The sequence below is a fragment of the Bacillus sp. E214 genome, from assembly GCF_008087365.1.
Taxonomy (GTDB): domain Bacteria; phylum Bacillota; class Bacilli; order Bacillales; family Pradoshiaceae; genus Pradoshia.
Genome location: NZ_VENN01000001.1, coordinates 865074 through 1326446 on the forward strand (window position 1 = coordinate 865074; position 461373 = coordinate 1326446).

The 461373-nt window shown below is 36.9% G+C and carries 406 protein-coding genes, 2 tRNA genes, 1 other RNA gene, 9 pseudogenes, 4 riboswitches and 2 other annotated features (2 of these 424 running past the window's edge); of the genes and pseudogenes, 99 read left to right on the top strand and 319 right to left on the bottom strand.

What is annotated here, in order from left to right; translation table 11 throughout:
• Positions 1-1388, bottom strand: the 5' portion of a protein-coding gene (locus tag FHY47_RS04100; protein ID WP_066103876.1) for a glycoside hydrolase family 3 protein. Its footprint begins 379 nt before the window's first position; 1388 of the gene's 1767 nt are visible here — the first part of the coding sequence; it begins with the start codon at positions 1386-1388; the stop codon falls past the left edge of the window.
• 350 nt (positions 1389-1738) lie between these two features.
• Between FHY47_RS04100 and FHY47_RS18825 the strand changes: the two genes are divergently transcribed.
• A complete protein-coding gene (locus FHY47_RS18825) occupies positions 1739-1912 on the top strand; it encodes a hypothetical protein (RefSeq protein WP_180349962.1) in 174 nt (57 codons plus the stop codon).
• A 188-nt stretch (positions 1913-2100) separates the two neighbouring features.
• Here FHY47_RS18825 and FHY47_RS04105 read toward each other — a convergent pair whose 3' ends face one another.
• Positions 2101-2598: a phosphatidylglycerophosphatase A family protein gene (locus FHY47_RS04105; RefSeq protein WP_181161997.1), complete on the bottom strand. Its 498-nt coding sequence runs from the start codon at positions 2596-2598 to the stop codon at positions 2101-2103.
• Between the two features lie 109 nt (positions 2599-2707).
• Between FHY47_RS04105 and yutH the strand changes: the two genes are divergently transcribed.
• The gene (yutH, locus tag FHY47_RS04110) at positions 2708-3736 is read left to right on the top strand and encodes a spore coat putative kinase YutH (RefSeq protein WP_187393426.1); all 1029 of its coding nucleotides are present in this window, start codon (positions 2708-2710) and stop codon (positions 3734-3736) included.
• A gap of 80 nt (positions 3737-3816) precedes the next feature.
• On the opposite strand, the gene FHY47_RS04115 is transcribed toward yutH, so the two are convergent.
• Positions 3817-4641 (bottom strand): STAS domain-containing protein, encoded by an 825-nt coding sequence (locus FHY47_RS04115; protein WP_066103872.1) that lies wholly within the window; start codon positions 4639-4641, stop codon positions 3817-3819.
• Between the two features lie 351 nt (positions 4642-4992).
• Here FHY47_RS04115 and FHY47_RS18830 point away from each other — a divergent pair, with 351 nt between their 5' ends.
• From FHY47_RS18830 to FHY47_RS04150, 8 genes are all read left to right on the top strand, one after another.
• Positions 4993-5199, top strand: a complete 207-nt coding sequence (locus FHY47_RS18830; protein WP_187393427.1) for a hypothetical protein — start codon at positions 4993-4995, stop codon at positions 5197-5199.
• A 297-nt stretch (positions 5200-5496) separates the two neighbouring features.
• Complete coding sequence (locus FHY47_RS04120; RefSeq protein WP_077248022.1) at positions 5497-7005, top strand: sensor histidine kinase; 1509 nt, start codon at positions 5497-5499, stop codon at positions 7003-7005.
• Positions 7006-7181: 176 nt separating this feature from the next.
• On the top strand, positions 7182-7943 hold the full coding sequence (locus FHY47_RS04125; RefSeq protein WP_066103859.1) for a sporulation protein: 762 nt from the start codon (positions 7182-7184) through the stop codon (positions 7941-7943).
• A gap of 448 nt (positions 7944-8391) precedes the next feature.
• A complete protein-coding gene (locus tag FHY47_RS04130; protein ID WP_148629701.1) occupies positions 8392-10044 on the top strand; it encodes a serine hydrolase domain-containing protein in 1653 nt (550 codons plus the stop codon).
• Positions 10045-10058: 14 nt separating this feature from the next.
• Positions 10059-12143, top strand: a complete 2085-nt coding sequence (locus FHY47_RS04135; RefSeq protein WP_262365990.1) for a glycoside hydrolase family 3 protein — start codon at positions 10059-10061, stop codon at positions 12141-12143.
• Between the two features lie 22 nt (positions 12144-12165).
• Positions 12166-13425: an exo-beta-N-acetylmuramidase NamZ family protein gene (locus FHY47_RS04140; protein WP_066103855.1), complete on the top strand. Its 1260-nt coding sequence runs from the start codon at positions 12166-12168 to the stop codon at positions 13423-13425.
• 268 nt (positions 13426-13693) lie between these two features.
• On the top strand, positions 13694-15760 hold the full coding sequence (locus tag FHY47_RS04145; protein WP_148629702.1) for a thioredoxin domain-containing protein: 2067 nt from the start codon (positions 13694-13696) through the stop codon (positions 15758-15760).
• 176 nt (positions 15761-15936) lie between these two features.
• A complete protein-coding gene (locus tag FHY47_RS04150) occupies positions 15937-16911 on the top strand; it encodes a Gfo/Idh/MocA family protein (RefSeq protein ID WP_140461454.1) in 975 nt (324 codons plus the stop codon).
• Positions 16912-16980: 69 nt separating this feature from the next.
• On the opposite strand, the gene FHY47_RS04155 is transcribed toward FHY47_RS04150, so the two are convergent.
• Complete coding sequence (locus FHY47_RS04155; protein ID WP_139891945.1) at positions 16981-17184, bottom strand: hypothetical protein; 204 nt, start codon at positions 17182-17184, stop codon at positions 16981-16983.
• Between the two features lie 302 nt (positions 17185-17486).
• On the opposite strand from FHY47_RS04155, the gene FHY47_RS04160 reads away from it, so the two are divergent.
• Positions 17487-18446, top strand: a complete 960-nt coding sequence (locus FHY47_RS04160) for a YsnF/AvaK domain-containing protein (protein ID WP_066103848.1) — start codon at positions 17487-17489, stop codon at positions 18444-18446.
• A gap of 46 nt (positions 18447-18492) precedes the next feature.
• Here the strand turns inward: FHY47_RS04160 and FHY47_RS04165 are convergent, their stop codons facing one another.
• Positions 18493-18924: a MarR family winged helix-turn-helix transcriptional regulator gene (locus tag FHY47_RS04165; RefSeq protein WP_139891943.1), complete on the bottom strand. Its 432-nt coding sequence runs from the start codon at positions 18922-18924 to the stop codon at positions 18493-18495.
• A 6-nt stretch (positions 18925-18930) separates the two neighbouring features.
• A pseudogene (locus FHY47_RS04170) lies at positions 18931-19411 on the bottom strand (glutathione peroxidase).
• A gap of 154 nt (positions 19412-19565) precedes the next feature.
• Between FHY47_RS04170 and FHY47_RS04175 the strand changes: the two are divergent.
• The 3 genes from FHY47_RS04175 (at position 19566) to FHY47_RS04185 (ending at position 20898) form a co-directional block, all read left to right on the top strand.
• Entirely contained in the window at positions 19566-20222 is a 657-nt protein-coding gene (locus FHY47_RS04175; protein WP_148629703.1) for a hypothetical protein, read from the top strand.
• A 21-nt stretch (positions 20223-20243) separates the two neighbouring features.
• Complete coding sequence (locus FHY47_RS04180) at positions 20244-20435, top strand: YkvA family protein (RefSeq protein WP_148629704.1); 192 nt, start codon at positions 20244-20246, stop codon at positions 20433-20435.
• A gap of 238 nt (positions 20436-20673) precedes the next feature.
• Positions 20674-20898, top strand: coding sequence for an NINE protein (locus tag FHY47_RS04185; RefSeq protein WP_066103838.1), 225 nt, complete (start codon positions 20674-20676; stop codon positions 20896-20898).
• 113 nt (positions 20899-21011) lie between these two features.
• Here FHY47_RS04185 and FHY47_RS04190 read toward each other — a convergent pair whose 3' ends face one another.
• The 4 genes from FHY47_RS04190 to FHY47_RS04205 form a co-directional block, all read right to left on the bottom strand.
• Entirely contained in the window at positions 21012-21746 is a 735-nt protein-coding gene (locus tag FHY47_RS04190) for an exonuclease domain-containing protein (protein WP_148629705.1), read from the bottom strand.
• On the bottom strand, positions 21733-22725 hold the full coding sequence (locus tag FHY47_RS04195; RefSeq protein WP_148629706.1) for a DUF294 nucleotidyltransferase-like domain-containing protein: 993 nt from the start codon (positions 22723-22725) through the stop codon (positions 21733-21735). The genes FHY47_RS04190 and FHY47_RS04195 overlap by 14 nt, the downstream gene beginning before the upstream one ends.
• Positions 22726-22783: 58 nt before the next feature.
• Positions 22784-24058, bottom strand: coding sequence for an ammonium transporter (locus FHY47_RS04200; protein ID WP_148629707.1), 1275 nt, complete (start codon positions 24056-24058; stop codon positions 22784-22786).
• 147 nt (positions 24059-24205) lie between these two features.
• On the bottom strand, positions 24206-24535 hold the full coding sequence (locus FHY47_RS04205; RefSeq protein ID WP_066103828.1) for a MerR family transcriptional regulator: 330 nt from the start codon (positions 24533-24535) through the stop codon (positions 24206-24208).
• Between the two features lie 225 nt (positions 24536-24760).
• Between FHY47_RS04205 and FHY47_RS04210 the strand changes: the two genes are divergently transcribed.
• From FHY47_RS04210 to FHY47_RS04225, 5 genes are all read left to right on the top strand, one after another.
• Complete coding sequence (locus FHY47_RS04210) at positions 24761-25063, top strand: MerR family transcriptional regulator (RefSeq protein ID WP_066103826.1); 303 nt, start codon at positions 24761-24763, stop codon at positions 25061-25063.
• Positions 25064-25316: 253 nt separating this feature from the next.
• Positions 25317-25445: a hypothetical protein gene (locus FHY47_RS19165; protein ID WP_257469042.1), complete on the top strand. Its 129-nt coding sequence runs from the start codon at positions 25317-25319 to the stop codon at positions 25443-25445.
• Between the two features lie 593 nt (positions 25446-26038).
• Entirely contained in the window at positions 26039-26998 is a 960-nt protein-coding gene (locus tag FHY47_RS04215; protein WP_187393428.1) for a hypothetical protein, read from the top strand.
• Entirely contained in the window at positions 26976-28934 is a 1959-nt protein-coding gene (locus FHY47_RS04220) for an McrB family protein (RefSeq protein WP_148629709.1), read from the top strand. Before FHY47_RS04215 ends, FHY47_RS04220 begins: the two co-directional genes overlap by 23 nt.
• Positions 28918-30726: a hypothetical protein gene (locus FHY47_RS04225; RefSeq protein WP_187393429.1), complete on the top strand. Its 1809-nt coding sequence runs from the start codon at positions 28918-28920 to the stop codon at positions 30724-30726. The genes FHY47_RS04220 and FHY47_RS04225 overlap by 17 nt, the downstream gene beginning before the upstream one ends.
• Before the next feature lie 223 nt (positions 30727-30949).
• On the opposite strand, the gene FHY47_RS04230 is transcribed toward FHY47_RS04225, so the two are convergent.
• The 3 genes from FHY47_RS04230 to FHY47_RS04240 form a co-directional block, all read right to left on the bottom strand.
• Entirely contained in the window at positions 30950-31132 is a 183-nt protein-coding gene (locus tag FHY47_RS04230) for a hypothetical protein (RefSeq protein ID WP_066103818.1), read from the bottom strand.
• 358 nt (positions 31133-31490) lie between these two features.
• Complete coding sequence (locus tag FHY47_RS04235) at positions 31491-31739, bottom strand: hypothetical protein (RefSeq protein WP_148629711.1); 249 nt, start codon at positions 31737-31739, stop codon at positions 31491-31493.
• Between the two features lie 117 nt (positions 31740-31856).
• Complete coding sequence (locus tag FHY47_RS04240; protein WP_148629712.1) at positions 31857-32243, bottom strand: hypothetical protein; 387 nt, start codon at positions 32241-32243, stop codon at positions 31857-31859.
• A gap of 222 nt (positions 32244-32465) precedes the next feature.
• Here FHY47_RS04240 and FHY47_RS18835 point away from each other — a divergent pair, with 222 nt between their 5' ends.
• From FHY47_RS18835 to FHY47_RS04250, 3 genes are all read left to right on the top strand, one after another.
• Positions 32466-32630 carry a hypothetical protein gene (locus FHY47_RS18835; RefSeq protein WP_187393430.1) on the top strand — a complete coding sequence of 55 codons (165 nt, stop codon included), beginning with the start codon at positions 32466-32468 and terminating at the stop codon, positions 32628-32630.
• A gap of 343 nt (positions 32631-32973) precedes the next feature.
• On the top strand, positions 32974-33504 hold the full coding sequence (locus FHY47_RS04245; RefSeq protein ID WP_148629713.1) for a hypothetical protein: 531 nt from the start codon (positions 32974-32976) through the stop codon (positions 33502-33504).
• A 420-nt stretch (positions 33505-33924) separates the two neighbouring features.
• Positions 33925-35034, top strand: a complete 1110-nt coding sequence (locus FHY47_RS04250) for a metallophosphoesterase (RefSeq protein ID WP_148629714.1) — start codon at positions 33925-33927, stop codon at positions 35032-35034.
• 1060 nt (positions 35035-36094) lie between these two features.
• On the opposite strand, the gene FHY47_RS04255 is transcribed toward FHY47_RS04250, so the two are convergent.
• The 12 genes from FHY47_RS04255 to FHY47_RS04310 form a co-directional block, all read right to left on the bottom strand.
• Entirely contained in the window at positions 36095-36286 is a 192-nt protein-coding gene (locus tag FHY47_RS04255) for a hypothetical protein (RefSeq protein ID WP_066103809.1), read from the bottom strand.
• A gap of 35 nt (positions 36287-36321) precedes the next feature.
• Positions 36322-36768, bottom strand: coding sequence for a YaiI/YqxD family protein (locus tag FHY47_RS04260; protein ID WP_066103808.1), 447 nt, complete (start codon positions 36766-36768; stop codon positions 36322-36324).
• 317 nt (positions 36769-37085) lie between these two features.
• A complete protein-coding gene (locus FHY47_RS04265) occupies positions 37086-37502 on the bottom strand; it encodes a Zn-ribbon domain-containing OB-fold protein (RefSeq protein WP_148629715.1) in 417 nt (138 codons plus the stop codon).
• Between the two features lie 12 nt (positions 37503-37514).
• On the bottom strand, positions 37515-38675 hold the full coding sequence (locus tag FHY47_RS04270) for a thiolase C-terminal domain-containing protein (RefSeq protein ID WP_148629716.1): 1161 nt from the start codon (positions 38673-38675) through the stop codon (positions 37515-37517).
• Positions 38676-38701: 26 nt separating this feature from the next.
• A complete protein-coding gene (locus FHY47_RS04275) occupies positions 38702-39121 on the bottom strand; it encodes a MaoC/PaaZ C-terminal domain-containing protein (RefSeq protein ID WP_148629717.1) in 420 nt (139 codons plus the stop codon).
• Between the two features lie 20 nt (positions 39122-39141).
• Complete coding sequence (locus FHY47_RS04280) at positions 39142-39582, bottom strand: MaoC family dehydratase N-terminal domain-containing protein (RefSeq protein ID WP_148629718.1); 441 nt, start codon at positions 39580-39582, stop codon at positions 39142-39144.
• Positions 39583-39858: 276 nt separating this feature from the next.
• Positions 39859-41604, bottom strand: a complete 1746-nt coding sequence (locus FHY47_RS04285; RefSeq protein ID WP_148629719.1) for a class I adenylate-forming enzyme family protein — start codon at positions 41602-41604, stop codon at positions 39859-39861.
• A 73-nt stretch (positions 41605-41677) separates the two neighbouring features.
• Positions 41678-43147: an aldehyde dehydrogenase family protein gene (locus FHY47_RS04290; protein ID WP_148629720.1), complete on the bottom strand. Its 1470-nt coding sequence runs from the start codon at positions 43145-43147 to the stop codon at positions 41678-41680.
• Positions 43148-43193: 46 nt separating this feature from the next.
• On the bottom strand, positions 43194-44330 hold the full coding sequence (locus FHY47_RS04295) for an acyl-CoA dehydrogenase family protein (RefSeq protein ID WP_148629721.1): 1137 nt from the start codon (positions 44328-44330) through the stop codon (positions 43194-43196).
• Positions 44331-44351: 21 nt separating this feature from the next.
• The gene (locus FHY47_RS04300) at positions 44352-45542 is read right to left on the bottom strand and encodes an acyl-CoA dehydrogenase family protein (RefSeq protein WP_148629722.1); all 1191 of its coding nucleotides are present in this window, start codon (positions 45540-45542) and stop codon (positions 44352-44354) included.
• Positions 45543-45816: 274 nt separating this feature from the next.
• Entirely contained in the window at positions 45817-47889 is a 2073-nt protein-coding gene (locus FHY47_RS04305) for a helix-turn-helix domain-containing protein (RefSeq protein ID WP_148629723.1), read from the bottom strand.
• Between the two features lie 366 nt (positions 47890-48255).
• The gene (locus FHY47_RS04310; protein ID WP_148629724.1) at positions 48256-49764 is read right to left on the bottom strand and encodes a class I adenylate-forming enzyme family protein; all 1509 of its coding nucleotides are present in this window, start codon (positions 49762-49764) and stop codon (positions 48256-48258) included.
• A gap of 453 nt (positions 49765-50217) precedes the next feature.
• Here FHY47_RS04310 and mbcS point away from each other — a divergent pair, with 453 nt between their 5' ends.
• Positions 50218-51798 carry an acyl-CoA synthetase MbcS gene (gene mbcS / locus FHY47_RS04315; RefSeq protein WP_148629725.1) on the top strand — a complete coding sequence of 527 codons (1581 nt, stop codon included), beginning with the start codon at positions 50218-50220 and terminating at the stop codon, positions 51796-51798.
• 88 nt (positions 51799-51886) lie between these two features.
• Here mbcS and FHY47_RS04320 read toward each other — a convergent pair whose 3' ends face one another.
• The 15 genes and pseudogenes from FHY47_RS04320 to FHY47_RS04385 all read right to left on the bottom strand — a co-directional run bounded on the left by FHY47_RS04320 (position 51887) and on the right by FHY47_RS04385 (position 66912).
• The gene (locus FHY47_RS04320; protein WP_066103785.1) at positions 51887-52336 is read right to left on the bottom strand and encodes an OsmC family protein; all 450 of its coding nucleotides are present in this window, start codon (positions 52334-52336) and stop codon (positions 51887-51889) included.
• A gap of 95 nt (positions 52337-52431) precedes the next feature.
• Positions 52432-52590: a hypothetical protein gene (locus tag FHY47_RS18840; protein WP_175354256.1), complete on the bottom strand. Its 159-nt coding sequence runs from the start codon at positions 52588-52590 to the stop codon at positions 52432-52434.
• A gap of 369 nt (positions 52591-52959) precedes the next feature.
• Positions 52960-53627: pseudogene (locus tag FHY47_RS04325) on the bottom strand (vWA domain-containing protein).
• A 50-nt stretch (positions 53628-53677) separates the two neighbouring features.
• Positions 53678-54307, bottom strand: a pseudogene (locus tag FHY47_RS04330) (TerD family protein); the annotation flags it as partial.
• A gap of 199 nt (positions 54308-54506) precedes the next feature.
• Entirely contained in the window at positions 54507-55589 is a 1083-nt protein-coding gene (locus tag FHY47_RS04335; RefSeq protein ID WP_066103781.1) for a toxic anion resistance protein, read from the bottom strand.
• A gap of 54 nt (positions 55590-55643) precedes the next feature.
• Positions 55644-57269, bottom strand: coding sequence for a YceG family protein (locus FHY47_RS04340; RefSeq protein ID WP_140461468.1), 1626 nt, complete (start codon positions 57267-57269; stop codon positions 55644-55646).
• A 312-nt stretch (positions 57270-57581) separates the two neighbouring features.
• Positions 57582-58379, bottom strand: coding sequence for an HAD family hydrolase (locus FHY47_RS04345; protein WP_308810536.1), 798 nt, complete (start codon positions 58377-58379; stop codon positions 57582-57584).
• 7 nt (positions 58380-58386) lie between these two features.
• Positions 58387-59496 carry a cysteine protease StiP family protein gene (locus FHY47_RS04350; RefSeq protein ID WP_139891926.1) on the bottom strand — a complete coding sequence of 370 codons (1110 nt, stop codon included), beginning with the start codon at positions 59494-59496 and terminating at the stop codon, positions 58387-58389.
• A 112-nt stretch (positions 59497-59608) separates the two neighbouring features.
• Entirely contained in the window at positions 59609-60997 is a 1389-nt protein-coding gene (locus FHY47_RS04355) for a phosphoribosyltransferase family protein (protein ID WP_148629726.1), read from the bottom strand.
• Position 60998: 1 nt separating this feature from the next.
• Entirely contained in the window at positions 60999-62207 is a 1209-nt protein-coding gene (locus FHY47_RS04360; RefSeq protein WP_066103770.1) for an HpcH/HpaI aldolase/citrate lyase family protein, read from the bottom strand.
• A 78-nt stretch (positions 62208-62285) separates the two neighbouring features.
• Positions 62286-63017, bottom strand: a complete 732-nt coding sequence (locus FHY47_RS04365; RefSeq protein ID WP_373925477.1) for a TerC family protein — start codon at positions 63015-63017, stop codon at positions 62286-62288.
• A gap of 128 nt (positions 63018-63145) precedes the next feature.
• Positions 63146-63724 (bottom strand): TerD family protein, encoded by a 579-nt coding sequence (locus FHY47_RS04370; RefSeq protein WP_066103766.1) that lies wholly within the window; start codon positions 63722-63724, stop codon positions 63146-63148.
• Positions 63725-63778: 54 nt separating this feature from the next.
• Entirely contained in the window at positions 63779-64360 is a 582-nt protein-coding gene (locus FHY47_RS04375; RefSeq protein ID WP_066103765.1) for a TerD family protein, read from the bottom strand.
• Between the two features lie 33 nt (positions 64361-64393).
• Positions 64394-64978, bottom strand: a complete 585-nt coding sequence (locus tag FHY47_RS04380; RefSeq protein ID WP_066103763.1) for a TerD family protein — start codon at positions 64976-64978, stop codon at positions 64394-64396.
• Between the two features lie 599 nt (positions 64979-65577).
• Positions 65578-66912, bottom strand: coding sequence for a hypothetical protein (locus FHY47_RS04385; protein ID WP_066103760.1), 1335 nt, complete (start codon positions 66910-66912; stop codon positions 65578-65580).
• A gap of 250 nt (positions 66913-67162) precedes the next feature.
• Here FHY47_RS04385 and FHY47_RS04390 point away from each other — a divergent pair, with 250 nt between their 5' ends.
• Positions 67163-68296 carry a DUF2515 family protein gene (locus FHY47_RS04390; protein WP_066103759.1) on the top strand — a complete coding sequence of 378 codons (1134 nt, stop codon included), beginning with the start codon at positions 67163-67165 and terminating at the stop codon, positions 68294-68296.
• Positions 68297-68402: 106 nt separating this feature from the next.
• Here the strand turns inward: FHY47_RS04390 and FHY47_RS04395 are convergent, their stop codons facing one another.
• On the bottom strand, positions 68403-69563 hold the full coding sequence (locus tag FHY47_RS04395; RefSeq protein ID WP_225983695.1) for a mechanosensitive ion channel family protein: 1161 nt from the start codon (positions 69561-69563) through the stop codon (positions 68403-68405).
• Between the two features lie 238 nt (positions 69564-69801).
• Between FHY47_RS04395 and ilvD the strand changes: the two genes are divergently transcribed.
• From ilvD to FHY47_RS04410, 3 genes are all read left to right on the top strand, one after another.
• The gene (ilvD, locus tag FHY47_RS04400) at positions 69802-71481 is read left to right on the top strand and encodes a dihydroxy-acid dehydratase (RefSeq protein ID WP_187393431.1); all 1680 of its coding nucleotides are present in this window, start codon (positions 69802-69804) and stop codon (positions 71479-71481) included.
• A 277-nt stretch (positions 71482-71758) separates the two neighbouring features.
• Positions 71759-72802, top strand: coding sequence for an ArsR/SmtB family transcription factor (locus FHY47_RS04405; protein ID WP_148629727.1), 1044 nt, complete (start codon positions 71759-71761; stop codon positions 72800-72802).
• A complete protein-coding gene (locus FHY47_RS04410) occupies positions 72799-74013 on the top strand; it encodes an MFS transporter (RefSeq protein ID WP_148629728.1) in 1215 nt (404 codons plus the stop codon). The genes FHY47_RS04405 and FHY47_RS04410 overlap by 4 nt, the downstream gene beginning before the upstream one ends.
• A gap of 155 nt (positions 74014-74168) precedes the next feature.
• Here the strand turns inward: FHY47_RS04410 and FHY47_RS04415 are convergent, their stop codons facing one another.
• Entirely contained in the window at positions 74169-74972 is an 804-nt protein-coding gene (locus FHY47_RS04415) for a class I SAM-dependent methyltransferase (protein WP_225983698.1), read from the bottom strand.
• A 163-nt stretch (positions 74973-75135) separates the two neighbouring features.
• Positions 75136-76008 carry a glycoside hydrolase family 73 protein gene (locus tag FHY47_RS04420; protein ID WP_148629729.1) on the bottom strand — a complete coding sequence of 291 codons (873 nt, stop codon included), beginning with the start codon at positions 76006-76008 and terminating at the stop codon, positions 75136-75138.
• A 588-nt stretch (positions 76009-76596) separates the two neighbouring features.
• Here FHY47_RS04420 and FHY47_RS04425 point away from each other — a divergent pair.
• From FHY47_RS04425 to FHY47_RS04440, 4 genes are read left to right on the top strand one after another with little or no spacing between them, the layout of a single operon-like run.
• Positions 76597-77799 (top strand): iron-containing alcohol dehydrogenase, encoded by a 1203-nt coding sequence (locus FHY47_RS04425; protein ID WP_483861456.1) that lies wholly within the window; start codon positions 76597-76599, stop codon positions 77797-77799.
• Between the two features lie 11 nt (positions 77800-77810).
• Positions 77811-79559: a thiamine pyrophosphate-binding protein gene (locus FHY47_RS04430; protein WP_148629731.1), complete on the top strand. Its 1749-nt coding sequence runs from the start codon at positions 77811-77813 to the stop codon at positions 79557-79559.
• 1 nt (position 79560) lies between these two features.
• Positions 79561-80496, top strand: coding sequence for a bile acid:sodium symporter family protein (locus FHY47_RS04435; protein ID WP_148629732.1), 936 nt, complete (start codon positions 79561-79563; stop codon positions 80494-80496).
• Positions 80493-81485, top strand: a complete 993-nt coding sequence (locus FHY47_RS04440) for an SDR family oxidoreductase (RefSeq protein WP_148629733.1) — start codon at positions 80493-80495, stop codon at positions 81483-81485. The genes FHY47_RS04435 and FHY47_RS04440 overlap by 4 nt, the downstream gene beginning before the upstream one ends.
• A 306-nt stretch (positions 81486-81791) precedes the next feature.
• Here FHY47_RS04440 and FHY47_RS04445 read toward each other — a convergent pair whose 3' ends face one another.
• The 3 genes from FHY47_RS04445 to FHY47_RS04455 form a co-directional block, all read right to left on the bottom strand.
• The gene (locus FHY47_RS04445) at positions 81792-82619 is read right to left on the bottom strand and encodes a hypothetical protein (protein ID WP_148629734.1); all 828 of its coding nucleotides are present in this window, start codon (positions 82617-82619) and stop codon (positions 81792-81794) included.
• 184 nt (positions 82620-82803) lie between these two features.
• On the bottom strand, positions 82804-83088 hold the full coding sequence (locus FHY47_RS04450; protein WP_139891914.1) for a hypothetical protein: 285 nt from the start codon (positions 83086-83088) through the stop codon (positions 82804-82806).
• Between the two features lie 317 nt (positions 83089-83405).
• Positions 83406-83783 carry a PH domain-containing protein gene (locus FHY47_RS04455; protein ID WP_139891913.1) on the bottom strand — a complete coding sequence of 126 codons (378 nt, stop codon included), beginning with the start codon at positions 83781-83783 and terminating at the stop codon, positions 83406-83408.
• A 248-nt stretch (positions 83784-84031) separates the two neighbouring features.
• Between FHY47_RS04455 and FHY47_RS04460 the strand changes: the two genes are divergently transcribed.
• A complete protein-coding gene (locus FHY47_RS04460; RefSeq protein WP_148629735.1) occupies positions 84032-84331 on the top strand; it encodes a TIGR04104 family putative zinc finger protein in 300 nt (99 codons plus the stop codon).
• A gap of 44 nt (positions 84332-84375) precedes the next feature.
• Here FHY47_RS04460 and FHY47_RS04465 read toward each other — a convergent pair whose 3' ends face one another.
• The 17 genes from FHY47_RS04465 to htpG all read right to left on the bottom strand — a co-directional run bounded on the left by FHY47_RS04465 (position 84376) and on the right by htpG (position 118278).
• Positions 84376-88839 (bottom strand): coiled-coil domain-containing protein, encoded by a 4464-nt coding sequence (locus tag FHY47_RS04465; protein WP_140461479.1) that lies wholly within the window; start codon positions 88837-88839, stop codon positions 84376-84378.
• Positions 88817-89563, bottom strand: coding sequence for a DUF6063 family protein (locus tag FHY47_RS04470; protein ID WP_139891910.1), 747 nt, complete (start codon positions 89561-89563; stop codon positions 88817-88819). Before FHY47_RS04470 ends, FHY47_RS04465 begins: the two co-directional genes overlap by 23 nt.
• Positions 89556-91076 (bottom strand): hypothetical protein, encoded by a 1521-nt coding sequence (locus tag FHY47_RS04475; protein ID WP_262365964.1) that lies wholly within the window; start codon positions 91074-91076, stop codon positions 89556-89558. Before FHY47_RS04475 ends, FHY47_RS04470 begins: the two co-directional genes overlap by 8 nt.
• Positions 91067-92140, bottom strand: coding sequence for a Wadjet anti-phage system protein JetD domain-containing protein (locus FHY47_RS04480; protein WP_140461481.1), 1074 nt, complete (start codon positions 92138-92140; stop codon positions 91067-91069). Before FHY47_RS04480 ends, FHY47_RS04475 begins: the two co-directional genes overlap by 10 nt.
• A 710-nt stretch (positions 92141-92850) precedes the next feature.
• The gene (locus tag FHY47_RS04485; protein WP_148629737.1) at positions 92851-95142 is read right to left on the bottom strand and encodes a glycoside hydrolase family 3 N-terminal domain-containing protein; all 2292 of its coding nucleotides are present in this window, start codon (positions 95140-95142) and stop codon (positions 92851-92853) included.
• A gap of 94 nt (positions 95143-95236) precedes the next feature.
• Positions 95237-98356 (bottom strand): alpha-mannosidase, encoded by a 3120-nt coding sequence (locus FHY47_RS04490; protein WP_148629738.1) that lies wholly within the window; start codon positions 98354-98356, stop codon positions 95237-95239.
• 488 nt (positions 98357-98844) lie between these two features.
• On the bottom strand, positions 98845-100350 hold the full coding sequence (locus tag FHY47_RS04495) for a response regulator transcription factor (RefSeq protein WP_139891905.1): 1506 nt from the start codon (positions 100348-100350) through the stop codon (positions 98845-98847).
• Positions 100343-102133: a sensor histidine kinase gene (locus FHY47_RS04500; protein ID WP_140461483.1), complete on the bottom strand. Its 1791-nt coding sequence runs from the start codon at positions 102131-102133 to the stop codon at positions 100343-100345. Before FHY47_RS04500 ends, FHY47_RS04495 begins: the two co-directional genes overlap by 8 nt.
• A gap of 134 nt (positions 102134-102267) precedes the next feature.
• Complete coding sequence (locus FHY47_RS04505) at positions 102268-103719, bottom strand: ABC transporter substrate-binding protein (protein WP_066103711.1); 1452 nt, start codon at positions 103717-103719, stop codon at positions 102268-102270.
• 20 nt (positions 103720-103739) lie between these two features.
• Entirely contained in the window at positions 103740-104672 is a 933-nt protein-coding gene (locus FHY47_RS04510) for a carbohydrate ABC transporter permease (protein WP_139892019.1), read from the bottom strand.
• A 96-nt stretch (positions 104673-104768) separates the two neighbouring features.
• Positions 104769-105698 carry an ABC transporter permease gene (locus tag FHY47_RS04515; RefSeq protein ID WP_066103708.1) on the bottom strand — a complete coding sequence of 310 codons (930 nt, stop codon included), beginning with the start codon at positions 105696-105698 and terminating at the stop codon, positions 104769-104771.
• A 445-nt stretch (positions 105699-106143) separates the two neighbouring features.
• Positions 106144-109251: an alpha-mannosidase gene (locus FHY47_RS04520; protein ID WP_148629739.1), complete on the bottom strand. Its 3108-nt coding sequence runs from the start codon at positions 109249-109251 to the stop codon at positions 106144-106146.
• 17 nt (positions 109252-109268) lie between these two features.
• Positions 109269-111149, bottom strand: a complete 1881-nt coding sequence (locus FHY47_RS04525) for a family 20 glycosylhydrolase (protein ID WP_148629740.1) — start codon at positions 111147-111149, stop codon at positions 109269-109271.
• 26 nt (positions 111150-111175) lie between these two features.
• Entirely contained in the window at positions 111176-111805 is a 630-nt protein-coding gene (locus FHY47_RS04530; protein ID WP_139891901.1) for a YesL family protein, read from the bottom strand.
• Positions 111806-111844: 39 nt separating this feature from the next.
• Entirely contained in the window at positions 111845-113140 is a 1296-nt protein-coding gene (locus FHY47_RS04535) for a glycoside hydrolase family 125 protein (protein WP_262365965.1), read from the bottom strand.
• 32 nt (positions 113141-113172) lie between these two features.
• Positions 113173-115872, bottom strand: a complete 2700-nt coding sequence (locus tag FHY47_RS04540; protein ID WP_148629742.1) for an alpha-mannosidase — start codon at positions 115870-115872, stop codon at positions 113173-113175.
• A 525-nt stretch (positions 115873-116397) separates the two neighbouring features.
• On the bottom strand, positions 116398-118278 hold the full coding sequence (htpG, locus tag FHY47_RS04545; protein ID WP_066103698.1) for a molecular chaperone HtpG: 1881 nt from the start codon (positions 118276-118278) through the stop codon (positions 116398-116400).
• Between the two features lie 255 nt (positions 118279-118533).
• Here htpG and FHY47_RS04550 point away from each other — a divergent pair, with 255 nt between their 5' ends.
• Both FHY47_RS04550 and FHY47_RS04555 read left to right on the top strand, forming a co-directional pair.
• Positions 118534-118716: a hypothetical protein gene (locus FHY47_RS04550; protein WP_066103696.1), complete on the top strand. Its 183-nt coding sequence runs from the start codon at positions 118534-118536 to the stop codon at positions 118714-118716.
• Positions 118717-118730: 14 nt separating this feature from the next.
• Positions 118731-118979: a spore coat protein gene (locus FHY47_RS04555; RefSeq protein ID WP_066103694.1), complete on the top strand. Its 249-nt coding sequence runs from the start codon at positions 118731-118733 to the stop codon at positions 118977-118979.
• Between the two features lie 11 nt (positions 118980-118990).
• Here FHY47_RS04555 and FHY47_RS18845 read toward each other — a convergent pair whose 3' ends face one another.
• From FHY47_RS18845 to FHY47_RS04575, 5 genes and pseudogenes are all read right to left on the bottom strand, one after another.
• Entirely contained in the window at positions 118991-119221 is a 231-nt protein-coding gene (locus FHY47_RS18845) for a hypothetical protein (RefSeq protein WP_187393432.1), read from the bottom strand.
• Positions 119214-119317 (bottom strand): annotated as a pseudogene (locus FHY47_RS04560) (Arm DNA-binding domain-containing protein); the annotation flags it as partial. The pseudogene FHY47_RS04560 and the gene FHY47_RS18845, both read right to left, overlap by 8 nt.
• Before the next feature lie 401 nt (positions 119318-119718).
• On the bottom strand, positions 119719-120207 hold the full coding sequence (locus tag FHY47_RS04565; RefSeq protein WP_066103692.1) for a prolyl-tRNA synthetase associated domain-containing protein: 489 nt from the start codon (positions 120205-120207) through the stop codon (positions 119719-119721).
• Positions 120208-120518: 311 nt separating this feature from the next.
• A complete protein-coding gene (locus FHY47_RS18850; RefSeq protein ID WP_066103690.1) occupies positions 120519-120938 on the bottom strand; it encodes a hypothetical protein in 420 nt (139 codons plus the stop codon).
• A 207-nt stretch (positions 120939-121145) separates the two neighbouring features.
• Positions 121146-121592, bottom strand: coding sequence for a DUF6376 family protein (locus FHY47_RS04575; RefSeq protein WP_066103687.1), 447 nt, complete (start codon positions 121590-121592; stop codon positions 121146-121148).
• Positions 121593-121976: 384 nt separating this feature from the next.
• Between FHY47_RS04575 and FHY47_RS04580 the strand changes: the two genes are divergently transcribed.
• The 3 genes from FHY47_RS04580 to FHY47_RS04590 all read left to right on the top strand — a co-directional run bounded on the left by FHY47_RS04580 (position 121977) and on the right by FHY47_RS04590 (position 125126).
• Positions 121977-122399 (top strand): hypothetical protein, encoded by a 423-nt coding sequence (locus FHY47_RS04580; RefSeq protein WP_066103686.1) that lies wholly within the window; start codon positions 121977-121979, stop codon positions 122397-122399.
• Positions 122400-122955: 556 nt separating this feature from the next.
• The gene (locus tag FHY47_RS04585; protein ID WP_066103684.1) at positions 122956-123861 is read left to right on the top strand and encodes a sulfurtransferase; all 906 of its coding nucleotides are present in this window, start codon (positions 122956-122958) and stop codon (positions 123859-123861) included.
• A 215-nt stretch (positions 123862-124076) separates the two neighbouring features.
• Positions 124077-125126 carry an aldo/keto reductase gene (locus FHY47_RS04590; protein WP_066103682.1) on the top strand — a complete coding sequence of 350 codons (1050 nt, stop codon included), beginning with the start codon at positions 124077-124079 and terminating at the stop codon, positions 125124-125126.
• 74 nt (positions 125127-125200) lie between these two features.
• On the opposite strand, the gene FHY47_RS04595 is transcribed toward FHY47_RS04590, so the two are convergent.
• The 11 genes from FHY47_RS04595 to FHY47_RS04645 form a co-directional block, all read right to left on the bottom strand.
• The gene (locus FHY47_RS04595) at positions 125201-126355 is read right to left on the bottom strand and encodes a thiolase family protein (protein ID WP_148629743.1); all 1155 of its coding nucleotides are present in this window, start codon (positions 126353-126355) and stop codon (positions 125201-125203) included.
• Positions 126356-126410: 55 nt separating this feature from the next.
• The gene (locus tag FHY47_RS04600; RefSeq protein WP_066103678.1) at positions 126411-127388 is read right to left on the bottom strand and encodes an NAD(P)H-dependent flavin oxidoreductase; all 978 of its coding nucleotides are present in this window, start codon (positions 127386-127388) and stop codon (positions 126411-126413) included.
• Between the two features lie 537 nt (positions 127389-127925).
• Complete coding sequence (locus FHY47_RS04605) at positions 127926-128381, bottom strand: HutP family protein (protein ID WP_066103676.1); 456 nt, start codon at positions 128379-128381, stop codon at positions 127926-127928.
• Positions 128382-128757: 376 nt separating this feature from the next.
• Complete coding sequence (locus FHY47_RS04610; protein ID WP_066103674.1) at positions 128758-129138, bottom strand: helix-turn-helix domain-containing protein; 381 nt, start codon at positions 129136-129138, stop codon at positions 128758-128760.
• Between the two features lie 350 nt (positions 129139-129488).
• Positions 129489-131237 (bottom strand): glycoside hydrolase family 3 protein, encoded by a 1749-nt coding sequence (locus FHY47_RS04615; protein WP_262365966.1) that lies wholly within the window; start codon positions 131235-131237, stop codon positions 129489-129491.
• Between the two features lie 18 nt (positions 131238-131255).
• Positions 131256-132098, bottom strand: a complete 843-nt coding sequence (locus FHY47_RS04620; RefSeq protein WP_148629744.1) for an HAD family hydrolase — start codon at positions 132096-132098, stop codon at positions 131256-131258.
• Between the two features lie 76 nt (positions 132099-132174).
• A complete protein-coding gene (gene uxuA, locus FHY47_RS04625; RefSeq protein ID WP_066103670.1) occupies positions 132175-133221 on the bottom strand; it encodes a mannonate dehydratase in 1047 nt (348 codons plus the stop codon).
• A gap of 20 nt (positions 133222-133241) precedes the next feature.
• Positions 133242-134660, bottom strand: a complete 1419-nt coding sequence (gene uxaC / locus FHY47_RS04630; protein WP_066103668.1) for a glucuronate isomerase — start codon at positions 134658-134660, stop codon at positions 133242-133244.
• Positions 134661-134693: 33 nt separating this feature from the next.
• On the bottom strand, positions 134694-135338 hold the full coding sequence (locus tag FHY47_RS04635; RefSeq protein ID WP_066103666.1) for a bifunctional 2-keto-4-hydroxyglutarate aldolase/2-keto-3-deoxy-6-phosphogluconate aldolase: 645 nt from the start codon (positions 135336-135338) through the stop codon (positions 134694-134696).
• Between the two features lie 88 nt (positions 135339-135426).
• Complete coding sequence (locus FHY47_RS04640) at positions 135427-136287, bottom strand: SDR family oxidoreductase (RefSeq protein ID WP_066103664.1); 861 nt, start codon at positions 136285-136287, stop codon at positions 135427-135429.
• 284 nt (positions 136288-136571) lie between these two features.
• Positions 136572-137981 (bottom strand): MFS transporter, encoded by a 1410-nt coding sequence (locus FHY47_RS04645; RefSeq protein ID WP_066103662.1) that lies wholly within the window; start codon positions 137979-137981, stop codon positions 136572-136574.
• 771 nt (positions 137982-138752) lie between these two features.
• On the opposite strand from FHY47_RS04645, the gene FHY47_RS04650 reads away from it, so the two are divergent.
• Together FHY47_RS04650 and FHY47_RS04655 are read left to right on the top strand one after the other, a co-directional pair.
• Complete coding sequence (locus FHY47_RS04650; RefSeq protein ID WP_148629745.1) at positions 138753-139142, top strand: CidA/LrgA family protein; 390 nt, start codon at positions 138753-138755, stop codon at positions 139140-139142.
• Complete coding sequence (locus FHY47_RS04655) at positions 139127-139819, top strand: LrgB family protein (RefSeq protein WP_066103657.1); 693 nt, start codon at positions 139127-139129, stop codon at positions 139817-139819. The genes FHY47_RS04650 and FHY47_RS04655 overlap by 16 nt, the downstream gene beginning before the upstream one ends.
• Positions 139820-139855: 36 nt before the next feature.
• On the opposite strand, the gene FHY47_RS04660 is transcribed toward FHY47_RS04655, so the two are convergent.
• From FHY47_RS04660 to FHY47_RS04675, 5 genes are all read right to left on the bottom strand, one after another.
• Positions 139856-141406 (bottom strand): hypothetical protein, encoded by a 1551-nt coding sequence (locus tag FHY47_RS04660; protein WP_148629746.1) that lies wholly within the window; start codon positions 141404-141406, stop codon positions 139856-139858.
• Between the two features lie 88 nt (positions 141407-141494).
• Positions 141495-141644, bottom strand: coding sequence for a hypothetical protein (locus FHY47_RS18855; protein WP_187393433.1), 150 nt, complete (start codon positions 141642-141644; stop codon positions 141495-141497).
• The gene (gene proC / locus FHY47_RS04665) at positions 141631-142446 is read right to left on the bottom strand and encodes a pyrroline-5-carboxylate reductase (RefSeq protein WP_148629747.1); all 816 of its coding nucleotides are present in this window, start codon (positions 142444-142446) and stop codon (positions 141631-141633) included. The genes FHY47_RS18855 and proC overlap by 14 nt, the downstream gene beginning before the upstream one ends.
• Positions 142447-142539: 93 nt before the next feature.
• Entirely contained in the window at positions 142540-144414 is a 1875-nt protein-coding gene (shc, locus tag FHY47_RS04670) for a squalene--hopene cyclase (protein WP_148629748.1), read from the bottom strand.
• Between the two features lie 23 nt (positions 144415-144437).
• Positions 144438-145475 carry a threonine synthase gene (locus FHY47_RS04675; RefSeq protein ID WP_148629749.1) on the bottom strand — a complete coding sequence of 346 codons (1038 nt, stop codon included), beginning with the start codon at positions 145473-145475 and terminating at the stop codon, positions 144438-144440.
• Positions 145476-145576: 101 nt separating this feature from the next.
• Here FHY47_RS04675 and FHY47_RS04680 point away from each other — a divergent pair, with 101 nt between their 5' ends.
• Together FHY47_RS04680 and FHY47_RS04685 are read left to right on the top strand one after the other, a co-directional pair.
• Positions 145577-146071, top strand: a complete 495-nt coding sequence (locus tag FHY47_RS04680; RefSeq protein WP_139891890.1) for a hypothetical protein — start codon at positions 145577-145579, stop codon at positions 146069-146071.
• A 205-nt stretch (positions 146072-146276) separates the two neighbouring features.
• The gene (locus FHY47_RS04685) at positions 146277-146513 is read left to right on the top strand and encodes a hypothetical protein (protein WP_139891889.1); all 237 of its coding nucleotides are present in this window, start codon (positions 146277-146279) and stop codon (positions 146511-146513) included.
• Between the two features lie 126 nt (positions 146514-146639).
• Here FHY47_RS04685 and FHY47_RS04690 read toward each other — a convergent pair whose 3' ends face one another.
• The gene (locus FHY47_RS04690) at positions 146640-147518 is read right to left on the bottom strand and encodes a GNAT family N-acetyltransferase (protein WP_148630253.1); all 879 of its coding nucleotides are present in this window, start codon (positions 147516-147518) and stop codon (positions 146640-146642) included.
• A 274-nt stretch (positions 147519-147792) separates the two neighbouring features.
• Between FHY47_RS04690 and FHY47_RS04695 the strand changes: the two genes are divergently transcribed.
• Positions 147793-148167, top strand: a complete 375-nt coding sequence (locus FHY47_RS04695; protein WP_148629750.1) for a hypothetical protein — start codon at positions 147793-147795, stop codon at positions 148165-148167.
• A 15-nt stretch (positions 148168-148182) separates the two neighbouring features.
• On the opposite strand, the gene FHY47_RS04700 is transcribed toward FHY47_RS04695, so the two are convergent.
• The 15 genes from FHY47_RS04700 to FHY47_RS04770 form a co-directional block, all read right to left on the bottom strand.
• Positions 148183-149850, bottom strand: a complete 1668-nt coding sequence (locus tag FHY47_RS04700; protein WP_148629751.1) for an FAD-dependent oxidoreductase — start codon at positions 149848-149850, stop codon at positions 148183-148185.
• A 173-nt stretch (positions 149851-150023) separates the two neighbouring features.
• The gene (ahpC, locus tag FHY47_RS04705) at positions 150024-150587 is read right to left on the bottom strand and encodes an alkyl hydroperoxide reductase subunit C (protein WP_066103636.1); all 564 of its coding nucleotides are present in this window, start codon (positions 150585-150587) and stop codon (positions 150024-150026) included.
• A 497-nt stretch (positions 150588-151084) separates the two neighbouring features.
• Positions 151085-151561: a GNAT family N-acetyltransferase gene (locus FHY47_RS04710; RefSeq protein ID WP_066103634.1), complete on the bottom strand. Its 477-nt coding sequence runs from the start codon at positions 151559-151561 to the stop codon at positions 151085-151087.
• Positions 151558-153060, bottom strand: a complete 1503-nt coding sequence (locus FHY47_RS04715; protein WP_262365991.1) for a M81 family metallopeptidase — start codon at positions 153058-153060, stop codon at positions 151558-151560. Before FHY47_RS04715 ends, FHY47_RS04710 begins: the two co-directional genes overlap by 4 nt.
• 22 nt (positions 153061-153082) lie before the next feature.
• The gene (locus tag FHY47_RS04720) at positions 153083-154534 is read right to left on the bottom strand and encodes an aldehyde dehydrogenase family protein (RefSeq protein ID WP_140461499.1); all 1452 of its coding nucleotides are present in this window, start codon (positions 154532-154534) and stop codon (positions 153083-153085) included.
• Between the two features lie 3 nt (positions 154535-154537).
• Positions 154538-155836, bottom strand: coding sequence for an aminotransferase class III-fold pyridoxal phosphate-dependent enzyme (locus tag FHY47_RS04725; RefSeq protein WP_140461500.1), 1299 nt, complete (start codon positions 155834-155836; stop codon positions 154538-154540).
• Positions 155837-155839: 3 nt separating this feature from the next.
• On the bottom strand, positions 155840-157186 hold the full coding sequence (locus FHY47_RS04730) for an aminotransferase family protein (protein ID WP_066103627.1): 1347 nt from the start codon (positions 157184-157186) through the stop codon (positions 155840-155842).
• Between the two features lie 85 nt (positions 157187-157271).
• Positions 157272-157928, bottom strand: coding sequence for a 3-oxoacid CoA-transferase subunit B (locus tag FHY47_RS04735; RefSeq protein WP_066103624.1), 657 nt, complete (start codon positions 157926-157928; stop codon positions 157272-157274).
• On the bottom strand, positions 157925-158608 hold the full coding sequence (locus tag FHY47_RS04740; RefSeq protein WP_077248016.1) for a CoA transferase subunit A: 684 nt from the start codon (positions 158606-158608) through the stop codon (positions 157925-157927). Before FHY47_RS04740 ends, FHY47_RS04735 begins: the two co-directional genes overlap by 4 nt.
• 72 nt (positions 158609-158680) lie before the next feature.
• Positions 158681-158950, bottom strand: coding sequence for a YokU family protein (locus FHY47_RS04745; protein WP_066103622.1), 270 nt, complete (start codon positions 158948-158950; stop codon positions 158681-158683).
• Positions 158947-160362, bottom strand: a complete 1416-nt coding sequence (gene kamA / locus FHY47_RS04750) for a lysine 2,3-aminomutase (RefSeq protein ID WP_066103620.1) — start codon at positions 160360-160362, stop codon at positions 158947-158949. Before kamA ends, FHY47_RS04745 begins: the two co-directional genes overlap by 4 nt.
• A gap of 408 nt (positions 160363-160770) precedes the next feature.
• On the bottom strand, positions 160771-161415 hold the full coding sequence (locus FHY47_RS04755; protein ID WP_148629753.1) for an SDR family oxidoreductase: 645 nt from the start codon (positions 161413-161415) through the stop codon (positions 160771-160773).
• Positions 161416-161443: 28 nt separating this feature from the next.
• The gene (locus FHY47_RS04760; RefSeq protein WP_066103618.1) at positions 161444-162028 is read right to left on the bottom strand and encodes an RBBP9/YdeN family alpha/beta hydrolase; all 585 of its coding nucleotides are present in this window, start codon (positions 162026-162028) and stop codon (positions 161444-161446) included.
• A 144-nt stretch (positions 162029-162172) separates the two neighbouring features.
• Positions 162173-162745, bottom strand: coding sequence for a nitroreductase family protein (locus tag FHY47_RS04765; protein WP_066103616.1), 573 nt, complete (start codon positions 162743-162745; stop codon positions 162173-162175).
• A 153-nt stretch (positions 162746-162898) separates the two neighbouring features.
• A complete protein-coding gene (locus FHY47_RS04770; protein ID WP_077248015.1) occupies positions 162899-163849 on the bottom strand; it encodes a peptidylprolyl isomerase in 951 nt (316 codons plus the stop codon).
• A 430-nt stretch (positions 163850-164279) separates the two neighbouring features.
• Here FHY47_RS04770 and FHY47_RS04775 point away from each other — a divergent pair, with 430 nt between their 5' ends.
• The gene (locus FHY47_RS04775; protein WP_066103613.1) at positions 164280-164732 is read left to right on the top strand and encodes an OsmC family protein; all 453 of its coding nucleotides are present in this window, start codon (positions 164280-164282) and stop codon (positions 164730-164732) included.
• Positions 164733-164835: 103 nt separating this feature from the next.
• Here FHY47_RS04775 and FHY47_RS04780 read toward each other — a convergent pair whose 3' ends face one another.
• Genes FHY47_RS04780 through FHY47_RS04790 form a run of 3 tightly spaced genes read right to left on the bottom strand, consistent with a single transcriptional unit; the run spans position 164836 to position 167630 of the window.
• Positions 164836-166386 carry a flotillin lipid rafts scaffold protein FloT gene (locus FHY47_RS04780; RefSeq protein WP_066103610.1) on the bottom strand — a complete coding sequence of 517 codons (1551 nt, stop codon included), beginning with the start codon at positions 166384-166386 and terminating at the stop codon, positions 164836-164838.
• Between the two features lie 15 nt (positions 166387-166401).
• The gene (locus FHY47_RS04785; RefSeq protein ID WP_066103608.1) at positions 166402-166935 is read right to left on the bottom strand and encodes an NfeD family protein; all 534 of its coding nucleotides are present in this window, start codon (positions 166933-166935) and stop codon (positions 166402-166404) included.
• 20 nt (positions 166936-166955) lie between these two features.
• On the bottom strand, positions 166956-167630 hold the full coding sequence (locus FHY47_RS04790) for a PspA/IM30 family protein (protein ID WP_140461504.1): 675 nt from the start codon (positions 167628-167630) through the stop codon (positions 166956-166958).
• A gap of 229 nt (positions 167631-167859) precedes the next feature.
• Here FHY47_RS04790 and FHY47_RS04795 point away from each other — a divergent pair, with 229 nt between their 5' ends.
• The gene (locus FHY47_RS04795; RefSeq protein WP_148629754.1) at positions 167860-168330 is read left to right on the top strand and encodes a hypothetical protein; all 471 of its coding nucleotides are present in this window, start codon (positions 167860-167862) and stop codon (positions 168328-168330) included.
• A 37-nt stretch (positions 168331-168367) separates the two neighbouring features.
• Here FHY47_RS04795 and FHY47_RS04800 read toward each other — a convergent pair whose 3' ends face one another.
• The 3 genes from FHY47_RS04800 to FHY47_RS04810 all read right to left on the bottom strand — a co-directional run bounded on the left by FHY47_RS04800 (position 168368) and on the right by FHY47_RS04810 (position 174163).
• Positions 168368-171865, bottom strand: a complete 3498-nt coding sequence (locus tag FHY47_RS04800; protein ID WP_148629755.1) for a S8 family peptidase — start codon at positions 171863-171865, stop codon at positions 168368-168370.
• Between the two features lie 296 nt (positions 171866-172161).
• Complete coding sequence (locus FHY47_RS04805; RefSeq protein WP_148629756.1) at positions 172162-172833, bottom strand: DUF3885 domain-containing protein; 672 nt, start codon at positions 172831-172833, stop codon at positions 172162-172164.
• 94 nt (positions 172834-172927) lie between these two features.
• On the bottom strand, positions 172928-174163 hold the full coding sequence (locus FHY47_RS04810; RefSeq protein ID WP_066103598.1) for a helix-turn-helix domain-containing protein: 1236 nt from the start codon (positions 174161-174163) through the stop codon (positions 172928-172930).
• A gap of 217 nt (positions 174164-174380) precedes the next feature.
• On the opposite strand from FHY47_RS04810, the gene FHY47_RS04815 reads away from it, so the two are divergent.
• The 3 genes from FHY47_RS04815 (at position 174381) to FHY47_RS04825 (ending at position 179432) form a co-directional block, all read left to right on the top strand.
• Positions 174381-176687, top strand: a complete 2307-nt coding sequence (locus FHY47_RS04815) for a glycoside hydrolase family 2 protein (protein WP_148629757.1) — start codon at positions 174381-174383, stop codon at positions 176685-176687.
• An 84-nt stretch (positions 176688-176771) separates the two neighbouring features.
• Positions 176772-177773, top strand: a complete 1002-nt coding sequence (locus tag FHY47_RS04820; RefSeq protein WP_148629758.1) for a sugar kinase — start codon at positions 176772-176774, stop codon at positions 177771-177773.
• 171 nt (positions 177774-177944) lie between these two features.
• On the top strand, positions 177945-179432 hold the full coding sequence (locus tag FHY47_RS04825; protein WP_139892017.1) for a potassium/proton antiporter: 1488 nt from the start codon (positions 177945-177947) through the stop codon (positions 179430-179432).
• Positions 179433-179535: 103 nt separating this feature from the next.
• On the opposite strand, the gene FHY47_RS04830 is transcribed toward FHY47_RS04825, so the two are convergent.
• From FHY47_RS04830 to FHY47_RS04840, 3 genes are all read right to left on the bottom strand, one after another.
• Complete coding sequence (locus FHY47_RS04830) at positions 179536-181710, bottom strand: ATP-dependent Clp protease ATP-binding subunit (RefSeq protein WP_148629759.1); 2175 nt, start codon at positions 181708-181710, stop codon at positions 179536-179538.
• Between the two features lie 214 nt (positions 181711-181924).
• Entirely contained in the window at positions 181925-184588 is a 2664-nt protein-coding gene (gene ppdK, locus FHY47_RS04835) for a pyruvate, phosphate dikinase (protein ID WP_066103591.1), read from the bottom strand.
• A complete protein-coding gene (locus FHY47_RS04840; protein WP_066103589.1) occupies positions 184588-185406 on the bottom strand; it encodes a pyruvate, water dikinase regulatory protein in 819 nt (272 codons plus the stop codon). The genes ppdK and FHY47_RS04840 overlap by 1 nt, the downstream gene beginning before the upstream one ends.
• A 311-nt stretch (positions 185407-185717) precedes the next feature.
• Between FHY47_RS04840 and FHY47_RS04845 the strand changes: the two genes are divergently transcribed.
• From FHY47_RS04845 to FHY47_RS04855, 3 genes are read left to right on the top strand one after another with little or no spacing between them, the layout of a single operon-like run.
• Positions 185718-187034 (top strand): alkaline phosphatase family protein, encoded by a 1317-nt coding sequence (locus FHY47_RS04845; protein ID WP_148629760.1) that lies wholly within the window; start codon positions 185718-185720, stop codon positions 187032-187034.
• Positions 187035-187046: 12 nt separating this feature from the next.
• Positions 187047-188321: an MFS transporter gene (locus FHY47_RS04850; protein ID WP_066103586.1), complete on the top strand. Its 1275-nt coding sequence runs from the start codon at positions 187047-187049 to the stop codon at positions 188319-188321.
• Between the two features lie 54 nt (positions 188322-188375).
• Positions 188376-188765: a DUF3021 family protein gene (locus FHY47_RS04855; protein WP_222861896.1), complete on the top strand. Its 390-nt coding sequence runs from the start codon at positions 188376-188378 to the stop codon at positions 188763-188765.
• Between the two features lie 153 nt (positions 188766-188918).
• Here the strand turns inward: FHY47_RS04855 and FHY47_RS04860 are convergent, their stop codons facing one another.
• Positions 188919-189674 (bottom strand): exodeoxyribonuclease III, encoded by a 756-nt coding sequence (locus FHY47_RS04860; RefSeq protein ID WP_148629761.1) that lies wholly within the window; start codon positions 189672-189674, stop codon positions 188919-188921.
• 118 nt (positions 189675-189792) lie between these two features.
• Between FHY47_RS04860 and FHY47_RS04865 the strand changes: the two genes are divergently transcribed.
• Positions 189793-190044, top strand: a complete 252-nt coding sequence (locus FHY47_RS04865) for an alpha/beta-type small acid-soluble spore protein (protein ID WP_066103579.1) — start codon at positions 189793-189795, stop codon at positions 190042-190044.
• Between the two features lie 461 nt (positions 190045-190505).
• Here the strand turns inward: FHY47_RS04865 and FHY47_RS04870 are convergent, their stop codons facing one another.
• From FHY47_RS04870 to FHY47_RS04900, 7 genes are all read right to left on the bottom strand, one after another.
• Positions 190506-190844: a PTS sugar transporter subunit IIA gene (locus FHY47_RS04870; protein WP_139892015.1), complete on the bottom strand. Its 339-nt coding sequence runs from the start codon at positions 190842-190844 to the stop codon at positions 190506-190508.
• A 737-nt stretch (positions 190845-191581) separates the two neighbouring features.
• A complete protein-coding gene (locus tag FHY47_RS04875) occupies positions 191582-192061 on the bottom strand; it encodes an acyl-CoA thioesterase (RefSeq protein ID WP_066103576.1) in 480 nt (159 codons plus the stop codon).
• Positions 192062-192162: 101 nt separating this feature from the next.
• Complete coding sequence (locus FHY47_RS04880; protein WP_148629762.1) at positions 192163-192897, bottom strand: gamma-glutamyl-gamma-aminobutyrate hydrolase family protein; 735 nt, start codon at positions 192895-192897, stop codon at positions 192163-192165.
• A 127-nt stretch (positions 192898-193024) separates the two neighbouring features.
• Complete coding sequence (locus FHY47_RS04885; RefSeq protein WP_066103573.1) at positions 193025-193891, bottom strand: YitT family protein; 867 nt, start codon at positions 193889-193891, stop codon at positions 193025-193027.
• Positions 193892-193921: 30 nt separating this feature from the next.
• Positions 193922-194353, bottom strand: a complete 432-nt coding sequence (locus tag FHY47_RS04890; protein WP_066103571.1) for a MarR family winged helix-turn-helix transcriptional regulator — start codon at positions 194351-194353, stop codon at positions 193922-193924.
• Positions 194354-194527: 174 nt separating this feature from the next.
• Complete coding sequence (locus tag FHY47_RS04895) at positions 194528-195631, bottom strand: branched-chain amino acid aminotransferase (protein WP_066103569.1); 1104 nt, start codon at positions 195629-195631, stop codon at positions 194528-194530.
• A 133-nt stretch (positions 195632-195764) separates the two neighbouring features.
• Positions 195765-196367 carry a DUF6438 domain-containing protein gene (locus FHY47_RS04900; protein WP_139891881.1) on the bottom strand — a complete coding sequence of 201 codons (603 nt, stop codon included), beginning with the start codon at positions 196365-196367 and terminating at the stop codon, positions 195765-195767.
• Between the two features lie 1089 nt (positions 196368-197456).
• Between FHY47_RS04900 and FHY47_RS04905 the strand changes: the two genes are divergently transcribed.
• A complete protein-coding gene (locus FHY47_RS04905; RefSeq protein ID WP_077248014.1) occupies positions 197457-197609 on the top strand; it encodes a YpzG family protein in 153 nt (50 codons plus the stop codon).
• Between the two features lie 45 nt (positions 197610-197654).
• Here the strand turns inward: FHY47_RS04905 and FHY47_RS04910 are convergent, their stop codons facing one another.
• From FHY47_RS04910 to FHY47_RS04935, 6 genes are all read right to left on the bottom strand, one after another.
• A complete protein-coding gene (locus FHY47_RS04910; protein WP_148629763.1) occupies positions 197655-198707 on the bottom strand; it encodes a ribonucleotide-diphosphate reductase subunit beta in 1053 nt (350 codons plus the stop codon).
• Between the two features lie 16 nt (positions 198708-198723).
• Positions 198724-200988, bottom strand: coding sequence for a ribonucleoside-diphosphate reductase subunit alpha (locus FHY47_RS04915; protein ID WP_148629764.1), 2265 nt, complete (start codon positions 200986-200988; stop codon positions 198724-198726).
• Between the two features lie 167 nt (positions 200989-201155).
• A riboswitch (cobalamin riboswitch) is annotated at positions 201156-201337 on the bottom strand.
• Between the two features lie 86 nt (positions 201338-201423).
• A complete protein-coding gene (locus FHY47_RS04920; protein ID WP_148629765.1) occupies positions 201424-203664 on the bottom strand; it encodes a DEAD/DEAH box helicase in 2241 nt (746 codons plus the stop codon).
• A gap of 165 nt (positions 203665-203829) precedes the next feature.
• Entirely contained in the window at positions 203830-204285 is a 456-nt protein-coding gene (locus FHY47_RS04925) for a YueI family protein (RefSeq protein ID WP_066103561.1), read from the bottom strand.
• A gap of 379 nt (positions 204286-204664) precedes the next feature.
• The gene (locus FHY47_RS04930) at positions 204665-205591 is read right to left on the bottom strand and encodes a manganese-dependent inorganic pyrophosphatase (protein WP_148629766.1); all 927 of its coding nucleotides are present in this window, start codon (positions 205589-205591) and stop codon (positions 204665-204667) included.
• A 90-nt stretch (positions 205592-205681) separates the two neighbouring features.
• Entirely contained in the window at positions 205682-207844 is a 2163-nt protein-coding gene (locus FHY47_RS04935; RefSeq protein ID WP_066104290.1) for a DNA topoisomerase III, read from the bottom strand.
• A gap of 315 nt (positions 207845-208159) precedes the next feature.
• Between FHY47_RS04935 and FHY47_RS18860 the strand changes: the two genes are divergently transcribed.
• The gene (locus FHY47_RS18860) at positions 208160-208303 is read left to right on the top strand and encodes a hypothetical protein (protein WP_175354252.1); all 144 of its coding nucleotides are present in this window, start codon (positions 208160-208162) and stop codon (positions 208301-208303) included.
• Between the two features lie 78 nt (positions 208304-208381).
• On the opposite strand, the gene FHY47_RS04940 is transcribed toward FHY47_RS18860, so the two are convergent.
• Together FHY47_RS04940 and FHY47_RS04945 are read right to left on the bottom strand one after the other, a co-directional pair.
• A complete protein-coding gene (locus tag FHY47_RS04940) occupies positions 208382-209443 on the bottom strand; it encodes a hemolysin family protein (protein WP_140461511.1) in 1062 nt (353 codons plus the stop codon).
• A gap of 73 nt (positions 209444-209516) precedes the next feature.
• The gene (locus tag FHY47_RS04945) at positions 209517-210824 is read right to left on the bottom strand and encodes a hemolysin family protein (protein ID WP_140461512.1); all 1308 of its coding nucleotides are present in this window, start codon (positions 210822-210824) and stop codon (positions 209517-209519) included.
• A gap of 818 nt (positions 210825-211642) precedes the next feature.
• Between FHY47_RS04945 and FHY47_RS04950 the strand changes: the two genes are divergently transcribed.
• The 5 genes from FHY47_RS04950 (at position 211643) to FHY47_RS04970 (ending at position 214462) form a co-directional block, all read left to right on the top strand.
• Positions 211643-212131 (top strand): STAS domain-containing protein, encoded by a 489-nt coding sequence (locus FHY47_RS04950; protein ID WP_066103554.1) that lies wholly within the window; start codon positions 211643-211645, stop codon positions 212129-212131.
• Positions 212132-212277: 146 nt separating this feature from the next.
• Positions 212278-212351, top strand: a tRNA-Arg gene (locus tag FHY47_RS04955).
• 374 nt (positions 212352-212725) lie between these two features.
• Positions 212726-213325, top strand: a complete 600-nt coding sequence (locus tag FHY47_RS04960; protein WP_066103552.1) for a DUF6944 family repetitive protein — start codon at positions 212726-212728, stop codon at positions 213323-213325.
• A 222-nt stretch (positions 213326-213547) separates the two neighbouring features.
• A complete protein-coding gene (locus FHY47_RS04965; RefSeq protein WP_066103550.1) occupies positions 213548-213964 on the top strand; it encodes a hypothetical protein in 417 nt (138 codons plus the stop codon).
• Between the two features lie 6 nt (positions 213965-213970).
• Positions 213971-214462 carry a hypothetical protein gene (locus FHY47_RS04970; RefSeq protein WP_148629767.1) on the top strand — a complete coding sequence of 164 codons (492 nt, stop codon included), beginning with the start codon at positions 213971-213973 and terminating at the stop codon, positions 214460-214462.
• 539 nt (positions 214463-215001) lie between these two features.
• Here the strand turns inward: FHY47_RS04970 and FHY47_RS04975 are convergent.
• Both FHY47_RS04975 and FHY47_RS04980 read right to left on the bottom strand, forming a co-directional pair.
• Positions 215002-216090: a copper resistance D family protein gene (locus FHY47_RS04975; protein WP_139891878.1), complete on the bottom strand. Its 1089-nt coding sequence runs from the start codon at positions 216088-216090 to the stop codon at positions 215002-215004.
• A 3-nt stretch (positions 216091-216093) separates the two neighbouring features.
• The gene (locus FHY47_RS04980; protein ID WP_139891877.1) at positions 216094-216672 is read right to left on the bottom strand and encodes a copper resistance CopC family protein; all 579 of its coding nucleotides are present in this window, start codon (positions 216670-216672) and stop codon (positions 216094-216096) included.
• 226 nt (positions 216673-216898) lie between these two features.
• On the opposite strand from FHY47_RS04980, the gene FHY47_RS04985 reads away from it, so the two are divergent.
• The gene (locus FHY47_RS04985) at positions 216899-217240 is read left to right on the top strand and encodes a hypothetical protein (protein WP_148629768.1); all 342 of its coding nucleotides are present in this window, start codon (positions 216899-216901) and stop codon (positions 217238-217240) included.
• A gap of 72 nt (positions 217241-217312) precedes the next feature.
• Here FHY47_RS04985 and fbp read toward each other — a convergent pair whose 3' ends face one another.
• Entirely contained in the window at positions 217313-219241 is a 1929-nt protein-coding gene (gene fbp / locus FHY47_RS04990) for a fructose-1,6-bisphosphatase (RefSeq protein ID WP_066103543.1), read from the bottom strand.
• A gap of 419 nt (positions 219242-219660) precedes the next feature.
• Between fbp and FHY47_RS04995 the strand changes: the two genes are divergently transcribed.
• A complete protein-coding gene (locus FHY47_RS04995; protein ID WP_139891876.1) occupies positions 219661-220398 on the top strand; it encodes a cyclase family protein in 738 nt (245 codons plus the stop codon).
• A 177-nt stretch (positions 220399-220575) separates the two neighbouring features.
• On the opposite strand, the gene FHY47_RS05000 is transcribed toward FHY47_RS04995, so the two are convergent.
• From FHY47_RS05000 to FHY47_RS05020, 5 genes are all read right to left on the bottom strand, one after another.
• Positions 220576-220830: a sigma-G-dependent sporulation-specific acid-soluble spore protein CsgA gene (locus FHY47_RS05000; protein ID WP_066103540.1), complete on the bottom strand. Its 255-nt coding sequence runs from the start codon at positions 220828-220830 to the stop codon at positions 220576-220578.
• Between the two features lie 164 nt (positions 220831-220994).
• Positions 220995-222614, bottom strand: a complete 1620-nt coding sequence (locus FHY47_RS05005; protein ID WP_148629769.1) for a long-chain fatty acid--CoA ligase — start codon at positions 222612-222614, stop codon at positions 220995-220997.
• 84 nt (positions 222615-222698) lie between these two features.
• The gene (locus tag FHY47_RS05010; protein ID WP_148629770.1) at positions 222699-223841 is read right to left on the bottom strand and encodes an acyl-CoA dehydrogenase family protein; all 1143 of its coding nucleotides are present in this window, start codon (positions 223839-223841) and stop codon (positions 222699-222701) included.
• Between the two features lie 202 nt (positions 223842-224043).
• The gene (locus FHY47_RS05015) at positions 224044-224334 is read right to left on the bottom strand and encodes a YxcD family protein (protein WP_066103535.1); all 291 of its coding nucleotides are present in this window, start codon (positions 224332-224334) and stop codon (positions 224044-224046) included.
• The gene (locus FHY47_RS05020; RefSeq protein WP_148629771.1) at positions 224322-224765 is read right to left on the bottom strand and encodes a hypothetical protein; all 444 of its coding nucleotides are present in this window, start codon (positions 224763-224765) and stop codon (positions 224322-224324) included. Before FHY47_RS05020 ends, FHY47_RS05015 begins: the two co-directional genes overlap by 13 nt.
• A gap of 250 nt (positions 224766-225015) precedes the next feature.
• On the opposite strand from FHY47_RS05020, the gene FHY47_RS05025 reads away from it, so the two are divergent.
• Positions 225016-225891, top strand: a complete 876-nt coding sequence (locus tag FHY47_RS05025) for a phosphatase PAP2 family protein (protein WP_066103533.1) — start codon at positions 225016-225018, stop codon at positions 225889-225891.
• A gap of 330 nt (positions 225892-226221) precedes the next feature.
• Here FHY47_RS05025 and FHY47_RS05030 read toward each other — a convergent pair whose 3' ends face one another.
• The gene (locus FHY47_RS05030; RefSeq protein ID WP_066103531.1) at positions 226222-227010 is read right to left on the bottom strand and encodes an SDR family oxidoreductase; all 789 of its coding nucleotides are present in this window, start codon (positions 227008-227010) and stop codon (positions 226222-226224) included.
• 152 nt (positions 227011-227162) lie between these two features.
• On the opposite strand from FHY47_RS05030, the gene FHY47_RS05035 reads away from it, so the two are divergent.
• Positions 227163-228086 carry an NAD(P)/FAD-dependent oxidoreductase gene (locus tag FHY47_RS05035; RefSeq protein ID WP_139891873.1) on the top strand — a complete coding sequence of 308 codons (924 nt, stop codon included), beginning with the start codon at positions 227163-227165 and terminating at the stop codon, positions 228084-228086.
• A 184-nt stretch (positions 228087-228270) separates the two neighbouring features.
• Positions 228271-228663 (top strand): DUF1648 domain-containing protein, encoded by a 393-nt coding sequence (locus tag FHY47_RS05040; RefSeq protein ID WP_066103528.1) that lies wholly within the window; start codon positions 228271-228273, stop codon positions 228661-228663.
• Between the two features lie 82 nt (positions 228664-228745).
• On the opposite strand, the gene FHY47_RS05045 is transcribed toward FHY47_RS05040, so the two are convergent.
• The 36 genes and pseudogenes from FHY47_RS05045 to FHY47_RS19445 all read right to left on the bottom strand — a co-directional run bounded on the left by FHY47_RS05045 (position 228746) and on the right by FHY47_RS19445 (position 271304).
• A complete protein-coding gene (locus FHY47_RS05045) occupies positions 228746-229786 on the bottom strand; it encodes an aldose epimerase family protein (protein ID WP_148629772.1) in 1041 nt (346 codons plus the stop codon).
• Between the two features lie 215 nt (positions 229787-230001).
• Positions 230002-230985 carry an aldo/keto reductase gene (locus tag FHY47_RS05050; RefSeq protein ID WP_066103523.1) on the bottom strand — a complete coding sequence of 328 codons (984 nt, stop codon included), beginning with the start codon at positions 230983-230985 and terminating at the stop codon, positions 230002-230004.
• A 31-nt stretch (positions 230986-231016) separates the two neighbouring features.
• Positions 231017-232180, bottom strand: a complete 1164-nt coding sequence (gene mmsB, locus FHY47_RS05055) for a multiple monosaccharide ABC transporter permease (protein ID WP_066103520.1) — start codon at positions 232178-232180, stop codon at positions 231017-231019.
• A complete protein-coding gene (mmsA, locus tag FHY47_RS05060; protein ID WP_066103518.1) occupies positions 232177-233712 on the bottom strand; it encodes a multiple monosaccharide ABC transporter ATP-binding protein in 1536 nt (511 codons plus the stop codon). Before mmsA ends, mmsB begins: the two co-directional genes overlap by 4 nt.
• Before the next feature lie 80 nt (positions 233713-233792).
• On the bottom strand, positions 233793-234872 hold the full coding sequence (chvE, locus tag FHY47_RS05065; protein ID WP_066103515.1) for a multiple monosaccharide ABC transporter substrate-binding protein: 1080 nt from the start codon (positions 234870-234872) through the stop codon (positions 233793-233795).
• 107 nt (positions 234873-234979) lie between these two features.
• Positions 234980-236059 carry a multiple monosaccharide ABC transporter substrate-binding protein gene (gene chvE, locus FHY47_RS05070; RefSeq protein ID WP_066103512.1) on the bottom strand — a complete coding sequence of 360 codons (1080 nt, stop codon included), beginning with the start codon at positions 236057-236059 and terminating at the stop codon, positions 234980-234982.
• A 221-nt stretch (positions 236060-236280) separates the two neighbouring features.
• Entirely contained in the window at positions 236281-237348 is a 1068-nt protein-coding gene (locus tag FHY47_RS05075; RefSeq protein ID WP_375138406.1) for a GntR family transcriptional regulator, read from the bottom strand.
• Between the two features lie 408 nt (positions 237349-237756).
• Positions 237757-238328 (bottom strand): annotated as a pseudogene (locus tag FHY47_RS05080) (nucleotidyltransferase family protein).
• A gap of 185 nt (positions 238329-238513) precedes the next feature.
• Positions 238514-239686, bottom strand: a complete 1173-nt coding sequence (locus tag FHY47_RS05085) for an acyl-CoA dehydrogenase family protein (RefSeq protein ID WP_148629773.1) — start codon at positions 239684-239686, stop codon at positions 238514-238516.
• A 46-nt stretch (positions 239687-239732) separates the two neighbouring features.
• Positions 239733-240841 (bottom strand): annotated as a pseudogene (locus tag FHY47_RS05090) (acyl-CoA dehydrogenase family protein).
• Positions 240842-240940: 99 nt separating this feature from the next.
• Positions 240941-242230, bottom strand: a complete 1290-nt coding sequence (locus FHY47_RS05095) for an acetyl-CoA hydrolase/transferase family protein (protein WP_066103505.1) — start codon at positions 242228-242230, stop codon at positions 240941-240943.
• Between the two features lie 3 nt (positions 242231-242233).
• Positions 242234-243427 carry a thiolase family protein gene (locus FHY47_RS05100; RefSeq protein ID WP_140461519.1) on the bottom strand — a complete coding sequence of 398 codons (1194 nt, stop codon included), beginning with the start codon at positions 243425-243427 and terminating at the stop codon, positions 242234-242236.
• Positions 243428-243459: 32 nt separating this feature from the next.
• A complete protein-coding gene (locus FHY47_RS05105; protein WP_148629774.1) occupies positions 243460-244635 on the bottom strand; it encodes an acyl-CoA dehydrogenase family protein in 1176 nt (391 codons plus the stop codon).
• A 149-nt stretch (positions 244636-244784) separates the two neighbouring features.
• On the bottom strand, positions 244785-245567 hold the full coding sequence (locus tag FHY47_RS05110) for an enoyl-CoA hydratase/isomerase family protein (RefSeq protein ID WP_148629775.1): 783 nt from the start codon (positions 245565-245567) through the stop codon (positions 244785-244787).
• 47 nt (positions 245568-245614) lie between these two features.
• Positions 245615-246397 carry an enoyl-CoA hydratase/isomerase family protein gene (locus FHY47_RS05115; protein ID WP_148629776.1) on the bottom strand — a complete coding sequence of 261 codons (783 nt, stop codon included), beginning with the start codon at positions 246395-246397 and terminating at the stop codon, positions 245615-245617.
• 22 nt (positions 246398-246419) lie between these two features.
• Positions 246420-247190: a 3-hydroxyacyl-CoA dehydrogenase gene (locus tag FHY47_RS05120; protein WP_139891865.1), complete on the bottom strand. Its 771-nt coding sequence runs from the start codon at positions 247188-247190 to the stop codon at positions 246420-246422.
• 48 nt (positions 247191-247238) lie between these two features.
• Entirely contained in the window at positions 247239-248390 is a 1152-nt protein-coding gene (locus FHY47_RS05125; protein WP_148629777.1) for a thiolase family protein, read from the bottom strand.
• A 13-nt stretch (positions 248391-248403) separates the two neighbouring features.
• The gene (locus FHY47_RS05130; protein WP_066103491.1) at positions 248404-249540 is read right to left on the bottom strand and encodes an acyl-CoA dehydrogenase family protein; all 1137 of its coding nucleotides are present in this window, start codon (positions 249538-249540) and stop codon (positions 248404-248406) included.
• Between the two features lie 264 nt (positions 249541-249804).
• A complete protein-coding gene (locus tag FHY47_RS05135; protein WP_066103489.1) occupies positions 249805-250893 on the bottom strand; it encodes a CaiB/BaiF CoA transferase family protein in 1089 nt (362 codons plus the stop codon).
• A 91-nt stretch (positions 250894-250984) separates the two neighbouring features.
• Positions 250985-253066: a sigma 54-interacting transcriptional regulator gene (locus FHY47_RS05140; protein ID WP_066104281.1), complete on the bottom strand. Its 2082-nt coding sequence runs from the start codon at positions 253064-253066 to the stop codon at positions 250985-250987.
• Between the two features lie 158 nt (positions 253067-253224).
• Positions 253225-254742, bottom strand: coding sequence for a class I adenylate-forming enzyme family protein (locus FHY47_RS05145; RefSeq protein ID WP_148629778.1), 1518 nt, complete (start codon positions 254740-254742; stop codon positions 253225-253227).
• Between the two features lie 44 nt (positions 254743-254786).
• Entirely contained in the window at positions 254787-255989 is a 1203-nt protein-coding gene (locus FHY47_RS05150; RefSeq protein WP_066103486.1) for an iron-containing alcohol dehydrogenase, read from the bottom strand.
• A gap of 35 nt (positions 255990-256024) precedes the next feature.
• Complete coding sequence (locus FHY47_RS05155; RefSeq protein ID WP_148629779.1) at positions 256025-257542, bottom strand: aldehyde dehydrogenase family protein; 1518 nt, start codon at positions 257540-257542, stop codon at positions 256025-256027.
• Positions 257543-257571: 29 nt separating this feature from the next.
• The gene (locus tag FHY47_RS05160; RefSeq protein WP_148629780.1) at positions 257572-258444 is read right to left on the bottom strand and encodes a R2-like ligand-binding oxidase; all 873 of its coding nucleotides are present in this window, start codon (positions 258442-258444) and stop codon (positions 257572-257574) included.
• Between the two features lie 869 nt (positions 258445-259313).
• Positions 259314-260867, bottom strand: a complete 1554-nt coding sequence (locus FHY47_RS05165; RefSeq protein WP_066103481.1) for an acyl-CoA synthetase — start codon at positions 260865-260867, stop codon at positions 259314-259316.
• 641 nt (positions 260868-261508) lie between these two features.
• Positions 261509-262654, bottom strand: coding sequence for a histidine kinase N-terminal domain-containing protein (locus FHY47_RS05170; RefSeq protein ID WP_066103480.1), 1146 nt, complete (start codon positions 262652-262654; stop codon positions 261509-261511).
• A gap of 367 nt (positions 262655-263021) precedes the next feature.
• Positions 263022-263171 (bottom strand): lmo0937 family membrane protein, encoded by a 150-nt coding sequence (locus FHY47_RS05175; protein WP_139063809.1) that lies wholly within the window; start codon positions 263169-263171, stop codon positions 263022-263024.
• A 104-nt stretch (positions 263172-263275) separates the two neighbouring features.
• The gene (locus FHY47_RS05180; protein WP_066103479.1) at positions 263276-263752 is read right to left on the bottom strand and encodes a dCTP deaminase/dUTPase family protein; all 477 of its coding nucleotides are present in this window, start codon (positions 263750-263752) and stop codon (positions 263276-263278) included.
• Positions 263753-263764: 12 nt separating this feature from the next.
• Positions 263765-266074, bottom strand: a complete 2310-nt coding sequence (locus tag FHY47_RS05185) for an ATP-dependent DNA helicase (protein WP_139891858.1) — start codon at positions 266072-266074, stop codon at positions 263765-263767.
• A 265-nt stretch (positions 266075-266339) separates the two neighbouring features.
• Positions 266340-266756: a CBS domain-containing protein gene (locus tag FHY47_RS05190; RefSeq protein ID WP_066103476.1), complete on the bottom strand. Its 417-nt coding sequence runs from the start codon at positions 266754-266756 to the stop codon at positions 266340-266342.
• 83 nt (positions 266757-266839) lie between these two features.
• Positions 266840-267496: a GTP pyrophosphokinase gene (locus tag FHY47_RS05195; RefSeq protein WP_225983575.1), complete on the bottom strand. Its 657-nt coding sequence runs from the start codon at positions 267494-267496 to the stop codon at positions 266840-266842.
• Positions 267497-267668: 172 nt separating this feature from the next.
• On the bottom strand, positions 267669-267866 hold the full coding sequence (locus tag FHY47_RS05200) for a cold-shock protein (protein WP_066103474.1): 198 nt from the start codon (positions 267864-267866) through the stop codon (positions 267669-267671).
• A gap of 81 nt (positions 267867-267947) precedes the next feature.
• Positions 267948-268148: a cold-shock protein gene (locus FHY47_RS05205; RefSeq protein ID WP_066103471.1), complete on the bottom strand. Its 201-nt coding sequence runs from the start codon at positions 268146-268148 to the stop codon at positions 267948-267950.
• A gap of 220 nt (positions 268149-268368) precedes the next feature.
• A complete protein-coding gene (locus tag FHY47_RS05210; protein ID WP_066103469.1) occupies positions 268369-268920 on the bottom strand; it encodes a mismatch-specific DNA-glycosylase in 552 nt (183 codons plus the stop codon).
• A gap of 175 nt (positions 268921-269095) precedes the next feature.
• Positions 269096-270190, bottom strand: a complete 1095-nt coding sequence (locus FHY47_RS05215; protein ID WP_139891857.1) for an SEC-C metal-binding domain-containing protein — start codon at positions 270188-270190, stop codon at positions 269096-269098.
• Positions 270191-270434: 244 nt separating this feature from the next.
• The gene (locus FHY47_RS19445) at positions 270435-271304 is read right to left on the bottom strand and encodes a 3D domain-containing protein (protein WP_316245986.1); all 870 of its coding nucleotides are present in this window, start codon (positions 271302-271304) and stop codon (positions 270435-270437) included.
• A gap of 351 nt (positions 271305-271655) precedes the next feature.
• On the opposite strand from FHY47_RS19445, the gene FHY47_RS05225 reads away from it, so the two are divergent.
• Entirely contained in the window at positions 271656-273248 is a 1593-nt protein-coding gene (locus tag FHY47_RS05225; protein WP_066103460.1) for an ABC-F family ATP-binding cassette domain-containing protein, read from the top strand.
• A 174-nt stretch (positions 273249-273422) separates the two neighbouring features.
• Here FHY47_RS05225 and FHY47_RS05230 read toward each other — a convergent pair whose 3' ends face one another.
• The 8 genes from FHY47_RS05230 to helD all read right to left on the bottom strand — a co-directional run bounded on the left by FHY47_RS05230 (position 273423) and on the right by helD (position 282119).
• Entirely contained in the window at positions 273423-274136 is a 714-nt protein-coding gene (locus FHY47_RS05230; protein WP_066103458.1) for an AAA family ATPase, read from the bottom strand.
• Positions 274137-274531: 395 nt separating this feature from the next.
• Positions 274532-275155 (bottom strand): ECF transporter S component, encoded by a 624-nt coding sequence (locus FHY47_RS05235; protein WP_066103455.1) that lies wholly within the window; start codon positions 275153-275155, stop codon positions 274532-274534.
• Between the two features lie 524 nt (positions 275156-275679).
• Complete coding sequence (locus FHY47_RS05240; protein ID WP_148629781.1) at positions 275680-276243, bottom strand: HAD-IA family hydrolase; 564 nt, start codon at positions 276241-276243, stop codon at positions 275680-275682.
• 11 nt (positions 276244-276254) lie between these two features.
• Positions 276255-277115, bottom strand: coding sequence for a CvfB family protein (locus FHY47_RS05245; RefSeq protein WP_140461526.1), 861 nt, complete (start codon positions 277113-277115; stop codon positions 276255-276257).
• Between the two features lie 47 nt (positions 277116-277162).
• Complete coding sequence (locus tag FHY47_RS05250; protein WP_222861897.1) at positions 277163-278065, bottom strand: DUF1848 domain-containing protein; 903 nt, start codon at positions 278063-278065, stop codon at positions 277163-277165.
• A gap of 26 nt (positions 278066-278091) precedes the next feature.
• Complete coding sequence (locus FHY47_RS05255) at positions 278092-278847, bottom strand: ABC transporter permease (protein ID WP_066103446.1); 756 nt, start codon at positions 278845-278847, stop codon at positions 278092-278094.
• Positions 278844-279752, bottom strand: a complete 909-nt coding sequence (locus tag FHY47_RS05260) for an ABC transporter ATP-binding protein (RefSeq protein ID WP_066103443.1) — start codon at positions 279750-279752, stop codon at positions 278844-278846. Before FHY47_RS05260 ends, FHY47_RS05255 begins: the two co-directional genes overlap by 4 nt.
• Positions 279753-279878: 126 nt before the next feature.
• A complete protein-coding gene (gene helD / locus FHY47_RS05265) occupies positions 279879-282119 on the bottom strand; it encodes an RNA polymerase recycling motor HelD (RefSeq protein ID WP_262365967.1) in 2241 nt (746 codons plus the stop codon).
• Between the two features lie 88 nt (positions 282120-282207).
• On the opposite strand from helD, the gene FHY47_RS05270 reads away from it, so the two are divergent.
• Positions 282208-282492 (top strand): hypothetical protein, encoded by a 285-nt coding sequence (locus FHY47_RS05270; RefSeq protein WP_066103440.1) that lies wholly within the window; start codon positions 282208-282210, stop codon positions 282490-282492.
• Between the two features lie 103 nt (positions 282493-282595).
• Here FHY47_RS05270 and FHY47_RS05275 read toward each other — a convergent pair whose 3' ends face one another.
• On the bottom strand, positions 282596-284128 hold the full coding sequence (locus FHY47_RS05275) for a hypothetical protein (protein WP_148629782.1): 1533 nt from the start codon (positions 284126-284128) through the stop codon (positions 282596-282598).
• A 200-nt stretch (positions 284129-284328) separates the two neighbouring features.
• Between FHY47_RS05275 and FHY47_RS05280 the strand changes: the two genes are divergently transcribed.
• From FHY47_RS05280 to FHY47_RS05295, 4 genes are all read left to right on the top strand, one after another.
• Complete coding sequence (locus tag FHY47_RS05280) at positions 284329-284898, top strand: biotin transporter BioY (protein WP_139891851.1); 570 nt, start codon at positions 284329-284331, stop codon at positions 284896-284898.
• Positions 284899-285239: 341 nt separating this feature from the next.
• Positions 285240-286292 carry an SMI1/KNR4 family protein gene (locus tag FHY47_RS05285; RefSeq protein ID WP_077248010.1) on the top strand — a complete coding sequence of 351 codons (1053 nt, stop codon included), beginning with the start codon at positions 285240-285242 and terminating at the stop codon, positions 286290-286292.
• 544 nt (positions 286293-286836) lie between these two features.
• Positions 286837-288498, top strand: coding sequence for an FAD-dependent oxidoreductase (locus FHY47_RS05290; protein ID WP_139891848.1), 1662 nt, complete (start codon positions 286837-286839; stop codon positions 288496-288498).
• A gap of 393 nt (positions 288499-288891) precedes the next feature.
• Positions 288892-289602, top strand: coding sequence for a hypothetical protein (locus FHY47_RS05295; protein ID WP_148629783.1), 711 nt, complete (start codon positions 288892-288894; stop codon positions 289600-289602).
• A 64-nt stretch (positions 289603-289666) separates the two neighbouring features.
• Here FHY47_RS05295 and FHY47_RS19180 read toward each other — a convergent pair.
• The 4 genes and pseudogenes from FHY47_RS19180 to queF form a co-directional block, all read right to left on the bottom strand.
• Positions 289667-289827, bottom strand: a pseudogene (locus FHY47_RS19180) (IS3 family transposase); the annotation flags it as partial.
• A 50-nt stretch (positions 289828-289877) separates the two neighbouring features.
• Positions 289878-290417, bottom strand: coding sequence for a VUT family protein (locus FHY47_RS05305; RefSeq protein WP_066104272.1), 540 nt, complete (start codon positions 290415-290417; stop codon positions 289878-289880).
• Positions 290417-291088, bottom strand: a complete 672-nt coding sequence (gene queC, locus FHY47_RS05310) for a 7-cyano-7-deazaguanine synthase QueC (protein WP_066103419.1) — start codon at positions 291086-291088, stop codon at positions 290417-290419. The genes FHY47_RS05305 and queC overlap by 1 nt, the downstream gene beginning before the upstream one ends.
• A gap of 55 nt (positions 291089-291143) precedes the next feature.
• On the bottom strand, positions 291144-291644 hold the full coding sequence (queF, locus tag FHY47_RS05315) for a preQ(1) synthase (protein ID WP_148629784.1): 501 nt from the start codon (positions 291642-291644) through the stop codon (positions 291144-291146).
• A gap of 125 nt (positions 291645-291769) precedes the next feature.
• Positions 291770-291816: riboswitch (PreQ1 riboswitch) on the bottom strand.
• A 354-nt stretch (positions 291817-292170) separates the two neighbouring features.
• Here queF and FHY47_RS05320 point away from each other — a divergent pair.
• The gene (locus FHY47_RS05320; RefSeq protein WP_066103412.1) at positions 292171-292620 is read left to right on the top strand and encodes a NanQ anomerase/TabA/YiaL family protein; all 450 of its coding nucleotides are present in this window, start codon (positions 292171-292173) and stop codon (positions 292618-292620) included.
• A 41-nt stretch (positions 292621-292661) separates the two neighbouring features.
• A pseudogene (locus FHY47_RS05325) lies at positions 292662-292976 on the top strand (transposase); the annotation flags it as partial.
• Between the two features lie 389 nt (positions 292977-293365).
• Here the strand turns inward: FHY47_RS05325 and FHY47_RS05330 are convergent.
• From FHY47_RS05330 to FHY47_RS05340, 3 genes are all read right to left on the bottom strand, one after another.
• Positions 293366-293608, bottom strand: a complete 243-nt coding sequence (locus tag FHY47_RS05330; RefSeq protein WP_066103409.1) for a hypothetical protein — start codon at positions 293606-293608, stop codon at positions 293366-293368.
• Positions 293609-294017: 409 nt separating this feature from the next.
• Entirely contained in the window at positions 294018-294635 is a 618-nt protein-coding gene (locus FHY47_RS05335; protein ID WP_187393434.1) for a metal-binding protein, read from the bottom strand.
• 78 nt (positions 294636-294713) lie between these two features.
• Positions 294714-295298, bottom strand: a complete 585-nt coding sequence (locus FHY47_RS05340; protein WP_066103403.1) for a TetR/AcrR family transcriptional regulator — start codon at positions 295296-295298, stop codon at positions 294714-294716.
• A gap of 129 nt (positions 295299-295427) precedes the next feature.
• Here FHY47_RS05340 and FHY47_RS05345 point away from each other — a divergent pair, with 129 nt between their 5' ends.
• The gene (locus FHY47_RS05345; protein ID WP_139891845.1) at positions 295428-296579 is read left to right on the top strand and encodes a YhgE/Pip domain-containing protein; all 1152 of its coding nucleotides are present in this window, start codon (positions 295428-295430) and stop codon (positions 296577-296579) included.
• 207 nt (positions 296580-296786) lie between these two features.
• Here the strand turns inward: FHY47_RS05345 and FHY47_RS05350 are convergent, their stop codons facing one another.
• The 16 genes from FHY47_RS05350 to FHY47_RS05430 form a co-directional block, all read right to left on the bottom strand.
• On the bottom strand, positions 296787-298700 hold the full coding sequence (locus FHY47_RS05350) for an NAD(P)/FAD-dependent oxidoreductase (RefSeq protein ID WP_148629785.1): 1914 nt from the start codon (positions 298698-298700) through the stop codon (positions 296787-296789).
• Between the two features lie 332 nt (positions 298701-299032).
• Positions 299033-300688: a beta-N-acetylhexosaminidase gene (locus FHY47_RS05355; protein ID WP_148629786.1), complete on the bottom strand. Its 1656-nt coding sequence runs from the start codon at positions 300686-300688 to the stop codon at positions 299033-299035.
• Positions 300660-300914: a hypothetical protein gene (locus FHY47_RS05360; protein ID WP_066103393.1), complete on the bottom strand. Its 255-nt coding sequence runs from the start codon at positions 300912-300914 to the stop codon at positions 300660-300662. Before FHY47_RS05360 ends, FHY47_RS05355 begins: the two co-directional genes overlap by 29 nt.
• Before the next feature lie 76 nt (positions 300915-300990).
• Positions 300991-304155, bottom strand: a complete 3165-nt coding sequence (ebgA, locus tag FHY47_RS05365; RefSeq protein ID WP_148629787.1) for a beta-galactosidase subunit alpha — start codon at positions 304153-304155, stop codon at positions 300991-300993.
• 269 nt (positions 304156-304424) lie between these two features.
• Entirely contained in the window at positions 304425-305249 is an 825-nt protein-coding gene (locus tag FHY47_RS05370; RefSeq protein ID WP_066103387.1) for a carbohydrate ABC transporter permease, read from the bottom strand.
• Positions 305242-306057, bottom strand: coding sequence for a carbohydrate ABC transporter permease (locus FHY47_RS05375; protein ID WP_077248036.1), 816 nt, complete (start codon positions 306055-306057; stop codon positions 305242-305244). The genes FHY47_RS05370 and FHY47_RS05375 overlap by 8 nt, the downstream gene beginning before the upstream one ends.
• A gap of 275 nt (positions 306058-306332) precedes the next feature.
• Entirely contained in the window at positions 306333-307625 is a 1293-nt protein-coding gene (locus FHY47_RS05380; RefSeq protein WP_066103384.1) for an ABC transporter substrate-binding protein, read from the bottom strand.
• A gap of 164 nt (positions 307626-307789) precedes the next feature.
• Positions 307790-309571 carry a sensor histidine kinase gene (locus tag FHY47_RS05385; protein ID WP_066103380.1) on the bottom strand — a complete coding sequence of 594 codons (1782 nt, stop codon included), beginning with the start codon at positions 309569-309571 and terminating at the stop codon, positions 307790-307792.
• 15 nt (positions 309572-309586) lie between these two features.
• The gene (locus FHY47_RS05390) at positions 309587-311146 is read right to left on the bottom strand and encodes a response regulator transcription factor (protein WP_148629788.1); all 1560 of its coding nucleotides are present in this window, start codon (positions 311144-311146) and stop codon (positions 309587-309589) included.
• 770 nt (positions 311147-311916) lie between these two features.
• Positions 311917-313224, bottom strand: a complete 1308-nt coding sequence (locus FHY47_RS05400) for a D-arabinono-1,4-lactone oxidase (protein ID WP_180349966.1) — start codon at positions 313222-313224, stop codon at positions 311917-311919.
• The gene (locus FHY47_RS05405) at positions 313224-314396 is read right to left on the bottom strand and encodes an amino acid deaminase/aldolase (protein ID WP_262365968.1); all 1173 of its coding nucleotides are present in this window, start codon (positions 314394-314396) and stop codon (positions 313224-313226) included. The genes FHY47_RS05400 and FHY47_RS05405 overlap by 1 nt, the downstream gene beginning before the upstream one ends.
• 413 nt (positions 314397-314809) lie before the next feature.
• A complete protein-coding gene (locus FHY47_RS05410; RefSeq protein ID WP_262365969.1) occupies positions 314810-315511 on the bottom strand; it encodes an NAD(P)-dependent oxidoreductase in 702 nt (233 codons plus the stop codon).
• A gap of 465 nt (positions 315512-315976) precedes the next feature.
• Positions 315977-316297, bottom strand: coding sequence for a PTS sugar transporter subunit IIA (locus FHY47_RS05415; RefSeq protein WP_066103365.1), 321 nt, complete (start codon positions 316295-316297; stop codon positions 315977-315979).
• 42 nt (positions 316298-316339) lie between these two features.
• A complete protein-coding gene (locus FHY47_RS05420) occupies positions 316340-316657 on the bottom strand; it encodes a PTS sugar transporter subunit IIB (RefSeq protein ID WP_302621338.1) in 318 nt (105 codons plus the stop codon).
• Positions 316658-316820: 163 nt separating this feature from the next.
• Complete coding sequence (locus FHY47_RS05425; protein WP_066103358.1) at positions 316821-317720, bottom strand: DUF7916 family protein; 900 nt, start codon at positions 317718-317720, stop codon at positions 316821-316823.
• Positions 317721-317950: 230 nt separating this feature from the next.
• Positions 317951-319210: a PTS sugar transporter subunit IIC gene (locus FHY47_RS05430; protein ID WP_066104263.1), complete on the bottom strand. Its 1260-nt coding sequence runs from the start codon at positions 319208-319210 to the stop codon at positions 317951-317953.
• Positions 319211-319608: 398 nt separating this feature from the next.
• On the opposite strand from FHY47_RS05430, the gene FHY47_RS05435 reads away from it, so the two are divergent.
• Positions 319609-320811: an ROK family transcriptional regulator gene (locus FHY47_RS05435; RefSeq protein ID WP_066103355.1), complete on the top strand. Its 1203-nt coding sequence runs from the start codon at positions 319609-319611 to the stop codon at positions 320809-320811.
• Between the two features lie 471 nt (positions 320812-321282).
• Here the strand turns inward: FHY47_RS05435 and FHY47_RS05440 are convergent, their stop codons facing one another.
• Positions 321283-321840 (bottom strand): hypothetical protein, encoded by a 558-nt coding sequence (locus tag FHY47_RS05440; RefSeq protein WP_140461548.1) that lies wholly within the window; start codon positions 321838-321840, stop codon positions 321283-321285.
• Positions 321841-321886: 46 nt separating this feature from the next.
• Positions 321887-322210 carry a hypothetical protein gene (locus FHY47_RS05445; protein WP_140461549.1) on the bottom strand — a complete coding sequence of 108 codons (324 nt, stop codon included), beginning with the start codon at positions 322208-322210 and terminating at the stop codon, positions 321887-321889.
• Between the two features lie 174 nt (positions 322211-322384).
• On the opposite strand from FHY47_RS05445, the gene FHY47_RS18870 reads away from it, so the two are divergent.
• A complete protein-coding gene (locus FHY47_RS18870; RefSeq protein ID WP_187393435.1) occupies positions 322385-322750 on the top strand; it encodes a hypothetical protein in 366 nt (121 codons plus the stop codon).
• Positions 322751-323065: 315 nt separating this feature from the next.
• On the opposite strand, the gene FHY47_RS05455 is transcribed toward FHY47_RS18870, so the two are convergent.
• The 6 genes from FHY47_RS05455 to FHY47_RS05480 form a co-directional block, all read right to left on the bottom strand.
• Positions 323066-324496 carry a glycoside hydrolase family 1 protein gene (locus FHY47_RS05455; protein WP_066106940.1) on the bottom strand — a complete coding sequence of 477 codons (1431 nt, stop codon included), beginning with the start codon at positions 324494-324496 and terminating at the stop codon, positions 323066-323068.
• 80 nt (positions 324497-324576) lie between these two features.
• The gene (locus FHY47_RS05460) at positions 324577-325488 is read right to left on the bottom strand and encodes an ROK family protein (protein WP_139891832.1); all 912 of its coding nucleotides are present in this window, start codon (positions 325486-325488) and stop codon (positions 324577-324579) included.
• Between the two features lie 144 nt (positions 325489-325632).
• Positions 325633-326637, bottom strand: a complete 1005-nt coding sequence (locus FHY47_RS05465) for a LacI family DNA-binding transcriptional regulator (RefSeq protein WP_148629790.1) — start codon at positions 326635-326637, stop codon at positions 325633-325635.
• 90 nt (positions 326638-326727) lie between these two features.
• Positions 326728-327570 (bottom strand): carbohydrate ABC transporter permease, encoded by an 843-nt coding sequence (locus FHY47_RS05470; RefSeq protein ID WP_066106949.1) that lies wholly within the window; start codon positions 327568-327570, stop codon positions 326728-326730.
• Positions 327567-328526, bottom strand: coding sequence for a carbohydrate ABC transporter permease (locus FHY47_RS05475; RefSeq protein ID WP_066106952.1), 960 nt, complete (start codon positions 328524-328526; stop codon positions 327567-327569). The genes FHY47_RS05470 and FHY47_RS05475 overlap by 4 nt, the downstream gene beginning before the upstream one ends.
• An 86-nt stretch (positions 328527-328612) precedes the next feature.
• Entirely contained in the window at positions 328613-329908 is a 1296-nt protein-coding gene (locus tag FHY47_RS05480) for an ABC transporter substrate-binding protein (RefSeq protein WP_148629791.1), read from the bottom strand.
• 580 nt (positions 329909-330488) lie between these two features.
• Between FHY47_RS05480 and FHY47_RS05485 the strand changes: the two genes are divergently transcribed.
• Positions 330489-331193 carry a type 1 glutamine amidotransferase domain-containing protein gene (locus tag FHY47_RS05485; protein WP_148629792.1) on the top strand — a complete coding sequence of 235 codons (705 nt, stop codon included), beginning with the start codon at positions 330489-330491 and terminating at the stop codon, positions 331191-331193.
• A gap of 58 nt (positions 331194-331251) precedes the next feature.
• On the opposite strand, the gene trhA is transcribed toward FHY47_RS05485, so the two are convergent.
• From trhA to sdaAB, 19 genes are all read right to left on the bottom strand, one after another.
• On the bottom strand, positions 331252-331896 hold the full coding sequence (gene trhA / locus FHY47_RS05490) for a PAQR family membrane homeostasis protein TrhA (RefSeq protein WP_066106977.1): 645 nt from the start codon (positions 331894-331896) through the stop codon (positions 331252-331254).
• Between the two features lie 67 nt (positions 331897-331963).
• A complete protein-coding gene (locus tag FHY47_RS05495) occupies positions 331964-333424 on the bottom strand; it encodes an NAD(P)H-hydrate dehydratase (RefSeq protein WP_187393436.1) in 1461 nt (486 codons plus the stop codon).
• A gap of 434 nt (positions 333425-333858) precedes the next feature.
• Positions 333859-334476, bottom strand: coding sequence for a 5'-nucleotidase, lipoprotein e(P4) family (locus tag FHY47_RS05500; RefSeq protein WP_066106983.1), 618 nt, complete (start codon positions 334474-334476; stop codon positions 333859-333861).
• Positions 334477-335041: 565 nt separating this feature from the next.
• Positions 335042-335527 carry a DinB family protein gene (locus FHY47_RS05505; protein ID WP_066106986.1) on the bottom strand — a complete coding sequence of 162 codons (486 nt, stop codon included), beginning with the start codon at positions 335525-335527 and terminating at the stop codon, positions 335042-335044.
• Between the two features lie 122 nt (positions 335528-335649).
• Positions 335650-336450, bottom strand: a complete 801-nt coding sequence (trpA, locus tag FHY47_RS05510; protein ID WP_148629794.1) for a tryptophan synthase subunit alpha — start codon at positions 336448-336450, stop codon at positions 335650-335652.
• Positions 336443-337642, bottom strand: a complete 1200-nt coding sequence (trpB, locus tag FHY47_RS05515) for a tryptophan synthase subunit beta (protein ID WP_262365992.1) — start codon at positions 337640-337642, stop codon at positions 336443-336445. The genes trpA and trpB overlap by 8 nt, the downstream gene beginning before the upstream one ends.
• Before the next feature lie 5 nt (positions 337643-337647).
• The gene (locus FHY47_RS05520) at positions 337648-338265 is read right to left on the bottom strand and encodes a phosphoribosylanthranilate isomerase (protein ID WP_148629795.1); all 618 of its coding nucleotides are present in this window, start codon (positions 338263-338265) and stop codon (positions 337648-337650) included.
• The gene (trpC, locus tag FHY47_RS05525) at positions 338262-339053 is read right to left on the bottom strand and encodes an indole-3-glycerol phosphate synthase TrpC (protein WP_148629796.1); all 792 of its coding nucleotides are present in this window, start codon (positions 339051-339053) and stop codon (positions 338262-338264) included. The genes FHY47_RS05520 and trpC overlap by 4 nt, the downstream gene beginning before the upstream one ends.
• On the bottom strand, positions 339038-340075 hold the full coding sequence (trpD, locus tag FHY47_RS05530) for an anthranilate phosphoribosyltransferase (protein WP_148629797.1): 1038 nt from the start codon (positions 340073-340075) through the stop codon (positions 339038-339040). The genes trpC and trpD overlap by 16 nt, the downstream gene beginning before the upstream one ends.
• A complete protein-coding gene (locus tag FHY47_RS05535) occupies positions 340068-340661 on the bottom strand; it encodes an anthranilate synthase component II (RefSeq protein WP_066107002.1) in 594 nt (197 codons plus the stop codon). Before FHY47_RS05535 ends, trpD begins: the two co-directional genes overlap by 8 nt.
• Positions 340642-342033, bottom strand: a complete 1392-nt coding sequence (locus FHY47_RS05540; RefSeq protein WP_148629798.1) for an anthranilate synthase component I family protein — start codon at positions 342031-342033, stop codon at positions 340642-340644. The genes FHY47_RS05535 and FHY47_RS05540 overlap by 20 nt, the downstream gene beginning before the upstream one ends.
• A 51-nt stretch (positions 342034-342084) precedes the next feature.
• Positions 342085-342320: a binding site (T-box leader), on the bottom strand.
• Between the two features lie 42 nt (positions 342321-342362).
• Positions 342363-342611, bottom strand: a binding site (T-box leader).
• 352 nt (positions 342612-342963) lie between these two features.
• The gene (gene odhB / locus FHY47_RS05545) at positions 342964-344217 is read right to left on the bottom strand and encodes a 2-oxoglutarate dehydrogenase complex dihydrolipoyllysine-residue succinyltransferase (protein WP_148629799.1); all 1254 of its coding nucleotides are present in this window, start codon (positions 344215-344217) and stop codon (positions 342964-342966) included.
• Positions 344218-344233: 16 nt separating this feature from the next.
• A complete protein-coding gene (gene sucA / locus FHY47_RS05550) occupies positions 344234-347074 on the bottom strand; it encodes a 2-oxoglutarate dehydrogenase E1 component (RefSeq protein WP_148629800.1) in 2841 nt (946 codons plus the stop codon).
• Between the two features lie 215 nt (positions 347075-347289).
• On the bottom strand, positions 347290-348156 hold the full coding sequence (locus FHY47_RS05555) for a GNAT family N-acetyltransferase (protein ID WP_148629801.1): 867 nt from the start codon (positions 348154-348156) through the stop codon (positions 347290-347292).
• A gap of 175 nt (positions 348157-348331) precedes the next feature.
• Positions 348332-349762, bottom strand: coding sequence for a sensor histidine kinase (locus FHY47_RS05560; RefSeq protein ID WP_262365970.1), 1431 nt, complete (start codon positions 349760-349762; stop codon positions 348332-348334).
• Positions 349759-350982 (bottom strand): beta-ketoacyl-[acyl-carrier-protein] synthase family protein, encoded by a 1224-nt coding sequence (locus FHY47_RS05565; protein ID WP_139891824.1) that lies wholly within the window; start codon positions 350980-350982, stop codon positions 349759-349761. Before FHY47_RS05565 ends, FHY47_RS05560 begins: the two co-directional genes overlap by 4 nt.
• Positions 350983-351504: 522 nt before the next feature.
• Positions 351505-352824: an amino acid permease gene (locus FHY47_RS05570; RefSeq protein ID WP_148629802.1), complete on the bottom strand. Its 1320-nt coding sequence runs from the start codon at positions 352822-352824 to the stop codon at positions 351505-351507.
• 228 nt (positions 352825-353052) lie between these two features.
• Positions 353053-353931 (bottom strand): L-serine ammonia-lyase, iron-sulfur-dependent, subunit alpha, encoded by an 879-nt coding sequence (gene sdaAA, locus FHY47_RS05575; protein ID WP_148629803.1) that lies wholly within the window; start codon positions 353929-353931, stop codon positions 353053-353055.
• A gap of 23 nt (positions 353932-353954) precedes the next feature.
• Positions 353955-354653, bottom strand: coding sequence for an L-serine ammonia-lyase, iron-sulfur-dependent subunit beta (gene sdaAB / locus FHY47_RS05580; protein WP_148629804.1), 699 nt, complete (start codon positions 354651-354653; stop codon positions 353955-353957).
• Between the two features lie 741 nt (positions 354654-355394).
• Between sdaAB and FHY47_RS05585 the strand changes: the two genes are divergently transcribed.
• The 3 genes from FHY47_RS05585 to FHY47_RS05595 all read left to right on the top strand — a co-directional run bounded on the left by FHY47_RS05585 (position 355395) and on the right by FHY47_RS05595 (position 358667).
• Positions 355395-356072: a helix-turn-helix transcriptional regulator gene (locus FHY47_RS05585; RefSeq protein WP_148629805.1), complete on the top strand. Its 678-nt coding sequence runs from the start codon at positions 355395-355397 to the stop codon at positions 356070-356072.
• A 314-nt stretch (positions 356073-356386) separates the two neighbouring features.
• On the top strand, positions 356387-357157 hold the full coding sequence (locus tag FHY47_RS05590; protein WP_148629806.1) for an NADPH-dependent oxidoreductase: 771 nt from the start codon (positions 356387-356389) through the stop codon (positions 357155-357157).
• 289 nt (positions 357158-357446) lie between these two features.
• Positions 357447-358667, top strand: a complete 1221-nt coding sequence (locus FHY47_RS05595) for a dicarboxylate/amino acid:cation symporter (RefSeq protein WP_148629807.1) — start codon at positions 357447-357449, stop codon at positions 358665-358667.
• Between the two features lie 410 nt (positions 358668-359077).
• On the opposite strand, the gene FHY47_RS05600 is transcribed toward FHY47_RS05595, so the two are convergent.
• From FHY47_RS05600 to FHY47_RS05620, 5 genes are all read right to left on the bottom strand, one after another.
• The gene (locus tag FHY47_RS05600) at positions 359078-360073 is read right to left on the bottom strand and encodes a hypothetical protein (RefSeq protein WP_139891818.1); all 996 of its coding nucleotides are present in this window, start codon (positions 360071-360073) and stop codon (positions 359078-359080) included.
• Positions 360074-360261: 188 nt separating this feature from the next.
• Positions 360262-361008 carry an SDR family NAD(P)-dependent oxidoreductase gene (locus FHY47_RS05605; RefSeq protein WP_066107046.1) on the bottom strand — a complete coding sequence of 249 codons (747 nt, stop codon included), beginning with the start codon at positions 361006-361008 and terminating at the stop codon, positions 360262-360264.
• A 239-nt stretch (positions 361009-361247) separates the two neighbouring features.
• Positions 361248-361317: transfer RNA gene (locus FHY47_RS05610), tRNA-Ser, on the bottom strand.
• On the bottom strand, positions 361316-364759 hold the full coding sequence (gene metH, locus FHY47_RS05615) for a methionine synthase (RefSeq protein ID WP_148629808.1): 3444 nt from the start codon (positions 364757-364759) through the stop codon (positions 361316-361318). The genes FHY47_RS05610 and metH overlap by 2 nt, the downstream gene beginning before the upstream one ends.
• Positions 364756-366615: a bifunctional homocysteine S-methyltransferase/methylenetetrahydrofolate reductase gene (locus tag FHY47_RS05620; protein WP_066107052.1), complete on the bottom strand. Its 1860-nt coding sequence runs from the start codon at positions 366613-366615 to the stop codon at positions 364756-364758. Before FHY47_RS05620 ends, metH begins: the two co-directional genes overlap by 4 nt.
• A gap of 94 nt (positions 366616-366709) precedes the next feature.
• Positions 366710-366811, bottom strand: a riboswitch (SAM riboswitch).
• Between the two features lie 124 nt (positions 366812-366935).
• Here FHY47_RS05620 and FHY47_RS05625 point away from each other — a divergent pair.
• Positions 366936-367532 carry a class I SAM-dependent methyltransferase gene (locus tag FHY47_RS05625; protein WP_066107055.1) on the top strand — a complete coding sequence of 199 codons (597 nt, stop codon included), beginning with the start codon at positions 366936-366938 and terminating at the stop codon, positions 367530-367532.
• A 208-nt stretch (positions 367533-367740) separates the two neighbouring features.
• Here FHY47_RS05625 and FHY47_RS18875 read toward each other — a convergent pair whose 3' ends face one another.
• The 6 genes from FHY47_RS18875 to FHY47_RS05650 form a co-directional block, all read right to left on the bottom strand.
• Positions 367741-367899 (bottom strand): hypothetical protein, encoded by a 159-nt coding sequence (locus FHY47_RS18875; RefSeq protein ID WP_175354299.1) that lies wholly within the window; start codon positions 367897-367899, stop codon positions 367741-367743.
• A 566-nt stretch (positions 367900-368465) separates the two neighbouring features.
• A complete protein-coding gene (locus tag FHY47_RS05630) occupies positions 368466-368804 on the bottom strand; it encodes a hypothetical protein (protein ID WP_139891815.1) in 339 nt (112 codons plus the stop codon).
• Between the two features lie 150 nt (positions 368805-368954).
• Positions 368955-369632, bottom strand: coding sequence for a phosphatase PAP2 family protein (locus tag FHY47_RS05635; RefSeq protein WP_139891814.1), 678 nt, complete (start codon positions 369630-369632; stop codon positions 368955-368957).
• Between the two features lie 30 nt (positions 369633-369662).
• Complete coding sequence (gene dapF, locus FHY47_RS05640; RefSeq protein ID WP_139891813.1) at positions 369663-370646, bottom strand: diaminopimelate epimerase; 984 nt, start codon at positions 370644-370646, stop codon at positions 369663-369665.
• Positions 370647-370742: 96 nt separating this feature from the next.
• Positions 370743-371549 carry a hypothetical protein gene (locus FHY47_RS05645; RefSeq protein ID WP_148629809.1) on the bottom strand — a complete coding sequence of 269 codons (807 nt, stop codon included), beginning with the start codon at positions 371547-371549 and terminating at the stop codon, positions 370743-370745.
• A gap of 124 nt (positions 371550-371673) precedes the next feature.
• Positions 371674-371997 carry a DUF4870 domain-containing protein gene (locus FHY47_RS05650; protein ID WP_066107071.1) on the bottom strand — a complete coding sequence of 108 codons (324 nt, stop codon included), beginning with the start codon at positions 371995-371997 and terminating at the stop codon, positions 371674-371676.
• Positions 371998-372140: 143 nt separating this feature from the next.
• Between FHY47_RS05650 and FHY47_RS05655 the strand changes: the two genes are divergently transcribed.
• Positions 372141-372941 (top strand): undecaprenyl-diphosphate phosphatase, encoded by an 801-nt coding sequence (locus FHY47_RS05655; protein ID WP_139891810.1) that lies wholly within the window; start codon positions 372141-372143, stop codon positions 372939-372941.
• A gap of 278 nt (positions 372942-373219) precedes the next feature.
• A complete protein-coding gene (locus tag FHY47_RS05660) occupies positions 373220-373777 on the top strand; it encodes a GNAT family N-acetyltransferase (protein ID WP_066107075.1) in 558 nt (185 codons plus the stop codon).
• A 63-nt stretch (positions 373778-373840) separates the two neighbouring features.
• Here the strand turns inward: FHY47_RS05660 and FHY47_RS05665 are convergent, their stop codons facing one another.
• Entirely contained in the window at positions 373841-373990 is a 150-nt protein-coding gene (locus FHY47_RS05665) for a YflJ family protein (RefSeq protein WP_077248137.1), read from the bottom strand.
• A 181-nt stretch (positions 373991-374171) separates the two neighbouring features.
• Here FHY47_RS05665 and FHY47_RS05670 point away from each other — a divergent pair, with 181 nt between their 5' ends.
• The gene (locus tag FHY47_RS05670) at positions 374172-375536 is read left to right on the top strand and encodes an MATE family efflux transporter (protein ID WP_066107078.1); all 1365 of its coding nucleotides are present in this window, start codon (positions 374172-374174) and stop codon (positions 375534-375536) included.
• A gap of 109 nt (positions 375537-375645) precedes the next feature.
• Here FHY47_RS05670 and FHY47_RS05675 read toward each other — a convergent pair whose 3' ends face one another.
• Positions 375646-376410, bottom strand: a complete 765-nt coding sequence (locus tag FHY47_RS05675; protein WP_066107081.1) for an SDR family oxidoreductase — start codon at positions 376408-376410, stop codon at positions 375646-375648.
• Between the two features lie 231 nt (positions 376411-376641).
• On the opposite strand from FHY47_RS05675, the gene FHY47_RS05680 reads away from it, so the two are divergent.
• A complete protein-coding gene (locus FHY47_RS05680) occupies positions 376642-377034 on the top strand; it encodes a CS domain-containing protein (RefSeq protein WP_187393437.1) in 393 nt (130 codons plus the stop codon).
• A 41-nt stretch (positions 377035-377075) separates the two neighbouring features.
• Here FHY47_RS05680 and FHY47_RS05685 read toward each other — a convergent pair whose 3' ends face one another.
• A complete protein-coding gene (locus tag FHY47_RS05685; RefSeq protein ID WP_066107089.1) occupies positions 377076-377558 on the bottom strand; it encodes a DUF6385 domain-containing protein in 483 nt (160 codons plus the stop codon).
• 861 nt (positions 377559-378419) lie between these two features.
• Positions 378420-378779: a FixH family protein gene (locus tag FHY47_RS05690; RefSeq protein WP_139891809.1), complete on the bottom strand. Its 360-nt coding sequence runs from the start codon at positions 378777-378779 to the stop codon at positions 378420-378422.
• A 227-nt stretch (positions 378780-379006) separates the two neighbouring features.
• Here FHY47_RS05690 and FHY47_RS05695 point away from each other — a divergent pair, with 227 nt between their 5' ends.
• Positions 379007-379255, top strand: coding sequence for a DNA alkylation repair protein (locus FHY47_RS05695; protein WP_066107097.1), 249 nt, complete (start codon positions 379007-379009; stop codon positions 379253-379255).
• A gap of 82 nt (positions 379256-379337) precedes the next feature.
• Here FHY47_RS05695 and FHY47_RS05700 read toward each other — a convergent pair whose 3' ends face one another.
• The 9 genes from FHY47_RS05700 to FHY47_RS05740 form a co-directional block, all read right to left on the bottom strand.
• On the bottom strand, positions 379338-380819 hold the full coding sequence (locus FHY47_RS05700; protein ID WP_262365971.1) for a S41 family peptidase: 1482 nt from the start codon (positions 380817-380819) through the stop codon (positions 379338-379340).
• A gap of 63 nt (positions 380820-380882) precedes the next feature.
• The gene (locus FHY47_RS05705) at positions 380883-381692 is read right to left on the bottom strand and encodes a M15 family metallopeptidase (RefSeq protein ID WP_148629812.1); all 810 of its coding nucleotides are present in this window, start codon (positions 381690-381692) and stop codon (positions 380883-380885) included.
• A gap of 389 nt (positions 381693-382081) precedes the next feature.
• Positions 382082-382786 (bottom strand): purine-nucleoside phosphorylase, encoded by a 705-nt coding sequence (gene deoD, locus FHY47_RS05710; RefSeq protein WP_148629813.1) that lies wholly within the window; start codon positions 382784-382786, stop codon positions 382082-382084.
• Between the two features lie 102 nt (positions 382787-382888).
• A complete protein-coding gene (locus FHY47_RS05715) occupies positions 382889-383209 on the bottom strand; it encodes a YodL domain-containing protein (protein WP_066107108.1) in 321 nt (106 codons plus the stop codon).
• A gap of 225 nt (positions 383210-383434) precedes the next feature.
• Complete coding sequence (locus tag FHY47_RS05720; RefSeq protein ID WP_066107111.1) at positions 383435-384133, bottom strand: hypothetical protein; 699 nt, start codon at positions 384131-384133, stop codon at positions 383435-383437.
• 386 nt (positions 384134-384519) lie between these two features.
• Positions 384520-386274, bottom strand: coding sequence for an ATP-binding protein (locus tag FHY47_RS05725; RefSeq protein WP_139891806.1), 1755 nt, complete (start codon positions 386272-386274; stop codon positions 384520-384522).
• 102 nt (positions 386275-386376) lie between these two features.
• Entirely contained in the window at positions 386377-386616 is a 240-nt protein-coding gene (locus FHY47_RS05730; RefSeq protein ID WP_308810532.1) for a YozE family protein, read from the bottom strand.
• A 305-nt stretch (positions 386617-386921) separates the two neighbouring features.
• The gene (locus tag FHY47_RS05735; protein WP_066107115.1) at positions 386922-388385 is read right to left on the bottom strand and encodes an NAD(P)/FAD-dependent oxidoreductase; all 1464 of its coding nucleotides are present in this window, start codon (positions 388383-388385) and stop codon (positions 386922-386924) included.
• 209 nt (positions 388386-388594) lie between these two features.
• Entirely contained in the window at positions 388595-388756 is a 162-nt protein-coding gene (locus FHY47_RS05740; protein ID WP_066107118.1) for a YjcZ family sporulation protein, read from the bottom strand.
• A 148-nt stretch (positions 388757-388904) separates the two neighbouring features.
• Between FHY47_RS05740 and FHY47_RS05745 the strand changes: the two genes are divergently transcribed.
• Positions 388905-389999 carry an SGNH/GDSL hydrolase family protein gene (locus FHY47_RS05745; protein WP_148629814.1) on the top strand — a complete coding sequence of 365 codons (1095 nt, stop codon included), beginning with the start codon at positions 388905-388907 and terminating at the stop codon, positions 389997-389999.
• A gap of 381 nt (positions 390000-390380) precedes the next feature.
• Here FHY47_RS05745 and FHY47_RS05750 read toward each other — a convergent pair whose 3' ends face one another.
• The 3 genes from FHY47_RS05750 to msrA all read right to left on the bottom strand — a co-directional run bounded on the left by FHY47_RS05750 (position 390381) and on the right by msrA (position 392423).
• A complete protein-coding gene (locus FHY47_RS05750; protein WP_148629815.1) occupies positions 390381-391157 on the bottom strand; it encodes a DUF7683 domain-containing protein in 777 nt (258 codons plus the stop codon).
• Between the two features lie 316 nt (positions 391158-391473).
• On the bottom strand, positions 391474-391863 hold the full coding sequence (gene msrB, locus FHY47_RS05755; protein ID WP_148630276.1) for a peptide-methionine (R)-S-oxide reductase MsrB: 390 nt from the start codon (positions 391861-391863) through the stop codon (positions 391474-391476).
• A gap of 35 nt (positions 391864-391898) precedes the next feature.
• Positions 391899-392423 (bottom strand): peptide-methionine (S)-S-oxide reductase MsrA, encoded by a 525-nt coding sequence (msrA, locus tag FHY47_RS05760; RefSeq protein ID WP_395940460.1) that lies wholly within the window; start codon positions 392421-392423, stop codon positions 391899-391901.
• Positions 392424-392589: 166 nt separating this feature from the next.
• Here msrA and FHY47_RS05765 point away from each other — a divergent pair, with 166 nt between their 5' ends.
• Positions 392590-393327, top strand: coding sequence for a DUF4397 domain-containing protein (locus FHY47_RS05765; RefSeq protein WP_139891803.1), 738 nt, complete (start codon positions 392590-392592; stop codon positions 393325-393327).
• 53 nt (positions 393328-393380) lie between these two features.
• Here the strand turns inward: FHY47_RS05765 and FHY47_RS05770 are convergent, their stop codons facing one another.
• The 18 genes from FHY47_RS05770 to FHY47_RS05855 all read right to left on the bottom strand — a co-directional run bounded on the left by FHY47_RS05770 (position 393381) and on the right by FHY47_RS05855 (position 410247).
• The gene (locus tag FHY47_RS05770; protein ID WP_066107139.1) at positions 393381-393977 is read right to left on the bottom strand and encodes a YpmS family protein; all 597 of its coding nucleotides are present in this window, start codon (positions 393975-393977) and stop codon (positions 393381-393383) included.
• Positions 393952-394815, bottom strand: a complete 864-nt coding sequence (locus FHY47_RS05775; RefSeq protein ID WP_139891802.1) for an SGNH/GDSL hydrolase family protein — start codon at positions 394813-394815, stop codon at positions 393952-393954. The genes FHY47_RS05770 and FHY47_RS05775 overlap by 26 nt, the downstream gene beginning before the upstream one ends.
• Positions 394816-394909: 94 nt before the next feature.
• Positions 394910-395494: an SCO family protein gene (locus FHY47_RS05780; RefSeq protein ID WP_225983581.1), complete on the bottom strand. Its 585-nt coding sequence runs from the start codon at positions 395492-395494 to the stop codon at positions 394910-394912.
• A gap of 246 nt (positions 395495-395740) precedes the next feature.
• Positions 395741-396841 (bottom strand): metallophosphoesterase, encoded by a 1101-nt coding sequence (locus FHY47_RS05785; protein WP_148629817.1) that lies wholly within the window; start codon positions 396839-396841, stop codon positions 395741-395743.
• A gap of 125 nt (positions 396842-396966) precedes the next feature.
• Positions 396967-398577 (bottom strand): ATP-binding protein, encoded by a 1611-nt coding sequence (locus FHY47_RS05790; RefSeq protein ID WP_187393438.1) that lies wholly within the window; start codon positions 398575-398577, stop codon positions 396967-396969.
• A gap of 142 nt (positions 398578-398719) precedes the next feature.
• Positions 398720-399562, bottom strand: a complete 843-nt coding sequence (locus FHY47_RS05795; RefSeq protein WP_139891799.1) for a DegV family protein — start codon at positions 399560-399562, stop codon at positions 398720-398722.
• Between the two features lie 327 nt (positions 399563-399889).
• Complete coding sequence (tatC, locus tag FHY47_RS05800) at positions 399890-400633, bottom strand: twin-arginine translocase subunit TatC (protein ID WP_066107156.1); 744 nt, start codon at positions 400631-400633, stop codon at positions 399890-399892.
• A 79-nt stretch (positions 400634-400712) separates the two neighbouring features.
• Positions 400713-400907, bottom strand: a complete 195-nt coding sequence (locus FHY47_RS05805; protein WP_066107160.1) for a twin-arginine translocase TatA/TatE family subunit — start codon at positions 400905-400907, stop codon at positions 400713-400715.
• 149 nt (positions 400908-401056) lie between these two features.
• Positions 401057-402325, bottom strand: coding sequence for a threonine ammonia-lyase IlvA (gene ilvA / locus FHY47_RS05810; protein ID WP_148629821.1), 1269 nt, complete (start codon positions 402323-402325; stop codon positions 401057-401059).
• 272 nt (positions 402326-402597) lie between these two features.
• Complete coding sequence (locus tag FHY47_RS05815) at positions 402598-403326, bottom strand: lysophospholipid acyltransferase family protein (RefSeq protein ID WP_257469020.1); 729 nt, start codon at positions 403324-403326, stop codon at positions 402598-402600.
• A gap of 25 nt (positions 403327-403351) precedes the next feature.
• Positions 403352-403840: a dihydrofolate reductase gene (locus tag FHY47_RS05820; RefSeq protein ID WP_139891797.1), complete on the bottom strand. Its 489-nt coding sequence runs from the start codon at positions 403838-403840 to the stop codon at positions 403352-403354.
• Positions 403841-404127: 287 nt separating this feature from the next.
• Positions 404128-405135, bottom strand: a complete 1008-nt coding sequence (locus FHY47_RS05825) for a glycosyltransferase family 2 protein (RefSeq protein WP_187393439.1) — start codon at positions 405133-405135, stop codon at positions 404128-404130.
• 91 nt (positions 405136-405226) lie between these two features.
• A complete protein-coding gene (locus FHY47_RS05830) occupies positions 405227-406003 on the bottom strand; it encodes a GT-D fold domain-containing protein (RefSeq protein WP_066107169.1) in 777 nt (258 codons plus the stop codon).
• A gap of 40 nt (positions 406004-406043) precedes the next feature.
• Positions 406044-407072: a hypothetical protein gene (locus FHY47_RS05835; RefSeq protein ID WP_066107173.1), complete on the bottom strand. Its 1029-nt coding sequence runs from the start codon at positions 407070-407072 to the stop codon at positions 406044-406046.
• 53 nt (positions 407073-407125) lie between these two features.
• Positions 407126-408061 (bottom strand): glycosyltransferase, encoded by a 936-nt coding sequence (locus tag FHY47_RS05840; protein WP_066107176.1) that lies wholly within the window; start codon positions 408059-408061, stop codon positions 407126-407128.
• A 194-nt stretch (positions 408062-408255) separates the two neighbouring features.
• Positions 408256-409194 (bottom strand): glycosyltransferase family protein, encoded by a 939-nt coding sequence (locus FHY47_RS05845; RefSeq protein ID WP_187393440.1) that lies wholly within the window; start codon positions 409192-409194, stop codon positions 408256-408258.
• Positions 409195-409265: 71 nt separating this feature from the next.
• Positions 409266-409637, bottom strand: a complete 372-nt coding sequence (locus FHY47_RS05850) for a hypothetical protein (RefSeq protein WP_148629827.1) — start codon at positions 409635-409637, stop codon at positions 409266-409268.
• Positions 409638-409887: 250 nt separating this feature from the next.
• Positions 409888-410247, bottom strand: coding sequence for a DUF1360 domain-containing protein (locus tag FHY47_RS05855; protein ID WP_148629829.1), 360 nt, complete (start codon positions 410245-410247; stop codon positions 409888-409890).
• A gap of 121 nt (positions 410248-410368) precedes the next feature.
• On the opposite strand from FHY47_RS05855, the gene FHY47_RS05860 reads away from it, so the two are divergent.
• Positions 410369-410899, top strand: a complete 531-nt coding sequence (locus FHY47_RS05860) for a CotY/CotZ family spore coat protein (RefSeq protein ID WP_066107185.1) — start codon at positions 410369-410371, stop codon at positions 410897-410899.
• A 258-nt stretch (positions 410900-411157) separates the two neighbouring features.
• Here the strand turns inward: FHY47_RS05860 and FHY47_RS05865 are convergent, their stop codons facing one another.
• From FHY47_RS05865 to FHY47_RS05915, 10 genes and pseudogenes are all read right to left on the bottom strand, one after another.
• The gene (locus FHY47_RS05865; RefSeq protein WP_066107189.1) at positions 411158-411697 is read right to left on the bottom strand and encodes a hypothetical protein; all 540 of its coding nucleotides are present in this window, start codon (positions 411695-411697) and stop codon (positions 411158-411160) included.
• 271 nt (positions 411698-411968) lie between these two features.
• Positions 411969-412415: a MarR family winged helix-turn-helix transcriptional regulator gene (locus tag FHY47_RS05875; RefSeq protein WP_139892006.1), complete on the bottom strand. Its 447-nt coding sequence runs from the start codon at positions 412413-412415 to the stop codon at positions 411969-411971.
• A gap of 12 nt (positions 412416-412427) precedes the next feature.
• The gene (locus tag FHY47_RS05880; RefSeq protein ID WP_395940465.1) at positions 412428-413120 is read right to left on the bottom strand and encodes an SDR family NAD(P)-dependent oxidoreductase; all 693 of its coding nucleotides are present in this window, start codon (positions 413118-413120) and stop codon (positions 412428-412430) included.
• Positions 413121-413408: 288 nt separating this feature from the next.
• Positions 413409-414188, bottom strand: coding sequence for a sulfite exporter TauE/SafE family protein (locus tag FHY47_RS05885; protein WP_187393441.1), 780 nt, complete (start codon positions 414186-414188; stop codon positions 413409-413411).
• Between the two features lie 64 nt (positions 414189-414252).
• Positions 414253-414480, bottom strand: a complete 228-nt coding sequence (locus tag FHY47_RS05890) for a sulfurtransferase TusA family protein (RefSeq protein ID WP_066107202.1) — start codon at positions 414478-414480, stop codon at positions 414253-414255.
• Positions 414481-414502: 22 nt separating this feature from the next.
• Positions 414503-415630 carry an MBL fold metallo-hydrolase gene (locus FHY47_RS05895; RefSeq protein WP_148629835.1) on the bottom strand — a complete coding sequence of 376 codons (1128 nt, stop codon included), beginning with the start codon at positions 415628-415630 and terminating at the stop codon, positions 414503-414505.
• A gap of 2 nt (positions 415631-415632) precedes the next feature.
• A complete protein-coding gene (locus FHY47_RS05900; RefSeq protein ID WP_066107211.1) occupies positions 415633-416211 on the bottom strand; it encodes a sulfurtransferase TusA family protein in 579 nt (192 codons plus the stop codon).
• Positions 416212-416260: 49 nt separating this feature from the next.
• A pseudogene (locus FHY47_RS05905) lies at positions 416261-416554 on the bottom strand (rhodanese-like domain-containing protein); the annotation flags it as partial.
• A gap of 72 nt (positions 416555-416626) precedes the next feature.
• Positions 416627-417103, bottom strand: coding sequence for a DsrE/DsrF/DrsH-like family protein (locus FHY47_RS05910; RefSeq protein ID WP_148629837.1), 477 nt, complete (start codon positions 417101-417103; stop codon positions 416627-416629).
• Between the two features lie 68 nt (positions 417104-417171).
• Positions 417172-417432, bottom strand: a complete 261-nt coding sequence (locus tag FHY47_RS05915) for a metal-sensitive transcriptional regulator (RefSeq protein ID WP_066107222.1) — start codon at positions 417430-417432, stop codon at positions 417172-417174.
• Between the two features lie 275 nt (positions 417433-417707).
• On the opposite strand from FHY47_RS05915, the gene FHY47_RS05920 reads away from it, so the two are divergent.
• Positions 417708-418037 (top strand): hypothetical protein, encoded by a 330-nt coding sequence (locus FHY47_RS05920; RefSeq protein WP_066107225.1) that lies wholly within the window; start codon positions 417708-417710, stop codon positions 418035-418037.
• Positions 418038-418257: 220 nt separating this feature from the next.
• Here FHY47_RS05920 and FHY47_RS05925 read toward each other — a convergent pair whose 3' ends face one another.
• From FHY47_RS05925 to FHY47_RS05985, 13 genes are all read right to left on the bottom strand, one after another.
• Positions 418258-419214: a thymidylate synthase gene (locus FHY47_RS05925; RefSeq protein WP_066107229.1), complete on the bottom strand. Its 957-nt coding sequence runs from the start codon at positions 419212-419214 to the stop codon at positions 418258-418260.
• A gap of 17 nt (positions 419215-419231) precedes the next feature.
• Positions 419232-419942, bottom strand: coding sequence for an anthrax toxin lethal factor-related metalloendopeptidase (locus FHY47_RS05930; protein WP_066107232.1), 711 nt, complete (start codon positions 419940-419942; stop codon positions 419232-419234).
• 507 nt (positions 419943-420449) lie between these two features.
• Positions 420450-421214, bottom strand: a complete 765-nt coding sequence (locus FHY47_RS05935; protein ID WP_139891783.1) for a TerC family protein — start codon at positions 421212-421214, stop codon at positions 420450-420452.
• A 102-nt stretch (positions 421215-421316) separates the two neighbouring features.
• On the bottom strand, positions 421317-421910 hold the full coding sequence (locus FHY47_RS05940) for a YpjP family protein (protein ID WP_066107243.1): 594 nt from the start codon (positions 421908-421910) through the stop codon (positions 421317-421319).
• Between the two features lie 87 nt (positions 421911-421997).
• The gene (locus FHY47_RS05945; RefSeq protein WP_148629839.1) at positions 421998-422774 is read right to left on the bottom strand and encodes a class I SAM-dependent methyltransferase; all 777 of its coding nucleotides are present in this window, start codon (positions 422772-422774) and stop codon (positions 421998-422000) included.
• Between the two features lie 130 nt (positions 422775-422904).
• Positions 422905-423336 carry a BrxA/BrxB family bacilliredoxin gene (locus FHY47_RS05950; RefSeq protein ID WP_066107248.1) on the bottom strand — a complete coding sequence of 144 codons (432 nt, stop codon included), beginning with the start codon at positions 423334-423336 and terminating at the stop codon, positions 422905-422907.
• 202 nt (positions 423337-423538) lie between these two features.
• Positions 423539-424684, bottom strand: a complete 1146-nt coding sequence (locus FHY47_RS05955; RefSeq protein WP_148630279.1) for a conserved virulence factor C family protein — start codon at positions 424682-424684, stop codon at positions 423539-423541.
• 72 nt (positions 424685-424756) lie between these two features.
• A complete protein-coding gene (locus tag FHY47_RS05960) occupies positions 424757-426649 on the bottom strand; it encodes an ABC-F family ATP-binding cassette domain-containing protein (protein ID WP_066107254.1) in 1893 nt (630 codons plus the stop codon).
• Positions 426646-427272: an HD domain-containing protein gene (locus FHY47_RS05965; protein ID WP_262365973.1), complete on the bottom strand. Its 627-nt coding sequence runs from the start codon at positions 427270-427272 to the stop codon at positions 426646-426648. The genes FHY47_RS05960 and FHY47_RS05965 overlap by 4 nt, the downstream gene beginning before the upstream one ends.
• Entirely contained in the window at positions 427257-428099 is an 843-nt protein-coding gene (locus FHY47_RS05970) for a DegV family protein (RefSeq protein WP_181162011.1), read from the bottom strand. The genes FHY47_RS05965 and FHY47_RS05970 overlap by 16 nt, the downstream gene beginning before the upstream one ends.
• A gap of 122 nt (positions 428100-428221) precedes the next feature.
• Positions 428222-428698 carry a glutathione peroxidase gene (locus tag FHY47_RS05975; protein ID WP_139063861.1) on the bottom strand — a complete coding sequence of 159 codons (477 nt, stop codon included), beginning with the start codon at positions 428696-428698 and terminating at the stop codon, positions 428222-428224.
• Positions 428699-428757: 59 nt separating this feature from the next.
• Entirely contained in the window at positions 428758-429264 is a 507-nt protein-coding gene (locus FHY47_RS05980; RefSeq protein WP_066107259.1) for a hypothetical protein, read from the bottom strand.
• Positions 429265-429301: 37 nt separating this feature from the next.
• On the bottom strand, positions 429302-430990 hold the full coding sequence (locus FHY47_RS05985; RefSeq protein ID WP_148629841.1) for a formate--tetrahydrofolate ligase: 1689 nt from the start codon (positions 430988-430990) through the stop codon (positions 429302-429304).
• A gap of 151 nt (positions 430991-431141) precedes the next feature.
• Between FHY47_RS05985 and metA the strand changes: the two genes are divergently transcribed.
• Positions 431142-432050, top strand: a complete 909-nt coding sequence (gene metA / locus FHY47_RS05990) for a homoserine O-acetyltransferase MetA (RefSeq protein WP_066107265.1) — start codon at positions 431142-431144, stop codon at positions 432048-432050.
• Positions 432051-432138: 88 nt separating this feature from the next.
• Here the strand turns inward: metA and FHY47_RS05995 are convergent, their stop codons facing one another.
• Complete coding sequence (locus FHY47_RS05995) at positions 432139-433125, bottom strand: HD-GYP domain-containing protein (protein WP_066107267.1); 987 nt, start codon at positions 433123-433125, stop codon at positions 432139-432141.
• Positions 433126-433337: 212 nt separating this feature from the next.
• Between FHY47_RS05995 and cspD the strand changes: the two genes are divergently transcribed.
• Entirely contained in the window at positions 433338-433538 is a 201-nt protein-coding gene (gene cspD / locus FHY47_RS06000) for a cold-shock protein CspD (RefSeq protein WP_066107270.1), read from the top strand.
• Between the two features lie 24 nt (positions 433539-433562).
• On the opposite strand, the gene FHY47_RS06005 is transcribed toward cspD, so the two are convergent.
• Both FHY47_RS06005 and FHY47_RS06010 read right to left on the bottom strand, forming a co-directional pair.
• Complete coding sequence (locus tag FHY47_RS06005; protein WP_066107273.1) at positions 433563-433778, bottom strand: zinc-finger domain-containing protein; 216 nt, start codon at positions 433776-433778, stop codon at positions 433563-433565.
• An 8-nt stretch (positions 433779-433786) separates the two neighbouring features.
• Positions 433787-434452: a reverse transcriptase-like protein gene (locus FHY47_RS06010; RefSeq protein ID WP_066107277.1), complete on the bottom strand. Its 666-nt coding sequence runs from the start codon at positions 434450-434452 to the stop codon at positions 433787-433789.
• A gap of 130 nt (positions 434453-434582) precedes the next feature.
• Between FHY47_RS06010 and FHY47_RS06015 the strand changes: the two genes are divergently transcribed.
• The gene (locus tag FHY47_RS06015; protein ID WP_066107281.1) at positions 434583-434978 is read left to right on the top strand and encodes a reverse transcriptase-like protein; all 396 of its coding nucleotides are present in this window, start codon (positions 434583-434585) and stop codon (positions 434976-434978) included.
• A gap of 49 nt (positions 434979-435027) precedes the next feature.
• Entirely contained in the window at positions 435028-435423 is a 396-nt protein-coding gene (locus tag FHY47_RS06020) for a VOC family protein (RefSeq protein ID WP_148629843.1), read from the top strand.
• A gap of 164 nt (positions 435424-435587) precedes the next feature.
• Here FHY47_RS06020 and FHY47_RS06025 read toward each other — a convergent pair whose 3' ends face one another.
• From FHY47_RS06025 to FHY47_RS19190, 8 genes are all read right to left on the bottom strand, one after another.
• Entirely contained in the window at positions 435588-436322 is a 735-nt protein-coding gene (locus FHY47_RS06025; RefSeq protein ID WP_254654728.1) for a DUF5694 domain-containing protein, read from the bottom strand.
• Between the two features lie 140 nt (positions 436323-436462).
• Entirely contained in the window at positions 436463-436732 is a 270-nt protein-coding gene (locus FHY47_RS06030; RefSeq protein WP_066107287.1) for a DUF6123 family protein, read from the bottom strand.
• A 139-nt stretch (positions 436733-436871) separates the two neighbouring features.
• Complete coding sequence (locus tag FHY47_RS06035) at positions 436872-437336, bottom strand: NUDIX hydrolase (protein ID WP_066107291.1); 465 nt, start codon at positions 437334-437336, stop codon at positions 436872-436874.
• Positions 437337-437489: 153 nt separating this feature from the next.
• The gene (locus FHY47_RS06040; RefSeq protein ID WP_066107294.1) at positions 437490-438380 is read right to left on the bottom strand and encodes a 5'-3' exonuclease; all 891 of its coding nucleotides are present in this window, start codon (positions 438378-438380) and stop codon (positions 437490-437492) included.
• 90 nt (positions 438381-438470) lie between these two features.
• Positions 438471-439310 (bottom strand): sulfurtransferase, encoded by an 840-nt coding sequence (locus FHY47_RS06045; RefSeq protein ID WP_148629846.1) that lies wholly within the window; start codon positions 439308-439310, stop codon positions 438471-438473.
• Entirely contained in the window at positions 439282-442923 is a 3642-nt protein-coding gene (locus FHY47_RS06050; RefSeq protein ID WP_187393442.1) for a dynamin family protein, read from the bottom strand. Before FHY47_RS06050 ends, FHY47_RS06045 begins: the two co-directional genes overlap by 29 nt.
• A 110-nt stretch (positions 442924-443033) precedes the next feature.
• Positions 443034-443159 carry a hypothetical protein gene (locus FHY47_RS19185; protein WP_257469018.1) on the bottom strand — a complete coding sequence of 42 codons (126 nt, stop codon included), beginning with the start codon at positions 443157-443159 and terminating at the stop codon, positions 443034-443036.
• A gap of 199 nt (positions 443160-443358) precedes the next feature.
• Complete coding sequence (locus tag FHY47_RS19190; protein WP_257469017.1) at positions 443359-443490, bottom strand: hypothetical protein; 132 nt, start codon at positions 443488-443490, stop codon at positions 443359-443361.
• Between the two features lie 250 nt (positions 443491-443740).
• Between FHY47_RS19190 and FHY47_RS06055 the strand changes: the two genes are divergently transcribed.
• The 3 genes from FHY47_RS06055 to FHY47_RS06065 all read left to right on the top strand — a co-directional run bounded on the left by FHY47_RS06055 (position 443741) and on the right by FHY47_RS06065 (position 444989).
• The gene (locus FHY47_RS06055) at positions 443741-443968 is read left to right on the top strand and encodes a hypothetical protein (RefSeq protein ID WP_066107303.1); all 228 of its coding nucleotides are present in this window, start codon (positions 443741-443743) and stop codon (positions 443966-443968) included.
• Positions 443969-444098: 130 nt separating this feature from the next.
• Positions 444099-444530 carry a spore coat protein gene (locus FHY47_RS06060; RefSeq protein WP_066107304.1) on the top strand — a complete coding sequence of 144 codons (432 nt, stop codon included), beginning with the start codon at positions 444099-444101 and terminating at the stop codon, positions 444528-444530.
• A gap of 33 nt (positions 444531-444563) precedes the next feature.
• Positions 444564-444989 carry a spore coat protein gene (locus tag FHY47_RS06065; protein WP_066107306.1) on the top strand — a complete coding sequence of 142 codons (426 nt, stop codon included), beginning with the start codon at positions 444564-444566 and terminating at the stop codon, positions 444987-444989.
• A gap of 333 nt (positions 444990-445322) precedes the next feature.
• Here the strand turns inward: FHY47_RS06065 and FHY47_RS06070 are convergent, their stop codons facing one another.
• Positions 445323-446639 carry a nucleobase:cation symporter-2 family protein gene (locus FHY47_RS06070; protein ID WP_148629850.1) on the bottom strand — a complete coding sequence of 439 codons (1317 nt, stop codon included), beginning with the start codon at positions 446637-446639 and terminating at the stop codon, positions 445323-445325.
• Positions 446626-447222 carry a xanthine phosphoribosyltransferase gene (locus tag FHY47_RS06075; RefSeq protein WP_148629852.1) on the bottom strand — a complete coding sequence of 199 codons (597 nt, stop codon included), beginning with the start codon at positions 447220-447222 and terminating at the stop codon, positions 446626-446628. Before FHY47_RS06075 ends, FHY47_RS06070 begins: the two co-directional genes overlap by 14 nt.
• Positions 447223-447360: 138 nt before the next feature.
• Positions 447361-447477, bottom strand: a riboswitch (purine riboswitch).
• Positions 447478-447790: 313 nt separating this feature from the next.
• Here FHY47_RS06075 and FHY47_RS06080 point away from each other — a divergent pair.
• Genes FHY47_RS06080 through FHY47_RS06090 form a run of 3 tightly spaced genes read left to right on the top strand, consistent with a single transcriptional unit; the run spans position 447791 to position 450094 of the window.
• Entirely contained in the window at positions 447791-447940 is a 150-nt protein-coding gene (locus FHY47_RS06080) for a cytochrome c oxidase subunit 2A (protein WP_066107311.1), read from the top strand.
• Between the two features lie 22 nt (positions 447941-447962).
• Entirely contained in the window at positions 447963-448439 is a 477-nt protein-coding gene (locus FHY47_RS06085; RefSeq protein ID WP_066107315.1) for a cytochrome c oxidase subunit II, read from the top strand.
• Positions 448439-450094, top strand: a complete 1656-nt coding sequence (locus FHY47_RS06090; protein WP_148629855.1) for a b(o/a)3-type cytochrome-c oxidase subunit 1 — start codon at positions 448439-448441, stop codon at positions 450092-450094. Before FHY47_RS06085 ends, FHY47_RS06090 begins: the two co-directional genes overlap by 1 nt.
• Before the next feature lie 488 nt (positions 450095-450582).
• Here FHY47_RS06090 and FHY47_RS06095 read toward each other — a convergent pair whose 3' ends face one another.
• The 3 genes from FHY47_RS06095 to FHY47_RS06105 form a co-directional block, all read right to left on the bottom strand.
• A complete protein-coding gene (locus FHY47_RS06095) occupies positions 450583-452091 on the bottom strand; it encodes a carboxypeptidase M32 (protein WP_148629857.1) in 1509 nt (502 codons plus the stop codon).
• A 904-nt stretch (positions 452092-452995) separates the two neighbouring features.
• The gene (locus FHY47_RS06100; RefSeq protein WP_066107325.1) at positions 452996-454135 is read right to left on the bottom strand and encodes a THUMP domain-containing class I SAM-dependent RNA methyltransferase; all 1140 of its coding nucleotides are present in this window, start codon (positions 454133-454135) and stop codon (positions 452996-452998) included.
• Between the two features lie 120 nt (positions 454136-454255).
• Complete coding sequence (locus tag FHY47_RS06105) at positions 454256-455905, bottom strand: ABC transporter substrate-binding protein (RefSeq protein ID WP_181162013.1); 1650 nt, start codon at positions 455903-455905, stop codon at positions 454256-454258.
• Between the two features lie 105 nt (positions 455906-456010).
• Here FHY47_RS06105 and FHY47_RS06110 point away from each other — a divergent pair, with 105 nt between their 5' ends.
• A complete protein-coding gene (locus tag FHY47_RS06110) occupies positions 456011-457255 on the top strand; it encodes an MDR family MFS transporter (RefSeq protein ID WP_066107331.1) in 1245 nt (414 codons plus the stop codon).
• A 144-nt stretch (positions 457256-457399) separates the two neighbouring features.
• On the opposite strand, the gene rnpB is transcribed toward FHY47_RS06110, so the two are convergent.
• From rnpB to FHY47_RS06140, 6 genes are all read right to left on the bottom strand, one after another.
• Positions 457400-457783: RNase P RNA component class B (rnpB, locus tag FHY47_RS06115), an RNA gene on the bottom strand.
• Positions 457784-457851: 68 nt separating this feature from the next.
• Positions 457852-458160 carry a cell division regulator GpsB gene (gene gpsB / locus FHY47_RS06120; protein WP_139891762.1) on the bottom strand — a complete coding sequence of 103 codons (309 nt, stop codon included), beginning with the start codon at positions 458158-458160 and terminating at the stop codon, positions 457852-457854.
• Positions 458161-458232: 72 nt separating this feature from the next.
• On the bottom strand, positions 458233-458787 hold the full coding sequence (locus tag FHY47_RS06125) for an SLOG family protein (protein WP_148629859.1): 555 nt from the start codon (positions 458785-458787) through the stop codon (positions 458233-458235).
• A gap of 68 nt (positions 458788-458855) precedes the next feature.
• The gene (locus tag FHY47_RS06130; RefSeq protein WP_180349942.1) at positions 458856-459224 is read right to left on the bottom strand and encodes a CotD family spore coat protein; all 369 of its coding nucleotides are present in this window, start codon (positions 459222-459224) and stop codon (positions 458856-458858) included.
• A 290-nt stretch (positions 459225-459514) separates the two neighbouring features.
• Positions 459515-460816 (bottom strand): ribonuclease H-like domain-containing protein, encoded by a 1302-nt coding sequence (locus FHY47_RS06135; RefSeq protein ID WP_148629861.1) that lies wholly within the window; start codon positions 460814-460816, stop codon positions 459515-459517.
• On the bottom strand, positions 460806-461373 hold the 3' end of the coding sequence (locus FHY47_RS06140; protein ID WP_148629863.1) for a DEAD/DEAH box helicase. The gene runs 1727 nt beyond the window's last position; only the last 568 of its 2295 coding nucleotides appear in the window; the start codon falls outside the window, past its right edge; it ends in the stop codon at positions 460806-460808. The genes FHY47_RS06135 and FHY47_RS06140 overlap by 11 nt, the downstream gene beginning before the upstream one ends.

A 461373-nucleotide genomic window follows, 5' to 3' on the forward strand; every position in this document is an offset into this window, starting at 1 on the left:
AGGTCCGCGATTTTATCCATTGGAGATTCGTGAATTTCCACTTCAAAGCCTTGCGCTTCAAGCTCTGCTTTCAGAAGATCAATTGGCTTAGGTTTGTTACCGCTAATTAATTTACTGAATGCACCTTCAGCAGTTTTAACATTAACTAGTAATACTCGTTTGTATTTTTCAGGAGTAACAGGCCAAATATCTTGTTTGTCTTTTACCAATGTGATTGCACGATCAGTAACTTCTTTAAATAGCTTAACGTTTTCAGGAAGACCGATTTGTTTAAGCGCTTCTTCTTTCGGCATCATGATTTCCGTTTTTGCTTTTTTGTGAAGACCTAAAGATGCTTTAAGACCAAGGATACGAGTAAGAGCTGCTTCTAAACGCTCTTCTGTAATAATACCGTTTTTGTATCCGTCCATCATGTAGCCGAAATCTTCATCTGGATCGTTGAAGAATAAGAATAAGTCACAACCAGCAGCAATAGCAGTAGGTAGCATTTCGCTGCGTTTCATTGCAGAAGTCATCGCAACCATGTGGCTCGCATCTGTAACAACAACGCCATTGAATTCTAATTTACCACGTAATAAATCTGTGATTAGCTCTTTAGAAAGAGTTGCTGGCAGCAAATCTTCATCTGTAAGGCTAGGGTTGAAGTGCTTGGAATAAGCAGGCATATGGATGTGACCAGCCATGATAGAAGGTAGGCCAGCATCGATTAAGCCTTTGTAAACTTTTCCGAAAGTTTCATCCCACTCATCACAAGATAGGCTGTTAGGCGCGAAGGATAAATGCTGGTCACGCTCATCTACGCCGTCACCAGGGAAGTGTTTAGCAGCAGGTGCAATTCCGCTTTCCTGGATACCTTTCATGTAAGCCAAGCTCATTTCTAAAACTTGATCAGGGTCAGAACCAAAAGTACGGCTAGAGATGATTGGGTTACGCCAGTTCATGTGAATATCTACGATTGGCGCAAAGCTCCAGTTACATCCGATTGCAGACGCTTCTACACCAGAAACTCGGCCCATTTCATATGCCCATTTCGCATCTTTTGTTGCACCGATTTTAACTTCAAGACCAACTTCAGTACCGTCTGTACAAGCTCCATTACCGCCTGCTTCTGTGTTTGCAGCAATTAGCAATGGAATTTTGCTGTTTTCTTGAAGAATTTTATTTTGATCGTAAACTTCTTCAGCTTTACCAGGATTGTAACGTACAGCACCGATATGGTAGTTGTTTAGCATACCTGTTAAATATTCTTCAGTACGGCTAGCTCCCATATTAACGAATAATTGGCCAATCTTTTCTTCAATTGTCATAGAATTAATTGTGTCTGTTACCCATTTAATATCTTCATCAGATAAATGGTATGGTTTTGCTTTTAAATCCACTTTAGTCATCCTATGTAATACTCCCTTACTAAATATTTGAGAAAAATTTCTATCATCATGTAGTATGTACGTTTTTTCCTTTATTTATGTTTAGGCTTTCATAATTAAAGACGAAGGCATCAACCTTCAAATAAATTAGCCATACATTTAAACTACAAAAAAGTAATTTAACTCAACCACTAGTATTCTAGCATACTAGTTTAAGGATTTCTATAGAAAGTTCAATATTTCACAAACTTATTCAGGATTTAAATAATAAAGATTAATATTTAGAAAAGCCATACAATTGTCAAGATACCTATAGGTACAGTGTTTGATAACGGGAATAATGATAATAGAAGAAAAAGGGGGGATAGACGATGATTCTAAGATTTTCAATACTAATCTTACTCGATATCATTTTTGCAATTACCCTTATTGATCAGCAGCTCATATTGGCAGCCCTGATTGCTCTTGCCTTTGTTTATTATACAATAGAGCTTGCAGCTGAAATGGAGTTTGACAATGTGGAATTTGAGTTAGTTCACTTATGATTACCAAAGCGATTAAATGAATTCACAAAGATGTGTATTACACATAATTCATATAAATATCTAAACAGTAGAACGAAAGGGCAGGTATGCTCTTTCGTTCTTACTTGTTAGACTGTTAGGAAATTAACCGACTCGGTTTAATTACCTTATAAAAGAAAAACTCAAAGTATAAATTCAGGATTTTATATTTATTCTACATTCTCTACTCGGTGAGCTAAACGGCTGGAAGCGGCAGCAGCAATCGCCCCAACAATATCATCCAGGAAGGTATGGCATTCACCGGAGGATTTATCATTCAATTTTGCCAGTATGCCTGGTTTCTTTTTATCAATATATCCATAATTGGTAAAACCAATAGAACCATATACATTCACGATGCTAAATGCTAAAATCTCATCAACCCCATATAATCCTTCATCAGTCCGGATTATGGATTGTAAAGGTTCTTCAAGCATCCCTTTTTCGGAAAGCATATCTAGTTGTATGCCAGTTAAAATGGCATTTTGGACTTCGCGTTTTGAGAGTACGCGCTCCACATTTTTAATACACTCATCCAATAGCAGATTTTCATGATATTGATGCTGAAGGTATAAAACTAATTCACCAATATCTGTAACTGTCACCCCTCGATCATGCAACCATTTTCTTGCTGTTTGTTCAGTCATATCTACAGGTTTCCCTTTCATACGAAGACACCAACTCCCATGCATATAGTAAGAATAAATCTTGATGTTAACCACATATAACAGTTATCTTGCCCATATACTTATCATAGTAAGCAAGGAATTAGAGGTGATGAACAATATTGTGATGAACAAACAATTATTACACGAACAATATGGAATTACAGTTGATCAAGAAATAAGCAGTGGGGCAATAAACATATATAACGGTGGAGGCAGAGTATTCATGAGCTTTGCCATAAACATGGAAGAGCAAGAGCTCCAGGAACGAAGCAGTTTGGCGTACCATATGCATAACAAAGGGGAGAAGGGAGTATGGCTTCCCCTGTTAAACAATGAACAAAAGCTATTAACAAAACTGGAAAGTAACGATTATGTGGTTTGTATAAATGAAATGGAAATTCCTCAATCATATGAAGTGGGCAGAGAGCTGGCAATATTTCATTATCGTGGCAGGTCTATTCCGCAACGAATCGTTTTTTGCAGCAGAATCGGAAAATGGAAGGAAATGTGGGAGCAGCGGGTCGATCAGCTTGAACGAGTTTGGAGAGATAAATTGGCAGCAAAGCCACAAAACGATTTTGAAAAACTGTTTATTGACAGCTATCCTTATTACGCAGGCCTTTCGGAAAACGCAATCCAATATTTAGTTGATACTGAAATAGATGAAAACCCGGAGATGGTTGATGCTGGGACCGTTTGTTATGATCGCTTTACTTCAGAAACCTGGGGACCCGGCTCAAATGGCAAATTATTTAGTGAATGGGTTTTTGACCATAGTGCGAGGGATATTGCGGAGTGGATACGCGCTTATTATTTTAAACAGCCAAATACATACCATCAGGGTGTCGAGTCATTTTTGCGCCAATATCAATCAATCACCCCTTTATCAACATTTTCTGCACGGATGTTATTCTCAAGGTTGCTCTTACCGGTTCATTATTTTGAAATTATTGAGCAGTATTATGTAACAAAATCAGAAGGAGAAAAGACTCGTTTGGAGGAAAGATTAGAAAATTTCGTGAAGCACTCTACTATGTATGAAAGAATGCTAAGTGAAATATATGAACTGGCTGGTATACTAAAGGGGAATATCAAAATGGTTGTTCCTGAATGGATCATGAACAGGAGAACTATTTAGTCTATTTTAAGACATTCTTTGAGTGTCTTTTTTGTTTTAAATAAAAATACTCCCGACTGTATGTCCGGGAGAGAAATTTATCATAGGATATCTTTAACAGCCAAATGTAAGCTAGAGTAGCTTTTAGCTGTAAATTTAATTCCGAGGTTTACCATTGTTTGTGCAATTTCTATTCGGATACCGGATAAGCGCGTCTCGATACCGATGAGTCGCAATGCATCAATAACTTTAAATATCTGATGAGCCACCATTGTGTCCGTAATCGGAACTCCTGATAGATCAATAATAATATAACTTAGATCATATTCACTTCCAGCCTGTAATGCTTTTTCCATCAAGTGGCTTGCACGTTGAGTGTCTAATACTCCAATGATTGGAATAATCCCGATATTGGATGTAATCCTAACAACAGGAATAGACAGTTCAAAAGCAGTCCTCTCCGCTAATACGATTCTATTGGAGTATTGTGAAGAATAAGAAATACTAAGCCAGTGTATCGCTTTATCAACAACTGAATCGAATTTAGAAATGATTTCATAGAAAACGTCCAGACTTACTGAATATTTTTTAGCTTGGTCCTTGATGATACCGCCAATTTTATCACGATAAAATCTAACTTCTTCTATTGCATCAGCAAGTGATAAATTTAAGTTTATGAGTAAATCAACGGTTTCCTTTCCCCATTCTTTTAAAACTGCAAAGGTTTCGTTTTGCTCTTGGGCAATTGAAAATCCATATATCTCTATAAGGGTTTTTCGCCAAGTTTTAACCATACTATTGATTTCCTCAGAATATGTATTCGTAGCGTCTTTAAATCGTAAATCTGCAAGAGTATCTTCTGAAGAGATTATGTGAGTTGAAACACCTTCTAAAAACACATGTATGCTACTATCAATGCTATGCATATCAACAGCTCCTAATTACTGCGATTTATGACCCATTGTTTTTTTGCAAAGAAAAAAACCCTTTAGAAGGATTAATTTTGAAAATATTTAAGCGCATATCCAATAAGCTAATAACCCTTATACAAAGAATGTATATTATTTTCTCTAACATAACAGTTGGAGAATAAACTGTAAAGAAATACCTATTTACAAAATGCTTCACATTTAACCAAATTATCTTAAGATTTGCGTAGTTAGAGATAGGGTAACCCGGTATATGGGTGGTAAATAATTGAAATATGTAGGCAAATATTTTAATTGGAATTGCAGAAGCATACGAGAGGAAAGAGGGACACGCTAAATAACTTAACTTTGGACAGCATTATATTGAATAATAAAAGGAATAAAATGGAATTGATTATATATTTGTTAATGGCTACCATCTTATCTATAGCAGGAATCGTCTTTGCTATTTTATCTAAAAAAATGGTAAGCATGATTTTTGGTATCCTTCTAAATGCCCTTATATGGGTTGGCTTTTTTATATTAATATTAGTTGTAGGTATAGGTATAAACTAAAGGGCCCTCCTTGTTGATAGTGTATCAAATTAATAATTTTTAATTGCAGACTGCTCTATCTATTTATAAAAATATTCTTTAGGTAGATATCCTTTTTTATTACGTCTTTCCAATCGGAGCGGCGTTTTATTTTTGCTTTCATAATCATATTTTCAACTAATTTTCTAATGAATGATGGTGCTAACACATAGCGAAAGGATTGGAATTATATACATATAAAAAGCCTTTATAGTTTTGATATAATGAAATCCTCTGTTAATTTAATTGAATAGGCGAAAGGAACACTTAAGACATAAAATGATTAGTTTTAAAAAGAATTTGATAAATAATCAGCGAGTGTTTAAGCAAGTTGCATACTTTTCAATCATATCGCTGGTGTTTATTACCACTATTTTATTTGGTTATAACAGGATGTCGACTCTCTTTAGGAAAGAGGCATCTGAATTATTCCCAACTCATATTTGGCTAGAACATGCTCTATATGAAGATCAGCTTGATACCGAAGAATTAACTGACTTTTTGCAAACTATTCCAAAAGATAACGAGTATATCTATGTTTATAATCAAGATACTCAGTCAAAGGCATTATATTATAAGGACACAACAGTACTTGCCGATAACGTTGAAGGCTTCGATGGTCTTTTATTATTATTGTTAAACAAACTGTTAATGCATGTCGATTTAGGGGATGTCTATAATGTGTTTATTAAACAAAATTTGGATCTGAAATTACTTAATGAAAGTAATTCTATTTTAATCAACATCGGCCATGAGGTTAATACAGATGCTTTTAAGGGTGAGATCGTTACTTACCGTAATGTTAGTAAAGCTCTCTTGCAGGAGTTCAAAATAGTGACTATTCAATGCTTGCTATTCATCAGTCTATCAGTGCTTTTAATTTTCATTAACTATAAAATTATGAGAAATCTTTACTATACCCCTCTAATAAAAATGAGAGAACATTTTATGAAAATGTCACGATTTCATTTAGAGAGTTTCGTATACAAAAAGCCTGTTATACCAGAAATAGAAAAGACGATTGACGCAGTCAATACGACGATGTTGGAACTGCAGGATGGGATTAAAGAGACCAAATCCTTCCTTGATGAAATGGTTCATGAAATTAAAAATCCAGCCCATAATATTAAGAATGAACTTGAATTGATAGAGGATATGCTACCTGAAGCAGATGAGGAAATGAAACAGAAACTTCAATCCGTTATAAATGAAACGGAAAATATCACTTCCTTATTATCTAGCATAAAAATCATTTATGATATGTATTATTTAGGGGGTTCCCCTCCAGATAGTTGGCTGAATCCAATCGAGAAAATCAAACCTATTTTTGAGGAATATAAGAAAAAATACCCTAATCGAGAATTTCATTTCAAGTATAGTATTAACCCCAATATTCATATATGGATTGACCAAGGTTCAATCGAATTGATGATCAGAAACTTGCTTGATAATGCCATAAAATATTCAAAAGAAGACTCCTCCATCTTTATTGGTATCCGTGAGTATAATCAGACCAAAAAGATCGTTATTGAAGTCATAAATTCTGGTTCGAGTATAGATTATAATAATCTTGGAAAGATTTTTGGAAAGTATTATCGTACAAATTCGGCTAAAGCGCAAACGAGTGGAGCAGGTATTGGACTTTGGCTGATTAATAGTATTGCAGACATCTATAATGCCAACGTACATGTGCAAAGTTCAACAAATACCACAGGATTTGCGATTGCTTTTCAGTATTATAAAATTGTAGAACAAGAAAGACTTGAGGATGAAGCGATCTCTTCGTAGGAGGTCGCTTTTTTTGTTTCTAAATCTTTTATTTTTAAATGGGATGATCAGTAAGTCTATTTATAATTAGATTGCTGTAAAACTCAGGAGTTTTATTCGATATATTAATTACAGAGTGTTATTTTCCGCTTGAAGTATAGTAAAATAGACTTATAAAAAGGAAATGAGGGATTATCATGTTTGATAAACTGCTGTCATCCATAGGTATTGGTGCTGCCAAAGTTGATACGAGGCTTGCGAAAAAAAGTTATATTGTCGGTGAGTCAATCGAAGGTGAGGTTTTTATCAAGGGAGGAAAAAACGAGCAGGATATTGATAACATCTATTTAACATTAATGACTGACTATGTGGTGGAAGTTGATGATAAAAAGGTAAGACGTTCTGTTGCCTTGGACAAAATCTTATTGACTGAGCGCTTCACAATCGCTCCAAATGAAGAAAAAGTGGTGCCCTTTCAGTTGAATGTTCCTTATGAATCACCAGTTACAATGGGAAGTACCCGTGTTTGGATTCAAACCGGCTTGGATATTAAAATGGCAATCGACCCTCAAGATAAAGACTTTTTGGAAATAAAGCCACATCAGCTTGTAAGAGAATTCATTGATGCTGCAGGAAGATTAGGATTCCGCTTACGTCAGGTAGATTGTGAAAAAACTCCTTCGTATTTTAGAAACGGCTTACCGTTTGTTCAGGAATTTGAATTCAAAGCTACATCCGGTGAATTTGCGAGAAAGCTAGATGAACTAGAAGCTGTATTCCAGCTGACAGAAAACGAAGCAAGAGTTTTGCTTCAAATAGACCGAAGAGCAAGAGGTTTCTCAAGCTTCTTAGCTGAATCATTAAATATGGATGAATCGTTTGTTAAATTCACTTTTGATAAGTCGGACATTGGCACGCTAGACCGTACATTGGGAGATTTAATTAGAAAATATTGCTGATCTATGGTTTCGACCAGTCAGATTCAATAAAATTTTACATGTTTTTTACATTGTGATGAAAGAAACTGCTCACTGGCAGTTTCTTTTTTTATATAGAAATCTATTTTTTTATAAAAATAGTTAGCTGAGAAATTAGATATAAGTAAATGAAACTAATGATCTCTTAGTTATGAATATATCCATATAGGTATACTAAGCAATAAGAATGAGGTGAATATGCAGAAACTTGTCATTTTTTCATGAAATAATTGTTGTTACATTAAGATAGACCTAAGGTTAATAATGGAAGTAAGTACTTATGCCGGATAGAAAAATAAGAAAGATGGATGTATTCTCGAGTGAGAGGAATCTATCTAGATACATCCCCAAAGATCCATCTCCGTAGCCTTCATCAACCTTTCTTTCGTTTTGTTCACTCGCTTTGTGATAAAAAAAGAGGAGGAACGATATGAAAAAAATCACCTCAATTGCATTCAGCACGATGATTACTGTGTCTGCATTTAACACATCCGATGGTCTAATGATGACAAGTGCTAAGGGACATTCCGACAATGCCTCATATTGGGACGAACCAGGTCGAATGCTACCGATACTCCTACCTTCAAATGCCAGAATGGCAGGTATGAAGCAGTCTGCACTTGATGACATAGATGTGACAATCGGCCAATACATCGAAAGCGGCTTAATTCCAGGGGCGGTCACCTTTGTGGCACGAAGCGGTCATATTGTTCAAAAAGCTGCATATGGGTTTGCGGCTCTCTATCAGGATGATGGCTTCACGGAAATTGAAACACCTCTTAAAATGAAAGCGGATACAATATTTGATATTGCTTCTATAAGTAAGCTTTTTACAACTACTGCGGTCATGATGCTTTATGAGCAAGGAATTTTCCAACTCGATGACCCTGTTGCGTTGCATCTGTCACAATTCGCTGCAAACGGCAAAGAAGACATAACAATCAGACAACTTTTAACCCATACTTCAGGTTTTGCAGCTGGGATGCCTCTTTATATGCAAGAGGGCACTCGAGAAAGCCGCATCCAGTCCGTACTGCAACATGGTTTGATTAACGAGCCTGGGACCACCTATTTATACAGTGATTTGAACATGATAACGCTTGGGGCGCTAGTCGAGAAATGGAGTGGTCTCCGGCAGGACGAGTTTGTTAAGAAAGCCATCACAGAGCCGCTTGGTATGAAGGATACGATGTATAATCCTCCGGCAAAATTAAAGAAACGTATAGCTGCAACCGAATATCAGCCAAAGATAGGGAGAGGGCTTGTCTGGGGCGAGGTTCATGATGAAAATGCGTGGTCGCTTGAAGGTGTGGCTGGTCATGCAGGCGTCTTCTCCACAGCCAAGGATTTAGGGATTCTCGCCCATGCATATTTAAATGATGGTAAATACGGTAAGATACGCATTCTAAAGAAGAAAACGATTGACTTAATTATGAAGAACTATAACACTGCGTTTCCAGGAAATGACCATGGATTAGGCTTTGAGCTTAATCAGGGCTGGTACATGGATTCACTTTCTGACACATTCACCGCCGGCCATACGGGCTACACCGGTACAGCTCTTGTGATGAGTCCATCTAATCAGACTGTTGCTATTGTACTTACAAACCGGGTACATCCATCCCGAAATACACCGTCCATTAATCCAATCAGACGAACATTCGCTAGAGATGTGGGAGACAGCATACCTATAAATGTGAAAAAGGGACAAATGGCTTGGTTCGCGGGCTATGGAGATCAATTAGATAACACACTTTCAGCTCAAGTGAATCTAAAAAGAGATGCTTATTTGAGTTTCGATACCTGGTTCCGGATTGAAGAGGAGAGTGATTATGGATATTTGAAAACGTCGACTGACGGAAAAGCATTTACAAGTATTCAAAGCTTCACAGGAAAAAGCAATGGATGGGAGAAGGAGAATGTCCTCATTCCTGCCGGCACGAAATTTATTCGTTTTTCCTATAAAACGGATGAAAGCGTGAACGGGCGCGGCTGGTATGTTCAAGACGCAAGCATAAAAACAAATGGAAAGAAGGAACGACTGAGATTCGAGAGCAATGGATTTGAACGTAGAACAGATTAAATGGGGAGGTGCTAATATTGAAAAATAGGAAATGGTTCTTGATTATACTTGTGATGAGTGTATTCCTGACGGCCGGATTCAGCAGCCAAACTAAGAAACCAGCTAATCCAAATGATGGTGTGCGAGATATTGTAATCTATCAAAATCTGCATGAGGTTGATAAAACGATTAGCGGCAACAGTGTCAAAATGAAGGCAGTGAACGTCTACCATGATGGTCATTTTACAAAGACAAATAAGGTAAAATGGTCGGTTGCAAATAAACGTATCGCGAAAATCAGTTCTAATGGAACCTTGACGATTACAGGGAAATCAGGAGTGGCAGTCATTCTTGCAACATCGGGAAAAAAGATAGACACAGCCTTTTTGGTGGTGGATAAAAAGGGAAATGCAACATTCCGCTCCATCAAGGATAAACGATATCGGCTTGCTGATTATGCCGTTAGCAAGATGAAGATAGAAGAGAAAATCGGACAAATGCTCATGCCTGATTACCGGAACTGGGATGGTAAGAATGTGACAGAAATGCTGCCGGAGATAGAACAGCAAATTAAGGATTATGACTTAGGTGGAGTTATTCTATTCCGCGAAAATGTCGTAACGACTGAGCAAACCGCCCATCTCGTGGATGCGTATCAGCTCGCCTCCGAGAAATATGGGATGCTCATCTCAATTGATCAAGAGGGTGGAATTGTAACCAGGCTGCAATCTGGAACTGATATGCCCGGCAATATGGCCTTAGGAGCAACACGGTCTGTGACAATCACGAAAGATGTTGCGCGTGCCATTGGCGAGGAGCTCGGTTCGCTTGGCATTAATACAAACTTTGCCCCATCGCTTGATGTCAACAATAATAGTAACAATCCTGTCATTGGTGTCCGTTCCTTCAGTGAAGACCCAAAACTAACCGCTGAACTAGGAACTGCTTATATTGATGGCATGCAGGAAACAGGCACGATTGCAACGGCCAAGCATTTTCCAGGTCATGGCGATACGGCAGTTGATTCCCATGTTGGACTTCCAGAAGTTCCATATGAGATGGAGAGATTAAAGGAAGTGGAACTATACCCGTTTCAGCAAGCGATGAATGCTGGTGTTGATGCCATCATGACCGCGCATATTACCTTTCCGAAGGTAGATGACACGAAAGTGATTTCCAAAAAGACCGGTGAGGAAGTCTCTATACCAGCAACTCTCTCCCACCGCTTTCTGACAGAATTGGTTAGGGAGGAAATGGACTATGATGGATTGATCGTTACAGACGCCATGAACATGGGTGCTATCACCGAGCATTATGGAACTGTCGATGCGGCCATCATGTCTGTTAAGGCAGGTACGGACATTGTACTTATGCCCGTTGGACTAGAGGATGTTCGTAATGGGCTCCTTGATGCAGTAAGAAATCGCGATATTAAAGAAAAGCGAATTGATGCATCCGTAAAACGGATACTGTCACTGAAAATCAAAAGGGGCATCTTTAAGGAGGAATCACCGGAGCCACTTGACGAAAGAATCGAAAAAGCGCTTGAGACCGTTGGTTCACCAGAGCATAAGGCGATTGAGAAAACAGCTGCAGAGAAATCTATTACCCTCGTCAAAAATAACAATCAGCTCCTGCCTTTAAATGACTTGCAGGAATCCGGAAAGATTGTCGTTATCGGTATGACCTACAACCAAGAATTATATTACGCTATTAAAGAAAAGCATGCCAACACTGAGGAAATTACCCTTCCTTCTAGCTATCAACTGACCGATGCACAGAAGGAGCAGCTTCGTCAGGCGGATTATATTATTATTGGTAGCCATACTTCAAATGTAGCAATGAGGTTACCTGCCCATCCTCAAATGCAGAGAATTAATGATATTATCGACAACTATGATGCACCTTCTATAGCTGTTGCGATTCGTAATCCATATGACATTATGTCCTATCCCCAGGTTGATGCTTATATCACTCAATATGGGTTTCGTACCGCAAGCTTTAAAGCAACCGCAGCAGCCATTTTCGGTGAAATAAATCCATCTGGTAAACTCCCTGTCACGATCCCGAACGGGCAAGGGGAAACTTTATATCCATTTGGCCATGGTTTATCCTACTAATTGATAACTAAGGAGGCTTTATATGCAGAAGAGAGGTTTCGCTGTCCTATTCACACTGATTCTGATTTTATCAACGATTTCTTTCGCCCAAGCAGGTCAAAAGGACAAGCATAAAAAGAAGGATTTAGAACTAGGCGTCGACGTTATTATAAGTGATAAAAAAGAATTGCTGGAAGGTGAAAGGGTAGGTCTCATCACAAATCCGACCGGTGTAGATCAAGAGCTTAACAGCATTGTTGACCGTTTCTATGAGGATGAGGACATCAATCTCACCGCTTTATATGGCCCGGAACATGGAGTTAGAGGAGACGCGCAGGCCGGCAGCTATGTTGATTTCTACATTGATGAAACTACTGGTCTTCCTGTATACAGCCTTTACGGCAAAACCCGTAAACCAACACCGGAAATGTTAAAAGATATTGATGTACTTGTATTTGATATTCAGGATGTAGGCGCACGCTTCTATACGTATATTTACACAATGGCATTAGCGATGGAAGCAGCAAAGGAACAAGGAATCCCATTCATCGTACTTGATCGCCCGAATCCCCTAGGAGGACTGAAGGTGGAAGGACCGATTCTTGAAGCACCCGAATATGCTTCGTTTATCGGGCAATACGAAATCCCACTCAGACATGGGATGACTGTTGGAGAACTCGCGAAACTATTTAACAAGGAATTTGGCATTGGGGCGGATTTAACCGTTGTAAAAATGAAAAATTGGAAGCGTCATATGAATTATGAAGATACAGGACTAGAATGGGTCCTTCCATCCCCAAACATGCCGACACTCGACACAGCTTATGTATACCCGGGTACAGGATTAATTGAAGGCACGAATTTATCCGAAGGGCGCGGAACAACGAAACCTTTTGAATTGCTCGGAGCCCCATTCATAAATGGAACAGAGCTAGCAAAGGAGCTAAACAAGCTAAACTTAAAAGGTGTTCAATTCCGAGCAGCTTCGTTCACGCCGACATTCTCGAAGCATAGTGGAATCCTATCCCATGGTGTTCAGGTTCATATAACAGACTATAATGATTTCGTGCCTCTTGAGGCAGGTCTTCATATCGTTAAGACCATTCATGACATGTATCCGGATGATTTCGAATTCCGTACAGAGGACAGCAAAGGAATTTCCTATTTCGACTTGCTTATCGGCAACGGCTGGATTCGCGATGATATCGAAGCAGGTAAATCCGTAAAACAAATCAAGCAGAAATGGGAAAAGGATTTGAAAGACTTCATGAAACTAAGATCTAAATATTTGCTGTATAGATAAAGGAGGGAAGCTTGAAGGCTGAGATGTAGGAGCTTTTGAGCTTCTTTATAAAAGAAGATTAAAGACTATAGAAGAAAACAAGAGGTATCCAAAAAGGATACCTCTTTCATTTATGAAACAATAAAAATCAATAAATAATCCAATTAAGTTTATACTAATAAATGATGTGTATTGTATAAAGAGGATATATTTATATCCATAACGTGTGAAGGTGAAAGATAAAAGTTTCTAAATGAAAAAATCCTGATTTGTAAAGGAGTAATTTTAAATGGGTGCAAAATCTAATCCCAATAGACTAATAAATGAGAAATCACCGTACCTTTTACAGCATGCTTATAATCCTGTTGATTGGTATCCATGGGGACCGGAGGCATTTGAAAAAGCGAAACAGGAGAATAAGCCTGTGTTTGTGAGTATTGGGTACTCTACCTGTCATTGGTGTCATGTGATGGAGAGGGAAAGCTTTGAAGATGAAGAAGTGGCGTCGGTTATAAATGAGCGGTTTATTTCCATAAAGGTAGACCGGGAAGAACGACCTGATTTGGATTCGATTTATATGTCTGTGTGCCAGGTGATGACGGGACAAGGTGGTTGGCCGCTTAATGTGTTTTTAACTCCTGATCAGGTCCCCTTTTATGCAGGAACCTATTTTCCTAAGCATAGCCGGTATGGCCGTCCTGGAATAATAGATGTGATTACTCAGCTATACGATACGTATACCAATGAGCCACATAAAATCGAAATGACAGGTGAGCGGATTAAAGATGCCATTATGCCAACGAAACAGGAGACATCTAGTGAGAAATTAACGATGGCTGCGATCAATGCAGCCGTTCAACAATTTAAGCGGGTATTTGATGAACAGTATGGCGGGTTTGGCTCGGCTCCGAAATTTCCTACACCACATAATTTAATGTTCCTGCTGCGTTACTTCCATATGACGAAGGATCAGGAAGCATTGAATATGGTGCTAAAGACATTAGAAGGGCTATCAAGAGGTGGAATCTATGATCATATCGGATACGGGTTTTCTCGCTATTCCACTGATGAATTATACTTAGTCCCACATTTTGAAAAGATGCTATATGATAATGCCATGCTGTTAATGGCGTATACAGAAGCCTATCAGGTTACCGGAGAAAATAGCCATCAAGTGATATCTGAACAAATCATTGAATATGTTTTACGGGACATGCGACATCCTGATGGCGGATTTTACTCAGCGGAGGATGCAGATTCAGAGGGTGTGGAAGGGAAATTCTATATATGGGACTACTTTGAAATCTTTGATCACCTTGATGAAGACGTAGCAGAATTATATTGCGCTGTTTATGATATAACCCCTGAAGGAAACTTTGAAGGCGAAAATATTCCTAATCTAATTCGTGAACCAATTGACTCATTTGCTGCTCATAATGATTTAGACGCAGCAGAAGTTCGTAAACAATTGGAGGAAGCAAGGAAAGTCTTATTTAATGTTCGCGAGGAGCGGGTTCATCCGCATAAGGATGACAAAATATTGACTGCCTGGAACGGATTAATGATTGCCGCTCTAGCCAAAGCTGGTAGAGTTTACAATCATCAGGAAGAACTGGTTGCAGCAAAAAGTGCTATCCAATTTATTGAACAGAATTTAATCGTGGATGGAAGAGTCATGGTCCGATACAGAGATGGTGAGGTTAAGCAGGAAGGATTTATTGATGACTATGCGTATCTTCTTTGGGCTTACATTGAACTCTATGAAACGACATTTGATTTATCCTATCTCAAAAAAGCAAAAACACTTACGCATCAAATGATTGAATTATTTTGGGACGGGGAAAATGGCGGATTCTATTTCTATGGAGAAGATAATGAGGAATTGCTGATCCGTCCAAAAGACGTATATGATGGAGCGTTGCCATCCGGGAATAGCGTCGCAACCTTGCAAATGCTTAGGCTGGCTCGTTTAACCGGTGAGTTTTCATTGGAGGATAAGGTACAGAAGGTTTTTGACGCATTCGGCGATGATGTGATTCACTATCCAATGGGCCATACCTATATGTTAATGGCGTATATGACAACTCAGATGAAAATGAAGGAAGTCGTTGTATTGGGGAGTAAGGATTCAGAAAATAAAGTTATTTCACATTTACAAAAGGAGTTTCATCCACACTTAACCTATCTGGCAAACGAGGATTCCTCTTTATTTACCGGCGTTTCTGATTTTGCGGCAGGTTATTCCAAGGTCAATGATCAGGTAACCTATTATATATGTGAAAATTTTGTTTGCTACAGACCACTGACCAGTGAAAATGAAGCAATCGAGCTTATAAATGGCGACAAAGAGTCATAAATTTAATAAATAACAGCTGCGTTGGCTATATAAAATATAGGATAAAATAGTACATCATGATTGGTGTGCTATTTTATTTTGGGTCTTTCCACTACTAATTATCTCATCTATGATTCATTTATATTATAATGAATGTAAATATTCTATAAATTAAATAAACGAAATTGAGGGATTCTATGAAAACAATTCAGTGGGGTATTATTGGACTTGGTAACATAGCAGAACGTTTTGCGAAAACGGTGAAAGCAATGGATGGCGTTACTTTAAAAGCAGTCGCCTCCAGGACGAAGGATCACGCGCTCGAATTTGGCCGAAAATACGGGGTTGAAGAAAAATTTTGTTATGGTACATATGATGAGCTAATACAGGATGAACAAATTGATGCTATTTATATCGCTGTTCCACACCCATTTCATAAAGAAAATGCGATTCGTTGTTTAAACCATGGAAAAGCCGTGCTTTGTGAAAAGCCTGTTACAATGAATAAAGAAGAAGTTCAAGAAGTCATCCATGCTGCTAAAGAGAATAAGGTCTTCTTTATGGAAGCGATGAAATCACGCTTTATGCCAATTAATAAAGAAATAAGAAACCTCGTCAAGGAAGGTGTCATTGGAGAGCCTACTTTCATGAGAGCGGAACTCGGTTTTAAAGGGGAATTTGATCCGAAGGGGCGCATATTTAACCGAGAACTTGGCGGAGGAGCATTATTAGATATCGGGATTTATCCTATCTCATATTGCGCTTATTTACTTGGAAATAAACCAAAATCGATTCAAAGCTCATTACAATATGGAGTAACAGATGTAGATGAAAATGGGACTATACAATTAAGCTATGACAATGGATCGTTTGCTCAAATTTACTGTACGATAAGGGCAAATACACGAAAAGATGCAAGTCTATTAGGCACAGACGGCAGTATTTATATACCGTATTTTTCAAATGCCCAGTCCGCAACAATCACCACCCCAAATAAAGAATGGACGATTGAAGAACCTTTCGAATTAACTGGATTTGAATATCAAATCCGTGAAGTAGGCCGATGCCTTCAAGAAGGTGTGCTTGAGAGTCCACAAATGACTTGGCATGATTCTATTGAAGTCATGGATATCGTTGATCAAATATTTGCTAATAATGTTTTAAAAGGATGAGAGGAGAGCCAATTAGGCTCTCTTTTTTTAGAAGATTTATTGGTTACGAGGTGTATGAAAATGAGTAATTTAAGACAAGAAAATGGGTAGAAGGCTCACGATTAAGCCAACCACTAATAAAATTGTCCCAAAAATACGAGATAACAATTCTTCGTCACCTGAAACACCGTTCCACAAAACAAGATTCACTAAGAAGAGGGCTTTATTCCTTAATACTAAAAAACCAATAAACATAATAAAAATACCAATGATTAAGACTGCTAAAGTCTCCACATTCATTCACCTCCGAAATATTCTTCACACTCTTCTTTGTTTATTTTAACATAAATATCCAGTTTACTTTATGAGAATTAAGGATTGAGAACGGGTGTTTATTTGCCCGATTCCCCTAAAAAGACAAAGATAATAAAAAAATTTTAAAAAAATAAAAACGAGAACCTACCATATATGCAAAAAAACACTTGACATAATCAGGGTGTTGATTCTCACTTTATTGTTTATTGATTTCCAGTGTGGGTATATTTTAACTGTGAAGCAAATATTATCCGAACAAAAATTGCTAGGAGGAATATAACATGAATAAAACAGTTTATGGAGTTTACACACAAAGTGCAGAAGTCGTACAGGCTATTAATAGTTTGAAAGCAAAAGGGTATGATAGTTCTGATATTACTGTAGTCGCAGATAATGCAGATAAATTAGATTTGATGGGAAATTACACGATAGATAAAGATGTTAAAACAGTATCAAATGATGAAGATTCCTTTATGGATAAAGTAGCAAAATTCTTTACATTGGATACTAATAATCCAGTTGAAGAGAAAATGAGAACGGACTATGGTTTTACTTCTGAAGAAAGTGCACGCTATGCAGAAGAAGTGAACAACGGAAAAGTTTTAGTTCTTGTTGATCAAGATGCACAGCTTGGAGATACAATTGGCATGGATCGTACTGAAGATGTGAATTCAGGAGCAAATGCTTCTGCCGCTCTTAATACAACTGATCGTTTGGCAAATGATGATACACTAACTGACGAAGAAAGAAGAATTAAACTTCGCGAAGAACGATTAAACGTTGATAAAAATGAAGTGAAAACTGGAGAAGTAATTGTTAATAAAAAAGTAACGGAAACACAAAAAGAAGTTGAAGTACCAGTGGACCATGAAGAAGTTTATATTGAGCGACGTAAAGTAACAGATCGTGATACGACAGATCAATTGGGTGCTATCACTGACAATGAAGAAATTCGTATCCCTGTAACAGAGGAAAAAATAGAAGTGACCAAAAAGCCAGTTGTAACTGATGAGATTGTGATCGGTAAAGAAAAAGTTACAGATACCAAAACCGTTCAAGATACCGTTAAAAAAGAAGATGTTCAGGTTGACAAGGATGGTAATCCATTTGTAAATGATCATAATACAACTACTCGTATGGAGGGTACCTCTGTACAGGATTCTTCGTTAACAGACGAAGATACAGACCGTTTAACTGCAAAGCCATATCAAAAAAATAAGATTGATACTGATAATCTTTAAGAGTAATATAAAAAAAGCTGTCTCATTGAGACAGCTTTTTTTTAGCTTAAAGACTTTTTAACTTTGCATTGAGTTTATTTACGTATTCCATCAATGCTTGATACTCCTCGATTTCTAATCCACATTCCTCAATTTTCGACTTAATGGAATCAATGATATTATTTTTTTGCTTATATGCTTTTTCTTGCAGAGAGATCAGCATCATGCGTTCGTCCGTCTTAGACCGTTCTTTTATTAGCCATCCGCTTTGCTGCATCCTTGAAATAATGGGATTTAACGTCCCAGTTCCCATATTCAGCTTTTGCCCAAGCTCTTTCATTGGAACTTGATCTTGCTCCCATAAGCTCAATAAAACTAAGTATTGCGGATACGTTAAGCCAAATGGCTTTAAAACATTAGAATATAGCCTCGTAAATTCATTGGTAGTTTCGTATAAAACAAAGCATAACTGTTTGTTTAATGCAACATCCTTCTCCATAACCTATCACTTTTCCAATTCTTCTTCTATATCTTTTTTAATTTTTTCGGGAGCGGTGGTTGGAGCATAACGCTCGACAACTTGACCTTTTTTATCAATTAAAAATTTAGTGAAATTCCATTTGATTTTTTTGCTAAGGAGACCTTTCTGTTCAGTCGTTAAATACTGAAAAAGTGTCAGCATGATCACCATTTACATCGATTTTCGCAAAAATCGGGAATGTAACTCCATAGTTTATTTGGCAAAACTCGGTGGTTTTATTAATATCATCATATTCCTGACTATTAAATTGGTCGCATGGGAATCCTAATACCTCAAAGCCTTGGCTGTTAAATTTTTTATATAACTCCTGAAGTCCTTTAAATTGAGGCGCCAGCCCACATTTACTGGCTGTATTAACGATAAGGAGAGGCTTGCCTTCATATTCTTTTAAAGATTGCAATTTGCCGTTTGTCTTTTTTACTTCAAAATCGTAAACACTTTTCATCGTATTCCTCCCTTTATATCGTGTACGATATAACTATACAATATATGGTAGGGTGAAACAAAATTTAAAGCTATATGTATAAGGTAATAGAAGGAAATAGACAGTGAAAAGTATAGCTGGTAAACTATTATAAACTTACTAGAGGTGAATTATTTTGGGAAAACGATTGGCGTGTATGCATGCACATCATTCAAATATTCATTATATTGACGAGGCATTCTCACCCTATGAGGTAGACCTTATACACTTTGTGGATCCAGGTTTAATGAGTCGTTTAACTCATGATTTATCTTTTCAAAAAGAACAAGCTGGTATGAAAATTGCAGAACAAATAAACTGGATGGAGAGCTGTCAGGTAGATGGGATTCTTCTGACATGTACAAATTATATTGCTCTGTTACAGGAAGAACATGTAACATCCAAACTGCCAATATTTAAAATAGACGAGCCTTTTTTTGAAGCAATCTGCGGGGTTACTGAACCACAGACTATATTCTTTTCGAATCCAGGAACTGTAAAGGGAACGATGGACCGACTTCATCAATATGCCGCTATAAAGGGAAAGACATTACCTATTAATGTTATCGTTATAGAAGGTACATTTGATTTAATGATGAAGGGGATGACCGAACAATATAACGAAAAAATAGCGGAAGATATTACGTTATATCGTCAAAAATCTCAAGATATCCTATCAGTTGGTCAACTATCTATGTATGATGGTGCTAAACAAACAGGTCTTGAGATTATTAATCCGTTGGATACGCTGGTAAAACCGATCGTCCGTGGACTAGGTTTAAATAAAAGCTAAAATAAAAATGGAGGTAATCCTATGCTGAAAAAATTCTCGAAGAAATCAAAATTTGCTATCGCTGCTGCCGGATTATATTTAGTATTACCTACAGACGTAATACCTGACTTTATTATCGGTTTCGGCCAAGTGGATGATTTAGCCGTAGCGGGCTATGTTTTTAAGACAATCTATGAAGATCTTAAAAAATCAAAAAAAGCTATTAATCAGTAACTAAGGCAATTCAGTGTTCGTACGAATCAGATGAGGTTATGAAAACTTGCTGATAAGCTAATTAGCATTGAGAACTCGTTGTTTTTAGATGCGTACTGTAAAAGTGGTTACTCCTTCTAGTATTATGTATAATTGTTAAATTTAGCAGGTAGACATAGCTGTTTGCTTCTTTCATAATGATGGGCGAAGTCTATGAATACTTGATATTATACATAATATAGAGAAAGAAGGACTTATTTTGAGAGCACAAAGAAAATCATTTGGAATCGCGTTACTACTATGGTTTCTTCTCGGAAGCATTGGAGCTCATAGAATGTATATACATGAACGTATCCATTATATCTTTTGGTATTGGTTAGCGGTTATGTGTACATTTTCTATCATTCTATGGATTGATCTGTTTAGATTGAAAGGTATGATTGATAGACAGTATTACTACGACCGCGGTAAATATGGGGTTTAAATTTATGTATTATTTAATGCTAGAGGGGGTTAAGAACCCCCTCTTTGTAGTTTTATTACACTCAATTTATTTTACTTAATAGTCTAAATGGATTATTAAAAGATATATGGCACTTACCTATATCTGGCTATGTGATTATATATTTCACTAAGGTTTTTAAAACCTGCTTCCTGGGCTTTTGATAGATAATAGCCCCATAAGCGGGCCGTCATGAAGGCATCTCCCAATGCGTGATGTCTATTTTTGATTTCTATCCCGCATCCAGCGCATAAGTCTTCTAAGGCATTTGAGCTGCTGACGGGATTAAATAGTTGCGTTAGGAAAGAAGTATCAAGGATTCTATGCTGGAATTTTGTCCGTGTCACATCCCAGGTGAGCTTGTGCATAAAGCTTTGCTCATGCTGAGAATGATGGGCAACCAGACTTTTAGTTGAGACAAATTTAAAGAAATTCATCAGGACATCTGAACTCTCCGGAGCGGCTTGAAGTTCTTTACCTGTAATATTCGTTAGAGAAGTAATTTCAGGAGATAAAGGGATGTCCGTCTTAATCAGTGAATAGAAGCTTTCTTCAGTTAATATCTCACATCCATGCATTTTCACAGCACCTATAGAGATCATCTGATCACCTTTGTCGGGGAAAAATCCTGTTGTTTCGATGTCAAATACAACCACATCAAGCTGATCAAGAGGACAATTTAGATCGTCCTTTTTACGCGCTTCCTTTTCTAGCTGTCGCATAAAAGAGATATTTTGCGGAGTTGCTTGCCCCTGTACACCGGCGAGTACGTTCGAACTGATCTTACCGCTCATTCCTCTGAAAAATTCGATAAAATCATTCATTCCCATTCTGATCACCCTTTGCCGCAAGCATTTTCACATATTCAGTCAGTTGAATCGCATCCTTAATTATTTCCTTAACATTTTTCTTTTCTACTTTCGATAGCTTATTCACAGCCAAGTAATGTCCGGATTCATAGTCTGTATGAATTCCATAGACCAGCCGATATGTTTGTAGTTTGGCAAACTGATTAGCATATTTTTCTCGATTTTGTTTTGGTAGCACAGAATCCGGTACACCTTTAAGCCTATCGATAGTGGTGGTTGCATTTAATTTTTCATTGATTGCGAGAATTCTTCCGGCATTCACATATGGGTATATAGCAGATTCCTTTATATTTAAACAGCCAGAATATGGGCCGTGAGTTTCTAAAAGTAACTGTCCGAATACACCAATCGTTTTTTTTATATGCATTGTATTATCCAGGATACGGGTTAATAGATGTTTTTCATCAATTAGTTGATAAGAATACTGTTTTAATTGCCGTATAAACCTTTCCTCGCCTCGAAATGCTCGACTATCCATAAAAGTAAGCAAATAACGGATAGATTCCCATGAAGCATCATCTATCCAATCATTTAATTGTTGCATCCACTGATTGTATGATCTGCACCAGAAAGGATTACTTGCCATCACTTTACCTTCACAAAGGCTATATCCAACTTGCATTAACCCCTCGGATATTTCTTTCCCTAGCGATAAGAAATAATTTCGCACTTCTGGATGATTGTGTTCAAAAATGATCCCATGGTCCTGATCGCTCCAAATGCCTTGTTCTTTTCGACCGGCACTTCCCATAACAAAAAAGCAAAAAGGGGAGGGAGGAGACCCCAATATTTGGGTTGTCTTATTAAAAGCTATCGTGATGGTTTGCCTTATGATCTCGTCATGAAGCAAATTCAGTTCATCAGGGCTTAAGGTTATTGAATTAAATTGCTGTTTTCGATAAGCCCATATTTTTGAATAGTCCTGATTCTCGGTTTCCATTCAGACGCTCCTTAATGGAAATGATCCCCTGAACTAAGCACAGTTCAGGGGATACCATTTACATGATAGATTTATCAGTTGTTTCATTTTTAAGTAATTCAGGGTAACCATATGCGCCATGCTCACTCATATCCAATCCCATAATTTCTTCTTCCTCCGTAACTCGAAGGCCGCCCATTACTTTTTTCATACCTAACAAAAGAATATAGGATACCAGAAAAGCAAATCCTCCGCATACAACGACACCCAAAGCTTGAACACCTAATTGGCTAAAGCCGCCGCCGTAAAATAAACCAGCTTTTCCGACAGTGGCCAGCTCTTTTGTAGCAAAAAAGCCAGTGGATAAGGTGCCCCATATCCCAGCTGCTCCATGAACGGAGAGAGCATAGATTGGATCATCAATTTTTCGAGCTTCAAAGAAACGGATACTATAAAATACTAGGATTCCAGCAACAAATCCAATGACTACGGATGCCCATGCTTCAACGAATGCACAGGATGCCGTAATGGCAACCAGACCGGCTAATGCTCCATTTAACATCATGGATACATCTGCTTTCCCCATGACAATCCAAGAAATAATCATCGCAGCTATCGTTCCGGCAGCCGCGGCAAGATTCGTATTAACTGCAACAAATCCAAAGAATCCTGCATCCACTGCTACCGTACTGCCGGCATTGAAACCGAACCATCCAACCCAAAGCAATAAAACACTTAATGCTGTGTATACTTGGTTATGTCCATATAAGTTATTAGCTGAGCCATCTTTATTAAATTTACCGATACGCGGTTTTAAAAGGATCGTAGCTGCCAAAGCTGCCATGGCACCTGTTAAGTGAACAACAGTGGAACCGGCAAAATCTTGTTTTCCATGATCAGCTAACCAGCCACCGCCCCAAATCCAGTGAGCGATAGGAGGGTAAACAAGGGCAGAGAATAAAACGGCGAAGAGTACATATACACCCATTTTCGCTCGTTCTGCAAATCCACCAAACGCAATGGTTATCGATATTCCGGCAAAGGCTGTTTGGAATAAGAAAAAGACAGCTCCAGATAAACCAACACTTTCGAGATCGTAGCCAGAGTAGAAGAAGTCAGATAAACCAATGATTTGACTTAGACCGGCTCCATCCCCAAATATGAATCCAAAGCCCACTGCCCAAAAGACAATAGAAGAGATTCCAAATGTAAGAATCGTTTTACCTGCGATGTGACCTGCATTTTTCATTCGAGTGGATCCAGTCTCCAGCAGGATGAAGCCACCAATCATCAGGATGACTAACACTGCTCCCACCATCACCCAAAGGCTATTCATTAAAAAAATCGTATCCATAATTCCACACCTTCCTAAATAAGTTTTCCTTTACTGTCTGTATTGTCGCATCATCAGGGATGGGAATTCTACAACCATGTAAGGAAACCTAACGTGGTTTTTATGGAAAGGAGTGGAAGTGTGTGTGCAGAAGGTGATAAACCTGAGCTAGTTGTATTTTTGAACACCAAATTGAGCATTTAATTGCCCCTGGATCATTTTTTTGTGCGTTTTAGCCGCATCTTCCTTTTTCTTTTCTCTGAGCATTTCTTGCCTGATCTCATAGGTCTGTATACCATCTTCAATTTTTTCTGCTATATCCATTAATAATTCAATGTCTGTAAAAGAGTATTTCCGACTTCCGCCATTGTTTCTGGCAGGAAAAATGAGTTTACGTTCTTCGTAATAACGGATTTGCCTTTCCGATAACCCGGTTAATTCTTTAACAACACCGATTGTTATGACTTTTTTATCTTTATATGAAGTCTCCTGGCTCATCCGCAATCCTCCTAAATATAGTAAAATGTACCTTGATATTATCTCACATAGATAGAGTTAAAAATACTGAAAATTCCAAAATCATTATTAAAAAATTCTTGATAATCTATGCAGTTGTAAAAAATATATGTCAGAACATCTCCCAAACACCTTGAGATTAACTGTAAACAAGTAATAATCAACTATATAGCAATTCATATAGCCTTATTTAGGGGGGAGGGAGCTATGTCATCATATAAGGATAAGAAGGTTATATCTATAGGCATTGTCAGCGAACTAACAGGGATCTCCCAACGGAAAATTCGTTATTACGAGGAACGCGGATTGATTTTTCCCGAAAGATCAATTAAAGGAATTCGCAAATACTCATTTCAAGATGTAGAGACCTTAATGAAGATTGCAGAAAAAATGGAAGAAGGTGTACAAACAGCAGAAATTAGAAACGATATGCAACGCAGAAAAATTCGGGATGAAATGATTAAGGGTCAATTAAATGCTCATTTTCGTTTTAGGAACTCAGATAAATAAATGGTATTCCATATAAACAAAATTCGGGAGTATTTGTCATCATTTTTAAATCAAAGACTACTAGGTATTTGTATATGAAGTGAGAGACTACTAGGTATTTGTATATGAAGTGAGAGACTACTCTTAGAACAAACCTTTTTATGCGTGTTTTGTTAATCGCAAACATAAGAATATATTCAGCTATACGAAGTATATAACCGCTGAACTTTGGACACTCTGTTAATATTAAAATATGAATTAACAGAAGAGAGAAATGAAGCGAGTATATCAAATTTCTTTAGGCGACCCAATTGGCAACAGTATGATTATAAACGGCAAATGGTACAAAGACGCAAGGGACGCATTGATAGCGCGGATCTCGTTAATTGCTGCTTATGAATAAGTATATGGTGTGAAAATTGCTTGTGATGATTCAGGAGAACTTCATAGAAGGGTAGATAATGAAAACTCTATATGTATCAACGAAGGTCGAGTTACCGGAGCAAGCACCCCTGTAATGAACGAAGCATATGTTCAGGTAGAGTGGCAAGATGTAACAGATGATTTTCCTACATCTGAACCAAAGTTGCCTGAAAAACCAATAACTTAAGAAGAAAAGTTCATTATTGAAAATCTTAATGACTTTTTCATTCAAATAGATAACGGTGAAATCATCATCAACAGCCACAACTGAAACAAGACAGTAATTAAGTTGACTATTGCTCAATATCCAAGTTAAGTCTCATTTTAAAAACCTTCATCACTAAGATGATGGTTTTTTTGTTTTTACACTCCTGATAAACTATAACACTTTTGCAAGGCAGCTCGGTGTTCTTCTATATGTCTTTGCAACTACTCTATATATTTATGAAACCACTTTCTCTGAATTTGAAACCTCCGCATAATAAGGTATCTGAATAGTTTGTTAATATCGAATTTATTAAAAATAACTTTTCTAGTATAATTTAAGTAAGCGGCAGAGTTAGGAGGATGGCGATGTATGAGCTTTTTTTAAAGATAATAGATAAGCTTGATAGCAAACAACTAGAAGACATATTCAGAATTAACAAATTGCGCGTTAAGGGCTTTCGTATTAACGGCCCATCAAGCCCTACCAAGACAAAGACAATGAAAAGGATACTTACTGAAGTATCTGAAGAAAAATTGATAACTTTATTAAAAAAAGCCGCTGAGACATATACAAAAGAAAAAAATAGAGATTATTCTTGGGCTTTAACATCTACCATTGATGAAAAAATGCTAACAGAAAAGATCGAGAATACTAGTATCGGAGAAGTTGCTTTCGCGTTGATTTTCGGGGATAAGGTTAGCTTATTAGAAAAGTATCTAGGGGATTCACAAAATGACAACATAGCATTCAAAAAAACAGAAGAGAAGACTAACGAAGAAGAATCACTAGTCAAAAATCTTCGATCCATTATCACCAAACTAGAAGAAGAGAATAAAAGATTACAAGATATAGCGATGAAGAGAAGAAAAGCTGTTTTAACACAAGAACACGAAAACAAAGGTTTAAGAAAAGATTTAAAATTAGCCAAAAAAGAAAACCAAAGATTAGAGAATGTACTTACGAAATTAAGAGAGGAATTGAGGCAGTTCGAGATAGAAAACGAAGAACTAGGCAAACTGAAGCTCTTGTTTTACGGAAATGACTCTTATAGAAAATGTATAGATTCTAAAGTGACGACTTTAGATTTTTTGAATTATGAATATGCGAGTGGAGGCATCGATGAGATAGAGGACTATAAAAATTATCATAAGTTAGTCGTGCTTTCTTTTACCCTAAACAAAAAAGAAGAAGCGAAATTAATTGCTTCAAAAATCTTTAAATACTTTGGAGAAATAGGCAATGCACTGTTTATTGACTCTCTAGAGAATTTTGACCAGTACATTGGAAGAATGGAGGGTTATTATGACCGAAACCAAATGGTTTGAAACAAAATTCCTTGGCAAACTACAGGACACGGACCATTTCTTATTAACGAAAGAGAATTCAATCATACGCTTTCCAATCAAAGTGATTTCTAATCCACCAGAAAATATAACAGATGATATAACTAAGCGAGTAACCAGTTTTTCAGGGGAGTTAGAAAACTTAGGGTTTACCGACGATAAGGACTTAACACCTGAAGAAAGATATAAGGAATTGACCGATTTTTTAAATGTACATTATCTAATGTTCAAAATTAAGGCTAAGTATAAAGAAAATGACCAAACCTTTTATAACGCATACGACTTAGAGGTTGTTAGAAGGGAATCAAACAACGATCATACGTATTTTCCAATCCCTTTTATTCGAACTAATTCAGGTAAAAAAACAGTAGATGTTATCCAAAAGTTAACGAACAACGAATACGTCCAATCGTACTTTTCACTATCTAAAGAATCCGAGGACTACCCTTCGTTTGTTTTGATAGGTGAGTACAAATCTAGCCTTGTTAAGGAACCATTTTCGGAGCCAAAACTTGATAGGTTATATGCGTTCGGTCCTATTGAAGGGATTGAGTATTCGGAGGAATATCAATTTAAATTTATCACGAATAAAGAGAATACATATTATAGAGAAATCAGTTTAAAGGAACTAGGAGAGTATTACTTATCTAAAGGCAAAGTAATGTTTGTTACAGGCGAAAAGGATAATGAGATTAGAGAATCCTTGATATCAAAAGGACGCAAAGTAAGTCCTCAAAAAGCCAAATCAAAAATCGAGGATATTAATGAACTAGAATTTTTGAAAGTGTTCGAAGAGGTTGCATTGTCAAAAAACCTACTTTATACACCTTTAGATTTGTATAACTTCCATACGGCTATGAAGAACAAAAGCCTTGTGATCTTAGCTGGGTTGAGCGGAACAGGGAAATCACGTATCGTACAGTGCTATCACGAAGCTCTTAATAAATTTGCCAGCAAGGGCAGCGATTATTCAAACGTCAATAAAAGTAAGTTGCTATTCGTTCCTGTAAGACCATTTTGGCAGGACGATACGGATTTATTAGGATACCTAGACAGCTCTCAAGGCATATATAGACCTGGGGAGTCAGGGTTAGTTGATTTCATCATCGAGGCAAACAACAACCCTGATGAATGTTACATCGTTTGTTTAGATGAAATGAACTTAGCAAAGGTGGAGCATTATTTTTCCCAGTTCCTATCCGTATTAGAGAGAGAGCCTGATGATAGACACATTAATTTATATAGCAGTAACTTAAACGGGCGTGTTTATAACCAAAACGTATATCCGTCTGAAATTAAACTTAGTGAAAATCTTTTGTTTGCGGGTACGGTTAACATCGACGAATCTTCATTCCAATTTTCAGATAAGGTGCTTGATAGAGCCAATACGATTTCACTTGGACTATGCCCATACAAAGATGTACGGGAAAAACTTGCAACTGCTCTTAACGAAAAGAAAGAGTCACCTAAAGGGGAAGTTAAGACTGAGGAACCTTTAAGAACCTTCATTAAGCTAAAAAGTATGCAGAAAAACCATAAATACAGTGTATTGACTGCAGAAGAGATTGATATCTTGTGGGAAATCAACCGCTTAATGCAGGAAGCAACAGACCAAATTGGCGTAGGATATAGGATTGTTAACCAAATTGAAGAGTATATAGCGAATATCCCTAACTCTCCGCAATTTCCTAGAAGCAAAGCATTCGATTTGCAACTAACACAAAGGATTTTGCCGAAATTAAGGGGTTCCCAAAAGCAACTCGGAGCGCTGATTGGTAAAATTCAAAACGAAAAATACGAAGAAGGGCATCTTTATAAATTGTTAAACAACAACCGAAGTATTTCTGATTTTGATTCAGCAAAAAGAAAACTAGTCAATTTAGCTAAGGAGCTAGATGAGTATGGGCATACCATTTAACTTGCTCTTTTTTTCGAATAAGAACACTGTAGGAGACTTGGTTGTTAGTTTTTCAACTGATTTAGAAGAAGCTTTAAAAAATCTTGAAGAGTATAGTTACTCCTGCACCGAACTGTGCGATTTAAGGGTTAAATTTGAATGCAACCAACCGGACGCTAAGTTATGGATCGAAATAATGGATATGTTGCCCGAAAAGTCATTTAGAGATTCTGAAACCGTGTTTTTTCATCCTTCGCAAGAAATCAGAGGTCTCTACTTAAATTTTGAATCTGATTTCAATACAGATAACCTTAATTTCAGCTGTCTTTTACCTGGTGTGTACAGAATGGTAGTCACTGTTCACGATGAAGAGTATTATGCTTTCTTGAAAGTGACCCCTTCAAGGATCCACGTAGAACAACTAAATTTAATGAGGGGAGAAATCGAAGGAACCTTAGTGGACCTCGCTAAGGAAACAGCAGTTAGACGAAATTTTGCTGGGTTTGAAAATGATTCAACCAATGAATCTATAACCCGCAAATACGACTTCTTAATTTCAAACTCAGTGGCTTTGATTAACAACATCAATTTAATATTACGAGAGCCTAGATTTAAAATAACCAAAAAATATATGTATAAATCGTTAGGACAGCCAACGCGGAGCGACCTGAAAACGACCCAATTAAAGCAGAGCAGACACACTTCCACCCACAAGGTTCCTAGCTACGATTATATAATTGACTACAATCTTTCGATAAACAGCAATTTAAAGAAGATGTTAGAAGAATTTTTAGACAGCATTTTCTTGGTAGAAAAATATGTGAAGAAGAAAATTGTGTCTTTAAAAAATGACTTGGCATTGCAAAAAAGATATAAATCTCCCACTGATATAATCGATAAAAAATTAGTGATTGAAAAGGAACGATTGGAACAATTTAAGAAGCTAAAAGCCAATGTTATTTTGGCTTTGGAGGAAAATTGGTTTGAAAATGTCGATGCACATATGAATAATCAAGAGAAATTAACGCGATTTCCCTATTATCGAACCATATATTCTTTGTATTTGCAATTAAACAAAGGGAGTACGTTTACGATCAACCCTTTCAAACACTACATTTACTATTGGAAAGAAACATCAAAGTTATATGAAATTTGGGGATTTATTAAACTGTTATTAATGCTTAAGAACAACAAATATTTAAATTTCAATGAAATCTCGGGTTGGATATTTGATCATAATGACGATTCGATTTATCCATTCTTAGACCCAAACACGAAAATAACTCTCAGAAATCCTGAGGGCCTCGTATTGAATGTTTGGTACGATTCGTTTATTTCTAAACCACCCGAAAAAGCCGATACATTCGATAACCCACTAATCACTGTGGAAAAGAGCAACAGACCGGACTTTAGGATGGATATTTATGACCAAGGAGTGTTTAAAGGGAGCGTCTTAGCGGATTTCAAATATAGATCTTATGACAAACTGGGCACTCTAGGCGTTTACACTCGTAGTCGCGATAATAACCAAGGCTATAAGGTGTATTCTCAACTCGTCAATTATTCAAATGTGAGGTCGTTTTACTACAACACCACCCGTAAAACGAAGTATGCGAATCCAGCCATTAAGAGAGTGTTTGGCATATTTCCACAGAAAGAGAACAAATCTAATTTTTTTGAATCTGATGACGCAACCACAATCATCAGATGTTCTCTTTCACCAGGAGTAGAATTCAAGGATATCGAAAATGAATTTTTGGACATTATTGAAGAAGCTACAGGACGCGAATTGGAGAGAGGAAAGGGAATATAATCACGAAGTATACTATTAAAAAACCACATCTCAGATGGTGTGGTTTTATTCTTTTACTTTTATAAATTAACGCATTTTTGTAAAGCTGCTCGGTGTTCTTCCATATGTCTTTGCAACTTCTCCAATTCCCCTTGGTGCTACCCCAATTCAACCTCGTGATAGAGTTTTTCTATTCTTGATACATCTGTGGGTAAATTTTAAATCGTTGATGACTTAATGACCCCTACATTGTTTTGGATATCGGGAAACGCACACCCTCACAAACAAAAGCGTGCTCTGTTTCTTCCAGGACTTTATGTATTGTTGTTTTTAATGAACAAATGGTGATTGTTACTTTAACAATTTCTTTGACCCCGTTTAATTGTTCTCTCTTGTATTGAATTAATGTGTGTACGGTTCCCCTCATAGAAATTCCACTTCATTCCTTTAATTTTCATCAGTATACTGCCTCTTCTGGAACTTCCTGATGATTAATCAAAAAACGATACTTAATAAATCGTTTGTAGATTAATTAAAGTAAGAAAGACAAACCTAGCTTCTATTGCGATATAACTAAAATACTGCGAAATTTACTCATAGCTTAAACTTTTATCACATGTAAAACCTTTATTTGAACGAATCGAACTAGTCAAAATCGAGGAAGAATTGGAGCGGCTGCAGCAGTAAATTTTATCATAAACAAAAGGGCATAGCGGATTTTCTATGCCCTTATCATATGAATACATCTATGATCTATAACGGATTGTCTTAGTAATAATTATGTTTTATCCTATCTGCTTTTTTTGTTTCGCAGTAATGAACATAATCTCCAATAAAGCAAGGGAGATACCGCGTCTATCCTCAACTGTATAATGCATGGATATATCATGCTGTAATGGGCTATTTTGCACAGTACGTAGAAAATCCTGGCCTCTTGATCCAAAATTATTCTGTAACTCTTCATAGAGCTGATCACGCAATAAATCCAATTGGATAATCATTTCAGCCAGTTGCCTTTCATTCTCTATTCTCATACTGTATCATCCTTCCACCTTATTAACATAAGTTTATTATAAGTGTAGAGGATTCATATAGATCTGTCTTTAATCTTGTTAACCTTTCTAACGCACATTTTTCTTAATATCTGACCGTTATACTTCTTTCACTGAAATAGCCTTAGAGTAAGTGATTAGCTTGCAGCTTTCCAAATCCTCTTCCTTAAGGAAGCCAAGCTTAATAGCAGCATTCATCTTTTCTTCATCTGGGATTTTCACTGTTTTAATTAATTCCTTCATATTTAGTTCTTCTAATTTATATACAGTTGGTACAGTACTGTATTTTTCATATTTGCGTATCTGCCTTTGAAGCTTTATACCATTGTCGATTAATTCACCTTTATTATTTGCACCTACATGATGATCAAAATACGTATGAAAAACCTCTTTCAGTTTTTCCATTTCCATTTCAATCTCTTTTTTCTTCTTGTTGAGCTCATTAAATCTCGTAATCATATCAGCAGTGATAAGAGTATTATTCATATGATCCCTCCAAATTAACCTGTTTACTATAGGTTATTTTGGTAGAGAAGAGAATATGTCTTATGAATGAAAGAGAATCAAACAAATAAAGGTCATAAAAGCCTTAAACTAAAAGGTCTGTCAAAGAGAAGTAGAGGAGAGGGTGATTACCTGCTATAAATAAGCATATATAACGAGTTACCTGGTAAACCTATATGTACATAATATATGGGAGGTATAAATATGAATAAGAAAAACAGGAAAACAGATATGGAAAGAAAGCAAAAGGAGGAAATGAATATAATAGAATCTACATTACAGGATTCCTCATTTGATATAGAGTTAGAATATGAAGTTCCTCCAGTTGAGCCTTATGAAAAGAACCGGATTAATACAGAGCATTTGTGAATGGCCGTCTTTTATTGTTAAGAGAAATAGAAAGAAATTAATGGGTTCGGTTAACGGGGAGAAAACAATAAATAACGGATTAATAAGGGAAAATTCTTCTATCATTAATGTTTTATTGAATTTACACATCAACATCAAAAATACGCATACAAATTAACAACACCCCATACATTTTTGCGGTGTTGTTAAAACATGGCCGATACTTTTCTGCACAAAGCAGTTCCTCTTACACTGATTTGATGCTTGATCAAACCTAGCAGAAAACATCTATATTAAAATGGTAAATAAATACATTCGAGGATATAATCAGATATAAGATGTTTGCCAAAAGGGGGAGGTTTATGTGAAAAAACGATTGAGTGATGTCTTTGCAACAGTTTTACTTACTTTACTTCTATTTATGTTAGTGGGTTGTACCGAAGAAAAGGAAGCGAAAACACAAGATGAAAATATCCAGACCATTGAAGCTGTATTACAGAATAGTCTTACAGGCCCAAGTGATGAATTGAAACAAATAGTGGATCAAGAAAGCGAAGAGAAACTTGCAGCTTTACGTCAACATGAAGAAAAGCTATTTAAAGATTATTTTGCGAATGAAACATCATATACGGAATTCGTTAATGACTATGGTTCAACAAGCATGATAGAAGCCATAAAAAATGATTACCAATTGCAAATTAAAAAGATTGACTACGAAAAGGTAGATGAAAAAGATAGCGTGTATGATTTCTCAGTAGAAATACAGCTCCAAAAAGAAGGTTCTGAAAGTTCAAAAGATCAAATCGTGACTGGGCAAGCCAATTTAAATGATGAACATAAAATTGAAACGATGTTAATCCGTATAGAAGATCTATATAAATCTATGATTAATTAGCGGTTGAATCTAAAGTAAGTTCGTCATATTTGCTACTAGTTATTAAATTCATGTAATTAGTAAAGAAAATATAAGTTTAATAATATTAAATTAATCTGCCTTTTAAAGTAGGAATCATACTTTTAGGGCATTTTTTATGGTTGAAATTATTTCAGGTTTAACAAAATGCCGTAATAAAGTTTATTGAACTATGTATATAGTGGGATTTAGAGAAAAAGAACCATGTAATTAAGGTATTACATTCACATTAACAATAGTTTGGTCAAGATGTGTCCTCCTAAATAGAAGGGATGCTTCATCATTGTCTTTTTATGTAGAAAGAAGGAATTTTTTATTTTTATATTGAATAATAAAGAAGGTTTACTTAAAGTGGAGCGGGAGCAAACTGAGCACACAAAATAAGGGATGGAGTGATTTATAATCGATAAAATAAAGTCTTTATCTTTACCTGATTATGCTAGAGTTGTTGTTATTTCAGATATACACGGGGAAATAGATTTATTAAAAAGTTTATTGAAAAAAGCAGATTACAACAGGGAAGATTATTTAATCATTAATGGAGATCTTTGTGAAAAAGGAGCTAACAGTCTTGCTGTTGTAAAATATATTATGGAGTTATCAGAAGAAAATCCTAAGGTATATGTACTAGAAGGCAACTGTGATACTTTAGTAGAGAACTTATTAGAAGAAGACCCTTGGTTACTAAATTACATATCCAAAAGAAAGAATACATTGCTGAATGATTGTCTAAAACACTTAGGAGTTAATATGGATACCATTCGCAATATATCTGAATTAAACGAGATTATAAAGGAGAATTTTTCATCTGAGTTTAATTGGCTTAATGATTTACCGACAGCAATAGAAACTGACGATTTTATCTTTGTACATGCCGGTTTAGATTCTGTTCAAGATTGGAAAATGACTAGCAGAGAAAACGCCCTTAGAATGCCATCTTTCCTAGATAAGGCTCATCAAGCAAATAAATTGGTTTTTGTCGGTCATTGGCCAGTAATCAACTATCCAGCTGAAATTCCTTCCCACAATCCAATTATGGATTTTGATAAGAAAATAATTGCAATTGATGGGGGAAATGTTATTAAGGAAACTGGTCAATTAAATGCTTTAATTATCAATAAAATGCCGCTCGGAAATGAGTATTTCTACACATATGTAGACCGTTTCCCAAAATGTGAGATTATAAAAGATTATAAGATCAAGGCTGATCCCAAAATGACAGGCTCGATATCCTATCCTTTATTTGAAATATCCCCAATAGAAGAAGGGGAGTATTTCACACTTTGCAGACAGCAACAAACCGACAAATTGACTTATATCAAAAATGAATATATAAAACAGCATGAAGATGGAGGCTATAAAGTTAGAACGGATGTCTCCTGTGCTCAATTAAACGTAAATAAAGGAGATATTGTCTCTATATTGGATAATAATTGTGCTGCGTATACATTAATAAAAAAAGATGGTTTGGTAGGCTGGATACCAAAAGAAGTTCTTTTGGAGACATTATAAAGGTACCGAATTATTCCGCAGATCTCATTAAAAAACATGAGATCTTATTTTTTTTTTGCAGCAATAAAGTTGAATGAAGCGATGACGGATATAAAAGTCTTAAGTAATTTTTATCGATCGCTACTAATTTAGAAGGTTTATAAATAAACGAGAAAAAAGTTGCCATAATAACATTATGTAAACTAAAAAAGAACCAACGTAAATCTGGCAACAAGACTATAAAATCTAATTTCTAATGATTTAAAACTAAATCTAAGTACAAGTTAAACAATTATAAGTTAGGTCAAGATTTATTATTTACTACAAAGAAAGAATAAAAATTCTATAAAAAATTATGTTCAACATCAACTTAAAAAACAAATTATTAAAACAACCAGGGATATAACGAATAAATAAATTATATAAATGAATTAAAGAATTAAATATATAATTAAGATCTACATTTGAAAATTTTTCTATTTTGTCTCAATTGCTAAAGTAATCTTGATTAATGAGACACTTGTTTAATTGGTTTTCACAACTTCCTATAATATATATTATGTAAACTAGAAAAAATACACAATGATTAGAGGTTTCCCCTAGGTATGTGACTAATGACATATACAAATCACCCTTTCTTCTTATTGTCCGTGTGGAGAAAACGATTTATAAGAAAAACAAGATCCAAAGTAGGATCTTGTTTCAGCTAGGAATAAAAAATGTGTAAATCTCTTTTTTATTAACTGAGAATAATACCTTTTCTGATTAAACCTATATCACTCACTCTTACTAAGTGATTAAATATGTTTCAAATAACAACTGTTTCTCCGCTAATTTCATCTTTACAATAAATATATTTCTTCCCAAACTCTTAAATACTTAAAGTTCGATCTTCCACAAACTGGCCCTTAAATGTAAAAATGGGTGCTATCCTTCTTAAGGGAAAGCGCCCGATTGCTGAATAACCTTTTCTATTGAACAGTAACCTTGTATTACCCAGCAACCTACTTTCATATTTTGGTTACTAACTTAATCCACTTATATCTTCAGCATTTTTTAAGTGTAAATAAGATATAAGAATCTACTTTTTGAGCTGATCAAGTGCTTGGTAAGCTGCCTGATACTTTCCTCCATCCGCAACTTCTGAATGGTACAAGGCCTTGATGGCATTGTTTTTTTCAAGACCATGCTCAGCCTTTAACTCTTTAAAGCGTGTATGCAGTTCTTTATTTCCCTTAATTAGTTGTTGCATTTGCGATTTTGAATACTTCAAAATATTTATCTCCTTTTTAAATCTCTGAGTTTAGCCTAATTTTTAACAGAAATAACCTGTTTAAAAAGATTCCTAAATTGCTCCCGGTCTTCAGCTGTAAAAGGCTTTGGTCCTTTTGTTCGCTGTCCACCTTTTCTAGCCATTGCACTTAAATAACGTGTTTGTAATAATTGGTCAATATTTTCGTTTGTATATCTAAAACCTTTATGGTGGAGGACGATAATTCCTTTTGCTAAACCTAGTGATGCAAGACCATAATCTTGCGTAACGATAATATCTCCTTTTTCCACTAACTTCACAATTCGAAAATCTGCAGCATCTGCTCCAGAATCAACATAAATGGTTTTCACTCCTGATGGCTGTTCTGCATTAGAAAAATGAGAAAAGCTTGTAACAAGGATAACCTGTATTTCAAAATCGCTTGCTTCAGAAATAATAATATCTTTCACTGGACAAGCATCTGCATCCACATAAATTTTCATCTTTCCCCTCCCATTTAGAAGTTCGACTTACTATTTAACTTAATCTTTTTAAACTATAAAAGGGACTGATGACTTTTGTTTAAAAATAACAAAGAGTTCTTCCTTTTGTTGTTTTTTTATATCCTTATATTATACTTTATAGAATTGTGTTCCAATTGCCAACAAAAGATACCTTAGAACTAAATACTTGATTAGAATGTCACTGTTTAGCTACTAATATATCCTAGATTTAAACAATGTTTTATTATAGTAAGAAACACAAAAACCATAACTCTTTGCTGCCAAAGAATCATGGTTTCAGTCTAACAATTTATTATTTACCTCAATTCCCACTGAGGAAGAGCTCGTTCCTCGTTGATATCCTGCCAAAACATTTGGACGTCCATGCCAATCTTTACTTCGTCAGGATTACAGTTTAAAACATTACCTGTTATTTTAATTTCAGGCAGTCCTTCTAGTTCGACCTGAGCAATAACAGTTGGTAGATCGTCCTGGAACCCAGGCAGAAATGGTCGATAAGAAATGATATAGGAATAAATAGTTCCGTAGACTTCGTTACCGAATGAGTCCCAACTCAGTTCAGGACTGCCGCATTTTGAGCAGGCTGGACCAGGAGGATGTTGATATTTATGACAGGAATCACATTTCTGGATGGAAAGTTCATGTTTATCTGCCGAATCCCAATATGGCTTGTTATCCTGGTTCTTTAGTGGAATGGGTTTTTGATAGACCATTTTATATACCTCCTAATTTCTAAGAATCATAGCACCAGCTATATCTGGACCTGCCCAACCTGTACAGATTCCAATTTCACAATTCGCAACTTGACGCTCAGTTCCTTTGTACTCGTGACGAATTTGCCTAACGATCTCAAGTACATTATTCATTCCATGAGTATAGCCTTCTGAAAGCATTCCTCCTGCTGTATTAGTAGGAAGGCTCCCTCCTATCCTCAAGTTTCCTGCAGCAACGAAATCCCCCACTTCTCCCCGTGGAGCAAACCCAAAGGCTTCGAGCTGGCGAAGCACAACCCAGCTAAAGCAGTCATATATAGAGGCTACTTGAATATCTGATGGTTGTACACCGGCTGATTTATATAACTGTGGAGCGACATAATCTGATGCTACCTGAGTCAAATCGGACCAATAGTGGGCATGTGGATGACATTCTCTTGCTGAAATTCCCATGATATAAACTGGTTTTGACTTACAATCTTTAGCCCTTTCAGCTGATGTAACAATGATCGCATTCGCTTCATCCAATTCAACACAGCAATCGTGTTTAGTAAATGGATAGCTAATGTATGGTGTTTCCATATATTCCTCCATTGTTAATGGATGTCCGTTTAGGAAAGCTTTGGGATTACGTTGGGCATGTTCATAAAAATCTACACAAACATGGCCCAAATGTTCACGTGTAATCCCTGTTTCATACATATGCCTTGTAGCAAACATTCCAAACCACTGAGATGGACTTGCGGAACCATACGGAATAATGAAGCTTCCTCCATCAATTGCTTCTTGGATCATATCTGGATCATATCCTCGTCCGACCTTTTTTCCGGAAGAACCATTCATTGATCGCCAAATTAATACCGTTTTTACTAAGCCTGCTTCTATTAATCCAACTGCATCGGCAATTAACATTTCAGTCGAGCTTCCGCCACCCATGACGTCATTAACATAACTGGGACGGATTCCCAAATAAGTTGCCAGCTGGTGTGAAGAGCAGGAATCACCTGTGCTATAGCTCATAACCCCATCAATTTCTTTAGCTTCAAGCCCAGCATCCTGCAATGCATTCCGTGTAGCTACTAAAGCCATATGGAGTGGTGTGGTTCCTGATTTTCTTGACCGTTCACTCTCTCCAATTCCTACAATGGCATAGCGATTGCTTATATCCCCCACATTAATGCCTCCTTTTCATGAACAAGTTAACGAAATTTTAGAGTGGCTTTACCAGAACCAACAACTTTTCCTGATTCCTTTTCAGCTATTAAATTCAAATCTGCCATTCTCAGGCCTTCTTCCTCATAGATTTTTTCTACAGTTGAGGAACATGTTATTAAGTCACCTGGAATTGTCATCGCCCCAAATCGCATCTTAAACTGTTTAATTTCAGCTGTGGTGCCTGCAAGCTCCATAATGTATTGGCCTAAAAAGCCCATAATTAGCATTCCGTGAGCAATCACACCATTCATGCCAATCTTTTGCGCAAACTCATCGTCAGTATGTAGCGGGTTAAAATCGCCGGATGCACCGGCATATTTGACTAATTGAACCTTTGTAATGGGCGGTTTTTTTAAGACAGGAAGAGCTTGTCCCGCTCTTAAATCTTGATATTGTATCTCCATCCATTTGACCCCCTATCTTTTCATAAAGCAGCTCGATAAATGATATTCATACGGCTGATTGCTACCATTTCTCCGCTTTCGTCCTTGAATTCTGTATCAAGAACAAGAAATTGCATCTTACCGCTATTTCCGTCTTTTTCGTATAAATCCGCTACCTTGCTTTTACAAATGAGTCGATCTCCAAGGCGAATTGGACGATAGTAGATAAACTCCTGCTCTCCATGAAGCATCCGCTTTTCGTCTAGTTTTAGAGGAAGATGATTTCCTTCACTGCTTAAGGCAATTAAAAAGGTTGGAGGAGCAATAATGCCCTCATAAAATGTATTTTTAGCGTATTCTTGGTCAGTATATAAAGGATTAGGATCTCCTATAGCATCCGCAAATTGACGAATATGTCGCTTTTCTACCTCAACGGAAAAAGTGCTTCCTTCTAAACCAATTATACTTTTATCAAGCTCCATAGATTTGCCTCCCATTAATAGGCTTTATGTGTAAAAATGACGGTTGTTTATGCAAATTTTAAGATAATATACATGTAGCATCAATGTAGGTTTCAACATAAATATCCACAAAGTCTTGTAATGTTCTACACTCCAATAGTAGATAGCGTTACATGGACAGACCACATTGTGCTGTAGTTGAATGATAAAAGTTTGTATTTATCTAACAAATACTATAGAATGATTCAATCTATAAAGTAGTCTTATAAATCTTCTCAAATAATAAAATGATTTATTTTATAGTGGGCTATTTATTGTCTTTAATTCCTTCTCACGCAGTATTCGTTTAAGAATTTTACCTGCTGGTGATACAGGAAATACTTCAACAATCTCCAATTCTCGTATTTTTGCATAGTGAACGACTTCCTGATTAACAAAATCGATAAGTTCTTCAACAGTTGCTGTTGCTCCCGGCTTGAGAATAACAAATGCCTTTGGGATTTCTCCCACACCTGCTGAAGGTTTGCCGATTACGGTGGCGTTGCTTACCGCAGGATGCTTAAATAGCGCATCCTCAAGCCTGCTTGGATAGACGTTATAACCTTTATAAATCAACATATCTTTTTTGCGGTCAACGATGGTGATGAATCCATCTTCGTCCAGCATTCCGATATCTCCTGTATGGAGCCAGCCATCTCTAAGCGCTTCATCTGTTTCGATGGGCTTATTATAATATCCCTTCATAATTTGTGGACCTTTTGCACATATTTCACCTGTGGATCCTACAGGTAATGGTTCGTCGCTGCTGCCATCTGCAGGGATGATTTTCACTTCTGTATCAAAAAGTGGATGTCCAACTGTTCCAATCTTTTGCAATCCAGACCACAACATAACAGTATTCGTGATCGTTGCTGTCGCTTCTGTTTGTCCATAGCCTTCTCCAATCTTGGCATTTGGGAATGTTTTTGCTAATAGTTTCATTTCCTCTTGTACTAATGGGGCGGAACCGGATCCGGCATTCTTTACAGATGAAAAATCATAATTATGTATGTCTGGATGACCGAATAAGCCATTCCACATAGCTGGAGAACCGCTCACATGTGTCACTTGATATTTTTCAATATATTCAAGAAATGTAGTCGGTTTAAAACGATCAATGAGAACGACAGTGTATCCTACTAACATTGGATATACCATACAAGAATAAACACCGGAAATATGAAACAAAGGTGAAGGACTGAGTGAAATGGCTTCCTCTGTCAAACACGGATATTTAGCTAGGTATTTGTCAATATCTTTCTCCACTCGTACAACTTCAAGTCCATTATTGTCTGTAATTCTTGGCAATAATCCAGCCGTCCAGGCTGCCGTCTGCAGAAAACTGCTAATCAAATTAGAATGTGTAATCATAACACCTTTAGGTCTACCTGTTGTTCCACCCGTATACGCAATATGGACAAGATCATTTTTTGGATCAATACCTGGATCAAATTCCTCATCTATACCTGAAACAATCAAATCTGCTAAGCTATACCAACCCTCTCCGTAATTCTTTACATACACTGGGTTGTCATATGAAAACATTTCCTGGTCTCCGGTCACAATTACCTTCTTTAAATTTAAGTTTGCTTGCAGACTTTGTATATCATCCACTGTTGATTCATGAGTAATAATAATTTCAGTATCCGAATCCTGAAGCTGAAAGCAGACATCATCTTTTGGAAAATAAGGATTAATTGGTGAATATATAGCACCGGATAAAACAATTCCATAATAAGCAACAATATATTGAGGGCACGTTGGTAAATGAACTGAAATGACTGTACCTTTTTCTACGCCAAGCTTTTTTAATGAATAAGCAAACATAAGAGAATCACGGTAAACCTGTTCATAGCTAATATGAGTATCACGATAAATAAAAGCGGTTCGGTTCCCAAAACGGCTGGCGCTTCCTTTTAAAATCGCTCCTACCGGCAAATTAGGATAATCAATAGTCCTTGGCATATCTGGATCAAAAATTCGTTCATCTGACCAATTAAACATTTTTATCAACTCCAATTGGTATTAGAATAGGTAAGCATAACTTAATAGATGTCTACTTTAGTGGGATATATTTTTATCCAATTTCTATTACACATGCTTTTTCCCTGGTGTATTCTATAAACGAATCTGTGCCAAAACCACTGTCTTTAAATCCTCCAAAGGGTAAATCAATGCCAACCTGAGAATACGTATTCACCCATACATTTCCTGCATCTATCTTGCTTATTAATCGCTTTGCACGGGCTAGACCAGTCGTCCAGATTCCTGCTGCCAAACCAAAATCCGTATCATTAGCAATGGCTATAGCTTCTTCTTCTGTTTCAAATGGTATGACCACTGCTACGGGCCCAAAGATTTCTTCCTGGCATACACGATGACGGTGGTTATCCACCTTTATTAGTGTTGGCTCTACCCAATATCCGTTTTCTAACTCCTGATCTCCATGTAATAAGACATTACCGCCAGATTTCCCACCTGCAATAATTTCTCCTTCTTTTTCTCCAAGCTCTATATAGGAAGTCACTTTTTTATATTGTGATAGATTACCGATTGGGCCCATCGTTGTCTGCATATCTAACGTATTTCCAAGCTTCACGGATTCCATAGCCTGCTTGAATCCTTTTACAACTTCTTCAAAAATGGACTTCTGAATTAATATCCTGGATCCAGCCACACATATTTGTCCTGCGTTGCCGGTAAAAATGGAATAAGGCAATAATCTTTCCATTACTTTATCTAGGTCTGCATCCTCAAAAATAATATTTGGAGATTTACCGCCTAATTCAAAGATAAATGGTTTAGGATTATTTACAGTTGCCCTGGTAATTGCGCTTGCAGTAGCTTTAGAGCCAGTAAGACTGATTTTATTTATTTCCTTATTGCTTACTAAAGCATCACCGATTTCGGTTCCATATCCAGATAAGACATTTATGACACCTGGAGGTAAGATGGATGCCAAAATTTCTCCGTAGCGTAAGGAAGAAACTGACGCATGCTCAGAAGGTTTAATAATAACTGTATTGCCTGCTGCCAAAGCATAGGCGGCTTTCATGGTGAATGTAAATAGAGGGGCATTCCATGGTGTTATCCCTACTACCACTCCCAGAGGTTCACGATACGTATAACCAAACGTTGTTGGTCCCTTTGGAATGGTATCGCCTCTGCTTGCATAATTACAAAGCCCGGCTGCATCATACCAAATTTGTTTTAATGAAGTGATAAGCGTATAGCTTGTGTTGCTTATGACCCATCCATTGTCCTTTGTTTCCAGAGTTGCTAATTCTTCAGCATGATCAGTAAGTCGATCGCCGATTTGCCTTAATAATTCAGCACGTTGTAATGGTGGAAGTTCAGCCCAATTAGGAAATGCACCGCGGGCAGCTTGAATTGTATATTCTACGTCTTCTATCGTGCTTCTCGGTATCCTAGCCCAAGCAATACCTGTAGAGGGATTTATACTTTCAATAAATTCACCGGTTGTTGACGGAACTGCGTTACCGTTGATAATATTTTTATATTCTTTTAGTTCATGGATTACAGGCATACTTACTCATCCCTTCCTGTTTTTAAAGATGGTTTAGGCTGAAAATCTACCAATTAAGAGCTGTAGCTGCCTTTTCTCTATATAATCTTGAATTTCCCAGATATGTTTGATAGTATTGAGCTCTTTTTAAATACAGATGACAGTCAATTTCCTCTGTTACTCCTATGCCTCCATGAATCTGAATCCCATGTCCCGCTAAACGAAGATACGCTTCTGTAATAAATGCCCGAGCACTATTAACTGCCACTGCTGCATCTTCTGCCTTTTCATCCAAAGCCCAAACAGCGTAGTAACTTAACGATCTTGCCGTCTCCAAATCCAGTTTCATATCTGCAATTCGATGCTTTATCGCTTGAAAACGTCCGATTGGCTGGCCAAATTGAACACGGATTTTTGCATATTCGGCACACATTTCTACGATTTTATCCATACCTCCAACCATCATTGAAGCAAGGGCGGCGTTCAGATATAAAAGTCCTTCCTCAATGGCGTCCTCACCTCTATTCAATTCACCTAGAATTCGAGAATTGGAAACGATTACATTTTTAAAGTTAACTTCTGTCAGATGACGAGTTTCATCCATTGATTGAAGTACTCGATAATCTACACCATCATCATTTCTATCTACAAGGACAAAAGAAATACCTTTTCCATCCGTTTCTGATTCAGAGCGAACTAGCACAAGATATGTATCTGCCAGATTGCCTTCAGGAACTAATGTTTTAGACCCGTTAAGAATCATCGTGTCTTCATCATATTTTGCTGTCATTTGAATATCATTCAGGTTAAAACTCTTTCCTGGCTCTAACCATGCAAGTGAAATGGTTCTTGAACCGTCTGCAATTCCTGGTAAGTATTTTTCTTTTTGTTCGGCTGTACCAAACTTTTCAATCATCGGTGCTGCAAATGCGACGGTTTCTAAATACAATCCTGGTAATAATGCACGTCCTAATTCTTCGAGTACAGGAACTTGATCAACTGTAGTTAATTCTGCGCCTCCATATTCTTCTTTCACGGTGATTCCCATACAGCCCAATTGTGCTAGACCCTTCCATGTCTTGGTGAGTAGCTTCATATTATTTTTCGCCATCTCCCGAGCAATCTTTGTTTGCCCTGCGCCATCTAAATATTTTCGGACCGATCCTCGAAACATTTCCTGTTCTTCACTTAAAGAAAAATCCATTTTTATTGCACCTCCGTTTCATTAACGTAAATCCTTAGGCAATCCCAATAATCTTTCACCAATCGTATTTCTCTGTACTTCGCTTGTACCTCCGCCAATCGTAACTCCAAAGGAAGATAAATATTCTAATTGCCAAAAAGGATTGGCCAGTGCATCTTCTTTCCATAAAACACCCTCATGACCCTGAATGGATACAGCAAACTCAAACAAATCCTTTGTTAATTCGCTGCTCATTAATTTATCCATCGAGCTTTCTGCACCAGGATAGCCTCTTTTCATAGAGGTAGTAATATTGCGATAATACGTTAAAAGTACACCTCGACAACGAGTATAGAGCTCAACCATTTTTTGTCGTGTAAATGGGTCTTTTATGAGCGGCTGGCCATTTTCCTTCAGTTCATTCGTTAACAACACTAAATCAGAAAATTGCTTCTCCAGAGTGAATATTTGTGCGCCAATTCCAGTTCGTTCATGGAGCATTAAATTAATCATTACCTTCCAGCCCTCATCAATTTCGCCAACAATTTCTTCATCATAGGCAACAGCGTCATTGAAATAGACCTCATTAAAATCATGCTTTCCATTCATTTGAATAATGGGACGTACTTCAACACCTGGTTGTTTCATATCTACTAGAAATACCGTGATTCCTTTATGCTTCTTTTCTAAATTGGAGGTTCTCGCAAGTAGAAAACAACGGTCTGCCAAATGCCCATAACTCGTCCAAACTTTTTGTCCATTGATAATCCATTTGTCGCCCTGTTTTACAGCACTCGTTTTCAATGCAGATAAATCAGACCCGGCATTTGGTTCAGAATAACCCTGACACCATACTTCTTCAGCATTAAGTATTTTGGGGATAAATTTCTCTCTTTGCTCTTCCGTTCCAATATCCATTAATGTCGGCCCAACCATATGGATTCCAATATAATTAATAAGATGTGGAGCTCCTGCTCTAACCATTTCCTGATGATAGATGATCTCTTCAATAACCGAGGCACTTTGACCGCCATATTTTTCTGGCCAAGCGATGGCAACCCATCCGCCATCATTCATTTTCTTCTGCCAGTCCCTCAAAAATTGAGCTTGTTCTTCTTCGTTTTCTGGCAAATCTCGTTTACCTTCGATCCAACCCTCAGGTAGATTTTCCTCTAACCATATCCTTAATGTTCGACGGTATTCTTCCTCTTTTTTTGTAAAAGAAAAATCCATTTCATTATCCTCCTTCGGCAATCATCAAGCTCCTCACAAACATAACAACTATAATTTGTATTTTAGTAATACAGATTTTTGAATACAATGTAGGTTTTTACATAATTTCTTTGTAATGAATTGAAGATTATATACTAGTTTTTGCTGGAGAAGGAGGTAATGTGGAAGAAAGTTATATAAACAAAGAGAAGGCATTGCCTTCTCGTAAATGAATATATGAGGTTTTTATTTTAAACATCAATAATAATGGTGGAAAATATGTCGTAATTTGAGGCTAAGAAGCTTGGTTCAGTGATTTCTTAAGATAACAGGCTAGTTGAAGGCGTAAAATGTCCTCTGCGTCTTCAAATGATATACTGAGACAATCTTCAATCTTCTTTAATCTTTGGTAAAGTGTATTGATATGGATAAACAATTTAGTAGCCGTTTGTGATGCAGATCGATTCAATTCAAAGTAAGTAATCAATGTTTCTTCGAGTTTGCTGGCTGCATGATGAGGTGTCTGTAAGGGTTCAAATACCTCCTGCAGAAAACGGTTAATTTCTTCTTTGTCTTGATTGATAAACAACCTGTTCAGTCCAATTTTCGAGTACTCTATTATATCAGGAACTTCCTTTGAAACAAGATATGAGAGAGCCATCTCCGCCTCATTATGAGATTTACCAATCAGGGATAAATCGCTATATGTTGAACTGATTCCTCCGCAGAGTAATCTGCCCTTTTCCTCCTCATTCCACATCACAATGGTTTGTTCTAAAATCTGCAGAATATAAGGGTATGATTTGGAATCGGGAAGGCAGAAGAGAACGATTGCTTTATTATGGTCACCGAAAATGGTTTGAATATAAAAGGATAATTCTTTTTTTAACTGAGCCACTAAACGGTGTATATAGGTGTCTAGCACTTCCTCGTCCTGATTTCCTATATACTGAAGGATTACTGAAAAAAACTCCTCCTGCTCCTTAATTCCTAATTCAGTTGCCTTAGATAATAAAGTAGTGGAATCTTTGCTCTGCAGCAATTCATAATATAACTCTCGACGATTTTTGTAATAAAACTCGACTAAATTCTTTTTCTTAACCAGTTCAAGTGCAAGGACAGAATATCCCTGTTCTAATGCGATATGGTCTAGCTGACTTAAGGGTTCCTTTATCTCGATAATAAGACAGCCAAGAATTAAATTTTCTGTACGGATTGGATATAGACAATGGGACTCTTGCTCAGATGTAATAATTTTGTATGGCAAACCATCTTCCATGTTTGTAATCGTACGATAAAGTTTTTGGTACGTATAAGAATAGGGCAGTTTTTTTCTTTCAGGTATGCAGCTATTTTCGATTAGGTCTACAAATATTAATTTTTTCCCTATTATTCTGTTTAGCTCACGAATTACCTTTTTTGCCCCCTTATTCTGCAGGGATAGATTTGTTAGTGTGGAATGGATATCGTCTCTTTTGAGCAGAAGTTGATTTTGATTTTTGATATCGGTGAATAACTTTGCATTTTTAAGTGCTACACCAATTTGAGAAGAAAAGCCTTGCATCAAGTGTAAATCTTGTTCTGTTAGACTCTTACTTGATTTAACCTGGCCAAGGATCATAGCACACTCAATTTCGCCATCAACAGCTATTGGAGCTGAAATTAACGATTTGACATGACGGGGAAAGTCATAGGTAGAATCCCAATATTGATTATTTTCTGGAGAAACAGTAGCCATCTTTAATAAAAGCTTAGAAGTATCCTTCACGAGCTCCGGAGTTCCATTCATGAACATTTGTCCAATAGATCCTTCTCCTATTCTATATTTCATTTTCCAAAGTCCGTCCATAACATGGCCAACTGAAGTCTTACAAACTATACGATCTAATTGCCGGTCATATAACCACAAAGTACCTAAGTCAGCGGTTGGAATAACTTCCATCGTATTTTTTAATATTGCAGAAAATATTTCTTCAATATCTAACAAAGAAGTAGTCTGACAGATACTCTCTATGATTTTATCGATCTTATATCGGTTTGCATGTAAAGCATACTCACTGTATATCGGATAAAGAAAATAATACATTAAATCCATTTCTTTATCGTCAAACTTAGTTGATTCAGATAAGCAGACGGATACTATGTATTGATTAGGATATTTGAAATAAAGATATGTTTTACGTTCCTTAACTTCCTGAGTAGATATAAAATCCATTAAGTCTATATGCACTGGCTCGAAAACACCTAAATGTTCCCCGCCCTCAATTAAAATAGAATCTGAAGTTTCAGGACTTGATAACCAAATTTGATACGGGCAATGAACACCTTTTTCCTTCAAAAATGCCTGCAAAACATTTTGGTTACTCATATTTCCTCCTCTGGATATAAATTATTTTTAAAAGATATTCACGTATTCTGTCATAGGTATGAATATATTGTCTGTCTACATTATAATATTAAATTTCCTAAAATGATTAATCAATCTTATTTATATCTGAAAATTCAGCAAAATTCTACAAATACTTATCGATAAAGCTATTTCTCATATGATAATGGCAAGTAACGTTAATTATGAAAAAGGTGATAAGTATACTATGTATATTTAATTACTATTCAGTCAGCTTTACAGGTTCTTTTACTCGAATAACAGCAAAAAATCTCACAGTACTTTGACTGAGAGATTTTTTTGAATTGCTGAGCAACCATTAATCACCTAATTTAAATAGGCGTCTTCCTATGCCTTCACAGCATTATCTCGCAAAGTATGTTTGAGTACTTTCCCGCTCGCATTTCGTGGTAATTCTTCTACAAAGATAATTGTCTCGGGAGCTTTATATTTCGCGAGATTTTGTTGACAGTAGGTTTGAATATGCTCCGCTGATAGATGTCGTCCCTCTTTTAGCACAATAAATGCCTTAGGAACTTCTCCATAAACAGGATGAGGAATACCCACTACAGCAGCTTCTAATATTTCATCCAATTGATACAAAACCTCTTCAATTTCAACTGGATAGACATTTTCCCCTCCACGAATGAGCATATCTTTTTTTCGATCAACAATATATAATAATCCGTTCTCATCTAACCGACCCAAGTCTCCGCTATACAACCATCCGTCTCTGAGTGTCATGCGAGTTGCTTCTTCATTTTTTAAATACCCTTTCATTACTTGTGGACCTTTAACAATGATTTCTCCTACAGCAAAAGGAGGAACGTCCTCTCCATCTTCACTCACGACGCGAACCTTTGTATAGGGCAAAGGCTCTCCAACTGAACCGATTTTTTCTAGTGCATAATGATCTTTTAGGGTTGTTGCCCCTGGAGAGTTTTCTGTTTGCCCATATAGATTCTGAACCTTTACATTTGGGTAATAGGTCTTTAATCTTTTTACAAGTTCATATGGCATAGGGGCCGCTCCGTATGTAAATAACCGTAGATGTGATAAATCAGTCTCTGTTATATTAGGTGCATTTAATAACGTACTATAAATGGCGGGAACTCCAAAAAATATCGTGACTTTTTCCATCTCCATGGCTTTCAAAGTTTGTCCGAGTATAAAAGCTTCTTCAATGATGACTGTACCGCCGTTTACGATTGTTGGGATAGAAAAGCAATGACTGGCTGCACAGTGAAATAAAGGTGTAACGATTAGTGTACGATCCTCAGAAGTTGTTTCTAGTGACTGTGCCCAGATTTCAGCAATAGCTCGTACATTTTCTGCTGATAAACATACACCCTTTGGTTTACCTGTAGTTCCAGATGTATAGAAAATAACTGCAGTATCTTCTTTGTCTATGTGCTCTTGCCGGAAAGGGATAGAATGATCCTCTAAAACTGACTCTATAGTGTTTTTTTCACCAGTTTCAAGAATATCCTTAAACTGTTCCACAGTAGAACTTATTTTCTCTAGTATTGGATTTAAACGAGCATCATAGATAAGGGCCTTAGCTTCTGAATGCCGCATAATATACTCCACTTCTGGAGCTGCAAGTTTTGTGTTGATCGGCAATACTGAAAATCCACCTAATTGACAAGCGTAATAAGCAATTAAAAAGGTATCCGAATTAAATAAGTAAAGAGCTATGATATCTTCTTTTTGATATCCTTTTTGCTGAAAGAATCCTGCTAGGTTTTGTGCTTTTTGATAAAAATCTGAGTAGGTTGTTTCTTTCCCCTTAAATGAAGTAATCACGCTGCTGGGTTTTGTTTGTGCATGTTCACGTAATTGCTCAAAAATAAACACTCTAACATCCCCTTTGCTTATTAACTAGTATAAAGTATAACGGGCTTGGAATCATTATTTTGTCGATTTATAGTCGTTTAATTAAAAGTTGATAGGTTTCCCTTTTTTACGTATATAGAATTCTATATGGTTTTCACGAATCATCTTACTAAGTTAAACCTATTATTTCCACCGTAATACTTTCCATTCTTCCGGATGGATAGTCTAATATTTTTCAAACAATCTATAAGAAATAAAATAAAGATGCTGCATTGATGTACTCACCTATTAAACTTTGTTCAATTTTATTCTTCTGCTATGTCAACCTTGTAAGCCGTTACAAAAATTATTCCTATTCTCTTTCCTTTACTTGTCAGTAAAAAATAGCTAAAATTGTTTTTAATACCTGATACTAAAAGTTGCATATGACAACAGGTATTATATACTTGATTCGTATTTTAGGAGGATTTTTTTATGAAAAGAGAAGAATTAATAGCTCCTCATGTCTATAATTTAACAACTGAAATTGAGCGTTATACCAATGATCCAGAGAAATTGGCTCTAAAGTGGGAGAATCAGGATGGTCTGACTAGATCAATTACATATAAACAATTAGTCGAAGAAGCTAATAAAATAGGAAATGTATTTGCTGAAGCGGGATTACAAATGGGAGATAAAATACTGGTGATTGTTCCCCGTATAATCGAGGCTTATGCCATCTATATGGCAGCATTGAAATCCGGTATTGTACTTATTCCATGTTCAGAAATGCTCCGTGCAAAAGATTTGGCTTTTAGAATCCAGCATGCTGAAGCTCGAGCGGTAGTCTGTTATGAAAAATTCACTGCTGAAATTGATGCGGTACCTGACTCAGATAACCTGATTAAATTCTGTGTTGGTGATGTTAAAGATCAATGGATTTCACTAGATGAAAAAGTGAAAACAGCTTCCTCTCAATTTGAAGCAGCCAACACTACCAGGGATGATATTGCTTTGTTATCCTATACTTCCGGCACAACAGGCAATCCAAAAGCAGTTGTACATACTCACGCCTGGGGCTATGCTCATTTGAAAACAGCTGCAAAGAATTGGATGTCTATCAATGAAAATGACCTAGTGTGGGCAACAGCCGCTCCTGGATGGCAAAAATGGGTGTGGAGTCCCTTCCTATCCGTACTTGGAACAGGAGCAACGGGCTTCGTGTATAATGGAAAATTCAATGCTGATACCTTTTTAGCTTTGCTAGATAAATATCGAATTAATGTTTTCTGCTGTACACCTACTGAATATCGGTTAATTGTAAAAAGTGAAAATCTACATAAGTACAAATTACCTTATCTCCATAGCGCAATTTCCGCTGGTGAAGCACTAAATACAGAGGTAATAAATGCTTTTTACAATCAGTTTAATGTAACGATTCGCAATGGTTATGGACAAACCGAGAGTACATTATTAATCGGCCAATTAAAAGATATCCCAAATAAGCCTGGTTCCATGGGTAAAGCTACACCGGGAAATATAGTAGAAATTGTCGATGAAAATGGGCAGCTGTGCCAAGCAGGTGAAGTTGGTAATATAGGTGTTCATCTTAGTACACCTGCTCTGTTTAAAGAATATTATAAAGATCCGGAACGTACACTTTCGCAAAGAAAAGGTGAATACTTTATTACAGGTGACCGAGCTTTAAAAGATGAAGAAGGTTTCTTTTGGTTTGAGGGTAGAAGCGACGATATTATTATTAGCTCTGGATATACAATCGGGCCGTTCGAGGTGGAAGATGCTTTAATTAAGCATCCTGCCGTGAAGGAATGTGCAGTCGTAGGAAGTCCTGATGCGATTAGAGGAAATATTGTTAAAGCCTTTATCGTCCTAACAGACTCTTATAAACACCATTCAGAAAAAGAACTGATTGCAGATCTTCAGAGTTTTGTAAAAACGTTAACCGCTCCATATAAATATCCGAGGAGCATTGAATTTACCGAGGCGCTACCAAAAACGACTTCAGGAAAGATTCGTCATGTACAATTAAGAGAAATGGAACTAAGTAAAGACTAAATATCAAACGACCCGACTTCTAAGTAAGTTGGGTTTTTTGTCTCTATATAAATAAAAACCGTCACTAATACCGCGACGGTGTAAAATTTTATTTTGTTTGTGTGACCTTAACGCCTTTTGATACAACTTTTGTTGGATTGATTAAGGTATCAAGTGCTGGGCAATGTGCTTCTATATAACGGATAAATTCCTCGATTTTTTCTTGAGGCGCATTAGACTCCATATGGACGAAATAACGAATTTCTTCTAAACCAACTTTTGCACCTGGTTTTCCCTTGTAACCGCCCGTATCTAAATCACCTTCAAGCTCGATCACTAAACGATCGTATTGAATTCCCATTTTATCCGCATAACTTTGAGCCATAATGGTTTGACAAGCACCGAGTGATGAAAGAAGGAGTTCTAATGGGTTCATGCCAAGATCTGTTCCTCCTGCTCTTTCCGGTTCATCAATTGTCACCTTATGTCCCCTTGCTTCGACCTCGACCTGTACATTATTAATTAAAGTTGCTTTTGATTTCAGTGTCGTTTTTGCCATCATCAAGCTCCTTTTACACGTAGTATATGAAAATGAATAGCTCTCTCACGTTACTGATCCGTTAAAACGATATGTTTGTAGATTGTGATTTTCTTTTATTTCTTTTTGTGGTGATCCGATTCTTTTCGTATCGTCCCGATTTTCTTATCACTGCGTGTATCCCTGCCATTACGATTTCGAATGGTCCCGGGTGTGAGCTCATATTCTTTTTCAAAATTGCCTAATCTGCAATCGTCACTTGTCTGTTTTGTCAATATAGTTCACCCCTATATAATTGATATCTGATTATATAGGTTAATACCACGAAATATACGATTCTATTCATAGGATCGAATAGACTGCAAAACAAGGTGCGAACATATGTTCTTTTTATTAAAAATAGCATTTTGTAAAAATTACAGTCATAATCTCTAATTTTTCGAACTTTTATAAAGAAAATAGCCAATGTTCGTGTTTTTCGCCAACTCGTTGGTGTCCGGTCGGTGGAGCAACCGCACTTAGCTTCTCTAAATACGAATGAAACCATTTCATAAACATATAACGTTTGTGTTTTTGTGTGGTATCATTCAAAAATTATTATAGAGATTAATCCTTGTTAAGGAAATATAGAGCTTTTGAGTATATTATCTCAAGATCCCCTTTTGCTTTGCTTCCTCTAACCATTGTGGAAATTCGTTTAATAATTGATCGAACAATTCTTCATCGGACACATCTTCCAAATTATATAGATGAAAGAAATTTGCATTAACCACAAGTCGGCCTTCCATTGTATCCAGCTTTCTTAACACATCAAAATTAGAATCACCTATACCTACAAACTGCCAGAAAATCGGCATTTTTGAAGAATTTGCAATAATCTTTTTAATACCTGATTTACATCCGCCATCATTAATAAATACTAAAAAGACTGGCTCATCTGCTGGTTCTTCTTTCATATATTTATGTATAACATCTTTCATAACTTGTGGTTCGTCATTTCTTCCAAACTTATGTATGGACTGATTATTTACTATCTTATCATTGACATAATTGACAAAATCCTTTTCTGTAACAACAGGCAGCCTGGAAAATTCATTGTCATAGACCCATACATCCAATGAACCGTTATCATTAAATTGGCTTGCTACAGCCAGGATTCTCTCTACTGTTCCTGGACAACCCCGTCACGGTATAAAGCTCGCATAGAACCTGATATGTCTAACACAACTCCTACTCTGGCTACAACGCCTTGTAATTTCTTCTTCTCTAAAACAACTTTAGCAATATTCTTTTTTAATAAGATCGGCTGCATCCGTAACTCTCCCTTGTTATTTTTTAAATTGCTATCTGTGGTACAATCTTTTATTTTGAACCACTTACCCAGTTCATACCCCAATTAAAAGCACGATCCATATCCTGATGACCCTTAAAGTACTCTACTAGTCTTTCCACCTTGAATGTTTCGTTGTTAACATTTTCTATCATTGCTATTGCACACATATTTTTCCCGTTCAGATGTTCATCTAGTTTTACTTCTACATCGGAACCTCCAGGATACTTAAGAGTTACGACACCGTCTGCCTGAGACCAATTAGCTACTCCTTGATATATAAATGCATATACTAAAATTCGCTTGATTTCGGTGACTTTATCTCCGTTAATCCGAAGATTTTCTCCGCCTATGGCACTTCCCGTACGGTCATCAGCATCCAATTTTATAAAAGGTCTTGCGTTATAATTGCCAAAAGCATTGCCAAGAGCTTGGACACAGCCTTTTTCTCCATTTTTCATTTCAAATAAACAACCAAGATCAAGGTCGACATTATTAGACTTACCGAATAAAGCAGACATGAATCCACCGGATTTAGGAGCACTTTTTTGATTCCAATTTAGGTTTACGAGCAGTTCTCCGAGTGATTGATTCGTACTTTTTGTTAGATTGATATTTTGTCCTTTTTTCTTTAATTCAATTTTATTTAAGTTAACCATTATATTACACCTTCCTTATTTGTATTTTATTTACATAAATTAATTATATTTTAATTTACAAATTTTAGATAGAAAAAGAATCATATTAAGTCGATATTTCAAATGAATCGATAAAAAAGCTAATATTCACTCGAATTACCAGCCAATTGGTGATATAGAATATAAAAAAAACCCTATCTTCACTATAGATAGGGGTAATCGGTTAGGATTGGGATAGGACGCGTTTCGCATCCTCTCTAATCGTTTCCAAACGTTTTTTATCTTCAATCCGTTGCATGGACTGTTCTTCTTTAACCTTTTTATATTCATCTATTCCTTTAACAATCGTATCCCACATATTTTCAATGGTATCCATTTTAATACTAGAGCTACCGGAACGCTGAGCAATCTCAATGCTTTGATTCATAATATCGCTAGTGACATCCTTTAACATTTGATTCGTGCGATCTTCAAATGCATTCAATGAATCTGAATGTACTTTTTGACGTTTTGCACTGACCGTATTAATAATGCCCATTTTAAAAATCGGAATGGTTGTAACAAAGGCACTATTAATCTTTGCAACTAAATCATTATTTCCACGTTGCATGGTTTTAATCTGTGGAGCGGCAATAACAGCTACCATACGGGCTTTTTCTAAATCATCTATTTTTCTTTCTAATAATTCTTTGACTGTACGAAGATTTTCCAGCTCCATCCGAGCCATTTGATTGCCTGAATTTACTCGTTGTTCGCATTCAGGGATTAACGTCTGATTTACTTCCTCTAATTTCATTTCAGCAGCTACTACATATTTTTCTAATTCGAAATAATATTCAATATCTTCTTCATATAAACCTTCGAGATTTTGATTTGTCCGCTTTAATTCATCCTCAATCATCGCAAATTCTCTATGAATTTTATCAAGCTCTCCACCTAATGTTTGATATTTTTTAAAGAGAGCTTCCGTTGTCGCCTTCGCTTTTTTAAACAATTTTGCGATGAAATTAGGTTCTTTCATGATTTCATTTTTATCAAACCGTTTCATTAATTTCTCTAATTGAATTAATAATTCACCGGATTCATCAATTTTCGAAAGTGCCATCGTGTTTAATATTCTGTCTGAAAACTGAGAAAGCCGTTCTGCCGGTGCTCTCCCAAGTGATAATAATTCATTTTGATTGCGCAGGTCCATATTTTCAACAATCTGAAGGACCTGTGCTTCATTGCGCAGCTGCATTCTAACTTCATTAGCAGACTGTTCTGTCAAATCTGTATTTTGTTTAATCTGTAATTCATTTACCATTAGTTATTTCCCCAATCATTGGAATATTTGTTGATTCAGTCTTTTAGATATCAGTTAAAATATTCTTTTAATAATCTTTTTAATGAATGATTTTTCTCCTTGCTGAAAGTCTGGAATTTCTTGTTCAAAAACAATATCTTCTAGCCAATGGGTATCGTAATGAGATGGGTCTACAAAATTCTCTATATCGGTTTGTCCTGCTGGATTGTATAACACAATATCCACACCAAATTCATTTAAAAACAGCAGCAGTGCCGCATCCTCACGGGTAAATGTACTGTTAGTTCCCATATTGTATAGAACGATTCTTGGCACATCCTGAGAATAATCAAATTGTTGTAATTGTTTCAGAAAATCTTCAGGAATCAAGCTCGCTTGTTTAAATAAAAATAATTGCAAATCATATTCTGTTTCATGATTCAGCTTTAGTAATTTAGGATGTTCACAGTACTCTTTAATCGTCCAGGCGATGGCCCTTTGCAGCTCAATCGGCAAAGGTCCATATCTCCACCAATTTCCTGCGAGCATTTTTTCGGGTGACAGTGCGCCATCTTTATCTAAGGAATGTTGAAAATGAAAATGATAATTGGCTTTTGTCTTTGTCGTGAAAGGAAATTCGCGAATGTTTTTCGAGAGTGAAGAATCCTTGAGACCCTTCATTTTAGACCAATAATCCGCTCGATCTCGTGAAACTCCATTGATTTTTGTGAATATGACAGGAATGATTACTCGATCCTTATCAATTTTAAATTGAGGCCTAATCATTGCTTTTTCTTTTGCATATATAAATACATCATCATAGGTCATTCTTAATGTTGTAGATGAAGGCTTGAAATTTCTAAATTGCCAAGGTTTATAAATACCAGACTCATGATCATTTAACATGATTTCAAGCTGTTTGTTGGCTCGATACGCTACAGTCGTTTGCCGCTCTCTTTCTTTCGTAGGGAATGGTTCCAGCTTCCCTTTATTCGTATACACATAGGGTAGTGAAAATTCATTTTCTCTATCAAGATCGCTAAAAAAGTCTGTGCCTGCAGGATGCAAAATTAAAACATCACAACCAAATTCCATGAGCAGTAATAAAAAATATTGCTGACTTAAGGATAGATCTCCATACCAAACGACTTTCGGAAAATCTGAACCTATTTGGAGGTCTTTAGACCATTTTTCCCAATGATTTTTAAGCCACTTAATCATATCGATGATAAATCTGCGGAATTCAGGTGAGAGCAACCCGCTCTTCTGTTTATCTTTAAAATGTTCAACCACTTTAATGATTGATATTTGTACATGCCTGTTAATTGTAGAATCCGTATGCTTAGGTATTAAGTTTTTACCATAAAAAATGGCTATTAATCGTTTAATTGATAATCCTTTATTTTCTGTACGATGTAAGGTTAAAACATCATGTATAGTTTGGAACACCTGATTATCAATCGTTTTATCCAATTCTTCACTTAACACATGTATAAAAGGTTTTTGGTGCATGTCGTATAAGGAGTTATAGTATTCATCTTCGTCGAGTGGAATACCTAATACTCGGAGACTGATTCTTTGAAAACGAAAAGTTGATTCATCTAAATGATAGGATGGTCTTGTACGAATAGAAGAAAGAAATAACTCTAACCATTCTGCTGTAGATTTGTTTAATAAAGGTTCTATTTTTATGTAATTCAATATTTAAACTCCTTTCTCTAAGATGATTCGTACATTAATATTATATATCTATTTTTTTACAGTTGCGCTAAGAGATTTGGGAAATCTGCTCTTTTTTTACAAAAAATATAACTTTGGGAGAATATTATACGCCCGTAATCAGTCCATTTTTCTATAAACTAAAAAATCTATGATATTTTCGGTCAATTACATAGATGTTTTTTAGGAATCGCTATTCAGTTAGAAATAAAATTGCTAAAACAATTGAAAGAATGAGCAGTAACCCAGTGGGATAGTACTTTATACTCTTACTCCCACCGAGTTACAGCTTTCTTACAGGCTCAGAAGATTTTTAATTAAATCCTCTGTGGAAGCTGCTCCTTTACCTTTTAACCAGTTTATTTTTGGATCGTTCGGTTTGACATCGTAAAGCTCTCCATGCTTTAGACTATATCCTTTATCGGCAATCGCGATCATATCATAATCCATAAGGGAATCCCCGGCAGCAGTGTGAATATCATAGTCCAGCCGCTTTTTTAAATGCTCCACTGCAAAAACTTTATTTAAATTACTTGGCAGTATATAGAGTTTTCTTCCGTGCAAAAATGTTCTCCATCCGATTTTGTTTAATTCATCTTCAAAGGACAGCAGTTCTTGATGTGGTAAGGTATCTTTATTTACATGGTACATATAGAACAAGGAATCGATATAAAACTCACGCTCAACCCAGGAATCATGACGGATCTTTGCGAACGTATTTAGCATGTCATGATGTGGAAGTGAAGTAACAGAGAGATGGTTTTTAATAAAATCGTCCCACTCAGAGTCAGGCTTTCCATCTACTAAAATCGTTCCGCCATTGCTCACAATCGCATATTTAGGTTTTATTTTCTGTTGAAATACTTCAATTCTCTCATATTGATATAGTGCTCTTGTCGTTACTGGTACAAATAGATGTTGTTGATTAAATTGTTGTAAAAGGTCAATAGAAGTTTGAGACATATAGGTAATAACCTGATCATCTTTAAATTCGACTGGTGTTATTTGATTATCGATGGGGTACTTGTCCATCATATTTTTTGAATAAATTAAAGTTCTGTCTAAATCGGATGTAAATAAAATAATAGTAATCCCTTCCTTATACCTCTTTTATAATTCCGCAGCATGTATAGGACATATCCCTGAATTCCTCAACCGGTACATTTCGCTCTTTAGCCAAAAACAAAATATGTGATAAATCATTTGAATGATTAGGATTGATTAGGATTTTCCAGGGTATTCTTCGCAATAAAACACGTGTTGTTTCTCCAACACCTGGTTTGATAAAATGTGTATTGCTAATATTGTAGATGTTTTGAATTCTTTCAATAGAATCCATCCCGAGCCACGTAGGTGTTTTATCTTCTTGACGTAATTGTTCCAAGGATTGTTTCACTTGCTCTTCTACTTTCCCAAAATCCTCGCTAATCGTATCCACATAAAAATTCGATAAATCTGCATCCGCTAATTCTTTATAAAACTTTGCACCATGAAAGTCATCCTTGCTCATGAATTCATAGTTTAATACAGTACGACTTACTAATCCTGATACCGTAGAGTTTAAACAAGCGGATGGGATTAAAAAGTCATCTCTTGTTCCATATATATCTACACAATGCCCTGGATCGGCTAACACGGCCAATGAAGGATCAATATAATTCGAGTGAGTTGAATTATATTTCTCGCATGCTTCAGCTAATTCAAACGTAATAGCTCCTTTTCCTGTCCAGCCGTCTATTACCTGAATGTTCGCATGAGAATGCTGCTCAAAAATATAATCAATAGCTGCCTCATCAATGCCTCTGCCGCGAATGATAGATATAGAATAGTGAGGAACATTGATTTGATATTTATAGGCGTAATAACGTTTAATCAACACTCCAATTGGTGTTCCAGCTCTTGCTAAGCTGACTAAAACTAAGTTATCCATTCCTTTACGTTCAATAATCTGTTCGGCCACTGTTCCAATAGCCACAGCTAGACGCTCTGAATATTTTTTTAATGTATCATGAAATAAATTTATATATTCTTTTGGAGGATGATATTCGACAGGGAGCATTTCCGAATAGTGTATACCGGATTGGATCAAACTTTCTCTTTCTTCCGTTTTGGTTTCAAAAACGTAATCACTAATATCTCTTAATAAAAATATGGCATCATCTTCGTTGTAGCTTCCCATTTGATCCGGTATTAGTTTTCGTTTAAGCATAAAATCCCTCCTGGTTGTATAGTGGAGCAGTATATAACTATAAAAGTATGAAACTATATATGATATCTAACAGTTCTAGCCAATTAGAAAGAAAATGGTTGATATGAATTCCTTACTGATTCATTTCCGTTAGAGTGATGACAGTAATGAAATTAATTCCGGTTTGTTTTAATGCGGATAGTATGGAATTTACTGATTCATGAGATGAGTTTCTTTCAATAAATATAAATATCTCGTCATAGCGATTGATTTCAATATTATATAAGTAATTTACGATCCCTTTATTTTCAGGACTATCAAATGTAAATTTATTATGAATTAGGTAATCACTCTTTTCTAAAGAGTATATTGGACTTCGAGTAGTAGATTGAAAGTAAACCTCACTCCCCATGGACGAAGCAATCATCATAGGTATATACATAAATTCCCCGGTACCTATAGCCAAGGTCCTCTTACCTTTGCGATGCTGTTTCAAAATACCGCCTATCTCTTCAAAAATAGGAGAAAAACTTCTTTCTTCTTCTATATCCAGACCAAATCTCCCTGTAGCCTGTGAATAAGGGGAAGCATTTAGAGACTCATCAGTATTGATAGAAGTAAATTGATTAAAGTGATGGTCTTTAAAATAATGATGGATAGGTATAAATGAAACGTGTTGCTCAGAAGTTTGATTAGGAGCAGCAAGTTGATCCTCTAGCTTTAAATCAGGTTGACCATTAATCGAGATTGTTCCATCCATTAAAGACACTGGATGTATGGTAACCCCTAATTCTCTTTCTAATTGCTGATATTGTGAACGATGCTCAGCTGTGCGCCAATCCAAAATCGATATCAATGTAAATACCTTTTTTGATGGATAAACAGAATGGATTTTTCGGATAATATTGATTGCTGTTTTACCCGTTGTTATTTCATCATCCACTAATACAATTTCTTGGTCGTTATCAAAAAAAGCAGGATCGCTTGAATAGACATAATGGCTGCTGGCATGGGAATGTTCTTCTTCAAAATTAATGATTGAAGGGATTTCAGCTATTTTTTCTCTTGTTGTGTGTATGTATTTTGCATGTTTATCAAAGGAACTAAATACCGCATGGCCCAATGCTGTAGCCGTCTCAGCAAAACCAATAATGGTTAGTGGCTTTGGCAGTTTGATCGGATCTTCTTCAACTAAAAGCAAGGATTCCTCAATGTTTCCACCAGTTTTTATAGCCTCAGCGATTGCCTCTGCACGCATATCTTTCTTGCCGTAGACGACTTCTAAATATCGCAGGGATAATAAATGACCAACCAGTAGAGGTATTTTAGGATTAACAGCCAGATGTTTGCCTAAAACCGTACTTACGAATAAAAAATTACGTTTCTTATTAATGCGAGTCGCCATTTTAAATAAATGATGTGTTTCGAAATCATATGGATTATCATAGACTTCGATCCTAACTGTTAAATCATCCAGTATTTGGTGCGTTACTTCTCTTATATTCACTCTCGTTGCTGTCATTTCATTTCACCTCTAGAATTTGTTCATCATGTCCTTGATTTAAGAGTAAACTAGTAAAATCTTGATCAACATTATATACACCGAATACCTTGGCTCGGAGTAAGACTTTTTTCGCCCAATAATAATGAGGTTTCATTTCATTCATTTTATTTTCATACAAGCTTTTTAAAACCCCTGCATTCCCTTCGCGGTTCGCTATGATGCTTATAGCATCTATATATTCTTCATGTGTAATGGTGTATAAAGAATGCACTACTTTAATATGAGTAGGGTGTATAATGGTTTTTCCGTTAATTCCATTCAATTTATCCAGGAGGACTTCGTTAATTAAACCATCTAAATATTCATTGATTAATTCAGTCTGTTTTACTAGACCAGAGCTGCCATATCTTCTTTGAAAAGGACTTACACGCAGTGTTGGTTTTAAGATACGGTTATCTTTTGAGAAGAACTCCCAAACTGGCCCGGAAACTACATATTCATCACCCTGTCTGGTAAAGAGATTGATAATATCCGTGATACAATCTCTTATCACCGACACATCATAAATAGTTGTGTCTACTTTTCTTCGTATACCAAATAAACCGGAAAAATCAGTAGCTCCTATCCGGATGTTTAATATATAGCTCTTATATGAGTCCAATAATTCTTTTATTTTTAATAGAGCATCCATTCGGGTTTCTTTATAAATAATTTCAGCTGACTCCAATATAGGCATACCATATAGTAAGCTATTATTTTTATTGATTTCATCCAGGATTGCTAAAAATTCTTTCCCATTTTCATAATTGAATTTTGGAAAAACAAACCCTGTAAGTATGTACAAATAATCGTTAATGAGCTTAGTTATTCGTCTCATTTGGATTGGGTCCCTTACTCTTATAAAAATAAGCGGCAGTTCATCCATGCTTATTTTGTTTTCCTCAAGATGCTCAGATAGTATAGATAGATGTTCCAGCAATTTGTTTTCAGCATCCACAACTATACAATCAGCAACTGAGTCTTCCAAATCAATCACTAATGAAGTAAGCTCTTGATACTTTTTGTTAATGATATCCTTTGCGATATTCGCTTTTATAGCAGGCATATAAAGAGTGGCACCAAGGGCATAAGCAAGTACCTCTTTATCTGTATATTTCGTAAAAGGCTCCGGTTCCATATAAAAAATCTCTTTCATTTTTATGGATGATTCATAGCTGAAATGTTGCATTCTTATGCTCCTTTCATATAAAAATAAAGACTACTGTTTACGAACACAGTAGCCGTCTTTAATTCAAGCCAGATCTTTTTATTTATCTTTAGATGCAGCCATTTCCGTGTTTTTATCAATATTTTTACCTTTATTGATATAATGAATGATAAAAGTTGCGAGAAAAGCGACAATGATAATCGCAAAAAATACATAATGAGATACATGGAAGCCAAAAACACTTGCAAACATTTTTGCTGAGATAATCCCAATAAGTATAAATGCAGTAGTTTCGAGTTCAGGTACGCGTTCAATTAATGTTAAAAATACACCGGCAACTGTACGCATCATTAGGATTCCTAACATACCGCCAACCAAAAGTACCCATACTTGATCAGATATTGCAAATGCAGCTAATATAGAATCCACTGAGAACGCAATATCCATTAATTCTACTGAAACAACCGTGCTCCAGAATATTCCGATTGTACGTGTAAGCCATGAATTTTTATTAAATTGTTTTACGCCGTCTTCGCCATCTCCGGCTTTTGACCGAAAATGCTGGATTACGATCCATGCTAAGTACGCAGCACCTAAAACTTTAATGAACCAAAATTTAACGAGGTATACGCCTATTCCAATAAATAAGAAACGGAAGAAGTAGGCACCGAACATCCCATACATAAGTGCTCTTTTTCGTTGTTTTTCAGGAAGATGCTTTACTAAAACAGCCAGAACAAGGGCATTATCAGCGGACAATAATCCTTCTATGATTACTAAGGACCCAATTAGTCCCCATGCTACAGGATCAGTTAATACTTCCGCCCACATGTCCAAGTCAAAAAATAAAGCATACGTACTTAAGATTTGTTCTAAAATTTCCAAAGTGTTAACCCTCCGTTGTATATCTTAAAAATAATTGGGGAAAGAAATAATTCCCCCTAACTAATCATTTATGCTTAAACGCTTAAGCCATATGCTTTAACCAATGAATGTAACCCGCCTTGATAACCGGAACCAACCGCATTGAATTTCCAATCAAGGTTATGTCTATAAACCTCACAAAATACGACAGCTGTTTCAATACTGAAATCTTCTCCAAGGTCATAACGTAAAACCTCAACGCCCGTATCTTCATTTACTAGACGTACAAAAGCGTTGGTAACTTGTCCAAAATTTTGACGGCGAACTTCCGCATCATGAATCGTTACTGTAATAGCAATTTTGTTCACATCATCGGGGATTTTAGAAAGATCGATTTTGATTTGTTCATCATCGCCTTCCCCTTCTCCCGTTCTGTTATCTCCGGTATGGGTAACGGAACCATCCGTACTTTGAAGATTATTATAAAAAATGAAATCGAAATCGTTACGGCATTTTCCGTGGGCATTTAAGATGAACGCAGAGGCATCCAAGTCAAAATCTTGACCTCCATCAAAGTTTTTTACATCCCATCCTAAACCGATAACAATTTTTTGCAATGTTGGATCGTTTTTAGTCAGGTCAATACGTTGACCTTTACTGAGTTGAATAGCCATGTGCAAAATCACACCTCTCAAATTCGTATATTACTATTTAATAAACGAATAGTATTATCCTATTTGTAATCCATAGTCATTGCAAAGAGCAGCTAAACCGCCTTGGTAACCGGAACCAATCGCACTAAATTTCCATTCTCCTTGATGGCGGTATAATTCGCCTACAACAACGGCAGTTTCAATGCTAAAATCTTCTCCCAAATCATATCTGATCAGTTCTTCATTCGTTTCTTCGTTCACAATTCGAATGAAAGCGTTTGAAACCATACCAAAGTTTTGACTTCTGGAATCAGCATCATGGATGGTTACAGCAAAAGCAACTTTTTGTATACTTTGTGGAATACTTTGGATTGAGATTTTAACCTGTTCATCATCGCCGTCACCTTCTCCAGTTAAGTTATCACCAGAGTGAGTTACGGAACCAGCACCACCTGTTGTATTATTATAGAAAACAAAATCTTCTCCGCCGGATACTTTTCCGCTTTCATTTAAAAGAAATACGGATGCATCAAGGTCAAAATCATGTCCGCCATCATATTTGTTTACGTCCCATCCTAAACCTACTATTACTTTTGTTAAACCAGGATTTGTTTTTGTAAGATCTACTTTTTGTCCTTTTGATAATGAAATTGCCATTTTATTTCCCTCCAGTATTTTAATTAATATTTATTATTGGTATTTGCTGCATATCTCCGATAGACTGCTATCTTTCGTTCCATCACCAATAGCAGCAAATTTCCATTCTGAATTGTGACGATAAATTTCACCTGTAATCAATGTTGTTAAGCCAGCATAATTATCCGACAAATTAAATCGAACTAATTCTTCGCCTGTATCGTGATTCACAACACGTATATAAGCATTCTCAATCATGCCAAAGTCTTGTTTTCTTTGAACACAGTTATAAATGTTTACGACAAAAACTAATTTGTTGTATGTATTTGGAACAGATTTCAAGTTGATTTTAATGGATTCATCATCACCATCGCCATCCCCAGTTAAGTTGTCTCCTGAATGAATAACAGAACTACAAGCACTTTTTTTATTCCCAAAATAAACAAGATCTTTATTACTCTGCAATTTATCTGCAGTCAGCATAATAACTGATGCATCACAGTCTACATCTGCACTTCTGCTAAAAAAGCCGCCTTTTTTCTTTACTGGATCCCAACCTAAACCAACCATAATCGTATTTAGATTTGCATTACCTTTTGTCAGGTCAATTCGTTGTCCTTTTTGTAAGCTTATAGCCATTAACGTTCTCTCCTTCTTTCGTTTTGGATTTTCTGTATAGTAGCCATGGGTGAAATAACGAATATTTACATAATTCAATAAATTTCGTTAGTTAATATTTACTAGTTTATGAAATTACTAACTAGTAAAGCGCTATATATTTACTATAATAACTAAAAATGCCTTACATTTACAACTTTTTATATTAATTCCCACGAGATACTTTATATTTGTCGAATTTTTAGACATTTCGCATTATCGTCTCTTCCAGTTATAACCTTTTATTCTTCTTTTCCCTGGATGCTTTTCATCACTTTAGACTCTTCATTTACAGGAAATAAAGATTACTAATTTAGTAAGTACTTAATATCGTCATACCGGTAGCAATATGTCGTCATTGAGGGGTCTAACTAGACAGGAATTACCCATTAACTGAAAAATAGGCATTAGAGAAATTAGAACAGGAAGAAAAGTAATAAAAGTACTAATGATTTAGGGGAAATATGTATAACAGATAGGGTGGATACAAAGAATATTTACTCTCCTCACTCTTTCTCATGCTATGAGTCTTTTAGCTGCAAAAAAAAAGAGATTATTCATCTGAATAACCTCCCTTTTACTTACATGGATTCCATTTGAGTAGCTTGCTTATCTATGTCCTTATTATATTTTTGCACCACCATAAAAACGAATACTAAGCCAACCAATTCCCCAAGAGAAGCAGCTATGGCACCCGCTCTTCCATTTAATGAAGGGAACAGGACAACAAATGTCACTAAAATAATTACAACCGTAATCAGATTATAAAGCTGTGGCTTTAACATCGCTCCTGTTTTCTTGTTTAGCATTAAAATGCCCCCTAAGTAATCCACCCAAGGAAAAACAAAGGTTTTTATAATAAAGAATTGCAGCACCTGCAATGTCTCTTTAGCCAATGTACCGGTTGTGCCAAAGATCGTATCCATAAACCAGAAGCCTGCAGGTGTATAGCATAATATAAGCAATAATGTTGTAGGAACTATACTAAAAATCACAATACACTGAAAGACCGCTTTTTTGTTTGTATCATAAAATTGAAGAACGACCTGATGGGTGTACATAAAAAAGCTGATGATCAAATTCGTTACACTGAAGGCAAGAGCAAAAGAAGCGATCCCGAGATTTACATTGTCAATGAAGCTTAAACAAGCATAAATGATAGGTGTTACAAGCGTTTGAAAAGATAAGTAAAAGACCAATGGCGTATAAAACTTTCCAATCTCTCTTTGGGTCAATGGCTGTTCATCATCTTCATCCAGATTCTCTGTCTTTATTAAACGATGGCCTCTCCAGATACTGATTACACATTCGATTAACATACCGGTTAAGAAAATGATGGCTCCGGCTATACTTGACAGTAAATCCGCATAATGGATGAAATAAAATGCAATTGCAATCATACCAATCAAGCGAATAATCACACCATAGGTCACCCATTTTGTTTCAAGATGATTAATCATAATTCCCTGATATAACGTACGGATGCCTGATAGTAAAATCACAACAGCTAAAACCTTAAAGGTGTTCATTAAAGCTGACATATTCTCAGGTTCAGCATTAAATAAATAAGTGAATATCCATTCTCCAAGCGGTGAAAACGCGACTAACATACAAATAAGCATTAAAGAAACGATGATTTTTATGAAAAAAGAGCAAATAGCCTGGAAGGTCGACTTCCCTTTTGCTAAGGCTGAGCTTGTTTGTCTGAATACTAAAGCCGGTCTTTCCATAATACTAAACAGTGAAAAAGCAATTGCATAGTTGGATATAATGACCTCCGCTGCTTCAGCCCGACTAAGTGTCCCGTTAATAATAACGTGAGATACCGAAGTCAAACTAGCTGACAGAGCCAATGGGATAAAGAATAGCAATATTTTTCCTAATGTATATTCCTCTGATGTCTTTGGTTGTTTCATGTCGTAACCTCACTTCTTTTCAATCAAACATTTTTTCACAAAACTACAGACTGAAATATCTAATATGTTCACTTTCATACGGAAACTGAACAAATTATTGACAAAGTAAAAGCTATTCATGCTGCTTATTAGATTACTCCTCCCAAGCGGCAATCGTCTATCTTAACGCTTTATGCATGTGTATAAACCGAATTTTCAAAGAATAAAATAGAGCACCTTTAATTATTTTTTATTAGAAGGAGATATATTTATGTCCTTTCCCTGGTTTAAAAAGAAAAAAACAGAACTATCCGGAACATTAACTGAAATGAAAAAGATGCTTGATCAAAAAAAGAAAGTAATATACAAAATGACGCATGAAGATGAAATGATTTTAAGAATGATACGTGAAAAAACAAGCTTAGCCAATCAGAATAATATTACCAGGACTAAAGCCTATCTTTCTTTTTATCAAAACCATCCAGAGATCCATTGGTCATTTCTTGCCCATATGGTTTCCAGAAATGCCGGATGGAATATGACTGACTTAAAGGGTACTTGTTTATCAAGATTGCTGGAGAAAAAGGAAGCTGAAACATTCTTTTTGTTTTTAGAACGGGGCAATTGGTTGATTTTTAATGATGCCTATCCTCAATTACTCATGTATGAAGAATCACTTAAATACGGTCGGAATCTCGCCTACTTATTGCCTCATTTATTTGTTTCAGCGTATATGCAAACTGTTTGGACTTACTTTTGGCAATATAAAGATTCAGCTCTTCTAACGGTGGCACTTATCATAAATGAACAAAACCATTTAGAAGAAACACTCATAAAAGAACCCAATATCCATAATCAGGTCCTTGTAAAACCTGAATTTTCTCTACAAGATCATTTATCAATGAATCAAATTTTATTTCCTTATTTGAAAAATAATACGAAGATCAGTTTTGCGGGTAAAACGATCCATCACTTTGAACAGCTCGATAGCCGGATTCAAATTGGAAAGGATTTGTATACGTGTTTATTTAATGATAGAAGTTTGAAGAAAATTGAACAATGGGCATTAAATACGCCGCATACAGGCTCAAGAAAGGATTATTGGCCGCATCTTTTTAATGATATAAATGAAGAATTTCCAGGAAAAAAGTATAAAGTTCGTTTAAGAGAATGCAGGCTGCTATCTGGATCTCCTCACTTTTATAGCCCTTCACTCTCATATGTATGGAAAGATGTATCGCACTCGCCACCTCAATATACAGAATGGTATAAGGATTCAACGATTGTAAAGGAAATGGTTCTGAGTATGAATCAAACTATTGAAAATGTAGAAGTTGATTATTGTAAAACACTGGAGAAATTGGAGATGGCTTGTGTGGCAAAGAATGTATTCCCTCTTTTTTAAATATGGTTAATATCTAAGGTTTTCTAGCACTGTTATAGTGAATACTCTTTATAAAAGAAATATACCACTATGAATCACTTAATTCACAGTGGTATATTAAAATGATTTAATTTGATCTTTCTTTTATTAATGAAAACTCAGGATCAACAGAAACTTTTTGCATAGGCACTGCCAAAGATATTCCCTCTTTTTCTAACAGCTGCATGATACTTAAATTGATTTGATGTTTAATTTGGACATGTTCTTCCCAGGCAGTAGTATTGGTAAAGAAATAAACTAGTATTTTTATATAATGATCTTTAAATTGATCGAAGGCTACGACAATGGTGTCCTGATGAACACCTTGATGTGAGCGCAGCAAATGTTTAATTTCCTCTATTAGATTATCAAGTTGATCTGTCTCCCTTTGGTAGGCGACGTCCAAATGAAAATCGATTTTTCGTTTTCCCATTCGACTCCAGTTCGTGATTGCATCGCTGGCCAGCGTAGCATTAGGTACAGTCACTAACGCCTGGCTGAATGTACGAACCTTTGTACTTCTAAAGTTTATATCCTCCACAGTTCCTTCAACATTAGATGTTAAAATCCAATCACCGATAGAAAAAGGTTTTTCTGTGACGATTACAATTCCGCCAATTAAATTACCAACAGCGTCTTTAGCTGCTAAGGCAAAAGCTAAACCACCCAAACCAAGACCGGCTACCAATCCATTTACGTCATAATCAAATTCTTGACCGATAATACTAATGCTGATGGCTACGATAATCACTCTCATGGCTCTGGATATAAAGGGAATGAGGATCAAATCGATTTTTTGATTCATTTTCTCATTAATATTTAATAAAATACCTTGTGAAGGTGAGGACAAATTAAATAATCCCCAGGTAATCAAAAAGATAATCATCGAACGCAATAATTTTAAGAAAAAAGGATTATGTTGATTGATGAATGGAAAGTACTTTACCCCTATGTACAGACCAATGATAATAAACAGCCAACTGATCGGTTTTTCAAAGCTTTTAAAAACTTGAATAAATAAATCATTTGGCTTATCCTCTCTCAATTTTAATATCAACTGAAAGACATACTTCGTAACTAGCTTCCTAAAAAGGATGAATAGCAAAACAATCCCTAATGCAATCCCAGTGTTAACCCATTTCTCATAGTCTCCTTCATATAAAGTGACCATTAACTTGTAATCTAACAAACGATCAAATCCTTTCTGTCTTGATTGAAGTTCTACTACCAAGTCAGAATTTTTATCCATATTATGAAACGTCATGTAAGTAATACGCATTATTTTACCCTGATTTTCAATAAAATGAAAATAATGTGTCTTCAAACGAAGAGAGTTTCAACAAGTATGAAAGTTACATCAGCAATACGATATTTATATAAAAAATATAATTCTTTTCCAATTATGATAGGATATTACTTCATTTAATGTTAAAATGTTGAATAATTCTAAATATACAGATAAATTTACCTAATTGGAGATGATTGTCATGACTGAAATGCGTAGTAATATGATAAAAAAAGGAATAGATCGCGCTCCACATAGAAGCTTACTGAGAGCGGCTGGTGTAAGTGAAGAGGATTTTGGAAAACCATTCATCGCGGTTTGCAATTCCTATATTGACATCGTTCCTGGTCATGTACATCTGCAGGAATTCGGAAAGATTGTAAAGGAAGCAATCCGTGAAGCGGGTGGGGTTCCGTTTGAATTCAATACTATTGGTGTCGATGATGGGATTGCTATGGGCCATATCGGCATGCGTTATTCTTTGCCGAGTCGTGAAATTATTGCGGATTCTATTGAAACAGTCGTATCAGCGCATTGGTTTGATGGAATGGTTTGTATTCCAAACTGTGACAAAATCACACCTGGTATGATGATGGCTGCTCTTCGTGTCAATATCCCAACTATTTTCGTCAGTGGCGGACCAATGAAAGCTGGTAAAGATAAAGATGGCAACTCCCTCTCCCTCACTTCCGTTTTTGAAGGTGTCGGTGCCTATCAATCCGGACAAATTGATGAAGAGCGACTGCAGGAGCTTGAACAGGTCGCCTGTCCAACATGCGGTTCATGTTCCGGAATGTTCACCGCGAACTCAATGAATTGCTTAGCGGAAGGCTTAGGTTTAGCTTTACCTGGTAACGGGACAATCCTTGCCGTTGCAGAGGAAAGAAAGGATTTTGTCAGACAATCAGCCAAACAGCTGATGCAGCTCATTAAAACAGACATTAAACCGCGTGATATCGTGACCATCGATACGATTGATAATGCATTTGCTCTTGACATGGCCATGGGTGGTTCAACGAATACAGTCCTTCATACTCTCGCATTGGCTCATGAAGCTGGATTCGAATACCCGATGGAGCGTATTAATGAGATTGCCAGCCGAGTCCCCCACTTGGCAAAAATAGCGCCGGCATCTGATTATCATATTGAGGATGTACATAATGCCGGTGGTGTCAGTGCTATTATTAATGAATTGCTGAAAAAGCCGGGTGCTTTAAACGGAGAATGTATAACTGTCTCTGGCCAAACATTGAGAGAAAACGTGCTGGGCTGTGAGATTTTAGATTATGATGTAATTCGTCCTTTAAGCAATCCACATTCTGAACGTGGCGGCTTGGCTGTACTGTTTGGCAATCTTGCACCAAATGGTTCAATTATTAAAGTTGGAGCGGTCGATCCCGAAGTTGGCGGCTATCACAGAGGCCCTGCTATTTGTTTCGATTCTCAGGAGAATGCTTTATCAGGTATTATTACCGGCAAAGTAAAAGAAGGAGATGTAGTCGTCATTCGTTATGAAGGCCCAAAAGGCGGTCCTGGTATGCCGGAAATGCTCGCTCCTACCTCGCAAATTGTCGGAAGAGGATTGGGCGCAAAAGTAGGCTTAATTACAGACGGACGTTTTTCTGGTGCCTCAAGAGGAATCAGCATTGGCCACATATCACCTGAAGCTGCTGAAGGCGGCCCTATTGCCTTTGTTGAAAATGGCGATATCATTGAACTCGATATGAATAAACGTACCATTCAACTGGAAATCTCAGACGAGGAATTTGAACTCCGCAGAGCGAATTGGAAAGGTTTTGAGCCAAAGGTCAAGACCGGCTATCTGGCACGCTATTCGAAACTCGTCACTTCCGCCAGTACAGGTGGAGTTATGAAAATCTAATGACTAAGGGATGTAAACAACTGTTTACATCCCTTTTTACATGTTGTTTATTCCGGTGAATGCTGAAACTGTATTGGTTCATGCAAGTTCACCAGTGGTAATCATATAACCGAATTGGTCATCAAGGAAGTCTATTTTCCTACTAGCGGCAACTCGAAATAACACATATTTAAATCGATTAATTAAGAGGAAAATAATTTTATTTTTCCAAATATATTGAATATATGATTCAACTAATTTAGAATCTGAATATAATCCAAAAAATGGAGGGGATTAAATGCAGGATCTTTATTCGTTTGAATCGATAGAATCGCTATCTATGCAAGTAGAATCTTCACCAGTTTGGGAAGTTATCCTTGGTATTGCTGGCTATACTCATGAAAAGATGCGGCATACTTTTGAGCAGGAAGCAATATGGTCCTCTTGGGAAAACAAGTTGCCAATATCTCTTTCTAAGGATTTAAAAGAAATCGAAGATACAAACCTTTGGTATGGACTGATAATGCTGCAAGCAAAATTTTCTTCATCTTCTATTCAGGAGTTTCTTGATGCTTTGGCTGATATTTCGCCAAATACTTTTTACGAAACCGTTCTTCCATATAAAAATCGAGTCTGTGAAGAAGCACGTAAAAATACAGCGATTAATTATAAGGAAAAGCATTTGTTTACTGAGTATAGTAAACATTTTTCAGAGCATGATTATTTGGGAGACTACGTTCTTAATCTTGGTAAATATCAATTCAAAGAAATATGTGTTCTCTATCAAACCATTATAGACGGATGGTATCAATGGGTAAGAAGCTTCGAGGAATGGAATAAATGGTTAAAAGCACTGGAATTTGAAGAAAAACAGCATCAATCATTGGAAGAAAAGAATCCCACCGAGATCATTGAGCAAATAAGCGGCCGAGCGAATTATATACCGGAACCTTCCGTATGGTCTGTAAAGATGGTCCCTCATGTTTCTTATCGGCCATGGATACTGGAAATTCGAACAGTAGATACCAAACTGATCTTCTATCCAGTTAAAGAAGACTATTTTAGGCAATCAGATGTACCTTCACAGGAATTAATTGCTGGCCATAAAGCGCTTGGGGATGAGCTCCGCTTAAAGCTGCTTCATCAATTGATTAAAGGTCCAAGGTCCCTGCAGGAATTAAGCGTCCAATTTTTAATTTCAAAGACAACTCTGCATCATCAGCTTTCCATTTTAAAATCGGCCAAATTTATTCGTGCGGATAAAGGAATCTATTCAATCAATGCCGCTCAGCTTAAAGATTTTTCAACTAAGCTATTTCATTATTTGGGTAATCCTTTATGAAAAATTATTCAAAATCGTTTAAAGCTCTTTGGATTGGAGAAATTGTTTCTGAATTAGGCGGAGCAGCTGGTGGAATTGTAAATGGATTACTACTGTATGAATTGACTGGTTCGAAAGAATGGATGGGTATACTTTGGCTGATTTATTTTATCCCTTCGTTAATTTTACAATGTATTAGCTCTCCATTTTTAAATTACATGGTTAAAGAAAGACTTTTGCGTAATATACAACTGATTCGCTCATTCGCTTATTTACTTCCTTTATTGGGTTTTATTCTGGTCTCAGAGAATGGCGCTATTATTGGTTTATTCATATTGCAATGCTTACTGGGTTTAATGCAGCCTATTTACGCAAGTCTCTCTTTCTCCCTTCTGCCGGAGCTTTGTGAAGAAAAGGAACTGGTAAATGCCAATGCATTATTGGACGGCACACTTCGTCTTATGAGCTTTCTCGCACCGGGAGCTGCCTCCTTATTTTTATTATTCATCCCCTTTCACTTCATCTATGTCTTTTCTGCAATCATGTTCTTAATAAGCTTTCTATCTCTTAAACGGCTGGCAGATAATCCCAAACAGGCCGTATCTCCATGGACAAAGCGATTTTGGTGGAAAGAGATGAAGGAAGGGTACAAAATATTTTTTCAATATCCAGGTCTTTTCCGATTGACCCTCCTCTCTTCTACCGTTCAATTTGCCGTGGGAGTCACAATGGTTCTAAGTGTGCCTTTTATTAGAGGAAGTTTGGACGGAGAATATTGGGAGTATGCGATCTTTTCTGCAGCCTTTCCTGTTGGTTATGTTATTGGCACATGGATATTAACGAGTCTTCCTAAGTCACCATTGTTTATGTACATCGGTTTAATGGGGGGAGGCTTATCTTTCATATTATTATTTTTCACACATTCTATTCCTTATGCATGGCTGTGTGAATTAAGTGGAGGTATATTATTCCCTCTGTTTAATGCACACAGTGCCGCCATGTTCCAAAAAGGTGTAGCAAAAGAACGTTTAGCACAATTGAGCTCCGTTCGATTATTTTTCCTCCGGCTCACTATGCCATTAGGAATTCTGTTTGCCTCCTCTCCATTTTGGGATTTAGGGGTAAGGCCGGTATTTCTAATAATCGGAACGATCATTTTTGTTCCCGGTTTTTTTTACTTTTTAATAACGCTCAAGAACACTGGGAGCACATCCTTTATACAAGTAAAGTAAAGGATTTAATGATAAATAAACCGAGGATTTTAGATTTAATTCTCGGTTTATTCATTGAATGATTGAGACATAAAACCATAAACACCAACCCTTTTTATGAACTCTATTGCCTCCTCCTTTATGGCTGGACATCAAAGAAATAACTTCCTTATTTATCAATTCTTTAAGCCTAACTTTACAGACAATGATACTGTTTCTTTATATTCTCCGGACTGACAAACATCTAGCAAGGCTTCTCTAAGCTCCTGTTCAAATTTTTCCACATTATTTTCAAGAAATCGTTTTGAACCGAAAGAGGTGGAATATAGGTTTCCAAGGATTGATTCAATGTTCCAAATGATGTCGTATGTAGGTGATTGGTGAATCTCTAAATTGAATTTTGAGTTAGTTAGTACTTCCTCATGACTTTTAATCGGATGGGTATAGGTAGTCTTTCCAGCTTTTCGATCAGTTCCATACCATTTCTCTATAATTTCATTCATTCTTACCTGCCATGTTGTAAGTGGTTGATTTGGATTATAGTTGTCTATAATAGCTACTCCTCCGCCATCCGTAATGATTGGAAAAAGTTCCTCTAAAATCGTTGGTCTGTCCATCCAATGAAAGGCTTTAGCGATCGTCACGAGGCTATATTGTTCATTATGTACATATTGATTTAGTGTTCCATTAAACCATTGAATTTGCCCTATTCTAATCTCTTGATGTAGACGTTTCGCTTCTTCAATCATTTCTGGTTCAGTATCAATCCCAACGATTTTTTTACACCAATCAGAAAATCTGATTGTGAGGTGTCCTGTTCCACATCCAAGATCTAGGAGGTTCTGCTCTCCATTTAAAGAGAATTTCTCTACTAGAAATCTAATTAGTTCAGAAGGATACATAGGTCTGTATTTTGAATAATACATAGCAGATCCCTTAAACAATTCGTCTCCATACGTATTCAAATGATCACCAACCAATCTTTACATTAAATAATTACTTAAGTCACTTTTACAGTTACCATTTATTTTAGCAAACCTCATTTAAAAAAGTTGGAAATTTAATTCTATGCAGTTAATCCAAAATCACCTATTAAGAATAAAAAACAAGCGTATGTGCAAAAGTAGACACATACGCTTGTTTTTATAATTTATCTGACGTGACATTGCTATCAATTAGCTGTAATTGATATTGCTGAATAATATCAGTTAACATTTTACTGTATATCTTTTCGCCTTTTTCATTCTCAGCCGTACTGTAGCCGGCATCTTCCAATGCTTGAGCCTGTTCCATATAGGTGTTAGCCTCAAAAAGGCCATGCTTTTCATAACGTTGATTTTCTTTAAGAAATGCACCATGATCATCGATTGACTCATCAATCGAATTATAGGCTCTGAAATAACTTTTCGTTATTTGATTATGAAATTCCGTTGTGTCCATGCTTGCAACAGCCCCATCCCAGTTATGGCCTTTAATGCCAAATAGGTTATTATACTTCTGAGATAGTCCTGATTTCCCCCATTCAGATTCCAGGATAGCCTGCGCAATTGTGATGGAAGGCAATATACCATATTCCTTATAATTATCTACAGCGGCACTTTCAATTTCAGCAATAAATTCATATTGATTGCTTTTATTACCTTTTTTAAATGAATCCAAGTAGGTTATATAGGATTTCACCTGAGATTTCTGTTCATCTGTATATTTTAAAGTATCCATTACTTCTTCAATATTTTTAAGCTTATATTTGTTTCCTTCTTTTTCGATAAACAGATTAGTGGTTTGTTCGATATTATAAGGTTCTACAGTGTCTATATTATATTCAATAGCTGCAATAGCTGCGACGTTTTGCCAGTTGGCCTGGACTTTACCTTTACTTGCGTCATCCACTATTGACTGGATTTCCTTCATTCGATCATTCGTAATAAAAGTCTTTTGCTCAGTCGGGGACATTTTCCAAAGAACAAATATCATAATCGCAATCATTGCGAAGAATACTAACTTTAAAGGTTTCATTTGATTTTCTCCTTTTGACAATTCGACATTTAACCGGAAGAAAGTCAGGATTAGCAGTAGATAACCACTATAAACGTTATCTAGTACGTTATCAAATTATATTGTATCAAATTGAGAAAAACATTAAATGAAAATTACTTCAATAATATGTAATGTTTGGTAGTCTGTATATTGATAAGGAACAAAAGTGATTAGTAAAATAGGAAAAGAATCAAAGAAGGATTAATTTCCACCAAGGAAAATTTATAATAAAGCTATTGGTAGTAAAGTGGCAATGATATAACTTACTCCTTCGATTATGATATGAAGCAAGTTTTCTCTTTTAAACTTACTGACTAGTAATTCTTCCAGTAACAATTAACGTTTTTTTCTCTATTGAATTAAAGGAATATCAATGATATTTACTTGAAAAAAATATGACATAGTTTATTTCATCCTAAAATATTATCTTGTTATCAAAATCAAATAATTTAAATTTTCTGAATTAATATTGCTTTTGAAGTTTCAAGTCTTTATAATCTTCCTTAGATATAATAATAGAAACCTATCTGCACGCATTAATGTAAGCGTATACATTAAGCTGAAGGAGTGATCTTTATCGAATCTATTTTAAAACCTGCCATAATCTTGACAGGCGGGTTTAGTGGAATACAACTTATGGAGACAATTCGAAAGCTGCAAATCAAGAAAGCTTTTATCATGATTTCAGTAAAGCTTTACAAAGATGCCAAAAAACATCTCTTCTCAACGCTTGAAAAAGAAGGGATATCGTTTCAGCTCTATATTTGCGACAAAGGTGAACCATCCTTTAGTCAGGTGAGAAAAACCACCCATACAGCTCTCTCAGAAAGCTGTGATGGTGTTGTGGCAATCGGTGGTGGCAGTGTGATTGATCTCGCTAAGGCCGTTTCCGTCTTTGCCATTAATTCAGAGCATACTTTACTTACCATCCAGCAAGAATCCATCATTGAACGTCTTCCCTTGATTGTCATACCAACCACAGCTGGTTCAGGATCAGAAGCAACAAAAGTTATGGTCATTACTGACGATGAAACTGGCATTAAACGCAATCCCTCTCATCCAAGTTTTGTACCGGATGCGGTCATTTTAGATTCCTATTGGACCAAGAAATTACCTCCGGCCATCTCCGCATATACAGGATTAGACGCACTTACACATGCAATGGAAGCTTATGTTTCAACAAAAGCAACCGAATTAACAGACTACTATGCTCTTCAAGCCTTCAAGAAAATCACCAACGCCCTTCCAAACGTTTACATAAAAACAAATAACCAACAAGCCTATGATGATATACTTATCGGCAGTTTTTATGCTGGAATAGCATTCTCTAATTCATCAACTAATTTAGCACACGCCACAGGCAGAGCCTTAGGGACAAAATATAAAATCCCCCATGGTTTAAGTGTTGCACTCCTACATCCATTTGTAATTGACTTCGGAATTGAAGATGCAGAAGACCGTTATGCAGAACTGGCCGTTGCTATTGGACACAACCCCAATGAAAGCAAATCCGCCCTGGCAAGAAAAATACTTAAACTGATCTATCAATATAACGACCAGTTTCAAATTTGGGAGACAGGCAGACCATACATCCCAATGGATCAAATGTGTTCCTCACAGATAAAGGAATTAACGGCGCTCACTCTTTGCGGCAATGGTATTGACACAAACCGCAGGATTCCAACTCAAGGGGATATTGAAAATATTTTCCATCAATTATTTCAAGTATTGAACCCTGATTTGATTCATCAATATAATCGTAATGATTAAGGAGGAATATTATGGCTGAAATGAGTGGCGGCGAAGTCATTGCAAAAATGTTAAGCCTTGAGAATGTTGAAAAATTATTTGGCATTATAGATGGAACTTATTTTGGATTTTATTCAAACTTACAGAACCATGGTATTGAATTGATTTCTCCACGCCATGAGACGAGCGCAGCCCACATGGCTGGAGCCTATGCCAGATTGACTGGTAAGCTTGGAGTTTGCATGGCCAGCAATGGGCCGGGAGTAGCCAATATCCTCCCTGGATTGGTTGTCGAGCAGGCAGAAGGTAACCGGGTACTTGTCATTACCAGTGCTAGGCGGACCGGCATCATGTACCCTGACCGTGGAGGCACCTATCAATGCTTTGATCAGACAGCCGTGATTGGCCAGATTGCGAAATGGAGCGAAGCAGTTCCTTCATTCGATAGGATTCCAGAAATGCTCCGCACCGCTTTAAGAAAATGTTTCGAAGGACGCCCAGGAGTCGTTCATCTTGATATACCGGAAAATATTCTCAATACGAAAGTGAAATGTGACCTTTCATTTTGGAGGGTTAGCCAATACCGTGTAACCCAGCCACCTGAACCAAATAAACAACAATTAGATGAAACGGTTGAACTGCTTATATCAGCTAAATTTCCTGTTATTCATGCTGGCAGTGGAGTCATTCATGCACGCGCCTTCAATGAGCTTGAGAAGGTTGCGGAATTATTACAATCGATAATTACAACAAGTTGGGCCGGACGAGGCGCTATTTCAGAGAATAACCGCCTTATGCTACCAATGGTTCATATTGAGGCTAATAACAAGGTTCGCAATGAAGCAGATGTGCTTTTAGTGCTAGGCTCAAGGATAGGAGAAACAGATTGGTGGGGAAAAGCACCTTACTGGAATCCTAACCAAAAGGTAATTCAAGTCGATTTAGATCATTCTATTCTCGGCGCAAATAAGCCAACTGAGGTCAGCATACTCTCAGATGTAAAAATCTTTTTAGAAAAATTATATCAACGACTTCTTCCCTTCAAGGATCAATTGAACTACCTTCAGCGCGAAGCATTGCTATCCAAATACCTTGAAGATAAGCAAAAGCACAGGGATAAGCTTAACGAACATCTAAATGATCATGCCACTCCGATGAACTCAGCTCATATTCCTGCTATATGCAGTGAGGTATTTCCAAAAGAATCACCACTTGTTATTGATGGCGGAAATACAGCCATTTGGACAAATTTCTATTATAAGGTTAGAGAACCGGGAACAGTCATTTCGACATTTAAATTCGGGATGCTCGGGGCAGGTGTCGGTCAGGCGCTCGGCGCAGCTGCTGCTAAGCCAGATGTACCTGTCTGCTGCATCATTGGAGATGGAGCAATGGGCTTTCATCCACAAGAGATTGAAACAGCGGTGCGGAATGGCTTGCATATTATCTATATCGTTCTTTGCGACCGTCAATGGGGAATGGTAAAAATTAATCAGCATATAGCCATGAAGCCAATTAAGACCTTAATCAAGAAAACCCTCAGCCCTGAAGAAAGCATTAATACAGACCTGGGCAATATCAATTTTCAACAGTTAGCTGAAAGCATGGGTGCACATGGGGAATATGCCAATAATCCAACTGAATTCCGCGAGGCCCTTGAGCGTTCAATCCGAAGCGGGATTTGTTCGGTTATTCATGCTGATGTAGATCCAGTCAAGCATATGTGGGCACCAGGCTTAAAATATTTTAAAGAAATGCATGCTGAACCAAGGGGTAAATAGCATGAATATCGATGATATCCAATTAAATTTCAACGCAACTTCACTGACAATTATGAATATCTTAATCGGGTTTATCATGTTTGGGGTCGCTTTGGACTTAAAATTAGCAGATTTTAAAGAAAGTATTAAAAAGCCAAAACCCACACTCATTGGACTGTCTTGTCAATTTATCCTGCTTCCGGCATTTACATATATACTCGTTCTTATCATAGAGCCAAGGCCTAGTATCGCTCTTGGGTTGTTTCTAGTTGCAGCTTGTCCTGGAGGCAATTTATCTAACTTCTTAACCTACTTAGCTAAAGGTAATACCCCATTATCCATCAGCATGTCGGCTATTTCAACCGTGCTAGCTATTTTTATGACTCCCTTTAACACCTTACTTTGGGGATCTCTTTACGAACCGACAAATAGCCTGCTCAAGTCTTTTACCATCAACCCGCAAGACTTGTTGATTACGATCTTTTTAATGCTTGGGTTACCGCTCGCCATCGGTATGTATGTGAACCATAAATATCCAGAAAAAGCGCAACTGATCAACAAATGGGCTAAAAATGCATCTATAGTCTTCTTCTTAGGATTTGTCATCGTTTCCCTGGCAGCAAACTTTACTTATTTTATTGAATTTATTGGAATGGTTGCTCTCATTGTATTTATCCATAATCTACTTGCCATTACGATTGGCTACACCACCTCCTCACTGTTAAAACTCCCTATCGCCGATCGTCGAGCGATTTCTATCGAGGTAGGTATTCAAAACTCTGGTCTGGGTCTAGTTTTGATATTCAATTTCTTTGACGGATTAGGTGGTATGGCCATTGTAGCTGCCTGGTGGGCAATCTGGCATATTGTTTCTGGACTTACCCTTGCCATTTATTGGTCAAAGCGGCCACTTCATAAGGAAACTACCAAAGACACAGCCAGGAGCGTGAAAGTATGAATGTACTCATAACAGGCGCGGCAGGTTATTTAGGAAGCCTTCTTGTCCAACGACTATCTGTGGCAGAAAATATTCACATTATCGCTACTGATATTCAAGAAAAGCCTATATTTTATTCCGACACTACCATACATTATGTACAGCTCGATATCCGCTCAGAGGACTTTCATAAGGTGATGGCCACATATCGTATCGATACAGTCGTCCATCTAGCCTCGATCGTCACACCCGGCAAAAAGAGTAACCGTGAACTGGAATATTCCGTTGATGTTCTCGGTACAGAAAATATTCTAAAGGCTTGCGTTAAAAATGGTGTAAAACGCCTCATCGTCTCATCAAGTGGAGCAGCTTATGGCTATCATCCAGATAACCCAGCATGGATTACAGAGGATGTACCGATTCGAGGAAATAAGGAATTTGCTTATTCTTATCACAAAAGATTGGTTGAACAGCTTTTAGCAGACTATCGTCAAACTCACCCAGAGCTGGAACAGGTCATTTTCCGAATAGGTACCATCCTTGGCGAGACAGTGAACAACCAAATCACCGCACTCTTCGAAAAGAAAGCATTAATCGGCATCTCTCGATCTGATAGCCCATTCGTCTTTATTTGGGATCATGATGTCGCTTGCTGTCTCGAACGGGCCGTTACAGGTGATGTGACAGGAATCTTTAATATTGCTGGTGATGGTAAGCTAACAATCGATGAACTTGCTTATATATTATACAAGCCAGTCATACGGATCCCTGCATTAGTCGTAAAATGGGCTCTTTATATCTTAAAACGATTATCCCTAACTCAATATGGAGAGGAACAGGTTAACTTCCTTCGCTATCGACCTGTTCTTGATAACACTAAAGTGAAAAACATTTTTGGATATACTCCAACTTATACAACAAGAGAAGTATTTGAATACTATCTGAAGCACAATGCTAAAATGAAAAGTCAACGTCATCAGTACCGAATTGATGAAAAATCCTTCAATTAACGTATTTATTTCATTATAATTCGGTAACCTTAATTGATAATTTACAAATAGGAGCAGATGCCAAAAGTTCCAAGATAAGTCAAGATGATTACATCTTAGTGCTAAGTACTAAACTTAAAGCCAGGTTCGCCAATTGAAATTACTTGTAATTATCTCGACTAAAATGAATATAGGGAACAAGACGTGTATCAGTTCTTAAATAAGTGTGGCCATACGTTTGTTACTAGCCTTTTGGGTTCTATAACTAAAAGGCGTTTTTTTATTTAATAACAGTTTTCCTAAAAAAAATTTCTCTTCGTGTCCTACTTAAATTTCAAATAAAGTCCCATTTAACGCTTGTATATATCGCTCAGCAGATTTTTGAACGGCTTGTTTGGCATCCTTCTGAATGATACGATGAAAAGCGTTGTAAATCCGGTCAAAGTTCATTTTGGCTACTTTATCGGCTATGTCCATTACTTTTTTAGCAGGCAAGGGAATCAGATTGGGATAACTATACATAAAACTAACCCATTTACGATCAGCCACCACCTGAATAATATCTCCTGTCAACAAAATTCCTTTATGATGATTTCCTTTATTCCATTCAAGGACAGCGCCACCTTTAAAATGGCCACCTAATCTGTGAAGGATTAATCCTTCAGACAACTTTAAAGATTCTCCTGACCAAAATACAATTTTTTCACTTTTTCTTAATACCCACTCCTGGTCGTCTTCGTGTATATAGATTGGGATATCAAAGGCTTCAGCCCATTCTATCTGACTGGAATAGTAATGAGGATGTGACAATGCAATTGCATGTAAGCCACCCTTTTTTTTAATTTTATCGACGGTTAATTGGTCAATATAAGTAATACAGTCCCATAACAATGTAAAATTATCGCTTTGAACGATGTATGCTGTCTGACCGATACCTACATCTGGTTCTGTTTTCATACTGTACAAATCTTTTTCTTCATACTTTATTTCATTTTTAAATTGTTTTGAAGATACCATCTCTTCCATTGTTGTCCACTGCTGCCCATTACGATTAATATACTGTCTTTCCTCACTGCAAATTAAACATTTCACCGGTGGGTCATTTAAGCAGTCCGTTTGTGTCCCGCAAGTTGTACAAATGTAAAGTGTACTCATTTTTATATCACCATCCCTTTAAATTGGTTCAGTTGTTTATGTGTTAAGTATATTAATTACCAAGAATTTTTACGTCCTGACAAAGGATGATATGATCTACAACTTAAGTCGCAAGTACTCCTGTATTTGTTAGATAAATAAAAGAGACCAGTTTCTATTTAACTGGTCCCCGTTCATTTGTTTCTTATTTAATTAGTGTCTTCTGAGCCCTAAAAAACTCAGTAAATGCAGCATTGATTTCCTTCGTTACTCTGAACTTAGATTTGCATCCAGTACAGCTATAACGGAAACCGCCTTTTTTAACATCCAAAAAGCCTATGAACATAAATATCGGGATTAAATACCAACCCGGCATTGGAATGCAGCACGCAATTAAAATAGCCAAAAACATCATATCTGAGACTGTAATTAGTTTTTTCACTTGATTTCCTTGGCATTTTCCGCATTTTACAATTTGTTGATCATTCATTATAATTCCTCCCTTTCATAATAATGAAAGCGCTTTAATAATTAGAATTAGGCAAAAATATTTAGTTCAGTTTGGTAAAACGTATTCATATCGTTCACAATTTAGACACATATTATAATATTCGTCACAAATTTATAATGTCCTTCATTATTTACAATTTATACAAAAAAAGATTATTTATTAGTATGGTTTTTATGATTATATGAAGCAAAAAGACTACGGATTGTATTTGTTATGATGGGATTAGGTAAGAGGAACAATAAAAAAGGGAGAGCGTTTTAAAACGCCCTCCCATTATTAATTGATTATTTTTTTATTTATCCACAAACATAATACGCAAGCAATTTTTGAACATCTTCAATGCTATTGCCTTTTTTGAATGTCTTAGTTATCGGCATGTCTGCTCCAGATAACCAAATTTTAAGCTCAGCATCCAAATCAAATGTTCCCGCTGTTTCTGTACTGAAATGAGTGATACTTTTGTAAGGAATGGAATGATACTCGATTTTTTTTCCCGTCATTCCTTGTATGTCTACAAGAATAAGTCTGTTGCCCGTAAAAACAATCATATCCCTGATTAACTTGTAAGCTTGTTGAACTTCTTCACCTGGAAACAATACTTCTTTTAAAGATTTGGATACTTCATCCTTACTTACTGTTGAAGAATTACCCATTAACCCATCCAAAATTCCCATCTATGTATCCTCCTTTATATTTCTGAATACTTAAATTATACCTTACAAATGATTTTATATAAAATGGAATTAAATACTATAATATATTTGTACAAGTGTTCGACAAAAAAGATACAGGTTCTGTATTTATATGAAAGATATGAATTTACAAATAGGATGCTTGGTGGATGTAGTTCCATCTTTATTTCCATACCCCACTCCATTTTTTTATTAGAGATTTAAGGATATTCATTAAAGGAGGAATTACAGTGCCAACTTGTCAAAACTGCGGCAGCAAATGGTCATGGAATGATTCATTTAAAAAATTAGCATCATTCCGCAAAAATATGAAATGTAATGATTGTGGAGCTAATCAATACCAAAGCATGTATTCAAGAAAAATCACATCTATTGTAGTATTATTTCCGCTGATAACAATTCCTATTACGGTACTGTTTAATTTATCTTTAACTTTTGTCATAATCATCGAATTAGTGTTGATGCTTGTTGTTTTATTATCAATGCCTCTTTATTTACAATTGACTGATAAAGAAGAGCCGTTATGGTAAAAAAGGAGACTGCTTAGAATTTCAGCAGTCTCCTTGTCTTCTATTTAACTTTCTAAAACTTCCTCTTCCTGATAAATTCGATAGGCAGGTACCACTGTATCTGTCACAATCTCTTTACCATTTTCACGGACAAAATCAAGTTTATAATAAGAGTCAAAGCGCTGGCTGATCTCTGTTTTCACCAATTCAGGCGGTGTAACAACGATTAATTGGAATTTCAGTTTTTCTGCCACCGCAAAAATTGGATCAAGGACGTGCGCTGATGCCGCCTGACCAAATGGATTATCACATACTAATGATACCCAGCTGTTATCTGCTTCACTCTTAACCGATAGGAGCATCATCATCATGACCATCCGCGCAGATAATTTTTGGCCGCCGCTTCCGTCTGACTTCGTCTTAGAACCTTGGTTAATGGTTTTCCAGGTTGAGTAATGTTCCTTCTGAGGTCGTCCATACATGAACGCGTTATCTGTACGCATATTATAAACAAGCAGCTCAGGGAAACGATTGCGAAGAGAAACAAATAGTATTTGTTCATCACTGATTAATTGTTTGATTTCAACCTCTAGCGCTTTATTATGGTCATCAATTGTCTCGAATTGCTTCGTGATTTTATCAATTGCCATAACGAAATGCTGCTTTAAAAGTGGCTCCACCTCTTCCGCATTTTTAGGCAATAGATCTTCCTTCAATTGGACCAGCGGGAATGTCCCACGCTCATTTTTGATTTTCATTTTCGCAATCATGGAACGTATAGCATCGGACATACTCATAACCTTCATACTCGCACGACTTGCCCAGAAATCCTGCGCCTTTTCAGCTCGTTCTTTATCACGGTCCAATTGCTCCAAACCGCTTCTTGAAAATCGTTTCATATTCGAAATAATGGTTTCAATATGAGCGTAATGGCGCGTATCCATGTGATCTAATGAGGTCAAAACTTCATTTTTAAAACGAATCTCCCAATCTTTATCCTCAATCGTCAGCTTTAGCTTACGAAGCGATTGTTCAAGCTTGGCATGTTTAACCTGTTTTTCTTCAAGGAAGTTTTGGTGAGCTTCACACCAGGCTAATATACACGATTTTCCTTGATTTTTGATTCTCTCCACGACCTCATCTGTATAAGGTACTGGATTTTCCTTGAGGATTACGGATAATGTTAATTGGTCTCCCTCATATCCATTAATACGTTCGTTTGTCTCTTTCAACTTCTTCTCAGTCTGATCCAATTGTTTTTTGGTTAATTTAGTTCGGTCTTTAATTTCTACCTCTTTAACATCCAGATCCTGATCTTCCCATTTTTCCGGCTCTTGTTCATGCTTGCTTAGCTTTTTCTGTGCTTTTTTCGCTTGTTCATTTGCCAGATTAAGAGAGGTTTCCGCAACGGTTACTTCCTTATCCTGCTTACGCTCCTCTTTATCTGCTTCTTTCGCTTCTTTTTGAGCAGTTTGCTGCAAACCCTCTAATATACTGATAGGTTCATCAGGTACAGGTCTTTCTCTCCAATCTTCATGTTGCTTTGCTAGCTTCTTCTCCAATTTAGACTTCTGAGACATTTCGGCTTCTTTCTGAGCTTTTAATGTAAGTAATTCCTGTGCCTGTTCTTCCTTGGAGCGCTGCAAGAGTTTTAATTCATTCAATTGCCCCATGATCTTATCTAATATATGCAGGGATAAGCTTGGTACTTCATCGTTACCCTCCATTTTTTCCGCAGGTGGAAATGAAGCGGAATGAACAAATTGCACGATTTCCTTAATACTCTGGTCGATTGCCAATTTCCATTCCAAATAGGTTTGATTCCATTGAGCACTTCTATCGTTCAGCTCATCTAAATCCTTGGCAATCTCAGCCTGTTGTGCAATAAGAGTAGCTTTATGCACTTCTTTAGCTTCAAGTAATTGTTTATGTTCTTCATATTTTTCTTTTTCCAGAATAAATGCTTCCAATGCATCTACATGTTTTCCACATTCCTCGATTCTCACTACCTTTTGATTGAGTTGTTCACGTAATTGAGCATGTAATTCTTTTTCTTTATCGAGGATTTGAACAGTTCGTTTTAATTCCGTATCAGCCTTGGATATTTCCTTTTCTTCCTGTTCAATGAATTTGGCAATATCTACACATAGATCTGTATCCGTCATTCTGTTTAATTCGTTATATAAACGGCGAAGAGATCGCTCTGATTTTCCAAGCTCGTCTAAAACATCTTTTTTCTCTTCGATTTTCTTGGAAATTGCTATCTTCCATTTCATAAATTCATTACGGTTTGTGATTAGTTCATGTTCCTCACCGTGCAAAACAACAAAAGAAGATACCGGAGTACCATTCATCTCTTCTCTCAAATATACAGGTACCGGGCTTTTAAATAGCCTTCCCTGTAAAAGATGATGATTGATCTTTTCCCATTGATTCCGGCTTACGACTAACCCAAACGGTAAAAGAGGATAGGACTCCAGATGATGAAGACGTTCATCTTCATCCAATGATTGCAGGTACTGTGTCCCATAGAATACATCTATTCCTGTTTTTTCATCAATCCACTCTTTAAACTCTTTTAGATCCTGATTAGCAATCCAAAAATTCTCATCGTTTAAATAATGGTCTAGCTGACTCTCCCACAGTTCTTTTTTAACCTGTTCACTCTCTTCCTGATTCTGCGTTAATTGACCTTCAATTCCGGCAGCGTATTTGGATAATAGAGCATGGGTCAAGGATGGTGAGACATCATCCAAAACTAATTTCATCCGTTCTAAAATAGAGGATTCTTTTAAATCCTGCTTTTGGTATGCCTCTTTCCAATTATCTCGTTTGGAGTTCAGATGTTTCAGTGACTCACGTAATGTTCCTAAGGAACCAGACAGTTCATTTTGAAACTCCTGTGTTTGTTGATCCTTATCCTGCAGTTGTTTTAACTCTTCCTGAAGCTGAATTAGATTTTGTTTAAAATGACTGATTAATCCAGATAAATCATATGTGATGCGGTCACCAAATTGGGTGGACATATCCTTTGATTTCACTTCAAAAGATTGTAGCTCATCCTGAATGGAAAGAATTTCCGCACTTAATTTAGCAATTTCAATCGTCTTTTGTTTATCATGACTACTTGATTCTTTAATCCGTTTAGTCAGATACTTTTTATAAGCATGGTACTGGTTATTGGATTGGGCAATATCTAGATTGGCCTTTTCCCATTCCGCTGTAACCTCGGCTTTAATTTCTTCCATTCGTTGATTCACTTGTTCTAATCCACTGTTTTGTTCAAGTTTACTCATTTGGTCAGTCAGATTAAGAATCGTATTTTCAAATTCACTCCATTCCTTTAATAACAAGGAGAAAGTGAATTCGTCCCTTATTGCTTGTTTTTCAGCGACAACTTCCTTCAACTGTTCGTGTTTCTCTTTGTTTTTCTGAAGCTGCTCTTCCCATTTACGTACATCCTGATGGGCCTTGGCATACTCCAAATTATCTTTTTCAAAGCGTAGGACAGACAGTTGCTTTGTTAATTGTTCAATCTCTGTTTCTAGTGAGATCAATTCTTCTTTTTCTTGTTTAATGACATGCTCCAAAGCACCGAGGAGCTGCTGGCCTTCCTTCGTACTTGCTTGTACAATTTCTTCATGCTCTACACCAATTCTGACATGATCTTCAAAAGGAACTATATCCTCTAAAAATTCCTTGTGGGCTTGTTCTCTTTTAAGTAAAACCGGCAAATCCTTTGCGATACTGGCCTGGCTTTTAAAGATTTCGATTAGGTCATTCTTTTGAGCTTCAGCTTTATTTAATACCTGGCTGACCGTCGGGATAATTCTCTTTTGAAAAAGGGAATGATCATCCTCCGCCCCTTCGAAATATTTACCAACTCCGCCTTCATCCCTATTAATCTCTTTCATAATGTCCCAATCTTTTCGATTAATGCCATATGTATCAAGAATGCGGTAATGTTTTTTTATGTCTCGATAAACATCGAATCCATTCCATTTAAAATAATCCTTCAGTTCTTCCGGATCAGCAACTTGCCCATTCTCGTATAGAGGAATATGCTCTAATGCTACATCCTCTTTACGATCAAATTCTCTGGCATAAAAAGTGATATTAGGAACAATCTTGGCTTCTCGCTCATCTGAACCCGTTTCCTCATTGAGATCCTCATCCAGCAGTTTCTTTTGCTCAGCAGAGAACATACCACCAGTCACTAAATGGCGCCCGTCAGAACCATCCAGTTCCCATTCGATTAATATGTGGAAAGTATACGGTGCAAATTGTTCCTTTTTATTAAAGAAAAATTGTTGGTAAAAACGATTATTTTGTTTGCCCCATGCTGTACCCGGTTTGAGTACCTGAAAGATGGATTGCAGGAAAACCCCTTTTCCACCACCATTCATCATCGCGATTAATCCGTTTGTTGATGTTTGTTCATTGTGAAAATCAAAGGTTGTGTCCTTATATTGCTTTTGCATCCCGTCATATTTCAGTCCGACGATTCTAATGCGATGGATTTTCGGCATGCTCCTGTTCCTCCGTTCTCATAAGTTCCTTCATTTGTTCATAACGGTCATAATCATGGTAAAGGAATTCAATCCGTTCAAATAACTCCATTTTAGGAACAGCTTTTGGTATATCATCTTTGTCCAAAATCACAATCAGCCCTTCAGTTTCGAGCAGTCTCATAGCGCTCGTAATCAGTCCGATACGCGTGCGCCTGTTCCCTTTCTTTGTACCGAAATCATCCGTTTCTATGACCATATGGACCCATGTAGTCACGATATCCGGCATATCAATGGCTTGTTCCTCGCCAAAGGATGGGTCCTCCTTTAACATTCGATTCCAGTTTGTAATCAGTTCATTAACCTGGCGTTCCAATGCATAATAGGTTATCCCTTCACGCTTTGTCCGAATTCTGGCTGCCTGATTCTTATCCACCATAGCCAAAAAAGCCATTAGGATGACACTCATTAAATTAAAATACTTCTTATTTTCTATTTGTTTATGCTTATCCTTCATATGGGTAAAATTAGTCGCAAAGACTGACCCTGCCGGCTGTACAACTAAATGGATACGTTTAGGCGATTCTATAATATAGGTTCCGGATTCATCTGCTAGTAATAGGACAGTTTGTCTGACTTCCGGCTCATAGTAGGTTTGAAAATGCTCGCTCGTTTCATCAATTACTTTTTCTTTTAATAAAGTAAAGTACACATGCGAAGCTTTTTTTATAATCTCATTATTCATTTATTCTTAGTTCCTCCCGGACACAAATTTTAAATGGTGTCATTTTGGTCCCATACCAATAGATTGGATCTGATCGATGATCAAACTCCGTATAAATATGACGGCCTTCCAATGATAAAAATTGTGGATATTCATTCATTAATCGATGAAGGAGGATTTCACGTTCATCCGTCAATGTTTCCAATTTCCTTGTCGGAGACATGATTTGGAGAGGTTTTTTATCAAACAACATCCATAAATCAATCGTTTCACTTTCTTCAAACCATTGATCCTGTACTTCCATAGGCATATCTGCTAAATCCGCTAATGAAAATTCTCCATATTGCTGTAAATACTCAAATACATATTTCCATGCTTTAATAACAGAGGACCAATCTGTTACTCGCTTGATTAATTCTTCTTCTTCATCCTCATCTTGATTCGTATCTTCTATTTGGAGAGTATGCGCCGATTCCTGTTCCATCCAAATCCAGTCCAATGGGAGAATAAATTCATTTTTGGGTGAAAACAACGGTCCAATAATTTGATCAATCAAATCGAAATCCTTAATTCCCTCTTTCATTAACCAGTTTTCATAAATATGCTCCCGGAATGAAACAAGGCTGTTTTCCCAAAATAGAGAAGGATTTTCTGCTTTTAATTTCATCTCATATGAAATATTTTGAATAACCAGCTTTGCAAACCGGTCATGAAGCTGTCTGGTATGTTCAATTTTTTCATGGAGAAGAATTAATTCTTTTTGAACCAATCCATTTTCTTCCGTACGTTTCGCTTTTTCAATCATAGACGAGATGGTACGGAAATGATTTTTCTCCTCCTCAAATTGTTCTTCAATCTCCCACCTGTTTTCCTCTCTCTGGTGTTCTTGCTCCAGGAGAAGAATTTTCGGGTTGTTCATCATCTCTTTCTGAAAGGAATATTCCTTTGTCATTAAACGATTCACTCTCGAAATGAGGTGATCTAAATTCCGTGTCGCTTTTTTGAAGTTACCATTTTTAATCAGCTGCATACTGTATAGCTGTTCAATCGTAATGGAGAACTCTTCCGCCATTTCCCGACTCATAAAAATCATTTCTTGTGCAACATCAGTTAATTTATAAACGATGGATCCACCCATCTCCAGGTTTGTATACAGTTCATCCATCATCACATAACGAAAGGTTTGAGTATCCCATACCTGTCTCGTTTCATCAAAATATAAGGATTCAAATGGCTTGCTGTATTCTTCCTTCCCCTGAAATAAGAGACCATTCGTAATTCTTTCTATTTGCTTTTCATCAGCCGTCAGCTTCATTTGTTTAATGCTGTCCTCAACCATATGTAAAATGTCGGTTTTTCTACGGCCATCATCATCATTTAATTCACGATAGAACATGGTCAGTAGAACTTGCATTAATATAGTCTGTATATAGGGCTTGAGTTCACCGATTTCCATTCCTTTTCCCAATTCGAACAAAGGATTCAATCGTTTCATCCTTTGAGAAAAGCCTTCCCACGATTCGTTCACATCCATCTCCTCCACGTTTCAATCGTTAAAACCTCTTGCGGAATTCGGTTTTTGGTAGCCCATAATTCATTTAAGCTGTTTTGCTCCTCTTCCGTGAACCAGGAAAAGAATCGTTCCCTGTGTATTTCATTACGTACCTGTCCTGTCTCCGAATTTGCCTGATCCATGCAGTCAAGCATTTTGCGGTAGATTTTTAAAGCAGGCTGAATGGTGCATTCTTGATATTTATCTATCAATCTCATACAAATGCTGTAGCCCTCTGCATCTAAGTCACCTACATAATAAAATAAATAGGAGGAATCCTTCGGGAAAAGTTTAAAGAAGAAGGAGAAGCTCCTTTCTATCTTTTTACCTTCACCATAAATAATCAGTTCCGGTTCGTAATCTAATATTTCTTCTTCCAGCAATTGAACGCAAGTATGGAAGAATGATAGATTTTCTACTATTAATACTCGTTTAATATCCGCTATCTGAACACCCGGCTTTAACCAAAATACAAACGGTTCTCCAAACTTCATACTTTTTAATTCTTCCATCGAAACGCCAATTCTTTGTAGAAATCCCTTTCCCTCAGGGAATAGATCAGAGTCAGTCAGAAATTTTTCATGCCCGAAAAGCTCAAGGCTCCGCTCTTCCAGCGAAACAATTTGTCTATCCTGACTTGATTTTAGAAACGAATAAAGATTTTTCACCCTGAACCATTCATCTTCCGTTTGCCATTCCGGATGGTTTTCATAATAAGAAAAATCAAATCGATCATTCAGCTTAAGCATCTCAAGACGATCCCATTTAGTGATTTCTTTTTTGATATTAACCCAATAAAATAATGGCAAGGCTGGATGCCGGCCATTTGTTTGTTTATTTAGTATCGGTATAAGAATATTTTCTTCAACGAGTCTTTCGATAACATCGTGAAACAATGTATACCCATCCATATCAAAATAGTCTTCTATATGTATTCTTAATTGGCTTTCCAAGACATTTACATTTAATTTTTTCTTTTGCTGAGGATGCTGTATATCCTCTATAAATTGTCTAACTCTAACTTCAACCTTATTAATAACTGCCACCTTCTTCTTGCTTCAACTTACTTATAGGATTATATCAAAAAATAACCTATTTTCTCTTGGAGAATTTTGTCGATACGTATTATTATACACAAGATTTTCTGCTTTTCGGCTTATAAATAGGAAAAAAAGATGGCTAACATGATAGTAATAAAGTATTTTTAGTCATTGCTGTTACATTTCAAAAAACAAAGAGGATGAGACATAACTTATAAACGATCCTGAAAAGACGAACGAAATCTAATTTATCGACTTTGTTACTTATTAAAGAGTTAAGTTGGAAGAAAAATTCGTTCCATTGCGCGCTTACTCCACTCGCTTTCCGCGGGGAGGAAGCTGAGCCTGCGGGGTCTCAGCCTTTCCTCTACTTCCCGCAGGAGTCGGTGGCTTCTGCTCCATTCCACTAAGTTTAATAATGATATACAGAAGTAACCAATCTATTGAAAAAAAATAAAAATCCAAACTATTAGGCGAAATATCTATTAAAATATCACCTAATAGTTCGGATTTATCATTGACTGAAATACTTATGTCCCAGCCTCTTTGTTTACGATCATTTCTATCTACTTGTAATAAAAATAGGTATTTCTTTATTCAAAAAGAATAACTAATAAACACATTACCAAAATAGGTGCTAACCTCTTTAAAATCGTTTTAATAGAAAAGGCTTCCTCTTAATCTCTAAATAAACTGCCCAAAAAATTTAAAAATCATCAGCCGATTTTAAGTGATACTTTTAGGGATTCAACAGGATTGCCAACTTCTAAATCAAAATTTCCCGGCTCTATGGTATACTGCCTTTGATTTCCGTAAATTTGCAATTCTTCTTTTCCAATATCAAAATTTACTTCTTTTGTTTCCATAGCTTTTATCCAAACCTTTTTAAATCCTTTTAATTCCCGTACTCTTCTTGTAATGCTGGATTCTTTTCCCTTTAAATATAACTGAATAACATCATATCCATCACTGCCACCACTATTGGTAACATCTACTGAAAGATTAAATATTTGTCCAGCTGAAAGTTTATCTACTGAAATAGCCTGTTCCGAGCATTGTAGATTTTCATAAGTAAAGGTCGTATAAGATAGCCCAAATCCAAATGGGAAGAGACTGCTGCCTATCATATCAAAATAATCTTTTTTGTAATTCCCATTCTTGTGATTATAAAATACAGGAATCTGCATAGAAGACCTCGGGATGGAAACAGGCAATCTACCGCTTGGATTGACGTGTCCAAACAATATTTCTGCAATTGCCTGTCCACCCATTTGCCCTGGGTACCATGCGCTTAAAATCGCTGGGGCGTTTGCAGCAATCCAAGGGATCGCATGTGGGCGGCCCTGTATCAAAATCGTAATGGTTGGCGTACCTGTCTTCATGATTCGCTGCAATAATTGCAATTGATGACCGCCTAACTCTAAACTAGCTACGTCTACATTTTCGCCGCAATCCATTTCCTCTTCTCCTGTTATATTAACGACTGCGCCATTTAAATCGAACTGTGCCTTAAAATCCCTTGCGCTCGACCCACCTAGTACCACAATAGCTACATCCGAGCTTTCAGCAAGACTGACGGCTTTCTCGATTCCTTCCGTAGACCGTGAGCGAATGCCACATCCTTTTTCATATACAACTTCTGTCCCCCCTGCAAGCTTTTCGATTCCCTTAAGAACCGTAATAACATGATCTTCTTGTTGGAACGGCGTGTAATCACCCAATTGATTGTAGATTGAATTGGCATTGGGCCCAATTACCGCTATTTTTTTTAAGTTATTCTTTAGCGGGAGAATTCCCTCATTTTTTAATAAAACAATCGACTGCCTTGCTGATTCTAAATTAATTTCCTCTTTTTGTGCAGTAATTCCAGCCCACTTGGTTACAACATAAGGATTTTCGAATAATCCCATTTTAAATTTCAATGTAAGAACTCTTCTAACGGCTTTATTAAGTTGTTCTTCACTAACAAGACCATCTTCAATAACCTTTTCTAAGGTGGTATATACATTATCCCAAAGGCTTATATCTATTCCGCTTTCAAGAGCCAGCGCAGCCGCCTTTTCTCTGCTTTGGGTCAAGTTGACCAAATTGTCTAGAGCGCAGCCATCTGCCATAACAGCACCGTTAAAGCCAAATTCCTCTCGTAAGATTTCATTGAGTAGATAGCCATTTGCATGGCATGGAATCCCATCGATTTCATTATATGCGGCCATACAAGCAAGTGCCCCGGAGTGTATAGCCGCAATCATTGGAGGCAGATGGATCTCCCTTAATTCTCGTTCACCTATAGATGCAGGTGCAGCATTATGGCCACCTGTTCCATTGCCCTGAGCTGCAAAGTGTTTTAATACCGCCACAAGTTTTCCAGCTTGAATAGTTTCACCATTATCTCCCTGCATTCCTTTTACCACTGCTTCTGTTAACCTTGAAGCTAAGTACGGATCTTCACTGAAGCATTCTTCTGAACGTCCCCATCTGGGATCCCGCAAAATATCGAGTGTTGATACAAGCGCCATATGAGCCCCTTTTGCCCGAACTTCCTCTGCTACAGCCGCCATCAAATCTTCGTGTAGATCCGGATTCCATGTCGCTCCTACACCTAAATTAACAGGAGTAATCATACTGTCGAGCCCTTGATGACCATGTGAGCACTCCTCTGATAGCAGAACTGGAATACCTAGCCGTGTGTTTTCTTTAATATATTGCTGTATCATATTCGCAACTTCAGCACTTTCACTTTTGGGAATTCCATTTTCATAATGAATGCCTGACCATGGATCGGATCGAAACAAACCGTAAATAACTCCGATTCCATCCCCAAATCGCACGTGGTTTATAAACTTTTCTGTTAATTCGTACCCTGATTCTGTTTTTCGGTAGGCTTCCCAACCATACATCTTTTGGTTTACCTGACCTACCTTTTCCTTTAGTGTCATTTTTGAAAGTAATGATTCTACCCATATTGATATCATTTCTGTTTCGTTTACTGAATCCATCGCATTATCCATCTTTCACCACCTCCTCTACCCTCATTGCTTGGATTTATATATGCTATACTGCTTAAGATATTTTGCAGGCGATACAAGATGAAAATCTAAGTGATTAGAATGTGACTAAAATCGTTTTTACTTCAAACGGCTTAAGATAGGAGGATAATTTATTTTTTTGAACCGGAACAGCGTCTTGTTTTTCCTCCAATAAGTTCGTTTCATCAGCAGAAAAAACCGACTTTACAAATGTTACTTGTACTTCTTCCCTGCCGCCGCTTGATTCGTACATTCTTAAAATGATCCCCTTACCATCTTCAGAGGGTTTCAATGTATCTAGAATAGCGTGTTTGCTCTTCAAATCGATAAAAGAATTTGAGTTTGGAAGATTTCCACTATGAGAGGAGGCGTTTACACAAACGATAGGGTGATTCAATTCATAACCTCTCTTAACTACTTCCGCTTCTCTCCAATCCCCTTCATGTGGAAGCAGCGAGTAGGTAAATTCGTGATTACCTAAGTCAGCTGTTGGATCTGGCCATTTAGAAGCTCGAAGTAAAGATAGACGAAGGGTATTATGTTTTACGTCATATCCATACTTGCAGTCATTGAGCAGGCTGACACCATACCCCGCTTCAGAAAGATCCGCAAAACGATGACCGCACACTTCAAACTGTGCTCTCTCCCAACTTGTATTCGTGTGATTTGCTCTCTCCACTGATCCAAATGGAATTTCATATGTGGCTTTTTGACAAAGGATATCAACAGGAAAGGCTACTTTTAATAATTTGTGTTGCTCCTGCCAGTTCACTTTTGTATGAAAATCAATTCGACTACTATGATGGTAAAGAATCATTTCTTGTTCAATAATGGAATTTGACAACTGCCATTTAAAACGAATGGAATCCTGTGTCTCGCCTTTTTGAATATCTTTACCTAGCAAAACTATTGAATCAGCAGGCTGGTCATTAAATTTTGGATCAATATCCCAGGCATCCCACACGATCGGCCGGTCATGAAACAACTGAAATTGGTTGGCTAGTGCACAAGGTGCTAAAACCTCACGTTGTGCCTTTTTGTCATACAAGCGGAGCATTTCCCCTTTTTCATTCCATTCCACTAAATAATATTCAGTTTCCCATCGGCTACCTACTTCCTCATTCACTTTTATACTTGGATTATCATAATCCTTTAACCAGATAGTCTTGTAGCCAAGTTGAGGAATGTCAGATACATAAATAGATAATTCCAGTTGGCCATTTTTCAGCTGGCGGATGTCTGACGGCAAAAAGTCACCATCCTTATTAAGCGCTTTCTTACCTGCCAATTCAAATCCCCCGATAATTCTTACCGTTTCTGACCTCGCCCATGACAAACTGTTAAATAGAAGGAATGGGGTTCCTTCACCCAGCGTATTTATTTGCTTTTCTAATACTACAAGAGCATTATTTTTAACATGCTCACCGGCAGTAAAAATTTCCTTGTAATCAGCTTCTGACTTTTCATACACCTCAGGAATTGATGAACCCGGAATAATATCGTGAAATTGGTTAAGAAGAAGTGATTTCCACCCTTTTTCCAATGACGGAGCAGTACCAACGTTTGCAAAGTAAGCTGCCATAGTACTCCAAAATTCTGCTTCTCGAAAAAGAACCTCAGCCTTACGATTCCATTTCTTATTCCGGGCATGTGTTGTGTATGTCCCTCGGTGAAGCTCTAAATACATATCTCCAACCCATGTCGGCAAATTGGGATCTTCTTGTTGAATACCATCAAAGAATTCGTGTGCTGTACTATTCACCACTGCTGGAAGTCCGGGAAGGGAGGTAGAGCGGTTTATATAATCAATCATTTCTTGTGTAACACCTCCACCTCCATCCCCGTGACCATAGAGAAGCATTTGTTTTGGATATAGTTGCTTTTGTTTATAGCTCCTCCAGTGATTATCAATTTCTTTTGGATGGGTATATTCATTCAAACCATGATTTAAATAGGAAAGAATTCTTGTTCCATCAATTCCCTCCCAATGAAATAAATCATATGGGAATGGATTAGTATCATTCCAGTTCATTTTGGTTGTCATAAAGTACTCTAATCCTGCTTTCTTTAACAATTGAGGTAGAGAGGCGCAATATCCAAATGTATCTGGAAGCCACTCAATTCTTGGCTGTTGACCGAATTCATCTTTATAGAACTTCATTCCATATAAGAGTTGACGCACCAATGATTCGCCAGAAGGTATATTTAAATCAGGCTCTACCCACATACCACCGACAATTTCCCAGCGGCCATCGGAGATATGCTTTTTAACCCTCTGATAGATGTCAGGATAATATTCTTTTACAAATGCGTATGCTTGAGGTTGACTTTGAGCATAGGTAAAGTTCGGATTCTCATCTAGTAAAGTACTCATCGTCGAAAAAGTACGACTGCACTTTCGGACAGCCTCCTTCATCGGCCATAACCAAGCTAAATCAATATGGGATTGACCGACCATTAACATCTGTCCCGGTATGCTACCAGGTAAATGTGCCAGATGTTTAATTAGCTTTTCTTCTATTTCTTTTATCCGTAAACTTTCACGTAAAGATTCAGGTTTTTCAAAAAGAACTTGATACTGAACTTCATTTAGAGCTTCGAAGATTTTTCCTCTTATTAAATCATCTTCAGGGAGCAATTTTGCAGTCTCAAAGTAACATGTAACAGTTGTTAAAAGACTTTTTATTGCTGGATTCGGCAATTCCAAGCACCCATTTATCAGATAAAGAGAAGGCGGGTCATATTCCGCAGGTTCATTTTGATGATTTAATTCATCTACTGCCTGAGGAACAGGATTAAATAATTCTATTTTGATATTAATTTTTTCTTTTCCCCTTGCTTTATCATTAAATGGCACATAATTTCTGTTTCGATCAATCCCTTGATAGGGCAAGCCATCGATCGAAACCAAACCCTCATGATGAGTTGGTCGTCCCTTTGCCCCAACTAGAAAATTTAATCCAAATTGTTGCTTTCTCCATTTTTCTGGTATGTATACATCTTTTTCAAGAAACATAGTTGTACCTGAATTGATTAACCAATCACCATTATTAACTAAAGGAGAACTTTCAGATTCTAATACATACTTAATAGGTTCCTCATATATCGCACGTTTCGTACGCCAATCGGAAATGGGTATAGCTTCTAGAAGTTGGTGATCTGCTAGATAACGAATGAATCGTTCTATTCTTTCCATTACATATCCCTCCAGGTACCTATTGAACAAATTAATAGACAAATTGTATGGCAGATGATAGGTCAGTATCATACTTTCCCATCAGGCACCAACAACTCAAATTACAAAAATCAGGCATTCTAAAAAACCTAGTGCTTTATCTTTTATCAGAAACTCTTCTAAATAAATTCTCCTTACCGTGTATCCAGATTTATCCTGTCGATGAATCAGGCTATGAGAGTTCATGGACATTTATTCAAACAATTATCTTAATCTTCATCTTTCTAAATAGGATGTACTGGTATAAATATGTAATCATTTTCATAATTTTAGCAATAATAAATGCCCCTTCCTATTGGGGAAAATATAGATTCATTGGATAAAATAAAGAATACTCAAATAGAAGATGCAATAAAAAAACGTATCAATTTGATACGTTTTTACTGGTAAATTCATGTGATATGAAAGTGGCCTAGCGATTTATCTTCAATTCCCTTCCACCAGATTATTCAAATCTTTCTCCATTCACTAGGTGTTGTCCCTATATTTTTCTTAAATTGTTTATAAAAGTAGGTTGTATCAGAATATCCTACTTTTTTGCCGATTTCCCCAGCGCGATAATGAGTTGTTTTTAATAATTCCTTAGCTTTTTCTAATCGATATCGATTCAGGTATTCAGAAAACACCAAGCCAACTTCTTTTTGGAATAATTGGCCTAAATAAATGGCGTTTATATGAAACTGCTGTCCAAGTGTTTTTAATGACAGACCTTCATGATAATGTGAATGAATATACTGAAGCACATTTTGCACAATCGGACTTCGACTATGAGTATGTTGATGAATGGCTTGGAGTAAATCATGACAGTACTCTTTTAGGATGGTTGTCATATGACTGATTTCAGTACTATAGACAATCCTTTCAACAGCTGCAGTATATTGAGAAAAATCATCGTGCTGTATGGAATAGTGGATATAGCAGATTAAATCAAATGTATATTTTTTCACTACTTGAGGAGAGATTAAATTTGACTGCTGTGTCAAATTTTCAAAGAAATGATCAATCTCCAATAAGAATACGTCTTCCCCATTCATTAGTTTTTTCACGATATTTTCTTTAATTTCTTTTTGTCTCTTTATTTCTTCCTGCCGATCCATTGCATTTTTATTGGAAATAAGAACATTGGGTTCGAAATTTAACTGCAGCAAACTATTTTCCCTTGCATTCGCAAAACTGTCCTCAAATCCATCAAGCGTATTGACTACCTTTCCCATAGATAAATAAAATAGTCCGGTCCCTAACTGTTCTTTATGTAAATGTTCGACTAGATTTTGATTTTGTCTCAATATATCCTCTTCATCATAACCTCCATAGATGATTACGATTTCCTGGAAAGGGCTAAAGAGACAAAGTGCTGAATAATTTTCCTCAATAAAGCTACGAACTTTGTTTAGTATCTCTCCATCTTGGTAATTCTCAATATTTAATATAGAAACATTATAAAGCTTTTCATTAAACTCAATACTGTATAATAACAACCTTTCATGAAAATCGTGCTGATCTATTTCACCAGTTAAATAGTTCCATAACGTATTATCCAACAGAGTTGTCTCATCATGCTGCTGCCTGGTGTTTACGATCGAATTTAACTTTCGGCCTGTATTTTGGATAGTTGTTAATAATTCTTCTTCATCTACTGGTTTTAGCAAATAATTCTCAATGCCTAACAATAATCCTTGTTTTATATACTCAAACTCTTGATAACCTGTTAAAACAATACTCTTAATCTCAGGCTTTATTTTATTCACTTCCTCAACTAAATCCAAGCCAGACATTTCGCCCATTAAAATGTCCGTGATAAGAATGTCAATTGGATGATTAATTAAATAAGCAAGAGCATCCTCCCCGCTTTCGGCAGTATAGGCAATTTCAAATCCATAATCCTCCCAATCTATTATGGCCTTTAGTCCTTTTGTGATAATCGGTTCATCATCTGCTAATAGTATCTTATACATGTTTGATCTCCTGCACAGGAATAGACAACTTAACCGTTGTACCTTGATCTTTGATGCTGGTCAAGGAAATTCCAAACTGGTCCCCATATTTAAGCTTTAGACGTTGATGAATATTTCTTAATCCGATTGATTTCACACCATCACCTTCTTCATGATTAATATGTTGAACAATGATGTCTAGTTTATCTTCAGACATTCCTTTGCCATTATCTTTCACGATGATATCTATTTTTTCACCTACTTGGTGGGCAAGGATTAATAATTCATTATTAAATTGATTTTTTTTGAAACCATGAGCAAAATAATTTTCAATTATTGGCTGTAATATTAATTTTTGTACCATTGTTTGTTCCACTTCATTTGGAATGTTGATATCCACACTTAATTTATCTGGATATTTAAATTGCATCAATTTCAAGTATTGATTAACATATCTGATTTCAGTGTAAAGCGGTACGGTATCTTTAGATTCCAAAGTATAACGAAAAAGCTTAGATAAATGAAAAATCATTTTACTGGATGTTTTAGAACCCTCTACAACTGCAACCATTCGGATGGCCTCAAGTGTGTTAAATAGAAAATGCGGATCTATTTGTGCCTGAAGGGCTTTTAATTCGGCTTGCTGCTGCTTCATATTCAACAGGTAGGATTGTTCAATATACTTATTTAGCTCTGTTAACATCGAATTGATATTGATAGATATCTTCGATAATTCATCTTCTTGCTTTGATATCGGAATTCGTGCATTCAAATCACCATTTTCTACCTTACGAACTATCTTTACGATGTTTTGAATTCGACGGGAATAATTCCTGGTAAAAGAAAAAGTTATTAAAATAGCAGCTAAAATAAGAAAGCAAATAACAACCCACATAGTCCCTCTAATGATCGTCAGCTTTTGCCATCCTTTATCGGGAATAACACTTATGTAAGTAAATTCCCCCATATTAGCAATCGTGTTTATGTGATAGTTTTCTTGCTTCCACTCTATTTTCGTCTCATTTGTTTCTCGTTTCACTTCCCTAATCATATCAATCGGGATACCTTTATTAACCGAATAAGCAATTTCTCCATTTCTATCAATAAGAAAGAAAGATACTGGTGCTCCTTCTTGCTTTCTTAACATTTTGTCTAACCATTCTGTTGAGTAGTAAAATGATATTTCACCAATTTTTTTCAGTGTTACTGGGTTATTCAGTATGATTCTTTTTGTTATTGTGTTTCTTAACTTTCGTTCTTTTAGCAAACCATCCCTGTTTAAGTTAGGTATTCCCTGAGAAAGAGAAGGATCTGCATTTGTACCAAGGTCAATTACGCTTTTATTCCAGCGGACATTATTATTGATTAATAAATATTCAATAGATTGATTCTCATATGAACGTAAACTAATGGCATTTAAATCACTATCCTGACTAAAATAACCATTAAAATAGATATCAATATTATTAGGAGTAAAAGATTTACTTTTCGAAAATCTATCTAAATGGTACTCCAAGTATTTTCCATAACCATTGTTGAGAGCGAAAGTTATATCATTGATCATTTCTCCATTTATATAAAGATCTCTTATAGCTCTATTAATATCTGCATCCTTGGATGAAAAATAATCTTCTACTCTTTCTAATGTCCGTGTATTAATATTAACTTCCTTTTGAATAATAATATCGGAATAATAATTTGAAACCGTAACAAATAAAATGATAACGGTTACAACAATAGTGATAGAGGATATCAAAAACAGTCTATTAAATACATTTTGCGTAAAGCGTTCTTTAAATTTCATATTAGAATCCTTTAGTATACAAATTGTATATATGTTAATTATAACATCGAATAGCAATATTTAGGTTATTAGGTTAAAAAGGAGTATGGTAAATAAAATCAAGCTGGAATGCACCAGCTTGATTTTTATGTTTATTATTGTTTGCTTTTCCATTCATCATATTGCTTTTGAATTTCTTTTAATACTTTATCGATTCCAGCCTCTTTCAATTTTTTATTGAATTTAGGCAGATATTCTTCCGGATCCACTGAACCTGTTCCAAGCGCCGGATAAAACTCCTTCGAAATATTCGTTATCGAAGCAAGCTCTGAGCGAACTGGATCACTATTAAAATTGAAACCAAGGGTTGGTGATTTAACGGCAGAAGCATTAAATTCTTCGAATTTCTCCCATTTATCCTTAGGATCTTCTTTGTATAGGTCTAGGATGAAATGGTTTCCTAAAGAATAGGATGGCATATTATAGCTGTCGATACGTGCAGGAAGATCTTCTATTGTTCCATCTTCGTTTTTCTTATAGTGGGTGCCCTCAATTCCTTTATCTACGAGGTTACGAAGATAGGAATCTGTATTAAGCAAATTTAGGAATTCCATTGCTTTTTTAGGATTTTTAGATGTAGCCGAAATGGCCTGAATTGAACCAGAAACAGAGTCATTTACAATGGTTGGCGGTTCAGCAGGTGCAGACACAACCTCGTATTTAGCTGAACGGGACCAAAGTAAATCAGCATATGGCTGTGATCCACCCATACGTACAAACCAATTTTCCACATCCATTGGCCATGTGTCTTTACTTGTAGCAGCATCTTCTTTTAGATAGCCAGCTTTATAATATTTATGCATCGTTTTAAACATATTCATAGCTTCATCTGTATCAAATGGATTAATCACTTGATCTGTTTCCCCTTCAAATGGGAATGCAAAGGGCATTTCACCATTAAAGACATAGTCATAGCGTAAAAATGCTTTAAATGTAGCCATTGGTGTAACACCAGATTCTTTTTCCTTAATAGTTTTCAGCATTGGCTCTAAATCTTCTAAAGAACCCACTTTAGAAATATCGAAGTTGTATTGGTCTACAAGTCGTTTATTAAACGTATAAACCGTTTGTCTTGCTACCTCTTTATTAGCAGGAATACCATAAATTTTACCATCAATCTTGATACCTTCTAAAAACTGAGGATCAATAACCTCTTTCATCTCTTTTCCTTCATTATTCAACATATCATCAAGAGCCATAAATGCACCCTTTTGGGAATTTTGAACATAATCGGTTCCGTTTGTAAAAATGATGTCAAATTGTTCACCTGAATTGATCATAACTTGCGATTTTTGAGCCCAATCACCCCAATCAATTTGAGTCATTTTCACAGTGGCATTTATTTTCTCCTTTAGGTACTTATTTACCTCATCGAATACTTTATCCGTATCCTTTTGAGGTGTTCCGATGGTGTACCATTTAATTTCGTATGGGTCTCCATCTTTTCCGCCGTTTTCCTCATTTGAGCTTTCTTTGCTGGTGCATGCAGATAGGATTGTTCCAATCGATAGAACTAGTGCTAATAGAATCACAAATTTTTTCTTCATACCTCTCTCCTCTTTCTATATTATTCTTTAACGCCGCCAATAGTTAGTCCGCTGATGAAGTACTTTTGGAAGAACGGGTATGAAACTGCTATTGGTAACGTGGCGATAACAACCATTGCCATTTTAGCTGACTCTTGTGGAATCGTATCAAATAAACTTTGTTGTATTGAGCCAACATCTAAATTTTGCCTCATAAATTCAAGGTTTGCTTCTATTTTCATTAGTAATGCTTGTAACGGCACTAAATTCGGATTATCTATATACAACAAAGCCGTAAACCAGTCATTCCAATAACCTAATGTGCTAAACAATGCAATTGTGGCAATACCCGGTAATGACAGTGGAAAGATGATTTGGAAAAAAATCCTCCATTCACTAGCTCCATCAATTCGCGCTGATTCTAATATTGATTCGGAAACTGATTTCAGGAAAAATGTCCTCATTATGATGATATAGAAAGCATTCAATGCAAGCGGTAAAATTAATGCCCAAATTGTATTTTTCAATCCTAAAAATTGAGTAACAATTATATAAGTCGGTACTAGACCGCCGCTGAAAAGCATTGTGAAAAAGGCTAGGAAAGTAAAGAATTTCCGATATTTAAATTGCGGTCTTGAAATAGCGTAAGCATAAAAGGTAATCATTAACACACTTATAATGGTCCCGAGGATAGTAACAAGAATGGTAACGCCATAAGAACGGAATAATCGTTCCTTCATACTCCATAAATAAAGATATGCATCAGTACTCCACTCTTTTGGAAATAGCTGAAATCCATTTCTTACAATACTTTCTTCGCTTGTAAAAGAAATTATGATGACATAGATAAATGGAAATACACACATGAATGCTAATATTGCCAGAAACACACTGATAATTATGTTTACGACAGGGGAGATTTGCTGGGGGTCTCGATACTTTTTCCTTGTCTTATCCCCTCTTAGCTCTCCCATCGATTGTGAAACGACAACCGGTGCTGGATCTTGCTCTAGTTTAGCCATAAAGTTAGCCGCTTGAGCGACTCTCCCTCCTTTCCGAAGAAAAAAACTTTAAAACAATGCACTTTCCTCATCAATTTTTCTGACTATGTAATTCGTAATCATGACAAGGGTAAAACCTACAACGGACTGATAAAGACCGGCTGCTGTACTCATACCGATATCCCCAAGATTCATAAGACCTCGGTATACGAATGTATCAATAACATTTGTAACCGAATACAATGCTCCGGAATCTCTTGGTACCTGATAGAACAATCCGAAGTCCGAGTTAAAGATCTTTCCGATATTCATAATGGTTAAAATAATCATTAATGGCTTAAGCATTGGTAAAGTAACATGTTTTATTTGCTTCCATTTTGAAGCACCATCAATCATTGCTGCCTCGTAATATGTTCGGTCAATTCCAACTATAGATGCTAAATATACGATACTGCCGTAACCTATACCTTTCCACAAGCTCATAAATACTAGAATAAATGGCCAATATTTTGACTCGCTATACCATGAAATGGGATCAATATTGAACCAACTGAGTACATGATTCATTAGGCCATGATCAGTACTTAAGAAAGTAAAAACAAAATAGCTGCCAATAACCCAGGAAATAAAATGTGGGAAAAGGATAGAAGTTTGATAAATTTTTGATTGCTTTTTATTCACTAGCTCATTAAGCAAAATGGCTATTCCCACAGCAGCAATAAGCCCAACAACAATAAAGATAATATTATATAAGAGAGTATTTCTTGTTATAATCCATGCATCATTTGTACTGAACAAATATTTAAAGTTATCCCAACCTACCCATTCACTATTGATAACGCTTGCAAAAAAACCGTCTGGATGGATTCGAAATTTCTTAAAAGCTAATACTTGTCCAAACATAGGTAAATAGGAGAATACCAATAACCAAATGGTTCCAGGCAGGACCATTAGAAGCCAGACTCGATTTTTATATAGATCACGTGCAAATCTTTTCAAGTGTTTTTACCTCCCTCCAAAAAAATGTAAGCACTTACATAACTATATTTTATAGGGAATAGAGCTTAATTTATAGTTGACTAATTTAGGATTAACTGGAAAAAACTTAGAAACAAGATGTTTTTTAGGACTTTTCATAAAGAATAACAAAATCGATTAAAAGATGAATTACTAAACGGCATTAAACGACATCTTTCAGCAATTTTTAAAGCTTAACCTACAACTAGGTTAACATGGCATAATTTTAAGATAGTAATCTTCATGCTATTTTACTTTGTTGTATTTACTAAACACTTTTACGTAATTTAATAAATTTTTAAACAATGTAAGTTTACCTAAAACTTGAAGTTATGTAAGCTGATGCTAAAGCGAAATAGTAAAAGCGAATTGCCTATATAAATACAAAAAATGAACGGAAAGAATGATCAAACCGTTCATTTTCTGTTTATGTTATTCTGATTGTTTTTATTTCATAAGGCCTAATTTCCAACTTAATCGGTGCAGATGATTCTGTACCGATAGGTTCTTCCATTAAATTCGTCTCAATCCATGATGAGGTATCTGTGTGGAAATTCAAGGATACCGTACCTCTGCGTCCCTCATATTCATGAATCCGAACGATAATCCCTATTCCATCATGAGCAGGCTTAATAGCATCTATCCAAACATGGTCCGAATCAGTTTCTAAGTAAGACTCCTCCCTCGTCCATTTTCCTTCTGTAGATAAAACCGGTGCATTTAAATCCCAAGCTTTTTCCACTGTTTTCGCTATTCTCCAATCTCCTATATGCGGATAAAGAGAATAAGTAAAGGAATGTTGCCCCTGATCAGCTTGAGGATCTGGATGAATTGCCGATTTTAATAAAGTTAAACGCATCACGTTCTCCTTGATGTCATACCCGTATTTTGAATCATTTAGCAAACTGACTCCAAAATCTGGTTCTGATAGGTCGGCCCACTGATGACCGACAGTTTCAAACCTTGCCATATCCCAACTGGTATTCCAATGCGTAGGACGCTTTACATTACCATATTGAATATCATAAGTAGCTTCTGTAGACCGAATATCAACAGAGAACGATGCTTTGAGCAACTTCCTTTTTTCATGCCAATCAACATCAGTTATAAAATCAATCCGTCGATCATTATGATAAAATCTGATTCGTTGAGTAATGGACGAATGATGATACTTCCAAGTAACAAGAAGGCTAAAGAAAAGCTCACCATTTTCCTCCACTTTAAATGTACTAATATCACGAATTTCTTCCATTTTTTCTTGATAGAATAGATCAATATCCCAAGCATCGTGTGCAAGAGGCTTATCTTCAAAGATTTGCAACACATTTCCATTTTGACCATCTGCTAAAATATTACGATTTGTTTCTTTATCGTAAATTTTGATCATCTGACCATACTCATTCCATTCAACTTGGTAGAATGCCGTTTCTAATTTTCTATTATGATAAATAAAATTAGAAGCTGCTGGAATTATTTCATCCGGCTCAAAATTTAAGACAGCTACACCAAAAGAAGGTAGGTTTTTCACTTCAATTAACCACCCATTCTCACTCTTTTGATGGTTTAACTCATGTCCTTCTCTATCTGTCCAAACCCCAGCGTTAAATTGTGCGAATTGAGACACGAATACATTCCTTTTATCCTTACAATGAGTAGCATTAAATAAAATCGCAGACTGTCCCTTCTCTTCAACGTTCTTACTAATAATGTTTGCTTCCACTTGTTGAACAATCTGTAGTGCTTCAGCGTATTCTTCCATCGCATCTTCATATACTTCATGTATCGAGGAACCAGGGATGATATCATGAAATTGATTTCTTAATATAATCTTCCAACCATCCTTAAGTCGGTCAAATCCTAGCCATTCTCCCTTGTCAGATAACCAAGAGGATAGGAATTCTGCCCTTCGGTATAAGAGCTCCAGTTGACGATTCATCTTTTTCATAAATGCTTGGCTAGTATAGGTTCCACGGTGATATTCAAGATATAGTTCGCCGTCCCATTTATGAATATAACCATCGGACTTTTCTACATTTTCGTGCAGTTTTCTAAAAAATTCTCCTGCCCCGGATGTTTTCACATTCGGCATTCCCGGCAGCTGATCGAATCTGCGGCGCATTTCAAGCATATGGCGATTAACGCCACCCCCACCGTCACCGTACCCGTATGATAGTAGAAGATCCTTGGATAAATCCTTATCGCGATAAGCTTCCCAAATCCCTTTTACTGTTTTCGCTGTAATGTAGCCGTTATATGTATAGAACCACGAGTCCGGCTCGTTCCAAGGTTCAGGTGTAGTGATAAAATGAGTTAATATCTCTGACCCATCAATCCCCTTCCAAAAAAATGTATCATGCGGCATACGGTTATACTGATTCCAACTAATCTTAGTGGTCATCATCGTTTTGATCCCAGATTTTTTTAATATCTGCGGCAACGCCCAGCTATAGCCAAACACATCCGGTAACCAGAGATAGTCACAATCGATGCCGAACTCTTCCTTAAAAAAATTCTTCCCATAAAGAATTTGACGGACAAGCGACTCACCACTAGGGATATTACAGTCGGCTTCCAGCCACATCGCTCCTCCTGCTTCCCAATGACCTTCTGCAATTCTCTCTTTTATTTGCTCGTATATTTCAGGATAGTCAGCTTTAATATAATCATAGAGCTGCGGTTGTGTTTGCAAGAAGTGATATTCTGGAAACCGATTCATTAGATTTAGTACCGTTGAAAAGGATCGGGCTGCTTTCTCCCTCGTATTTCTTAACCGCCAAAGCCAGGCAACGTCGATATGTGTATGGCCGACTGCATGTATCGTAATATCTGAATTTTTATCAACTGATCTAAGCGTTTCTTTTATATCGGTCTCCGCTTCATAACATGATTCATAGAATTCAATGCTTCCTGGATCAGTCCAATTAATTCGGAATAAAGCGTCCTGAATCATTTTCTTTAAAAACGAATAATGAGAATCTGCTTCCATGCTTTCTTTTAATACCTCATAAGAAGCTAAAAGGGTATAGTATAAATCATCAATACGAGTATCCAGCCAGCCAATCTTCGCGGTTTGGAGTTTAAATTCATTTTCAACAGGAGGGCCTCCGCCTTCAAAGCCGGACCATAATCGAAAATCTAATCGTATGGATCCTTGCGACGTCTCTTGGTCGAAAAGAACTTCTTCATGATTGGAATCTACTCCTTGTACGGGCTTTCCATTAATAAATAATAAGGACTCAAAACCAGAGTTATTTCCTCCTCCTGTTTTCCCAAAAGAAAATAGTCCGACAATTTGTTTATTATTATATGGGAGGTGGCTATCGACATTAGCATGTATCCACATGTAACGATCTCGTCCCTTCCAATAGTTGCCTAACCTCATTTGATGATGTTCATCGTATTCCAATGGTGGAAAGGCACCAATCCTACCATTGTCACTGCAGGTGTTAAATTGAGGAATATCATAGCAGTCACGGTAACGATACTCCCCTAGTTCTTGAATACGTGCTTCAAACTTTCTTTCGGTTAAAAACATGTTTTCACTCCTATGTTTTAGATTGAAAAATTACCAGCAGTGACAATTCGATGATATATATTCCCACCTACTAATCCATCTACAATCTCCCAAGGTCCATCGTGAAGCAGTCGTTTTTCATCTAATTCATTAATTTGATCAATTCTTCCATCAAGCCACTCATTGAGACGATATTTTATGGTGTCAATTCTTGTAATAACCCCCCCATAGCGGATATCAATAACTTCCCAACCGAATGGTTTATAGGCTGTAAACCAAATATCACGATGTTTTTGACGGAGCAGGTCCACGTTAGTTTGAATCCAATCGAGTTTAGGTAAGAATGAACGGATCTGTTCAACATCCTTTTTGTCATAAAGCTCCTTTAACTGAAGGCCTATTTCCGCCTTCACACTCAACACTCTAGCCAGCTGCCCATAAAAGTCGAATAAATGCTCCCAATCAGGATTATGAAGTTTAGCCTTTTCAATCTCATAAACTAGCTTATTATAATGTTCGCCAAGCCCTAAACCTCGAACATTCTCATCATAGAAACCGATTAAAATATCTTGATACAATAATATCTTCGAAGTCATAGATGTGTTCATATTATTCTCCATGACTCCTGGCGTTTCATCCAAGTGTTTCAAAATCATAAAATCTTCAAAGTGTCCTTGACAGCAAAATGCAAAGCGGTCGCCGACTTGTTCATTCGTTACTACTTGGTGATAGGTATGTTCAGCAAATAATTGAAGGATCGGATAAGCCGTTGAGAAAGGTGTCTCTGCTCCATTATCACCCCAGAGTGTAACAAAGACTTCCTTAACTCCTTCTTTTTTACATGCGGCCATAGCTGCTTCAGTAGTAGCAATTGCTTTTCCGTAATTCGGTGCAATTCCATTCCATGTCCATGCACCGCCAGCGAAAATTGGTAGGCGACCTAGATCTTTATGATGTTGGATATATTCTTCATATACCTCCTGCTCTTTACGATAATAATTCCAATAGACAAGGTCTACATCCGGAATTCCACCTAAAATTTCTTCGCTAATATGACCTTTTTCATCATGGTATTTACTATCCTTGGAGAATAGAGGGAAATACATATCACTCCATATCATTGGTTTATAGCCATACTTTTCGGTAATTGCTACAACCTTTTGTATGTGGCGGTTCATAATTTCAATATGATTCACATAACCGTGGTTTTCCAAATACCTTCCAAGTCCTAACTGGAAAGTTTCATCCATTCCAATATGAATACGTTTCGTATGGAAAGCTTCAGAAACGGCTTTAATACAGTTCTCCAAAAATTCATAGGTCTTCGGCTCATCCACCAATAGGATATCATCGGTATCTCTAAATTCAGAAGCATAGTTCCACTTCAGCGCTTCCCGTAAATGCCCTAATGTTTGGATACATGGAATCATTTCAATTCCAAGTTTATTGGCATAATTATCACATGCTTTTAGCTCTTCAATTGTGTATCGTCCTCGCATATAACCAAAATAAGGATGCTCCTTAACTTCATAAGTGTCCTCTGTGTAAAGCATCAATGTGTTAAGTCCCATAATTGCCATTTTTTGCAGCAGCTTTTCCAATTCAGTAACTGTTGGGACGGCATTCCTTGAGGCATCAAGCATTACACCACTCATTTCAAAATTCGGGTCTTCTGATATATCAAATTCATGGTTTTTCTGATAATTCTCAATCCACAAACCTAAAGCACGAAAAAAATGTACCGGCTGATCATAGCTAATTTCCCCGCTACCGTTTTGATTAGCAACCCTAAGCTGTCCACTTTCATTTTTCACCTGAATGGGATGCCCTTCCGTGGAAAGCTCTATATTTAGATGCTTAGACAGAATCTCTATACCATTTTGTACTGAATTTACATCTCCCTTAATATGCAATTTCAAAATAAACTCCTCCTTAAAGATTGTTTTTAGTAACCTTTATTGCTACTTACTTGACTATCTAAAGCTGTAAATCGGCTAAGACAGATTCTCATCATCCAAAAGGCAGGCGCAACTGCAGACACAAATAGAATAAGACCTGGATACTCATTAATCATATAGCCAATCAGGATAAGGCCAATCAAAATGAGTATAGTAGAAGGCAAGCTGGTCGCTGCAAACAGAAATGACTGTTTAATGTAATCCCTATTTGGTAGTTCATAATGAGCATAGATTGCAAAAAAGTACCCAATCGCTAAAAATAACACGCATACAAGAATGTATAAGAAGATAGAAAGAAAACTAGCCAAAAAGCCTGTCATCACTTGGTCAACTATTCGAATATCAATAAACAGGAAAAGTCCGATGCCATAGAAAATCAAGCCATTTACATTACTTCTTCTCCATTCTTGAAAATAAATCTGCTTAAATGTTTTTAAAACAGGTACATCCGTTTCGTTTCTAATCCATTTTCTTAATATCGTAAATAAAGCCACCGACGCAGGGAAAAATCCGAATATGCCTAATCCAAGGATAGTAAACGCAAACCAACACCAATTGACTAAAATCACTCTCCAAATCCACTCACAAACACCAATGATCCATGGCACTTTTTTCATTGCTTCATCCCCTCAAATGAAAATTCTCCTTCAAGATACTTATTGATTTTTAATCAATTGGTGATAAAGCGGGCTTCCTTTTACCGCTTTCCCCGTTAAACTTAATACAAATTCACTAAACATTGTGTTAGCCCAAGCAAACCAATCTCTTGTAAATTCTTCTGGGCAATCGGCGTTAAAGCCCTCATGCATATACGCCGTTCCGCCATCAGTTGTTTTAAAATAGTCTAGTATCATTTGTTTTTCGCCTTCAACCGTTGTCGTCATTCCTTGAATTGCAAGTGCAATATGCCAGATATAATGATCAGGTGTATGTGGACTTCCGATTCCATTTGCAAATTTCCCTTCATAATAATATGGATTATCCCTACTTAATATAAATTGGCGTGTATTCGCATATACTTGATCTTCATATGGCATGTATCCTAAATAAGGAGCAGCCAGCAGGCTTGGAACATTCGCATCATCCATTAAATTGACCCTGCCCTCACCATCCGTTTCATATACATACATGTCACCGTTAATTGGGTGAGAGAACTTGGCAAAAGTTTCGATTCCTTGTTTTATTTCATTGCGAAGATTCAGACATTCTTTGCTTAATATTGGTAGGTTCAATACTTGATTGCTGATTTCAGCTGCATATTCAAGTACTACCACTGCAAACATATTAGAGGGCACTAAATACCCGTAAGTACAAGCGTCATCACTTGGACGGAAGGCACTCCATGTCATTCCGGTCGGTACAACATGTCCTCCTTTTCCATGACGTATTAATGTGTCGGACTGACGAACTTCTGCACGTTCAAACCGGTATGGTGAATGATTTTCATGATCCTGCTCCGTTCTCCATACATGAAGAATTGTTTTCATAACATCCTGGAACGATTCTTGTAAAAACGCAGTACGTCCTGTAGACTTCCAAAATAGGTAAGCCAGTTGGATTGGATAGCACAAAGAATCAATTTCATATTTTCGTTCCCAAATATGTGGGGTCATCGTTGTTCTGTCGGTTTGATAACCTTTGCCGTTGGCACTTTCATTAAAAGCATTAGCATACGGATCATGAAGTATAAAAGAAAACTGTTGGCGAATTACTCCTTCGATTAAATCCGCTAATTCTTCATCTTCTTCTGCTGCCAGTAAATAGGGCCTTACTTGTGCAGCTGAATCGCGGAGCCACATTGCCGGAATATCACCGGTAATTACGAAGGTTTTGCCATCTTCCTGTTTTTTTAAAGTCGTTGTAAACGTATTAACAAAACATTGCTCAAACATTCTTTGTAATTTTGCGTCTTCCGGAAAAAAGTCATTTACATGTTTGATAAGTCTCTGCATTGATTTAGGAATAGTTATCATCAATTCACACCCTATCCTTTTCTTTTAAATCCAAGTGTAATGATTTCTGCATTTCCTGCTTCATATTGATTTTCTGTCAAAGTTGTTGAATCTTCCAAGATATTACTCTTGTACGATTGATAATCTTTGATAGATGCTTTTAGTATCGCATTCTTTTCACCAGGATTAAACCAGCGAATCATGATATCATCACGATCTTCCGCTACTTTCATAGAGGACCATGCTAGTCCCTTGTCTTCAGATTGTACAAATTGATGTATTGGTGGCCTTGTACCTTTATGTATAGTTGGTTGAACAATAACAAGAGGTACTTTAAATTGGTAAGCATCAACAAAAGCTTGTGATTTAATCACATCTTTTTCATGTGACAGTACTTGCCACTCTGCTGTCTGGATTCCTAAGCATTGTGCTTCAGGTGTCGAAAAATATCCCCAGTCTCCGAGCTCAGCTACCGAACGGAGAACAGTAATTGCGATCGTACCGTCTTCTGGCAGGATTTCATATTCTTGAAGACCATGGGTTGCCACGGTTAAGCCCATTTGCTCATCTGCTATACTGCTAAATCGCTGCTGATGGTGACAAAAGCTAGGATTATCCCATTCTTTTTCTGGTTTATTGGGACGAGTAACAATTTCAAATATACTATCTGCTTTGTGAGTTTCTGTCTTTAAACCAGTTGGGAAAAGCACACGGAGACGATGGTCTGTTGCTTGATTATCAATGGTCAGCGTAAAAACCGGACCTTTCATTCCTTTTGCCAGTGTGACAACAGTTCGTAAAGTAATTGTTGTCATTTCACCAGATCTACCTGCCTCCCGTTCTTTATGCCAAACTAATTGGTTCCTTTCTAAGGCTAATCGCTCATCCGCACATGCTGGAATTGATAACGTATGAGTATACTGGAGTACAGTTTTGAGTTTACTTTGTTCCAACCATGAAAATTCGGCTGCTATCCCCTTTGTATTGATGGAGGCATGCCCCTCTGTTTCCTTAAACATATATTCGTTTCCAATATCACCAGTGTCTTCATATATACCAAGATGATGAAATACTTCTTCCGTTAGTTTATTCATTAAATCAAAGCTTCCATCTCCATGAAAATGTAAATGAACATACTCATTTTCCATTTCAAATCTATCATTCTCAGTTTCTCTTGTTTCAGCTAGATGTGCTGGAACCTTTTCTGGTAAAAGGTAGAACGTTTTATAGCCAAATGAAGGAATTCCTTCAGCGAAGAATGATAGCTTAGCCCGTTTAGCAAAAAACGGCTGTCGAAATTGATCGTCTGGTAAATCATATCCAAATTCAATAACAGGTTTTTCAAGGTAATAATCTATTGCCTTTCCTTGATTATCTACGAGTTTATAATAAGGTAATTCTCTTTCCTTAAGATAATTTGGTATTTCTTTAAAATCCATTTGAGAAAAAAATATTTTATCCAGATCGATTTCTTTTATGACTACTTCATTTTTCTCCCAACCGGTTGTATTAATTACAAGGAGTGGGATCCCGCCATCCGGTGTTTCAGATGTATCAATTCTTTCAGCAATCTCAGCAGCAAGTTCCTTAACAAATACATCTCCCATCTGCGAAACTGTTTCAAAACGTGTGACCATTTCACGATGGACTTCATCTACACTGCAGCCACAAATGCTATCATGTGGGTGATTCTTCATCAGTGTTTTCCACATAAAACGGATATATTCTCTCGGGTAATCCCCTCCGGCTAAAAGGTTAATAGCTGCAAGTGGTTCCACGACTTTTTCCAGCAATATTTGACACCTCGTATTCCATTGCTTTAAATAAATACGGCTTGATGCCGTGTTGACAAGGGTAGACCAGCCATCTGTTCGCTGGTTGCGAAGCTCACCTTCAATGATTTGCAGGTTATTGGGAAGTGAGACTTTTAATGCTTGTATATATTCAGCAAAGCTGGAGTGTTTAAATGTATAATCTGGATATAGAGCACCGGCTGTTTCAATTGCTTGCGGTATTGTTTTTTGCAATGGCTGATGGTCGCAGCCGTTCATGAATAATAATTGATTAGTCGAGGCATATTTCTCTGCATCCTGGATTTTTTTATCCCAAAATACCTTTGCTTCTTCCTCATCAACTGGAATTTCATTCCCATTCGAATACCAATTCGCAAAAAGAATACCTAAAACACTAGAACCGTCTGGCGATTTCCAAACAATCTCGGAATAAGGGGATTCAAAGTTTGGTGTATCCGATACTGTATTATTAAAGCCAGTAGGCTTAACACCACGCCCAAATGCTGCTGTATCAATGCCCGCCTGTTTCAGAATTTGAGGTGCCTGTCCATAAATCCCAAATGTATCCGGAAAATAGCCAATTTTTGAAGCATGGCCATAGACTTCCGTATCATACAAACCAATCTGTAAGTTCCTGATATTAGCTTCAGAACTGGTTAAGAAAGCATCCTGCAACACGTACCAAGGACCAATATAAAGTTTTTTATCTTCAATCAATTGTTTTACGATTTCAAAATTTTCAGGGTGGACTGCAAAATAGTCCTCTAAAAGGATTGTCTGGCCGTCAAGATGAAACGATTTAAATGTATTACCATCCTTCTTAAATTGCTCAATGATACTATTCATGAGTTTGATAAAGTAAAAACGATGTTTTTCAAAAGGTAAATACCACTCTCTGTCCCAGTGAGAATGAGAAATTATATGGGCAGTCTTATTCATAAAGACTTTTCCTCCTTTGGTGATTTACACTCAACAAGAAAGCGCTGTCATTTTTTTGTAAATAGATTCCTTCAATATCTACAATAAAAAAACCAAGTTCTTCTAGCAATAGAATAGAGGAAAGTCATAAAGTTATTACAGTAGATATTAAATTAGTCCAGTGAATTTGTTATGTAGTTTAACTTTATCTTTTAGATACAATTTCTTTGGATTATTAAAATGCATTATTCATACCTTCCTGTATAAAGAAAATTACAATTATGAAAATGATGGAAATCACCCAAAATGCAAAGGCCTAATCTTCTATAATGAATGGTACAGAGAATATTTATACGATGGTTATCTTAACTGCTGTATACGCTCCTTCCTCTACTTGTCCTTCTGTATCATCACATCTACAATGTGCTTATACGAACAAAAATTTATTCTAATATCCTATATATAATAGAGCTGGAAAAGATGCTATATATATAAAAGCATCAGTCTACCCATCTCCTAGGGTAGACTGATGCTTTAAGGTTATGATTAAACCATTACTTTACAAATATTATTTGTAAACTCAACTGGGTCATTGATTGGCAGTCCTTCTATTAATAAGGCCTGGTTATACAATAGCTCAGTATATAAATCCAGCTTGGATTTATCCTGTTCATAAGCTGCTTTTAAAGATTGGAAGACTTCATGATTTGTGTTGATTTCCAATACTTTATCTGCCTTCACATTTTGATTATCAGGCATAGCATTCAAGATTTTTTCCATTTCAATCGTGATTTCTCCATCAGCGGATAAACAAACAGGGTGTGTTTTTAAACGTTTGGAAGCCCGGACATCCTTCACTTTGTTTGTAAGTAATTCCTTCATATAATTGAATATCTCAGTATTTTCTTCTTCTTGTTCATCCGTTTGCTTGTCTGAAGAATTGCGATCAATACCAAGATCTCCGCTGGAGACAGATTTAAATTCTTTCTCTTTATAGTTCATGATCATTTTAACGGCGAACTCATCAATATCTTCAGTGAAGTACAGGATTTCATACCCTTCATCTAGAACAAGCTCTGTTTGAGGAAGCTTTTCTATTCTTTCATAGGAATCACCGGTTGCATAATAAATGTATTTTTGATCCTCTGGCATTCTCGACACATACTCATCAAGAGTCACCAATTTCTTCTCTTTGGAAGAGTAGAACATTAGCAGATCCTGTAAAGCTTCTTTATTTGCTCCAAAATCACTATACACGCCAAATTTAATTTGACGGCCGAAGGATTTGTAGAATGAATCGTATTTCTCACGGTTATTTTTTAATAATGATTGAAGCTCACTCTTAATTTTTTTCGAAATATTTTTTGCAATAAGCTTTAATTGTCGGTCATGCTGCAGCATTTCCCTTGAAATATTCAGTGATAGATCCTCTGAATCGACCATCCCTTTCACAAAGCTGAAATGGTCAGGAAGTAAATCAGCACATTTCTCCATGATCAGAACACCGTTTGAATACAGCTCCAGCCCTTTTTCAAACTCCTTGGAGTAATAATCGAAAGGAATATTCTCAGGGATGTAAAGAATTGCATTATAACGGATTGTTCCGTCTACATTGATATGCAAGTGTTTAAGCGGCTTATCAAAGCCGTAATGCTTTTCATGATAGAAGCTTTCATAATCTTCATCCGTTAATTCACTTTTATTCTTTTTCCAAATCGGAACCATACTATTGATGGTTTGTTCCTCAATAATATTTTCATATTCATCTTCGCTGCCCTCAATTAGGTGCTTCTCTACGGTATCCATTTTGATTGGATAGCGAATGAAATCGGAATATTTCTTGATAATGGATTTTAATTTATATTCATCTAAATATTGATCGAAATCTTCTTCCTCTGAATTTTCTTTAATCGTAAGAATGATTTCAGTACCGATTGTTTCCTTTTCGCATGGAACAATCGTATATCCTTCCGTACCTTCTGATTCCCATTTATACGCGGTATCAGAATCAAGCGCTTTACTGATTACTGTCACTTTATCAGCTACCATAAACGCTGCATAAAAACCAACGCCGAATTGTCCGATAATATCATGGCCATCTTTTGATTCATTTTCACTTTTAAAAGCTAAAGATCCACTTCTAGCTATCGTACCAAGGTTATTTTCAAGTTCTTCTTTGGTCATCCCAATACCAGTATCCAAGATGGATAAGGTTCTATTTTCTTTGTCTGCACTTACTTTTATGTAATAACTTTCTTTATTAAATGTTAAGGACTCATCTGTTAATGCCTTGTAGTAAAGTTTATCAATCGCATCACTGGCATTTGAAATAAGTTCACGCAAAAACACCTCGCGCTGAGAATAAATTGAGTTAATCATCATTTCCAATAATCGTTTGGATTCTGCTTTAAATTGCTGTTTTTCCATTTTCGTCTTTTCCCCTCCATCGTGTTCTGTAAAGAAAGAATATCCGGCAATTAGCACTCATGAATATCGAGTGCTAATTGCTATCTATTTTTAATTATTCACAATTTTAATATGGTGTCAATATTTGTAGGATAACTTGTTCGTGTAAAAGTAAAGTGAAGTGATTCACTGATAAGATCAACAACCTTTTAGAAATGCATATTTTATGTGGTTTTAGCAGATAGTAGGAGTGTATTTTTATTGAGGAGTGATAATATGCCAAACTTAAATGAATTAGAACTTCAGAACCTGCGTCATATGATCGGCTCGCATGGCACCCTAGCCACTAAGCTTGATTATTATGCACAGCAATGTACAGACCCAGAAATCATACAACAGCTACAAAAAGATGCTCAAGACGCAAGAAATCATAAAGAAGACCTAATGAAATTTTTATAAAAGGAGGATTTGTCATGCAGGAAAAAGAAATGATTAATGATTATTTATCAGGATTAAACAGTAGTCTTACAGGTTATGCGTCTATTATTGCACAGACAGAAAATCAGGAATTAAGACAAAAGGTTCAAGATATGAGAAATCAAGATGAACAAAGACAATATCAAGTCTATTTACTGGCTAAGCAAAGAGGCTATTATAAACCAGCACAGCCTGCAACCGAAGATGAAATCATGACCGTCAAGAATGAATTATCGCAGGGATAACAGACAGGTCTTTATTTAACCCTCTTCTTGACAGGGTGGGGGTCGCTGGTTCGAACCCAGTCGGGATCACACTTTACAAGAAGGCTTAAACCTAATGGTATCAAGGGTTTGAGCCTTTTTTCTATTTTTAGTAAAATTAATATTCCATAAACCGATTCGCCTCCTAATAAGAATCTTTGCATGAATATGCCTAAGATTATGAAGTGGCATGGAACCTTCGCCTTTTTAATTAAGCGCTTCACGTTTTGTTTTAAAACCACTTCGATAAATCTGTTTCCTCTTGCCAGTAAGTGTGTCAGCACCGGCATCTATCCAAACGACCATACTTTACCAACTTTTTAACTGTCAATAAAAAAACCTCCATTTTTGTTGATGGAGGTAGGGTTGATATTAGTATGGATTTATGAAATAGAAGCATAGTTTGTACTGTGAAAGTTATCTTTCTCTATAGCTTCATATGCAGGATTGAGGGTTGTCCATTCCCTTCCTAACCGCTTCCATATATTCCTCCGCCTAAATATTATTGTATCGGCGTATGGACTGTACTGTCCAAGTTCAAACTAAATCGATATCTTCTAATTGATCCAACTTCACTATCACTACCGTCTAAACCGCATGATTACATTTTTGACTTCAACCTACTAGTCCAAATTTATGTTAATTTTTTATTTAGTGCTTTTGCATTTAAAACACACTCGATTATTTAAGTTTAATCATTCACTAAATTTGGTTGGTTTTATTAAAGTTCAACTATCGTGTACTCATACCCGATTGTAGTTATAAATTTATACATATCTTCTGTAGACATAAATAGAGTTTTAGTGTTGTCATTAGGGTGGAACGTTATTAATCTTTCTGAGAGCATCTCTTTATCTAAATAGACTTTTATGTCGTGTTCATCATTGTTTAGCAATCCAAAAATAGAAACAAAACCAGGAGATAACCCCATTTTTTCCATTAACCGTTCGGAAGAACCAAAGCTTATCCGTTTTTCATTGAGAATAGTAGCAAGATGATCCATATCAAGACGCTTTGCTCCATCCATTATAACTAAATAAAACGCATTCTTTTTTTTGTTGGTAAGAAAGAGCGTTTTAGTGCGCACCCCTTCTTTCCCATCAATATATTTGTCTGCTTCAGCTGTTGTCCAAGCAGGAGGGTGTTCAACTACTTCAAATGGAATATTCATTTTAGTTAAGGTATTATATACAATTTGATATTGTTCCATAAAGAATAGGCCTCCATCATTACAGTTCTGAATATTGTTATTATATTAAAATATTTTATCATAAAAATCCCGAAGTATTTGCCTTCGATAAATCAATCTTGAAAAATCTTATTAATCATTTTAAATAATGATCACTAAGCTAACCAATAGACCATAACAAAAGAAACTGCGATCTGATGTGAACCCAAGAAGTTAGATTGGACTCTAACTGGGGTTTCAGTACAGATCGCAGTTCCTTTAATTTTATCAAAGCTACGCTACTAGTAAATAATTAGAATCTATAACCATTAAGTTTGCTTCGCTTATTTTAGCTACCGATTAATCAGAAATAGAAAAGCTAGTACTACAATTAATAATGCAATAAAAACTGACATCCACCCGATCTTCACCCTTATTAATAAACGGTCAACAATAAAGAATGAGATGGCAGAAATAAGACCAAAAACTTGTAACATTGATCCGAAAACAACATGAAATAAAAAGGAAGCAATTTCACGAATTACCCCTTTTTTTGAAAGCTTCCTGCTAAACCAGTCACTAAATATGGATGTCATAACCCCGTAGGTAATAACAATCATAAAATTCATATAATATAAATTATAAAATAAATCCCCTTCAAAACCCGCTGGTATTGAAAAGATAAGGGAAAATATTAAACTACTAACAACGGCCGTTACTATTTTCCTCTTTAAAATAATCGATATTTCCCCTATTTTATCTTGTTTGCTCAAACATAGCACCCCTAAGAAAGATTAGTATTTAATATAAATATTCGATAATCCATCATCTATACCCTTTTTCATTAACGTGCCCCTTTATCTCCATAAGAGGTTTAACAAAAAAACATAAATCCTTCCTGGATCAACGGACTGATAGTAGTACAATAAAAAACTGGCTACAGGATTTTAAATCCTGTAGCGCCTCAGTAGAATATTATTTTATTCGCTTAATTTCTTAATTTGGCTTAACAGATCATTATAAACAGCGATTTCCTCCAATAAACCAATTTCCGAAAGTAATTCTGAACTTAATGTGCCTGCCTCTATATTTTCTAAATACAACTCAATACCACTTGCTAGTTCCATATTATGCTCTACCACTTGATTATGGATATCCTCTAACATAGCCGGTGCTTCAAGTATATTGAATTCTTCTAATTCATTTTGCATTTCTGTTAATAACTCTTCTAATTGAATTTTTGAATTTAAATCGTTTATTGCTGCTTCTGCTACAGTTGGTAATTCATTTGCAAATTGATTTACTTCATCGATGTAATCCGTAGCCTCCGTAACATAATTTAAAGAATTTGACACTTCCTCTATTGTCGAACAACTCGTCAGAAAAATAGTCATTGGTAAAATAAGCATTGATAATAATTTTTTCATTCTTTTTCCTCCATCCATTCCTCAGTATAAACAAAATATATATCCTAATCGACTCATACTGGCCAAGTATATTTCATACCATTATCAGTCATCCAATTTATTAATTTATGGAAGAATCACTCTACTCAATGTAAAAACAACATTTATCTTTAACAAAAGCTCTTTTAAGAATAATAACAAACCTACTGATATCTTCTAGTTTAACACACTAACCGATTACTCCATTTATTCTCGATCCAATCAAAAGCAAACATTCAACTATAACAAAACAATCTATTCCATGATTGTATATTTAATGTTAAAGAATTATTGCCCACACCCTTAATCAAACCAAATAATATACTGTCGTTAGCCTATAAAAAATTGAATTAGGAGTGTATATTAATGGAATATTATGATCGACAAATCCCCGGGCTTCCCAATCTTCCGTTTCCTATTCCAGGATGGCCTGGAACATCAACAGGATGGCCGAATACCAATACTGGAATGCCCGGCACAGGTGGTTCACCAACTGGGGGCACACCCCCACCTTCACAGAATACGATTAATATGTATCAATATCTTCTACAAAACCCGTCAAAAGGCCAAGAGGTTCTAACATCAGGTACATGGGTTGGTTCAGGAACTGGAACAACTTTTGGGGTGGGCTGTGATAGACGCTGGACAATTATGCTTTTAAATAATGGTCGTTATGTATTAATGTGGGTCCTATCAGCAAGTCCGTTTGGTAATACTACAGGAATCATTTTTCCTACTTTTACTTTTGCCTCTTTCCCTACATCTAGTATATTAGCTTATAGTTGCTAATTATTAATTATCTAGACATATGTAAATACCACGAATCTCTTAATATGACGGTAAAAAGTCAACTATCTGTCCACCGATACTATAAGTAAATCACTTGCGGTGGATGGATATTTTCTCTCGAAGTATACATACCATCGCAATATAAGATTATCCAAACAACGAATGAACCCTAGAATCGCTTATTATCAAACTACTTAATCAAACCTAAAAACTTTCAGGTACAGAATTCTATTTATCGGACTAGTATTTGTAACGTAATGCATTTTATATGTATTTCTTTAATGATACTTTTACGAAAGATAAATGAAGGAAAGACTCCCTGTTTGACAGCTTATGAGACAATCTCCCGTTGAGATAAGTATGTTACGTATCAATGTTTTAGAAAGGCATCAAATATCAATTTTTCATAAACAGTGTCAAATAATTATAGACTTTCCTGATAGTTATTGGGATCTAAATTAAATTGTCACTGATGTTAGATAAAAAGCTAATTCATAGTATTTACATGGAAATTATTATATATTTAACAGAATAACTTATATAGGAGGAAATATACATGCAAACAATTCCTATTATTGTTTCTACAGAATGGTTATCAAGCCGACTTGATGACCCTAAATTAAGATTAATAGACGTAACTACTCTTATGAAACCCTTAGAAAATGGCAGTATCACACTCTCATCAGGTAAGGAATCATATGAACATGAACATATACCTGGGGCGGTGTATGCAGATTTAATAAATGAACTATCTGATTCCGCTTCTGATTTACCATTCACTGTTCCTGATAGAGATTATTTCATAGAAAAGGTTTCAGAATTAGGAATCGGCGATCAGGATACTTACACTGTAATCTATGACCGAGGAGCGGTTGTTGGGGCTCCATTTTTTGCTCCATATTGGGCATCTCGTTTAAGATGGCAGCTTAAATATGAGGGCTTAGACAATATTGCTATTTTGGATGGAGGTTTGCCAAAATGGATTGAAGAAGGTCGTCCTGTTACTACTGATCAGACATCCTATCCAAAAGCTTCGTTTACAAGCTATAGAAGAGATCATTTATTAGTTACAATGGATGAGGTTTTAAAATCTATAGATGATGATTCGGTTATTCTAATCAACAGTCTCTCTCCAGAGGATTTTCGCGGTGAAACTAACAGTTATCTGAGAAAAGGCCATATACCCGGCAGTGCCAATGTATTCTTCGGATGCCATACTGATTCAACAACAAAAAATGTTCTTTCTGATGAAGAATTGAAGGATAACTTTGCGGATATCGGTGTATTTGATTCCAATAAAAAAGTAATCACCTATTGCGGTGGCGGAATCGCTGCTACCTGGAATGCTTTAATACTAGAAAAATTAGGTGTGCAAAATGTCGCGGTGTATGATGGCTCCATGAATGAATGGGCCTCCAAGCCTGACCTACCATTAGTCACTGGAAGTAAAATGATAGATTAATTGATAATTAGAGAAGATCCTCAAATCATTCGGTTTGGGGGTCTTCTATTATTTATTACAAGGTTGGGGAGTATCGGTGAATTATTGAGTGAATCGGCTGAATTATATAAGAATTCAGCTGGATTATCGGTTAAATTGAAATGTTAGGAAGGATTCTTACTCAAAGATAAAGAAATAAGTACGCAGAAAGATATTCTGAGGATGGGGTTGGGAAGTTGAATAAAGATGAGATTCTAATGAATAATGGTTCTGCAACTTCAAAAGCTACTTCTGCATATTTAGATAGGCATGGAGTTATAAAAAGAGAACTTTCTTGTTTTTCAGTCTCTCCAATCGCCATTGGCACACATTTAGGCAGTATGGATGAAACAGACTCTAGACTTTATCGAACTTCGATTGAATATGGATTGAAAAATGGTATCAATTTTGTAGATACAGCAATTAACTATCGAGGAATGAGATCAGAACGTGACATCGGCTTAGTTTTATCTCGTTTAATTGATAATGGAACAATAAATCGCGAGGAAATAGTGATTTCTACAAAAGCCGGAATTATCCCAGGAGATAATGATGCAGGGCTTGTACCTAAAGATTATTTACAGAAAATACTCCTAGATGCAGCAATAGTTGAAGAAGCCGATTTACATATCGTAGGAAATCAGCGACACGTTTTGGCTCCTTCCTATTATCAGTTCGCAATCGAACAAAGTAAGAAGCATCTCAGAATAAATACCATTGACATCCATTATATACATAATCCCGAACTCTCAATGGTGGTTTTAGGAGAAGAAGCTTTTTATCATCAGCTTGAATCACTTTTTTTATTTTATGAGGAACAAGTATCCAGGGGAAATATTCGTTATTACGGGTTTGCATCCTGGGTTGGATTATTATGTAATCCTAAAGAGAAAGGGTATGTATCATTGGAGAAAGTTATGCAAACTTTAGTAAAAGTTGTTGGAGTAAATCATCATTTCAAATTTCTACAATTCCCCTATAACAAAATCACTCACTATGCCAAAACAAGACGAAATCAACAAGTAAATCAAAAATTTCATACTGTTTTAGATGCCGCGAAGGAATTTGGGTTAACTACAGTGACCAGCGCTCCATTTAACTTAGGTAAATTAATTGATAGAGAATGTACTCCAGACGATTATTTACTCTCCATTTTGGGAGAGCAAAACATTAGCTCAGTAATGGTGGGAATGAAACATCCGAACCATGTGGTTAACAATCTTAGATTAATACAGATAAAACATTAAAAATAAAAATTAGTGAATTGAGTAGAAGGCATAAATCTGATTTATGCCTTCTTTTGTTCCAAATAATCAATGTTTTATTCTATTATTCTTTCAATAATAGTAGCATTCGCCATTCCTGCTCCCTCACAAATGGCCTGTAAACCATACCTACCCTCTATCCGTTCTAATTCATGCATTAATGTAATCATGACGCGAGCGCCACTAGCTCCTAATGGATGACCAAGTGCAATAGCTCCTCCATTAACATTTAATTTTTCTGGGTCAGCTCCAAACTCCTCCATCCAGCATAAAGGAACAGGTGCGAATGCTTCATTTACCTCATATAAATCCATATCATTAATGGTTAAACCGCTCTTTTTTAATACCATTTTAGTAGCCTCAATCGGACCTGTAAGCATTAAGGTTGGGTCAGAGCCTATTACTGTTCTGGAGATAATTTTAAAGCGCGGCTTTAATCCCAATTGGGTCGCTTTCTCTTTTGACATAATAAGAAGCGCTGCAGCACCATCACTCATTTGACTCGCGTTACCCGCATGAATGACTCCGTTTTCTTTGAAGACGGTTGGTAGTTTGGCCAGTTTCTCCATTGAGGATTCACGACGCGGTCCCTCATCCTGAGTGACTATAGTTTTAGTCCCGTCATCATTAACTACTTCTATTGGCATGATTTCTCGTTCAAAACGTCCTTCCTCCTGTGCCCGGATAGCCTTTTGATGACTTCTAATTGAAAATTCATCTAGCTGATTTCGGCTAAATCCCCATTTTTCAGCAATTCTCTCTGCAGATAACCCCTGGTTAATTAATTCATAACGCGGAGACAGTTCTTCACTTGGTTTTGCATGTAACCTATTTGACCCCATTGGCACTCGAGTCATACTTTCAACTCCACCTGCAATTACAATATCCATATCACCGCTTAAAATAGCCTGTGCAGCAAAATGAACCGCCTGTTGACTTGAGCCGCATTGACGATCAATCGTTGTGGCAGGTACATGGATTGGGAAATCGGCCATCAGTACAGCTGATCTTGCAATGTTTATGGCTTGTTCTTCAACCTGAGAAACACAACCAATAATAACATCTTCAACCAGACCACTTGAAATACCAGCTTTCTCGGTAAGTTTACGTAAAACTCCTGCAAGTAAATCATCCGGACGAACTGAACTAAATACTCCCTTTCTTTTCCCGACTGGAGTCCTGACTGCTTCCACAATAACCGCTTCTCTCATTAGAGGTTCCTCCTTTAAAATTCACCTTGAAAATCAAATAACTTTTTTTTTAGATTCATAACTTAGTAGCTGCTGTTGAAGGTAATATGTCTAATGCTTTCTCATATTCCTGCTGCAAAGTTTTAATAATAGACTCTATTGGTTGAATATCTTTAATCGACCCTACTCCTTGGCCTGCAGACCAAATATCCTTCCAGGCTTTTGCTTCATTTTGTTGACGAACCACATTCATTTCGCTTTTCCCCGGTAGGTTAGCTGGATCCAAACCAGCTTTTTTGATACTTGGTGTGAGGTAATTTGCATTCACACCACTAAAGGTATTCGTATAAATAATATCGCTGGCATTCGATTCAATTAACATTTCTTTATACCCTTCTTTAGTAACCGCTTCCAAAGAAGCGATAAACCGAGTTCCCATATAAACAAAATCAGCACCAAGCACTTTTGCTGCAAGAATTTCTTGTCCGTTTGATATACAACCTGCCAAAATAATAATTCCATTCCAAAATTGTTTAACTTCAGCTATAAAGGCAAACGGATTCAACGTCCCTCCATGACCACCCGCGCCATTGCAAACAAGAATTAATCCATCTACTCCGGCCTCAGCTGCTTTTTTTGCATGCTTAATGCTTATAACATCAGAAAAAACCAGCCCGCCATATTCATGGACGATTTTAACTTCATTTACCGGTTTTCCAAGTGACGTAATTACGATAGGTGGTTGGTATTTCTTTATTAACGCTAAATCACTTTCATAACGATGATTAGTAGAATGAACAATTAAGTTTACTCCCCAGGGTGCTATTTTTTTGTTTCTATGTTCTTTCTGTAATCTTACATGTCCATCCTTTATTTCTTGAAACCATGCCTCCAATTGTTCCTCAGTTCGTGCATTTAAAGTTGGAAAAGTACCAATAACCCCGGCATTACAGCTTGCAAGTACCATTTCAGGAGTAGAAATAATAAACATTGGTGAAACAATAATCGGCAAAACGGATTGCTCCGCTAATTCTTTGACACTTTCTTTTCTCATTTGTTCACCACCTCCAATTTTTTTATCATTTTTTGATTTTACAACTACAAATTTCTGTTTTGGAATAAATAGAATCCTGTTGTCTATTTGATTTTTGAGAAAAGATTATGTAGAGTTTTACTAAAATCTTTATATTGGCGGTCTAGTTTGGATGGTGTATAGGATGGTGAAAGTACACCTTAATTTATGATCAATTACATAAAAAGCCCAGATTCAATTCCCTAAACAAGATACACTCTATTTCAAATTAGATAAGTAAAAATCCCCTCCATCCATTTAACTTAATGTGTAATTTTTTCAATTAGAATCTTTATTCATTAGCTACTTAAAATCACTGCATATAATACTTTTTCAACAACAGTTAGATATTCCCTTTAAATTACCGATAAAATGATTGTGTTTCTGTTTTTTTAACCATCCATACACATGGTCCTGCCTTGATCAAACATGTTATTCATAAAAAATATAAAAAGAAGACTTCACTAGGAAAAATTATTCCTGGTGAAGTCTTCTGAATAGGGTGACAGATAGCGCTGACTATAAATGATTAAAACCAAGGCCTAATGTTTCCTGTTCAATCCCTTTTTCCTCTGAATCAGACCGTCCATAAATGCAAACACCAATCCATTCATTGCCCGTGCTTATTTTTTTATTTTTACCTCTTACTATGCCATAGGTTAAATCAACTTTTTTAAGTAAGTCACCTACTTGAATGGTCCCTCTGCCGACTCCTTGTACTGCCTCTAAAATGGTATGATATAACGTATTTCGTTCATTGTAGGATTCCGAATTTATAATTCCCTTTGTTTTTGCACTTGCTTCAATGACAGAGATGACTTTATTCAAGTCGATAGATCCTATACTTCCCACAGTATACCGGCAATTTTCCATGTTTAACTGCTTCTTTATCATTTCTCCCGCTTCATTGTTATGTAAGAGTACCAATAAAGAAGTTAACTTGCCCATCGTGAAATCGTGATCCTGTATGATCATCTTTAGCACCCCCTCAGTAAATAAAGCAATTGCCAAGTGAGAATAAATTGTCCTTAAACCATTTTAATAATCACAACTTAATATTTCGTTTATTAGTGCTTTTTATACTTATAAACAAACGAATTCTTGGGAGCTAACTAAATTGAACATCTTTATCCCATTACTATATATGTATTTTAATTCGAATCGATTTATTTATGTTTTTTTAATAGGAGGGATCTTTTTTCAAATTTTCATTTGCATCCCTTTAAATCATAAATACGTAAACTTAAGGTGTAATTCATTCTATACATGCAAAACAGACCGACTTGCTATGCAAATCAGGCTGCATGTTGAAACCTAATTTTATTTTGCTATTTATTTAGAATCCTGACCCTTATATTTTCTTAACTGGACCAAAATGATCCTCTAAAGCAACCTGCAGTATGCCGATTGAACGTTCCAGCTCTTTTTTCATTAACTTTCGGTAAATTTCTAATTCTTCTTTCCCTTTATCCGTTAAATAATAAATAAAAACTTCTTGAACATTTTCTTGTGGATCGCCGAGTATTTCGGTTCTTTTTTTTACGAATCCGGCTTTATACAATTCTTTATAGGTTTTATAAATTTCCGTATGGGTTGGCGAATAGCCAAATGGTTTAAATTTTTCTCTTAAATCATTTAACACCATGGAACCATAGTCCCTTGGATGAGAAGCAATCTCCAGTAGATAAAGCTTTAAAAATGCTTTTTGTTTTAATAAGAATCCTCTGTTCATTCCCCTCACCTCTTACATTAGACATCACTTTTAATCTTATATTATCAAATTTTTTCTTTCTTGGTGGGTTTTGTGATTTTTTCTTGGTGGCTGGGTTTTTAGAAAAAAACTATGAAGATTTGGAACATAGTTTGTTTAGTTCTTATTAATAAAAACATATGTTATTTTCTCTCATAAAAAGTAATTTTAAATGTTACCGGAGTTATTATACTTTTAGTGTTAATTCATTGAAGTTTATTATCTTAAAGTTAGAATGAACCATTAAAAAAGCGGACCCGCATGCTTAAAGCATGTAGATCCGCATGTTTTTCGTGGATTGAATATAATTTCAATATATCAATGACCGTATATTATAGTCTTGTATCCCACTTATTACACCAAACGTTTTCATTTGGTGTACCATGGAATTCTGATTCACCCATGATCTTGTCAATAACCGCTTTAATTGTGATTTCAGTATCTTTGTATGCATTAATATAGCATTTTACCATTGGCACATCAGTTAAGTGTGTTGTGAAGTTCAATGATACGAATACGGTTGGAACTTCATGTACATACCAAGGGATCTCGTTTGCCATAGCCGTTTTCCATCTGATACGGTAGTTGTTTTCTGCACCATAACCGATGACATTGGCAAATACAAGAGCTGCATCTACTTCTTCACGATATTTTAATGTTGGGCCTTTAACACGAGTGTCACCTTCGTTAACGGTTACTTCAAAGCCTCTGCTTTCAAGCTCTTTCACAATATAGTTAAGAGTTTTGTCATCGCCTTCATAAATGCCGCCTTTTTCTCCTTCTAAGAAATACAGACGAATACGTTTATGTGTTTCTGGGCGAATTGGCAATTGATCCAATGTGTTTTTAACAAGCGTAATTCCTTTATCTGCAGCTTGTTTAGCACGCTCGATATGATCTTCACAGCCAATTACTTTTAAGTCTTCTTCATTGCGGAAGATGGAACCGTCTTTTTGCGCTTTGTGCAAGCCTAGTGTCGCTTTAAAGCCCAGGATTCTTTCTAATGCATCTTGAAGTCGTTCTTCTGTAATGATTCCATTTTTGTAACCATTTAACATGAAGTTGTAGTCTTCATCAATATCGTTGAAGAACAAGAACATATCACAGCCTGCTGCAATGGATTGCGGTACATATTCTTCACGTCTCATCGCTGCTGTCATACCAAGCATATGAGATGCATCAGTCAAGACTAGACCGTTGAAGCCTAATTTGCCTTTTAGGAGACCATTAATTAATTCTGGCGCTAACGTAGCTGGCAAGATATCACGGTCTTCTAATTCAGGTACTAATGCTTTTTGATATTCTGGCAAAGCAATATGACCGGCCATAATAGAGTGTACACCGTTCTCAATATGATTACGGTATACTTCACCGAAGGATTTTTCCCATTCGTCTACAGATAATTCATTTACGCCCATGACTAAATGCTGGTCGCGTTCTTCTGTTCCATCACCAGGCCAGTGCTTAATGCAAACACCAACATTACTTTCTGTTAACCCTTTAATGTATGAATTTGTGTGCTTGATAACCGGTTCAGCAGTTGTACCGTAAGCACGAGTATTTACGATTGTATTTCTCCAGTTTTTTAGGATATCCACACATGGGTCGAAGTTCCAGTTAACACCAACCGCATGCGCTTCACGACCACTTACATAACCTGCATCAAAGGATACTTGTTCATCACCGGAAGCTTCACACATAGCAGCAGACGCCACATATGTACCATCGTTCACAGCACCATTACCGCCTGCATCACAGTTCGCTGCTACTAGTAATGGAATTTTGGAATCCTTTTGAAGTTCGTTGATAAGTGCTTGTACTTTATCGGATGTAGCCCCCATATAACGAGCCCCGCCGATATGGTATTTTTCAAGCAGTTCTTTGTTTGTGAATGTATTACCGCTGAATTTATCATCACCAAAGAAGAATAGGTTAATAAATAACTGACCGATCTTCTCTTCTGTAGTCATTCCAGCGATTGTATCTTTAACCCATTTAATATCTTCATCAGATAGATTATATGGCTTTGCTTTTAGATCAACCTTTGGCATTGGGATGTTTTTAGCAATTTTTTGAATCATCTGGACTTCCTCCAAACCTTATTTTAAGTTATCGTTGAATTCCTTAATCAATTGTTCTTGGTATTCTCCTGCAAAGCTGCCGTCTAAGAATTTAGCCAAAGCTTCGTTTTGAAAACGATCCCAAGAGAATTTCTCTTTACCAACAAGAATTGGGTAATAAAGAACGTCATTTACCTCAGCAGCAGATAAATCTCCAGGAGCATCACCGATCATCAATACACGAGTGTTTTCATAACCGAATTTTTTCAATTGCTCTATGCAGTAAGCTTTAGTACCAGCTTCTTGTCCAAGCATGACATCAACATGTACGTTTAGTTCATGTCTTGTCCATTCATCAAGTACAGCTGCACCATTTGCTGATGATACAATCGCTACATCTGCTACATTATTAGCAGCTTCCAGCCCAGCTTTAGCTCCTTCAACAGGTTTATCGTTACCAGCCAATTCTTCTTCAATCGTACGGTTAACCGCATGGCTCCACTCTAATGCTTTCTTTAATTGCTCGTCATTTGTTTCAGCAATCGCTCTTTCAAGTGATGGATTGGAAAGTTCATTCGTTGTTTCAGCCCATTTTTTGAAAGAAGTGATATCAGGCATTTCAATGCCTTCTTTTTCTAAAGCTTCGAAAGTAGCGACAACGCCTTTAAAGCGGTTGATTCCTCTTGTTCTTGTGTAAAGGTTGATATCATTCCATACTTTTAGGAAACGATCTTTAATGTGATGAAGCTCCCATACGTCTACTGCACGCGGTCCAAATGCTTCTTCGTGTTTTACACCCATCGTATCCATTGCGCAACCATCGGAATCAACGCATACTAAAAAGTCTTTTGTTTTAACAAATTCTTTGATGTTGTCCTTCATTTCTATACTCTCCTTCTATATGAATAAGCCGATACGAATTCTTACTTGGAAGATTCGCATCGACTTATTTTAATCATTAGCGATTATTTTTATTTACTGCTTCCCATAATCCAATTAGGTAAGTAGCACCTAATGCACGATCATATAAACCGTAACCAGGCTTACCAGTTTCGCCCCAGATCATACGACCGTGGTCAGGACGGATTGGTCCTTCATAGTTGAAGTCTTTCATTGCTTTAATCACTTCATACATATCAACAGAACCATACTCAGATGGGTGAGCACTTTCTTCGAATGACATTCCGCCTGTTAATTTAACGTTGCGGGCATGTACAAAGTTTACGCGGTCTTTCTTACCAAAGTAACGAAGCATTTCTGGGAAATCGTTATTTGGGTGAGAACCAAGTGAACCGCTGCACATTGTTAAACCGTTATATGGGCTGTCATATAGGTTAACGAATCTTTCTAGGTTTTCTTTGTTTGTGATGATACGTGGTAATCCAAAGATATCAAATGGCGGATCATCTGGGTGGATTGCCATTTTTACGCCAGCTTCTTCTGCAACTGGAATAATTTCTTTAATGAAATACTCAAGGTTTTCCCAAAGTTTTTCATGATCAACATTTTTGTAGTGATCAAATAATTGTTGCAGGTCTTCTTTTTTATAGCTGGAATCCCAACCTGGTAAAGAAAGTTCACCTGTTAGTGGATCCATTTTCTTAGCTACTTCTTCTTCGAAGATAAGAGCTGTAGAACCATCTGGAAGACGGTATTCTAAATCTGTACGTGTCCAGTCAAAGATTGGCATGAAGTTGTAGCACACAACTGGGATACCAGCTTTACCAAGGTTACGTAAAGTCGTTTTGTAGTTCTCGATATATTTGTCACGAGTTGGCAAACCAATTTTGATATCTTCATGAACCGGTACGCTCTCGATAACAGAGATGTGCATACCAGCATCTTCTACAGTCTTTTTCAATTCTTCGATTTTATCCATCGGCCAAGCTTCACCAACCGGGATATCATAAATAGCTGTTACAATTCCTTTCATACCTGGAATTTGACGGATGTATTCCAAAGGAATACTATCAGTTTTTCCATACCAACGGAATGACATTTCCATAGTAAGTTTCCTCCTAAAAATTATTGAAGATCTATATTAAAATAGTTCTTAGCGTTATTAAAGCAGATGTTTTCAATTAAGTTTTGCAGCAATGCCGGATCATTTGGAATTTCGCCAGATTCTACCCAAGTACCTATTAAGTTACATAGAATGCGGCGGAAGTATTCATGTCTGCTATAAGAGATAAAGCTACGTGAATCTGTCAGCATCCCTACAAAGTGACTTAATAATCCTTGATCAGCTAAAGCTGTCATTTGGCGAATCATGCCTGGTTTAGTGTCATTGAACCACCAACCAGAACCAAATTGGATTTTACCCGCGATTCCTTCTTCGTTTGTTTGGAAGTTTTGAATCGTTGTACCAATCAGTTCGTTATAAACAGGATTCAAATTATACACAATTGTTCTAGGCAGGGAATCCCTGATTTCTAACGCGTCTAGCAGCGCATTTAATGGTGCGGCTACTTCGCCTTGATCACTGATGGAGTCAAAGCCTGCATCAGGTCCTAATCTTTTGAACATTTTTGTGTTGTTATTGCGGATTGCACCAAAGTGAAGCTGCATTGCCCAGCCTCTTTCTGTGTAGGCCTTTGCAAGAGCAATCATGATGGCTGTCTTGAATTTATTTTCATCCTCTAGGCTTACAGCTTTACCGCTACGGCCAGATTGATAAATTCCATCTAATTCGCTTTCATCGAATTCAGCAAATGGAACCTCTGATAGGCCATGGTCAGAAATTCTGCAGCCTTTTTCGTGGAAATATTGAACTCGATCCAATAGAGCCGCAATATAATCCGCATAAGTTGCTAATGATTTGTCAGCAACCTTTTCAAGAGTCTCCACGAATGGAACGAATGTAGCTTTATTGATTTCCAATCCTTTGTCAGGTCGGAATGAAGGAAGAACCTTCACTGGGAAATCAGGCAATTCAGCGATTTGCGCATGATACATAAGATCATCCGTCGGATCATCTGTCGTGCCAATTACTTTTACATTTGAGCGTTTGATGAGTTCGCGAACAGAAAAATCATCTTGCTGCAACAATTCATTACAACGGTTCCAAATGCTTTCCCATGTTTGTTCGTTTAATAATTCTTCAATACCGAAGTAGTTTTTTAACTCAATATGAGTCCAGTGATACAAAGCGTTTCCAACTGTATATGGAACAGTTTTAGCCCAAGCCTCAAACTTCTCCTTCGGATCGGCATCACCAGTAACATACTTTTCAGGAATCCCATGTGCTCTCATTGCTCTCCATTTATAATGGTCACCTTCGAGCCATAGTTCAGTTATATTTTTAAATTTACGATTCTCTGCAATATCCTTTGGGGATAAATGGCAGTGGTAATCATAAATAGGCATATTCTTAGCGTATTCATGATACAACTTCACAGCTGTTTCATTTTGCAATATAAAGTTTTCATGTATAAATGAACTCATCCGCTTTACCCTCCTTTATGTAGCAGGTCTTGATTATTTATTTTGAAGTGTTGCTAAATGGTCCATAAACTCTCTTGCAACTGCTTGGACAGAGCTGTAATCTCCATCTTTCACATTCTTCGTTAAGGCACTTCCGATACCTACTGCAAATGCACCAACTTCGATCCAGTCAGCCAAGTTATCCTTGCTAACACCGCCTGAAGGCATCATTTGAACATGTGGAAGTGGTCCGTGTACATCCTTAATGAAGGATTTGCCAAGAAGGCTTCCAGGGAACATTTTGATAACATCAGAACCGTATGTAACAGCCTCCATTACTTCAGTTACGGATCCGCAACCTGGTAAGTAAGGAACACAATAACGATTACACATTAATGAAATGTTTTTATCAAAGTGTGGACTCACGATATAGCGTGCACCCTTCATAATAGCAAGACGAGCTGTAGCTTCATCTAATACTGTTCCAGCACCAATGATCATGTTGTCATCATTCATGCTTGCAAGTTCAGCAATAACGTCACCTGCATCAGGTGTTGTAAATGTAATTTCTAAAGAACGAATACCGCCTGCATATGCTTGTTTAGCAATTTCAACAGCTTCTTCTTTTGTCTTACCGCGAACAACTGCTACAACATAGCCTTTGCGCATTTCATTTAATACTTCAAATTTTGGTAACATAACATTCACACTCCAGTTTTCGAGTCGATATCAACAAAACAAATAGCGATAGATTAATCGCTATTTGTTTTCAATTTTTTAGCCCTAATTAAACACCAGAATATGCAGAGAACGCACCATCAACTGGGATGATTACGCCATTAACAAAGCTGGATGCTTCATGGCTTGCAAGGTATAACATTGTTCCAACAAGCTCTTCCGCTTCACCAAAACGATCCATCGGCGTATTGCGAAGGATTTTCTCAGAACGCTCAGTGTAAGAGCCATCTTCGTTTTTCAACAATTTTTCATTTTGTGCTGTAACGAAGAATCCTGGAGCAATTGCATTAACACGGATTCCAACTTTAGACATGTGAACCGCTAACCATTGTGTAAAGTTACTTACTGCAGCTTTCGCACCGCTGTAAGCAGGAATTTTTGTTAATGGTGTGTATGCATTCATAGAAGATACATTGATGATTGTTGCACCTTTACGATTTACCATATCACTTGCAAATTCTTGAGAAGGTAATAAAGTACCTAAGAAATTCAAGTTGAATACGAATTGAACTCCTTCTGGATCTAAATCGAAGAAAGTGATTGTATCTTTCAATTGACCATTCAAATCTTCTGGGAATAAATATTCTTTAGTAGTAGTTCCAAGTGGATGGTTACCACCAGCACCGTTGATTAAGATATCGCAAAGACCTAATTTTTCTTTTACAACTGCGTGTGCAGCTTTTAGGCTTTCTTTGTCTAATACGTTTGCTTCAACACCAATCGCAATTCCGCCTTTTTGGCGAACTTCTTCAGCTTTCTTTTCAGCATTTTCTAAAGCGCGGTCAAGAATGGCAACTTTCGCTCCACATGCAGCCAAAGCATCAACAAATGCTCCGCAAAGGATTCCAGCGCCGCCTGTAACAACCGCAACTTTATCTGTTAAATCAACTTTAAAAGGTAAAGTAGTCATTTCGTCATACCTCCATATATTTGCATTGAAATTTTCATAAACACTATGTATACGTGTTATTGCATGCTTGTATACTAGCATACTTGACGAGTTATATCAATAATTTATTTTTCTAAATTTGAACATAACTCATACATTAAATGCCCATTACTTATCATGCTCTACCAGATTCAAAGTATGTACGTAATTCATTAAATACTCTTCCTTTTACATCCTTTTCTTCTTTTTACAAATTTCCCAATAACAAAAAAAGATAGCCCATTTAAGAGCTATCTCTTTACTAATTATTTTTTACGTCTTTCAGCAATATCAATTGCAAGTTGCTCTGTACGTTTCTTGTTTAATGGGTACAAGAACATTAGGATTAAGAAAATAACTGCATAGAACAACGCTGGTGCTAATGTACCAAGTGCATGAATTCCATTTAACGTACCTTCTGTTTGTGTTTCAAGTGCTGCATTGTAACCAACTGCAGCGATCAAGAAACCGCCAAGACCACCAGCAACGGCTTGACCTACTTTACGAGCGAAGGAGTAAACTGAATAAATCGTTGCATCTTCACGTAAACCAGTTAAGAACTCATGATAATCAATAACATCCGTTACAAACGCCCAAATAACAACGTTTAAGAATGCTGTACCAAACATACCAAGTGCTGCAATCCATACAAATGTCATTGCATCAATATCTTTCAGCATGAATAGTACGAAGTAAATGATAGCCGCAAATCCCATACCAATAGAAGCAATTTCTTTTTTACCGAAACGAGCAACTAATGGTTTAACCAACGGCATTGCTATAAATGCTGTAACTGTAGTCATAACACCAACAAGACTTAACGCTGCAGTGCTAGTGAAATAATCTTTAAATAGGTATACGTTTACTGCTCCCATAAGCATGCTGTTTGTCATGAATAATAAAGATGCAGTTAAAATCCAAATAAGTGGTTTGTTTTGACCGATCGCTTTAAGCGTTTTACGAAGATCCATTTTTTCTGCATCATTTGTTTCAGGAACGATACGTTCAGTTGTTAATTTGTAGCAACCGATGTAACAAGAAATTGCCAACACACCAAAAATACAAGCAGCCATGAACATACGATTTGCATCGATTTTGTTATCAACAAAGACAATCATTGGTCCGACTGCATTGATGATCAAGCTCGCAAGCATCATACCAGCTGTTCTGTAAGTAGATAAAGAAGTACGTTCAACTGGATTATCTGTCATAACAGAAGCCATAGATCCGTAAGGAATATTAACTGTACTGTACAAAGTACCCCAAACGATATATGTTACGAACGCCCATGCTAGATAGAAGCCGTCGCCCATACCAGGAATCGTAACGAACATTAAAACCCCTGAGAAAACTAATGGGAATGACATTCTTAGAACCCATGGTCTAAATTTACCATTTTTAGTTGGTTTTCTAGTGTCAATAAAACGTCCCCAAGTTACGTCTGCTACTGCGTCCCATAAACGAGCAGCCATGAAGAGCGCACCAACTGTCGCTGCATTGATGCCAAAAATATCGGTATAGAATACCATTAGGTAAGCACTTACCAATAAGAAGAAGAAATCGTTTCCAAAGTCACCTAATAGATATCCAATTTTGTCCCTCATGCCGAAAGGACGAACATTAGGAGTAGGGTTTTCTTTTGGTGAGCCTTGTTTTTTCAAAGCTTCTGCACTCATTTTATTTACCTCCAAATACTATAATGGTTATAAATGACGAAAATACCGCCAAGCAGGGTTCAAACACTTACACTCCATACTTCCATCATCAATCTTTTTAAACAGTTAAGGCTTCTTAACCGGTAGTATATACTTATTCCCAAATTTTATTTACATTTCATCTTGCTCATAACTTCACAAATGGAAGTAAAATAAAATGCAGGAGTTAAAATTGTTCTAAAACTGATTATTAATACTTCGTGTAAAAATAAATTATAATTACTATTGCTCATTATTTCACAAACAAGAGTAAAATAAATGTTTGAAACTTCTTCTTGGTTCAAACTGTGTTTCGTTCATTTACACTAGTATACTAGCATGCGCATGATCAGATTAAAAGACCTTTTTTTAATTTTTTAGGAGGTAAAATAAACCAAACAAGAATCCTCACTAATTTTTCTGTTTCCGTTTTCATACGGGAAGCTTTAAAAAGATACTGGCCGGACATATACGGAATTATGTTTTTCTAGATTGTAAAGCTTTAAATTACTCCTCACCCTCTTTTTATCCTCTTATCTTTGCTTAAATTAGAAGCAATAATTAGAAAAGCTAAACAACAGAGCCTCTGATTTAACAGGATTCAAAAAGCTAATAAGATGTACTAGCTAAAGTACAAGTGCAATTTCCATAAAGTGCAAATTGTTTGACTTGTCAGAAGGGAAGCGTAATATCAAATTATCATTTAAATTTGGAGGTGAAGGTTACTTTCACTCTATAGTAGCCAATACGTTCATGAAACATTTAGTCATATGCTCGCAAATCGTTGTTCTTTTTCTTTTTTATTATATCGGCGTATTCATACAAGAGCTGTTTAGCATTCCCATCCCTGCAAGTATCATCGGGTTATTATTACTGTTAGTTTGCTTAAAATTCAAAGTAATTCCAGTTGAATATATTAATCGTGGAGCTGGTTTTTTAATTGCTTTCTTGCCTTTGTTATTTGTTCCAATCTGTATCGGTGTTATAAAGTATCCCGAGCTATTCTCCTCTAAAGGTTTCATCATTATGTTTGTCGTATTTATTAGTACAATCTTTACCCTGCTGATATCCGGAGGAACCAGTCAGATTCTCGAAAATTCAGTGAACCAACGAAAGGATCAAAATAAATGGGGAAATTACTGATTGCCATTTCGATTATTATTATAACTGTCATCATATTTCTTTTATTGAATAAACTCTATATCCGATTTTCCAATCCATTTCTTTTGCCGATCTTAACAACAACCATTTTAATTGTTTGCATCCTTTCAGTTTTTAATATTTCTTATGATACATACATGATTGGCGGAGAGTGGATTAATCAATTACTTGGTCCTGCAGTAGTTGCACTTGCTTTTCCGCTTTATAAACAATGGAGAATGTTGAAAGATCATATATTCGTCATTTTAGGAGGTGTCTTTCTTGGCGTATTGGCAGGAATGGTTAGCGGACTTCTATTTAGTAAGCTGGCTGGTGTAGCCGAAGAGACTGCCGTTTCCATACTGCCAAAATCATTAACTACACCGGTTGCTGTACAGATCTCCGAGGAATTAGGCGGGGTTCCAGCATTAACAGCTATTTTTGTCATGATAGCAGGTCTAACCGGAGCTATTTTAGGGCCGCTTATTTTAAATCTATTCCACATAACAAATCCCGTTAGTAAAGGGATTGCTTTGGGCAGCGCATCCCATGCAATTGGTACCTCAAAGGCATTTGAATTCGGTGAATTAACCTTTTCCATGAGTTCTATCTCCATGACATTAAGCGCTGTTTTTGGTTCCATTATAGGACCAATTATCATGAACCTCTTTATTAACTAGGGGTAAAAAAAGTCCGTTTTTGCTGAAACGGACTTTTCATATACTTTGCGCTACCTCTTTAATCCCGTAATTTTCGTTCTCAATTTGTTTCACCTTATCGCTGCATTCCTGTAATTGTTGATTCAGTTTGATAAGCTCCTTTTCATATTTACTTTTAATCTTATTCTCCGTTTCAATCATGAAATCAATATCCGTTAATTCCTTCTGTATTTGTTTAATCCCAATTCGATCAGCCCGTTTAAAGTCACTATCCGAATCTAAAATATCTCGGACTAAGCTCTCAAGAAGCTCATCCACTTTTTTCTCTTTACCAAGCTGATCAAGTGTCACTGACATATTCAGCAATTTATTAGTAAATTGTTTGATTAAACTGGTTTCCAATATTTCATTGCTTTTGGATGCAGCTAATTGGTTTAATTTTTTTTGGATGTGAATGTACTCAGTACGATGTTTTTCAAAACTTTGATTTATCTTCAACTCATTTATATCCATAAAAAGGAGTGTTGATTTAAGCTTGTACATTTCGATATTCAATCGTTCCTGAATATGTTTTTTTTGATTTGCAAATTCGTTTATCCGCTGCCGGGATTTATGGACAGATGAACTCATTTCGATATGTTTCATTTCTAATAAATCAGAATGATACTCCAATTGACGGTATTCCTCTACCCTTCTTTTCCATTCATTCAGGAATAAAACTGGACTGGATACAGAATTTTCATCGCATAAATACGCTAAAGTTATCTGCATTAGGATAAAAGGCATTAGCCTTTTTTTTATAGCATGATGCTGATAGTTTATTTGAAGGACTCTGCCTCCAAGGACATAGGGTGTAATAAAATATGGAGAAGTTAATAATTTTGTCGTAGGGGAAATATTTTCTTGATTGATTAATGGGATATTCATTGGAAGCTTTTCATTGTAGTTCATTAAAAGCTTTGTAAACATATCAAAAAATGAAGGAAGACTGATATTTGATACCTGAATAAGTAAAGTGGATAATTCTATTTCTTTAAAAACCTCAATTGACAAATAATTTGCAGGCAATTGTTGAAGAAGGATCCATTTTTCATCCTCTGAGAGCTGAATTATAAATTCATATATAGTGTTTAAAAAATCCTGCTGATCCTCAACTGAAAGATTTTGAAAGCGATATTCCACCTCATAAAATAGCTGTCTGAGCTGATAGTGAATAATGTGATGGATCCTTGTAAACTCAATTTGTTCCGTGTTTTGAAGGAATGATTTTTCCTGATTTATATATATTTGATATACTTTTTCAACAATTTCTTCACATTGATTATCCACATGGAAAGCTTCACTATAATAAACACCTTCTAGTTCGAGTGTTTTATTCATTTCCTGAAACAAACTGACCTGCAATGCCTCATCTGAGAGATGAATATATTCATCGGTTTTTTCAAGAAGGCAGTTTACATAATCAGTGTTATGTTTCCTAGAAATGATTTTGTTAAAATTAAATGGGATTAGTTCTTTTAGATTTAAATTCGTTAATAAACTATAAATGATTCGTAAATCGGCTCCTTTCAACGAATAGATACTGTTAGATAATAAAGTTCCATCCATATAACTCACTCTCCCGACCTTAACAGATAGAAATATTTTAACATGGAAATAGTTGTTAATATACGTGTGAGTGTAAATCTTTTTCAATTTAATTAAGATTGATAAAAGTGTAATTCATAAAAAGCGGGACAAAGAATGGTTTAACTACACCATGAATAATCACTGCATAAAAAACAGCATCCATATCCCTAAAAGGTAAAATGGATGCTGCATTATTTTCGTTTCTAGTAAACTTCATCATTCATTTTCTTTGATTGTTCAGCACAAACCTCCATCGCTTTAATGACAGAACTTCTGAATCCTTGTGCCTCCAGTTCTGTGATGGCAGCAATCGTTGCACCACCTGGGGAGCAAACTTGATCCTTCAGTTCTGCTGGATGAATCCCTGTTTCCAAAGCGAGTTTTGCCGATCCCATAATGGTTTGTTCAGCCATTCGATAGGCTTTTTTTCGATCTATCCCTAATTTCACAGCTGCATCTGCCATTGCTTCAATTAATACGAAAATATAGGCTGGAGAAGAACCGCATAAAGCAATAAACGCTTCGAAATCATCTTCTTTAAGAATTTCATATTCTCCAAACACACTAAATAACTGGCAGATTTCCTCTAACTCTTCTCCTGTGACATGGTCATTTGGACAAATAGCTGTCATCCCTGCATTCACCAGGACAGGAGTATTAGGCATAGACAATATAAATTTTGATTCTGCTCCAATCCATTCATCCATTTTCCTTATTTTAACTCCGGCAGCAATCGAAATAAGAATCTTCTTATCAGTAACATATTCTCTTATTTCTTTAATAACTTCTTCATATTGGTTTGGATTAACTGCTAAAAAGATTATATCTGAATTTAGGACAACTTCTTTATTATCCAGAGTTGTATGAATCGGCCACTTTTCCGAAATAGCAACTTTTGATTCTTCTGAGCGCACAGATACCAACAATTGATCAGCGAGTTTTTGATTACTGTTAATCAAAGAACCAACCATCGCTTTTCCCATATTTCCACAGCCAATAAAACCTATTCTTTTATTCATGTTTCAACACCTATTCTTCCTCATTTGCCACTATTCTAACATAAAACAAGTAAAAAATAGAAAATTAGGATTAGCGCGCTCATTCCCATGTAGCTATGTATGGTCAGTAATCAGTTTCTTTTCATAATGACCCAGTGCTAACAGAGGAAAAATATAATTATAGCTTTCATAAATGATATAAAAACCACCCCGTAAACCGAGACCTGTTGGATACCTGTTTGCATTAGGATGGTATAACTCTTCATTTATTAAAAAGTTAACCCCTTTCTGAATGGTTGTTGAAGTTGCCCGCTTAACTGCTAAGAGAGCATCCAATGCCCAGGCTGTCTGGGATGGAGTACTGTAGGACAATGGGATATAACGTTCTTTATCTGCACTCATACAGGATTCTCCCCATCCTCCATCTTTCAGCTGGATAGACTCCAGCCATCTGATTGCTTTTTGGATAGAAGGGTGCTCAGGCTTGATTCCGATTGCACATAGTCCAGTCACCGCTGCCCACGTTCCATAAATATAACAAACACCCCATTTTCCATACCAGCTACCATCTGATAATTGTTCTTTCAGAAGCCAGGCAGCTGCTCTTTTAATAAAGGAATGGTCATGTGTTAATCCAGCATAATTACCCATAAATTCTAAAACACGACCTGTCAGGTCTGAGGTAGAATCGTCAATGATGGCATCCTTTGCATTTTCGATTGGTAGATAAGCAAATAAAGAATTATAGGCATCTTTTTCAAAGGCTCCCCATCCTCCATCCTTATTTTGCATGCCCTTCAAATACGAGAAACCTTTTTTCCAAGCAAGATTTGCTTGTTGGTTCAATTTACTTTGCTTTGTTAATGCTCGTAAAACCGCACTTGTATCATCATTATCCGGTATATAATGATTGCTGTCAGAAAATCCCCATCCCCCAGGAATCACATCTGGAGCATGTACTGTCCAATCCCCTCTCGTGCTTTGTTGTTTTTTCAGCAAATACGCATTTGCTCGATCGATAACAGGATGGGTTGCCTTAACCCCCGCTTCTTGTAAGGAATAGCTTAATAAAGCTGTATCCCACACCAGGGAGGGTGAATTTTGCAAATGAAGGCCATAAGGTGTATTCGTTAAATAGCTCTTCATTCCCTCCATCGCCTTAAGAATAATCGGTGAGTTTCGTTTATACCCTAAGGCAAGTAAAGCATAAATCATATAACAGGTAGCCGAACTATAACTATACAGTGTCCCATTTTTCTCAACCCGGTCAATCATTAGCTTTTCTGCAGATTGATAGCCTGCTTTTTGCCAAGAGGATGGAGAAAAATTGAGGGTCTTTAGTTGATTAATCAATTGTTCTGTCTGAAAAAAACGTTCCTCTCTAAACCATCCACCTTCTTGTCCATCAAGGAAACTCTTATCTATCCCCTTGTGTTCATACATAAATCGTTTATTAATGCAGATGGTCATAGGAGTTAAATGCACTCTGGCATAGTTACTGCATTGATACATGTTAAAAGGTACATGGGGCGGGAGCATAAAATAACTCATCGGAAATTTAAAAAAGCTTGGATAATTATACATTCCATTGACTGCGAGCATCATTTTAGTCATAAAGTGAGATTTTGATACTCCACCATGCTTAATTATAAATTGTTCAGCTCGCTTCATCTCCTCATCCATCCGAGTAAATTTGCCTGACACAAGCAGGGCTGTATAAGATTGAACGGTGGCAGATAAATTACCATCCTTCTCATCCGGATAGATACTCCAAGACCCATTATCATTTTGAGTGCGCAGCAGCCGTTTCACTAGTTGATGCATTAATTCTTCTTCATCTATTCCTAAGGTCCGTATAAGTAAGATCATAAAACAATCCGTTAATGAAGATCCTTCAAAGTTGAATGTCCATGAACCTGATTGATTTTGTGTTTTTTCCAGCCTTTCTAGCTTGGAGGCTATATACTTCTCAACGTTAGATTTTGTCATAACTATCTTATCACCCCAAAAAACTATTTGGATTTTCCTATCTCGCTAAAATTACTAAGGGGTATCACAATCGATTCATTTTTGATTGAAAAGTCTCGATAATATCTCATGCATCCTGCGTAGGCTGCTGCACTTTGTTCATCTATCTGATAACCTCTCATAAAAAGCGCTTTACTGGCTTGAATGATTTCAGTTTTCGTAATGGTCTGTAAGTGTCCATCTGTCTCTTTAATCATTTTTATCAATTCTTTATATAGGGGTTGAGGGATAGATACCGCTTTACTTTTTACAGGCAGAGAAGTTGATTGAATGTCGACAATGATAAATCTGGGGAGTTTTCCTATTAAATGATGTTCTAAAAGATCCTTAAATCCATAATAAGTACCTACTGCTAACATACTGGTTTCAACCGAGAACGTAACGATATCAGGATGACGGTGTCCCAACTGCTCCCATATCTCATATGCATATGTTTTTGCTCCCTCAATCATATAGGGGTGAAAGTCGGGTAAAATAAAATTATTTGCAGCAGATTCTTGATCAGAAACAAAATCGCTTACTCTGACTCCTTCATTTCTGTATGCATCCACCAGCTGACAGGCTGTATTTTCAGGTAAAGCTAACTCACAGGCAATTTGAGCATGTTTTGCATATTTAGCAACAGAAAGACTCATACAAGTGGCTTCCATTATAAGGATGTTTTGTATCTTTTTCTCTAGTAACTTAGTCACTAATAATGCTGAGCATCTATCTATATAAGATTGGCTTGGTAAAGTGTTTTCTAATTTTAAGTAGATGTGCTGATTGTCCGAGTCCAATTTATCGAGCACGGTATTCCCCTCACCTAATGATACCTTCTCCCATGCACGTTTGTTTGCTTGTACTGATACTACTAGATAGTACTTCCACATCGTCTGGTTCTCACCAACAATCCAATTATCCTTAAAAATGCTTTTACTTGTTTTGATTATTAACAGACCGCCGCATGTACAACAATTTTTATCCGTTTCCTCCATGAATAGCTCCTGGCAATCTACACAAATAAATTGAATTTCACTCATTCCTGCTCCTCTCGTTAATCAGTTAATCAACATATTAAGATGGAAAAGTTTGCGTTTTTCATTTATGATGATGGTATTAATAAAAATATGGAGGCGATTAGATGATTGATGTATTTCATGGAACCTCTACTACCAATTATGAAAAAATTCTCGATAAAGGCCTTACACTACGGACCTCTTTCAGTCATGGAAAAAAGCATGGTGATGCTATTTATGCCACGACACGTAAACATTGGGCTAAAAAGTTTGGACCAAACATCATAGAGTTTCGCGTCAATACGGAATACTTCTTATTTATTGAAGATGAGGACTATGCTAAATTATATGATTCATTTACCAATGAATTCGTACAACCTTACGAAACGATAAGTGCATATATATACCATAAACAATTCGATAAAATTCGTAATTTATCTGGAGTTAATAACAGAACAAACATTAAATTATTTATTAGAGATACCGAATTTAAAATAGGCAGCTTGCTTCGCGAAATGCTCACCTCTAACGGCTACAAAGGTATTGTTATCTCATCAGAAGACAGTAAAGGTCCATTTTATGATCTGACAATTTATGACCTTAGCTGTATTAGCATGTAAACCACCTCCTTTTTACTTATTCGAGAAACCTCACCACTATCCTCATGGCGTTTTTTTAAAACTGTTTCCTGCTGAATAATAAGTTTATAGATACTAAATGGTTAAATAAGGTTAATTTCAAGAATATGTATATATTCTGCAAATTAAAGTTGTTATAATATTAACCAGAATACATAAACTTTCGAAAAAGATTGGAGGAGATTTGTTGGCTAAACAGCATTCACTAACTGAATACCTTATTCCAGGCAGTCTGTTAACTGGCCTTGGAATTGGACTATCCATTGGGTCTCCAGGTGTAGGGTGTCTTGTTGGTTTGGGCGGTGGCTTCCTATTAACGTCAATATGCAATATTTTTCTGGATGGACAATCCAAACTATTAGGGATGGAAGAACTCGAACAAAGAATCAGTAAACTTGAAGAGAACGCAAAAAAGAACGGATGAATGGTGAATAGTCGCACCATCTTCGTTCTTTTTTCTTTGTGATTATTTAAGTTTTAACCTTACTTGATTTAAATAATTTCCCCTTATATGATCATGTGATTCTTGTTCAAACAATTGATCATATAACTATTCGAAACTTTCCTTTTTCAACTCTCGGTTATACACTTCGAACAATTTTTCCACTGAAATACCATTGATTTTCATTCCTGTTATCTCACTTTCCGTGATTTCCAGATTACTTAGGTCACAATTCCTAATCTTTGATTCCTGGAGGTCACATCTTACAAAGGATATCGGATTTTTGTCATCTCCAAGATTTGTGTCCATAAATTCGATTCCTGCAAGGGTAACTAATCTCATATTAGAAAAGGATAGGTTTAAATCTGCAAAATAGGAGTGTTTTAAATTTATGTTTTGGAATTTTGACTGACTAAGATTACAGTTACTGAAATGAGTACTTCTCAAGTTACTGTTACTAAAAGAACTCTCTTCTAAGTTGACTTGGTACCATTCTGTATATGCCATATCACAATTTTCATATGGTTTATTTGAAATATCATGATTTTCTACCGAATTATCAGATTTTGTCAAACTCTCTTTCCTCTTTATGTAGCAAAACTCATCTTCCGACTTAAAGATCGTTTTATAGCCCAATTTCTCGTAAAAATGGTGATTATTAAGCTGTCTGCTGGATGTCTCAAGGTCCCATTGTCTTACGCTTGGAAATTTCTCCTCAATTAATTCCATTACTCTGGAACCGATTTTGAGATTCTGAAAATCTGGATCAACGTATATACGGTCTATTCTTCCATATGACTTACCGGTAATCGTCACGATAACTCCACCAACTATAGCCTCTTTATAGATGATTTTGTAATAGGATAATTCTTCGATCATATATTTAGTCATTTCAACTGAAGTATAGCCAGGAGGCTGGATATTGCAATCCACAATCTCTTGATCTATAAGCCATCTTTTTGCTTCTTCATCAAATGTTTTCTTCATTAGTTCTGTTAATTTTTCAGCGTCACAAAAGATTGCTTTTTCAATTGTTATCAAGTTGTAATCTCCTTTTTCAAAATTCGACTGGATAAACTGATGAATAGTTCTAAATTTTGTAACTATCAAGTGAATTCTACCATAATTTACAAGTTACACGTCATTTATTTAGTTATTTGTTTAAGAATACAAACAATATAAACTGAAGTATTTATAGTCGGGTATAACCATCTCTATATTGCACAAAATGTAAAATAGAATATAACAAGGAGTCTAATATATGCAAAAAATTTTGTATCGTATAATATGGGTATTGATTTTATTAGGCATAAATCTTTGTGCCCTTCCCATTTCGATTTATTCGATCTTCGCAGTTGAAAAAGGGACAAACATTACCACAATGGACTATACTTTGGCAATTACCATTATGGTTATCAGTAATTTCATTACACTCCAGCTCTTCATTGCCATAAAAAAGAATCAAAAAAAGAACGCAATTTATGGAATAATCATTGCTGTCACTCAAATAATTGCCTTCATTTTATTCATGCATTTGTATGAGATTGCAGGCATAATCATCTTTTTACTTTCACTCATTGCATCTGTTACCATGATCATAAAAACCTGGAGAAACAAAAACCCAGCCTTGATGTAAGGCTGGGTTAATTGTTTAAGCTTGTTGTAACACTGCTACAATTTCATTAATTTTTTTAGCGCCAAAGACTACTTGTTCATCATTAATAATCATGGCTGGAACACTCATTACTTTATATTTCTTTTTAATATCTTGGAAGTTGCTGATATCAATCATTTCTGCTTCGACATTTGGGTTTTCAATTGCAATTCTTTGAGCACCGACAACAACATCTGGGCAGTAGTGGCATGATAAAGATACCATTACCTTAATATTTGCTTTTTTATCGATTGCTTTAATTGACTGTTGGATAGAGGAATCTAATGCTTGTCCAGGACCTGCCAGATTATAAATTGCCAGGATGAAGGAATTAAGCTCGTGTCCTCCCGGTACACCATGGAACTTCACGCCACTGTAATTCCCTTTATGATCAAGCAACGAAACAACCGGAAATTTATCAGCATTGATTTTCGTTTCCATTTCAGCATTTTCGCCTTTTGGATAAACTTCTAGATGAAGTTTATCGCCAAGTTCAGCAACATCAATCAAGAAATCACGTAATTCTACAGATTTAGGCATACTTTCATCTACAATGCTTACTAATGTTACATCATTCTCCATTTTGGAGAAAATACCTTTTAGTTGTCCTTTGATAGCATCGCTTAGTAGGCTGCTCTTACCACTTTGAGCTGTTTCTTTTGGTGTAGATTCTTTTTTCTCTTCCGGTTTTTCTTCTTTTGGCTCATCAACAATGCCAAGGCGCTCTTTTTCTTCAGCAACATATTTCTGTACGTCTGTTCCGGCAATCGCCCCATCGGCAACTGCTGTAATAACTTGACGTAAAGATTTTGGACGAAGATCTCCAACAGCATATACACCTTTAATATTTGTTCTCATTTCTTCATCTGTAATAATGTAACCACGTTCATCCATTTCTACATGACCTTTAAAGATCTCTGTCTTAGGCTGATATCCCACGAATACAAATACTCCGAATGCGCCATCTTCTTCTTTCGCTGTGTATTCCCATTCTTCCTTCGTTACATTATTAATAAATCGGGCATGCTGAACCATCTCCACCCCTGAAACCTCTAGCAATTCCGTATTAAATTTAACTTCTATATGTTCATTGGCAAAAACCTTATCTGCGATAGAAGGAGCACATGTAAACTCAGGTTCACGAGCAATGATTGTAACCTTGCTGGCAAAACGAGTTAAATACATTGCTTCTTCAGCTGCGGCAAATCCAGCTCCAATTACAAACACTTCTAATCCTTCGAAGAATTCACCATCGCATGTTGAACAGTAGGCAACACCACGTCCCGTGAATTCTGCTTCTCCTGGGAATCCAAGTTTACGAGGACCTGCACCTGATGCAATGATTACAGATCTAGCCTGAAACTCACCATTGATCGTTTTGATTATTTTAACTTCTCCGGATAGGTCAACATCTGTAACATCTGTTTTGGTAAATTTAACACCAAAATCTTCACATTGTTTTTTCATTTCTTCTATTAATAAAGGTCCAGTCGTCTTGCGAACACCAGGATAGTTAACAATTTCATTTGTCGTTGCAGCTTGGCCACCCATATTTCCTTTTTCAATAATAAGAGTGTTTAATTTTCCACGTCCGGCATAAATACCCGCTGACAATCCAGCAGGACCTCCGCCAATGATAATTAAATCTAAAATTCCTTTTGTCAAAATACTCACCTAATTTAGTAAACTTTTTAATAAAAAAGGTACTTATCATTTTAAGTACCTCATTTGATCTTCTGATAGAAAAAACATTCAAAACTGGACAAGTAGCTGTCAGTCCTTAAGATAAAATTTGCACTCATCTTCCATTAAGAAAGATAAATGCAAATGATTAATAATTATATTTTACCTACTAGGTCCAGGCTTGGCTCAAGTGTTTCTTCACCAGGAGTCCATTTTGCTGGACATACTTTATCACCGTGTTCTGCAACAAACTGAGCAGCTTGTACTTTACGCACAACTTCTTCAGCATTACGGCCAATACCTAGGTCGTGAATTTCATATGCTTTAATTTCACCCTCAGGATTCACAATGAATGTTCCACGAAGCGCTTGACCAGCTTCTTCAATTAATACTTCAAATTGACGAGAAAGAACATGCGCCGGATCTGCAAGCATAGGATATTTAATTTTGCCGATTGTATCTGTAGCGTCTGCCCATGCTTTATGTACAAAATGAGAGTCCGTAGATACGGAGTACACTTCGCAGTTAATTTCTTTAAGGGCATCATAATTATCTTGCAGGTCAGCTAATTCAGTTGGGCACACAAAAGTGAAATCAGCTGGATAGAAGAAAAAGATTGACCATTTACCTTGAACATCTGAAAGACTTACTTCTTTAAACTCTCCATCATGGTAAGCCTGTACTGTAAAATCCTCTAATTTTTTATTAATAAGTGACATATCGTATATCCTCCTAAACAATATCATCATCTAAGTGATGTTTAATACTATATTATAATAATTATTAAAAAGAAATTTGTCAATTGCTTATTTATAATTATTATCATATTCCTTTAAAATTTTCCGCTCTTTCCATTAGGTAAACTCAATAAAAACTCTCTATATAAACGGTAATCAGGATCAAACATAATACTGTCGATACAGTAAATTTATCAATTGAATTGTATTTTAATGATAAAACGTGAGGGAAATCACCGAGTTATATTATATAAATATAATTTATTTTGCTTTTTTCTTTCACTTGCTAGTATGCCCAAAAACGTTCATTTTTTTCATCTGTTTATGTTTCAATACAATCTATTTATCAAGGTACTTTTTATCTTCATTTTAAGGTTTTGTTTTATAAAAAGAAGAGCCACACTGGCTGTAATAGTCCCTTTGCAGCCAATAATCATCAACGAAAAAAACGTGTGATTAGTCACACGTCCTGTTGTTGATTATAAAATTTTCTCCATATACAACCGATCCTCACCGTCTCCGAATTCACCATACCTTAATTCATTTACAGTAAAACCGATGTTTTTATATAATTTAACAGCAGCCGTGTTTGCTTCGCTTACAGTTAAACTGACTTTATGAAAACCATCATCCCGCAGAATGCTCAGAACCTCATGTAAAAATTGTGTCCCCAATCCTTTCCCATGCTGATCTGACCGTACATAGTAGCCAAATATATAAGCTTTATCCGGCTGATTATAATCTCTCATACATTCACAAACCGCAACTGGTCGTTCATCCCCCTGTTGTCTATAAAGGATTAGTTTTCCGTATCTCGCCAAAGGAACCAGTGTTTGTTCATCTACCGCTCCCAACCCAGGAAATGCATCCTTTTCGAGCTCCATCATCATGTTCTGCTGTGCAGGCGTTAGGGATTCGGGTATTTCAATGTAATACATCGAATTCGTTTGTGTCATGATTTTTTCCTCTCTTCTACCTTTAGAAATTCTATATTTTTTAAGGGCCATGTTTGTTCCGGGATATTTTTATAGGGTAGCTGTGCGATGTTATTAGTGGCCGCGCCCGGTGCATCAACATAAATGACTTCACTTATCAACGGATCAAAAGCTGCCCTGAAATGATTTTTAGCTTTCAATATCAAATACCTGTACGCACTTGGTTCTATCCCAATATGACGAAAAAGTTCAGGATCATTAGCAGACATAGGTCTTCCAATTAGGAGAATATCTATATTTCCTACTCGAATCCAACAAGCACCCTTAACATCTACTTTCAAATCTTTATTAAATGGTCCACTATTATAAAATACACCATCAGTTAACCTGATAACAGTCGCTTGCACATTAACCGGTAATCCAAACTCAGGATAGATTTTCCCGCCAAGTGACAGTTGGACGGTTCCACCAACTCCCACACTCCTGCATATATCAATTGCCTTAGAATCCGTTAATGCTCCAAAAAGCGTTTTCTCTCTATTGTATTCTATACATTCTCTCAAAAGCTTCGTTGTATCTCCACTGCCACCGCTCAACGGATTATCAGAAATATCAGCTAATGCGATTGGTTTATTTTTCTTCATTGCTAACGCAAGCTGAAATGCTTCTTTAACATCAGGCAATTTGACGATAAATTCTTCCCTTAGTTTCCAAAATATTTTGGCCAAGTCACTGGCAGTACGTTCGGCCAACAACTGATTTTTAGCAATTACTATCACACTTGCACCTGCGCTCGGTACATCTGAATATGGAAATCCACCAAATACGGAAATGTTTAAAATACCATCTTCCTCTTCATAACGGTGAGCAAGCTTCATCATTTTTGCCATTGGACCTTCCATTGTCTTCATATTGATTGAGGGAAGCAGCATGGGAATTTTAACACATCTCGCTACATAATCTACACCAAGCGAAAGATGATTCATTAATGCATTCGCGGCATTTACTCCTTGCTCATACATATCAATATGCGGATAGGTTTTAAATCCAAAATGATAGGGTGTAATTCCAACGATGGCCGGACTAATATTGGCATGTAGATCCAGGGTCGTTGCAATCGGGATATCTACCCCAAGTTTTGCTCTAATCTTTAAAAGTAAATATTCTTCTGCATCATTAATTCCCTCAATGACCATTGCTCCATGCAGGGCAATCAATAATCCATCAAGCTTTCCTGCCGCTTCCATTAAACCCATAAGCTCTGTTTCAATTTCTTCGTATGTTTCATAGGTTACCGGACCCGAAGGAACAGCTGCTGCACAAAGAAGGGGGACTATCTCTACCTCTTCAAGTTTCCTCAGAACATCAATAAACCCGCCAACCTCTGTCCTTGTATTTGTATAAACGTCAAAAATTTGGTTCCCTTTAAAATAACCCTCATTCTTAAAATCCTGAATAGTCGTCTTAGTTCTAGAGAAACTATGGGATTCATGATAAAAAAAAGCTATTCCAATCCTCATTTGTTTCACAAGGGAATCCCTCCTATAGATAAGTCATATACACTGATTTCCATTCCGTCATACTATCCAAAGCATGATGGGATACTTCACGATGGCCATTCCCTGAATACTTCATCCCGCCAAACGCAACACCAATTTCAGCATTAGCAGTTCCGTTATTCACATAAACCAATCCACTTTCAATTTCAGCAGCAGCTCGGTTGGCAATAGACAAACTGCTTGTGAAAATGGATGTCGACAGTCCATATTTCGTATCATTATTAACCTCAATCGCCTCTTCATAGCTGTCCACTTCAATAAAGGCAAGAACAGGTCCAAATATTTCTTCTTTAGCAATCGTATGTTCCTTTTTCACATCACTGAAAATAGTTGGTTCAAAAAAACACCCTTCTTCGTTCGCTAATTTCTTTCCTCCACACTCCAATAAGGCTCCTTCTTCTGTTGCTATCCTCACGTATTTCTCAACCACCTTCATTTGCTGCTCATTTACCAAAGGACCTAAGTCAATATTTTCACTAAGACCATTACCTAGTTTCAATTCCTTCGTTAACTTTACGACCCTTTTCAATAAATCCTCTTTAATCGATTGTTCAACAATAACCCGGCTTGTCGCCGTACATTTTTGGCCAGTTGTTCCATATGCACCTTTAACAATACACTCTGCTGCATAATCTAAATTAGCGTCCTGTAGAACAATTGCTGCATTTTTCCCACCTAGCTCAAGGGAAACCCTTTTTAATTGTTTGGCACCTACCTGTGAAAGCAGCAAGCCTACTTCAGTAGAGCCTGTAAAAGAGATCACTTTGACATCTTCATGTTCAGCAAGCTGCATTCCCACCTGACTGCCGCTCCCTGTAATGAGATTTAAAACCCCATTTGGGAGACCAATTTCATGAAAGACTTGCATAAATATACCTGCTGAGAGTGCAACCTCAGAAGCTGGTTTCCACACAATCGTATTCCCACTGATTAAAGCAGCACAAATTTTATAAGCGGCAAGCGCTACCGGAAAATTCCATGGAGTGATACATGCAACTACACCAAGCGGCTCACGATTCATCGTAATCGTTCGATTGTTGTTGCCGGAAGCAATGGTTTCACCATACATTCTGCGACCTTCCCCAGCCATATAGCGGCATGTTTCTATGACGACATTCACTTCCCCGCGTGTTTCCGCCAGAACTTTCCCCATTTCTTTGGTCATAACTTCGGCTAATTGATCTCTTTTTCGTTCAAATAATTCTGCTGCCTTCCATAAAAATACAGCACGTTCCGGCGCGGGTGTTCGTCTCCAGCTTTTAAAGGCAAGGTGAGCATGCTGTACAGCCTGGTCTACCTGGCTTGAAGTTGCGATTGCATACATACCCACCGCTTCATTCGTTGCAGGATTCTTGCTTTCCCGATAATTCTGATTTAAATCGTGAGTCCAATGACCATTCATGTAAAGCAGCTGTTTTGTAAATTCTTTGGACATTTACTAAATACCCTCCTTTACCACGTCTCCAATAACGGTTTCGAGAATGGTTAACCCAGCATCCAATTCTTCTGTTGATATATTTAATGGCAGCATGAGCCTGATGGTTTGCCCGTTAACTCCGCAGTTCATGATTAGTAAATGCTTATCCAGGCATCGTGCTTTGATAAGCGGCACAATGGACTTTTTATCGGATTCATTGAATTCAATGCCAATCATCATACCGATTCCGCGGACTTCTTTTATTGGCTCGTATCCTAGCAAACTATTTTGCAGCCTATTAACAATTTGCTCACCGAGTTCTTTACTCCTCTTTACCAGATTCTCTTCTTCAATCACCTGTATACTTGCTAGGGCAGCTGCACATGAGATTGGGTTGCCTCCAAACGTGGAGCCATGCCCCCCTACAGGCCATTTATTATGTAAATCCCTATTTGCCACAATTGCACCAAGAGGCAGTCCGCCTGATAAAGCCTTTGCTAAAACGAGAATATCTGGAGTTACTCCTGAGTGTTCCGAAGCAAACATCCGCCCAGTTCTGCCAAATCCTGTTTGAACCTCATCAAATATTAATAAAATACCATGCTCATCAGCAATACTCCTTAATTCCTGTAAAAACAATGGAGGTGCGGGATAGTAACCGCCTTCCCCCAAAACCGGTTCAACAAGTATAGCAGCCACTCTCGATGGGTCAATATGTAAATCAAATAACGAACGTAATTGGTTAATACAATAATTTGTCAAATCAGCATTATCGATATTTTTTACTAAACCGGGATATGGATAAGGTGTATGGTAAACCTCTCCTACCAGCGGTTCGTAGTACTTTTTATATTTACTGCTTGATCCTGTTACAGTAGTAGCACCTAACGTACGTCCATGAAAGGACCCATTGAAAGCGATAATTCCCGGGCGGTCAGTAGCCGCACGTGCCAGCTTCAATGCTCCATCAATGGCTTCACCGCCTGAATTTGAGAAGAATACAGTATCTAAATTACCTGGCGTGATTTGTGCCAGCTTTTCAGCCAAGCCGATCACAGTCTCGTAATAGCCATAATTCAAACCAAAATGAACGAGTCGCTCCGCCTGTGTTTTTATAGCGTTAACGATTCTTTCATGAGAATGGCCGAGTGCATTAACTGCTACCCCTGAAACAAAATCAATATACTCTTCTCCATCCTTCGTCCAAAAACGTGCTCCCTTACCTCGATCTATAATTAATTCCGTCACTCTTGTGCTAACTGGAGATATATGTTTTCTCGCTTTCTCTGTTAATTCAGTAACTTTTTCAGAATGACTCATGATTTACTTCCCCCTCGAATACATAAATTGTTGCAGAGCAAGTTCTAATATATTTATGATTGCATCGATTTCTTCCCTGGAGACTGTTAAAGGCGGAGCAATTAACAAATGATCACCTTCATAGCCATTGATTGATCCACTTCCAGGATAAAAGACAGCTCCAATTTGCATGGCAATCCGATTAATCACTTCAGATGTTGAGCTAGAGGGAGGGAATGGGTCTCCTTTCGGACTGGAAGCAAATTCAATGCCTATCAACAGGCCTTTACCCCTTATATCCCAAATGACAGGGTAACGGTCCTGAAGCAGTTTAAGTTGTTTAATTAAATATTCACCCTGCATAACTACGTTGGGAAGGATTTTATTGTGAGCTAATTTTTTCAGAACTGCCAATCCGGCAGCGACAGAGACCGGATGGCCACTGTATGTATATCCATGCGCAAATTTCCCCTTGCTGTTTTGAATAATCCCTTTAATTAATCGATCGTGAACAATCATACCGCCAAGAGGCGAATAGCCGGCTGATACTCCCTTGCCAAACGTAATAATATCCGGTATGAAATCAAAATGCTCTACAGCAAAATAGGTCCCTGTTCTCCCAAAACCCGTCATCACTTCATCTGCAATCAAAAGAATATTATAATCGTCACATAACTTTCTGACCTCTTTAAAATACGAGTCTGGCGGACTTACACTTCCCAATTGGCTCCCGACGATTGGCTCAGCTATGAAGCAAGAAATTTGTTCCGGACCTATCTCAATAATCAACTTTTCTATATCCTTAATGCATGACCAATTGTGTTGTTGATTGCAATCATCGAGATTTCTTTGGTATGGGCATCGTTTACAATGAGGGGAATAAACATGTTTAAAATCAAGTAGATTTTGAGTGTATACCTGCCTTCTTTTAATATCGCCTCCAGCAGACAAGGATCCTAAAGTATTCCCATGATAAGATTGCCATCTGCCAATCACAATATGTTTTTCCGGATTTCCTGCACCTTTATGATATTGCTTTGCAAGTTTAATAGCACTTTCATTCGCCTCCGAGCCGCCACAGGTGAAATAAACCTTGTTTAATGGAACGGGAGCAATCTCCGCAATTCTCTCTGCCAGAAGATGCAATACCTCGGTTTCAAAACGCATCGAATGTACAAAGGCTGCTTTTTTTGCCTGTTCAGCCATCGCTTCAGCAATTTTCACATCCCCGTGACCTAAATTTGCGGCAACAGCACCGGAGCATGCATCAATATATTGCTTGCCATCCTGATCGTATAAATAAATCCCTTGCCCATGCGTTATGATTGGGTATTTATTCGTAAAATCACGATGAAATACATGGTCAGCCATTTGCGTCTCTCCATTTCATAGAAATGTTCTATCATTTTTCTACATACAAGATATGCTTAAAAAGCAAGTTCAAGACTTTTTTATGCTACATATCAAAGCCAACAAATTCACTGTTTAATTGAATTCTGAAATCCGCTTCCGTTTTTTCTTTAACAGTTTCCACTGTTATTCCTGGACCAGTTTCCACTAAAATAAGCCCCCTATCATCGACTGCAAATACGGCCAATTCAGTTATAATGAAATCCACTCTGCGCTCAGATGTAAGCGGATAATTAAGATTCTTAACGAGCTTCGGCTTCCCCGCTTTTGTTGTATGTAAGGTTGTTACGATAATTCTTTTAGAGCCCTCTAATAGATCCATCGCTCCTCCTACACCCAAAACCGCTTTTCCTGGAACTGCCCAATTTGCTATCCTGCCCATTTCATCCATTTGCAGAACACCCAAAATCGAGACATCAATATGGCCCCCACGTATCATCGCAAAAGATGATGCACTATCAAAATAAGATGCACCAGTCATGACAGTTACAGGAAGCTTTCCTGCATTCACCAAATTGGGATCTGGTTCATTTAATGGGGTAGGTCCCACCCCAAGAATCCCATTCTCTGTATGTAGAAATACGGATAGATGAGGAGCGATAAAATCTGCCACCAATGTTGGAATCCCAATCCCCAAGTTGACAATATCACCATTTCCAAGGAATCGTGCAGCACGTTTGGCAATCGTCTCTTTTGCACTCACAACGACTCCTCCTTTAACACTAAGTAATCAACATACAAATGAGGTGTGATAATTTCCTCAGGATCGAGTTCTCCCGCTTCTACTATTTCATCAACTTCAGCAATCACGATATTCCCGGCCGTCGCCATAGCAGGATTAAAATTCCGGGCAGACTTTATATAAATTAAATTACCAAGTTTGTCTGCTTTATAGGCCTTAATCAGTGAAAAATCAGCCTTCAAAGAATGTTGCAATATATATTTATTATCATTGAATTTTTTTTCTTCTTTCCCATTTGATAAGTCAGTGCCTACTCCAACGGGTGTATAGAATGCTGGTATTCCAGCTCCACCCGCACGAATCGCTTCTGCCAGTGTGCCCTGCGGCAGAAGTTCAATCTCAAGCTCTCCCCCCAAATAAGCCTCCACTACATCCGGGTTGGATGTGAAATAAGAACCTATCCCCTTTCTTACCTTCTTTTTTTGAACAAGCACTCCAAGTCCCCTGCCTGGCTCACCGAGATTATTGCTGATAATTTCAAGATTATTTATCCCTTTTCGGTCAAGAGCGTGTACCAATGTTATTGGACATCCCACCAATCCAAAGCCCCCAACCATGATACGGGCTCCGCTCTTTAGCAAGGATGCTGCTGCATCAGGTAAAAGTACCGGTTTCAACCTATTCACCTCTGTCCATTTCATTTTAATAAAAACGCCAAAGAATATAGCTTTTCTTTGACGTTGAATAACTGAAATCGCTTACATATATTTTGTCTATTTGAAATAGTTTCGCTTTAATAACCTTGGTACTTTCATCAATTCTTCAAAATGTACAGTGCCTGTTAATTGTTTTGTATTAATGAGCAATAAATGGTCCTCAATCTCCTCAGTCTGTTCATCCGTTAAATATTCCATTTGGCAATTGCCACAATGGATGGCTGGTGTTTCCTTTATTTCTAGTGATTGCGTTCCATCTGGCAGCTCCCAAAATACAGTGGTATTGGTCTCAATTGCCCCATCTTGTTCACACCATTGGCATTTCATACTTTTGAATCCTCTTGATCAGTTTTAGTTGTTTTTGTTTGTTGGGCCTTGAATTTCTTTTCTTTTAGAACGTCCCGTTTATCTCGTTGATCTTTTAGTGACGAATGCTCCGGATTTTGTTGATAGGCGTTTCGCTTGTTGTATCTTTCTAATCCATCCGGAGTAATATTAAACTTTTCATCATCCATAATGGACAAGATACCTGTACTGTTGTAATCTTCATATACATTTGGGTATGTTTGTTTGAAATATTCATCTGCACGACCGGACACATAGTTCTCCGGTTCTGGATATGATGTAATCACACCTTCAAAATTACGTAAGATCACTTTATTTGAACTTTGTGAAATGATGTAGTTCGGCTGAAGCGGTATTTTTCCACCCCCGCCTGGTGCATCAACCACAAAAGTCGGCACAGCATATCCGCTTGTATGACCGCGCAGCCCCTCCATAATTTCTAAGCCTTTACTAATAGGAGCTCTGAAATGTCCAATTCCTTCTGATAAATCACATTGGTAAATATAATAAGGACGAACTCTTATTTTGACTAAATCATGCATTAATTTTCTCATGATTGGGACACTGTCATTAATCCCAGCCAAAATAACCGCCTGATTGCCCACAGGTACTCCCGAATCAATAAGCAGCTCGCAGGCACGCTTTGATTCTTCTGTAATTTCGATCGATGTATTAAAATGTGTATTCAGCCAAACGGGATGGTACTTTTTAAGAATGGTACATAAATCTTTAGTGATTCTTTGCGGAAACACGACCGGGGCTCTAGTTCCAATACGAATAATTTCTACATGAGGAATGGCGCGTAAGTTTTTTAATATATATTCCAGTATACTGTCATTAATGAGAAGGCCATCACCACCAGAGATTAAAACATCCCGGACTGCCGGTGTTTGGCTGATGTAATTGATTGCTTTATCCAACTGCTTCTTCGGAACTCCCATACCAATCTGACCAGAAAACCTTCTTCTTGTGCAATAACGGCAGTACATGGAGCATTGATTTGTTACTAAAAATAAGACACGGTCCGGATAACGGTGAGTTAACCCTGGAACTGGGGAATCTTCATCTTCATGTAAGGGATCCTCTAAATCATACACCGTTTTGTGGAGCTCTTTTCCTATGGGAACGGATTGCATACGGATTGGACAGCGCTCATCATCAGGATCCATTAAAGATGCGTAATAGGGCGTTATATTCAAGGGAATCGTTTTAGTTGAGATCCGTACACCTTCTTCCTCTTCTGGTGTAAGATTAATCACCTTTTTTAAATCATCAAGTGTTTTGATGGTGTGGGTTAACTGCCAAATCCAGTCATTCCACTGATCATCCGCTACATCCTTCCATAACTCGATTTCACTCCAATGGCGTTTAGGTTTGTATAAATTATAGTCCACTATTCTCCCTCCCATGGTACGTATTCCATAACATCTCGGCTATGTGAATGGATAATTATTCGAGCTTTGCTCAGAAAAACCATATCGGTGGCTTTATTGTCATTCGATTGGTAAATTGTACTCCATCTGAATGGTAAGCTCATTCTAAATCATTCAGCTCCTGAGCTGAGCGCTGAAAAGAAGTCTCCTACGGAATGAAGATTAACATTTAATTTTGATTTACAGATACAAAATCTAATATATGAGTGAATGAAAATATGGTGTATTTAACCCAATCTCAACCTATCACCTCTAACCTTACACTGTCAATGACAAAAAATTTTGACAATTTAAGTCGAAAGATTTTCATATTTTTTATGACAAACAAATAAAGCAGTTCAGCTAAAAACTGAACTGCTTCGACAAATTTTATAGTTGGTTAAGAGCTTCCTCAATCGGGGTATCACCTGATATAAGATCAAAAGAACGATTATAGTTTGCCTCATTCGTGAGGCAAGCCAAAATAGTTCGTGCCACATCCTCACGCGGTATCGTTCCAGCCTTTATTGTATCCCCAGTACGGATTTTCCCGTTTCCAGGTTCATTCAGCAATCCACCCGGCCTTATAATCGTATATGTTAATGGGCTGTTTTCCAGAATTCGATCTGCATAATGCTTGGCAACATAATAAGGTTTAATTTCATCGCTCCAGTTTTCGCGGTTGTTAGCCTGAAGGGCACTGACCAAAATAAATCGTTTGATTCCAGCCTTTTCAGCTGATTCCATCATTTTCACTGCACCATCAAGATCAATTAAAAGCGTTTTGTCATGACCTGTGCTTCCTCCTGACCCAGCTGTGAAGCATATCGCATCTGATCCTTCAATTGCCTTCGCCAGATTTTCTACGCTATCTTCTAAATTAGCAAGAACAGTCTGTATACCTCTATTTTCAAATGATTTTACCTGCTCTTCTTTTCTGATCATCGCTTTTACATTGTGTTGTCCATCTTCCTTAATGAGGTGAACCAATTGATTGCCAATTTGTCCATTTGCACCAACTACTACTATATTCATAGAAACAATCACCGTCCTATCCATACATTCAGCCTTCATTTACTGCAAAATCATGATTTTGATCCAGACAATAATCAAGAATCCACTGCCATTTTCCAAAACCGGAGTCGATATTGATATGACCTTTATTCACAACCAAAAGTTGTATAATACCCAAGTCTTTATAAAATTGACTGTCTTCAACAGAGCAATAAGAATCGTTTGTGGATTGAATTTGCAGTGTATGATCAATAGACTGTATTAATTCTTTACCCTTAACTGGAAGGGGAAAAAACCTTTGGATGATTTCATGCTTTAAATAGGGAGAGGGCGGTGCCACTAAAATAACACGGTTAACCGATTTTTTTATCTTATGAGCATTTTTGAGAGCAAAATGAAGCCATAGGACACATCCTAAACTGTGAGCAACAACGGTTATATGGTCTGAGGTAATAGTTTGAAAGGTATCTTCCAATTTTTTTATCCACTTATCTTTATAAGGATCATCATATTCAGGAAGGGTCGGATAATAAACTGTTTCACCTGCATCCACCAGCTCATTATACAGCCAGGATTGCCAATGTTCAGGTCCGCTTCCGCCAAGTCCATGTATTATGAGAAAACTTCGGTCCATATTAACCCCTCCTTTTACCGATTTTATTCCATACTAAGTTTATCAGATTAATATATTTTATGTCTACTTTTATAGTAATCAAACTTTTTCCAAAAAATAAACCGGTACAGAGTGAATATCCTCTTTGTACCGGCTTTCGTTAATTTAATTGGTTATCCATGTGGTCACTTCATCAATAGATTTTCTTGAACCTTCTTTAGGATTCATATCTGGATATCCTAAATAGATAAACCCAGTTACAGCACCATCCTCAGAGAGATTAAAAGCCTTACTCATCCGTTTATCATGGCATTGTTTCCCGGTTCTCCATACGGCACCCAGTCCAAGAGCGTGAGCTGCCAGCAGGATATTTTGTGTAGCTGCATGGACAGCAGCGTATTCTTCTTCAATCAGAACCTTTTCATTCTTCACTGGTTCAACGGCAGTCACTATGATAACAGGAGCACGATAGGGATTCTTGCTTACTTTTTCTAATCTTTTTTTACTTTCTTCTGACTCAAGATCATCTAATTCAGATTTCAGGATATCCACTAACACATCACTGAGGATTTTTCTGCCATCCTCTTTCAAAACAAAAAACTTCCATGGTTCTGTACGATGATGACATGGTGCCCATGTTCCCGCTTCAATAATTTTATGTATGAGCTCATCAGGTATCGGCTCATTTTTAACCTTGCCAATACTTCTTCTTCCTTTAATGGCTTCAAATAGTTCCATAAACATTACCTCCCTATCTATTTCTCTCTATATTTTGTAAAATTTAGTTACTACTATACTATATATCCCTATGTTAGAAAGTACAAAAATTTCTTCTTCTCAAACAAAAAAGAGCAAACCAGTAACGGCTTGCTCTTAATCATTTATACATAATTATTCAAATTTATTTTTAATTTTATAATCTTTCTTTAAATCTTCCAACCATGTGCTGTACTCAGAAGATATCTTTTCGCTTAGAGCGGCTTCTTTAGCATCCTCTTTTGATTCTTCATAAGTGGATTCTTTAGCTTCTTTATGGCCTGTAGCTTTAATAATGTGGTAGCCATATTCTGATTTAACCACATCACTTACTTCATCAACTTCTAAAGCGAATGCTGCTTTTTCAAACTCTTCTACCATTTCTCCTTCAGAAATATAGCCGAGCTCTCCACCATTTTCAGCAGATGCTGTATCAGTGGAATTTTCTTTGGCGAGTTCAGCAAAATCCTCGCCGTCTTTGATTTTTTTCAATAATTCCTTTGCTTTGTCTTCGTCTTCAACAAGGATGTGGCTAACTTCAACTTGTTCAGATTGATCATAATTTGCTTTATTCTCTTCATAATAAGCTTTTACTTCATCCTCAGTGATTTCAATATCTTCCTGCATTAACTTTTCGATTTTAATATTTACCGCTATATCCTCTTTTAAATCATCAAGAGTTAAACTGCTAGCTTCAAGTGCTGATTTTAAAGCATCCTCTCCACCATAGCTTTCTATATATGCATCTACTTCTTTATTAATTTCACTATCATTAACTTTTATATTGCGCTCATCTGCTTCCTTTTCAATAACCTTCATCGTAACTAAGCTATCTACAGCAGAAGCTCCATACACATTGGCCATTGTGTCATATAATTCACTTTTAGTAATACGGTCGCCATTGACACTGCCTACTGTTTGAGATTTAGTATAAGCATATGCCCCGCCAGCTATAGCTGCAGTTAATACGGCAGCTGCTGCAATACCAGCAATCCATTTTTTATTTTTACGTTTTTTTGTTTGATCTGTTTTTATTTCAGTAGCTTTCTCTTCTGTATCTGAAGTATTCTTTGTCTCGTTGGTCATAATATAACTCCTATCGAAATAAAATTTATGTTGTCTGTTAACAATACTATAATCATATAATGTGTCAGGAATATGTCAAATATAAAATACCCACTGTCAAATATTGTTTAGTCAATGAAACAATGAATATTATTAGCATTACTATATGTAATATTATCTAATATAGTATATAAAAATATCATAAAGTGAAAATATAACCACTAGTTGAATTTGCACTGTATGTTTTCACTCCCTAAAGGATACTGGTCTACAAAAATAGATCTTCAACCATTAATTTTCTAACATAATAATATGTTCCAACCTTGTCCTAAAGTATGGTTAGACGATTAAAAATAAAAACTCCTTTTCAACTATATTTAAGCACTTTGTGTGAATTAGATTCATTTACGCATTAAAATGAAGATAATAGTAAAATAAAGGGGACTTTATAATGGCAGAGCATCAATTTATTTTAGAGGCTGTTTGGCCTGGATTACGAAACGATATAGGAGAAATACATACTAAAAACCTTCATACTAAAGTTTCGATACCGGAGGAAATGGATGGACCTGGAATCGGAACAAATCCTGATGAAATGTTACTTGGTGCTGCAGCAACCTGTTATATTATTACGCTGGCAGCCATGATGGAACGCAGCTATTTAGAAAAAGAAGGGTTAACCTTACAGTCAGCGGGAATTGTCGATGTAACAAACGGTGTGTTTACCTATAAAAAGATCATTCATCGGCCAACGATTATACTAAAGGACTCTGCAACAAAAGAAGATATCGGACTTGTCCAAAAACTAGCCCAAAAAGCTGAAGCATCCTGCATGGTCAGCCGTGCTCTCAAAGACAATGTAGACATAGAATTAGAAATCACGGTTAAGCGTATTTCTGAATAATGGTTATATACTCTAGAAGATTTTGAGTTTATTCAATCCTAATATCCGTAATAAACAAGAAACAACCTGAGCCCATATGAACTCAGGTTTGTTTATTGTTTATTTAGAGTTGATCTGGAGTACGATCAAGTCCCTTAACAATAGGAATCTCAGTTTTAGCCAACTCTTCTTCAAGGTTTATTCTGGGACTGACGCCTGAATTTTTACCTGCAAAGCTTTCAATTAACTCTTTCATGTCGATACCGGAGGATGCTTTTAATGACTCTTGTAAAGTTGCCATTAAATTCGTCGCATATCCGGTCACTTTATTGGCGCCGCCGCCTGTACCGCCGCTCCCTGTATCAACAATCGTAATTTTATCAATACTGCTCAGCGGTTTAGCCACTTCCCTTGCATATTCCGGAAGCATTTTTAACATCATATCCATAACAGCAGCCTGACCAAATTGCTCGAAGGCTTCTGCGATTTTTTGCTTTGCTTCCGCTTCCGCCAAACCTTTTAAACGAATGATATCCGCTTCGGAAACCCCTTGTGCTCTTTGTGCTTCCGCTTTTGCAAGACCATCTAAACGTACTCTCTCTGCTTCCGCTCTCGCCATTGCTTCGATGCGATATTGATTGGCATCGGCTTCAGTTAATTGCTTTGTTTTTTCCGCAGAAGCTGCTTGTTCAACTGCGTAGCGATCTGCATCCGCCTTTTTCTTCACTTCAGAATCATATTGCTTTTCACGGCGTAAAATTTCTTTTTCTTCTAATTCAATCAGCTTCTGCCGCTCAATGATTTTAATTTGCATCTCTTGTTCCGTAACATCTTGCTTAGAACGTGCAGTCTCCAAATCATATGCCTGATCGGCTTTTGCTTTAGCAATATCCTGTTCACGTCTGAATTCAGCAATTTTCAATTGATTTAATTTTTCTGCCTCTGCGATTTCAGTTGCACGTTCAAGTTCAGCTTTTTGCGCTTCCTTGGATGCTTCAGCCCGTTTGATCCGTGTTTCTTTATCGGCTTCGGCTGTTGCGATATCCGCATCCCTTTTCACCTGAGCTATTCTCGGTTTACCAAGCGATTCCAAATATCCATTTTTATCACGTACATCTTTAATTGTAAATGAAACGATAACCAATCCCATTTTCGCTAAATCCTGTGAGGCAACCCTCTGCACTTCCTGTGAAAATTTTTCACGGTTTTTATAGATTTCCTCAACTGTCATCGAACCAAGAATGGAGCGTAGATGCCCTTCCAGTACTTCTCTTGCTTCCTGTTCACGGTCATCCTTCGTTTTCCCTAAAAATTGTTCAGCAGCCGTTGCAATTTCAGAAATGGTATTACCTATTTTAATAATGGATACACCATCGGCCATTACCGGCACACCCTGTTCGGTATATACTTCCGGTGTTGAAACCTCTAATTTACTCGATAATAAGCTCAACGGCTCAGCTTGCTGGAATACTGGAAGAACGAAGGTCCCTCCTCCGCGTACAATTTTGATTCGATTTCCGGATTCATCAATATGTACATTTTTACTGCCTAAGTAACTGCCCGTGACAATCAATGCTTCATCAGGACCAGCTGTTCTATATTTTGTAACAAAAACTCCTATAAGGGCTAATAAAATAAATACCACTGCACCAACAATACCGTAGATTAATGTCATACTACTCCCACTCTCCTATCCCAGTTCATTTAATTCTTCATGTGGACTGACATGCAGAACACCATTTTGGATATCAATGATTAATACCTTTGTCTCAGATGGTATCGCTTCTTGGTCAAAACTTACGGCCGGCTTTGAAAACGTTCCGCTTTTACTTGTTATTAATACTTCACCATACCCATTAACAGGTACTGATGTTATCACTTTTCCCAACCGTCCCTTTAGTTCATCCTCGGTTATCGTTAAAGATTCATGAGCTGCCGACAAGGGGACTAAAACGAATAGATTAATAATAGAGACAAGTATAAAAGCAATTGCGAAGGAAATAAAAAAAATGGGAAGTGCCCGCAATGAGGTTAAAGAAACAAGCACATACCCTGATCCGCTTGCAATGGTCAAAAAGCTTAGTATAAGGGTTGGGTTTAAAAAGTCAGGGAGGTCTAATCCGGCAAACAGATCATTAAATAATATGAAGAAAAACGTAAGGATACCGGATATAATCAGTGAATATAAGAAAAAATCAGCTAATTCCACCCCTAAAAATTCCATACTAATCAACCCTTTATCAGTTATTTTTCGCTATTCAATGAATCCTTTAATCTTTGTAATTCTGATTCAACTAATTTTTCGGTTTCCATCTTTTTAAACTCATTATCAATTTCAAGATGATTACTTTTAAGCTCTTTACTGACTTCCGCTTCTGCTTCATATTCCATTACTTTTTGTTCCATTCGTTCAAATCCAGCTTTGGCCGAATTTCGACTTTCTGTATGGAAAGAACGATTTACTGAAGTTTGCACTTTAGCAGAAAGCGCTCTTGCCTTTAATGTATCTCTGCGCATCACAAGTTCCTGATAATCAGCTTTCATTTCTCGCAGTCGATTTTGCAAATCCTTGACATTTTGTTTAGCCTGTTCATGCAAATTCTCCAATGAGGCAAGCTCAATCCCGAGCTGAAGTTTGTTTTCTAAAGCTTGTTTTGCAAGCGTCTCTTTACCAGCTTGAATGGCTTCCATTGCCTGAGTATTACGTTTTTCAATCAGTAATTTTAAATCGGTGATTTTTCTGTGGGTTAATTTCTCCTCAGCCATGACCTTTGCAGTTGTCTTCTCTGCTTCTTCAATTTCATGATTCATTTCTCTTAGGTATTGGTCGGCCATTTTAATGGGATCTTCTGCTTTTTCAATGAGTGCATACAATTCTGAACTGACCACCGTCTTCATTCGTTTAAAAAACTCAAACATCTTATCAACCTCCTAGGATAATCTTACCATTTTATACGGTTGAATATCACTGAAAGTTTCAATTATTTTACAATATTATAATAATTCAAAAAAATTTATTAATGAAATACGATAGTTATTCACACCATGAATAATCTAATCATGCTTTTTGCTCAATCTATTACTCCGCAATAGCCTTTATAGTAAGCTTAAAAAATAACAACATAGTTATTCTGAAAGGAGATTTTCATTGAATATAGAAAAACCAGAATCAATCGATGCAATTATAAGTGACTTAAATAATGAAATAAGCTACTCTTTAACTACTCTTTCACCGTTTAAAAAAACACCGGAAGAGTTAAAGGCGGCCAGCCAATTGGCTACATTAAGAGATTCAGATATAATGGCTATTTCGTCAATGGCTCGTATATTGATTTCTCAAAGTCAACACCAAACAGATCAAGAAATAGCATCCAAACTAATAAAAGAACTATCCAATTCTCATCCGAATCGTTTCATCAAAAAAAATGCAAAAAGATGGCAAAGCAAAAGTGGGGTGAAAAACATGAGACAGAATGACCTTCATCATTTATGGGAGAAAATTAAGCCAATCACATCAGATCCCATTATCCAAAAACAATTCTGGAGCATTCTTGTCAAACTAATTAAAAACGAACGAAATCTTCAAAACCAACTCCCCATTCAGAAGGAAGAAGTGTAAAAAAGGTTTCCAGAAAACCTGGAAACCTTCTAAGTACCTATTTCTTTTCTTGCACGCGGATTGTGTACGGTGACAGAGAAGCAGAACCTTGAGCATCTTTTAATTTTATATAATAGGTACCTTTTTTAAGACTGATATTTAAAACTTCTGTATCATTTCCAGCATATCGGTCAGAGCCGGCGATTTTTTTGCCATTTTGATAAACCTCAAAGGCTCCATCCAATTCTCTGCCGCCACTTAAAGTGATTTGACCGCTGAAGGCTTTATCCACTTTAAGCTTGTACCAATCTTCATCATTTTTCTTTGTATTAAATGCGTTAAATCGGCCTGTTTTCTCCCATTTTCCCTTCGATTTCTTAAAGCTGATTGGTTTTGATGGTTTATTTTTCTTAATAACAGTCCCGGCATCTTCATCTTTGTGATTCACTTGACTGAGCTTAAACGTATATTGAGTTAAAGAGAATGGTAAATATTCCCCATCACCCATAATCGCGATAAAATACGCTTTACCCTTTTGGAAATAATGTGAGCCATATGCACCTGCAGGATCATAATAGGAATCTATATATTTAATCGTATCTAAATCCGCATCATCTACATTCTTGTTATTATTTTTATCTTCCATTACGGCAATATACGAATAAACATCACCTTTAACTAGTGCAGGGAGTCCTGGTGTGCTTGGTTTATTATTATCCACCGTTAATGCATAGTTACCAGATGCTTTGGCTGTGTATCTAAACAGATCCGTATCCGATAATTTTGCGTAATCTCCTTTAACAGTAGTACCAGGAAGAGTCTTTACGTTTTTCATAGAATCGTTGTTCTCGTATTTATCAGCAGGCTTACCTACCAATCTTGATTCAAAGAAATATTTATCCGTAGAATAGGAATCAGACATCCAATCCATCTCAATCTTCATATAATAGGTTTTTCCAGCTTCAAGTGAGGCATAAAACGTATTAAGCTTTTTGCCGGTAAATGGATCATAATTATCAGCAACTGCTTCTAGTAAACGGATTTCATTTCCGTCTTCACCTTCAGATTCAACGACCTGATAAATGGAGTACGAATGTTTAGCTGTACCTAAATCAAAGGCATGGATTCCTGCTGATGTTACATTGACTTTATACCAATCTTCATCATAGCGTGACTGTAAATAACCCGATTTTTCACTTGTTAATTTATACGGAATGGCCATTTCATTCAGCATTTCAATTACTTCATCGTCGCCTTCTTCTTCCCAATATTCTTCATCATCACCAACATATTCTTCTTCTTCGTCATACTCTTCATCACGATCATAAATGGAATGAATTCCATCCTCGTCCGCTGGCATTTTGACTAGGCTGGCCTTGAAAATATAGGGATCACCGTTTTGTCTGATTGCACCAGTTATCTTGGTAGCCGATGATTCGAATCCTTCTGAAAGGATAAAAAAGTCAAAGAAACTTTCGGAATATCCTTCATATTTGTTAGAAATTTTAATGGTATAGGTTGTTTTAGGCTCAGCAGTGAATACATCCTGTTCACTTTCTCCGATGGTGCCGCTGTTAATTTCCTGTTCAAGAATATTAACATGCGTTGGCTCTTCTTCTGAGTTACCATCCTCTATGTCTCCATCTGCTTCCTTACTCATACCCTCACCTTCAGTAATTTCCTCCTTTTCTTCCAACTCCTCTTCATCTCTAATGTCTGTCAAAGCATAGACAAACATGCTGACGTCTGCACCAGGTGTACCATTTACAGAAAGCTTAATGTTTTCCTCTTTTTCACCCGTTGTAAATTGAAAATAATCATCATCTCCATTTTCGCCAACAAGATGCATTTTTTTACCGGTAGTATCATATGACAATTTTGGTATTATAATCGGGTTTTCTTTACCGGATTCATCTTTTGAAACAGTTACTTTTTTGAATACTAATTCATATTCAGATAATTTGCTTCCGGCCACATCGTAATTTCCGCTAATATCTTTAACACCAACGGTCAAAGTACCATCGTATGGTGCTTTAAAGTAATAACCCTCTGTTTTACCTTCAGTGACATCATCGATTTTTTTCGTGCTTGATTTATCCTTTCCATACATATTCACAAGTAATTGGGAATCAAACACTTTAGATCCCATTAAATTGATTTGATATGTTTCACCTTTTTTTACGGTATGCTTAATCCAGTGCTGTTCCAAAGGTTTCATAAATGTTTTTTTCACCGTATAGCTGCTGCCAACCGTTTTAGCACTTTTCATAATTGTATCCTTATTCCACACGGCAGTAGTTAAGGATGGAATTTTTTTAATATCAAAGCTTAAAGCAGATGATGGGTTGATTAGTCCATATCCATATTTCTTATCGTAGCCCTTCGTACTCAAATCGGTAGCTGTTTTCTTCAAGATGTATTCTACCTGTTCCGGTTTTAATTTAGGATATTTAGATAATAATAAAGAAACCGTACCAGTCACCATTGGAGCTGCCATCGATGTGCCGCTAAATGAAGCAAAAGTCGATTTTTTCTCATAATCATAGATTGGTGCATAAACATTATCCCCAGGTGCTACCAAATCTGTCGATACACCATAGGATGACCAGGATGTCAGTGTTTTGCTTTTATTCACAGCACCGACACTAATGACTCCTTCATATGCAGCCGGGTAACCTTTCATATCAGATCCTTCATTACCAGCCGCAGCAACAATCACAATTCCAGCCGCTTTCGCTTTTTTGATTGCGGCTTCAAGAACCGGTGAACTGAATGGGCCACCTAAGCTTAAATTAATTACCTTCGCTTTCTTTTTAATCGCATATAAAACACCTTCTGCGATATTGTAATCATACGCACCCCATTCTCTATTAAATACATCAATAGATAAAACCGAGGCATTTGGATTTATGCCATATCCGCCAATTCCATTATTCTTCTCAGCTGCAATTATGCCGGCTACATGTGTGCCATGATCCTCCGGCAATGAGGCGTTAACTGGATTATGGACATTATAGCTTGATACAATTTTGTTTTTTAATTCAGGATGATTTTTATCAATTCCCGTATCAATCACAGCCACCAATACTTTATTTTTCCCTGCTTTTTTCTGTGCCACAGGTAAGTTTAACAGCTTGTTATAATATTGTTGACTGATCTTAGGATCGGTTTTGACAGAAGAAGTTTTATACTTTACGCTCGGCGAAATCGATGTGACCGAATTAGATTTACTTAATTCCGTGTAAGCTTGTTTAGCTGCGGATGCTGTTTTAAATTTTACAACTGAATAACCAAGGTTCCCGCCAGCCTTCATCACTTTCCCCTTATATTTGGTCAGGGTTTTCTTAGATAACGATCCACTATGCTTAATAACCAAGGTGTCTGCCTGAATATATTCGTCATATTTCTTCGTTGTTGGTTTGTAAATTTTTTCGGAACTGCGGATTTCATCTCCCTTTTGGTTTATTGAACTCACCTTTGCCGCAGCAAATACCCCACTTGTACCCGACGTGAGTAGCAATGCGGTAGCGGCTATGACAGCTACTATCTTTTTCATTCTTTCTCCCCTTTTTGTCTTCACTGATTTTTAAATTGAAGACTATTACCATTTCGTTACATTTATGTAAATAACCTGCTGTTAATTATGAAAAAGATTCGACAAAATTCTTTCTCTGCTATTTTGAAATCGGCAAAAAAACTGTTCAGCATTTATGCCAAACAGCCAGTTATAATTTAAGGTGATTTTATTAATTAAACTGGGACCAAGGTAATATGTATATATTGCATCAGAAAAAATAAGCAATACAGCAGAAGTGCAGCATCATAGACGATGACTGCACTTCTTTTAATTTATCAATTGCTTCTCCGGTTCAACGCTCGTTCAATCTTCTGCCGATCCACATCTTCCACCCAATCCTTATGTTGTTCATATAGCGGGCGCAGTCGTTCAGCGTCTATAGCAATAACCTCACACCCACGGTCATCATAGACAAATAAAATAAGGTCTTTAGTGATGTTCACTAAGAAGACATCCGGATAATGAATGGCGTCCCCTCCGAATCTTGGCTTTAGAGGAAAATCTTCGTGAGTTGCTGCTTTTAATAATTCAGTTATGCGTATGTCCTTTGTTTTACACAATAAGGAAAATTGCTGCATTTCATATTCTTCTTCATCTAACTCAAAAGGATATGGACATGTTCTCACCTGAATATGATTTAAAGAATTTCTATACTTTAGAAAAGGTTCATATACCTTCAACTTTCTCGTATGCTTTACATTAGTTTTATACGTGTACATATTCGTTACAAGGAATACGTCATCATATTGCTCAAATAATTGATTAAAGATCGTATCAAGTTGCTTGTACACTAGCCTAAATCTTTCACAATTTAGTTCACCATTTTTTTTGAACTGATAATTAGTGCCACCGAGCGTAAAGTGGATTCCTATGTCCCATTGATTATATATACTTGGCATTAATTCGATAGATGGAAATTTCTCCTTCAGATAGTCTATTACTTTCAAAGATTGATTCTCTCTTTCTATTATTAAGTGTATGGCCAATCTTACTAATTAAATAGAATTATTAATTCGGGTCTATTATGCCGTAGAAAAAAATTTACTCACCTGTTAATCCGGTTCCTTTTACATATTGAGAAGGTGTCATAGATGTAATCCGTTTAAAAATCCTACTAAAGTAATTTACATCATTAAATCCAACTAGGTAAGCAACATCTGTGATTGACATATTTCCATTTAATAAATATAACTTGGCCGCCTCTATTCTTTTTAAATTGATGAAATCGGTGATACTTTTGCCTGTCTCCATTTTAAATTTTTTTGATAAATGTGATGGATTCACATGAATAGACTCTGCTATTTCATTAAGCATCAAGGGGCTTTCCAAATTGAAATTAATATATTGCACAGCATTTTTGACAATTGGACTAAACTTTCGTGTTGAGAACTCATTGACGAGTTCACAATATGCATCAAGCATACTCCTCATAAGCTTGTGTAAATATGGAAGATTATCTGCTCTTTCAATCAGAATAGCATATTTTTCTGAAATATCATGTAGATAAACCGGATGAACTCCGCCTTTTTCAGCAGCAATTCTAAATAATGTATTCTGAACAAACGTTAAATTTTTAGTCGATCGAATTGGATTTTCCGGCACCCTATTTTTTAGATGTACATCAGTTAAACCCGTTAATTGGTTTAATGCCCCTTCCTTATCCCCTCTTGCAATGGCATCTATAATTCTTTTTTCTATTTTATAACGGTGTTCAATGATCTTTTCACGATCCTCTTCTTCATGCTGAATAGGTTTTACTGGATTACTTTGTTTATTAATAGTCGGTGTAACCAGCTGTGATGACGAAATATAGTCGTGAGGACACAAATTTACTAATAACTCTCCAATACTTCTTATTTCTTCATCACTTAGGATTGATAAAGTCTCGTAGAAATCTTGATATTGCTTTCTGTCACTAATGGGTAAACTTTGAGAGGAGATAATTTGGCTGATAAATAAATCTGAAGGTAAATCAGACAAAAAAGGGCCAACCATCACTGTGCCTGCATATTGATCATCTTTCCAGATTCCAGCAAAAATACATTCCAATTTAGCCGAATTAATATAATGTAAATATTCATTTTTATTACTTGCCTTTAAAAATTCCGTGATTGATTTATTTTCCTCTTCGTTATTTGCCAATCCACTTGGTATCTGGTGTTTAGCCATTAGGATAATTTTATTTCCATCCAGGTCAAGCAGTTTTACATCCAATTTAACAATTGAACTGACCAGATTACATAGCTGAGCGTATACTTTTATCTGTTCCTGATTCAATCTAAATCATCCTTTAAAATTCACTTTTTTATTTTCATTATACAATGAAAACGCCATCACTAACTAAAAATAATACTAAAAAAACAAAAATTGTACGATATTTTTCTAAAATTAATACCTATAATGAAATTAATTCAGTAAACACTATATATGAAGACAATCTGTTCTTATATCCTGATTGTTTACTGAATTAATTTATAAACAGGGAGTTCAATACATGAGAAAAGTAATTAATCTGAATGACGCATGGAAATTCATTAAAGAAAACGTACAAGATGCAATGAACCAAGTTTATGATGATGCTAATTGGGAGTCCGTAAACGTCCCTCATACGTGGAATGCGATTGATGGCGCAAATGGATTTGATTTTTATAAAGGAGCATGCTGGTACAGAAAAGAATTTACTGTAGATACTATAAATGCCGGCAATAAAGTATATATCGAATTTAATGGAAGCAATAGTGTCACAGACGTTTATGTTAATGGACAACACCTTGGCCAACATCGTGGCGGTTACTCTATTTTCAGATTCGATATTACAGATGTTCTTACTTTCGGAGGTAAAAATACGATTGCCGTAAAAGTCGACAATACAGTTGTTGAAGATGTATATCCTCAAATGGCTGACTTCACTTTCTTTGGCGGAATTTACCGTGATGTTAATTTAGTTATTGCTAGCCATGTTCACTTTGATTTAATGGATCATGGTTCCCAAGGTGTTTATATCGTTCAAGATGAAGTGACGAAGGAACAAGCATCCATTACCCTAAAAACTAGACTTACAAATGATCATGAAGAAGAGAAAAAAGTTCGTTTATGGGCTGATATGCTTGATGCAGAAGGTAAGACAGCTGCTTATGGAGCAAAAGAGATTGTTCTTCCAGCAGGACAAACTACTGTTGTTGAATTGCCAATCAAAATCGAAAACCCAATCCTTTGGAATGGCCGTAAAAATGCCTATATGTATGAAGCTAACCTATCTTTAACAAGCTATAACGATGTAATTGATGAACTTTCCATTCCATTTGGTGTCCGTTACTTTAAAGTGGACCCTGAAAAAGGCTTCTTCTTAAATGGAGAACACCTTCGTCTGAATGGGGTTTCCCGTCACCAGGATCGTAAAGATATGGGCTGGGCAATCACTAAAAAAGAGCACAAAGAAGATATGGAATTTATCAAAGAAGTGGGCGCTACTTCCATTCGTTTGGCCCACTACCAACACGATCAATATTTCTATGATTTATGTGACCGTGAAGGTATGGTTGTTTGGGCCGAGATTCCGTTTATCTCTATCATGTCCAAGACTGAGCTTGAGGGTATAAACGCTAAACAACAAATGGTTGAGTTAATCAGACAAAATTACAACCACCCTTCCATTATGTTCTGGGGTGTTCAAAATGAGATTCAAATTGGCGGTAACAGACCAGAAGTAAGAAAACTTGTTAAAGAACTTAATGAGTTAACGAAAAAAGAAGATCCAACACGTTTAACTACACAGGCCAACGTTATGTTTGTTCCTGATACAGATGAATACAACTATATCACCGACACGATTGGTTACAATAAATATTACGGATGGTATCAAGGTAAGGCAGAAGATTTTGCTGAGTGGATTGATGCTTATCATGCAACGAACCCACAAGTTAGCCTTGGTATCTCTGAGTACGGTGCAGAAGGTATTATCCAGTACCATACAAACGATCCAAAAGTAAAAGATTACACAGAAGAATACCATACTCTATATCATGAAACTGTATGGAATATATTCGCTGACCGCCCATTCCTTTGGTCAACATATGTATGGAATATGTTTGATTTCGGAGCCAACATTCGTGATGAAGGCGGTGTAAAAGGGAGAAATAATAAAGGTTTAATGACTTACGACCGTAAAATTAAAAAAGATGCATTCTATATGTACAAAGCAAATTGGTCTGATGAAAAATTCGTGCATATTACAAGCAAACGATTTGTAGACCGTGCAGACGAAAAAATTACAGTTAAAGTGTATTCTAACTGCGAGGATGTAACGTTAGTAATAAACGGGACTACCTATACAGCAGAACGTAACCGCGCTGCCTTTACCTTTAATGATGTGGCACTGGAAGACGGCATGAATACTGTAAAGGCAATCGGTACATCCGAAGGAAATACATTCGAAGATACTGCTCACTTCAATAAAGTGGATGAGCCAAATCCAAGCTACCTAGTTCCAGAAAGTGATGCTGGCGGAGTGGTTGCTAACTGGTTTGACATGCCTGATTTAGATGAAGACATGGAAATTGAAGAACTTGTTATCACTGATGATGTATATTCTACTCGCAATACACTCGGTGAGTTATATAAAAATGAAGAAACTAAGAAAGTATTAGAGAAGTATTTAAAAGGATTCAATGAGGATAATCCAATGTTCGGTATGGCAGAAGGTATGTCAATTGATATGCTGGCATCCATGGCGGATGATATATTTACTGAAAAAATGATGTATGCCATTAACAAAGAGTTAATTAAAATTAAAAAAGCTTAATTTAAAAAATGGAAATAGCGATCTGGGTTTATACCCGGTCGCTATCTTTCCTATATTCTTAGTCAAATAAAGAAGGTGCACGTATTGAAATCAATCATGTTATTTGGTGAAATGCTGTTGCGTTTAACACCAACCAATCATCAAATGTTAATTCAGGCAAGCCAGCTGGATATGATTTATGGTGGTTCTGAAGCAAATATTGCTGTCGCTCTCAGTCATTGGGGTGAAAAAACCTCCTATGCTACTTGCTTACCAGATAATAACCTTGGACTTGCCGCTGTCACACAGTTAAGAAAATATGGTGTAAACACTAATCATATCGTCTATAAAGGCAAGAAAATGGGCTTATATTTTGTTGAACAAGGTCATTCCATCAGACCTACAGAAGTCACTTATGATCGCCAAAACTCCGCTTTTGTTGAAGCTTTGCCAAATGATTACGATTTTGAAGCGATGCTTTCCGAAGTTAAATGGCTCCATGTCAGCGGAATTAGTTTAGGTGCAAGTAAAAATGCACGTGAAACGACTATGGAATTGGTCAAGGCGGCAAAACAAAAAGGCATTAAAATCAGCTTTGACTTTAACTATCGTGCAAAATTATGGACATTAGATGAAGCAAGAAAAGCTTACATCGAAATCCTGCCATATATTGATGTTATTATCGGAAGTTACCTGGACGTTCTAACAATCAGACAGGAAAAAAGAGAAGTTAACACATTCGAAGAAAAAATCGCTTTATTAAAAGAGTTTCAAAAAGAGTATCAGTTTGACCAAATTTACACAACTGAAAGAAATATTCTTGGTAACAATGTACAAGAATTACGATGTGCCATTATAACTGAAACAGAGCACTTCACAGCAGGTCCGGTTAAAGTAAATGTTCTTGATCGAATCGGTACGGGCGATTCATTTGTAGCTGGCGTATTATATGGAATCAACAATCAATACAGTCCTCAAGAAATCATTAATTTTGCCCTATCATCATTCGCCTTAAAACATACCATTATCGGCGATTTTCAAATTGCCAGCAAGGCGGATGTTCAACAATTTGATGTTGAAAATGAAAAAGTAGTTATCAAACGCTAATGAAAGCAGGTGCTAAAAAAGCACCTGTTTTTCATTTTCTCCCCTCTTCTGCTCCCTTTCAATAAAAAGCAATTCTCGAAAAACAAGTTTGAAGATTATGCAATTATGGAGATAGGTATATATATTCTATTAACAGCTTATATAGATTTACAGAAAGTGAGTCGATTGTTCATGCCATCTGAAGTACTAACAACTGATTTTTATATTTTAATAGCAGCGATCCTATTAATCCTCGGAATTCTGTCTACCAAATTCTCAGCAAAATTAGGAGTCCCTTCACTCGTCTTTTTTATACTGGTCGGAATGGCCATGGGAAATGATACCTTCGGCGTAATTAATTTTTCGAATGCAGGATTAGCACAAACGATTGGTGTTCTGGCCTTGATTATTATTTTGTTTGAAGGTGGAATACAAACTAAATGGAAATCATTGCGGCCAATTATTCTCCCTTCCCTTTCACTGGCAACCATTGGTGTTTTGATAACCTCTGCAATAGTTACGATAGCAGCTCATTATATTCTTAATGTTGATTGGCTGATAGCTATGTTATTCGGTTCAATTGTTGGATCAACGGATGCAGCAGCAGTATTTGCTGTATTAAAAGGACAAAACATACAAGACCATTCAGGTAAAACATTAGAGGCTGAATCTGGTTCCAATGACCCGATGGCAATCTTTTTAACCGTGTCCTGTATTGAAATGATTACCTCTTCTGAAGTAAATGTAGTTAATCTAATTGGATCTTTTATTGTCCAGATGGGACTTGGTTTACTGCTTGGATGGATATTCGGGAAAATAGCCGTTGCTGTGCTTAATCGGATCAATTTGGAATCAACTGGCCTTTACCCTGTTTTCGCTGTTACATTCGCTTTATTAACATACGGTATTACTGCGAATCTAAACGGAAGTGGATTACTGGCCGTCTATGTAATGGCTATTATCATTGGAAACTCTGAGGTCGCCTATGAAAAAGCTACACAATTCTTTGCCGAAGGATTTGCCTGGATGATGCAAATTTTAATGTTCATTATATTAGGCTTACTTGTTAATCCCGACGATTTATTTTCACTTGAAATTATCTTAAAAGGCTTATTGCTTTCTGTTATTTTAATCCTGATTGCAAGGCCGGCAGCTGTATTCATTTCTACTATTAAAATGAATTTCAATTTTAAAGAGAAAGTATTTTTATCCTGGGCTGGCTTAAAAGGCTCCGTACCAATTGTCCTGGCGACATTTCCCTTACTTGCAAACATTGGAGACAGCCACCTGATTTTTAATGTTGTCTTCTTTGTTGTATTAACAAGTTGTTTAATACAAGGATCCACCATATCCTTCGTGGCTGGCAAACTTGGATTAGCCGAGCCTGCCAGTGAAACCCCTAAGCATTCACTTGAAATTGTCTCACTGGGTAAGGCCAATGCTGAAATGGTGAAATATCAAATGGAACCGGACTCTTTCTTGATTGGGAAAACACTAATTGAAATACCATTCCCTGACCATACATTGGTCAATGCAATCATAAGAGATGACAAATTGGTTACCCCTACCGGTGACACAGTGATCAAAGAAGGCGATTTTCTCTATGTATTGACACCTAAGTTAAAAAAACGCAGCGTAAAACAGTTACTGCGAAAGAAAAATACTGATAATGAAGAATAATAGTAAGATTAGAAGTTAGTATCCTATTTCAAAACTATGATAGCTTAAAGAACAAAATCTCATCAAAAAATGCCTCCTATCTCAAGGATAGGAGGCATTTTTATTAGACAGTCACTACTTTTATTTCGTTTTTGATCACTTCTGCTTTAAATGTTCTCTTGTCTGGGTGATTGAAGACACAATCCGCAATTCCATCCTCAAGTTGTTCCTGAATAACTCGACGTAATGGACGTGCTCCAAAAGCAGGATTATATCCAAGCTCAGCCAGTTTTTCTTTTACTTCATCTGTTATGGTCAGTTTAAATCCTTCATGATCAAGCATTTCATATAGTTCAGCAAGCATAATATCTACAATTTCAAGTAAGTTTTCTTTTGTTAATGATTTAAACTCAATGATGCTATCAAAACGGTTTAAAAATTCAGGCTTGAAGTAGCTGCCAAGAGATTGAAGAATAGATACTTCTTCCTCTACTCCTCCTGCTCCAAAACCAACTTTCTTAACTTTCTCACCGACTCCTGCATTACTTGTCATGATAATCACTGTGTCTTTAAAGTTTACTGTGCGTCCCTGACTGTCTGTTAAACGTCCATCTTCAAGGATTTGCAAGAACATGTGCATCACATCTGGATGAGCTTTTTCAATTTCATCCAAAAGAATGATGCTATATGGTTTACGGCGAACCTTTTCGGTTAATTGTCCGGCTTCTTCATGTCCGACATATCCCGGAGGAGAACCGATTAATTTAGACACACTGTGTTTCTCCATATATTCACTCATATCTAAACGAATCATAGAGTCTTTTGTGCCAAACAATTCTTCTGCCAATGCTTTTGATAGCTCAGTCTTCCCAACTCCAGTCGGACCTACAAATAAGAATGATCCAATTGGGCGATTTTTGGCTTTTAAGCCGGCACGGCTCCGACGAACAGCTTTCGCCACTTTTTGAACGGCCTCATCCTGACCGATTACTTTATTTTTAAGTTCCTCTTGAAGCTTATTCATTCGAACAGCTTCATCCTCTTGTAGCTTACCTACTGGTATACCTGTTTTCTGTTCGATGATTTTCTGGATATCTTCTACAGTTACCTTCGGCTTTTCACCAGTTCCTGTTTTAAGCATATTTTCAAGTTTTTCTTCTTCGTCTCGAAGTTTGGCAGCCTGTTCATAGGCTTCTGTTTTTAATGCCTGTTCTTTTTCTTTGTGAATTTGCGCCAATCTTTCTTTTACTGATTCTTCACCTTGATTTTCAATTGTCAAATTCAATTTAGAACCAGCTTCATCCATTAAGTCAATGGCTTTATCCGGCAAGAAACGATCTTGAATATAGCGGTGTGACAGTTCTACCGCTGCTTCTATTACTTCATCACTAAATTCAACGGAATGGTAGGATTCATATCTTTCTCTTAATCCTTTTAGAATATCTAACGCTTCTGCAGTTGTAGGCTCATTAACCATTACTGGTTGGAAACGTCTTTCAAGTGCCCCATCTTTTTCAATTTGACGATACTCATTTAATGTTGTTGCACCTACTAATTGTAACTCTCCACGCGCAAGCGCTGGTTTCAGAATATTCCCTGCATCCATGGAGCCTTCTGCAGATCCAGCACCTACAAGCTGATGAATTTCGTCAATAAACAGAATCACATTTTTTCTTGTTTGCAATTCTTGAATAAGCTGCTTCATCCGTTCCTCAAATTGCCCACGAATACCAGTATTGGATACTAAGGAAGCAACATCAAGCAGATATACTTCTTTATCCTTTAGTTTTAAGGGAACATTCCCTTCCGCAATTTTAAGCGCAAGTCCTTCAGCAATCGCTGTTTTACCAACCCCTGGTTCACCGATCAGGACTGGATTATTTTTCGTACGTCTGTTCAATATCTCAATTACACGTTTAACCTCTTCTTCACGTCCAATCACTGGATCAATGAGTCCTGCTTTTGCATTATAAGTTAAGTTACGACCGTATTGATCAAGTAATCCTCCACCATTAGGCGGCTGTGTTTGTGTTCTGACCTGTTTATGCTGGTTGTGATTTGTCTGGTCCATTGAGCCAGACATATCTGACATAAATGAATCTCCGTTACCCTGGTTGAAAAATGATTCTAATGTAAATGGCTTAAATGGATGTAAATTCATTCCTCCCATTTGAGCTCCTAATTTATTGCGTTCCTCTTTATAGCATGAAGAACACAAATGATGATTTTCCTGATGTCCATTCACCCTTAATTGCATCTGTACAGTTGCTTGGTTTTGTTGGCATTTTTCGCAAACCATAGATGTATCCTCCTTATAATTCTAAATTTATTTTATCGTTTTACAGTTACTAAACTCATTTGAAAATTGGTCAATTTGACTTTGACTATCTTTGACCTTAATTATATTATACTCTGACCTTTTTTGACTTTCAACTATTTTATACCCCTTTGTTTATTTTTTAATCATAAAAAAAGGAAGCGCCTGATACAGCGCTTCTTAGATAAACAAATAATTAATTAGTCACGGCTTCCTTTATATCATCATATCGCAAAGTTGCCTGTGCAGCTGCCAGCCTTGCCAATGGAACACGATAAGGCGAACAGCTTACATAGTCTAAACCGGCTTTATAACAGAAGTCGATTGATATTTTTTCTCCGCCATGCTCCCCGCATATGCCAGTTTTTAATTCAGGTTTTGTTTGTCTGCCCAATTTCACTCCCATTTCGACCAGCTTACCTACACCATCTTGGTCTAACACTGCAAAAGGGTTTTCAGGCAGGACTTTTTCTTCTATATATGTTTGTAAAAACTTCCCTTCCGCATCATCACGGCTGTATCCAAAAGTTGTTTGGGTTAAATCGTTAGTACCGAATGAGAAGAAGTCTGCCTCTTTGGCAATTTGATCAGCAGTAAGTGCTGCCCTTGGGATTTCAATCATAGTACCAATCGTGTACTGGAACTTTTTGTCCGTTTCTGCCTCTACCTGAATCGCTGTATCCATCACCAATTGTCGCATTTGTTTCAATTCATTCACATGTCCAACAAGCGGAATCATGATCTCAGGCTGAACCGGAATACCGCGCTCCATTAAGTTAGCAATCGCATAGAAAATAGCTTTTGCCTGCATGCCGTATATTTCTGGATGAATCATGCCTAATCGGCAACCGCGATGTCCAAGCATAGGATTAAATTCATCCAATTGACGAACCTTTTTTAACAGTTGCTCTTTTTTCATTAATTCCTTTGAATCAGGATCAGTAATTTGAAGCTTCGTCACTTCGATGATTAATTCTTCTTTATCAGGTAAGAATTCATGTAATGGTGGATCTAATAAGCGAATAGTAACCGGATTTCCCTGCATGGCTTCAAAAATGCCTTCAAAATCCTCTTGCTGCATTGGCAATAAATATTCTAATGCTTTATTTCTTTCCGCAATGGTCTCAGAAAGAATCATTTGTTGGACAAACGGTACACGTTTTGCATCCATGAACATATGCTCTGTTCGACATAGTCCGATTCCGCCAGCCCCAAATTCGAGAGCCTTTCTTGCATCCTCTGGATTGTCGGCATTTGCACGTACCCCTAGTTTTCTAGTTTCATCCGCCCATGATAATAAAGTTAAAAATTCATCCGATAATTCTGGATCAATCATTGGAATCTCTCCAAGCATGATTTCACCTGTAGATCCATCTATCGTAATGGTATCATGATGGTTCACTACTGTATCGCCAACTCTGAATTGCTTTTCTTTTAAATCAATCTTTAATGGCTCACAGCCGCAGATACATGGCTTTCCCATACCTCTCGCTACCACGGCAGCATGGCTTGTCATTCCCCCACGGGTTGTAACAATTGCCTGGGCAGCAACTATTCCATGAATATCATCAGGTGTCGTCTCAGGACGGACAAGAATGACCTTTTGGCCGTCATTGCCCAATCTTTCTGCTTCATTCGCATCAAATACTACTTGGCCTGTAGCAGATCCTGGTGATGCTGGAAGGCCTTTAGCCAGTTGTTTTCGTTCATAAGTGTCATCAATTCGGGAGTGGAGTAGCTGATCCAATTGCTCCGGATCTACTCTTAACAGCGCTGTTTTTTTATCGATGATCCCTTCCTGCACCATTTCTACAGCAATTCTAATGGCTGCCTGTGCAGTACGTTTACCGGATCTCGTTTGAAGAATATATAATTGTCCACGCTCAACCGTAAATTCTATATCCTGCAAATCCAAATAGTGTTTTTCAAGCTGCTTGCATGTATTTACGAATTGTTCAAAAACATCTGGCATATCATTTTCCAAGGTATGTATAGGCTGTGGTGTCCTGATTCCCGCAACTACATCTTCTCCCTGAGCATTAATTAAATATTCCCCATATAAAACATGCTCTCCGGTGGATGGGTTTCGGGTAAATGCCACTCCTGTTCCGGAATCTTCACCCATATTCCCAAAAACCATGCTTTGAATATTAACTGCTGTTCCTAAATGTCCAGGAATTTTATTTAAACGTCTGTACACTTTTGCACGCTGATTATTCCAAGAATCAAATACCGCTTTAACAGCTAAAAACATTTGCTCACGAGGGTCTTCGGGGAAACTTTGTTTCGTGTGCTTTCTAACAATATTTTTATAACCTTCTATAACTGTTTTCCAATCTTCGGCGGTTAATTCAGGATCATTTTGATACCCTTTTTGTTCACGTATATCTTCCAGCAATTGCTCAAAATAAAATCCATCAACTCCCAAAACCACATCGCTGAACATTTGAATGAAACGACGATAAGAGTCATAAGCAAACCTTGGATTTCCTGTTAACTCTGCCATGCCAACAACCGTTTTATCATTCATACCGAGATTTAAGACAGTATCCATCATACCCGGCATTGAAAAGACGGATCCTGATCTAACAGAAACTAAGAGGGGATCAGTTGGGTCGCCAAGCTTTTTACCAGTGCTCTGTTCAAGATTTTGGAGTGCCTCGAGAATTTGCTCTTCCATCTCTTCAGTAATTTGTTTTTCATTTTCATAATAAGAGTTACAGGCTTCTGTACTGATGGTGAATCCAAATGGTACAGGTAAACCGATATTCGTCATTTCAGCTAAATTAGCTCCTTTACCACCCAATAAATCTTTCATATTACTATTTCCTTCGTTAAAAAGATAAACATATTTAGTCATCATACATAGCTCCTCTCACCTTTTAAAATATCCAAAATAATACTCGCTGTTTCTTCAATAGCTTTATTGGAAACATTAATGATCGGACAGCCGACTCTTTTCATAATTTTCTCGGCATAATCCAATTCCTCTAATATTCGCTCATAACTGGCATAGTTAGACTGAGAGGTTAAACCTAATGATTTTAATCTTTCTTTACGGATTGCATTTAACTGGTCTGGAGTTATAATCAGACCAACACATTTACTCTTTTTAATTTTGAATAACTCATCAGGCGGTGAAACTTCTGGAACTAAAGGCACATTGGCTACCTTGTACCCTTTGTGTGCTAAATACATCGATAATGGAGTTTTTGAAGTCCTTGAGACTCCTATTATCACAATATCTGCATTTAAAAGACCCCTTGCATCTTTACCATCATCGTACTTGACGGCAAATTCAACTGCTTCAACCTTACGAAAATAGTCTTCATCCAATTGTCTGGTTAATCCTGAAAGATGATTGGCTGGCTTATGGAATTTTTCCTCAAATGCATTTAATAATGGAGATAACAGATCAACTGCTACTACATTCGCTTCTTTAGCCCGCAAATCCACATGCTCTTTTAAGGAAGGAATAACAAGGGTGTACGCAATAATGGAGGAGTCCTGTTTTGCTAAATTGATAATTTCATCAATATCTTCTTCACTTTTTACATATGAATTTCTTCTAATATCTACTTGTCCGCCATTAAACTGTGTGGCAACCGCCTTTACGACAAATTCTGCTGTTTCTCCTACCGAATCAGATATAACGTATACAATTTCCCTCTTGTTCATCAGCCAATTCCCTTCTATCCATAAATTAGTTATGTATTCGTAATATATAAGCAATGACTGTTATTTTTCTGTTCATCTCCCTCTCTAAATCAACCTCAATTAATTTTTTCGTTAACTTAATAGTATCACCACTTTTTTAAAATTCAAACTAATATGTTATACTTTTTACCAATTAGTATAACATAATTTACTTCTTGAAAATCATCTATTATATATAAATATATCTCAATTTTATGTATTTTCAAAAAAAATAAACTATACAATTCATTACACAATAGTAAAATAAAAGATAAAGCGGAAAGGAGGTATCTATGAACGGCCTAACAAAGCGAATAATTGTAATATCTTTTGATTGCTTATCTGCATTGGATTTTCCTAAATTAACTAATTTAACGCACTTCAGGGATATAATTGAGAGAGGATCTTATGCAAACCATGTTCAAACCATCTACCCCTCTTTAACCTATCCTTGTCATACATCCATCATCACAGGTAATTATCCGAAAAGACATGGGATTATCAACAATACGCTTATTCAGCCCGGCCGGAAATCTCCTGATTGGCAATGGTACAGATCTTCTATTAAAGGCACTACTTTATATGATCAGGCAAAAAAGGCCAACCTAACAACCGCTTCCCTTTTATGGCCTGTCACTGGCCGTGCGAACATCGATTACAATTTGCCGGAAATTTTTCCAAACAGACCCTGGCAAACTCAACTGCTTGTCTCACTCTTCAGCGGCAGTCCTCTCTACCAATGGCAGCTGAATAAAAAATTCGGCCATCTGAGGCAGGGACTGAGTCAACCACATTTAGATGACTTTGTGCTGGCCTCTTGCCTTGAAACAATCAAAACGAAGCAGCCACATTTACTTCTTGTTCATTTCACAGATTTGGATTCAAAGCGACATGACCATGGATATGATTCCAGCGAAGCTAATGAAGCACTGACAAGGCATAATGAACGTCTTGGCCAAATTATTACCACATTGAAAGAAATACAATTATATGAAGAAACAACAGTGATTGTCCTTGGGGATCACAGTGCATTAGATGAAAATAAAGCGATACAAGTAAACACCCTATTTAAACGGGAAAATTTTATACATATTAACAAACAAGGAAAATTGATCAATTGGAAGGCTTATTGTAAATCCTGTGATGGATCAGCATATATTTACGTAAAAGATAAAGAAGATATCGGTACCTACAAGCGAGTTCAGTCATTATTGACTAAATTAATGGAGAACAAAGACAACGGGATTGAACAAATCCTGACTGGTACTGAAGCAGAAAATTTAGGGGCAGACCCAGCTTGTGCCTTCATGCTTGAAGCAAGAAAAGGGTTCTATTTCACGGAATCTTATGAAGGCGATTTCATTAAGCATATAAGCGCAGAAGATGTGAAGCGTGAACCCAAATATACATTGGCCACACATGGATATTCTCCTCAAAAACCAGATTACAGCACCGTATTTATAGCAGCAGGCAAAGGAGTCACAAGCGGACAAATCATTCCAAACATGCACCTTGTCGATATAGGTCCTACATTAGCTGCTATGCTGGGTCTCTCCCTGGGAGAAACAGATGGAAAGGTGATAGAAGCGTTTATCCAGCCAAAAGAATAAAGGAGGTAAGGTATGAGTTCACTAACAAAGCAGGAGAAAAGCTGGGCTTTTTATGACTGGGCAAATTCAGCCTATTCAATTGTAATCGTGACAGCCATCTTTCCTATTTATTTCAAAGCAGCCGCAGATGCAGCGAATATATCGAATGCTACGTCAACTGCTTATTGGGGTTATGCCAATTCTATTGGTACATTATTAATCTCTATTTTGGCACCGCTCTTGGGTACAATTGCAGATTTTAAAGGATTTAAGAAACGTTTCTTTATTTTCTTTTTTTCACTGGGGATACTCTTCACTTTCATGCTAGCAATCGTACCTTTTGATCAATGGATCATTTTATTGATTTGCTACATCATCACTTCCATTGGTTTTGCAGGCGCAAATATTTTTTATGATGCCTTTTTAGTAGATGTGACCGATGATAATAAAATGAGTAAACTCTCTGCTCACGGATATGCATTGGGGTATATAGGAAGTACCATTCCATTTATCATTGGGATTGCGCTCACCCTGCTCGCTCAACAAAAAATCATTCCACTCTCCATTACAGCAGCAATGCAAGCAGCCTTTATAATCACAGCACTATGGTGGGGATTATTTACGATTCCGCTGTTAAGAAATGTACAACAAACATATTATATTGAACGGGTTAGAAACCCAATCAGGATGAGTTTTAAACGCCTGTTTGCTACGTTCCAAAATATCAGAGCCTATCGTCATTTATTTATTTTCCTGATTGCTTATTTTTTTTATATTGATGGTGTGCATACGATTATTACGATGTCGACTGCCTATGGAACTGATTTAGGCTTTAGCTCGACTACCTTGTTAATTGTTTTATTTGTCACGCAAGTCATAGCCGCTCCATTCTCTTTGCTATATGCCAGACTGGCAGCTAAATACAATGAAAAAATCATGATTTTAGTAGGTATAGCAATCTACACATTTATTTGTATCTACGCTTATTTTATTACGTCAGCGCTTGATTTTTGGATATTGGCTATCCTGGTAGGTACGTCACAGGGTGGGATTCAAGCTTTAAGCCGCTCCTATTACGCTAAACTTGTGCCAAAAGAGTCTTCAAATGAATTTTTTGGCTTTTATAATATCTTTGGAAAATTTGCTGCTATTACCGGTCCATTTTTAATGGGAATCACAACGCAAATTACCGGCAATACAAATATTGGTGTGCTTAGTTTAGTGGTCCTATTTATCATTGGCGGGCTCTTCATGCTCCGTGTGCCAAATACTGCCCAGCATGCCCCTACTGTTACGGCAAAATTATAAATATGTTAACAAATATAATCTGTTTATTGGTAAGGTCTACTCTTGTGAATATGTATGAACGAGGTGAAGACAATAGCTTATGTAACGGCAGGAATGATAAGAGCGTTTATACCTTTTTTAATTTTGACTAGTATATCAATTGTTCTTTATTACGGCTCTGGACCGGTTCATGAGGTAAGAAGTACGTTTATTGTGGGTATAATCAGTGCTCTAGTTGCAGGTTTTTCAGTTATATACAGTATTGATGGCTGGTCGTTGAAGAAGCAGAGTATAATTCACTTTGGTTTTATGCTTTTGACCATTTTTCCATGTCTTATTTTCAGTGGATGGTTTGAAATAAAACCTTTAATGGATATTGCAGCCTTATTGGGTATCTTTTTGATATGGGGAATTACTTTATGGAGTATCTTCTACCTCATTTTTGGTATTCTAATCAAACGGTAAACCATAAAGAGATTTACAGAATGCTTTAACAAACAAAAAGAAACACTTTCTCGAAATGCTGAAAGTGTTTCTTTGTTTTCAAATAATTTTTAGATTAATGCCTTACTTTTGAATATGGACTTCTCTATACGACTAACTAAAAATTACATCGACTCAAATTTTCATTTCCAAAGAAATTGGACAATGGTCACTACCCATAATTGACGTCTGGATTTCTGCTTCGGTAATTAGATTAGCGATTGATTCAGACACAATAAAGTAGTCAATCCGCCACCCAATATTACGTTCGCGGACTTTGCTCATATAAGACCACCAGCTATACACTTCTGTTTTATCAGGATAGAGATAACGGAAGGAATCAACAAAACCGCTAGATAATAAAGCTGTCATCTTACCTCGTTCCTCATCTGTGAAGCCAGAATTCCCTTTATTTGATTTGGGGTTTCGTAAATCTTCGGGTTTATGAGCAACATTTAAATCTCCCGTTAAAATCACTGCTTTCTCTTTATTCAATTCATGTAAGTAAGCATAAAGTAAATCTTCCCAAACCAAACGGTACCCAAGCCTTGCCAGGTCACGCTGTGAATTTGGTGTATACACATTTACAATGAAAAATTGATCAAATTCCAATGTAATGGCTCTGCCTTCCACATCATACTCATCATTCCCAATCCCGTATTTAACGGATAATGGTTTTTGACGAGTAAAAATTGCCGTGCCTGAGTATCCTTTTTTTACAGCGTAATTCCAGTATTGATAATAGCCATCCAGCTCCAGATTAATCTGGCCCTCCTGCAGTTTAGTTTCCTGCAAACAAAATATATCAGCGTTTAATTCTTTAAAAGTATCCAAAAAACCTTTTCCAACGCAAGCTCTTATCCCATTCACATTCCAAGAAACAAATTTCATAACTTCAATTTTCCCCCTGCTAAATATCTCTATCTAATTCATATAAAATTCATTATAACAAATCGAGTAGATAAAATGCGGTTTGGGCACCTTATATTTAAAGGAGACGTGATTAACGATGGCCAAACGCAGAAAAATTTTAGTACCTGAATCCAGGGAACAATTAGATCAGCTGAAAGCAAAAGTGGCGCAAGCCGACCACCCGGACAGAGCAAAATATGAAGTAGCTAAAGATCTTGGCATTCCCCTCAATGAAGGATATAATGGTCGCATTGCTGCAGCAGATGCAGGAAAAATCGGCGGTAAACTAGGTGGAAGCATGGTGAAGGAATTAACCAAATTGGCAAAGGAAAATATATTGAGGCAATAAAAAAAGCCTCTCAGGCTTCAAAAAAAGTTAAGTGAAGAATTATAAAAGCTGAAATTTATAGAGCTACAGAGTTTTTCAACTATTTTGTTAACCCCCGAAGATACAAGTTGATTGCTCGTTAACTCAATTACAGCTAATCCTGTTTTCCAAAATTACCGTTTCACTCTCAAATGATTTAATTTACTTTACTGTACTCAGACGCAACCGGAAGATCGCCAATTGCTATTGGTAAGGCCCTTACTTGTAATAATACAGCTGATTTCAACAACGCTGTCATAGAGTAAACTTCCTGATTGCTCCTTTATTCATTGACAGCTTGTTGTAATGCCTTTCTACCCATCAATTCAATGATAATACAAGCAAACCTTCTTTTTAATTTGGCAACGCTCCTACTCTTTCCAGTTTTTATTTGCCATCTTCAATATCGGTAAACCATAATCCCTTCACAGCCAATTTATTCCTCATACATTTTTATAAATTCTTCTATCAATTCCGGTGTGTAACTCGCTGCTTTCATATAATTCTACAAATTCAGCAGCCATATTCTTAACTGTCAAGGTTTTCATCAGATTATTCTGTGCAAGTAGCATTAAGAATGATACATTCATAACTTCTTCCGTTTCTTTCTGTAATAAACAAACTTGCGTTTGATGAGCCATTAGAATAGCATCTGTTGATTCTTTCAATTTTTGGTGAGCTAGGCTATAATCTCCGTGCTTCGCTGCAGCAATTGCTTCCACCGCACAGCTTCGACCGTCTCCACCATGGAGAATTAACCTGAATTTTTCTACTTCATTCATCATTTTCCCTCCATTTAGATAGATTTGATATTTTATAATATTGCAGTCCTCATCTCTGATTCTCCTGCTTTATCTTATGCTATCCATATTTTCATATCTTTTAATACGTATCAGATTGGAATTTCCAATCAATATTCCATAGTCGAAAAATCATTCATAACGTTGATAAAACAATACCCTTTTTAAAGGCTTACTAACCAGAAATTTCAAATGCAATAAATCTCATAATCATCAGCATTCACAATTAGTATTTTCATATAATATAGTACCTTCGTTTGAGTTATTTATATCTGACGATCCTAAGATTTTTATGATAGGATAATCATCCAATTAATACTGGGAACATCTGATCTTGAGTCTATATCACTCTCTGTAAACCCTGTTCAGTTTCGGAGGTATACACATGGTTAATATGAAATATCTAGAGGAGTCAGATACCATTATTTATTTTTCAGAAATAAAAAAGGGAAGGCCTCAGCCCTCCCTGTTATCAACTGTGTTAATCTCTATAATAGTAAACTAGCTCCCTCAGGTTACTGAATTCGGTCTGGATCTATGTATATGTTTTCTCTCTTCTTTGGTAGAAGTAACTCAACTATAGCTATTCATCTCTAGAAATTTCCTTCTAATTTAGGACTATTTCTTTTTAAAAAGCAGGAATAATTGAGGAGTATTAGCCGTTACAAAAATCATCATAAAACCTTGAAAAACATATTTCCAAGGCTTTGGTGACTCCCTTATTTAGATTTCTGCTTTCTCATTTTCCGTTCTTGATACTTCGCTTCAGCACGATTATACAGCTCTTTTTCAAGCTCGGTTTCAGGCAGTACTTTAGGAACTGAAGAGGGCCTTCCATCTTTATCAATCGCAATCATGGTCAAGAATGCCTCAGACGTTAGTCTTCTCTCTCCAGTCATCAGATTCTCTCCTTCAACCCTTACATACACCACCATTGAGGTATTGTGTGACCAAGTAACAAACGCCTCCAAACAGATAGCCTGCCCAGATTTAATAGGAGCATGAAAATCGAACGAATCACTTGAAGCTGTAACCACTGGTTTTCTACAATGACGCATCGCAGCAATTCCTGCAATTTTATCAACATACGCCATTACCTTACCACCAAAAATCGAATTGTACTGATTTGTATCAGCAGGTAAAACTAAATCAGTCAAATAAGCTTTTGAATTACTTGGTACTTTGCCTTCATCCAACATGGCGCTCGACCCCTAACCCAGTATATTCTATTTATCCCAATATACTACACATAGAAAAAGACTGCCAAATGACAGTCTTTTCGTTTAGCTTACTTAATTTCTCATAAAGCGTTTTGCTTACAAACACCAATAAAATGTCTTAACAATTGATCCATGCTGGCATCATGTTTACGCAATTCTTCTGGATGAAATTGTGTTGCCATAATTGAATCATCAATTCCTTCAAACGCTTCTATTAATCCATCTTCAGCCTTCGCGACTGGTTTTAAGCCTTTACCTAACTCTTTTATGCCCTGATGATGAAAACTATTCACATCCATTTTATCCTTTTTGACAATACTATATAGTTGGCTATCCTGTTCTAAAAAAACTGTATGAACTGGCTCAGGCCGCTCTACATTTGATAGATGCTCCAAATCATCAGAATTATCATCTTCTTTATCTTCTTCAACATGCTGGTAGAGACTTCCACCTGCTGCTACATTAATTAAATGTGAACCCCTGCATATTCCAAATAACGGTTTCCCTTGCTTGCGTGCTTCATCAATGATTTGGAAATGTGATTGATCTAGCCCCTTATGTGTGTCTCCTAAATCCTCACTTGGTGGTTCATTGTAAAATATCGGATTCACATCAATACCACCCGTTAATAAAATCCCATCAACCATCGAAACCCAAATCTTAGCGAGTTCCTCATTACCCAATGGAAAAATCAATGGAATTCCACCTGTTTTTTTTATTGCTTCTGAATAACTTAAAAATACAGTTGTTGTATTGTTTCCTTCTATTTTTAATATATTACTTGTTAACCCAATAATCGGTTTATCATTTTTCATATCTAAATTCCTCCCTTAATCTCTCACTTCTATTCCCATTAAATATTATTTTTACTCTAGAAATATTTGTAATTTATTCAACTAACAAAAATAGCAGCCCAATGATGAGCTGCTATCGTATTAAATATTAGTGTATGTTTTTCTTTTCAAAGTTACCGCCCATAACATCAGAAACGTTCTGAATCGCTATAAAGGCATTTTCATCAATATCATGTACAACATCTTTTAATTTAGCCAATTCCAGACGTGTCATTACGCAATAAACCATTTGCGTATCTTCCTTTAGGTAGCCACCCTTTGCATAAATAAACGTGGTCGATCTTCCAAGGCGATCCTGAATAGCCTCTGAAATTTCTGCATATTCGTTGGAAATAATCGTTACAGATCTAGATTCATTTAAACCTTCTACTACGATATCCATAACCTTAGCGGCCATATAATACGCGAAAATAGAATACATTGCAGAATCCCATTCAAATACGAAACCTGCAGCTATAAAGATGAAAACATTTATGAACATAATGATTTGTCCAACTGGTAATCTTAATTTCTTAGATAATAAAATCGCTATGATTTCTGTACCGTCAAGGGCACCGCCAACACGAATGACAATCCCAACTCCAAGTCCAAGAATCAATCCTCCAAATAACACAGCCAGGATTTTCTCATCTGTAAATGGCTCAATATGATGCAACATTGCTGTACTAACAGAAAGGACAGCAATACCATAAATAGAGGAAATCGCAAAAGTTTTACCAATTTGTTTGTATCCAATATAAAGGAATGGCAAGTTAATAATAAAGATGAATAGTCCCAACTGTAATTTGGTTATATGTGAAAGCATAATGGATATCCCAGTTATTCCACCATCAATGACACTGTTTGGTACCAAGAAGAGTTCCAATGCAACAGCCATCATGACTGCACCAAGTGTAATGAAGAAAAATCTTGTTAGTATTTTTAATATAGATGCTTTTTTATGTGTTTTTGGCAAAACTATTCCTTCTTTCTTTATAAATATTTATTATTTTGATTGATAATCAGTAAATTTTTGAAGAATAGAATTTAATATCTTCAGTTCGTGTTCATCCAGTAAAGCTGCATACTTTTTTAAAATTTCTCGGGAGTTCTCTCTTGCCTTCTGAAGAACTTGAACCCCCTCTTCGGTAAGTGTTACAGCGACAAACCTTCTATCCTTCTCATCTTGAACTCTTGAAACAAATCCATGCTGCACCAGCCTTTCAAGCATGACGGTGATCGCGCTTGGTTTCACATTGAGGATTTTCGCTAAATGTTTAACGTTTGTCACTTTTTCTTTTTCAATTTTATTTAACAAATGAAATTGCGATCCGGTAATCCCCAAATCCTGATGCTGCGTAATCTCCGACATGATTGTTCTAATTGTTGAAATCAATATACTTTCAAATTCTTCTATTTGATTTTCTTTACCATCCATCCTATATTGTCCTCTCTTACATCGAGAATAATTTTAATTTTTTTGCTTAATTATTATACCATATTATAATTAAATAGTTTAACTATCTTATATATACACTTTCCAAATTAATATTAACCAAACAAAAAGGCATAAAAAAAACCGTGGTTACCCACGATTCTCTTTCAAAACTTTTTATTTATATACATGTATCTGGCTTTCTTCTTTGACTTCCTTTATCCAATTGAATGGATCTTCTACTTTTCCATTTTGTATTCCTGTGATGGTATCATATAATTTTTGCGTTAACGTTCCTATTTTCCCTTTGTTGATGGTTAAAATTTCATTATCCCATAATAATTCACCAATTGGCGAAACTACTGCTGCTGTTCCTGTCCCAAAGGCTTCTTCCAATTTCCCATTTTTATTAGCCTCAATAATCTCCTGCATAGAAACTCGACGTTCTGTAACTGGGATGTTCCAATGTTGTAATAGCTGAATAATTGATTGACGAGTCACACCATCCAATACACTGCCGTTTAATGCAGGCGTGACAACCTCACCATTTATTTTAAAGAAGACGTTCATGCTTCCGACTTCTTCGATATACTTTTTCTCAATTCCATCAAGCCAAAGCACCTGTGAACAGCCAAGTGCTTCTGCCAATTCCTGTGCTTTAAGACTGGATGAATAATTACCGCCTGTTTTGGCCATCCCTGTACCGCCCTTTACAGATCGTACGTAATCTTTCTCAACACCAATTCGAACGGGATTGATTCCCTCTTTATAATACGCTCCCACTGGTGACAAAATGATTATGAACTGATAATGCTTGGACGGTGCAACACCCAAATAAGGTTCTGTTGCAATAATAAACGGCCGTACGTATAAAGAAGTACCTTCCCGGTCCGGAATCCATTCACGATCAATATCGATTAGGATTTCCAATGCCTTGATAACAAACGACTCATCTATATGGGGGATGCATAAACGATCATTAGATTTGTTCATCCGTTCAAAATTCTTTTCCGGTCTAAACAGAAAAACCCGATTATCGTGAGTACGATATGCTTTTAGCCCTTCAAAAACCGTTTGTCCATAGTGAAAAGTCATGCAGGAAGGCTCAAGTGTAATAGGTTGATAGGGAATAATCCTCGGATCATGCCACCCACCCAATTCTTCATCATAATCCATAATAAACATATGATCCGTAAAAATTCTTCCGAAGCCAAGTGTTTCAGGATTGGGCTTTTCTTTTTTATAATTGGTTTTTGTGATAGAAATTAGTTGAGTATCCATGTGATGTCCCCTTTAAATTGTCAGAATAATTAATAAAATTAATTGTACTCCTCAAATAGGGAACCTGCAAGTAGCAAACTTAAAATTAATAAAAAAACTCCAATTCATCGACTATTTCTCATAATCAAATGTTTTAGCGCTCCGAGCTCATAATGATATATGGATGTATACGACCTGTACTATCTTTTCCTAACTTATCAATCTGCCAGTTATGATAATTAGCCTCATTCACATTAATCATTTGAAATGCATCAGCTTGATTGGAGCTGGATATTACATATTCCTCATGTGAGTTCGACTTTCTTTTAATATGGAAGAGATAGAGAGGTTGTTTAATTAAATTCTTTAATCCCAATAATTCTTCCATTTTTCTTTCAAAGGCATCCAATTTTTTCAATGTATGCTTACTATTATCACAAGCAGCATCCTCGTCACCCAAATCATGTACCACTGTCTTATGTTCGCCAAATTGATATACCAATCGGGTAACACAAGTCGGGCTATCCGGCACAATTTGTGCAGTAGTATTATAAATGAAGTTTTTGTAATCGAATGATAGCAAGAGATCTTCAATTTTTTTAACTCTTTGCTTAGAAACCGTAAAGTTCTTAACGCCTATATATGAAACATACTTCTCACCCTGCCAACTTACATGCCCTTCACTTGTGATGGTTGCCTGATAAATCGGGGATTTGCCAAGACATGATGTCCGCGAGATGGAAAATTCTTTAAACAACTTTATACTTCCTCCTATTAGTACAAACTGATTCTTTAGAGTGCTAGATATCTATATATTTATCACCGCGCTCACTTTTCAAACATTTTCCAAATTATAATAGGTCTACCATATATACTATGAAAGACCAATACCATTTATAATAAGCCAACTGACACATTAATTAAAGACCAAAAGTATCTATTTAAGGCTGGCTGCTACAAGTATAATATGAGTTAAATTTCCTAAATTAATATAGTTTTAAAAAAATATAACATACCTCTTTAGATGTTAGTTATCATTTTGCGGGAGAGTGTATTTTACATGGTGAAGAAATTGAAAAGAGAACAAGCTGATCTTTCTTGACAATATCGAGGAATGTTTCTGTATGGATTTCTGCCAATAAATTAAAATCAATCACTAAGCTACTATAACATATCTGTAAAAATTGATGTTTCAGATAAATATGCTAACTTTAATTTTACGAAAATTAGAAACAGCAATCTTTCTTTTGGACAAATTTTATCTGAAAGAAGTGCTGGCTCATAAGCAGAAAACAAACTATAAGAAAGCCCGACTTTTATTCAATAACACATTTACTTATACAGGTTCCGCAATAAGGATAATTCGATGATGTGTTACATCAAAGTACCCATCCGACTGAATAATCTGGTGGATTATATATCATACATCCAATTAATGATCCAACTCAAAACTCGGTACTTTCCAGGGAATGGCTTTTAGATATAAAAGTACCAACATCATAAAACGTTGGATTGGATAGGCTTCTTGACTATAAACAACAGTCATATCATTCTTCCGGACTTCTTTCAGTGCTATTTCATCGTATTTTCCCCTTTAACAGATGATTTTATAAATCATTCTGTCAAAATGGGAGACCGCGGCATAGATTTCTCCGTTATTATTGTTCATATTCCAAATTTCGCATAATTATCCACTATCAATATCCATATTATATATATTTTATCATAATATAGAAAATAATTCGTGAACTTTTCCCGAGATTAAAAGGCACTCATTTTGTATATCCTATACTTGATGTCCTCAAAAGGGACATCAGAACGTATCCTACTGATGGGGTGATAAGCAATGAGTTATCGGAATCATTTAGATCCACACTCTTCTCTTTTTCACCATAACTGGACAAGGCGGAAGCGCTCAAAATCACAGGTTAACGGACATACTGCAATGTCCCAAACCAATATCATTTTGAGGAGCAATGCGAAAGCTCACCGCTGGTAAGGATGCCTTCAAGCAAAAAGACGCCGTAATGGCGTCTTTTTACATTTACAGTTCATCAAATCCATTGGTATCTGTTGTTTTTGTATATTGTCTTGATTTCTGCTCAAAGAAATCCGTCTTGCCTAAATCCACTTCCTGATAGGCAACAATCCATCTTAATGGATTTTTGTTCGGAACCTCTGGAAACGGAGATCTTCCATACCCCAATTGATTGCAACGCTTATTAGCCATAAACTGGATATATTGTTCGAGCTCAGCCATCGTAATTCCCTCGATTTTATTTCCTATAACTTTATAACCCCATTCAATCTCAAGCTCTGCAGCAGTTCGGAAGGTTTCAATCGCAAAATTTTTCAATTCTTCTGTATTTGTTTCAGGATGTTCAGCCAATATTTCTTTAAAAATCTTCTCAAACAGCCCAACATGGATCTGCTCGTCTCGATTTATATAATTAATCATCGTTGAAGTTGCCACCATCTTTTGGTTTCTGGCCAAATTATAAAAGAAAGCAAAGCCTGAGTAAAAGAAGAGCCCTTCTAGGATTACATCATAGATAATCGATTTAAGCAGATTTTCAATTGTTGGGTTTTCTGTGAAATCCCGATAGCCATCAGTAATAAAATCATTTCGTTTACGCAAAATCTCTTCAGTTCTCCAATATTCAAAAACTTCATCTTGCTTGCTTTTCTGGACAATACTTGACAATACATAGGAGTAGGAATGGTTATGAATGACTTCTTGCTGCGCCAGCATAATCATCAATGCATTCAGAGATGAATCGGTCAGATAGTCGGCGACTTTACTGGCATAGTCAGACTGGATACTATCAAGCAATGCCAACAAGCCTATAATTTTTAGAAAGGATTCTTGTTCAATTTCTGAAAGATTTGGAAATTGTTTCGCATCATTCACCATATTAATTTCAAAAGGCGTCCAAAAATTAGATAGCATTACTTTATATTTAGGATATGCCCATGGATAGCGCACATCATCCCAATTTAAAATATTTGAATTTCTGCCATTAATAATACCCGTTGAACTATTCGGTGCTTCCCGATCGACTAATTTACGTTTTTCCACTATTGTTTTTGTATCCATTATATTTCCCCCATCCTTATTGGCAGCTTTCGCATTCTTCTATAACAGCGCTTGAAGTAGAACGTACATAGTATGTTGTTTTTAATCCGGTCTCCCATGCAAGCAGATGCAAGTCTAATAAATCACGTGCTTTAATATCATTACGGACATACAAATTAAACGAGATTCCTTGGTCGATATGTTTTTGACGACGTGCATTTTGGAGAATGCTCCATTTTTGGTCAATTAAATAAACGGATTTATAATACCACATTGTCTCCAGATTCAAGTCAGGTGCAGTCACTGGAATACGGTAATTCTTCTTCTCTTCGGAATATTCCCTTCTGAAAATTGGATCAATTCCGGATGTAGAACCGGCAATAATCGCAGTTGAAGAATTTGGTGCTACGGCCATAAGATAGCCATTTCGAATTCCGGATGTATGCACTCTATTTTTCAATTGACTCCAAGCATCTGAATCATAGCCTCTTTGGTCAAAATAAGATCCGGTCTCCCAATCAGATCCTTCAAAAAATGGGTAAGCACCTTTTTCACCAGCTAAATCCACACTTGATTTAATCGTTAAATAAGCGATTTTTTCGTATAATCGGTCACAGTATTCAACGGCTTTCTCTGATTCCCAGGCAATGCCCTCAAGCGCTAATAAATGATGCCAGCCAAATGTCCCAAGTCCTATAGCACGATAATTTTTATTCGTTATATTTGCCTGAATGACCGGGATATTATTTAAATCAATGACATTATCAAGCATTCTCACCTGTATCTTAATTAAGCGTTCAAGGACATCTTCCTTTACAGCTTTGGCAAGGGAGATAGACGAAAGATTACATACAACAAAGTCACCCGGTGTTTTTTCAATAATAATTTTCCCATCCTCGGTTCTTTGTTCAATAACTTTGGTAGCACTTTGATTTTGCATAATTTCCGTACATAAATTACTGCAATATATCATTCCTTTATGGCGATTAGCATTAGAGCGGTTGACCGTATCCCGATAAAACATATAAGGTGTTCCTGTTTCAAGCTGAGAAATCATGATCGCCTTAAACACTTCAATGGCAGGTATTTCTTTTTTGGAAAGCTGCGGATGATTGATACATTCAGTATATTTTTGTCTGAATTGGCCATCCCCTGCTTCTTCATCAAAATAATCTTCAAGAGAATATCCCATTACTTTTCTTACTTCATGCGGATCAAATAAATACCAGGTACCCCGCTCCTTGACCATTTCCATAAATAAATCCGGAATGCAAACACCAGTAAATAAATCATGCGTTCGAAAACGTTCATCCCCATTATTTAAACGCGCTTCGAGGAAGGCAAATATATCCTTATGCCAAACATCCAGATAAACTGCAATGGCACCCTGTCTTTGGCCCAGTTGGTCCACACTGACGGCGGTATTATTTAATTGCTTCATCCATGGTATAACTCCTGAGGAAACACCCTTAAATCCTTTAATATCACTGCCTCGCGCTCTAATTTTCCCTAAATAAACACCTATTCCTCCGCCATTTTTAGATAGATTGGCAATATCGGTGTTTGAATCATAGATACCTTGCAAACTATCATCAACAGTATCGATAAAACAACTGGATAATTGGCCATAGCTTTTCCCAGCATTAGAAAGCGTAGGAGTTGCCACCGTCATATATAGATTGGATAAGGCCCAATATGCTTCTCTTATTAATTTGATTCGCTGTTCTTTAGGCTCATTCATCATTAATGTCATGGCAATAATCATAAACCGTTCCTGAGGAAGTTCATATAAGCTTCCATGATGAGATTTGGCTAAATAGCGATCTGCCAGCGTCCGAATGCCAATATACGTAAACAACTGATCTTTTGATGAATCGATGACTGCTTCGAGTTCATTGATTTCGTCTTCCGTATATTCATTTAACAATGCTGGATTATAAATCCCCATATCAGTCAATAGTTCAACAAGCTGATGAAAGCTCCCATATTTGTGTGTTAAATCATATCCCCGGCTTTTTGAAGCTTTATCATATAACTGGTCTAAATAAATAGTTGCCGCCACAAATGTCCAATCAGGCTCATCAGCAGAGATACGCTCTACGGCGCTTAGTACCAGTAAATTCACCAACTCTTTCTTGCTATAGTCAGACTTATACTCAAGTGCTGTCTTGATTTTTTCTAAGTATTCCTCTGCTGAATAAATAGATGTATAGGAACTAACACATTCCTTTATGTATGTTTCTATGCTTTTTAAATTTATGACTTCCAGACTTGCATAGTTTGATTCGTAAGATACTGCCATACTAATTTCCCCCTTATTGTTTGCCGATAAATCGATTAAAAACGTCTGTTCCCTCCACGCAAAAAATCCCATTGCCTAAAAATAAGCAATGGGAAAAGAAATAATAACAAGATTGAACTGTTCAATATTGCTATTTCATCCGTTCCACCCTCATTGCTCCCGATAAAGGCAAACCAGTGAAAAAGGCAGGTCTCCTGACTCATGCTTCGCTTTACTCTAAGTCCTTCCCATAGATTTCTCTACAGTGGTTTACTTATTTCATCAGCATTTACAGTTGCGGGTACAGTTCCGGATTTTAACCGGATTCCCTATTAAGTCGTAATACGACACCTTAAACACGTTAAACTCAATATATAGTATTTTAGATATAAAATGATAACAACATATAGAATTATAAATCTTATATGTGAAAATAGCAACTAAAATTCCGACAATTTATTTAGGCAATTGCTGGAGAAATTGATTGATAAATGCTTCGGATTCCAATCGAATTCCAATGTATGGCGGATGAACACGTTTATTGGCTTCAAGAGGAACCCCCAACCACAATACTTTTTGGTCAAGGATGACAAATGTGAAGCTTGGCCCATTCTGAAGATGGATATCCGGATCCAAATAGGAATGGGAATCTGGAGAATACATCATCAGTCTTGTTCTTGAGTTCCTCGTCTTCACTCTTTGAACAAAATCCGATGATAACACACTGGAATTTGGCAAGGAAAGGATAATGGAAGATTGGGCTTTTTTTAAATCCTGATAGAACCCTTCCAAATTTCTTGCATAAATCCATTGTAATTTTGGATGATGGTTGGCAATCCATTTGCCTATTTGATCCATATTGACCATTTGATTCCGTTTCATTTGATATTGAACGAGCTGATGAAGAGTTTTTGTATGCGAAACTTTTGATTCTATAAACTCCACATCGCTGACATGAATCAGTTTCCCTTTTGTTCTGGTAATTGCAACATTTAACAGCCGTTCACTTTCCCTGCCCGTTAAAAGCATCCCTGCCCGATTTTGCGGATAACTATCAACACTATCAAATACCATTACTTCCCGTTCACTTCCCTGGAAACGATGGACAGTGGCAGCCAATATATCATGCAGGCCGTTCTCTTCCTCATATAGATCTTTAATTAATGTTTCCATCAATTGTGCCTGCGCACGATAAGGGGTTGCATAACCGATTGATTTACTCCCATTGCTGTAGGCTTCATGAATAACCTGAAAGGATAACAATAGATTCATCAAATTCATTCTAGAACCAGAGGAAGTGCCCGTAAAGCAGTGTTCCCCTGTGAAGCTCGTATTTAACAGTACGGAAGCACGATCTACAAAAGGTGTCTTTGAAACGATATCTTTTTTATTTATATGAACACTTGGATGATCGCCAACCAGTGAATTATAAACATATTTGTTCGTAAAAGCGGAGATATCCGGATGCATTCTCCTCTGTTCCTTTAATAAAAACAAATGAGTATGAAGTTTTCCCCCACGTGCAATATCAGCAACACCGGCACGATGGAAGATGTCCTCCTTCAGCCAGCGGTCTACAAGCTCTCCCCTCGAAACCGCAATAGGAGGTAATTGCTTAAAATCCCCACAAATAATACAACGCTTGGCAAGTGCGCCGGCAAAGGCAATTTGCGGGATAAAGGCCATACTGGCTTCATCAATGATAACTAGATCATACTCTTGTTCAAAAATACTCGGGTCCATTGCTGCTTTCGCCAAGGTAGTCCCAACAATGAAGGCATTTTTGACTAAATGAATTTCTTTTTGCCTTATTTTCTCTAAGATTCTGCCCAGTTTTTTTTCAAGGTCAAGAAGCTGCTCCGAGTCACGTACGCTAAAAGACAGAGACAGATCTTTTTTTAGCAGTTTCTTTTCTTCATTAATCGAATCCCTTTCCTTCACTAAATGTCCATCATGACTTTCCAATAATTTAGCCGGCAATATATCCCCATGCATCAGAAGACCCTCACCAGTTTGAGAGCCGTAACGTAAAATATCTCCTTCATGAAAACGATCCGCTCGTTTAACAAATGCCGTAATTTCGGCAAGCAGGACATCCACAGCCTGATTACTGTGAGAGAGAACTAATATACGTTTCTTTTTAAAATATTTATTGGCTGCCGTTCGTGCTAAAGTATACGTTTTTCCTGTACCAGGCGGTCCCCAAACATATGTGACCGGGTTATATTTTGATCTGGCATATAATTCGCGTACCGCGCTTTTACTTGTTTTGTCCGTTCGTTTATCAGGCATGGAAGGCTCCATGATCCGTTTAACCCGACTTCTTTTCCGCTTACTTTTCCTGATATCATCCAGTCTTTCAATTAGCTGATCTAAAAGTTCCCATGGGTCATGATAAATCGTAGCCTCTTCAATCAATTCACCTATTGATTGTTCAATAGACAGAAGCAAACTATTGCCCTCAGAGGATAGGATTCTGGCATCAAACCGACTCCCGCCCCATTCCAGCTTAGCAATCGTTCCAACAGGTATACGCAAAATACTGGATGACTCAAAATAGTACGTAAAAGAATCACCTGACATAATCTTATTGCCATTCATCAGGTGATAGCGGGTACTTCCATATTTTTTTAAATACTGAATCTCTTCTTCAAGTGCTTCCTGCCATTCTTCAATATACTCTTGTGTTGAATTCATTCTTTGTGCCCCTCAAATCATAAACCTAAATTATCTCTAATTTGATAACTATACCATACAAACTAAAACTAGAATAGTCGATGGCACATACTCACCTAACCGAAACATGCATCCAGACACCGTATTGTTTCTCGTATTAAGGGGTGCACAGTTATGACATTTTGTTTATGATTTTTTTGTAAAGAGTTGCTTAAGTGATTCAAAAAAACCTGTCTTTTTTTCTGTCTCCTCAGTATTAGTTTCTTCCTGTGCCGGTTCTTCTAATGTAATGTTATCGTTATTAATTGCATGATCATAGGCCAATACCAAACCATTAGGTGAATTATAGTCTTTATTGGTCACGATTTTAAATTGAATCCCATGTTCATCTGCTGCTTTAACGAATTTCGATAGATGGGAATAATTAATGTGGCCATTTAAATAAAGCTTAGCGCCCTTATTTTTTTTCAATAGGTCAATAAATCCATGTGGGATTTGTTTTTGAAAAACCTGAGCCTGTGTTAATGCGACAACCACACGTTCACGTAAGCTCCCAAGAAATTCTTTCCGTTCAGCAGGCTTTATTTCTTTAACGCCATGTATCCCTTCCTGTAAGTAATCATCTACTGTTTTCTTATTCATTTTATTTCCTCCTTGAATACTAATTAACATATGTAAATCGTTCTTAACTTGAGCTTATGTATTAGTTTGGTTAAATGCCTTCTCAACGATTCCCTATTCGGAAAACCTGATTATTATCTTTACTATTTTTTGATTGATCTGCCTGCATTATGTATTTTAAAGCTCGCTATTTGTGTACCATTATTGATATGTCCAATCGACACTCTGGATATGAATATATAAAAAGGCACCTGTTAAAAACAGGTGCCTTGTTCGAAAAAATTGAGGCGAGTCACCACACTCCACATAGTGTGTACCATAAGGTATGTGCTCGACTTACACAATTCAGCTCATCGCATATATTAATATAACATCATGCCAGAAATTTTGCAAGTAAAATTTACGATAATGCTTCTGTTAATGCTGGAACTACCTGTTTCTTACGGGAAACAACCCCTTTTAGAACAGCTGTATTATTTACCAATGTTACATGGAAAGCTTTTTCAACAGCTGCAGCTTTATCACCAATAGCAAGGGCAACAGAATCATTTGTTAGGATATCTGTTACAACTAATAGAAATAAATCCAGACCCTTTTCATTAATAGCTGCCTGCATAGCTGCTTCGAGTTCAGCTTGCTTCGCCATTACATCGTTTGTATCAACTGCATTCACTTGTGCAATTTCCACTTTTGATGTGCCCATGGAGAACTCTTTAGCATCCAAAGAAATTAATTCTGCAATAGTTTTCTTGCTTAAATCTGCTCCAGCTTTTAACATTTCCAATCCGTATTCTTCTGCATTAACACCAGCTATTTCAGCCAATTCTTTTGCAGCAGCAACATCTTGCTCCGTGCAAGTTGGAGATTTAAATAATAAAGAATCAGAAATAATAGCGGATAACATTAAGCCAGCTACTTCTTTTTTGATTTGTATTCCGTTTTCTTTGTATAGCTTATTTAAAATGGTTGCTGTACATCCAACCGGCTCAGCACGGTTATACAATGGATCAGCTGTTTCGAAATTTGCAATACGGTGGTGATCAATAACCTCTAATACTCGAACCTGATCGATATCATCCGCACTTTGCTGTCTTTCATTGTGGTCTACAAGAATAACTTCCTGTGTTTCTTCCGCAACCTTCTCAACCAAACGGGGAGCTGCCACTTTAAATGTATCAAGCGCATATTGTGTTTCACCATTAATCGCACCAAGTCGAATCGGTTCTGCTTCAACACCCAACTCTTTTTTTAATTCAGCATAAGCGATTGCTGAACAAATTGTGTCAGTATCTGGATTTTTATGTCCAAAAATCAATACTTTACTCATTTACAAAAACTCCCTTAATATAATATGTACTCCATTTACCAGCGCAAATGGAAACTTCTTCGACCATTATACCTGAATGCACAAAAATTTTTAAGTTTTTGGAGCAATTTCATTTGAAAACAGGAAATTAATTTTACCGTCCTTCCATTCAATCGCCGCGTCAAATGATTTTTCTCCTTTTTTAAACCCTTTTATGACATTGGTTTTCCCATCTTTTAATAATTTCTGCATATTGGTTTGGGAAATCTTTTTTCCAAGGATTTTTTTCGAAAATGTAAATTTACACTGGTTTTGCTTATAATTCGCACATCCATAAAATTCACCCTTATCGACTATATCCCCTTTACACAGCGGACAGGCGCCTACCTTTTTCCCTGTTGTAAACTTAGAAGAGGTACGTTCAATCGTTTCAACCTTTAATCCTGTAAAATCCCAGGTTTCAAAGCCTTTTACAGCATCCTCAATAATCTTCCCCGTTAATTTCTTTGTCTGCTCCATAAATTGAGCAGCTGATGCTTTCCCTTGCCCGATTTCGGCCAAGCGCTGCTCCCATTTAGCTGTCATTTCAGGTGAAGCCAATATCTCGTCGCCTATCGCTCTGATCAACACTTTCGCTTTATCAGTCGCAAATACTTGATTCTTTTTAACATCTATATATTTTCTATCCTTCAGCATCGTAATAATTCCCGCTCTTGTTGCTTCCGTTCCCAGTCCTTCTGATTTCATTAGCACTTTTTCGAGTTCTTCATTATCAAGATGCTTACCGGCCGTTTTCATTAACGTAATTAATTGTCCCTCGGTATATCGTTTAGGCGGTTGCGTTTTTCCTTCTTTTACTTTAACGCTTTTCACTTTACCTTCATCATCTTTTTGGACATTCGGAAGGATGGTATCTTCATCCTTTTCTTGCTGGAAAATAATTTGTCGCCAGCCTTCTCGTATTTGCTGCTTTCCTTTTGAAATGAACTCTGCTCTTCCATCAACTAATGTTATGAGGGTTGTATAGTCAAATATGGCTGATTCATAGTGAGCAGCAATCAAACGACGCACAATTAAATCATAGATATTCCTTTCTTCTCCTGAAAGCTTGGCTGGATTCGTCACCTGTTCAGTAGGAATAATCGCATAGTGATCCGATACTTTCTTTTCATTAACAAACCTAGAGTTATTGATAATGGATTCGTTTGGAACGGGTATGAATGATTTATATTCCTCGAACTGAGCAAGTTTCGATAGGATCTCCGGGAATGTTTCCGCCTCTCCTTTAGTCACGTAGTTTGAATCACTCCGCGGATAAGAGACAATTCCCTTTTGATACAGTTTTTGCGTGATATCCAGCGTTTGTTTTGGTGAGTACTTATACATTTTATTGGCGGTTGCCTGTAAGGCCGATAAATTAAATAATAAGGGCGGCTGGAATTCTTTACGCTCCGTCTTCATTTCTATAATTTTCGCATCTTTATTTTTACAAAAAGCTGCAATATTTTGAGCCATCTCCTGCTTATCCAGTCTGGACTCCTGATCCTTTTCCCATTTTCCTTCATAAGTCTGCCCATTTATATCAAACGTAGCAATGACTTCCCAAAATGGCTTAGATTCAAATTTTTCAATCTCCAATTCCCGTTTCACTATTAAAGCTAGTGTAGGTGTCTGTACTCTTCCTGCAGAGAATACATCATTCATCCCTTTTTGTTTAAGCAGCAAGGAATAGGCTCTTGATGCATTCATGCCAACAAGCCAATCTGCACACGATCTTGTATAGGCTTCATGATAAAGAGGTATGGTTTCCTGGCTGTCACGGAGGCTGTTAAATCCTTCTAATATGGATTTTTTCGTTAAAGAAGAGATCCATAAACGCTTCATCGGTTTACGAACGCCGCTCACCGCAATAATATTGCGTACGATTAATTCACCCTCCCTCCCAGCATCACCTGCATGAATAATTGATTCGACATCTGGTCGCTTCAATAATTGCTTGATAATGTTAAATTGCTTCGTTTTTGATTTTGTTACTTCATATGTAAATTTATCAGGGATTATTGGCAATGTGGCAATAGCCCATCTTTTCCACTCCGGTTTATATTTCTCCGGTGAGGATAATTCGGTTAAATGTCCGATGGCCCATGAACATAATGCCCCTTCCGGAAATACTTCATTAGGAGCAATCTCTAAATACCCGTCCCTTTTTTTGAAAGAGAATGGAGATGCCAGTGTAACTCCTTGATCCGGTTTCTCCGCAATAATCAATGGGATTCCCATTTTCAGGTCAAACTCCTTCTATGAAAATTTGTTCATTACTTTAGCTTAAGAATCTAATTAAAAAAGTCCACTTGCTAATAGTATCATTTTTATTATTTTTTTAAAGATACTTCTATTTTACTACAAGGTTTCTGAAAAGTTTAAACTGGTAATTGATGGATAACTTTAATTGATTAGAGTATATTTAAAAAGCATATATATCTTCGTAACTCATTTACTATTAACTTTTTACCGAAATTTAGGCTATTTTATAGATAAAAGTTTTGAGGACATTACTAATAGATCAGATTAAATAAAGGAGGTATTTGTATGGAGACTGAGCATCTTCCTCAAATAAAGAAGGCATTGCTTAACTCATGGTCTTTAAAATCAAGCTCTAAATGGTCTTCGGACACCAATGACTCTCAGTATAATTACTTAAAACAAGCAGTATTCCACTATTTAAATGCATAAAAAAGAGGCTCCGAAAAGTCTTACAAACGACTCAACGGACAGCCTCCTCCTTCTACATACTATTGAACGAACTTGCCATTAAGTTGCAGGCAGTTCATCTCCATTATATTCATCTTTAATTTCTCCGACGATTTCTTCTAGTATGTCTTCCATCGTGACCAAGCCGGCTATAGTGCCTTTTTCATCTACAACGATTGCCATGTGCATCCGACTCTGCTGCATTTTTAATAATACATCCTTGATATGAGTAGTTGATTTCAAACGCGGCATATCATGAATAAAATCCTGAATTGGTCTTTCACGTCCAGCTGCTATATTTGTTAGCATTTCTTTTGTGTTAATAAATCCAACCAGAAGATCTTTATCGCTATTTTCCGTAACAGGGTAGCGGGTATATTCATAGCGATCAAGCGTTTCAAGAATTTCTTCAAGAGACATTTGCTTATCCAAAGTGACAATTTGATTTCTTGGAATCATAATATCTTTTAAAATACGTTCATCAAATGCAAAGATGTTCTCTAGATAAGCCAGTTCAGTTTGATTAATCTCTCCACTCTCATAACTTTGAGTGACAATTAGTTTCAATTCTTCCTCCGAATGGACTGTATCATGTCCAGCAGGCTGTACACCAAAAATTCGAAGGATATATTGTGCAGAACCATTTAATGCATTAATAAAAGGTTTTGTAACTCTTCCGAACCAATATAGTGGCGGCGATAAAAGCAAGGATAATCTTTCTGCAAATTGGATAGCCAATGTTTTAGGAGCAAGTTCACCTATAACAACATGTAAGAACGTAACGATGCTAAGAGCGATTACATAGGACAGGACAGTAGATACTGATTCTGATATTCCCCATTCATCAAATACAGGATGGAGCATTTTTTCGACTGTTGGTTCCCCCAACGCACCTAATATTAATCCTGTAACCGTAATACCCAACTGACATGCTGACAGGTAATAGTCTAGATTTTCTGCAACTTTTTTGGCAAGAACCGCCTTTTTGTTGCCTTCAGAAATCAATTGTTCAATTCTGGACATCCTTACTTTCAAAATGGCAAATTCAGCACCAACAAAGAATGCAGTGAGCCCAATAAATATAGCTACTAAAAATAAATTTAATGCGATTGATCCGTCCAATTATTTCCCCCTTAAAGGGGGATTCACCTCCAAGAATAGTAAAAAAATTTGTTGTTCCAATAATTCCTTTTGATTATTTCTTAACCTTTTGAGTAAACAATACTTGTTTAATTTGGTGGTTATCCATTTCCTTGACAGTCCATAGATGCTTACCATGCTCCAATGAATCTCCATTTTGAACAGTATCAATTTTTTGATATTGGATCCAGCCTCCGACTGTATCTATATCTTCACTGTCCTCAAACTCGAGACCAAACAATTCCTCCATCTCACTCAAAAGGACTCGTCCATTAATCATATATTGGTTTTCTCCGACTTTACGGATATCGGCCACTTCATCAGCGTCAAACTCATCGCGGATCTCTCCTACAATTTCTTCCAGAACATCTTCCATCGTAAGAATACCTGAAGTGCCTCCGTATTCATCAATGACTAAAGCCATGTGTACCCGTTCCTGTTGCATTTTCAACAGTGCATCCTGTATATGGGTGGCTTCAAGAACATAAGGCAAGTCTCTAACAAATTCTTCAAGTTTACGTTCTCTTTTGGCAGCAATATGGGTCAGCATTTTTTTCACATTCACTACACCGACAATCTTGTCTTTATCCCCATCTTCAACAACCGGATAACGTGTGTAGTTATGTTCATCAATAATACTCACGATTTCATCATAATTCATATTCAAATCAAGTGTAACCAATTCAGTTCTTGGAACCATTATATCCTTGGCTACACGTTCATCAAACGAAAACACGTTTTCCATGTATTCCAATTCCGTTTGATCAATTTCCCCGCCCTGGTAGCTTTGGGTCATAATAATCTTTAGTTCTTCCTCAGAATATGCCTCTTCATGTCCAGCAGGTTTGACTCCAAATGCACGAAGAATGACCCTCGATGTCCCATTTAAAGCTTTAATGAATGGTGACAGCACTCTGCCAAACCAATATAAAGGCGGCGCAAGCATTAGTGTGAGTTTTTCGGCAAATTGGATCGCAAGCGTTTTTGGTGCCATTTCCCCCACTACAACATGCAAGAAAGTAACCAGTATAAATGCAATCGCATAGGACAATGCTGATGCAACAGCATCAGACACATTAAAAAGATTAAACAAAGGATACAATAGACCTTCCACCGCTGGTTTACCCAGTGCACCAAGTCCTAAAGTGGTTACGGTAATACCAAGCTGACAGGCAGAAAGATAGTAATCGAGGTCACTTGCTACTTTTTTCGCAAGCACTGCTTTTTTGTTTCCTTCTGAAATTAATTGATCAATACGGGACATCCGAATTTTTACTACCGCAAACTCAGATGCTACAAAGAACCCTGAGGCTCCTATTAGTACTACAAGTAAAACAAGATTGATTATCGTGGTTATGTCCAATTATTTCCCTCTTAAGAGGGATTCACCTCCAAATTATTTTTAAAAATTTTTACTAGTTTCATAGTTTTTTACGTTTTGTTATTAGTTTTGGTTACATCCTTATAATCTCTAAATACTCTTCTGCATGCAAAAGACCAAACCGAGAATGTTATATGCTCTCAAATTGGGTGAAAATATAATTAAAAGTAGAAATTAATCGTTATCCTTCCTTACCATGGTAGGACACGATTCAAGAAGAGTTAAGCGGAAGATCCTTCTCTATTGAAAAACATCTTTAAAAGGAGTCTGTTGCATTGGATTATCATTCTAAGCCTTTCACCTTCTATCAAGTAAGCCTCCTTGAATAATATAGTTAGGAAAAACTATAACATAAAACTAATGATAATATAAAATGAAACCACTTATGAATATAATAAACCTCATCTAAAAGTTCAAAAAACTTTCACATATTTTATTAAAATAACATCCTTTGAGTACTAAACAATCCTAATAAAAAGGCAATAAACCTTTATTTGTTTATAATTTAGATAATCCTATAAAAATATCCATTTCAAAATTATTATTGGGTTTATAGTTTTTTGTATACGTAAATGCAAATATATAACTCTACAGAATCTTTAGCAGCACTCTAAAAATATTTTTATACTGTGTAGATGTAAACTCTAGGTCTAAACAATCCACCCTTATATATAGTATTCTTATCAGTCGGTTTAATTTCGAAGTTTTTTTAAAAATAAAGGATTTACTTGTGTTACTACCGAATTAAACAATAATATACCTGAAGTCAATGTATATATTTTATATAAGCGAGGTTGAAGATGGAGACTAACGAAAAAGAATTACTTCTTAAGCAAATAAATGATTTAACCGAGAAAGTCAGGGAGTTGGAAGCTAAGGACCGTAAAGTTTCAGTCCCGATGATCGCTTCCATCATACCCGACACCTTACTTGTTCCTTTAACTTTTGATGTTTCAGTAGCCTACTTTGATCAGGTTATTCAAATCATATTAAATTATGTAAACAACTCAGAAATCGATTCCATTGTACTTGATTTTTCCGGTTTCGTTCTAAAAGATTGTGATAATTTAGAACTGATGGGTGAGAATATAGGAAACTTAATATCCTCCTTAAAAGTGATGGGAATACAAGTCCTTGTTGTAGGATTATCACCAGAATTTGTAAAAGACTTAGTCTCTTCCCAATTACCTTTTACCAATTCACTACATGCATTCTCAACCTTTAAAACAGCACTGGAATGTTTAATGAAAGAAAAGGGTCTTATTATGGTAAAGGAATCACTGAAATAGATCGAGATTTCAGTGATATGGAATTTAACACCCTATAACATTTTCCGTAATAAACAAAATCATATTTATTAATTTAGAATATTAATTGGTTAATAAAGTTGACCTTTAGTAATAAAATTATTATAATTATAAAGTATCTTACATAAGTCCCAGTAGCTCAGCAGGATAGAGCAACAGTTTCCTAAACTGTAGGTCGGAGGTTCGAATCCTCTCTGGGACGTACGAAAAGCCTTGATTTATCAAGGCTTTTTTTTGTGTGTAAAGTAGCTGTCTAACGTTTGCCGATAATCTGCCGAAAACAATAGATGAGATTATACATTTTGAAATATTTCTAGTGGTGTCCCAATGTCGGTTGGTCGGGCAGCCCCCCAACTTATTACTTTTATGCTTACATATATAAGTAGGTACATTTCCTTCAAATTTCTCGCTATTATAAAAAACAAAGTTCATATTCATCACTTTTATTTACATCCTTCTTGAAGAAATTCTGGAAATAGGACCATGCTGCATGAATTTTTCGTTATTTAATTTAGCAGAACATAAATTTACATATTTGAATACGATGGTGTATGACTAAAACCACAAATTAAGTTGGTGATTCAAATAGAAACCAAAACACAGATTACAACAGGTGCAATGTGGGTAGGCGCGTTTGGCAGAATTGTAACTGCTATTGGGAATACACCACCTATATCACTCGATAATAAGGCCTCATCTGATATCAATTTAATTGGTTACAATCTTCAGCTTGCGGCTACGACAGTCCTGGTTGACACTGAGAGCGTCCTGACACTAAATAAAGTTGGTAATATAATTCAGGCGGGCGGCTTGTCTGCGGAAGTGGCCGGTTATATCCTTCCATTTAGTGATTCAAATGCACAACAAACCGTATTCAATATAGGAAATGAAGGACAAGCATTGGGCACGGTTTTGTCTTTTATGTATTCATTGGAAAGAATCACCAAACTTGCTAATCTATATAATGCATTCGGAGGTTTGTTACAAACCATTGGGATTAATATGTTAGTAATAGCGGGATTTTTACCATCAACTAGTCTTAAGAGACAGCAATTCAATTCCATAGGCAGCTGGATACAAGCTATTGGTGCTATCATCCAAGCAATCGCTCAAACAATAAGTGAGTCGGATCTTTCCAAATTTCAAACCGTTAATTCAGTTGTATACTATAAATAGATAAAATTGCATTTCTTTATAAATAGAGGCGTTCCAAAAAGTCATGTTGACGATTTATTGGAACTCCTTTTTTATTTGGTGGAATATTACAATTCATATATTAATCATTTGAAAAAAGACATCTGTAATCACAATGGCATCCAGATTATATACTCTTGGAACTTCTTTAATCTTTGGGCATATATTGTTTTAACTTACTTTATAGATCAAAGGGGAAAAGATATGGCAAACACTATAAAACAATATGGGCATGCTCTTCAATTAGCCGGCGGTAACTTAGTCTATATATCAAATAAAATCTATCCACAGTTTGCTGATAATGGTTTAATCATAAACCCAGAACAATACTATATAGATTTAAAAAATGCAGTAAATGTTGCACAGACTAGCGTTCTTTGTTTAGAAAATACAATTCCTCCCTCATTTTTAGTCATTGAACATACTCAACTAGTATCATCCTTCCAAGGGATTCTAAATTGCCTAAACAACGTATTTAACACTGATAGTATGGATCATTTATTTGAATTAAATGAAATAGAACTTGAGAAAGATTTTTCATCATTAAAAAGAATTCAAGAGGATTTAAATCAAACTACATTAAAAGTTATGGAGAAAATCAGGCTACAATCAAGTAGGTGATTAGAGTTGATTAAAAAGGACTCAGAAAATCAATTTATCGAATCTTTGCCTGTTGAATTTGGAGATAAGGTTGATTTATTTGGCCAAATGATTGTCACAATAGGTAACCTTCTTACAGTTCTCGGCATCAGCTTTGAGGCAAGCGAAGTTGAGGAAATTGAAGAAGAAGAGCAATTAGAAAATACGGCAGATTCTTCTCCCCCCCCTGACCAGGCCAATGAATCCAACTTAGGTTTTATCCTTGCATTAATTGGAGCAAGTACTATAACAATTGGTGATTTAGTATCTATTGGCGGTACTTTTCTGGATATAAAACAATCAGAATTAAATGAAAAGAATGAGCAAACATACAGGGAAGAACAAAACAAACAATTTAAAAAAATCGAGAACCAGATTACCCTATTGCAAAATGATGTGAATGCTTTATTTTCGTTAGTTAATTCATTAAAAAATGAAGTTAGTCATATACAAAATTTTTTATATGCTAGATATAATTAAATGTATTTCCACACGTTTCTTTATCTCAATGGGATATATCCTATATCCTCACAATCGAATCAGCTATATACTTATCTTTATAATTTCAGATAGTACCATACAATAAGCTCCACATGTTTTTGAGCATAGTTGTGAGTAAATTGCAATTAATAGTCTGTATGCATATATCCATAAATAATTTTTATATTTCTCATTAATAAAAACGTCCTATAAATGCCTAGGACGTTCCTATTCATTATGCTTCTGCTGACTTTCGTTTCGTAAGAACGAATATAAAATATAGTTGGCAAAGCGATTAAATCTTTTTTGCTTGATGACCACACCCTATGAATACTTTGTAGTTATTCGTTACTCTATTGCTTCACGTTTAATCACCGATTTAATCGCTTTTTCAATTTCAGCGTAGCCCGTACATCGACATATATTCCTTATATAGAAAAAGGCCAATCCATTCATGAATGGCACCCATTTTGTTAAAAATAAACTCATTTTATAATCGCTAACTTAAAACCTACGGAAAAATTTATAATAATTCCCTTTTAACTAACACTCATGATCAAAGCCAAATAGCTTGAAAGGACAAAGAAGATACTAAGCACTAATGTAATCATTGATGAAGCTTTTTTAATAAACGCATAAAATAGCAAGGCTAAAAATAGAAAAGCAATAGTAATAAGTAAGATACTGATTGAATTTACACTCATCTGAACATCCATTCCTGAATAATACTGACCTTGATAAAAGAGTTCGAATAGAAAAGATAATCCTTCATGTTCCAATGTACCTGCACTTGGCGGTGATTGCTGGCTCATTGCAGCAGTTGCCGAAAAAATCAGTAGTGCTACTATACTTTCGGCTTTCACCCAGGGAACTGGATTAAAGGTTTCGTCCTCCCTTAACCTCCGTCGAATGAGTATGCCATTAACGAAAGCGTAGGCAAGCAGCACCATAATAAGAATATGTTTTATCAATAAAAATTGTCCATAATCAACCATCCAAGAATTTGGATATTGCGATAGATCTATAACAAATGTCATAAGGACTATTCCTGAAGCAGCTGTCACTAGGACACAACTAATTGCGATTGGGGTAAACCATCGCAAAAACTGCAGCCAATTCTCTTGATTTTTTGAGAACCAACTTATAACAAATAGAATACCAACCCAGACCGTTACAGCAGTAACATGCACAAAATGAGTTAAAAAACCGATGATCTGTTCCGATGTACTTGCATGACTGGACCAAGCAAGGCCCATAATCAAAAGAATGGTTAAAATACATCCAATCCAAGAGTATTTAGAATCTTCTCTTTGGTGAAATTTAGCAATAAACAGGAGTAAAATTAACATCACAATAGTTGTAAAAATCCATGCCTTGCCAATTTCGAACGTTAATAATACCGTTTGTATTCTCCCCTGCCAGTCTACTCTTTGCTGTAAGTTCAAGATTCGAATGAGTACGGGTGAAAAAGAAAATAATCCAACACCAATGGCAGCTAAGATCATATATTTCTTTCCTACAGATATGCTAGGCCGATGATGGTTTGGAACAATGGATAGAATAAAACTGCCCATTAATATGGAAAGACAAAGATATAGGGCAACTTCGCTAAAAATTACAGAGGACATTGTTTATTTTTTTCTCCTTAATGCAATAAAGGTGATTATAATAGTGACTATTAAAACACCGATAATAATAGGAACGAGATTGGATGATATATCATTTTCTGTTTGATCATTAGCAACATTTTCATTCGAATCCTGTTCATTTAAACCATCTTGATTTCCTTCATGATTTTCTACATTTTTACTCACTTGTTCTTCCTCATCGTTATTAGCTAGTGGAGATTCAGTCTCAGCAATTTTCACCTCGAATGAAAACTCCCCTTCCATTTGATGGCCATCTGCACTAATAATATTCCAATCAACAACATAATTTCCATTTATCAAACTAACAGGAATTGTTCCTGTAATTTCAGTGTCCGTGATCGTAATATTTTCAACTGAAACAGCTTGTTCCTTGGAATCCAATAGTTTAAAAGTACTGCCTTGTTCAATTTTCCCACTAAATATTAATGTTATTTCACGTAACTCTTCTGAAATAACTTCTCCGTCACTAGGTGTAGAACTCTCTAAATGAGAATGCGCAAAAGCATCAGGTACAAAAGAAACCATTAACAGTACTGCGATGATTAGTATAATTTTCTTCAAAACATTTCCCCCTGTTCGTAATTTCTTGAAATCAATTCTAATTATTGCAAAGTTTACATGTATCCCAAATAATAAGATAAGCGTATTCAGACTTATTTGTAAATTATAGATTACAATAGGTTTGATAATTTAAGGAACCCCTCACTATAATATAGGAAATAAAGAAAACAAAGAAGTCATTTACCTTTATTTAGAAGTCACACAATTAACAAGGAGATTATAAACTATGAAATATATTTGCCCCGTATGCGGTCATAAAGGGCTTGATGAACCCGCTTATTATGATTCCAAACAGTTACAAGTGGGTTCTTTTGAAATATGTTCTTGTTGCCGGTTCGAATATGGTGTAGATGATGATGTGGAATTGGAAAGCGGAGAATTTTTACCCGTAAGAGATGTACACAATATCTATCTTACAGTGTGGCTGAATTTAGACGCACATGTCGCCTCACCTTATTACTATCCAACTTACTGCCAAGAGAACGGGAAAGTGAAGCCAGAACATTTAGAAAAGCAATTAAAGAATATAGGTATAAACACATTTGGAAGACCGATACATGAAGTATAAAGTTAACCATATTGATTTTGCTTAAACAAAAAAACAGGAACACTGTTCCTGTTTTTTAAGTACAAGCTGCTATCAATCCATATAGCGATATTCCCTTAAACTATTTAATATTGAAATTTCCTGAATTATTTTCTCTCCAATATTGGTTTCTCTAACCTTTTTCCGTTTTAATTCTTTATCTACCAATCTTTTTATTGATAAAACATCTGTCCCGTTAAGTAAGACATCTTCCTTTGAATTAAAATGCTTATGGGCGACCAATTGCATACCGTAAGAATTATATAGCAATGTATATCCTGCTATGCCTGTAGTTGATTGGTATGCTTTGGAGAAACCTCCATCAATTACGATCATTTTTCCATTTGCCTTAACTGGATTTTCTCCCTCTATTTCTTTAACTGGTGTATGGCCATTTATGATATGACCTGTGTCAGGATCCAGATCAAAATCAGCTAGTATTTTGCGACAAATTTCTTCATTCTCGCGTAAATGATAGTATGGATTCTTTCTTTCTTTATGGGTTGACTTGTCCTTAATAAAGTACCTCTCAAAAGTTGTCATTTCTCTTTTTCCAAAGAGTGACGAATATTCTCCCGTCCATAAATACCAGACCATATCCGTCGCAAGATCACCCGACTCTTCAGGATGTGCAAAAGAATAACGTAAATATTGCTCAAAAACATCAAGTAACTCACGACCTGAATAGGTGTTATTATCGACGGTCATCTTCTCCATATTTCCTTCTTCATCTAAAGGAATACACCCATGTATTAATAGGTTCCCGTTATATTTTAAATAAAGGCTTCCTTTCTTCATAAGGAAATTCATATGTCTCGCGAGCTTTTCTGAATTCTGAACTGAGAATAATAGCTTTTCCATAACCTGCTGTTCTTCCTCTAATAACTGTTCAGGCTGTTCGGGATTAACCGTGGCAAAGCAAGTGTTTTCAAGAGGGTAAGTCTCCCCATAAATCGTTATTTCATTTTTATCATAATCAATTTTCTCTAATAAAAGCCTATCTGACATATTAAAGCACGGACGTCTCTTTATTATAGGCATTTCGAGTTTGAATTGAATCATCGCAATTGCTTGATGAATTTTCGTTATTTGTAATTTTTCATGACTAGATAGTTTCTGATCTGAATGTACCTTTGGTCTGAAAGCCGGATTGTCATCATAGTATTTCTCAGCCAGAGTTAACAAAGGCCTCAAATTGATTCCATACACATCTTCAATAATATCGAGATTGTCATACCTTGCACAAATACGAATAATATTAGCAAGACAAACCAATGAACCAGAATAAGCACCTAGCCAAAGTACATCGTGGTTACCCCACTGAATATCAACCGAATGATAATTGATTAGAGTTTCCATGATTTTATCAGGTTCAGGTCCACGGTCATATATATCGCCAACAACATGAAGATGATCGACAACCAATCTCTGAGTTGTATAGGCAAGACCTGTTATGAGTTTATCAGCTTGGCCTAAGGAGATGATTTGCTCAACAATTTCATTATAATATTTTTCCTTATTTGCTTGATTCGTTTTGTACAGCAGTTCTTCGATAATAAATTCAAACTGCTTTGGCAATGCTTTTCTTAATTTCGAACGGGTATATTTGGATGAAGCATGAGAAATAAGTCTCATCATCCGCTCAATAATAACGATATACCATTGATTCAATTCTTCTTTATTATCAAATTGATTTTTAATTAACTTTAATTTCTCTTCAGGATAATAAACTAATGTCGCAAATTCATTAATTTCTTTTTCTAATAAAACATCTTGAAACAAGTCTTTGATTTTTTGTTTTACATTCCCGGAACCGTTTCTCAGTACATGTTGAAAAGCTTGATACTCCCCATGTAAATCACTGACAAAATGTTCTGTCCCCTTCGGTAGGTTAAGGATGGCTTCCAAATTAATAATTTCTGTTACTACTTTTTCTTCACAATCATATTTTTGGACGAGTAAGTCCAGGTATTTTGAATTCAAATATAAGTATCCCCTTTCGATATTTCTATCAATCTAATCGATTGGATCTAATTAATAAAAGGGGAAAGCGAATGCATTTGTAAATTCCCCGAATTAGCGAATATAGTAATTTAATTATAATTTATTTAACCAATAGTTGAATACAGATTTTTTAAATTTCTAATAGTAAAACCGTCTTTGCAATAATAACTTTGACCGGGATAAGTTTTTTAAGAATGAATAATTCTATTTCACTATTGGTAAAAATCATGCTCAATTCATTAACCATTCTCTTATCTGTAATGATATTAACTATTGCAAAAGTAATAAAAAATATCATACCTGATATTCTTTTTAAAGGGAGAGCTTGTTGCCGTTACACCTCTATGATAAAGTATATAATAATTATATGAAAATTGAAAATTATGGAGGCTGAGTAGATGGTAAACAATCTGTTGCAGGTACTTAATATCTTGAAATCTAAGGAGTGGGTGGACCTCACTCATACATTTGGACCAGATTCCCCTCATTTCTTTATGTTTGATGACGCACAGATTGATACTTTATTTACTCATGAAGACGGATTCATGGCACAGCGTTATTCGTTCGCTGGTCAATATGGAACCCATATTGATCCTCCCATTCATTTCGTGCCAGACACCCGGTATTTGGACGAATTGGAACTAAAGGAGCTTGTGTTGCCCTTGATTGTGATTGACAAATCAAAAGAGGCGGCGAAGAATCCTGATTTCACACTCACCATCCATGATATTTTAGATTTTGAAACAGAACACGGAACAATTGAGGCAAATACATTTGTGGCTTTGCGCACCGACTGGAGCAAGCGCTGGCCAGACAAAGAGGCCTTCTCCAACAAAGATGAGGAAGGCCATAATCATATCCCTGGCTGGGGCTATGAAGCGTTGAAATTTTTGTTTGAAGAACGAAGAATCAAAGCTATTGGCCATGAAACCTTTGACACCGATTCAGCTATTGACTTCCGTAAAAATGGGGAACTTAGAGGCGAATATTATGTACTTTCTCAGGATACGTATCAAATTGAACTCATGAAAAACCTGGACAAGTTGCCTCCTAAAGGAGCTATCATCTTTAATATCGTACCGAAACCTGAAAAAGCGTCAGGCTTCCCAGTACGTTCGTTCTCTATTTTGCCTTGATAGGACAAATATAAAAAAGGAGTTGCTATGCACCTCCTTTCTTCTTGAGCAATTTTTAGTAAATAAATCTTATATAGTGTCTCTGGAATAATTGAATCGTTCTGCCTTCTCCCTGAAACGTATGATGTCAGCAAAGCTTGATTTTGTAATCTTGAAGTCGTGCGAAATAAAAATTCTTCAAACAAACAACAACTCATAAATCTCATTTAAATGCTTGGATCGTTCTTCGTCCTGCTCTTGGTTTGAATAAGCAATGGCATTTTGTAAAACCCTATTTAGGTAGTGACTTTCACCCACTGATAAATCTCTGACAAACTGTTCTCCGCTGTCGTAATTTCCGTCAGAAATCATATTATAAATATGCTTGCCAACTTTGCTGTCCTCCGTATGTGCTGATAAAATTTCCTTCACATATCCTAATGACTGGTTCATAAAGTACACTCCTTAATGAATAGTAGTTATTCCTTTATTCTTTACAGGAGAGAACAAATCATACCAGCATTTACCGATTCATCCTTAGATTTATAAAGCAACCGCAATAAAAAAGCCTAAACCATATCCTTGATGGTTTAGACTTCTCCCCTACCTATCCACTATTAGTTATTAGATACTCTCTCTTGAATCATTTCTCTCAATTTAGCCTTTAGAAATTTACCAACGGAGGTTTTCGGGATTTCATCCATAAAGATGATTTCATCTGGAATCCACCATTTTGCAAATTGCGGCTTAAGGAAGCTTTGAATCTCTTCTTCGGTAACCTTTCCATGAAATTCAGGCTTAAGAACTACACACCCGACCGGTCTTTCCTGCCATTCGGGATGCGGTATGGCTACGACACTTGCTTCAAATATCGCCTCATGAGCCATTAAGGCGTTTTCCAGATCAACAGATGAAATCCATTCACCGCCGCTCTTAATTAAATCCTTTGTTCGATCGACCAGCTTGATTGTGCCCTCTTCATCTACAGTTGCTATATCTCCAGTCAACAGCCATCCGTCTTTAAATGCCTCAGCAGTCCGTTCATCACGATAATATTCATCTGCAATCCAGTTGCCCCGTAACATCAGCTCACCCATATCCAATCCGTTCCAGTTCACTTCTCCTTCAGAGCCGACCACTTTCATTTCCAGGCCTGGTACAAGCAAGCCTTGCTTAGCTCTAATATCGAGCAGCTCTTCTTCCGGTAAGTCTAACTGATAGCTTTTCAGACGTGATACAGTTGCCAATGGTGCCGTTTCTGTCATTCCATAAGCATGTAGGAATGGTATTTTATATTTAATTTCAAATTGCTTAATCAATCCTTTTGGTGCAGCCGAGCCACCGCATAAAATAAATTCCAATGTGCTGGTATCATATGTACCTTTTTCAAGCTCCTGCAGGAGACCTAACCAAATTGTCGGCACACCAGCTGTTTTTGTCACACCTTCTGATTGGATAAATTCGGCTAATAATTTAGGATTAAATTGAGGTCCAGGCAGAACCTGAGTTGCTCCAAACCAGGTGGCCGCAAATGGCAATCCCCAGGCATTCACATGAAACATTGGCACAACAGGCATGACCACATCACGTTCAGAAACAGCTGTTGTATCTGCTAGGCCGAGTGCGAAGCTATGCAGCACAATCCCCCGGTGCGAATACAATACACCTTTTGGATTCCCAGTTGTTGCTGATGTATAGCACATTCCTGCTATTTCATTTTCATCTAAATCATTTATAAATGGAGTTTTCGGGTTGCCGACTGCTAGAAGTTCTTCATATGAATATGCGGGTTTAAGACTTGTTGAGGGTATTTCTGTCTGATCCGTCATAATGATACAGGCCTTGACGGTTGTCAGCGCTGGGGCGATTTTTTCTATTAGGGGTACAATATCTTCATCAATCAATAGTACCTTGTCTTCTGCATGATTAATAATATAGGTAATATGTTCTGCGGATAAACGAATATTAATGGTATGGACAACAGCTCCAATGCCAGGTACTGCAAAATATGCTTCGAGATGGCGATGGTGATTCCACGCCAGCGTACCGACTTTATCACCTCTTGATACATTCATTTTCTGGAGTACATCCGCCAGCCTTCTTGTCCTTTCACCGATCTCTTTGTACGTTAATCGCTGCACCTTATCATGAGTCCTTGATACCACTTCTTTCTTCGGAAATACTTTTTCAGCTCTTTCCAGCAAAGAATGTACAGTTAATGGCACGTGCATCATCATTATTACCCCTTCCTCCTATTAATTGAATATAGTACTCTTAAATCTCACCTGACCTTGAGTCCAATGCTAATTCACTTTCCCCCATTAAAGTCCAAGGTTCTTAGCAATGATCGTCTTCATAATTTCATTTGTACCGGCATAAATACTGGCAACCGGGGTATCCCTGAATCGTCTGGCAATCTTGTATTCTTCCATGTAGCCATATCCACCGTGTAGCTGCATGCATTCAACCGAGATGCGTTTAGACATATCTGTTAATTTCCACTTGGCCATTGAGACTTCTGCTACTATATTCTTCCCGGCTATATGATCTGCAATTAATTGATCAAGAAATACTCTTCCCATTTTTATGTCGGATGCGATTTCAGCCAGCTTAAACTTCGTATTTTGAAAATCACTGATTAATTTTCCGAATGCTTTCCTTGACTTAACATAATCGAGCGTCATCTGAAGCATATCCTCAGCAGCAACCTGAGCTGAAATAGCTACGATTAACCGTTCCTGCTGGAGCTTATCCATCATATACATAAAGCCTTTCCCTGCTTCTCCCAACAAATTTCCCTTTGGTACGATACAATCCTCAAATAGGAGCTCCGCTGTATCCTGGCAATGCATACCCACTTTTTCTAGTTTACGTCCTCTTGAGAAGCCTTCCATATCTCTTTCGACAACAAGTAGGCTTATTCCTTTATGCTTGGGTATAGCATGTAAATCCGTTTTACAAGCTACAATGATGAGGTCTGCGTGGATTCCGTTCGTAATGAAGGTCTTCTGTCCATTTAAAATATAATGGTCCTCTTTTAATTCTGCGTATGTAGATAAGGAAGCAAGATCAGAGCCTGCACCTGGTTCTGTCATGGCAATAGCTGTGATGATTTCCCCGCTGACACATTTGGGAAGCCATTTCTCCTTTTGTTCTTTCGTACCATAGGCGTTAATATACGGCACAACAATATCATTATGGAGACCAATCCCGATTGTACCGGAACCAAGGCGCTCGAGTTCTTCATTAATGACAACTGATATACCCCAATCCGTTTCCAAGCCGCCATATTGCTCTGGTAAATCCGGGCATAAATATCCCTCTTGACCAAGCTTGGACCAAAATTCTCTTGGAATCAGTTTCTCTTTCTCCCACTGGTCATAGTATGGATACGCCTCTTTTTTTAGAAACTTTCTAAAGGATTTTCTAAATATGTCATGCTCTTCATTTAAATAAGGATGCATCTTTTATTTCCTCCTATATGTATGTAAGCGCTTAAATAATTTCTTATGCTTTTTATATTAGCGACCAATATGTATAAAGTCACGAACATTTTTATAATTTTCTAAAAATACGTAACAGTCCCAGTCAATTGATGAATAGACTGATTATAAGCTAATCATTTTAAATAATAAAAAAAAGAGGCCTAAGCCTCTTTTCATACTTTTATTGAACGTAGGCAATAATGCCTTCCTCGTCATCTAATTCAAGTTCAATAGCTGCAGCAAATGGATCCATATTCAGCTCATGCTCAATATAAAAACGCAGTGCTTCAATCATGTTTGCGGTGATTAGAATTTGGGATCTTCCATTAACATGTGCTTCTGCGGAGAACCCATATTTATCGTCATACAATAATTCAATTTCAACTTGTTCAGGATTGACTTGCTTTTTAGCTGCGATATAAACACAAAGTGAATTAATAATCTCATTCTCTGAAATTTTTATTGTCTCCACGTTCCGTCAACCTCTTTTCGTGGACGGTTACTACGTGTAAAGATTTTTTTGATTAAAGCAACAATCAGCAAAATTGCAAGTACATTCAATAATAAACCAAGTACGGATCCCATGGCACCCATATTAGCTAGCAAACCGCCGAATAATAAACCGGCAATACCGCCAAACATCATACTTTTCATGAATCCACCTTTATTAAATGAATTTGTTTTAGTTGCTTTGGCATTGCTGTTTGTTGTTGATTTTTGCTTATTAACTGTTGAATTGTTTTGGTTGAAATTAGATTGGTTATTATTTGAATTGAACGATTTTTTACCTGAACGGTATGATTTTGCACTAACCTCGTGTGAAGTTCCTACAAACGCATGTTCAGCCACCGGTGCAAATACAAAGGTAACCAACATAAAAGCAGTTAACATTTTCTTTAACAAAGTAATTCCTCCTGTAATTCTAGTAGTCAGGCTTAGTTTCCCATATTTGTATTTACGAATCAAGTTTTAAGAAGTTTCATTGTTTTTCATTTTTCTTCAAAATTTATATAGATTTTTATAAAATTTGTAAGCTTATCATTCAATTCAAATAAAATATGTAAAAATTGGACCCTTTTTACTATTCCTACAATTCAAAACGTTATAATATATACACTATGAATATATTGAATCAGGAAGGGAACGTCTGTATATGTATCAATCTATGTTTACGATTGCTATCACCATCACGATTATGACGGTTTTTTTAGTTATTATCCTATCAAAGCGTAACCCTTTCATCGTATTTAAGATTTTATGGGATAGCCGAAAGAACAAAAAATCATGGATTCATTTTGCATTACTTGGGACTATACTTTTAATCAATAAACTGGAATTGCAAATAGAGAGCAATTTTATTCATATCGGGGACTATTCTCATATTATTCAGCAGTATGAAGGGCAATTACTGGCTAATTTCCAAAACCTATTGTATAATATTTGGTTAACAGAAATCACAACTTTTTTCTACATCATTATATTTGTCACTTTGATTTCAACATCATTTGTCCTCTATTTCATCCAACAAAACAAGCAATTATTCTATACATTTATTTATGCTGTTGGGCTGAATTATCTTATTGCCATACCCTTTTATCTTTTTTTACCTGTTAATGAGGTATGGTATGTCCATTCTCAGGTACACTTTTTAATCCCGGAAGTTTATCCGGACTTTGAGACTCAATATCGGAATGTATCAGGATTGAATAACTGTTTCCCAAGCCTGCATAACTCGATTTCACTGACTTTATTATTCTTAAGCTATAAGTCGAACAATAAGCCTTTTAAATGGTTTATGACTGGCAGTGTGGGAATAATCATGTTCTCCACTATTTATCTTGGCATACACTGGCTGACAGATATGGCTGCAGGAGTACTTCTTGCTATTACAGCCTTTACGATGGCCAATTTGATCTCTATATTGGTAAGTAAGTCTGCGCGAATGGAAGGGAAAATGACACCCAACCTGCTTTTCATCAAAAATAAAACCGTATCTTCAAAGATTAAATCCGAAAAGCAAGCGAACTAATGTTGAATTATCAACCTAATAGGACTTTAAAGACTTATTCGAAGAGACACCTAAAATTTCCGCTTCTTTATCAGGAAAAGAAAAATCATAGATTAAATCTTATTAAAAAGGAACCATATAAAAGCGGCATCGTTGTTGACGATGCCGTTCAAAATTATTAATGGTTTTCATATAAAGTTCCAAAGAGATTCATTAGAATAACCACTTGCTATGCTGAATAAATTCAAAAAAAATATAAAGCGAATACACAATTATTTATTTCAATAAATCTCCTCATTCAATCTCTATCTTTTACAAATGGACGGGTATTCTTTCAAACTCTAATAGAAATTAAATTCCCTTCACTTTTCCACCATCGACTAATAATACTTGTCCGGTTACATACGTATTGAGCATTGATAACAGAAATACTGCATAGTTAGCAAATTCCTCTGGTTCTCCGTATCGGCCAAGCGGAATTTGCTTTTGTGCATTTTCTTTTACTTCATCTATGGATAACCCTTGACGCTCGGCTGTTTTTTCATCCAAATAGGTTATCCTACCTGTGGATATAACACCAGGTGCAATCGTATTTATTAAGATATGGTCCTGAGCAAATTCAGATGCTAATGTTTTCGTTAAACCGGTAATACCAAGGCGGAATGTATTGGATAACAGCAATCCCTGAATTGGTTCCTTAACAGAAATAGAAGCCATATTAAGAATCCTTCCACCCTGATCTTTCATATAAGGATACACTTCTCGAATCATTCGAACATAGCTTAATAAATTCAATTCAAACGAGTTTTGCCAGTCCTCATCAGATAATTCCATAAATGTCCCTGCCGGCGGTCCTCCTGCATTATTGAGTAGAATATCAATTGTTCCAAACTCTTGCACCGTTTTCCTTACCAAGTCCTTAATTTGTTCAGGCCTTGTAATGTCAACTTCACAATAGACAACCCTGCTTTTTTTGTTTAAAGGGATTAGTTCATTTGCCACTTTTTCTAACTTGTTTGCATGTCTGCCAGTTATCATCACATTTGCGCCCTCTTCCACTAACTTTTGCGCAATAGCTTTTCCTAAACCTTGACTAGATGCAACCACTAACGCGTTTTTTCCTGCTAATTTAAGATCCAATCGTTCAACCTCCATTCTTATTCGGATATCTAATTTTTACATTTCGACCAATTGTTTGTCAAAATACAGTATGAATGGGTATAGAAGGGTATAATATCTTATTTCATCCTGATACTAAGGGATGACGTTAAGCAGGAGGCAATGGTACTACTATGAGAAATTCTTGGGAATGTATTGTTATAGGTGGAGGTATTGCCGGCACTCAGGCGGCAATACAAATGGGCAGAAGCCAAATTAATTGTTTAGTTATTGATTCTAAGGAAGCAGGACGGTCTAATTTATGTAAGGATTATCGAAATATCATCGGATGGCCTGAAGGCGTCAGTGGTGAAGAATTACGAAAAAAAGGACAGCAGCAAGCATCTGAAACAGGAGTTACATTCATCAAATCTGATGTGAAGCAAATATCTAAAAGAGATGATGAATTTTTGGTAACGACTGATAACGAAACGTATCAAACCAAGACTATTTTACTGGCTACAGGCGTTACCGATCGGATACCTGATATCCCCAATATAAGAGAGTGCTTGGGCAGCACCATTTATATATGCACAGATTGTGATGGCTACGAAGCGATGGATAAAAAAATTATTGTGATGGGTGCTGGTGATCCAGGTGCCAATCTTGCAGTATCTTTATTAAATTGGACGGATGTTATAACCTATATCAATCATGAGAAAACACCTGTCTCAGCGGACATTCTATCTAAACTTAACCAACATCATATTACGTACTTAGAAGAGGAAATAGAATCTGTGTCAAAAGAATCAGAGGACTTTTTTACAGGCGTCCATTTAAAAAATGGTGAATCCCTGCAAGCTGATCGAGCTTTTATCGGCTTTGGCGGCAATAAAGTTCATACAGAATTGGCCAGTCAAATTGGTGTTCATATAGAGAATAACAGACATATTAAAGTGGATGCACGAACAAAAGAAACCAATGTTAAAAATGTATGGGCAGCGGGAGATATTGTATCGCACTCCGAACAGGCCACGATTGCCATGGGGGATGCGACACAGGCGGCCATTTGGATCAATAAGCGATTAATGGAATACAAACGAAAAGGATTGTTGTAGACCAGTATATTGGTTATTTTAGAAAGAGAGAGCGGATATTAAACCCCGCTCTCTCTTTTTTTTGTTTATTTAAAGATAATGGTTGCCAAAGTTTTCAATACTTTGTAGGATTCTCGTATAGTTGCATTACGTTTATTTGGTTATATGGTAAAATTAGGTTATCTATTTTAAAAGGAGGGCGTAAATGGTCAAGCATCCCATCGAAAACAAAAAAACATTATTTGAATTTAGTTTTAATATAGTATCTTTAATCCTACTTATAATCATTTTTGTATACATAATGATTAGATGGTCAGATATACCCAATAGTATTCCTATGACATTCGATTCGAACGGTCATGTTTCACATTGGGGGGAGAAAAAAAGCATTTTAGCTCTTCCGTTCTTCGGATTATTAATTTGGTTTGTATTCAATTTCATTGAAAAGGATCCGCATAATATTAACCTACCTTTGTATCGAAATGACGATAAATCGAAAGAGTTAAAATACAATAGAATTCTCGTAAATGCAATTAAAAATGGCATTGTAATTTGTTTTGTCATAGCTAACTGGAGAATTATCCTATCGGTTTTGTAATAAGCAGAGACACAAAAAGAGGACCCAATCTTAAAGGTCCTCGTCTAATCCATTAAAAGCATCACTCTCTTTAAACATAGCCTTATTTAAAAATATATCTCGTATGCGCTTGATATACATCATCTTTTTTAAGTGTGACCGGAGGGAAATCAGGTTGGTTAATAGCATCTGGGAATCCCTGTGTTTCCAAACATATAGCCATATGATGATGCGGACGGACACCCCTGATTTCATAATTCCCTTCCGATTGATTGCAAGTATAAATAACAACGGCTGGTTGGTCCGTTTCCACTAATAATTTACGTCCACTCTCAGGATCGTATAATTCTATTTCTCTATTAAAATTGGAATCCAAAACGAACGGATGGTCAAAGCCATTGCCTGCTAACTCATTTTGTTTGTAGCCACTATCGACACCTTGAGAAATCGGCTTGCTATTCGTAAAATCAAACGGTGTTCCCTCGACAGGAATTAATCGACCAGTCGGAATAGAATCTTCCTTAAGCTCAATATATCGACTGCTTTCGAGCTGTAATTCGTGATTTTTGATTGTTTTGCTCAAGTCACCACTTAAATTAAAATATGTATGATTCGTTAAATTGATGATCGTATCTTCATCGGTGGTAGCTTTATAGCGAATATCAAGCTGATTGTTTTCATTTACTAAATAAGTCGTTGTAACCTCTACCTTGCCAGGGAATCCTTCTTCTCCTGCTTTACTTGTATAGCTGAATTCAACCCCAACAGCATCCTTTTCTTCTACTACTTTATAATCCCAAAGAACATGGCTAAACCCCTTAACCCCTCCATGCAGGTGGTTATCCCCCTCGTTTTTAGTGATCTGGTAGGACTTCCCGTTAAGAGTGAACTGACTATTTGCGATTCGTCCTGCAATTCTGCCGACAACCGCTCCAAAATAAGGTGAATGATTCTCGTAATCTTCCATACAATCAAACCCCAATACGACATTCTCCATATTTCCCTCACGGTCAGGAGCAATAATATCTGTAATCACACAACCATAATTTATAAAACGAACGGTAAATCCTGATTTATTAGTAATTGAAAATTGCACAACTTCCTGATTCTCAATTTCACCAAATACCTTCTGTTCAATTTGCATGTACTTTCTCTCCTTATCATATAGAGGTGTAACCTAATTTTATATTTTGTATGTATTCCTTCACAACAAACGTGATTGAAAACGCTATTATTAGTCTATTTCAGAAGATATAAATTGTGCAAATAAACAGGCATTAGAAAATATATAAATCTCTAATACCTGCTCCTTTTTTATTGATTATCTATTAATCGTTTCAATCTCCCGTTTAACTGGCATTAATAAGGTCCGCGAATATAATCATGTACTTCATTCATATAAAACGTTTGCAGCCTATCTAACTCTTCTTTTGAAAAGGATTTAGTTTGAATCGCCTTTAAATTTTGGTCAACTTGTTGCGCATTTTTAAAACCAGGTATTGCACATGTAATTTCTTCATGGTCCAGAATCCATCGTAAAGCTGAATTAGCCATGGTACCTCTTCCATCCGCAATCCAGGAAAGCTGATTGCTAAGCTCAACTCCTTTTGAAAACTCAAGTCCTGCAAATGTTTCACCAACATTAAATTTTTCTCCATTTGCATTAAAGCTACGGTGATCATTTTCTTCAAATTTTGTTTGGGTGCTGAATTTTCCTGTTAGCAAACCACTGGCCAGTGGTACGCGGGCTAATATACCAACCCCCTGTTTTTTAGCTGTCGGGAAGAGTTCTTCAAGCGGTTTTTGCCGGAATATATTGAAAATGACCTGTAATGCTCTGACACCTGGAATGGTAAGACAGAATAAACCTTCTTCAACAGTCTCTACGCTCACGCCATAATGGCGAATTTTCCCTTCCTGCTGAAGCTTATCCAGCACAGTAAATACATCCGTATTCTTTAAAATATGTAAGGGCGGACAATGAATTTGATATAGGTCAATCCGTTCGCGGCCAAGCCTTTTGAGACTGCCCTCACAATATGCCCGAATTGCCTCTTCCGAATATGTATCTGGATCATGAATATCACCGGCTCGACAAAATTTCGTAGCAATATGGATCGTATCCTCTTTGCCTTTCGTCGCTTCCCTTAACAGTTCTTCGCTTCTACCACTTCCGTATACATCCGCCGTATCAAAGAAGTTAACTCCATTCTCCATAGCGCGATTTAAACCAAGAAGAGCATCCTGGGTATCAGCCTTTCCCCAATCACCGCCAATTCCCCATGTCCCAAAACTAATCTCACTTACAGATAAATCGGTATTGCCAAGTCTGCGATAATTCACTTTCCAAACACCTCTTTTTGTTAAAATAAACTTACGATGATTTATTTTTATTATACACGTCAAACCCTACAGCTAGCAACAATACCAGTCCTTTAATTGTCTGTTGATAATCCACGCCTAAGCCAATTAACGACATACCATTGTTTAATACACCCATTACCAAACCACCAACGACAGCGCCTATAACAGTCCCTATACCGCCATATGCGGATGCCCCGCCAATAAAGACCGCAGCGATCGCATCCAATTCAAAAGAGTTACCCGCTTTAGGAGTTGCTGCATTCAACCGAGCTGCAAATAATAATCCTGATAAGGCAGATAATACACCCATGTTTACAAATACCCAGAAGGTAAGCCATTTTGTTTTAATACCTGATAATTTTGCTGCTTTTTCATTACCGCCAAGCGCATATAAATGTCGACCAGGGACTGTTTTATTTGTAAAGAATGAGTAAGCAACAATTAATACAACTAAAATCACCAAAATATTAGGAATACCTTCATATGAAGCTAGGAAATAAGCAAATATATTCATTACTGCTACTATAAATACCAGTTTTAAAGCAAATAACCACATTGGAAGTACTTCAAAATTGTAAGACTGTTGTTTTTTACGCTTTCTAAATTCACTCCATAATAGTACGAGAGAGATTAAAACTCCGACAATCATAGTCAGTAAATCTAATTCTCCTGTTTTATTCAGCCCCGGTATAAACCCTGTACTCATTTGGCGGAAGGACTCAGGAAACGGAGCAATGGATTGCCCATTGAGAACAAGCATAGTAAGTCCGCGGAAAATCAGCATCCCTGCGAGTGTAACGATAAATGCTGGGATTTTAAGGAATGCAACCCAAAATCCATGCCAAGCTCCTATTAAAGCTCCTATAATAAGACAAAGAATGACAGATAACCAAACCGGCATGTTCATTTCAATCATAAATATCGCTGACATAGCTCCAACAAAGGCTACAATCGAACCAACGGAAAGATCGATATGCCCCAATATAATGACCAACAACATCCCGATTGCTAAAACAAGAATATAACTATTTTGCAGAATAAGATTTGTAATATTAAGAGGTTTTAGTAATATGCCATCCGTTAATACTTGAAATAGCACCATGATAAAGATCAGAGCCAATACCATTCCATACTGTCTTATATTATTTTTCAATAAACTAGTCAGTGTTTTCACAGCTGTTCCACCCCTGTTCTGGTCATGTATTTCATAATTTTTTCTTGTGAAGCTTCATTCCGGTCAAATTCTGCGGTAAATGTGCCCTCACGCATGACATAAATTCTGTCGCATATTCCTAATATCTCAGGCAGTTCTGATGAAATGACCAATACTCCCATTCCTTTGTCGGCCAATTCATTAATAATAGAATAAATTTCATACTTTGCCCCAACGTCAATCCCACGTGTTGGTTCATCCAAAATCAAGATTTCCGGTTCAGCAAAAATCCACTTGCTTAACACGACTTTTTGTTGATTTCCTCCACTTAGATTCATTGCTTTTTGTAAGATACTTGGGCTCTTTATATTCATTTTTTTGCGATATTGCTCTGCTTCAATAATTTCCTGATTATCATTTACAACTAGTTTTTGAGATATTTTACCCAGATTTGCCAATGTGATATTCGTTTTAATATCTTCTTCCAATACAAGTCCATATGATTTACGGTCTTCAGTTACGTAAGCAATGCCATTATCGATTGCTTGTGTAATATTTTTCAGCTTCAGTTCTTTTCCCTTTTTAATTATTTGGCCTGAGATTTTTTTACCATAAGCCTTTCCAAACAAACTCATCGCCAGCTCGGTTCTCCCAGCTCCCATTAATCCGGCTATGCCAATAATTTCACCGCTTTTTATTTGGAAACTTACATCATCAACCACGTTACGATCGGAATTGTTTTCATCCTGAACCGTCCAGTTTTTCACTTCTAATATGGTTTCTCCAATATTTGGTGTGTGTTCAGGATACCGATTCGTTAAGTCACGTCCTACCATCCCCTTAATGATTCGGTCCTCCGTAACACCTTTCTTCATATCAAGAGTTTCGATAGTTTTACCATCACGAAGGATGGTTATCGAATCGGCCACCTTTGCAATCTCATTTAATTTATGAGAGATTATTATGGAGGTCATTCCTTGTTTCTTAAATTCAAGCATTAAATTTAAGAGATTTTCACTATCATTCTCATTTAAAGCTGCAGTTGGTTCATCTAATATAAGTAATTTCACTTTCTTGGATAATGCCTTTGCTATTTCAACTAATTGTTGCTTTCCTACACCCAGTTGATTAACCGGTGTATTCGGTGATTCATTTAACCCAACAATTTTCAGTAAGTCTAATGTTTTTACAATTGTTTCATTAAAATTTATGATTCCATGTTTTGTTTGTTCATTGCCTATAAATATATTTTCAGAGATAGATAGATAAGGGATTAAAGCCAATTCTTGATGGATAATTACAATGCCTAGATTTTCACTTTGCTTAATATTTTTAAATTCACACACTTCTCCATTAAATAAGATATCTCCTGAATAAGTGCCATGTGGGTACACTCCACTCAATACTTTCATTAAAGTAGATTTACCAGCTCCATTTTCTCCGCAAAGGGCGTGGATTTCGCCTTCTTTAATTTTTAAATTCACATGGTCAAGAGCTTTTACCCCAGGGAATGTCTTCGTGATATTTTTCATTTCTAATAAAATTGATGACACGCCATTCACCTCAACTGTATAAATTTAGATGCTGTTTAACCGTTTACATTACAATCAAACAGCATCCGCCATCCATTCTGTTAATTGCTTAGCTCTTCTTCTGTGTAATATCCGCTATCGACTAAAATTTCTTTATAATTTTCTTTATCTACTATTACTGGTTCTAAAAGATAAGATGGTACAACCTTGTTTCCATTGTCATATGTTTCAGTGTCATTTACTTCTGCTTCCTTGCCTTTTAGAACTGCATCTGTCATTTCAACTGCTTTTTTAGCCAATGCTCTCGTATCTTTAAAGATGGAAGAGGTTTGTTCACCGGCAATGATTGATTTTACTGATGCCAAATCAGCATCTTGTCCGGTAATAATCGGTAATGGTTTGCTATCCGATCCATAACCAACCCCTTTTAAAGAAGAAATAATACCAATAGCTAATGCATCATTTGGCGATAAGACTGCATCTACACGATCAGATGAATATTGTGAACTTAGTAAGTTGTCCATACGAGTTTGCGCTGTTGCGCCATCCCAGCGTAAAGTAGCAATTTGCTTCATATCTGTTTGTTTACTTTTAACAACCAATTTCCCAGAATCTATGTATGGTTTTAGAACAGACATTGCACCATCATAGAAAAAGTATGCGTTGTTATCGTCTGGAGATCCGCCAAACAATTCAATATTAAATGGTCCTTTGCCGTCCTTAAGACCAAGTTTTTCTTCAATATAAGAGCCTTGTAAAACACCAACTTTGTAGTTATCAAATGTGGCATAATAACTCACATTATCTGTCCCTTTAATTAAGCGGTCATAGGATATAACCTTAATATCCTGGTCAGCTGCTTTTTGAAGAACTTCTGTCAATGATTCCCCATCAATAGAGGCGACTACTAAAATATCTACTCCTTTAGTAATCATATTTTCAATTTGGGCAATTTGATTTTCAATGACATCTTCGCCATATTGAAGATCTGTTTTGTAGCCTAGCTTTTCAAACTCTTCGACCATATTTTCTCCATCAAATACCCAACGCTCTGATGACTTTGTCGGCATAGCGATTCCAACAAACCCTTTTTCATCACCGCTGGATTTTTCATCGCTGCCACATGCTGCTAAGGTAAGTACCAGTGCAAACATCATCATTGCAGTAACAAATTTTCTCATGTTTTGAACCTCTCCCTTTTGATAAAAATAAAGGTTTCTAATTTATGCTAGCCCCATAAAGCTTGGAATATAGAAACCTTTGAAAAAAACGAGACCCACTATTTCTTTTATTTGCTTAATTCTTCTTCTGTGTAATATCCGCTATCTACTAAAATTTCTTTGTAATTCTCTTTATCAACTGAAACCGGTTCCAATAGATAAGAAGGTACAACCTTATTTCCATTGTCATATGTTTCAGTATCATTTACTTCCGCTTCCTTACCTTTTAGAACTGCATCAGCCATCTCCACTGCTTTTTTAGCTAATGCTCTCGTATCTTTAAAGATGGTTGAGGTTTGCTCACCGGCAATAATAGATTTTACTGATGCCAACTCAGCATCCTGTCCAGTAATTATTGGTAATGGTTTACTTCCAGTTCCATAACCAACCCCTTTAAGAGAAGAAATAATACCGATACTGATTCCATCAAATGGAGATAAAACGGCATCTACACGATCAGTTGAATATTGTGAACTTAGCAAGTTGTCCATACGAGATTGTGCAGTTGCGCCATCCCAACGCAAAGTAGCAATTTGCTTCATATCTGTTTGTTTGCTTTTAACAACCAATTTCCCTGAGTCTATGTATGGCTTTAAGACAGACATTGCACCATCATAGAAAAAGTATGCATTGTTATCATCTGGAGACCCGCCAAACAACTCAATATTAAAAGGTCCTTTGCCGTCCTTAAGTCCTAGCTTGTCTTCAATGTAGGAGGCTTGTAGAACACCAACCTTGAAGTTATCAAATGTGGCATAATAACTCACATTATCTGTCCCTTTGATTAATCGGTCATAGGAAATAACTTTAATATCTTGATCAGCCGCTTTTTGAAGGACTTCTGTTAAAGATTCCCCATCAATAGAGGCAACTACTAAAATGTCTACTTCTTTAGTAATCATGTTTTCAATTTGGGCAATTTGATTTTCAATAACGTCTTCGCCATATTGCAGATCTGTCTTGTAGCCTAACTTTTCAAATTCCTTGACCATATTTTCTCCATCAAATACCCAGCGCTCCGATGACTTTGTTGGCATGGCAATTCCAACAAACCCTTTTTCTTCCCCACTGGATTTTTCATCGCTGCCACATGCCGCTAAGGTAAATACCAGTACAAACATCATCATTGCAGTAACAAACTTCCTCATGTTATTAACCACTCCCTTTTGTAAAATAAGGCTCTCATTCAATTTATTCCCAAAACATTATGAATATAGAAACCTTTCAAAATAATGCATGCGCTTACATTAATATCATACTACTTGTTAGTACAAGTACGCTACATAAATTATTCTCCTTTGCATATTTTTTACAACCATTTGTGAACAAAATAAAAAACCCATTTTGGTGGGTTTTTAAAAAGAAATTCCTATAATTTTCTCGTTGAATTTCGTAATATTAACTCTGGTTTATAACGGATTGAAGGATCTCCATCTACTTTATTTTCAATCAGCTGGATAATTGTTTCTGCAGCTTGTCTACCCATTTCAAATTGTGGATGTCTGATGGTCGTTAATTTCACTTCAGATGCAGTCGCTAAATTTGAGTCATCGAACCCTACAATGGATAGATCATCAGGTACACTAATTCCATATTCCCTAATAACATCAAGAGCAGACAAAGCTATTTCATCGTTATAACAGAAAAGCCCTGTAGGTCTTTGTTCAGAATTTAGTAGTTTCCTAAATTCTTCATTCAGTACTTTATCTTTTTCTATTGTTGTACAAGGTAGGATCATATTGGGTAAGATGGGGATGCTATACTCCCTATGCGCTTTGATAAATCCCTGCATCCTCTTAACACCTTGCTGGTCATCCGTTTTAAAAATACCAGCAATGCGTCCATGCCCCAATTTAATCAAATGTTCTGTTGCCATATAAGCGCCTAATTCATCATCTACCGTTAATCTATAAGGGTGTAGCTCTGGATAATAAGCATTAATCATTAAATATGGTATTTTTTTCCTCTCTAAATTTAAATAATATTTCAGGTTCGGATTATAATAATTACTTTTAGTCGGTTCTACAATTAAACCGGCAATCCCCCTGTTTGAAATATTCTCCAAACACAACTTTTCTTTATTTAAATCATTATTTGTACTATAAAGGAGCAGAGTATATCCTTTACTGCTTAGATAGGACTCAACTCCATTAATGATGGAGGGGAAGATGTAATTGGATATATATGTAGTCAAAAGAGCAATTGTTTTTTCAGATGGTTGATTTGTGTTCCGGTCAGCACAAAAGGTGCCTGAACCTTGCTCTGTATACAACCAGCCTTCATTTACAAGATCATTAATTGCTTTACGCACTGTATGTCTGCTAACTCCAAATTGCTGAGTTAAACTATATTCAGAACTTATACGCTGATCGGGTATATAATCGCCTTCTTCGATGAGCTTCTTAATCTCCATCTTTACTTGTTCGTATTTTTTCATTATATGAATCACCCCTCACTATGAACAAACGCGAATCATGAATAGTTTACCATAACTTGTAAGTACATGTTAGAGGCGTGAGTCATCCAATTCTTACGATTCTGTAGAGTTATATAGTTACAGTTTGATTGCCCATTTCAGCTTCCCTGCTAAATAACCTTGAATATACCCCATGTTTATTCTCAAACAGTTCCCTATGTGTACCTGTCTCAATTACTTTTCCATTTTCCATAAAAATAATTCGGTCGGCTGATAGGACAGTGGAAAGTCAATGTAAAATGATCAGGATGGTTTGCGAATTTTACATTTCAAAAAAAAGAGGAGATTAATAAACGGTAAAATATCAAAATGATAGATTTTATAGAGATACTATTAAAAAGAGGGAACGTAAATGAGAGTCTATCATTCTTAATCAGATATATCGCGAACTTCAATTTTATGCCAAATAGACTTCCAATTCTTTTTTGAAATTCGGTCCTTATAAATAACAGCCAGTTCTTTTGACTCACGAAAATGGGGAGTTGGCTTAACCTCTAAATTTATGACATCATCTAATCCATATGGAGCAATAAGGAATAATTTATTCTCATGATCTAACTTTATCCCTAGAGCTGTCGCTGTTTCTGGGAATTTTGATATGGCATCTTGCGAAGAAGTATATGGAGAAAAGTTATTAATCGTATGCATTCTAGCCTCATTTTTCACAGACCAAGGTATATTAGGCATAATACTAATCAATTTATCTCAAATTCTTTTTCCATATCCTCATTAATTATTGATTTATCAAAATAGATAACATCAACATCCGGTGTTTCAGTACAATCTTTAAATCCGTGCAAAGCATCCCAAATCTTTGAACGTATAAATCCTGCACATATCCACCAGTCAGGTAAATTTAATGTGCTTACAGCCTTTATAATCTCCATCATTTTTTCATCGTTTTGAATTAACCTAATAACATCTGCTTCATTCTTTAACATCTTAAAACCACCCACCTTCCACAATCGAACATATATTCCAATTTTAACAAAAAATATAATCAGTATGCCGTAATATTTTATGCTTTTAAAAAAACACCTCAAAGCAAAAAAATAGATTCCACTCATCCGTTGGAATCCTGCCCATTTTTATTTTTGATATCAATGCCTGTCTGTCTTAATAAGAATTATATATACATCATTTGTGAATGATTATAGAAATCTTTCTTTATTTGAGCAGCAATGATATTTTTCTGGATTTCTGAAGTACCTTCATAAATTTTGGTGATTCTTGCATCACGATAAAATCGCTCGATTGGATATCCTTTCATATATCCTAGGCCTCCATGAATCTGAACGGCTTTATCAGCTACTCGATTAAATATTTCTGAACCTAGCAATTTAGACATAGCCGCTTCTTTAACAACATTCTTTCCTTGGTCTACCATCCAGGCAACCTTATAGGTTAATGCACGGAGCGATTCAATGTCCAAGGCCATATCAGCCAAATAGTGCTGGATGATTTGCTGTTCAAAAATCGGCTTTCCGAATTGGTGCCGTTCAAATGCATATTGGACCGATAATTCCAATAATTTTTGACAGGATCCAAGATTCCTAGCGGCCAGACCTACGCGGCCATTAGCTAGAATCTTTAGAGCATTCACATATCCCATTCCTTCTTGCCCCAGAATATGATCTGCCGGAACATCGCAGTCTTCAAAAAAGATTTCGAAAGAATGAGAGCCTCTCAAGCCCATTTTTTCTTCCTTTTTCCCAATAATCATTCCTTTTGTACCCTTTTCAATCAAAAAGGAAGTAATTCCTTTAGGACCTGCAGCCGGATTGGTCACAGCCATCACGGTAAATAAACCGGCAATTGATGCATTTGTTATATAGTGCTTGGACCCATTTAGAAGATAGCTGTCTCCTTTTCGAACGGCTCTCGTTCTAATCGCAGCAGCATTTGAGCCAGCTTCAGGCTCTGTTAAAGCAAATGCACCAATTAATTCTCCAGTTGCCATTTTGGGTAAATATTTTTGCTTCTGTCTATCATTTCCCATCTCAACAACCCCAACAGAGCCAATACCGGTATGTGCTCCAATGATGGTCGTATAGCCATTATGCGTACGGCCAAGCTCCTCATATATGGCACATTTTCCAACCATATCGAGGCCAAGTCCACCATAGCCTTCCGGAATACTCAAACCAAATAGACCCATGTCCCTGCTTAGCTGCATGATGTCCTCAGGTATATGATCATTTTTCTCGATTAAGTCTGCTTTCGGATCGACCGTTTCATCAATGAAATGTTTGATCATCTTTTTCATTTTTATCGTTTCATCTGATAAGGTAAAGTCCAAACTCGTTCTCTCCCTTCTCTTCTTTTTAATTTGATCTATCCAGCTTTCAAGTGAGTCCCAATTGTTTAGAGATAATGACCTTCATAATTTCATTCGAGCCTGCAAAAATGGATGTGACTGGTATATCTCTATACCGTCTGGCAATTTTGTATTCCTCCATATAGCCATAACCGCCATGAAGCTGCATACATTGGGTGGAGACACGTTTTGCCATCTCTGTCGTCAACCATTTAGCCATACTTACTTCCTTCACAATTTCTTTTCCATCAATATGTTTTTTGATTAAATCATCGACAAAAGTCCGACCAAACTTTATTTCTGTAGCAATTTCGGCCAGCGTAAATTGAGTGTTCTGAAATTGGCTGATTGGCTTTCCAAAGGCATCTCTCTCTTTTACATATTGTATGGTTAATTGAAGCATATCTTCAGCAGCTACGACCGTGCGCATAAGAGCCGTTCCTCCTGAAGATTCATCATCATATAGCGGAAGCCTTTTCCTTCTTCTCCTAATCGATTTGAGACTGGCACTATACAATCTTCAAATATTAGCCCACTCGTATCCTGGCTGTGCATTCCCACCTTATTTAACTTCCTCCCACGCGTAAACCCTGGGGTATCTCGTTCAACTAATATAAGACTGATTCCTTTATGTCTTGGTTCAGCTTTTGGATCCGTTTTACAGGCAACAATTATCAAATCAGAATGGATTCCATTTGTAATAAATGTTTTCTGACCATTTAATATATACTGATTACCTTTACGGATAGCCGTCGTTTGGATGCTTGCCAAATCTGATCCAGCCCCTGGTTCTGTCATTGCAATCGAAGTAATCAGTTCCCCTTTAACGCATTTTTTCAAAAATCTATGCTTTTGTTCCTCATTGCCAAATGTATGTAAATAAGGAACAATGATATTGCTGTGAGTTCCTATGCCCGTCAAACCAGCTCCTATTTTTGCTAATTCTTCACTTAAAATAATAGCAAAGCCAAAATCAGTACCCATTCCGCCATACTCCACACTGACCCACGGGCAAATAAAACCTTGTTCACCCATCTTCTCCCAAAAGGATCGAGGGATCAATCTCTCCTCTTCCCATGTTTCAAAATAGGGAACAGCTTCTTTTTGTAAAAAACTCACGAGTGATTTCCTGAACATTTCATGTTCATCAGTAAAAAATGGCCGTCTTGCCCTTTTTATCTGATCCTGTTTCACCTTGATTGACACCTAAACCCCTCCATGTAAAAAAGATTATTGCTACAACTGTGATGTAAGATTAGCACTTAAACTTTCTCTGAAATTCGGGTGTACGATGTTCAGCATTTGCTGTCTTCGTTCTTTAAGTGATTTGCCAAACAAGGAAGCAATTCCGTACTCTGTCACAATATAATCAATCTCTGATTTTAAGGATGTAACAGAAGATACAGTATTTTTTATTCTCGACCTAGTACCTCCCATTGCAGTCGCTGGAAGGGCAATAATAGCTTTTCCACCTTTTGAAAGTCTGGCCCCACGAATAAAATCCATTTGGCCGCCAACTCCAGCTAATGGATAATTGCCAATTTGCTCAGCATTTATTTGTCCTGTCAAATCGACTTCCAAAGCTGAGTTAATTGAATAGAAATCCGTAATCTTTGAAATTTGTAAGCTATTATGTGTAAAATCTGCTGGGTATAAGCAAATATCCTTATTGAGGTTGGCGAAGCTATATAACTGCTGACTTCCAGTTAAAGTGGTACAAACCGTTTTACCAGTCATCACTTCTTTTCTTTCATTAGTAATAACTCCTCGCTTCATCATTTCCATGACACCGTCTGTTATAGTACCGGAATGAACACCCAATCCCTTCTTTTCCTTAAGGGCCAAAAGAACGGCATCTGCAATTCTACCTATCCCAACTTGAATCGTTGCATAATCAGGGATTAATTGTGCAACATTTTTACCGATTGCCTCTTCTATTTTGTTTGGAATTCCAGATGAAATCGTCAATAAACTATCATTTGATTCAACAAAATAATCAATCTCTGATACATGAATTTCTGAATCCCCAAATGTCCTGGGAAGATTGCTATTGACCTGAGCAATGACTTTACCAGCATGTTTACTAAGTGAATGGATAATATCGACTGAGATTCCCAGATTACAATAACCATTTTGATTGGGAGGAGTAACCTGAATCATGGCAAAATCAATTTTATTTGTTTCCACCCATACCGGTAACTCGGATAAATTCAAAGGTATATAATCACCATTTCCTGCATGAAAAACTCCCTTTAATAATGAAGATCCAAGGAATGTCCTGATAAAAAAATGAGGATTCCCCTCCGATTCAGCATACAAGCAGGGACTTCCAACAATACAAGTGTATAAATTTAATAAATGAAACCGTTCCTTTTGCCGAATAAGTTCCTTTACCAGCTGTTGCGGTTCATTACAAAAAGGTGCCAAAAAGACATTGTGAGAGGAGTCTATAAGAGAGATTGCTTTTTCTGCAGTGACGATACGTGAACGGTAAAGATCCAAATCCAACTCTTTCTTCTCTTGCATGGCCTAAACCTGGAGATTCTCAACAATGGAGGATATTCCCAAACCTCCGCCGATGCAAAAGGTGACCAATCCATATTTTTCTCCCCTGCGCTCCATTTCATGAATAAGCTTGGTCATTAAAATACCTCCAGTACCTCCGATTGGATGGCCAAGCGCAATCGCTCCGCCATTTACATTCAATCGTTTCGTATCCAAATCCATTTCTTTAATCACAGCTAAGGTTTGAGCAGCGAATGCTTCGTTTAATTCTATCAGCCCTATATCCTCTAACTTCAATCCGGCTAGCTTCAGTGCTTTTCTCGTAGCTGGTGCAGGACCGATTCCCATAATATCTGGAGAAACACCGGCAACTGCCTGAGCAATGATTTTTGCTTTACATTTATAGCCCTTTTGAATAGCTGTTTCTTCTGCCATTAGCATAACCAACCCCGCGCCATCATTCCGTCCGCTTGAATTCCCTGCCGTTACAGTCCCATTTTTCTTAAAAACAGGTTTAAGCCGCGCCAATTGCTCCATACTCGTTTTTCTTGGATGTTCATCCACTTTAAATATTTCTGTCCCTTTCTTCGTCTTTATCTGATATGGAATGATCTGATCATTAAACAGGCCAGAAGAAATAGCACGTTCAGCCTTTTCTTGACTTAAAAGCGCATATTCATCCTGCTCTTCTCTGGTGATTGAATATTTTTCGGCAAGGTTTTCTGCTGTCATCCCCATGGTTAAATGACCGTATGTCTCGATTGGTTGTGCACGCGGCTGACTTTCCGTATTGGAATCAAGGATTTCCGTATTACCTGTGCCAAACCCATAACGAGCATTACGTAAATAGAATGGTGCCTGACTCATACTTTCAGCACCACCGGCAATTACTATGTCCGATAAACCGCACATGATTTGCTGGACACCATTATGAATAGCCTGCACTCCTGATCCGCATTGGCGATGGACCGTATAACCCGGTGTTTCTATTGCAAGTCCGGCACGCAATAAAGCTAATCTTGCCAGGTTTGGCTGATCTGTGCTTTGTTTCGCCTGACCGATAATGACTTCATCAATCTCATCTTTCTGTACTCCTGTGCGTTCAATCAATCCGTTTATGGTGGCAGAAGCAAGATAATCCACTTCCTCATTTTTTAACGATCCGCCTATCTTGCCAACCGCCGTCCGAACAGCCTCAACAATCACCGCATTTCTCATACTACATCCTCCCATCAACCTTGAGTATCATACTAGTAAGACTTAGGCAAACCTAAGACATGCTCCGCTACATAAGAAAGAATCATATTGGTTGAAATTGGTGCCACTTGATAAAGGCGTGTTTCTCTGAATTTCCTTTCTACATCATATTCAGCCGCAAAACCAAATCCTCCAAACGTTTGCAGTGCTGTGTTAGCAGCATCCCAAGACGCATCAGCGGCAAGCAATTTTGACATATTCGCCTCAGCCCCACATTTTATACCTAGATCAAATAGCCTTGATGCCTCCTTACGCATTAAGTCCGCTGCCTCTATTTGGATATGTGCCTTCGCCAACGGGAATTGAATTCCTTGATTTTCCCCAATTTGCCGATCAAAAACGACTCTTTCGTTTGCATATTGAGTTGCTTTCTCTATAAACCATCGTCCATCCCCTATACATTCGGCCGCAATTAATATTCGTTCTGCATTCATACCATCTAAAATATAGGAAAAACCTTTTCCTTCTTCACCAATCAAATTTTCGGCTGGTACCTTTAAATTTTCGATAAATAATTCAGTGGTAGAATGGTTCATCATCGTCTGAATGGGACGGATGGTAATACCATTGTTTATTGCTTCCTTCAAATCAACAAGCAGAACAGATAATCCTTCCGTTTTTTTCTTAATTTGACTGACTGGCGTAGTCCTCACTAGCAGCATCATTAAATCAGAATGCTCTGTTCTTGAAATAAAGACTTTCTGACCATTCACGACATAATGATCTCCTCTTCTTTCTGCAAAGGTCCGTAATTTAGTCGTATCGGTTCCTGTCGTTGGTTCTGTGACTCCAAAAGCCTGCAATCGTAATGTACCGTCAGCGATACGAGGTAAATAGTTTGACTTTTGTTGCTGGTTTCCATGCCGGGCTAACGTCCCCATTATGTACATTTGAGCGTGACAGGCACCAGCGTTGCCTCCGCTTCGATTAATTTCTTCAAGAATAATAGAAGCCTCCGCAATACCTAATCCAGAACCACCATACTCTTCTGGGATCAAAGCTGATAGAAAACCATTTCTCGTTATTTCATTTACAAACTCTTCAGGGTATGCATTTTTCATGTCTAGCTCTCTCCAATAAGAGCCGGAGAATCGTTGACATACTCTTCGTACACTGTGACGCAGCTCTTTATTAAATTGGATTGTTTTTTCCAGCGGAACAGATTTCACCAATCTCACCTCCTATCACCTATTGTTTACTTAACACGTCTAACCAAGAGAAAAATTAGAATAAGTGCTCCTGTTTATACAATTTATTAATCTTTGGTTAAAGAGAGCCTCCCGGAAGCATATTTGAATAATGGCCGGCTCTCCTGATTTTACTTACCGATAAACTTAGGGGATCGTTTCTCGACGAATGCTCTCACTCCCTCAAGTCGATCCGAGGTTGATAAACATCGGTTATAGTACTCTTGTTCTACAATTTTTGCTTCATTATTCTTTAATACAAACAAGGAATCTGTTGCTGCTTTTGCTTGCTGGACAGCTATAGGGGCATTTCGGGCAATACCCCCAGCAAATTCGAGTGCTGATTCATATAATTCAGCGGAACTGGTCATCCTGTTCAATAATCCATCCATGTCCGCTTCCAATGCCGACATAATCCGTCCTGTACATATCCATTCCTTTGCACGGTGAACCGGTATTCGCTTTGACAGCAATCTCGTCCCGCCACAACCAGGCATAATTCCACGTGTCACTTCAGGCAATCCAAACTGCGCTGTATCTGCTGCAAATAAAAAATCACAATTCAAAACGAGTTCAAAACCTCCAGCCAATGCATACCCATCCACTACCGCGATAACCGGTTGCTTAAGAGATGCTATAGCAGTGAACATTTCCCGAAATAGCTGGTGCTGATTTTTCCACTCTTCCTCATTCAGCTCATTGCGCTCCTTCAAATCTGCTCCCGTACAAAAAGCTTTCTTATTGGACGATGTGATTAAAACCGCTCTTGCTTCACTTTCAGAAATAATTTGAGTCGCGCCAAGAATTTCTTTAGCCATCTCTGTATCAAAGGCATTAAGCGCTTTAGGTCTGTTTAATCGTATTTCGGCTATATGCCCCTCCACACCGACCCGTTTCCATTCAACATACTTCATACAGATGATTCCCCCAGACTTCTTCCCAATAGCAAACACTTACATGCTTATTGATGAGTAAATACCGGACGGCGTTTTTCAAGGAATGCAGTTACTCCCTCTTTCATATCCTCTGTTGTAAAGATTTCCTGGAACAGGTTTGATTCCAATTCGAGCCCATCCTGTAATTGGCTATCTGTTCCCTCATTAACTGCCTGCTTGATTCTTCGTAAAGCCTGAAGAGAATGCCTGCTGATTTTCCGGGCCAGTTTGCGGGCAGCTTCAATCCCTTCTTCATCTGTAGCAATTTGATTAATGATCCCGAGCTGAAGCGCTTCTTCAGCCGTTATCGAATCGCCTGTAAACATCAGCTCTTTTGCTTTAGCTGAACCGATTAAACGGGGCAGCCTTTGCGTTCCCCCTCCACCTGGAAATAGGCCGAGCTTCACTTCAGGCAAGCCAAGTTGGGCCGTCTCCTTGGCAATACGCAGATCACAGACAAGTGCAAGTTCAAATCCACCGCCCAGTGTTATTCCATTTAAATAGGCAATAGTAGGCTTTGGAAAATCGGATATCAATCGAAAAACCTCATTTTTCTTACTGGGCTGTTTTTTGGCTTCCATGCTTTGGTTGATCATGTTGGGGAACTCCTTAATATCTGCTCCCGCCATAAATGCCCGGTCACCTTCCCCTGTTAAAATAACCGTAACCACTGAATGGTCATCTCTCAGTTCAGTAAAGGCATCACAAAGCTCACTTGCCAGTAGTTCACTCAAAACATTCATCGGTGGATTATTAATGACGACCGTTGCGACATTATTCTCTTTTTCAACACGCAGCAATGAATACATAGCACTGCCTCCTCTTAATCTATTATTTTGGCTGCATACGAATTGCCCCATCCAGGCGAATTGTTTCTCCATTCAGCATTGGATTTTCAATAATACTTTTGACGAGCATGGCATATTCTGAGGGATATCCGAGCCTTGGCGGGAATGGTACCATCGCACCGAGGGCACTCCTGGCCTGCTCTGGTAATCCCCCAAACAAAGGTGTGTCAATCAAGCCCGGAGCAATCGTCATAACACGAACTCCGCTTCTCGCTAAATCTCTTGCCAACGGCAAGGTCATGCCAACAATTCCACCCTTTGAAGCACTATAGGCTGCTTGGCCAATTTGTCCATCAAAAGCTGCTACTGAAGCTGTATTAATGACAACACCTCTTTCCCCTTCTTCATTAGGTTCATTCTTAATCATTTGTTCTGCAGCCAGACGAATTACATTAAATGTCCCAACCAAATTGACCTCAATCACTTTTTTAAATCTGCCAAGATCATGAACTTTATCCTTAGAGACGACTTTTTCACCTACTCCAATTCCTGCACAATTGACGACCGTATTGATTTTCCCAAACGTTTCAACACTTTTCTCAATGGCAGTCCGAATCTCATCCTCACTGGTTACATCCGCTTTTACAAAGATCACATTTTCATGACCGAGTGATTCGGCTAATGCCAACCCTTTATCTTCCGAGCGATCGATAATCGTTACTTTCCCGCCATTTTCCACAATATTCTTGACTGTAGCCTCTCCCAGACCCGAAGCTCCACCTGTTACAACAGCAATTATATTTTGCATCTTCATACAACCAACCTCCATTTTTTAGTTTTCAATCATACCTGTTTGATTGTTCTATTCAATTCGTTTGATAATCGTTGCATTGGCCATACCGGCACCCTCGCAAATAGCCTGTAATCCATATCGTCCACCCGTTCTTTCAAGTTCATGCATTAAAGTAACCATGACCCTTGCCCCACTTGCACCAAGAGGATGACCGAGTGCAATCGCTCCTCCGTTTACATTTAACTTATTCATGCTTGCTTCAAGTTCTTCCTTCCAACAGAGCGGAACTGGTGCAAAGGCTTCATTGACTTCATATAAATCCATATCCTGTATCGTCAGTCCTGCTCTATCAAGTGCCATTCTCGTCGCCTCTATCGGTCCAGTTAACATCAGGGTTGGATCGGATCCTACAATCGTTCGGGCAATTATCGAAAATCTTGGTTTTAAGCCTAATTCCAACGCCTTCTCCTTAGACATGATTAACAGGGCTGCAGCTCCGTCACTCATTTGACTGGCATTCCCAGCGTGTATCACACCATTTTCTCTAAAAACTGTAGGCAAAGTGGCCAGCTTTTCAAGAGACGTTCCCCGACGTGGGCCTTCATCCTGTGTAACTAAAGTCTTTGCTCCCAAATCATCCAATACTTCCACTGGCACGATTTCACGATCAAAGCGCCCCTCATTTTGGGCTTGAATAGCTCTCTGATGACTCAATAGAGAAAATTCATCAAGTTGATTGCGGCTAAAGCCCCATTTCTCAGCAATTCTTTCTGCTGATAGTCCTTGATTGATTAATTCATAACGGGAAGACAGCTGTTCACTAGGCTGTGAATGCTTTCTTGTTGAACCCATCGGCACTCGTGACATACTCTCCACTCCACCCGCTATAACGATATCCATATCTCCACTCAAAATGGCTTGTGCGGCAAAATGAACCGCTTGTTGACTGGAACCGCATTGTCGATCAATCGTCGTGCCAGGTACTTTAATGGGGAAATCAGCCATCAAGGCAGCTGAACGTGCAATATTTAACCCTTGTTCTTCCACTTGGGATACACACCCAATAATGACATCCTCAATCAAATCAGAAGAAACACCTGCCCTGTTTACTATTTCTTTTAAAACGTTTGCGAGCAAATCATCCGGGCGGATGGAGCTCAATACTCCATTACGCTTTCCTACCGGTGTTCTGACTGCTTCAACAATTACGGCCTCCCTCATATAACTCTCCCCCTTATAATCCAATTTTTTTAGCGATTATTTGCTTCATAATTTCATTTGTACCTGCATATATCGAGGTGACCGCTATATCCCGATATCTTCTCGCAATCGCATATTCTTCCATAAAACCGTAACCACCGTGCAATTGCATACATTGGCTGACCAATCTCTTTGCCATATCGGTTATCCACCATTTAGCCATGCTCACCTCGGTGACAATATCCTGACCCTCCATATGCCTCACGATTAAACCGTCGATAAATGTACGGCCTATCTCCACCTCAGTCGCCATTTCAGCAATCTTAAATTGTGTATTTTGAAATTCACTGATTGATTTACCAAAGGCAGTCCGCTGTTTGACATAATCAATCGTGATTTTTAACGATTCCTCGGCTGCTGCTAAGGCCTGAATCGCACACATTAACCGCTCCTGCTGAAGTTTGGCCATCAAATAATAGAAGCCTTTATTTTCTTGTCCTAATAAATTACTAACCGGTACTCTTGCATCCTCGAAAATTAACTCAGTCGTTTCACCCGCAAGCTGACCGATTTTATTCAGCTTTTTACCACGTATAAATCCAGGTGTTTCTTTTTCGACTACAATGAGACTGATTCCTTTATGTCCTGCTTCTGGATTTGTTTTACAGGCTACGATGGTTAAGTCGGACCTGAGCCCATTTGATATAAACGTTTTTTGCCCATTAATAATATAGTGATCCCCATCTCTAACAGCTCTTGTCTGCAAATTCCCTAAATCTGATCCCGTTCCCGGCTCAGTCATTGCAATAGCCGTTGAATATTCACCCGTAATGCACTTTGGAATCCATTTTTGTTTTTGTTCTTCTGTACCGAATTCATATAAATATGGAACAACAATATCATTATGTAAAACACATCCTCCAATTCCGCTTCCGACTCTTTCAAACTCCTCAGCAAGAATGACTGAATAGGCAAAATCTGCATTAAACCCACCATATTTTTCATCTGCCCACGGTACAAGAAACCCTTGGTCTCCCAACTTTTTCCACAAATCTCCAGGTGTGCTTTTCTCCTTCTCCCAATCAAGATAGTAAGGAATCACTTCCTTATCTAGAAATTTCCGAACTGATTCACGAAAAATACGATGCTCTTCCTTTAAATAACCGGTCATATTTGTACTCCCTTTCTATTCATAGTCTTATATCTGTACACCCTATATACATGCAATTATCATGCCAACTTGTTAAATGGGTATTCCGCCAGATTGTGAGATTGGTTGTATGAAATCTGTACACCTTCCCATTCATTAGTGTCTCGTTTCGTCCATTGTCGCTTGCTGTAGCAGGTTGGTTTAAACGGCGCCTAGCAAAATACGCTAATTATCAATCTATAAAGAAAAAACTGCCGGTATTCATACACAGCAGTTTACTAGCGTTTATTTTTGATAGGTTCGATTATGCTGGCCAAGCTTTGGATAGGTACCGATTATTTCATTTGAAAATGCTCCTGATTGAAATCCAGTCACCATATATCGATATGAATCTTTCTCGTGAATTAGATTTCTGTCCTTCATATAGATATGTTCGCTTAGCTCATCGGCTTCAAGGACAGGCGCCATGCAGCAATCCACTTCCATAGAGAAATGAATCCATTCCTCGAATGTTTTACTTGCAAACAATTGAACTATTTCCTGATAAACTTCATTTTGCTTAGTCGGCTTAGAAAATTGAGCATTTATCCATACATCCTGTCTTGTTGCCGCGCAAAAATTTCTCCAAAACTTTGTCTCCAACGCACATAACGTCATATACCTGTGATCTTTGGTTTCATAAATCCCATAACAAATCACATTACCATTTAAAGTAGGGATTCCGTTTTTTCTGCCTGTTGCTGATTCAATAAACACATGGTAATTCATTAATGCAGCAGTCGTGTCCAATAAAGCAATATCTAAATAGCTTCCACTGCCTGATCGTTCTCTTTGAAAGAGGGCACCTAGTATAGCTTCGGTTGCTGAAGTTCCACCGATCAAATCAGCAAATGTAAGTGACGGTTGAATGGGTCTGCCATTCCCATCCTTTAACTGAGCTAATACACCGCTAAGAGCCATGTAATTCAAATCATGGCTGCCTAGTTGGTGCATGGTTCCTTTTTGACCATAGCCGGATAAGGAGCAATAAATAAGCGATGGATGCAGGACTTTTATATCTTCGTATCCAAGCCCTAAGCGAGCCATTACACCAGGACGGTAGCTTTCAATTAAAATGTCTGAATTACGGATCAACTCAATCGCCAATTCTTTGTCCGCTTCGTTTTTCAAATCCAGGGCCAAGCTATTTTTATTTCGGTTCATACACCGGAAAAGATAATTTTCTTTTTGATCATCCTCCAATGGCATACGCGCATGATCTCCAGTTGGAGGCTCTATTTTAATGACTTCTGCTCCTAAATCTGCCAGCCGCAGGGTTGCATAGGGTCCGGGCAAGTTTTGGGTGAAATCAACTACTTTAATTCCCTTAAGCATGTACGCTTCCTCCTTAAATTCACCTAATTCATATCCTGTTAAAATATAGAATTTATCCCATCCATAAAGAATGTCTGATTTTCAAACACCTTCATTTCTGCTGTTTTAAGTGGGAAGATTCAGGCAGTAACCAATCATACTTCTTTAGCTTGTCATACAATACAGATCGGCTGATTCCAAGCAGAAGACAGGCCTTACTTTTATTCCCTCCTGACATTTCCAATGCTTTTTGTATGGCCATCTGCTCCGCTTTCTCTAATAAAGGCTGTGTTTCATCTTCCTCCTCTTCATTCAAGAAAAAATCATAGCCAACTTTCTGCAGAATATATTCTGGAATGTCCTCTAGGCCGACTTTGCCATCCTCTGCAAAAATCATGGCTCTCTCCCAAACATTCCGCAATTCCCGGATATTTCCGGGCCAGTCATACTCCAATATTGCTTTCTCGAACAATGGGTTCCACCCTGTAATACTTGTCCCGTTTTGTTTATTAAATTCTTTAATAAAAGCTTCGCTTAGGAGGAGAATATCCTTTTTTCTCCGCCTTAACGGAGGAATCTCGAAGGATATGACATTCAAGCGGTAAAATAAATCCTCCCTAAATTCCCCTTCAGCAACCATTTTTTCCAAGGGACGATTGGTAGCGGCAATGATTCGGACATTTACACTGATCCGTTCTGTTCCGCCTACTCTGTAAAACTCTCTTTCTTGCAGGACACGAAGCAGCTTGGCCTGAATGGGTAAGGACATATCCCCAATCTCATCGAGAAAAAGTGTGCCACCATTAGCCATATCAAATTTGCCGATCTTCCCTTTATGTTTAGCGCCTGTAAAAGCGCCTTCTTCATATCCAAAAAACTCTGACTCCAATAAATGCTCTGGTATAGCTGCGCAGTTCACCGTAATAAACGGACCCTTTCCAAATGGACTGGCACTATGGATGGCATGGGCAAACAACTCTTTACCTGTTCCGCTTTCCCCAAAAATTAATACCGTGGTCTTTACCTTGGCTGCTTTCATCCCACTCCTCATAAGCTTATCCATTTGCTTATCGTGTGACAGGATTTGATCAAAAGTAAATCTTGATTTCTCAAGCTTGGTAGGATTCAGATTCTTCCTATCATTTATCTCTGCACTTTTGAATAACTCACGGACTTCGTGCAGTTGGCGATAAACGATTTTACCAATGGCACCGATAATTTGCTCATCCTGATAAACGGGTATACGGTGAACGATATAGTCTATTCCTTTAACCTGCATAAACTCACTTACTTCCGCTACACCCGTTTTCATCACATGCGGCAAATGAAGATGTGGTAAAACCGATTCGATTTCCCTCATATCCAATTGCTGTTCATAAAGATCAAACAGCTCAATTAACGAGGGGCTGATAAAAGTAACTTCTTCGTTTTCATTAATCATGACGAGGCCATCATAAGCATTATGGATAACTGATTGCAAAAGTGTTTTCCATTTCTTTTGAAATTTTAATTCTCTTGTTAAATTCTCTAATTCAGATACATTTTGAAAAAGTGTGATATACCCCTGTTTACCATTTTCTAAATCATACTTCGACAGACGTACCATATAATGTTCGGATTGAAAAACCATTGGAAAATGAGCTTCCATTTTCTCGGAAAAGTGATCTAATTGAGGGATATAAATCTCGAGGTTCTCATTGATGAGTGATGAATAAGGGATTCCAATCATCTCAGTGATTTTTTCATTCACAAAGATAATTTGATTTTTTCCATCTGTCATAATGGCTCCCAAATTGGATGTTTGTAAAACTTTTTCAAGCTGTTCTTTTAATAATTTCGTTTCTCTCACGTAATTCATAACCGCATTTGTTTTTGTAAAAATACCTACAGGTGCACCCTGTTTGTTCACAACAATCCCCGTGCCAACCCTGCTTTTTGATATTAACTTTTCCAATAGTTCAGCATTCACATCCTCCAAAACCGTTCCTACATCTTTTTTGATATACTCACTGATTGTCGTATCTTTTGAAACATCAGTCAGAATCATTTGGTACAATGAACTTCTTGTAAATACGCCAATCAGTTTACCTGAACTGTTTGTCACCGGGATTGTATTCCACTTTTGCTTGTACATGATAGATAGCGCTTCCATCAATGTGTTCGTTGGTGATAAACAATGTTCGAGCGGACTCATAATTTCTTTAACGGGCTTTATAGTTTTCTCCCCCTTTTAGATTCTATATACGTTTTCCACAAATACGTGTAAAACTCCTCTAAATATAGGAAGGGAATAAAAATCGGCAAAATCCTTCTCGTTTAAGAATCAGGATTTTGCCCCACTGAAATCATTTATTATTTAATAGTATTTTTATCGTAATCTTTTAAAACAGTTTTTAGCATTTTTCCTGTTCCTGATTTCGGTAGTTGGTCAATAAAACAAATATAATCAGGAACCTTATACTCTGCCAGTCTCTCTTTACAATAGGAAACTACCTCTTCTTCCTGTAACTCTGGTTTTTTCTTTGCTACATAGGCCACCGTTTTTTCGCCAAAGACCGGATCAGGCCTGCCAATAACGGAACACTCCAAAATATCAGGGTGCGTGTACAATACTTCCTCTAACTCACGCGGGTAAATATTAAAGCCACCTCTGATGATCATGTCCTTCTTCCGGTCCACAATAAAATGGTATCCATCTTCATCATAATAGGCCAAATCACCAGTATATAACCATCCATCTTTAATCGTGTTAATCGTATCATCTTCCTTCTTATAGTAGCCCTTCATCATGTTCGGTCCTCTGAAAATAATCTCCCCTACCGCGTGAGACTCTACTTCCTCACCTTCCGGGTCAACAATTTTCAAATCGACGCCAGGAATAGGCACTCCAACAGAATTCAATTTTTTAGCCATATCTCGAGGTGTGGTCATTAGCATAACTGTACTTTCTGTCAGACCATATCCTTCTGATATTTCTACACCAAGTGATTGATTGGTCTTATGGAGGATCTCAGCAGGCAAACTCGCACCACCACAACCAGCTGTCCGAAGATGAGAAAAGTCTAAATCTGAAATGGCTGGATTTTGAAGAAAGAAAGCATACATAGTTGGGACGCCCAAGAATATCGAGATTTGATAGTTTGATATCTTTTCAAGTGTATCAACAGGATGAAAACGTTCCTCTAAATAAATCGTACTTCCGTGGGCAATCGGCGCTAGGAATCCTTGTAATTTGGCATAAGCATGAAAAAGAGGCAATACACAAAGGACCCTGTCTTTTGGCGTTAATTGATTAATGACGGCTGCCGTAATTGTCATCCAATTCAAGTTGGCATGTGTAATCATGGCTCCCTTTGGATTACCGGTTGTCCCGGATGTATAAATGATTTGCGCGACATCCTCCGCATGAACAGGGGCCACCTTGCTGATAGGAGATAGAGACTGCAATTCCTGCCAGTCAGTAAATGGATGATTTTCCTCTTCTCCAAAATAATAGATTTCTTTCATCTGTTTAAAGTCATTCATAGAGTTTTGAATGATAGCGGATGCAGCAACTTCCGTAATTAAATATTCCGATTCCGAATCATTAATAATATAGGTTGTTTCTTTTTCTTTAAAGGTAGGGTTAATGGGTACGACTGTTGCACCAGTTGCTAATATAGCAAAATACGTAATGATATATTCCGGTCGATTGGTCATCATCAACGCTACTTTTGTCTCCTGAGTAATGCCTTTATTTTTTAACCCGGCTGCAACACTGAAAATTTGATCTCTCAGCTCTTGATAAGTCATCACTTGTTCCCGGTAATGAATAGCGGGCTGATTGGGCAAACGCGACACAGTGGACGTTAGCAGTTCAACAATATTCAAAAATTAACTACCTCCTTAAAATATAGAATCTATATTTCCGCCTATTAAACACTTACTTTTGTGCCTAAAACCTCTCGGCAAACCTGCTCAATTACCTCTTCTGGCAAACGATAGGTTTGACCAGAAGGATCATTTTGGACAGCAGATATAAGTTCCGATATATCGGCAGATTCAATGTTATATTCAGAAAAATCATCTGGTAAGTTTACAGCTTTACGAAGTGCTTCAATTTCTTCTATACATTGCTGTAAGCACTCTTCCTCGGTATCGGCAATATTCTCAATGCCAAGCGCCTGAGCAAATTCTTTTATCTTAGGTAAATAGAGAGGAGCTAAGTTTTTCATAACACTCGGCATTAAAACAGCATTGGCTAAACCATGTGGGATGCCATACTTTGCACCAAGAGTATGGGCTATATTATGGATTGGCATTTCAGCAAATGCCAAGACAAAGCTTGTAATCGCCATCGCACTCGCCTGCAGCATAGTAGCACGTGCTGCGATGCTACTGCCTTCATGTACAGCTGTTTCCAAATTAGCTCTAATTAGTTTAGCAGCATGGAGTGCAAATGCATCTCCCATTGCACTTGAATTATTGGAAAAATACCCTTCGACTGCATGGGTTAAGGCATCTAACCCAGTAAAAGCCGTAATTTTTGGCGGTAAGCCAACAGTTAACTCTGGATCAAGAATTGCGATATCTGAATTGATAAATGGATGGAGCAAATTACACTTCACCCCTAATTGCTCATTGTAGACGACCGAGATGCCTGATATCTCCGCACCTGTTCCGGCTGTAGTTGCAATCGAAATGTGGGGAATACCCATATGCTGAGCCTCTGGCCAAACTTCTAAAACATTTCCATTCATGGCATGTTCGATCTTGTTCACTTTCTTATGAAGACACCATTTAATGGTTTTTGCTGTATCCAAAACTGAACCACCGCCGATGGCAATCAAAGAATCACCATTGCACTCTTTGTAATATTGCAGCCCTTTATTAATATTGGAGGACTTGGCATCCTGTGTAACATCATCAAATACCCCTGCCAATTGGATACCAGGTACCATCTCAAATAAACGCTGGATTTTTTTCGTCAATCCAGCCTGGGTTAAGCCTTTATCTGAATATAGAACCGGGCGTTTACCGCCCAATGATTGAATTAAGTCTGGAATAAGTATATGCGACCCTGCCCCATTCTTAATGATTGATCGATGGATAAATTCATAATACGAAGTGACCTTCATCTTATCTCCCCATTCCTATTAGTTTTAAAAGAATGCTAGAATATCAGCCCTAAAGCTGCCCGTTGTTCATTTTCAGTTGTCAGTGCTGTAATGATGCTCTTCAGCTCTGTATATTCATTGAAAACCTGGCTTCCCAGTTCACGTCCAAGTCCACTTTGCTTATAACCGCCAAATGGCGCATCATTTCTGAACGCATGCCATTCATTAATCCAAATCGTGCCTGCTTTAAGCTGTGTTGCTATTTCATTAGCTTTGACGACGTCACGAGACCATACACCTGCCGTCAAGCCATAAATGGTATCATTGGCAATTTCAATTGCTTCCTCAACCGTTGAATACTTCATCACGCAGAGGACTGGACCAAAAATTTCTTCCTGTGCTATCTTCATATCATTTGTGACATCTGCAAAAATAGTTGGTTCGATGAAATAACCCTGATCTAGTCCTGGTCCTTCTGCTTTTTTGCCACCGCATACAAGACGCGCACCCTGTTCCAATCCGGATTCTATATATCCCAGGACCTTATTCATTTGTTTCTCAGAAATGACTGGACCCATTCCGGTACTTGGATCAAGTGGATGGCCTAATTTTATTTTTGCAGTCATGGCCACCAATTTTTCAACGACGATATCGTACATCGATTCATGAACCAGGACACGTGTGCTTGCTTCACAAACTTGACCGGCATGGAAGAATACGCCAAGTAAAATCCCAGGTATGGCCACTTCCAGATCAGCATCCGGAAGAACAATTGCAGGTGCCTTTCCGCCAAGCTCGAGCGTAACTTTTTTCACACCTGAAGAGGCTAGCTCCATTATTTTCTTTCCTGTTTCAGTTGAACCTGTGAACGCAATTTTCTGTACCTCCGGATGCGTCACAAGCGCCTCGCCTATCTCTGCACCTGAACCGGTAATGACATTGAAAACTCCTTTAGGAAGTCCTGCTTCAACAGCAATCTCCGCCAGTTTTAATGTCCCAAGCGGGGTATCAGATGCCGGCTTGACAATAATGGAATTCCCCATAGCAATGGCTGGAGCAATCTTCCACATTGCTAAGACAAGCGGGAAATTGAACGGTGTAATCGCGGCTACAACGCCTAATGGTTCCCGAACCAATTGAGCTCTATTTGCCCCGAACACTTCCCTTACTGGCAATGCTTGAACAAATTCATATTCAAGGGCCATATTGGCTGTTTGCTGAAGAGATAAGATGAGCTGCATAATATCTGCTCCACCAATTTTACGTAAGGTCGCTCCGGTACTGATACCTTCCAAATAAATTAACTCCTGTGCATGTTCCTTTATTTTACCGGCAAAATTCACCATGATTTGTGACCTTTCTGCCTGTGTTTTCCTTGACCATACACCTGATTCATAAACTTCCTTTGCATTGAGAACAGCTTTATTTACATCAGCTGATGTACCTTTAGGGACTTTAGCAATTACTTCGGATGTAGCTGGATTTATGACATCGAACATTTCTCCCGTAGAGCCTGGTGTCCATTCTCCACCAATAAATTGTGCAAATTCCTGAACCTTCACGTCTGTACTCATCCTATATCCTCCCTTTTCTACCTATTTTCTTACTCAAAAATAACTTCAGTTTCATGAATTTCTTCCAGCGTTTTCTCCTGGGCACGTGATAGTACCTCAATCCGAGCACTCAATTGTTTTAGCGCATATTCCATTGCTTTTCCTTCCTCGATACCGAGACTTGTCACTTTTTCCCCATCTTCCCTGGTTGTCAGCTCATAGGCAATTGGAAGCAACTCCTGGAGTCTTACTTGGACACGATCAAATAACTCGGGCTTATCATGAATCAAGCGCTGAATAAGGAATGTGCCAAATCCAATATGGCGTCCTTCGTCCCTCTTTACATTCCGTATTCCTTCAATAAATCCAGGGAACAAATTCGCTTTTGATAAAGCTTCATAGAAGAACCAATATCCCGTTTCCGCCAATACACCTTCAGCAAAGATATTGTATGTGACCGCAGCATCCAGCATTGCTTCAGGTGACTGATCTACGAGTAATCTATTCATTGTCTTAGGGAGGACATCGTCAAATAATTTCCTGTGCCCGGATGTCAGGAGATGGCTGAGATCCTCAGTCACGCCTATTTCTTCTAAAAATAAACTAAAGAACTCCGCATGCTTAGCTTCTTCAAATAAGAATGTAGATAGGTAAGATTCCTCTTCAAACCATCCTTTTTTGGATACAGCCATAATCATCGGCAGGATATCCTCCGAGACAGCTTCCTCCCCGCCAATAAACTGTGCAAATTGAATCAGAACTTCCTGCTGTTGGTCAGGACTTAGCTTTTTCCAATCCTCTTTATCCTGGCTAAAGTCAATATCAACCGGATTCCATATCCCATGTCTTTTTGCCTTTTGGTATAGCCTATATGGGAGTGAATCCTTTTTAATCATTTGTTTGGTAGTTACATATTCACGCATTCGTATCCCTCCTTTAAGAATAATTAGTTTTATTTTCATGGATACTTTTCGTATGTATTCCCTCCTCCCACCAATAATAAAGCGCTTACATTATGTTGCATCCACTTGGAACAGCCTTCACTTAACTAATTGCAAGTTCCGTGCCAACACACCATCCATGTGAGAATCAGGAAAATAGTATGGCTTTTATGTAGAAATGATTGATTTCCAAACAACCTTTTTTCCTTGCTGTTTGAATATCAATCATAGGCTTTTTGACCTGCAGACGGAACTTCTTTACTTAAACTGTAACTTAAAACCTATACATAATATGTTGTAATTTGTAAGCTAACTAAAAAAAGATAGAATAAATCTATCATCAATTTCCACACTTCTATTCATAGGATTTAATTTTGAAACTATTATTCTTTGGAAACAGTGATACATTACTTCTTTTATTAAGACTTGTTAATTTAGAAAAAACGATTTCCCATTTAAAATCAATCCATATACATAGCTTAAAAGGTACTTTAAGTAAATAATAAAGCGTGGATTAATAGTAATAGAGCGGATTTAATTAATTATTGAGCCGAACTTCAACATAATTGAGCCAAACCACTTTGTAATGATCAAATTAGTGAGAGTATGTGTGAAAAGAAGCCAAATAAGCGCAGATTTTCATTTTTGATATACTTCTATATTTAAGCCACTATAACGATTATTATTCTACCGTGCCTATTAGTATAGATAATTACCCGATAGACACATATAGTTGATCCTTTTTTCTCCCTTATAAATTAAAATTTAACTAGCAAAGTCGCATAAATAAAGGCAGTGATTAGCCACTAAATATGCCTCTCACTGCCTCATGCTCAAATGACTGACCTTATCTACTTTTCTGTCTCTAAATATCCCTTTCTAAGGACTGTCTTAACAATTTTCCCAGCTGCGTTTCTTGGCAATGAATCTACGAAATGTACCAGCTTAGGCTTTTTATAGGATGCCAAATGATTCTGGCAAAAGAGAATGACTTCTTCCTCTGTCATTGTTTCACCAGACTTCAGAACGATATATGCTTGAACCACTTCTCCCCATTTTTCATCAACTGCACCGACCACAGCACTTTCAACCACTTTGGCATGCCTATTTAAGACTTGTTCGATTTCGGCTGGATAGATATTCTCTCCTCCACTAATAATCATATCTTTTTTACGGTCAACGACATAAATAAACCCTTCATCATCCATCCGAACTAAATCCCCGCTATGAAACCATCCTCCATGGAATGCCTCTCTTGTTGCCTCTGGGTTTTTATAATATTCTTTCATAACGGTTGGTCCACGGTAGACAATTTCACCTACATCCCCGAGCGGAACATCATTCATATGGTCATCAACAACCCGGACTTCTACGTTGACCACCGGCTTACCAACGGATGAATTTTTCCTAATAGAGTCCTCTGGCTGAAGACAGGTGGTAACTGGGCTCATTTCTGTTTGTCCAAAAGGATCGCGCAGTTTCCCATTTGGAAAATATTTTGTTATCTTCTCTTTCAATAATAGAGAACAGGGTGCACTCCCAGCGGCACACCTTTCTAATGATGTTAGATCATAGTCTTCAATCGAAGGGAATTCTACAAGCATATGCCACATGGTCGGTGCTAAAAAGATAAAATTAATTCGCTCTTTCTCGATGGTTTGAAGTACTGCTTCGGGGTTGAATTGTGAATGAATCACGGTAGTTCCATTAATGGGGTATAAAAGAGTTGATAGAGCAGCAATGTGAAATAAGGGAGCAACTAATAATTGCTTAAAATTCGAGCTAAGTCCTGCTGTGACGACTTGGTTCATCCCATTCATGCACATATTTTGATGAGTTAAAACTGCTCCTTTTGGACGCCCAGTTGTACCTGAAGTATAAATAATAAGCGCACCATCATCACCCGATAATGAATTGCATGGGCGATACGTTGAGGAGCGGTCATATATTGTCTCATATGGTATATGGGAAGAGGAAGAATCTCCATTCACGATAACTATACTGTCTACAAGCTGAATTTGTGATCGTATCGACTCAATCACAGGTAAAAAAACGTGATCAACAAATAATATTTTACACTCAGATTGCCCTATGATATATGCTAGCTCATCTTTTGTGAGGCGAAAATTTATTGGAACTCCCAATGCTCCCACCAATGAGGTGGCAAAGAAAACATCAATAAAAGGAAGTCCATTCAAGAGCATAAATCCAACCTTATCCTGATATCCTATTCCATTTTCCTGCAACCAACCCGCTAAGTGGGTTGCTCTTTTCTCTGCCTCACGATAGGTCCGTCTCTCACTGCCAAATATGTATGCCTCTCTCTCATGAGCTGTGTGTGCTGACCTGCGTAGATACTCTCCGATCAACAATGATCTGGATAAATCCAAATTAGATGTCGTCACATAAATCCCTCCATATTTAAACTTTAATTTATTTGAACAAAATCACTTAAATGGTTCAATATGAAATCATCCTCTATGGGGAATTGGCAAGCATCCATTGTATTTTGCCATCACTTACAATAATGCAATTATGATGCCAATCTGTATTTTGGCAATCACACGCTAATGTTCAATTATTCATGTCTTCAAATCACACACATCAATGATTACAGGTGTTTGATAGTCTAACACATTTATCCACGTCTATTTTTATAATGATAATGGAATCTGATGGGAAAATAATGAATTTCTCGTATTCTATACTGTCCATTGTGTAAAACGACGTGCCTTAAAAGAATCTAAATCCGAGCGCCATGATAAACTCCTTCTGCTGTTCCTGTGGGCCAATTTATATGAGTATTCTCTTGCTCTTTTTCCTTTTAGAACATAATAAACAGCACCTGCCCATATTGGGTAAGTGCTGCTTAATTTCTATTACATATACAAATAAACAGCGTATTGATCCTGAGTCATTCATACAGCCCTGTCAGCCTCTCCGGACTGCTTTTAGAGGTATTTTTAATTACTAACCGAATAAATGTAAATGACCCATATCAAATTTGAAAAACGAATCCGAACAATAAAGAGCTCTTAAATAGAACTCACTGCGGAGGATTGATAATGATAGAATCGGGCAGATAAATACTGAATTCCGTCCATTCTGGATTGGATGTGCATAATAAGTCTCCATTATAACTATCAATAATTTTTTTGCATACATACAGGCCAATACCCGTACCTAATTCCTTCGTAGTGAAAAATGGCTCAAAGATCGACTCAATAATATCATTTGCAATCATTGGCCCATTATTGGACAAACTTATCACTAATTGATTGTTCTTAATTGTGGATTTTACTTTAATCACACGCTGAGGCGGCTGATTTTTCAAGGCATCAATTGAGTTAACAAACAGATTAAGGGCAACCTGCTTCAATCCATTTCTGCTTGCCTTTATAATTAAATCTTCCGGAACATCGATTTCAACCTTAACATTGGTGTCGATAATGTTCGCATAGCTTAATTGTTTAATCTCTTCAATCAGATCTCTGATTGATATATCCATGATAATCTCTTCATTGAATTCAGCCTTTGATGTGTGCAAAAATTGGCTAATGCGAAAATTTAATTGATTAAGCTCATATTCCATGATATCCAAGTATTTCATATCCGGAAATTCTTTTCTCAAAATCTTATTAAAGCCCATTACAGCAGTAAGCGGATTACGGAATTCATGCACAAAGCTTGATGATATTTGGCCGAGCAGTGCTAATTTATCCTTATGGTTTTCATTGATGAACGTAGTCTTCTGATCAATGACTTGATTTTTTAAGTGTATACATGTCGAAACCATTTCATAGCTGAATGTGTCAAATTGTCTATTGATATTATTAACTGTACTTTGTAGTACATAAGACGGTATATCCATCTTCAGCACAAAATTCACAAATATTCTGCGCCCCTGATTGATATTATATAAGACATCTCCTATATTAATATCATCCATTCGCTCAACGGCTGTGCTTGCCGCCATTTCCTTAATTTGGCTTTCAGATATTTTCCCGTTTATCGTGTCAATCAATTGCATAAACATAATCTTACGCGGTTGTTTCAAAGATTCTAGATAATCCTCTTTATTCGGCGCCTTAATCGAATCTAAATACTCCTGAAATAAACTCGCCTCTTCTTTAATCAATAAATCCTCAATCAGCTGTTGATATTCACTTTGCTTTAATAAAATTGGCTCCATTCCATTAGACCACCATTTCACTTAGCTTTACATGTATGTTCTATATTCGACAAATACACCTGATATCCTTTACTAACTTTAAAACATCTCCAGATTGAGAATATTGTAATATTCATGTAAAATGATTACTTTCGTGTAATTCCATTTTTTCGCTTAAAATATACTTTTCTTTGCTTTATCGTCTATGTAAAGAGGTGAAAAATAAGGTCAGATGTTTAATGATAATCAAAAAACAACTCGAGTAACGAAACATACTCAATTCTGTCCATCTAAAAAGGACTATATATAGGAAGCAATGTCCTTATATAGTCCTCAATTAATTGGCTGATATAGTTAATGTGATTTCTTTAGTTTTAGATCTGCCTATTCACCTTTGCGAAATTCTGTTTTTAATAATATTATAAACAAGTACTAACGCAGCCACTATTAAGAAAACATGGATAATTGCTCCGCCAATTTTAAATATAAGACCTAATAACCATATAGCCAATAAGATTCCAACTAATGTCCAAAGCATTTGAATCATCTCTCTTCCAATAAGGGTTTCATTTACCTATTTTTACCCATTTGAAAAGATTTAAAACAAAAGCGATTATTAATAACAATTTATTACCGTACCAATCAGCGTTTGGTAGAACCAAATCCACCGGTTCTGCTTGCATGTAGTACTTGATCCTCATCTGCTAATAGATACTGTTTAAAAATACCCTGTGCAATCCTGTCCCCTTTTTTTACAAGAACCGGAGCTTCTCCGCGATTAGTAATGGAAATACCAATATTCCCATCATTTTCAGGGTTTCCATAGTAGGAAGAATCAATAATGCCTGTCCCATTTGATAGAACTAGCCCATATTTCACTCCCAAACTACTTCTGATATGTATCTCCAATAATTCATTTTGCTGCATATAGGCTTTGACGTTAGTCCAAAACAGATGCTTTCCTCCAACATTCAATGTAATGGTTTCGTTTGAAAAAAAATCATATCCTGCTGATCCGGCATCTCCGCGCATTGGGAGCTTGACTTCATCCTCCGTCATTTGAACCTTGATATACGCAGAATTAACAACTTCGAATCCTCTTACTTTTTGCTCTTTCATATAAATCTCCTTTTATGTAACAATATCCTTGTAACTATTAATAATTTTAAACTGACTCCACATTTCAGGAAACAAAGATTGATATTTATCGGTTAAAAATCGATCATCTATTAAAGTAAGCGTACCTGTATCCTGTTCACTGCGAATTAATCGACCTGCAGCCTGCAATACTTTGTTCATCCCCGGATAAACATACGCGTAATCAAATCCATTTTTACTTTTTGAGTGATAATAGTCGCGAATTAAGTTTCTTTCTTCATTTAATTGAGGCAATCCAACTCCAATTATGATAACCCCACTCAATCTATTGCCAACCAGGTCGATTCCTTCAGAAAAGATTCCGCCTAATACTGTAAAGCCAATTACAGGAATATCTAGGTTCTCTTCAAAGGCTGACAGAAAATCTTCTCTTTCCTGCTCACTCATTCCTTGATTTTGTATCAGAATTTTAGAAGGTTCCTCAAATTCCTCCAGTTCGTCCATAACCATTCTTAAAAATTGGTAGGACGGGAAAAACACTAAAAAATTACCTCTGTTTTTTGTAATTGCATGAATGGTTCTGGCAATTTGAACACTAGATACCGAGCGATCATGGAATCTTGTAGAAAGCGGCTGTATTGCTATATCCAACTGATCTGGGGAAAATGGTGAACCGATTTGAATCCGATAATCCCCATCACCACTTCCTAATGCATCCATGTAATAGCCAATTGGCGTCAATGTAGCCGAGAAGAATAGAGTGGAAGCAAATCCCTTCGTCATCTTTTGCAAATTTAAAGCAGGATCCAAACAAAACAGCTTTAAGTATACATTATTGCTTCCCTTTATTACATGCGTCGTATAATGCTCATTATAATACTTAGCTATCCGTAGGAAATTCTGTGATTGAAAAAAGGTTTCTAATAAATCAATTTCATTTGACGTATGATTTTCTCCATACCTGGTTAATTGAGCACCGGCATGAAGTACGAAATCTTCCAGTGCATCCAGCAACTCGTCCGGCTTTTCCGAATAAGCAGCTGATTTCCTTTCGCCCAATTTCTTCCTTTGCTGAATCAATAATGCATTAATTACTTTAGCTGCATTTGATAGCTCTGGATTCAATTGGCCGTACGCCCTTTTTATATCTAGAAATGCTTTCTTTTCCAACTCTGCAGAAAACATTTCCCGGCCGCGTTCCACCAGATTATGCGCTTCATCAACCAGAATTACAGTTCGTTTCTTTTGCTCATCAGATAGTCGTTTCAAGAATACTCGTGGATCAAAAATATAATTATAATCGCAAATCACAATGTCTGCCAGGTATGCTAATTCAATCGAATATTCAAAAGGACATACTCGGTGGCGCTGAGCGTATTCCAGAATTGTTTCTCTATCCATTAACCATTCATTTTCTAAAATATCCAAAACAGCAGCATTAATTCGGTCATAATGCCCCTCCCCATATATACATTGGCCAGAGGTGCAATCAGGACACATTTTATCCTTAGCTGTAAGGGTAACAGTTTTCACTTTTAAACCTTTGCCAATTAAGATGTTTAGTGTATCCTCAGCCACTTGCCTCGTAATTGTTTTGGCTGTTAAATAGAAAAATCGTTCAATCTTATGGTCTATTTCTCCCATCATTTTTATGGATGGAAATATAAAAGAAATGGTCTTTCCAATGCCAGTTGGCGCCAATGCGAATAATTTTTTTCGTTCAGAAATGGTTTTCCAGGCTGCTCCTATGAGCTTTCGCTGTCCCTTTCTAAAATTTCCGAACGGAAATTCAATTTTTGCTGCTGAATTGAGCTTTTCTCTCCGTATCTTTAATTGCAGGATTGCAAATGGTGTAAAGTTTTCGAGTACTTGAGTTAGAAATTGTTCTAATTCTTTAAATGTTAGGGTTTTGCGAAACGAGGCTGTTTGATTAGTCAATATTTGTACGTAAGTCAATTGTATATCAATATGTTTCAGACCTTCATTCAAACAGTATATATAGCCATAACACATTGCCTGAGCCCAGTGTACAGGGTATGTATTTTCATCAATCCCATCAAGAGCTCCAGAGGTTGATTTAATTTCCTCAATGACTGTTCCTTCTCGCCTATGTAAAATACCATCACATCTTCCTTCAATCTCATAAAGAATATCCCCGTATTCCATTATCAGATTAAGAGGTACCTCTTTTTCATCGTTCTCCTCATATTCTGCTTGTCTTCTTTGATGAATTCTTGTCCCCTCAATCATAGAACTGGCCGTGCGAAAACGTCCGTCCAAATCGCCGCCCCGATAAACATATTCAACTAACTGTCTAATGGATATATGATACTCACCTAACATGTACACTCACCCAACCTGCGTCATAGTACCATTATCATACCATATAGGGTACAGATGTTCTTACTTAAATGAAATTGAAAGAACATCATTCATATAAAGTAGGGACTATTGAAATCTCTTTGCTTCACCCTTAATAGTAACTAAAACAGGGTATTCTCAGATTTTGAGAATACCCTGTTTTGTTTGATTGCCTTGTCACATAATCACTTAATATGAATATTTCTAATTTCCGCTTTTATGAAGAATATATATACTCGGCTTTTTCTTAATTTTCTTCTGAAATATCCTGCAAAGCTTCACCGGCTTCGTCATTACCGGTATAGCTTACGGCCAAATCACCTAAGGATACAATTCCAACAAGTTTACCGTTTTCCAGGACAGGCAGACGCCTAATTTGATGTTGAGCCATTAGTGCAGCTGCTTCCTCCTCTGTTGTATCAGGGTTTGCAGTCACAACATTTTGATGCATCACATCTGTTACCCTAGTTGAACCTGGCCGTTTTTCAGCAATTCCGTCCACAACCAGATCGCGGTCCGTAATGATGCCAATCAATGTATTATCCTCACAGACAGGAATGATTCCTACATTATCTTCTTTCATTTTCAAAGCAACCTCATATACATTATCAAGCGGTGTAACATAGTCTACATTTGTGGTCATAATTTCTCTTAACATCGTCATGAGCTATACCTCACTTCCTTTTACCTCTATCTTCCCCTTTTTTACCTTTTTGACACATTTTTTTAATGGAAGAAGGAGGTTAATTAAAGTTTGGTTTCACTCATTAATTTATCAATATCTTTATATATCTGAACTTCTTCATTAATTCTGAGCATTTTATCGTCCAATTCTGCAATCATATCGGCAGACCCTTTTAATTCTTGGAGTAGATGCTCAGGTACATCCTTAGAGAATTTATAATAAATTTTATGTTCCAGGCTCGCCCAAAAGTCCATGGCAATGGTTCTAATTTGTATTTCCACCGGCATCCATTTTTTACAGTTCGAAAAAAACACTGGTATTTCCGTAATCAAATGAAGGCTCCTATACCCGTTTGACTTAGGGTTTTTAATATAATCTTTAATCTCAATAATATGTATATCATCCTGTTTTCCAAGGGCATCTACAATCGCATAAATATCCGTCGTAAACGAACAGGAAATACGAATCCCGGCTATATCACGGACATTCTGCTGTGCATTTTCAACCGTAATATCTAGGTTTTTTCGTTTTAATTTTTTCATAATACTCTGTGGACTTTTCATTCTCGATTTAATATGTTCGATTGGATTGTAATTGTGAATCAATTCAAACTCCTGATTTAATATTTCCAGTTTTGTATTCATTTCACTTAATGCAAACTTATAGCCAATTAAAAATTCTTTCCATTCATTTAATTCTTGTTCATAAGGCAAATTCACAGTTGGGATACCTCTTTTCTGTAGTGTTTACATACCCCTACATACGATTAAGACGAATAAATGGTTTCATTTTGATCTATTGAAAATACTGTTAAATTCACAAAATAAAAAACAAGACAAAAAAAACAGACCACATATTCAATGGTCTGTTTCTGTGAGAAAGCTGGACGGCTTAATCGTTCCGTCTAGGATTATTAATCGCTTGAAGCATTTTAATTCCTTCTGTCATCTCACTACCACATAATGGACACTTAGGTGTTGCTGTAGCTTTGAAATTGTCACGTACCCAACCGTTACAATCATCAGAAGTACATTCCCACACCTTCGTTTCTTCAGGGATTATTTCCTCAACATTTTTTCGATTATACATAACCGGCACACCTTTCTTTTAGAAGTTAATTATGTAGTAAAAGACTATCCATACCTGGGATAGCCTTTATTCGCATACTTCTTAAAGCTTAATTACGTTTTCAGCTTGAGGTCCGCGAGCGCCTTCTGTTACGTCGAACTGTACGCTTTGGCCTTCTTCTAGAGATTTGAAACCTTCGCCTTGAATAGCGGAGAAATGTACGAATACATCATTTTCGCCTTCAACTTCAATGAATCCGAAACCTTTTTCTGCATTAAACCATTTTACTTTACCGTTTTTCATTTTGTTACCTCCAAAAATGTGTGATAAATAAAGATTCACCTATTATAAAAAGTACCGCTCTGTAAAAAAGAGAACACTTTATAATAAGTGAATGTCTATTTACGGTCAATTTTATAAAGATAAACATTATACCTTATAATACGGCACATTTTCAGAAATGTCAATAATCTGCTGAACTTTCTAACCATATCATGCCTCTGTCAGCAGATATTATACCTATTTATTTTTGAGATTTATTCCACTCATATAATTGCCGGAAATAGTCTATTCGTTCTTCTCTCGTATAATGGGCATTTACCCCGCTTGTAGATGGAACAACAAAGATATAGCAGCCTTCCCAATCAGGTGTAGCAAAAAACAAGCCGTCCTGAAGACCTGGTTCTACTTTGCCTTTAAGACGGTTTGTTGCATAGCGGAAGGCAGTAATCCCAATGAAGCATAAACATTTAGGCTTGTATTGAGTGATTAAATTCCTTAGGTCAGCCGCACCCTCTATAAATTCATCTTTTTTCAAATCAGAAGAAGATCTTGTTGCCCTGCCGACAATATCAGTTATTCCGTAACCATAGTCCAAGAGCTTTGCCGTCTCCTCAGGTTTAAACTGATACGGCGTAATGCCACCCAAATACAAACCCTTCCAAAACAAATTCGCTGGATTCGCAAAATGATACCCTTTTAGAGCAGAAATTCTGCCAGGATTAATCCCACAAAATACAATATCCAATCCAGGCTTGATATAGGTTGGCAATGTTAAAGATTCAAAATCCTCCATTCATACCCTCCTCGCTCTATTTTGGATGATTATAACGCATTTAAGAATGATGATAAAGTAATCAACTTATGACTGTTCTTACATCTACTTCTTTGTTAAAAATAAAAAACACGGCATATCCCCCGTAGCAAACGCCACGAGGTACACACCATGTTCACAAGTTACCTGTATGAGATTAAGCTTTACCGCAGCATTTTTTATATTTTTTGCCGCTGCCGCATGGGCAAGGTTCATTTCTGCCTACTTTTGGTTGAGTTTTTAGAACTGGAGCAGAAGCTGCAGGTTTACTAGCAGATGGAGAGGATAATTCAGAAGGTGTGTGACCTTTTAAAATCCATAGTCTTGTATTGTTTACGACAGTAACCATTTTTTCAACCAGTGCATTAATATCTTTTTCTGACTCAAATTCAATTTGTTCTCCAAACCATTTCACCACATCAGGCAAGGATTCTCCGAATTGAACTTTAAAGATAAAACGGTCTGCCAATTCTGCTGCTTCTTCTTGTTTCAAAGAATACGTATCTGATAAATAGTGAATGAATTCAACCATTTGCTCTGTTCTTTCAAATGGCTCGTACCGGTTCACGTTTACCATAGTTTCAGCAGGAATATGGTAGTATTTCAAGCCTACTCTGCTTGCCTGAGCCTGTTTAAATCCATCTAATTCCTTGATAGTATCATGAATAATATATTCATCATCTAGACGGAAATCTCCATAGAAATCTTCCAAATATCGAATGTAATTGTGCAGCCATTCAATATCCACTTCTTCCTGGATATATCCTTCAATCAATTTATGAGCTTTTTCAACCTCTATAAATCCATAATAACGAATTAACCCAAAAAGAATGTTTGTCACTTTTTGATTACGGTTAATGACAGTCATGATTTCTTTTGGATTTAAATTGTAAAATTGTTTCATTACTTCAGTCGGCATTACAACCACTGGTTGATCTTCCACTTTGGAAGGGTGGATATATCCGATACTTGATAAGTAAAATACATTTTCAAGTCCAATTTGTTCTATTGGCATAATCCCGCTTTTTGTCATCATCGCTACAATAGCTGTGTATTGATGAAGATCCATCATTTGAACCTTCTCAGGGACAGAAGCTGGTATTTTCTCAGCCAGTGCTGCTACCAATTCTTTTTTTCTTAATGAACTCATGTTTTTTAAATTTAGATTTCTGCGGATATTCTTTAAAGCATCCATCTTTAATGAATCCAGCAAACTCTCTAAATTATATTCATCTACAGTTGCAGTTGTCATCAGAATTCCTCCATATTGATTCAAAAACTAAAAATATAATAATTCCCCGTCAAAGAATTAAATTTTACTACAAATCACGAAAAAAATAAACTGTCGCTCTATTCCTAAATTTTAAATTCCTTCTATACACTTATGTAATTGACTAAAACATATGGTATTGATACTACCCCTCTTTTACTAGAATAGAAAGGAAAAAGCAATCCAGCGTGCTTGGATTGCTTTTCATGACCAATCAAAAAACCTATCAGTCTTCCAAAATTTTCACATCAACTGTTTTAATACCCCAGTCTTCCGCTTCACTTTGTGATGGAATAAAAACATCAATTTTATTACCTTTAATTGCTCCTCCAATATCTCCGGCAATTGCATGTCCGTACCCTTCCACATAAACTTTTGTGCCCAGTGGAATTACAGATGGGTCAACAGCAATTACTTTTTGATTAGGATTAGCTTTAAGATCTATACCAGTGTATGTGACACCAGTTCCACCTTCACAATCCGCGGTATAAGCTGTTGCCTTAACAGTAATGATTTTCTCATCCTGCTCAGAGTTTTCAGCAGATGTATTTATTTCTTCATCTACTTCTTCAACTTCAGAAGTTACGGCAGTTTCTGTATTTTTATTTACCTCTTCTTCAATTGGTGATTTTACAGATGTTTCTTTTACCTCATCTTTATCTTCAACTGCAGGTGTTTTAATAACCTTATTTTCCTGAGTCTTTTCCGTCTTTACAGCCTTTTCTATCTTAGATAAGTCTGTTCTACGTTCAGTCGATTGCACGTCTTTCGTTTCGACTCGATCTGTTGCATCGGCAGCAGCGTTAGCAGATGATTGTATGTTCATTTCTGTATCTTTAATGCTTGAATTAATAGATTCATATGAAGTATGCTCAAACTCTTTATCATTCTGAATGATTGTAGAGCTTGTCTTTTTTTCAGGCATATCTATAAACATAAAATCAGTCAAATCATCTTTCACTACTTGACTTACTTCAGCTGTTGGCTGCTGATCTATATGTTGAGTTTTATTATTATTGAATGAGGAAACGAAGCCACCTTGTATGACTCCCGCAAGTGATGTTGAGATTAATACTGCAATAATCAATTGATTCATCGGGCTAACCTCCTTTATTTTGACCGAATGAATTTCAGACATTATCCTACCAGCTAACTAAAATAGTTGTTAAGAACAAATAGATGTTAAACCTATTACATATATGTCACTAATATTACGTTAATGTAACAAATTTACAGAAAAGTATATCAGTAAGCGCTTTATCTATTGATTCTGTTAGTACTGGATTTTTTGTCTTTATAGCTAAAGAAGTAGTTGTTTTACATAAATTACCACCGTCAAAGTGCTGTTTTCTGACTAAAACACGAGAATGTTAGCACTTCTCTTTCAAAATGTGTACATGTGGTGATATAATTTGCTAGATACCAGCAAACGGAGGAAATGAAATACATGATTACTGTAAATAACGTAGGTCTTCGCTTTGGAGACCGAAAATTGTTCGAAGATGTAAATATTAAATTTACACCTGGAAACTGCTATGGATTAATTGGCGCCAACGGTGCCGGAAAATCTACTTTTCTTAAAATCTTATCAGGTGAGCTAGAGCCTCAATCTGGAACTGTCAGCCTTGGCCCTGGAGAGCGCCTTACAGTCTTAAAGCAAAACCACTTCGAATATGAAGATATTGAAGTGATTCAAGTAGTTATTATGGGACATGCCCGACTTTATGAAGTTATGAAAGAAAAAGATGCTATTTATATGAAGGAAAACTTCTCCGACGAAGATGGTATGAGAGCAGCAGAACTTGAAGGTGAATTTGCTGAACTGAATGGTTGGGAAGCAGAACCTGATGCAGCAATCCTACTTAAAGGGTTAGGGATACCAGAAGAATTACACAACAAAAAGATGGCTGAGCTAGATGGTGGAGAAAAAGTAAAAGTATTGCTTGCACAAGCTTTATTTGGCAAACCGGACGTATTATTACTCGATGAGCCTACCAACCACCTTGATATCAAAGCTATTCAATGGCTTGAAGAATTTTTAATCAACTTTGAGAATACGGTAATTGTTGTATCCCATGACCGTCATTTCTTGAATAAAGTATGTACACATATTGCAGACCTTGATTTCGGAAAAATCCAATTGTATGTCGGAAACTATGATTTCTGGTATGAGTCCAGCCAATTGGCACAAAAATTAACAGCTGAGTCCAATAAGAAAAAGGAAGAAAAGATTAAGGAATTACAAGCATTCGTTGCCCGTTTCAGTGCTAATGCTTCTAAATCTAAACAGGCCACTTCCCGTAAAAAATTATTGGAAAAGATTACGCTCGATGATATTAGACCTTCATCCCGCCGTTATCCATATGTACACTTCACTCCAGAGCGCGAAATTGGTAATGATCTTCTGCGTGTAGAAGGTCTATCCAAAACGATTGATGGAGAAAAGGTACTGAACAATGTTAGCTTTATTATGAATAAAGACGACAAAATCGCTTTAGTTGGTCAAAATGATAATGCCAAAACAGCTCTATTTAAAATCCTAATGGGTGAAATGGAAGCTGATGAAGGAACATTCAAATGGGGAGTTACAACTTCACAATCCTACTTCCCTAAAGACAACTCTGAGTTCTTTGAAGGAAACGAGCAAACTCTAGTGGATTGGCTTCGTCAATTCTCTCCACAGGATGAAAGCGAATCATTCCTTCGTGGTTTCCTCGGAAGAATGCTCTTCTCTGGTGAAGAAGTAATGAAGAAACCGTCTGTTCTTTCCGGTGGCGAAAAAGTTCGTTGTATGCTATCCAAAATGATGCTCAGCGGAGCAAATGTTCTTCTTTTGGATGAACCGACGAACCATCTAGACTTGGAATCCATCACAGCAGTCAATAACGGTATGATTAATTTCAAAGGTGCCATGATCTTCACATCTCATGACCACCAGTTTATCCAAACGATTGCAAACCGTATTATCGAAATTACTCCAGATGGCATCATCGACAAACAAATGACGTATGATGAGTATTTAGAGACAGTTAAAAAGTAATGAATGCAAAAGACTATCAGTGAATTTTAACTGATAGTCTTTTTCTTATAATTTGGATTAGTGCCTTGTTAAATATAAAAAATTACAAAACAGCTTAAATCCTTCTGTATTTCATACTCCATAATTAAAGCCTTAATCTTAATCAAACGACTACATACGGTGTCTTCTGGATGATTAATCTTCTAATATCTCTCGCAAAAACTTGTGTCTATTTTGTAAAAAGTAATTCGTTATTTGATAGTGATCTGTCATTTCATAATCTATCTCTTTAATTGTATCGTTATCAAAACTTAGAATTGTGGCGTTGGGATATCCTAAAAGAATTGGAGAATGTGTAGCGATTATAAATTGACTGTCCCCTGCAGTGACTAAATCATGTAAGATTTTCAAAAATGAAAGTTGTCGCTGGGGTGATAAGGCAGCTTCTGGTTCATCTAATAAATAGATGGCTCTCCCTTTAAATCGGTTTAAAAAGAGGGACAAAAAAGACTCGCCATGAGATTGTTGATGCAAAGAACGTCCGCCATAGGCATTATAAGCTTTTACTTCATCAATATGAGAAGCAAAATTATAAAATGACTCTGCTCTAAGAAAAAAACCGTCTGTGACTTTAGGAAGCCACGAAAGCCTTATATATTCGCCAAGTGCGGATTCTGAAGCATGAACATTATAAGTATTATTCCGCCCTCCACCTGCTGTATTAAACTGACATTTATCAGCAATTGCTTCTAGAAGTGTAGATTTTCCTGAACCGTTTTCCCCAACAAAAAATGTAACATTGATTTTCAAATTCAATTGGTGAAGATTCTTTATTGAAGGAATAGAGAAAGGATACTCATTATAAGAAGGTATGTTTTCATGCTCAAGTTGAATTCTCTTTAAGAACAACACTATCACCTACGATTTCCTTTTTTACTTTTTTTTCGAATAAAACGTCCCTTTAACTGAATGAAAAAGACAATAAACCATGCATAGCATTCGACAATCAAATCGGATCGCTTTATTTAACAATTATATACAAAATATCATTACTTTTCACAATTTAATCCCACGAAAATAGTATAAAGCCGCGTAGTTGGAAAAATTGATTATAGACGACACGTACTGCTTATTTTCCTTGAAATTACTCTATACTTAGTAACTTCTATAACACTTGATAATAAGTTCAATCCAAACAGCAACTATAAAAAACGCCATTTTGAATATTGATATTCAAAATGGCGTTCAAATTAATATGTGAGTTTGACATTTCTTAATTGATATTCAGAAATAGTGACATGAGTTTATCTTCTCGAAATCTTTAATAAAGGCGGAACTACCGCCATCGTTACCATCCCGGCAAGGAGTGCTTCGGCAAGTCCATTTGTAAAAAACACAGTTAAAACAGCTTTATAAATGGCACTTGTACTGCCAGCGTTAATAGCCTCTGCATAGGCATCCTGAAATAGAAAGGTAATAGAACCCATAACCAAGAATGTATGCATAAAAGTGGACACTAAAGCTGTAATAAATAAAGCAGGTTTTTGAAGCGAATTTTTCTTTGTTATAGCATTACGAAATGCTTTAAAAATATAGTAAGGTATAAATCCAATCATTACTCTTGGAACAATGGCAATAAATAACGCCCAAAAACTTCCTTGATCTGTTCCTAATACGGGAATTGCTGGTGAAAAAGCAAATGATAATAATGTCGGAGTAATCGTATTTACAGCAATACTAGTAAATCCAAATACTAATCCCAATAACGCACCTATCTTTGGGCCTAAAATAATAGAGGCAATAATAATTGGAATATGAATTAAGGTTGCTTTAATTACACCTAAATGAATAAAACCAAATGGTGTAAACGCAAATAATAGAATAATAGATAAAAAAATGGCTGTTAAAGTAAAGTCTTTTATTTTCAACTTTCTAACTCCTTCAGTAATCAAATTTCTTTAAATTATCTTTTGATTAGTAAATTAAATTATAAGGATAAATTATTTGGTATGTAAAGATATTTCGCTTTGAGGATTCAAAATTTAATGTAAATCTTAAATATGTGAAATAACCCTTACAGATACTGAATTACATAATTGTACTCATGGGATGTTCATTTATCGCTATACATCCTAAAGATTGAGAAAATATCCAATGGAAAACTAATCCGCTCTATTTCCTTACTGATTCGCTCAATTATTGCTGAATTCGGCTGAATTCTGGTCAGAATCGGCTCTATTATCACTAAAATTGGCTCTATTATTCTGAATAACGGCTCTATTAATGGCTATTTAACCTCATATCTATTCTTTTCTCCTAATCCAGCAATCTTATTAGTAAAGTATATATGTTAAAAATCTATTTCCAGCAAGGGATTCGTTATAATCTATCCATAAAAAGCAAAACAGGTGGGAAAGAACAATTTGTTCTCTCTCCACCTGTTGAACTTAACTTATCTTTTAACAATCTCAAAAAACGTATCATAGCTATTAACATAATAATCCGCACCTGGCGTATCATTCTGAAATAAGCAGGTTTTGATTCCAATACTTTTGGCAGGTAAAATATCTAACTCCCTATCCCCAACCGCGAGATCAATACGGTACTTATCGTGCAGGTACTGATAGCTTGCTGGATGAGGTTTTTTTGGATATCCGTCATCAATGGCTACTATTTCTGTGAAATATTGATCCATTCCGTTTGCTTTTAAAATACTCTCGGCACCTTCACGGTATTTATGCGTCATGATTACATTTAAATCCGCTGCCTCCAGCACATTCTTCACTCCCGGAAACGGTTTGAAATCCAAGGGCTTTAACTGCCGTTCAAGTATATGAATATGTTTAATTTGTTCTTCGGTTAGCTTAAGTTCGTTGAACGCATGGCCAAACGACACCTTTAGCAAGGAAAAGATTTCTTCCTCCGAAAGAGGTGTCTCCACTGCACTTTTGACCATTCTCGCATAACCGGGATAGGTATCAAATAAAGTGCCGTCAAAGTCCCAAAGTATATTCATATCCATTCCCCTTATTGTTTCGTTATCTTCGTCCAGCCATCCTCTTGTGTAATTCTGCGATCCTTCATTAGTCGGCCGAGTGCACGTTTAAAAGCTGCTTTACTCATACCAAAACGTTTTTGGATAGACTCCGGATCCGATTTATCCCAATAAGGCATGCTGCCCCCGCGGCTTTCAAGATAAGTAAAGATTGCTTCCGCATCTTCATCAAGGCGTTCATGCGTACGTGGCAGCAACGAGCCGTTTGTACTGCCATCAGGCTTAACTTCAATAATTCTGCCCTTGACCAATTCACCCAGCCTTGGTTCATTCGCACGTTCACTCTCATGAATGAAACAGCGGTACCCTTCTGTTGTTAAAATAAAGGTGCCTACTTTTAATAAACGGTAAGCTCTTCCCTCAAAATCTTTATTTTTTATTGATTCAGGAGCATGCTCGCTTAATTCCTGTACAACGGTTTCAGTAGCAAGACGACCAAACATTCTGCCTCTATTGTCGACTTTTAATGTAACATAAAGCTGGTCTCCTACTTCTGGCCATAGGCTTTTTAATTTTGGTAAATCGTCACTGGAGATCAATAAATCCTTTTGAAGTCCGATATCAAGGAAAACCCCGTGGCTTGGATGAACATCCACGACCGGAACCCAATCATAATCACCTTCAGTAATGGTTGGCAATTTCATGGAGGCTGTCAATCGGCCTTCTTTATCGTTAAATAAGAAAACCTCTATTTCTTGCCCTATTTCAAGATCACCAACGATTTCATGTGTGTGAAGCAAAACATCTTCTTCACCATTAGAAAGAAAGTATCCGAATGAAACCTCTCTTTCCACTGTTAATGTTGCTTTAATACCTGGTTGTAAATAACTCATTAACTCTTCACCGCTTCCTTTATACGATCCTTAAGTATATCATTATTTTACCCGTTTATCAGTAAATAAGGACTAGTTGGATCATGTTTTTGTCTATTTGTCTGCACCAGCTTCGGACTTCTTACCGCATAGCAATATACGCAGCCAAATGGGCATGTATCATATGAACCCATCTCTTCTGCCTCCATGCACCCACATTCAGCCCGTTGGTATTTATCCTTTTTACCGGATAATTGCAGGTTAAATACTTCTTCAATAAAGTTTTTATCAATACACGCGCCATGTTTGATTCCGTGTGTATCCAAGTCAATAATCTCCGAACAAGTCTCTGGTACCATTCCATATTGCTTGCAAACTGAACCAATGGTACGGGTCAATGCATTTAAAGCTGACCGATTGTTAGGGTCAAGCCAGTCATCGAATTGATAGCCCTCCACCTTTTCCAGATTAGCAAGTCTACCTTTTGTCTTCGTATAAAAATCTTGAAAACTAATCACTACACGCGTAGTAAACCCGGATAATTGTTTTGCTATATGAGTAAATCGCTCGATATGATACTCCACATTCGTTTTATTGCTTAACACAATGGGATCGTATCGCCAGATTACTTTCTCCTGCCCGATTAAATCAGATATATACTGGAACTCTTTCATTCTGTTAGATAAACTTGGCATCCCTGGCTCAATCTCTTTTGGATAGTCATTTAGAGTATATTGAAACATTAAACGGTAGCCCATCTCCACCAATTCAGGAATATAGGGATTCATCGGTTTTGGATTCTTTGTCCAAAAACAAATTGCATCCACATCTACCGGCAAAAGTGAAACCTTCTTTGTTTGATGACGATTAAAAGGATTCACCTTCATATAATAGCCTTCTCTGATTCGATTCATAAACCACTCAGAGTAAAACGCAGGTATATCTGTTCTCCTGCTGGCACTAATAATCATCATTCTCACCCTTTCAGGCCTTTACTTTATACTGTTATATCCCTTTTTGCAAAGAAAAACCAAGCAACACCATAAAAGAAAATGAAATGCATGATAAGGATGATGATCGAAAAGCCTGGTGACATTCCAGACAGGATAGGTGTATTACCGAATAAGTATTGGTCCCACTGTGTATTGGCAAAGAGCAAAATCTTGCCAAGGGACAGCTCCAGCAACTCTGCAATTTCCGTTACAAACTTCCCGCCAAGTAACGCAGCTATTCCAAACCCAATTGCAAAAGCACTATTTTTAAATACGACAGATACTGCATATGTAAAGGTTGAAATCAGCATCAATTCCAAAAACGTAATTCCATACGTTAACAATAACTTTTGAAACATAAGCCCATAGCCCGCTCCAAAGCCGTAAATGATTCCTCCAATAAGCCAGGAAAAGATAAATGTAGTGGTTAATAAATATATACCATACAATTGAATCGTAAGCCATTTGGCAAATAAGACCATTGACCTTGTTCTCGGACGGATCAATAACAGTTTAATTGTTCCTGTTTGAAATTCATTAGCCAGTATACTCCCCGCCAAACCAATCGCTAGAAATATCGTGATGATTAGGAAGTTGGATAGCACAGACATAAAGTCAATCACATTTCCGTCTGTTCCTTTAATCAGTTTTGTAAAAAAGAATGGTAATAAACAAATCAACAAAGGCATCACCAGAAAGGAGTATCTGACCATTTTGTTATTTGTCATTTTATAGTGTTCGTTATAAAGTAATGACCTCACGAAATTCCAACCTCCCTCGCTGAAATCGTCTGTAAAAAGGTGTCTTCCAACTGATTTTGGTCATAAGCAAGCTGATACACGCTCACTTTATTCAGAACCAGCATTTCATTAAGCATCGGGATATCCTTTTTCTCAACTGATAAGCGAATAAGATTTCCCTTATATGAAATAACCTCATAATTTGCATCTAATACAGCCAGAGCATGTTGGATATCATCCACCTCAATAATAAGCACATGATGATCCATTTTTACATTTGTGATCTCCAATAATTCACCCGCTTTTATGATGCCAATTCGATCACAAAGCATTTCAACCTCAGATAATAGATGAGTGGAAATGAGAATCGATATATTCTCTTCTTTGGCCAAATAGAGAAGATGATTGCGTAAGTCACGCATTCCTTCTGGATCCAACCCGTTTGTTGGCTCGTCCAAAATCAAAATCTTCGGTTTGTGCAAAATGGCCTGGGCGACTCCTAATCTCTGTTTCATTCCTAACGAATATGTATGTACCTTGTCATCGATTCTTTCTGTCAGGTTGACTAATTCAACAACTTCTTCTATTCTATCAGATGATATATTCGAATATAAATTAGCGTATAATTCTAAATTTTGCCACCCAGTTAAATAATCGTAAAAGGCTGGATTTTCAATAATAGCTCCTACATGTTTGATGGCGTCAACAAAAGACGTTCCTACCTCGTGATTCATGATTCTAATCTGGCCGGCATTTTTCTTCATAAGTCCGCAAATCACTCGAATTAAGGTCGTTTTTCCAGCACCATTGGGTCCAATTAAGCCGAAAATTTCGCCTTCTTCTATTTCAAAGCTGATATTTTTAAGGATATCAGAACCAGCTATTTGTTTGCTGATTGATTTGACTTCTAAAACTGTATTTCTCATTCTCCCTGCCTTACCTCCCTAATCCAATCTACTTATCTATTTTACACTACTTACAACCGCTTACCTATATACGGTAAACGTGTTTTCCAAAACAAATAGAAAAAGGGACATTTTCTCCAACAAATGTTAGAGAATAAATGCCCTCTTCTGTTTCCCCATTAGTATCAGTCGGTGAAGAGCTCTGGTCATTACAACATACAATAGTTTAATATCGATCTCATGGTTATCCGAGTATACTTCATTATATGTGACAGCAAATACAGCATCAAACTCCAATCCCTTCGCTAAGTACGACGGTACAATTACTATTTTATCCTTTGGAATAGATGTCGTTTCTTCAAGTAAATAGAGGTCTAGCTCAGTATGCTGTTTAAGAATGGAATTTACAATCGCTGCATCTTCCTCAGTCTTTGTAATAATCGCGAAAGTATTGAATTTTTCTTCCTTTAACTTCCTTACTTGATTAGACAGCTGTTCAGCCCATTCCTCATCAGATGTGATCTCTAAAAATACAGGTGGTTTGCCATGTCGAATGATTGGTTCAACCTCCGGAAATGAAGTGGATAGCCGTTTTAATAATTGATTGGCTTCATTCATAATCTCGACGGTTGTTCGGTAACTCTTTTTCAGCTCTCGATAAATGGCTCTTGGAAAAATGGATTTTCTTACTTCCTGCCAGTCGGTTATTCCCCGGTAAGAATGGATGCCCTGCGCCAAATCACCGACAAGGGTAAACATATCTGTTTCCAAAGCTGTTTTAAGCCCTTGAAGCTGCAAAAAGCTATAATCCTGCGCCTCATCAATCACTACATTCTTTGCCTTTTTCTCCGGCTTAACTCCATAAATTTTTGCATATAAATACAGAATAGGGCCCAAGTCCTCAAGCTCATATTTTTTCTTAGAAAAGATATTCTTACTGCTTTCGCAAAGCTCTAACGCCTCTTTTTTACTGAGTTTATGATCTGAGTATTGAACCAGCCTGTCCGGGTCGCTGTATAATTCTTTATAAAGTGTCCATATATCTCTCTTATCAAAATAGCTCATATAATCCTGGACGGCTTTTTTGATTTCCATTTTCAGATCATTGATCCTCGCCTCTTTTTTATCCAAAGCCAGCGAAATGTATTGCTTCCGCTTTTTCTCATCACCCTTCCAGTTTAAGGCCCTGTCAATTCTGACCTCATAATGCTGAACTACTTTTTTCAGCATTTTATCTTTATTCAAACGTACTTGATTTTGAAGGACTTTTTTTAGTTTCTCGATTCGTTTATAAAGCGGCAAATATGTATACTCATTGTATAAAAGATGATTAAACTGTTTTGCTGTATACAATTTAAACTTATCAACCCGAAAGTCTTCATGCACCATTAAACTGGTTTTTATTTCTTCAACATAATGGTCAAGCACCCCTTGAAATAGAGAGGAACCTTTGATGCTTGAGATGTGAACGAATTGTTGATCCTTGAGGATGTCACGAAGCTTAGTATCCTCTGTCAATTTAATTTTCTTCCCCAGCACCTCTTCCACATATCCCTGAAAGGTCATTTGCCTTACTTTCTCAACACCGAGTTCCGGGAGTGCCTCTGAAATATAATCAAGGAATAAAAAGCTTGGTGCTAAAATTAATAATTGCTCAGGCTGGAATACATCTTTATAGTGATACAAAAAATATGAAATACGGTGCAAAGCAATAGTTGTCTTCCCACTTCCTGCAGCTCCCTGCACAATAATAGGTTTATTTAAATCCGCTCGTATGATTTGATTCTGCTCCTCCTGAATCGTTGCAACAATCTCTGTTAATCGATTGGCAGAACTGCCGGCAAGAGACTCCTGCAATAATTCATCCACCGTCGTAACATCGATATCCCGTATGTCAAGCAACTCTCCATCCTCAATGATGAATTGCCTTTTTAGACTAATGGTACCGTCATAAGTTTCACCTTCTGATGTGTAACTCACTTCTCCCAACCGGCCTTCATAGTATAAATTAGCAATAGGTGAACGCCAATCGATGATCAATTGCTCCTGATTGTCACGTTGGAATAAGGATGTCTTTCCAAAATAAAGCTTCTCCATTCCGCCAGCCTCACGAGAAGTGAAATCAACCCGCGCAAAATATGGTTTAGGTAATGCCTTAATTAAACTTTCCAGTTCGGACCTTGATAGCTGATAGAAGCTTGCACTCGTTAAAAGCTGCGAATACCCCGCACTCTCTACCCAGTCTTCATCTTTAAAAATGTCCTTCATTTTTTCCATAAATTGTTCTTTGTTTGTTTCAGCTGTATCAATGACAACCTGCATGTATTTTTTTATAAATTCGAGCCGTTGTTTCTCCTCTTCAATCTCCTGATTTATACTACTTATCACTCTTTCACCTATCCTTTCTTTATATATTTCAAGAATTCCTGTTTGAAAGACTAAACAAATCACCATACTGCTTATTGGAGGTGGAATCATGTACAGAAATCAAATCGCTTTGGTCTTTTCTGATTTTGGGTTAGATCATCTTTATTTAAAATTTGAAGTGCCGCTTGAAGTTCATGGAATATTGAATGACCCGGAGACGTGTGAAATAATGGAACAATTTTTGTCCGTGTATGACTTTAATTCACAGGAAACTCTCTTATTTGATGAATTTTTCACTCATTTTAAGATATTTAAACGAATAATTACATTCACTAGTGATTTACCCATCCATTATATTGATTTATATAAACCGAGCAGTGAAATCTCTTACTAAATTGATTTTGGGATTTTGCAGGTAACGTTATATTCATACACCCGATACGACAAAATAACCAGACAATCGTTTCATGATTGCCTGGTATTCTTCTTAACGTTATTCACAATAAGTATGGCCCAAATAAACAGGTCATAACTAACAAATTATAGCCTATGTAGTAAAATAATCCAGCAAATAAACCTGTATCTTCCTTCATCACCCAGCGATAGATCATATACGTAACAATACTGATGATTAAAGGCCAAATAATCAAGCTACCATCGAAGTTTAAATATGATGGAGCCGCAAAGAATGACCTTTCTGATAAGACCTCATTCAGCATATAGATCATAGTACCGATATAGAGCAGAATTCCCACCGGCTCTACCCAACTGCGTTCATTCCTTTCGAAAATATCACTCTTGATAAACGACAGGATTCCGTAAAAGACCAATGGAGGAACAACCCATACCAGTCCAAGCACTAGCATAAAAAAGCCGCTGAATATGCCAGAAATAGAATAATATAGAGCGGAGGTATAATCTTCTTTGGTTATTTTTTGTGAAGATTCGATATATCGATCATCATCCGTTGTGCCGTTCAACACATATTCCTTCCCATCAAACGTTTGCCAAGTTATATAATTCTGATCAAGCCATTGAGGTCTGGCAGGTGTGTCTTCCGTATTACTTCTCCTCTCAGCTACCCAGGCTCCTTTTTGCTGCGTGGCATAGTAAACATTATACCCAGAACGCTTTGCAACTCGACTGCCCTCAGCAACAAATAAAATTGCCGGCTTATCATCCTGGTAGGAAATCTGCAAATATCGAGGATTATCTAACTCACTCCCATTCTTCTCATCATAAAAAGTATACTTCTCATTTTTTTCAACTTTTGAAGTAGCTAAATCAAAGCTTAACTCCAACGCTTGATAGGCCCTTTGTCCCTGTGCCATCGAATATTTTTCGATAATAGCTGTAGCTTTTTTGTCTCCGGCATCATAGATGATATTCTCAATTGAATCCCCGCCAGTTGCTGAATGCTCGAGCAGCTCTTTTAATTTTCCATTATACAATGAATAAAAATGAACCTCGGAATCAGATATTTGAAGTCCTACTAAAAAGGACTTACCATTTTTAGCCTGCAATCCTGTGTAAATAGGTTGATCATATGTATGTATAAGCTTTGTTTGACCTGTACCTGCATTATATTCTTTTAGTTCATTCTGATTCCAAAAGAGAACTCCAGCTTGGGTAGGTGAAAAAGAAGTAATGTCTTGAGCGATTACCTGATCCGTTCCCTCTTGGTTGATGGTTAACTTATCATCATCCATATAAATCAGCTGACCCTCGGACGCCCAAATTGGTTCTGCCGGCGCCACTTCGGCTTGGATAGATTCTTCTTTTAACATGTTGAAATTTTGATCCAATACTTTGTGAGAAACATCTGTCTCATCCGGCATAAAAATGTGTAACTCATCATCTATTTGATAACTGTAATATTCCATTGGATATTTTGATGATGCTTTCAAATTGCTTGATCTTCCCCACCCATCATCAGGCAGAGTTGTTTCCAGTCTTACATTGTACACATAATAAAGCAGCAACATGATAAAACCTGTAATAATTGGTATAATTATAGCCTTCTTACTCAAATGAATCCCCCTTAATCTCTAGATCTTTATACTCATTTAAATAATATCACTATATTAGTTTAATTTGGTAGAATTTTCAATAAATTATAATAGTTTAAATTTTACATTTATTTATTAAACAAATCTTGTTAACTTCCCATAAAATATGTTAACCTATTATTTAAATTGGTTTACTTATTTTTCAGTTGAGGTGACTGTCTATGGCTCATGATAAAACGAAAAAGCTAGTTCTCGCAGCAATGTGTGCATCCATCATCTGTCTGTTAGCCCAAATCACCATTCCTTTGCCTCTCATTCCTATTACAGGACAAACATTAGCCGTTGGGATTGTGGCAACCATCTTGGGATCCAGACACAGTACGATTACAGTATTAGTCTATTTAACACTCGGTCTTATAGGCTTACCTGTATTCTCTCAATTCACAAGCGGATTAGGTATTTTATTTGGACCAACGGGCGGTTACTTAATCGGATTCATTCCGACAGCCTTTTTGATTGGGCTATGGTTAGAAAAAACATCCTATACATACAGTCAAGCTTTTTTCGCAAACCTAATCGGTATGTGTATCACCTTAACCGTTGGATGCGTTTGGTTAAAACTATTTGCAGCACTTACCTGGCAGGAAGCTTTAGTAACAGGTATTTATCCTTTTTTACCAGTCGGCATCATTAAAGCATTCCTAGCCGCATGGTTCGGCATCACTATAAGGCAGCGCTTGAACTCTGCTAAACTATTACCAGCTCAAGCTAAAAGATACTCCTCCCTTTGAATTAGGTGGAGTATCTTTTGCTATATTGGGAAGGTATTATCTGTAAGCCGATATAAAGTATGTTTTTATCAGCTTCTCTATTACTGATTATATTTCTACTAGTTATCATAAAAGCAACTAGATACTCCATAGAAAATATGCAAAACTATATAATTCGTGCTGTAAAACCAAATAAAAGGCACCCTATTTGAGTGCCCACTAGTCAACATTTCCTCTATACTCCTTTCATTTTTTCTTAAAAACAAATTTTATTTAAAGTCACACAAAAGATTATCCATCAACCAATATATGTAAAGGATTAAATGGAACTTTGTAGAATTATATATTGAGCAATAATTTATATGAAATTAGGTGAAGAGATTTTGAAAAGCAGCATATGGGATAAAGATGTAGGTTACAAACCACTACCGGTCACTGATTCAATTATTGAAATGGCCGAAAAAAAGCTGGGTGTTAAACTTCCAGAATCCTACATAAAATTATTAAAAGATCAAAACGGCGGGAGTATCATCTACAATGCTCATCCCGCTCCCAAGCATGAAGTATTTGACGATTTATTCATAGAAGTAGAATACCTCGATGGAATTGGCAAAAATGGAGGAATACTAGATAGTGAAGAATTAATAGAAGAATGGAAAATGCCTAAAGGCCTTGTTTTGTTTAATGGTGATGGTCATTACTGGCTGGCCTTTGATTATCGGCATACTTCTTCAAATCCGCCAATTGTGTACGTAGATAATAATGATGAGATTTCACAAGTAATAACACTCGCTAGAAACTTTGACGATTTTCTAGAAAACTTATATGTAGTGGAAATAGAATTACCAGATGACGAAGACTATTCTATTGTGACATATAGTAAGGAAGACTTTGAATCGTTAATCGAACAAGATGATGCTGAAACACTTTCTGAAATTATCCAATTTGATACTATTGATGAGGAAGCAGATTTAGATTGGTATGGCGAAAAGTTATTACAATTGAGCGAACATCCTGATGATGATTTAAGGATCTCTATAGCTAATAAAATTTGGAATGATTATACTTACCAATTTAGTGAAGATACCTTAAAGAAATTCATTGAACTATTTAAAAATGATACAGATTCTGATGTGAGAAGCTATGCTGATATGATTACAGAAAAAATTAATTACTCTATAGAAGATTTAAAGATGGAAATGGTAAGAGAAAATACTGATTATGGTTACAATGTCGTATCCAGCTTTATGTATAAAGACAATAGCTACCATGTTATACAGAAAGATAATAAATGGATATTGGAAAGTCTCACTGGTGCAGATCAGTCATTCGATTCAATAGAACAATTCTTTAAAGAGGCAACATTGGGGGGAATCCCTCTTACCGATGCTTGGGTAGAAGTTAAGATAATATAAGCTTTTTTAAGAAAAGAAAAAATTACAGTGTACTAATTAGAGCACTCTAACCTATAAAAAGATCCTGACCTCTAAAGTTGATCGGGATCTGATTATTTTGGATTATTTCCCTTCACATATCTAGACGATAAAACATATCCAGAGATCCTCCTTTATCTAATCTTCATCAATTCTTATTTATCTACCATTTTGTAATTTTCAAAGTGCCAACTCAATAACAACTATTATTTTCTTTTGAGCATCCATTGGTAAACTAACCTTCCACCCTATTGGAATGGCATTGTTCGTTAAATTATTCTTAAATACCAGGTGTAACATTATATATTTTTCTACAATAAACTCTCGTTTCACTCTCTATGCTTATCTCATTTATTAAGTATGGGTCAATTCAGTCCTTCTACTGATTGATATTTAATAAATATTTCCAAATATTATTGTATAATCTGTTCTAAATACTGTAAAATTTAATTGTCTGAATATTTAACGGTTTCTATTTAGGGGTTTTGTTATTTTGCGCAGATACTACTCAAAGGGGGATTTTTTAATGGGTTGGGATTACGAATATGATGTAGTAGTAGTCGGTTCTGGAGCAACAGGTTTTTCTGCCGCCATTACTGCAAAAAAAGAGGGATTAAGTACACTGCTAATTGAAAAGGAAAAGCATTTTGGAGGAGCTTCTGCTTTATCAGGCGGCGGTGTATGGGTTCCGAATAACAGATATTTAGTTGAGGCTGGTGTAGCCGATAGTTTTGAAGAGGCTAAATTATATTTAGATTCCACTGTAGGTGATTTAGTAAGTGATACAATTAAAGAAACCTATTTGAAAAAAGGGATCGAAATGCTGGATTATATGCATAATTTAAGCCCACATATGAGATTCTCCTATGCAAATAATTACTCTGACTATTACCCGACACATCCGGGTGGAAAAGGGATCGGCCGGTCGATCGAGCCCAAAGTAATTGATTTAAATAAATTAGAAGATTGGAAGAGCAAGCTTCTCCCTCCTGCTATGGATACAAAAGGTTTCGTTATGACAGGACAGGATTTCGTTAAAGTGAATATGATCACCAGGTCCTGGGCAGGAAAAAGAGCTTCTTTAACACTTGGATGGCGATTAATTAAGCATAAATTATTCAAAAAAGATTATGCCGCATTAGGTAGAGCTTTAATAGCTCGATTGGCTCTAACTTACAAAGATTTAAACGGTGAAATTTGGCTTGATTCACCATTTGTTGATTTTATTTACGAAAACGATAAAGTAACAGGCCTAATCGTAAACAAAAACGGTAAACAAGTAACAATCAAAATCAATAAAGGCTTAATTTTTGGATCAGGTGGATTTTCTCGGGATCAAGAAAAGAGAGATAAATATCTTCCAAGTCCACAAGATGTGAGTTGGACAAGCTCACCAAAAGGTCAAACTGGTGATATTATTGAGCCTTTCGCAAAATTGAATGCGAAGTTTGGTTTAATGGACAGAGTTTGGGGTGCACCTACTGTCATTAATCATTTGGGTATGCCATTTTTCTTAGTAGCGGATAGAGGCTTGCCGAATATGATTATCGTTGACCAAGACGGAAATCGATATATTAATGAACCGACTCCATATCATGAATTCGTTGATAAAATGTATGAACATAATGAAAAAACAGACGGTAAAGCCATCACTTCCTGGATTATTTTAGATGCAAGAGCCAAGAAAAGATATATATTTACTGGCCTATTCCCCGGGCAAGATTTCCCTCAAGCATACTATGAGAATGGTGTTGTTTTGAAAGGAAATACAGTCGAAGAATTAGAAAACAAATTAAATATTCCACAAGGAAATTTAGTTAAAACAATGAACAGATTCAATGAATTTGCACGAAACGGAAAAGATTTAGATTTCCATAGAGGAGAAACACCACATGATCGATATTACGGGGATCCTTCTTTGCCAAATCCAAATTTACTTGAAATCAATGAGGCTCCCTACTATGCAATGAAAGTCTACCCAGGGGATATCGGCACTAAAGGCGGGGTAGTTACGGACGAATTAGCAAGAGTTGTTAAAGAAGACGGTACAGTATTTGATAATGTATACGCTTGTGGTAACTGTTCATCATCCATTATGGGTCATTCTTATCCTGGGCCAGGAGCAACATTGGGACCGGGTATGACCTTTGGTTATGTAGCTTCCATGCACTGTAAGGATAAAAAATAAGAGACTTTTTAAACCCAGACAAAAGCATTTGAACAACTAAAGTTCTTATGCTTTTGTTATTTCTATTAATATCTCTTTTCTTTTATACAAAAGGAGAAAATACCTCCATTTTTAAAATGATTAACCATACTAAAGACCGTTCCATGGTAATACAGACAAAAAGAACAACCAGATACTTTTTCTTTTTTACTCAGTGCTTCATTCACGTTTTTTAGATTCTTTGGAAATTCATATGCCAGTTCTCAAAAAAATTATTCATGTTGTTCTCCACCTTCGTTCTTCATTAATGCAACGCTTCTAACTGGTAATTATTTGTAAATGGAAATTACAGTAAAATACCTTTCCCTTCCATGCTATAATAAGATCCTAATTTCACCAAAGGAGTGCACAACAGTGATGAAGCGATTTTTCATTATTATGTTTGGAGCGTTGTTTTTGACGGCTTGTTCGAACGCAACAAAAGACACAAACAATGAAACAACTTCTACCACCACTAACGTTCAAGAAAACGATCAGCAGGAAGTCAACTTGGAATTCACCCAAGAAAAATATTATATCGAAACCGGTGATGACACGACCATTTACTACTATGCCGAACTGGAAAATACCAGCAACATCCCAGCAGTGTTGTATTCTTCTGACTTAGCGGCAGAAGACAAAGACGGAAATGTATTAGGTGCCCAAATGGGCGGAAGCAGTTACCCGCACATTGTCAATCCAGGGGAGAAAACCTATATTTCGAATACCCTCTTTATTGAAGAATCTATCAAACAAGAGAACATCGCCAAAGTGTATTGCGTGCCTGAGTATGACAAGGCATCTGAGGAATATGTCGGTGTTAATGTGGAAAACCCTGTATTAAAAGAAGATGAGTACAAAATGTACACAGTAACAGGCAAACTTGTGAATTCGACAGATGAAGAGTTTGATGCATCCTATGCAGCCGTTTTACTAGATGAAAATAACCAAATGGTCGCAGTCTTGTCAGGCTATGCGGACAGCTTGAAAAAAGGCCAACCAAAGCCATTTGAAACGTATGAATATCTGCCAGAAGCGGTAAAAGGAAAAGTCAAAAGTGTAAAAGTGATTTCCTGTAAACATTAAGAAATAAAAGCGGTTCCCGTGTGATCTGATTCAAGAAATTTAGACATATATAATTAGGCTGCTTCAAGACCTGAGTTCTGTATTCAACTGGACTCAGGTCTTTTAATTTCGCCTTCATTTGTTTTTGTGATTGTAATAATGGATATAGTCCGCCATTTCTTTCTCAAAATACTCCAAACTCTTAAATTCCCGGAGAAAAAGAAGCTCGGACTTCAATAAGCCCTTAACCGTATTGGAAAAGCCATTTGATAGTTCTTTTTGTTTATTGTACTTTTTTATACTTTCGCCAGATATTTTTCTTTATAAGACAACCCTTGCCCTAATAGATATGCACCAATCATTTGCATAACCGTTTTCACGATAATCTGACCAATAATTGCAGCTGGTACAGCTGACCAAGGAATATATCCAGCTCCTAATGGGCTTAGTCCTACAATGACGAACACAACTGAATCTAATAAACCACCAACCATTCCACTATAAAAGACACGCCAAGCCATCGGAAGTTTTAAACGTGTATAAATTTCTGTATCTGTTGTTTCTGCGATTAAGAATGATAGCGCAGAGGCTGCGACGATAATTAGAGTATCTCCTAATAAATAAGATGCAGTTGCTGATAATACTAAAGCTAAGAAAATAAAACCATAGGTCCTCTTACGACCAAGTTTATTTTGAACCAAATCACGGAAGATAAAGGTTGCACCAATTAAGAACGATCCCATTGGAATAATGAATATCCAAAATTCTAATGGAGCAAAGCGCGCTGTCAGTACATTTGCCGTTACAATTGATACTAAATAGAATAGAATGCGTATCATATTGATCCTCCTATATGCTGTTTGGTATGTAAATATGTGTGCATTCCTTGCAGACGCAGCTTACAAGCGGGACATTCACCACAGCCGTCCGCTTTAATACCGTGATAACACGTTAAGGTCTTTTCTTTCACAAAATCAAATGCACCTAATTCATCTGCTAAGGACCATGTTTCTGCTTTGTTCAACCACATTAAAGGTGTGTGTATAACAAAGGCTTCTTCCATTGATAAATTGATTGTGACATTAAATGATTTTATAAAAATATCACGACAATCTGGATATCCGCTAAAATCTGTTTCACAAACACCTGTAATAATATGCTTTGCACCAATTTGTCTCGCTAATACACCTGCAAAAGATAAAAATAATAAATTGCGACCCGGTACAAACGTTGATGGCAACTCTCCTTCCGCACCATCCTTCACCTCAATATCAGCGCGTGTTAATGCATTCGGAGCAAGTTGATTAAGTAATGACATATCTAAAATATGATGATGGACGTTTAATTCATTAGCGATTTGTTTTGCACATTCAATTTCTAATGCATGTCGTTGCCCATAATTAAATGTCACCACCTCTACCTCTCCAAAATTTTTCATTGCCCAGAACAAGCATGTCGTACTATCTTGTCCGCCGCTAAACACGACTAATGCTTTTTCTTGCTTCATGATCTTTCCCCCCTCCCAAGATAAAAGGATTTTAACGAATTGTGGTAACACTCAGTTAGCGATTATCAATTTTTTCGGGATATAAATCGTGATTCATTAAGCGATGATTTGCGATTTCTTCATATTTCGTACCTGCACGGCCATAGTTACACCAAGGGTCGATTGATATACCCCCGCGTGGAGTAAATTTGCCCCATACCTCGATATAACGAGGATCCAGCAGTTTAATTAAGTCATTCATAATGATATTGACACAGTCTTCGTGGAAGTCTCCATGATTGCGGAAACTAAATAAATATAATTTTAGTGACTTACTTTCTACAATTTTTTTATTTGGAATATACGAAATATACATGGTCGCAAAATCCGGTTGCTGCGTAATTGGGCAAAGACTTGTAAACTCAGGGCAATTAAACTTAACAAAGTAATCACGGACTGAATGTAAATTATCTACAGACTCTAATACTTCAGGTGCATAATTAAATGCATACTTCACATTTTGATTTCCCAATAACGTTAAATCCTCTAATCCTTCTGTTTGTTGTCGACCAGACATAAATAACCCTCCTTGAATTAGATATCTAATCATTCCAAGGAGGGCCATACTCTTTTTCTATAAAAATAACTACTTAGAAAGTCAAAAAAGCCACGTCCAATATATGGACATGGCGAGAATGACATGTATCCATAGTTTTTTATAGAGGGTATCCGCTATGAACCTCTCCTGAAAATCTTCAGATATTATTTTAATTACATCTTATCATATCACACCCGATAATGGTTATAAAAGGAAAAAAGTTAACAGATGTAAGTTGAATCACGGGTGTTTCATAAAATATGAAGCTGAGCTAAAAATGATAAACACAAGTTAGACGATAAAAGTATTTTGGCAATTTTACACAAATAAATGGCCAGATGACTATTATCTAAAGGTTTGATGGTTTATTAATCAAACTCAATTATTTCTTTCTCCTTCGGTTTTTCATATCATACGAACCAGACTTGTATACAAGTTCTTGTATCGCTATTACTGGTTATGTTACTATTTTATATACTTATATTACGTATCGGAGGAAACATATATGATTATCGATCAGTTATCAAATGCTCCATTATATGATGGAGTGCATCCTAGATTAAAGAAAGCCTTCGCTTTTTTAATGGAAAATGATTTGCAAGCCTTGCCGGTAGGAAAGTATGAAATTGAAAATGACAAGGTCTTCGTAATGATTCAAGAGTATGAAACAAAGCTCATTGAAGACTGTCGCCTGGAAGCTCATTACTCATATACGGATATCCAATACGTCATTAAAGGCGAGGAAAGAATGGTTTATACAAATAAGGAAGATACAGAAGTCGTAGAGGAACAAAAAGAAAATGATGTTATGTTCTTGAATGGCGAGGGTAATCATCTTATCGTGAAAGAAGGATGTTTTGCTGTGTTTATGCCCCAAGATGCTCATATGCCAGGTGTTTGTGTGCAACAACCGCAAACTGTAAAAAAAGCAGTAGTAAAAGTATTGTGTGATTAATGGAAGAGGCAAAATCAATTCATGATTTTGCCTCTCTTAATCTTTGTCGTGATTGCGGAAAGTTTTTCAACGACCTAACTAACACTCCTATATCTGGCACTCGTTATCTTGGAAAGTGGTCTACTTTCTTTCATTTAATAGTTGAGGGTTACACCTTGCCGAAGATTGCCAAAAGACTAAAAATCCATTTGTCTACCGCATTTTACTGGCGACATAAGGTGCTTTTTGCCCTTCGTTCATTGGGATTTCAAACTTTAAAAGGAATTATCGAAAGCGATGAGACCTTTTTCAAAGAGTCTTTCAAAGGCCGAGAAGTAATTGATAGAAAGGCTAAGAAGCGTGGAGGTAGAGATGAACCAGCCTCAAACATATTTCTACAAGTAGGGGGTGAACAGTTTAGCGGACGGGATCATTTGTCCCACTGCCCCTTACGTTCTACCCTGGCTACTGATAGATTAAATTCAAATGAAAAAAGTTCAACCAGAAAGTTCTGGCTGAACTATATAATACGAACCTGCCCCTTTACTTCAACAAGATATTCAACCACAAAAAAGCATTAATCTTTCTAGGATGAACGCCACTGTTTAATAATTTGGGATCTAACCTGTCCCACTGCTCGGGCAGGAATCGCCCGTCTTTCACTGCCATCCTGTCTTTGTATAATCAACATTGATATATAAAAGATCCTTATTTATAAATTTCTAGCAGCGTCTTTTATAGCCAAATCTCCGAGGAATGAATTTGTTTATTTATTTTTACCGTTTTTTTCGTTGCCGTGTTTAAAGTTCCCTGTAATTTTAGCTAATAAAAGCTGTACTTCCATTATATCTTCTGCTGCATTTAATTTTTCTATAAGTTGCGCAGCCTTCCCATCCTTTACAATTTTGATTTGCTTGCCTTCGTAATAGATGATCACTGTCCCTTTTTTCGTTATTTGGTAATTGAATGGCTCTTCCTTTAATCTGTTGCGTTTATCTATTTCACTCACCATATTACCCCCTAATCGTTCGACAAAATAGCTTTCAAGCCATTTTGTATAAATATATTCTCTTTGAGGACATTCTTTCTTGAACTTAATTATAATGCCTTGGTCAAGCTTGATGTCTTTATATATGTCGTTTATTTTCCCGGTGGTATGTAAAACCATTATTATATATATGTCTTTAAAAATAATATAAGTCCTTTTTTCGCTAACCTGCCCCGTTTGTTCAATAAGCTACTATAATCTAACCGTACCATAAAATGGATATAAATCAACCTTTTTTATAAAGCAACAATCTTTACGAAAACAGCCTATTTTTAAGACGAAGAGTATTTAAAATGGCTTCGATTTGAGAGAACATATTGAAATGCTAAAAATCCCTTTTCTCCTAGCAGAAAAGGGATTTGGATTTTGGCTAAAAGACCTTTTTGAAAGTGGTTGAAGCATGGTCGGTCAAAATGTGTGCGGTAGATGAAAGCATATTCCCGACAATAAAGGATAAGAAAGACAACTTATGTTGAATAACGAATTCCTCTAAATGATTGATATAAATTCCATATGGCACATCTGTCAGGATACTCATCGCTCCTGCTCCCAGCATGATCCAAGCCATCACATACAGATATCTGATGATATCTCCAATCACATACCCATGTGTCCAGATGGAGCGATGCTTAAATTTTTGGTAGGGAATCCACATGAACCGTAAGAATCCCCACCTCCGATACGGATTGCTTTTTATATCCAAATCAGGGTTCATCCAATAAGTGCCGAAGAGATATCCTATAATCACGGAAATCCCATGCACATATTGTTGAGAACTGATCAATACGGCCCCAATTCCAATAGCTAAAAATACTAGGTTTATTTTCTTATGCGCTTTCCCGTTTGCCACCCTAATCCTCCGTTTTGTTCTTTTATGACGGTTCTCCTGAACCAGCCATTGTTTTCCATTATAGGGGATAATCAGAGCTGGGAACACATTTTCGCTCAAAACAAGTGTTCGCTCTTCTGTTCGTCGTCGAAAAAACAAAAAAGCCAATAATTTTGGTTTTTTATCTAGGCATGATTCAGAATTGTAGAATGAATTTTCCCAGATTCAAAAGTCGCATTACTTCTTTTGAATAAAAGAAATAATATCAATATATAGAGCTGTCATTTCTTCTGGTGTTTTGTCTAAACCATTTTGAACCCATTGTTCGACTAATCCTAAAAAAGCAGATGTGATAAAAGATAAAAAATATTCCATAGGGGCCTTTAACCTTGCATTAATGCTATCATTTTTCTCTAAATTCAAACGTACTTTTTCTGAAAAGGCATCCCTGAATCTAATATGAAAACCTGCTCTACCATGATTGCTTAAGAAAATTTTTAATATTGGTGCATGCATTTTAATTGAACTAAATAGAGAAGCAGCTATTTGCTCTTGTCCATTTTCAAATGTATGTATGGAAGAGTAGCGAGATTGTAATTCGTCAATATGATTTCCTAAATCTCTAAACAATTGTTGTTCTATTTGATCAAGCAAATCGAATTTATCTTGATAGTGTAAATAAAAAGTTCCTCGATTAATTTGTGCGGTTTTTGTTATATCCCCGATCGTAATTTGTTCAAACGGCTTATTCTCTAAAATTTGCAAAAATGACATTTGAATTAGTTGTTTAGTTTTACGGTTTTTTTCTTCATAAATACTCACAAAAATCCCTCTATTTCTAAAAATGAACAAGCTGTTCACTTTTGTTCATTGCTTCTGTTTATACCTTGATTATAAAATGAATAAATATTACTGAACAATATGTTGTTTATTAAGAAAGGAAGAAATTGATTGAGATTATTTAAAGAAAAATTAGCTTGGGCTGCTCCTATTGCAGTAATTTTAATTATTGCGTTATTCTCATTAAATTTATTTGCTCAAGGTAACCCACAAGTAAGAAATTTACCAGTTGCACTTATAGTAAATGATGAAGGCGTACATGTAGATGCCGTGAAATCGGCAGTTGAACAAATGAGTAAAGGCACTGACGGCGAAGAACCAATGTTAGCTTTTACAAATGAAAAAGAAGAAGATATTGAAGATTTATTTGATGATAAACAGTATTATGCTGCATTAGTCATTCCTGAAGGTTATAATGATACATTGCAAAATGCGCTGACTAACAACTCTCCAGCAACTTTACAGGTATATATTAACCAAGGTTATAACATAACTGGTGCGAACTATGCTAAGACTGCTTTAACTGCTTTAATTACCCAATTAAACAACCAATATTCTTCAAATTTTATTGCGCAAATGGACGGTCAACAAATCGAGGCTAACAAGGCAGCTGTACTTGTGAATCCGATTGTTTCTGAAGAAAAAGTATTCAATGCCGTTACAGCCTCAACTGCAAACGGAAGTGCTCCAACCTTAATGGCAGTTCCTGCTTGGGTAGGTGCGTTAATCGGTGGTTTCATAGTATTTTTAGCTTCTTCAAACATTTTGAAAAAAGAATTATTAACTCGGAAACAAGCGTTACACCTAATGGGAGGTCAAGCATTATTCGGCATAATTATTGCCCTATTCTCTGGTTTTACCGTTGCAACGCTTGGTTTAATCGCTGGTATTAATATGCCTAGCTACTTCTTGGTTGGTTCGTTCGTATCGTTTGCAGCCTTCTGTTTCTTTTTATTAGTCTCCGGAGTAACTGCATGGATCGGTAAACCAGCCATTACCTTATTCATGGTTGTAATGCTGTTAGGTATGGGTGTTTTAATGACACCACAAGAAATGCTTCCTGATTTCTTTGTAAACTTCATTCGCCCTTGGGTTCCTATCCGCTTTGCCTCTGAAGGTTTACGTGAAATTTTCTACTTCGGCAGCGGCTTCTACACTGGCCAATCATTCAACACCATTTTAGGAATTGGTATTGCAGGGTTAGTGATGTATGTTCTATCTATTTTTAAACCAGTGCGTGCAAAAAAAACTAATGCTAAATAAGCTTATTTATAATGATGTGCTCTGACAACATTATAAATATTCGACTTCAGTCATTCCAACTGGATCTGTGCTCTTATATAAATAAAGCTGAATAGAGGCAGGGACATCACTAGATTCAAAATCAAAGCCGGCAGATTTTTACTCCTCGTAAAATTCTGCCGGCTTTTTTGTTCATTCGTAGATTTGTCTCAGCTTTTTATTATAATTCTACAAATTTAAGACCGCATCATATGCTTCGTGTACTGCATCAAGTACTTTTCTAACCTTCACGCTATCACCAACGTTAACAATATTCGTTTTATTTTTTAAAGAGTGATATAGATGATTGTTAGGCGAAAATCCTGCTGCTACCACAACGCTATCACAATCATTCCATTCTTTATTGCCGTTTACCTCAATTTCTACGGCTTGATCTAGTACTTCTGTTACTTTAGCAGATGTTTTAAACGTGATATTTGGGTGCTGCAAAAGCTGGTTTAACATCATTGCATTTTGTATAAATAAAGGTTCAGGTAACATTTTTTCAGCCATTTCGATAATAGTGATCTGCATTCCTTTATTTGCAAGCACAACTGCGGTTTCACAGCCGACTAGCCCGCCGCCAATAACCGATATCTTTTTTCCAAGAAGAGCTTGATTTTGCAGAACGTCTGTTGCTGTGTAAACATGGCTCTTATTCAGTCCCTTGATTGCACTTGGCATTATAGGATTGCCACCGGTAGCATGAACCACCAAATCTGCTTTATAGGATAATATCGCTTCTTCCGTTGCCTCTTTACAATACCTAATCGAGATATTTAACCGGTCAAGTTTTGTCCGATAATAATCGAGAATTTTCATTCCATCCCGCTTAAACGGAGGCATACAGGCATTATGAAAGTTCCCTCCTAGATAGGCTTTTTTCTCCCATATTTCCACATCATGACCTGCTTCTGCAGCAGTTATGGCAGCTTGACAGCCGCCAGGACCAGCACCTATCACTAGAACCCGCTTCGATTCATCTGCTGCTTTCAATTCTTTCAATCCCTCATAGCCCGTAAGAGGATTGACGGCGCAGTTTATGCTCTTACCAGCAGCAACGGTAGCAATACAGCCTTCATTACAATAAATGCAATGTCTGATTTCGTCCGTTCTATTTTCCATCACTTTCTTTGGAAAATTTGGGTCTGCCAAAAACTCTCTTCCAACTCCCGCGATATCAATCCAACCATTTCGAAGTGCAGCTTCAGCCTTTTCAATGTCACCCAGGCGCCCATTTGAAAGAACTGGCAAAGACGTGACAGCCTTAATTTTAGCAGATGAAATCATTTGTGGAACCATATCCTGCTGGTAAATAGGCGGCATTGCTATGTACCAATTATCATGACAGCCAGCGTCAACATGTAATGCATGGACACCCTTGCTTTCTAATAGTTTGGCAATCTCTATTCCTTCTTCAATTCCCCTGTACCCTTCTTCTACTGGCAAGAAATGATCCGGGGTAAATTTAACAAGGAGAGGGAAGTCACTTCCAAGGTCTTCCTTGATGACATCGATTATTTCTGTTAAAAATCTCATCCTGTTTTCAAAGCTTCCGCCATATTCATCCTGGCGGATATTCCATCGTTTGGTCATGAATTTATCTGTCAGGTACCCGCCATAAGCATGGATTTCAATGGCGTCTGCTCCTGCTCTCTTCGCTAATTTTACTGTTCTCGAGATTTCACCTTGTATAAACTTAATTTCATCAATCGTCAATTCTTCAAAGGTTATATTAGCACCGGGATACAATGGTAAAGCTGATGCTGAAGCAGGCTTTAGCCTGCCCTCTCCTATACCACCTAATCCAATTCCGGGCACCACTTGAAGGCAGATTTTACAATCAAATTCATGGGCCCTATCCACTAGCTCTTTAAAGCCTGCAAAACTTTCTTCTGTCAATGTGGATGCAGGGGTATGGCCATCGATAGCTTCTGTTGCAATAACGGTTGTCATCACCATCGATGCTCCGCCCTTTGCTCTGGTAACATAGTAATCTACTGTTCTTGAATCAAAATTCCCGAGTTCTGCTCCCATTGGAACCATAACAAATCTGTTTTTCAGTTCCAAATTTCCGACTTTAATAGGTTCTAATACCAACATTTTGTGGCCACCTCATTAAAAGGGACATATTCAATCATAACCTTACCAGAAACGTCCCCTTGCTTTCATATATTATTAGTTAATTATATGTGATATATTTCACATAAAGGATGATGACTGGATTGTAAAGATAAGTACCATCCATACAATTATTGTAAATTTCTCCATAAATTTAATCAATGTGATTTAAACGCTTTATTTGAACGGTTTGTGAAAAAAACAGCAGTCATACTCAGCGTGACTGCTGTTTACACAGGTTTTAGAATATATTCTGATCTCTTATATCGTTTATTCATTTCTATATACCTTTAAATCGGATAAAGAAAGCAATGCTATATTCCTGCTATAACAGAAGGCGTTGCAATTGTATGCCATAAGTTAGCACTGATAGCACTTGTTTCGTCATCTTTTTCCCGGCCATCAAAATAGAGAATCTCTTGTTCTAATTCTTCCAACTCGTTGATCCTCCCTTTAAGGTAGTCATTGAGCCGATTAATGGCGGATTGAATCCGCTGCAGCAGACCGCCCATCCGAAGATCGAATACATCAAGGCCGAATATTTTATTCTCATCCATCCACTGAGTACGATAAGCTTCCATGAATTCCTCTGCTAACTTTTTCATTTCTGGTAAGAAGGTATTACAATAGTCCTCTAAAATTTGACGATTTTGCTTATGATAGGCTTGCCGAATGTTTATTCCTGCCTCACACTTGATTGCTAATAAACTGCTTAAGTTATACTGTGTCAGAAACAATGCCTGCCAATCGGGATTTCTATTGATACACTTTTTAAAATGATCTGCACAGTTTTGAAAGTGGGAAGCATACTCATTAGGTATCACATGTCTATCAAATAAGCCGCACAAGACATCTTGATACAATAAATACTTAGCCGGGTTAATTGAATGGTTATTCGGCAATTTACTACCAGGTACCATCATCGTCATATCCAAGCTCATAAAATCAGAGTAATTCCCTCCGACACATGTGGTAAACCGCTCCTCCAGGCGGCTTGTTTCAGCATTATCCGTATAACAAAGCTCTGCCCAAAGCTGTAAGGTCGGAAGTATGGAATAAATTGATGCTTCCGCGCCGTTATCACCCCAGGCTGTAATAAATACATCTTTAACTCCATTACGAAGGCAGCTTTTATGAGCAATTTCACCTGCATGATGACTAAAATGATTATTTGAGGAAAAGCCAGTCCATTTCCAAGCGCCGCCAGCAAAAATTATGTTGTTACTGAGTTGTTTATGTTTTTTCAACATACCATCATATTTTTCCGACTCAACCGAATAGTAATCCCAATAAACTAATGATATGTCATCTGGGATCATTTCTATAACATCCTCTCGAATTGGGCTTTCGGTATCGTAATACTCTCCCGAACTCGCCAACCGGAAAAACATATCACTCCACATCATCGGCTCATAGCTGTACTTTCTGGCAATTTCCATCAAGCGGCCAAAATGCTTAAGCAACAAAGTCGACCGGTCCCGAAAACCATGTTTATCCAGATACTTGCCAAGCCCGACCATATGGGCCTCATCCATTCCACTATTGATTTTTCTGCTGGAAATATGTTTGGACATAGTCCTGAACATTGCATCAATCAAATCGTACGTTTTCTCTTCATCAATAAGCAGGATATCATCACAATCCACGATATCGGAAAATGTCTCCCATTTTAATGCTGTACCCAAATATGCCAGCGTTTGAATACAGGGAATCAGCTCGATTCCGAAGCTGCTTGCATACAGATCCATACTTTTTAATTGTTCTCCCGAATAACGGCCACGCATATAGCCAAAATACGGATACTCTTTTATCTCATACGTGTCTTCAGTATATAGCTGCACAGAAGAATATCCCATTAAGGCCAAATGTTTGATCAACTTTTGAAAGGTTTCGACTTTTAAAACGGCATTTCTGGAGCAGTCAATTAAGACCCCAAGGGAATTATAAACTGGTTTCTCCGAAGAGCTCATCCTTTTTCATCCCTTCTATCAATAGGCCTAGTGCACGGAAGAATTGGCACGGTTCTTGATAGGCAATCGTTCCACTTTTACCATCATATTGAACGTGAATTCCAGATTCTGAAGATTCCACTAAAATGGGAATCCCATTGTCTGATTGCTTGATGTTTAATAGATTTAAGATTTCCTGAGAAGCTGAATCCAATTGCTCATCCAACCCAATTAATTGTATTTGCATGGCTACCTCCACCTCTATTCAAAATCAGCGAAATCCTAATGAGCGTACGTACTCTCACGGGATTTCGCTGCTTTTTTTAGTTATTGTTTTGAATCAAAACCTTGCTCAGTTCGATTGGCGAAAATTGAAATTTGTTATACGGCCTGAAACGCACTTTAAATTCAAAAGCTTCAGGTCTTAAACGATATTTTTCCAGTACATCTGGACCACAGCTGGAAGAGCCAAGACCGTGTTGTTTATAATCCAAATTAAAGGTAATAAAATCCTGTTTTTTCAAGTCATACGTATGGTTAGCTCTTTCAAAATTTTCAGCAGTATAGTAGTGGGCACTGAAATCTATTTCTGGTTCACCGACCGCTAAAAGACCAAAACCGTTTGTATCCGTTAATGATACCCATTTAACCTGATGACGGTTTCCATTTTCTTGCGGCCAGACATAAGGTGTATATAACCCTTCAACATCACTGGACCATACTCCTACTTTATTGGCCATCCGGCTGTCTGCATAAGCTTCTCCAGGACCCCGGCCGTACCAGCTGACATTCTCCAACGTTTTTGGCAGTTTCATCGTTAACCCAATTCTCGGCATCGTTTCCGGCAGTTCTCCATAAGGTTCACCTTTTACCTTCAGAAAAACATCGCCGCTGCCTAAAATGGTATAGGTGTATGTGGTGTTGATCCCCCAAGCAATTCTTGGCGGCGCAATTCGGACAGTGACATGAATATCCACGCTCTTCTTATCAGATGAAACATCATACGTTACATCAGTGATTCTATGCTGCATCCAGTGCAGACCATATTTTTGCCATACTTCCTTTGAACTTATACCTTTATGAATAGCCAGCTTGTCATTATCTGTCGGTGCCCGCCATACATTCAATTTCGGCCCTGATCCAAAAACCTTCATTCCCTCAACAGTCCATGAATCTATGACGCCAAAGATTTTACTAAAGGCAAATTCAAAATGATCTCCAGATACCGTAATCAACCGGTCACACTCTTTAACCGCTATAGGATAAGAAAACGAGGTATTATTTTCAGTTACTGTCGCTAAAACTGGAAGTTTAAATTGCTCCCATGCTATTTCATGACCTGCTTTAGCCCATAAGGTATCTACAGTCGTCCGGAAATTTACATTTAACCAGTAATCAGTGTGATCCCTTATAATAGTAGGTAGCGTAAACGGTATAGTAATGCACTTTGATTCACCTGCTTGAATACCTTCAACAGATTGCATCCCCTGATCAAGAATTTGATCATCACATATAATAGACCATGATAATTGCAGATGATCTAAAGGAATAAAATCATATCGGTTGGTAATTTCAATTATCCCTTTCTCTAAATCAACTGCTTCTGCCTTAACTGGCTCAATCACCTTCTTGTATTCTATTAACGCAGGTGATGGTGTCCGGTCAGGCCTGATTAGGCCATCAATGACAAAGTTGGAATCATGCGGTGTTTCGCCAAAATCTCCACCATAGGCAAAGTACTCTTCCCCATTATCATTTATCTGTCTAATCCCTTGGTCAATCCATTCCCAGACGAAACCTCCCTGCAATCTTCTATATTTATAGAAGGTTTCCCAATATTCTTTAAATCCTCCAGGTCCATTCCCCATCGCATGAGCATATTCACAAAGAATATGTGGCTTATTCAGGTCGTCTCTCTTCCCTAATTCGTCCATGATCTCGACTGGTGTGTACATAGTTGTGTGGACATCTGAAGCAATTGGATCCCTGGTCGGTATATTTTCGCCTTCTTCCATAATGAAACGGCATTCACCTTCATAGTGAATAGGTCTTGTTGGATCTTTTGCTTTGGACCATTCAGCCATCGCTACGTGATTTCGACCAAATCCTGATTCATTCCCCAGCGACCACATAACAATGGAAGCATGATTCTTATCCCGTTCAACCATCCGTTTCATCCGATCCACGTAGGCCTCTTCCCAAGCTGAGTCATCACTGATTTGATTATAGTTATTTATCTCCTCAAATCCATGGCATTCTAAATCCGCCTCATCGATGACATACAATCCATAAATGTCACATAAATCATAGAAACGTGGATCATTGGGATAATGGGATGTCCTTACCGCATTTATATTGTGAAGTTTCATCAGTTGGATATCCTCAATCATCGAATCCATCGGAACAGCTCGTCCAAGATCAGGATGATGATCGTGGCGATTGACCCCCTTAAACATGACCGGTATCCCATTTACTAGCAAAACTCCATCTTTTACTTCTACTGTTCGGAAACCGACTTTAGTTGGGATGACTTCTATCACATTCCCTTTCTCATCTTTCAGGGTAAGAAGCAGATGATAAAGGTAGGGATTCTCAGCCGACCATTTATTCGGATTGTCAATCGGGATAACAGCAGATATTTTTGCTTCATCCATCACATCAATCGTAATATTTTTTAAATCTCTTATTTCAACTTCTTCATATAAATGGTTTACTAATTTTATTTCAAGCTGATAATTAGTTATCGGATTATTCTTTTGGTTTAATATATAGGTTTCAATTTCTAATTCGCCATTTTCGTAGTTTTCATCGAGAGTTGTTTTGATAAAATAATCTCTGACATGCGCCTTTGGTCTTACAAGCAAATAAACGTCTCTATATATACCGCTGAGCCACCACATATCCTGGTCCTCGATATAACTCGCCTCAGACCATTGATAAACCTGAACAGCTATTACATTTTTTCCTTCATGAACCAACTTGGTAATATCAAATTCACTTGGAAGACGGCTGCCCTGGCTATAGCCAACTTCCTTGCCGTTTACCCAAACATGAAAGGCACTATCCACACCTTCAAATCGTAGGATAATTGCTTGATCTGCCCAATCACTTGGAACGGTAAACTCACGTCTATAAGAGCCTGTTGGATTTTCAGTTGGAACATGAGGCGGGTCTACTGGAAATGGATATTGTACATTTGTATAATGAGGCCTTCCATATCCATGCATCTGCCAGTTTGATGGAACTTGCAGATCATCCCACTGACTAGTATCATATGATTCTTCAATGAATTGCTTCGGTGTCAAAGACGGATTCTCAGCGTAGTGGAATTTCCATACGCCATTTAACACCTTAACCTCCTCAGCTTTTCCTCTGTCGTAAGTCAATGCGGATGACTCACTGGTATAAGGAAAGAAGTAAGCCCTCTCTTGCAAACGATTCACATGAAGAACAGATAAGTTTTCCCAATCGTACGACTCTTTTTTCATAACTCTTCACCCTTCTTTCTACATAATCGAATACTTACTTACTTTTTGATTGCTCTGTATTTTCTCATCATTCATTCGCCATTAAGTTCATCGGCAGTTAGCAAATTAAACGGAAACGAAAAGTTTATTCGTCCAGTAAAAGCGTGAAAACGCTTATAGAAACTGAGCATAATCTCATTAAGTCAGCCATTTTAGAGTTGCATGAATGATGAAGAACAACTTGTTTCTCAGCCTTTTATCCAATTCCTTTTTGAATACTCGAAAATCAACTACTTCACTGACCCCATCATGCCGGCAACGAAATGTTTTTGGAGAAGGAAGAATATCAGTGCAGTTGGCAGCGTTGCAATAACAATCGTTGTCATAATCACTCCAAAGTCTGGAGAATATCCTGACCCAAGATTTGATATCAACAACGGCAAGGTATGGTTCTCTGGTGACTGGAGCACTACAAGCGGCCATATGTAATTGTTCCAGCTTGCCATAAAAGTAATAATGGCGGCTGCAGCATATGTTGTTTTCATTGTTGGAATATAAATCCTAAGGAAAACCCCTAGCTCCGATAATCCATCAATTCGGCCAGCCTCAATAATTTCCCTTGGGAACATCTTTGTACTTTGGCGGAAGAAAAATATCAGAAAGGCTGTTACACTTGTTGGTAAAATAACTGCAGCAAGTGTATCAATACCCACCATTGGAGTAGCTTCGGAAATAGTTCCAAACATCCGAAATAACGGAACCATTAAAGCAGCAAAAGGAATCATCATGGAGAGTAATAAGAAATTAAAAACATAGTCCTTCATTTTGCTTCTGAAAATTTCAAATCCATAACCAGCCAAAGAGGCAATCAACAAGGAAAGCACTGTTGTAATAACTGCTATTTTAATAGAATTACTTAATACAGATACAAGATCGGTGGTATTCAGCAAACTTCGAATATTTTCCACCAGATGACTCCCTGGTAATAACCGACCCTTTGTTACATCCACCGACTTATTAGTCGAACTGACTACCATCCATATAAATGGAAAGATGGAAATAACGGAGACTATGCTTAAAAAAGTATAGTTAAAAATACTTTTAAGTTTACTCATTTTTATCACCTGCCATTTTAAATTGAAGGATGGAGAAGAATACAATCATAATCACAATTGCATACGAGACGGTGGCTGCATAACCGAAGTCAGGGGTATATTTAAATGACAGATTATAAATATACTGAGAAATGGTCATCGTTGCATTCCCAGGTCCGCCTTGTGTAATATTCATGACTTCATCAAACAATTGAAGTGTCCCTATTGTTGAGATAATGGACGTAAACAAAATAATTGGTTTTAGTAATGGTATGGTTATTTTAAAAAACTGTTGAAATGAGGATGCCCCGTCAATTTTTGCTGATTCATAAATAGAATAATCAATATTTTGCAGAGCAGATAAGTAGAAGATCATATTATAACCAGTCCATCTCCAAGTGATGGCAATAATAATCGTTATTTTTGCCCAAAAGGGATCAGTCAACCACTGGATTGGTTCAGAGATAAGAGCTAATTTCATTAACATGGTGTTTACAATGCCATCCATAGAAAATAAATATTTAAAAATAACAGAATAGGCAACAAGTGACGTTACACATGGTAAGAATATGGCTGTTCGAAATAATCCCCGATACTTTAATTTCGGATTGTTCAGTAAAACCGATATAAACAAAGCAAAAATAATCATAATCGGGACCTGAATAATGAGATAGATCACCGTATTTTTTACTGTTGTCAAAAAAGTAGGATCCTTAAATAAACGTGCATAATTGTCCAATCCGACAAAGGAAAGATTTGTACCCGTGCCAGATTGTAAAGACATTATAAATGCCTGAATCATTGGATAGAAAGTAAATGTGCAAATCATGATGACTGCCAGTACGACAAAAGACCATCCAATCGTTGCATTTTTCACCCGATGCTTCCGACTGTTTTTTTGGGGTATTACATTCTGGCCGGTTGTGTTCGTATGATAACTTTGTTTGGTTTTAGCCGGGAACAATATACATCAACTCCTTACTAGATTGATAAAAAACTCGGGAAACGCGCCTGTTGATCAAAGTAGCTCCTATTCTTATAGGAGAAGCCGGCAATTTCCCGAGGCTTGAATTTTCATTTGCTAGATTAGCAGAGACCAACCTATTATTTAATTTGCTGTTCTGCTTGTGTTTGTGCGTCATTCAAGACTTTATCAAGTTCTTTTCCTTTTAAGAAATCCTGCATTCCCACTGCTAATATATCTTCAATTACATACGTGTGCGCACCATAGTTTACTTGTGGTATTTCAGCCACCCATTTAGAAAAATCTTCTGTGATTTTCTGACCGTCAAAGAATTCATCTGCTGCTTTATAAGCCTCACCTTCTGCAGCAGGCTTATACGTACCAATTGCACCAATCTCTTTATTTAGATCCTGATAAAAATTAACGTTCGAACCGAAAGTTTTTGCCAACAAATCTGCAGCCTTCTCTTTGCCCGGAATATCAAGAACATACCAAGAGCTTCCGCCAAGGTTAGTAGCATTAACAGAATTTGCATTACCAGATTGTTTAGGGAAAGGAACAATTGCCCACTTACCTTTTTGAGATACTTCCTGCTTTACTGAAGCTGTCATCCAGTTACCTGTTAGAATGGATGCTGTTTCACCGCTATTAAAGGAAGCAAGATATTGACCCCAGTCGGAAACCGGTTTTGATATATCTGCTTCTACAATCTCTTTGTAAGTTTGAAATGCTTCTTTAAGATACTCATTGTCTGCCAAGTTCGGGGTAACGCCATCTTCCTTCAAATACCATGAACCGCTCGTCTGAATCATTTGACGAATAAGACCAAGATCTTTAGGATCCATTGAAATCATAGATTTGCCAGTGGCTTCTTTAACTTTTTTGCCTATTTCTATATATTTGTTCCAGTCTATACCCTGCAAATCTTCAACAGTGTAGCCTGCTTTCTCTAAATAATCTGTTCTTACATAAAATCCAGATACTCCTGAATCAAATGGAATACCATAATGCTTATCTTCTAAACTGGTAGGAGCAAGTTTGTATTCTGCAAAATCTTCCGCTTTATAATATTTTGATAAATCGAAGAATGCATCTGGATACGCTTTAAGAAAGCTTTGCGCACGATAATCCTCAATTAAGACAATATTCGGCATTCCTTTAGTTGTACCGGAGCTTAAGCTGGTATTAAGTTTTTGGACAATGTCTGCTTGTGCATTTTCAATGATTTTTAAACTAAGCTCGGAATTTTCCTTATTATAATAGTCCTTTGCCATATCGATAGCTTTCACGTTGAAATTTGGATCCCAAGTCCATACCGTTAATTCATTGCTACCCTTTTCTGTGTCGGAAGCCTCTTCGTTCGTTTTTGATTCAGAAGAACAAGCTGATAACAAAAGAATACTGGCTAACAATAATGCAAAAATCTTATTCATTGACATCCCCTCCATCTCTAATTGTAAGCGTTATCAATCCTACATGTATTATGTTAGCACCCCTTTGCTACAACTCGATAGGAAGATATTTTCGTAAACTTGTATTATTTTTGCCAATTGAAAACGTATTCATTTTTGGGAATTTGGAATATCTTTAGATTTTATTACGATTTTTGTTCCATATGAGAAGGAATGATAATCCGTACCTTTGTTCCTTCTCCCTGTTTGCTGGAAATGGTTACTCCATATTCTTCTCCATATATAAGTTGAATACGCTCATGAACATTCCTAACACCGATTCCTGAGAAAAGCTGTCGTTTGTACGTTTGATTAGGAAGATTTTCACCTTGCTCATCCGCTATTCCGTCACCATTATCTACTACTTCACAAATCAGGTTGTTCTCTTCCTGCCAAATAAGGACATGGATAGATCCCCCCGCTTTACGATTGAACCCATGGAAAAATGAATTTTCCATAAAAGGTTGAAGAATTAGCTTAGGCAGATGAAAATCCATACAATCTGGCGAAACCATATAGCTTACATGTATTTTATTTCCATAACGTTTTTGATTAATGAAGACATAGTTTTTCAAATTATCCAGTTCCTGTTTAACAGTAACCGTTTCATTCACATTGCCTATTGTATTTTGAAGTAAGGAAATCAAAGCAGTAATCATAGCTTCCGTATCTTCCTTGCGGTCTTGCTGAACCATAAATTTAATGGAAGCTAATGTATTGTACAAGAAATGTGGATTGATTTGTCGCTGCAGGGCTGCCAGCTCCGCATTCCGTTTCTGTTTTTGCGACAGCATTAACTGCTCAACATATTCATGCAGCTCATCCAGCATGGAATTAAAAGCATTTCCGATTTGCCTCGTTTCATATGTACCTAAAACAGCCACGTTTTGACGAAATTTAGATTTTGGCGCATTTTCAATCTGTCTAACAAGTCTTGATAAAGAATTAGTCAATCTTTTTGATACGAAAAATATACTGACCAGACCTATCAAAACAATCCCTAGCGAGATCAATACAATTTTTCTCTTATCAATTAAATTTCCAAATGTCTTTTCTTTATCAATAATATTAAATAAATACATATCAAAAGAGGGAAGTGCTTCTACAAAAATGACCTGATCCTTCCCTTTAAAACTACCAATCATATAATTATTTGAGTTGTTTTTACTCTCTTTCGCATACCGAAGGAGTTCCACTTCCTTTTGCCCAATAAATTGAGACTGGTTACTGGAAACAATCCTCCCTGATTTATCAATAATGAAAATATCATTCCCAGGGCTAGTATAGTTGGAATAGACCTTTTTGAATTCACTTTCCCTATAAGAAAAATACATGGAGCCATAAACAGTACCGGAAAGTCGATCCATTAACGCTTTTGTAGCTACAACATACCTTCTATCCTCAATACTTCTCGTTTCGCTCTTACGTTCATCATATTGATACAGAAGCCGTTTCGGTTCTTTAAATGTATTGCTTGTTAAGATACTTTCATTAAGCTCCTGATCAGATATCGGCCAGTGGGTACGATTGGTCGTTAAGGTAACCCCATTTTCTCCTTTAACGATGATTTCAAGCTCGTAAGCTTCAATATTCGATTGAATTTGTTTAATATATTCCCCCATCGTATAAAATGAGATCATTTTTTGAGCATTCGTTTGCTCCTCAGTTAGGTTGGTCTTAATTGTGCCGCTTTGTAAAATATTATTTGACGCAATGACAATAGAATAATGAAAAGACTCAAAGCGTTCTTTTATTTCGTTTATTATTTTCGCATTCGTAATACTGAATTTTTCAAAAAAGAATTCCTCCGACATGCGAATTGTTGTCCATGTAATCGTCACAGAAACAAGAATGATAATGGTGAAGGTGATAAGGGAAATCGTAATAAATAAAGTGTGGTGTTTAAATCGCTCGGGTATAAGTCTCATATTTAATCACGTCCCTTATCCTATAAATTGTTTTCTTTTGTATTGACTAGGGGACATCCCCTTTATTTTTTTAAATACTTTGCAAAAATAGCTATGCTCCGAAAAACCGACCATTTCACTTATTTCTGCGATAGTAGCTGTTTCGTTAAGGAGTAGCTTACATGCCTCTTCAATCCGGATTCTATTCAAAGAATCTATAAATCCTTCATGATTATGAGTTGTAAAATAGCTTGAAATATAAGAAGGATTAAAATGAAAATAAGTAGCCACATCGGTTAAGGTAAGCGGCTCTGCATAATGACTCTTTATGTAGTCCATAAACTTCTTCATAGTGATATTCTCTGCTCGATTTTCCATTAAGAATATGCATTTATTCGCTTCCTCAATAAAACAATCCAAAAGTTTAATTGTCTCATTTACAGAATGTGCTTCATCAATGAGCTTGAAAAACGAGTACCTGCTTTGTTCAAGCTCTTTGATATCATAATTCATATTGCCAAGGAGGATTGTAATGTTAAATATGATGTTACTGATAAATGATTTATACTCGAAAACATCCACAAAAAAACAATTAGATAATTTTAGGGCATGATTCCTTAAATAGTGAAAAGCCGAATCAAAGTGCTTATTTCTGAACTCTTCTGTAAACCAATCCAGATTGAATTTTTCACTCCTATGTACAGTCTTAGGTAAAGATCGTTCAGTTAGAACTAAGATATCAGGAAAATAAAAGCGATAGTTTAACAGTTTTAGAAGGCTGTTCTTTAAAATTCCTCCTAATTGACCAAAACTTTGGAATCCCTCCGTTAAAGCAAAACCACATGCGACCTGTGAAGCTGCCAATTGATTAGCAACATCCTTAACCCTTGTCATATGATCTTGATTTGTATTCAAAAGAAATACAATGATATGCGGATCATAGTTAAAAGAATAGTAAGAGACCTCGCTTATCTTTTTGTTGAATACGTTTTCAACCTTAGTTTTGACTTGAATTAAAAATTCAGCAGCACCCTTGGATGGGTGTTTTTTTAAGTCCACACCCAATAAACTGTAATGACTGTAAGGAAAAGCTCTAATAATCTGTTTTGAATCAAAATGTACATCATACCCTAAAACTAACCTGTTGATAATTTGATCGATAGATAGACTTACATTCAGTTCCTTTTCCCTTGATTGAAAACCTGGTATTCTTTTAACAGCGGTTTTTAAAACTTTTAATAGACTTTGCGCCTCGAGCTTTGGTTTTAAAATATAATCGACCACTCCACATTGAAAGGCCGAGCGTACATAGTCAAATTCGCCATAACTGCTCAGGATAATGACCTCTATTTGGGGATATTTTTCTTTAACGACTCGTGTTAATTCTTCTCCATTCATGATAGGCATGACGATGTCTGTAATAATGATTTGCGGACTCAAAACTTCTATCATTTCCAATGCTTCCTGACCATTTGAAGCTTCTCCAACGATTTGAAAACCTTCAGACTCCCAATCTAAATAATGCTTAATTCCCTGTCTAATTAGTATTTCATCATCTACAATCAGTATTCTGCAAATTCCATCGTCTTTTACCATAATCTACCTCCAAATGCTGACAACTTTAATCGTTCAATTTATTATTTATAAGCTTTTAAGTAGTAACATTAGTTGTTGCTACCATATCTTCTATGATAATACCTACAGAAATAGCTTAATGAAGCTGTATATTTTATACCTTTTTAAGAACAAAGGAGTAACTTATCCTAGTTAGGACGCTTCAAATAGCTGCCTCTGATGGAATAGAAGTTTCCGTATTATACCTTAAATTATAAATTCTGGTTCTCTGTATGATAAGTCTCTTTTTATTGCTGAAATGCTTTTATTGATTCAAAATTACCTTGAGTGATATCAGCGGCATAATAAAGTTCGACAGGCAGTCTAAAATGTAGTTTTTGTCAATTCATGGAAAAACAAGTCGAAACCACTCGTGAAAAAAAACATTTAAGCAGGTTGTTATTAGGGTCTTAGTGTTTGTCTGATAACATACTTATTTCGACATTTTGGAAAGGCACTCCTTTTTGCATTACAACGGGGACTCTATTGTTCCAAATAAAGTGGAAACTTCCGAGTAATTGAGGAACATACAAGAATAGCAGCAATATAGCAAACGAAACAGCCCGATCCGATAACATCGAATCGGACTCCAGCTTTTTTTCTGTTTGATAGGTGTTGAAGATTTCACTTGATAGGCAACTATACTTAGTAGCGGTAGGGAGCATACCACTGATTCCGTACCCTCCTCTTGCTGAACATCTGGCCGCCATTTCACTTGTAAAGAAGAATTAGATTATAGTAAGGCCATTCTCTTATTCATCAATAATTATCTTTTTAATATAGTCGTTTAGGAAAATTCCTTGCGGGTCAAGTTCATACCTTATGGCTTGAAAATCCGGCAGTTTGGGGTAGCAGGAATATAATTCTTTTTTACCTAGGCTATGCATTTTACCCCAATGTGGTCTTCCTTCATACTTCCGCATAATCGCTTCCATCTCTTGAAAATATTCTTCATATGGCATGCCTTTATACATATGGAAAGCAATATAGGCGGAATCTCTCTGATAAGAAGGACTAAACCAAATGTCGTCTGCCTTGACCGTCCTGCATTCTATCGGAAAATGAACCTTATGCTTCTTTACTTCAATACACTTTCGAATCTCTTGAATGGCCGGCTTAAAGTAATGAAGTGGAATACAATATTCCATTTCCCTGAACTTCACAAGTCTTGGACTAGCAAAAATCTCATAGCTTTTTGCCGTAATGGTTGTTGTTCCTACGGCCTTTGCAGATATTCTACTTATGGTTTGACTGCTCCTTGGTAACACACGACATACCTCTGACAGTACAAAAAATAAATAGTTTTCAAAAATGAGATTTTTTAAGTTATGAAAGAATAAGCCCTTTGGTTTACGATTTGTAATATTCATCGTTTTAACTTGTACACAATCTGAATATGGGAATAGAAAAAATTCAAAGTGACGGTTTTCATGGATATAGCATTCAAGCTGTTGCTCAAAAAGTGGATATTCTTTTCTTTCACTTCTGTATTCATATATAAGTGTTTTAATTATCTTCAGTTTTACTTTTACAATGATTCCAAGAACTCCAAGCGATATGAGACAAGCATTGAAATATTGAGGATTTTGTTCCTCAGAAACGGTAAGAACATCTCCAGATGCTGTAACAATGACGATTTCTACTACTTGGGTTGGAATATTACCAAACTTCAGTCCAGTTCCATGCGTTCCAGTTGAAATAGCACCCGCAATACTTTGGACATTGATGTCGCCTAAATTTTCCTGAGAATATCCTTCTTGTCCAAGCACTTCTCCTAATTGAAATAACCGGGTACCACCCAGGATGGTAACTGTACTGGCTGCCTCATCGAGTTGTTCAATTCCACTAAGTAAATCAAGAGATATGAGCCAATCATCCGTTTTTACTAAACTCGTAAATGAATGCCCAGCTCCTACAACTCTGATTCTTTTCTCTTGTTTCGACGCTTCTTTAACGATTGAAGCAACCTCCTCAATTGAGGATGGATACAGGATTTTTTCCGGGATACTTTCACATGTTTGAGACCAATTTCTCCATCGTTTGCCTTGTATCGTCTTCATTACAGAAAGCATTTCCCTTCCCCCCGATAGGTAAGAAATCGATCAACGATTTGTTGATTAGCAAGACAAATGATTTCATTAAACCGTTCACAAATTTCTCCAGCTTTCGCTGCCCTGAAGATAATGACATCTCCAATTTCCAACGTTTCCTTTTCATAATAAACAGGGGTTTGCACCTCCCCAGCTCCTTCAAATGACAATAATTTACCACCCGGCGGGTAAATAGGCAATGGCACCTTATCCTGACCATGCACTCCAGATGAGACATATCCACCTCCAAGACAAGTATAAATATTTGGAGTTGGTTTTCTAACGACTGGCAATGCGAAATATAAGGCAGGTGTGAAGCGAAAATTTCGGTAATAATCAAACAACAAAGGAGCATAGAAACCTGATCCCGCTGTCAGTTCCGTAACAACCTCTTCTTTTGATGTAGTTTCAAGACTTCCCGTTCCTCCTCCATTAACAAATACTAATTGTACACCCTCACTCTTAAGAGATTGAACAATCCTCTCCCTTCGCCGTTTGATTTTATCAATTGATTTCTTTTTCATAAAAGCAACAGCCATATTTTTAAGCCTCTGAGATGGCAAATGATCACCTACCCCAGCTATTTGTGCTTCATAACCCATGATTCCCAGAAGCTTTAGCGATGGATATTCCTGTATAATTCGTACTAGCTGAATCACGCCTTCTTCTGTTTTTAATGGGGAACGTCTTACTCCAAAATGGAGATTACCAAATGTGGTGCTCATATCAATATCGATGCATAAATAAAAAAATCCATTTGCTTCCTTAGCAATCGCATTTAAATGTTTAATCTGTTCAAAGGAATCGACCATACAGGTAATTTGATGACCTTTTCCATTTAGTTCAGCTATTTTGCTAAGAGGTTTGGAATCCCAGCATGGATAACCTATCAGGATATCCTCAATGCCTTGTTCTGCAAGAAAAATAGCTTCATAGGGGCTATAACACATTACTCCTTTATAGACAGGATTGGATTGGAGAATTCTTTTTAAAACTGGAATAGACCGTATCGATTTAGTAGCAATTCTGATCGTTTTTCCATTTGCTTTTTCAGCGATTCTCCTGCAATTTTGATCTAAAGCATCTAAATCCAGCAAAAGGGCTGGATAAGATAACTCCTTTGATAATTCATATAGCACCACTAACACCACCACCTCTCATTCTCATAATAAACGAGGAGCATGATTAAAAATAGAACTTATTCAAAATATTCAGACTTATTATAACAATTACGTTTTCAAGGAAAGATAAACGCATAAAAAGTTTATCTTATATTATAGCGGTAGATGTTTTTTAACGGTGTTACCAATACTTTTTCATGGAGTTAAAAAAGCCATTGATATAGTGAACTCATCAATGGCTTTAGACTTAATATAGGAAGTTTTAATAAACAAACATACCCATGCTCTTACTTATAATGCAGTTGCTGTAATGTATCTAGCGGGAATTTTTGAATCTCCCATTAAAGTAATAGTTAATAATATACACAGTACTGAGTAGTTTAAGATTAACACCCTGACCCTCTCAGTTTGTTAAAACGAACGTGTTTTGGAACTCAAGTAGAGATGCCGATTGACGTATGTTCATAACGGCTATCCTTTAATGCTTTTAAGATAAAATGTGCGACGTCAGCACGCGGTATTGATCTTGATTTCTCTGGTACACTTGTTGCAGATTCTCTATACTTTCCTGTAAAGGTATGATTCGTTAGCCCCATCGGTCGAACAATGGTGTAGTTCAATCCATGTGATTGAATATATTCAACTGCAGCCCGATGATCAATTAGAGGATTCTTAAGCATTCTCATGACCAATTTACCACTTAGCCCTGTTAATTCTTTATGGACTCCCGCAGATGCAGTGTAGATAATCCGCTCTACATGTTGCTCCTTCATACCAGTAACAATATTTTTTATCATCTCTTGAAGCTCGATTGATTTTTTCATCCCTTGATTCGAGCCTAAGCAAGATATAACAGCATCATGACCTGCAATCGCTTCTGTTACTTCCGCTAGATTAAAAGCATTTCCTTGTATAATCTTTAAATTTTCATGGGAAAAGTCTAGCTTGGCCGGAGTACGTACAAACGCCGTCACCTCAAAACCAGCCTCAACTCCTTGACGCACAACAGATTGACCTACACCACCTGTTGCACCAAACACGATAATTTTCATAACAATCCACCACCCTTTCTTATTATCATCCCAACATTCCCAGAATGCCCACTGCACATTTCTTGGACCAATACTTTTATCCATTCCTGAGTCATTCTAAGGAAAACTATGGATTGTTCTCTGTATTAAACATACCTACTTACACTTGATTGACTATTTAATATAATCATATAATTATCTGTTGGTTTTATCAATTTTCACTACTTATAAAAACAATTCTTTATCAGTGACGTTCATTATAGTAGAATAGCTCAAAATGACTAGCGTAAAATCGTATGCTAGGGTATTCAATTAGGGATTCTTTCCATATTTAGTACTCCTTTAATCTACTACGATAATAATCGGACTAGAACATCCAGTGCCAGCCTATTTCCGCACTACTCTAGTGTCCATATCTGGGAACGATGTGATTTAGAAGAAATCTTTTATACAAACTGGGTTTAAAAAAACCGTAACTAAATATAAGCCGAAATACACGTAGCCCTTTTTGTGGCTATGTGTATTTCAGCTATTTTAAATGTATGCAAATTTGTAAGCAGTCCACATCTTCTATGCTGTACGCTTATATAGTTCAATCATTTCTGTAACTAGAATTGTAATCGTATCAACACTCATTATCTGGTCTTCCGCATGCATAAATATAAGCGAGAACTCAAGCTTTTCTCCATTTGCCTCTCTTTGAATTAAAGAGGCGTGCGTTTTATGACCTTCTACAAAGAAATGTTTTGATTCAGCTAACTTTTCTTCTGCTAATTCATATTTTCCTTCTTTCGCCGCATAAAGCGCTTCCATTACTAAGCTTTTAGCCGCACCTACGTTACTAATAATCTTAAACGCCACAGTATAGTAATCATTTGCTTCTAATGACATAGTATCCCCCCTTCTCGCCTTCCATTAACAGCTATCCTTTTATCACTTGTTTTCAATTATTTGCAGTGCTTGATCAAGGACCTTTTCACCATTCATCATACCGTAATATTGCATATTAATTGCTGCTACAGGAATGTTTTTCCCGACCAGTTTTGATTCAATTTGATTTTGCATATATTTCACTTGAGGTCCTAATAACAATACATCTACATTTTTCTGTTCGAGAGTAAATTCCATTTCTTGTGCTGATTGGGCAAAAATATCAGCTTGGATTCCACGCACTTCTGCTGCCTTTTGCATTTTTGTCACTAATAAACTTGTACTCATTCCTGCTGCACATACTAACATAATAGTTTTCACTGTTAGTTCCTCCTTTGATTTCATTCTTTAGTTTAAAGATGTCAGTTAATAAGGATATATAAATATCTGTTCACGCAAATTTCTTCCAATGAAAATAATGAACTATAGCAGGCAAGGCATTGGGCTTATGCCTCTATTGTCTAGTAAACTAAGTATATGAGCCTTACCTATTGATAGAACGAGCAACCATAGAGACTGTATGCCGAATACCACGAATAGCTTTACTCATCGCAAATATATTTTCTACAGGAGCAAGACCGGCGTACCCCGCGTCACCGATATGTTGAATATCCACCCCACAAATTTTATTCCGGATAGCAATTTGTTTAACCGTGTCTTCATCAGAACTTTCTTGGCTTGTACCAATAGCAGATAAAACAAGGGCACCATGTTGATGGGCACTTTTTACAATCTTCTTTAGTTCTTCATCATCAAAGCCTGGAACAGTCCCCACTGCAGGAACTAAAATAATATCTGCACCTGAATCAATATAACCTTTCACCACTTCTGCATCTGCAACTGGCTCATCCACTCCTGCTCCATGCATTTTTCCTGCGATAATTAATCCCGAGAAATGTTCTTTAGCAAGCTGTATCGTTTTTTGGATCTGCTCATTTGTTACACCCGTGCCAGGATTTCCTGTAAAACATACAAAATCAAGTCCTAATTTTTCAATTTCCTGTATGGTTTCTAGATTAGCTTGACGACCTTTTGAAATGATTAATCTTTCTTCTGCCATATTCGCTGAATTGTCCACTGGCTCTAGATTAACACCAATAGGACGGCCGACCAATCGGTGAAGTGCCTCTACGAATGAACCTTCTTCGTTTTCTAATCCTGCAATATGTGGCGAAAGCACATCAACACCATTCAAGAGAATTAAGTCTGCTCCAAACGAGCGGGCAATTTCTGCATTTGTAATATCTTCAATATAAGGTTCACGAACCGCAACATTTTCAGACATAATAACGCGTCCTTCGCATGCTTTAATACTTTGCTTCAACTCTACTGCAGTCATTTCCAATATTTCTGATGCATTTGCACTGATTAATCGTTTTTTCATTTTTAAAGTCCCCTTCATTGCTTTTTTGAACTAATCCACTAATCCTGATCATTCATACTTTTACACTTCAATCTCTTCATTAATAGTGGTAGCCCAGAGTATGTTTTCATTCTTAATTAATCAAGAATCATTATTTGCATTGGAACTATCATTTGATCCCTATATTTTTTAGTTTCATTGAGAACAAATCAAAAGATAAATTAGTAGTTCAGTAACTTTATATAGTCAAACTATTCTTGCGATTTGAAACGCTTTTCAACAGCTAAAACGAATGGCAAGTAAAGTAAGATATCCAGTATTATTAAAACAATCTGCAAAATCGCCCCGCTTATATCACCTGTAACTAAAAATCCACTGAATATTGGAGGCATTGTCCAGGAGGCTGCTGCTCTAGTTAACGGTACTAAACCCGAGGCCATTGCTAAATACGTGACCACTACATTTATCATTGGAGCAAGAATAAATGGAATGAACAACATTACATTCAATACTACTGGTATACCAAACATAGTCGGTTCATTAATATTAAATAAACCTGGTACAACGGTAATCGGTGCCAATGCTTTTGTTTGTTTGCTCGTTTTCTTTTTACGTGCTAAATATCCGAGAACTAAAACTAAACCAATCGTAGCTCCGCCCCCGCCAATATAGACGAAGTTATCCATAAAGGGTAGTGTAATAATATTTTGTAATTCTTGACCAGCTTGATAAGCCACACGATTTTCATCTAAGTTGGCAATCCATACAGGCTGCATAACTGAGTTAACTACATTACCTCCATGGATACCAACAAACCAGAATAAACTATTGAGACCTACCACGATGATTGTACCAAAAACGTTATTTCCCAATAACCCTAATGGTTTACCTAAGATGACTTGCGCAATGTCATGTACATTTGGTAAATCAAACGTACTTAGAATAGAATAAATAATTAACCACATCGTTATAATTACTGCACCCGGAATAATGGCACTGAAGCTTCTGGCTACAGCTGGCGGAACGCTTTCCGGAAGTTTAATCTGAATATTACGATTAATGAACCATTGATATATATAACCATTAAGCAAACCCATAATTATAGCAATAAATAAACCTTTCGCTCCCATATAAGCAATTGGCATTCCAGCTCCAGCATCAGAAGAAATAAATGGAGTTGCAATAATAAATGCAGACAATGAGATAATGCCTGAACCGATTCCGTCTACATTAAACTGCCTTGTTAAACTATAAGCAATCCCAAAACTGGCTATTAAACCAATTAACCCAAAACTACTGTCAGTGCCTTTCCATAAAAAGTCTGCGATTCCCATCTTACCCAACCATGCTTCCCAACCTGGCACCGGGAAACTAGCTATAATCATAAAAAGTGAGCCAATAATAATTAACGGCATTGCAAACGTAATACCATCTCGTATAGCAATCAGAAATTTATTACTACCTAATTTTCCAGCAATGGGCATCATTTTATTTTCCAACAGTTCATTCATTTTGCTCACTGTATAATTCCTCCTCAAGGTTCATATCCAAATGAATTACATTTATAGAATGCTTTTAATCTTATAAGTAATCCTTGTATCGTTCTTAGCCTCCTTTGAAAATCAAAATATCTTCCTTTATTTATAAATTATTATCAAAGACTATAAAAATACCTTATTTTTATCATTTAAATAATAATAAAATATAATTAACTATCTTAACACTAATTAATGAAAGCGCTTTTGTCAATCAAGAAATTTCAATTTATTGATAGTATTAGTATTTTTTTACTTCACACATTTACCTTTCCATATATAAAGGAAGAAAAAGTTTTTTGAAAATTGATTTTAAATAGTAAATTAATTATAATTTATAATTAATTAAGATAAGAATAAGAACGGAGATTATCATGACACTCACAACTAAACAAAGAGAACTGCGTACTAAAATTTTAGATAAAATTTATGTCCATGGTCCTATCTCACGAATAGAGATTTCAAATCATACAGGTATTACCCCTGCTACAGTTAGTGAGATAACTGGATCTTTACTTAAAGAAAACCTAATTTATGAATTAGGAGAAGACTCTTCTGAAAATAATAAATCGGGACGTAAACGGATTCTTTTAGATATTGCCGCACATCACAGTTTTTATATTGGATGTGAATTATCTGAAAAATATTTTTCGTTTTGCCTAAGTGATAATATCGGAAAAATCTATGCTGAGAAGGTAATTAAGTTTAATGCAGGAAATAAAAATGATGCTTTAACAGAAGCTCATTTTATAGAGGAGTTAAATCATTTTATTCATTGTCATCACAGCTATCAGCCAAAGGCCGTCGGAATTGCATTGCCTGGACATTTTAATGATAAAAGTAAGACCATTTACAGCAACAATACACACTGGAAAAACTTTAATCTAGGACTTCTACTGGAAAATGTAGAATTACCAATCTACTTTAAAAATAATGTTCATTGTATGGCCAACGCGGAGAGACTATTCAGCAAGAATCATATAGATGATAATTTCATTTTCTTTCATGTCAGTAGAGGGATGTTCTGTTCTTATATTTATGAGGGACATACTTATGGAGAAAACAAATTTTTGGTAGGCGAAATAGGTCATACGATTGTTCACCCAGACGGAGAACTATGTGAGTGTGGAAAAAGGGGCTGCTTGCAGACATACGCTAGTGAGGCTTGGATTATAAAAAAATCCCGCATACTTTATGAGAGTTCGAATACAACTTTTTTGGGGCAATTAACCCCAGATAAACATAGCATCACAATTGAAACCATTTTAAGTGCTTATAAAATGGGGGATGAAGGAGTCACCAACATCCTTAATAACGCCATTAAATACCTGTCTATTACAATCAATAATTTACCGATGTTGATTGATACAAATAAAATCATTTTACACGGAGAGCTATTTAACGAACCCGTATTAAACAATCTGCTTAGCCATTATTTAAATCAAAATAACATTCTACTTCCCCTCAGCCATACTTGGGACATTGCATTTAAACAATATTCCGATATAAATGGCGCTCTTGGAGCATGCAGTTTCGCTATCTCCAACTTTTTGTTAAAGGGTAAAATAAAAAGCTAGTAAGAAAAGATTAGAAGTAGCTCATACTTAATTAAAGAGGCTGGGACATAACTAAATTTATTATGTCTAAAGCCGAATGATGTATTGGATTTTTATTAATCTAAATAGAAAAAGCCGAACTATTATAAATAATGCTAACACTGCATTTAATAATAGTTCGGCTTTTTTAGTTACTGGAAACCTTTTGTCCCAGCCTCTTTTAATAAATGTATAGGAGTATTTTTTAAAATAAAAATGACTTACCTTTTTGGCAAGTCACTCCCCTGTGGATACCCTGATAACCAATCTGAGATGATACTTTTATTGTTTTTCTAAATAATTGAATTCGTCATAAATTCGTTATATGAGGGATTTTAAGAGAAAGACTTGGTCTATTCTTCTCTAAATGAGATAAACATAACAAACATTTGTGGGTGTCTGATGAAAATTTCAATATGCGGTAACGAACTCTTCACAAATTATTATACAATCTTAATCAGCAATTGATCCACCACTTTTTTCTATACTTGAATTACCATTAATACTGATGATTTTTATAGACAGTAATGTATTTCTTTCTTTTGCAATAATCGACTCATGTTTAATATTATTCGGCAAATTATGGTTAGATTGAGGATTGTTGTTATTTGAATATTCTATTGAACTCAAAGGATTATTTTGTTCTTGTATTAAATCTACATCCTCTGTTTTCTCGCCTTTAATATCTAAAGGTGGATTGGGTACAATGACTCTTTCACTTTCTAATGGTGATTCATCATAAGATTTATTTGATTTGTGTGTCACATTCACATCTTGAATTCCTTTGTTTTTTTCCATTTTAGGACATAACCTAGGAAACGATGCTAATGTTCCGAATCCATATATACAATGAATACAAAGTATCATTTGCATACCAAAACAATCGTAACCTCTTACAGATCCATTCCGACTATTAACATGTGTTATTTTCAGTATTATTTTTTTTCCGTTTTTAAAGTAAAGGACATAAATGTGTCCAGGTTTAATTGAATTAATTAATTGTTTATTCATCCCCCTCCTCCTTTTTAGAACATTATGTCTGCTTAGGACCGTAAAATTAATCAGCTTCACTATTTATGGATTTAATTAAATCCTTAAATGACTTACGATTTTCATCTAATAAGGCATCTAATCTAATGAACAATGAATCGATATCTATCTTATCATCGTTCTTTCCAATAAAATATTGATAAAATAAGATCATCGCATAGGCAATCCCAGTATTATCAATATATACAATACCATTTCCACTTTGTTTAACACTTGCATTCCCATTTTCATTTTTTAATTCTGCGGAAAAATTATTTTCTATTTGCTCAAAATATTGTTTAACCTGTTCTTCCACCATATCTTTTATTAACTTTTCTTGGCCTTCATCCACGGAAATCACCTCACTTTATATTTGTATGAAAGTATTATCTTATTGTATAGGCTAAAGATACAGGACCTAAAAAAACCTAAGAAACTTAACGTTTCCTAGGTTTTCCAGTAATACTGTTACTTATTTAGCAAAAGGTTTATAATACAACCATTTTGCTAAATTATTTTTAAACCCTTGAATTACCACTATTTTGAACAAACGCGTTACCATTTTTTACATCAAAATGGAATTTTTGTTCAGTTCGTTGATTTTGTTCTTGGTCTTGGTCTTGATCTTGATCTTGGTCTTGATCTTGATCTTGGTCTTGATCTTGATCTTGATCTTGGTCTTGATCTTGATCTTGATCTTGATCTTGATCTTGGTCTTGATCTTGGTCTTGGTCTTGGTCTTGGTCTTGATCTTGGTCTTGGTCTTGATCTTGATCTTGGTCTTGATCTTGGTCTTGATCTTGGTCTGTTTCTTGATCTGTTTCTTGATCTTGATCGTTTTCTTGATTGCTTAATTGTTGCTGTTGTTGCTTTTGTAGTTGAGCTTGTATAAATGCAAGTAAATCCTCAATTCTTATTGAACTCATTGATATTTCCTCCTTTCTTGTTGGTATAAAATATTGTATGTAGACAAGCATTATTTGCATGGTCAAGTAGACTGAGTTAAATCCATCATTTTCGATGAAAGCTATTATAAATGCTTTTTTGCCCTTAAAAATATACTTTGTGCCTTTCGTCGACCCTATTTACCTTCAATTCATATACTTACTTTTTCAAAGAAATGTATACAGAAGTTTTTTAATCGCAATAGAAACAAAACTCTTAATTGATTGCATAAAAAAGAAAGCGAAGTATTCCTCCGCTTTCTCTAAATTCCATTCGATTCAATGACTTGCTTGTACCAATAGAAGCTATCCTTTTTGATACGGCGTAAGTCATGCGTGCCTTCTTCGTGCTGATTAACATAGACGAACCCGTAGCGTTTTTGGAAACCATTCAACCAACTTAGTAAATCTGTGAAAGACCAGACACAATAGCCAATCACTTCGGAACCATCAGAAATGGCGTCTTGAATTGCTTTCACATGAGCCTGAAGGTACTCGATCCGGTAATCATCATGGATTTGGTCATGTTCCTCTACCTTATCAAATGCACCGAGTCCATTTTCACTTATCAATATCGGCAAATCATATCGGTTTGTGATTCGGCGCAGCGCAGTTCTCAGCCCTTGCGGATCAATATTCCAATCCCAATTCGTCCGTTCAAGGTTTGGATTCTTCGTAGTTTTGTATAGTCCTGGAATTCCAGAATCCTTTGATGTCCCTTTGATCCCGGTTGTATTCATTTCACCGGCACCCACTCCGCCTTCTAAAGGATTGACTTCAAAGGTCGAGCTTTGGTAATAGTTTAAGCCCATAAAGTCTGGCTTACCTTCTCTTAATAAAACAAAGTCCTCCTCTTCCACTTCAGGAGCAAGACCTTCTTCAACCAAGTAGTTCCATGCTGCCTTCGGGTATTTTCCCCAAGTATATATATCCATCCACCAATGGCTATTCAACTCCTCTGCATTCTCAGCAGCCAAAATATCTTCCGGCTTTGAAGATGCCGGGTAAGCTGGACCATAGGCAAAGCTCGGACCAATCTGTCCATCCGGGACATATTGACGGAATGCTTTGATGACACTGGCATTGGCCAGGTTTGCGTGATGATTCACTTGGTAGAATAACTTTGTATCCTTTACGCCCGGTGGATGTGAACCTTGATCATATCCATGGCGAGTAAAAATATTTTGTTCATTTAAGCTGACCCAGTACTTCACACGATCTCCAAAGCGTTTAAAACATTCCACACTATAATTCGTAAAATCCTCAATGATTCTTCTGGACTCCCATCCGCCATATTCGTCCTGAAGTGCTTGTGGTAAATCCCAATGGTACAAGGTTAAGATAGGCTCAATTTGATATTTTCGCAGCTCATTAATCAAATCATCATAAAAGGCGAGTCCCTGCTCGTTGATTTCACCTCTTCCATTTGGAAAAATACGCGGCCATGATACAGAAAAACGGTACGCCTTTAAACCCATTTCTGCCATTAAACGGACATCTTCCTTATAACGATGATAATGGTCTACTGCGACATCTCCCGTCGTCCCTTTATATGTCTTACCCGGGATACGTACAAATTGGTCCCAATTACTAACCCCTTTTCCGTCTATATCCCATGCACCTTCAATTTGATAGGCAGCAGAAGCAGCTCCCCATAAAAAGTCTGTCGGAAACGGTTTTAATGTTTTATACATATCGCTTTAGTCTCCCTTCCGTCTGAATGTTGTCTTTTCCTTTTATAACATAGTCACTTAGACATTCTCCCAATCTAGCTTTAAACCAAAATGGAGTCCTTCTGCCGCTGTAAAAAATGATACAAAGCACCAATTAGATTCGAATCATTTCCAAACTGACATTTTTCAACTTTGACCGTTAATCCATCTGTTTCATATTTCATTTCGTTTAATGTTTCATTAATCTTGTCGATAAATCCTTCGCGATTACTGATTGCACCGCCAATCAAAATCTTATCCGGATCCAGAATAAATTGTAGATTATATATGCCAACAGCAAGCCGACGCATAAACTTATCAATCTCTTCCTGTACCTCTGTATCACCCTGTTCAGCAAGCTCAAAGATCATCTTACCGGTAAAAGTATCGGGGTCTCTCTCTTTTCGTTTAGCAACCTGCTTGATCAAGCCTCCTACGGCTGCCAACGTGCTATAGGTTTCTGCTGGTTGTGTTCCCAAATAGCCCTCCATCTTCATATATCCGAATTCTCCAGCAAACCCATTTCTCCCATGCCGAACTTTTTTATCGAGTACGACGGCACCGCCTATACCGGTGCCAATCACTATACAAAGATAATCCTGTACATCCTTTGCTGCACCAATCCAGCCCTCCGCCAAACCAGCACAATTAGCGTCATTCTCCAATTCTACCGGTAAATTTGTCCGTTCCTGAAGGAGTTCTTTTATATTAGGGCCATGGATATAAGGGAGTGCTGTGATCCCCTCTATGATCCCGGTTTCAATATTTACCGCACCAGGCATACTCACCGCCAGACCTTTTATCACATATTTATTTTTAAAATCCTTCACGATCATATCAATTGTATTTATAAATTCGGTAAGACTCTCTTTAGGAGTTGGAAGTGAGGATTTTTCAATAAAACATCCCGTTTCATCCATAAGTGCATATTTAATGGCAGAGCCACCAACATCAAGTACCGCATAGTAATTCACTATATAACCTCCAGCAACCCAATTTTTCATACAATTATCATATCCAATATATCTGTGTTTCTTATGGGTTATAAAATAGCTTCATACATCGAAAACATCAGAATTTATCAGCTTCTGTGAACCTCGAAGTCTATGAAACTTTGATTAACAGGATTCTCGGATAATTAATTCGGAATCAATAAATACCGGTTTTAATTGGGATCTATCATTAATTAAATCGTCGAGCATATAGGCGGATAATTTACCGAACTTTTCCTTATCCTGTTTCACCGTTGTTAATTTTGGAGAACTATAACGGCAGGCTGCAATATCATCACAGCCAATTAACCGGATATCATCTGGACAGCTTAAGCCTGCTTCTTTAATAGCTTGCAAAGCTCCGAGGGCCATCATATCTGATGTCGCAAAAATTGCTTCTGGCAGCGTTTTAGAGCACAGGATTTTCTTCATTGCCGCATACCCGCTTTCCTCATGAAAATCACCGTATTGAATCCAGTCCTCACAAATTTCGAGTCCAAATTGATTCAGTGCTTCCAGGAAACCTTTTTTGCGAAAGATCGAAACAGGAGAATCAAATATACCGCCAATAAAACCAATCTTTTTAATAGCATGAAGATACAGATATTCCACCACTTTTCTCGACAAGCCCAAATTATCAGTCATAATATAGCTAGCCTTTGGCCCTTTTAATTCAATATCGATTCCGATACAGGGCAGGCCGGCTAAAGCTAAAGCGTAGGTAGATTCCTCCACCTCTTCACCAGCAATAATTAAACAGCCATCCACATTAAAATGCCGGCATCTTGCTAAATAACTTCCATTATCCGACTGAAAATGTTCGTTTGAAAACATTAAAATATCGTAACCCAGTAAACCTATATTCTTTTTAAATGAAGAGATAACCTCATTAAAATAAGGATGGGCCATATCAACATTAATTCTTCCGGCATAAATTAACCCAATTAGATTTGACTTTTTCGTAGCCAATGATCTGGCAGAAAAGTTTGGCTCGTAACCACTTTGGTTAATAATATCCATCACTTTTTTTTTCGTTTTTTCACTTATTCCCTCATAATTATTGATTACTTTTGAAACTGTACCTTGAGATACATTGGCCATTTGTGCAATATCTTTAATCGTTAAATTCATGTTAATCCCTTCTAAATGCGAGTAGTTTGGTTACCCATTTTTAGGTTAATAGGAGTTTCAATAGTTAAGCATAAAATTTGGAAGGAATGTTTATTTAACTGAGCCTTCAGTAATACTCGAAATAAACAACCTGTTGAAAAATAAAAATACTAGTAATAACGGTACTGTTGCCCAAAATACACCTGACATAATCATTCCAAAATCCACATTATGTGTATTGCTTAATTGAGCCAATGCTACCTGAATCGTATAATTTTCCGGATCTCTTAACACGGTAAACTGCCATAGGAACTCACCCCATACTGCCGTAAAGACAATAATACCCAACGTTGCAAATGCAGGGAGAGTAATCGGCACGATGATACTGCGATAAATTCTAAAGTTCGAACAGCCATCTAACTTTGCTGCTTCGATAAGTTCATCAGGAACCGATTTACTAATATATTGCCTCATGAGAAAGATACCCAAAGGATTTAAAAAGAACAGCACCATTACCCCTGGTAATGTATCAAGCATGCCCGCCTTTGATATAAGGAAATATTGAGGGATTAAACCCAATTGCGGCGGAATAATCATCGTTAGCAAAATCGCGATAAATAGTACATTTTTTCCCCGGAATGTAAACTTAGCAAAGGCAAAACCGGCCAATGAACTAATGAATAGAACAACGATTGTTACAATGGCACAAATGACAAATGAGTTCCACATCGAACCGAAGAAATCAATTTGATTTAATACCTTTTTAAAATTTTCAACTAACATATTCCCCGGTGTAAGGGTGGGAGGAATCGAGTTAAAGGCCGAGCTTGGACTAGTCGCCATTACAAACATCCAATAAAACGGGAACAAGGATAATAAGGAGGAGATGCCCAATAAGGTATAAACTAATAGTTTGCTTATGGAAAATTTCCTCACTTTTTTATTTTTATTCATTTCCCACCCCTCCTTTTTCTTCCAACTCCAGAAGTTAAGTATACATTGATTGCTGCAATCACTGAGATTAATACCAGCAAAATAATAGCTGTTGCAGAAGCAGTACCAAAGGATTGCAATCTGAAAGCATCACGATACAGGTACATAACAATCGTCATAGCCTCATCTCTTGTAAAGGCGCCTGTTCCCATAAATATAGTAGGCTCGGAAAACAGCTGCAAAGCTCCAACGGTAGAAGTAAAGACAGTCAGTATAATAAATGGTTTTAACATAGGAATGGTTATGTAACGAAATTGTTGGGTTTTATTTGCCCCATCAATCGTGGCAGCTTCATACAAATCATTGGGAATACTCTGAATCCCTGCTAGGTAAATGATTGTATTATAGCCAACCCATCGCCAAAAGACCATAATGGATATCGCAATTTTCGTTCCCCATTCTGAACTTGCCCAGCTTACTGGATCAAGACCTGCTAAACTAAGAACATAATTGGCTAAGGAGGATTCATGATTACTAAACAGCACACTGAAAATCAAGGCTACCGCAACCATTGATGTAATATAAGGCATAAAAATAGTGACTCTGAAGAAGTTTTTAAATCTTAGGAAGGCTAGATTTAACAGATAAGCAAAAATGATTCCAAACACAATTTGCGGAGCCGTGCCCATAATGCCCATAACAATCGTATTATAAACAGCTTTCCAAAATAGAGGGTCTGTTAAAACAACCTTAAAATTATCCAACCCCACTGAGACCATGGGACTGAGACCGTTCCACTTTTGAAATGCTAAATAAATACTGAAAATCATAGGATATAAACCAATAATCGCAAAAATGATAAAGAAAGGAGCAATGTATAAATAAGCGGAATACATATCTTTTTTTGCCTCAGATCTAGCTCGCTTCTTTTTAACTTTGATTTCGTTCATACTAGGATTCGCTTTCACTGGATCCATTTTCACACCTCTTTTCTTATCAAAGATGGGAGCGACGTATCCATGAAAGTCACGCCGATTCCCACCTTATTAGTAATCTATTGAAATTACCGGTTTAGTAAGCCCTTGGAGCGTTTAACAGCGGCTTTCCATTCTTTTTCAGGATCCGTTCCTTTATTTTGAACGTTCTTTAAGCCATTCAATACTTCTGAATAGATTGGGAAGTATTTTTCTCCTTTATAAACAGCCCCACTGATATCCTGTGCTGCTTTTGCAAATACAGGTGCTGTTGCTTGACCGCCAAAGAAAGCATCTTCGTTTGTTTTGAAAGCATCCATTTCATATACAGCTTGTGCGGAAGGGAAAAGTCCCTTGTCTTGGAAGGATTTTAGTTGATTGTCTGGAGAAACTAACCATGAAGTAAATTTATATGCTTCTTTCGCATTTTTCGTTTCGCTTGGTATGGAGATGAATGAGCCACCCCAGTTTGCCGCAAATTCAGATGGCAATGTCGCAACTCTCCATTTACCGGAAGCTTCTTGCGCATTCCCTTCCATCCAGCCTTTTAACCATCCAGCCCCTAATTCAGCAGCAAATTCACCTTTATTTACAGCATTTGCCCACTCCGGAGACCACATTTCAAATTTACCAACAATACCCATCTCATTCAATTTCACAGCATAATCATAAGCTTCTTTAACAGCGTTACCATCCTCTTCGATCAATAACTCCCCTTTAGAATTAAGGAATGTTGTTTCTGCACCATCCAAGTAAGCTCTGAATGCCATTTCGATACTATCTATAAATACCTTGCCTGTTTTTTCCTTCACCTTCACACCAGCTTCTTCAAAAGCTTTTGGTGAATTAATCAGTGTGGCTACTTCCTCAGGATCTGTTGGAAGACCTGCAGCTTCAAATAAATCTGCACGATAGTATAAGGCTTTCGGTCCAATATCTGTTGGCAGACCAATCAGGAAATTCCCACTATCATTCTCCCCTGTTTTCCATTTCCAATCTAAGTACTGATCCTGAATATCTTTTGCACCAAGATCATATAAGTTTTCAAAGCGATCCTGCGCTCCTTTAAAACGGTCCAGTTGGTCAATTTCCAACATCGTGATATCAGGTGCTCCACTTCCAGCAGATAAAGCAGTAAATAAAGCATCATGATGATCTGCTGTTTCAGCTGCTCTTACTTTAATCGTGACGTTTGGATTTTCCTTCTCATATTCCTTCGCAAGATCCTCATAATTCGTAGCTCCGAAAGTCCAGAAATCCAGAGTAACTTTTTCCCCACTTTTACCACCGTTTGAAGAAGTCTTTTCATCATCCTTACATGCTGCCAACGACAGCGCCAGGACCGTTGATAATCCGATTGCAGCCAATTTTTTTAAGCTTTTCAATTGTAAAACCCCCTATAATAATTTGGTCAGACCATCATCCAATGGATGATGCAATAAATATAAATTTGGATTCTGTACTGCTTAACCCCCTTTACCATATTAATCTTTAAAAAAATGATAATAGCACCACCGTTTAGAAACCGGTTTCCAAAAAGAATTTAAATCATATCATTATCAGAGATTAGAAACCGCTTTCATTAGTGATTATAAATCGACTATTCGGAAAAATCAACCATTTATTGGGAAAAATGACCATTATTTTGGAAATCGCTTTCGTAATTAATTTATATTAAATATTCTTTGGTTAAATCTAGATAAAACTTGGAAGTATCGTTCCTCTTGTATCTTGAGTTTCTAGAGTAGATTAGAACTTTTATTCTTTTTTTATTGGAAAGTTAACCAATGAAATTTAGCAATTTTTAAGAAATACAGCACTATAACTTGTCCTTAGTGGGGCAACGTTCCATAATAAGTACCAAATAACAAACCTTACCCCTTCCTTTATTTCACAACACCATAATAATAGGTCAATAGAGTCAATTTATGTTAAAATTACACTTTACAGATAGGAGGATTTTTAATGGCGAAAAAGAAAGTATTGGCTGTTGTGACGAGCCATGAATATATGAAAAATGAAAAAGACAAAACGGGTTTATGGTTAAGCGAACTTGTACATTTTTATGATTGTTTAAAATTGGCAGGATATGAGGTTGATATAGTTTCCACAAAAGGAGGAAAAGTACCACTTGATCCGAAAAGCCTTCTCCCTGTCTTGCTGGATAACAGGACAAAGGAATACTATCTGGATCCGTATTTTATTAGTAGATTGGATAAAACCACTTCTATCGATGAAATAACATCTGACGAGTATGGCTGCATCTATTTTGCCGGCGGACATGGAACGATGTGGGACTTCCCTAACCAGTCCAGCATTCAAAAGTTAACCGCTGAAATATATGAAAAAGGCGGTGTCGTTTCGGCTGTTTGCCACGGACCTGCTGCTTTATTAAATGTTGTATTATCAGATGGGACTCATCTCTTGGAAGGAAAAACAGTAACCGGTTATACAAATATGGAAGAAACGATCATGTTTGCATCACATAAAATACCATTCAAGCTTCAAAATGAGTTAACCGCTAAAGCTGGAAAATTCACAAAATCAACCGTTCCTTTCACATCACATGTGGTGGAAAATGAGCGAGTGATTACAGGACAAAATCCACAAAGCGCGCGAGCAGTTGGTGAGAAAACGTTACATTTCTTACAAAATCAAAAAAGATATTAAAAAATGTCGATTCAAACTCCAAACCTTTGTTGGAGTATTGAATCGACATTTTTTTAATTTACATAGGTAATACATACAAAAAGATAGATAAAAAGTGCAGAATAGAAGCAACCAAGACCATCAGATGCCAAATCGCATGGTGATATGGAAACCCTCTCCATACATAAAAGATGCTTCCTACCGTGTATAATAATCCGCCATACACAAGCATCATTAATCCAGTTGGAGGAACTGCCATTTTTAACGGCTCCCATGCTACAACAATTAACCAGCCCATGATGATATAGATTATTGTAGAGAGAATGACAAATTTCCTTAGGAAAATGGCTTTAAAAACAATTCCGGCTATTGCCAACGTCCAGATAATCGCCAATAATGCATATCCTGTTTTCCCTCCAATTGCAATGATTGCATACGGTGTATACGTTCCTGCAATAAATAAATAGATGGAGGTATGATCAAAGAATTCCATAATCACTTTGACTTTGCCCTCAGGAAATGCATGAGTCAGAGTCGAGAATGTAAAAAGCATCAACATCGATATTCCATAGACCAAAACAACTGATAGCCTATCGCCAGCTCCATTCGTTATAGAAAAAACAATCATTAAGATTAGGGCCGCAAAGGATAAAGCTGCTCCTATCCCATGCGTAATCGCATTGACGACTTCTTCTTTCTTGGTGTAAGTATAGACTCGATTCATCAAGAGACTCCTTTCCATGTTTTTATTTGTCTATTCCCGTTTTTTTGCTAAATTAATACCTTTCTACCTATTTTTTAATATTTAATTGTTTTAAAAGATATGGCCAGACCTCCATAATATCTGTTGCTAGCATTGCGCTAGGTACACGTTCAATCGCCCAATATTCTGACGATTTCCCATGAAGATAAACCGCATTCGACACGGCTGTTGTATAGTGTGAGAAAGGTTCAGATTGACACAGTAATCCTAAAATAATTCCAAGCAATGTGTCTCCAGAACCGCCTTTTGAAAGACCGCGATTTCCCGTTTGATTGATATAGCCAGTTCCATCTGGAAAAGCGATAACCGTATTTACTCCTTTTAAAATAACTGTTACCTCATGTTCAATAGCAAAATCACGAGCAACCGAAATGCGGTTTTCATTGATCCACCTAGAAGATAATCCTGTAATTCGAGCCATCTCTCCGGGATGAGGTGTCAAAATGACCGGTGCCGGACGCCCTTTTGGATACTCTCTTTTTTGCAGGGCAGCGGCATCTAAAATAAGAGGCAAATCAGGTTGATTCAATAAAAATTGAACTTTATCCTCCAATTGTTCATCCAAATCCAAACCAGGACCGATTGCTGCTGCTTTCATACTGGATAGCTGTTTATTTTCTTTTAATTGTTGAAGCGTGTGATACCAATAGGTTGCTTCAGGAAGTCTCTGACAAACAATTTGTGCTACACTTTTATCGGTTGCGATTGTCAGTTTGCCAATTCCGGAACGCATAGCACCAAGACCAGACAGAAGTGCACAACCTGGCATTTCCTCACTGCCAGCAATTAATAATCCGGTTCCAAATGATCCTTTGTGCGGATTATTTGGTAAAGCAGGCCATGTTTGTTTAACATCTTCCTCTGTCCATACTCTCCAGCCTGATTGCTGTACCAATCCAATATCCAACGATTTGACTGTCCCATAGTATTCAGCCGAAGGCACTAAAAAAGCTGAAGGCTTAACCCCATGTAAGCATAATGTGTAATCTGCTTTAAAGGCAGTCACTACATTACCTCTATCTGCTTCAACACCTGAAGGAATATCAATCGCAATTTTCAGAGCCAATGATTGGTTCCAGTAGGCAAGCACTCGATCCGCATGACTGGAAAACGGCGGTTTAAACCCAATTCCAAAGAGCCCATCTACCAGAACATCATATTCATTTTCAATCGTTTGGGTGTATGGGTATCCACAAGTAATAAAATAAGAAAAATGCTGTTGCGCAACTTCAGACTTTGGCAATCCAAACGGCAAAATAAGCGTCGCCTTATAACCGTGATTCAGCAATAATCTCGCAAGGACAATCGCATCGCCTCCATTATTTCCTTGCCCAGCGATGATTCCAACTTCATCTTCCCTCTGAATTAAACTGGATACTTCTCTGAACAAAGCCTGTCCAGAGTTTTCCATTAAAGTAAAGATGGATAGCCCATCCGCGTCAGCTTTACTGTCGACTTCTCTGATATCATTCGCAAAATAAATATTCATCATCGACCACCTCTCTTCTTATATTTTTAGTATACAACAATAGGAATAGGACATTTAAACGATATAGTAAGGTAAGGGATCTGATATCTATTGATCAGATATAGGTTTAGGAGAGAGGTAGCATAGGTGGGGCATAGATGGTCCATAGCCAGGGGATTCCTCCTTTCTCCCACCTTTCCCATACCTTTACGCCACCTTTGACCGGGGATAGGTGTGATATAGGTGGGGTAAAGCTCCGGTATAAGTTTTCGATTTAAAATAAAATAGTCAGCTCCACAATCGGAACTGACATTTGTTTAACCATCAACTTCCAGTAAATAACGTATCTCCTTTTTCCAGTTCCCCTGTATGAAGTTGATAACACTTATACTTATTTCCTGCCTGTTCTTTTATCCAACTTGCTGCATTCGTTCTTGATGATCATAAGTATCAATTTACTTGGAAAAATTAATCAAATTATCACCGAGGTTCAGAATGACGCTATGATTCTTTTCGATTGCTTTCCTTCTTGATTCTGTATTCACTTCATCTGTCAGTAAAATAAGATGTCCTTGATCCGTTTGCGGTAATCCAGCCCTCTTCAGATTCTTTTCAGTAGCCTCATATAAATGTTTTTTCCTGTTTGACACATAAAAGATTTGGATTCCTTTCATATCCGCATATTGAAGGAACTCTGATGCACCAGGCAGAGGTTTGGCATTTGCTTGGTAGACCCATGCATCCCATTCTTTATCATTAAAGGAGCTTTTCTTTTGAGCCAACTTAGCTAAAAAAGGGCGGTTATTCAATACGGTTTCATCTAAATCTAAAATAATGGCTTTATCCTCATCCGTCTTTTGTTGCAGAGCTCGATCGAGTCTATGTTTAGCCACTTTATAACCTTTACTAAATGACGCATCAGTCGTAGATTGTTGGTACCTAAGGACGTGCATTATATTTTCTTCTTGTTGATTCTTATACGGACTAGCTTCTATCCAGTTCATAGGTAAGCTTATCCAAACACTAAATACAGTAATAAGTATACTTCCTTTTCTGATGCCATTCTTTTTCATTCCAATCACCTCTCGAACAGTTTTTCCAAAGACTTTTCATTTCATGAAAAATTTATATTGGAATAGCGAATCTGCTTAAATAAAGTAGGTATTGGATACGAAAAAAAGACCTCATTTGAGATCTTTACTGATTGATTTAGAATTTTCTTTTTCTTATTAAAATACTACTAAACATCCTCAAAGAAACCGCAAAACAGAACATTTTATCAGTCGGAATTTACAGAATAAACCTATTTTACAGAAATTTTTTTAATCTTTAATCAGGGTCTTTATTATGAGGAGCCGAATTGTAAAACTATTTATCTCCATTGGTATACATATCTTAGAATTCATAAGAACTAATATTCATAAATATAGGGGTGATATTCTTGTTTAAAAAACCATTTATTTTGTTGATGATCGGTATCATTCTTGTTCTATTTATAGATACGGGTGCAAAGAATTTCTCAGATCTTTTGCTTAATAAATAAACAGAAACATAAAAAAAGCGGGGAATGCGATACCGCCCCTTAAAAGTTAGTTTTACTCTAACTTTTAGGGTATGACAACTTCCCCGCTCTCTTTATTAATATTGATTAGTAGTCTTATGTCGTTCAACTAATTTTTTTAATGATTGAATCTGACCTAGATGCATCGCTTCATGGCTCAGTAAAAAGTGAAACAATTCGCTTTTTGTTTTAATACCAAACTTTGCAAGAGGACCTGTTACCTCTTCTCTCCAGAATTCCTCCGGTAAATCTTTAATTCTCTTTTCCTGAGATTGATAATTGGACTTGATATCATTCAAAGAAGGTGCACTTCTTTGCCAATATTTTGGCGAAGTTCCGCTTCTGAAAAATTCTCCATATAACTCTGAAAGCGGTGAACCGCTGCCAGGATAATCAAACAAGAAGGATTCCGCACTTACCAGTACATGCCCTAATTGCCAGCGAATCGTATTATTAAAACCTTCTGGTTGAAGATCAGCCTCCGCTTCAGATAAATCCTCTAAAATTTCCTGTAGCTTACTTCTGGTCAACTCAAATTGTTTTTGCATACCAGTCGTTTCCATATAATCCCCTCCACTAATTCTTTTTGCCCTTCACAAGATATGGGTTGCTATCCTTTATACCCTATCTTTCCTGAAAAAAAACAGAAGTGAAACGGCTTATTGGACTGATAACATACAAATTGTTAGCTGGTTGTTTGTTTTGCCTTATTTCTAATCAATTCTTTAACAAAGGACTCCAATTCCTTATGGCCCTTTTGATGCAGTAAACTTACAACCTTACTCCCTACAATAATTCCATCACAATAGTCATACAATTGATTGGCCGTCTTTGCATTGGATATTCCAAATCCCGCATAGATTGGACAATCCGTATTCTGCTTAAGTTGTAGGATTTGTTCTTTAAAGGCTTCATCATTCAACTGTGCCTGTTCTCCTGTTGTCCCATTTACCGTTACTGCATAAATAAAACCTTCCGCTCCATCACAAAGCTTTGCCATTCGAGTTGGATTTGCTGTTAAAGGTAAGATTCTGATTAACACAATGCCTTCCTTACTGAGCTCTTTCTTAAACATCTGCTCTTCCTCCAGCGGAACATCTGGTATGATACAGGCACTAATGGAGGCTTCTCTGCATTTTGCAGCAAACGTTGAAATCCCAAGTCGTAAAACAGGATTTGCATACGTCATAATAATTAACGGAATTTCAATAGTTTCCTCAGTATTCCTTAATTCATTTAATATATCCTCCAAATTAACATCTTGTTCCAGGGCACGTAAACCTGCTTCCTGAATACTTGGTCCATCAGCTACTGGGTCAGAAAATGGAATTCCAATTTCAATGGCGGATGCCTCTAATCTTTCAAAGTACTTTATAGTCGGAACAAGCTGATTGATCCCTCCATCACCGCCCATAATATAGGGTATAAACCCTTTTTCTCCACTCCTTTTAGCCTCTGAAAAACAGTCTACTAGCTTATTAGGCATGCTCCACACCTCCAATTACATTCATGACGGTATCCATATCTTTATCTCCTCTCCCGGATAAACAAATTACAATAGACTGATCTTTCCCCATATCAGGTGCCCTTTTGACTGCTTCCGCTATCGCATGCGAGCTTTCCAGCGCAGGTATAATTCCTTCCTTTCTTGTTAACAGCTTAAAAGCTTCCAATGCTTCATCATCCCTAATAGATGTATACTCAACTCTTCCCTCATCCTTCAAAAAGCAGTGCTCTGGCCCGACTCCCGGATAATCAAGTCCAGCCGATATAGAGTGGGCTTCCTCTATCTGTCCTGCTTTATCCTGCAGGAGATACATGAGTGCGCCATGTAAAATCCCCTTTTCTCCTTTTGTAAGAGACGCTGCATGCTCATTCGTATCTAACCCTTGGCCAGCCGCTTCCACGCCTACTAAAGTAACCTGTTCATCCTCTAAAAATTCGTAAAACATCCCCATCGCGTTACTGCCACCGCCGATACAGGCAATAATTTCATCTGGCAATCGATTGTGTAAAGCTAAGAATTGCTCCCTGGTTTCCCGACCTATTACACTCTGGAAATCTCGTACAATTTGCGGGAAAGGATGGGGTCCCATCACAGATCCCAATAAATAATGTGTATCCTCAATATGACCGACCCAGTAACGTAAAGCTTCATTTACGGCATCCTTCAGTGAACAGCTTCCTTGTTGTACAGGCACTACCTTTGCACCCAACAATTCCATTTTCAATACATTCGGTTTTTGCCTCTTCACATCTTTTTCACCCATAAAGATTACTGCTTCCAAACCAAGCAAGGCACAGGCTGAAGCAGTCGCGACTCCATGCTGGCCGGCACCTGTTTCCGCAACAATTCTTGTTTTGCCCATCGCTTTGGCAAGCAGGGCCTGACCAAGTGTATTATTAATTTTGTGAGCCCCGGTATGATTTAAATCCTCCCTTTTAAGGTAAATCCGCGCACCACCTAAATGTTCGGTCAAATTTTCCGCATAGTATAACGGAGTCTCTCTTCCTACATAATCCTTCAAAAGTAATTGATATTCAGTAATAAATGACTCTTCCTGCGCAATCGTTTTATAGGCTTCCTCCAATTCGAACAAAGCCGGCATTAATGTTTCCGGTACAAATCTTCCTCCATATTCCCCATATCGGCCAGTTTTATCTGGATATTCTTTTATTTGATTCACTTGATTTCCCCCTCTTTTGCCATTTTTATAAATTCAAAGATTTTTCTCGTATTTTTTCTCCCATTTACCTCAACACCACTGCTCACATCAACCATAAACGGATTTACAACCTCAATCGCAACTCTTACATTTTCAGAATTCAAGCCTCCCGCTAGAATGATAGTAGGATATTTAGCTCCCAGTCCTCTAACCTTTTCCCAATCAAATGCCACTCCGTTTCCACCTCTATATTCCCGTGCTTCAGCATCCAATAAAATATAATCAGCATGCTTAACATCACCAACATCTAAGTCTGCTTGAGCAGGCTTAATTCCTATCGATTTAATGATCGGCAATCCAACCTCCAAATAGTCTGCCGGCTTTTCTTCTCCATGAAGCTGAATGGCTGTCAATCCACAATATCGTGCCACTTGTTTCACCGTTTCTACCTCTTCATTAACAAAGACACCGACCTTCCAGATTTCACCTTTCAGTTTGGAGATGATTCGTTTGGCCTTCTCAGGAATAATTCTTCGCTTGCTTTCGGCGAACATAAATCCAAGGGCATCCGCACCTGCTTTTTCAGCTGCTAATGCATGCTCGACGGTTTGTATTCCACAGATTTTCACCTTCACCGACTGTACCTTCTTTCAATTTTCTTGATTTCTTTTACAAATTGAGCGGGATCTTGATGCATCATCAATGCCTCCCCAATTAGGATTGCATCCACGCCTGCATTGGCAACACGTAAACAATCATTAACATTCTTGATTCCACTTTCACTAATGACAATAGTCGACGGATCGTCAATCAATTTGATTAAATTTTCAGTAACAGCTAAATCCGCGTTAAATGTTTGAAGATTTCGATTATTTATGCCAATCAATTGCGGTTTAAGGGACAGAGCTGCCATTAAATCCTCCTCATCATGCACTTCCAGTAAAACTTCCAAATGTAGATGGAGAGCATACTCATACAATGCTTTTAATTTTCCAGGTGATAAAATTCTTACAATCAACAGGACTATACTTGCCCCCGATAAAAAGGCTTGATTAATCTGAGATTCTTCCAATATAAAATCCTTGCATAAGACTGACAGATCTATATGACTGCTTACAACCTGTAAATCTTCAAAGCTTCCATTAAAATATTCTTTATCCGTTAAAACAGATATGCCGTCAGCGCCGCCTTCCTTATATTGATTAGCTACCTCTATTGGGTCGGCCAAAGATTGAATGATTCCTTTTGATGGAGATGACCGTTTAAATTCTGCAATCACACCAAGGGTAGACTGACTTCTGATTCGTTCAGCAAAAGTATCTCTTACCTGCATTCGTTTGATGTCATTTGACAATTCAATTGCGGTTGATTTGCTTAACTCTCTCCTCTTGTGCTCCACGATATTCATTAAATAGGTTGGCATATATCATTGGCCCCTTTCGTTTGAACCGGTCCCCTAACTTCAAGTAATTTCCGATAGACAGCACCTGAATCAATTAATTCAGCCGCATACATGACTCCTTCCTGGATCGTAGAAACTTTCCCTGATACAAATAAACCAATTCCTGCATTTAGAAGGACGGCATCACGACATGGATTCTTTTCCCCACAGAAGATACCAATCATTTTTTTTGCATTTTCAGACGGCTCACCACCGGTCAAACGGCTATTGTCCGATACTTTCAATCCAACGTCATTGGGATGGATGGCTTCTTCTGTTATTAGACCACTCTGAACAAAATATAGCTTGTTTTCGCCAGACAATGAAGCTTCATCCATATTACCCGCTCCATGGATAATGGCAGCCTTTTTTCTCCCAGCCTTCAACAATACTTCTCCATACAGCTTTAATAGTTTTACATCATACACACCAACCATTTGATAGGTTAAATGGACTGGGTTTGTTAAGGGTCCGATTGCATTGAAAATCGTAGGAATACCCAATTGCTTCCGAACTGCAGCGATTCTTTTTAATTTTGGGTGGATATGTCCAGCATTCAAAAATACTAAGTTAGCTTGATGAATAGCTTTCCTGGCTTCTTCCTTTTGATTAATCGTATTAATGCCCAATGCGTTCAGCACATCCATGCTGCCGGATTGACTCGTCATATTTTTGTTTCCGTGCTTCACCATTTTGATTCCGGCACTTGCCAAAACAAATGCTGATGCCGTACTGATATTAAAGCTATTGCTGCGATCGCCTCCGGTACCACAATTATCCATGGCTTCCGGGATAGTTCCTAGCTGATGTGTCGATTCCTTTCGAATCATTTCTGCGATAATATACAGTTCCTTACTCCCGTATCCCTTCAATCCAATAGCCATCAAAAATGCAGCCAATTCCGCTTCAGAAACAGTTGGATTTAACATTTGTTTTGCAGCATCTGTCATTTCGCCCTCTGATAAACTCTTTCCTTTACTTAATTTGAAAAGATACTCATTCATGCAAGACTGCCTCCTTCACAGTACTATTAAGAAAATTAGTTATTATTGTTTTTCCATAGGGCGTTCCTATTGATTCAGGATGGAATTGAACGCCGTATAAGGGATACTGCTTATGACGAATGGCCATAATCTCGTCATCATCCTCTGAAGTTGCTATAATCTTAAACTCATTTGGCAATGTCTCTTCTTTTATAATTAGAGAATGGTATCTCATTGCCTGAAACCCTTGAGGTGTACCCTTAAAAATTTCATCTCCTGTATGGATGATCTTTGATGATTTACCATGTTTGATCTTTCCAGCTCGACTTACCGTAGCACCAAACACCTGGCCAATGGCCTGATGCCCTAGACAAACGCCTAAAATAGGAATATGGCTATAAAAAGCTTTAATCATTTCTTTACATATCCCACTCTCTTCAGGCCGACCAGGTCCGGGTGATAAGACAATTGATGTTGGTGATAAATCTTTTATTTCTTGAATCGTAAGGGCGTTATTTCGTTTAATCAGTACCTCTTCCCCCAGTTCTAATAAAAGCTGATAGAGGTTATACGTAAAGGAATCAAAATTATCGATAAGTAAAATCATTTATCCCATCCTCCTTAAATCCAACTTTATGAAGTGTTTCATACCATTCATTTTCCGGAATGGAATCATAGACAATACCAGCGCCAGCCTGGAAATGAATTTGTTGATCTTTAATTACCATCATTCGGATTGCTAAGGCGAGGTCTAATTCCCCACCGTAGGAGATAAAACCAACACCGCCGCCGTAAGCGCCTCTTCTTTCCTGTTCAGCCTCTGAGATTAACTGCATTGCTCTTATCTTTGGCGCGCCCGATACGGTTCCAGCCGGCAAACAGGCTTTAATTGCATCCATTGGATGAATCGCTTCGTTTAATAGGCCTGTAATTTCTGAAACAAGATGGATCACATTTTTAAATAATTCAATCTCCATAAACCGTTTAATATTTACACTTTCCGGCTTACAAATCTTCCCCAAATCATTTCTAGCAAGATCCACCAGCATGACATGTTCTGCCTTCTCTTTTTCATCCGCTATTAAACTGGCAATCTGTTCTTCATCTTCTTGAATAGTAGAGCCTCTTCGTCTTGTACCAGCTATCGGATTAGAGTGAATAACGCCCTGATCGATCGCAATCAATCGTTCAGGAGAGCAACCCACAATGTGATAGGAGCCAAAATTAATATGAAACTGGAATGTATCAGGATGCTCTTGCTTTAACTTCCCATAATAATCTTCCGGGTCTCCCCTAAATGAACCGGTCCATCGCTGCGACAAGACAGCCTGGAATATATCGCCGTTCCGTATTCTGGATTTTAATTCATTAACCGTATCAATAAATTTCTCCTGATTCGTATTGCTTTTAATTCCGTGAATCAAATACATTTCATTTCCAGAAGCCTGGCTATATGTGGATAGTTTTTCCCGAAAGTACTTCATGTTTTTAGCCAATTCTTCCTCTGATCGTTCACCTTCATAGTCTAAATGGAGGTGGCTGCATTCGGAGAAATCATCACCGCTGTAAATAAAATAATCTGTGTGATAGAGAAAATGAAAATCCGGAATACCAACCGGATTCATTTCCGGCGAATCTATTTCTTCAAAGAGAAAACTGTACGAATAACCGGCAAATCCAATGGAACCTCCTATAAATGGCAGATCAGGATAAAGGGCATCATCGATTGCAAGGGACGCTTTTATAAACTCATGCGGATTATTCACTTTCTTTTTCATTTGACCTTTTTTAAAGAACGTACCATCTATACTCGTCATGATTTCTGCATATAGGTTAAAGGCAACAATTTTTGTCCTGCTACCGCTCGGAGATGGAAATTCAAGCACAGCTTTATAAGACTTAGCAATGTCTTCTATATTTCTAAGTTTGTTCTTTTCCTCGGCTTTCAGTCGTTGCCTAATTATGTTAGGTTTCCTCAATCTAATCCCCCCTGAAAATAAAAAAATCCCCCATAAGCAAATAAATTGCTTATGGAGGACGTATAATCGTGGTGCCACCCCCGTTGGATCTCTTTCAGATACGATGAGGAAGGAATCCATCATTTAATATCCTATCCTTTTAACGGCGGAATCCCGTATTCCCCTACTAATCTTTCAGGGAATCACTCGAAAGCCCATTCACATAAAGCCTGCATACCGGTTCTCACCCACTCCGGCTCTCTGTAGTGCAATGTTTTTATGCTACTCCTCTTTCTTAACGTTTTATTTATTCAATTTTATCCCATACAAAAAGGGCCTCACATCCTTGAAAAAAGGACGAGAGACCCGCGGTACCACCTTAATTGATTGCTGAATTCAGCAATCCACTTTATGACAGCCTATAGAAATAACTGTCAGCCTATTTTAACGATTGGCTAAATCGGCCAAAGCATACTGAATAACTCACGTTCTGCTCGGCAACTCCGAAGTCCATTCACAAATGAAATCATACCGATTCCCACCCCCATCGGCTCTCTAAAACTCCTTCAAATGCTACTACTCTTCATCAACGCATTATTATGTTTAAGTTGTTGTTAATATTAAATTAATTATTTTGAATTGTCAATCTATTCAGTTAAAAATAGGCAAAATGATGCATTTTAGTCAGACAAAGTAAAAAATGACTATATGTTAATTAAAGGGATCATCTCTCTCATAGATTTTGTATTAATTTATCTATTAGAAACAAGCAACTTTAAGTATTATTGCGTTTTCCTATCCTCTAATTACAATACAAAGGCTTGATAGAAGGGTGTAGTTTATACGATTTTCAAAAAAAGAGTGCCAATTCAGTAAGAACTGGCACTCTTTAAGTAAATATCATTTGTATGATACAACATTAATTATTAATTTATTTTGTTAGTTAAACAATCATCCCTCAAGCAATAAAGATTCAGGGTCTTCGATTAATTTTTTCACATTCGCTAGGAAGCTAACTGCTTCTGCTCCGTCGACAATACGGTGATCGTAAGATAATGCGATATACATCATTGGGCGAACTTCAATTTTGTCATCCTCAACAGCAATCGGACGCTTTTTAATACCGTGCATTCCAAGAATACCTACTTGTGTTCCATTTAAAATAGGTGTTGACATTAAGGAACCGAAAACACCGCCATTTGTGATAGTAAAGGTTCCACCCTGTAAATCTGATAGGGCCAATTTATTATCACGTGCTTTTTTAGCCAAGCTGCCAATTTCTTTTTCAATTTCAGCAAAGTTCATACGATCCGCATCTCTAACAACAGGGACTACTAAGCCTTCTGGAGCAGATACTGCTACACCGATATCATAGTATTTTTTGATAAGCAGCTCATCACCTTGGATTTCTGCATTTAACAGTGGATACTTCTTAAGTGAACCAACCACGGCTTTTGTAAAGAAGGACATAAACCCTAATTTCACATCATTTTCTTTTTGGAATGCATCCTTACGTTTATTACGAAGGTTCATGATATTCGTCATATCTACTTCGTTAAATGTAGTCAGCATGGCTGTATTGTGTTGAACCTCAACCAAACGTTTCGCGATTGTTTGGCGTCTGCGTGACATTTTCACACGTTCTTCCGGTTTACCAGATACCTGAGCCGGTGCTGATGCTGCTTTTTTAGCTTCCGGTTTTGAAGGCTTAGGTGCAGGCGCGCTGGCTTGTGCATGACCATTGTAGGATTCTACATCCTGCTTGCGCACTCTTCCAAGTGGATCTACTGTAGGGATTTCATCCAAATCGATTCCTTTTTCTCTTGCTAATTTACGTGCAGCCGGAGAAGCAACTGTTTTATTTCCTTTTTTCTCTTCTTCTTTTGGTTCAGGAGCAGGTGCTGCTTTTGGCTCTTCTTTTACTTGTTCTTTTGCAACAGGTTCTTGTTTTTCACTCTGTGCAGGCGCTCCATCAGCATCTACCATCGCAATTGCTTCCCCAACAAGAACTGTATCTCCCTCTTCTTTTAATTGCTCTGTCAAAACTCCTTCATAGTCGGAGATGATTTCAACATTTACTTTATCTGTTTCAAGCTCAACGATATATTCACCTTTTTCAACCTTTTCACCCGGTTGTTTAAGCCATTGTGCAATTGTTCCCTCTGTAATTGATTCCGCTAATTCTGGTACTTTTACCTCTGCCATCTCTCTATTTCCTCCTCTATTCGCGAGTTAATGCGCTGTCAATAATACGATTTTGTCCTTGTTTATGAATGGTTGGATCTCCCTCTGCAGGACTGGATCGTCTTCTTCTGCCGATGTACTCAACTTTAACCCCTTCTGGTGCTGCTATTCTTAAACGTGGCTCAACGAAATTCCACGCGCCCATATTTTTAGGCTCTTCCTGTACCCATACAATCTCTTTTAGATTCGGGTAGGATGCAAATAATTCTTGAACCCCTTTAAGTGGGAATGGATAGATTTCTTCAATTCTCACAATATGAAGCCAATCAAGATTTTCTTGAGCTTCAATAGCCTGAGATAAATCAATTGCCATTTTACCTGTACAGCAAACGATTCTTTTCACACTGTCTTTTTTGGTTCCTAAGCCTGGCTGTTCAATAAAGGACTTGAATTCACCGTCACTCAGTTCTTCAGCTGTACTCGCAACAGTCGGATTTCTCAGCAAGCTCTTTGGCGTCATTAATACCAGTGGGCGTACTTCTTCTTTTCCTAAAATAGCTGCTTGTCTTCTTAAAATATGGAAGTATTGAGCTGCTGAACTTAAATTAGCTACAGTCCAGTTATTCTCTGCTGCCAATGATAAATATCGCTCCAAACGCGCACTGGAGTGTTCCGGTCCCTGGCCTTCATAGCCATGAGGCAATAGCATGACTAAGCCAGATTTTTGGCCCCATTTCGCTCTCCCTGCAGCAATAAATTGATCAAATAATACTTGAGCAGTGTTAGCAAAATCACCATATTGGGCTTCCCATAAAACGAGCGTATCCGGTGATTGAACATTGTATCCATATTCAAATCCAATCACAGCTGCTTCAGACAATGGACTGTTATGAACCGCAAAGGAAGCTTTTGCCCCTTCAAGTCCATGTAATGGAGAATAGGTTTCTCCCGTTTCACTGTCATGTAAAACAATGTTTCTATGAGCAAATGTACCGCGCTCGGAATCCTGTCCAGTAAGGCGGACCGGTGTACCATCCTGTAAGATAGTTGCAAATGCTAACGTTTCAGCCAAAGCCCAGTCTACCTTATTTCCTTCTTCCAAAGCATTCTGTCTTCTCATAAGGATTTTATCCAGTTTATTAAATACCTTGAAGTTCTCAGGTCGTTTTAAAAGCTCCGCATTTATTTGCTTTAATACGTCAAGCTCTACTTTTGTATCTACCTTCGGAATCCCGGATTCAATAATTTTTGGAACATCAGCCGCTTCAAGTGGAGAATCTTCCTTTTCACCCACTTGATTATAGTACTCTTTCAACATATCAAAATGTTCCTGATCCAGACGAGCGACCTCTTCTTCCGTTACAAGTCCTTCATCCACTAGTCTCTTTGCATACACCTCTCTAGGTGTTGGATGCTCATGCACCATCTTGTACATGGCCGGATTTGTTGTCATTGGCTCGTCCATTTCGTTATGGCCATAACGTCTGTATCCAATTAAATCTATTAAAAAGTCTTTTTTGAAATTTTGACGATATAAAATAGCTACATAAGCTGCTGCTAATACAGCCTCTGGATCATCCGCATTGACATGGATAATCGGGATTTCATATCCCTTCGCCAGATCACTTGAGTATCGAGTGGATCGGGAATCCCGGCTTTCTGTTGTAAATCCAATCATATTGTTCGCGATAATATGAACGGTGCCTCCTGTTTGATATCCTTTAAGGCGACTTAGATTCAAGGTTTCCGCCACAATTCCCTGACCTGGGAATGCTGCATCTCCATGAATAATAATTGACATACTGGAATTAGAATCCTGTACAGGAAATCCTTTTCGGCTTCTGTCATCCTGTACAGCCCTTGTATATCCATTTACGATGGGATTAACAAATTCCAAGTGACTCGGGTTATTTGCCAACGTTATAACCGCTTCTCTTGTATTCTCTTCTTTAATTTTACGACCTGCGCCTAAATGGTATTTCACATCACCCGTCCATCCAAATGTAACACCAATGGATCCTTCAGATGGCACCAATTTTTTATCCGGAGCATGCTGAAACTCAGAGAATATTTTTTTGTACGGTTTATCCAGCACATGAGCCAGTACATTTAATCTGCCTCTATGTGCCATTCCGATATTAATAGAAGTAGTTCCGCCGCGAACGGATCTTGAAACTAATTCATCAAGAAGTGGAACTAAAGAATCTACACCTTCAATTGAGAATCTCTTCTGTCCAACAAAGGTTTTATGTAAGAATCGCTCAAATCCATCCACTTCAGTTAAGCGCTTCAACAAATTTTTCTTTTTAGCTGCCGAGATTGCAAAACCGGAGGCTGTTTGTTCAACCATTTGTGTAAGCCACTTTTTCTCTTCCATGTCATGGATATGATCGAATTCAAAAGCAATCGTTCTCGTATATAAAACTTTTAAATATTCGATGGCTTCATGGCCATTTTGAATGTTTGCAGGCAAAACATCACTGATTAAGGAAGCTGGCATCGCTTTCAAATCATCAGTCGTTAAATCATATTTACCCAATCCTAAATTAATATCTTTCTTTACCTTACTGTACAATGGATAAATATCAGCGGCCAAATGTCCGTTTATTCGAATATCCTCAGCCAATTTGACAGCCTGCGATACTTTATACATCATTTTTGCTGTGAACTGACCGTCTGAAACTTCCTTACTTTGATTACCCCTTGTTTGTTCGGTTTCCTCTAATCTTGGAGGTCCCCATTCTTCAAATAATCTCACCAAATCCGGATCCACTTGCTCTGGGTCCTGTAAAAAAACTTCGTACATTTCCTGGACGTAACCCAAGTTTGGCCCCTGAAACTCTAGCCAAGGGTTTGTTACAGGTGTATCAAGTTTCATTATGAAATCCCCCTGTTAAACATTGTTTTGCCTTAATCCTGCGACTGAATAATATATAATAATAATGTTATCGAAAGAGTCGGAAGGATAAAACATTTCCGACATTATTCTACCATGTTTTGGTGAATATACCCAAAGGTTTGCACTTAATTTACGAGAAAATCAAAACTTTCTAAAAAATCAGCTATTATGAAATAGCAAAAAAAGAGAATTGATTATATAACCAACTCTCCTTTCTGATTAATTCCAAATTGAATCATGCTGGATTCACATACCCATTCATAGCCAATTTTTTGATAAATTGAATTTAAAGTTGGATTTGATAAATCCGTATATAAACTGCAAAATAAATAGTTTTCAAGAAGTTGTTTCGAAAAAGTGTGAACGGCCGAGCTCGCATACCCCTTCCCTCTCTCTTCATCGGGAGTATAAACCAGCGAGACTACAATTCCATTTTGCGTTGGCCGAGCCCACTTCACCATCGATACCGGTCTGTTCTGATCAATCCATAAATGTAAGGACTTCTCCTTGATATAATCATTTGCCCTTGCCTGACAATCTTCGTAAGTGAGATTATCAACCGTATATTTAGTGAACTCCTTAATCCAATCAGCTACTAAGGGAGCATCTTCATGGCCTGCCATACGTAAATACCCTTTTGTGATTTGAACAGAATTCAGTTTTGTCAGTTTATAGATTCCCTGTTCCACGCCAATAGAGCCCTCAATTCCCGTTACACACTTCCATTCATCAGCAAATAAATGCGCTAATTGCTTTTCGCCTGTTATCCCTGGAAACATGAACCCTTCTTCAACAAATTTATTTACAGCAAAGGAAATAGCTTCTTTTTGGTTTGGATCGCCTGCAATAAGCAGATTATGTGGATGAGTTCGTAAAAAAATCAGGACAGTCTGATCCTTTACCTCCACTGTACACATGAAAAGTTTTATAGTATCTGATGGATTTTGGATCAATTTATTCACCAATCCCAGGATGACATTATGCTTCACTTCTTCCTTTAAAAGAATAGGTTCGACTTTGTCCTTAAAAGGTTTAATCGTGTCATAGAATACGATATTCATTTTGGCTCATCCTCCTTGTCTCTATTATCCTTCTAATCTATATATTTCAAAACAATTTAATTTAAAATCTTGTGAGTTTACATAATATTTTTATAACTAACTACTATTGTATAACAAAAACAGCAACCCCTATAGAGGATTGCTGCTTAATTTATAGTAGACTGTGTGCTGCAAATTAGTTTATGTCTAATATTCCATTCTGTGGAAGCTCGATTATAAAATGAGTTCCTTCAGGTGAGCTTTTAGAAATTGTAATATTCCCCAAATGCTCTATGATTGTTTTCTTAACAAATGGTAATCCCAATCCCATTCCCCGCTTGTCTATTGAGATAAATGGGTCAAATACACTTTCCCAGTTAGCTGGAGGGATTCCCTTGCCTGTATCAATAAAATGAATAATAATATGTTCATTTTTCAATTCGGTCTTAATCAATATTTTCTTATCATCTCTATCTTCAGGCATAGCCTCCACGCTGTTCTTGATTAAGTTGATAAAGACTTGCCCCAAATTGGTTTTATTAATATAGGCATTCAAAGGTACGTAATTGTTAACCAATTCAATATCCACCTGATTTGTACGCAACATTTCAGAAGACATGTTAATGGAATCCAGAATAACCTCTATTAAATTTTCCTTTTTCAGTACTAGATTGGATGACTTCATATAATCCTTATAATTATTGGTCAGTTTACCTAAATGTTCAGATGACTTTTGAATCATATCTAGTGTTTTCTTATCTGACTCTGTTAAGTCATTGCTCAGACTAAGAAGATTTGAAAAACTCTTGATAATTTGATTGGTATTTTTCACTTCATGAATTAAACTTCCCGCTAAATTCCCGGTATAATCCAGCTTTTTTTGTCTTTCCAGCAGTTGATAATGACTATCTTTTAGACTCGTGTTCAGTTTAACAAAGAAATGCACCATAAAAACAGAGAATACGATTACCCCGATGCTGCTTGTTATGGCACCTGTCCCTGGTGAAAGGTTTAAATATCCCGATAAGATTAGCCAAATAGAGGCTAAACAGAAAGCATTTAAGAATTTTCTGAAACTCGTGTTAGATATATTTCTCGAAACTAAATAGACAAGAATTAGAAAGATGATAAAACCAATCATATGTAAAATGAATATCCATCCTAAAGTCCCATACACTGGGTAATAAAAACTGGATGAGAAACTGGTCTTTACGGTTAACCCACTAATCCCTAATTCCGTTAGATTGATTATATACACCACTCCGCTTAAAATAATAAAAAAGATGAGTGACTTCTTATCAAGTAATAACCTCGATACCTTTGCTAACCAAGGAGTATCTGTTAACATTGTTGGCTGATCCTTTATAATCAAATATGCTACATAGAGAACAATCGGCACTCCAAAAGTTGGCCCTAAACGCAGCAATTTAAATAATACAAGAATGGTACTCTCAGAAAGAATATCTGAAAAATAAAGAACCCCAACATCAATTTGCCAAATTGAAACAAAGAGCATGTATAAAACGATACCCATTGTTAATCTTGATTCATTATACATACTTTTTATAACGAATGAAACAACCAAAGGGATCAACCCAATAGTACATATTAATAATCCGATAATCATTTATTTTTGCACTCCATTGCTGTATGATCAGGTCTATATTTTTTAATATAAGCACATGCATTATTCCCGCCATGTCCATGATTGGTAACAGCTACTTCATTGACCTCCTGATAAATCGTTTCGGTAACAATATTCATATCTTCATAGCCTTTTTTAGTTGTTCTTATTGTTGGAGGAATAAAATCATGTTCCACACTTAATAATGAAGATATCACTTGCAAGATACCAATGGCGGCTAGAGGGTTTCCATACATACTTTTTATCGAGCTATATGGTGTTTGATGATTAAATAATTCCCTTGAGCACTTTTCTTCTATCCGATCATTCTGCTGGATCCCAAGTGCCTGGCTGTTGATATAATCTGGATTGCGGCCACTCGTGACATCTTTTAATGCATTAATCATCTGTTCTCCTGATTCATCCGAATCAAATATATAAGACCCATCATTATTCGAGATAATATCAACAATTTCTCCTTTAATATGAGCTCCTCGCTTAATGGCATCATCTTCTCTCTCTAAAACAATCACACCAGAAGCTTCAGAAGCAGCAAACCCTTTACTATCTTCATGAAATGGAACGGCTCCTACATCCATTGCTTGATTCAAAGGTAATATTCTTGTTTTAGAAAAAGCATAAGTCATTAGTTTACCAATCGGACTCTCTGTTCCACCTACTATAGCCACATCTATTTTACCGGCTTTTAAATAGAGCAAAGCCTCTTCAATTGCTTCCAAACTGGAAGTGCAGCCAGTGCTTATTGTTTTTGTCACACCTTTTGCTCCTAAAAAGTAAGCGATAGATGAGGTCATACTGTGATAATTGACATAGTGAGAAAACGTAATAGGCATTTTTCTATAATCATCATTGTTCGCATGTACAACTGCGTCCAGAGAATATTGATCTACGGAGGATCCAAGTGAAGTTCCAAAGAAAACCCCTACTTTTTTACCTGCTAAATCCACCCCTGCTGATTCCAATGCCTCTCGCCCGGCCACGATTCCCAATTTAGAAACTTTGGGTAACCGATTAATTCTCCTATCTTTCTCTAACTCTTCTAATCCATTATGTATTAGACCAACTATATTGGACTCTCCTTTATACCCTTCTCCATCTATTACTTCCAGTGTGTTCACACCATGCTGTAAATTATATAAAAATTCGTCGGTATTCCTTGTATTCGGGGCTATTGTCCCGTAGCCACTAACTACTATTTTCATGTAATTTTCCGCCTTAGTTGAGAATATTTACCTAAAAAAATTATAGCAGATAATATTTCAGAATGACTATAGGAAAAAACTATTAAAAATATATTTAAATAATCTAAATAGTTTAAATAAATCATTAATACTACTTTATAAAATAATCAAAAGCGTATGTTGATACCACATGTCGTTGAGCTTTTAGTTTGGGAGATAAAGTAACTTTAATTTCAGATGTTCACATACCTGGAACTCTAGTAAGATATCAGCCCAACAAGAATGTTATTAGCCATCAATAATATAAATTCTTTAATCTATCAAATTTCCTGCTAACAGCTAGCAAATATTGCAGACCGCAGTCCTAACTCCTAAAAACCAAGGAGAAATTTCGAGTAATAAAGACCATTGAGAATAAAAAAGCTGCATACCGTAAAATCCCGGAATACAGCCATATCTAAGGTTCAAGCATCAAACACTTCTTAACTTTTTACTGCTTAAAACTTATAATCCTCTTCTAAAACTTTCATTCATTAAAGTGATTTAGAAGAATACTTTAATACTTGCTAGGATCGTAAGCACACCTACAACAATGACAAACACGTTGCTCAATTTCCCTCTGTATTTAGCTAGTACTGGTACTTTACGGATTGCATACATTGGTAATACACATAAGATAGCAGCAACTAGAGGTCCGCTGAGTGTATCAATTAATCCTAGAATACTTGGATTTGTATAAGCAACAAACCAACATGTTAATACCACAAATACTAGAATTGCAGTTTTAATTGTTTTTTCTTTAATACTTTTTCCGCGTGCTTTTCCTGATGCCACAATCATGTCACGCATTACTTCGTAAGCTCCTACATAATGACCAAGGAAGGACTTTGTGATGGCCACGAATGCAATAATAGGCGCTGCAATAGCAATTATTGGTGAACCAAGTTCATTCGCAAGATAAGATAGGATTGATAAATTCTGTTGCTTTGCCATGGCAAGATCACTTGGAGTTAAGCTCAAGACACTGCTCCAAACGAAGAACATGACAACAGAGAATGTCATAATATAACATACTTTTTGTATTTGGGCACATTTCGCGTCAGTCGCATCTTTTCCATAAGTTGCCCGCTGTTTCATTACAAATGACGATACAATAGGAGAATGGTTAAACGAGAATACGATAATTGGTAATATCAACAGTATAATTCCAAAATATCCGGATCCTGATGAAGCAGTAGAAACACTTGCAGAACTAAAAATCGATGTATTCCACTGTGGAATTAAAGATACTGCGATAAATAACAGAGAAGCTATAAATGGATAAACTAGCATGCTCATCACTTTTACAGTTATATCTTGTCCAAAATTTAGTATGACGATAAGACCGAGAATTAATACAAGTGATAAAATGGCTCTTGGCGGCTCGTTCATATGCAATTGATTTACCATAAAACTACTTGCTGTATTTGTAAGTGCAACTGAATACATCAGCACGATCGTATAAATAGAGAAGAAATAAACTATGTTAAAGGCTATACTTGCCTTATTTCCAAAATACTCCCTTATCGTACCGGTAATTCCCTCATCAGCAGAATCTGAAGCAGCTATCATTTTAGCAAGTGCCCTATGCGAGTAGTACATTACCGGAAAGGCTAGTATAGTAATTAACAATAATGATATTAATCCGCCTGATCCTGCATTAATAGGTAAAAAGAGTACACCCGCTCCAATTGCTGTTCCAAAAAGGCTCAAAGCCCAGGTTGTATCTTGTTTATGCCATTTCTTCGCATCTGGAAAATTCTCTTGTATTACTGAATGATCTTCAACTGGTAATTCGAGTTTTTTTGCTGTATTTCCATGCATAATAAGGTTCCTCCTTATATATACCCTAGCTTTCTGCTAAGGCTTATAAATATGGATATTTTTTTAAAATTAAATTACTTATAAGATTCGGACAATAGAGATTATTAAATTACAACGCTAGCACTGAGAAATTTGTTTATCTACCATTCTAGTGTATTTGTTGGCGTTTGCAAAATATTGTATTTGTATAGGTATAAATCCCTTTATTTCTATATTTGTCTTCTCTTCTTACTTTTCTCCAAAAATTTTATGTTTAATGGCAATACCTGTTGGTGTAGCTGCCACTCCTCCTAAACCTGTCTCTCTTAACTCGCGCGGCATTTGTCTACCTATTTTATACATGGCTTCAACTACTTCGTCGGCACTAATGATATTATCTACGCCGGCTAATGCCATGTCCGCTGCAACTAAGGCATTGGCCGTTCCAATAGCGTTTCTCTTTACACAAGGAACCTCTACCAATCCAGCGACTGGATCACATACTAAACCAAGCAAATTTTGAAGGGCAGTTGAGAAGGCTTCCGATGATTGCTGCGGTGTTCCACCGGCAACTTCTACTGCAGCTGCTGCTGCCATTGCCGAGGCACTGCCTACTTCAGCTTGACATCCTCCAAACGCTCCAGCAATACAAGCATTATTGGCTACTATCATTCCAAATAAAGCAGAAGTGAATAGAAAATGCACCATATCTTCGTGACTTAACTGCAACGTATCTTTAATACCGAATAGGACCCCAGGAACTGTTCCGCTCGCGCCTGCTGTTGGAGTTGCACAAATTGCCCCTAACGAAGCATTTACTTCATTAACACCAATTGCATGTTGAACCCCAAATACCATCATATCTCCAGAAAGAGTTTTTCCACGTTCGCGATATTTTTTGATTTTAACAGCATCGCCACCAGTTAAACCGGTCGGAGAAAATACCCCGTCTCCCTCAATACTTTTATTTATGGCATTTTCCATGGTGAGTAGATTTTTTTCCATTTTGATCCAAACTTCATCATAGGTGGATCTAGTTTGTTGGATTTCCTGCTCAATGGCTAATTCATAAATGGGTTTTTGCCTTTTATTAGCTGCATCCACGATTTCTTTTATGGTCATGTACATAAACTTTTCACCTCCCTAAGATTTTAAAGAATAATAATAGTAGCTGTATTACTAAGGTCCTTCAATTTCTGCTGAACATTGTTACGTAATTGAGAATCTAATGTAAATTCAAAGAGGTGTTTTCCGTCTTTTTCTAAACTGATAAAGCTGTTAATATCGACATCATTTTCTTTAAGAATCCTGCGTAACCCAAATTCAAGGTCATCTTTTTCAGAAATCGCTAGTATAACTGGCAATGGTCCTTCAAGATTCAATTTAAAACCGTCCATTTCAATCTGTTTGACCTCAATCATACCGCCGCCGACCGAAATTCCCATCGTTCTAATACTTCTATATTCATCCTCCAGATAAACATCTGCAGTATTGGGATGACCGGCAGGACTATCAATCACTTCTTCAATAAAAACAATCTGGATACCCTTAGATTCTGCTATTTTAATAGCATCCGGTACTCTGCTATCATCAGCAGCAAATCCTAATATACCAGCAACAATGGCAAAATCAGTTCCATGACCTTTATGAGTTTCAGCAAATGATTCATAGTACCGGACCAAAACTTTTTTTGGAAGACCTTGAAATAATTTATTGGCAACTGCTCCAATAGCTAAGGCACCTGCTGTGTGCGAACTCGAGGGCCCTATCATTACCGGACCTATTACATCAAAACAACTTTTATAATTAATAATCTTTTTTTCTTTAACGGGTGCTACATTAATACTCATATAAAATTCCCCCACCCCATTAAATTACTTGATCTTTAAAATTGATCTTGCACTGTAAACTTTCAATAGATGAACATGGCTTGTACCAGTGAGCTTAATAGAGTTTTAACTCCGCTTTAATTGAAAAGGTTTTCATTACTAACCAATAAAATCGAATCGTATTTATCTCGAATACTAACTAACATTGCCATCATTTCTTTTGCAACTTAATGCCTTCAAAACATAATTAACAGCAATTCCTAGTTGTTCCATAAATCCGATTCCAGATACACCACCTTTAGCAAAATTTAGAAAGCATAAGGTTAAAAACGGTACCGCAACTGCTCTAAAAAATCCTTATAAAGTGTTTCAAGCTGACCTTGGAAATCTATTAATTAATTTCCAATAATTTATTACAGTAGTTATTATTTACTACTCGCTCAAAGTATCACATAATTGGTTTAATATGTCAATACGATTTAATAAAAACTTATTTTTGTAAAAATTTATTATTAGAAAGCCTTTACAATCTGCTATAATTATTGGTAGATTATGTTTTAATTGGTTCTATTATCTAAGGGTTGCTTAATAACATTGATAATCCCCAACCTTCCCTAACCACTGAGCAAGCGCATAAATACAGGTGCAAAAATGAAGACTTGCATGTAGGTTTTAACTTACAATGCTTGTAGTTAAATTGGTAACTATTCTTTGATCTCGATGTTCCATTAAAAAGAGTTTCCTAAAAGGAGGAAAACCTAATTGGATAAAGATCTATTTCGACATTATCAAACTATAATGAATTATTTTGGTGAAATTTTAGGACCTAATTATGAATTTGTATTACATATTTTAAATCCTAATGGAGGTTCTCATATCGGTCATATTGTCAATGCTGACTTGAGCGAAAGGTCCTTAAATAGCCCATTGACTAACTATGCAAAAAAGTTAATCAACGATAAGGTTTATTTAGACAATGATTATGTTGTTGGATATGTTGGGGAAGGACCGCGGGGTAAAAAATTTCGTTCATCCACTTTGTTTATAAAAGATCATGAAGGTCAATTACAGGGACTTTTATGTATAAATTTTGATGCAGACGTTTATCGAAAAGTCGCCAAGGATATATTAAGTTTAGCCAATCTAAGCTTTGATATTAAACATATTGAAATGAAAACTGAACAAGAGAAACCTGTAGAAAAGCTTCAAGATAATGTAAGTAATATCATTTATACAGTAATAGATAGAGATATCCTCGAATCTGGAGCCCAATTATCACCTGACCAAAAGAAGCTTGCTATTTCAAAATTAAAAGAGTATGGGATATTTGATATGAAAGGCACAATAAGTGAAGTGGCAGATATAATGGGAATGTCCGAGTCCAGTGTTTATCGTTACCTTCAAATGGTATCACGAAGCAAAAAAGCAGTACCGGTATAATAAAGTGCATGTCAATTAAGCTGGAGAGTCCGAGGAAAGACTAGATATCTCGCAGACTTCCCAGCTTATTTTTCATCCACTTTTTTCCACACTTTAAAAAGTCATATAGGTTGTCATCCTACAGAAAAATTTACATCTCGAAGTCTATCTAGGTTGCTTGATCTCCTAATAGAAGTAACTTCATCCTTTCATTGAAGCTCTACACCCCAATATAACACTTAGATAACAGTCCGACTGTAATGGTTCTGTTATAAACAATAAACTCGTTTGTACTATACTAATAACGAAACCATATAGCGAAGGAGGACCTCAACATGAACGAAATAATGCAAACCTTATTATCTCACCGCTCCATCCGATCTTATAAAAACAAACCAGTCGAGGATGTACAGCTGGAACAAATCATTAAAGCTGTCCAATCTGCCCCGAGTTGGATAAATGGACAACAGGTTTCCATTATTGCTGTTAAAGATCCTGTAAGGAAGAAGAAGTTCGCAGAGCTATGCGGCGGGCAGAAGCATATTGAAGAGGCCCCTGTATTCCTCGTATTCTGCTCAGACTTTTATAGAGCATATATATCCAGCGAAATCGAAAAAACACCGTTTGCTGTCTCAGAAAATATTGATACATTATTGGTCGGTGCTACAGATGTTGGGATTGCTCTTGAAGCAGCCATTACTGCAGCCGAATCATTAGGCCTTGGTACAGTCTGCATTGGCGGTATACGCAGAAATTTAGATAAAGTCATAAAGGAACTCAACCTTCCTCCATTTGTTTTACCCATTTCAGGTTTATGTATCGGCTATCCTGCAGAGGATCCCGGCTTAAAACCACGCCTGCCAGTTAAAGCGGTCTATCATAGCGAAACCTATCAGCATGATATAAAAGACGAAATCGAATCATATAATCAAACATTTTCAGATTACCTATCAGAACGTTCCCAGGGTACACAGACTGGGACATGGACTAAAGCAGTAGCCAGCTTTTATAGTAAAACCTATTATCAGGGCGTTGATGAAGCAATTAATCAACAAATGCAGATTCCGAAAAAAATAGATGTTAAAGATAAAGGAAGAGAAGCCTAAACGCTCCTCTTCCTTTTTTTCACTTTGTATCTCCCAAATCTCTTGATGATCCCTTCACCTTGCCTTGATTGCTTTAGTAATAAAAATCGATAGAAATATCCTCACATTATTCTAGGACTTAATACTCCTTATTTCACTATAAAGAAGATTAATATGCCCTAAAAGTTATATTAGATGAGTAATTTCAAATTCCGTGGTAAAATATCTATTAATTCTCGGAATTTGGAATATAAGGATAAATATAATAGTTTAGTGTCAGAATTTATGGCTGAGAGCTAGGAGGAATCATATGAACTTAACGAAGAAGATAATCTATGCACTGATACTTGGTGCCCTTGTAGGTCTTTCCCTAAATATTTTCTCCCCATCTTTATTTGAAACATTCAACAAATTTCTTTTCGATCCTTTAGGTACCATCTTTATCAATCTGATTAAATTGTTAGTAGTCCCAATAGTATTGTTTTCTATTATTTTAGGTGTAGCTGGCCTGGGAGATCCTAAAAAATTAGGATCCATCGGTTTTAAAACCGTTTTCTACTTCCTATGTACTACAGCCATAGCCATTATATTGGCTATCGTTCTTGCTATGGTAATTTCACCGGGAACCAAAGGTGAATTTGATACAGAAAATGCAACTTTTGAGGCTGAAGAAGCCCCTTCAATCGGAGAAACGTTCCTTAACATTATTCCTGATAATCCAATCATGGCTATGGCCGAAGGTGATATGCTCCAAATCATTTTCATGGCTGCTTTAATTGGATTTGCATTAACTGTTTTAGGAAAAAAGACAGAAGGAATTGTTAAATTGGTTGAACAAGGTAATGAATTGGTTATGTTTCTTGTAACCTGGGTTATGAAATTAGCTCCTTATGGAACGTTTGGTCTTATTGCATCAGCAATTGGAGAACAAGGCTACAGTGCAATGAAAGCGATGGCATTATATATGATAGTCGTTGTAATCGCGCTAATCCTTCATACTCTACTGGTATATGGAGGAACCATTTTCTTCATGGCACGTAAAAGTCCAATATGGTTCTTTAAAGGCTTTGCACCGGCCATGACAGTAGGATTCAGTACATCAAGCAGTAATGCAACTTTACCTCTATCCATGGAAGCCGCACAGGACAATTTAGGTGTTAAAAAAGAAATATCTAGCTTTGTTCAGCCTCTGGGTGCGACAATCAACATGGACGGAACAGCCATTATGCAGGGTGTTGCCACCATCTTTATCGCTCAAGTCTATGGTGTAGATTTATCATTCACTGCCTTAGTTACAGTCGTGATAACGGCCGTCCTTGCAAGTATCGGCACAGCAGGTGTACCTGGTGTAGGCCTGATCATGCTTGCTATGGTACTAAGCTCAGTTAATTTACCTGTAGAAGGTATTGGGTTAATCCTCGGAATCGACCGTATTCTTGATATGGCACGAACATCTGTCAATATTACTGGTGATGCAGCTTGTGCTGTCATGATCAACGAACAAGAAAAAAGAAAAGAAAGCGCTGCATAGTCATAAACTCTAGTATTCTATTCTATTTTTATAATCCTTATATCCACTGCATCTTTATTGATAGAGATCTTATCGATAAAGATGCAGTTTTCTTATTATTGTTTTATTTATAATAATAGTTATATTCAATTCAAAAAAGAGCAGGTAAAATCCAAAAACAGGAGATTTATCTGCTCTTTTAGTCAGAGTTTAAGGTCTATAAATTTACTATACATTTAAAAATAAACAACTATAATGGTTGTGTTTGGTAAAGCATTTCCTTTATACCCTTATCAGTTTTAAGCTTTTAGTGTAACTGTGCAGTTTCCTTGCAAATTTTACTCCCTACTTTCACAGTTACAGCAATACAACTGGAATTCATAGTTTACGAACTACTATTAAGAATAATCCATATCCTAAGCTAGGTGGAATTAATCATTAAAAAGTAGGAATCCGCCCATTGGTCCGGTAATTCCAACAATTAATTTAGTTTCCTTATCTACATAAAAAGTGTAGTCATAACCGCCTTCTCCAAATTTAAAGTAGGAATATAAAGTTCTTTTCCCTGAATCCCTCTTACTAGAACTCTCCGGTAATTTATCCAACAAATCATCTTCTGTCATTCCTACAGTTAAACCTTTCACAAAAAATACTTGTGATTCTACTTCTGCACCTTTAATTTTAGTAATGACATCCTCATCTTTTACGCTTAAATGCACCCCAGGATTGTCACTCATAGCACCGTCAGCAGTAACATGACATTCAACTAACGGAATTGATTCACTTGTTTCCTCATAAGTAGGATTAACAGGCTCAAGAAATAATTCAAATTCATTTTTGGAAACCTTGATTAGTGGTGAGAACCCAAAACTATCGTCAATCCAAACCTCTTCAATTGATTTATCACTTTCCTGTGTCTTACTTTCCATATAGACAACATTAAATCCAGCATCAATAAAATCCTGAACAATTGTATCTTCCGTCCATATGAAGTCAAAAATTTGGATGGCTTTAGTACCTAAATCAGCATTTAGAATTTCTTTATCTGCCTCATGGAGTGCAATTTTTTCTAAACCGCTCACTTCTTTATTTACTTTTCCGTCTTTTAAGTTAACCTCTAATTCCCCTTGATCAGCCGTATAAGATACATCTGCTACAAGTTTATCTCCATTACTAATATTTTGTTCCTTATTTAACTTTATTTCTATATTCTCTTCAAGTGAAGAAAATAAAAGTTTTCCATCAATACTGAGTAATTTTTCTTCAAAACGAGATGAATCGAAATTAGCATTTGCTGTTGCTTCACCATCATAACCACTTACTTCAATTGTTACATATTCGGTTAAATCAATTTTTTCCTTTGAACTGCAACCCGATATTCCTATGAAAGTAATTAAAATAAATAATAATGCCAAGCCTTTCTTCATTTTAATCTCCACCTTCCGGAATATTAATTTTATATTGATATATTAATAATACCCAGTTTGAATTTCCTTAAATATATACACATTTAAATTAAATTATTTTTATATATCAGATTGATACTTAATATACATAAAACAAAACACCCACATTCAATAGTGGGTGTTCATAGTATCTCTTTATGTATGCTTTATTATTGAGCAGTGTATCCTCCGTCTACGACAATTTCCGCTCCTGTCATAAAAGTGTTTTCAATAGCGAATATGATTGCATGTGCAATCTCCTCAGGTTTACCCAAACGTTCAAGTCCTTTTGATAGCGGATGAAGTGATTTTAACATTTCGATTCCTTCTGCTCCTGCAACATCCTCATTTACCATACCTGTAATAACATAGCCAGGATGGACACTATTTACTCGAATGTTAAAAGGAGCAAATTCTAAGGCCATTGATTTTGTCATTAATCTTACTGCACCTTTACTAGCGTTGTAGAAACAAGCACCGGCTGAACCTACTAAGCCAAGAATTGAAGAAACGTTAATAACCGCCCCACCCATGCCTTGTGCAACCATCTGTCGAATCGCTTCACGGCTGCAATAAAATACACCATTTTGATTAACCCCTATGTATTTTTCGTATTCATCAGTTGGAAGATCTAGTGTAGAACCTCCTCCTCCTATACCTGCATTGGCAATCATAATGTCAAGGTGTCCATATTTTTCAACCACGTGTGACACCATATCCTTTACTTGATTTTCGTCTGATACATCTACTTTCAAAAATTCAACGTTTAACTCTTTGGCAGTTTGATTTCCCAACTCCTCGTTGAAGTCTGCAATAACAGGGATTCCACCTTTGTTGAGAATAGCTTTTACCGCTTCTTTACCAATTCCGTTTGCCCCTCCAGTTACAATAGCTACTTTACCTTTGATTTCAAACATACTAACTTCTCTCCCTTTTTCTTATTTAAATACTTTCTAAAGAAAGATTATTTGACCATTTATTATCCACAAATAGTAGAAATATTGCTTGATTTTTTGATCCCTGCATATAAACTTCACAATAGTAGACTTCAAGATAACTAAAAAGGGGCACAAACGCTTGGTGCTAATCTCCGTTTGTACCCCATTATATTGAAATTTACTATTCATATGGACTTATTCATGCTATCTATTACATCCGAAGAGAGATTCGAACTCCCGACCGACGGCTTAGAAGGCCGTTTATCTATGCCTTTACGTTATCTCGTTACTCCTCCCGCCCCACATTAAAATACCTAGCCTCCGGATGCGAAAAGACCATCGCGGAAACAGATGCTTCAGGATTCATCATAAATCCCTCTGTCAACTGAATTCCGATATCCTCTGGTTTCAGCAACCTGAATAGCTTTTCTTGATCCTCGAGATTCGGGCAGGCTGGATACCCGAATGAATAACGCTGACCGGTATACTTAGCACTCAATCGTTCTTTCATGGTCATATCGATAGAGTCATGGATTCCCCAAGCATCCCTCATAAGATGGTGGACTCGTTCAGCTAAGCCTTCTGCACATTCGAGTGCGAGTGATTGGATGACATGGCTCTTTAAATACTGTCCTTCTTTTTTCCATCCTTCTGCTATTTCTTTTATACCTTTACCTGCTGTGACAATCATCAATCCCACATAATCCTGTACACCTGACTCTTGGTCCTTCACATAATCAGATAAACACAGATAAGGCTTTTTGGACTGTCGCGGAAAATCAAATGTTTCGAGGACTTCATCCGGATTAGCTGGGGAACATATTTTTAGAATTTCTCCATCACTTTTTGCAGGAAAATATTGATACATCGCTGATAATTTAATCTGATTGTTTTCGAGAATCTCATCAACTATGGCTGCAAGTTCTAATAATTTTGGATTCTCTTCCTCAAACAACCGATCCACTTTCCCCTTCATCCCAAGGTGATGGCCAAATAACATTTGTTTATTCACATATGGGTACACCAGAGATAGTGGGTAATCCTGCAGAATATGCCGGTTTAAGTCCTCGGGGACTGGTATATTCTCTTGATCCTTCACTGTTTTATCACGGTTTTCTGTAACTTGAATATCCCTTTTCGTTTCAATCGAAATCACTGCTGCTTGCTCATTCGTTTCTGCCTCTAGCTGAGCGAGAAAGGATAGCCTTTTCTCATCGTCATGGAGCTGATTGATTAAATCGAGTCCATTCATGGCATCCTTTGCATAAAAGACCGGTCCATTATATTCAGGAGCAATTCGCCCTCTAGTAAATTTCCTGGTAAGAGCTGCTCCACCTACTACAATCGGAACATCAATTTCCGCTTCTCTTAAATCCTGAGCGGTAATAACCATCTGTTGGGCTGATTTTACCAACAAGCCTGACAAGCCAATAATAGTTGGGTTCTCATTTCGGACGGATTCAATCAAGGTTTGCGGAGCTACTTTAATGCCTAAGTCAACCACTTCATAGCCATTATTACTCATGATGATATCAACGAGATTCTTCCCGATATCATGTACGTCCCCTTTCACGGTTGCCAGCACCATTTTTCCTTTTGTAGACGTTGTACCTGATTTAGTCATCAATGGTTCAAGCTGCGAAACGGCTGCTTTCATGGCTTCCGCGCTTTGCAATACTTCAGCTACGATTAACTGGTTATCATTAAATAGTTCTCCAACCTTCGACATACCGGCCATTAATGGACCGTTGATGATATCAAGCGGCTCCATCCCTTTTTCAAGAGCTTCATCAATATCCTCCTTCAACCCGTCCTTTGTCCCTTCGATAATGTATTCAGGCAACCGCTCCAATAATGGCAGTTTTTCTTTCGTTTCCTTTTGAACAGGCTTTTTTGTCCTATAAAAAGCAACAAACTCAGCAAGAGATTCTTCTGAGTTATGAAACAAAAGATTCTCTGATAATTTAACTTCCTCCTCAGGGATTAACGCAAATCGGGTTAATTTTTCTGTATTGACAATCGCATAGTCCAAGCCAGCCTTTGTACAGTGGTATAAATAAACGGCATTCAGGACCTCTCTTCCCTCATTCGGCAGTCCAAACGATACATTACTGATGCCTAAAATCGTTAATGTTCTCGGAAGCTCTTTTTTAATGGCCGCCAGTCCCTTTACCGTTTCCGCAGCTCCTTCCCGGTATTGTTCATCACCAGTACCAACCGGAAAAACAAGCGGGTCAAAAATAATATCCTCCGGTACGATTCCATACTTTTCTGTTAACAGTTGATACGATCTCTGGGCAACCTCCAGTTTTCGTTCTTCTGTTACGGCCATCCCTTTTTCATCAATTGTTCCAACAACCAAGGCTGCACCATACTCTTTTGCCAATGGAACAATTTTCTCAAAGCGTTCTTCCCCATCCTCTAAATTTATCGAATTAATGATTGCTTTACCCTGAGAATGGCGGAGTGCTTTTTCGATGACCATTTCATCGGTTGAATCGATAACAAAAGGCACCTTTATTTTTTTAGCCGCTTCTTTCATGAATTCTTCCATATCAGACACTTCATCGCTATCTGGATCAGCTAGGCACACATCTATTACATGGGCTCCTTTTTTGACTTGCTGTCTAGCAATCTCGGAAGCTTCTTCAAATTTCCTGTCCTTAATCAGATTCTTAAACTTTCTGGATCCAATCACATTTGTCCGTTCACCTACAAATAAAGGTCTCATTGAATCATCATAGATTAAGGCATCAATACCAGAGACAGCATGATTACCCTGTTTGCCATTAATTTGCCTCGCTTCAATTCCGGTAACCGCTTCTTTAATAGCTCGAATATGATCAGGAGTCGTTCCGCAGCAGCCGCCAACAAGATTAATCCAACCTTTTTCGGCAAATTGCTTGATCTTCTTGCTTAGGGAGGAAGGCGATTCATTATATTGGCCATTTTCATCTGGTAATCCCGCATTCGGGTAACAGCTTACTGCAGCAGTGCTTAATTCAGATAAAGACCTGATATGGTCAGCCATGAACTCTGGACCAGTTGCACAATTAAGCCCGATTGCAAGAGGATTCATATGCTCACACGATATATAAAAAGCTTCAATGGTTTGACCGGCTAGAGTAGTCCCCATTGGTTCAATCGTTCCTGAGATAATTAATGGAACTTCCCTGCCTAAAGATGAGAATGCTCTTTTCATTCCAATATAAGCTGCTTTCACATTTAATAAATCCTGCGATGTTTCCAAGAGAAGCAAATCAACTCCCCCATCAAGCAGGCCCTTCGTTTGCTCTTCATATGAATCTGCCAATTGTTCAAAAGTGGCTCCGCCTGTTACGGATAAGGTTTTGGTCGTAGGTCCCATCGAACCTGCAACAAAGCGAGGGCTGTCAGGACTGTCAAACTGTTCTGTTGCTTTTCGAGCCAATTGAGCTGATTCTTTATTCAGCTGATATGCCAGGTGACCAAGATTATATTCATCCAGTACAATTGGAGTTGCCCCGAATGTGTTTGTTTCAATAATATCCGCACCTGCTGCCAAGTACTCTTCATGAATCGATTGGATTACATCCGGGCGGGTTAGCGTTAAATACTCATTACACCCATCGTATTGTTCCCCGCCAAAATCATCCTCTATTAATTGATGCGCCTGAATCATGGTTCCCATTGCTCCATCTAGAATAACTATTCTTTCAGCCAATAACTCTTTCAATTTTTCTGTTCTCATGATAGATGCACTTCCTTATTTACAACTGATTTCTGTTCTTTGATGTACCGAACCAAATGCCCGCTTAATTCATATTTCATAAAAGGTGTAATAATATAGATACCGTTAAATAGTTCACTTGCCGCGTCCACTAATTCTTTTGAAATGGCAAAGCTTTCGCGAGCACAGGCTTCCTTATCCGTTCCGGCTCTTTCCATCGCCTCTCTAACATGAACCGGCAATGAAATACCTGGCACTTCATTATGTAAAAACTCTGCATTCCGGTGACTCGTTAAAGGCATAATGCCAATAAAAATCGGCTTTGTTATATGCCTGGTTGCCGCGTATACTTCCTCTAATTTTTCAATACTAAACACGGGCTGGGTTAAGAAATAATCAGCTCCAGCCTGAATTTTCTTTTCCATTCGCTGTACGGCTTTATCTATGTACTTTACATTTGGATTAAAGGCAGCTGCGATATCGAAATTCGCCCGGCTACCCAGCGATTTTCCTGAATAGGAGCGCCCCTCATTCAATTGCTTAACCAATGAAATCAGGTCCATTGAAGAAAGATCATATACAGAAGTCGCGCCCGGAAAATCACCAATTTTTGAAGGATCCCCAGTCACCACCAACACCTCTGATAATCCAAGGGAATGCATGCCCATTAAATGAGATTGCAAGCCAATCAGATTATGATCTCGACAAGTTAAGTGAACAAGAGGCACCGTATTTAACTTTGATTGTAAAATCGACGCTACCGCAAGATTGGATATTCTCGGTGACGCCAATGAATTATCCGCAAGTGTAATCGCATCGGCACCCGAATCTAATAGGTAGCGACTTCCTATTAAAAAATCCTCCAGGCCGAACGTCTTTGGCGGGTCCAACTCCACGATAACCGTCGTTTGTTTTTTTGCCTTACCTGAAATTGTATCTGGACCTTTTCGTTTATATTGAATGATTTCATATGATATAGGCTGATGCTTCGGCTTGGCTACAAAATCTTTCACCTTTACAGGATGAAGATCTTCGATTCCTTTACGAATGGCCTGAATATGGGCAGGAGTTGTACCACAGCATCCACCTAGCAGCCGGACCCCCTGCTTCACAAGCTGCCTTGAACTATTAATGAAATAATCCGCTTCTGTCGAATAGACATATCTTCCATCTGATAAATCAGGTAAGCTGGCGTTTGGATAAGCCGCATAATAGGTATCTTCCAATAAAGGTACTTCTTCGTATGAGCGAATCATATGATAGGGACCCATCCGACAATTGATGCCTAACACATCAGCGCCTGTTTTTTTCATAAGAGAAAACGCCTCACTGACATGCATACCATTTTGCAAAAGGCCTGTTTCATGCAGAGAAATATTCGCGATAAGAGGAAGATCACTCATTTTTCTAGCCGACTCTATTACCGTTAATAATTCGTCTAAATCATAATAGGTTTCAAGTAAAATGCCATCCGGCTTTTCTTCCAATAAAGCGGTCAGCTGTTCATCGAAATATCCCTTAATTTCCGTTAGTGTTAATTCTGATTTCCTAAAGCTCCGCAAGCCGCCAATCGTGCCGATGATGAATGTGTTTGGATCAGCCGCATCTTTCGCTATTTTCATTCCGGCTCTATTAATTTGAGAAACTTCCCTTTCGAGACCATAGCGCTTTAATTTATGAAAATTTGCGCCGAATGTATTCGATTGAATCACATCAGCACCAGCCTCAATATAACTTCTATGCATCTTTTTGATCTGATTGGGGTTTGTCAAATTAAGCTCTTCAAAGCAACTATCAATTCCAAATGAATATAAAAGTGTTCCACTCGCCCCATCTGCGACTAGAATTTTTTCATTTAACGTTTCCAGTAGTTTCACTGTCTTTCCCCCTAATTAGTTGGTTAATGTCTCTGATGAGGAAAACAGACTAATAGAAAAGAGCTTTCATCATGAAAGCCCTCTTTCCTAAGGTCTCTCATCTCTCAAGCATTGCTTGCTGGATTTAGCACCTTGGATTACCATCCAGGTTGCTGAGATTTCAACGGGCCAGTCCCTCCATCTCTCTAGATAAGAATATGAAATTATATATTTACTTAATTTACTATAAATTTTCAGTTATTTCAATCTATTTTGATAATTAATCCAAAAGAGTTAACGATTTAGTATTTTGGGTATGTATGGGGTAGGAGTGATGTTAGATGAAGGAAATAATAACGAATCAGTTTAAAAATCCAACTGGTGTCCTCGGAAAGATTGCAGGTAAAATAATGGCCTATGAAAATGAGGAATTATACGAATGGACATTTGATCAATTGACTATTACCCCAAATGACACACTGCTAGAAGTTGGTTTTGGCCCAGGTGAAGGAATGCACATGCTTTTTGAGAAGTACCCTACCATCCAAATAGATGGTGTCGATCCATCAGAAGAAATGGTGAAAAATGCGAGCAAACGAAATCAAGAACAACTCAACCGCAATCAGCTTCGTTTGTTTAATGGAACTGTTCTCGGGATTCCCAATCCAATGGTGTACGATAAAATATTTAGTGTAAATAGCTATCCATTATGGGAAGATCAAGAGGCTTGTATTCAAAAAATACATTCTTTATTAAAAGAAAATGGAAAACTGACTATAACCGTGCAGCCAAGGCAGGAAGAAGCAACCGAAGAACAGGCTCATGCCTTTGCCGAAGAGATTAGAGAGGTGCTAACTAATACAGGCTTTAAGTCTATTAAGGTTCAAACGAAACCACTCAAACCGTGCTTATCTATAAATGTCACAGCCATCAAATAGCCCTTTTTATGAATATTAGAAATTCCACTCAAGCTTAGACACTCTTTCTATCTGACCCTTTTCAACCTATAAAAACCATAAGCTCCTCCATCAGTTTTGATTGAATTTCTATTATTTAGGGTATATTATAAACATATACACATATATTAAAAAACCAGAGAGCTGGATACTCCCTGGTACAACTACTAGCGAGTGGTATGCAAATAGTTTAGTTCTTAGAGGAACCACCCTTATGCTTTGGTCGGCGCGGGGTGGTTTTTCGTTTGCCCTTTAGCTGAAGATTGGCGAATCGCGTGGCGATGCCGGCAGCAAGGGTCGTGAAAAAGATCATTGCTACATCTTTTGCCAGAGCTATTAGAAAATCCATAAGTATATCACCTCCCTTCTCCTTTATATAAGGAAAAGAAGGTGCATACCACCCGCACCAAGTAGTTGCATGAAAATTATACCATATATGTTATTGATAACATAATGACTCTGGTTGTCTTTTTTAGGTGATTGAAAATTCCTATCCCTTGCTAATGGATCTCTTTTATTTGCTCTCTGTTCACAAGTATTGTTGCTGATGACTTAAAGAGAGACAGCTTTTTTATTGTCGCAATTATTCAACTAATGCCCCATGTTTTTCTCCCTATTAAATTGATTTTTATCAATTCCTTATTCTTATGTAAAACTCTTTTTCGTTATCCTGAACCTTTACTGCCATAAGAAGTTCAACACAAAAAGGCATTCAACGATTATCACTTAATATTACCTTAATTAAAAATTATACTTTCTCTTCTTCAGCTATCCCAACATAACATCGTTAACCGATATTGCGGTTTTACCGCTACGTCTATTTCACACTGAAGTAACTAACTTTGGCTGCTGCATTAAGCGAAATGGGAACCCTATAAGAAAAGGAGCAGCCTAAGCAACCCCTTTTAAATAACATCAATAATTTCCCTTGTTCACAGGCCTAATAAGCACTCCTAATTTAACTATTAGTTTAAACACCCAATAAAAGAAAAAGAAGTTAAACAAAAAGCCAAACGAGACTAAAGAAAACAGCATTCCACCATGATAAACTAAAATATCAGCAGGAAAACCGAAATAATAATCACCAATACTCTTATCAAATCGATAACCTAAGGTAGGAACAACTACAACAATAATAGTTGATATAAGACTTACTATTGATAATTTTAGTTTTTGGGCATTAAATTTGTTGATGTTTAAAAACGCAACTATTACTAAACCATTGATTAACAACCCAATAATCAAATCAATCATACTAAAATCCCCTTGTTTACTTATTCCAGAATTTTTCTTTATAAATTATTATAACAAATATTTCCTTAGAAACCTTTTGTTATTTTCAGACAGCCAAGATTTCCATAAAAAATAGCCGTCCATAAGCCATTATGGCTTATGGACAGCCTATTACGATTTCGAACCTTTTGTTTTCCGATATTCCCCAAACGTAAATACAGTAGCAATGATAGCAAGCCATGCACATCCTGCAATATACCCTGCAATTACATCACTCGGATAATGGACACCCAAGTAGATTCGGCTGTAGCCCATCGTTAAAATCAAAAAAATACAAATCGCATAGACAGCCAATCTAATGGGCCAATTCTTCGTGATTCTGGTAGTTATGATCATAAGTGCGCCGTATAGGATAAAGGATGACATAGCATGACCGCTCGGAAAGCTGAAGCCATTTACCTCGATCAATGGATTCAATGTTGGTCTCTCCCGCTGGAAAATCCATTTTAAGTAATGGTTAACATAACCGCCCGATAATGTCGTGATGATTAAGAATATGACACTTAATACACGTTTTTTAAATAATAAAAACACAGAGAATAGGATAACCAATAGAATATTGCCATCAACTGATCCAAGATTAGTTATAAAGGTAAGTACTTTTGTGCTTAATTCATTAATACTCCCCTGCACAGCCTGGATGATTGTCATATCAAAATGATAAAGCTCATTCTCATTTATGTTCTCTGCAATATCTACGAATAGGATGGTACACACAATAAAGAGGGCGATTAATACGAAAAAGGTGATTACATGAACATTTAAAAAGGTATTCGTCTGCTTCTTCATTTCTGCCCTCCTATTCTAATATGTATTAGCTCAGCCTATTTTAGATTCTACAAATGCTTTAGCATGTTGTTGGAATGCTGAATAAGCATCTGCCTCTTCTTTATAGACTTTCCTTTCTCCAAAGCTAACATGTAGTGTATCCAAATTTAACTGAATAACCGTTTCATACTCATACGTTGCATTGCCAATCAAATCAATCCACGTTTCATCTGGCAAATCATGGACCTGGCACAGTACCATTCCGCCTGGATTATAGACGTGCAGAACTGCTTCATCAGCCAACTCATCAATCCATTTCGTAACAAGGCTTGAAGCTGACATTGCCGTTCCGCAAGCATCCGTAAAGCCAACACCTCGTTCAAATGTGCGAACAAAAATGGATCCTTCCTCCAGACGAGACACGAAGCTGACATTCACACCATCTGTAAACCAGTCATTCTCACCATTCAGCATAGTTGCTATTTTCTCTTGTTTATCCGAATGGATTACCTCTTTATCAACAAGACTGATCAGATGTGGATTTGGTACTGACAGGGTTGTGAACGTAAGATTCTCGTCAATAAACGGCAGTTTTTGATTGATGATTTCGTCCATTTCAGTATTCATGGGCAATGCACTCGTTGCCTTGATAACCGGAGATATTTCGACGCGGTATGTAGGGATATCCTTATACATGTCCGGCTCTTTCTTAACCTGCAGGGTGGCTTTCATCGTTTCTATCAGCAGGTTATTTTTCTTCAATTTTTCTTGAACATACCGACCTACACAACGGAGTCCATTCCCACACATGGATGCTTCTGAACCATCTGCATTAAAGACTCTCATTCTGGCATCTGAGGCCTCACTGTTTAACACAAAGAGAATTCCATCTGCTCCCTCTGTGCCCGTCCGCTTGCACATATTTATAGCCAATTGGCTTCGTTCTTCATCTGTTAATGACAGCTTGGTATCCATTTCATCGATTAAATAAAAATCATTGTTAGAACCATGTACTTTAATTATCTTTATATCCATTCTCCTGCTCCCTTCAAACAACATTCTCTTCACTATTTCACCATTATAAAACATATTGTGCAACAAGCTAAAGTTTAGCGACGTTTATAGGAGTGGTCAGTGGTTTTGCTGCTGAAGGTAATCAAGGCAAAAGCAATAGCCTATTCTCTTTTCATCCTCTGTTGCTCCTTCCGTAAATGTCAGGAGAGGTGTATTGGGATCAAGAAAATGTTTACTGTAGTATGCCGGCATCCATCCGCAAGAATAATGTACAATTTTCCGCTTATCATATGTTTGTTCAACAATGAATTCAGATCCATGAAGGATTTCACCGCCATATTGCCGGATTCCATATGGGTTTGCCACATTGCTTGTACTTTTTTTTCCCAGTTGTTTAGATTGCTTATACCTGCCTAATTGTTCTTGCTCAGACGTTAAAATTTCAATATCCCCATTTAACCCAAAACGGCTTCGATACTCACATAATACATGGCCGTTGCTGTCAGATAAGATATATCTTCTCGGTAAAAAAATAAGCAATGAAGCTGGAATAATCCACATCCAAATATTTTCCCGTTTATCTTTAAGAGATCCAACCAGATTACCTTCTGGTGAGAAAATAGCCATATGAAGGGTCGGGGCTGGTAAAAATCCAAGGAAATATTGGCTGTTCGTCAGCGGTGAGCCTTCCTCATCAGCCACTTTCGCTTCCGGAAGTTTCTTCATTCTGCTTTTCAGTCTGAAATTACGATTGATAGAAAAAAGAACCAGCACTATAAAAGGACAGGTAACACACGCAGCTAATATGATATCGAATCCATTCAACCAGGCAAACAAAAAACAGAGAAGACCGACTACAAAGTATGCAACTAATTCTGCTGTATATATGCTATGAATTTTTTGGTAATAATGCTTAGTAGTCAAGGATTTTTCACCGCCAATTTTTTAAACCTGATAACCATCCATACATTCTATGCTGGACATGTCCAAAATAGTAACGGATTTAAAAAAGACCCGGCAGAAATAATGCCAAGGTCTTTAGCTATTGCTATTTCAATATTCGAAGTGTTAATGGGATTTGATAATATTCTCCAGAATATGCCTTTACAGCAGCCACTATTGTAAATATCAACACATATATTCCAATCAGCCAAGCAAGGATAAAACCAATACCGATGAACGCCAATATAAATGCTATAAAGGTGTAAATCGTATAGCTGATTAAAAAGTTTAAATATTCCTTACCATGGTAATCGATAAAATCTGAATCATTCTTTTTAATTAACCATATAACGAGTGGCCCAACCAGCACTAAGAAAAAACTGCTGACATAGATGGCTACTGCCCATAATTTATCATTTGTATTTTGCATCATTAAAACCTCCCGTATCTTTATATAAATTTATGCGATTCATTCAACATTTAGGTTTCAAAGCTTTCATGATTTCTTTTAGTTCTTCATACACTCTATACAGAAACTATAGACAAGTATAAAAATTTGGTTTTGTAACCTGCATGAGGAGGCTGGCTAATTTGTTTGAAGAATGGAAAGCAATAGTACTGGGGATCATCCAGGGTCTTACTGAATTTCTCCCTATCTCCAGTACGGGTCATTTATATTTAGGGAGACATTTATTCGGTCTTGATGAAGCAGGATTATTACTGGATACCCTGCTTCATACAGGGACACTTATTGCATTGCTGATCTTTTATGGGCATGAAATTATAAAACTTCTTAAAAAACCATTTTCAAAAATGACATTCCTTTTGATAATCGGGACAATCCCTGCAGTATTAGCAGGTGTACTATTCAATGATTATTTTGAAGGCATTTCTAAATCCGGGGTTACAATTGGTTGGGAATTCCTTATAACTGGAATTGTTTTATGGTATGCAGATATTATGCCCAAACAAAATAAAAATTTAGAGAGCATTACTTATAAACAAGCGTTATTTATTGGAACTTTCCAGGCGGCCGCCATTTTCCCAGCCATCTCTCGATCCGGTTTTACGATGGCAGCTGGACTCTTCAGCGGGCTTAACCGTGAAACCGCTGCTTACTTTTCCTTCCTTCTCTCCATACCGGTAATATTCGGAGGAATATTATTTAAGAGTAGAGATTTATTGACAGGACCCGTCGAAGCAATTTCATTCCAAGGTTTATTTCTCGGTACAATTTTTTCTGCTATATTTGGTTATCTTGCTGTTTCCTGGATGATTAAATATATTAAAAATCATTCCTTAAAGCCTTTTGCTATCTATGTCATTCTATTGGGAGCTGTCATATTAATACTTCAGCACCTAAATATATTCTAACTTTATTTTTACGATAAATAGGCATTAAATTCCGTTAAAAAAATGTACAAAAAATGACGAAAAAAAACTATTTCATTTTACTAAAAAATCTTGTATGATACTTTCAGAAATAGTTTATTTTTGAAAATTGTATAAGCGAAAATTAGGGAAGGCAAATGGTGCGCCACCAGTAATGGTCCTAGTGGGTTCGATTCCCACCCCGAAATTTTTTGATATTACATTAAAAAATTTCGAGGGGAAATCGCAGTTAGCGGCTGCCCTCATACGGAGGGATCTGTATGTTGAAAAAACGTGAATTATCTGATTGTCCTGTATTGTTTGATTTAATGATTCACCCCGATGTCTTCCCTTTTGTGCGCCATAAAACGCATCAATATGAAGAATATCTCTTTCTTACTAAACAAATGATTGAAGCTGAGGAGCGTGGCGAACTGATTTCACGTACCATTCTCGATGAGTGGGGAAATCCAATTGGCACGATAACGCTTTATGATGTATCCAATCAGGCTGGCTTTTTAGGTACTTGGTTAGGGAAACCCTATCATGGAAAAGGATATAACCAATTGGCTAAACAGCATTTCTTTGAAGAATTGTTTTTTGAGCTTGAGATTGAAACGGTCTTTCTGAGAATAAAGAAAGAAAATATTCGTTCTTTTAAAGCAGCTCAAAAGATGCCCTATACTATGCTTGCAAACGAAAGTCGAAAAACCTTATATGAAGAAATCAACTCAGGGGAGTATTCATTTGATTTATTCGAGATAACAAAGGACCACTTCACTTTATCACAAATGCGACAACCAGCAGAGGTGTCTGTATTTGATATAAAAGAAGCTTAAAAAAGGTGTTATGCATAGTCTGCCTAATAGACTGTGCATACACCTTTTTTCGTAATAGCGGCCTTATTCTTTTGTTATCTTTTGCTGTTCGTATAATTTTCTCAAGATATATGTTTTGTACAACTCCAGCTTTCTCCGTTCAACAGGATGCCTTCTTATACCATTTTCTTTTAGCTTGGCCACATACCAACCCTTCGAACCTATGTATGCCATTCTCTCCTCACTCCACTCTGTTTTATTCGTTATACAATATATGAGTGATTTTAACTAATATGACACATAACTGAATAAACATAATCCAGCCAATTTAAGTAAAAATTAAAGTTTAAAAAGCAGAATTATTTTGTGGTATAATTTTTTATTGTCATACTTACTTTATACGGGGGGCATGGATATGAATTTATCTATTTTTACAAAGAGTAACTTTTCAAGAATAATTTCGGTATTCCTCCCGATATTAATTACACAGCTGGGACTGTTCGCTATCAGCTTTTTTGATACGTTTATGTCCGGGCAAGCAAGTCCTGAAGACCTAGCTGGAGTAGCCATAGGCACGTCTATATGGAGTCCTTTCTATAATGGACTTGCCGGCATTTTACTGGGAGTAACACCAATCGTCGCCCACTTAATTGGGGCTAAAGAAAAAGCGGATAAAATTCGCTTTTCTGTTATGCAGGCGATTTATGTAGCTGTCGCAATGTCCATCATTCTAATTGGCGCTGGTGCTTTAGTGCTTAAACCGATATTAACAGGCATGAATCTTGAGCCGGATGTTTATCAAATAGCCTATGGTTATTTAGTTGCTTTGGCATTCGGAATCTTACCAATTATGATTTACAATGTACTTCGTTCATTTATTGACGCACTAGGGAAAACTACCGTCTCCATGCTAATCACCCTTATTGCGATCCCAGTCAATGTGGTACTTAACTATATGTTTATCTATGGAAAGTTAGGTGTTCCGGCATTTGGCGGTATTGGTGCAGGAATCGCTGCATCAATTACTTATTGGGTTATCACTCTGGTTGCAGCAGTGATTATCATTAGATTACAGCCTTTCTCCGGTTTTGGCATTTTAAAATCATGGCCATTGCCCGTTTTTAAGGAATGGGTTGAATTAATGAAAATTGGATTCCCAATAGGTATGTCCATCTTTTTTGAAACCAGTATCTTTGCAGCAGTTACGCTGGCTATGAGCTCATATGATACGATTACGATTGCATCACATCAGGCTGCCATGAACTTCTCATCCTTCTTGTATATGGTACCACTTAGCTTTGCGATGGCATTGACCATCATTGTCGGCCATGAGGCAGGTGCCAAGAACTATAAAGCAGCTAAAGAATATTCAATACTTGGTGTTTTTTGTGCGATTGGTTTTGCAGGCATTAGTGCTATCTTCTTATTTATTTTCAGAGATTATATTGCTCTTCTATACACTAAAGATCCTGTGGTAGCTTCATTAACAGCTCAGTTCTTAATTTACGCCATCTTCTTCCAGCTTTCCGATGCTCTTCAGGCACCAATCCAGGGTGCTTTGAGAGGCTATAAGGATGTGAATATCACGTTCTTTATGTCCCTGTTATCCTATTGGATTATAGGGCTTCCACTTGGCATATTCCTTGCTAATTATACCGACCTTGGAGCATTTGGTTATTGGATTGGATTAATCTCCGGCCTAGCTGTTGGGGCAACTGGTTTAACATTGAGATTGTTATACGTTCAAAAAAGAAAATTTGTGCACACTTCAAATAGCTAACCATACAAAAAGTTCGCTTGAATAAACCAAGCGAACTTTTTTATTTACTATCTATTACGATGATTTTTCAGACAAAGTTACACATACTAAATTTTCAAGGCCAAGCTGCTTATCTGGTTTTTGATAAAACATCCTGCCCACCTGTTACTGGAATAACCGTTCCTGTAATAAAGTCAGCTTCTTCCGCACATAGAAACGAAATGACACGTGCGATATCACCGCCAGTTCCAGGCCTTCCAACTGGAACATTTTCTGATACTATACCTTCTTCTACACGAAAGCTTTCCTTCCAAGGATCCACAATATCCCCTGGACAAACCATATTGGCTGTGATTCCATACTCCGCCTCTTCCAAAGCCAGCGTTTTTGTCAAGGAGGTTAATCCCGTTTTGGAAGCAGCAAAAGCAGAACGGTATTTCCAGCCCGGAGCGTGGTCTGACTGATCAAACCCCATGGTAATAATTCTTCCCCATTTATTCACTCGCATATAGGGAATAACCAATCTGGCTAAGTAAAACATACTCGATAAATTCCCATTAATAAGATATTCCCATTCTTCTTCCATATATTCCATCATTGGTTTACGTTCCTGTATATATGGACCAGCATTATGTATCAGAATATCAATTCCACCACATAATTCATAGCATTGATGAATTAGTTTGCGATGATGATCTTGAACTGTTACATCATATGGCAAAGCATAAGCTTGCACGTTGTAGTTTTGAGCTAATTCCTGCATATCTTGGATGGCACTGTTTTGATTAGTACGATAGGTCGTAATGACATTTATCCCATCCATAGCTAATTGCCTTGCTGTAGCTCTGCCCAGTCCTCTTGCTGAACCAGTAATTAAAGCCGTTTTCCGAGTCAACTTCTTCTCCCCCTACAGGCAGTATTTACTATCTGTATTATACATTGAAAGATGACATTTCCGTTAATCAAAAGCTGACTTCTGCATTAACGACAATTACCCTTATCGCATATAGTAAGTTAACCTAATATGTCTCTTGAAAGTCGAGGTGATCAATTGTTTCCGTGGAACCTTTTTCCCAAAAATCAAAACCAAATGCCAGATTGGATGAAGTTCCTTAATCAGCCAGGTATGGAAAAGCAGATGGAACAATTATTCTCCATGCTATCACCTGATCAATTAGGAGGAATGATCAACCAACAATTTAAATCAAGTCCAGAACCAGATGAGCAAACGGTGGTCCATTCAAAACATTCCGTAGATATTCTGGAAACACATGATTATCTTTTCATTAGAATCCCAATAAAAGAGGATCATTTACCTAACGTTAAGGTATACCATACTTCTACAAAGCTTCTCCTATCCGGATTACCCCCGGATCCAGAGGAGAAACACTCTTTTCATCTACCTGCTCCGGTAAAAAAAAAGGGAGCGAAATCTTCATATCGGGATGAAATCCTGGAAATCATTCTCTTTAAGGTAAATGAATCAAACTATTCAGAAATTTCTATTCCTGAATGGTAAAAAAACTGGCTTGGATGACAGGGCCAGTTTTTTACTATCCTTTATTTTTCTCCCTGTAAAAATACAAGAACTTTATCTCCCGGTTTCCCATTGAATTCCACCTTCATATATTTAAGCCTGTTAGGGCAATCCAATATTTCTAATTTACCCTGGTTAACCAATCGCTTTTCAATCAAAGAGGCATAAATCGTGTTATCAGGGCTTACTGATAAGGAAACATGGATTCCTTTATCATTTGGATTTGCAGTTGCAACCGTAAAATACCTGAATTTGTGGACATCAAAAATGATATGTGCATTGCCGTTTGATTTAAAAAACAACTCTTTTTTTATATTAACAAATTCATGATTTTCCCTTTTTATATGCGCATTATTATTAAACTCTCCAACATCCAATCCTGCAATCTCTTTTATCCTGAATTCTGTTTGATTATGCGTTTCAGCGGTATATTGTTTTTCTTCCCTATGTAATTTGTACACCTGAGATGGTTCAATTACCTTTTTATCATTCTCCTGAATTGTCAAGATAGACCCTTCCTTTCTATCGATGCATAACGTAATTAACTATATGTGTATGCATCAATCTTTCGGAAAAGAAGGCATAAATGAATTCTTATCAGTGTCTACTTCTATAACTTTTTGACCAATAGAATATTTAAAATTTATGTTACTCATTTTTTATACAATATTATCACTCTCCTGGAGGAGAACATCTTCATTTAGACTGTAACTGTTCTAAACATGCTTATTGTGCTTACCTGACCAGTTTGTATTATAAGGAGTACAACATATAATGGGGCATTGATCCTACTTGGAGTAAATGTCTCGTTAACCATATTTCTATTTCTGATATTAATGCTCCGATGACTGTCCGTTTAGCCGAATAAGGCAAGATAAAGGAACAATCACACAAACATACATTTGAAAATTTCTACCCTAAGATATTCGCAGATTTCTTCTATTTATACGATTCTATTTTTAATAATTAAAATGATTCACACAGAATGTTTCTTATATTTTTCGCTTTGTAAAGCAAAGAAAACCCAAATTATCGTAATTAAAGTTACGTAACCTGTGCTATTTTCAATAGGTCTTCCGATAACCCACGCAATTATGTCTGCACTTAATAAAGCTAAAAAAGTAAGGGTGATAATAAGAATAACGGAATGAATTAACAGTTTAGTGAATCTAATCATTGTTAGTTTTGGGAAGTTAAACATTTAAAAACACCTCCTAATAATAGAGTCAGCATCAATAATCAGTAATAAAAGAAGATTATGGTACGTAAACAGAAAAAGGAGACAGCAAAGAAGCTGCTCCTCTATTTCAAACAATTAGCAATCATGGTTACGAAAGAGTAATCATCCTGAGATCATCCATTAATCGTTAATTAACAACAGTAAATTCTTTCTTTGGCATTGCATGCATTCCTCTTGCTGTCACATGAGGAATCATATAATAGTCCCCTTCCTGAAAGAATGACTTTTCAAGACTGTATATACCATCCTTTTTATGCTTAACGGCAATTTTCTCTTTATCCGAACCATCCTTTTTGCCAAATTCAAATTCGACAGATTCAGCATCCGTCACCTTATCATTCCCCTGTGTTACGGTCACCTCAAAAAGTACATTTTCATTCACTATGGCCGCCTCAGGTGAAAGTTTTACCTGGACATCAATGATAGCTGGCATTTCTTCATCCGCTTCTTTGTCCTGACATCCGAACAGGATTATTACTGTGATCATACATAGACTCAAAAATAATACATTCTTTTTAAACAACTTAATTCCAACCCCTTATCATTCACAATCCACTAATTCTAATCATACTCCAAAACTGGAATTAGAGACCAGTAATTAGTTGAAAAATTCACCAAATATTCAGGTTTTCTCTTTCTCATTTTTTTCTTTATTCCCTACTTGTATATTTCTGGATGAGGTTACAAAACCTATACTAAAAGGAGGTTAGACATGTGAGCCATCCATATTGTTGTCCAAACTGTAAAACAAACCGGTCACGTTTTAATGTGATTGAACAAACTCCCATTTACGTGAAACTTGATCCCCAATCAGGCACTGTTATTCAAATGTACGCAGACGATGAATTAGACGCCTTTCATTTACCCTATAATGGACCTGTCAGAAGAATCCAGTGCGCTGCCTGCGGTTTAATTGAAGATGAAAAAACATTTATTGCATTTGGTGAACGCTCGTTTAAATAATGTTGATTCAAAGCACATTCATATTCTTTCCTGAAACATTAACCAAAAAAATCGCCTCTCCTGGAATGGAGAAGCGATTTTTTTATTTTATATCCTCAGCCAATTTTTTCTTAGCTGCTTCTAGCTGTGGATCTTCTTCAGTAATTTTATTTCTTAATTCATTCATTAATTTATTTGTGGTGTCTCCCTGGATCATACCTGTTTCTTTTAAATCATGATCCTTTTGGAACTTTTTAACCGCTGTTACAGTGTTCTCATCAAAATATCCATCGGCTTTACCTGGATTATATCCAAGTGCTTTAAGCATTTTTTCAGCATTCTCAACTTCTGGCGACATTTTTGAAAGCTCTAGCTTTTCCTCAGGATCAATAAACGATAAATTTGCATAATCAGGCATTTTGACAGTAATGTCCGGCTTGATTCCTTTTTTATGAATCCAGTTGCCATCCGGTGTCAGCCATTTTGCATACGTAAACTTCAAATTGGATCCATCTGTGAAGTCCATTGCTGATTGAGCAGTTCCCTTCCCATATGACTTCACACCAATAATCGGAATATCAGCAGATTCATTTAACGCTGCAGCCACTATTTCAGAAGCACTGGCACTGCCTTCGTCAATTAGTACAGCCGTTGACAATTTAAATTTATAACCGGTATCTGTCGCTTTTGCTACTTGTTTATTCCCGCTGCGGTCTTCAATCTGTACGAGATTTTCACCGGCTGGAACAAACATATTCGCTATTTTTTCAGCTTGGTCAAGCAATCCGCCCGGGTTTTGTCTTAAATCAAGCACAATTCCCTTCATACCTTGCTCTTCCACTTCACGTAATACTTTTTCAAGCTCTTCAGCTGTATTCTCAGAAAAGCTGGTTATCTGTATGTTTGCAATATCATCCGTTAAGTTCTCTTTATAAACTGTATTTACAGGAATTGTATCACGTATTATTTTAACGTTCATTGTCTTACTTGCACCGGGACGCTGGATTACTAAATTAACCTCCGTCCCTTTTTTCCCACGGATTAAGAGCACGGCATCGCTGGACGACATCCCTTGCAGGCTTTTATCATTTACTTTTAAAATAATATCACCCGCTTTTAATCCGGCTTTCTCAGCAGGTGCACCTTTTATCGGTGAAACAATTACAATTTGTTCATTTTCTGACATTATTTCTGCCCCAATTCCCTCAAAAGAAGAGGAAATGCTTTCATGAAAGCTGGCGGCTTCTTCTTGTGTCATAAAGTCCGAATATGGATCATCAAGTGATTCTACCATTCCATTAATGGCACCATCAATTAATTTATCGCGGTCCACTTCTTGGAAATAACTATTTTCCAAGGTATCCATAGCACTTTTGATTTTCTCCATATCGTTTTTAGATCCGCTAAGCGGAATCTTGATTCCTGATGTTGATTGTTGTGTGTTATCCATTATGTACCTTGTTGCAAAAACACTAAGGATAATGAGTAAAGCTGATCCTAAAATAAGATAAATCCATCTAACTTTAATATAGCCCTTCGGCTTGTTTGCTTGTTCTTGATCTTGTTCTGAATCCAACTGGTTCACCACTTTCACTGAACTATACTGCCTTAAAATTAACTATATTATATCAGAACTCCAAATGATATCCTACTCTGTTGCCAGCTGGATGTATTCCTCCAAGGTCAAGCCGCGTTTTTTAATATCAGTGGCATAGGCTTTTCCCACATATCTAATATGCCAGGGCTCATACATATACCCTGTTGTTTTCTCGTCACCCTTTGGATAGCGGATGATGAATCCATATTCTGCAGAATTTTGGGCAAGCCATTGTCCGGCAGTTGTAGAGCCAAAATCTTCATTAAGCTGATAATTATTCTCTGCACTCGATACATCCATTGTTAGACCTGTTTGATGCTCACTCTTACCAGGCTCCGCTACCGATTGTTGGGCATACTCTATACCGGATGCTTCAATTTCCGCATTATATAGCTGTACCTGTCTTTCATAGGAACGAAAACCTGACACGGCTGCTAATTGTACTCCCTCTTCATTGGCTGCAGTAAACATCTTCTCAAGCGCCTCTGCAGCTTCCTTTCTCATCAGCTGTTTTTCATGCTCTCCTATAAACGAAAAAGTAACATTGGGTTTCACCAAATCATCTGCTCGGTAACCAATCGGCAGACTATTTTCTTTATTAACCAACACAAGAATATTATCAGGATTTTGGATATAGTTCACTCCATCCTCAACCTTAATATCATTTAAGAATTCAGCAGCCAGATTCACACTATTATCATCCTCTTCCGACCCTTGATTCCCTTGTTCATTTCCAATCGTTTGCTGCGTATGGTTCTCATTCTCTTCTTTTTTCGATTGATCTGTGTCAATGGATAAATCATTACATGCTGTGAGTAATAAAGCCGTTGCCATCATCATCCCAAGAAGTATCTTTCTCATTTCTCGTCCCTCACAATTCTCTCTCTCTAGCTGTTTATTGTTTCAAAAAAACCCATTAAATCAGCCTATGTTATTTATTATTTTAGTAACTTTTTAAATTGATATGTTTTTAAGTTTTGTTTGTAATATACTAAGTTTCTGAAGATTCAAACAGGTTGTTAGTCATCAAGGAGTGTACTATTTGGTCACTCGAATACATTTGCTTTAAATAGTGATATATTGATTTTTCCGCCAATCCTTTTCAAGTATAGCTGAAATGTTCCAAACCTGCTCGGTTTTTTTAAAAAATCTAAGTTGATAATCCAATACAAAAATTCAAATAATACATCAATAGTACAATTATAAAAAAAAGCTCTGGTTTTCACCAGAGCTTTCTTGTTTTTATAATATTAAGATTCAATAGCAGTATTTAAAGCAACTTCGATCATGTCATTAAATGTCGTTTGTCTCTCTTCAGCTGTCGTTTCTTCACCTGTAAGGATATGGTCACTGACAGTAAGAATGGATAATGCTTGTCTGCCATATTTAGCAGCTAAAGTGTATAACGCAGTGGTTTCCATCTCAATGGCTAGGATGCCATATTGTGCCCATTTTTCATGGTCTGCTTTATCATTGTAAAATTGATCTGCAGTAAATACATTACCAACTTTTAAATTAAGGCCTTTTTCCACACCTGTGTCATATGCCTTTTTTAATAAGCCAAAATCAGCTGTAGGGGCAAAGTCGATTCCATCAAAAAGTAATTTATTCATATTGGAATCAGTTGATGATGTCATGGCTAAAATAACATCTCTCACTTTTACATCTTTTTGAATCGCACCGCATGTTCCTACACGAATTAATTTTTGTACACCATAGCTTTGCATCAATTCATTTACATAAATAGAGATGGATGGAATTCCCATACCTGTCCCTTGAACAGACACTTTTTTCCCTTTATAAGTCCCAGTATAACCAAACATGTTTCTAACTTCATTATAACAAACAGGATTTTCCAAAAATGTTTCAGCTATATATTTTGCTCTCAATGGATCTCCCGGCAATAGCACAGCTTCTGCGATTTCGTTTTCTTTAGCGCCTATATGTATACTCATGTTTGAATATTTCCTCCTTTATGTAAAGACAAAAATGTCTATATTCAACTATAACTATACCATAGGCTTTTTAAAAAGATAAAGTTACCGATAATTCAGATTTTAACAAACGTGAATTCGGTTCACTACAGCCCAACCGCCAGATTGAAGCTGGTAATAACTCTTTTTCTCGTACTTATCCCCGATCATAATGATATCACCACTTGATATGGTTCTTCCCTTATAATTCTCAGGTATTAAATCTCTTATATTAAACTTTCTAAACAATTTATTAATGACTTCCGTATGACTTTCTCCATCTATGTAGCCTTGATATACCTGTTTATATCCTTTCTTATCCCGAGGGTGTTCTGTTTGAAAAATGGCGATTTCATATTCTCTTCTTCGCAAAGCCGACCACTTTAAAATTCTTTGTTTAAGCATAATTTCCCTCCTAATACGTTTGTTATTTAAATTTACCCTTCCTATAACAAATTCCTGCAATGAAAAACTTCTAGTTTTGTCGAATCCTAAATTTATGAGTTTTGGCCTAGTCTTTTCTTATAAAGTATGCTGTTAAATGCTTACACCCCTGTGGTTAGAGAACAATTTACAATCTGCATATATTTGTTGAATCAAAAAACAGACCAGGAGAAGTCTGTTTTTTGTTTAGTGAGGCTCTTTTTTCTCTCTTGTTGTTTGATCGGCCACTAATTTTTCTAGTTTTTTTATAGCAGTTTTCATCACTTTCCCATAGGTTTCATCACCAAACATGTCACGTAAAATTCGATAATCATTATAAATATCGAGAAGATGATTAATTTTCTCTTGATGATCAGACTCCTGGTTACCATTTTTATTTAAATGTGCGAGCGGTGAGGGCTCTGTTAGTTTCTTATACTGATTTGATTTCAATTTTTGATTAAGAGCATGTTTCTTCAAAAATTGTTCTGCATCTTTCGCATCTGCAAGAAAAATCAAATCATCCTCATTGCATTCTAGCCATTCATTGTCTGTAATTCTAGATAATTCATAAATAATATCTTCCCACGATTCTTCTTTATATCTCCAAATTTCAGTTCGAAACCCAATGACTTTAAAGATTTCCTTTCCATACCCTTTCACTTGCACTAAATCTCCAAAAAAATACTTGTAATCAATATTTACATGTTCTGCTTCAAATAAAAGCCCTTCAAAATCCTCAACAAGCATTAAGGATGATTCCGTAAATACTCCATCAGCACCTTGGACCTCATATACATAGGTTTGATTAAATTCCTGAACAGACTTCACTTTACCCACGATTCCGTTCACAAGTATGACTACTGAATTACCAATTGCAAACTTCGGTTTATTACGCTTGCCCATTGCTGCCACCCCTCGCAGTTCGGGTAGAATTTTTATCAGTATATGCAGCTCTTTAATTGAGGGGAAGCCTATTATTTAAACTCTTTTAGCCATCTTCCCGAAAAAACAAGACTTGATTCAGTAAAAGGATTAAATTGGGGAAAGATTTATATTTTTGACTTTGGCTTAATTCACCGATTTAGACTGGATTTGTGACAGAGTTGGCTGCTTTCTTCCTGTCCCCTACTGTATTTACAGTAAATCAATTGTTACCCATTCTATGACTGTCGGAAAAAGACATAGTTTTTAATTTCAACTAATACAATCTTTTTCGTAAAAAAGAAAAGCAATCCACTTATTCAAGTAAATATGAATAAGCAGATTGCCATGAAATTTTCATGCGATAGTTAAGTAGAAATATCTTCATCGGAAGGAATGGTTAGAATAACGCTCGTTCCTTCTCCTTCTACGCTTGTTACTTCAAATGTACCTTTTAACTCTTCCATGATTTTCATGCTCGTTGCCAGTCCTAATCCGGTACCATTTTCTTTAGTCGTAAAGAATGGGGTACCAAGCTTGGATAACGTTTCTGCTGGAATACCCGGTCCATTATCCTTAATGATTAATTTCATTTTATTCTCAAAACAATCTGTTAAAATGCTGATCGTTCCGCCATCTTTCATAGCATCTCGAGAATTTTGGATTATATTTAAAATTACTTGATAAAGACGATTTCGATCTGTATAAATGATTCCTTCATGATGAATATCTTTTAATATTGTAATATTATTTTTATTTAACTCCGCTCTTTGCAGTAAAATAATTTCTTCAATCAACTCAGTAACTGAATATTTTTTCAAGAGTAATTGATATGGTTTTGATAGATTCAATAATTCGCCGACTATTCTATTCATACGGTTTAATTCTTCTATAATGATATCAATATAATTTTTAAATATTTTTTCATCATAGGGATGATCTCTTAATAGTTGGAAAAGCCCCCGAATCGTCGTAATAGGATTTCTGATTTCATGGGCTACTCCGGCCGCTAATTGGCCAACATATTTAAGCTTCTCCGTTCTGAGAATCTCCTTTTCCCGTTGTTCCAAGGTTTCTATCATGGAAATAAAGGCCCTATTAAGTACATTTAGCTCATGATATGTACTTTCAATTTGGTTATATTTTTTTCCGTTCGTATATCTCTCCACACCTTCTGCCATCCTGACAACAGGCTTAACTACTGTTTTAGATATATAATATACAAATAGTAAAATACCAATCAGCAGTATTAACCCTATCATTAGATAACGATCAATTAATTGCAGCAATGGAGCATATACAACTTTTTTACTAGCTTCGGTAACCACATACCACTGCTCCTGGGCATCAGTTCTTTCCTTGATTGGTTTCACAGCAAATAACTGCTTGCCATCCTTAGATTGAATTAATTCATTTTGCTTATCAGAGTAAATCAATTCATCTAGTGAAAGATTATTTTCCTCCAGAAAGTTTGTTTTCATAATATTATCTTCATTTTGCTCTGATACAATCCAGCCCTCGTGATTAATCATAAAAGCTGTATAAGGAAATTTTTCACGCTCAAGTGTTAAATTGGACTCTATCGTTTTCCACAGATGAAATAAATTAAATGTTGGAGCAAATACTCCATTTATTTCATTATCATTCGTATAAATTGGTGTGCTAATCAAAAAAAATGGCTTTTCACGATCTAATTTATACACTTTAGACAAATACTGAATGCCTGCACTTGATTTTTCGAAGGATTTACTATTTATAAAATAAGGAGTGATATCATTATACTCCTCCGAGGGAATTACATCCCCGTCCTTATTAACATAGATATATCCAGAGTAAATCGGCTTTGATTCAACATATTCCTTCAAAAAATTCAATGAATGCGTTTTATTGTCACTTTCTATATCGGAATGCCGACTTAAATAAACTAGATCACTGATTCTCTCATCTATAAAACGATCTGTTGTATCTGCCGCATGGTAAGCGGCCGTTCGCAATGTCATTCTAACTTGATTTTCAATTAACGATCGCTGGGTCGAATACGAAATAATCCCAAGGCATAGTAAAGGAACCGTTGAAATAATAAGAGAATAACTTAACAAACGGGTTTGTAATCGAACTGGCATAGGAACACCTGTTTCTTTCTGTTAAATTCAATTGCTAAAAAGCTAAGAATCCTACTAAAAATTTAATAAAGCTTTGATATGGTTAATCTGATTTTCTACAAACTATAACTCACCAATATGCTGAAGGTAAAGATTCCAGGCATCGTCAAATAGGCTCATGTCCAATATATAGTCAACATTCATTTCTAGATACAGACTTATTTCATGATAATCAGACGAATTCTTAGGAAAACCGGGATCATGAAAAACATTTTCAGCAAACATGGACATCTCACTTTTCTCCAGGGCATGCCTATATGTGTTTAAAAATCGATAAAAAGATTTCACTTGCTTTCGCTCCACTCATTTAACATTAATTATGCATTATACATATTACCTAAAAAAACTACATAATGCTATTATTTACCTTGTTGATTTGGGGTACTTCACGCGAATAATGATACGAATTACCTTCATTTATATAATAATTTTGTTAATCAACAATGACACCAAATCTTTTTGGTACTATGTATATTGCGGATAATTCTTCTTTCTATTCTGTAACAAGTATACATGAATACAATACATTTCCATATATTATAAAACAATTAAATGTTGCAGAATAACATTAATTCACAAAAAAACCTCGGAATAATCCGAGGTTTTCATTATACTAAAACCGGTTCTACTTTTACTTCCTGAACTTTACGGATAATATCACGCGCTACCCAGACCCCACAGGCACTTGCCTGCGCTAATCCCCTTGTAATACCGCCTCCGTCTCCACCTACATATAAATTTAATATGTCTGACTGAAAGTGCTCATCTAAATTTGGTCTTGCTGAGTAGAATTTTGCCTCTACTCCATAAAACAATGTGTGCTCAGATGCTAATCCTGGCGTTACTTTATTTAATGCTTCGGTCATTTCTATTAAACTTTTCATTGTATTGTAGGGTAAAACCAAGCCTAAATCTCCTGGAACTGCTTCTTTCAAAGTAGGCTCGATAAAACCTTCTTTTATTCTCTTAACAGTAGATCGTCTTCCTTTTAAAATATCGCCGTACTTTTGAATAATTAAACCGCCATTTGAAAGGGCATTTGCCAGTTTTGATATCTCATGGGCATATTCTGTAGGCTTATCAAACGGCTCAGAAAATTTATGGGATACCAGTAATGCAAAGTTTGTATTATCACTGCCAAGTTCAGGATCTTTATAAGCATGACCATTCGCCAGCATAATTCCAGAATGATTTTCAACTACAACATGCCCGGAAGGATTGGAGCAGAATGTGCGAACCTGCGTACCAACAGAGGTATTGTAGATAAATTTACCTTCATATAAATGTTTATTGATTTCTTCCATTACCACATTGGATGTTTCAACCCTCACACCAATGTCAACCTGGTTACTCGTCATTTTAAATTTACGTTTTTTAAGAATCTCTGTTAACCATTTGGAACCGTCTCTCCCCGGTGCGACCACGACATAATCAGAATATAGCTTTTCTCCATCTTTAAGAACAATTCCTTTGGCTACATATTGGTTATCCTGCTTTTCAGTTAATACATCTTCTACTTCTGCCTTAAAAACCATATCTATTCTGTCTTTTAAATATTCATAAATACTTTTTAAAATTTCAAGATTCTGTTCCGTTCCTAAATGACGTACATAAGCTCGCAATAGCTTTAACCCTGCTGCATAGCCTGACTTCTCAATTCGGCGCACTTCTTCACTCATTGGATTCGTAAGCGTATCAGTAGCACCATGCTTTATGTTAATTGCATCTACATATTTTATCAGTTCCACAACTTGATTTTTTGATAAATAATCTGTCATCCACCCGCCAAATTCGCTTGTAATATTAAATTTCCCGTCAGAATACGCACCAGCTCCACCAAATCCGTTCGTAATGGAACAAGCAGGCAAACAACCCGCAAAGCTCTTTCGATTAGTAGGTGGCGGACATTTAACTATTCTCTTCTGTAATATTGGGCAGTTCCGTCTATATATATCATGACCTTTATCAATTAAAAGAACCTTCGCTTCCGGTAATTTTAGAGTAAATTCGTAGGCAGCAAATATTCCGGCAGGACCGGCACCCACGATAATTACATCATAATTCGTTTTCATATGAGGATCTCCTCCATTTATAGGTCTGCTCCGCACTAAAAATCATACCAAAGCGAACATGAACCGTCAACAGAAAATACGAACATTATTTTTGTAAATTATATTTTTGTTCGCCTTTAAAGTGTTTATATGTAGTTTTTATCCAAACATAAGATATTTTTTTACCAATCCATTAAAAAAGGACGGATAACCGTCCTTTTTCCCTTTAATCAGCAAGGGCTGCAGAAAGAAGCACCGATAATAATAAGGAGGATAAATAACACAACAATCAATGCGAATCCGGAACCAAAACCTCCTCCGTGTCCGTAACCTCCACCGTAACCATATCCACCGCAACCGCTGAAACATCCATCTTGACCACCGTAATACATTTGTTTCACTCCTTTAGAAGTTCATCATTACATTTTTACTATATGTGTTATTCGCCCTTTAGGTATGTGCATTCGCCTAATTTGATTGCCTTTTTTATGTAAATATTGTAACATTATTGTAACATCAGACTAGATTATAGAAAGAAAAATGGGGGTTAATCGTATTTTCAAACGCAAGCAAGGGTTATTACTTGTTGTGATGGTTGCCACAGGTTTATTGTTTTTTTTCAGTTTTAATGTATTTTACAGCAAAAGCCAAACACAAGGCTTAATGGATAAATTAGAGAATGGACAAAAAATTCGCTATTTAGTATTAGGTGACAGTATTGGTCGCGGATCGGGAGCAGAAAAGCCTGAACTTACTTGGTTCTCCCAATTAGAAAACATGATTCATGAGAAATATGGAAGCAAAATGAACGGACAATATATTGTTCAAAGCGGTGCCACTTCATTTGAAGGCATCTATAAATTGCAAGAAACAAAGGTTTCCCCATACACAGATTTAATCTTCATTGTTTTTGGTGAAAATGACAGGAAATACATGCTGAAAGACGATTTTGCCGAATTGTATGAGAATCTAATCAGGCACGCTAAAATCAGTGCACCACAAGCAAACGTTATAACTGTAATCGAGAGCAGCTTGCCGGATGAGGGGTTTGCCCAAATAATCAAGGATATCAGCAAGCATTATGGAGCTGTCCCAGTAGACATGCGACCAATCTTTAAACAGTCGCCATTATCAATTTCTGAGTTAACAAAGGACTCAGTTCATCCAAATGGAAAAGGGTACTCTTTATATGCGAATGAAATCTTTAACACCCTTAGTACATTGGATAACGAACAAAAATCAGTGCCTCTGCCAAAAGCCAAATATATTCAAAACGATTATCAATTAAAAATGAATGATCGATACAATCATAATTATGGGTTTACGAAACATAATGGATATCTGCATTCAAATAAAGAAAAGAGTCAATTAATCTATCAATTTAAAGGACCAATCGTTGGTGCCGTTTTACTGCGCGGTCCAGATGGCGGTACGGCTGATATTTATATAGACGATCAATTTCATAGTACCATAAGTACTTGGTGGCCCTTTCAAAAAGAAAGATATATATACCTGGCCAATAACCTCGGTGAAGGAACACATGAACTAAAGATTGTTCCTACCGGCCTTCAAAGTAAACACAATTCAACTAACGCATCCTATATTCGGATTTCTGGGATACTTGAAAAAGAATAAAGGTTAATAAGGAACTGTCTGTTAATTACACTTCTCTTCTTAAAGGAAATTTTCCATTACGAATCATTAGAAAAATAACACGTAAAACAGCAAAAGATGCTGGGACATAAGTATTTCAGTCAATGATAAATCCGAACTATTAGGTGATATTTTAATAAATATTTCGCCTAATAGCTCGGATTTTTATTTATTTCCAATAGATTAGTTCCTTCTGTATCCCATTATTAAACTTAGTGGAATGAAGCGGAAGCCAACGATTCCTGCGGGAAGTAGAGGAAAGGCTGAGACCTGAGCAAGGCGCAGCCGAGGAGGCTAAAGCTTTCCTCCCCGCGGAAAGCGAGTGGAGTAAGCGCGCAATGGAAGGAACTTTTTTCAATTACTTCATTTTTCACCCCAAAAACTATACTCATATATATCAAAATTCATCCTGTGTTCTAAAAATGCTTGAAAAAATCCCATTTGTTCTTTTTCTATTTCAAAGTAGCCTGTAACTGGATGGTCTGCTGATAAGTTAAAAATCCTGCGATATTCATCTAATGGAATAGATACTAGTTCCTCTTCACCAATAACGAACTTATCTTCATCATCAATTTCGTTCCATTGAATCATCCTAGTTGTTTCTTCCTCAGAGAAAAAATATGGTGACGTACATGGTTCAACAAACAACCCATTACTTTCAGCAAAACGAATAGCAGATTGACAATTTATAATGGACCCAATATACATATAGTAATCATAGCCAAAGTGTATGAAGAATTGATCTTTACTATAGAGCTTACACCATATAAAATTTCGCAAAATCATTTTGCAAATCAAACGCAATTCATTTTTGTTTACCAACAGGTCTTCTTTGAGAACCAGCTTTTCAAATTCCTGTTCGTATAAAGGTGATGTAAGGTCTTCTTCAGAAATCTTCTTATCCAATTGCAAAATTCTTAGTGAATCAATATTACTTTCCTCCATGAATTTAATCATGGAATTTATATAAGCTGTCTCAACCTGAAGATATTCATGAAAAGTGAATTCCTTCCCATTAATAAATTCCCCTATTTCAGAAGGACAAGTCCATTCCTCCGCTATGGTATAGTACCCATTTTCATCCCTAAAATCAGGATTAAACTTTGTGACACACCACTGAAAATTTATTTGTTTAACCACCCTGCCCCTCCTCCATTCTCCGTAAGTAAAGTATATCATTTACATTAAATTTCATATTGAAATTCCAAATTGCAGGAGTTTTCTTTTTAACATCTCGTGCTTTGCAAGGGAATTTAAGGCTATAAAAGCTCTTAAAATGAAACGAGAACCCGTTAGGTATATGATGTAAAAATATATCATAAAGAAAAAATAACAGATTCACATTTTCCAAAACCCATTTGCTCTATTACGAATACGGATTACATAACAAAAAGGATAATCACCCAAGCAGGCAACGGTGTCCTCACTTAGAGAGATTATCCTTTACAATTTAATATCAGCTGAACAACTTTACATATCGCCCGTATCCTTCTTTTTCCAATTCTTCTTTTGGTATAAACTTTAGTGCAGCAGAATTAATGCAGTATCTTATCCCTGCAGGACCCGGACCGTCGGGGAATACATGACCTAAATGAGAATCCGCTTCATTACTCCGGACTTCTACGCGACGCATGCCGTGTGAATAGTCGTCCTTTTCGATTACTTCAGACTCATCAATAGGTTTTGTGAAACTTGGCCAACCACACCCCGCGTCATATTTATCCTTTGAACTGAAGAGTGGCTTTCCCGAAACGATATCCACATAAATCCCATCTTGTTGGTTGTCCCAGTATTCATTTCGAAAAGGCGGTTCTGTACCGCTTCGCTGGGTTACGTCATATTGCATAGGTGTTAATTCTTTTAGACGATCAGAATAATTGGTCAATTATTTTCACCCCAATGCTCTTTAATAAAACCAGAACGCCCTGAACCTACTTGATAGGATTCATAATGATCTTTATTCTTCTTATAGAAATGCTGATGGTACTCCTCAGCTGGATAAAAGGTTTTGGCAGGAAGAATCGGTGTTACAATTTCCTTTGTAAATCTACCGCTGTTACCCAACTCTTTTTTGGATTGCTCCGCAATTTCCTTTTGTTCCTCGGTTGTATAGAAAATGGCTGTCTTATAGGAGTCTCCTCGATCACAAAATTGTCCGCCCGCATCTGTTGGGTCAATTTGCTGCCAGAATAGCTCCACAATTAATTTATATTTTATAATAGCTGGATCAAATGTAATTTCTACTGCTTCTACATGTCCAGTACTACCTGAACAAACTTCCTCGTAAGTAGGATTTTCTTTATGTCCGCCTGTATAACCTGAAATAACACTTTTTACTCCTGGAAATGTGTCAAAGGGTTTTACCATGCACCAAAAACACCCACCGGCAAATATTGCTTTTTCCATCATCCTACCTCCTTTTGAGTTTATATTTATAAACGTATAGATATTCTACCCTTTTATTGTCAATTAAGAAAATGGTTTGCTTAAGACTTTTCTTATATAAAGACACATGCCTAAGCTCTCTTGCATATAGCTAGAATATAATTTGGAAGTGCGAGGAGTGAGACCAATGTCCTCTATGAATGGACAAAGCTATTATCAGAAGGCAAAGGAATACGATTTACTCTCCCAGTATTACAAATATACAAATCCTGATTTGTATATTAAGTATTACTATAGACATCTGCATTATATGGATCAGTTACTTCATCAAGGGGCAGGAAATGAGCGGACTACGCTTGGTAAGATAAGGTTTTTTCATGCCCTTCCATCTGTAAAAAGCATAGATTTATATATAAACGGAACACGAATTTTCAAGAACGTCCCCTCTAAATCTGTTAGTCATTATTTATCACTGCCTGAGGGGAAATATGAATTTGATCTTTATCCGAGCGGCCAATCACATTCCGCTTTGTTAAGCAGAAAAGTAGACATAAAAGAAGGAACCCCTTATACCATTATTGCTGCAGCAAATCAAAATGGATATTCTCTCTTTTCAATCGAGGATAATCTTACTCTTCCGACCAGGGAGACAAAGTTAAACTGTTTAAATCTAAATCCTGATTCGGCTGGTATCGATATCGCTGTAACAGGTGGAGATACCATATTTTCTAATTTAGCCTATAAAAAGCCCAGCTCTTATCTTGGATTGACTCCGATGACAGTAGAATTTTTAGTGAAATGTTCAAAATCGAAAGAAATGATTCTTGATCCTTTTTCCGTCACCCTCCATCCCGACCAAATATACACAATGCTTATTTTAAGCTCGGGAAACGAACATAAAGACCCGGAAATTGTGTTTATTTAAAAAATGAGAGGAATTGCATCCATGGACTCATGGTACAATTCCTCTTTTTACAATTATTCTACCGGAACTAACAAACTTAACTTAATTTCATCATTTTTGAGATCAAAAGACTTTGCTTTAACTGTGATTCCACTCTTAAGATCCATTTGGCTTAATGCCAAATATATGTTTTTTTCTTTAGGTCGTATCATAACCCATTCAGGTGTATCATATTTTTCGTTAATGTAATTCAATACAAATGTTGCCGGCAAGCTCATACCGCCAATTTGAATAGCTTCATGCTTTAAAAGTAAATCCCCATTTTCGAGTGTAACTGGTTCAAATAACACCTTGATTTCGACATTTCTGCCAAACGCGGATAATGTTCCGTACAATTCAAGACTTTCCTTTAAAAGCACCTCATATTTAATTGGACTATCTGAGCTTTCTTCCTCAATATAATAATTAATAATCCGATTAAGGTCTTCCTTATTGGATGTAAACGGTATCTCCACTTTTTCATCGTTAGTGGCTAGTTTATTTAATGATTCTTCATCCTTTATCGGACGAGTCGTCCAATAAATCAGGATACAGGCTGCAATTAGGTTGATTGCCAATAGCCCCAAAAAAAGTCCTTTCCACTTGTTATCTATTTTGAAGATTCTCCTCATTCTTCTCCCCCTCTTGTACCATCCTCATCGTATTTATGTTTTTAACAGTACTCTCTTTCATTTTCTCATATATACGTGAAGCAATAATCTCATAGCCCCTGTCATTCGGATGAAAATAATCCTCTTTGTATAAAAGATTTTCATTTGATTTTGAGAATGCATCATCAATTCGGATGAAAAAAGCATTTGGATCCTCAGAAACTATTCCCTCACTGACGCTATTCCAATCATCCATGATAATATCCAGTTCCTGAAATGCAGATATCCATTTCCCGAAAGGGTTATACAAGCCAACAAAATAAATTTCTGCTTCTTTATTATATTGTCTAATTATACTAAAGATTTCTTTCAGTCGCTCTTCATATTGAATAGCCTCCAGATTAAAATCCTTCATGGTTAAATTTGTAAATTGTTCTTTTACAACTCTCATGATATCGTTTCCGCCAATCGTAATGATAATGGCATCAGAAGTTTTTATATCCGATATTAATTGCGGTGTTTTCAGCCGTCTTAAAAGATCTGCAGTTCGATTGCCGCGTATACCGTGATTGGTAAATTCCGCTTCTCTTATCCCCTTATTTTGTTCTAAATAGGAGACTAAATATGGAATATATCCCCCTTGATCACTGCTATCCCCAACACCCTGGGTCAAGGAATCCCCCAGTGAAACTACCTTCACATCGGCAGGAAAGAAATCATTCGGAATTTCCCGTTTTAATGCTTTTGTTATAGAGGAGGCTGAATGTTCTTCCACTTGCTTTCCAAAAAAATATTGATAAGGACTGCATCCTGAAAGCATAAATATCATAATCACAGTTATCAAGGTTTTCCAAAACATAGCTGTCACCTGCCTAAAGATTACTCATTATTATATTCATTATAGTTACAATAAATATCCTTATGATATAAAAAAAGACAGGTTTCCCCTGCCCCTAATTTGACTGTAGTATTTTTATATGTTTAATAATATCCTCGAATGGAATACCTTCAACACCAGAATATTGCTGAACAACTGTGCCCTCTTGATCGACCAATGAAAAGCTCGTTCCATGAATTACCTGGTCCCCTTCTGCAGGCTTCTGCACCAATACTTTAAAGCTATCCTTCGCCAGGCTTTCAATCGTTTCTTGGTCATACCCTGTTAAGAAGCTCCAATTATCGAAATTCGCCTGAAAGCTTTCCCCGTATTTTTTCAAAATAGAAGGATTGTCTACTTCCGGATCGATACTAAAGGAAACAAAATGTACATCTTCAAGACCTTCTTCAGTAATCATATTTTGAAGCTTTTTCATATTGGAAGTCATCGGCAAACATACTGTATTGCAATTTGTAAAGATAAAATCAGCAATCCATACTTTTCCTTCTAAATCACCTTTTGATACTTTTTGTTCATTTTGGTCCGTAAAGGTAAAATCCTCCACCTTCCAATTTACCGCATTGGGTATTTCTTGTTGAGAGCAACCATTAACAACTAAAATCAGAAAAAATACCATTGCTATTTTGCCAAAATAGTTCATGAATTAACCACCCTGCGTTTAATCTCTAATACTGTTAATTTTATCAAAATCTGTATTTTCACAAAAGTATTTTGCCTTTGATTGACGGATTGTCTTAGTCTTTTTAATTGAATTAAAATTATTCAAAGCTCATTATATGAACAAGGTGCTTTAAATCCTAGCTATAACATCCCTTTGTGCACTATTATATTTTGAGATTTAAACACTGATAATTTCGTTTGAGTTTCTTTGACTCGTTATAAAACCCTACTCGAACTGAATTTGAATCGTCACAATTTCAGAGCGTGTACCAATCCGAATAGGCGGTCCCCAAAAACCAAAACCGGATGTTACAATTGAGTTCATCTGACCCTTTTTTAAATAGCCCCAATCATTTTCATATATCGCTTCAGTGATTAGATTTCCCGGAAAAATCTGACCGCGATGGGTATGACCGGAAACCATTAAGTCAACGCCTTCTTGCTGCGCAATATCAAGTTCATAGGGCTGATGTTCCAACAAGATGGCGGGCTTTTCGAGATTTACACCACTCATTAATTTTTCTAAAGGCAACCTATCTTCCTCAGTTCGATCCTTGCGCCCAATGAGAGTGAACTCTTCTTTAACCTCTACGGTTTCATCGTACAGTACTTGAATTCCGCTGCGCTCTAACGCTTCAATCAGTTCCTGCATCGTACCATCGTGCTTATCATGATTTCCAAGGGATGCATACACCCCATATGGTGCCTGTAGCTTGGAAAATATCCGATCGATTTTCTGATCAAGGAATGGTTGAACATCATCGTCAAATAAATCTCCAGGCAAAAGGATTAGATCAGGATTCAGCTCGTTAACTTTCTTTACAAAACGCTCCGCATGGTCTTTACCCGATAGCAACCCAAAATGTGTATCTGCAGCCATTACGATATGTAAGTTTTCAAGGGACGAGGAACCTTTATCCATCTTAAGTTCATAGTTGCGTACGACTGGGCTATAGGCATTATATGTACCGTATATCATAAATGTTATTAACAGCCCTACAGTGATGATCCCTGACCATAACTGCGTTTTGGGCCGATGCAGCCGTGTCAGGCGTAGGAGAATAACTGTAATATGAGCAAGAGGAACTAGCATTAACAGTAAGTAAAAGCATGCCATCCAATAAGCACCAACAATATTTAAAAATGTCAGCCCAGAAAAGCGGCCAATTATAAATGAGCTTGCTGCAAGTATAATGATGAAGCTGTATAGGATCTTAAATCGCCGGCTTGAAGATTCCGGTCGTAGCCAACGATATCCCCGCCAGCCTATATAGTAGACGAGGCCACCATAAAGCAGCAGTGCAATAATCAGAATAAGAATGAACATATGTATTCCGAAAGACTCCTTTTTACATAATTTTTATCGTTTTAGTTTAATAAGGTAACATCCTACTTTATTATGACTTACCTATTCTTGATTGTTAATTTATTTGATTTTTATTTTATTCCATATCAACTAAAAGGGACATAAACTTTAAATGTTGTACCTTTGTTTTTCTCACTTTCGACTTCAATTTTCCCTTTCATTCTCTCGATAACTTGATAACAAACCATCAATCCAATGCCGGTTCCTTTATCTTTTAATGAGTAGAAGGCTGTGCCTAAACGTTTTATTTGTTCCTCACTCATGCCAATACCTGTATCTGATATCGAAAAGACTATACACTCTCCTTCTTTCTGAATGGATAAAGTCAGTTCGCCGCCATCCTTCATTGCCTCAATCCCATTTTTCATAATATTGATTAATACCTGTTTCACTTCATTTGTATTTATGTATATTTCCAAGTCGAAATCCAATTCGAAGTGTAAATGAATATTGCTGACCATTAAGGCATATCCGTTCATTAAATCAACAATATGAGCGGAGAACTCTGATAACATCACATATTCCTTCGATCCTAAGTCCGGCTTGGCAAGAGATAGATAATCGTTAATAATTCCTTCAGCCCGATTGATTTCGTCCACCATTAATTTTATATATGATAATTCCTCTTCAGATAACTTGCTTTTATTTTGGAAGATTTGCAGAAATCCTTTCACAACGGTCATAGGATTTCGAATCTCATGAGCAACAGATGCTGCTAATTGTCCAATGGCATTCATTTTTTCAGCTTGTTGCAGCTCTTTTTGGATACTCGTCCTATATACAATATTATCAATTTCCTTTATGGCTTCATCAAAATTATTAATCAGCATTTCATTATCAGATTTGGAACCAATTTGTACTGAAGTAATTGAAAGCTTTTCAAATAAAATATGAAGCTGATGAACCATAAAGTTGAATTGTTCAAAAAGCTCCTCAAAATCTGTTGAGGAATCTTCGGTTAACTTTATATTAAACTCACCCTGACTTACCTTCGTTATCCCTTTAATCAGCTTATGAACAGGGCTCATTAATTTATTTATATAATGATGAAGGACACCATATGCCATACAAAAAATGATCAATATACTTCCAATGAATAGGAGTGTCCAATACAAGTTTTTCGTGAGCACTTCATCTGCATTGATTGTCACCGCTAATATAGCTTTATTAGACCCTTCTAATCCATCAATCCCAGCATAGGCATTGACCCATTTATTCGAAGATTCCTTATATATTTCTGTTATTTGCGGATTTTCACCATGTATGACCTTTTGAATATAAGGTAGGGTTCGTTTGCTTGGCATAAAGGGGGACCCCTCCTTTATACCATTAGGTTGAGTACCATCTGATGCACTGATGATTTCATAATGCTTTTTATTTTCGTTATATAAAATAATATGTCCGGAATATAAGTGATTACTCTGTTTATCCATTTCGTTTAGATAGGTTTTCAGTTTAGACCTTGCACCAATTGAGGAATCAGTATTAACTGAAGCTTCATTTATTAATCGGGAGGAAATCATTGATGAGCCAACCATAACCATCCCCTTACCTCTTTCATACAATATATCTTCTGTATAAGCATTCATTAATTTATACCCAATAATTGAGATAAGAATGATAGTAATGAGCATTATCAAAACTATTAGCGTCAAAATTTTGCGTTTGATTGACATCGGCTTTTTTATATTCTTCATAGATCCCTCACACAATTTCATAGTATCTATCTATAATTAGACAAAATTAGGCAGTTTTCCTGTAATAAATATAAAATAATAACAAAATCCAAAAAAAATACACTATCTCCATCTTGGATAGTGCATTTCTTTTACTGTTAAATTAGTCGGCGTAATACATAAAGCCGATTGCCCCAATTCCCGTATGTGTACTAATAATCGGTGTTGTTTCATAAATTGGTACATCATCTATACCAAGTTCACGGATTATCATTTCTTTCAATTTTGTTGCAAGTTCCATTGCATCTGCGTGGGTTATACCAATCCCCTTTAGAACTTTCCCCTCAATATCCTGCATAAGCTGCTTCACTAAGAATTTCACGATTTGACCTTGACTTCTCACTTTCGCTACAGGGGTATACTCTCCAGTATCAAGTGAAGCAATCGGTTTGATATTTAAGAGAGAACTTAACATTGCTTTTCCTTTTCCAATTCGGCCGCCCTTAACTAAATTCTCAAGGGTATCCACCACAACAAAAAGTCGAGTATTTTCCCTAATATGATCCAATCGTTCAACAATCTCATCCATCATTTTACCTTCTCTTGCCATTTCAGATGCCGCTAGTACCTGGAATCCTAATGCATTGGATATATACTTGGAATTAACTACAGTAACTTTCCCATCAGCCATTCTGGCAGCAGTTTGAGCCGATTGTACAGTACCGCTCATTTGAGCAGTCATATGAATAGACAACACTTCACTTCCATCTTCTGTAAGCTTATTATATACTTCCAGAAATTCACCCGCTGGGGGCTGTGAACTTTTTGGCAATTCTTCTGATTGCTGCATTTTGGTAATAAATTCTTTAGATGTAATATCTACTCCATCAATGTATGTTTCGCCATTTATTGTTATTGAAAGTGGTACAACTGTTATGTCATTTTCTGCGATGATCTCCTTTGGCAGATCAAGCGTGGAATCAGTAACAATTTTAATATTTGGCATAGTTTCACTTCCTATATGTATGACTAATCATATTATACATGGTAGAAAATTAAATTTAAATGAATTTCATTTTCCTTAATATAAGTTTATGAAAAATTCTTATAATTCAAATACTCAATTCCAGCAAATCCTACCATGTAAATTTGTTAAATTCCCGTTAAACGAAAGCATAACTGGCATGCAGCTGTACTAAATATATATTTCCTAAATTTAACTATTTATTATTTCCCCTCATCATGTATATAAACTCCAAGCTATTCTATTATTAAAAATAAAAAGAGTGTGAATCACTGTAGATTCACACTCTGCTGCATTCAAATTTCGTACTTAATTTAAATCCTGTTCCAGTTCGTACTGTTCTGCTTTTATTAGCTTTCGTTTATATACAAATTTTGATAGTGAAATGCTGATTTCATATAACAGCAATAACGGAACTGAAACTACAAAATCAGATAAAAATTCAGGCGGTGTAATAATAATCGCAACCACGATTAACACAAAATATGCGTATTTCCGATACTTCGCCATAATATACGGATTCAAGATACCCAAGGACGTCAAAAACATCATGACGACTGGCAATTCAAAGAGAAATGCAAACGGCAATGACATATGAATAATAAATTTCAAATATTTATCTGCCGTATAGGATGTCGTCATCACATCATTACCCAAATCTGTCAAGAAACTCATAACGATTGGAAAGATGACAAAATAGCCAAAGGATAATCCTGCTATAAACAGAAGAAATAATGCAGGTATATAGGATAATGCAATTTTTTGTTCGTGTTTCAAAAGTGCAGGTTTAATAAACAGCCAGAGTTGAATTGCTAGAACAGGTATTGTACAGGCAATAGCCACTATGGAGGCTATTGTAAAGTAAATCCACATAACATCACTAGGGCCAAGTACAATAAGCTTCTCATCTACATTACGAGTAAAAAATTTATATATGTCTTTAACGAAGAAAAAAGATACACATAAAAACAGTATAAAAGCAGTTACTGTGATGATTAACCTTGTTCTCAATTCATCAAGGTGCTCTATCATATTTAATTCTTTCTCTTCCAAACTAGAGTCACGCCTTTCTGAATCCCTTTAAAGAGGTGCAAGAATAAATTCTCACACCTCTTTTAAATAAACTATTAAATTATTTATTGATCTCTTTTTTAACATCCTTTATATCATCCACTACATCACTGGTTAAATCTTTTGTAGAATTTTTAAATTCACGTAATGTTTGACCGAAGGCCCTGCCGATTTCAGGTAGCTTCTTAGGTCCAAAGATAATCAGGACAAGCAAAAGGATTAACAGTAATCCTGGTACACCAATATTTGAAAACATTCTTTTCTCCCTCCCAAGCTGAAATGAATCTAATTCTATTATAATTGTTTTAAAGGTAAAGAAAAGTAATAATTTCATATACAAACAGAATATGTTAACTTTTACTTATTTAGGAATGCATTTTGTTATATATAAATCACCCATTCTTCTTATATTAAAAATTGATGAAGGCTGCTTCCTTTCTTTACTTCAACAAATTGGAATCCTTTATTCTCCATTCGCTGCATCAGTCCATTATAATCCTCTCTTTTTTGCAATTCGATGCCAACAAGTGCAGGACCATTGTCTTTATTATTCTTCTTCGTATATTCAAACCTGGTTATGTCATCATTCGGTCCAAGCACCTCATCGAGAAATTCTCGCAGAGCACCCGCCCGCTGTGGGAAATGAACAATGAAATGATGCAGGAGACCTTCATATTGAAGAGAGCGGTCTTTAATATCCTGCATTCTCCCAATATCATTATTGCCACCGCTAATGATGCACACGACCGTTTTTCCCACCAATTGCTCTTGATACAAATCCAGTGCTGCAACGGACATAGCTCCAGCCGGTTCAGCCACAATCGCGTGCTCATTATATAATTCCAGAATCGTGGTACATACCTTTCCTTCCGGCACAGTAACCACATCCTTAAGCAAATCACGGCAAATAGCAAATGTTTTCTCTCCAACCTCTTTTACGGCAGCTCCATCAACAAAGGAATCAATTTGCGGAAGTTTAACCACCTGCCCCTCTTTGATTGCTGTTTGCATAGATGGTGCCCCAACCGGCTCTACGCCAATACAGGCAGTAGCGGGAGATATACTCGCACTGTACGCAGCTATACCTGACATCAATCCGCCGCCGCCAACACTACCAAAAATATAGTCAACGGGTACGTCTATATCATGAAATATCTCTACAGCTACCGTACCTTGTCCAGAAATGACATTTTGATCATTAAACGGATGAATGAATGCTCTATTTTCTGCTTCCTCGCACTTCCTTGCTTCTATAAATGAATCATCAAACGTATCACCAATCAGGATAATTTCCACATATTCTTTTCCAAATAACTCCACTTGATTAACTTTTTGTCTTGGAGTGGTTGTAGGCATGTAGATTTTACCCATCACCTTTAATTCATTACATGCGTAAGCTACTCCCTGAGCATGATTGCCGGCACTGGCGCATACTATGCCATTTTGCAATTCCTCTTTCGATAGATTTAGCATTGCATAAAATGCCCCACGTAATTTAAAAGAGCGTACATATTGAAGGTCTTCTCTTTTTAAATAAACATTACAATGATACTTTTCTGACAACCGTTTATTTTGTTGCAAAGGAGTGTGAGCAACCTTGTTTTTTAATTGCTGATATGCGATTAAAATTTGTTCAGGTGATACTCCTTCATTTGTTTTCACCAGATGCCTCATATGCTCTCCTCCAGTACTTTTATTAATTTATAAATTATAGCAGGTACGAATAATAAATCAACAGAATTTTTAGAAAAATCAATATAATAGAATTTAACTGATATACTTTTAATAATTTAAAATTAATTCCGTGTGATTAATTGGGCTACATTGATGACTTGATGAAATGCTGACCACTTTTTCGAAGCTTCGAAAAAACGACAAAACAGGTAGAATTTTCTCCACCTGTTTTGTCGTTCTAGCACTAATGATACGTATGCCTTTGATTTGATTTATGCACCCTTTAACAGATTGCTTCTTTCCTCTTTGATTCTAGTATGAATATGTTCAGCCACTGCTGTCATTCCCTCTTCTTCGTATTGTTCAGAGGTAATCGCAGGCAATATAACAAGTTTAACCTTCCCAGGCTTTATCTTATTATTGTTATTCTCAAACAAGTCCGCAGTACCTGTAATCATAAAAGGTACAATCGGCACCCTAGTATCTTTAGCAAGACGCAATGAGCCCGCTTTAAATTCACCAATCTCCTTACCTCTGTTGCGAGTACCCTCTGGAAAAATGAGAATTGAGTGGCCATCCTTTAATTTCTGTACCCCTTCTCTAATAGCCTGTATAGAAGCACGTCGATCCTTACGATCCATAAACACGCAGCCCATTACTTCCATCCAGCCAGCAACAATCGGAATTTTTTTTACTTCAATTTTTGAAATAAAGCCAAACGGCTTGGAGATACCAGCCATTAATACGGGTATATCAAAATCCCCTTCATGATTTCCTACAAATAATACTGGCCCATCCGGAATATTTTCGGACCCTACGACTTCCAGCTCACAGCCTGAATTCTTTAAAAATCCTTTTGCCCATTTTTTCGGAATTTGTTGAATTTCCACATCGTCATGAGCATTATTTTTCTCATAAACCTTCTTCATTTTAGATAGTCCTGGTAAGCTGTACAATAAAAAGCCACATAAATAAATAACCATATAAATTAACCGTAGCAATGTAATAAACCTCCTGTATCGAACCCTACTTGCGTATGTATTCTTTAAAATAATAATCGTATGGATTTCTTTCGTCTTTTGGTCCTTTTTCAGATGAAAGCAATTCCCATTCTTCATCATAATTTTGAACCGGGAAGAATGTATCTCCTTCAAAATTATGATCAATATATGTCAAATAGATTTTTGAAACATACGGAAGAAGCTGTTCAAATAATACTTGTCCCCCGAATATGACACATTCAGTATCGGTATCTCTTTCTATTTGAAGAATTTCATCCACTGAGTGTACGACTTTTACTCCATCAACGACCCAAGATGGATCTTTCGTTAAAACGACATTCGTTCTGCCAGGAAGAGGCTTTCCTATAGACTCAAACGTTTTTCGACCCATAATTAAAATTTTACCCATCGTGGTTTGTTTCACATGGGCCATGTCGGCAGGAATACGCCATGGAAGATTATTATTAATACCGATAACTCGATTTCGATCATGTGCTACAACAATTGAAAACATCTTAATCCCCCTTTTGTTTAATCTTCTCTTGTTAAATTTTAAATATCCGTCTTTGAAAAATCATTGCGAATTTCATTTTATCTCATATATTGAGTATCATATAAGATAGAAAAACCGAACCACAGTCGGGAACGGTTATATTGACTTGGATATTTACGACTAACAGACTACTAAAAGTCATTTACTACTTGATATACGAAACAATTAAATATTACTGACTTCTTAATCGTCAATGGACCTATTTAACCATTTAAATAACGGATTTGCAAGGTCAAATTTCTAACAATCTATACATGTTTATTCAGTAACATGATATAAACTTCTTTCAAAATCCCCTCCGGTAGATGATTTAGATTTATTGTGTTTTTAGAAATAAAAGGTTTTTGGAATTCCTTAGTTACATAACGGGCATTATATTTTATGATTTCGTAAAATGCTAACCTCAGGTCCTTGTTGTAAAGATGGTCATATTTATGGAGTAATTGATTAATATCTCTTATTGTTACTTGCTCGCTAATCAGCTCTAAACTCATAACATACACTTCAATTGAAGGATGTTTATCCATAAAATAGCGATAATTTAGTAAGGATTCCTGTAATCTTTTCTTGTTAACTTCATGTTCTTGATGAATTGTCCCCACAGCACGATCCACTTTAAATGTAGCACCACACTGGTGGAGCCTGTACCCTAATTCCCAGTCTTCCCATCCATAGCCAATAAACTTTGGATCAAACCATCCCGCCTGGTCTAATAGAGTACGCTTCACAGAAAGATTACCACCCATGCAGGCAACCCAAGGAATCAGGAATTTATCCAATTCATCCCCATAAGGGACAATGATATTCGAATAATAATAATCTTTAAAACGGATTAATTTTTGAAATTCTTCACTTAAGAAGTTTATATTCTGGTCCACGATTTTTTTTTGGGCTCTTTGAGTTATAAAATAATAATACATAGCACCAGTTAAAACCAAGTTTTCACATATCTCATGCCTTTTAACATGATTTTCAATATAGTCAGGATAAACCAACATCTCCGCATCAAGAAAAATGATTAAATCCCCATCTGTATTGGCAATCCCTATATTCCTTGTTTCTGCAAGTCCCATTTTTTTATTATTTCGAACCATACGAAAATGATTCGGAAGATCAATTGTACTGGTGCGATCATCTGATGCATCATCCACAATCATCACTTCATAATTATCATGACTTTGTTTCCGTAATGCTTCAATTGTATTTTTAAGCTGTTCATACCGATTGTGACTCGGAATGACAATTGATACTTTCACGATTTTTCAACTCACTTACCTAATCATATTTTCCGATATCAATCCAATTTTCATTCTTCAAGCCCATCAATATAAGCCAGAAACAGCACATCTACATTTTCATTAATCTATCTAACCCGATTATTTCATTGATCCAAGAATCAGTAACAATTTCATCCGTAATAAATGTCTGCATTCCTGAACCTATATCGAATGCTACTTTTCCATACCTGGATGCTATATATGGGGTAAGGATAAGTGCATTTATCCCCGCTCCTAAAAAACATATATCAAAATCGATTGTTTTAAGCTGTTTTTTTACAGTTGGTATATCATCATAGGAATAGATAGGTAGTGCTCCCACTACTTTTACACCTAATGTTTTTCCATACTTATCTTCCATACCCTTTTTAGCTTTTTCAGCCAGTGATCCAATTAATAATACTTTTCTGTTACGTAATATTTCTTCAAACTTATCTTTTTGCGACTTCATAAAAACTCTTCTAATATTAGCTTCAAAATACTCTTTTGGTTGGATATTATAAATTGAAAAAACACGCTCCGTGATTTCCTTGGAATTTTCTTCAATTGTGTTATAACCCACAATATCAGCACTATTCACCGCGGCAATCCCTTCCATTTGAGCAATGGGGTTTGGAAACCTTATTCCACGATGATAAAAGCCTTCTTTCACATCTTTATTGGCTATCTTTTTTTCCTTTCTATAATGGCCTTGAAATTTATTTAAAATAGGATCCTTATCGAATTGATCTTGTCCCATCACAACGGCTTCGGTTTGACCGACTGATACAATCGATAGAGGCCTTTGTTTTTTCAAACTTCTTAAAATACGGTCCATTATTTCACCGCTTGATAATTGGTTTGACAAATTTCTCTCTCCCTTCGCTAAAAAAATCACATATATTAGATTATTTTTCTATCCATTTACAGTAGCTTAGTAAATCATTTACATGCTTTGTAACCCATGATTGCTCAGGAGTTCTCCGACTATTATTCTCAAATTTATTTAAATACCATTGAATTAAATAACATTTATAAAGGATTCGTGCTGCGAGATAACTACCATAAAATGGTTCCCATTTAACTGGCTGTGAACTGTATTTATTCCATCCGTCAACATAGGACCTCAAAGCTGTTTCATTTAACTGACTTGTAGGAACATGAATATCTTCCTCACCAATATATTCCATCAATAAAGTCATCGGTCCAATTTTCATATTCTCAAAATCAATAATTAAAACCTGGTCATTAGAATAGCTAATTAACGTATTAAACTTCGAAACATCACCAGGATGCAATGTACATGGTACTCCGTATAATTTATGGATTATTTGCAATATCCATTTTTGATCCATTCTTTTAATTAAATCTAAAAATTCAGATCCGCCAATCATTTTCAAAAGATCTTCTCTGCTTTCACGGAATTTAATGCCCTCATAGATTTCATCAATATGGTTACGAATAGATATTTTGTCAATAAAGTGATCTAACTTCCCTCTATAATCTTCGTTCGTATTTATCAATTTATCAATCTTATCATTATCAAACTCATTTATTTGATTTCCCCACTTAGCTGCAAACTTCCCATAATCTTTATAAACCCTTTTAACGATTGCTTGATCACTAAAATCTGGGTTTACTCCTTCTATCCACTCTAGAATCAGGACCTTTACATTATTATGGGCATCATAGGCTATGATTTTTGGGATTTGTTCTTTTACAGAGTTAGATAATTTACTATAAAAAAGCACCTCAACCAGTATCGCTGAATCTCTTCCATATTTAATTAATATTTGTTCGGGTATAGCATTTTTATTTTCCCGCCATTTGATACGCTCTATTCTCTTTGAGGCGTCAAGTATCAACTCTCTTTCCAAAATCTCAAACGAATCCAAGCTCAGAATCTTTGCAATCTCATCAGAATTAAGTTCAGACATTCAATTCCTTCCTCTCATAATAAGCACAAGCATTTATGATTAATCTATCTTCCTTACTTCTGTTCATTTGTTATTATTTCCTGAATCAACTCGACAAATTGTTTTGCACGCTTTTTCGTCGTATGGTGTTCATGAACCATCAAATAGCCTTGTTTAGAAATCTTATACCTTTCTGATTCATTCTCCAGATAATACTGCGCCTTTTCCTGAAAATTATCTTCATTGATCTCCACAAAATGCACTCCTGGTACAAATCCCATGTCTTCTAACTCGTTCGATGAGGGAGCTAGCAACAAAGTCCTGGAGGCCGGTACTTCTAAATATTTTGTAAGAACATACTCATATCTTGAATTACATGTAAAAAACATTTTGGAGCGGTTTATTTCTTTTGCATATTTTTCACCAGCAAATACATTCTCTTCGTCATCATCTATATTTCGATAACCAGGATGCTCATGATAAACAAATCCAGGCTTATCTTTCATAGCTTGTACAACTTTATGTCTAATCGGATAGACCCGATGGTGTACCGCCCCCATTAACAAATAATCTATTTCTTTTTCTAACTTATAATCTTTAAAAATAGCTGGATTAATATGTTTGGGCAGCCATTTCATCATATGCGCAAACTCCGGATACCACTCGAGAAACTTATCGCGATAATACACAAATATATGCTTTACATTATCAGCATGGAGAGCTTCTTTCCTATCCTTAATATGATAATGAATATCATATAAATTAACTGCAAAAGGGATTTCCAAAGTGCTGAGGCCTGTAATTTTTGGAGAGTTACTTTCTCCGAATTCATTTATGAAAATAAAATCCGGTTGAACTTCTACTTTTTTCAGAATATCCTTAATATCGCCTGACTCATGCCAAACAGTTAAATTTGTTAGCTTGGCTACCTCCATCAATAAATAGTGAAACTCTGGGGATATATATTTGCTGAAATCACCAGTCGTCACAAGAAGGTTTATTTTTCGCACTTGTTTCCCTCCTTAAAAATATTAGAAATTACAACTTGTCTTTTCATACTATGAATAACTTCGCAAAAGGTAACTATAAATACCCAAATCGTGTATTTAGAACTGCTAAACTAATTTTTTTAAAATTATTTCCGGCAAAAAAACAGCTGCCGATTTTGTCGACAGCCACAGATATAGATAAGGTGTTCATATCCTTATCTATCTCTTCTATTCGAAATAATTTCATTTACCGTAAACAGAAATTCCTCCACTCTCTTTTCCACAGAGTGTCTTTCTGCAACTAATTTATAGCCTTTATCAATTATTTGTTTTCTTTCCTCTTCATGCTCTAAATAATAATTCACTTTTTCAAGTACATTATATTCATCTACTTCAACAAATGTTTCCCCATCAATAAATCCCAATTCTTTTAACTCATTTGATCCCGTTCCCATCAATAATGTTTTGCAGGCCAGGCATTCGAAATATTTCATAAGAGGCAGCTTTTCAACAGAATCACATGTTACAAATATTTTTGCTCTTGATAATTCTTTGGCATATGTTATTCCTGTTAAACGATTCGAATTTGCTGGTAATTCTCCATAACCTGGATGATTGAAATACTTAAAGCCTGGATAATTTAACAACTGCTCATACATAGCAAATCGTTTTGGATATACCCTTTTGATTAGAATCCCCATCATTAAACAGTCAATATCCCGCTCTTGCCCATAGTCTCTGAAAATATCAAGTGGAACAAAATGGGGCATCCAAATGTACCGTTCCTTTAATTCGGGGAGGATACGGTTGCTTGCATCCCTATAATGTGTAAAAATATGCTGAATGTACTCCCGCTCATAAAACAGTCTGCGACGGTAAGGTTTATATTTAATCTCATGTAATATAGCCCCTACAGGTATAGAGGTATCCCTTATACCACGTATTGTAGGTGTATAATCCGGCTTAAAATCATTTAAAAGAATAAATGAAGGTGACTGCGGCAGTCTACTAAGTATTCCGCTTAAATCACCATCATTTTCCCATATATATAAGTTACATTGTTTTTGAAGTTCTGAGACAAAGTATTCTGTACTTTTATTAACCCGATTATGGAACCTTTTTGTAATAAATAAAATGGTTAATTGTTTAATCAAACGCATATCCTCCTTAAAGCGGCTTCATGTGTTTATAAAAACCACATGAAGCCACATTATCTTTAAATAACTTAAGGAAGTTCAAGAGAAGTGATTTGATTAAATCTTACGATAAATGTCCTTCCTCCAAATGAAGAATCAACTTGTCTAAATTCAGCATAATCATTGCCTACATTAACAACTTGTACATTAGTTAAATCAGGTTCTCCATTAAATTGAGATCTATTGACATGAACTTCTGCAATTTCTTGACCCGTTCTTAAATAATGTCGTAGTAGCTGTCTAAAGGATACTCTTGCAATAGACCTTGATAGTGTCGATTCAGAATTATTCCTGGCCATTTCTTGAGTCGTTGTTATATACTCTGTTAACAGTTGTTTTAAGGAAGCACTTGTAATAGCTCCAGATGGAGTATGCTTAGATTCAGGGTTCCACTCTGCCATTTTTGTTCACCTCACATATGTTTCAGCTATAATTAGCCGTAATTTAATTATATGGAGATTTTCTATGATAGCTTGTTTGCTTGTCCTATAACTTTTAAAGAATTTATTATGTAAAATGACCATTTTTATTGATGATGTACTTCACCCTAAAAGTTAGAGTTGAAATCTAACTTTTAGAGGTCACCTTATGAATCATTAGAAAATTAAACTTTTACCGAAGCTTTACGCAACTTCTTAACTGAAGTAATATTTATTCTTCTGAATTTAACTTTCCAATAATTGTTTCAATTACCGAACCAATCCCAGCTACAGACAAAACCATCAATAAAAAATAGCTAACTACTGGAATATAATAATCGACCATTACTAAGCCTATACTAACCCATATTCCAGTACACCAATGACAACTTAGTAATTCTCCGAAAAAATGTTTGATTCCCTTTTCTTTAACCATATATAAAATTATTTCATTACCTTCTTCATCAACTTCACTGATTTCCTCAAAAAATGGCTTTCTGATAAATTCAGTGATTTTATCAAACACAAATAGGCGTGTTAATCGAAAAGCTGCTAATCCTATTATGAATATTTTTACAATATCTAGCTCCATTATTAATCCCCTTTTTCTTCAATTTTTATAAATACATTTAAAAATAGGCTATATACTCAAACAACTATACTCTTATTTTCATAACCTGTTAGAGAAATGATTTCATCAAGGAGGAGAAGATATGAGCTGCGGTTCTGAATTTGAAACATCCAGTTGTATTTGTGATACTTTACTAGCTATTGTGGAAGCTCAAGATTTAGTAAAACCCGATGAAGAAACTCTTGGAAAAGGCTGCGAAAGAGCAATTAACGAATTAAATAATGGTAAACTTTTTGGAGGATACAAATATAACACGATTCCAATTATGCTTACTGTATTTAACACCGGAAAACTATTTGAGGGGCATGGAACAACTAAAAAGAAGGGAAAATGTTATTTTGTTGAATCCAAAATTTTCCGCATCGACAATGTTGATTCTGATTCTTGTTGTGCAACCTTAGAATTATTAAAGAAAAAAGATCATTTTCCAAAAGGTATAGACTCAGATGACCATCATTATGAAAATCATAAAGATGATTATAAAGATAATCATAAAGAAGATCATTATTTTGAGGAACTCGAAGGAACCGATGCTTATATTACTGTTGATTTGAAGATGTTTGGTGCAGTTACTTGCCTTTGTCCTGTAGCTATCCATCATGATTGTAAATAAACTGGCAGGTTATAATTTACTTTCATATATTTACAGCCTGGGGGTATCTCCTCAGGTTTTCTTTTTGTGTTTGATTTTTATTACCTTCACTTTTGATTCGATTTATTATCTTTAGGCTTATCCTCTTTAGGCTTATCCTTTCCTTCTGATACATCTTATGAAATTTACCTTTTTTTGATTAGGCGATAGCCAACATATTCATAAAAAGATGACCTATTTTTCAATTTCAAGAAAAATAAGGTCATTGTTATGTTTAATCTATATAATAGAAAGTTCATCAACATCATCTATGGCAATTAATCTAATTTTTTCATCTACTTTTACCTTTAAAAATTCTCCACGTTTACTCTCTATTTGCCCAACAAGGGTTTCTCCCTCAATTTTTATTTCACAGAAAGGCTTCTCCACTACTGATGGATACCTTGCTAACCTTATTAATTTCATACGAAGATCATCTTTTAGAGGATCACTTTCGACTTGAACCTCAATATTTTCATCCGACTTGAAATCTTCTTCACCTTGGCTTGTTTTTCCTATAAACAAATTTTCTGTGATATTATCAGTATCTTTTTTTAATGCTTCTTCATGCAACTTCTCTGTAAGTTCATTTTTTACAGCTGCTTCGTCCTCTTGTAGACTATATTCTTCTTGTAATTTATTATCCTCTTTTTCTTTGATACTTCCCTTACTGTGATAAACTTCCTGCATATTCTGAGCAATCAATTTACCTTTATTCACTGGTTGGATAATATAAAATATCGGTTCTTTTTTATTATTTTCCATTTCATTATCATTCATTGTTTTTCTTCCTTTCCTTAATGGGTCATTTTTATATGTATGCATATGGCCTTTGTCCTTTGACAAATTAGTTGTAACAAACAAGCCTTATCATTTAGCCTAAAGGACACATTTTCTGAGACAAGAAGTGAGGTGTGAATTGGTTTACGTCTTGTTTTTGTTATAACAGTGGTAACCTTATCTTCTTATGCTTTATGGATAGAAACTCACCCTATCGACACAGAAAAGCCGATTGCAAGTTAAAGCAATCGGCCTTGTTCTCTTTATTTTCTCACTTCTTCCCAGATAACCGCCTGTTCTTCATCCCCTCTAGCAATTTCTGTTGAAGGCGCAAATATTCAAGCAGTTCATCTTTGGAAAGTACCTCGAATAGTTCTAAAAAAATCGATTCACCAATCTTTTGGGCCTCGTTTAAAGCTATACATCCCTGCTCGGTAATCTTTAAATAAACAGTGCGTCGATCTCCTTCATCATATAGCCGCTCAGCCAGCTCAAAATGAACGAGTTTTGAGGCAATATGCGTGACTGCTCCTTTGGTGTAGCCAAGCATATCAGCGAGTTCACTTTGCCTTAATGTCTTGCCATCACTAAGTTCAGCCAGAACGAGTACTGCCGATACACCGATTGGATAAGAGTAACGCGATGTGAAATCCACGATGTGCTCATTGGAGACTTGTTCAATGGAATGAATTAAGTCAAATAGATTATCTTGTTCCATCATCATCACTTCTTAACGAAGCATAGTTGCTCCACCATCGACCATGATGGTTTGCCCAGTAATATATTGAGAGTCTGCGCTCGCTAGGAAGACTGCCACACGGCCGATATCTTCCTCTACATCGCCGAAGCGGCCAAGCGGAATTTTATTCACAACAGCCTGGTAGTATTCCGGCTGCGCTTTTGCCCATGTACGTACGCCTTCAGAATCAGCAATCGGACTGATCAGGTTAACATTAATACCATAGCGTCCCCATTCATTAGCGGCAACACGAGTGATTCCGCGGATAGCTTCTTTCGCAGCTGCATAGGCAGCTTGTGTTTGGTCACCATTAATACCCGCTCCAGAGGCAAAGTTAATAATGTTTCCTTTTGTTTCCTTCAAATAAGGAAGGGCTGCCTGCATCAAGTAGAATGTAGGAAAGAATCCTGTTCCAAGTGACAGCTCTAAGTCCTCATGTGTAATCTCTTCAAATAATTTTTGTTTACATGCATGTGCATTATTGACTAACACATCCAGTTTGCCATACTTATCAACAACTGTTTGAATAATATTTGGTAAGTTTTCACGATCCATTAAATTAGCTTTCACAAACATGGAGTTTGGAGAGATGTCCTGCAGAATTTTTTCCGCCGCTTTGCCTGTTTCTTCATTTACATCGACAATCGCGAGGATAGCACCTTCCTTGGCCATTGCTTTCGCCATACCAAGCCCAATACCTCCCGCACCACCTGTAATAATGACAACTTTTTCTTGAAGTTTCAAAAAATCTCCCCTTTATTTTCTTATTCAACTATATTTTAACAATAAACTATTTATTAATAAACTAATACGCTTACATTTTTAATAGCTTGCTTGTTTTTTCATTTATAAAAACTTCTTCATAAAATAAAACGTGCTGGCATAATAAAAGCAAGAAAACGATATGAGCTTTCTTGCTTCATAATTAATTTGCTTTTAACATAATACACATTTACTGATTGAGCACTTTACTTACATAAGGATATCCATCCAAAGCTTAACCGCTGTAGCTGCAATGATGACTGCAAGAATCCACTGCAAAACTTTTGTATTCATTGATTTGCTCACCCTTGCTCCAAGTGGTGCAGCAATGATACTTGAGATTATCATGATCAAAGCTGGTCCATAATCAACTTGTCCTGTCAGAATCTTACCAGTGCTTCCACCGACAGAGGAAATGAATGTAACCGCAAGGCTTGTCGCGATTGTCATTCTTGTTGGTATTTTTAGAACAACAAGCATGATTGGTACAAGCATAAATCCTCCTGCTGCACCAACAATTCCTGAAGAAATCCCTACAATAAAGGCAAGAATGGTGGCGAGTGGCTTGTTAAACGTAACTTCTTTAAGTGGTTGCCCATCAATTTGTTTTTTAGGAATAAACATCATAATTGCCGCGATAACAGCCAACAGAGCATATACAATATTGACAGCACTTTCTGATAAAAATAGAGAACCATAGCTTCCTATAAAACTTCCCGCCAGGATGGATCCCCCCATATAAAGAATGAGCTGCTTGTTTAAGTAACCGCCCTTCCGATAAGCCCAGACACCCGAAATGGAGGCAAATAATACTTGGACTGCACTAATACCCGAAACTTCATGCGGACTAAATGCGATAAGACCAAATAATGGCGGAATATATAAGAGCACCGGGTATTTGATGATTGAACCGCCAACTCCCAGCATCCCTGAGATAAAAGAACCTACGAAACCTATCATAAAAATAACTACTAAAAATAAAATATCCATATGCATTACACTCCTTTCCAATAAAAAAAGCGGACTTCCAAAGTTACGGACGTCCGCTATATTCTTATGCCTTCTGAATATAGAATTTCAGTACTCCGGCTTCTTCTGTTTGCTCTACGATGGTGTGCCCGCCAGATTTAGACCATGCGGTAAAGTCGTTCAACGCACCCTTATCTGTGGCAAGTACCTCCAGTACCTCTCCGGATTGAATTGCTGCTATTGCCTTCTTTGTTCTAACAATTGGCATTGGGCAAGCCAGCCCTTTTGCATCTAATGTTTTAGTGATTTTCATATCAATCTCTCCCTTTGTTAAATTAGCGAACTGCACAGCGGTTTGAACCAATTTCCATTTCAGTTTGTTCATCTAGTTCGGGTATAATTTTACCCATATTCACTTGACGGATTTGCTCATATGCATTTGGCTGCGGTGGCAGATTTTCTGTGACTATCTTACGGAATTCATTTTCATTATCAATATTTAAACCATGATTTTCAGTCAGCAAAGTTCTAAGCCGTTTGGCAACAGTACCGTCTTCGTTTACTTCATCCATAATCATGAAATGAGCAGGAAGGACAATTAATTCATCCGCAAGCACACGGTATCGTTCATACAATGTTTCACGTAAATCGTCCATCCAATCCTCGGCAAGACCAGCTAAATCCGGGCGCCCAATTGAATCGATGAAAAGAATATCCCCCGTAAGTAAGTAACTTCCGCCAATGACAAAAGAAGTGGAGCCGATTGTATGCCCCGGTGAGTATATAGCATTGACTTCAATCTCTGATTCGCCAAGCTTCACCGTTAACCCGTCTGTTAATGGCGTATAATTATATACAACTTCCTCAGCATCCTGCTGTGGAAGATAATACTGTGCACCTGTCTGTTCAGCAATTTGGCGCCCACCAGAGATATGATCAGCATGCAAGTGTGTGTCAAATACATGCTTGATTTTCACTCCCTTTTCTCTGGCAAAGTCGATAAATACATCCGTGAATCGGACTGCATCGATGATTGCCGCTTCCTCACCAGAGATGACCATATAGGAGAGACAGCCTTTGCCAAGGCGTACAAATTGATAGATCTCTCCTCCACCTTTCAAATCATCTACCTTTACAGGCTCAAGGTGCATACTCCATGCCTTCATACCACCTTCCAAATAGGCAACAGGTCGGCCAGCCTCTGCCAGCATTTCAGCAACCATGACAGATGATCCTTCTTTTGCACATACTACAAGAACTTCTTTATTCACCGGGATTTCAGAAAGAATTTCCTCTACACCATCTAGTAATTCAAAATAAGGTATATTCATATATTCAAAGCTCTTAGCCTCAATCTTCCAATCCTTAAATGCATCTTGATTACGAACATCCAAAATAAATAAGTCCTTATGTTCAATCACATATTTAGCCACATCGGTAGCTGTCCATTTCAAAACTTTCATTTTCAGTTACCTCCTGACGTGATTTTATTCGTTTCTTTTATTAATTCGCCTTTCCAATCTTTCATGCCAGGGAATACATTGAATACTTTTTGAAATCCGCTTTCGACAAGTTTGTGAGCAGCTAGTTCACTACGTCTGCCTGTACGGCAAATGACGTAAATATTTTGATTGGAATCTAGTTCACTCATTCTTTCCTCCAATTCCCCAAGAGGAATTGACTTTGCCTGAGGCACATGCCCAAAGGCATACTCGGCTTCCTCACGAACATCTAAAATGATACCCTCACTTGTTGCAAGATCTTCATTTGTTATTGTTCGTTCAAATGGTTTATCAACCTCGCTATCTGCACCACCCTTACGGATATAATGAATAAGGATTTCGCCATCTTCATTTGTACCAATATATTCATGGCCAGCTGATCCCGCCCAGGCAGCAAGATCGGCCTTTGATCCCTTATCTGTTGCCGTAATTTTCAATACCTTGCCCACAGCTAATTCTTTCATCGCTTTCTTCGTTTTCACGATAGGCATTGGGCACGCGAGTCCTTTTGCGTCCAAGTGAACATCTGCTTTGATTGACATTATGATTCCTCCTATACTCCATAGGGTATATTATTGTTTTAAAATTTTTGACCGTCTTCCCTTTCCAAACAAGCATACCTCCAACCATATTAGTTGCCTGAAATCCAATCGATTCCAGATAAGAGGCAGCATTGCCACTTCGAGCGCTTGAACGGCACACGAGAATGTATTCCTTATTTTTATCCAGTACACCAATACGGTCCTGAAGCTCACTAAGCGGAATATGGATAATGCCTTCAATATGAGCCTCAGCCACCTCTTCTGGCTCTCGTACGTCAATTAAATTTAGTAGCTTCCCTGCTTCTAAGCGTTCTTGAACTTCTCTTGCTGTAATTTCCTTCATTTAGCTCACCCTTCCTCAAATCCTTACAAGTATTAAATTAAACCTTAGAAAACTAACAGATCTTACTTGAATTTAAATAAACAAGTTGACTGCTCCATTTTCTGCGTCTGCAAGATAGGCGGCAACTCCTGCATAATGAACGTCATCCAGCAATTCCTCTTTTTTAAGACCCAATAAATCCATTGTCATTGTACATGAAACAAGCTTGATATCCTGTTCCCGTGCCATGTCAATCAGCTCCGTTAAGGTGAGTGCATTATGTTTATTCACGACATGCTTAATCATTTTTGGTCCCATGCCCATCATATTCATTTTAGAAAGCGCTAGTTTTTCAGCACCTCTTGGCATCATAAAGCCAAACATTTTCTCAAGGAGGCTTTTCTTTACATTCATTGGCTCCTGTTTACGTAATGCATTGATTCCCCAAAATGTATGGAAGATTGTCACTTCATGGTCATAGGCAGCCGCTCCGTTTGCAATAATATAGGCGGCCATCGCCTTATCATAATCCCCGCTGAATAAAATGATATTAGTTGATATCTGTTCCATTGCTCCTCCTTAGAACGCATATACCCCTATAGGTATTTATTATTGTAAAAAAATATAATCTTTTCCTATTATCTGCTTTTAACGAGCAAGTTTACCGCCTGTCCAATTAATTCATTCATCTGTTCCTCATCTCCATCAATCGCACGTACACATTCAATTAAGTTTTCACTGACGACGATACCAATTGTCCGCTCTATTCCGGAACGTACCGCTGAAAGCTGGGTGATCACATCCTTACAATCCTGTCCTTCATCCATCATACGTTGTATGCCACGAAGCTGACCTTCCATTCTTCTTAATCTCACTTTCGTTTTATCATCATAATTCATTCATCATTCCCCCTCTCAGTTGTATTATATCGATATGCCCATCGTATACCCCTATGGGTAATTGGTCAATCAGAATGCTCAATAAATTCTTCACATCCTTTCATGCCCTAAAAAAATACTGACATTCTAGATTAAAAGTACCTGCTTAGATTCATATTTTATATTCATTAGTTGCCATGTATTTGTTTATGTTATGGGCTTTTTAAACACTAGCAAACCGTATATTTTTAAAAAATTTGGCCATACTATGCTTAACTTTGTTCAAGGAGAAATTTATGTATAGAGGTATTATATTATTGGATGAGAAATGTCCTATTATCCAAGTCCCAAATTTTGTGAAACATTGCCCATTAAAATCTGTCAATGATTTTATCTGTCAAAAAAATATAGAAATTGCAACCTTAAATCCCCATCAGCTTACCAGCTATTATACACGCCCGTTTGCCTTATATTTTGATTTAAAAAAAACCAGAAAAGATCGTAAGGTTACTTATGATTATTTAGTAATAAATCTTCACGAAGCTTTCCAAAAATTTACGGATACCTATCCGGAATATTGGAATGAAATACAAAGTTCGTTTCACCATATCCACTTAATTAAGTGACTTAGTAACTGAGTAACCCTTTAGTCTAATCCAATTGCATCACAATATCTCTATTATTTCCACCCGATAAATGAATAGATAAGATTCGAGTACTCATTACTTTTTGAAATTATGAAACAAACTCATATCCCTGCAGTTTTATATAAAAAGGCGTACAGAATATCACTATTCTGTACGCCTTTTTGCTATCAGTTATGAGGCTGTCCGTAAGCACTCTAAATTAAACAGCAATCGGTGCTTTGATCGTTGGATGCGGGTCATATCCTTCAATTTTTATTTGATCCAGATTCATATCAAAAATACTTGTAAATGAAGAGTCAATCACCAGCTCAGGAAGCGATCTTGGTTCTCTTTCCAATTGAGTCTTCACTTGTTCTACATGGTTTAAATAGATATGTGCATCACCAAGAGTATGGACAAATTCACCAACCTCCAGACCACATTCAGCTGCAATTAAATGAGTCAGCAATGCATAGCTGGCAATATTAAATGGTACACCGAGGAAGATGTCTGCACTTCTTTGATACAGCTGGCAGGACAGCTTGCCGTCTGCCACATGAAACTGGAATAAACTGTGACATGGCGGCAAAGCCATAGTTGGTACATCCTCCGGATTCCATGCAGATACAATCAATCTTCTGGAAGATGGGTTTCTTTTAATTTGTTCAATCACATCTTTAAGCTGGTCAATCGTTTCACCTGTTGACGTCTTCCATTCTCTCCATTGTTTCCCGTATACATTGCCAAGCTCTCCATACTTCGCCGCAAAGGCATCATCATTTAAGATTTTCTCTTTAAATAAATCCATTTGTTCCAAATATAATTGATTAAAATTTTCATCCTGTAAAGAACGAATACCAAAATCAGTCATATCAGGACCTTTATACTCTGAGCTTTCAACCCATTTTTTAAATGCCCATTCATTCCAAATATTATTATTATGCTGAAGCAAAAACTTGATATTCGTATCTCCGTTAATAAACCACAGTAATTCACTTGCAATCAAGCGAAATGGTACTCTTTTGGTTGTTAATAATGGAAAACCATCCTTCAGATTAAATCTCATTTGGTGGCCGAATACAGAGATTGTACCTGTCCCTGTACGGTCTTCTTTTTTTGTCCCGTTATTTAGAACATGCTGGCAAAGATTTAAATAGGCCTGTTCATTTTTCACCATTTGTTGATCCTCCTATTTTATTGTTCTTTTACTGTGTACCCATTCTTTTCAATATTTTTTATGATTTCGTATGTGAGAGGGGCCTTTTCCAAACATTCTGCTTTAGTTTCTTGATTGAAGTAATACATCGCAAAAACCTCAGCAAAGTACTCCTCTGGATAATCAATAAAGTATGCTTGATTCGGGAATAGTTGTTGCACTTCTTTTAACCAAGCATTTTGAAAGTAGCCCGTTTCACTAATATTATTCAATATAATTTGATCGACTGAATGTCCAAGCTCATGTAGTTCTAGATTAGTTGAACCATGGCCCGCTCCTTTTTCACTGTGCCCGATTTTTACTAAGACTGTTTTACTGCCACCCATTCCGGGTACTTCATCCCAATTTTTCGAGGAATACCCTCTTGGCTGAACTCCTTTTAAATGGGCAGCCTCCCGTTGATCCGTCAATGCTCCCGTAAATAACTTAATCTTAATTCTATTCTTTTTTAATACTTGAAGTAAGCCTTCAGGTAACCCACTTATTCTTTCTATAATAACCTCAGCCTCATCCCATTGATCTTGATCATCAGGTAAAACAATTATAGTTGATACCAATGATTTATTCTCAAAGCCAGATAAATTCTTTAAATAAACTGACTCTGCATAATTTTGCCCTAATGGAAATAATATAAGAGTGGCTACCATAATGAATATAAAAATGAATACAAGTAAATTTCTGGCCTTCATCACAATTCACTCCGAAGATTAATTTTTATATCATAAAAACCCTATTACCAGTCAATGAGAATATATAGGGTTATGTATAAAACTTCGTGAAGAAATCCAGATAGGCGTATATGTATGGTTTAACCATTTATCAACAATGGCATATATCCATTTCGACAAATCATTAAAAATTATACCATATGATGAGAGTTTCGAAGTGAACGAGTGGTCATAAAAATTATGGAAGTTCATCTGACCGTTTGCAGCTAAACAGCACCATCACAGCATTCCAGCAATCCCCTTTTACAATAAAGTATCCAGGGAGAGGTGGTTAAGATACGGTTCCATCCTGATAAATATAATCTTGATGACGAATTAATGGAAGATTTGTATTCTGCTATGACAGATTGGAGATTAGTGGTATTCGATAGTCTAATTACTCTTGGATTTTGCATAGGCTTTATTTTCATTCATCTCTCTTAAAAGAATTCCTGATCATATCCTGATCAGGAATTCTTTTAACATATTCTATGCCGACTGATTCTTTCTTTTCTTATAAAAGTGCAACAGAATGGTTGCGCCAAAAATCACAATGATAATGAAAAAGAACATAGTATGATCGATATGTAGACCAAAATTGGAACCAACCATTTTAACAGCGATAAAGGCAATCAAAATATAAGCAGCACTTTCAAGCTCTGGTATTCTATCGATTAACTTTAAGAATACACCTGCCACACCCCTCATCATTAAAACACCTAATATGCCTCCAACGAACAAAACCCAGACTTGATTACTTACACCAAAGGCAGCCAGTATACTGTCTACAGAGAATGCGATATCCATCAACTCTACGGATGCAACTGTCCCCCAAAAGTTACCGAACAATCGTTTGAGCAAGCCAGATTTTTTTACGTCCGGAACATCAGGAGTCGTTTCAAAATGTTTATACTTTTTGTAAAAATACTGAATGGAAAGCCATGCAAGATAACCTCCTCCAATCAGTTTCACCCACAAAATTTCAATTAAATAGACACCTACTCCTATAGCTAGGAAACGGAATAAATAAGCTCCAATCAACCCATAAAACAAAGCTCTTTTTCGTTGTTTTTCCGGAAGATCCTTTACCATTACAGCAAGGACGAGAGCATTATCGGATGATAGCAAGCCCTCCATCAGAACCAGTGTACCAATTAATCCCCAACTGACTGGGTCAGACAATACCTCTATCCACATCTGCCCATCAAAAAACATAGCGTATGTTTCTATTAACTGTGAAAAGAATTCATTCATGGTTGTCTTCATCTCCTGATTATTTTCTTTAACACAAAAAAGAAAATACGTTGATTACAACGTATTAACCTGAAAATAGTAATCTATCAATTAATGATCTGCTTAGCTAATCCACTTAGGAGGAGTGTTTTGACTCCAATAAATCCTTGCCATCGAGTGATGGGCGTCAAAATTATCTTTGTATGTATGGTAATGAAATTCAAACCAATGGCCTTCTCCAGGCGGGTTCTCTCTCCTGACATGAAATCTGATGAGGTCTTCATTGGTTTCCCGATCATAAACATGAAATATTTTTTCACTTAAACCGCCGCTTGGCTTTTCTGATATCGCCATATTCAGCAGCTTTTCTTCCGGTACATCAGATGAAAATTCCTGCAAGGCGGATTCAATGTTCGGTAATACACTCGTATAAAATTCATCTTTTATATGGGGACCAATTCTACTCCCAAACTTTTCAAAGGATTGCTCCTCAGCGCGAAGCATGGCATACGATAAAAAATCACTTTGACTAAATACCGTTACAGGAGATTCACTGCTTACATAATCAGTTTGGCCAATAACAGGATTGTTTTTGGTTTCTTTGACAGTACTTCCTTCATACCATTCCTGATACTGAGATGGAGATATAATTCCAAAGCTTAAAACAGAAAGCCCAACTACCAAGGATTTCTTAAGAATACTTGACCAATTTTTCAAATTAAAATCACCTGCCTATTCAGCAAAACGGGCTATTTCTTCACCCCGTTTTATTAATATTGGAAGAGCGAATTTTGATTTTTTTAACTATTCTAATTCTATCACACCAAAATGAAATTTTGCAGTTTTTCTTTTTTCAACGCTAAATCCAAACCGGGAAAATCGATCACTCCTGAAATGGTCCTTAAGAATAATCCTCTTTTTGGCGACTCTCTTGGATTCCTCTATTGCTTCTTCTGTTAACTCCTTGTAGGAAGCAAATGAACTCAAAGACTGAATTCCAGCACTTTCAATGACTCTTTCTGTAAACATTGGATCAAAATAAACGACATCATAGGAGCGATCCTCAGCTTTTTTAAGAAAGGTTAAATAGTCTATGTTCACAGCTTCAATTCTCCCGGCAGCTTCGCCAAATTTCTCATTCTTAAAAGGATAATTTTGCAGTCCCTCCTTAATAACAAAGTAAACAAACGGATTTAACTCTAAAGCAGTTATTTTCCCGCTACTCCCTATGATATAAGAGGCAATCAAGGCATCCGCTCCCATACCAAGTGTACAATCAAGAATAGACATCCCTTGATTTAATCCGGCTGCCCTGACAAATGGATCCACTTCCCCTTTCTCAATTCTCTTCATACGGACTGCGGCCATATTTGGATGGAAAAATAATGGATCTATTCCATGCAGGTCATATAATTCTGTTTTGATCTTCCCCACTACCAGACATGGTTGGTTATAGTAAGATTGCAACTGTTTAATCGTTCTTTTATTGCGTTCAATATACGGGATCCCTAATTGTTCAGCTGTTCTTAATGCTTTTTGATTCAGCACATTATTCGTTTTTTCAATCGTAGTGACAAACACATAAAAAACTCCTTTAAAATCTGCAAGATTTCTTGTTGAGCAGGCTTCTTTAAATCTAAAGCGATAGAAACTTATTTACCCTCAGGCTCATATTAAAAAAAGGAATACTCATGTGAGCATTCCCTTACGTTTATTTACAATACTCAGAAAAAGCATTTAATAAATTCTCTTTAACGTCTTCTAAAGTATGTCCTTCAATCTCATGTCTTGGAATAAAATGAACCACTTCATTTCCTTTTAATAAAGCCATTGAAGGTGAAGATGGAACTTCCCCAAGATATTCTCTCATTCTGGCTGTTGCTTCTTTATCCTGACCGGCAAAGACTGTTACAAAATGATTCGGTTTAATTTCAGCATTTACTGCTTCTGCTGCAGCCGGTCTTGCCAAGCCGCCCGCACATCCGCATACGGAGTTGACTACAACCAATGTAGTACCTTCTGCCTTTTCCATAAATTCATCTACTTGTTCCGAAGTCGTTAATTCTTCAAAGCCTGCTTCAGTCAACTCTGCTCTCATTGGTTTAACCATTTGTCTCATATATTCTTCATATGCCATAGACATTCATAATTCCCCCATTCAAAGTCTTACATTTGTAGGATACATTAGATAGCTTACATGTGCAATCCATGTATTCCCTAATATTGTATGTAACATTACCTAATATAGATGTAAACTCCCCGTTTAAACAGAGGCATATACTCTTTCCTATGCTCAACTAAAGCAGCTGCCAAGTGATTCGACACTGCCTTCCTGATATGCTCTATTATTCTTGAACCTTGTTATTTTTTCTGGCTTCAGTCATTTGTTTCCATACAGACCCAAGGGCTTCATCACCATTTTTAATACGCTCACTGGCCATCTTCGCCTGCAGAGCCACTTCAAATTCTTCATCATTTTCCGCTTTTCGAAGCGCTGGCAAAGCATTTTCCCCACCAACCTCATACAAGTACATGGCCGCTCTCCAGCGTACTAGCTTACTTTTATCAGCTAAAGCTTCAATCATAGCCTGCTCAGCTTCTGGGAAGCCTAAATCGGACAAGCAGTCCCCTGCTGTTCTTCTGACCGTGACACTCTTATCTTTTAGTCCCTTATATAAGTATGGCAAAACGATCGTGTCTTCAATCATTCCTAAATAGACCACAGCAAGCCTTCTGATAGATGCTTTTTCATCCTCCAAAGCTTTATTGAGCAGCGGCAGATCCAAAACATCCGGATCCTCCATCTGATCCAAAGCTTGAAATCTGGCCTTCCAGTCTTCCTGATCCAAATCAGCTTCCGTTAGCTTTCTTCTTTTCACCTTAACGGGTTCTGCCTTCTTGGTGGTGGTGTCCTGAGCGTCTGCAACAAGCAGCGCTAACCGTTCTTCTGGATATAAGGCGATGATTTCATCCATCACCTCTTTCCCAATCTGCTCAAGCTCCCCGTAACGATTTCCAAAATCACTCCATTTACGGATTAACACAGCATTATCATCCTCAAGCTGAGATTTTTGGAAAGCATCCATAAATGCTTTCGGCATAGCCCATCGTTTTTCTTCCAGGTCACTATTTGCTTTAATCTGGATAGGGATTCCTTTAAAAACTTGAATTTGGACCTTCACTTCTCCAAATCCTTTGCCAGAATTAATTGGATTAGTTCCAGTGTCTTCAACTGACTCACCAAAAACGGTTCGAACCTGTGCCAATATACCAGGCCAGTCATATTTAGCATTTCTTTCAACTGCCAGGAAGTCTGCTACATGGTATACACCTTTAACACCTTCAATATGTAAAATTTCTTTTATAAATGAAGGTGCGGTATCAATTGTATCCTTTTTATAATTCGTACTTTTCCCAGCCGGCAATTCTTCATTTAAGATAACCTTCATCGTATTCGGGCTCGGTGTCGGCTCAATCGAGACAATCCTCATCATAAAATCCCCCTGATCTATTTATCTAGGGGGATTGTAGCATATCTATCAAAATATTTACATACTTACGATTTAGCCTTCTTGTATTTCTGAAAGATAGGACCATCGTTCAATCAAATGTTCCAGTTCTTCATTTAATTGAATTTCTTCCTCAGCTAATTTATTCGCCAGTTCAAAATCACTGCCTGCTTTATTTAGTTCGGCAGCTACTTCCTCCAGTCGTTTTTCAACCGCTTCTATTTTTTCATCGATGCCTTCCCATTCTCTCATCTCATGATAGGATAGACGTTTTTTCGTTTTTGTCTCTTCTGCACGTTTTATTTTAGGAGTTGACTCTTTCTCAACGGCAGTTGCAAGTCTTTCCTGCTCCTGTTTCCATTCCAAGTAATCACTTGCCTGCCCATAGTATTGCTGAATCTGTCCATTCCCTGTAAATACCCATAATTTATGACATGTTTTATCCAAGAAGTATCGATCATGTGATACGGTTATAACAACACCCGGAAAATGCTGAAGATACTCTTCCAAAACAGTTAATGTCTGAATATCCAAATCATTTGTCGGTTCGTCCAATAAAAGTACATTTGGAGACTCCATCAATATCTTCAATAAATAAAGCCTTCTTTTTTCTCCGCCTGAAAGCTTCCCGATGACCGTCCCATGCGTATGTGGCTCAAAAAGGAAACGTTCCAGCATTTGTGCGGCCGAAATTCGCTCACCATCTGCAAGCGTGACCGCTTCACTTGTTTCCCGGATATATTCAATCATTCGCTTATTGAGTGGTAAATCTTCATTTTCCTGAGTATAATAGCCAATCAATACCGTAGAACCCCGATCAATTGAGCCACTAGTTAAAGACTCAGAACCGGCAAGCATTCTTAATATGGTTGTTTTTCCACTGCCATTGGCTCCGAGGATACCAATTCGATCTCCCTTTTGTAAAATGACAGAAAACTGATCGATTAAGAGTTTATTTTCATAGGATTTTGAAAGATTAACCAGCTCCAACACCTTTTTCCCAAGTCTGGTTGAAGCAACATCCAAACTTAAATCGTCACTTGCATTACCAGCATTCGCTTCCTCCTGCAAGGATTCAAAGCGCTGAATTCTCGCTTTTTGTTTCGTCGTTCTCGCTTTTGCCCCTTTCCGCATCCAGGCCAATTCCTGTTGGAACAGCCTTGAAACTTTATGAGCTGATTTCGCTTCCATCTCGTCTCTGATCGCTTTGATTTCTAAAAATTTCTCGTAGTTTCCGTCATAAGAATGCAATTGCCCCTTATCAAGCTCCCAAATCTTTTTAGTCACGGCATCTAAGAAATATCGATCATGAGTTACAAATAAAACCGAGCCTTGATATCCTTGGATATACTCCTGCAGCCACTCGATACTGTCATAATCCAAATGGTTTGTCGGCTCGTCTAAAATAAGCAAATCTGCTTTTTCCATTAATGCTTTAGCTAAAGCACAACGCTTTTTTTGCCCTCCGGATAAAGAACCCATTCTAACATTAAGGTCTTTGATTCCTAGCTTATTTAACATAATTTGTGCATTTGAATGGATCTCCCAGCCACCGTTTGCATCCATTTCAGCCTGCAAATGAAACATTTTATCAAGAAGAGCTGAATCATTTGGGGACTCCTTCATATGTTCCAATAGCTCTTCGTACTTTCGTACAGTTTGAAATACAGGTGAGTCATTTCTATAAATAAAGGCTGATACCTTTTCATCTTCGTTTACTTCAACATTCTGTCCTAGATATGAAATCCGGTAATCCTTTGGCTTATCAATCAATCCTCCGTCCATTTCTTCAATGCCGGCAATGATTTTTAAAAGTGAAGATTTCCCTGTTCCGTTTAAGCCGATTAAACCAATTTTTTCGTTTTCACTTATGCTAAAGTTAATATCCTTAAAGAGAGTCTTCTCTCCGTATTCCTTTTTAATGTCGATTCCTTTTAATACTTTCATTCCATCATATCCTTTTTAAACTGTTCTAAAAACAACAAGATAAATTGATGACGTTCTTCTGCCAACCTTTTACCTGTACGTGTATTCATCAAGGTTTTTAATAGTAGTAATTTATCATAAAAATGCGTGAATGTACTAGGGGCAGAATCATCCTTCGGTAAATAAATAGGATGCCCCTTATGACTGCCATATGCAAAAGCACGGGCTATACCAATAGCTCCCAATGCATCCAGACGGTCCGCATCCTGCACAATGGCTGCTTCAGGGGATAAGCCCTCTCTTAAACCCTCACTAAATGAGATACTGGAGACATCCCTTTTAATCTTTCCCCTAATTTCTTCATTTTTCACATTAGATTCGAGCCATTCGCTAAGTACCGCTTCTCCCGCTTTTTTTGTCCCATTTAATTTGGAATCGGATAGATCATGCAGTAGGGCGATCAGTTCAATTAGCTCAGGATCGCCTGTTTGCTCGGTTTGATAGATTAATAAGGATAGCCTTCTGACACGATCCATATGCTGCCAGTCATGGCCCGTTGTATCGTTAATAAAACGTCTTTTCACGAATTCTTCCGCTGCTTTAATAGCTTCGCGCATAATAAACTCCTTTACTTTTCTATCCATCCGATTCCTACTGTTTCAACGCCTGCGTGAAGGCAAAGGGCAGTCCCGAGCGGATGTATCGTAATTGATAATTCCTCACTGATTCTTTCAACCATCCGGACCCAATCGCTTGTTTGACTGATCTGTTTTCCATACAGCATAAAAACTTCTTCAATCTGGTAGGACCCCAGGGATTGTTTTAAATAAGATTGGATTTTTTCTGTTGCCTTTTTCCATGTACGAACCTTGGTTTTAATCTGTAGACTTCCTTCCTGAAAGGTTACGATTGGCTTTATATTCAAAAGACTTCCCAGGTAATAGCTTGAGGTGTTAAGCCTGCCGCTATTATGAAGCTGCTGAAGAGATCCTATCCAAACATACACTCTTAACTTAGATTTAAGCGCATGGATTGCTTCCACAACTTCTGTAGGTTCATTTGAAGTTTCCCATATTTTAATAGCTTTCTTTATCAATAACGTCAATGGATAAGCAAGATAATGAGTATCCACATTAAAAACCGGGATATCCACCAGCTCGGCAGCTTGAACACTTGTAGAATATGTACCGCTTAATTTATCAGAGATATGAAAGGAGAAGATAGAGTCATAGGTAACAGCCAACTTGTCGTAAAGCTTTTTGAAATCGCCAATCGATGGCTGCGATGAGGTAAGAGTGGATCCCTTTTCTATGTGTTCAACTAATTCATCGGTTGTTAGATCTACACCATCCAAATAAGACTTTCCATCAATCATCATGTGGACCGGTAAAACGTAAACATCTTTATTGGCTCTAAGTTCATCATCTAATACAGCAGAGCTGTCTGTTACCCACGCTACTTTTTTCATCATGCAACCAACCCCCATACCTCATGGAATACATAACCGATAAATGGCGTTACTCCTATTATAACCAAAAGCGTTTTTAAAAAGATACAAATATAAGACCTCTCCTAGCAAAGGAGAGGTCTGTCCTATAATAAATCAACGATACTTTTCTCTACTTCAGAAAGTTTTGTAGAGGGTGCAAAACGTTTTACAATCTTTCCATTTCGATCAATGAGAAACTTTGTAAAGTTCCATTTAATCGCCTTGGAACCCATCACACCAGGGGCCTGTTCTGTTAAATAATTAAATAATGGATGAGCTTGGTCTCCTCTTACATCCACTTTTGCGAACATAGGAAAGGTAATTCCATAATTAGTTCGGCAGAATGAATGGATTTCCATTTCATCTCCGGGTTCTTGATTCATAAATTGATTGCACGGAAATCCAAGAATAACCAAGCCCTGCTCCTTATATTTTTGGTAAAAGGATTCTAACTCTTTATACTGTGGAGTAAACCCACATTTACTGGCAGTATTCACAATAAGCAGGACCTTCCCCATATATCTTTCAAAGGAAACTTCATCTCCAGTGATTAAGTTAGCCTTAAAATCATAAATGTTCATCATCTTCACTCCCGCTAAAAATACATGACTGATCAAGTTTTACTTTCGTTCAAAAAAATCTAACCTTCTGCTTTCAGTATATGATGGATTTGGCTGACATAGGTATGTAATTGATCAATTTCATCCTCATAAATTGGCTTATCCTGCTTAATTTCAATCGTTACGAATGGATCTTCATGTTTAAATCCAATCGGAGTATGTTTAAAAACCCGGTAATGATACCCTTTATCCCAGATCTGCTTCAATATATGAATATTGCGGAGAGGATGCTCAGGATCGATATACCTAAATTTAATTTTAAGATCACATCCCGGCTCGCGTTTAGTTATGGATGATAGCTTTTCTGATGAGAAAGCTTGTAAACCTGCACTTAAAGAAAGTGTACATTCAACCGCTTTTTCCATCGAAGCATCAAGCCTTGTACTAATCTCAAAAATTCTTGACATATATGCTAAGTCAACATAATCATGCCTGTCTATGATGGCTAACTCGCCTTCTAAGTCTAAATCATAAAAGGCACCTTCAACTACTACTTTCAGGTTTTCAAAAACTGATGGATCAAACATGAGATCACCTCCATTTTACATAATCTACCTATCCTTATTAAAACAATCCGACCGCATTGCCATTCTCGTCGACATCCATCTTTAAAGCAGCTGGTCTTTTAGGTAATCCAGGCATTGTCATAATATCTCCAGTAAGTACCACAATAAAACCTGCTCCTACAGAAGGCTTTAGCTTTTTGATATACAATGTAAATCCTTCAGGCCTGCCCAACAAACTTGGATTGTCCGATAATGAATACTGGGTTTTAGCCATACAAACAGGGAGCTGCCCCCATCCTTCTGATTCATATTTATGTATTTGTTGCAGAGCTTCAGGAGAATATTCAATCTTTTGTGCCCCATATACAATTTTTGCGACTTTTTCAATTTTCTCTTGAATGGAATCCGTTGATTCGTATAGACGTTTAAATGTATTGGTATTCTCCTTCATAAGGTCTTCAAGTTTTGCTGCAAGGTCCAATCCGCCCTGCCCACCTTTTTCCCACACTTCTGTTAAAGAGAAAGGTAATCCATGTTTCTGACATAAAGTATTGAATCGTTCCACCTCTGCATCAGTATCTGCAGAAAATTTATTTAAAGCGACGATAAAAGGCAATCCAAAAGCTTGAATCGTTTCACAATGCTTCACTAAATTCTGGAACCCTAATTCAATCGCATTTAGATTTTCCTCTTTTAATTTATCCGATTGTACGCCACCATGCATCTTTAAGGCTCTTAATGTTGCCACGATAACGACAGCATCCGGAGTAAGATCAGCAGCGCTTGTCTTAATATTCAAGAATTTTTCTCCGCCAAGGTCCGCACCAAATCCTGCTTCTGTAACACAATAATCAGCTAGCTTAAGGGCTGTTTTTGTAGCAAGTACACTGTTGCATCCATGTGCAATATTTGCAAACGGACCACAATGAATTAGCGTAGGCGTATGTTCAATAGTTTGAACCAAATTAGGCTTTAAAGCATCCTTCAACAATAAAGTTAGTGCACCCTCTACACCCAAGTCTGAAACAGAAACAGGTGTATCCTGATAGGTGTATCCAATCACAATCTTCCCTAATTTATCTTTTAAGTCATCTAAATCTATCGCGAGACAAAGAATTGCCATGATTTCAGATGCTACGGTTATATCAAAGCCATCTTCACGGGGAATTCCGTGCTTATCCCCGCCAAGCCCGATTACAATATGCCGAAGGGCACGGTCATTCATATCAAGGACCCTTTTCCAAATAATTTTCCGCGGGTCAATCTGCAGTTCATTTCCCTGCTGAATATGATTATCAATCAGAGCTGCCAGTGCATTATTTGCTGTTGTGATGGCATGTAAATCACCAGTAAAGTGCAGGTTAATTTCGTCCATTGGGAGTACCTGTGAATAACCGCCGCCAGTTGCACCTCCCTTTACACCCATGACTGGTCCAAGAGAAGGCTCTCTCATCGCTATCATTGCTTTCTTTCCAAGAAGAGAAAACGCATCTCCTAGTCCAACGGTTACCGTTGATTTCCCTTCCCCTGCTTTAGTAGGATTGATGGAAGTAACGAGAATTAATTTCCCATCCTTTTTGGTGCTGCGGGATTTTAACACATCAAGAGAGATTTTCGCCTTGTGTTTCCCGTAAGCTTCCCAATCTTCTTCCTTTAATCCAATCGTTTCAGCAATTTCTTTTATGGGTTTCATTTTTGCATTTAAAGCAATCTCGATATCACTTTTTACAATTGTGTCCAAATTCATGCTGAGCCCCCTAAAAATCAATAGTCATAATTAGTTTAACAAAAAATATATATCAAACACACATTATTATTTACAACCTCTCAAAAATATGAATACAATGGTAATATTATTTAATATTTTGAAAATTTAAACAAACAAGGAGGTCCATATCTTGCCGATTACGATTCCAAATAAACTACCCGTCAAACAAATTTTAGAAGAAGAAAATATTTTCGTAATGGATGATAACAGAGCTCTTAGTCAGGATATCCGACCTTTAAACATTCTCATTTTAAACTTAATGCCTGAAAAAGAGAAAACCGAAGCACAGCTGCTTCGATTACTAAGCAATACTCCTCTGCAAGTCAAAATAACCTTTTTACGAATGGAAACACATGAAAGTAAAAACACACCCCATACACATTTGGAACAATTCTACTCAACCTTCCCCGAAGTATCAACGAAGCGCTTCGACGGCTTAATTATTACTGGAGCGCCGGTTGAAAAGCTAGACTTCGAGGAAGTTCACTATTGGAATGAGCTAATCAACATAATGGATTGGTCAAGGGAGCATGTAACCTCATCCCTTCATATATGCTGGGGAGCCCAAGCAGCCCTATACCATCATTTTGGAATATCAAAGCAATTATTAAATAAAAAATGTACAGGCATCTATAAGCATAAAGTATTGAAACCATTCGAAAGCCTTGTAAGAGGATTTGATGATGTTTTTTACGCTCCGCATTCAAGATATACAGATATTGAAGCAGAAGAGATCCGCAATCATGAGGAGTTAATCGTCTTAGCAGAATCGGAGGAAGCAGGTTTGTTCCTGGTCGCTTCTAAGGATAAACGATTAATTATGGTAACCGGTCATCCAGAATACGATTTGGCTACCTTGTCCCATGAATATAAGCGTGACTTATCAAAGAGCTCAGGTGCCCCTATTCCTCAAAATTATTTTCCTGAGGACGACCCGCTGCAGCTCCCATTTCATACATGGAAAAGCCACGCAAGTCTTCTATTTTCTAATTGGCTGAATTATTATGTCTATCAGACGACACCTTACCAGTGGAAATAATGATAAGTATTCTTACAATAGAAATTCTTATATAAAATATAAAAGACAGCCTATCAGCTGTCTTTTTCTTCTAATATCCAATATCCTCTTATACTTCATTAATAATCTTAACGATTTCAATATCCCTAAATGCCATTAAATCTATGATTCCCCTTTCAGTCTTTATTAAAGACTTAAGTGGATTATATCGATTTATGAGAAGAATCGAACCATATTCGCCATTATTCAGCTTTACTTTTTTGCCCACCAGCGCCTGAAGCAATCTATCCATGAAAACCAATAAAATATGAGCATCTAATGTTCCATATACATCATTCTGCATTTGTTTGATGATTAAATAAAATGGTGTTGCTTCGTGATAAACTCTTTCTGAGGACATCGCATGATATATATCTGCTATGGCGACAATCTTAGCAAAGTAATGAATTTGCTTACCCTTTAATCCATGAGGATACCCCATTCCATCTTCTCTCTCATGGTGCTGCAAGGCAACAATGGCAGCCGAATCAGGGATATGGTCGAGACTACTTAATAGTTCATGCCCATAGACGGTATGTTGTTTCATTATATTATATTCCTGAGAGGTAAGTTTACCTGATTTATCTAAGATGTTCTCCGGAACCATGGTCATGCCGATATCATGCAAAACAGCAGAAATCATAAGGTCTTCCAGCTCATCTATAGGCAATCTCAGCCATCTCCCGATTAGACCGGATAGAATTCCTACGCAAATGGAGTGCCAGTATGTATACTCCTCTTTACGTTTAGTTTGATGAAGCAATTCAAAAATTCGCGGACTCGATGATGCACTCTTGATAACAGGGATAATCTCCTGTTTAACCCGATTGACGGAAATTTCTCCACGTCTCTTTATATCCTTAAATATATGCCGAATATCCGTACATGCCTGATCCATGCATAAAGAAACCTCTTCTGTCGTCATCATTCGGAATTCCCCATTATCTTTGATAGAAGGTGTTTTTTGTTCCACCTTATCTCTTATTTCTTTTTGTAATTGATTCATATAAACTCTTTCCAGCAAATAATTAGAAAAACCATTATGATGTGTATCCATCAGACACCCCGACATATGTTTTCATTTCATTTTAACAATTATACCATATTTACCCAATTATCCAGTCACCTCTTAAAAATTTTCAATATTTTTTAAAATCCATTTTGACACTGTATATTTGAATGTTGTATATTGAAATTATCATGACTTATCTAAAGTTTATGATAAATAGTAATTGGCTTTTGAGCCACAGTTTTAGGAGGAATAAATCTATGCAAAACGGTAAAGTAAAATGGTTTAACAACGAAAAAGGTTTTGGTTTTATCGAAGTTGAAGGCGGAGATGATGTATTCGTACATTTCACAGCAATTCAAGGTGAAGGATACAAATCTTTAGAAGAAGGCCAAGAAGTTACTTTCGAAATCGTAGATGGAGAAAGAGGACCTCAAGCTACTAACGTACAAAAAGCCTAATAATAAACCAAAATTAACAGCCGCCTATTGGATAGGCGGCTTTTCTGTTTTCTTATTTAAATTTCCGCCTATATGTTTCAAGGATTCACCAACTGTACACTGATTGATACAAAAACGGTGTGCATGAGTACGGCCGTTATCCCGAACAAGCTGTTTGTGTAGAAAGCAGCCATCACAATACGTACTTAACAAAAAATCAACCTGTTTAAGAGCATCTTTTTTTCCCTTTTTTTTATTCATCGATAACATCACCCCATTTTTGGTAATTCAAGTTGACCGTCTATCTCAATTCCCTCTAGTGCCTGTGTTGCCAGCCGATGTGCTTCCTCATTATCTTTTCTTGGAACTGCCATTGTCTCAAAGTGCAAGCCAAGATTCTTAAGCTGTTCTTCGATCCGATCCAGCCACTTATTTAAATTTTCTTCATAACAAGGCCATTCTCCTGTTAATTGTTTCAATACGACCTGAGAATCCCCTTTTATCATAATTTTTTGATGTTTAACTCCCAGTTCATCAAGCCTTTTGACAGCTGCTAATAATGCACAATATTCTGCTTCGTTATTGTCCTCTATATAATCAAAGACTTCATTGCTCCGTATGCGAAACCTTTTATTGTTTTGTGTGTAATAAATCGCAATGCCAGCTCCTGCAAAGGTTTCACCCGGTCTGTGACTTCCATCAAAATAAATCGTTACATTCTGTGGGGTTTCTTCTATTTCCTCTGTCAGCTTTTGAAACTGTTTCTTTGTCCATTCCTGTCCCAGTTCATCAATAAAAATGAAATCTCGCCATCTTCCCGTGCTTTCGAGATCATTGACAAGCCTTAAAGCAAATTGACTTTCCATTTCTTCTGATGTGAAGGTTATAGGAGGTATTTTGGATTTATTGTAGATACCCTTTACTGTTACGTTCATTTCTTTCTCCCTTCCCAATCCTTTATACAATTAATTCATTATATATAAATTATCCTGATACCACTAAAACTATGACAGTAGACATTTAATAAAAATTCATGTACTTTTTAACTTGAAAGGATGTTTTCTTATGATAGAAGTATATGTAGATGGCGCAGCTAAAGGAAATCCAGGTCCAAGCGGTGCCGGTATTTTTATAAAAGCAGATGGTGAAGTCCACCGATATTCCATACCCCTTGGCATCCATAATAATCATGAAGCTGAATACTTAGCCTTGATCCATGCTTTGAAGATATGCCTGGATAAAAATTACGATGTCATCTCTGTTCGAACCGATTCAAAACACGTGGCGGATGCAATGGAAAAAGAGTATGTAAAAAAAGAATCCTTTAGACAATTACTCAATCAGGCACTGGAGCTTTCGTCTGAATTCTCCTTATTTTTCATCAAATGGATTCCAGAATCGCAAAACAAATCAGCTGATCTGTTATCCCGGCAAGCTGTGCAAATGAACGAGCAGAAATAATCATTCGGTTGAAACGGTATGGAATAAAAATAGAAAAGAGGAAAAATCATTGTTGCAAGGGCTTATCCATCATATTGAAATCAATGTATCAGATTTAAATAAATCCATTGACTTTTGGGGCTGGCTTCTAGCTGAATTGGGATATGAACTTTACCAGGAGTGGGATAGTGGACAAAGCTTTAGAATAGGGGATACCTATATAGTCTTCGTTCAGACGGAGGATAAATATATGGATATCCCTTATCACAGATGTGGAACGGGATTAAACCATTTGGCGTTTCATGCCGAATCCAGGCAACAGGTAGACGATCTAACAAAGAAATTAAAAGAAAAGGATATATTAATTCTTTATCAGGATCAACATCCATTTGCAGGTGGGAAAAATCATTATGCCGTTTTTTTCGAAGATCCTGACAGAATTAAAGTTGAATTAGTAGCACCCTAACCTCCCTTAGGTTAGTTGTTCTAATGTATAGTAGTTGAAATTGTAACCCCAGAACATCTTGCCAACTATTTAAGTGAGAATTTTAGTAATAAGAATGTCATTTTTATAACCAAAATACATTGTCAGTTCAGTATAAAAAACTCAGAAAACCCTTTAGGATACGACTAATTAAAATAGTTTATAGCAGGAATAACATCCATTGTTCCACTTTCTTTGATGAACTGAGTCAGTAGGTGAATATGGGCTGAACCTATTATTAAAAGTGTTCTGTCCTCGGGTGAAACAGTCATTTCAACAAGATTCGCATAAATAATTAAATTTCGCTGATACCACCATCTTAGCCAATCAATCCCGATATAGTCTGTTCCTTTTCCTATTTGTGCAATCATCATATTCAATTCATGCTCTAGTTTAATTCTTGAGTCTGTATTGCACGCTTTAACTAACTCATAAATATCAATGTGATCAAAGCTTTTATTTAACTTTGACCAGTAATGGTCCTTAATAAATTCATATTTATCTGGCTGTTCTTCTTTTGCCCAATCATATACCTGACCAAGTCCCCTATTCCCAACCGATTCCATCCAATCGACCGCATAAACTTCCTTATGACCTAATTCAGCAGCAGTCCTGAATCCAAATTGGTGGATTTCGTTGACCTCATTTCTCAACTCACCATTCAGATATTTATCATACTCGTCATTTAGAGAAGTATGTTCTTCTTTTACGACTTCAAGGGCTATTTTAGTCGGTTTAAATTCTTTCAGACATTTAACGACTGCTTCAATTTCCCTTTGCTGATCCGTTATGATAGACTCATCGAAATCTCCGCGATGAAAATCTGGTGTATATCGCAAATGAAAAGTTCCGAGAATCATTACTTTTGGCTTTTTCGACATGATATCCCTCCTAATCATCCATTTATTAGACAATATTCAGGAAAAATCCTGCCTAAAAAGCTATCTTTTAGCAATAAAGCTGGCAATACTAGTTTATATATGGATTAATACCCACAAAAAAATACCTTGATTTATTGAAATCAAGATACCTGTAAGCCATGTTCCTTCATTAATTGATTTGCTTCTTTTCTGTTGGAAACTTTACCATTCACCAAGGTTTCCAGCAGTGATATATAAAAACCTCCATCAAATCTCTTTTGAGCTTTCAATGTATTTTCCAGTGCAATGTTTACGATCCAGTCTGGTGCTGAAGTCAACTGTTTTCCAAAATAGATAAATCCTATTGCCTCTTCTCCAAGACGAAATCCTTTCGAAGATAATCTACAAATATAGTCTTCTAATTTTTCCATGTATCCCCCAAACACACTCCTTCACAAAATTACTCTTTTATTGTAAAACATTTTTAAAAAGTTGAATACAGGTTTTTGTCGAATTGTCTGAAAAAGGTTGATCACCCAGGTGACTTTTACAACTGAATTAACCCTTCCCTTATTTCCCGGTATCCAATTTTAATAAATATTCATCAATGATTTTTTTATGGCTTTTAACGATTCTTCCCGGTAATTCATGTGGATAAAAGAATTCAAACTTTATAGATTCACTTTCATCTACAACTAATTCACCTTCGTATTCATTTGTATAATACGCAATCGTGACACAATAGAATTCATCTCCATTAGCAGCCTTTACAAAATACTCCGGTCCGGAATATACATTAATAAAATGCAGCTTGCCCAGCGTAAGGCCGGTTTCTTCTGTCACTTCACGTCTGGCTACTTCTTCGGTCGTTTCTCCCAGCTCCATTAAGCCGCCTGAGAGCCCCCATGACTCCTTCGGAAATTTTCTTTGCTGCAACAACAGCCTGCCTTCCTTGTCAGAAATAACGACGACTGATCCAACTAATATTAAGGGACGATGACCCACAATAGCTCTTAAATCTTCAATATAGCCCAATCTCATCTCTCCTTTTATTTACCGCTCTGTAATACTAATCAATGTAACAGCGAAGATTTTGCATGTTTATATGAATCAATCAAAAAAAAAAAAAAAAAAATCGAGCCCTAAACCTTCAGGCATAAAGCTCGATCATGACTACTCAATATATTTTTAGCTGACACGAATTCTTAATTCTAATTCTTCCAGTTCATCAGCCAAAATATCATGATTAATCTCATACATGAGATGTTCATGAGTCCAATCCTCAAATACATCTATTTGACATATAATTTGGGCCAATTCTTTGCTTATAAAGGCTGATTCCTGTCCTGCCGCCAGCTTTTTCTTGCATCGATTGAATTTTGGATCTAATAATTCCAGCTGTTCATATAGCCCCTCCAGCGTTTGGTAATGCTGGATAAGTGGTAAAGCTGTCTTTTCACCAATACCAGGACAGCCCGGAATATTATCACTTGCATCGCCCAGCAGTGCTTTTACATCGACCCATTGCGCTGATTCTATTCCATAATCCTCACGAAAATCTTCAATGGTATAAACACGATCTCCTGTTTTACTGGCAATAATTTGACTCGTATGTTCATTCAGCAATTGAAACAGGTCACGGTCATTACTGTAAATTAAGCATTTCCCCATGTTATTCGTACTCCACATAGTAGAAATCGCACCGATTACATCATCTGCTTCATAGGAAGGCACAGACAGCTGCTTAACGCCAATCCGTTCTAGACTTGAACGCAATGTTTCATATTGCATAATGAGCGGTGCCGGCAATTCTCCGCGTGTCGCTTTGTAAAAATCAAATTTTTGTCTGCGGGACGATTCTTCGCGCTTTACATCCCAAGCAACAGCTAAATGCGTTACTTGGTGAGTTTTAATAAGGCTGAACATTTTTTGAAAAAACACGCGCAGTGCATTGGTATAAATCCCATTTTTATTTCGATATAATTGATCTTCTGTTTTCCCATAAGCAGTTGCAAAATAACCTCTGCTAAGTAAGTTAAAACCATCTATTAATAATAATGTATTAGTATTTTGATTCATCCTAATCCCCCTGATGTTCTGATTCTCTGTTATCAGATTGTACCATATCCGGGCCTTATTCTCTTCTTAAAAATTTCCCATCAAATCAATTTACTGGTCCGTTTCTATTCTGTTTTCCGGATAGGATATCCAATCGCTAAAGCTGCCGGCATAGATTTTCACATTCGTAAAACCTGCTTCCTTGAGTGCAATATAATTAGGAGTTGCTGTAATACCGGAACCGCAATAAACAATGATTGGCTCATCTTTGTTCAAGTGATTAAAACGGTTTTCCAACTCTGGTACAGGCAAATATTTACCGTTCCTGAAATTTTCAGTCCAATCCATATTTATTGCACCGGGTATATGCCCAGCTTTATGATCAATCGGCTCATGGATTCCTTTATAGCGGTCTGATTCTCTGGAATCTATTAAATAACCTGGTCTATCATTCTCTGCCCAGTCTTTCACTTCAGGGTAAGTGACTAATAGATTCTTATTCATGACAGGGGCATAATCTGTTGGTGTCAGCACAGGAATATCCTCGGTTACTGGATATACTTTCTCCAGCCAAGCCTTTAATCCTCCATTAAGTACATATACACGCTCATATCCAAATAATTGGGCTGTCCATAGAAAGCGACCGGCAAAAGCTCCCTCGCCGCCATCATAAGCAATAACGGTTGTCTGTTCATGTATACCGATGGCTTTCATTAGTTCAATAAAGTCTTCTCTCGCAGGAAGCGGGTGTCTTCCTCCATGTTCCTTAATTGGACCGGACAAACCCTGAGCAACATCCATAAAAGCAGCTCCCGGTATATGGCATTCTCTATATTGTTCTCGTCCCGCTGTTTTATTGGATAAATGGAATTGGCAATCGATGATACGTAAATCAGGATCACTCAAATGTTCAAATAACCATTCAGACTCTTTTACCAGCTGCAACTGCATTCTCCTCCTCCGATTCTAAAATTAACTTGATTTGCTTTTCAGCCTCCAGGTAAATTTGAGGATTAGATTTCTTGTTTAATGTCAATTCCATACTTTTCAATCGTTCATTGCCTTCGGTTTTCATCTCCTCAATTAATGAAAGACTTATATACTGAATGGCTGATTCAAAATGCTCAAACAATTTGTTCTGTTGATCTGTATAATAAACATCTAGATAGTCGTTTAACTTCTCCAAAAAGGCATCAGCCATTGGTTTTCTACCATTCTTTTCAAAGAAATGCTGGGTACCCTTGAAAAGTCTCAGTTCTTCTTTGAAATCATCTGCCGTTAAATTTAATAGCGCTCGGTCGGTATTATATTCGTTTTGTAAATCTGACTTAGGCTCACTGAATGACCAATCTTTATGGATGGTTTGAATCTCTTGAACTAACTGGACATAGGTATCATGCATGGTCTTTTTGACCATAACCTCTAAACGCAAGGATGTAGCCTGTATTTCATTGGCCAATTCAATTCTGACTTGATCAAGTAAACGATTCGTACAGGCTAAAAGGGACTGCCGATGGTCCTTTAATGTACCGGGATTAAAAAATTCTTTAAAATAATTCGGGAAGTTCAGGTTAATCCTTTGCTTACTATAATGAATCAATTCTTCTGTTTCCTGCTTCATCCTGGCCATTTCATGAGTAAATCTTTTTTCATTTAATATCGCTAACACTCGCTCCCAGTTTTCATGCAATTGGACACGTCTTTTCGTCTTCTGCTCCTCGGTTTCATTGGACAGCTCGACAAGTCGACTGGTAAGCTGAAGTGCCTTATCCAAATCCAGCATAGCTGCATTAACTAATATACCTTTAAGCTCCTCCTGAATAAATGAATAGAAAGCTGATTCAAAATGGGAAAACAGCTCGATATATGCCTCATTTCCTGAATTGAGTTCTTCAGTCCTTTGTTGTAGCGCTGCACGGCTTGAAATTGGATAAATCCGTGGATGATGGATTCCTGAAGTTTGCAATTCACTGCGTAAATAATCCTCAACCACCTTTCTCTCCTCCAGATTTTCAGCCAAATCAGCCGCATTCAAAAGGAAAAACATCTTATCCATACTGAATGAATCCTTAACCCGTCCCAGTTGATCAAGGAAATTTCGGTCAGCCCGTGCGAATGGGTGATTATAATACGTAATAAAGCAAATCGCATCTGAATGCTTTATATAATTGAAGGAGGTACCTGTATGTCTCGCATTAACAGAATCCGCTCCGGGAGTGTCAACTAAAATAACGCCTTTTCGCGTTAAATCACAGTCATAATATAAATCAATGCGTTCGATAAAGCATGATTTTGTTTCATCTATTGCATACACAGAAAACTCATCCAATGAAACGGCAAAACTTTTACCAAGATTTTCTTCAAAGGAGTCAATCCCCTTTAAAAATGCCTCCAGGAAAGAAACCTTTAATCCTAGCGCATAGCTTTGTTTCTTGAGCATGGTTTGCGCCTGTTTCCTTGCCATCGCTAGATCCTGTACTTTTAAACCATCCTCAAACCACAGTTCATTTAAATCATCGAGCAGCATGGTCTCCGTCTTAGCATGAATGGTAGCAGTACCATGTTTATGTAGGCTCGTTGGCGGCAAAATACGATTAATGACAGCGGTAGTAGGATTCGGTGAAACGGGTAAAACGTTTGCTCCTAAAAGTGCATTGGCAAATGAGGATTTCCCTGCACTGAAAGCACCAAAGAGAGCTAAAGTGTAAGTTTGATTCATCAGTGAATCTGCCCTATTTTTCAGCTCCTGCGCTAATTTCTCAAGACCAGGTAAGTGGTTCAAAGCCTGGGAAGCTTTTTGCAGCTTTAAAGCCACTTGCTCAGATGTATAAATCGGCTGTGCCGTCTCCACTTTTTTTATAATCCGTTCAGGCTTTGGCTCAGGTTCAATATCTTTAACTTCTTTAATATCCATCTCCACAATTGAACCCTCTTTTTGCTGGCTTTGCAGGAATTCCATGACTTCTGTAAGGTTATATCTGGATCTTTTAGTCAACTCATTCATAATTTTATCTTTATAGCTCCGCTGATTAGTCAGCTGTACTTGCCAATCCTGCCAAATGTGAAGAATAGAATGGTCCGATTTTAATTCCTCCTTCACCCGGGTGAGACGCTGCTCTCTTTCCTCTTCCCACTGACTCACCAAGGTATTGAAAAGAGTTAACGCTTGCTTGCCCGCAGCTTTTTTAATGGAAGATGCCAAATCCTTGGAAAAATTCAACACCAAGTCACTGGTAACAGAAGCTAACTGATCTACCTCAATGATCGTTTCATAGGGAATATCATAGTCGAATGACTGGATGATATTCTGACTCTCCTGTTTGTGTCCTGGATAATCGTTCATCATTCTTTGAAAATATTCATTTAAATTCCACAAAATTGTCGATTCAGTCTGCTGTTTAATATTTTGAATCAGATTAGCTTTACGAGTTTCTTTTTCTTGTTCTGTTTTACTTTTTCCAAATATTCTCCCGACTTTAAAAGATGTAACCATTGATTCCAAATATGATTTCGCCAGTTCCCTGGATTCATATGGAGTGATATTGCTATTTTCGATAATATGCCCAATTTGTTCATCAAATTTATCTTCCTCATGCTCACGGAAATTAATAATGCTTTTACTAAATTTTTCAGCAGAATCAATAATTTCTAACAAGTGATGATTCTGTTTGTCATGCAGCTGCTGCTCCAGATGATTTCTGGCTTGATTGGAATCCGCTTCTTTCCAATTTAGATGCTCCGTTATTAAATGGTTAAGAAGTGAATTCACATCATAAGCTGGCGCAATATCAGCTAATTCAGCTATTTTTTCAGTTACACGGTGAGCTTGGTTAAAGGGATGATCCTCCGCTTTCATAGTAGTAAAGTAAAACTCTTCTACTGGTATATCCCAATCCTTAAAAGCTTGCTTTACACTTTGTTTAAGAGATGTAAAAGAAAGCTCATCCTCCTGATGTTTATCGATTTGATTAATGATGACATATATTCTTTTCCCCATACGTGCCAGATCTCTTGTAAACTGAAAATTTATTTCTGACTGAATATGATTGTAATCGGTCACATAAAAAACCGCATCTGCCAGATGAAATGAGGAGGCAGTCGACAATTCATGGGCTTCATCAGTTGAGTCAATCCCTGGTGTATCCAATAAAACTAAGTTGTCTGCATACGGAAAATTCTGAATCATCAAATCGATTTTTTGGATGGAACCTCCGTTTTTCGCAAATTCTTTAATTTTGTTAAAATCAATTGGCGGCTGAAAGATTAGACATTTTTGATCATTTAAAGTGACCCTGGCTTCTCCATTGCCGCTCCTTATTTTCACGATATTAGCACTTGTCGGAATGGGACTGGAAGGCAATATCGGCTGTTTCAAAATATAATTAATAAGCGTAGATTTTCCGGCCGAAAAATGTCCGCAAAATGCCAAGCTATACTCATTATCATTAACCTTATTCATAATATCGATCGTTTTTTGTGCCCGTACTTGATCCCCATCTTGTTCAAAGTACTTATAAATAGCGTAAAGCTGGTTAAGTGTTACTTCCCTTGTATGCAGTCTCATACTTATCCCCTTATTAATAATCATTTATCTATCTATTTTATCGAAAATTGGAATAGTTGCCCATAAATATCTATTTTGGTAAAAAAATAAGTTCAGACTTTTGTCTGAACTTACATACTTTGATTAGCTTGTGATTGAGCTGCTATAACTTTAGGATTTGCTACATTATTTAAAACATGAACCATGACTCCGCTAAAGGCTGTTACCGTTGCACCTACAAATACCCAAATCATCATCATGCACCTTCCCTGTCATGTAGTTAATTGATAACGTCTCTCATTATAGTTCCAGTGTATCATCAATGATAATCATTTTCAATCAAAATTCTGTTCAAAACAGATATTACCTATACACGCCTGTGCTTTATGTAAGTTCTAAACAACAGGTAAACAATCTCCCCTGAATACCAAGACAGATTGTTCATGATTTTTCCGGTTAATTGCCGCTCTTCTTTTCGTTATGCTGAATCGTTATAAAAATTTCCTTCAATCGGTCCTGTCCACAGACATGGCAGACTTTCAGCATCTCATGTAATGAATGGCAATGAATACAATAATACTTTTTCATATGGTGTATCCACCTTTTTTACATACAGTATATGTAATATGATGGTTGCTGGTTCCTCATTTAGAGTATATTAATTCATTTCTCTTTGTTCTTTATTAAAACTGTAAACCACTCCAAAAAGAAGCATTATATCAATTGCATATGCCTATTTACTTTTATCTGTTCTAATTTTATGTAGATTGTACAGGAATAATATTGATGACGTACATATGATGATTCTGATTATATTTTAATAAAAGGAGTGAAATTTGTGAGTGATGACCAGAATCAATCCCCACAGTTGATCCCTCAGCAGCTAATTAATTTACTAGTAAGTGATCTTTTTCGGAAAAATGGAATTAACGCTGAGAAGGCTAAAGAAAAGTTATCCGATGAACAAAAGCAAATGATAAAAGAGTTAGTTAGTGATTTGACTAACCAGGTGGAAACATTTGTAAAATCCTCATCAACCGAGGATAACAAAAGCAATGAAAAATGATCATTTTAAAACGCCTGATTAGCAGGCGTTTTTTTTTCGATGGACAAACACATTTGAGCTTTTTGTCCAATCAAAACAAAGGACATCCTCATATTTTATAAAGACCAAATCACAAAGGAGTGGTAGAAAAATGTCAAATTATTTTGGTGACAATTGTGAAAGGGAAAGGGATGAGGAAAAGCGGCACACGGCAGAGATAGCCCAGGACGCTGATCAGTTCACTTCTGAAATCCAAGAATCAGATGAATTAATCATTATCAAGGATTCAGGTAACGTGTTTGTTCAAACTACAGAAACTCAAGCAGCAGTGTCCCTCCAATTAGCTTTGCAGCTCGCAATCGCATTGGTAATTGAAATTTCAATTGCAGATTCAGATGATAGCGATGGTGTTGTTCAAGACCTTCTTCAGCACTTTAATTCTGAGCAAAAGAGTGTACAAAAAATTCATATCGAAAATTCAAGGGACGTTAGGGTTACAACTACTGACACAGATATCTCTGCAAACCTTCAAGTAATGCTAGAAGCACTTCTAGCTATTGTAGCCAGATTAGATATCGCGTAAATTCAAAAAATAAAATAAGAGGTGAGAAGAAAAATGAGTGAAAAGAATTGGAGAGCATTAGACAATTTCAAATGTAAAAATGATGATGCGGAAGTCACCCAAGAGGCTGATCAAATCACATCAATCACACAGCAATCCTATGAATGGATCGTCGTCAAAGATTCAGAGGATGTAGAAGTGCATACAACAGATACTCAAGTGGCATTATCTTTACAAGCAGCTATTCAAGTAGCAATCGCAATTGTTATTAGTATATCAGTTGGGGATAATGAAGCCGGTAAAGGGGTAGTTCAAGATTTAAAACAATTTTTCAAATCTAAACAACGAAATACCCAAAAAACAATTATTACTGGTTCAAAGTGTGTAAGGGTCGAAAGTACGGATACTCAAATAGCTTTAAATATACAAGTATTAATCCAAATTCTTGTGGCTATTGTTGCTAGACTAGATATTGGATAAAGATGATGCTCAAGATACTAAAGATGGATAACCTGTATAATATAGTAAAAAGACATGACTAGCTCATGTCTTTTTACTTTTTAATCACTATTTTGAAATGAACTCTTGGAAATTTACTAATAAGCCGGTCACTTACATTTTCGCCATGCCCCTGCCTTCTTGTAGAGTTATGCTCTATCAAACAAATATCACTGATTCTTCACATCTCTTTAATTATTCTGTACGTTGTTAACCAAAATGAATACTACCTTTTCAGTAATTTGATAGGATATATGGATAATCTAACAGTTTTTAGGTATTAAAATAGATAAACTTACCTTAAAATAAATCGAATTAATAAACTATTTCTTCCTTATTTTGAATCAGTGGACTATCTTTTTGGGGCTTTTTGAAGATTACATTAAACAATAGATTTAATCCTATCGCAGTTACCCCTCCAGCCACAATTCCGTTTTCAGTCAGAATTTTCAATGTATCTGGCAGATTAGCAAACATTTCCGGGACAACCGAAACCCCAAGACCGATTCCGCAGGAACATGCAATAATCAGCAAGTTTTCCTGAGATTGCAGGTCTACTTGGCTTAGCATTTTAATTCCCGCCGCTACCACCATACCAAACATAGCAACCATTGCTCCGCCCAGTACAGATGAAGGAATAATCGTTGTGATTGCTCCAATTTTAGGGCTGAAGCCAATCAGGACTAAGAATACACCTGCCGTATAAATCACATTGTTAGAACGTACACCGGACATTTGGATTAATCCGACGTTTTGAGAAAATGTTGTGTAGGGAAGAGAATTAAAGATACCACCGAACACAATCGCTAATCCTTCTGCCCGATACCCTTTAGCAAAATCCTCTTCTTTTAAATCCTTTTCACAAATATCAGATAAAGCAAGATAAACACCTGTTGATTCTACTAAGCTTACAAGTGCCACGAGAATCATCGTAATTATTGGTGCCCATTCAAAGGTTGGCATCCCGAAATAAAAAGGAGTAGGAGTTAGGAGTGCATCGGCATCGATAACAGCTTGGATGTTCACCTTTCCCATGAAGGCCGCTGCAACTGTACCTACAATTAATCCAAGTAAAATAGAGATGGCTCTTATAAAACCTGTTGAAAACTTATAAAAAATAATAATAAATAGCAATGTACCAAATGCCAACAGGATATTAGATGTTGAGCCAAAATCACTCGAGCCTTCCCCACCAGCCATATTATTCATAGCTACCGGAATCAAAGTCATCCCAATAATCGTTACCACTGATCCAGTCACAACCGGAGGAAAAAATTTCAACAGCTTACTAAAATACTTACTTACCAAAATAACAAATAATCCTGATGCTAAAATAGCTCCGTATATAGCCGGTATTCCGTATTCTCCTGCAATCGCAATCATTGGACCCACTGCCGTGAATGTACAGCCTAGGACAACAGGCAACCCGATACCAAAGAATCGATTCTTCCATACCTGCAAAAGTGTCGCAATTCCACACATCAGAATATCGATTGAAACTAAATGTGTTAATTGCTCCGGGGTTAAGCCAATACTTCCACCAACAATCAAAGGTACTACAACTGCTCCGGCATACATAGCTAATACGTGCTGGATACCCAGTGAAGCGGTTTTCCATTTATTCATTTGCATTGGCTGTTTCCTCCTCCAAAAAGATTACTTTATTTTTTTCAAGGGATTGGATACGAGCGAGTGATTCTACCCGATATCCTTTATCTCTTAAAATTTCACCGCCTTCCTGGAAGGATTTTTCAATAACAATTCCCAGTCCGGCAATTTTGGCGTTCGCTTGGTTCACAATATCAACCAACCCAAAAGCAGCTTGTCCCTTTGCTAGGAAATCATCAATGATTAATACAACATCCTCTTCATTTAAAAACTTTTGGCCAATGCAGATCGTATTTTCTTCTTTTTTCGTAAATGAATAAACAGTGGACGTATATAAGTCGTCTTGCAGGGTCAATGATTTTTTCTTGCGGGCAAAAATAACTGGGACCTGAAGCTCAACCCCTGCCATAACCGATGGAGCTATTCCAGATGACTCAATGGTTAAAATTTTCGTAATCCCAGCATCCTTAAACCTCTTCGCGAATTCTTTACCTATCGCCACCATTAATTCAGGATCCAGTTGATGATTTAAAAACGTATCTACCTTTAGGACCTCACTTGAAAGGACTTGCCCTTCCTCCATAATTTTAGCTTTTAACAATTTCAACTTTTACTCCTCCAATCCCTTGCTTCAAATAAATGAACAAATAAAAAGGACCTACAAATTGTCACCTACCTAAAAGTGGGTACAACAATTCATAGGTCCTTTATATCCGGACAAATATGAACAGCGCATTATTAACTCGGGCGCTTGTTTCCCACTCATAGTCAGATTATTTCGGTGGCGAACCACACTGGTAATCTGGTAGAAACTCGCAGGCCATATCCCTGCTATTATATGAGTGCGTATGTAATTAGTATGTTGAGAATTATATCAACAAAATACTCGTTTGCAAAGTGTTTTTTCGTCAAAAACTACTTTTATATTGTCCAATATTTGTGTCCAAATAAAAGACGAATCTTCTATAAAGAAACTGTTTTTCACAATTCAGCCATATTTATTTCATTCATCCTACCCATAAAACACTCGTTATATCAATTTTACACTATTAATACAGTAATAACCTTATTGGTGAACGATTTGTGAAAATGAAATAACTATCATCCATTTCCAATATTATCTAGTAGAATATACTCAAAGCACATTTCCATTATTTTCGAGAGGGGAGAAAAACGTGGCAAAAACTAAATTAAACGTACCCGTCAAGGTTAAGAAGAACGAAGAAACTAATCTTTCCGGAACATTGATTTCTGTCTTAACACTTGGGGCATTCATTTTAATTGTATGGGCAAGCGTTTACTTTTTATTTTTAGATCGTCTGTAGAAGAAGGGAGAGATTATCAGTCATGCATATCCATAAATTTGAAAAGATATGGCTTATATTAGGGGTAACAGCACTTTTTGTATTTTTAACTGTATTAGGGGTCAGTGCATTTTATGATGGAAACCAACCGGCAAGCTGTCTGGTGACGATCGATCCGGAAAAAGTAACAGAAACTAAACCTTTTGATAAACCGGGTTTACATAAAGTTGAAGGGAAAGAATGGGATTACGAATTAGTATTCGTTGTTTCCGCGTTTAAATTTGACCCAGGTGAAGTTCAAATTCCTAAAGGTGCAACTGTAAAATTCATGGCTACCTCAACGGATGTTGTTCATGGATTTGAAGTGGCAGGAACGAATGTCAATATGATGATTGAGCCTGGCTATGTGAATGAATATACAAAGACATTCGATAAAACCGGTGAATATTTAATTTTATGTAATGAATATTGTGGTACGGGCCATACCATGATGACGTCTAAAATCGAGGTGGTTGACTAATGAATAGGAATCAAACTGATCTTAAAGTAAACAGAGCTGATGGTAAGCTCGCTATGGCCCACTTCTATGTGGCATTTATCGCACTGGCTCTTGGAGGATTCGCTGGCCTTTTACAGGTTCTTGTCCGATCAGGAAAATACACACTGCCTGCCGGAATTACATATTATCAAGTTCTTACTGTTCACGGTGTTTTACTTGGACTTATACTGACTACATTTTTTATAATGGGCTTTCAATTTGCAGCAATCAGCAAAACAAGCGGAACACTATCTAAAAAGGCAAGAACGGTTGGTTGGATTGGTTTCTGGATGATGACCATCGGTACAGCTATGTCAGCTACAATGATTCTACTTAATGAAGCATCCGTTCTTTATACTTTTTACGCACCATTACAGGCTCATCCAATTTTTTATTTTGGGCTGGTATTTGTTGTAGTGGGAAGCTGGCTGGACGGCGGAGCTATGGTTGCAGCTTATATTAACTGGAGAAAACAAAATAAGGGTAAAGTTGGACCTTTATTATCATTCATGGTCATTATCAATAATGTATTATGGTTTACAGCTACCCTTGGTGTCGCGGCTACTGTGTTGGTACAGATTATTCCATGGTCACTTGGATGGGTTGATTCTATTAATGTTCTTATTAGCCGTACGTTATTCTGGTATTTTGGACATCCGCTCGTATATTTCTGGTTATTGCCGGCTTATATGGTTTGGTATGTCGTCATTCCGAAAGTAATTGGCGGAAAAATATTCTCTGATTCATTGGCGAGATTATCGTTTATTTTATTCTTACTGTTTTCTGTACCTGTTGGCTTCCACCATCAATTAACGGAGCCTGGGATTGATCCTGCATGGAAATTTTTACAGGTTATTTTAACTTTCCTGGTCATCATTCCATCCTTAATGACAGCTTTCTCCATGTTCGCCACTTTTGAAAGTGCAGGACGTGCAAAAGGCTATAAAGGAATCTTTGGATGGTTTAAAGCCCTTCCTTGGGGTGATGCGCGCTTTACGGTTCCTTTTATCGGAATGGTTGCTTTTATCCCTGCTGGTGCAGGAGGAATTGTCAATGCTTCCAACCAATTGAACCAGGTTGTACATAATACGATTTGGGTAACAGGACATTTCCATCTAACACTTGCTACCTCTGTTGTCTTAACTTACTTTGGTGCCATGTATTGGTTGGTTCCACATTTAACCGGCCGTAAGCTTACTAAAAAAATGAATAAATTAGCCATCATCCAAGCTATAACATGGGCAGTTGGAATGACCTTTATGTCTGGCGCCATGCATTTTGCAGGTCTGCTGGGTGCACCAAGAAGATCATCCTACTCCACATATGGCGGTTCCGCTCAGGCTGCTGAATGGATTCCATATCAAATCGCTCAGGCCGTTGGAGGCTCCATCCTCTTCATTGGTATCATTTTGATTTTAGTTATCTTCGTTAATCTAGCTTTCTTTGCCCCTAAAGGTGATGAAGAGTTTCCGATTGGTGAAGTATCAGAAAAGGCTGAAAAAACACCTTTCATCCTTGAAAATTGGAAGCTATGGATTGGTATTACAGCAGTTTTAATCATTCTCGCCTATACCCTGCCATTTGTAGACATGATCCAAAATGCACCACCTGGGTCAAAAGGATTTAAGCTCTGGTAAAGGTGCTATGACAAAAAACTATAGCAGATGCGGATGACAAATATGTTCTCTGCATCTGTTATTTTAATTATTTTGATATTTGAGAGTTTATTTGTTTATAAAATTGTATTTTCATATATTGGTGTACGCTTTAAAGTATCAATTATTCTACCTAATCTAAGAGATACCTGATTAGCTAACCATTATTGAGCGAAAAATGAAGTATATGAGCGAATTCTTAATTATATGAGCATCATCAGAATTAATTGCGCGAACGGGAAAATAATTGAGCAGTTTTGAGCCTAATTGAGCTTTAAAAATAGCCTTTGAGCGATTTATTTAAGGATTGAGCTAAACTAATTCATCCGTTCCAACCGTCATAATCAGCCTCTTTCTTCCCCTGTCATCCATTCTCCACAGCAAGTGAACAAGCCAAAACCTTTCCTCAGCAATAAATAAAGGCGCCGTCAAGCATCTAAACTTCTACTTAACGAACACCTTTTTATTGTTTATAAATCATACAGTGCAGTATATTTTTCTTTTAAATACGTTATCAAATACTGTGGATTTAATCCTTCTCCCGTAGCATCCTTTATAATCTCTAAAGGCAATTTCAACTTTCCATACTGATGGACATGCTTCGTTAACCATCCAGTAATTTTGTTATAGTCTCCATTTTCAATAGTTTCATCGAAGTTCGGAATATCCTTCAGCATTGCAGCTTTGAATTGAGCTGCATACATATATCCGAGTGCATAGGATGGGAAATACCCAAACATGCCACCTGCCCAATGGACATCCTGTAAAACTCCTTCACCATCATTTTCAGGCCGGATTCCCAAGTACTCTTCATACTTATCATTCCAATGCTTCGGCATATCAGCTACTTTTAGATCTCCATTAAACAATCCCTTTTCTAATTCATACCGAATCATAATATGCAAAGGATACGTGAGTTCGTCAGCCTCAATCCGAATTAAGGAAGGCTTTGATTCATTAATAGCCTTATAGAACGTATCGAGGTCAATATTATCAAATTGTTCAGGCGAGACAGCTTTTAATTTATCAAAATTATGTTTCCAGTAGCTAAGATTACGGCTGATAAAGTTTTCAAAGAATAAGGACTGAGATTCATGGATACCCATTGATGTACCGGTACATAAAGGTGTTCCTTCTAATTCTTTATTAATATTTTGTTCATATACGGCATGTCCGCATTCGTGTATGGTACCAAATAGAGCAACACGGAAATCTTCCTCAACATATTTCGTTGTAATCCTCACATCATTTGCGTTTAAAGCTGTAGCAAACGGATGGACTGTATTATCCAGACGTCCCGCTTCCAGGTCATAACCTAATTCCTGAATCAATTCCATACATAATTTTTTCTGTGCTTCTTCACTAAATGACTTATATATAAAGTTCGTTTCTAGATTCTTATTCGATTCACCAATCTTTTTCACAAGCGGTACAATTTCTTCTCTTAGCCTGGCAAATACATCATCCAATATCTCAACTGTCATACCCGGTTCATACAAATCGAGTAATCCATCATAAGGATGATCAGCTTTTCCCCAATAGGATAAAAATTTCTTATTCACATCAATTAATTGTTCCAAATATGGCATAAACAACGAAAAATCAGATGTTTCTTTTGCCGTTTCCCATATACTTTCAGCCTTGGACTGTAGTTCAACATACTCCTTATACTCATTTGCGGGGATTTTACTCATCTTCTCGTATTCTTTTTTACATTCCTCAACAATGACAATTGTATTTGAATCCAACTGCTCCTTCAGTTCAGGCTTTGATAACTCTTCTATGTATCGTTCCATTTTAGTTCCGGTTGCCATTTCAAAATGTTCTTTCGATAAGATGGATAGCACTTGACTTCTCTTATCAATCGTTTTCTTTGGAGCCCCAGTGCGCATGTCCCATCCAATCAGTGCAGATGCTTCTCTGAATGCATCCATGGTATGTATATAGTCTAAAAACTCTTTTTCTAATAGGTTTGTCATATAGATCCCCCTTCTCCTTAAAGTATACTGAATATTTTACCATATTAAGTATACTAGGTAGATAGTTTTATATACGAATATGCGTACTTTTCCTACCAGTCCTGAAAAAGTCTAATTACCTAGTATTCCACCATTTCAAACTAAATAAAAAATGCCAACCCTTGGGGTTAGCGTTTACTTTTATTGCTGATTGTCTTCAAATTCCCTTTGTGTTTTTTCCGCGGCATCTTACCCCAATATTGAAAATAAATCTGTACAAATAAAATCCTTGAATACCTTTCGTTTTTTCGTGGCGTGTTTGATAACACATGAATTTCTTGATCACTTACGAGTACTATTTCAGATATTTTTACCTGATTACTTTTTCGCATATAAAAACCATAAACAGGCTGGATAAAAAATTAATTAGGACAGATAAAGCTATAGAAATATGGTATACACAAAATAAATCCCTAAAGGGTGCTTATTTCTGCCCTCAAGACTAACTTATTTCCTTTGCCTCCTTTATTTTATGAAGTCACTAATTGCGTCTCTAAGGCTTTGTATTACAAGGCAAGAAGTAAGTCCTCATATCTGGGCTTTTCTTTTTCCAAGAAGTAAACGAAACTAAAAAATGTAAATCAAACAAGCAATGATGATTAATACTACAGCGATAGTCCAAAGCATTAGAATCAACTCCTTTCAAATAGAAGAGAAGTAGTGACTATGATTATTTGTATAGCAAGACGCCGCAAAATAGACCAATTAGGCATGTACCAATTATATTTTTGACCACATAAAATAATCAGCTCCTACACAAAAAAGATGAGAAAGACAAAAAAAAGACGACTCTATAAGAATCGTCAATCTATAATGTGGTAAACGTAAAATCAGGTTATTTAATATCTCTGGAAATGACGTCATATCAACCTTTTCTCGGCGGTCTCTTTCCCCAATACTGATAGTAATCCGTACGGATAAAACCATTAAACAGCTTTCGTTTTTTAGTGGCCGGTTTGCCATAAAACTGCTCAAAGTTTTCATCAGAAGTCAGCATATAAACAGACCAAGTTTCAAATGGACGGAGTGCTTCCCCCATCTCTTTATACATTTTCTCAACGGAAGGACGGTCGCTGAGGCGTTCACCATATGGAGGATTCCCAACAATTACGCCATATTCCTTGGTCGTTGTAAAATCACGGACCTGCATTTGTTTAAAGTTAATTAAATCCCCAAGTCCTGCTTCCATAGCATTTTCTTTTGCGATTTCAATCATCTTATGGTCAATATCAAACCCCGAAATGTCTAATTCCTGATCATAATTGGCCAGTTCTTCTGCTTCCTCTCTGACTTTATCCCAAATAGATGAATCAATAATAGGCCAGTCTTCGGAAATAAAATCACGATTAAATCCAGGCGCAATATTTTGGCCGATTAACGCAGCTTCTATCGCAATCGTACCCGATCCGCAGAATGGATCAACAAATGGACGGTCCGGAGTCCAATTCGTCAGCTTCACTAATGCTGCTGCAAGGGTTTCTTTTAATGGCGCTTCACCCTGCCCTGTTCTGTATCCACGTTTATGAAGGGCCTGAGGGCCGGTTGTATCAATCGTTAATGTGGCTTTATCTTTTAAAAGCGATACTTCTACACGATATAATGGTCCATTTTCATCTAACCATCCATCTTTTTTATATGCTTTTTTCAAGCGGTCCACTATGGCCTTCTTCGCAATCGCCTGGCAATCTGGAACACTGAATAATTTAGATTTGACCGATTTACCTGATACAGGAAATTCAGCCGTGACATCCAAATAATTCTCCCAAGGAAGTTTTTTTGTACCTTCAAATAATTCATCAAATGTATAGGCCTTAAATTCGCCTACAAGAATTTTCACCCGGTCTGCTGTTCTAAGCCACATATTGGCTCTGGCAATGGCAAGCTCGTCTCCCTGAAACAGTACTCGTCCATTCTCGACTGTACATTCATACCCAAGGTCACGTACTTCCTGTGCGACAATCGCCTCAAGACCCATTGCTGCTGTAGCTATTAATGTAATCTTCATTGTTTCACCCTATCTAATCATATTACTTTTCCATTAAATTAAGTCGTTCGCGTCTTTTATCATACAACTCATACATTTTGAATGCAAACCAAATCAGCATTTCTCGTCTATATTACCGCATTAAATTGTGGTTGGTTTCATCCATAGCTTCGAAAAATCTGCATAGCCAAAATTCTTAATGCTAATATTCATAATATCATCTGAAAACAGTACACTTCGTTTGGAATAGTATAACGGCAATATTAAAGCAGATTTCATTAATCTTCGTTCCATTTGTTCATGAAGCTCACTCCACTTTTCAAAAGGAGTATTAGCATACTGGTTTAATATCTCGAATCGCTCTCCTTTATCTCCTAGGACTTGGGCAAGCGGAGAGGAACTCAACAATAAAAAATGAAAAAAAGATAAGCTATGATTCATTTCAAATACTTCTCCATGGATAAAAAAATCTGTACCATGATCTGTATATCCATTTTGCAGACTTTCTTCAAACGTGATCTCTTTTAATTTAACAGGAATACCTGCGGTTTCCAAAATCCCCTTTAACCAAAAGATAAGCTTTTCTGTATATGGAGTAGTCTGTAGAACAAGTGGTTTGGATACCTCTATAAATGGAACTTGATCCACTATGTATGGGTCAGATGGAGAGCGCAAAATACCACTTTGATTCGGTATAATTTTTGGATCCAATTGATTGATTTCATTTCTCCTTGCACTGATAACATATTGGATATAATCTCTTACTTCCTGCTTATTTATATCTGAATTGCGGTACGCATTCATAATCACAATACCAAACCCTGAATCACTCTCAACCTTATATGTTTCGATATCATCCTCTTTTACAGAGGATCGATAAATAGTCTCAAACCCCATCGGCATCTGAACAAATTCTATACAATCGAGCAGAGCTCTTTCCTTGTAATAGTCTTCAAACGCACGAAGAATTGTTTTTGTTTCATCATTTTTTTCCAGATAAAAGCTGCCCGTTCCAATTAATTTTCCATTGTTTACTTTATATATACTTGAGTTTATGGTGCTTAAGAGATGCAATATATAGCTGCACTTTTGTTTCAAGTTAATTTCTACCACATACTGTGCGGGGGAATGAATTCTTTGGACAATAAACCATATATCCCTGTGAATTGGATGATCACGCAAAGATTCCAAGCACCTTACAACATCATCTGCTGAAAGGTAGGAACCATCATGAAATTTGACTCCTTTTCTTATGTAAAGTCTTAACAAGCGATTCGAGCTTTCCCAGCTATGAGCAAGCTCAGGCCATATTTCATTATCTTCAGTCAGGTAAATCAAGCGATTGTAAATATTAGAAACTAAGTTAGCGCTATGTATATCGAGAGCTTCAAGAGGATGAAAGGACAAAAATGGATCCTTTCTAGGAATGATGAGTTTATCCTTTCCCTCATCATTAAATCCAAGCTTAGTTTGAAAGAGTCTCATCAGACGTAGTTTGCATTCAGAGGACCAATGCAGAGTTAGCCATTTTGCACTTTTTTCAATTGATTCATGATTGATTATATATTCCATTTCTTTTTCATATATGGATTCCACATTTTTGACCCACTCTATCTTAGTTGAATGTCCCCGTCCTTTTCCTGGCTGCAATCTAAACCACCCCTCCTCATGCCATCTTTGCATATATCTGGAGGTTTGCTTTGGACTAAGTTCGAGTAAATCCGCTATCTCTGCCTGTCTTACATATCCCGTTTGAATATGCTGCCAAAGAGTCAGTAGTTTAGGTTCCATCATCTACCCCTTTTCACCATAAAAGTAGACATTTATCAATTAATTGTCTATTTTCAGAAGCATCAGTCTAGTTTAATATAATCGATACAAAGGGGGTAAAACAATATGAAATTGAAGAATTTGCCACAAAATATTAAAGTACGGTTAGGCACATCTTTTTTTAACAGAATGGCATCAAGCTCTGTGATGCCATTTATGGCTTTGTATTTTGCTCATGAATTGAACAAAATCTGGGCAGGTGTCTTCTTGATTTTTACCGTCCTTATTACATTCGTTGCTAACCTGCTGGGAGGATATCTATCAGACCGTTTCAAAAGGAAGAAAATTTTATTAATGACTTCCTCTACAAGTGCCTTCATGTTTTTGATGATGACTTTGACCTTAATCCCTGAGAATGACTGGGTTTGGCTATTTGCAATTTGCTATGTTGGATATATGATTTCAAGTAGTCTTGGAAGGCCAAGCATGAGTGCAATTATTATGGATTCTACTACAAAAGAGACAAGAAAATTTGTTTATGCTCTTGATTATTGGCTCATTAATTTATCCATGGCCATTGGGGCAGCAATGGGAGGACTTTTATACAGTAATCATCAACTTGAATTATTTATCATCTTAACGTGTACATCCACCTTCATTGCCATTGCTTATAAAATTTGGCTGATTGAAGGTACGGTCCGTCAGTTAAAGCAATCACATAAAAACTTTCTGATTGATTTACTTCATAACTATAAAATTGCCCTTCAGGATACTCGCTTTGTAAAACTCGTACTTGGATTCATGTTTATCCTTTCCGCTGAATTCTCACTAAATAGTTATATTGGGGTTCGATTATCAGAATCCTTTGAAGTCGTTAACGTATTCGGATACCAAATTGGCGGTGTCCAAATGTTAAGTTTGATGAATATAGAAAATATGTTATTAGTCGTCCTTTTAACGTTTATTGTTTCCAATATTACGAATCGTTTTTCAAATAAACGTGTGTTAATCATTGGCCTGCTTATTTATGGTGTAGGGTATACATTTGTTACGTCAGCCAATAGCTGGTATATGCTCTTATTATTTGGGTTTATTGCCACGATTGGCGAATTGATGTATTCACCTGTTTATAATACTGAACAGGCAAATATGATTCCTGAGGATAAAAGAGGTTCTTATTCTGCTTTTAGTAATATATCCTATAATGGCGCCGACTTAATTGCAAGATCAACCATCATAATAGGCGCTTTTGCCGCTCCGATGATGATGTCCGTTTATATCGGCCTGGTTATTGCGGTCGGAACTTCTCTTGTATATTTCAGCCTTTTTTATAAAGAAAAATATCAAAGAAACATCCAGACAAATACATAGTAATAATTTGAGTCAAGCTTTACCTGAAGCATAATGATTGTCATAAAGTACCGCATTAAAACAGGCTGCCGATCTAATCGGCAGCCTTTCATTCTTCCCTTAGTGGAAGTAGTTTTATTCAGGTAATACATTTCCAAGATAACGTCCTGTAAGCCATGTTCTGTTCCTTCGTACTGCAATCGACTGGAATGTCTCGTACTCCGGTGGTAATCATCTATCTTCAGACTCCTACGAGTCTGCCCTTTCCCCTCGTTCATTTCCTTGGGAAAGGCGCCCCTACCAAATTTGGGTTTCTCGCTCGCGGGGTTTACCTCGTTCCACCCTTTTTGTTTCCAAAAAGGCTCCGTCACTGTGGCACTTTTATAGGTACCGGTGCCATATTCTAAAAGAACTTAGGCACTTTCCCAGCCGTCAGCCTGAAACAGACTGCCCTAGCTTATTGGGCTAGGCACGAACACTACAGGCATCTCAGCCTGTGCGAGCATGGACTTTCCTCTACAATTTGCATTGCAGCGATTACCCAGACGTTATCACATGCAAAATTCATTATACCCTCATTTCAACTATAAAACAACTGTTATCATTTGGAAGATATTTTATTCGTAAAGCTTACTTCCAAACACATGCTTTTCTAAGTTGGATAAGCGTTTTAAAATATCGAAATTGGTGGTACCTGTTGCTTGCTGAACTGGTTGTACAGTTCTTTTCGGCTGTTCTTCCAATTGTTTTTTCAGCTTCATATTCTCTTGCTGAAGTGTTTCAATTTCCTGATGAAAAACCTCATAATCCTTTATAACTAGATCCAGAAATTGATCAACATCTTCTTGTTTGTATCCTCTGACACCCGTTTTAAATTCTTTCTCTAAGATATCCTTTGCGGTCAACTTTGTTTTATCTGAGAGCATTTTATTCACCTCAAATTCATACGACTAATATATAATATTTTTTCAAAAAAAGTGCTGTTTGTCAATTTCCTCTTAATAATCTTCCCATTGTGCCTCATCAATTAAACTTTGCAGGTCCCAAAATGTTATTTGATTAATAGGATAATCCTGTTTATTTTGTTTCTTTTTACCTTCAAACCAGCTATATTTAGGGCTTCCGTCCTTTTCATCATCGTACAATATTAACATTTCATCGCTTTTATCGACAATAAATTGGTTCTTTAGCTTTAACTGCCACGGTCCTTCATACGGTTTCTTTGAAATAGCCTCAACATAGTCTGCCTGAAGGAGTACCTCTTCATACAGCTCTTTAACCGGTTCTTTCCAATTATCTTCCTGATTTAAATAGGGCAGTAAAACACCTAGCTTAAGATCTGGATACTCTTCCTGCAAGTCAAAAATCACCTGTGCAGCCCATAGTTCTACTCCGGGTTGCCCTGTAATGATTACCCATTCCATACCTTCCTCGAGAAGAGTTAACAAGCGACTCAGGAGTGCTTTTTTTATGTATTTGATACCCTCGTGATTTTGATCAAAAATACCAAGCTCATGGGCCTTATATCCTGTTACAAATACGACTTTTCCCATATAAGTTCACATCCATTTATACATTATACATTAAATCATAAAAAGAAGAGGCTTTACGCCTCTTACTTTTAGCAGCAAAATCCACTGCCACTGCCACTTCCAAATCCACTTCCACTTCCACTTCCAAATCCACTTCCTAGTCCGCTACCACTTCCTGAGCAACCAGGTCGCGGTGGAGTTGGTGTACCAAATTGATTAGATTGATTATGAACACTATTGGCACTTTGGAAAGAATGTGGGAAATGATGTTGATGTTGATACACATGCTTATTTACTTCAAGAGTTTGAACAGGATGCACATGCGGAACTATATGTGTATAGCAATTTTCCTTAACAAATTGAATCGGCTGGTGGCAAACCGGTGGGCACACCTGCACTTTGTTACACCCTGGTACTTGAATAGGACCACAATGATGTTGATGACGACGACCGAACATACGCGTCTCTCCTTTCATTATCTATATAGCTTACATAAATAGACTATGAAAAGATGGATAAGACTGTACTAAGGCAATTACCTATTTTCCGTTTATAAAAAAATGTTTCAACATCAGAACTGCTACATTATAATTAAATAGAATTAAAAATTACCATCGATAATCCAATAACAACAAAGAATAAATAAAAGACAACCTTATACATCCGATTTATGTTCACTTCCTTCTGCAAATTATCAAAGGTGTATAACATTAATTTACATGGGATGGACAAACATAACAACCATTATTTAGTTTTCTTTTATTCCAATTTCTTCTTTATCTAATTTACGCTCCAGTCGACAAATGCGGTGAAGAGTTGATTTTTCATGAATACCATGCTTATGAAAGGAATATTCCCTTATTTTCACCAAAGCTTTATTTGTATACTCCAGAGCTTTAGCATAATCCTTTTTCTTATGCTCAAAATATTTTGCAAGCTCAATCAGGGAACAGCAAACGATTACTGGTGTCTGTGCATCGCACGCCTCTTCCCAAAGCTTTACTGCTGCTTCATCATTTTTATTCTTTTTATGTTCGTTTGCCAAATGAAATAGTACATTCAATCGTTCTTCATCATGCTTGGATTCAGAAATTCCTTTTTCAAAGGAACCAATAGCACGCTCTCGATCCTTTAAATAAGAAAACCACCTAGCCAGTTCAAATGAATCCTCATGCTCCAATGCATCATCATTTAATAATAGGGCGGATTGATGAATGTATAAGGTGATTAAAGATAAAACGTCCCATTCATTATGTTTCATAATTTTAAAAATAGCTTCCGGATTCTTCCTATCAATATAATCAAAATAAATGATAGGGGCAAGGTATCCCGGCACATCATCCTTCCTCTCGAAACCAAGTACCTCTTTTTCAACAACTGATAGCTTTACGCGATCCAATTTGTTTTTCCACAGTCTTCTAGAAGCATGATATAAATCGAAATGACCGAAATCCGGTAATTTTGGCAAGTGCTGACGCAAAAGAGTATGCTGCGTAACTACTTGCGGCCAGTCAAATGCTTTTCCATTATAGGTGACCAACGTCTCATAATTCACTTTTTCTAAAAAGGTCTTATAAAACGGAATTTCAAACCCTGGTCTAGGGAGAAAATGTTGTCTGACCTTGATATTCTCATCCTCCAAAAAAGCATATCCAAGCAAAAAGATGGAAGTTCCTGCACCACCACCCAAACCGGTTGTTTCTGTATCGAAGAAAAACATTTGATTTGCTTCAAATCCTTTGGCAGAAAGAGGGTGCTTTAGATCGCTCTCATTCCAAATCTTCACAATTTGTGGAAGCATATCAAATGTATACTTTCCATGCTGATAATCAAGTGGATAGCTGACCTCCCTGATTAGGCAATATTCATTCTCGTAAATAACAGGAAAGGCCCCGAATTCGCTCCATTGCTCAAAGAAAGGGATGTCAACATTTTTAATAGGTGTATCGGGTTCAGGTTCAGAGCATACTTCCATACGTTTTTTTGAGCCTTCTCCAACATTTGTATTCAAATGCTTTTTCATCCGGTTTAGTTTATTTTTAATGGACATGTAATTTGTCACCGGCCATTCGGTTTCCAAGAATGGATAACACTTTAATGGAATCCTCCTTTAAAGACGAGCCAGTGCCTTCCATTCCAACACAGGATGGGCAGCCATTTTCACATGGACAGACTCTAATTGCCTGAATCGTCTCTTGAATAATTTGTTCACTGTTTTCGTACATATGCTTGCTTAAACCAATTCCTCCCGGATAATGATCGTAAATAAAGATGGTTGGAAGCTCATTATGCGTTGCCTTAACTTGGGGGTAAACATGAATATCCCCTGGATCACACAGCACATAGACTGGAATGATGCCTCGCAGAGCGTGAGCAGCACCCATCAGCCCCTCCTCGAGCCTCTCTTCCTTCCAATCGACACTCCCTTCCATAAGAGAGAGCATACATGCATTCGTATGAATTTCTTCTTCTGGTAAGTGAATTGGTCCCGATCCAATATTTTCATGTGAGTCAAATCTGATTTTCTTGAAAATCGTTGCCATTGCTCGAACGGAAACATCTCCAAATGTAGTTTCACTTTTCGGATTAACGTTTGTTCGGTCAATT

What these genes read in the sequence shown, in the direction of transcription:
- FHY47_RS05485 (WP_148629792.1), top strand. Translation starts at nt 330,489, where the DNA reads ATGGCGAAAAAGAAAGTATTGGCTGTTGTGACGAGCCATGAATATATG.
- FHY47_RS04260 (WP_066103808.1), bottom strand. Translation starts at nt 36,768, where the DNA reads ATGAAAATTTATGTGGATGCAGATGCTTGTCCAGTGAAAGATATTATT.
- FHY47_RS05390 (WP_148629788.1), bottom strand. Translation starts at nt 311,146, where the DNA reads ATGGTAAAAGACGATGGAATTTGCAGAATACTGATTGTAGATGATGAA.
- yutH (WP_187393426.1), top strand. Translation starts at nt 2,708, where the DNA reads ATGAACAATATTGTGATGAACAAACAATTATTACACGAACAATATGGA.
- FHY47_RS05270 (WP_066103440.1), top strand. Translation starts at nt 282,208, where the DNA reads ATGTACAGAAATCAAATCGCTTTGGTCTTTTCTGATTTTGGGTTAGAT.
- FHY47_RS04475 (WP_262365964.1), bottom strand. Translation starts at nt 91,076, where the DNA reads ATGGATGTGAACGAATCGTGGGAAGGCTTTTCTCAAAGGATGAAACGA.
- FHY47_RS05260 (WP_066103443.1), bottom strand. Translation starts at nt 279,752, where the DNA reads ATGAGAAATACAGTTTTAGAAGTCAAATCAATCAGCAAACAAATAGCT.
- FHY47_RS05900 (WP_066107211.1), bottom strand. Translation starts at nt 416,211, where the DNA reads ATGTCAATCAAAGCAGATGTTCACTTGGACGCAAAAGGACTCGCGTGC.
- FHY47_RS04230 (WP_066103818.1), bottom strand. Translation starts at nt 31,132, where the DNA reads ATGAGGGGAACCGTACACACATTAATTCAATACAAGAGAGAACAATTA.
- FHY47_RS05665 (WP_077248137.1), bottom strand. Translation starts at nt 373,990, where the DNA reads ATGGCATACATAGGTTCGAAGGGTTGGTATGTGGCCAAGCTAAAAGAA.
- FHY47_RS04220 (WP_148629709.1), top strand. Translation starts at nt 26,976, where the DNA reads ATGACCGAAACCAAATGGTTTGAAACAAAATTCCTTGGCAAACTACAG.
- FHY47_RS05980 (WP_066107259.1), bottom strand. Translation starts at nt 429,264, where the DNA reads ATGTTTGATCCATCAGTTTTTGAAAACCTGAAAGTAGTAGTTGAAGGT.
- FHY47_RS04770 (WP_077248015.1), bottom strand. Translation starts at nt 163,849, where the DNA reads ATGACCAACGAGACAAAGAATACTTCAGATACAGAAGAGAAAGCTACT.
- ilvA (WP_148629821.1), bottom strand. Translation starts at nt 402,325, where the DNA reads ATGAGGCATCTGGTGAAAACAAATGAAGGAGTATCACCTGAACAAATT.
- FHY47_RS04640 (WP_066103664.1), bottom strand. Translation starts at nt 136,287, where the DNA reads ATGACTACTTTACCTTTTAAAGTTGATTTAACAGATAAAGTTGCGGTT.
- FHY47_RS04695 (WP_148629750.1), top strand. Translation starts at nt 147,793, where the DNA reads ATGCAAAAAATTTTGTATCGTATAATATGGGTATTGATTTTATTAGGC.
- FHY47_RS05415 (WP_066103365.1), bottom strand. Translation starts at nt 316,297, where the DNA reads ATGTCATTAGAAGCAAATGATTACTATACTGTGGCGTTTAAGATTATT.
- FHY47_RS06060 (WP_066107304.1), top strand. Translation starts at nt 444,099, where the DNA reads ATGTCAAATTATTTTGGTGACAATTGTGAAAGGGAAAGGGATGAGGAA.
- FHY47_RS04720 (WP_140461499.1), bottom strand. Translation starts at nt 154,534, where the DNA reads ATGTCCAAAGAATTTACAAAACAGCTGCTTTACATGAATGGTCATTGG.
- FHY47_RS05285 (WP_077248010.1), top strand. Translation starts at nt 285,240, where the DNA reads ATGAAATTAGGTGAAGAGATTTTGAAAAGCAGCATATGGGATAAAGAT.
- FHY47_RS04420 (WP_148629729.1), bottom strand. Translation starts at nt 76,008, where the DNA reads ATGAAACCTTTAAAGTTAGTATTCTTCGCAATGATTGCGATTATGATA.
- FHY47_RS05555 (WP_148629801.1), bottom strand. Translation starts at nt 348,156, where the DNA reads ATGAATATCGTATTCTATGACACGATTAAACCTTTTAAGGACAAAGTC.
- proC (WP_148629747.1), bottom strand. Translation starts at nt 142,446, where the DNA reads ATGAATAAAAGAATAGGTTTTATTGGCTGTGGAAATATGGGAAAAGCG.
- FHY47_RS04205 (WP_066103828.1), bottom strand. Translation starts at nt 24,535, where the DNA reads ATGAGCCAGGAGACTTCATATAAAGATAAAAAAGTCATAACAATCGGT.
- FHY47_RS04215 (WP_187393428.1), top strand. Translation starts at nt 26,039, where the DNA reads ATGTATGAGCTTTTTTTAAAGATAATAGATAAGCTTGATAGCAAACAA.
- FHY47_RS05410 (WP_262365969.1), bottom strand. Translation starts at nt 315,511, where the DNA reads ATGGATAAAAGTATTGGTCCAAGAAATGTGCAGTGGGCATTCTGGGAA.
- FHY47_RS05035 (WP_139891873.1), top strand. Translation starts at nt 227,163, where the DNA reads ATGAGAAATTCTTGGGAATGTATTGTTATAGGTGGAGGTATTGCCGGC.
- FHY47_RS19185 (WP_257469018.1), bottom strand. Translation starts at nt 443,159, where the DNA reads ATGATGATTTGGGTATTTGTAGGTGCAACGGTAACAGCCTTTAGCGGA.
- FHY47_RS06015 (WP_066107281.1), top strand. Translation starts at nt 434,583, where the DNA reads ATGATAGAAGTATATGTAGATGGCGCAGCTAAAGGAAATCCAGGTCCA.
- mbcS (WP_148629725.1), top strand. Translation starts at nt 50,218, where the DNA reads ATGAAAAGAGAAGAATTAATAGCTCCTCATGTCTATAATTTAACAACT.
- FHY47_RS05010 (WP_148629770.1), bottom strand. Translation starts at nt 223,841, where the DNA reads ATGCATCCTTATTTAAATGAAGAGCATGACATATTTAGAAAATCCTTT.
- FHY47_RS04730 (WP_066103627.1), bottom strand. Translation starts at nt 157,186, where the DNA reads ATGGCTGACCATGTATTTCATCGTGATTTTACGAATAAATACCCAATC.
- FHY47_RS04505 (WP_066103711.1), bottom strand. Translation starts at nt 103,719, where the DNA reads ATGAAGAAAAAATTTGTGATTCTATTAGCACTAGTTCTATCGATTGGA.
- FHY47_RS05725 (WP_139891806.1), bottom strand. Translation starts at nt 386,274, where the DNA reads ATGCCAGTTCGATTACAAACCCGTTTGTTAAGTTATTCTCTTATTATT.
- FHY47_RS04120 (WP_077248022.1), top strand. Translation starts at nt 5,497, where the DNA reads ATGATTAGTTTTAAAAAGAATTTGATAAATAATCAGCGAGTGTTTAAG.
- FHY47_RS05100 (WP_140461519.1), bottom strand. Translation starts at nt 243,427, where the DNA reads ATGAGAAATGCGGTGATTGTTGAGGCTGTTCGGACGGCGGTTGGCAAG.
- FHY47_RS05835 (WP_066107173.1), bottom strand. Translation starts at nt 407,072, where the DNA reads ATGTCTGAACTTAATTCTGATGAGATTGCAAAGATTCTGAGCTTGGAT.
- htpG (WP_066103698.1), bottom strand. Translation starts at nt 118,278, where the DNA reads ATGGAAAAACAGCAATTTAAAGCAGAATCCAAACGATTATTGGAAATG.
- FHY47_RS04745 (WP_066103622.1), bottom strand. Translation starts at nt 158,950, where the DNA reads ATGAAATGCCAATGGTGTGAACAAGATGGGGCAATTGAGACCAATACC.
- FHY47_RS05160 (WP_148629780.1), bottom strand. Translation starts at nt 258,444, where the DNA reads ATGCGTGAATATGTAACTACCAAACAAATGATTAAAAAGGATTCACTC.
- FHY47_RS04930 (WP_148629766.1), bottom strand. Translation starts at nt 205,591, where the DNA reads ATGAGTAAAGTATTGATTTTTGGACATAAAAATCCAGATACTGACACA.
- FHY47_RS05765 (WP_139891803.1), top strand. Translation starts at nt 392,590, where the DNA reads ATGTCCTCTATGAATGGACAAAGCTATTATCAGAAGGCAAAGGAATAC.
- FHY47_RS05970 (WP_181162011.1), bottom strand. Translation starts at nt 428,099, where the DNA reads ATGATGAAAAAAGTAGCGTGGGTAACAGACAGCTCTGCTGTATTAGAT.
- FHY47_RS04965 (WP_066103550.1), top strand. Translation starts at nt 213,548, where the DNA reads ATGGCAAACACTATAAAACAATATGGGCATGCTCTTCAATTAGCCGGC.
- FHY47_RS05535 (WP_066107002.1), bottom strand. Translation starts at nt 340,661, where the DNA reads ATGATTTTACTTATCGATAATTTTGATTCCTTTACGTATAACCTCTAT.
- FHY47_RS05150 (WP_066103486.1), bottom strand. Translation starts at nt 255,989, where the DNA reads ATGAAGGTCACTTCGTATTATGAATTTATCCATCGATCAATCATTAAG.
- FHY47_RS06130 (WP_180349942.1), bottom strand. Translation starts at nt 459,224, where the DNA reads ATGTTCGGTCGTCGTCATCAACATCATTGTGGTCCTATTCAAGTACCA.
- FHY47_RS05890 (WP_066107202.1), bottom strand. Translation starts at nt 414,480, where the DNA reads ATGAAAATCACTAAAACATTAGATGCAAAAGGGCTGGCTTGCCCAATG.
- FHY47_RS05975 (WP_139063861.1), bottom strand. Translation starts at nt 428,698, where the DNA reads ATGAACATTTATGATTTTAAGGCTAACTTAATCACTGGAGATGAAGTT.
- FHY47_RS05935 (WP_139891783.1), bottom strand. Translation starts at nt 421,214, where the DNA reads ATGAATGAATTCTTTTCACAGTTAATAGAAACATACGCTATGTTTTTT.
- FHY47_RS05995 (WP_066107267.1), bottom strand. Translation starts at nt 433,125, where the DNA reads ATGGATACACATCATAATGGTTTTTCTAATTATTTGCTGGAAAGAGTT.
- FHY47_RS04495 (WP_139891905.1), bottom strand. Translation starts at nt 100,350, where the DNA reads ATGTATAAGATACTATTAGCAGATGATGAACCGATTATCACAAAAGGA.
- FHY47_RS05625 (WP_066107055.1), top strand. Translation starts at nt 366,936, where the DNA reads ATGAAGGAAATAATAACGAATCAGTTTAAAAATCCAACTGGTGTCCTC.
- FHY47_RS04785 (WP_066103608.1), bottom strand. Translation starts at nt 166,935, where the DNA reads ATGGAATTTTTAGGGGTGGAATTAGCTGATTTTTTCTTATATTCACTG.
- FHY47_RS04605 (WP_066103676.1), bottom strand. Translation starts at nt 128,381, where the DNA reads ATGATCATACAGGATCACGATTTCACGATGGGCAAGTTAACTTCTTTA.
- FHY47_RS04455 (WP_139891913.1), bottom strand. Translation starts at nt 83,783, where the DNA reads ATGGGAATTTTGGATGGGTTAATGGGTAATTCTTCAACAGTAAGTAAG.
- FHY47_RS05705 (WP_148629812.1), bottom strand. Translation starts at nt 381,692, where the DNA reads ATGAGAAAGATACTTCTTGGGATGATGATGGCAACGGCTTTATTACTC.
- FHY47_RS05790 (WP_187393438.1), bottom strand. Translation starts at nt 398,577, where the DNA reads ATGAAGAATATAAAAAAGCCGATGTCAATCAAACGCAAAATTTTGACG.
- FHY47_RS05805 (WP_066107160.1), bottom strand. Translation starts at nt 400,907, where the DNA reads ATGTTTTCAAATATTGGTGTACCAGGATTACTGTTAATCCTTTTGCTT.
- ppdK (WP_066103591.1), bottom strand. Translation starts at nt 184,588, where the DNA reads ATGACTAAATATGTTTATCTTTTTAACGAAGGAAATAGTAATATGAAA.
- FHY47_RS04985 (WP_148629768.1), top strand. Translation starts at nt 216,899, where the DNA reads ATGAAATATATTTGCCCCGTATGCGGTCATAAAGGGCTTGATGAACCC.
- FHY47_RS04465 (WP_140461479.1), bottom strand. Translation starts at nt 88,839, where the DNA reads ATGCCGAAAATCCATCGCATTAGAATCGTCGGACTGAAATATGACGGG.
- FHY47_RS05570 (WP_148629802.1), bottom strand. Translation starts at nt 352,824, where the DNA reads ATGCATGGAAATACAGCAAAAAAACTCGAATTACCAGTTGAAGATCAT.
- FHY47_RS05240 (WP_148629781.1), bottom strand. Translation starts at nt 276,243, where the DNA reads ATGAATATACTTTGGGACTTTGACGGCACTTTATTTGATACCTATCCC.
- FHY47_RS04860 (WP_148629761.1), bottom strand. Translation starts at nt 189,674, where the DNA reads ATGAAATTTGTTTCTTGGAATGTGAATGGGATAAGAGCTTGCGTTGGA.
- FHY47_RS04780 (WP_066103610.1), bottom strand. Translation starts at nt 166,386, where the DNA reads ATGACATTAATCTACGGTATTGTTGGTGCAGTGGTATTTATTTTATTA.
- FHY47_RS05715 (WP_066107108.1), bottom strand. Translation starts at nt 383,209, where the DNA reads ATGCTTAAACAAAGAATTTTAAAGTGGTCGGCTTTGCGAAGAAGAGAA.
- FHY47_RS05040 (WP_066103528.1), top strand. Translation starts at nt 228,271, where the DNA reads ATGGTCAAGCATCCCATCGAAAACAAAAAAACATTATTTGAATTTAGT.
- FHY47_RS04905 (WP_077248014.1), top strand. Translation starts at nt 197,457, where the DNA reads ATGAGTTATCGGAATCATTTAGATCCACACTCTTCTCTTTTTCACCAT.
- FHY47_RS04105 (WP_181161997.1), bottom strand. Translation starts at nt 2,598, where the DNA reads ATGAAAGGGAAACCTGTAGATATGACTGAACAAACAGCAAGAAAATGG.
- FHY47_RS05860 (WP_066107185.1), top strand. Translation starts at nt 410,369, where the DNA reads ATGAGCTGCGGTTCTGAATTTGAAACATCCAGTTGTATTTGTGATACT.
- FHY47_RS05605 (WP_066107046.1), bottom strand. Translation starts at nt 361,008, where the DNA reads ATGTTTGAAATCAAAGGTAAAGTAGCTATTGTAACTGGAGGGGCAAAC.
- FHY47_RS04145 (WP_148629702.1), top strand. Translation starts at nt 13,694, where the DNA reads ATGGGTGCAAAATCTAATCCCAATAGACTAATAAATGAGAAATCACCG.
- FHY47_RS04825 (WP_139892017.1), top strand. Translation starts at nt 177,945, where the DNA reads ATGCCATCTGAAGTACTAACAACTGATTTTTATATTTTAATAGCAGCG.
- FHY47_RS04540 (WP_148629742.1), bottom strand. Translation starts at nt 115,872, where the DNA reads ATGAATAAGACTGCCCATATAATTTCTCATTCTCACTGGGACAGAGAG.
- FHY47_RS04740 (WP_077248016.1), bottom strand. Translation starts at nt 158,608, where the DNA reads ATGAAATGGACAGAGGTGAATAGGTTGAAACCGGTACTTTTACCTGAT.
- FHY47_RS05180 (WP_066103479.1), bottom strand. Translation starts at nt 263,752, where the DNA reads ATGAAAGAGCAAAAAGTAAGAGGATTCGAAGTTGTTAATTCTGCGTAT.
- FHY47_RS04870 (WP_139892015.1), bottom strand. Translation starts at nt 190,844, where the DNA reads ATGAATGAAGTAGAAAAATTCAGGTTAATTCTCCATGGTGGAGACGGT.
- FHY47_RS05130 (WP_066103491.1), bottom strand. Translation starts at nt 249,540, where the DNA reads ATGACCGGTTATTTAAAGGAAGAGCATCGTATTTTTCGTGAATCAGTT.
- queC (WP_066103419.1), bottom strand. Translation starts at nt 291,088, where the DNA reads ATGAAGCAAGAAAAAGCATTAGTCGTGTTTAGCGGCGGACAAGATAGT.
- FHY47_RS04375 (WP_066103765.1), bottom strand. Translation starts at nt 64,360, where the DNA reads ATGGCAATTTCATTATCAAAAGGACAAAAAGTAGATCTTACAAAAACA.
- trpA (WP_148629794.1), bottom strand. Translation starts at nt 336,450, where the DNA reads ATGCCTAATAAGCTAGTAGACTGTTTTTCAGAGGCTAAAAGGAGTGGA.
- FHY47_RS05965 (WP_262365973.1), bottom strand. Translation starts at nt 427,272, where the DNA reads ATGGATAGAAAAGTAAAGGAGTTTATTATGCGCGAAGCTATTAAAGCA.
- FHY47_RS06105 (WP_181162013.1), bottom strand. Translation starts at nt 455,905, where the DNA reads ATGGAACCTAAACTACTGACTCTTTGGCAGCATATTCAAACGGGATAT.
- trhA (WP_066106977.1), bottom strand. Translation starts at nt 331,896, where the DNA reads ATGAATCGAGTCTATACTTACACCAAGAAAGAAGAAGTCGTCAATGCG.
- FHY47_RS04440 (WP_148629733.1), top strand. Translation starts at nt 80,493, where the DNA reads ATGAATGTACTCATAACAGGCGCGGCAGGTTATTTAGGAAGCCTTCTT.
- FHY47_RS05690 (WP_139891809.1), bottom strand. Translation starts at nt 378,779, where the DNA reads ATGATCACAGTAATAATCCTGTTCGGATGTCAGGACAAAGAAGCGGAT.
- FHY47_RS04800 (WP_148629755.1), bottom strand. Translation starts at nt 171,865, where the DNA reads ATGAAAAAGATAGTAGCTGTCATAGCCGCTACCGCATTGCTACTCACG.
- sdaAA (WP_148629803.1), bottom strand. Translation starts at nt 353,931, where the DNA reads ATGTACATGACCATAAAAGAAATCGTGGATGCAGCTAATAAAAGGCAA.
- FHY47_RS05425 (WP_066103358.1), bottom strand. Translation starts at nt 317,720, where the DNA reads ATGAAAAAACGATTAATCAGTGCAAATGCATCAGAAATATTGGAAATG.
- FHY47_RS05430 (WP_066104263.1), bottom strand. Translation starts at nt 319,210, where the DNA reads ATGAATGAACTGTTGGAAAATAAAATGATGCCCATTGCTGGAAAATTA.
- msrB (WP_148630276.1), bottom strand. Translation starts at nt 391,863, where the DNA reads ATGCAATATGACGTAACCCAGCGAAGCGGTACAGAACCGCCTTTTCGA.
- FHY47_RS04485 (WP_148629737.1), bottom strand. Translation starts at nt 95,142, where the DNA reads ATGGATAATGCGATGGATTCAGTAAACGAAACAGAAATGATATCAATA.
- FHY47_RS05895 (WP_148629835.1), bottom strand. Translation starts at nt 415,630, where the DNA reads ATGAAAGTTTTGAAATGGACAGCTACCGATGTGGCTAAATATGTGATT.
- FHY47_RS04840 (WP_066103589.1), bottom strand. Translation starts at nt 185,406, where the DNA reads ATGAACAAGAGGGAAATTGTATACGTTATATCTGATTCGGTAGGAGAA.
- FHY47_RS05355 (WP_148629786.1), bottom strand. Translation starts at nt 300,688, where the DNA reads ATGAGCTCTTCGGAGAAACCAGTTTATAATTCCCTTGGGGTCTTAATT.
- FHY47_RS19445 (WP_316245986.1), bottom strand. Translation starts at nt 271,304, where the DNA reads ATGAATCAATTGATTATTGCAGTATTAATCTCAACATCACTTGCGGGA.
- FHY47_RS04405 (WP_148629727.1), top strand. Translation starts at nt 71,759, where the DNA reads ATGCAGGATCTTTATTCGTTTGAATCGATAGAATCGCTATCTATGCAA.
- FHY47_RS04925 (WP_066103561.1), bottom strand. Translation starts at nt 204,285, where the DNA reads ATGAATAAGAAAACAGTAGATGATTACTTACAGGAAGGGATACATGGC.
- FHY47_RS05455 (WP_066106940.1), bottom strand. Translation starts at nt 324,496, where the DNA reads ATGTATAAAACATTAAAACCGTTTCCGACAGACTTTTTATGGGGAGCT.
- FHY47_RS04950 (WP_066103554.1), top strand. Translation starts at nt 211,643, where the DNA reads ATGGAGACTAACGAAAAAGAATTACTTCTTAAGCAAATAAATGATTTA.
- FHY47_RS04975 (WP_139891878.1), bottom strand. Translation starts at nt 216,090, where the DNA reads ATGTCCTCTGTAATTTTTAGCGAAGTTGCCCTATATCTTTGTCTTTCC.
- msrA (WP_395940460.1), bottom strand. Translation starts at nt 392,423, where the DNA reads ATGGAAAAAGCAATATTTGCCGGTGGGTGTTTTTGGTGCATGGTAAAA.
- FHY47_RS04575 (WP_066103687.1), bottom strand. Translation starts at nt 121,592, where the DNA reads ATGAAAAAATTATTATCAATGCTTATTTTACCAATGACTATTTTTCTG.
- FHY47_RS05680 (WP_187393437.1), top strand. Translation starts at nt 376,642, where the DNA reads ATGGAAAAGCAGATGGAACAATTATTCTCCATGCTATCACCTGATCAA.
- FHY47_RS04320 (WP_066103785.1), bottom strand. Translation starts at nt 52,336, where the DNA reads ATGGCAAAAACGACACTGAAATCAAAAGCAACTTTAATTAATAATGTA.
- FHY47_RS05250 (WP_222861897.1), bottom strand. Translation starts at nt 278,065, where the DNA reads ATGATTATTAGTGCCAGCAGGAGAACAGATATACCTGCGTTTTACTCT.
- FHY47_RS05245 (WP_140461526.1), bottom strand. Translation starts at nt 277,115, where the DNA reads ATGAGTTATTTACAACCAGGTATTAAAGCAACATTAACAGTGGAAAGA.
- FHY47_RS05785 (WP_148629817.1), bottom strand. Translation starts at nt 396,841, where the DNA reads ATGTTCATTCTTATTCTGATTATTGCACTGCTGCTTTATGGTGGCCTC.
- FHY47_RS05170 (WP_066103480.1), bottom strand. Translation starts at nt 262,654, where the DNA reads ATGGAGCCAATTTTATTAAAGCAAAGTGAATATCAACAGCTGATTGAG.
- FHY47_RS19190 (WP_257469017.1), bottom strand. Translation starts at nt 443,490, where the DNA reads ATGAAAAAGTATTATTGTATTCATTGCCATTCATTACATGAGATGCTG.
- FHY47_RS04450 (WP_139891914.1), bottom strand. Translation starts at nt 83,088, where the DNA reads ATGAATGATCAACAAATTGTAAAATGCGGAAAATGCCAAGGAAATCAA.
- FHY47_RS04595 (WP_148629743.1), bottom strand. Translation starts at nt 126,355, where the DNA reads ATGAGAGAAGCGGTTATTGTGGAAGCAGTCAGGACTCCAGTCGGGAAA.
- FHY47_RS06010 (WP_066107277.1), bottom strand. Translation starts at nt 434,452, where the DNA reads ATGAACGTAACAGTAAAGGGTATCTACAATAAATCCAAAATACCTCCT.
- FHY47_RS05350 (WP_148629785.1), bottom strand. Translation starts at nt 298,700, where the DNA reads ATGTTGGTATTAGAACCTATTAAAGTCGGAAATTTGGAACTGAAAAAC.
- FHY47_RS04235 (WP_148629711.1), bottom strand. Translation starts at nt 31,739, where the DNA reads ATGAGAATAGAGAATGAAAGGCAACTGGCTGAAATGATTATCCAATTG.
- FHY47_RS05200 (WP_066103474.1), bottom strand. Translation starts at nt 267,866, where the DNA reads ATGTATAATCGAAAAAATGTTGAGGAAATAATCCCTGAAGAAACGAAG.
- FHY47_RS05850 (WP_148629827.1), bottom strand. Translation starts at nt 409,637, where the DNA reads ATGGCAGAGTGGAACCCTGAATCTAAGCATACTCCATCTGGAGCTATT.
- FHY47_RS04660 (WP_148629746.1), bottom strand. Translation starts at nt 141,406, where the DNA reads ATGGATGGAACTTTATTATCTAACAGTATCTATTCGTTGAAAGGAGCC.
- ilvD (WP_187393431.1), top strand. Translation starts at nt 69,802, where the DNA reads ATGACTGAAATGCGTAGTAATATGATAAAAAAAGGAATAGATCGCGCT.
- FHY47_RS05215 (WP_139891857.1), bottom strand. Translation starts at nt 270,190, where the DNA reads ATGACAACTGCAACTGTAGATGAATATAATTTAGAGAGTTTGCTGGAT.
- FHY47_RS04200 (WP_148629707.1), bottom strand. Translation starts at nt 24,058, where the DNA reads ATGGATACGATTTTTTTAATGAATAGCCTTTGGGTGATGGTGGGAGCA.
- FHY47_RS05155 (WP_148629779.1), bottom strand. Translation starts at nt 257,542, where the DNA reads ATGAGTACAGACGTGAAGGTTCAGGAATTTGCACAATTTATTGGTGGA.
- FHY47_RS04755 (WP_148629753.1), bottom strand. Translation starts at nt 161,415, where the DNA reads ATGAATATAGTAGTAGTTGGTGCAAATGGACAAATTGGCAATCAATTG.
- FHY47_RS04760 (WP_066103618.1), bottom strand. Translation starts at nt 162,028, where the DNA reads ATGGACCGAAGTTTTCTCATAATACATGGACTTGGCGGAAGCGGACCT.
- FHY47_RS04160 (WP_066103848.1), top strand. Translation starts at nt 17,487, where the DNA reads ATGAATAAAACAGTTTATGGAGTTTACACACAAAGTGCAGAAGTCGTA.
- FHY47_RS04445 (WP_148629734.1), bottom strand. Translation starts at nt 82,619, where the DNA reads ATGAGTACACTTTACATTTGTACAACTTGCGGGACACAAACGGACTGC.
- FHY47_RS05875 (WP_139892006.1), bottom strand. Translation starts at nt 412,415, where the DNA reads ATGGAACAAGATAATCTATTTGACTTAATTCATTCCATTGAACAAGTC.
- FHY47_RS06070 (WP_148629850.1), bottom strand. Translation starts at nt 446,639, where the DNA reads ATGCAAATGAATAAATGGAAAACCGCTTCACTGGGTATCCAGCACGTA.
- FHY47_RS05120 (WP_139891865.1), bottom strand. Translation starts at nt 247,190, where the DNA reads ATGAAGATGCAAAATATAATTGCTGTTGTAACAGGTGGAGCTTCGGGT.
- FHY47_RS05560 (WP_262365970.1), bottom strand. Translation starts at nt 349,762, where the DNA reads ATGATTATCGGATTATTAATATGTACTATTGGGTTGATCCCTTTGGTT.
- FHY47_RS05075 (WP_375138406.1), bottom strand. Translation starts at nt 237,348, where the DNA reads ATGAAAAAATACGAACAAGTAAAGATGGAGATTAAGAAGCTCATCGAA.
- FHY47_RS18860 (WP_175354252.1), top strand. Translation starts at nt 208,160, where the DNA reads ATGGAGACTGAGCATCTTCCTCAAATAAAGAAGGCATTGCTTAACTCA.
- queF (WP_148629784.1), bottom strand. Translation starts at nt 291,644, where the DNA reads ATGTCTGGTCGACAACAAACAGAAGGATTAGAGGATTTAACGTTATTG.
- metH (WP_148629808.1), bottom strand. Translation starts at nt 364,759, where the DNA reads ATGAGAACAGAAAAATTGAAAGAGTTATTGGCTGAAAGAATAGTTATT.
- FHY47_RS06050 (WP_187393442.1), bottom strand. Translation starts at nt 442,923, where the DNA reads ATGAGACTGCATACAAGGGAAGTAACACTTAACCAGCTTTACGCTATT.
- FHY47_RS04875 (WP_066103576.1), bottom strand. Translation starts at nt 192,061, where the DNA reads ATGTTGGATGAAGGCAAAGTACCAAGTAATTCAAAAGCTTATTTGACT.
- FHY47_RS04520 (WP_148629739.1), bottom strand. Translation starts at nt 109,251, where the DNA reads ATGTTTTTAACCGAAAGAAAGTTTGAAGCACGTATTCAAGAACTAGGG.
- FHY47_RS06135 (WP_148629861.1), bottom strand. Translation starts at nt 460,816, where the DNA reads ATGTCCATTAAAAATAAACTAAACCGGATGAAAAAGCATTTGAATACA.
- FHY47_RS05125 (WP_148629777.1), bottom strand. Translation starts at nt 248,390, where the DNA reads ATGAGGGAGGCCGTAATTGTTGAAGCAGTCAGAACACCGGTAGGAAAG.
- ahpC (WP_066103636.1), bottom strand. Translation starts at nt 150,587, where the DNA reads ATGTCACTTATTAATAAAAAATTAGAGGATTTTACAGTACAGGCTTAC.
- FHY47_RS04580 (WP_066103686.1), top strand. Translation starts at nt 121,977, where the DNA reads ATGGAATATTATGATCGACAAATCCCCGGGCTTCCCAATCTTCCGTTT.
- FHY47_RS04550 (WP_066103696.1), top strand. Translation starts at nt 118,534, where the DNA reads ATGCCAAACTTAAATGAATTAGAACTTCAGAACCTGCGTCATATGATC.
- FHY47_RS04165 (WP_139891943.1), bottom strand. Translation starts at nt 18,924, where the DNA reads ATGGAGAAGGATGTTGCATTAAACAAACAGTTATGCTTTGTTTTATAC.
- FHY47_RS04275 (WP_148629717.1), bottom strand. Translation starts at nt 39,121, where the DNA reads ATGGAGATACAATATCAAGATTTAAGAGCGGGACAAGCTCTTCCTGTC.
- FHY47_RS05595 (WP_148629807.1), top strand. Translation starts at nt 357,447, where the DNA reads ATGAACTTAACGAAGAAGATAATCTATGCACTGATACTTGGTGCCCTT.
- FHY47_RS04880 (WP_148629762.1), bottom strand. Translation starts at nt 192,897, where the DNA reads ATGAAAAATGATAAACCGATTATTGGGTTAACAAGTAATATATTAAAA.
- FHY47_RS04285 (WP_148629719.1), bottom strand. Translation starts at nt 41,604, where the DNA reads ATGTTTAATTGGTCAGATGAACGAATTTTTGATCCAGATATGCCAAGG.
- FHY47_RS04725 (WP_140461500.1), bottom strand. Translation starts at nt 155,836, where the DNA reads ATGAGTCATTCTGAAAAAGTTACTGAATTAACAGAGAAAGCGAGAAAA.
- FHY47_RS04535 (WP_262365965.1), bottom strand. Translation starts at nt 113,140, where the DNA reads ATGCAGAGACTTATCAAACATGTAAATGACTTTTTTCCGGAAGACGCA.
- FHY47_RS05745 (WP_148629814.1), top strand. Translation starts at nt 388,905, where the DNA reads ATGGGGGTTAATCGTATTTTCAAACGCAAGCAAGGGTTATTACTTGTT.
- FHY47_RS05025 (WP_066103533.1), top strand. Translation starts at nt 225,016, where the DNA reads ATGTATCAATCTATGTTTACGATTGCTATCACCATCACGATTATGACG.
- FHY47_RS05360 (WP_066103393.1), bottom strand. Translation starts at nt 300,914, where the DNA reads ATGCAAATACAATTAATTGGGTTGGATGAGCAATTGGATTCAGCTTCT.
- FHY47_RS18855 (WP_187393433.1), bottom strand. Translation starts at nt 141,644, where the DNA reads ATGAAGTTTACTAGAAACGAAAATAATGCAGCATCCATTTTACCTTTT.
- sdaAB (WP_148629804.1), bottom strand. Translation starts at nt 354,653, where the DNA reads ATGAGTATTAATGTAGCACCCGTTAAAGAAAAAAAGATTATTAATTAT.
- FHY47_RS05635 (WP_139891814.1), bottom strand. Translation starts at nt 369,632, where the DNA reads ATGAAGAAGCAGACGAATACCTTTTTAAATGTTCATGTAATCACCTTT.
- FHY47_RS05225 (WP_066103460.1), top strand. Translation starts at nt 271,656, where the DNA reads ATGATTACTGTAAATAACGTAGGTCTTCGCTTTGGAGACCGAAAATTG.
- FHY47_RS05955 (WP_148630279.1), bottom strand. Translation starts at nt 424,684, where the DNA reads ATGAGGATTGTCTCGATTGAGCCGACACCGAGCCCGAATACGATGAAG.
- FHY47_RS04645 (WP_066103662.1), bottom strand. Translation starts at nt 137,981, where the DNA reads ATGAGTGCAGAAGCTTTGAAAAAACAAGGCTCACCAAAAGAAAACCCT.
- FHY47_RS06095 (WP_148629857.1), bottom strand. Translation starts at nt 452,091, where the DNA reads ATGACAAACCTATTAGAAAAAGAGTTTTTAGACTATATACATACCATG.
- FHY47_RS05985 (WP_148629841.1), bottom strand. Translation starts at nt 430,990, where the DNA reads ATGAATTTGGACACAATTGTAAAAAGTGATATCGAGATTGCTTTAAAT.
- FHY47_RS04265 (WP_148629715.1), bottom strand. Translation starts at nt 37,502, where the DNA reads ATGGTCTATCAAAAACCCATTCCACTAAAGAACCAGGATAACAAGCCA.
- FHY47_RS05370 (WP_066103387.1), bottom strand. Translation starts at nt 305,249, where the DNA reads ATGAGTAAACTTAAAAGTATTTTTAACTATACTTTTTTAAGCATAGTC.
- gpsB (WP_139891762.1), bottom strand. Translation starts at nt 458,160, where the DNA reads ATGCTCTCAGATAAAACAAAGTTGACCGCAAAGGATATCTTAGAGAAA.
- FHY47_RS04775 (WP_066103613.1), top strand. Translation starts at nt 164,280, where the DNA reads ATGGCAGAGCATCAATTTATTTTAGAGGCTGTTTGGCCTGGATTACGA.
- FHY47_RS05505 (WP_066106986.1), bottom strand. Translation starts at nt 335,527, where the DNA reads ATGGAAACGACTGGTATGCAAAAACAATTTGAGTTGACCAGAAGTAAG.
- FHY47_RS05925 (WP_066107229.1), bottom strand. Translation starts at nt 419,214, where the DNA reads ATGGTGAAAAATGAACAGGCCTATTTAAATCTTTGCCAGCATGTTCTA.
- FHY47_RS06125 (WP_148629859.1), bottom strand. Translation starts at nt 458,787, where the DNA reads ATGGGAAAAGTCGTATTTGTAACAGGATATAAGGCCCATGAGCTTGGT.
- FHY47_RS04850 (WP_066103586.1), top strand. Translation starts at nt 187,047, where the DNA reads ATGAGTTCACTAACAAAGCAGGAGAAAAGCTGGGCTTTTTATGACTGG.
- FHY47_RS05820 (WP_139891797.1), bottom strand. Translation starts at nt 403,840, where the DNA reads ATGTTTTCAATTGTTGTAGCACATGATCGAAATCGAGTTATCGGTATT.
- FHY47_RS04615 (WP_262365966.1), bottom strand. Translation starts at nt 131,237, where the DNA reads ATGATTCAAAAAATTGCTAAAAACATCCCAATGCCAAAGGTTGATCTA.
- FHY47_RS04995 (WP_139891876.1), top strand. Translation starts at nt 219,661, where the DNA reads ATGGTAAACAATCTGTTGCAGGTACTTAATATCTTGAAATCTAAGGAG.
- FHY47_RS06090 (WP_148629855.1), top strand. Translation starts at nt 448,439, where the DNA reads ATGAATAGGAATCAAACTGATCTTAAAGTAAACAGAGCTGATGGTAAG.
- FHY47_RS05205 (WP_066103471.1), bottom strand. Translation starts at nt 268,148, where the DNA reads ATGAAAAACGGTAAAGTAAAATGGTTTAATGCAGAAAAAGGTTTCGGA.
- FHY47_RS05045 (WP_148629772.1), bottom strand. Translation starts at nt 229,786, where the DNA reads ATGCAAATTGAACAGAAGGTATTTGGTGAAATTGAGAATCAGGAAGTT.
- FHY47_RS05115 (WP_148629776.1), bottom strand. Translation starts at nt 246,397, where the DNA reads ATGTATTCATTGCTGCGTGTTGAAAAAGAGAATAATGTCGCAACGGTC.
- FHY47_RS04150 (WP_140461454.1), top strand. Translation starts at nt 15,937, where the DNA reads ATGAAAACAATTCAGTGGGGTATTATTGGACTTGGTAACATAGCAGAA.
- FHY47_RS04350 (WP_139891926.1), bottom strand. Translation starts at nt 59,496, where the DNA reads ATGCTTAAACGAAAACTAATACCGGATCAAATGGGAAGCTACAACGAA.
- FHY47_RS05775 (WP_139891802.1), bottom strand. Translation starts at nt 394,815, where the DNA reads ATGTTTTGGAAAACCTTGATAACTGTGATTATGATATTTATGCTTTCA.
- FHY47_RS04815 (WP_148629757.1), top strand. Translation starts at nt 174,381, where the DNA reads ATGAGAAAAGTAATTAATCTGAATGACGCATGGAAATTCATTAAAGAA.
- FHY47_RS05885 (WP_187393441.1), bottom strand. Translation starts at nt 414,188, where the DNA reads ATGGATATTTTATTTTTAGTAGTTATTTTTATGATAGGTTTCGTAGGT.
- FHY47_RS04510 (WP_139892019.1), bottom strand. Translation starts at nt 104,672, where the DNA reads ATGGGAGAGCTAAGAGGGGATAAGACAAGGAAAAAGTATCGAGACCCC.
- FHY47_RS04690 (WP_148630253.1), bottom strand. Translation starts at nt 147,518, where the DNA reads ATGAAGAAAACATTTGATGAAGAAGCAAAAAGATGGCTTATAGATCAA.
- chvE (WP_066103515.1), bottom strand. Translation starts at nt 234,872, where the DNA reads ATGAGAAAATTTGTTACTGCAATGATGATGTTTGCACTGGTACTTACC.
- FHY47_RS04390 (WP_066103759.1), top strand. Translation starts at nt 67,163, where the DNA reads ATGTCCTTTCCCTGGTTTAAAAAGAAAAAAACAGAACTATCCGGAACA.
- FHY47_RS04830 (WP_148629759.1), bottom strand. Translation starts at nt 181,710, where the DNA reads ATGGTTTGCGAAAAATGCCAACAAAACCAAGCAACTGTACAGATGCAA.
- FHY47_RS05400 (WP_180349966.1), bottom strand. Translation starts at nt 313,224, where the DNA reads ATGAAGACGATACAAGGCAAACGATGGAGAAATTGGTCTCAAACATGT.
- uxaC (WP_066103668.1), bottom strand. Translation starts at nt 134,660, where the DNA reads ATGAGTTCATTTATACATGAAAACTTTATATTGCAAAATGAAACAGCT.
- FHY47_RS05960 (WP_066107254.1), bottom strand. Translation starts at nt 426,649, where the DNA reads ATGAAAGTATTAAAAGGAATCGACATTAAAAAGGAATACGGAGAGAAG.
- deoD (WP_148629813.1), bottom strand. Translation starts at nt 382,786, where the DNA reads ATGAGTATACATATAGGCGCTAAAGAAAACGAAATCGCAGAAGCTGTG.
- FHY47_RS05660 (WP_066107075.1), top strand. Translation starts at nt 373,220, where the DNA reads ATGTTGAAAAAACGTGAATTATCTGATTGTCCTGTATTGTTTGATTTA.
- FHY47_RS05655 (WP_139891810.1), top strand. Translation starts at nt 372,141, where the DNA reads ATGAGGAGGCTGGCTAATTTGTTTGAAGAATGGAAAGCAATAGTACTG.
- FHY47_RS05185 (WP_139891858.1), bottom strand. Translation starts at nt 266,074, where the DNA reads ATGTTAGGTGAGTATCATATATCCATTAGACAGTTAGTTGAATATGTT.
- FHY47_RS05500 (WP_066106983.1), bottom strand. Translation starts at nt 334,476, where the DNA reads ATGAAAAAGAATGGCATCAGAAAAGGAAGTATACTTATTACTGTATTT.
- FHY47_RS04115 (WP_066103872.1), bottom strand. Translation starts at nt 4,641, where the DNA reads ATGCATAGCATTGATAGTAGCATACATGTGTTTTTAGAAGGTGTTTCA.
- FHY47_RS05720 (WP_066107111.1), bottom strand. Translation starts at nt 384,133, where the DNA reads ATGGGCAAGCGTAATAAACCGAAGTTTGCAATTGGTAATTCAGTAGTC.
- FHY47_RS04360 (WP_066103770.1), bottom strand. Translation starts at nt 62,207, where the DNA reads ATGCAACATTTCAGCTATGAATCATCCATAAAAATGAAAGAGATTTTT.
- chvE (WP_066103512.1), bottom strand. Translation starts at nt 236,059, where the DNA reads ATGAGGAAGTTTGTTACTGCAATGATGATGTTTGTACTGGTATTTACC.
- FHY47_RS04395 (WP_225983695.1), bottom strand. Translation starts at nt 69,563, where the DNA reads ATGGATAAAAATTCTGACTTGGTAGTAGAACTTCAATCAAGACAGAAA.
- FHY47_RS04715 (WP_262365991.1), bottom strand. Translation starts at nt 153,060, where the DNA reads ATGAGGATTGGAATAGCTTTTTTTTATCATGAATCCCATAGTTTCTCT.
- FHY47_RS05865 (WP_066107189.1), bottom strand. Translation starts at nt 411,697, where the DNA reads ATGAATGATAATGAAATGGAAAATAATAAAAAAGAACCGATATTTTAT.
- FHY47_RS04920 (WP_148629765.1), bottom strand. Translation starts at nt 203,664, where the DNA reads ATGAATTCAACACAAGAGTATATTGAAGAATGGCAGGAAGCACTTGAA.
- FHY47_RS04680 (WP_139891890.1), top strand. Translation starts at nt 145,577, where the DNA reads ATGATTGATGTATTTCATGGAACCTCTACTACCAATTATGAAAAAATT.
- FHY47_RS05385 (WP_066103380.1), bottom strand. Translation starts at nt 309,571, where the DNA reads ATGAGACTTATACCCGAGCGATTTAAACACCACACTTTATTTATTACG.
- FHY47_RS05110 (WP_148629775.1), bottom strand. Translation starts at nt 245,567, where the DNA reads ATGAAGTATGTTGAATGGAAACGGGTCGGTGTGGAGGGGCATATAGCC.
- FHY47_RS05600 (WP_139891818.1), bottom strand. Translation starts at nt 360,073, where the DNA reads ATGAAGAAAGGCTTGGCATTATTATTTATTTTAATTACTTTCATAGGA.
- FHY47_RS04305 (WP_148629723.1), bottom strand. Translation starts at nt 47,889, where the DNA reads ATGAGTAACCAAAATGTTTTGCAGGCATTTTTGAAGGAAAAAGGTGTT.
- FHY47_RS04635 (WP_066103666.1), bottom strand. Translation starts at nt 135,338, where the DNA reads ATGTTACCAAAATTTGAAGTATTAAATGAAATGCGCAAAGGCTATGTT.
- FHY47_RS06085 (WP_066107315.1), top strand. Translation starts at nt 447,963, where the DNA reads ATGCATATCCATAAATTTGAAAAGATATGGCTTATATTAGGGGTAACA.
- FHY47_RS04565 (WP_066103692.1), bottom strand. Translation starts at nt 120,207, where the DNA reads ATGGAACAATATCAAATTGTATATAATACCTTAACTAAAATGAATATT.
- FHY47_RS04180 (WP_148629704.1), top strand. Translation starts at nt 20,244, where the DNA reads ATGCTGAAAAAATTCTCGAAGAAATCAAAATTTGCTATCGCTGCTGCC.
- FHY47_RS04865 (WP_066103579.1), top strand. Translation starts at nt 189,793, where the DNA reads ATGGCCAAACGCAGAAAAATTTTAGTACCTGAATCCAGGGAACAATTA.
- trpC (WP_148629796.1), bottom strand. Translation starts at nt 339,053, where the DNA reads ATGCCAACCTATTTAATGAATATCGTGGAGCACAAGAGGAGAGAGTTA.
- FHY47_RS04295 (WP_148629721.1), bottom strand. Translation starts at nt 44,330, where the DNA reads ATGGATTTTTCTTTAAGTGAAGAACAGGAAATGTTTCGAGGATCGGTC.
- FHY47_RS05630 (WP_139891815.1), bottom strand. Translation starts at nt 368,804, where the DNA reads ATGATTGATTTGATTATTGGGTTGTTAATCAATGGTTTAGTAATAGTT.
- FHY47_RS05770 (WP_066107139.1), bottom strand. Translation starts at nt 393,977, where the DNA reads ATGAGGAGAATCTTCAAAATAGATAACAAGTGGAAAGGACTTTTTTTG.
- FHY47_RS04470 (WP_139891910.1), bottom strand. Translation starts at nt 89,563, where the DNA reads ATGAATAATGAGATTATAAAAAAAGCTTCGCATGTGTACTTTACTTTA.
- FHY47_RS04335 (WP_066103781.1), bottom strand. Translation starts at nt 55,589, where the DNA reads ATGGTAAATGAATTACAGATTAAACAAAATACAGATTTGACAGAACAG.
- FHY47_RS19165 (WP_257469042.1), top strand. Translation starts at nt 25,317, where the DNA reads ATGAAGCGAGTATATCAAATTTCTTTAGGCGACCCAATTGGCAACAGT.
- FHY47_RS06005 (WP_066107273.1), bottom strand. Translation starts at nt 433,778, where the DNA reads ATGAATAAAAAAAAGGGAAAAAAAGATGCTCTTAAACAGGTTGATTTT.
- FHY47_RS04675 (WP_148629749.1), bottom strand. Translation starts at nt 145,475, where the DNA reads ATGAGTGAAATTCAATTTATTTGTGTAGATTGCCAGGAGCTATTCATG.
- dapF (WP_139891813.1), bottom strand. Translation starts at nt 370,646, where the DNA reads ATGGATATAAAGATAATTAAAGTACATGGTTCTAACAATGATTTTTAT.
- FHY47_RS05565 (WP_139891824.1), bottom strand. Translation starts at nt 350,982, where the DNA reads ATGAAAATAGTAGTTAGTGGCTACGGGACAATAGCCCCGAATACAAGG.
- FHY47_RS05175 (WP_139063809.1), bottom strand. Translation starts at nt 263,171, where the DNA reads ATGCTTTGGACATTAGTTGGAATCTTATTGGCTATATGGTTATTAGGT.
- FHY47_RS05780 (WP_225983581.1), bottom strand. Translation starts at nt 395,494, where the DNA reads ATGAACTATTTTGGCAAAATAGCAATGGTATTTTTTCTGATTTTAGTT.
- FHY47_RS05795 (WP_139891799.1), bottom strand. Translation starts at nt 399,562, where the DNA reads ATGCCAAATATTAAAATTGTTACTGATTCCACGCTTGATCTGCCAAAG.
- FHY47_RS05740 (WP_066107118.1), bottom strand. Translation starts at nt 388,756, where the DNA reads ATGTATTACGGTGGTCAAGATGGATGTTTCAGCGGTTGCGGTGGATAT.
- FHY47_RS04600 (WP_066103678.1), bottom strand. Translation starts at nt 127,388, where the DNA reads ATGAGAAAAGAAAGTGTCAAAGAATTAGCGGAGCAATCCGTTTTGCCG.
- FHY47_RS05135 (WP_066103489.1), bottom strand. Translation starts at nt 250,893, where the DNA reads ATGCTTAAGGGAATTAAAGTAGTTGATTTCACCCAAAACTTGCCCGGA.
- FHY47_RS04140 (WP_066103855.1), top strand. Translation starts at nt 12,166, where the DNA reads ATGCAGAAGAGAGGTTTCGCTGTCCTATTCACACTGATTCTGATTTTA.
- FHY47_RS04365 (WP_373925477.1), bottom strand. Translation starts at nt 63,017, where the DNA reads ATGTGGGCGGAAGTATTAACTGATCCTGTAGCATGGGGACTAATTGGG.
- FHY47_RS05920 (WP_066107225.1), top strand. Translation starts at nt 417,708, where the DNA reads ATGTATAGAGGTATTATATTATTGGATGAGAAATGTCCTATTATCCAA.
- FHY47_RS05950 (WP_066107248.1), bottom strand. Translation starts at nt 423,336, where the DNA reads ATGTCTATGGCATATGAAGAATATATGAGACAAATGGTTAAACCAATG.
- FHY47_RS05140 (WP_066104281.1), bottom strand. Translation starts at nt 253,066, where the DNA reads ATGAGTCCGCTCGAACATTGTTTATCACCAACGAACACATTGATGGAA.
- FHY47_RS05930 (WP_066107232.1), bottom strand. Translation starts at nt 419,942, where the DNA reads ATGAAGGCCAGAAATTTACTTGTATTCATTTTTATATTCATTATGGTA.
- FHY47_RS05440 (WP_140461548.1), bottom strand. Translation starts at nt 321,840, where the DNA reads ATGAATAAACAATTAATTAATTCAATTAAACCTGGACACATTTATGTC.
- FHY47_RS06040 (WP_066107294.1), bottom strand. Translation starts at nt 438,380, where the DNA reads ATGAATCAAAATACTAATACATTATTATTAATAGATGGTTTTAACTTA.
- FHY47_RS06065 (WP_066107306.1), top strand. Translation starts at nt 444,564, where the DNA reads ATGAGTGAAAAGAATTGGAGAGCATTAGACAATTTCAAATGTAAAAAT.
- FHY47_RS05380 (WP_066103384.1), bottom strand. Translation starts at nt 307,625, where the DNA reads ATGAATAAGATTTTTGCATTATTGTTAGCCAGTATTCTTTTGTTATCA.
- FHY47_RS05280 (WP_139891851.1), top strand. Translation starts at nt 284,329, where the DNA reads ATGGCTCATGATAAAACGAAAAAGCTAGTTCTCGCAGCAATGTGTGCA.
- FHY47_RS04430 (WP_148629731.1), top strand. Translation starts at nt 77,811, where the DNA reads ATGGCTGAAATGAGTGGCGGCGAAGTCATTGCAAAAATGTTAAGCCTT.
- FHY47_RS04380 (WP_066103763.1), bottom strand. Translation starts at nt 64,978, where the DNA reads ATGGCTATAAGCTTACAAAAAGGACAACGAATTGACCTGACAAAAGGT.
- FHY47_RS05495 (WP_187393436.1), bottom strand. Translation starts at nt 333,424, where the DNA reads ATGAATATTTATTTTGCGAATGATATCAGAGAAGTCGACAGTAAAGCT.
- FHY47_RS18875 (WP_175354299.1), bottom strand. Translation starts at nt 367,899, where the DNA reads ATGGATTTTCTAATAGCTCTGGCAAAAGATGTAGCAATGATCTTTTTC.
- FHY47_RS04500 (WP_140461483.1), bottom strand. Translation starts at nt 102,133, where the DNA reads ATGAAATTTAAAGAACGCTTTACGCAAAATGTATTTAATAGACTGTTT.
- trpD (WP_148629797.1), bottom strand. Translation starts at nt 340,075, where the DNA reads ATGAATGAGTATCTTTTCAAATTAAGTAAAGGAAAGAGTTTATCAGAG.
- FHY47_RS06045 (WP_148629846.1), bottom strand. Translation starts at nt 439,310, where the DNA reads ATGCAGTTGCAGCTGGTAAAAGAGTCTGAATGGTTATTTGAACATTTG.
- FHY47_RS04895 (WP_066103569.1), bottom strand. Translation starts at nt 195,631, where the DNA reads ATGGATACTCAACTAATTTCTATCACAAAAACCAATTATAAAAAAGAA.
- FHY47_RS05375 (WP_077248036.1), bottom strand. Translation starts at nt 306,057, where the DNA reads ATGATTTGCACATTTACTTTCTATCCAATGATTCAGGCATTTATAATG.
- FHY47_RS04530 (WP_139891901.1), bottom strand. Translation starts at nt 111,805, where the DNA reads ATGAAAAAAGTGCCATGGATCATTGGTGTTTGTGAGTGGATTTGGAGA.
- FHY47_RS04655 (WP_066103657.1), top strand. Translation starts at nt 139,127, where the DNA reads ATGGGGAAATTACTGATTGCCATTTCGATTATTATTATAACTGTCATC.
- FHY47_RS04620 (WP_148629744.1), bottom strand. Translation starts at nt 132,098, where the DNA reads ATGAAGGACAACATCAAAGAATTTGTTAAAACAAAAGACTTTTTAGTA.
- FHY47_RS05000 (WP_066103540.1), bottom strand. Translation starts at nt 220,830, where the DNA reads ATGAACCAGTCATTAGGATATGTGAAGGAAATTTTATCAGCACATACG.
- FHY47_RS05320 (WP_066103412.1), top strand. Translation starts at nt 292,171, where the DNA reads ATGATTATCGATCAGTTATCAAATGCTCCATTATATGATGGAGTGCAT.
- FHY47_RS05475 (WP_066106952.1), bottom strand. Translation starts at nt 328,526, where the DNA reads ATGGATCCAGTGAAAGCGAATCCTAGTATGAACGAAATCAAAGTTAAA.
- FHY47_RS05910 (WP_148629837.1), bottom strand. Translation starts at nt 417,103, where the DNA reads ATGGAACAGATATCAACTAATATCATTTTATTCAGCGGGGATTATGAT.
- odhB (WP_148629799.1), bottom strand. Translation starts at nt 344,217, where the DNA reads ATGGCAGAGGTAAAAGTACCAGAATTAGCGGAATCAATTACAGAGGGA.
- FHY47_RS04210 (WP_066103826.1), top strand. Translation starts at nt 24,761, where the DNA reads ATGTCATCATATAAGGATAAGAAGGTTATATCTATAGGCATTGTCAGC.
- FHY47_RS04555 (WP_066103694.1), top strand. Translation starts at nt 118,731, where the DNA reads ATGCAGGAAAAAGAAATGATTAATGATTATTTATCAGGATTAAACAGT.
- FHY47_RS04585 (WP_066103684.1), top strand. Translation starts at nt 122,956, where the DNA reads ATGCAAACAATTCCTATTATTGTTTCTACAGAATGGTTATCAAGCCGA.
- FHY47_RS04610 (WP_066103674.1), bottom strand. Translation starts at nt 129,138, where the DNA reads ATGAACAGAGGATTCTTATTAAAACAAAAAGCATTTTTAAAGCTTTAT.
- uxuA (WP_066103670.1), bottom strand. Translation starts at nt 133,221, where the DNA reads ATGGAAATGTCATTCCGTTGGTATGGAAAAACTGATAGTATTCCTTTG.
- FHY47_RS04915 (WP_148629764.1), bottom strand. Translation starts at nt 200,988, where the DNA reads ATGGCAGTATCTTACGAATCAAACTATGCAAGTCTGGAAGTCATAAAT.
- FHY47_RS04280 (WP_148629718.1), bottom strand. Translation starts at nt 39,582, where the DNA reads ATGGAGCTTGATAAAAGTATAATTGGTTTAGAAGGAAGCACTTTTTCC.
- FHY47_RS04195 (WP_148629706.1), bottom strand. Translation starts at nt 22,725, where the DNA reads ATGGAAACCGAGAATCAGGACTATTCAAAAATATGGGCTTATCGAAAA.
- FHY47_RS05735 (WP_066107115.1), bottom strand. Translation starts at nt 388,385, where the DNA reads ATGAAAACGAATTATGATGTAATTATCGTGGGTGCCGGTCCTGCCGGA.
- ebgA (WP_148629787.1), bottom strand. Translation starts at nt 304,155, where the DNA reads ATGAAAAAAGAGTCGTACGATTGGGAAAACTTATCTGTTCTTCATGTG.
- FHY47_RS04890 (WP_066103571.1), bottom strand. Translation starts at nt 194,353, where the DNA reads ATGGATGGTAAAGAAAATCAAATAGAAGAATTTGAAAGTATATTGATT.
- FHY47_RS04385 (WP_066103760.1), bottom strand. Translation starts at nt 66,912, where the DNA reads ATGAAACAACCAAAGACATCAGAGGAATATACATTAGGAAAAATATTG.
- FHY47_RS05190 (WP_066103476.1), bottom strand. Translation starts at nt 266,756, where the DNA reads ATGACGATGTTAAGAGAAATTATGACCACAAATGTAGACTATGTTACA.
- FHY47_RS05670 (WP_066107078.1), top strand. Translation starts at nt 374,172, where the DNA reads ATGAATTTATCTATTTTTACAAAGAGTAACTTTTCAAGAATAATTTCG.
- FHY47_RS04370 (WP_066103766.1), bottom strand. Translation starts at nt 63,724, where the DNA reads ATGGCTATTCAACTCAGTAAAGGTCAACGTATTGACCTGACTAAAAAC.
- FHY47_RS05915 (WP_066107222.1), bottom strand. Translation starts at nt 417,432, where the DNA reads ATGAATTATGATGATAAAACGAAAGTGAGATTAAGAAGAATGGAAGGT.
- FHY47_RS18835 (WP_187393430.1), top strand. Translation starts at nt 32,466, where the DNA reads ATGAATAAGAAAAACAGGAAAACAGATATGGAAAGAAAGCAAAAGGAG.
- FHY47_RS04355 (WP_148629726.1), bottom strand. Translation starts at nt 60,997, where the DNA reads ATGACAGCAACGAGAGTGAATATAAGAGAAGTAACGCACCAAATACTG.
- FHY47_RS04225 (WP_187393429.1), top strand. Translation starts at nt 28,918, where the DNA reads ATGGGCATACCATTTAACTTGCTCTTTTTTTCGAATAAGAACACTGTA.
- FHY47_RS05470 (WP_066106949.1), bottom strand. Translation starts at nt 327,570, where the DNA reads ATGAATAAAAATAAAAAAGTGAGGAAATTTTCCATAAGCAAACTATTA.
- FHY47_RS04240 (WP_148629712.1), bottom strand. Translation starts at nt 32,243, where the DNA reads ATGAATAATACTCTTATCACTGCTGATATGATTACGAGATTTAATGAG.
- FHY47_RS04910 (WP_148629763.1), bottom strand. Translation starts at nt 198,707, where the DNA reads ATGGATACAAAAACAATAGTGGAAAAACGTAAATTAGTCGATCGGGAA.
- FHY47_RS06110 (WP_066107331.1), top strand. Translation starts at nt 456,011, where the DNA reads ATGAAATTGAAGAATTTGCCACAAAATATTAAAGTACGGTTAGGCACA.
- FHY47_RS04710 (WP_066103634.1), bottom strand. Translation starts at nt 151,561, where the DNA reads ATGACACAAACGAATTCGATGTATTACATTGAAATACCCGAATCCCTA.
- FHY47_RS04855 (WP_222861896.1), top strand. Translation starts at nt 188,376, where the DNA reads ATGAACGAGGTGAAGACAATAGCTTATGTAACGGCAGGAATGATAAGA.
- FHY47_RS04765 (WP_066103616.1), bottom strand. Translation starts at nt 162,745, where the DNA reads ATGGAACTATTTGAAGCCATTAAAGGAAGAAGAAGTATTGGCAAGGTT.
- FHY47_RS05095 (WP_066103505.1), bottom strand. Translation starts at nt 242,230, where the DNA reads ATGCAAGAGAAGAAAGAGTTGGATTTGGATCTTTACCGTTCACGTATC.
- FHY47_RS05465 (WP_148629790.1), bottom strand. Translation starts at nt 326,637, where the DNA reads ATGAATTTAACGATTAAAGATATTGCACAAATGGCCAATGTATCTCAA.
- sucA (WP_148629800.1), bottom strand. Translation starts at nt 347,074, where the DNA reads ATGAAACTTGATACACCTGTAACAAACCCTTGGCTAGAGTTTCAGGGG.
- FHY47_RS05880 (WP_395940465.1), bottom strand. Translation starts at nt 413,120, where the DNA reads ATGGCGAAAGCAATGGCCAAGGAAGGTGCTATCCTCGCGATTGTCGAT.
- FHY47_RS04490 (WP_148629738.1), bottom strand. Translation starts at nt 98,356, where the DNA reads ATGGAAAGAATAGAACGATTCATTCGTTATCTAGCAGATCACCAACTT.
- FHY47_RS06100 (WP_066107325.1), bottom strand. Translation starts at nt 454,135, where the DNA reads ATGAAGATTACATTAATAGCTACAGCAGCAATGGGTCTTGAGGCGATT.
- FHY47_RS04845 (WP_148629760.1), top strand. Translation starts at nt 185,718, where the DNA reads ATGAACGGCCTAACAAAGCGAATAATTGTAATATCTTTTGATTGCTTA.
- FHY47_RS04130 (WP_148629701.1), top strand. Translation starts at nt 8,392, where the DNA reads ATGAAAAAAATCACCTCAATTGCATTCAGCACGATGATTACTGTGTCT.
- FHY47_RS18825 (WP_180349962.1), top strand. Translation starts at nt 1,739, where the DNA reads ATGATTCTAAGATTTTCAATACTAATCTTACTCGATATCATTTTTGCA.
- FHY47_RS04435 (WP_148629732.1), top strand. Translation starts at nt 79,561, where the DNA reads ATGAATATCGATGATATCCAATTAAATTTCAACGCAACTTCACTGACA.
- FHY47_RS05005 (WP_148629769.1), bottom strand. Translation starts at nt 222,614, where the DNA reads ATGATGATGCACGTGCCATTAACTGTACATTCTTTGCTGGAAAGAGCT.
- FHY47_RS04290 (WP_148629720.1), bottom strand. Translation starts at nt 43,147, where the DNA reads ATGCCTGTAATCCATGAACTAAAAGAATATAAAAATATTATCAACGGT.
- FHY47_RS05650 (WP_066107071.1), bottom strand. Translation starts at nt 371,997, where the DNA reads ATGCAAAATACAAATGATAAATTATGGGCAGTAGCCATCTATGTCAGC.
- FHY47_RS05290 (WP_139891848.1), top strand. Translation starts at nt 286,837, where the DNA reads ATGGGTTGGGATTACGAATATGATGTAGTAGTAGTCGGTTCTGGAGCA.
- FHY47_RS04650 (WP_148629745.1), top strand. Translation starts at nt 138,753, where the DNA reads ATGAAACATTTAGTCATATGCTCGCAAATCGTTGTTCTTTTTCTTTTT.
- FHY47_RS04790 (WP_140461504.1), bottom strand. Translation starts at nt 167,630, where the DNA reads ATGTTTGAGTTTTTTAAACGAATGAAGACGGTGGTCAGTTCAGAATTG.
- FHY47_RS05210 (WP_066103469.1), bottom strand. Translation starts at nt 268,920, where the DNA reads ATGGAGGATTTTGAATCTTTAACATTGCCAACCTATATCAAGCCTGGA.
- FHY47_RS06025 (WP_254654728.1), bottom strand. Translation starts at nt 436,322, where the DNA reads ATGTCGAAAAAGCCAAAAGTAATGATTCTCGGAACTTTTCATTTGCGA.
- FHY47_RS04410 (WP_148629728.1), top strand. Translation starts at nt 72,799, where the DNA reads ATGAAAAATTATTCAAAATCGTTTAAAGCTCTTTGGATTGGAGAAATT.
- FHY47_RS04190 (WP_148629705.1), bottom strand. Translation starts at nt 21,746, where the DNA reads ATGGGAATGAATGATTTTATCGAATTTTTCAGAGGAATGAGCGGTAAG.
- FHY47_RS04125 (WP_066103859.1), top strand. Translation starts at nt 7,182, where the DNA reads ATGTTTGATAAACTGCTGTCATCCATAGGTATTGGTGCTGCCAAAGTT.
- FHY47_RS05855 (WP_148629829.1), bottom strand. Translation starts at nt 410,247, where the DNA reads ATGGAGCTAGATATTGTAAAAATATTCATAATAGGATTAGCAGCTTTT.
- FHY47_RS04300 (WP_148629722.1), bottom strand. Translation starts at nt 45,542, where the DNA reads ATGGATTTTTCTTTTACAAAAAAAGAGGAAGAATACCGTCGAACATTA.
- FHY47_RS05590 (WP_148629806.1), top strand. Translation starts at nt 356,387, where the DNA reads ATGAACGAAATAATGCAAACCTTATTATCTCACCGCTCCATCCGATCT.
- FHY47_RS06030 (WP_066107287.1), bottom strand. Translation starts at nt 436,732, where the DNA reads ATGGAAAAATTAGAAGACTATATTTGTAGATTATCTTCGAAAGGATTT.
- cspD (WP_066107270.1), top strand. Translation starts at nt 433,338, where the DNA reads ATGCAAAACGGTAAAGTAAAATGGTTTAACAACGAAAAAGGTTTTGGT.
- shc (WP_148629748.1), bottom strand. Translation starts at nt 144,414, where the DNA reads ATGACAAAATCTAACGTTGAGAAGTATATAGCCTCCAAGCTAGAAAGG.
- FHY47_RS05435 (WP_066103355.1), top strand. Translation starts at nt 319,609, where the DNA reads ATGACACTCACAACTAAACAAAGAGAACTGCGTACTAAAATTTTAGAT.